Annotated in this window: 404 protein-coding genes, 5 tRNA genes, 11 pseudogenes and 3 riboswitches (2 of these 423 running past the window's edge); of the genes and pseudogenes, 229 read left to right on the forward strand and 191 right to left on the reverse strand. The window is 68.9% G+C overall.

Translation table 11 applies throughout. The features are described from left to right. The 9 genes from hprK to ACW7G5_RS02055 form a co-directional block, all read right to left on the reverse strand. Positions 1 to 919 carry the 5' portion of an HPr(Ser) kinase/phosphatase gene (hprK, locus tag ACW7G5_RS02015; RefSeq protein WP_457001364.1) on the reverse strand. Its footprint begins 38 nt before the window's first position, so the window shows 919 of its 957 coding nt (coding positions 1-919); the start codon lies at positions 917 to 919; the stop codon falls past the left edge of the window. After that, on the reverse strand, positions 916 to 1,389 hold the full coding sequence (locus tag ACW7G5_RS02020; RefSeq protein WP_457001365.1) for a PTS sugar transporter subunit IIA: 474 nt from the start codon (positions 1,387 to 1,389) through the stop codon (positions 916 to 918). The genes hprK and ACW7G5_RS02020 overlap by 4 nt, the downstream gene beginning before the upstream one ends. A gap of 18 nt (positions 1,390 to 1,407) precedes the next feature. Next, positions 1,408 to 1,737 carry a ribosome hibernation-promoting factor, HPF/YfiA family gene (gene hpf / locus ACW7G5_RS02025; protein ID WP_343255674.1) on the reverse strand — a complete coding sequence of 110 codons (330 nt, stop codon included), beginning with the start codon at positions 1,735 to 1,737 and terminating at the stop codon, positions 1,408 to 1,410. Between the two features lie 107 nt (positions 1,738 to 1,844). Next, positions 1,845 to 3,272, reverse strand: coding sequence for an RNA polymerase factor sigma-54 (locus ACW7G5_RS02030; RefSeq protein ID WP_457001367.1), 1,428 nt, complete (start codon positions 3,270 to 3,272; stop codon positions 1,845 to 1,847). A 35-nt stretch (positions 3,273 to 3,307) separates the two neighbouring features. Further along, positions 3,308 to 4,027 carry an LPS export ABC transporter ATP-binding protein gene (gene lptB / locus ACW7G5_RS02035; RefSeq protein WP_457001369.1) on the reverse strand — a complete coding sequence of 240 codons (720 nt, stop codon included), beginning with the start codon at positions 4,025 to 4,027 and terminating at the stop codon, positions 3,308 to 3,310. Continuing rightward, on the reverse strand, positions 4,027 to 4,512 hold the full coding sequence (gene lptA / locus ACW7G5_RS02040) for a lipopolysaccharide transport periplasmic protein LptA (protein WP_457001371.1): 486 nt from the start codon (positions 4,510 to 4,512) through the stop codon (positions 4,027 to 4,029). The genes lptB and lptA overlap by 1 nt, the downstream gene beginning before the upstream one ends. A gap of 31 nt (positions 4,513 to 4,543) precedes the next feature. Continuing rightward, complete coding sequence (gene lptC / locus ACW7G5_RS02045) at positions 4,544 to 5,107, reverse strand: LPS export ABC transporter periplasmic protein LptC (protein ID WP_457001373.1); 564 nt, start codon at positions 5,105 to 5,107, stop codon at positions 4,544 to 4,546. Further along, entirely contained in the window at positions 5,104 to 5,655 is a 552-nt protein-coding gene (locus tag ACW7G5_RS02050; RefSeq protein ID WP_457001374.1) for a KdsC family phosphatase, read from the reverse strand. Before ACW7G5_RS02050 ends, lptC begins: the two co-directional genes overlap by 4 nt. Before the next feature lie 10 nt (positions 5,656 to 5,665). Then, positions 5,666 to 6,670 (reverse strand): KpsF/GutQ family sugar-phosphate isomerase, encoded by a 1,005-nt coding sequence (locus tag ACW7G5_RS02055; protein WP_457001376.1) that lies wholly within the window; start codon positions 6,668 to 6,670, stop codon positions 5,666 to 5,668. Between the two features lie 125 nt (positions 6,671 to 6,795). Here ACW7G5_RS02055 and ACW7G5_RS02060 point away from each other — a divergent pair, with 125 nt between their 5' ends. Continuing rightward, positions 6,796 to 7,032 (forward strand): BolA family protein, encoded by a 237-nt coding sequence (locus ACW7G5_RS02060; protein WP_457001378.1) that lies wholly within the window; start codon positions 6,796 to 6,798, stop codon positions 7,030 to 7,032. Further along, positions 7,032 to 8,291, forward strand: a complete 1,260-nt coding sequence (murA, locus tag ACW7G5_RS02065) for a UDP-N-acetylglucosamine 1-carboxyvinyltransferase (protein WP_457001379.1) — start codon at positions 7,032 to 7,034, stop codon at positions 8,289 to 8,291. Before ACW7G5_RS02060 ends, murA begins: the two co-directional genes overlap by 1 nt. Before the next feature lie 427 nt (positions 8,292 to 8,718). Here murA and ACW7G5_RS02070 read toward each other — a convergent pair whose 3' ends face one another. The 4 genes from ACW7G5_RS02070 to purM are packed head-to-tail and all read right to left on the reverse strand — an operon-like array spanning position 8,719 to position 11,961. Next, positions 8,719 to 9,426: a DUF3108 domain-containing protein gene (locus ACW7G5_RS02070; protein WP_457002822.1), complete on the reverse strand. Its 708-nt coding sequence runs from the start codon at positions 9,424 to 9,426 to the stop codon at positions 8,719 to 8,721. Between the two features lie 9 nt (positions 9,427 to 9,435). After that, complete coding sequence (locus ACW7G5_RS02075) at positions 9,436 to 10,230, reverse strand: DUF3108 domain-containing protein (protein WP_457001381.1); 795 nt, start codon at positions 10,228 to 10,230, stop codon at positions 9,436 to 9,438. Between the two features lie 10 nt (positions 10,231 to 10,240). Next, on the reverse strand, positions 10,241 to 10,903 hold the full coding sequence (gene purN / locus ACW7G5_RS02080) for a phosphoribosylglycinamide formyltransferase (protein ID WP_457001383.1): 663 nt from the start codon (positions 10,901 to 10,903) through the stop codon (positions 10,241 to 10,243). Positions 10,904 to 10,914: 11 nt separating this feature from the next. Further along, a complete protein-coding gene (gene purM, locus ACW7G5_RS02085; RefSeq protein ID WP_457001385.1) occupies positions 10,915 to 11,961 on the reverse strand; it encodes a phosphoribosylformylglycinamidine cyclo-ligase in 1,047 nt (348 codons plus the stop codon). Between the two features lie 113 nt (positions 11,962 to 12,074). On the opposite strand from purM, the gene ACW7G5_RS02090 reads away from it, so the two are divergent. From ACW7G5_RS02090 to hda, 3 genes and pseudogenes are all read left to right on the forward strand, one after another. Continuing rightward, positions 12,075 to 13,142: a DUF2066 domain-containing protein gene (locus ACW7G5_RS02090; RefSeq protein WP_457001387.1), complete on the forward strand. Its 1,068-nt coding sequence runs from the start codon at positions 12,075 to 12,077 to the stop codon at positions 13,140 to 13,142. Between the two features lie 11 nt (positions 13,143 to 13,153). Next, positions 13,154 to 14,242, forward strand: a pseudogene (locus ACW7G5_RS02095) (AI-2E family transporter); the annotation flags it as partial. Between the two features lie 158 nt (positions 14,243 to 14,400). Continuing rightward, entirely contained in the window at positions 14,401 to 15,120 is a 720-nt protein-coding gene (gene hda / locus ACW7G5_RS02100; protein ID WP_457001388.1) for a DnaA regulatory inactivator Hda, read from the forward strand. Positions 15,121 to 15,178: 58 nt separating this feature from the next. Here hda and rnk read toward each other — a convergent pair whose 3' ends face one another. The 5 genes from rnk to ACW7G5_RS02125 all read right to left on the reverse strand — a co-directional run bounded on the left by rnk (position 15,179) and on the right by ACW7G5_RS02125 (position 18,217). Continuing rightward, the gene (rnk, locus tag ACW7G5_RS02105; protein WP_343275116.1) at positions 15,179 to 15,589 is read right to left on the reverse strand and encodes a nucleoside diphosphate kinase regulator; all 411 of its coding nucleotides are present in this window, start codon (positions 15,587 to 15,589) and stop codon (positions 15,179 to 15,181) included. A 132-nt stretch (positions 15,590 to 15,721) separates the two neighbouring features. Then, the gene (locus ACW7G5_RS02110) at positions 15,722 to 16,540 is read right to left on the reverse strand and encodes a M15 family metallopeptidase (protein ID WP_457001390.1); all 819 of its coding nucleotides are present in this window, start codon (positions 16,538 to 16,540) and stop codon (positions 15,722 to 15,724) included. A 10-nt stretch (positions 16,541 to 16,550) separates the two neighbouring features. Continuing rightward, entirely contained in the window at positions 16,551 to 17,156 is a 606-nt protein-coding gene (locus tag ACW7G5_RS02115) for a hypothetical protein (protein ID WP_457001391.1), read from the reverse strand. Further along, positions 17,153 to 17,341, reverse strand: coding sequence for an Arc family DNA binding domain-containing protein (locus ACW7G5_RS02120; RefSeq protein WP_457001393.1), 189 nt, complete (start codon positions 17,339 to 17,341; stop codon positions 17,153 to 17,155). Before ACW7G5_RS02120 ends, ACW7G5_RS02115 begins: the two co-directional genes overlap by 4 nt. 9 nt (positions 17,342 to 17,350) lie before the next feature. Then, positions 17,351 to 18,217: an SPFH domain-containing protein gene (locus ACW7G5_RS02125; protein ID WP_457001395.1), complete on the reverse strand. Its 867-nt coding sequence runs from the start codon at positions 18,215 to 18,217 to the stop codon at positions 17,351 to 17,353. A 137-nt stretch (positions 18,218 to 18,354) separates the two neighbouring features. On the opposite strand from ACW7G5_RS02125, the gene ACW7G5_RS02130 reads away from it, so the two are divergent. After that, entirely contained in the window at positions 18,355 to 18,786 is a 432-nt protein-coding gene (locus tag ACW7G5_RS02130; RefSeq protein ID WP_457001397.1) for a hypothetical protein, read from the forward strand. A 21-nt stretch (positions 18,787 to 18,807) separates the two neighbouring features. Here the strand turns inward: ACW7G5_RS02130 and ACW7G5_RS02135 are convergent, their stop codons facing one another. Both ACW7G5_RS02135 and ACW7G5_RS02140 read right to left on the reverse strand, forming a co-directional pair. Then, positions 18,808 to 20,040 carry an endonuclease/exonuclease/phosphatase family protein gene (locus ACW7G5_RS02135; RefSeq protein WP_457001398.1) on the reverse strand — a complete coding sequence of 411 codons (1,233 nt, stop codon included), beginning with the start codon at positions 20,038 to 20,040 and terminating at the stop codon, positions 18,808 to 18,810. Then, positions 20,037 to 20,783 carry an arginyltransferase gene (locus tag ACW7G5_RS02140; RefSeq protein ID WP_457001400.1) on the reverse strand — a complete coding sequence of 249 codons (747 nt, stop codon included), beginning with the start codon at positions 20,781 to 20,783 and terminating at the stop codon, positions 20,037 to 20,039. Before ACW7G5_RS02140 ends, ACW7G5_RS02135 begins: the two co-directional genes overlap by 4 nt. A gap of 157 nt (positions 20,784 to 20,940) precedes the next feature. Between ACW7G5_RS02140 and ACW7G5_RS02145 the strand changes: the two genes are divergently transcribed. Continuing rightward, the gene (locus tag ACW7G5_RS02145) at positions 20,941 to 21,639 is read left to right on the forward strand and encodes a hypothetical protein (RefSeq protein ID WP_457001402.1); all 699 of its coding nucleotides are present in this window, start codon (positions 20,941 to 20,943) and stop codon (positions 21,637 to 21,639) included. 545 nt (positions 21,640 to 22,184) lie between these two features. Here ACW7G5_RS02145 and ACW7G5_RS02150 read toward each other — a convergent pair. The 4 genes from ACW7G5_RS02150 to ACW7G5_RS02165 all read right to left on the reverse strand — a co-directional run bounded on the left by ACW7G5_RS02150 (position 22,185) and on the right by ACW7G5_RS02165 (position 25,879). Further along, entirely contained in the window at positions 22,185 to 23,318 is a 1,134-nt protein-coding gene (locus tag ACW7G5_RS02150; protein ID WP_457001404.1) for an RNA polymerase sigma factor, read from the reverse strand. 70 nt (positions 23,319 to 23,388) lie between these two features. Then, positions 23,389 to 24,246: a hypothetical protein gene (locus ACW7G5_RS02155; RefSeq protein WP_457001405.1), complete on the reverse strand. Its 858-nt coding sequence runs from the start codon at positions 24,244 to 24,246 to the stop codon at positions 23,389 to 23,391. Positions 24,247 to 24,250: 4 nt separating this feature from the next. Next, positions 24,251 to 25,153 (reverse strand): acyl-CoA thioesterase II, encoded by a 903-nt coding sequence (gene tesB, locus ACW7G5_RS02160; RefSeq protein ID WP_457001407.1) that lies wholly within the window; start codon positions 25,151 to 25,153, stop codon positions 24,251 to 24,253. Between the two features lie 159 nt (positions 25,154 to 25,312). Beyond that, positions 25,313 to 25,879, reverse strand: coding sequence for an N-acetylmuramoyl-L-alanine amidase (locus ACW7G5_RS02165; protein WP_457001409.1), 567 nt, complete (start codon positions 25,877 to 25,879; stop codon positions 25,313 to 25,315). A 66-nt stretch (positions 25,880 to 25,945) separates the two neighbouring features. Between ACW7G5_RS02165 and ACW7G5_RS02170 the strand changes: the two genes are divergently transcribed. From ACW7G5_RS02170 to ACW7G5_RS02180, 3 genes are all read left to right on the forward strand, one after another. After that, positions 25,946 to 26,482 (forward strand): hypothetical protein, encoded by a 537-nt coding sequence (locus ACW7G5_RS02170; protein ID WP_457001410.1) that lies wholly within the window; start codon positions 25,946 to 25,948, stop codon positions 26,480 to 26,482. Further along, positions 26,479 to 28,641: a bifunctional 23S rRNA (guanine(2069)-N(7))-methyltransferase RlmK/23S rRNA (guanine(2445)-N(2))-methyltransferase RlmL gene (gene rlmKL, locus ACW7G5_RS02175; protein WP_457001412.1), complete on the forward strand. Its 2,163-nt coding sequence runs from the start codon at positions 26,479 to 26,481 to the stop codon at positions 28,639 to 28,641. Before ACW7G5_RS02170 ends, rlmKL begins: the two co-directional genes overlap by 4 nt. Before the next feature lie 114 nt (positions 28,642 to 28,755). After that, on the forward strand, positions 28,756 to 29,628 hold the full coding sequence (locus ACW7G5_RS02180; protein WP_457001413.1) for a pirin family protein: 873 nt from the start codon (positions 28,756 to 28,758) through the stop codon (positions 29,626 to 29,628). A gap of 33 nt (positions 29,629 to 29,661) precedes the next feature. Here the strand turns inward: ACW7G5_RS02180 and aqpZ are convergent, their stop codons facing one another. From aqpZ to ACW7G5_RS02200, 4 genes are all read right to left on the reverse strand, one after another. Next, positions 29,662 to 30,402: an aquaporin Z gene (gene aqpZ / locus ACW7G5_RS02185; protein ID WP_457001415.1), complete on the reverse strand. Its 741-nt coding sequence runs from the start codon at positions 30,400 to 30,402 to the stop codon at positions 29,662 to 29,664. 113 nt (positions 30,403 to 30,515) lie between these two features. Beyond that, entirely contained in the window at positions 30,516 to 30,959 is a 444-nt protein-coding gene (locus ACW7G5_RS02190) for a hypothetical protein (protein WP_457001417.1), read from the reverse strand. A gap of 176 nt (positions 30,960 to 31,135) precedes the next feature. Next, on the reverse strand, positions 31,136 to 31,843 hold the full coding sequence (gene murU, locus ACW7G5_RS02195) for an N-acetylmuramate alpha-1-phosphate uridylyltransferase MurU (protein WP_457001419.1): 708 nt from the start codon (positions 31,841 to 31,843) through the stop codon (positions 31,136 to 31,138). A gap of 10 nt (positions 31,844 to 31,853) precedes the next feature. Continuing rightward, positions 31,854 to 32,867, reverse strand: coding sequence for an aminoglycoside phosphotransferase family protein (locus ACW7G5_RS02200; RefSeq protein WP_457001421.1), 1,014 nt, complete (start codon positions 32,865 to 32,867; stop codon positions 31,854 to 31,856). An 84-nt stretch (positions 32,868 to 32,951) separates the two neighbouring features. On the opposite strand from ACW7G5_RS02200, the gene ACW7G5_RS02205 reads away from it, so the two are divergent. Genes ACW7G5_RS02205 through cysC form a run of 3 tightly spaced genes read left to right on the forward strand, consistent with a single transcriptional unit; the run spans position 32,952 to position 37,110 of the window. Then, the gene (locus ACW7G5_RS02205; protein WP_457001423.1) at positions 32,952 to 34,370 is read left to right on the forward strand and encodes a mannose-1-phosphate guanylyltransferase/mannose-6-phosphate isomerase; all 1,419 of its coding nucleotides are present in this window, start codon (positions 32,952 to 32,954) and stop codon (positions 34,368 to 34,370) included. Continuing rightward, positions 34,367 to 35,281, forward strand: a complete 915-nt coding sequence (gene cysD / locus ACW7G5_RS02210) for a sulfate adenylyltransferase subunit CysD (protein WP_457001424.1) — start codon at positions 34,367 to 34,369, stop codon at positions 35,279 to 35,281. The genes ACW7G5_RS02205 and cysD overlap by 4 nt, the downstream gene beginning before the upstream one ends. Next, complete coding sequence (cysC, locus tag ACW7G5_RS02215) at positions 35,281 to 37,110, forward strand: adenylyl-sulfate kinase (RefSeq protein WP_457001426.1); 1,830 nt, start codon at positions 35,281 to 35,283, stop codon at positions 37,108 to 37,110. Before cysD ends, cysC begins: the two co-directional genes overlap by 1 nt. Positions 37,111 to 37,178: 68 nt before the next feature. Here the strand turns inward: cysC and ACW7G5_RS02220 are convergent, their stop codons facing one another. From ACW7G5_RS02220 to ACW7G5_RS02230, 3 genes are all read right to left on the reverse strand, one after another. Beyond that, positions 37,179 to 37,454: a GlsB/YeaQ/YmgE family stress response membrane protein gene (locus ACW7G5_RS02220; RefSeq protein ID WP_457001428.1), complete on the reverse strand. Its 276-nt coding sequence runs from the start codon at positions 37,452 to 37,454 to the stop codon at positions 37,179 to 37,181. A 104-nt stretch (positions 37,455 to 37,558) separates the two neighbouring features. Further along, positions 37,559 to 39,673 carry a phosphoglycerol transferase I gene (locus ACW7G5_RS02225; protein WP_457001430.1) on the reverse strand — a complete coding sequence of 705 codons (2,115 nt, stop codon included), beginning with the start codon at positions 39,671 to 39,673 and terminating at the stop codon, positions 37,559 to 37,561. A 222-nt stretch (positions 39,674 to 39,895) separates the two neighbouring features. Then, positions 39,896 to 41,404: a M20 family metallopeptidase gene (locus ACW7G5_RS02230; RefSeq protein WP_457001431.1), complete on the reverse strand. Its 1,509-nt coding sequence runs from the start codon at positions 41,402 to 41,404 to the stop codon at positions 39,896 to 39,898. 199 nt (positions 41,405 to 41,603) lie between these two features. Here ACW7G5_RS02230 and ACW7G5_RS02235 point away from each other — a divergent pair, with 199 nt between their 5' ends. Further along, the gene (locus ACW7G5_RS02235) at positions 41,604 to 41,942 is read left to right on the forward strand and encodes a ComEA family DNA-binding protein (protein ID WP_457001433.1); all 339 of its coding nucleotides are present in this window, start codon (positions 41,604 to 41,606) and stop codon (positions 41,940 to 41,942) included. Between the two features lie 115 nt (positions 41,943 to 42,057). Further along, positions 42,058 to 42,675, forward strand: coding sequence for a HutD/Ves family protein (locus ACW7G5_RS02240; RefSeq protein WP_457001434.1), 618 nt, complete (start codon positions 42,058 to 42,060; stop codon positions 42,673 to 42,675). 90 nt (positions 42,676 to 42,765) lie between these two features. On the opposite strand, the gene ACW7G5_RS02245 is transcribed toward ACW7G5_RS02240, so the two are convergent. From ACW7G5_RS02245 to ACW7G5_RS02305, 13 genes are all read right to left on the reverse strand, one after another. Further along, positions 42,766 to 44,460, reverse strand: coding sequence for a sulfite reductase subunit alpha (locus tag ACW7G5_RS02245; protein ID WP_457001436.1), 1,695 nt, complete (start codon positions 44,458 to 44,460; stop codon positions 42,766 to 42,768). Then, on the reverse strand, positions 44,457 to 45,440 hold the full coding sequence (locus ACW7G5_RS02250) for an FAD:protein FMN transferase (protein WP_457001438.1): 984 nt from the start codon (positions 45,438 to 45,440) through the stop codon (positions 44,457 to 44,459). Before ACW7G5_RS02250 ends, ACW7G5_RS02245 begins: the two co-directional genes overlap by 4 nt. After that, positions 45,440 to 46,309, reverse strand: a complete 870-nt coding sequence (locus ACW7G5_RS02255) for a DUF4198 domain-containing protein (protein WP_457001439.1) — start codon at positions 46,307 to 46,309, stop codon at positions 45,440 to 45,442. Before ACW7G5_RS02255 ends, ACW7G5_RS02250 begins: the two co-directional genes overlap by 1 nt. A gap of 48 nt (positions 46,310 to 46,357) precedes the next feature. After that, the gene (locus tag ACW7G5_RS02260) at positions 46,358 to 46,873 is read right to left on the reverse strand and encodes a DUF2271 domain-containing protein (protein WP_457001441.1); all 516 of its coding nucleotides are present in this window, start codon (positions 46,871 to 46,873) and stop codon (positions 46,358 to 46,360) included. Positions 46,874 to 46,890: 17 nt separating this feature from the next. Continuing rightward, a complete protein-coding gene (locus ACW7G5_RS02265; protein ID WP_457001443.1) occupies positions 46,891 to 47,532 on the reverse strand; it encodes a PepSY-associated TM helix domain-containing protein in 642 nt (213 codons plus the stop codon). Positions 47,533 to 47,551: 19 nt separating this feature from the next. Continuing rightward, the gene (locus tag ACW7G5_RS02270) at positions 47,552 to 49,930 is read right to left on the reverse strand and encodes a TonB-dependent receptor domain-containing protein (RefSeq protein ID WP_457001445.1); all 2,379 of its coding nucleotides are present in this window, start codon (positions 49,928 to 49,930) and stop codon (positions 47,552 to 47,554) included. Between the two features lie 193 nt (positions 49,931 to 50,123). Next, a complete protein-coding gene (locus ACW7G5_RS02275; RefSeq protein WP_457001446.1) occupies positions 50,124 to 50,459 on the reverse strand; it encodes a non-heme iron oxygenase ferredoxin subunit in 336 nt (111 codons plus the stop codon). Further along, on the reverse strand, positions 50,456 to 50,980 hold the full coding sequence (locus tag ACW7G5_RS02280) for a GNAT family N-acetyltransferase (RefSeq protein WP_457001448.1): 525 nt from the start codon (positions 50,978 to 50,980) through the stop codon (positions 50,456 to 50,458). Before ACW7G5_RS02280 ends, ACW7G5_RS02275 begins: the two co-directional genes overlap by 4 nt. 28 nt (positions 50,981 to 51,008) lie before the next feature. Further along, positions 51,009 to 52,226 carry a cysteine desulfurase gene (locus ACW7G5_RS02285; protein WP_457001450.1) on the reverse strand — a complete coding sequence of 406 codons (1,218 nt, stop codon included), beginning with the start codon at positions 52,224 to 52,226 and terminating at the stop codon, positions 51,009 to 51,011. Then, a complete protein-coding gene (gene sufD, locus ACW7G5_RS02290; RefSeq protein WP_457001452.1) occupies positions 52,226 to 53,497 on the reverse strand; it encodes a Fe-S cluster assembly protein SufD in 1,272 nt (423 codons plus the stop codon). The genes ACW7G5_RS02285 and sufD overlap by 1 nt, the downstream gene beginning before the upstream one ends. After that, positions 53,497 to 54,264 (reverse strand): Fe-S cluster assembly ATPase SufC, encoded by a 768-nt coding sequence (gene sufC / locus ACW7G5_RS02295; protein WP_457001454.1) that lies wholly within the window; start codon positions 54,262 to 54,264, stop codon positions 53,497 to 53,499. The genes sufD and sufC overlap by 1 nt, the downstream gene beginning before the upstream one ends. Positions 54,265 to 54,390: 126 nt before the next feature. After that, positions 54,391 to 55,869 (reverse strand): Fe-S cluster assembly protein SufB, encoded by a 1,479-nt coding sequence (gene sufB, locus ACW7G5_RS02300; RefSeq protein ID WP_457001456.1) that lies wholly within the window; start codon positions 55,867 to 55,869, stop codon positions 54,391 to 54,393. Positions 55,870 to 55,886: 17 nt separating this feature from the next. Continuing rightward, on the reverse strand, positions 55,887 to 56,357 hold the full coding sequence (locus ACW7G5_RS02305) for an SUF system Fe-S cluster assembly regulator (RefSeq protein WP_457001458.1): 471 nt from the start codon (positions 56,355 to 56,357) through the stop codon (positions 55,887 to 55,889). 194 nt (positions 56,358 to 56,551) lie between these two features. Here ACW7G5_RS02305 and ACW7G5_RS02310 point away from each other — a divergent pair, with 194 nt between their 5' ends. Continuing rightward, entirely contained in the window at positions 56,552 to 57,049 is a 498-nt protein-coding gene (locus ACW7G5_RS02310) for an SET domain-containing protein (RefSeq protein WP_457001460.1), read from the forward strand. A 30-nt stretch (positions 57,050 to 57,079) separates the two neighbouring features. Here the strand turns inward: ACW7G5_RS02310 and ACW7G5_RS02315 are convergent, their stop codons facing one another. The 6 genes from ACW7G5_RS02315 to fusA form a co-directional block, all read right to left on the reverse strand. Continuing rightward, complete coding sequence (locus tag ACW7G5_RS02315; protein WP_457001462.1) at positions 57,080 to 57,874, reverse strand: hypothetical protein; 795 nt, start codon at positions 57,872 to 57,874, stop codon at positions 57,080 to 57,082. Between the two features lie 91 nt (positions 57,875 to 57,965). Beyond that, positions 57,966 to 58,397, reverse strand: coding sequence for a hypothetical protein (locus ACW7G5_RS02320; protein ID WP_457001464.1), 432 nt, complete (start codon positions 58,395 to 58,397; stop codon positions 57,966 to 57,968). 68 nt (positions 58,398 to 58,465) lie between these two features. Then, positions 58,466 to 59,062 (reverse strand): M23 family metallopeptidase, encoded by a 597-nt coding sequence (locus tag ACW7G5_RS02325; protein WP_457002824.1) that lies wholly within the window; start codon positions 59,060 to 59,062, stop codon positions 58,466 to 58,468. Next, positions 59,059 to 59,709 (reverse strand): tellurite resistance TerB family protein, encoded by a 651-nt coding sequence (locus ACW7G5_RS02330; protein ID WP_457001466.1) that lies wholly within the window; start codon positions 59,707 to 59,709, stop codon positions 59,059 to 59,061. The genes ACW7G5_RS02325 and ACW7G5_RS02330 overlap by 4 nt, the downstream gene beginning before the upstream one ends. Positions 59,710 to 59,863: 154 nt before the next feature. Then, positions 59,864 to 60,253 carry an HU family DNA-binding protein gene (locus tag ACW7G5_RS02335; protein ID WP_457001468.1) on the reverse strand — a complete coding sequence of 130 codons (390 nt, stop codon included), beginning with the start codon at positions 60,251 to 60,253 and terminating at the stop codon, positions 59,864 to 59,866. A gap of 143 nt (positions 60,254 to 60,396) precedes the next feature. Further along, positions 60,397 to 62,487, reverse strand: coding sequence for an elongation factor G (gene fusA, locus ACW7G5_RS02340; RefSeq protein WP_457001470.1), 2,091 nt, complete (start codon positions 62,485 to 62,487; stop codon positions 60,397 to 60,399). A 245-nt stretch (positions 62,488 to 62,732) separates the two neighbouring features. Between fusA and ACW7G5_RS02345 the strand changes: the two genes are divergently transcribed. Continuing rightward, positions 62,733 to 63,167, forward strand: coding sequence for an OsmC family protein (locus ACW7G5_RS02345; protein WP_457001472.1), 435 nt, complete (start codon positions 62,733 to 62,735; stop codon positions 63,165 to 63,167). Between the two features lie 109 nt (positions 63,168 to 63,276). Beyond that, positions 63,277 to 64,968 carry an amidohydrolase gene (locus ACW7G5_RS02350; protein ID WP_457001474.1) on the forward strand — a complete coding sequence of 564 codons (1,692 nt, stop codon included), beginning with the start codon at positions 63,277 to 63,279 and terminating at the stop codon, positions 64,966 to 64,968. 86 nt (positions 64,969 to 65,054) lie between these two features. On the opposite strand, the gene ACW7G5_RS02355 is transcribed toward ACW7G5_RS02350, so the two are convergent. Further along, on the reverse strand, positions 65,055 to 65,930 hold the full coding sequence (locus ACW7G5_RS02355) for a PhzF family phenazine biosynthesis protein (RefSeq protein ID WP_457001476.1): 876 nt from the start codon (positions 65,928 to 65,930) through the stop codon (positions 65,055 to 65,057). A gap of 151 nt (positions 65,931 to 66,081) precedes the next feature. Here ACW7G5_RS02355 and ACW7G5_RS02360 point away from each other — a divergent pair, with 151 nt between their 5' ends. Genes ACW7G5_RS02360 through murD form a run of 3 tightly spaced genes read left to right on the forward strand, consistent with a single transcriptional unit; the run spans position 66,082 to position 71,514 of the window. Further along, entirely contained in the window at positions 66,082 to 68,718 is a 2,637-nt protein-coding gene (locus ACW7G5_RS02360) for a bifunctional aspartate kinase/diaminopimelate decarboxylase (protein ID WP_457001478.1), read from the forward strand. Beyond that, positions 68,715 to 70,094: a UDP-N-acetyl-alpha-D-muramoyl-L-alanyl-L-glutamate epimerase gene (gene murL, locus ACW7G5_RS02365; protein ID WP_457001480.1), complete on the forward strand. Its 1,380-nt coding sequence runs from the start codon at positions 68,715 to 68,717 to the stop codon at positions 70,092 to 70,094. Before ACW7G5_RS02360 ends, murL begins: the two co-directional genes overlap by 4 nt. Further along, entirely contained in the window at positions 70,075 to 71,514 is a 1,440-nt protein-coding gene (gene murD / locus ACW7G5_RS02370; protein WP_457001482.1) for a UDP-N-acetylmuramoyl-L-alanine--D-glutamate ligase, read from the forward strand. Before murL ends, murD begins: the two co-directional genes overlap by 20 nt. A gap of 86 nt (positions 71,515 to 71,600) precedes the next feature. Here murD and ACW7G5_RS02375 read toward each other — a convergent pair whose 3' ends face one another. Then, complete coding sequence (locus tag ACW7G5_RS02375) at positions 71,601 to 72,599, reverse strand: polyprenyl synthetase family protein (RefSeq protein WP_457001484.1); 999 nt, start codon at positions 72,597 to 72,599, stop codon at positions 71,601 to 71,603. 169 nt (positions 72,600 to 72,768) lie between these two features. Here ACW7G5_RS02375 and ssb point away from each other — a divergent pair, with 169 nt between their 5' ends. The 9 genes from ssb to ACW7G5_RS02420 all read left to right on the forward strand — a co-directional run bounded on the left by ssb (position 72,769) and on the right by ACW7G5_RS02420 (position 84,571). Continuing rightward, on the forward strand, positions 72,769 to 73,326 hold the full coding sequence (ssb, locus tag ACW7G5_RS02380) for a single-stranded DNA-binding protein (protein WP_457001486.1): 558 nt from the start codon (positions 72,769 to 72,771) through the stop codon (positions 73,324 to 73,326). Positions 73,327 to 73,514: 188 nt separating this feature from the next. Continuing rightward, positions 73,515 to 74,570: a dTDP-glucose 4,6-dehydratase gene (gene rfbB, locus ACW7G5_RS02385; RefSeq protein WP_457001488.1), complete on the forward strand. Its 1,056-nt coding sequence runs from the start codon at positions 73,515 to 73,517 to the stop codon at positions 74,568 to 74,570. After that, entirely contained in the window at positions 74,567 to 75,454 is an 888-nt protein-coding gene (rfbA, locus tag ACW7G5_RS02390; RefSeq protein ID WP_457001489.1) for a glucose-1-phosphate thymidylyltransferase RfbA, read from the forward strand. Before rfbB ends, rfbA begins: the two co-directional genes overlap by 4 nt. After that, positions 75,451 to 76,008: a dTDP-4-dehydrorhamnose 3,5-epimerase gene (gene rfbC / locus ACW7G5_RS02395; RefSeq protein WP_457001491.1), complete on the forward strand. Its 558-nt coding sequence runs from the start codon at positions 75,451 to 75,453 to the stop codon at positions 76,006 to 76,008. Before rfbA ends, rfbC begins: the two co-directional genes overlap by 4 nt. After that, positions 76,005 to 76,904: a dTDP-4-dehydrorhamnose reductase gene (rfbD, locus tag ACW7G5_RS02400; RefSeq protein ID WP_457001493.1), complete on the forward strand. Its 900-nt coding sequence runs from the start codon at positions 76,005 to 76,007 to the stop codon at positions 76,902 to 76,904. The genes rfbC and rfbD overlap by 4 nt, the downstream gene beginning before the upstream one ends. A 78-nt stretch (positions 76,905 to 76,982) precedes the next feature. Beyond that, positions 76,983 to 78,950, forward strand: a complete 1,968-nt coding sequence (locus tag ACW7G5_RS02405) for an alpha/beta hydrolase family protein (protein ID WP_457001495.1) — start codon at positions 76,983 to 76,985, stop codon at positions 78,948 to 78,950. A gap of 106 nt (positions 78,951 to 79,056) precedes the next feature. Then, positions 79,057 to 80,994: an OPT family oligopeptide transporter gene (locus ACW7G5_RS02410; protein ID WP_457001497.1), complete on the forward strand. Its 1,938-nt coding sequence runs from the start codon at positions 79,057 to 79,059 to the stop codon at positions 80,992 to 80,994. 67 nt (positions 80,995 to 81,061) lie between these two features. Next, entirely contained in the window at positions 81,062 to 83,140 is a 2,079-nt protein-coding gene (locus ACW7G5_RS02415) for a prolyl oligopeptidase family serine peptidase (RefSeq protein WP_457001499.1), read from the forward strand. A 159-nt stretch (positions 83,141 to 83,299) separates the two neighbouring features. Then, complete coding sequence (locus ACW7G5_RS02420; protein WP_457002826.1) at positions 83,300 to 84,571, forward strand: DUF819 family protein; 1,272 nt, start codon at positions 83,300 to 83,302, stop codon at positions 84,569 to 84,571. Between the two features lie 62 nt (positions 84,572 to 84,633). Here ACW7G5_RS02420 and ACW7G5_RS02425 read toward each other — a convergent pair whose 3' ends face one another. From ACW7G5_RS02425 to miaB, 9 genes and pseudogenes are all read right to left on the reverse strand, one after another. Further along, positions 84,634 to 84,858, reverse strand: a complete 225-nt coding sequence (locus tag ACW7G5_RS02425; protein ID WP_457001501.1) for a YbdD/YjiX family protein — start codon at positions 84,856 to 84,858, stop codon at positions 84,634 to 84,636. Beyond that, on the reverse strand, positions 84,858 to 86,933 hold the full coding sequence (locus tag ACW7G5_RS02430; RefSeq protein ID WP_457001503.1) for a carbon starvation CstA family protein: 2,076 nt from the start codon (positions 86,931 to 86,933) through the stop codon (positions 84,858 to 84,860). Before ACW7G5_RS02430 ends, ACW7G5_RS02425 begins: the two co-directional genes overlap by 1 nt. A 123-nt stretch (positions 86,934 to 87,056) precedes the next feature. Beyond that, the gene (locus ACW7G5_RS02435; protein ID WP_457001505.1) at positions 87,057 to 88,055 is read right to left on the reverse strand and encodes a magnesium and cobalt transport protein CorA; all 999 of its coding nucleotides are present in this window, start codon (positions 88,053 to 88,055) and stop codon (positions 87,057 to 87,059) included. A 7-nt stretch (positions 88,056 to 88,062) separates the two neighbouring features. After that, positions 88,063 to 89,247 carry a lipoprotein N-acyltransferase Lnb domain-containing protein gene (locus ACW7G5_RS02440; protein ID WP_457001507.1) on the reverse strand — a complete coding sequence of 395 codons (1,185 nt, stop codon included), beginning with the start codon at positions 89,245 to 89,247 and terminating at the stop codon, positions 88,063 to 88,065. 55 nt (positions 89,248 to 89,302) lie between these two features. Continuing rightward, positions 89,303 to 90,181 (reverse strand): HlyC/CorC family transporter, encoded by an 879-nt coding sequence (locus ACW7G5_RS02445; RefSeq protein ID WP_457001509.1) that lies wholly within the window; start codon positions 90,179 to 90,181, stop codon positions 89,303 to 89,305. A gap of 55 nt (positions 90,182 to 90,236) precedes the next feature. Next, positions 90,237 to 90,725 (reverse strand): rRNA maturation RNase YbeY, encoded by a 489-nt coding sequence (gene ybeY / locus ACW7G5_RS02450; RefSeq protein WP_457001511.1) that lies wholly within the window; start codon positions 90,723 to 90,725, stop codon positions 90,237 to 90,239. Between the two features lie 9 nt (positions 90,726 to 90,734). After that, positions 90,735 to 91,760: a PhoH family protein gene (locus ACW7G5_RS02455; RefSeq protein ID WP_457001513.1), complete on the reverse strand. Its 1,026-nt coding sequence runs from the start codon at positions 91,758 to 91,760 to the stop codon at positions 90,735 to 90,737. A gap of 138 nt (positions 91,761 to 91,898) precedes the next feature. Beyond that, entirely contained in the window at positions 91,899 to 92,168 is a 270-nt protein-coding gene (locus ACW7G5_RS02460) for a hypothetical protein (RefSeq protein ID WP_457001515.1), read from the reverse strand. Positions 92,169 to 92,177: 9 nt separating this feature from the next. Further along, a pseudogene (miaB, locus tag ACW7G5_RS02465) lies at positions 92,178 to 93,575 on the reverse strand (tRNA (N6-isopentenyl adenosine(37)-C2)-methylthiotransferase MiaB); the annotation flags it as partial. 434 nt (positions 93,576 to 94,009) lie between these two features. Here miaB and ACW7G5_RS02470 point away from each other — a divergent pair. The 6 genes from ACW7G5_RS02470 to ACW7G5_RS02495 all read left to right on the forward strand — a co-directional run bounded on the left by ACW7G5_RS02470 (position 94,010) and on the right by ACW7G5_RS02495 (position 98,926). Beyond that, on the forward strand, positions 94,010 to 94,906 hold the full coding sequence (locus tag ACW7G5_RS02470; RefSeq protein ID WP_457002827.1) for a transglycosylase SLT domain-containing protein: 897 nt from the start codon (positions 94,010 to 94,012) through the stop codon (positions 94,904 to 94,906). Positions 94,907 to 95,056: 150 nt separating this feature from the next. Next, the gene (petA, locus tag ACW7G5_RS02475) at positions 95,057 to 95,692 is read left to right on the forward strand and encodes a ubiquinol-cytochrome c reductase iron-sulfur subunit (RefSeq protein ID WP_457001517.1); all 636 of its coding nucleotides are present in this window, start codon (positions 95,057 to 95,059) and stop codon (positions 95,690 to 95,692) included. A gap of 3 nt (positions 95,693 to 95,695) precedes the next feature. Further along, the gene (locus tag ACW7G5_RS02480) at positions 95,696 to 96,955 is read left to right on the forward strand and encodes a cytochrome b (protein WP_457001519.1); all 1,260 of its coding nucleotides are present in this window, start codon (positions 95,696 to 95,698) and stop codon (positions 96,953 to 96,955) included. After that, the gene (locus ACW7G5_RS02485; protein ID WP_457001520.1) at positions 96,948 to 97,700 is read left to right on the forward strand and encodes a cytochrome c1; all 753 of its coding nucleotides are present in this window, start codon (positions 96,948 to 96,950) and stop codon (positions 97,698 to 97,700) included. Before ACW7G5_RS02480 ends, ACW7G5_RS02485 begins: the two co-directional genes overlap by 8 nt. A 16-nt stretch (positions 97,701 to 97,716) precedes the next feature. Further along, a complete protein-coding gene (locus tag ACW7G5_RS02490) occupies positions 97,717 to 98,352 on the forward strand; it encodes a glutathione S-transferase N-terminal domain-containing protein (protein WP_457001522.1) in 636 nt (211 codons plus the stop codon). Between the two features lie 25 nt (positions 98,353 to 98,377). Continuing rightward, positions 98,378 to 98,926 (forward strand): ClpXP protease specificity-enhancing factor, encoded by a 549-nt coding sequence (locus ACW7G5_RS02495; RefSeq protein ID WP_457001524.1) that lies wholly within the window; start codon positions 98,378 to 98,380, stop codon positions 98,924 to 98,926. Positions 98,927 to 98,955: 29 nt separating this feature from the next. Here the strand turns inward: ACW7G5_RS02495 and ACW7G5_RS02500 are convergent, their stop codons facing one another. Next, on the reverse strand, positions 98,956 to 99,288 hold the full coding sequence (locus tag ACW7G5_RS02500; RefSeq protein ID WP_457001526.1) for a DUF3301 domain-containing protein: 333 nt from the start codon (positions 99,286 to 99,288) through the stop codon (positions 98,956 to 98,958). 79 nt (positions 99,289 to 99,367) lie between these two features. Between ACW7G5_RS02500 and ACW7G5_RS02505 the strand changes: the two genes are divergently transcribed. Then, entirely contained in the window at positions 99,368 to 99,883 is a 516-nt protein-coding gene (locus tag ACW7G5_RS02505) for an FHA domain-containing protein (RefSeq protein WP_457001528.1), read from the forward strand. Between the two features lie 6 nt (positions 99,884 to 99,889). On the opposite strand, the gene nadC is transcribed toward ACW7G5_RS02505, so the two are convergent. Next, positions 99,890 to 100,744 carry a carboxylating nicotinate-nucleotide diphosphorylase gene (gene nadC / locus ACW7G5_RS02510; protein WP_457001529.1) on the reverse strand — a complete coding sequence of 285 codons (855 nt, stop codon included), beginning with the start codon at positions 100,742 to 100,744 and terminating at the stop codon, positions 99,890 to 99,892. After that, positions 100,741 to 101,010, reverse strand: a complete 270-nt coding sequence (locus ACW7G5_RS02515; protein ID WP_457001531.1) for a Trm112 family protein — start codon at positions 101,008 to 101,010, stop codon at positions 100,741 to 100,743. Before ACW7G5_RS02515 ends, nadC begins: the two co-directional genes overlap by 4 nt. Positions 101,011 to 101,067: 57 nt before the next feature. Here ACW7G5_RS02515 and purE point away from each other — a divergent pair, with 57 nt between their 5' ends. After that, positions 101,068 to 101,574: a 5-(carboxyamino)imidazole ribonucleotide mutase gene (gene purE, locus ACW7G5_RS02520; RefSeq protein ID WP_457001533.1), complete on the forward strand. Its 507-nt coding sequence runs from the start codon at positions 101,068 to 101,070 to the stop codon at positions 101,572 to 101,574. 40 nt (positions 101,575 to 101,614) lie between these two features. Further along, on the forward strand, positions 101,615 to 102,769 hold the full coding sequence (locus ACW7G5_RS02525) for a 5-(carboxyamino)imidazole ribonucleotide synthase (protein ID WP_457002829.1): 1,155 nt from the start codon (positions 101,615 to 101,617) through the stop codon (positions 102,767 to 102,769). Between the two features lie 173 nt (positions 102,770 to 102,942). Here ACW7G5_RS02525 and ACW7G5_RS02530 read toward each other — a convergent pair whose 3' ends face one another. Continuing rightward, the gene (locus ACW7G5_RS02530; RefSeq protein ID WP_457001535.1) at positions 102,943 to 103,530 is read right to left on the reverse strand and encodes a Fe-Mn family superoxide dismutase; all 588 of its coding nucleotides are present in this window, start codon (positions 103,528 to 103,530) and stop codon (positions 102,943 to 102,945) included. A 73-nt stretch (positions 103,531 to 103,603) separates the two neighbouring features. Between ACW7G5_RS02530 and grxD the strand changes: the two genes are divergently transcribed. The 5 genes from grxD to ppnN all read left to right on the forward strand — a co-directional run bounded on the left by grxD (position 103,604) and on the right by ppnN (position 110,154). After that, entirely contained in the window at positions 103,604 to 103,930 is a 327-nt protein-coding gene (grxD, locus tag ACW7G5_RS02535; RefSeq protein WP_457001537.1) for a Grx4 family monothiol glutaredoxin, read from the forward strand. Beyond that, positions 103,927 to 104,685 (forward strand): SDR family NAD(P)-dependent oxidoreductase, encoded by a 759-nt coding sequence (locus tag ACW7G5_RS02540; protein WP_457001539.1) that lies wholly within the window; start codon positions 103,927 to 103,929, stop codon positions 104,683 to 104,685. Before grxD ends, ACW7G5_RS02540 begins: the two co-directional genes overlap by 4 nt. Then, positions 104,682 to 105,281 (forward strand): YhgN family NAAT transporter, encoded by a 600-nt coding sequence (locus ACW7G5_RS02545; protein ID WP_457001540.1) that lies wholly within the window; start codon positions 104,682 to 104,684, stop codon positions 105,279 to 105,281. Before ACW7G5_RS02540 ends, ACW7G5_RS02545 begins: the two co-directional genes overlap by 4 nt. 152 nt (positions 105,282 to 105,433) lie before the next feature. Then, entirely contained in the window at positions 105,434 to 108,649 is a 3,216-nt protein-coding gene (locus ACW7G5_RS02550; RefSeq protein ID WP_457001542.1) for a TonB-dependent receptor, read from the forward strand. 128 nt (positions 108,650 to 108,777) lie between these two features. After that, entirely contained in the window at positions 108,778 to 110,154 is a 1,377-nt protein-coding gene (ppnN, locus tag ACW7G5_RS02555) for a nucleotide 5'-monophosphate nucleosidase PpnN (protein ID WP_457002831.1), read from the forward strand. Between the two features lie 54 nt (positions 110,155 to 110,208). Here ppnN and ACW7G5_RS02560 read toward each other — a convergent pair whose 3' ends face one another. Together ACW7G5_RS02560 and ACW7G5_RS02565 are read right to left on the reverse strand one after the other, a co-directional pair. Beyond that, entirely contained in the window at positions 110,209 to 110,712 is a 504-nt protein-coding gene (locus tag ACW7G5_RS02560) for a hypothetical protein (RefSeq protein WP_457001544.1), read from the reverse strand. A gap of 19 nt (positions 110,713 to 110,731) precedes the next feature. Continuing rightward, entirely contained in the window at positions 110,732 to 111,757 is a 1,026-nt protein-coding gene (locus ACW7G5_RS02565; protein WP_457001546.1) for a C2 family cysteine protease, read from the reverse strand. Between the two features lie 280 nt (positions 111,758 to 112,037). On the opposite strand from ACW7G5_RS02565, the gene ACW7G5_RS02570 reads away from it, so the two are divergent. Genes ACW7G5_RS02570 through ACW7G5_RS02595 form a run of 6 tightly spaced genes read left to right on the forward strand, consistent with a single transcriptional unit; the run spans position 112,038 to position 119,124 of the window. Then, entirely contained in the window at positions 112,038 to 112,565 is a 528-nt protein-coding gene (locus tag ACW7G5_RS02570; protein ID WP_457001548.1) for a GspH/FimT family pseudopilin, read from the forward strand. Then, positions 112,562 to 113,065, forward strand: coding sequence for a type IV pilus modification protein PilV (pilV, locus tag ACW7G5_RS02575; protein WP_457001550.1), 504 nt, complete (start codon positions 112,562 to 112,564; stop codon positions 113,063 to 113,065). The genes ACW7G5_RS02570 and pilV overlap by 4 nt, the downstream gene beginning before the upstream one ends. Before the next feature lie 11 nt (positions 113,066 to 113,076). Further along, entirely contained in the window at positions 113,077 to 114,252 is a 1,176-nt protein-coding gene (locus tag ACW7G5_RS02580) for a PilW family protein (protein WP_457001552.1), read from the forward strand. A 2-nt stretch (positions 114,253 to 114,254) separates the two neighbouring features. Further along, entirely contained in the window at positions 114,255 to 114,791 is a 537-nt protein-coding gene (locus ACW7G5_RS02585) for a pilus assembly PilX family protein (RefSeq protein WP_457001553.1), read from the forward strand. 11 nt (positions 114,792 to 114,802) lie between these two features. Then, on the forward strand, positions 114,803 to 118,678 hold the full coding sequence (locus ACW7G5_RS02590; protein ID WP_457001555.1) for a PilC/PilY family type IV pilus protein: 3,876 nt from the start codon (positions 114,803 to 114,805) through the stop codon (positions 118,676 to 118,678). After that, a complete protein-coding gene (locus tag ACW7G5_RS02595) occupies positions 118,675 to 119,124 on the forward strand; it encodes a type IV pilin protein (RefSeq protein WP_457001557.1) in 450 nt (149 codons plus the stop codon). Before ACW7G5_RS02590 ends, ACW7G5_RS02595 begins: the two co-directional genes overlap by 4 nt. Positions 119,125 to 119,127: 3 nt before the next feature. Here the strand turns inward: ACW7G5_RS02595 and ACW7G5_RS02600 are convergent, their stop codons facing one another. Beyond that, a complete protein-coding gene (locus ACW7G5_RS02600) occupies positions 119,128 to 120,816 on the reverse strand; it encodes an ABC1 kinase family protein (protein WP_457001559.1) in 1,689 nt (562 codons plus the stop codon). A 130-nt stretch (positions 120,817 to 120,946) separates the two neighbouring features. Between ACW7G5_RS02600 and ACW7G5_RS02605 the strand changes: the two genes are divergently transcribed. Further along, positions 120,947 to 121,525, forward strand: coding sequence for a COG4315 family predicted lipoprotein (locus ACW7G5_RS02605; RefSeq protein ID WP_457001561.1), 579 nt, complete (start codon positions 120,947 to 120,949; stop codon positions 121,523 to 121,525). 34 nt (positions 121,526 to 121,559) lie between these two features. Here ACW7G5_RS02605 and ACW7G5_RS02610 read toward each other — a convergent pair whose 3' ends face one another. Further along, positions 121,560 to 121,874, reverse strand: a complete 315-nt coding sequence (locus ACW7G5_RS02610; protein ID WP_457001562.1) for a hypothetical protein — start codon at positions 121,872 to 121,874, stop codon at positions 121,560 to 121,562. Positions 121,875 to 122,091: 217 nt separating this feature from the next. After that, a pseudogene (locus ACW7G5_RS02615) lies at positions 122,092 to 122,244 on the reverse strand (transposase); the annotation flags it as partial. A 172-nt stretch (positions 122,245 to 122,416) separates the two neighbouring features. On the opposite strand from ACW7G5_RS02615, the gene ACW7G5_RS02620 reads away from it, so the two are divergent. Together ACW7G5_RS02620 and ACW7G5_RS02625 are read left to right on the forward strand one after the other, a co-directional pair. After that, positions 122,417 to 122,674, forward strand: coding sequence for an XRE family transcriptional regulator (locus ACW7G5_RS02620; RefSeq protein ID WP_457001564.1), 258 nt, complete (start codon positions 122,417 to 122,419; stop codon positions 122,672 to 122,674). Next, positions 122,671 to 123,999 carry a type II toxin-antitoxin system HipA family toxin gene (locus ACW7G5_RS02625; RefSeq protein WP_457001566.1) on the forward strand — a complete coding sequence of 443 codons (1,329 nt, stop codon included), beginning with the start codon at positions 122,671 to 122,673 and terminating at the stop codon, positions 123,997 to 123,999. The genes ACW7G5_RS02620 and ACW7G5_RS02625 overlap by 4 nt, the downstream gene beginning before the upstream one ends. A gap of 104 nt (positions 124,000 to 124,103) precedes the next feature. Here the strand turns inward: ACW7G5_RS02625 and ACW7G5_RS02630 are convergent. Next, a tRNA-Asn gene (locus ACW7G5_RS02630) sits at positions 124,104 to 124,180 on the reverse strand. Positions 124,181 to 124,240: 60 nt separating this feature from the next. After that, entirely contained in the window at positions 124,241 to 124,768 is a 528-nt protein-coding gene (locus tag ACW7G5_RS02635; RefSeq protein ID WP_457001568.1) for a GspH/FimT family pseudopilin, read from the reverse strand. A 196-nt stretch (positions 124,769 to 124,964) separates the two neighbouring features. Here ACW7G5_RS02635 and uvrB point away from each other — a divergent pair, with 196 nt between their 5' ends. Both uvrB and ACW7G5_RS02645 read left to right on the forward strand, forming a co-directional pair. Then, on the forward strand, positions 124,965 to 127,001 hold the full coding sequence (uvrB, locus tag ACW7G5_RS02640; protein WP_457001570.1) for an excinuclease ABC subunit UvrB: 2,037 nt from the start codon (positions 124,965 to 124,967) through the stop codon (positions 126,999 to 127,001). 161 nt (positions 127,002 to 127,162) lie between these two features. Next, a tRNA-Val gene (locus tag ACW7G5_RS02645) sits at positions 127,163 to 127,237 on the forward strand. Between the two features lie 114 nt (positions 127,238 to 127,351). Here the strand turns inward: ACW7G5_RS02645 and ACW7G5_RS02650 are convergent. Together ACW7G5_RS02650 and ACW7G5_RS02655 are read right to left on the reverse strand one after the other, a co-directional pair. Further along, positions 127,352 to 129,421 carry an esterase/lipase family protein gene (locus ACW7G5_RS02650; RefSeq protein WP_457001572.1) on the reverse strand — a complete coding sequence of 690 codons (2,070 nt, stop codon included), beginning with the start codon at positions 129,419 to 129,421 and terminating at the stop codon, positions 127,352 to 127,354. Next, entirely contained in the window at positions 129,418 to 130,497 is a 1,080-nt protein-coding gene (locus ACW7G5_RS02655) for an Lnb N-terminal periplasmic domain-containing protein (RefSeq protein ID WP_457001574.1), read from the reverse strand. The genes ACW7G5_RS02650 and ACW7G5_RS02655 overlap by 4 nt, the downstream gene beginning before the upstream one ends. 169 nt (positions 130,498 to 130,666) lie before the next feature. On the opposite strand from ACW7G5_RS02655, the gene ACW7G5_RS02660 reads away from it, so the two are divergent. Further along, positions 130,667 to 131,524 carry a PA4780 family RIO1-like protein kinase gene (locus ACW7G5_RS02660; RefSeq protein ID WP_457001576.1) on the forward strand — a complete coding sequence of 286 codons (858 nt, stop codon included), beginning with the start codon at positions 130,667 to 130,669 and terminating at the stop codon, positions 131,522 to 131,524. A gap of 76 nt (positions 131,525 to 131,600) precedes the next feature. Further along, positions 131,601 to 131,774 (forward strand): DUF1328 family protein, encoded by a 174-nt coding sequence (locus ACW7G5_RS02665; RefSeq protein WP_343253768.1) that lies wholly within the window; start codon positions 131,601 to 131,603, stop codon positions 131,772 to 131,774. On the opposite strand, the gene ACW7G5_RS02670 is transcribed toward ACW7G5_RS02665, so the two are convergent. Next, the gene (locus ACW7G5_RS02670) at positions 131,767 to 132,264 is read right to left on the reverse strand and encodes a hypothetical protein (RefSeq protein WP_457001578.1); all 498 of its coding nucleotides are present in this window, start codon (positions 132,262 to 132,264) and stop codon (positions 131,767 to 131,769) included. The two genes, ACW7G5_RS02665 and ACW7G5_RS02670, sit on opposite strands and share 8 nt — an antisense overlap. A gap of 195 nt (positions 132,265 to 132,459) precedes the next feature. Here ACW7G5_RS02670 and ACW7G5_RS02675 point away from each other — a divergent pair, with 195 nt between their 5' ends. After that, positions 132,460 to 132,771, forward strand: a complete 312-nt coding sequence (locus ACW7G5_RS02675; protein WP_457001580.1) for a hypothetical protein — start codon at positions 132,460 to 132,462, stop codon at positions 132,769 to 132,771. 152 nt (positions 132,772 to 132,923) lie between these two features. Continuing rightward, complete coding sequence (gene hutU, locus ACW7G5_RS02680) at positions 132,924 to 134,588, forward strand: urocanate hydratase (protein WP_457001582.1); 1,665 nt, start codon at positions 132,924 to 132,926, stop codon at positions 134,586 to 134,588. A 110-nt stretch (positions 134,589 to 134,698) separates the two neighbouring features. On the opposite strand, the gene ACW7G5_RS02685 is transcribed toward hutU, so the two are convergent. After that, a complete protein-coding gene (locus ACW7G5_RS02685) occupies positions 134,699 to 135,307 on the reverse strand; it encodes a flavodoxin family protein (protein ID WP_457001584.1) in 609 nt (202 codons plus the stop codon). Between the two features lie 131 nt (positions 135,308 to 135,438). Further along, entirely contained in the window at positions 135,439 to 135,984 is a 546-nt protein-coding gene (locus tag ACW7G5_RS02690) for a DnrO protein (RefSeq protein ID WP_457001586.1), read from the reverse strand. 242 nt (positions 135,985 to 136,226) lie between these two features. Here ACW7G5_RS02690 and ACW7G5_RS02695 point away from each other — a divergent pair, with 242 nt between their 5' ends. After that, positions 136,227 to 136,499 carry a hypothetical protein gene (locus ACW7G5_RS02695; RefSeq protein WP_457001588.1) on the forward strand — a complete coding sequence of 91 codons (273 nt, stop codon included), beginning with the start codon at positions 136,227 to 136,229 and terminating at the stop codon, positions 136,497 to 136,499. Between the two features lie 53 nt (positions 136,500 to 136,552). Here the strand turns inward: ACW7G5_RS02695 and ACW7G5_RS02700 are convergent, their stop codons facing one another. Both ACW7G5_RS02700 and ACW7G5_RS02705 read right to left on the reverse strand, forming a co-directional pair. Continuing rightward, positions 136,553 to 136,948, reverse strand: coding sequence for a DUF3037 domain-containing protein (locus ACW7G5_RS02700; protein ID WP_457001590.1), 396 nt, complete (start codon positions 136,946 to 136,948; stop codon positions 136,553 to 136,555). After that, positions 136,935 to 137,702, reverse strand: coding sequence for a HipA family kinase (locus ACW7G5_RS02705; RefSeq protein WP_457002833.1), 768 nt, complete (start codon positions 137,700 to 137,702; stop codon positions 136,935 to 136,937). The genes ACW7G5_RS02700 and ACW7G5_RS02705 overlap by 14 nt, the downstream gene beginning before the upstream one ends. A gap of 179 nt (positions 137,703 to 137,881) precedes the next feature. Here ACW7G5_RS02705 and ACW7G5_RS02710 point away from each other — a divergent pair, with 179 nt between their 5' ends. From ACW7G5_RS02710 to ACW7G5_RS02720, 3 genes are all read left to right on the forward strand, one after another. Next, positions 137,882 to 139,402, forward strand: a complete 1,521-nt coding sequence (locus ACW7G5_RS02710; RefSeq protein ID WP_457001592.1) for an amino acid permease — start codon at positions 137,882 to 137,884, stop codon at positions 139,400 to 139,402. A gap of 2 nt (positions 139,403 to 139,404) precedes the next feature. Further along, positions 139,405 to 140,286 carry an ATP-grasp domain-containing protein gene (locus ACW7G5_RS02715; protein WP_457001593.1) on the forward strand — a complete coding sequence of 294 codons (882 nt, stop codon included), beginning with the start codon at positions 139,405 to 139,407 and terminating at the stop codon, positions 140,284 to 140,286. Between the two features lie 94 nt (positions 140,287 to 140,380). Further along, complete coding sequence (locus ACW7G5_RS02720) at positions 140,381 to 141,724, forward strand: hypothetical protein (RefSeq protein WP_457001595.1); 1,344 nt, start codon at positions 140,381 to 140,383, stop codon at positions 141,722 to 141,724. A 15-nt stretch (positions 141,725 to 141,739) separates the two neighbouring features. Here ACW7G5_RS02720 and dbpA read toward each other — a convergent pair whose 3' ends face one another. Together dbpA and ACW7G5_RS02730 are read right to left on the reverse strand one after the other, a co-directional pair. Further along, the gene (dbpA, locus tag ACW7G5_RS02725; RefSeq protein WP_457001596.1) at positions 141,740 to 143,128 is read right to left on the reverse strand and encodes an ATP-dependent RNA helicase DbpA; all 1,389 of its coding nucleotides are present in this window, start codon (positions 143,126 to 143,128) and stop codon (positions 141,740 to 141,742) included. A gap of 139 nt (positions 143,129 to 143,267) precedes the next feature. Continuing rightward, positions 143,268 to 143,537, reverse strand: coding sequence for a hypothetical protein (locus ACW7G5_RS02730; RefSeq protein ID WP_457001598.1), 270 nt, complete (start codon positions 143,535 to 143,537; stop codon positions 143,268 to 143,270). A 180-nt stretch (positions 143,538 to 143,717) separates the two neighbouring features. On the opposite strand from ACW7G5_RS02730, the gene ACW7G5_RS02735 reads away from it, so the two are divergent. Both ACW7G5_RS02735 and ACW7G5_RS02740 read left to right on the forward strand, forming a co-directional pair. Then, positions 143,718 to 146,126 carry a DEAD/DEAH box helicase gene (locus ACW7G5_RS02735; RefSeq protein WP_457002834.1) on the forward strand — a complete coding sequence of 803 codons (2,409 nt, stop codon included), beginning with the start codon at positions 143,718 to 143,720 and terminating at the stop codon, positions 146,124 to 146,126. Further along, the gene (locus tag ACW7G5_RS02740) at positions 146,123 to 147,046 is read left to right on the forward strand and encodes a ribonuclease H-like domain-containing protein (protein ID WP_457001599.1); all 924 of its coding nucleotides are present in this window, start codon (positions 146,123 to 146,125) and stop codon (positions 147,044 to 147,046) included. Before ACW7G5_RS02735 ends, ACW7G5_RS02740 begins: the two co-directional genes overlap by 4 nt. A 73-nt stretch (positions 147,047 to 147,119) precedes the next feature. On the opposite strand, the gene ACW7G5_RS02745 is transcribed toward ACW7G5_RS02740, so the two are convergent. Beyond that, the gene (locus ACW7G5_RS02745) at positions 147,120 to 147,386 is read right to left on the reverse strand and encodes a hypothetical protein (protein ID WP_457001601.1); all 267 of its coding nucleotides are present in this window, start codon (positions 147,384 to 147,386) and stop codon (positions 147,120 to 147,122) included. A 205-nt stretch (positions 147,387 to 147,591) separates the two neighbouring features. Between ACW7G5_RS02745 and ACW7G5_RS02750 the strand changes: the two genes are divergently transcribed. From ACW7G5_RS02750 to ACW7G5_RS02775, 6 genes are all read left to right on the forward strand, one after another. Next, complete coding sequence (locus ACW7G5_RS02750) at positions 147,592 to 148,077, forward strand: pyridoxamine 5'-phosphate oxidase family protein (protein WP_457001603.1); 486 nt, start codon at positions 147,592 to 147,594, stop codon at positions 148,075 to 148,077. 12 nt (positions 148,078 to 148,089) lie between these two features. Further along, a complete protein-coding gene (locus tag ACW7G5_RS02755; RefSeq protein ID WP_457001604.1) occupies positions 148,090 to 149,085 on the forward strand; it encodes a ligase-associated DNA damage response exonuclease in 996 nt (331 codons plus the stop codon). Continuing rightward, positions 149,085 to 150,764, forward strand: a complete 1,680-nt coding sequence (locus ACW7G5_RS02760; RefSeq protein ID WP_457001606.1) for an ATP-dependent DNA ligase — start codon at positions 149,085 to 149,087, stop codon at positions 150,762 to 150,764. Before ACW7G5_RS02755 ends, ACW7G5_RS02760 begins: the two co-directional genes overlap by 1 nt. After that, positions 150,764 to 153,265 carry a ligase-associated DNA damage response DEXH box helicase gene (locus tag ACW7G5_RS02765; protein WP_457001608.1) on the forward strand — a complete coding sequence of 834 codons (2,502 nt, stop codon included), beginning with the start codon at positions 150,764 to 150,766 and terminating at the stop codon, positions 153,263 to 153,265. Before ACW7G5_RS02760 ends, ACW7G5_RS02765 begins: the two co-directional genes overlap by 1 nt. 4 nt (positions 153,266 to 153,269) lie before the next feature. Next, complete coding sequence (gene pdeM, locus ACW7G5_RS02770; protein ID WP_457002836.1) at positions 153,270 to 153,959, forward strand: ligase-associated DNA damage response endonuclease PdeM; 690 nt, start codon at positions 153,270 to 153,272, stop codon at positions 153,957 to 153,959. Positions 153,960 to 154,050: 91 nt separating this feature from the next. Beyond that, on the forward strand, positions 154,051 to 155,871 hold the full coding sequence (locus tag ACW7G5_RS02775; protein WP_457001609.1) for a DUF885 domain-containing protein: 1,821 nt from the start codon (positions 154,051 to 154,053) through the stop codon (positions 155,869 to 155,871). 71 nt (positions 155,872 to 155,942) lie between these two features. Here the strand turns inward: ACW7G5_RS02775 and ACW7G5_RS02780 are convergent, their stop codons facing one another. Together ACW7G5_RS02780 and ACW7G5_RS02785 are read right to left on the reverse strand one after the other, a co-directional pair. After that, positions 155,943 to 156,437: a BON domain-containing protein gene (locus tag ACW7G5_RS02780; RefSeq protein WP_457001611.1), complete on the reverse strand. Its 495-nt coding sequence runs from the start codon at positions 156,435 to 156,437 to the stop codon at positions 155,943 to 155,945. Positions 156,438 to 156,536: 99 nt separating this feature from the next. Next, positions 156,537 to 157,376, reverse strand: coding sequence for a hypothetical protein (locus tag ACW7G5_RS02785; protein ID WP_457001613.1), 840 nt, complete (start codon positions 157,374 to 157,376; stop codon positions 156,537 to 156,539). A 119-nt stretch (positions 157,377 to 157,495) separates the two neighbouring features. Between ACW7G5_RS02785 and ACW7G5_RS02790 the strand changes: the two genes are divergently transcribed. After that, positions 157,496 to 157,888 carry a hypothetical protein gene (locus tag ACW7G5_RS02790; protein WP_457001615.1) on the forward strand — a complete coding sequence of 131 codons (393 nt, stop codon included), beginning with the start codon at positions 157,496 to 157,498 and terminating at the stop codon, positions 157,886 to 157,888. 87 nt (positions 157,889 to 157,975) lie between these two features. On the opposite strand, the gene ACW7G5_RS02795 is transcribed toward ACW7G5_RS02790, so the two are convergent. The 5 genes from ACW7G5_RS02795 to ACW7G5_RS02815 all read right to left on the reverse strand — a co-directional run bounded on the left by ACW7G5_RS02795 (position 157,976) and on the right by ACW7G5_RS02815 (position 163,020). Next, positions 157,976 to 159,571, reverse strand: a complete 1,596-nt coding sequence (locus ACW7G5_RS02795) for a M20/M25/M40 family metallo-hydrolase (protein WP_457001617.1) — start codon at positions 159,569 to 159,571, stop codon at positions 157,976 to 157,978. Between the two features lie 124 nt (positions 159,572 to 159,695). Beyond that, entirely contained in the window at positions 159,696 to 160,745 is a 1,050-nt protein-coding gene (locus tag ACW7G5_RS02800; protein WP_457001619.1) for an NAD(P)-dependent alcohol dehydrogenase, read from the reverse strand. Positions 160,746 to 160,818: 73 nt separating this feature from the next. After that, the gene (locus tag ACW7G5_RS02805) at positions 160,819 to 162,099 is read right to left on the reverse strand and encodes an arsenic transporter (RefSeq protein ID WP_457001621.1); all 1,281 of its coding nucleotides are present in this window, start codon (positions 162,097 to 162,099) and stop codon (positions 160,819 to 160,821) included. Between the two features lie 3 nt (positions 162,100 to 162,102). Beyond that, complete coding sequence (locus tag ACW7G5_RS02810; RefSeq protein WP_457001622.1) at positions 162,103 to 162,648, reverse strand: arsenate reductase ArsC; 546 nt, start codon at positions 162,646 to 162,648, stop codon at positions 162,103 to 162,105. A 39-nt stretch (positions 162,649 to 162,687) separates the two neighbouring features. Beyond that, entirely contained in the window at positions 162,688 to 163,020 is a 333-nt protein-coding gene (locus tag ACW7G5_RS02815; RefSeq protein ID WP_457001624.1) for an ArsR/SmtB family transcription factor, read from the reverse strand. A 17-nt stretch (positions 163,021 to 163,037) separates the two neighbouring features. Between ACW7G5_RS02815 and arsH the strand changes: the two genes are divergently transcribed. Beyond that, positions 163,038 to 163,799 carry an arsenical resistance protein ArsH gene (arsH, locus tag ACW7G5_RS02820; protein WP_457001626.1) on the forward strand — a complete coding sequence of 254 codons (762 nt, stop codon included), beginning with the start codon at positions 163,038 to 163,040 and terminating at the stop codon, positions 163,797 to 163,799. Positions 163,800 to 163,803: 4 nt separating this feature from the next. Here the strand turns inward: arsH and ACW7G5_RS02825 are convergent, their stop codons facing one another. Beyond that, positions 163,804 to 164,127: a YnfA family protein gene (locus ACW7G5_RS02825; protein ID WP_457002838.1), complete on the reverse strand. Its 324-nt coding sequence runs from the start codon at positions 164,125 to 164,127 to the stop codon at positions 163,804 to 163,806. 584 nt (positions 164,128 to 164,711) lie between these two features. Here ACW7G5_RS02825 and ACW7G5_RS02830 point away from each other — a divergent pair. Beyond that, a complete protein-coding gene (locus tag ACW7G5_RS02830) occupies positions 164,712 to 165,140 on the forward strand; it encodes a GNAT family N-acetyltransferase (RefSeq protein ID WP_457001628.1) in 429 nt (142 codons plus the stop codon). 70 nt (positions 165,141 to 165,210) lie between these two features. Then, complete coding sequence (locus ACW7G5_RS02835; protein WP_457001630.1) at positions 165,211 to 166,365, forward strand: alpha/beta fold hydrolase; 1,155 nt, start codon at positions 165,211 to 165,213, stop codon at positions 166,363 to 166,365. An 18-nt stretch (positions 166,366 to 166,383) separates the two neighbouring features. Here ACW7G5_RS02835 and ACW7G5_RS02840 read toward each other — a convergent pair whose 3' ends face one another. Genes ACW7G5_RS02840 through ACW7G5_RS02855 form a run of 4 tightly spaced genes read right to left on the reverse strand, consistent with a single transcriptional unit; the run spans position 166,384 to position 173,096 of the window. Continuing rightward, on the reverse strand, positions 166,384 to 167,607 hold the full coding sequence (locus tag ACW7G5_RS02840) for a Wadjet anti-phage system protein JetD domain-containing protein (RefSeq protein ID WP_457001632.1): 1,224 nt from the start codon (positions 167,605 to 167,607) through the stop codon (positions 166,384 to 166,386). After that, the gene (locus ACW7G5_RS02845; RefSeq protein ID WP_457001634.1) at positions 167,604 to 171,035 is read right to left on the reverse strand and encodes an SbcC/MukB-like Walker B domain-containing protein; all 3,432 of its coding nucleotides are present in this window, start codon (positions 171,033 to 171,035) and stop codon (positions 167,604 to 167,606) included. Before ACW7G5_RS02845 ends, ACW7G5_RS02840 begins: the two co-directional genes overlap by 4 nt. Further along, positions 171,022 to 171,651, reverse strand: coding sequence for a DUF4194 domain-containing protein (locus ACW7G5_RS02850; protein WP_457001635.1), 630 nt, complete (start codon positions 171,649 to 171,651; stop codon positions 171,022 to 171,024). The genes ACW7G5_RS02845 and ACW7G5_RS02850 overlap by 14 nt, the downstream gene beginning before the upstream one ends. Continuing rightward, complete coding sequence (locus ACW7G5_RS02855; RefSeq protein WP_457001637.1) at positions 171,648 to 173,096, reverse strand: Wadjet anti-phage system protein JetA family protein; 1,449 nt, start codon at positions 173,094 to 173,096, stop codon at positions 171,648 to 171,650. The genes ACW7G5_RS02850 and ACW7G5_RS02855 overlap by 4 nt, the downstream gene beginning before the upstream one ends. A gap of 193 nt (positions 173,097 to 173,289) precedes the next feature. On the opposite strand from ACW7G5_RS02855, the gene lexA (ACW7G5_RS02860) reads away from it, so the two are divergent. The 5 genes from lexA (ACW7G5_RS02860) to ACW7G5_RS02880 all read left to right on the forward strand — a co-directional run bounded on the left by lexA (ACW7G5_RS02860) (position 173,290) and on the right by ACW7G5_RS02880 (position 180,928). Then, entirely contained in the window at positions 173,290 to 173,967 is a 678-nt protein-coding gene (gene lexA, locus ACW7G5_RS02860; RefSeq protein ID WP_457001639.1) for a transcriptional repressor LexA, read from the forward strand. Continuing rightward, on the forward strand, positions 173,964 to 174,662 hold the full coding sequence (imuA, locus tag ACW7G5_RS02865) for a translesion DNA synthesis-associated protein ImuA (protein WP_457001641.1): 699 nt from the start codon (positions 173,964 to 173,966) through the stop codon (positions 174,660 to 174,662). Before lexA (ACW7G5_RS02860) ends, imuA begins: the two co-directional genes overlap by 4 nt. A gap of 10 nt (positions 174,663 to 174,672) precedes the next feature. Then, complete coding sequence (locus tag ACW7G5_RS02870; RefSeq protein WP_457001643.1) at positions 174,673 to 176,154, forward strand: Y-family DNA polymerase; 1,482 nt, start codon at positions 174,673 to 174,675, stop codon at positions 176,152 to 176,154. Beyond that, on the forward strand, positions 176,151 to 179,633 hold the full coding sequence (locus ACW7G5_RS02875; protein ID WP_457001645.1) for an error-prone DNA polymerase: 3,483 nt from the start codon (positions 176,151 to 176,153) through the stop codon (positions 179,631 to 179,633). The genes ACW7G5_RS02870 and ACW7G5_RS02875 overlap by 4 nt, the downstream gene beginning before the upstream one ends. 146 nt (positions 179,634 to 179,779) lie before the next feature. Continuing rightward, positions 179,780 to 180,928, forward strand: coding sequence for a hypothetical protein (locus ACW7G5_RS02880; RefSeq protein WP_457001647.1), 1,149 nt, complete (start codon positions 179,780 to 179,782; stop codon positions 180,926 to 180,928). 286 nt (positions 180,929 to 181,214) lie between these two features. Here ACW7G5_RS02880 and ACW7G5_RS02885 read toward each other — a convergent pair whose 3' ends face one another. The 4 genes from ACW7G5_RS02885 to ACW7G5_RS02900 are packed head-to-tail and all read right to left on the reverse strand — an operon-like array spanning position 181,215 to position 185,620. Further along, positions 181,215 to 183,050, reverse strand: coding sequence for an ABC transporter ATP-binding protein (locus ACW7G5_RS02885; RefSeq protein WP_457002840.1), 1,836 nt, complete (start codon positions 183,048 to 183,050; stop codon positions 181,215 to 181,217). A gap of 19 nt (positions 183,051 to 183,069) precedes the next feature. Further along, entirely contained in the window at positions 183,070 to 184,842 is a 1,773-nt protein-coding gene (locus tag ACW7G5_RS02890) for a DUF2207 domain-containing protein (RefSeq protein WP_457001649.1), read from the reverse strand. Continuing rightward, entirely contained in the window at positions 184,839 to 185,396 is a 558-nt protein-coding gene (locus tag ACW7G5_RS02895; RefSeq protein ID WP_457001651.1) for a LemA family protein, read from the reverse strand. Before ACW7G5_RS02895 ends, ACW7G5_RS02890 begins: the two co-directional genes overlap by 4 nt. Beyond that, entirely contained in the window at positions 185,393 to 185,620 is a 228-nt protein-coding gene (locus tag ACW7G5_RS02900) for an RNA-binding S4 domain-containing protein (RefSeq protein WP_457001652.1), read from the reverse strand. Before ACW7G5_RS02900 ends, ACW7G5_RS02895 begins: the two co-directional genes overlap by 4 nt. Before the next feature lie 102 nt (positions 185,621 to 185,722). On the opposite strand from ACW7G5_RS02900, the gene ACW7G5_RS02905 reads away from it, so the two are divergent. Then, a complete protein-coding gene (locus ACW7G5_RS02905) occupies positions 185,723 to 186,112 on the forward strand; it encodes an MAPEG family protein (protein ID WP_457001654.1) in 390 nt (129 codons plus the stop codon). Positions 186,113 to 186,117: 5 nt separating this feature from the next. Here ACW7G5_RS02905 and ACW7G5_RS02910 read toward each other — a convergent pair whose 3' ends face one another. The 6 genes from ACW7G5_RS02910 to ACW7G5_RS02935 form a co-directional block, all read right to left on the reverse strand. Continuing rightward, entirely contained in the window at positions 186,118 to 186,777 is a 660-nt protein-coding gene (locus tag ACW7G5_RS02910; RefSeq protein ID WP_457001656.1) for a serine/threonine protein kinase, read from the reverse strand. Beyond that, positions 186,778 to 187,311 carry an RNA polymerase sigma factor gene (locus ACW7G5_RS02915; protein WP_457001657.1) on the reverse strand — a complete coding sequence of 178 codons (534 nt, stop codon included), beginning with the start codon at positions 187,309 to 187,311 and terminating at the stop codon, positions 186,778 to 186,780. A 186-nt stretch (positions 187,312 to 187,497) separates the two neighbouring features. Continuing rightward, complete coding sequence (locus ACW7G5_RS02920; protein ID WP_457001659.1) at positions 187,498 to 188,181, reverse strand: general secretion pathway protein GspB; 684 nt, start codon at positions 188,179 to 188,181, stop codon at positions 187,498 to 187,500. A gap of 9 nt (positions 188,182 to 188,190) precedes the next feature. Then, positions 188,191 to 189,864, reverse strand: a complete 1,674-nt coding sequence (locus tag ACW7G5_RS02925; protein ID WP_457001661.1) for an AAA family ATPase — start codon at positions 189,862 to 189,864, stop codon at positions 188,191 to 188,193. A gap of 3 nt (positions 189,865 to 189,867) precedes the next feature. Then, a complete protein-coding gene (locus tag ACW7G5_RS02930; protein WP_457001662.1) occupies positions 189,868 to 190,809 on the reverse strand; it encodes a DMT family transporter in 942 nt (313 codons plus the stop codon). 28 nt (positions 190,810 to 190,837) lie between these two features. Next, complete coding sequence (locus ACW7G5_RS02935; RefSeq protein WP_457001664.1) at positions 190,838 to 191,671, reverse strand: DUF72 domain-containing protein; 834 nt, start codon at positions 191,669 to 191,671, stop codon at positions 190,838 to 190,840. A 115-nt stretch (positions 191,672 to 191,786) separates the two neighbouring features. Between ACW7G5_RS02935 and ACW7G5_RS02940 the strand changes: the two genes are divergently transcribed. Then, complete coding sequence (locus ACW7G5_RS02940) at positions 191,787 to 193,394, forward strand: serine hydrolase (protein ID WP_457001666.1); 1,608 nt, start codon at positions 191,787 to 191,789, stop codon at positions 193,392 to 193,394. A 145-nt stretch (positions 193,395 to 193,539) separates the two neighbouring features. On the opposite strand, the gene ACW7G5_RS02945 is transcribed toward ACW7G5_RS02940, so the two are convergent. Beyond that, positions 193,540 to 195,354 (reverse strand): DUF885 domain-containing protein, encoded by a 1,815-nt coding sequence (locus tag ACW7G5_RS02945; RefSeq protein WP_457001667.1) that lies wholly within the window; start codon positions 195,352 to 195,354, stop codon positions 193,540 to 193,542. A gap of 125 nt (positions 195,355 to 195,479) precedes the next feature. Here ACW7G5_RS02945 and ACW7G5_RS02950 point away from each other — a divergent pair, with 125 nt between their 5' ends. Then, complete coding sequence (locus ACW7G5_RS02950) at positions 195,480 to 196,289, forward strand: DUF4349 domain-containing protein (RefSeq protein WP_457001669.1); 810 nt, start codon at positions 195,480 to 195,482, stop codon at positions 196,287 to 196,289. Between the two features lie 36 nt (positions 196,290 to 196,325). On the opposite strand, the gene ACW7G5_RS02955 is transcribed toward ACW7G5_RS02950, so the two are convergent. Both ACW7G5_RS02955 and ACW7G5_RS02960 read right to left on the reverse strand, forming a co-directional pair. Continuing rightward, positions 196,326 to 196,622, reverse strand: coding sequence for a hypothetical protein (locus tag ACW7G5_RS02955; protein ID WP_457001671.1), 297 nt, complete (start codon positions 196,620 to 196,622; stop codon positions 196,326 to 196,328). 100 nt (positions 196,623 to 196,722) lie between these two features. After that, positions 196,723 to 197,724 carry a peptidylprolyl isomerase gene (locus tag ACW7G5_RS02960; protein ID WP_457001672.1) on the reverse strand — a complete coding sequence of 334 codons (1,002 nt, stop codon included), beginning with the start codon at positions 197,722 to 197,724 and terminating at the stop codon, positions 196,723 to 196,725. 99 nt (positions 197,725 to 197,823) lie between these two features. Between ACW7G5_RS02960 and ACW7G5_RS02965 the strand changes: the two genes are divergently transcribed. Together ACW7G5_RS02965 and ACW7G5_RS02970 are read left to right on the forward strand one after the other, a co-directional pair. After that, positions 197,824 to 198,204 (forward strand): PadR family transcriptional regulator, encoded by a 381-nt coding sequence (locus tag ACW7G5_RS02965; RefSeq protein WP_457001674.1) that lies wholly within the window; start codon positions 197,824 to 197,826, stop codon positions 198,202 to 198,204. Beyond that, the gene (locus tag ACW7G5_RS02970) at positions 198,204 to 199,106 is read left to right on the forward strand and encodes a sensor domain-containing protein (protein WP_457001676.1); all 903 of its coding nucleotides are present in this window, start codon (positions 198,204 to 198,206) and stop codon (positions 199,104 to 199,106) included. The genes ACW7G5_RS02965 and ACW7G5_RS02970 overlap by 1 nt, the downstream gene beginning before the upstream one ends. Before the next feature lie 16 nt (positions 199,107 to 199,122). On the opposite strand, the gene ACW7G5_RS02975 is transcribed toward ACW7G5_RS02970, so the two are convergent. Continuing rightward, complete coding sequence (locus ACW7G5_RS02975) at positions 199,123 to 200,451, reverse strand: polyhydroxyalkanoate depolymerase (RefSeq protein WP_457001678.1); 1,329 nt, start codon at positions 200,449 to 200,451, stop codon at positions 199,123 to 199,125. A gap of 91 nt (positions 200,452 to 200,542) precedes the next feature. Next, the gene (locus ACW7G5_RS02980) at positions 200,543 to 201,133 is read right to left on the reverse strand and encodes a class I SAM-dependent DNA methyltransferase (protein ID WP_457001680.1); all 591 of its coding nucleotides are present in this window, start codon (positions 201,131 to 201,133) and stop codon (positions 200,543 to 200,545) included. Between the two features lie 73 nt (positions 201,134 to 201,206). On the opposite strand from ACW7G5_RS02980, the gene ACW7G5_RS02985 reads away from it, so the two are divergent. Beyond that, positions 201,207 to 201,659, forward strand: a complete 453-nt coding sequence (locus ACW7G5_RS02985; RefSeq protein ID WP_457002842.1) for a CopD family protein — start codon at positions 201,207 to 201,209, stop codon at positions 201,657 to 201,659. A 39-nt stretch (positions 201,660 to 201,698) separates the two neighbouring features. Here the strand turns inward: ACW7G5_RS02985 and ACW7G5_RS02990 are convergent, their stop codons facing one another. After that, entirely contained in the window at positions 201,699 to 203,426 is a 1,728-nt protein-coding gene (locus ACW7G5_RS02990; RefSeq protein ID WP_457001682.1) for an alkaline phosphatase, read from the reverse strand. Positions 203,427 to 203,577: 151 nt separating this feature from the next. On the opposite strand from ACW7G5_RS02990, the gene ACW7G5_RS02995 reads away from it, so the two are divergent. After that, entirely contained in the window at positions 203,578 to 204,933 is a 1,356-nt protein-coding gene (locus tag ACW7G5_RS02995) for a dicarboxylate/amino acid:cation symporter (RefSeq protein WP_457001684.1), read from the forward strand. 63 nt (positions 204,934 to 204,996) lie between these two features. Here ACW7G5_RS02995 and bla read toward each other — a convergent pair whose 3' ends face one another. Next, a complete protein-coding gene (gene bla / locus ACW7G5_RS03000) occupies positions 204,997 to 205,872 on the reverse strand; it encodes a subclass B3 metallo-beta-lactamase (protein WP_457001686.1) in 876 nt (291 codons plus the stop codon). A 139-nt stretch (positions 205,873 to 206,011) separates the two neighbouring features. Between bla and ACW7G5_RS03005 the strand changes: the two genes are divergently transcribed. Both ACW7G5_RS03005 and ACW7G5_RS03010 read left to right on the forward strand, forming a co-directional pair. Continuing rightward, a complete protein-coding gene (locus tag ACW7G5_RS03005) occupies positions 206,012 to 207,433 on the forward strand; it encodes a M16 family metallopeptidase (RefSeq protein WP_457001688.1) in 1,422 nt (473 codons plus the stop codon). Positions 207,434 to 207,443: 10 nt separating this feature from the next. Continuing rightward, positions 207,444 to 208,868: a M16 family metallopeptidase gene (locus ACW7G5_RS03010; RefSeq protein WP_457001689.1), complete on the forward strand. Its 1,425-nt coding sequence runs from the start codon at positions 207,444 to 207,446 to the stop codon at positions 208,866 to 208,868. A 60-nt stretch (positions 208,869 to 208,928) separates the two neighbouring features. Here the strand turns inward: ACW7G5_RS03010 and ACW7G5_RS03015 are convergent, their stop codons facing one another. From ACW7G5_RS03015 to ACW7G5_RS03025, 3 genes are all read right to left on the reverse strand, one after another. Beyond that, positions 208,929 to 209,801 (reverse strand): bile acid:sodium symporter family protein, encoded by an 873-nt coding sequence (locus ACW7G5_RS03015; protein ID WP_457001691.1) that lies wholly within the window; start codon positions 209,799 to 209,801, stop codon positions 208,929 to 208,931. 152 nt (positions 209,802 to 209,953) lie between these two features. Then, positions 209,954 to 210,604: a C40 family peptidase gene (locus ACW7G5_RS03020; protein WP_457001693.1), complete on the reverse strand. Its 651-nt coding sequence runs from the start codon at positions 210,602 to 210,604 to the stop codon at positions 209,954 to 209,956. 111 nt (positions 210,605 to 210,715) lie between these two features. After that, positions 210,716 to 211,258 carry a C40 family peptidase gene (locus ACW7G5_RS03025; RefSeq protein WP_457001695.1) on the reverse strand — a complete coding sequence of 181 codons (543 nt, stop codon included), beginning with the start codon at positions 211,256 to 211,258 and terminating at the stop codon, positions 210,716 to 210,718. Between the two features lie 20 nt (positions 211,259 to 211,278). Between ACW7G5_RS03025 and ACW7G5_RS03030 the strand changes: the two are divergent. The 5 genes and pseudogenes from ACW7G5_RS03030 to ACW7G5_RS03050 all read left to right on the forward strand — a co-directional run. Further along, positions 211,279 to 211,821 (forward strand): annotated as a pseudogene (locus ACW7G5_RS03030) (FKBP-type peptidyl-prolyl cis-trans isomerase); the annotation flags it as partial. Positions 211,822 to 211,932: 111 nt separating this feature from the next. Then, positions 211,933 to 213,183, forward strand: a complete 1,251-nt coding sequence (locus ACW7G5_RS03035; RefSeq protein ID WP_457001696.1) for an NAD(P)/FAD-dependent oxidoreductase — start codon at positions 211,933 to 211,935, stop codon at positions 213,181 to 213,183. After that, the gene (gorA, locus tag ACW7G5_RS03040) at positions 213,180 to 214,547 is read left to right on the forward strand and encodes a glutathione-disulfide reductase (protein ID WP_457001698.1); all 1,368 of its coding nucleotides are present in this window, start codon (positions 213,180 to 213,182) and stop codon (positions 214,545 to 214,547) included. The genes ACW7G5_RS03035 and gorA overlap by 4 nt, the downstream gene beginning before the upstream one ends. 17 nt (positions 214,548 to 214,564) lie before the next feature. After that, complete coding sequence (gene hutG, locus ACW7G5_RS03045; protein ID WP_457001700.1) at positions 214,565 to 215,341, forward strand: N-formylglutamate deformylase; 777 nt, start codon at positions 214,565 to 214,567, stop codon at positions 215,339 to 215,341. An 82-nt stretch (positions 215,342 to 215,423) separates the two neighbouring features. Next, positions 215,424 to 215,894, forward strand: coding sequence for a hypothetical protein (locus ACW7G5_RS03050; protein ID WP_457001702.1), 471 nt, complete (start codon positions 215,424 to 215,426; stop codon positions 215,892 to 215,894). Positions 215,895 to 215,945: 51 nt separating this feature from the next. Here ACW7G5_RS03050 and parE read toward each other — a convergent pair whose 3' ends face one another. Continuing rightward, positions 215,946 to 217,835: a DNA topoisomerase IV subunit B gene (gene parE, locus ACW7G5_RS03055; RefSeq protein ID WP_457001704.1), complete on the reverse strand. Its 1,890-nt coding sequence runs from the start codon at positions 217,833 to 217,835 to the stop codon at positions 215,946 to 215,948. 143 nt (positions 217,836 to 217,978) lie between these two features. Between parE and ACW7G5_RS03060 the strand changes: the two genes are divergently transcribed. The 8 genes from ACW7G5_RS03060 (at position 217,979) to truD (ending at position 225,524) form a co-directional block, all read left to right on the forward strand. Continuing rightward, entirely contained in the window at positions 217,979 to 218,479 is a 501-nt protein-coding gene (locus tag ACW7G5_RS03060; RefSeq protein WP_457001706.1) for a globin, read from the forward strand. 154 nt (positions 218,480 to 218,633) lie between these two features. After that, positions 218,634 to 220,298: a CTP synthase gene (locus ACW7G5_RS03065; RefSeq protein WP_343277841.1), complete on the forward strand. Its 1,665-nt coding sequence runs from the start codon at positions 218,634 to 218,636 to the stop codon at positions 220,296 to 220,298. Between the two features lie 196 nt (positions 220,299 to 220,494). Continuing rightward, a complete protein-coding gene (kdsA, locus tag ACW7G5_RS03070; RefSeq protein WP_457001708.1) occupies positions 220,495 to 221,328 on the forward strand; it encodes a 3-deoxy-8-phosphooctulonate synthase in 834 nt (277 codons plus the stop codon). A 226-nt stretch (positions 221,329 to 221,554) separates the two neighbouring features. Then, positions 221,555 to 222,841, forward strand: coding sequence for a phosphopyruvate hydratase (eno, locus tag ACW7G5_RS03075; protein WP_457001710.1), 1,287 nt, complete (start codon positions 221,555 to 221,557; stop codon positions 222,839 to 222,841). 10 nt (positions 222,842 to 222,851) lie between these two features. Next, positions 222,852 to 223,178 (forward strand): cell division protein FtsB, encoded by a 327-nt coding sequence (gene ftsB / locus ACW7G5_RS03080; RefSeq protein ID WP_457001712.1) that lies wholly within the window; start codon positions 222,852 to 222,854, stop codon positions 223,176 to 223,178. Between the two features lie 34 nt (positions 223,179 to 223,212). Next, positions 223,213 to 223,914, forward strand: coding sequence for a 2-C-methyl-D-erythritol 4-phosphate cytidylyltransferase (gene ispD / locus ACW7G5_RS03085; protein ID WP_457001714.1), 702 nt, complete (start codon positions 223,213 to 223,215; stop codon positions 223,912 to 223,914). Next, on the forward strand, positions 223,911 to 224,390 hold the full coding sequence (ispF, locus tag ACW7G5_RS03090) for a 2-C-methyl-D-erythritol 2,4-cyclodiphosphate synthase (protein ID WP_343277844.1): 480 nt from the start codon (positions 223,911 to 223,913) through the stop codon (positions 224,388 to 224,390). Before ispD ends, ispF begins: the two co-directional genes overlap by 4 nt. Before the next feature lie 48 nt (positions 224,391 to 224,438). After that, the gene (gene truD / locus ACW7G5_RS03095; protein ID WP_457001716.1) at positions 224,439 to 225,524 is read left to right on the forward strand and encodes a tRNA pseudouridine(13) synthase TruD; all 1,086 of its coding nucleotides are present in this window, start codon (positions 224,439 to 224,441) and stop codon (positions 225,522 to 225,524) included. A gap of 3 nt (positions 225,525 to 225,527) precedes the next feature. Here the strand turns inward: truD and ACW7G5_RS03100 are convergent, their stop codons facing one another. Beyond that, positions 225,528 to 226,076 (reverse strand): Smr/MutS family protein, encoded by a 549-nt coding sequence (locus tag ACW7G5_RS03100; protein WP_457001718.1) that lies wholly within the window; start codon positions 226,074 to 226,076, stop codon positions 225,528 to 225,530. A gap of 55 nt (positions 226,077 to 226,131) precedes the next feature. On the opposite strand from ACW7G5_RS03100, the gene surE reads away from it, so the two are divergent. Genes surE through ACW7G5_RS03120 form a run of 4 tightly spaced genes read left to right on the forward strand, consistent with a single transcriptional unit; the run spans position 226,132 to position 229,110 of the window. Continuing rightward, on the forward strand, positions 226,132 to 226,917 hold the full coding sequence (gene surE / locus ACW7G5_RS03105) for a 5'/3'-nucleotidase SurE (RefSeq protein WP_457001720.1): 786 nt from the start codon (positions 226,132 to 226,134) through the stop codon (positions 226,915 to 226,917). Then, the gene (locus ACW7G5_RS03110) at positions 226,914 to 227,597 is read left to right on the forward strand and encodes a protein-L-isoaspartate(D-aspartate) O-methyltransferase (RefSeq protein ID WP_457001722.1); all 684 of its coding nucleotides are present in this window, start codon (positions 226,914 to 226,916) and stop codon (positions 227,595 to 227,597) included. The genes surE and ACW7G5_RS03110 overlap by 4 nt, the downstream gene beginning before the upstream one ends. A gap of 5 nt (positions 227,598 to 227,602) precedes the next feature. Further along, positions 227,603 to 228,280, forward strand: a complete 678-nt coding sequence (locus ACW7G5_RS03115; protein WP_457001724.1) for an exopolysaccharide biosynthesis protein — start codon at positions 227,603 to 227,605, stop codon at positions 228,278 to 228,280. Between the two features lie 38 nt (positions 228,281 to 228,318). Further along, positions 228,319 to 229,110, forward strand: coding sequence for a peptidoglycan DD-metalloendopeptidase family protein (locus ACW7G5_RS03120; RefSeq protein ID WP_457001726.1), 792 nt, complete (start codon positions 228,319 to 228,321; stop codon positions 229,108 to 229,110). A gap of 95 nt (positions 229,111 to 229,205) precedes the next feature. Here ACW7G5_RS03120 and ACW7G5_RS03125 read toward each other — a convergent pair whose 3' ends face one another. Further along, a complete protein-coding gene (locus ACW7G5_RS03125) occupies positions 229,206 to 229,583 on the reverse strand; it encodes an Mth938-like domain-containing protein (protein WP_457001728.1) in 378 nt (125 codons plus the stop codon). Positions 229,584 to 229,596: 13 nt separating this feature from the next. Next, entirely contained in the window at positions 229,597 to 229,902 is a 306-nt protein-coding gene (gene yhbY / locus ACW7G5_RS03130) for a ribosome assembly RNA-binding protein YhbY (protein WP_457002843.1), read from the reverse strand. 69 nt (positions 229,903 to 229,971) lie between these two features. Between yhbY and rlmE the strand changes: the two genes are divergently transcribed. From rlmE to ACW7G5_RS03190, 12 genes are all read left to right on the forward strand, one after another. Next, entirely contained in the window at positions 229,972 to 230,604 is a 633-nt protein-coding gene (gene rlmE / locus ACW7G5_RS03135; RefSeq protein ID WP_457002845.1) for a 23S rRNA (uridine(2552)-2'-O)-methyltransferase RlmE, read from the forward strand. Between the two features lie 30 nt (positions 230,605 to 230,634). Further along, a complete protein-coding gene (gene ftsH / locus ACW7G5_RS03140) occupies positions 230,635 to 232,551 on the forward strand; it encodes an ATP-dependent zinc metalloprotease FtsH (protein WP_457001730.1) in 1,917 nt (638 codons plus the stop codon). A gap of 233 nt (positions 232,552 to 232,784) precedes the next feature. Beyond that, a complete protein-coding gene (gene folP, locus ACW7G5_RS03145; RefSeq protein ID WP_457001732.1) occupies positions 232,785 to 233,684 on the forward strand; it encodes a dihydropteroate synthase in 900 nt (299 codons plus the stop codon). Between the two features lie 145 nt (positions 233,685 to 233,829). Next, positions 233,830 to 235,335, forward strand: coding sequence for a sodium/proline symporter PutP (gene putP, locus ACW7G5_RS03150; protein ID WP_457001734.1), 1,506 nt, complete (start codon positions 233,830 to 233,832; stop codon positions 235,333 to 235,335). 69 nt (positions 235,336 to 235,404) lie between these two features. Then, positions 235,405 to 236,352 (forward strand): tRNA (adenosine(37)-N6)-dimethylallyltransferase MiaA, encoded by a 948-nt coding sequence (miaA, locus tag ACW7G5_RS03155; RefSeq protein ID WP_457001736.1) that lies wholly within the window; start codon positions 235,405 to 235,407, stop codon positions 236,350 to 236,352. 149 nt (positions 236,353 to 236,501) lie between these two features. Then, on the forward strand, positions 236,502 to 236,786 hold the full coding sequence (gene hfq / locus ACW7G5_RS03160; protein ID WP_457001738.1) for an RNA chaperone Hfq: 285 nt from the start codon (positions 236,502 to 236,504) through the stop codon (positions 236,784 to 236,786). 60 nt (positions 236,787 to 236,846) lie between these two features. Beyond that, positions 236,847 to 238,166, forward strand: a complete 1,320-nt coding sequence (gene hflX / locus ACW7G5_RS03165) for a ribosome rescue GTPase HflX (RefSeq protein ID WP_457001740.1) — start codon at positions 236,847 to 236,849, stop codon at positions 238,164 to 238,166. Between the two features lie 99 nt (positions 238,167 to 238,265). Next, positions 238,266 to 239,420: an FtsH protease activity modulator HflK gene (gene hflK / locus ACW7G5_RS03170; protein WP_457001742.1), complete on the forward strand. Its 1,155-nt coding sequence runs from the start codon at positions 238,266 to 238,268 to the stop codon at positions 239,418 to 239,420. Next, entirely contained in the window at positions 239,417 to 240,280 is an 864-nt protein-coding gene (hflC, locus tag ACW7G5_RS03175; protein WP_457001744.1) for a protease modulator HflC, read from the forward strand. The genes hflK and hflC overlap by 4 nt, the downstream gene beginning before the upstream one ends. 16 nt (positions 240,281 to 240,296) lie before the next feature. Further along, positions 240,297 to 240,485: a DUF2065 domain-containing protein gene (locus ACW7G5_RS03180; protein ID WP_457001746.1), complete on the forward strand. Its 189-nt coding sequence runs from the start codon at positions 240,297 to 240,299 to the stop codon at positions 240,483 to 240,485. Positions 240,486 to 240,608: 123 nt separating this feature from the next. Further along, complete coding sequence (locus tag ACW7G5_RS03185) at positions 240,609 to 241,901, forward strand: adenylosuccinate synthase (RefSeq protein WP_457001748.1); 1,293 nt, start codon at positions 240,609 to 240,611, stop codon at positions 241,899 to 241,901. A gap of 52 nt (positions 241,902 to 241,953) precedes the next feature. Next, on the forward strand, positions 241,954 to 242,475 hold the full coding sequence (locus ACW7G5_RS03190) for a YgjP-like metallopeptidase domain-containing protein (RefSeq protein ID WP_457001750.1): 522 nt from the start codon (positions 241,954 to 241,956) through the stop codon (positions 242,473 to 242,475). On the opposite strand, the gene ACW7G5_RS03195 is transcribed toward ACW7G5_RS03190, so the two are convergent. Then, on the reverse strand, positions 242,472 to 243,122 hold the full coding sequence (locus ACW7G5_RS03195) for a hypothetical protein (RefSeq protein WP_457002847.1): 651 nt from the start codon (positions 243,120 to 243,122) through the stop codon (positions 242,472 to 242,474). The genes ACW7G5_RS03190 and ACW7G5_RS03195 overlap by 4 nt on opposite strands. Positions 243,123 to 243,272: 150 nt before the next feature. Next, entirely contained in the window at positions 243,273 to 243,542 is a 270-nt protein-coding gene (locus ACW7G5_RS03200) for a hypothetical protein (RefSeq protein ID WP_457001752.1), read from the reverse strand. A 356-nt stretch (positions 243,543 to 243,898) separates the two neighbouring features. Between ACW7G5_RS03200 and ACW7G5_RS03205 the strand changes: the two genes are divergently transcribed. The 19 genes and pseudogenes from ACW7G5_RS03205 (at position 243,899) to ACW7G5_RS03295 (ending at position 272,194) form a co-directional block, all read left to right on the forward strand. Beyond that, positions 243,899 to 244,597 carry a hypothetical protein gene (locus tag ACW7G5_RS03205; protein WP_457001754.1) on the forward strand — a complete coding sequence of 233 codons (699 nt, stop codon included), beginning with the start codon at positions 243,899 to 243,901 and terminating at the stop codon, positions 244,595 to 244,597. 221 nt (positions 244,598 to 244,818) lie between these two features. Then, positions 244,819 to 246,675 (forward strand): type I restriction-modification system subunit M, encoded by a 1,857-nt coding sequence (locus ACW7G5_RS03210; RefSeq protein ID WP_457001756.1) that lies wholly within the window; start codon positions 244,819 to 244,821, stop codon positions 246,673 to 246,675. After that, positions 246,672 to 248,000 (forward strand): restriction endonuclease subunit S, encoded by a 1,329-nt coding sequence (locus ACW7G5_RS03215; RefSeq protein ID WP_457001758.1) that lies wholly within the window; start codon positions 246,672 to 246,674, stop codon positions 247,998 to 248,000. The genes ACW7G5_RS03210 and ACW7G5_RS03215 overlap by 4 nt, the downstream gene beginning before the upstream one ends. Continuing rightward, a complete protein-coding gene (locus tag ACW7G5_RS03220; RefSeq protein WP_457001760.1) occupies positions 247,997 to 249,394 on the forward strand; it encodes a hypothetical protein in 1,398 nt (465 codons plus the stop codon). Before ACW7G5_RS03215 ends, ACW7G5_RS03220 begins: the two co-directional genes overlap by 4 nt. Then, entirely contained in the window at positions 249,391 to 250,314 is a 924-nt protein-coding gene (locus tag ACW7G5_RS03225; RefSeq protein ID WP_457001762.1) for a DUF5655 domain-containing protein, read from the forward strand. The genes ACW7G5_RS03220 and ACW7G5_RS03225 overlap by 4 nt, the downstream gene beginning before the upstream one ends. Positions 250,315 to 250,553: 239 nt before the next feature. Next, complete coding sequence (locus ACW7G5_RS03230) at positions 250,554 to 251,162, forward strand: nucleotidyltransferase domain-containing protein (RefSeq protein WP_457001764.1); 609 nt, start codon at positions 250,554 to 250,556, stop codon at positions 251,160 to 251,162. Between the two features lie 129 nt (positions 251,163 to 251,291). Continuing rightward, positions 251,292 to 251,822 carry a MarR family transcriptional regulator gene (locus ACW7G5_RS03235; RefSeq protein WP_457001766.1) on the forward strand — a complete coding sequence of 177 codons (531 nt, stop codon included), beginning with the start codon at positions 251,292 to 251,294 and terminating at the stop codon, positions 251,820 to 251,822. Next, a pseudogene (locus tag ACW7G5_RS03240) lies at positions 251,812 to 252,495 on the forward strand (hypothetical protein). Before ACW7G5_RS03235 ends, ACW7G5_RS03240 begins: the two are co-directional and overlap by 11 nt. Then, entirely contained in the window at positions 252,492 to 255,602 is a 3,111-nt protein-coding gene (locus ACW7G5_RS03245) for a type I restriction endonuclease subunit R (protein WP_457001768.1), read from the forward strand. The pseudogene ACW7G5_RS03240 and the gene ACW7G5_RS03245 overlap by 4 nt, the downstream one beginning before the upstream one ends. 166 nt (positions 255,603 to 255,768) lie before the next feature. Beyond that, entirely contained in the window at positions 255,769 to 257,997 is a 2,229-nt protein-coding gene (locus ACW7G5_RS03250; RefSeq protein ID WP_457001770.1) for a TonB-dependent siderophore receptor, read from the forward strand. Between the two features lie 8 nt (positions 257,998 to 258,005). Continuing rightward, on the forward strand, positions 258,006 to 258,290 hold the full coding sequence (locus ACW7G5_RS03255) for an iron uptake protein (RefSeq protein WP_457001772.1): 285 nt from the start codon (positions 258,006 to 258,008) through the stop codon (positions 258,288 to 258,290). A gap of 14 nt (positions 258,291 to 258,304) precedes the next feature. Next, positions 258,305 to 259,978: a PepSY-associated TM helix domain-containing protein gene (locus ACW7G5_RS03260; RefSeq protein WP_457001774.1), complete on the forward strand. Its 1,674-nt coding sequence runs from the start codon at positions 258,305 to 258,307 to the stop codon at positions 259,976 to 259,978. Then, positions 259,971 to 260,291, forward strand: coding sequence for a DUF3325 family protein (locus tag ACW7G5_RS03265; RefSeq protein WP_457001776.1), 321 nt, complete (start codon positions 259,971 to 259,973; stop codon positions 260,289 to 260,291). The genes ACW7G5_RS03260 and ACW7G5_RS03265 overlap by 8 nt, the downstream gene beginning before the upstream one ends. Positions 260,292 to 260,496: 205 nt before the next feature. Continuing rightward, positions 260,497 to 263,631, forward strand: a complete 3,135-nt coding sequence (locus tag ACW7G5_RS03270; protein ID WP_457001778.1) for a TonB-dependent receptor domain-containing protein — start codon at positions 260,497 to 260,499, stop codon at positions 263,629 to 263,631. A gap of 47 nt (positions 263,632 to 263,678) precedes the next feature. Further along, positions 263,679 to 265,271, forward strand: a complete 1,593-nt coding sequence (locus ACW7G5_RS03275) for an alkaline phosphatase D family protein (RefSeq protein ID WP_457001780.1) — start codon at positions 263,679 to 263,681, stop codon at positions 265,269 to 265,271. Continuing rightward, complete coding sequence (locus ACW7G5_RS03280; RefSeq protein WP_457001782.1) at positions 265,268 to 266,551, forward strand: ComEC/Rec2 family competence protein; 1,284 nt, start codon at positions 265,268 to 265,270, stop codon at positions 266,549 to 266,551. The genes ACW7G5_RS03275 and ACW7G5_RS03280 overlap by 4 nt, the downstream gene beginning before the upstream one ends. 16 nt (positions 266,552 to 266,567) lie before the next feature. Then, on the forward strand, positions 266,568 to 267,878 hold the full coding sequence (locus ACW7G5_RS03285; protein WP_457001784.1) for a hypothetical protein: 1,311 nt from the start codon (positions 266,568 to 266,570) through the stop codon (positions 267,876 to 267,878). Positions 267,879 to 268,028: 150 nt separating this feature from the next. Continuing rightward, positions 268,029 to 269,126, forward strand: a complete 1,098-nt coding sequence (locus ACW7G5_RS03290; RefSeq protein ID WP_457001786.1) for an efflux RND transporter periplasmic adaptor subunit — start codon at positions 268,029 to 268,031, stop codon at positions 269,124 to 269,126. Beyond that, the gene (locus ACW7G5_RS03295) at positions 269,123 to 272,194 is read left to right on the forward strand and encodes an efflux RND transporter permease subunit (RefSeq protein WP_457001788.1); all 3,072 of its coding nucleotides are present in this window, start codon (positions 269,123 to 269,125) and stop codon (positions 272,192 to 272,194) included. Before ACW7G5_RS03290 ends, ACW7G5_RS03295 begins: the two co-directional genes overlap by 4 nt. A gap of 168 nt (positions 272,195 to 272,362) precedes the next feature. Here the strand turns inward: ACW7G5_RS03295 and ACW7G5_RS03300 are convergent, their stop codons facing one another. The 4 genes from ACW7G5_RS03300 to ACW7G5_RS03315 all read right to left on the reverse strand — a co-directional run bounded on the left by ACW7G5_RS03300 (position 272,363) and on the right by ACW7G5_RS03315 (position 278,848). Next, positions 272,363 to 273,238, reverse strand: coding sequence for an RNA-binding domain-containing protein (locus ACW7G5_RS03300; protein ID WP_457001789.1), 876 nt, complete (start codon positions 273,236 to 273,238; stop codon positions 272,363 to 272,365). Between the two features lie 20 nt (positions 273,239 to 273,258). Continuing rightward, the gene (locus ACW7G5_RS03305) at positions 273,259 to 276,222 is read right to left on the reverse strand and encodes a putative dsRNA-binding protein (protein ID WP_457001791.1); all 2,964 of its coding nucleotides are present in this window, start codon (positions 276,220 to 276,222) and stop codon (positions 273,259 to 273,261) included. Between the two features lie 417 nt (positions 276,223 to 276,639). Further along, entirely contained in the window at positions 276,640 to 278,469 is a 1,830-nt protein-coding gene (locus tag ACW7G5_RS03310) for a DNA/RNA helicase domain-containing protein (RefSeq protein WP_457001793.1), read from the reverse strand. Positions 278,470 to 278,497: 28 nt separating this feature from the next. Further along, positions 278,498 to 278,848, reverse strand: a complete 351-nt coding sequence (locus ACW7G5_RS03315) for a nucleotide pyrophosphohydrolase (protein WP_457001795.1) — start codon at positions 278,846 to 278,848, stop codon at positions 278,498 to 278,500. Positions 278,849 to 279,098: 250 nt separating this feature from the next. On the opposite strand from ACW7G5_RS03315, the gene ACW7G5_RS03320 reads away from it, so the two are divergent. From ACW7G5_RS03320 to ACW7G5_RS03330, 3 genes are read left to right on the forward strand one after another with little or no spacing between them, the layout of a single operon-like run. Further along, complete coding sequence (locus ACW7G5_RS03320; protein ID WP_457001797.1) at positions 279,099 to 279,716, forward strand: beta-lactamase hydrolase domain-containing protein; 618 nt, start codon at positions 279,099 to 279,101, stop codon at positions 279,714 to 279,716. 4 nt (positions 279,717 to 279,720) lie between these two features. Next, the gene (gene ygiD / locus ACW7G5_RS03325; protein ID WP_457001799.1) at positions 279,721 to 280,584 is read left to right on the forward strand and encodes a 4,5-DOPA-extradiol-dioxygenase; all 864 of its coding nucleotides are present in this window, start codon (positions 279,721 to 279,723) and stop codon (positions 280,582 to 280,584) included. Positions 280,585 to 280,591: 7 nt separating this feature from the next. Beyond that, positions 280,592 to 281,938: an MATE family efflux transporter gene (locus ACW7G5_RS03330; RefSeq protein ID WP_457001801.1), complete on the forward strand. Its 1,347-nt coding sequence runs from the start codon at positions 280,592 to 280,594 to the stop codon at positions 281,936 to 281,938. Between the two features lie 58 nt (positions 281,939 to 281,996). On the opposite strand, the gene ACW7G5_RS03335 is transcribed toward ACW7G5_RS03330, so the two are convergent. Further along, positions 281,997 to 283,787 (reverse strand): diguanylate cyclase domain-containing protein, encoded by a 1,791-nt coding sequence (locus tag ACW7G5_RS03335; RefSeq protein WP_457001802.1) that lies wholly within the window; start codon positions 283,785 to 283,787, stop codon positions 281,997 to 281,999. 180 nt (positions 283,788 to 283,967) lie between these two features. On the opposite strand from ACW7G5_RS03335, the gene ACW7G5_RS03340 reads away from it, so the two are divergent. Further along, complete coding sequence (locus tag ACW7G5_RS03340) at positions 283,968 to 284,297, forward strand: thioredoxin family protein (RefSeq protein WP_457001804.1); 330 nt, start codon at positions 283,968 to 283,970, stop codon at positions 284,295 to 284,297. A gap of 18 nt (positions 284,298 to 284,315) precedes the next feature. Here the strand turns inward: ACW7G5_RS03340 and ACW7G5_RS03345 are convergent, their stop codons facing one another. Together ACW7G5_RS03345 and nirK are read right to left on the reverse strand one after the other, a co-directional pair. Next, a complete protein-coding gene (locus ACW7G5_RS03345) occupies positions 284,316 to 284,954 on the reverse strand; it encodes a hypothetical protein (RefSeq protein ID WP_457001805.1) in 639 nt (212 codons plus the stop codon). 147 nt (positions 284,955 to 285,101) lie between these two features. Then, positions 285,102 to 286,478: a copper-containing nitrite reductase gene (gene nirK, locus ACW7G5_RS03350; protein WP_457001807.1), complete on the reverse strand. Its 1,377-nt coding sequence runs from the start codon at positions 286,476 to 286,478 to the stop codon at positions 285,102 to 285,104. Between the two features lie 206 nt (positions 286,479 to 286,684). Between nirK and ACW7G5_RS03355 the strand changes: the two genes are divergently transcribed. Both ACW7G5_RS03355 and ACW7G5_RS03360 read left to right on the forward strand, forming a co-directional pair. Further along, a complete protein-coding gene (locus ACW7G5_RS03355; RefSeq protein ID WP_457001809.1) occupies positions 286,685 to 287,065 on the forward strand; it encodes a DUF2946 family protein in 381 nt (126 codons plus the stop codon). A gap of 67 nt (positions 287,066 to 287,132) precedes the next feature. Next, positions 287,133 to 289,229 carry a TonB-dependent copper receptor gene (locus ACW7G5_RS03360; protein ID WP_457001811.1) on the forward strand — a complete coding sequence of 699 codons (2,097 nt, stop codon included), beginning with the start codon at positions 287,133 to 287,135 and terminating at the stop codon, positions 289,227 to 289,229. 31 nt (positions 289,230 to 289,260) lie between these two features. Here ACW7G5_RS03360 and arsC read toward each other — a convergent pair whose 3' ends face one another. The 5 genes from arsC to ACW7G5_RS03385 form a co-directional block, all read right to left on the reverse strand. Continuing rightward, positions 289,261 to 289,662 (reverse strand): arsenate reductase (glutaredoxin), encoded by a 402-nt coding sequence (arsC, locus tag ACW7G5_RS03365; protein ID WP_457001813.1) that lies wholly within the window; start codon positions 289,660 to 289,662, stop codon positions 289,261 to 289,263. Between the two features lie 196 nt (positions 289,663 to 289,858). Beyond that, positions 289,859 to 291,337, reverse strand: a complete 1,479-nt coding sequence (locus tag ACW7G5_RS03370; RefSeq protein ID WP_457001815.1) for a SulP family inorganic anion transporter — start codon at positions 291,335 to 291,337, stop codon at positions 289,859 to 289,861. A gap of 81 nt (positions 291,338 to 291,418) precedes the next feature. After that, complete coding sequence (locus ACW7G5_RS03375; protein ID WP_457001817.1) at positions 291,419 to 291,847, reverse strand: type II toxin-antitoxin system death-on-curing family toxin; 429 nt, start codon at positions 291,845 to 291,847, stop codon at positions 291,419 to 291,421. An 8-nt stretch (positions 291,848 to 291,855) separates the two neighbouring features. Then, entirely contained in the window at positions 291,856 to 292,077 is a 222-nt protein-coding gene (locus ACW7G5_RS03380; protein ID WP_457001819.1) for an AbrB/MazE/SpoVT family DNA-binding domain-containing protein, read from the reverse strand. Between the two features lie 83 nt (positions 292,078 to 292,160). Further along, complete coding sequence (locus tag ACW7G5_RS03385) at positions 292,161 to 292,715, reverse strand: NADPH-dependent FMN reductase (RefSeq protein WP_457001821.1); 555 nt, start codon at positions 292,713 to 292,715, stop codon at positions 292,161 to 292,163. Positions 292,716 to 292,885: 170 nt separating this feature from the next. On the opposite strand from ACW7G5_RS03385, the gene ACW7G5_RS03390 reads away from it, so the two are divergent. Then, on the forward strand, positions 292,886 to 293,416 hold the full coding sequence (locus ACW7G5_RS03390) for a hypothetical protein (RefSeq protein WP_457001823.1): 531 nt from the start codon (positions 292,886 to 292,888) through the stop codon (positions 293,414 to 293,416). Between the two features lie 75 nt (positions 293,417 to 293,491). Beyond that, positions 293,492 to 294,106, forward strand: a complete 615-nt coding sequence (locus ACW7G5_RS03395) for a hypothetical protein (RefSeq protein WP_457001825.1) — start codon at positions 293,492 to 293,494, stop codon at positions 294,104 to 294,106. A 63-nt stretch (positions 294,107 to 294,169) separates the two neighbouring features. Here ACW7G5_RS03395 and egtD read toward each other — a convergent pair whose 3' ends face one another. From egtD to gcvP, 4 genes and pseudogenes are all read right to left on the reverse strand, one after another. Further along, complete coding sequence (gene egtD / locus ACW7G5_RS03400; RefSeq protein ID WP_457001827.1) at positions 294,170 to 295,132, reverse strand: L-histidine N(alpha)-methyltransferase; 963 nt, start codon at positions 295,130 to 295,132, stop codon at positions 294,170 to 294,172. Beyond that, the gene (egtB, locus tag ACW7G5_RS03405) at positions 295,129 to 296,337 is read right to left on the reverse strand and encodes an ergothioneine biosynthesis protein EgtB (RefSeq protein ID WP_457001829.1); all 1,209 of its coding nucleotides are present in this window, start codon (positions 296,335 to 296,337) and stop codon (positions 295,129 to 295,131) included. Before egtB ends, egtD begins: the two co-directional genes overlap by 4 nt. Before the next feature lie 156 nt (positions 296,338 to 296,493). Then, positions 296,494 to 296,604: pseudogene (locus tag ACW7G5_RS03410) on the reverse strand (catalase); the annotation flags it as partial. A 337-nt stretch (positions 296,605 to 296,941) separates the two neighbouring features. Then, positions 296,942 to 299,830, reverse strand: a complete 2,889-nt coding sequence (gene gcvP, locus ACW7G5_RS03415) for an aminomethyl-transferring glycine dehydrogenase (RefSeq protein WP_457001831.1) — start codon at positions 299,828 to 299,830, stop codon at positions 296,942 to 296,944. 51 nt (positions 299,831 to 299,881) lie between these two features. Then, positions 299,882 to 299,972, reverse strand: a riboswitch (glycine riboswitch). After that, positions 299,973 to 300,068: riboswitch (glycine riboswitch) on the reverse strand. Between the two features lie 114 nt (positions 300,069 to 300,182). On the opposite strand from gcvP, the gene ACW7G5_RS03420 reads away from it, so the two are divergent. The 5 genes from ACW7G5_RS03420 (at position 300,183) to ACW7G5_RS03440 (ending at position 305,118) form a co-directional block, all read left to right on the forward strand. After that, on the forward strand, positions 300,183 to 301,436 hold the full coding sequence (locus ACW7G5_RS03420) for a multidrug effflux MFS transporter (RefSeq protein ID WP_457001833.1): 1,254 nt from the start codon (positions 300,183 to 300,185) through the stop codon (positions 301,434 to 301,436). An 89-nt stretch (positions 301,437 to 301,525) separates the two neighbouring features. Continuing rightward, positions 301,526 to 302,203 (forward strand): vWA domain-containing protein, encoded by a 678-nt coding sequence (locus ACW7G5_RS03425; protein ID WP_457001834.1) that lies wholly within the window; start codon positions 301,526 to 301,528, stop codon positions 302,201 to 302,203. Then, positions 302,203 to 302,967, forward strand: coding sequence for a PP2C family serine/threonine-protein phosphatase (locus ACW7G5_RS03430; RefSeq protein WP_457001836.1), 765 nt, complete (start codon positions 302,203 to 302,205; stop codon positions 302,965 to 302,967). Before ACW7G5_RS03425 ends, ACW7G5_RS03430 begins: the two co-directional genes overlap by 1 nt. Positions 302,968 to 303,088: 121 nt before the next feature. Next, positions 303,089 to 304,387, forward strand: a complete 1,299-nt coding sequence (locus tag ACW7G5_RS03435; RefSeq protein WP_457001838.1) for a hypothetical protein — start codon at positions 303,089 to 303,091, stop codon at positions 304,385 to 304,387. After that, positions 304,384 to 305,118 carry an energy transducer TonB gene (locus ACW7G5_RS03440; RefSeq protein ID WP_457001840.1) on the forward strand — a complete coding sequence of 245 codons (735 nt, stop codon included), beginning with the start codon at positions 304,384 to 304,386 and terminating at the stop codon, positions 305,116 to 305,118. The genes ACW7G5_RS03435 and ACW7G5_RS03440 overlap by 4 nt, the downstream gene beginning before the upstream one ends. A gap of 65 nt (positions 305,119 to 305,183) precedes the next feature. Here ACW7G5_RS03440 and ACW7G5_RS03445 read toward each other — a convergent pair whose 3' ends face one another. The 6 genes from ACW7G5_RS03445 to ACW7G5_RS03470 all read right to left on the reverse strand — a co-directional run bounded on the left by ACW7G5_RS03445 (position 305,184) and on the right by ACW7G5_RS03470 (position 310,217). After that, positions 305,184 to 307,139, reverse strand: coding sequence for a M2 family metallopeptidase (locus tag ACW7G5_RS03445; protein WP_457001842.1), 1,956 nt, complete (start codon positions 307,137 to 307,139; stop codon positions 305,184 to 305,186). Between the two features lie 80 nt (positions 307,140 to 307,219). Then, a complete protein-coding gene (locus tag ACW7G5_RS03450) occupies positions 307,220 to 307,687 on the reverse strand; it encodes a hypothetical protein (protein ID WP_457002849.1) in 468 nt (155 codons plus the stop codon). 40 nt (positions 307,688 to 307,727) lie between these two features. Continuing rightward, the gene (minE, locus tag ACW7G5_RS03455; protein WP_457001844.1) at positions 307,728 to 307,991 is read right to left on the reverse strand and encodes a cell division topological specificity factor MinE; all 264 of its coding nucleotides are present in this window, start codon (positions 307,989 to 307,991) and stop codon (positions 307,728 to 307,730) included. A 3-nt stretch (positions 307,992 to 307,994) separates the two neighbouring features. Continuing rightward, positions 307,995 to 308,804 (reverse strand): septum site-determining protein MinD, encoded by an 810-nt coding sequence (minD, locus tag ACW7G5_RS03460; RefSeq protein ID WP_457001845.1) that lies wholly within the window; start codon positions 308,802 to 308,804, stop codon positions 307,995 to 307,997. A 25-nt stretch (positions 308,805 to 308,829) separates the two neighbouring features. Further along, positions 308,830 to 309,621, reverse strand: a complete 792-nt coding sequence (minC, locus tag ACW7G5_RS03465) for a septum site-determining protein MinC (protein ID WP_457001847.1) — start codon at positions 309,619 to 309,621, stop codon at positions 308,830 to 308,832. Beyond that, positions 309,621 to 310,217, reverse strand: coding sequence for a GNAT family N-acetyltransferase (locus ACW7G5_RS03470; protein WP_457001849.1), 597 nt, complete (start codon positions 310,215 to 310,217; stop codon positions 309,621 to 309,623). The genes minC and ACW7G5_RS03470 overlap by 1 nt, the downstream gene beginning before the upstream one ends. 185 nt (positions 310,218 to 310,402) lie before the next feature. On the opposite strand from ACW7G5_RS03470, the gene ACW7G5_RS03475 reads away from it, so the two are divergent. From ACW7G5_RS03475 to ACW7G5_RS03495, 5 genes are all read left to right on the forward strand, one after another. After that, positions 310,403 to 311,629 (forward strand): sensor histidine kinase, encoded by a 1,227-nt coding sequence (locus tag ACW7G5_RS03475; RefSeq protein WP_457001851.1) that lies wholly within the window; start codon positions 310,403 to 310,405, stop codon positions 311,627 to 311,629. Continuing rightward, positions 311,626 to 312,297, forward strand: coding sequence for a response regulator (locus ACW7G5_RS03480; protein ID WP_457001853.1), 672 nt, complete (start codon positions 311,626 to 311,628; stop codon positions 312,295 to 312,297). Before ACW7G5_RS03475 ends, ACW7G5_RS03480 begins: the two co-directional genes overlap by 4 nt. Positions 312,298 to 312,446: 149 nt before the next feature. After that, positions 312,447 to 313,619: a polyketide cyclase gene (locus ACW7G5_RS03485; RefSeq protein ID WP_457001855.1), complete on the forward strand. Its 1,173-nt coding sequence runs from the start codon at positions 312,447 to 312,449 to the stop codon at positions 313,617 to 313,619. Between the two features lie 82 nt (positions 313,620 to 313,701). Next, positions 313,702 to 314,079 (forward strand): DUF423 domain-containing protein, encoded by a 378-nt coding sequence (locus tag ACW7G5_RS03490; RefSeq protein ID WP_457001856.1) that lies wholly within the window; start codon positions 313,702 to 313,704, stop codon positions 314,077 to 314,079. Between the two features lie 4 nt (positions 314,080 to 314,083). Further along, positions 314,084 to 314,755, forward strand: a complete 672-nt coding sequence (locus ACW7G5_RS03495) for a DNA-3-methyladenine glycosylase family protein (protein ID WP_457001858.1) — start codon at positions 314,084 to 314,086, stop codon at positions 314,753 to 314,755. Positions 314,756 to 315,107: 352 nt separating this feature from the next. Here the strand turns inward: ACW7G5_RS03495 and mfd are convergent, their stop codons facing one another. The 3 genes from mfd to ACW7G5_RS03510 form a co-directional block, all read right to left on the reverse strand. Then, positions 315,108 to 318,623, reverse strand: a complete 3,516-nt coding sequence (mfd, locus tag ACW7G5_RS03500) for a transcription-repair coupling factor (protein WP_457001860.1) — start codon at positions 318,621 to 318,623, stop codon at positions 315,108 to 315,110. A gap of 61 nt (positions 318,624 to 318,684) precedes the next feature. Beyond that, on the reverse strand, positions 318,685 to 319,260 hold the full coding sequence (locus tag ACW7G5_RS03505) for an N-acetyltransferase family protein (RefSeq protein WP_457001862.1): 576 nt from the start codon (positions 319,258 to 319,260) through the stop codon (positions 318,685 to 318,687). 95 nt (positions 319,261 to 319,355) lie between these two features. After that, positions 319,356 to 320,213, reverse strand: coding sequence for a 23S rRNA (adenine(2030)-N(6))-methyltransferase RlmJ (locus tag ACW7G5_RS03510; RefSeq protein ID WP_457001863.1), 858 nt, complete (start codon positions 320,211 to 320,213; stop codon positions 319,356 to 319,358). Between the two features lie 41 nt (positions 320,214 to 320,254). On the opposite strand from ACW7G5_RS03510, the gene creB reads away from it, so the two are divergent. From creB to creD, 3 genes are all read left to right on the forward strand, one after another. Continuing rightward, on the forward strand, positions 320,255 to 320,995 hold the full coding sequence (gene creB / locus ACW7G5_RS03515) for a two-component system response regulator CreB (protein ID WP_457001865.1): 741 nt from the start codon (positions 320,255 to 320,257) through the stop codon (positions 320,993 to 320,995). Between the two features lie 5 nt (positions 320,996 to 321,000). Beyond that, entirely contained in the window at positions 321,001 to 322,428 is a 1,428-nt protein-coding gene (gene creC, locus ACW7G5_RS03520) for a two-component system sensor histidine kinase CreC (protein WP_457001867.1), read from the forward strand. A gap of 88 nt (positions 322,429 to 322,516) precedes the next feature. Then, positions 322,517 to 323,860 carry a cell envelope integrity protein CreD gene (gene creD, locus ACW7G5_RS03525; RefSeq protein ID WP_457001868.1) on the forward strand — a complete coding sequence of 448 codons (1,344 nt, stop codon included), beginning with the start codon at positions 322,517 to 322,519 and terminating at the stop codon, positions 323,858 to 323,860. 10 nt (positions 323,861 to 323,870) lie between these two features. Here the strand turns inward: creD and ACW7G5_RS03530 are convergent, their stop codons facing one another. The 17 genes from ACW7G5_RS03530 to ACW7G5_RS03610 all read right to left on the reverse strand — a co-directional run bounded on the left by ACW7G5_RS03530 (position 323,871) and on the right by ACW7G5_RS03610 (position 342,426). Beyond that, complete coding sequence (locus ACW7G5_RS03530; RefSeq protein ID WP_457001869.1) at positions 323,871 to 324,422, reverse strand: phosphatase PAP2 family protein; 552 nt, start codon at positions 324,420 to 324,422, stop codon at positions 323,871 to 323,873. Next, a complete protein-coding gene (locus tag ACW7G5_RS03535) occupies positions 324,400 to 325,551 on the reverse strand; it encodes a glycosyltransferase family 4 protein (protein ID WP_457001871.1) in 1,152 nt (383 codons plus the stop codon). The genes ACW7G5_RS03530 and ACW7G5_RS03535 overlap by 23 nt, the downstream gene beginning before the upstream one ends. A 114-nt stretch (positions 325,552 to 325,665) precedes the next feature. Next, entirely contained in the window at positions 325,666 to 326,808 is a 1,143-nt protein-coding gene (locus tag ACW7G5_RS03540) for an OprO/OprP family phosphate-selective porin (RefSeq protein ID WP_457001873.1), read from the reverse strand. Between the two features lie 170 nt (positions 326,809 to 326,978). Next, the gene (gene gspN, locus ACW7G5_RS03545; RefSeq protein WP_457001874.1) at positions 326,979 to 327,692 is read right to left on the reverse strand and encodes a type II secretion system protein N; all 714 of its coding nucleotides are present in this window, start codon (positions 327,690 to 327,692) and stop codon (positions 326,979 to 326,981) included. Further along, entirely contained in the window at positions 327,689 to 328,174 is a 486-nt protein-coding gene (gspM, locus tag ACW7G5_RS03550; RefSeq protein WP_457001876.1) for a type II secretion system protein GspM, read from the reverse strand. The genes gspN and gspM overlap by 4 nt, the downstream gene beginning before the upstream one ends. Beyond that, a complete protein-coding gene (gspL, locus tag ACW7G5_RS03555; RefSeq protein ID WP_457001878.1) occupies positions 328,171 to 329,289 on the reverse strand; it encodes a type II secretion system protein GspL in 1,119 nt (372 codons plus the stop codon). The genes gspM and gspL overlap by 4 nt, the downstream gene beginning before the upstream one ends. Beyond that, positions 329,286 to 330,305, reverse strand: a complete 1,020-nt coding sequence (gspK, locus tag ACW7G5_RS03560) for a type II secretion system minor pseudopilin GspK (protein WP_457001880.1) — start codon at positions 330,303 to 330,305, stop codon at positions 329,286 to 329,288. Before gspK ends, gspL begins: the two co-directional genes overlap by 4 nt. Then, positions 330,302 to 330,895: a type II secretion system minor pseudopilin GspJ gene (gene gspJ / locus ACW7G5_RS03565; RefSeq protein WP_457001882.1), complete on the reverse strand. Its 594-nt coding sequence runs from the start codon at positions 330,893 to 330,895 to the stop codon at positions 330,302 to 330,304. The genes gspK and gspJ overlap by 4 nt, the downstream gene beginning before the upstream one ends. 59 nt (positions 330,896 to 330,954) lie before the next feature. Next, positions 330,955 to 331,335: a type II secretion system minor pseudopilin GspI gene (gene gspI, locus ACW7G5_RS03570; protein WP_457001884.1), complete on the reverse strand. Its 381-nt coding sequence runs from the start codon at positions 331,333 to 331,335 to the stop codon at positions 330,955 to 330,957. After that, on the reverse strand, positions 331,319 to 331,771 hold the full coding sequence (locus ACW7G5_RS03575; RefSeq protein ID WP_457001886.1) for a GspH/FimT family pseudopilin: 453 nt from the start codon (positions 331,769 to 331,771) through the stop codon (positions 331,319 to 331,321). Before ACW7G5_RS03575 ends, gspI begins: the two co-directional genes overlap by 17 nt. Before the next feature lie 9 nt (positions 331,772 to 331,780). Then, positions 331,781 to 332,248 carry a type II secretion system major pseudopilin GspG gene (gspG, locus tag ACW7G5_RS03580; protein WP_457001887.1) on the reverse strand — a complete coding sequence of 156 codons (468 nt, stop codon included), beginning with the start codon at positions 332,246 to 332,248 and terminating at the stop codon, positions 331,781 to 331,783. Positions 332,249 to 332,259: 11 nt separating this feature from the next. Then, on the reverse strand, positions 332,260 to 333,465 hold the full coding sequence (gene gspF / locus ACW7G5_RS03585) for a type II secretion system inner membrane protein GspF (RefSeq protein ID WP_457001889.1): 1,206 nt from the start codon (positions 333,463 to 333,465) through the stop codon (positions 332,260 to 332,262). Further along, positions 333,452 to 334,981 carry a type II secretion system ATPase GspE gene (gspE, locus tag ACW7G5_RS03590; RefSeq protein WP_457002851.1) on the reverse strand — a complete coding sequence of 510 codons (1,530 nt, stop codon included), beginning with the start codon at positions 334,979 to 334,981 and terminating at the stop codon, positions 333,452 to 333,454. The genes gspF and gspE overlap by 14 nt, the downstream gene beginning before the upstream one ends. Further along, entirely contained in the window at positions 334,942 to 337,020 is a 2,079-nt protein-coding gene (gspD, locus tag ACW7G5_RS03595; protein WP_457001891.1) for a type II secretion system secretin GspD, read from the reverse strand. The genes gspE and gspD overlap by 40 nt, the downstream gene beginning before the upstream one ends. Continuing rightward, a complete protein-coding gene (locus tag ACW7G5_RS03600; protein WP_457001893.1) occupies positions 337,017 to 337,862 on the reverse strand; it encodes a type II secretion system protein N in 846 nt (281 codons plus the stop codon). The genes gspD and ACW7G5_RS03600 overlap by 4 nt, the downstream gene beginning before the upstream one ends. 223 nt (positions 337,863 to 338,085) lie before the next feature. Further along, a complete protein-coding gene (locus tag ACW7G5_RS03605; protein WP_457001895.1) occupies positions 338,086 to 340,818 on the reverse strand; it encodes a TonB-dependent receptor domain-containing protein in 2,733 nt (910 codons plus the stop codon). Between the two features lie 96 nt (positions 340,819 to 340,914). Next, the gene (locus ACW7G5_RS03610; RefSeq protein WP_457001897.1) at positions 340,915 to 342,426 is read right to left on the reverse strand and encodes a hypothetical protein; all 1,512 of its coding nucleotides are present in this window, start codon (positions 342,424 to 342,426) and stop codon (positions 340,915 to 340,917) included. Positions 342,427 to 342,691: 265 nt separating this feature from the next. On the opposite strand from ACW7G5_RS03610, the gene ACW7G5_RS03615 reads away from it, so the two are divergent. Further along, positions 342,692 to 343,543 (forward strand): 2OG-Fe(II) oxygenase, encoded by an 852-nt coding sequence (locus tag ACW7G5_RS03615; RefSeq protein ID WP_457002853.1) that lies wholly within the window; start codon positions 342,692 to 342,694, stop codon positions 343,541 to 343,543. 135 nt (positions 343,544 to 343,678) lie between these two features. After that, the gene (locus tag ACW7G5_RS03620) at positions 343,679 to 344,365 is read left to right on the forward strand and encodes a TonB family protein (protein ID WP_457001899.1); all 687 of its coding nucleotides are present in this window, start codon (positions 343,679 to 343,681) and stop codon (positions 344,363 to 344,365) included. 22 nt (positions 344,366 to 344,387) lie between these two features. On the opposite strand, the gene nth is transcribed toward ACW7G5_RS03620, so the two are convergent. The 3 genes from nth to ACW7G5_RS03635 are packed head-to-tail and all read right to left on the reverse strand — an operon-like array spanning position 344,388 to position 346,368. Further along, a complete protein-coding gene (gene nth / locus ACW7G5_RS03625; RefSeq protein WP_457002855.1) occupies positions 344,388 to 345,068 on the reverse strand; it encodes an endonuclease III in 681 nt (226 codons plus the stop codon). 29 nt (positions 345,069 to 345,097) lie between these two features. Continuing rightward, complete coding sequence (locus ACW7G5_RS03630; protein WP_457001901.1) at positions 345,098 to 345,556, reverse strand: hypothetical protein; 459 nt, start codon at positions 345,554 to 345,556, stop codon at positions 345,098 to 345,100. A gap of 32 nt (positions 345,557 to 345,588) precedes the next feature. Then, positions 345,589 to 346,368, reverse strand: a complete 780-nt coding sequence (locus ACW7G5_RS03635; RefSeq protein ID WP_457001903.1) for an enoyl-CoA hydratase-related protein — start codon at positions 346,366 to 346,368, stop codon at positions 345,589 to 345,591. A 174-nt stretch (positions 346,369 to 346,542) separates the two neighbouring features. Between ACW7G5_RS03635 and ACW7G5_RS03640 the strand changes: the two genes are divergently transcribed. From ACW7G5_RS03640 to ACW7G5_RS03650, 3 genes and pseudogenes are all read left to right on the forward strand, one after another. After that, positions 346,543 to 347,253 (forward strand): FKBP-type peptidyl-prolyl cis-trans isomerase N-terminal domain-containing protein, encoded by a 711-nt coding sequence (locus ACW7G5_RS03640; RefSeq protein ID WP_457001905.1) that lies wholly within the window; start codon positions 346,543 to 346,545, stop codon positions 347,251 to 347,253. 130 nt (positions 347,254 to 347,383) lie between these two features. Continuing rightward, positions 347,384 to 348,204: pseudogene (locus ACW7G5_RS03645) on the forward strand (NUDIX hydrolase). Continuing rightward, complete coding sequence (locus tag ACW7G5_RS03650) at positions 348,201 to 349,061, forward strand: sulfurtransferase (RefSeq protein WP_457001906.1); 861 nt, start codon at positions 348,201 to 348,203, stop codon at positions 349,059 to 349,061. Before ACW7G5_RS03645 ends, ACW7G5_RS03650 begins: the two are co-directional and overlap by 4 nt. Positions 349,062 to 349,126: 65 nt before the next feature. Here the strand turns inward: ACW7G5_RS03650 and ACW7G5_RS03655 are convergent, their stop codons facing one another. Next, complete coding sequence (locus ACW7G5_RS03655; protein ID WP_457001908.1) at positions 349,127 to 349,885, reverse strand: enoyl-CoA hydratase/isomerase family protein; 759 nt, start codon at positions 349,883 to 349,885, stop codon at positions 349,127 to 349,129. Positions 349,886 to 349,928: 43 nt separating this feature from the next. On the opposite strand from ACW7G5_RS03655, the gene ACW7G5_RS03660 reads away from it, so the two are divergent. Both ACW7G5_RS03660 and ACW7G5_RS03665 read left to right on the forward strand, forming a co-directional pair. Then, entirely contained in the window at positions 349,929 to 350,417 is a 489-nt protein-coding gene (locus ACW7G5_RS03660; RefSeq protein ID WP_457001910.1) for a copper chaperone PCu(A)C, read from the forward strand. A gap of 280 nt (positions 350,418 to 350,697) precedes the next feature. Then, positions 350,698 to 350,874 carry a hypothetical protein gene (locus tag ACW7G5_RS03665; protein ID WP_457001912.1) on the forward strand — a complete coding sequence of 59 codons (177 nt, stop codon included), beginning with the start codon at positions 350,698 to 350,700 and terminating at the stop codon, positions 350,872 to 350,874. 74 nt (positions 350,875 to 350,948) lie between these two features. Here ACW7G5_RS03665 and ACW7G5_RS03670 read toward each other — a convergent pair whose 3' ends face one another. The 3 genes from ACW7G5_RS03670 to ACW7G5_RS03680 form a co-directional block, all read right to left on the reverse strand. Further along, the gene (locus tag ACW7G5_RS03670) at positions 350,949 to 351,368 is read right to left on the reverse strand and encodes an acyl-CoA thioesterase (RefSeq protein WP_457001914.1); all 420 of its coding nucleotides are present in this window, start codon (positions 351,366 to 351,368) and stop codon (positions 350,949 to 350,951) included. Then, positions 351,365 to 354,316, reverse strand: coding sequence for an excinuclease ABC subunit UvrA (gene uvrA / locus ACW7G5_RS03675; protein WP_457001916.1), 2,952 nt, complete (start codon positions 354,314 to 354,316; stop codon positions 351,365 to 351,367). Before uvrA ends, ACW7G5_RS03670 begins: the two co-directional genes overlap by 4 nt. A 155-nt stretch (positions 354,317 to 354,471) precedes the next feature. Next, complete coding sequence (locus tag ACW7G5_RS03680) at positions 354,472 to 356,928, reverse strand: S8 family serine peptidase (protein ID WP_457001918.1); 2,457 nt, start codon at positions 356,926 to 356,928, stop codon at positions 354,472 to 354,474. A gap of 575 nt (positions 356,929 to 357,503) precedes the next feature. Between ACW7G5_RS03680 and rplU the strand changes: the two genes are divergently transcribed. From rplU to cgtA, 3 genes are all read left to right on the forward strand, one after another. Further along, positions 357,504 to 357,824 carry a 50S ribosomal protein L21 gene (rplU, locus tag ACW7G5_RS03685; RefSeq protein WP_343253567.1) on the forward strand — a complete coding sequence of 107 codons (321 nt, stop codon included), beginning with the start codon at positions 357,504 to 357,506 and terminating at the stop codon, positions 357,822 to 357,824. Positions 357,825 to 357,836: 12 nt separating this feature from the next. After that, positions 357,837 to 358,097 (forward strand): 50S ribosomal protein L27, encoded by a 261-nt coding sequence (gene rpmA / locus ACW7G5_RS03690; protein ID WP_343253566.1) that lies wholly within the window; start codon positions 357,837 to 357,839, stop codon positions 358,095 to 358,097. Positions 358,098 to 358,233: 136 nt separating this feature from the next. Continuing rightward, a complete protein-coding gene (gene cgtA / locus ACW7G5_RS03695; RefSeq protein WP_457001921.1) occupies positions 358,234 to 359,280 on the forward strand; it encodes an Obg family GTPase CgtA in 1,047 nt (348 codons plus the stop codon). A gap of 196 nt (positions 359,281 to 359,476) precedes the next feature. Here the strand turns inward: cgtA and rpsT are convergent, their stop codons facing one another. Beyond that, positions 359,477 to 359,749, reverse strand: a complete 273-nt coding sequence (rpsT, locus tag ACW7G5_RS03700) for a 30S ribosomal protein S20 (protein WP_343253564.1) — start codon at positions 359,747 to 359,749, stop codon at positions 359,477 to 359,479. A 110-nt stretch (positions 359,750 to 359,859) separates the two neighbouring features. On the opposite strand from rpsT, the gene murJ reads away from it, so the two are divergent. The 5 genes from murJ to ispH all read left to right on the forward strand — a co-directional run bounded on the left by murJ (position 359,860) and on the right by ispH (position 367,081). Then, positions 359,860 to 361,596 (forward strand): murein biosynthesis integral membrane protein MurJ, encoded by a 1,737-nt coding sequence (murJ, locus tag ACW7G5_RS03705; RefSeq protein WP_457001922.1) that lies wholly within the window; start codon positions 359,860 to 359,862, stop codon positions 361,594 to 361,596. Positions 361,597 to 361,687: 91 nt separating this feature from the next. Further along, positions 361,688 to 362,638 carry a bifunctional riboflavin kinase/FAD synthetase gene (locus tag ACW7G5_RS03710; protein ID WP_457001924.1) on the forward strand — a complete coding sequence of 317 codons (951 nt, stop codon included), beginning with the start codon at positions 361,688 to 361,690 and terminating at the stop codon, positions 362,636 to 362,638. Positions 362,639 to 362,694: 56 nt separating this feature from the next. Beyond that, positions 362,695 to 365,481: an isoleucine--tRNA ligase gene (gene ileS, locus ACW7G5_RS03715; RefSeq protein WP_457002857.1), complete on the forward strand. Its 2,787-nt coding sequence runs from the start codon at positions 362,695 to 362,697 to the stop codon at positions 365,479 to 365,481. Further along, entirely contained in the window at positions 365,472 to 365,972 is a 501-nt protein-coding gene (gene lspA / locus ACW7G5_RS03720) for a signal peptidase II (protein ID WP_457001925.1), read from the forward strand. Before ileS ends, lspA begins: the two co-directional genes overlap by 10 nt. Before the next feature lie 158 nt (positions 365,973 to 366,130). Continuing rightward, positions 366,131 to 367,081, forward strand: a complete 951-nt coding sequence (ispH, locus tag ACW7G5_RS03725; RefSeq protein WP_457001927.1) for a 4-hydroxy-3-methylbut-2-enyl diphosphate reductase — start codon at positions 366,131 to 366,133, stop codon at positions 367,079 to 367,081. Positions 367,082 to 367,161: 80 nt separating this feature from the next. On the opposite strand, the gene ACW7G5_RS03730 is transcribed toward ispH, so the two are convergent. Then, positions 367,162 to 367,237, reverse strand: a tRNA-Thr gene (locus tag ACW7G5_RS03730). Positions 367,238 to 367,280: 43 nt separating this feature from the next. Next, on the reverse strand, positions 367,281 to 368,957 hold the full coding sequence (locus ACW7G5_RS03735) for a GMC oxidoreductase (RefSeq protein WP_457001928.1): 1,677 nt from the start codon (positions 368,955 to 368,957) through the stop codon (positions 367,281 to 367,283). 170 nt (positions 368,958 to 369,127) lie between these two features. Between ACW7G5_RS03735 and radA the strand changes: the two genes are divergently transcribed. After that, positions 369,128 to 370,507: a DNA repair protein RadA gene (radA, locus tag ACW7G5_RS03740; protein ID WP_457001930.1), complete on the forward strand. Its 1,380-nt coding sequence runs from the start codon at positions 369,128 to 369,130 to the stop codon at positions 370,505 to 370,507. A gap of 39 nt (positions 370,508 to 370,546) precedes the next feature. Here radA and ACW7G5_RS03745 read toward each other — a convergent pair whose 3' ends face one another. Further along, complete coding sequence (locus tag ACW7G5_RS03745; protein ID WP_457001931.1) at positions 370,547 to 371,329, reverse strand: cytochrome C assembly family protein; 783 nt, start codon at positions 371,327 to 371,329, stop codon at positions 370,547 to 370,549. 86 nt (positions 371,330 to 371,415) lie between these two features. Then, positions 371,416 to 371,563, forward strand: a riboswitch (molybdenum cofactor riboswitch). Between ACW7G5_RS03745 and moaA the strand changes: the two genes are divergently transcribed. The 12 genes from moaA to rplS all read left to right on the forward strand — a co-directional run bounded on the left by moaA (position 371,555) and on the right by rplS (position 380,622). Further along, positions 371,555 to 372,535: a GTP 3',8-cyclase MoaA gene (gene moaA / locus ACW7G5_RS03750; RefSeq protein ID WP_457001933.1), complete on the forward strand. Its 981-nt coding sequence runs from the start codon at positions 371,555 to 371,557 to the stop codon at positions 372,533 to 372,535. Its footprint overlaps the riboswitch before it by 9 nt. A gap of 8 nt (positions 372,536 to 372,543) precedes the next feature. Then, the gene (gene moaCB / locus ACW7G5_RS03755; protein ID WP_457001934.1) at positions 372,544 to 373,569 is read left to right on the forward strand and encodes a bifunctional molybdenum cofactor biosynthesis protein MoaC/MoaB; all 1,026 of its coding nucleotides are present in this window, start codon (positions 372,544 to 372,546) and stop codon (positions 373,567 to 373,569) included. Continuing rightward, positions 373,566 to 374,828, forward strand: a complete 1,263-nt coding sequence (locus ACW7G5_RS03760) for a molybdopterin molybdotransferase MoeA (RefSeq protein ID WP_457001936.1) — start codon at positions 373,566 to 373,568, stop codon at positions 374,826 to 374,828. The genes moaCB and ACW7G5_RS03760 overlap by 4 nt, the downstream gene beginning before the upstream one ends. Continuing rightward, positions 374,825 to 375,085 carry a MoaD/ThiS family protein gene (locus ACW7G5_RS03765; protein WP_457001938.1) on the forward strand — a complete coding sequence of 87 codons (261 nt, stop codon included), beginning with the start codon at positions 374,825 to 374,827 and terminating at the stop codon, positions 375,083 to 375,085. The genes ACW7G5_RS03760 and ACW7G5_RS03765 overlap by 4 nt, the downstream gene beginning before the upstream one ends. Before the next feature lie 2 nt (positions 375,086 to 375,087). Next, a complete protein-coding gene (locus ACW7G5_RS03770; RefSeq protein WP_457001940.1) occupies positions 375,088 to 375,618 on the forward strand; it encodes a molybdenum cofactor biosynthesis protein MoaE in 531 nt (176 codons plus the stop codon). Beyond that, a complete protein-coding gene (locus ACW7G5_RS03775; protein ID WP_457001942.1) occupies positions 375,615 to 375,980 on the forward strand; it encodes a hypothetical protein in 366 nt (121 codons plus the stop codon). Before ACW7G5_RS03770 ends, ACW7G5_RS03775 begins: the two co-directional genes overlap by 4 nt. 88 nt (positions 375,981 to 376,068) lie before the next feature. Then, positions 376,069 to 377,436, forward strand: a complete 1,368-nt coding sequence (gene ffh / locus ACW7G5_RS03780) for a signal recognition particle protein (protein ID WP_457001944.1) — start codon at positions 376,069 to 376,071, stop codon at positions 377,434 to 377,436. Positions 377,437 to 377,489: 53 nt separating this feature from the next. Next, positions 377,490 to 378,290, forward strand: coding sequence for an aminotransferase class IV (locus tag ACW7G5_RS03785; RefSeq protein WP_457001946.1), 801 nt, complete (start codon positions 377,490 to 377,492; stop codon positions 378,288 to 378,290). Between the two features lie 97 nt (positions 378,291 to 378,387). Beyond that, complete coding sequence (gene rpsP / locus ACW7G5_RS03790; RefSeq protein ID WP_457001948.1) at positions 378,388 to 378,651, forward strand: 30S ribosomal protein S16; 264 nt, start codon at positions 378,388 to 378,390, stop codon at positions 378,649 to 378,651. Positions 378,652 to 378,688: 37 nt separating this feature from the next. Then, on the forward strand, positions 378,689 to 379,201 hold the full coding sequence (rimM, locus tag ACW7G5_RS03795) for a ribosome maturation factor RimM (protein WP_457001950.1): 513 nt from the start codon (positions 378,689 to 378,691) through the stop codon (positions 379,199 to 379,201). A 56-nt stretch (positions 379,202 to 379,257) separates the two neighbouring features. After that, the gene (gene trmD / locus ACW7G5_RS03800) at positions 379,258 to 380,055 is read left to right on the forward strand and encodes a tRNA (guanosine(37)-N1)-methyltransferase TrmD (RefSeq protein ID WP_457002859.1); all 798 of its coding nucleotides are present in this window, start codon (positions 379,258 to 379,260) and stop codon (positions 380,053 to 380,055) included. 135 nt (positions 380,056 to 380,190) lie between these two features. Continuing rightward, entirely contained in the window at positions 380,191 to 380,622 is a 432-nt protein-coding gene (gene rplS / locus ACW7G5_RS03805) for a 50S ribosomal protein L19 (RefSeq protein ID WP_457001952.1), read from the forward strand. A 58-nt stretch (positions 380,623 to 380,680) separates the two neighbouring features. Here the strand turns inward: rplS and ACW7G5_RS03810 are convergent, their stop codons facing one another. Then, the gene (locus ACW7G5_RS03810) at positions 380,681 to 382,201 is read right to left on the reverse strand and encodes an MATE family efflux transporter (RefSeq protein WP_457001954.1); all 1,521 of its coding nucleotides are present in this window, start codon (positions 382,199 to 382,201) and stop codon (positions 380,681 to 380,683) included. 49 nt (positions 382,202 to 382,250) lie between these two features. On the opposite strand from ACW7G5_RS03810, the gene ACW7G5_RS03815 reads away from it, so the two are divergent. Continuing rightward, positions 382,251 to 382,667 carry an RNA-binding S4 domain-containing protein gene (locus ACW7G5_RS03815; RefSeq protein ID WP_457001956.1) on the forward strand — a complete coding sequence of 139 codons (417 nt, stop codon included), beginning with the start codon at positions 382,251 to 382,253 and terminating at the stop codon, positions 382,665 to 382,667. A gap of 63 nt (positions 382,668 to 382,730) precedes the next feature. Here the strand turns inward: ACW7G5_RS03815 and ACW7G5_RS03820 are convergent, their stop codons facing one another. The 4 genes from ACW7G5_RS03820 to mutS all read right to left on the reverse strand — a co-directional run bounded on the left by ACW7G5_RS03820 (position 382,731) and on the right by mutS (position 388,395). Then, complete coding sequence (locus ACW7G5_RS03820; RefSeq protein ID WP_457001958.1) at positions 382,731 to 384,263, reverse strand: catalase; 1,533 nt, start codon at positions 384,261 to 384,263, stop codon at positions 382,731 to 382,733. Positions 384,264 to 384,372: 109 nt separating this feature from the next. After that, positions 384,373 to 384,996 carry a DUF937 domain-containing protein gene (locus ACW7G5_RS03825; RefSeq protein ID WP_457001960.1) on the reverse strand — a complete coding sequence of 208 codons (624 nt, stop codon included), beginning with the start codon at positions 384,994 to 384,996 and terminating at the stop codon, positions 384,373 to 384,375. 73 nt (positions 384,997 to 385,069) lie between these two features. After that, on the reverse strand, positions 385,070 to 385,798 hold the full coding sequence (locus ACW7G5_RS03830; protein WP_457001962.1) for an MOSC domain-containing protein: 729 nt from the start codon (positions 385,796 to 385,798) through the stop codon (positions 385,070 to 385,072). Then, positions 385,795 to 388,395, reverse strand: coding sequence for a DNA mismatch repair protein MutS (mutS, locus tag ACW7G5_RS03835; protein ID WP_457001964.1), 2,601 nt, complete (start codon positions 388,393 to 388,395; stop codon positions 385,795 to 385,797). The genes ACW7G5_RS03830 and mutS overlap by 4 nt, the downstream gene beginning before the upstream one ends. Positions 388,396 to 388,702: 307 nt before the next feature. Between mutS and ACW7G5_RS03840 the strand changes: the two genes are divergently transcribed. Both ACW7G5_RS03840 and ACW7G5_RS03845 read left to right on the forward strand, forming a co-directional pair. Further along, the gene (locus tag ACW7G5_RS03840) at positions 388,703 to 391,348 is read left to right on the forward strand and encodes a TonB-dependent receptor (RefSeq protein ID WP_457001966.1); all 2,646 of its coding nucleotides are present in this window, start codon (positions 388,703 to 388,705) and stop codon (positions 391,346 to 391,348) included. Positions 391,349 to 391,464: 116 nt separating this feature from the next. Further along, positions 391,465 to 391,959: a CinA family protein gene (locus ACW7G5_RS03845; protein ID WP_457001968.1), complete on the forward strand. Its 495-nt coding sequence runs from the start codon at positions 391,465 to 391,467 to the stop codon at positions 391,957 to 391,959. A gap of 21 nt (positions 391,960 to 391,980) precedes the next feature. On the opposite strand, the gene ACW7G5_RS03850 is transcribed toward ACW7G5_RS03845, so the two are convergent. Genes ACW7G5_RS03850 through ACW7G5_RS03860 form a run of 3 tightly spaced genes read right to left on the reverse strand, consistent with a single transcriptional unit; the run spans position 391,981 to position 394,909 of the window. Continuing rightward, positions 391,981 to 392,706: a hypothetical protein gene (locus tag ACW7G5_RS03850; protein ID WP_457001970.1), complete on the reverse strand. Its 726-nt coding sequence runs from the start codon at positions 392,704 to 392,706 to the stop codon at positions 391,981 to 391,983. 2 nt (positions 392,707 to 392,708) lie between these two features. After that, the gene (locus ACW7G5_RS03855) at positions 392,709 to 393,794 is read right to left on the reverse strand and encodes a hypothetical protein (RefSeq protein WP_457001971.1); all 1,086 of its coding nucleotides are present in this window, start codon (positions 393,792 to 393,794) and stop codon (positions 392,709 to 392,711) included. Then, positions 393,791 to 394,909, reverse strand: a complete 1,119-nt coding sequence (locus tag ACW7G5_RS03860) for a GNAT family N-acetyltransferase (RefSeq protein ID WP_457001973.1) — start codon at positions 394,907 to 394,909, stop codon at positions 393,791 to 393,793. Before ACW7G5_RS03860 ends, ACW7G5_RS03855 begins: the two co-directional genes overlap by 4 nt. Positions 394,910 to 395,140: 231 nt before the next feature. Between ACW7G5_RS03860 and ubiB the strand changes: the two genes are divergently transcribed. From ubiB to ACW7G5_RS03900, 8 genes and pseudogenes are all read left to right on the forward strand, one after another. Continuing rightward, on the forward strand, positions 395,141 to 396,823 hold the full coding sequence (ubiB, locus tag ACW7G5_RS03865) for a 2-polyprenylphenol 6-hydroxylase (protein ID WP_457002861.1): 1,683 nt from the start codon (positions 395,141 to 395,143) through the stop codon (positions 396,821 to 396,823). Positions 396,824 to 396,856: 33 nt separating this feature from the next. Continuing rightward, the gene (gene lexA / locus ACW7G5_RS03870) at positions 396,857 to 397,582 is read left to right on the forward strand and encodes a transcriptional repressor LexA (RefSeq protein ID WP_457001975.1); all 726 of its coding nucleotides are present in this window, start codon (positions 396,857 to 396,859) and stop codon (positions 397,580 to 397,582) included. 154 nt (positions 397,583 to 397,736) lie between these two features. Then, positions 397,737 to 398,774, forward strand: a pseudogene (recA, locus tag ACW7G5_RS03875) (recombinase RecA); the annotation flags it as partial. Between the two features lie 158 nt (positions 398,775 to 398,932). Further along, complete coding sequence (locus ACW7G5_RS03880) at positions 398,933 to 399,388, forward strand: regulatory protein RecX (RefSeq protein WP_457002863.1); 456 nt, start codon at positions 398,933 to 398,935, stop codon at positions 399,386 to 399,388. 144 nt (positions 399,389 to 399,532) lie between these two features. Next, positions 399,533 to 402,220: an alanine--tRNA ligase gene (alaS, locus tag ACW7G5_RS03885; RefSeq protein ID WP_457001976.1), complete on the forward strand. Its 2,688-nt coding sequence runs from the start codon at positions 399,533 to 399,535 to the stop codon at positions 402,218 to 402,220. Positions 402,221 to 402,366: 146 nt separating this feature from the next. Continuing rightward, complete coding sequence (csrA, locus tag ACW7G5_RS03890) at positions 402,367 to 402,591, forward strand: carbon storage regulator CsrA (protein WP_457001977.1); 225 nt, start codon at positions 402,367 to 402,369, stop codon at positions 402,589 to 402,591. A gap of 77 nt (positions 402,592 to 402,668) precedes the next feature. Then, positions 402,669 to 402,761 (forward strand) — tRNA-Ser (locus tag ACW7G5_RS03895). Between the two features lie 64 nt (positions 402,762 to 402,825). Then, a tRNA-Arg gene (locus ACW7G5_RS03900) sits at positions 402,826 to 402,902 on the forward strand. Between the two features lie 381 nt (positions 402,903 to 403,283). Here the strand turns inward: ACW7G5_RS03900 and ACW7G5_RS03905 are convergent. Next, positions 403,284 to 403,574: an exonuclease domain-containing protein gene (locus ACW7G5_RS03905; RefSeq protein WP_457001979.1), complete on the reverse strand. Its 291-nt coding sequence runs from the start codon at positions 403,572 to 403,574 to the stop codon at positions 403,284 to 403,286. 36 nt (positions 403,575 to 403,610) lie between these two features. Here ACW7G5_RS03905 and ACW7G5_RS03910 point away from each other — a divergent pair, with 36 nt between their 5' ends. The 5 genes from ACW7G5_RS03910 to ACW7G5_RS03930 all read left to right on the forward strand — a co-directional run bounded on the left by ACW7G5_RS03910 (position 403,611) and on the right by ACW7G5_RS03930 (position 409,463). Next, the gene (locus ACW7G5_RS03910; protein ID WP_457001981.1) at positions 403,611 to 403,919 is read left to right on the forward strand and encodes a helix-turn-helix domain-containing protein; all 309 of its coding nucleotides are present in this window, start codon (positions 403,611 to 403,613) and stop codon (positions 403,917 to 403,919) included. A 321-nt stretch (positions 403,920 to 404,240) separates the two neighbouring features. Further along, the gene (locus ACW7G5_RS03915) at positions 404,241 to 405,950 is read left to right on the forward strand and encodes a right-handed parallel beta-helix repeat-containing protein (RefSeq protein WP_457001983.1); all 1,710 of its coding nucleotides are present in this window, start codon (positions 404,241 to 404,243) and stop codon (positions 405,948 to 405,950) included. A gap of 213 nt (positions 405,951 to 406,163) precedes the next feature. Beyond that, entirely contained in the window at positions 406,164 to 407,558 is a 1,395-nt protein-coding gene (locus ACW7G5_RS03920) for a TIGR03013 family XrtA/PEP-CTERM system glycosyltransferase (RefSeq protein WP_457001985.1), read from the forward strand. Between the two features lie 61 nt (positions 407,559 to 407,619). Further along, entirely contained in the window at positions 407,620 to 407,883 is a 264-nt protein-coding gene (locus ACW7G5_RS03925) for a phosphopantetheine-binding protein (RefSeq protein WP_457001987.1), read from the forward strand. Beyond that, positions 407,880 to 409,463, forward strand: coding sequence for a class I adenylate-forming enzyme family protein (locus tag ACW7G5_RS03930; RefSeq protein ID WP_457001989.1), 1,584 nt, complete (start codon positions 407,880 to 407,882; stop codon positions 409,461 to 409,463). Before ACW7G5_RS03925 ends, ACW7G5_RS03930 begins: the two co-directional genes overlap by 4 nt. Positions 409,464 to 409,539: 76 nt before the next feature. Here ACW7G5_RS03930 and asnB read toward each other — a convergent pair whose 3' ends face one another. The 3 genes from asnB to ACW7G5_RS03945 are packed head-to-tail and all read right to left on the reverse strand — an operon-like array spanning position 409,540 to position 413,266. Beyond that, positions 409,540 to 411,507: an asparagine synthase (glutamine-hydrolyzing) gene (gene asnB / locus ACW7G5_RS03935; protein WP_457001991.1), complete on the reverse strand. Its 1,968-nt coding sequence runs from the start codon at positions 411,505 to 411,507 to the stop codon at positions 409,540 to 409,542. 2 nt (positions 411,508 to 411,509) lie between these two features. Next, positions 411,510 to 412,262 carry a hypothetical protein gene (locus tag ACW7G5_RS03940; protein ID WP_457001992.1) on the reverse strand — a complete coding sequence of 251 codons (753 nt, stop codon included), beginning with the start codon at positions 412,260 to 412,262 and terminating at the stop codon, positions 411,510 to 411,512. 17 nt (positions 412,263 to 412,279) lie between these two features. After that, positions 412,280 to 413,266: a polysaccharide deacetylase family protein gene (locus ACW7G5_RS03945; protein ID WP_457001994.1), complete on the reverse strand. Its 987-nt coding sequence runs from the start codon at positions 413,264 to 413,266 to the stop codon at positions 412,280 to 412,282. A 112-nt stretch (positions 413,267 to 413,378) separates the two neighbouring features. Here ACW7G5_RS03945 and ACW7G5_RS03950 point away from each other — a divergent pair, with 112 nt between their 5' ends. The 13 genes and pseudogenes from ACW7G5_RS03950 (at position 413,379) to ACW7G5_RS04010 (ending at position 431,594) form a co-directional block, all read left to right on the forward strand. Further along, positions 413,379 to 416,204: a right-handed parallel beta-helix repeat-containing protein gene (locus tag ACW7G5_RS03950; RefSeq protein ID WP_457001996.1), complete on the forward strand. Its 2,826-nt coding sequence runs from the start codon at positions 413,379 to 413,381 to the stop codon at positions 416,202 to 416,204. Positions 416,205 to 416,244: 40 nt separating this feature from the next. Next, a complete protein-coding gene (locus ACW7G5_RS03955) occupies positions 416,245 to 417,324 on the forward strand; it encodes a Gfo/Idh/MocA family protein (protein WP_457001998.1) in 1,080 nt (359 codons plus the stop codon). Beyond that, the gene (locus ACW7G5_RS03960) at positions 417,321 to 418,331 is read left to right on the forward strand and encodes an NAD-dependent epimerase/dehydratase family protein (protein ID WP_457002000.1); all 1,011 of its coding nucleotides are present in this window, start codon (positions 417,321 to 417,323) and stop codon (positions 418,329 to 418,331) included. The genes ACW7G5_RS03955 and ACW7G5_RS03960 overlap by 4 nt, the downstream gene beginning before the upstream one ends. Positions 418,332 to 418,496: 165 nt before the next feature. Further along, on the forward strand, positions 418,497 to 421,457 hold the full coding sequence (locus ACW7G5_RS03965; RefSeq protein WP_457002002.1) for a type VI secretion system Vgr family protein: 2,961 nt from the start codon (positions 418,497 to 418,499) through the stop codon (positions 421,455 to 421,457). Positions 421,458 to 421,523: 66 nt separating this feature from the next. Then, the gene (locus ACW7G5_RS03970) at positions 421,524 to 424,739 is read left to right on the forward strand and encodes a hypothetical protein (protein WP_457002004.1); all 3,216 of its coding nucleotides are present in this window, start codon (positions 421,524 to 421,526) and stop codon (positions 424,737 to 424,739) included. Beyond that, positions 424,736 to 426,058: a T6SS immunity protein Tli4 family protein gene (locus ACW7G5_RS03975; protein ID WP_457002005.1), complete on the forward strand. Its 1,323-nt coding sequence runs from the start codon at positions 424,736 to 424,738 to the stop codon at positions 426,056 to 426,058. The genes ACW7G5_RS03970 and ACW7G5_RS03975 overlap by 4 nt, the downstream gene beginning before the upstream one ends. 395 nt (positions 426,059 to 426,453) lie before the next feature. Further along, complete coding sequence (locus ACW7G5_RS03980) at positions 426,454 to 427,647, forward strand: T6SS immunity protein Tli4 family protein (RefSeq protein ID WP_457002007.1); 1,194 nt, start codon at positions 426,454 to 426,456, stop codon at positions 427,645 to 427,647. 190 nt (positions 427,648 to 427,837) lie between these two features. Beyond that, positions 427,838 to 428,665, forward strand: coding sequence for a hypothetical protein (locus tag ACW7G5_RS03985; RefSeq protein WP_457002009.1), 828 nt, complete (start codon positions 427,838 to 427,840; stop codon positions 428,663 to 428,665). Between the two features lie 111 nt (positions 428,666 to 428,776). Beyond that, positions 428,777 to 429,061 (forward strand): hypothetical protein, encoded by a 285-nt coding sequence (locus ACW7G5_RS03990; protein ID WP_457002010.1) that lies wholly within the window; start codon positions 428,777 to 428,779, stop codon positions 429,059 to 429,061. 238 nt (positions 429,062 to 429,299) lie between these two features. Continuing rightward, entirely contained in the window at positions 429,300 to 429,692 is a 393-nt protein-coding gene (locus tag ACW7G5_RS03995; RefSeq protein WP_457002012.1) for a hypothetical protein, read from the forward strand. Positions 429,693 to 429,813: 121 nt separating this feature from the next. Then, positions 429,814 to 430,170, forward strand: a pseudogene (locus ACW7G5_RS04000) (IS3 family transposase); the annotation flags it as partial. A gap of 280 nt (positions 430,171 to 430,450) precedes the next feature. Continuing rightward, positions 430,451 to 430,702 carry a hypothetical protein gene (locus ACW7G5_RS04005; RefSeq protein ID WP_457002014.1) on the forward strand — a complete coding sequence of 84 codons (252 nt, stop codon included), beginning with the start codon at positions 430,451 to 430,453 and terminating at the stop codon, positions 430,700 to 430,702. A 4-nt stretch (positions 430,703 to 430,706) separates the two neighbouring features. Then, the gene (locus ACW7G5_RS04010) at positions 430,707 to 431,594 is read left to right on the forward strand and encodes a DUF6708 domain-containing protein (protein WP_457002015.1); all 888 of its coding nucleotides are present in this window, start codon (positions 430,707 to 430,709) and stop codon (positions 431,592 to 431,594) included. A 72-nt stretch (positions 431,595 to 431,666) separates the two neighbouring features. On the opposite strand, the pseudogene ACW7G5_RS04015 reads toward ACW7G5_RS04010, so the two are convergent. Beyond that, a pseudogene (locus tag ACW7G5_RS04015) lies at positions 431,667 to 432,056 on the reverse strand (formylglycine-generating enzyme family protein); the annotation flags it as partial. Positions 432,057 to 432,160: 104 nt separating this feature from the next. Here ACW7G5_RS04015 and ACW7G5_RS04020 point away from each other — a divergent pair. From ACW7G5_RS04020 to ACW7G5_RS04030, 3 genes and pseudogenes are all read left to right on the forward strand, one after another. After that, positions 432,161 to 432,471, forward strand: a pseudogene (locus ACW7G5_RS04020) (DUF1153 domain-containing protein); the annotation flags it as partial. Positions 432,472 to 432,622: 151 nt separating this feature from the next. Further along, a complete protein-coding gene (locus ACW7G5_RS04025) occupies positions 432,623 to 433,063 on the forward strand; it encodes a hypothetical protein (protein WP_457002017.1) in 441 nt (146 codons plus the stop codon). Further along, positions 433,060 to 434,172 (forward strand): hypothetical protein, encoded by a 1,113-nt coding sequence (locus tag ACW7G5_RS04030; protein WP_457002019.1) that lies wholly within the window; start codon positions 433,060 to 433,062, stop codon positions 434,170 to 434,172. Before ACW7G5_RS04025 ends, ACW7G5_RS04030 begins: the two co-directional genes overlap by 4 nt. Before the next feature lie 254 nt (positions 434,173 to 434,426). On the opposite strand, the gene ACW7G5_RS04035 is transcribed toward ACW7G5_RS04030, so the two are convergent. Together ACW7G5_RS04035 and ACW7G5_RS04040 are read right to left on the reverse strand one after the other, a co-directional pair. Beyond that, positions 434,427 to 435,614 carry a glycosyltransferase gene (locus ACW7G5_RS04035; protein ID WP_457002021.1) on the reverse strand — a complete coding sequence of 396 codons (1,188 nt, stop codon included), beginning with the start codon at positions 435,612 to 435,614 and terminating at the stop codon, positions 434,427 to 434,429. An 11-nt stretch (positions 435,615 to 435,625) separates the two neighbouring features. Continuing rightward, a complete protein-coding gene (locus tag ACW7G5_RS04040; RefSeq protein ID WP_457002023.1) occupies positions 435,626 to 436,414 on the reverse strand; it encodes a class I SAM-dependent methyltransferase in 789 nt (262 codons plus the stop codon). Positions 436,415 to 436,657: 243 nt separating this feature from the next. Here ACW7G5_RS04040 and ACW7G5_RS04045 point away from each other — a divergent pair, with 243 nt between their 5' ends. The 11 genes from ACW7G5_RS04045 (at position 436,658) to ACW7G5_RS04095 (ending at position 449,488) form a co-directional block, all read left to right on the forward strand. Continuing rightward, entirely contained in the window at positions 436,658 to 438,169 is a 1,512-nt protein-coding gene (locus ACW7G5_RS04045) for a lipopolysaccharide biosynthesis protein (RefSeq protein WP_457002865.1), read from the forward strand. Continuing rightward, positions 438,166 to 439,290, forward strand: a complete 1,125-nt coding sequence (locus ACW7G5_RS04050) for a glycosyltransferase family 2 protein (RefSeq protein ID WP_457002024.1) — start codon at positions 438,166 to 438,168, stop codon at positions 439,288 to 439,290. Before ACW7G5_RS04045 ends, ACW7G5_RS04050 begins: the two co-directional genes overlap by 4 nt. Before the next feature lie 7 nt (positions 439,291 to 439,297). Continuing rightward, positions 439,298 to 440,653 (forward strand): O-antigen ligase family protein, encoded by a 1,356-nt coding sequence (locus ACW7G5_RS04055; protein ID WP_457002026.1) that lies wholly within the window; start codon positions 439,298 to 439,300, stop codon positions 440,651 to 440,653. Next, the gene (locus tag ACW7G5_RS04060; RefSeq protein WP_457002028.1) at positions 440,650 to 441,858 is read left to right on the forward strand and encodes a glycosyltransferase; all 1,209 of its coding nucleotides are present in this window, start codon (positions 440,650 to 440,652) and stop codon (positions 441,856 to 441,858) included. Before ACW7G5_RS04055 ends, ACW7G5_RS04060 begins: the two co-directional genes overlap by 4 nt. A gap of 115 nt (positions 441,859 to 441,973) precedes the next feature. Continuing rightward, on the forward strand, positions 441,974 to 442,231 hold the full coding sequence (locus tag ACW7G5_RS04065) for an acyl carrier protein (RefSeq protein WP_457002029.1): 258 nt from the start codon (positions 441,974 to 441,976) through the stop codon (positions 442,229 to 442,231). Continuing rightward, positions 442,228 to 443,748 carry a class I adenylate-forming enzyme family protein gene (locus ACW7G5_RS04070; protein WP_457002031.1) on the forward strand — a complete coding sequence of 507 codons (1,521 nt, stop codon included), beginning with the start codon at positions 442,228 to 442,230 and terminating at the stop codon, positions 443,746 to 443,748. The genes ACW7G5_RS04065 and ACW7G5_RS04070 overlap by 4 nt, the downstream gene beginning before the upstream one ends. Continuing rightward, positions 443,745 to 444,737, forward strand: a complete 993-nt coding sequence (nadE, locus tag ACW7G5_RS04075) for an NAD(+) synthase (RefSeq protein ID WP_457002032.1) — start codon at positions 443,745 to 443,747, stop codon at positions 444,735 to 444,737. The genes ACW7G5_RS04070 and nadE overlap by 4 nt, the downstream gene beginning before the upstream one ends. Next, complete coding sequence (locus ACW7G5_RS04080) at positions 444,734 to 445,819, forward strand: hypothetical protein (protein ID WP_457002033.1); 1,086 nt, start codon at positions 444,734 to 444,736, stop codon at positions 445,817 to 445,819. The genes nadE and ACW7G5_RS04080 overlap by 4 nt, the downstream gene beginning before the upstream one ends. A gap of 3 nt (positions 445,820 to 445,822) precedes the next feature. Next, a complete protein-coding gene (locus ACW7G5_RS04085) occupies positions 445,823 to 447,040 on the forward strand; it encodes a GNAT family N-acetyltransferase (RefSeq protein WP_457002035.1) in 1,218 nt (405 codons plus the stop codon). Positions 447,041 to 447,044: 4 nt separating this feature from the next. Then, a complete protein-coding gene (locus ACW7G5_RS04090; protein WP_457002037.1) occupies positions 447,045 to 448,262 on the forward strand; it encodes a glycosyltransferase family 4 protein in 1,218 nt (405 codons plus the stop codon). After that, positions 448,259 to 449,488: a pyridoxal-dependent decarboxylase, exosortase A system-associated gene (locus ACW7G5_RS04095; RefSeq protein WP_457002038.1), complete on the forward strand. Its 1,230-nt coding sequence runs from the start codon at positions 448,259 to 448,261 to the stop codon at positions 449,486 to 449,488. Before ACW7G5_RS04090 ends, ACW7G5_RS04095 begins: the two co-directional genes overlap by 4 nt. A 6-nt stretch (positions 449,489 to 449,494) precedes the next feature. On the opposite strand, the gene ACW7G5_RS04100 is transcribed toward ACW7G5_RS04095, so the two are convergent. The 3 genes in view from ACW7G5_RS04100 to ACW7G5_RS04110 are tightly spaced (at most 23 nt apart) and all read right to left on the reverse strand, a layout consistent with a single transcriptional unit that may run on beyond the window. Beyond that, a complete protein-coding gene (locus tag ACW7G5_RS04100; RefSeq protein WP_457002040.1) occupies positions 449,495 to 450,262 on the reverse strand; it encodes an acyltransferase in 768 nt (255 codons plus the stop codon). Continuing rightward, positions 450,259 to 451,584 carry a hypothetical protein gene (locus ACW7G5_RS04105; RefSeq protein ID WP_457002042.1) on the reverse strand — a complete coding sequence of 442 codons (1,326 nt, stop codon included), beginning with the start codon at positions 451,582 to 451,584 and terminating at the stop codon, positions 450,259 to 450,261. Before ACW7G5_RS04105 ends, ACW7G5_RS04100 begins: the two co-directional genes overlap by 4 nt. Positions 451,585 to 451,607: 23 nt before the next feature. Further along, a protein-coding gene (locus tag ACW7G5_RS04110; RefSeq protein ID WP_457002044.1) for a polysaccharide biosynthesis protein crosses the window boundary here: on the reverse strand, positions 451,608 to 451,688 show its final stretch. It continues 684 nt past the right edge of the window; only the last 81 of its 765 coding nucleotides appear in the window; its start codon lies off the right edge, out of view; its stop codon occupies positions 451,608 to 451,610.

Genomic DNA, 451,688 nt, shown 5'->3' on the forward strand with positions numbered 1-451,688 from the left:
GGAAGGCCGAGGCCGGGTCCACGCCCTTGGCGCGCAGCACGTGCACGCGGGTCGCGGCTTCGGTCAGCACCGCGAGGTTGCGGCCGGGCATCACCGGCAGGGTGATCATCGGCACGTCCAGGTCCAGCACGCGGCGCGCGCCGAGGTCGCCGGTCAGGCGCACCATGCCGCTGGGGTCGCGTGCCTCGCGGGTGTCCTCGGGCCGTGCGAGATGGACGATCAGGCGCAGGTACTTGTTCCGCTTCACCGCGGTGTCGCCGAACATCTCGCGGATGTTGAGCACGCCAAGGCCGCGCAGCTCCAGCAGGTCCTGCAGCAGTTCGGGACAGGTGCCGTCGAGGACGTCGGGGGCGATCTGCGCGAACTCGGGGGCGTCGTCGGCGACCAGGCGATGGCCGCGGGTCACCAGCTCCAGCGCGAGCTCGCTTTTTCCGGTCCCGGACTCGCCGGTGACCAGCACGCCGATCGAGTAGATCTCCATGAACACACCGTGCAGCGTGACCCTGGCTGCCAGCGCACCGGCCAGGTGGTACTGCAGCACGTTGTACAGCTCATGGCCGCGGCGCTGCGACGACCACAGCGCGATGCCCGACTCTTCGGCCATCTCCACCAGGTCCTCGGGGCAGGGCTGGCCCTTGTTGACCACCAGCGCCAGCGGCCCGAACTGGAGGATCTTTTCCAGTGTTTCCCAGCGTTGCCTGGGTTCCAGGCCGTCGAGCCAGGCAAGCTCCTCGCTGCCGAGGATCTGCACCTTGTTGGGATAGATGATGTTGAGGTATCCGGCCAGCGACGGCCGGCGCGACACGGTGTCGACCGACTCGAGCTGGCGCGTGGCGCCGGCCCGGCCGGCGAGCCACTTCAGTTCAAGCCGTTCGCGGAGCTGGTCGAACAGCGCCTGCGCGGTGATCACCGCCTTCATGCCGATCGCGCCTCGGACGACCCACCCGAGCGCAGGAGCAGCGCACGCAGCGCGTTGATGTCCGGTGCGTGGCGTACTGACTGGCGGAAGTCGGTATCGGCGAACCGGCCCGCCAGTTCCGACAGGGTATCGAGGTGCTGCTGCGTGCGATCGCCGGGCACCGCCATGGCGAAGACCAGGTCCACCGGTTCGCCATCGCGCGCATTGAAATCGACCGGGTTCGCCAGCCTCAGGAAGGCGGCAAGCGGTTCGCTGCAGGAGTCGCTGCGGCAGTGCGGGATGGCGACGCCGTGGCCAATCGCGGTGCTGCCGACGGCTTCGCGGCCGCGAAGGCCGTTGGCGATCAGCAGGGTCCATTCCGGAGAGTCGCCGCCCAACAGGCGGGCGGCGACATCCAGGACCTGGTCACGGCTGCCGGGCGACACCACCTGCACGATGCGGCTGGCGGAGAGCAGGTCGGTGTATGGCATCCCCGGGCCTTCTGTGCCTCAGCCGAACTCGCCGTCGCGCACGGGATTCCCGCCGCGGCGATGGTGGTCGATCATTTTCTTCTTTTCCTTCACCAGCATCCGGTCGAGCTTGTCGGCGAGCAGGTCGATGGCCGCGTACATGTCGGCGGCGCGGGCATCGGCGTGGAGCGTCTTGCCGGCCACGCTGACGGTGGCTTCGGCGCGGTGGTCGGGCTTGTCGATGCTGAGCTGGGTGCGGACCTGCAGCGGCGGGTCATACAGCCGCGACAGGCGGCCAAGCTTGGTCTCGACGTAGTCGCGCAGTGCCGGGGTGACGTCCATCTGCTGGCCGTGGGTCTCGATGAGCATCGCAACCTCCTTCTCGGTGGGAGCCACAGCATCGCGCATGGCGGCGCAGTGGGTGTCATGGACAGGTTAACCCAGCCTCCGGGGGGCGGGAAGCGTCGACGTGGCGTTCAGGCGATCCGCACGCGCTCGTGCGAGGACGGGATGTTCAGCGCCTCGCGGTACTTGGCCACGGTGCGCCTGGCCACGGGAATGCCGCTGTCCTTCAGGCGTTCGGCCAAGCGTGCGTCGGAGAGCGGTTTGCGCGGATCTTCCGCATCTACCAGGCGCCGGATCATGTCCTGGATCGCGATGCTGGAGGCTTCGCCGCCGCCGCCGGTGTCGATTCCCGAGGCGAAGAATGCGCGCAGCGGGATGGTGCCGCGCGGCGTGTGTACGTGCTTGCGGGCAACCGCGCGCGACACGGTGGACTCGTGCATGCCGATCTGCGCCGCGACTTCGCGCAGGGTCAGCGGGCGAAGCGCCTGGGCACCGAACTCGAGGAAGCCCGACTGCTCGCGCACCAGGCAGTGGACCACCTTGAGCAGGGTTTCGCCACGGGCCGCGAGGTTCTTCAGCAGCCAGCGCGCTTCCTGCAGCCGTCCGCGCAGGTAGCCGGCGTCGGCGCCGACGGTGTGCTGCAGCATCTGTTCGTAGCCGCGATGGATGGTCAGGCTGGCGTGGCGGCCGCCGGCCAGCGACACCTTCCAGATGCCGTTATGGCGCGAGATGCTGCAGTCGGGCACCACGTAGGTGTCGTGCGGCATGCCGCCGATGCTGGAGCCGGGCCGCGGGTCGAGGCTGCGGATCAGCTGCAGCGCCATGTTGGCTTCGTCCTCGCTGCAGTGCAGGGCGTCGGCAAGGCCCGGGGCGCCGAGTTTGGCGATGCGTTCGATCAGGGTGGCCACCGCGCGCCGTGCCACCGCGTGGCCGGGCGTGTCGGGGGGCAGGGCGTCCAGCTGCAGCAGCAGGCACTCGCCGAGGTCGCGCGCGCCGACGCCGGTCGGGTCCAGTCGCTGCACCCGCTGCAGCACGGCGCTGATCTCGGCTTCATCGCACTGCAGGTCGGGGGCCATCGCTTCGGAGATGGCGGAAAGTGGCTCGCGCAGGTAGCCATCGTCGTCGATGGCGTCGACCAGGGCCTCGCCGATGGCGAGTTCGCGCGGCGACAGGTGGCTGAGGTTGAGCTGCCATGACAGATGGCCGCGCAGGGTTTCGGACTGGGCGATGCGCTCGGAGGCGTCGCTGCCCGCATCACCGTCGCCGCCACTGCTTCCACGCCCGCTGTCGGCCCATGCGCTGTCGCGCTCGACATCCCAGTCATGGTCGCTTGCCGCGCTTTCGGTCCCGGCGCGCTGGTCCTCGCTGCCGGATCCGTCTTCCGCCGATGCGGACAGTGGCGAGGATTCGTCCCATTCCAGCAGCGGATTGCTCTCGACGGCCGCAGTGATCTCGGCTTCAAGTTCGGGGATCGGGAGTTGCAACAGATGCAGCGCCTGACGCAGCTGCGGCGTCAGTACCAGGTGCTGTCCCAGCGATGTCTGCAAACGAGGCTTCACGGCGTTCCCGATCAAGCGGGGACGCACCCTCCGGTTTACAGTCGGAAGGACTCCCCGAGGTAGACCCGGCGCACGTCCGGGTCGGCCAGCAGCGCGTCCGGAGCCCCCTGCGCGAGCACGCCACCATCACTGAGGATATACGCGCGGTCGCAAATGCCCAAGGTCTCGCGCACGTTGTGGTCGGTGATCAGCACGCCGATGCCGCGATTTTTCAGATGGCGGACGATGCGCTGGATCTCGCCGACCGAGATCGGGTCGACGCCGGCGAAGGGTTCGTCGAGCAGGATCAGGCTTGGACGGGCCGCGAGTGCGCGGGCGATTTCCACCCGCCGCCGCTCGCCGCCGGAAAGGCTCGCGCCATGCTGGCCGGCCACGTGGGTGACCTGCAATTCGTCCATCAACGAGGCGAGTTCGGCCTCGCGGCCCTTGCGGTCCAGGTCTTCGCGCAGCTCGAGCACCAGCATGATGTTGTCGGCCACGCTGAGCTTGCGGAACACCGAAGGTTCCTGCGGCAGGTAGCCGACGCCCAGGCGCGCGCGCCGGTGCATCGGTTCGCCGGTGATGTCGCGGCCGTCGAGCACGATGCGTCCGGCATCGGCTGGGACCAGGCCGACGATCATGTAGAAACAGGTGGTCTTGCCGGCGCCGTTGGGGCCGAGCAGGCCGACGACTTCGCCCGCTTCCAGGGTCAGCCCGAACTCGCGCACCACTTCGCGCTGGCCATAGCGCTTGCGCAGGCCTTCGGCGACCAGCATCAGCCGCCGTCCTGGCCGTCCTGGCCGTCCTTGGCACCCTTGGGCAGGATGCGGGTGCGGATCTGCTGGCCGTCCTGGCCGCCACCCTGCACGCGGCCGGTGGCCATGTTGTAGACGATGCGACCGCCGGCCATGGTGCCGCGGCCGGGCTGGTTGATCTCGACGTTTCCGGTGAAGACCACGGTTTCGGTCTGCAGGTTGTAGTCGACGGTGCTGGCGGTGGCATCGATCGCGCCGCCGTCGTCGAGGTCCTGCTGCAGGCGCACCGGCGACCCCGTCAGGATCACCTTCTGGATGTCGCCACCGCCGCGACGCACGTCGGCCTTGGCGGCGCGCACATCGAGGGTGCCCTGCACGATGCGCACGTTGCCGGTGAAGACGCAGGGACTGCCGTCGTCGGCCAGCGAACAGTCCTGGCTGTTGGAGGTCAGGTCCATCGGCTGGCTGCGGTCGCTGGATTTCGCCCACGCGGGCGCGGCGGACATCGCCGCGGCGATGGCGAGAAGCGTCGTGAGGCTAGCGGCGCGTGGGGACATAGCGGGTCTGGACCTTGGAGGTGAGCTGGAAGCGTTTGTCGGCCAGGTCGGCTTCCATGCCCGTGCCGCGCATTGTAGTGCCGGGCTGGGTGATGGTCACGGCGGCGTCGCTGCGGGCCCGGCGCTGGCCCGGGAACACGTCCAGGGCCTCGGTTTCCATGCGCATTTCGCGGGTGCCGGCGGGGTCGGATACCACCACCACCTCGCCACGCAGGCGCATCTCCTCGCTGTCGGCGCTGATCCAGCCGGTGGCTGCGCGCAGGTCCCAGTACAACTCGCTGCCTTCTTCGGGCAGCAGGAAGACCGGTTCGCGCAGCGACATGGTTTCGTCCACGGGATTGCGATGCAGGTGCGGGGCGCGGAGGGTGAAGGCTTCCCGGCCATCGCTGTCGAGCGACACCAGCTGGAAGTCCTCGAGGATGTAGTCGGAGCGGTCGCTGGTCGTGGTTGCATCGTCGACTTCGGCGTGCTGCCGCCATGCCGACCAGCCGCTGGCGATCGCGGCAACCAGCAACACGAGGATCATCGCGGCGCGCCAGTTCATTGGCGCGCCGTCCCGGCGTCATCGACGGCGTCGTCGCTGCGCGCGGCCAGCAGCAGGTCGCAGAACTCGCGCGCCGCGCCGCGGCCACCGCGGGCCGAGGCCTGCCAGTGCACGCGGCCGAGGATCGCGGGATGGGCGTCGGCCGGCGCCGCGGCCAGGCCGGCGCCGGAGAGCACGGCGAGGTCGGTCAGGTCGTCGCCCATGAACGCCACCTCGTCGGCGGCCAGCCCCAGGCGCTCGCGCAGGCCGTCCACGCAGGCCTGCTTGTCCTTGATGCCGGTGTGGGCCTCGACGCCGAGGTCGCGGGCGCGGATTTCCGCCGCCGGGCTGGTGCGCGCGGTAACGAACGCGACCGCGATGCCGGAGCGGCGCAGCAGCGAGATGCCCAGGCCGTCATGGACGTGGAAGGCCTTGGTCTCGGTGCCGTCGCTGGCGATGTACAGGCGGCCGTCGGTCAGGGTGCCGTCGACGTCGAAACAGACCAGCCGGATGCGCGCGGCGCGCGCGAGCAGCGCGGGGGAGGGGGAGGCGGGAGGCGAGGTCGACATGGACGCGCGATCACACCACGCGCGCGCGCAACAGGTCGTGAATGTTCAGCGCGCCGACCGCGCGGCCATCGCCGTCCACCACCACCAGCCCGCCGATCTTGTGGGCTTCCATCAGCTGCGCGGCCTCGGCGGCGAGCGCGTCGGGACCGATGGTCCGCGGGTCGCGGGTCATCACGTCCGAGATCGGCGTGGTGCGCACGTCGATGCCGGCGTCCAGGCTGCGGCGCAGGTCGCCGTCGGTGTACAGGCCGAGCAGGCGGCCGTCGCCATCCACCACGGCGGTCATGCCCAGCATCTTGCGGCTGATCTCGGCCAGCGCTTCGCTCACGGTCGCGTCGGCGTGGATGCGGGGCACGGCGTCGCCGGTGTGCATGACGTCGGCGATGTGCAGCAGCAGGCGTCGACCGAGCGCGCCGGCGGGGTGCGAGCGGGCGAAGTCGTCGGCTGTGAAGCCGCGCGCCTCGAGCAGGGCCACTGCGAGCGCATCGCCCATCGCCAGCGAGGCGGTGGTGCTGGATGTCGGCGCCAGGTGCAGCGGGCAGGCCTCCTCGGGCACGCTGACGTCGAGGTGCACGGCCGCCGCCCGGGCGAGCGTGGAGCCGGGGCGCCCGGTCATCGCCACCAGTGCGTTGCCCTGGCGCTTGAGCACCGGCAGCAACTGCAGCAGTTCGTCGGATTCGCCCGAGTAGGACAGCGCCAGCACGATGTCGGCGTCGGTGACCATGCCGAGGTCGCCGTGGCCGGCTTCGCCGGGGTGCACGTAGAACGCGGGCGTGCCGGTGGATGCCAGGGTGGCGGCGATCTTGCGTGCCACGTGGCCGGACTTGCCCATACCCGTGCAGACCACGCGGCCGCGGCAGGCCAGGAGCAGGCTGCAGGCGCGCGAGAAATCGCCATCGATGCGCGCGGCCACGGCCGCGAGGCCGCGGGCCTCGATGGCGAACACACGGTGGCCACTGGCCGCGAAGTCATGCGCGGCCGCGGCGTTCTCGGACTGTTTTCTGGTGCCGGACATTACGGGCCGGGCCCTTATTCGTTATGCTAACCCGTTCATCTTACGCGGATTTGTCCCCCGGCCTGCGGCCACCCGCGCCGCCGGCGGCAGGCCGCTTACATGCCCTTCATGACCGGGACGACACCTTGAACGCAGACACCATCCGCAATCTCATCGAACAGGGCCTGCCCGGCGCGGAGGTCGAGGTGCGCGGCGATGACGGCGTGCATTTCGAGGCGCTGGTGGTGCATCCGGACTTCGCCGGTCGCCTGCCGCTGGCGCGCCATCGCATGGTCTACGCCACCCTGGGCGCGCTGATGGGCAACGAGATCCACGCCCTGGCGCTGCGCACCCTGACGCCGGACGAGCAGCGGCCGGCCTGATGCAGAAGATCGTTGTCGAAGGCGGGGTGCCCCTGGAGGGCGAGGTCCGCGTGTCCGGCGCCAAGAACGCCGTGCTGCCCATCCTGTGCGCGACGCTGCTGGCCGATGAGCCGGTGGAGATCCGCAACGTGCCGCACCTGCACGACGTGGTCACGACCGCGCGCGTGCTCGACGGGCTTGGCGCCGGCGTCACCCACGACGCCGACGGCAGCCACATGGTGGTCGACCCGCGCAGCGTCGACAGCCACATCGCGCCCTACGAACTGGTACGCACCATGCGTGCGTCGGTGCTGGTGCTGGGCCCACTGGTCGCCCGCCACGGCGCCGCCGAGGTCGCGCTGCCGGGCGGCTGCGCCATCGGCTCGCGCCCGGTCGACCTGCACATCCGCGCGCTGGAAGCGCTGGGGGCACGGATCACGGTCGAACACGGCTTCATCAACGCGCGTGCCGGCCGCCTGCAGGGTGGGCACGTGGTTTTCGACACGGTGAGCGTCGGCGCGACCGAAAACCTGCTGATGGCGGCGACGCTCGCGCAGGGCACCACGGTGATCGACAACGCCGCGCGCGAGCCGGAAATCGTCGACCTTGCCGACTGCCTGATGGCGATGGGCGCCGATATCGAAGGCGCGGGCGATTCGCGCATCGTCGTGCGCGGCGTCGACCGCCTGCACGGTGCGCGCCATGACGTGGTCGCCGACCGCATCGAGGCCGGGACGTTCCTTGTGGCCGCAGCCATCACCGGCGGCCGGGTCACGGTGACCCATGCGCGCCCGGACACCATGGACGCCGTGCTGGAAAGGCTTGCCGCCGCTGGCGCCGACATCACCATCGACGGTGACCGCATCACCGCCGACATGCGCGGCCGCCGACCGCGCGCGGTCGACATCACCACCGCCCCGCACCCCGGGTTCCCGACCGACATGCAGGCGCAGTTCATGGCCATGGACTGCATCGCCGGAGGCATGGCGACGATCGACGAGACGATCTTCGAGAACCGCTTCATGCACGTGAACGAGCTGATGCGCCTGGGCGCGGAGATCCACGTCGACGGCAACCGGGCCACGGTCACCGGCGTCGAGCGCCTGAGCGGCGCACCGGTGATGGCCACCGACCTGCGTGCGTCGGCGTCGCTGGTGCTGGCCGGGCTGGTGGCCGAGGGCGAGACCGTGATTGATCGGGTCTACCACCTGGACCGCGGCTACGAACATATCGAGCGCAAGCTGTCGGGGCTGGGCGCGCGGATCCGCCGCATCGATTGAGGGGATACGAAAGGTTTTTCTCCCGGTTGAGGGAGAGGCTTACGGCCGGCTAGGCGGAGTGGCTGGTTCTTCTCGAGGCTCTGCGGTGCTGACGTGACAGTTGGGGCGTTGTTGCGCCGGGAGCTGCTCCGTCCTGGTCCGCGCAGCCCGTCCCGCGCACAGGGGGTGTGCTCCCCCGGCCTGTCCGCGTCCTGCTCCCAAGGCCGGCCGCCGGCCATCCATGGCCGGCTGTACGCACACCCCCTGTGCATGGGACGGGCCGTGGCGTTTCTTGGCTTCGGGACGAAGGTCAAGAGCGGGCAGCGCGGACCCTCCCGAAGCAATCAACCGAAAGCCCCCTCAATCGGGATAAGAACCATACAAAAGGGCCCCGCGATGCAGGGCCCTTGTCGTATGGGTGCCGCGGCTTTTCGTCCAGCGGCGCCGGTCAGTCGACCGACGTCAGCTGCAGGTCCACATGGTCGCGACCATCCCGGCGCTGCAGCACCCGCGCCGGCACCGGCAGGCCATCCACGACCCAGGCGATGATTTCGCGCTTGCCGTCCTTGCGCACCACGCGCGTGGCCTGGTGCGATTTGCCGCCGACCTGGATGGTTTCTTCGCCGGCGACCTGGAAGGTCTGGCGCTTGACCCGGCCGTCCTCGACCAGCCGGTAGTCGAGTGGTTTGCCCGCGGCCACGTCGCGCACCAGGACCAGGTTCATCAGCATGCCGTCGAGATCGCCGGCGCGCAGTTTCACCGGCCCCGCGCGATCGTCCTTGACGTCGCCGGTCCAGCGCGCTTCGCCCCGGTCCCAGTCGTAGTCTGCGGTCACCGTCTTGCTCTTGACCAGCATCGCCGCAAGGCCGCTGGTGCCACGCTGGCTGTCGACGCTCTTGAGCGGGCGCCATTGCTTGCCGTCGACCTCGAACGTGGTGCTCTGTTCCAGCTCCGCGCCCATGCCGCCGATATCGATGCGGTATTCCCAGCGATCCTTGCCGACGCTGGCCAAGGTCATTTTCGCGGTCGCTTCCATGCCCATGTACTTGGCCTGGTAATCGGCGCTGAACGCTTCGATCGCGAGGGCGGGCGTGAATGCGAGGGCCAGCGACAGGCCGGCACCGATCATCGCGGCACGGCCGCGCAGGGATTTCATGTACTGCATCTATTGGACTCCTTGGTATTCGACCAGCCGCAGGTCGATGGCGTCTTCGCCGTTTTCCCTCTGCAGGATGCGGACCGGCGTGGGTACGCCGCGCGCTACCCAGAAGATCGTTTCATCATTGCCGCCGTTGGTGCGTGAAACCCGCAGGGCCTGGTAGGACAGACCGTCGACTTCGACGTGCTCGGGGACCCCGGCCACCGAGTACTGGTGGTCACGCACGCGGCCGCCGTCCACGAACCGGTAGCCAAGGCTGCGCCCGGGCTCGGCATCGCGGACGATCGCGAGGTTGATCAGCAGGCCACTCATGTCGCCTTGCTGCAGCGCCACCGGCTCCCGGCGGGTTTCCTTGATGTCACCGCTCCACCTGGCGACGCCCGCATCCCAGTCGTACACGCCCTCGATTTCGCGGCCCATGAACAGGGCCTTGCGCCGGGTGTTCTGGCGGAGTGGGCGGTAGCGATCGTCGACCACGTCGAACACGGTGCCCTGGTCGATATCCAGGCGCACCCAGCGCGCAAGGCCGCGGTTTCCTGTCACGTCGAGGTCGATCTGCCAGTGCCCGCCATCCAGGCGCGTGAGGCGCATGCTGGCGGTGCCGGCGGGCTTGCCCTTGTTCCAGGCGTCGTAGGTCGCGACGAAGGGCTGCAGCGCGGGTGGGCCGTGGTCATCGGGGGCCGCGGCCGCGTCCAGCGAGGCCGCCGACGCTTCGCGGGCAGGGACCTGGTTGGCCGCCGCGGGCGCTGGCACGCAGACGGCAAGCAAGGCCGCCAGCCCGATATGGAAGAAGGTGTTCATGACCGGCGGATCATGCCCACAGGCGGTTGGCTGCCAGCTGAAGCGGCGCCTGCAGGGCCTGGCCGTCGAGCTCGACCGTGGCGCCGCGAAGGCGGATGCGGCCGGAGCACAGCAGCTCCAGCGCCGAGATCATCAGCGGATGCTCGACCCCGAGGACCCGGCGCGCGAGGGCGTCGGCGTCGTCGTCCGGCAGCACCGGCACCCGCGCCTGCGCAATCACCGGGCCGCCGTCGAGGTCGGCGCTGACGAAGTGCAGGCTCGCGCCGTGCTCCGCCACTCCGGCATCCAGTGCCCGTGCATGCGTGTCCAGGCCCTTGAACGCAGGCAGCAGCGAAGGGTGGATGTTGACGATCCGTCCCTCCCAGGGCGCGATCGCGTCGGCCCCGAGCAGGCGCATGTATCCGGCACAGATGATGAAGTCCGGCTCCACGGCTGCAACCGCGGCGAACAGCGCAGCGTCGAACTCGCCACGGCTGGCGAAGTCGCGAGGGCGCAGCGCGCGCGCCGGGATGCCCGCGTCGCGTGCGCGTTCGAGCGCAAAAGCCCTGGTGCGGTCACCGAAGACTCCGGCCACCCGCGCATGCAGGCGACCGTCGGCGACCGCATCGAGGATCGCCTGCAGGTTGCTGCCGCGGCCCGAAGCCAGCACTGCCAGGCGGGGGGTTGCGGCCACGGATACTGCGCTCAGCCGATGCGCACGCGGGGCGTGCCGGCATCTGCCGGCACCACCGAACCGATCGTCCAGTGCGCGAGCGACAGCGCCTGGAGCGCGGCCGAAACCGCGGGCGCACGCGCCGGGTCCACCACCAGCACGAAGCCGATGCCGCAGTTGAAGGTGCGCCACATCTCTTCGGGAGCCACCGCGCCTTCGCGCTGCAGCCATTCGAACACCGCGGGCATCGCCCAGGCGCCGGCATCGATGTCGACGCCCAGCCCGTCGGGCACCACGCGCACGATGTTCTCGGTCAGGCCGCCACCGGTGATGTGTGCCATGGCGTGGATGGACGCGCCTTCGGCGCCGCGCAGCAGTTCCAGCACCGGCTTCACGTACAGCGCGGTGGGCGCCATCAGCGCGTCTTCCAGGCGCACGCCGCCGAGGTCGGTGTCGCCGGGGCGGCCGGCGCGGTCGTAGATGCGGCGGATCAGCGAATAGCCGTTGGAGTGCGGGCCGCTGGAGGCGATGCCGATGAGCACGTCGCCGGCGGCGACGCGGCCACCGTCGCGCAGTTCGGACTTCTCGACGGCACCCACGGTGAAGCCGGCCAGGTCGTACTCGCCGGGGGCGTACATGTCGGGCATCTCCGCGGTTTCGCCGCCGATCAGCGCACAGCCCGCCAGCTCGCAGCCCTTCGCGATGCCGCCGACCACCGCCACCGTGGTGTCGATGTCGAGCTTGCCGGTGGCGAAGTAGTCGAGGAAGAACAGCGGCTCGGCGCCCTGCACCAGCACGTCGTTGACGCACATGCCGACCAGGTCGATGCCGATGGTGTCGTGGCGGCCGAGCTGCTGCGCGAGCTTGAGCTTGGTGCCGACGCCGTCGGTGCCCGAGACCAGCACCGGCTCGCGGTACTTGCCCGACAGGTCGAACAACGCGCCGAAGCCGCCCAGCCCACCCATCACCTCGGGGCGGAAGGTGCGCTTCACCAGCGGCTTGATGCGTTCGACGACTTCATTGCCCGCGTCGATGTCGACGCCGGCGTCACGGTAGGTCAGCGGAGTGGGGCTGGTCACGATGGCTCGCCGCGCAGGAAAACGGCGATTTTAGCAGCCTCGAGGCCAACTTCATGGACGCGGCGGCGCGGCTGCGGCACCATTCCTGCCTGACACTGGTCCAGGGAACGACGATGCCCAAGGCGTTGCTGCTCGCGCTGCTCCTCGCACTTCTGCTCCCGGGCTGGGCCCATGCCCAGCGCGTGGAGGGCGATCGCGCCGGGGCCAGTGGCCTGTACCAGGCCGAAGTCACGGTTGGCAGCCAGGCGGAGGCGGCGCGGCAATCCGGCTTTTCGCGCGCGCTGGCGCAGGTCCTGGGCAAGCTTTCGGGCGATGCCGGCGTCGCCAGGCGCCCGGGGGTTTCGCGCGAACTGCGTCGCGCAGGTGATTTCGTCGAAGGCTACGACTACCGCCAGGACGAAGGCCGTTCGGCCGCCGGTTCGCCGACCTACAGCACGGTGCTGGTGGTGCGTTTCCGCGAGGACGAGGTCCAGGCCGTCGCCGGCGCGCTCGGCCTGCCGCTGTGGCCGGAGCCGCGGCCGAAGCCCGTGCTGTGGCTGGCGATCGACGACGGCAGCGGCCCGCGCCTGGTTGCGCTGGGGCAGAACAACGTGGCGCGGCCGGTGCTGGACCGGGCGATCGAGCGCGGCTACCGCCTCGGCCTGCCCAACGGCACGGCGGCCGAGAAGGCCGCAGTGGGCGCGATCTGGCGTGGCGATACCGCGGCGATCTCGCGCATTTCCGCGCGCTACAGCCCGCCGATGCAGCTGGTCGGCAAGCTCTATCGCGCCGGTGGCGGCTGGAAGGCCGACTGGACTTTCATCGACAACGGCCGCGTGCTCGCGACCTGGTCCGAAGAAGATGCGCAGGCGCGCCGCGCCATTGCCTCGGGCGCGGATGGTGCAGCCAATGCGCTGGTGCGTCGCTATGCCAAGGCCAGCCCCGTGGGCGAGCCCGCGGTCGAACGCGTGGTGGTGACCGGCATCAACAGCGCCAACGACTTCGTGCGCCTGTCCTCCTGGCTGCAGTCCACTTCGGTGGTGCGCGGCATCCGGCCGCTGCGGGCGACGCCCAACAGCCTTGAGCTCGAACTCGACCTGCTGACCGGCCTCGCGGGCTTCCGTCGCGTGCTGGATGAAGCGGTGCTGGTCGAGTCGGGCGGCAACATCGAGGGCGTGCCGCCCGAGTTCTACCTGCGCTGAGGACCTGGATCATGGACGAACACGCTGACGTGGTGGTTTCGCGCTTCCTCATGCGCCTGCAGTGGGCGCTGCTGCTCTGCGCCATCGGCTGGCTGGTGTGGCGGCTGGGCCCGGTGCTGACGCCGTTCGTGTTCGCGGCGCTGCTGGCCTGGATGGGCGACCCGCTGGTCGACCGCCTCGAGGAGGCCGGGCGCTCGCGCAACATCGCCGTGGTGATGGTGTTCACCGTGATGGTGCTGTTCCTGGTGCTTGCGCTGGTGATCCTGGTGCCGATGATCGCGGGCCAGATCAGGATCCTGGGTGAAGCCCTGCCGGGCTATCGCGACTGGCTGTTGCAGAGCGCCCTGCCGTGGCTCGAGGCGCGTACCGGGGTCGATATCGACGCCTGGATGGATCCGGCGCGGATGCTGGACTTCTTCCGCGAACACTCCGAGCGCGCTGGCGGCATCGCCGCGACCGCCTTGGGCGTGGTCTCGCGTTCGGGCATGGCGATGGTGACCTGGGCGGTCAACATCGTGCTGATCCCGGTCATCACCTTCTTCTTCCTGCGCGATTGGGACCTCATGGTCGAGCGCGTGGCCTCGGTGATCCCCCGTGACCATGTGGACACGGCGAGCCGGCTGGCGCGCGAGTCCAGCGACGTGCTGGGCGGCTTCCTGCGCGGGCAGTTCCTGGTGATGGTGATCCTGGGCGTGATGTACGGCCTCGGCCTGTGGCTCGTGGGCCTGGAGCTGGGCCTGCTGATCGGCCTGATCGCCGGCCTGTTCACCTTCATTCCCTACATCGGCCCGGCCACCGGCATCGTCCTTGGCATCATCGCGGCGCTGATCGAGTACGGGGACTGGCAGCACCTGCTGGGCGTGTCGGTGGTGTTCGGCCTGGGCCAGCTGATCGAGAGTTACTGGCTGACGCCGAAGCTGGTCGGCGACCGCATCGGGCTGCATCCGGTGGCGGTGATCTTCGCGGTGATGGCCGGTGGCGTGCTGTTCGGCTTCGTGGGCATGCTGATCGCGCTGCCGGGGGCGGCGGTGGTCAACGTCATGCTGCGTTTCGCGCATGAGCGCTACACCGCCAGCAAGCTCTATGCCGGCCGCGCCGCCGAGGCGGACACGGGCGTGCTGGTGGACACCAGCGTTGGCGTGGCCGGTGGGCTGCCGGCGCACCTGCTGGTTCCGGCCACGGCCGTGGCCGGGGCGCCGATGGACCCCGCCGACATGCCCGCGGGGGGTGTCGAGCCCGGGCCGGCCCGCGACGGCGCGTGAACCGGCAGCTGCCGCTGGCGCTGCGCTATCCCCCGGACCAGCGTTTCGACACCTTCGTGGATGCGCCGCCTGGTGCGATCGGGCAGCTGCGCATGCTGGTCGCCGGCAGCGGCGAGTGGCTGTATCTCGATGGCGCGGCGGGCACCGGCAAGACGCACCTGGCGCTGGCGGCGTGTGCGGAAGCCGACGCCCCGGGACGCCGCGCAACCTACCTTCCGCTGGCGCTGGCCGCGGGGCGCCTGCATGAAGCGCTGGAATCGCTGGGGGACGGCCCCGGGCTGGTCGCTTTGGACGGACTCGAGGCGATCGCCGGCCGGCGTGACGACGAGGTCGCGCTGTTCGAGTTCCACAATCGCGCCCGCGCCGCGGGAAGCAGCGTGCTCTACACCGCGTCCGCGGCCCCGGCGGCGCTGCCTCCGGGGCTGCCGGACCTGCGCTCACGCTTGGCCCAGTGCGTACGCATCCCCTTGCAGCCGCTGGACGACGCCGGCCGCGCCGAGGTGCTGCGCCTGCGGGCGCGACGGCGCGGCCTGCAGTTCGACGAGGCCGCGATCGGCTGGTTGCTCAGGCGTGCCGGACGTGACCTGGCTGGCCTGACGACCCAGCTTGATGCGCTGGACCGGGCGTCGCTGGCGGCGCAGCGGCGGGTGACGGTGCCGTTCCTGCGCGAAGTGCTCGGGCCGAATGTCGGCCACGGGCCGCTTCAGGAGTCGTGAGCACTCCGCTGGGGAGGATGCCTGGCAGGGGCCATGGCTCCGATGCGCGGACCGGTGCTCAGCGGTGGTATTCGCCCGCGCGCTCGGGCTGGTAGGTCACTTCCTCGATCAGCACCTTGATGGCGCCGCCGCCGGGCTTGGGCCATTCCATCTCGTCGCCCTGGGACAGGCCGAGCAGGGCGCTGCCCACAGGGGCCAGCACCGAGATGCGGTCGGCGCTGCCGTTGGCATCGCGCGGATAGACCAGGGTGAGCTGGAAGCTCTCATCCGGGCCCACGCGGAAGCGGACCGTGGAATTCATGGTCACCGTGGTGGAGGGGACGTCCTTGGGGGCGACCACGTCGGCGCGCAGCAGCTCGGCCTCGAGCGCGTCGCGGCCGGGGAAGGCGCCGTCGGGAAGGGATTCGAGCAGGCTCTCCAGGCGCTCGGAATCCAGCGTCGAGATGGTGATCTTGGGTCGGGTGTTCACGCGTGCGTCTCCTGACAATGCGCTTTCCGCCAGCAACGCGCCCCGGGCGACGTCTCGCGTCGGCCGGGGCGCGGGTGGGCTGGCGGCTATTGGTGTTCGTTGCCGTCAATGTAGCTGCAGCCGGCCACGATCTCAATCGGTCCGCGCGATCCCATCGTAGCGCCAATGCCAGGGCTCGTGGACGATGCCGTGCGGGTTGTCGCGCGGATAGCTCATCGTGAAGCCGAGCGCCGCGGCGTGGGAGCGGAGCCATGCGAACGCCGCGGTCTGCTCGAAGGATTCCTCGGCCGCCGGCTCGCCGGGCGCGCTGATGTCGATGGCGCGGCCCGAATGGTGTTCGGACCAGCCGGGGGCCGCGTTGACGGCGAGGATGTCGTCGATGGCGAGTCCGCGCGCGAGCTTTCGCTCGATGATGCCGGCCTGGTACGCGTGGCTGCGGTAGCCGGACACGGCGTCCAGCACGATGCCGTCGCGGGCCGCCGCAGCCTTCAGGTGGCGCCAGCCGCGGGCGGCGTCCACGCGCAGCCAGAGCGCCCGCCGATAGCGGTCGTGGCCGGCAAGGTCCAGCCAGGCGGGCTCGGCCTCCAGTGCCAGCCCGGTGCGCGCGGCATAGGCCTCGCCATCGATGCCCAGGGCCTCCAGGCGCCCGGCCAGGCGCAGGGGCGGCAGGGTCGGCACCACGTCGATGCCGGCGCGCAGGCCGGCGTGCGGTGGATGCTCAAGCGCCTCGAGGGCGGCATCGATCCCGGGTTCGCGCGCCAGGCGCGGGACCAGCGGCAGCAGGCCTTCCGGCAGGTCGGCGGCGAGCAGCGTGCCGTCGCGCTTGCGCCGCAGCACCGTGCGTGCGCGGGCCAGGGCGCGGGCGTCGCGGTTGCCGCGAGCGCGCAGTACGCCGCCCGGCCAGAGTTCGATGTCCGGGGTGTTGGCAAGGATGGCGTCGCGACCGCGCATGGCTGGAAGGCTAGCGCCTGGTGCCGGCGTCCGCCATGGCGCGCAGCCGATCGAGCAGCGCCTGCGGATTCACCGGCTGCAGCAGGAGCCCGTGCCCGGCGGCCGTGGGGATCCACAGCAGGCGCTTGCCGCCGGCGGTGGCCACCAACGCCCGTTCGCCGCTGCGCAGGCGGAACCAGCCGCTGCGGAAGCCGGGGATGGAGACGCCGTTGGTCCGCAGCATCGCGCGGAATTCGGGCCGCTCGTCGGGATCGACCACGCGCGCATGCGCGAGGTCCAGCGCATCGAGGCCGAAGTGCCGGCGATAGAAGGTGGTGGCGAGCTCCAGCCCGCCTGCGTCCAGGCGCAGGCGATGGCGGCGGACCAGCGCGGCCAGCGCGCCCCAGAGCACCACGCAGAGCGCAGCGACGCTGGCGAAGGCGCGGACCGCAAGCGCGCCCTGGCCATCGCCGCTGCCGCTGCCCGAAAGCTCGGTCAGGCCGACCAGCACCAGCGGCAGGCCCACCACCAGCGCGAACAGCCAGGCCTGCGCGCGCGCCGAGGCCGGCACCAGCGCCGTGGCGGCATCCTTGCCGTGAATCACGCCGTGGCGGCCGCGGTCATCGCTCACTGTCATTTGCCTTCCCTTTTCGTGGAGCCGGTTGCGGCCCGTTCCGGCAGCCGTCCCGCCTTGCGCAGCGCCTCGCGCAGCAGGTATTCGATCTGCGCGTTGGCGCTGCGCAGGTCATCGTCCGCCCAGCGCTGCACGGCCGCGAGGATCGCGGCATTGATGCGCAGCGGATAGGCCTTCTTCTCAGCCACGGCGCGCCATCAGTACAGCGAGCCGGAGTTGACCACCGGCTGCGCGCCGCGGTCGCTGCACAGCACCACCAGCAGGTTGCTGACCATCGCCGCCTTGCGCTCTTCGTCCAGCGTGACCACGCCGCTCTTCTCCAGCTCGGCCAAGGCCAGTTCGACCATGCCGCAGGCGCCGGCGACGATGCGCGTGCGCGCGGCGACCACGGCGTTGGCCTGCTGCCGCTGCAGCATGGCCTGCGCGATCTCGGGCGCGTAGGCGAGGTGGCTGATGCGCGCCTCGAGCACTTCGACGCCGGCCGAGCCCAGTCGTTCGTCCAGGTGCTGCTTGAGTTCGTTGGAGATTTCCACGGGATGGCTGCGCAGCGACATCTGGCCTTCCTCGTTCTGGTCGTAGGGGTGGGTGGTGGCCATGGCGCGCAGCGCCGCCTCGGACTGGATATGGACGAAGCTCTCGTAATCGTCGACGTTGAATACCGCCTCGGCGGAATCCACCACCTTCCACACGATCACCGCCGCGATCTCGATCGGGCTGCCCTCGAGCTCGTTGACCTTGAGCTTGCCGCTCTCGAAGTTGCGGATGCGCAGCGAGACCTTGCGCTTGGCGAGGAAGGGGTTGTTCCAGCGCAGGCCGTTCTCGTGGACGGTACCGACGTACTTGCCGAACAGGCTCAGCACCGCCGACTGGTTGGGCTCGACCATGTACAGGCCGGCAAGGCAGAACAGCGCGATGCCGCCGATCGCGATCGCCGCAGCCAGCTGGAGCACGGCGCCGCCGTTGACCAGCGCCTGGAAGAAGAACCAGCCGCAGGCCAGCGCGACCACGAGCAGGAGCAACAGCATCGGAATGCCGGGCATGGAGCGGATCGGGTTTTCCTTCATGGCGTTCTCCGGGGGCGGGTGGTGGGCTGGTGTCGACTAGTGATATCTAAATGATATCTATATGTCAAGAAGATCGCGGCCACGGCGGTCCGACCTGCGATGATGGCGGCCTTGTGATCCGAGGGAGCCAGCCACCGATGAAAGGCCGCGACGGCTATGCCGTGTTTTTCTTCCCGCAGGCGATCGAAGCCCTGGGGGATGCCATCAAGCCGTATATCCAGGACAGTCCGGTGGTCGGCGCGCACGTGCCCTGCGACGAAGTCGACACCGGCGGATCACTGATCGAGCTCACCATGAAAGGCCGCATGCCCACGGGTGACGATGTCACCCTGGAGCTGATGGTGCCGACGTCGATGGTGCGGATGATCGTGTCGCGGCAAAGCGGCGGCATGTTCGGCTTCGGGCCGCGCAGCCACGAGGCGGTTGCCCCGGTGGCGCTGCCGGTCATTGGCGCCTCGGCGCCGGCGGCCGAAGCGCCGACCGAAGCAGTGCCGGCAAGCGCCGGGACCGGCTCGCCGGCAGTGGCGGCCCCAGCCGAAGGGGATGCCGCCGCCAAGCCCGCGCCCTGAGGCCAGGCGCGGGAACGCTGGTCAGTTGCCGAGGTCGATCCAGACCAGGCGGTGGTCGCTGCCATCGACGATGCCGGCGCCGTCAGTGCCGGGGGCCGGCCAGTACACGCCTGAATCCAGCGCTCGGAAACCGGTGGACGGCAGGGCGTAGTCCAGCCGCAACGGACCCGTGCGCGGACCGAAGTCGCCAGTGGCATGGGCCACGCTGCCGCGGCGGCCGGAGTGGTCGGCACCGGCGGCGTGCGCCGCGCCTTCGCTGCGCGGGGTCGCCATGCGCAATACGCGCGGGTGTTCGAGCAGCTCGATGATGGCCTGATGGCGGCCGTCGCCGTCGACCGGATCGTTGTTGAGGTCGCCGAGGATCACGAAGCGCGCGTCTGCAGCCAGTCCGCCGCAGTGGCCCGCATCGTCGCAGAGCCACGACGCCTCGTCAGCGCCGATGTATTCACTCCACAGCCGGATTTCATCGTGGTTGCGCGCGCCGTTGCGGTCCTCCGGGCCGTCGAACACCGGCGGCGTCGGGTGCGAGGCCAGCATGTGCACGGTGCCAAGCGGGGTGCGTACCGGCACGTCCCAGTGCGATTTCGACGACAGCCGCAGCTGTTCCCAGATGGCGTCGGCGTACCAGGGCGCACCGGTTGCCGGATCCACCGGCCGCGCGGCGCCGGGCAGGGTGCTCCAGGGCAGGCGCTGGAAGGTGCGTGCGGCTCCGGCGTCGATGGGATGCATGGACAGCAGCAGCATCCCGTACTGCCCGGGATGCAGGCCATAGCCCCAGGCGTCGTTGCCGCGCCCGCGCGCGGCCGCCGCGTCTTCGCCCGGCGCGGGCAGGTCGGCGCCGACGTGTCCGCTGCGGTCGAGGTCGAGGCCGCTGGGCACGCCGGTGTTCACCGGCGCGATGTAGCGGTAGGGATAGTGCAATGCCTCGCCACCGCCGGGCTGCGGGACTTCCAGGTAGTCGCGCTGGAAGGCATCGGCCGCCAGGCCGCCGGCGTCGTAGTCGAACTCGTTGACCAGCACGACGTCGGGCCGGACCCGCTGCAGCACCGCGGCGACCTTGCGCGCATCGGCGTCGGCGGATTCGAGCCGGCGCAGCAGGCCGCCGGCGTCATCGGAATAGAGCGATGCGTTGTAGCTGGCGACGCGGAGGGTCTGGGGCGGGGTCATGGACTGTCCGGGATCTCCGTGGGTGTTGACGCGAACGCAGCCGGCAAGCAGCGCGCAGCAGAGCAGCGCGGCAAGGCGCGCGGTCATGCGTCACCCGCGCGGGCGAGTGCCTGCCAATCGCGGCCGTCAAAGCGTTCGAGGGGCTGGAAGCCGCGCTTGTAATCCATTTTCGTGTGTCCCTGAATCCAGTAGCCAAGGTAGAGGTGGCGGTAGACGTCGCGCCGGGCCCAGGCGAGCTGCTGCAGGATGGCCAGCGTGCCCAGGCCGCGCGCGGCCTCGTCGGGATCGTAGAAGGTGTAGACCGCCGACAGCGCATCATCCACCAGGTCGGTGACAGCCACCGCCAGCAGGCGCCCACCGGCGCGCAGTTCGAGGAAGCGCCCCTGCGACCAGCTGCCGACCAGGAACTGCGCGAACTCCGCCTTGCCATGATCGTCCATGCCGCCGCCGGGATGGCGGCCGACCAGATAGCGGCGGTAGAGCTCGAAGCGCTCGGCGTTCTCGTCGGCGGGGAGGATCCGCGCCTGCACGTCGGCGTTGCGCGCCAGGCAGCGGCGCTGGCTGCGGTTGGGCACGAAGTCGGCCACGGGGATGCGCACCGGCACGCAGGCGCGGCAGCCGTGGCAGTGCGGGCGATAGACCAGGTCGCCGGAACGGCGGAAGCCCCAGGCCAGCGCACGGGCATAGGATTCGGCCAGGCGCGGGTCGCCGGGATCGAGCACCAGGTCGCGTGCGGCGCGCTCCGGCCAGTAGCCGCAGGGGTGTTCCGCAGTGTGGAACAGGCGCAGGGGCGCGGGCTCAGCCATGGCGAACCCGGCGCGGAGATGCATGGACGGCGCGAAGCATGCAGGCAGGATACTGCGCCGTGTCGCAGCGGCTGCGAACCGGCTGCCAGCTGAATGCCGCCGGGCAACCGTCAACCGCATCCGGCGCCATGCGTTGACCGATGCACATGCAGCAATGCCGCTGCCAGCAAAGGAGTCACGCATGAAGCGTCATGCCCTGTTCTTCGCCACCGCCCTGGCCGTGGCTTCCCTTGGCGCCACCGGCCTGGCCGCCGCGCAGTCCGCGCCGGCCGCCAGCGCCACCCAGGCCACCGCCGCGGGCGAGGCCGGCAGCGATGCTCCGCGCGCCGCGAAGGGTGAGCGCCCGATGCGCCACGGCAAGGGCCACGCCGGCCACCGCGGCGGCCATGCCATGCGCGGCGGCATCGAGCGCATGGACAGCGATGAGGACGGCCGCATCAGCCGTGCCGAGTTCGACGCCGCCAAGGCCGCGGGGGAGGCCCGTCGCGCCGCCCGCATCGCCGAGCGCGAGCAGGCCGGTGCCGGCGAATCCCCGCGTCGCGCCCGTGCCGACCACGCTGGTCGCTCCGGCCGCGGCGGGATCGGCCAAGGTGCGCGCATGGGCTTCGATTTCGATTCCATTGATGCCAACAAGGACGGCTACATCGTCCGCAGCGAAGTGGCGGCCCACCGCGACCGCATGCAGGAGCAGATGCGCGGCAAGCGCGCCGAGCGCTTCGCCGAAGCCTTCGCTGCGGCCGATCTGAACAAGGACGGCAAGCTCAGCCGCGTCGAGATCGACGAAAAGATGCCGCGGCTGTCAAAGCGCTTCGCATGGATGGACGACAACCGCGACGGCTTCCTGAGCCGCGTGGAACTGGAAGCCGACAAGCGCCGCTGAGCCAGGCGTTCCACTGATGGGGTGGCGCCGGTTCCACCGGTGCCGGGGCCCGCGCCCATGGCGCGGGCCTTTTTCATGGTTCTTGTCCTGATTGAGGGGCTCCGGGAGGGTGCGCGCTGCCCCCCTGCATCCTCGGCGGGCCCGGACCTTCGTCGCGGTCGGGAGCCAGGCTTCGGTCACCAGCGAACCCGCTCGGATCGTCACCGGACAAGCGGCACGGCCACGCCAGGGCGACCCCTACGAGCGCGAGCGCGCCCGCTCCTGACCTTCGTCCCGAAGCAGAAAAACTCCACGGCCCGACCCGTGCACAGGGGGTGTGCGTACAGCCGGCCATGGATGGCCGGCGGCCGGCAGTGGGAGCAGGACGCGGAGACTGCCGGGGGAGCACACCCCCTGTGCACGGGTCGGGCAGCGCGCATCCCAACGGAGAAGCTCCCGGCCCAACTGTCACGTCAGCATCTCGGAGCCTCGAGAAGAACCAGCCACTCCGTCGAGCCGACCATGCGCCTCTCCCTCAGTCGGGAGAAGAACCCTTTTTCATGGCCTCAGCCCTTGAGATACAGCAACACCAGCCCGCCGATGATAGCCACGTTGCTGATCACCACGCCGCTGGTGCCGAAGGTCAGCCGATACAACAGCTGCCTCGAGCGCGCGCCTTCGGGGTTGCGGATGGCGTCGCGCCGCAGCAGCGGCTGCATGGTCCGCGCCAACGGACCGAGCAGCTGGTAGTTCAGCACCGCGATCGCGGCCAGTGCCAGTGCATAGGTCGGCACCAGGCTGTCGAAGGTGAAGGCCGAGGCCAGGGTCAGGCCGACGGCCAGCAACGAGCTCCAGATGTAGGTGTTGTAGACGCGAAGGATCCCGCCGCGCTCCGCTTCGTCGTCGGCGTATGCGGTGAGCATCTTCCGGCACAGCCATGCGGTGACGAGGCCGGCGAGCAGGCCGCCGCCAAGCGCGCCCGCGGTGCCAAGCACGCCCTTGCCGAACACGCTGCCGATGACGCTGCCACCGACCTTGGCGAAGCCGGCCGCGGCGACCGGGCGGCTGAAGCCGAGCATCGCCGTGATGCCCACCGCGAACGCGGTGCCGGGCGCGGTCGAGCGGGCGAATTCGCCGACGCGCGACAGCAGGTCTTCGCGCAGGCTCTTGCGCGCGCGGGAGAGGCGCTTGCGCACGGCGGCGTCGGACAGGCCCAGCAGTTCGGCCACCTGGCGCGAGTTCTGGCCTTCGCGGTAATAGAGCAGCAGCACTTCGCGACTCTCTTCCGGGAGTTCGGAGATCAATTCGGCGGCCATGCGCTCGCGCTCGGCATCGATCAGCTGCTCTTCCGGCAGCGCCGAAGGATCGGCGGCATGGTTGATGGCGATTTCCGCGGCCTCGCCGCCGATCACGCGCTGGCGGTGGCGACGCAGGTGGTCATAGGCCAGGTTGCGGGTGATCTGGCGCAGCCAGGGCAGGAAGCTTGACGGGTTCTGCAGGCGCTTGAGGTTCTGCCAGGCGGAGAGGAAGGCCTCCTGGGCGATGTCCTCGCTGGCGGTCGGGTCGCGGGTGATGGCCAGGGCCACCGCGGTCACCGTGTTCTGGCTGGCGACGATGATGCGGGTGTAGGCCTGCTGGCAGCCGCCGGCCGCGGCGGGCAGGTCGCGATGGATCAGGGCATCGATGGCGCAGGTGGTCATGGGCTGCTCGCGTGGCGGCACCGGTGGGGCGCCATCCTATCCAGACGCAGCCGCGCTGGAAACGTGACCTTCAGCGTGGGTCTTCGCGCATCCAGTCCTGGCCTTCGCGGCGCACGGCCAGTTCGCGCGGCTCGTCTCCGCCCACGGCCAGGTGCACGGTGCCGCTGCCGGAGCCGTCGGTGGCGTAATCGGATACCTCCACCGGCAGGCGTTCATCGCCGCAGTCCGAAGCCGGCGCCACGTCGAGGCCTTCGGTGGCCAGCGCTTGCAGGAAGGCGGGGTCCGGGTCGGCACCGTCGATGCCGAGGCAGCCGCGCCGCGTGCCGGCCGCGACCAGCGCTTCGCGCAGCAGGGTGGCCGCCAGCGCGGGCGGCGTGGCGATCACGAAGGCTTCGTCAGGCAGCGTGGCGACAAGCGGCATGTCGGGAGCGGACGCCGTCGCGGGAGCCTGCGTGCGGGCCGGCGTGGACGCGCCCGGGACTGATGTCGCCGCTCCGGAGGCCAAGGCATCGCCATCGCCACCACCACGACTGGCGCGGTAGGCGATCATCACCAACGCCACCATCACCGCCACCCCGAGCAGCAGCCCGTAGCGGAAGCGTCCGCCACCGCGCGCGGAGAGCGGTGAGCTGGTGCCTCCGGCCAGTGACGGCGGCGGCGGCATGAAGCTTTCGCTGCGGGGCGTGGTGTCCTGCAGCAGGCCGATTTCACGCAGCATGCGGCGCGCCTCGGGCTGCTGGTCGGAGCGGATGACCCAGACAGCCGGCCGCGGGCCGCTGTTGTTGCCGTCGCGATAGCTGAAGTTGCCCCGGATGGCGCCGCGGTAGGAGCGGCCGTTGCTGATCCGGACCTCGATGCCGGCCTCTTCAAGCAGCCGGGCCACCGCTTCGACGTTCTCGATGCGGGCGCTGGAAAACACCTGGCGCACGGCGTCAGCTCCGTGCCGGGACCTGCCCGGGCTGCCCTTCGACCACCCGGATCATCCCTTCCTGCGCGGTGCTGGCCACCAGCCGGCCGGCGCGGTCGTAGATCATGCCGCGGGCCAGCCCGCGCGAGCCCTGCGCGCTCGGGCTGTCGATGGAATACAGCAGCCAGTCGTCGGCGCGGAACGGACGATGGAACCAGAGCGCGTGGTCGAGCGAAGCCATCTGCACCTTCGGCTGGTAGTAGCTGATGCCGTGCGGGAACGTGGCCGTGCCGAGCAGGTGGAAATCCGAGGCGTAGGCGAGCAGCGCGCGGTGCAGCTCGGGCGCATCGCCGACCTTCTCGGCCAGGCGGAACCAGACCTGCTGGTAGGGCGGGCGCTTGGGCGGGTCGAGCTCGTCGCGCGGATAGACGTGGCGGAACTCGAACGGACCGCTACGGTCGAGCCAGCGCTGGATCTTGGTCGGGAGCTTCGCGAGCACCTTGTCCGGGATCGCGGGCGCGGGCTCCAGGTCCTCGGGCTGCGGCACTTCGGGCATGGACAGTTGGTGCTCGGCGCCGCCCTCCGGCTCCTGGAACGACGCGGCGCAGAAGAAGATGACCTTGCCGTGCTGGATCGCGGTCACCCGGCGCACCGAGAAGCTGCCACCGTCGCGGGTGCGGTCGACGTCGTAGACGATCGGATGCTCGATGTCGCCGGCGCGCAGGAAGTAGGCGTGCAGCGAATGCGCGCCGCGCGGCTGGGTCAGCGTGCTCTGCGCCGCCGACAGCGCCTGGCCCAGCACCTGGCCACCAAAGACGTACTTGGTGCCGATGTCGCGGCTCTGGCCGCGGAACAGGTTGTCCTCCAGGCGCTCGAGGGTGAGCAGTTCCAGGAGTTCGGACGCGGGGGCGGGGGTGCTGTTGGGCATCCGCCGATTATACGGTGGCGTGCGGTGAACCCCGGCCCTGCGATGCCCCCCCCCGCGATGTCCCCCGCGACTGCACTCCCTGTAGGAGCAGCTATAGCTGCGACCTCGACCCCGCGCCACGGCGGTCATGCAGTGGCGCGGTCGCAGCCATGGCTGCTCCTACAAAGGCAGGGGCAGGTGCAGGGGAAGGCGCTGCAAGGGCGTGGCTTCCAGCACGCACTGCCATGGGAACAGCGGTCCCGGGTCGCGCTTCCGGGGTACCTGCAGCGCCGGATCGTCGCTCGCGGCAACCAGACCCGCATCGAGATCCTCGTGGCCGGCGATCCAGCGCAGCGCGGGCAGGTCGCGGGCCAGCGCCGCCAGCAGCGCCACCAGCGCCTCGATCTGGGCCTCCGGATACGCGTCCTCCATCGCTTGGTGGCGCGAATCCAGCCAGTCCGGCCAGCGCCCGGTGTTCACCAGCTCGATGCCCACCGAGCGCGGGTTGAAGCCGCGGACATGGTGCGCGACCCGCGCCGGATCCACCCAGCGCTCGACGGCCCCGTCGCGGTCCACGTACCAGTGGCCGCTGTTGCCGGTGGCGCTGGCCGGGTACAGCACGCGTTCGCCGTACTCGCGCGCGGTGGCGAGGTCCGGCAGCTCGGTGCAGTGGATGACCACCAGGTCGACCTGCGCCAGCGGGCGCGCCTCAAGCAGGGACTCGTAGGGCAGGGGGTCGATGCGCACGTCGCGGCCGGGGCGGGGGACGGCGCGATGCTAGCATTCACGTTCCCCCGAACCTCCCCGGACCCCATGACCGCACGCGGCCATTGCATCCTCTCGCACGGCTTCGAAAGCGGCCCCGACGCCACCAAGGTCACCGCGCTGGCCGAGGTCGCCGAACGCCTGGGCTGGAGCCACGAGCGCCCCGACTACACCGGCTTCGACGCCATGCATGACGTCAGCGACCTTGGCGACGTCGCCAGGCGCCTGGCCCACCTGCAGGCGCTCGCCTCCGCACGCGCCGCCGAAGGCCCGCTCGTGCTCGCGGGTTCGAGCCTGGGCGCCTGGATCTCCGGGCGGGTATCGCTTGAAGTGCCTGCGCTCGCGCTGTTCCTGATGGCGCCGCCGGTGAACCTGGCCAAGGCCTACCCGCTCCAGGCCGCCGCGGTGCCGACCGCGATCATCCACGGCTGGCACGACGAGCTGATTCCGGCCGCCGACGTCGTCGCCTGGGCGATGCCGCGCCGCGACCGCCTGCTGCTGGTCGACGACAGCCACCGCCTGTCCGCGCATGTCGAGGCCTCGGCCGCGCTGTTCGCCGACCTGCTGGGCGCGCTTTCGCCGTGAAATTCTTCGCAAGCTGCGGCAAGGGCCTGGAATACCTGCTGGCCGACGAACTCGTCGCGCTCGGCTGCGCGCGGGCGACCGCCACGGTTGCCGGCGTCAATGTCGAAGGTGAGCTGGCCGACGCCCAGCGCGCGGTGATGTGGTCGCGCCTGGCCAGCCGCGTGCTGTGGCCGCTGACCGAGTTCTACTGCGACGATGAGGACACCCTGTATCGGAATGTCGTCGCGCTTCCATGGGCCAGCCACTTGGCGCCCGGCCGCACGCTGGCGGTCGATGCCCGCGTGTCCGGCGAAGGCATCACGCATGCCCGCTATGCCGCGCTGCGGGTGAAGGATGCCGTGGTCGACAGCCTGCGCGCGGAGACCGGCGCGCGCCCGGACGTCGACCTGGATGCGCCCGACCTGCGCCTGAACCTGGTGGTGCGCAAGGGCCGCGCAATCCTTTCCGTCGATCTGGGCGGCGGCTCCCTGCACCGTCGTGGCTGGCGCCGCGCGCAGGGCGATGCGCCGCTGAAGGAAACCCTCGCCGCCGCGGTCCTGCTGCGCGGCCAGTGGCCGCAGGTGCATGCCGAAGGCGGCGCGCTGCTGGATCCGATGTGCGGTAGCGGCACGCTGCTGGTGGAAGGCGCGGCCATGGCCGCGGACGTGGCGCCCGGCCTGCTGCGCCATGGCGAGGTGCAGCCTTCGCGCTGGAGCGGTTTCGACGCCGGCACCTGGACCACGCTGCGTGAGGACGCGCTGGCACGTGAGCGCGCGGGACGGGAGTCACTGCGGCCGGTGTTTTACGGCAGTGACGTCGATCCGGCCGCGCTGCGCGCCGCGCATGAAAACGCGATCGCCGCCGGCTTCGGTGACGTGCTGCAGCTGGAAGAGCGCCAGGTCGCCGCGCTGCGGCCAATGGCCCAGGTCCGCGGCCTGGTCGCAAGCAATCCGCCCTACGACGCGCGCCTGGCCGCCGACGCCCAGCTCTACCGCGGCCTTGGCGATGCCCTGCGCCGGATCGCGCCGTACTGGCGCGCGAGCCTGCTGTGCGGAAGCCCGGACTTGGCGCGTGCCACCGGCCTGCGTCCGCAGAAGGTCTACCAGGTGTTCAACGGTGCGCTGGAGTGTTCGCTGCTGGTTGTCGACCCGGTGCAGCCGCCGCTGCGCGAGGACGCCACGCCGCGCCCCCTGTCGCCGGGCGCGCAGATGCTCGCCAACCGCCTGCGCAAGAACCTGCGCGCGCTGAAGTCCTGGCGGGTGCGCGAGGGCATCGGTTGCTACCGCGCCTACGACGCCGACCTGCCCGAATACTCGGCCGCGATCGATGTCTACACCGAGGCCGACGACCCCGACGCCACCTGGCTGCACGTGCAGGAATACGCCGCGCCGGCCGATATCCCCGATGCCGACGTGCGCCGCCGCTTCGGCGAGGTGCTGTCGGCCGCGCGCGAAGTCTTCGGCGTCTCGCGCGAGCGCGTGGCGACCAAGGTCCGCGCGCGCGGCAAGGGCGGCAGCAAGTACGCCGATGCCTCGGCCCTGCGCCGCGGCGAGTACATCACGGTGCGCGAGGGCGCGGCGCTGCTGCGCGTGAACCTGTTCGACTACCTCGACACCGGCCTGTTCCTCGACCACCGCCCGCTGCGTGCGCGCCTGCAGCGCGAGGCGCACGGCAAGCGCTTCCTCAACCTGTTCTGCTACACCGGCGCGGCCACCGTGCATGCGGCGGTGGGCGGGGCGTCCAGCACCACCGGCGTCGACCTGTCGGCGACCTACCTGCAGTGGGCATCGGACAACCTGCGCGGCAACCGCGTCGACGGCCGCATCCTGGGCGGCAGCGCCCACCGCCTGGTGCAGGCCGATGCCGTTGCCTGGCTGGAGGCCGATACCGGCGAATACGACCTGGTGTTTTGCGACCCGCCGACGTTCTCGAATTCGGCGCGCGCCGACGACTTCGACATGCAGCGCCAGCACGTGCAGCTGCTGCAGGCCGCGGTGGCGCGACTGTCGCCCGACGGCGTGCTGTATTTCTCCAACAACTACCGCCGCTTCCGCCTGGACGAGGAGGCGGTGGCCGGGTTCGCCCTGTGCGAGGACATCACCGCGGAGACGATCCCGCCCGACTTCGCCCGCAATCCGCGGATCCACAAGGCCTGGCGGCTGACCCGGCGCGACGGTTGACCCAGGCCCTGGAGGCCCGGGCGTCGGCAGCGGAACCGCAGCGTTTCGCCGACGGTGCTGTGCCCGGGGGCGATGCGGCACCATGATTGGGGTAGTCCCGACGAGGAGTTCCCCATGACCGTTACCCCGTTCGATTCCACCCGTGTGGTGCGCAAGGTGCGCGGCCATGCCGCCTCCGATGGCGCCGGCGTGAAGCTGACGCGGGTGATCGGGAGCACCGAGCTGCCCGACCTCGATCCATTCCTGCTGCTCGATGAATTCGGCACCGATCGCGCCGAGGATTACATCGCCGGCTTCCCGGAGCATCCGCACCGCGGCTTCGAGACCGTCACCTACATGCTCGACGGCCGCATGCGCCATCGCGACAACCACGGCAACGAAGGCCTGCTGGTGCCCGGCAGCGTGCAGTGGATGACCGCGGGCCGCGGCCTGGTGCATTCGGAGATGCCCGAGCAGGAAGAAGGCCGCATGCGCGGCTTCCAGCTGTGGGTGAACCTGCCTGCGAAGGACAAGATGATCGAGCCGCGCTACCAGGAGTTCGCGCCCGACCGCATCCCCCGGGTCGCGCCGGCGGAGGGCGTGGACGTCCGCGTGGTGGCCGGGGAGATCGCCGCCGCCGATGGAAGCCGCGTGCGCGGGCCGATCGAACAGCCGGCCACCGACCCGCTGTACCTGGATGTGTCGCTGGCGCCCGGCGTGGCCTGGGAGCACCGGCTGCCCGAAGGCCAGAGCGCGTTCGTCTACGTATTCGAAGGCGAGGCCGGTATCGGCCGCGGCGAAGAGGCGCGCATGCTGGCCAGCCACGAGCTTGGCATCCTTGGCGGCGGCGATGGGCTGCGCGTGGAGGCCGGCGAGGCCGGCGCGCGCATGCTGCTGGTCTCGGGCCGGCCGCTGCGCGAGCCGGTGGCACGCCACGGGCCCTTCGTGATGAACACCCGCGAAGAGCTGATGCAGGCCTTCGTCGACTTCCAGCAGGGCCGGTTCTGAGGAGTACGGGGCGGCGGTGGGCCGCCGCCCCGGTCACGCTCGGGGATTGCCGGTGATCGGCGTGTCTTCGCGGCCCAGCCAGCCGTAGATCCCGCCACCAATGATCGCGCCGACGATCGGCGCCACCCAGAACAGCCACAGCTGGCCGAGCGCACCGGAGCCCGCGAACAGCGCCACCGCGGTCGATCGCGCCGGGTTTACCGAGGTGTTGGTGACCGGGATGCTGATCAGGTGGATCAGGGTCAAGGCCAGGCCGATCGCGATCGGTGCGAAGCCCACCGGCGCGCGGCCATGGGTCGCGCCCATGATCACCACCACGAACATCGCGGTCAGCACGACCTCGCAGAGCGCGGCCGCGGTGAGCGAATAGCCTCCCGGGGAGAGCGCGCCATAGCCGTTGCTCGCGAACGCGCCCGCCGCTGCCGGGTCGATCGCAAAGCCGGCGTTGCCGCTGGCGATGAGCAGCAGGATCCAGCCCGCGAACACGCCGCCGGCGACCTGCGCCAGGATGTAGGGCAGCAGCTCGGACGCCGGAAAACGGCCGCCGGCCCAAAGTCCCACGCTCACCGCCGGATTGAAGTGCGCCCCGGAGACATGGCCGAAGGCGTAGGCGCCGGTCAGCACGGTCAGGCCGAACGCCAGCGCCACGCCGTGGAAGCCGATGCCCAGCGGATTGCCGTCGCCTCCGAAATGCGCGGCCAGCACCGCGCTGCCACAACCGCCGAGCACCAGCCAGAACGTGCCGATGAATTCCGCTGCCAGCTTCCTGGTCATGCGTTCCTCCTCAATAGTGGTCGTGTGGCCGGGATGGCCACTCGCCTGCTGCAGAACGTCGGCGCCCGGCGCCGGAGGCCATGTCCGCGCTCCGTCGAACCGGGCGGCTGGACTCAGTTGGTCGAGAGGCGGATGACGTCGAAGCGCAGCTGCTCGGCCAGTGACATGGCCTCGGACAGCTGTGTTTCGTCGCCGCGCAACGAGATGTGGGCGACGCTGTCGCGATCCAGTTCGACCAGTGTCTCGCGCACTTCGATGCCGGAGGGTCCCGAGAGCTCGCTGCGGTACCACCAGGTGTCCTGGCCGTCGATCACGGTTTCCACCGTCCGGTTGCCACGGCGCGGGCGGAACGGCGCGTCGCCGGTGATCATCACCGCAAGCATTTGCGTGCCGTCGCTGGCGCGGATGGCCTTGCAGAAGGTGTAATCCTTGCCGTCGAGCTTTTCCCAGGCGAGGCCGCTGGTTGCCGGAAGCGCGGGACAGTCACTGCCGGACTGCGCATGCACGCTGCCTGCCGCAAGCAGAAAAGCCGTGGCCAGCACGGTGGTTGCTTTCATGGTTCCTCCCCCTTGGGCGGCACGGATCGATGTGCGCCTCGTTTGATCCTGTCTTGTGCGGCGCGACAAAATCCGTGACGTGCGTCACGTTTGCTGCATCCCGGAGGCTGTTTCCGTCGTATTCGTCACATCCCCGGTGGAAACAGGGCAGGCACGCGTGGACGTGAGCCAGGGGGTCACCCGTCCGCTTCGATCTCCCGCGTCAGCGCGTCCAGCCGCTGCGGCGTGCCGACATCGGTCCAGAGGCCGCGGTGGTGTTCGCCCGCGGCCATGCCCCGGGCCATCGCCGCGCGCAGCAAGGGTGCGAGCTTGAAGCGCGGCGGATGGGCATCCGCGCCCTGTGCATCGCCGATGACGTCGCGCCAGTCGCGAAGCAGCGCCGGCCGGTACACGCCGATGCCGGAAAAGGTCAGGCGCGGCGCACCGTCCGCATGCACCTGTCCTTCCGCGTCGAGCGCGAAGTCACCGCGTGGATGGTGATCGGGGTTGTCGACAAGCACCAGCCAGGCCTCGCCCTCGGGTGCCTCCGGCAGGCGCGCGAAATCGTAGTCGCACCACACGTCTCCATTGACCGCGATGAAGGGCTCATCGCCCAGCAGCGGCAGCGCGTGCAGCATGCCGCCGCCGGTCTCCAGCGGCGTGTCGCCCTCGTGGGAGTAGTGCAGGCGCAGGCCCCAGCGCGAGCCATCGCCCAGCACCAGCGGGAACTGCGGCGCCAGCCACGAGGTATTGATCGCCACGTCGCGTACGCCGGCGGCGGCCAGCTTTTCCAGGTGCCAGGCGATCAATGGTTTGCCGCCGGCATCAAGCAGCGGCTTGGGCGTGGTGTCGGTCAGCGGGCGCATGCGTTCGCCAAGGCCGGCCGCGAAGACGAGGGCTTTCAACGCGCCGCCCTCAGCCGGCCGCCGTCGCGGCCAGCGCGGGGCGTACATGGCGGTCGAGCACGCCGGCCAGCGGTGCGAGTTCCGGGTGTCGCGGCAGTACTTCGTCGAGGTAGGCGAGGAAGCGCGACGCATCGGCGAGGTATTTCGGCTTGCCGTCGCGGTGGTGGAGGCGGGCGAAGATGCCAAGGACTTTGAGGTGGCGCTGCACGCCGACGAGTGCGGCGTCGCGCAGGAAGCGCTCCCGTGACGCCGGCACCGGCACGCCTGCCGCCAGCGCACGCGCGTGGTAGCCGGCCAGCCAGCCATCGACCCGTGCCTGCGGCCAGCTGAGGAAGGCGTCCTTGAACAGGCTCACCGGGTCATAGGACACCGGGCCCAGCACCGCGTCCTGGAAGTCCAGCACGGCCAGTCCGCCGGCCACCGGCATCAGGTTGCGCGGCATGTAGTCGCGATGCACCAGCACGCGCGGCTGCGCCAGCGCACTGTCGATCAACACCCGGTAGACCAGGTCGAGGGCCTCCAGGTCGGCGCAGTCGAGGGTGGCGCCGAGGTGGCGGCCAAGGAACCATTCGTCGAACAGGTGAAGCTCCCGCGCCAGCAGGGCTTCGTCGTAGTCCGGCAGGTCGCTGGGCGCGGGGATCGCCTGGATGCGCAGCAGCTGGTCGATGGCGGCGTCGAAGTGGGCATCGGCGTTGCCGGTGTCGATGGCGTGGAGCAGTGTGTCCACGCCAAGGTCTTCAAGCAGCAGGAAGCCGCGCTCCACGTCGCGCGCCAGCACGCGCGGCACGCGCACGCCGCCGCGCTCGAGCAGTTCGTGCATCTTCAGCCAGGGCCGGACGTCCTCCAGCGCGGGGGGCGAGTCCATCACGATCAGGCTGGCGTCGCCGGCGCCAGCCGTGCGCCAGTAGCTGCGGAAGCCGGCGTCGGTGGACGCGCGTTCAAGCGCAAGGCCGGGGCGTCCGGCGGCCATGCGCGCCCAGGCCAGGCGTCCGGTCGCGTGCGTTTCGTCACTGGCTGTGGTCATGCGGGTTGCGGTCCGTGGCCGGCGGGGCGGCGGTGAGCACAGGGTAAACTTCGCGCTCCTCCTTAGACAGCCAGGCACCTTGCCATGACGCAGCTGCAACCCGTGCTCCTCTCCGGTGGCTCCGGCACGCGCCTGTGGCCGCTGTCGCGCGAGGCGTATCCCAAGCAGTTCCTGGCGCTGACCGGCGAGCACACCATGCTGCAGGACACCTGGCTGCGGGTGGCGCCGCTGGCTGCACTGGCGCCGATCGTGGTGGCCAACGAGGAGCATCGCTTCCTGGCCGGCGAGCAGCTGCGACAGGTGGGCGTGGAAGGCGCGGCGATCATCCTCGAGCCGGTCGGCCGCAACACCGCCCCGGCGATTGCCGCCGCGGCGCTGCAGGCCATGGCCGGCGGTGCCGATCCGCTGCTGCTGGTGCTGCCGTCGGATCATGTGGTGCGCGATGCCGGGGCGTTCCGCGCCGCCGTGGGCGAAGCGTGCGCGGCCGCCGAAGCCGGTGCGCTGGTTACCTTCGGCATCGTGCCGGAGGCGCCGGAAACCGGCTTTGGCTATATCCAGGCCGGTGCGGGCAAAGCGGGTGCGGGCAACGGCGTGCGCGAGGTGCTGCGCTTTGTCGAGAAGCCCGACGCCGCCACCGCCCAGGACTATCTGGATGCCGGCGGCTACTACTGGAACAGCGGCATGTTCCTGTTCCGCGCCTCGCGCTACCTGGAAGAGCTGGGCCGCTTCCATCCGGACATGCTCGACGCGGTGCGCCGCGCCAGCGACGGCGCCACCCGTGACGGCGACTTCGTGCGCCTGGACAAGGACGCCTTCGCCGCCGCGCCGTCGGACTCCATCGACTATGCGGTGATGGAAAAGACCGACCGCGCCATGGTGTTGCCCGTGGACATCGGCTGGAACGACGTCGGCTCGTGGTCGGCGCTATGGCAGGTCAGCGAGCAGGACGCGGACGGCAATGCCGGCCATGGCGACGTGATCGCGATCGGCAGCCGCAACAGCTATGCCTGGTCGCGGCGCCTGGTGGCGCTTGTGGGCGTGGACGACCTGGTGGTGGTGGAGACCGACGACGCGGTGCTGGTCGCGCACAAGGACCGGGTACAGGAGGTCAAGGACGTGGTCGCGCGGCTCAAGGCCGATGACCGCAGCCATGCCGTGCTCCATCGCGAGGTGCACCGGCCCTGGGGCAGCTACGATTCCATCGACCAGGACGAGGGCTTCCAGGTCAAGCGCATCAAGGTCAAGCCCGGCGGCCGGCTGTCGCTACAGTCGCACAGGTGCCGCGCCGAGCACTGGATCGTGGTCCGCGGCACGGCGCGCGTGACCCGTGACAACGATGTCTTCGAGCTGCACGCCAACCAGTCGACCTACATACCGCTGGGCGCGAAGCACCGGCTGGAGAACCCCGGCACCGAAGTGCTGGAGCTGATCGAAGTGCAGTCGGGCGACTACCTGGGCGAAGACGACATCGTCCGCTACGAAGACGTCTACGGGCGCTCATGAGCGACGGGGCTGCGATCGACCGCCAGCTCGACCGGCTCGAAGCCGAGAGCCTGCACATCCTGCGCGAGGTCGCGGGACAGTGCCGCAAGCCGGTGATGCTGTACTCGATCGGCAAGGACAGTTCGGTGCTGCTGCACCTGCTGTTGAAAGCTTTCGCGCCATCGCGGCCGCCGATCCCGCTGCTGCATGTCGACACCACCTGGAAGTTCCGCGAGATGATCGCTTTCCGCGACCGTCGCGCCGCGGAAACCGGCGTCGACCTGCGCGTCCACGTGAATCCCGACGGCGTGCGCGATGGCATCGGTCCGCAGAGCCACGGCGCCAGCCGCCACACCGAAGTGATGAAGACCCAGGCGCTGCGCCAGGCGCTGGACGCCGGTGGCTACGACGCCGCGATCGGCGGCGCGCGTCGCGACGAGGAAAAGTCGCGCGCCAAGGAGCGCGTGTTTTCCTTCCGCGACGCCAACCAGCGCTGGGATCCGCGCCGGCAGCGCCCGGAGCTGTGGAACCTGTACAACGCGCGGGTGAATCCCGGCGAGAGCATGCGCGTGTTCCCGCTGTCGAACTGGACCGAGCTCGATGTCTGGCGCTACGTCCGCCGCGAAGGCATTCCGGTGGTGCCGCTGTACTTCGCCGCAGAGCGCCCGGTGGTCGAGCGCGACGGCACCCTGGTGATGGTCGATGACGCGCGTTTCCGGCTCGAACCCGGCGAGGCGCCGATGCTGCGCCGCGTGCGCTTCCGTACCCTCGGTTGCTATCCGCTGACTGGCGCGGTCGAGTCCGACGCCACAGACCTCGACGCGGTCATCGCCGAGATGGAGGCGGGCACGCAGTCGGAGCGCGCCGGTCGCCTGATCGACCACGCCGAAGGCGACTCGATGGAGAAGAAGAAGCGCGAGGGCTATTTCTGATGGCGAGTGACTTCCTGCGCCTTGTCGCCTGCGGCAGCGTCGACGACGGCAAAAGCACCCTGATCGGGCGCCTGCTGGCCGAGGCCGGCCGCGTGCCCGACGATGAGCGCGCCGCGTTGGCGAAGGCCAGTGCAATGCACGGCACCCGCGGCGGTGACGTCGACTACGCGCTGCTGCTGGATGGCCTGGAAGCCGAACGCGAGCAGGGCATCACCATCGACGTCGCCTGGCGCCACCTGGACACGCCGCGCCGCCGCTTCATGGTCGCGGACTGCCCGGGACACGTGCAGTACACGCGCAACATGGCCACCGGTGCGTCCGTCGCCGACCTCGCGATCGTGCTGGTGGACGCCACTCGCGGGCTGCTGCCGCAGACCTTCCGCCACACCGCGATCGCGGCGATGTTCGGCGTGCGCCACGTGCTGCTGGCGGTGAACAAGATGGACCGCGTCGGCCACGATCGCGCCGCCTTCGAGGCGATTGCAGGCACGTACCGCGCGCACGCCGCGAAGCTCGGCATCGCGGATGCCGTCGCGATCCCGCTGGCCGCCGCGACCGGCGCCAACGTCACCGCGCGTTCGGATGCGATGCCCTGGTATGAGGGACCGACCGTGCTCGAACACCTCGAGTCCGTGCAGGTCGAACCACGCGACGCCGACCTTGCCGCGCGCCTGCCCGTGCAGCTGGTGCTGCGCGACGACGATGGCGGGCGCTGGCTGGCCGGCACCATCGCCTCGGGCACGCTGCGCGTGGACGATGCGCTGCGGATCGAACCCGACGGCGTGGCCGCGACCGTTGCCGGCCTGCGCCGCGGTGGCGTCGAGGTCGGCAGCGCCCATGCCGGCGACGCCGTCTCCGTGCGCCTGGCGGAGGACGTCGACGCCGCGCGCGGAGACGTGCTTGCCGCCGCCCGCGCGCCCCTGGCCGCCACCGACCAGTTCGTCGCCGACCTGCTGTGGTTCGATGAAGCCGCGCTGCTGCCGGGGCGGCGCTATCAGCTGCAGGCGGGGGCCCGCGTTGTCGGCGCGCGCGTCGGTGAAATCAAGCACCTGCTCGATCCCGAAACCCTGCAGCCGCTGGCCGCAAAGCGCCTGCAGGCCAACGATATCGGCGAAGTGGTGCTGTCGCTCGACGCACCGATCCCGTTCGCGCCGTTTGCCGACGAGCCGGCGATGGGCAGCTTCATCCTGGTCGATATGCTGAGCCGTGCCACGGTCGGTGCCGGCATGGTCCGCCACGGACTGCGCCGCGCCGACAACATCCACTGGCAGGTGCTGGACGTGGACCGCAACGTGCGCGCCGCGCTCAAGGGCCAGCGCCCGCGCTGCGTCTGGTTCACCGGCCTGTCGGGCGCCGGCAAGTCGACCATCGCCAACCTGGTCGAGCGCGGCCTGCTCGCGCGCGGCTGCCACACCTACCTGCTCGATGGCGACAACATCCGCCATGGTCTCAATCGTGACCTCGGTTTCACCGATGAGGACCGCGTCGAGAACCTGCGGCGCATCGCCCACGTCGCGCGGTTGATGACCGATGCGGGGTTGATCGTGCTGGTGAGCTTCATCGCGCCGTTCCGGGCCGAGCGCCGGTCCGCGCGCGCGCTGTTCGCCGAGGGCGACTTCATCGAGGTGTTCGTGGATACGCCGCTGGCCGAGGCCGAGCGGCGCGACGCCAAGGGCCTGTACGCCAAGGCACGCCGGGGCGAACTGCCCAACTTCACCGGCATCGACTCGCCCTACGAGCGGCCGGAAGATGCGGAGCTGGTGCTGGACACGATGTCCGGGAGTCCCGAGGCCCTCGCGGAACGCGTGATCGCCGCGCTCCTGGACTGAGGCCGGGCCGGGAAAGGAAAAAGCCGGGCGATGCCCGGCTTTTCCATGTGTGCGAAGTTCGCGCCGGCTCAGCGCCTGCGCTTGCCCTTGATGGCCTCGGCGATGAACAGCAGCACGATCGCACCGACCAGCGATGCGATGAAGCCGACCGGTTCGCCCTCCGCGTACCACCCCAGCATGCGTCCGACCCAGCCGGCGAAGAGCGCGCCAACGATGCCGAGCACGATCGTCATGATGATGCCGATGCCCTGCTTGCCGGGCTTGATCAGGCGCGCGAGTACGCCGACCACGAAGCCCACCAGGATGATCCAGAGCCAGCTGTCGCCACCGAATACGCCTTCCATGTGATCCCCTCGTTGTGGATTGAGCCCGCACTTTGGCAGGGCTCGCGCGCCTGCGCCAGCCCTCACCGGTCGCGCCACGAGGAGGGAGCGGGCAGGACCATGGCTCAGGACTGGGTGTCTCCAGGCGTCGGCACCAGCGCTATCCGTTCGACGTCGATCTCCTCGGTGTAATCCAGCCACACGCGAATCACCAGCTGGTCCGCTGTCGAATCCAGCCATAGCGGCAGGCGGATCCGGCCGCCGCGGCCGTGCGGTTCAACCTGCACCCATTCGCGCGCGCGGATCACCTTGCCGTCATCGGATACGGCTTCCAGCCAGAACGATTGCCCGGGTGGGCCGCGAGTGTGCAGGCGCAGCTGGTACCGGCCGGCCGCCAGCGGCTGGCTTTCCGCGCTCAGGGTCAGGGGCCGGCGTGGGCGCGGACGCGCGTCGGCGACCGTCTCCAGTGGCGCGTCGACCTGGATGCCCTGCTGCAGCTGCGTGTCCGGATACAGGGTCAGGCCGTTGCGGCGGTCCACCACCACTGCGCACCATTCACCGCTGGATGGATCGTCGAGGAATGCGGTGCAGCGGTCGACGTAGGCCAGGATGTTGTCCGGATCGCTGTCGGCGAACTGGCGCGGCGCGTCCTCCAGCACGATCGACTTGATGTTCCAGCTGGTGTCGTATTCGAGCATGACCGGTGGCTGGATCCGCTGCAGGCCAGCGACGACCAGGTCGTTTTCGATTCGCAGCGTGCGCGTCCGGGTGCCGGTCCACAGCTGCCGGGCGAAGCCCAGGTAGAGCGGATAGCGCGCGCCGTCGTCGGCCAGCGCTGCGCTGCTGGCGCTGGCCGAAGGCGTCTGCGCGAGCAGCGACCGGCCGAAGCCGAGCTTGCCCATTGCGGGGTCGAGCAACTGCAGCAGGGTTGCGCCCGAGTCCAGGGTGCTGCCAGCGCGGACGAGCTGCCGCGGCACCAATCCGGAGCCCAGGAACAGCAGCAGGTTTTCCCGGTCCAGCCCGGCCAGTACGTGGCTGAGATCGTTGGGCATGGCCAGGTGATCGGACGCCACCACGATCAGGGTGTCGTCAGCGTAGGTGCTGCCGCGGATCTTCCCGACCAGTTCGGCGATCAGCCGGTCGCTGCACGCCAGTGCGTGCAACAGGTCGATGTCGCCATGTTCGCTGTCGTAGCGGACGTCGTGGCATGCAACCGGCAGATGTCCGGCTGGATGGTGGGTGTCCATCGTCAGTGCGGTCAGCATGAACGGCTGGTCGGCGGCCGACAGCCGCATGAAATCTTCGAACACGTCCTCCAGCAGCACGTCGTCGTGCACGCCCCAGTTGGAGAAGTGCTTGCGTGCTACCCCCTTGTCGCGGAAATGACGCTGGTCCTTGACCGGATCGAAGCCATGGCTGGCAAGAAACTTGTCCTTGGCAGCAAAGGCGGTATCGGCGCCACCGCTGAAATGCACCGCATATCCCTGTTGCTTGAGGTAGTCGCTCAGGCAGTGGGCGCCGGGCAGGAAGCTCTCCATCCGGCCCATGCTGTTCTCGTCGCCACGGGCCGTGGTCAGCGGTACGCCGCATAGTGACGACACCATTCCTGCGATGGTCCAGCCGCTGCCGGGAGAAGATGCAAGACCGCGGAAATCCAGTGCTTCGCCGGCCAGGCGCGACAGGTTCGGCATCAGCCCGGGAAACGCCCGTGGGTCGAAGTAGGTGCGCTCCAGGCTCTCGGCATAGATCCATACGATGTTCTTGCGCTGGCGCAGTGGCCGGGCCGGGACCACGTATTCGGATGCCACCTGGGTCGGGTCGACGGGGCGCGACTCCTGGTACAGGCGCATCGCATCGTTGGCCAGCGGGCTGCCCAGCACGGCCATGGTGAATGCCGTCAGGAAGCCGGCGGACACCCAGACGTGGTGGCGGCGCTGTGGAGGTCGGCAGAGGCGCAGCCGCATGAGGGGCATGAGCGATAGCAGCGACAGCGCGATCAGGCCCGCGATCGGTCGTTTGAAGTCGCCGATCCCGGCGCCATCCATTCCGCTGGAGAGGTGGTACACCGTGGCGGCGTTGAAGCCATCGCCACTAAGCTGGTCAACGAACCACCACAGGCTCAAGGCCAACAGGAAGCTGCTGAGCAATGCCGCCTGCATCCGGGCACGGCCAGGGGCAATCAGCAACAGCGCCAGCATCAGGGCCACGCAGGTTCCCGGTACCCAGGTTGGCAGCGTCATGCCTCGCCGTTCCAGCGATGGCCGTTGGTTCGCAGCGGATGGAAGCTGCTCTTTCGTTGGGGACTCATGGGCAGTGATCGTCTTCAGCGCGGCCGGCGGACAAGCTGCCTGTCGCTTCCTGAATGGGATGTATTTCCATCGCGGCGCACCCGGTCGGGCGGACGCCGCCACGACATCGGCCGCCGGAGTCGCTGGACTCGAAGGCGGCCGAACAGCCGCCTGTCAGCAGCAACCGTGGTCGCCGTGCCGCGTGCCGCTGTCGGCGGCGACGGCCGCGCCCGTGGTCTCGCCGCGCGCGCTTGCGGCCTGGTGGGCGGCGATCACCTGCGCCACGCTGGCCGTCACCCGCTTGCCCATGTCGATGTGCAGGAACTCGTTGGGTCCGTGGGCATTGGAGTGCGGGCCGAGCACGCCGGTGATCATGAACTGCGCGCCCGGGAACTTCTCGCCGAGCATGCCCATGAAGGGGATCGAGCCGCCTTCGCCCATGTACATGGCCGGGCGCTGGTAGAAGGCCTGGCTGGCGGCGTCGATGGCACTGTCCAGCCATGGCACCATCGCCGGGGCGTTCCAGCCGCTGGATGCCTTCTCGAGTTCCAGGCTGAGCTTCGCGCCATTCGGCGGGTCGCGCAGCAGGGCCTCCTGCAGCAGCTCGCCGGCGCGCTTGCCGTCGAGCGTCGGCGGCAGGCGCAGCGACAGCTTCACCGCCGTCTCCGGGCGCAGCACGTTGCCGGCCGATTCCAGCGAGGGCATGCCGCCGATGCCGGTGACCGACAGCGCCGGGCGCCAGGTGCGGTTGAGCACCAGCTCGGTGAGGTCGTTGCTCATCGGCGTCATGCCGGGCAGGAAGGGGAACTTGTCGAACACGGCCGTGTCGAGAACTTCGGCGCATTTCCGCGCCTGCGCGAGCCGTTCGGCCGGGACCTCCACGTGCAGGCCGTCCAGCAGGATGCGGCCGGTGGCCTCGTCCTCGATCCGCGAGAGCAGCTGGCGCAGCAGGCGGAAGCTCGACGGCACCACGCCCGACGCGTCGCCCGAATGCACGCCTTCCTCCAGTACCTTGACCGTGAAGTTGCCGCCGGCCAGGCCGCGCAGCGAGGTGGTGCACCAGAGCTGGTCGTAGTTGCCGCAGCCCGAGTCCAGGCAGACCACCAGCGAAGGCTGGCCGATGCGGTCGGCGAGGTGGTCGACGTAGGCGGGCAGATCGTAGCTGCCGGATTCCTCGCAGGCCTCGATCAGCACCACGCAGCGCGCGTGCGGGACCTTCTGCTCCTGCAGGGCCATGATCGCGGTCAGCGAACCATAGATCGCGTAGCCGTCGTCGGCGCCGCCGCGGCCGTAGAGCTTGCCGTCGCGCAGCACCGGCTTCCACGGGCCGAGGTCGTCGTCCCAGCCGGTCATCTCCGGCTGCTTGTCGAGGTGGCCGTAGAGCAGCACGCAGTCGTCGGCGTTGCCGCCGTTGGTCGCCGGGATGTCGATGAAGATCAGCGGCGTGCGGCCTTCAAGGCGCACCACCTCCAGCTGCATTCCGGGGATCGACTGCGCGCGCGCCCAGTCTTCCATCAGCTTGACCGCGTCTTCCATGTAGCCATGTTCAACCCAGTCGGCATCGAACATCGGCGACTTGTTGGGAATGCGGATGTATTCCACGAGCTGCGGCACGATTTCATCGTCCCACTTGGCGGATACGAACTTCTCGGCGCTGTCGGGGTTGATCAGGCTGGTGTCCATCGCGGATGCCCTTTTTCGGGGGGAAAGCCCGATTCTACGCCGCCGGCGTCAGGGTTTCCGGACGATGCGATGCGTTGCAGGCCGGCGCTTGCGCGGGCGTCGTGGCGATGGCCATGGCCTGCGGCAGGCGTCGAGACTGGCCACGCCGGCGCCAGGATGGCCCGGTGGAAAGGAAATCCAACCATGCAAGGAGAGCGCCATGATTCCCCTGAAGTCCGTACTCGCACCCGTGCTGTTGTCGTTGCTCATGGCCGGCAGCGCCTTCGCCAGTGACAAGGTCAACATCAATACCGCCGACGCCGCGACCATTGAAAGCGTGTTGGTCAACATCGGCATGTCCAAGGCCGAGGCCATCGTCGCCTATCGCAAGGCCAACGGCGCGTTCAAGAGCGCCGACGAACTGGTCAACGTCAAGGGCGTGGGCTTGAAGACAGTCGAGCGAAACCGCGACCGCATCGTCGTCGGTGGCGACGCGGCCAAGGCTGCCGCGGCCAAGAAGCCGGCGCCCGCCAAGCCCGTCGCTGCGTCCACGCCCTGACACGGCTTCGTGTTCCGGGTGCAGGGACGCACCTGGCGCGGCAATGGCGTAGCGGGACGCAGGGACGCGTCCCGCGCGCCTTCGAAGGGCACGCAGGCGGCGCTACACTGCCGCCATGTCCAGCGACGCGGCCTTCGCACGCCACCTTCCCGCCAATGACTACCGGCGCCTGCGCTGGCGCAACGGCCTGGGCTGGACGCGCGAGATCCACGCAGCCTCTCGTGGCGCCGGCGAAGGCTGGGACTGGCGGCTGTCGATCGCGGAGATCGAAGCCGACGGGCCGTATTCCATCTTTCCCGGCGTGCAGCGCGAGCAGGTACTGCTGGCCGGCGAAGGCCTTGTGCTGGACTTCGGCGAAGGGTCGGAGCGCGTGCTGGCACCACCGCACGGACGCCAGCGCTTCAACGGCGAGGCCGCGGTGCAGGCCCGGCTGCAGGCGGGACGGGTCGAGGTGTTCAACCTGATGTGGCAGGACGGGCGCGTGGCACCGCAGCTGTGGCATCGGCCGCTGGTGGGTTCGATGCTGCTGTTCGTCGATCCGGGCGCCGCGTGGGTCGTGCACGTGATCGCGGGTCAGGCCACCGTCGGCGGCGACCATCCGATGCCGCTCCTGGAAATGGGCGACAGCGCCCTGCTGGATGCCGATGCCGCGCGCAGGCGGCGCTGCCTGATCGAAGGCGCCGGCGAGCTGCTGCTCATACGCATCGAGCCATCGCCGCCGAACAACATGTAGGAGCAGCTACAGCTGCGACCCGGACGGCCGCACCGCCCGCGGACCCTGCCGCAGGCATTCCAAGGGCACGACCCACGCACGGCTCGGGCCTCAATACACATCCCGCCGGTAGCGTCCGTCCACGCGCATCCGCTCCACCGCGGCATCGCCCAGGATGTCCCGCAGCGCGGCGTCCACGCCCGGCGCCATGCCCTGCAGGCTGCCGCAGACCAGGATCGTGGCGCCGTCGTCGACCCACTGGCGCAGGCGCGTGGATTCGGCGCGCAGGGCGTCCTGCACGTAGCCATGATGGATGGCCGCGGCGTCGCCGGCGACCGCCGGCGCGGGAAGTCCGGCGCCCTCGGCATCGCGCGAGAACGCAAGGTCCAGGCGCGCCAGCGCGTCGTCGCCGAGCCAGCGCAGGATGTCCTCGTGCAGGTGGAAGTCGCGGTCGGCGCTGCGCTCGCCGAACAGCAGCCAGCTGCGGTGGCCGCCGGCGGCGATGCGCTCGGCCAGGTGTGCGCGCAGGCCGGCGATGCCGGTGCCGTTGCCGACCAGCACCAGCGGCGTGCCGGCGCCGGGGCCGTGGAAGCCGGGGTTGGCGCGGATGCGCAGGTCGATCATGCCGCCAGGCTGGGCGTGGTCGCAGAGCCAGCCGCTGCCGATGCCCGGGCTGCCGTCCGGACGCAGCATGCGCCGCAGCAGCAGGCGCAGCCTGCCTTCCCCGGGGACCGATGCGACGGAGTATTCGCGGTGCGGCAACGGCTCCAGGCGTGAGGCGACGCCCTGGGCGTCGAGTCCCACGAGTTCGCCTGCATCGGGCAGGTGGGAGCGCGCGAGCAGGTCGCGCAGGGACACGCGTCCGTCGCCCACGCGCACCTGCGTCGCGGGATCCAGGCCGGTGGCGACGAGCAGGGCGACCACGGCCCGGGGTGCCTGGCGCGGACCGATTTCGGCGATGTCGCCGGCGCGCCACTGCGGGTCGCTGCCGGCGGGCGGCAAGAGCAGCACTTCGTGCACGGCGCCGCCGAGGCTGCCGGGATTGAGTTCGCGCCGCGCGGCCAGGCTCCAGGGCGCATAGCGTGCGGGCGACCAGTCCGGCAGCTCCGGGGCACCGGCCGCGACGCCGAGGTGGTGTTGCCAATGGCGCAGCGCGGCGGGATCGCCGTTGTCGACCTCGACGATGTCGAACAGCGGGCTGGCCCCCGCGTCGCGCAGCCACTGGTCCAGGGCGTGGCCGAAGGCGCAGTAGTTCTGGTAGCTGCGATCGCCCAGGGCCAGCACGGCGTAGCGGAGGCCGGGCAGGGCGATGCCGGCGTGCATCGTGTCGCGGATGAAGGCTGCCGCCGGGTCCGGCGCGTCGCCTTCGCCGGTGGTGCTTGCGACGAACAGCACCTGCCGCGTGGCGGCGAGCGAGGCGGCATCGAGCGTGGCGATGTCGCGCAGGCGGGGGTGCAGTCCGGCGCTGCGCAGTGCGTCCGCCGTGCGCCGGGCGAAGTCCAGGGCCTGGCCGGTCTGGCTGGCGTGGACCACGAGCCAGTCAGCGTCATCGGGCGCGTCGGCGCCAGCGGCTTCGGAGGCGACCTGCGCACGCGCGCTGCGACGGGCGTGGCGCAGCTTCGCGGCGCTGGCAGCCAGATAGGCGGCCGCAAGCAGGACGGCCAGCCATCCCTGCGTGGCGCCGGGCGGGCCGGGCCACCAGGCCTCGTCGTGCAGCGGGACGAAGGCCAGCGCGGCTGCGGACAGGGCGAGCAGGATGCCGGCCTGTGCGGCGCGCGCGCGCCGTGCGGCGGATGCTCTGCTCACTGCGGGAGTCGCCGTCTGAAGGCGTCCGTGGCGCGTTCGCGCATGCCCGTGGCGTCACGCAGTACGAAGCGCGCGGCCATGCCGCGGGCCTGCGCCAGTTCGAAGCCGCGCCCCGGCCCCAGCACGGTCAGCGCCGTCGCCCAGGCGTCGGCTGCGAGCGCAGTGTCGGCGACCACGGTCACGGCGGCCGGGGCGTGCTCGACCGGGGCGCCGGTGCGCGGATCGATCGTATGCGAATACAGGCGGCCGCCGTGCTCGAAGCGGTGCCAGTGGTCGCCGGAGGTGGCGACCGCGGCGGCGTCGAGCTGGATCACGCAGGGTGCGGCAGCGCCATCGTCATCCGGCCAGGCTTCGGCCAGGACCTTCCACGGCGTGCCGTCCGGCTTACGGCCGTAGCCGCGCAGTTCACCACCGACCTCGACCAGCGCGGCAGGCACGCCGCGCGCCTGCAGCCAGTCCACCACGGCGTCCACGCCATGGCCTTTGGCGATGCCGGACAGGTCGAGTCCGGCGCCACCGGGCTGCAGCGCCCGCTGGCCGGCCGGATCGAGAACGACCCGCTGCCAGCCGGTACGCGCGCGCGCCGCGGCCAGCGTCTCTGCGTCCGGCACGCGTCCGCCGCTGCCCCGGGGACCGAAGCCCCAGGCTTCGACCAGCGGCCCGACGGTCGGGTCGACGGCGCCGCCGCTGTCCGCGGCGATCGCCAGCGCCTCGTGCAGCACGTCGAAGAACGGCTGCGGCAGCGCTTGCCACCTACCCGCGGGCGCGCGGTTGTAGCGGCTGATGTCGGAGTCGCGCTCCCAGGTGCTCATCTGCGCGACCACGCGATCCAGGCAGGCCTGGATGCCGTCGTGCAGGACGTGCAGGTCGGCGCCGGAGGGCGCCGCCACCGACGCCCGCCAGAGGGTGCCCATGGTGGCGCCGCCCAGCGCGTGCACCGCGAGGGCGGGGCGCGCGTCGACGGCGCCGTGCGGACCCATTACTGCGGCAGCACTTCCAGGGTGGCGACGTAGCCGAGGCGGCGACCGGTGGCCTGCGGCAGGCTGGCCTTGTCGTCCTGCAGGCCGGTTTCCAGCCAGTAGATGCCGGCCTCGGGCCAGGTCACGCGGAGCAGGCCGCCGGCGTCGGTGGTCGCGGCAATGTCGTCCTGGGCATTGCGGTAGCGGGTGCCGCCGCGAACGATCTCGAACTCGAGGCCGGCGGCCGGCTTGCCGTCGACCAGGATGCGGAAGGTCGCTTCTTCGCCCGCGAACAGGTCGTTGGGATGGGTCACCGGCTCCAGCTCGATGCCCGTGCCGGTGGCGACAAGCGCGGTCGCGTTGGGCGCGCCGTTGGTGACGAAGGTTTCGACGCGGCGGACGGTCTCGGTGACCTGCAGGTTCTGCGCGTCCTTCGGCACCTTGGTGGCCAGGTCCTCGGCGGTGGCGCTGCGCAGGAAGCCGCCGCGCGCGGCGGGACCGGTGGCGGGCTTGCCTTCGGCCTCGGCTTTCGCCTTCGCGGCCAGGCTTTCGGCCGTGTCCCAGCGCGCCGACATGCCGCTGCCGGCGTTGGCGATGCGGTAGGTGCCCTGCTGCACGAGCTGCACGTCGAAGGTGCTGCGGTACTTGCCGGTGGCGCCGTTCGCCAGCTCCGCACTGCTGCCGTCGGGCGCGGTCACGGTGATGCCGTCCAGGCGCATCGGCACGTGGTCGGGGAAGAACAGCTGGTTGGACACCGCGGCGTCGAAGGTCACCCAGACGTCACTACCGTTGACCACGGCCTGCGACGGGATGATCCACTGCTTGTGCGCGGATGCGCTCATGGGCAGCACGGCGGCGAGTGCAAGGGCGAGTGCGATGGTCTTCTTCATCTTCGGTCTCCGGAAGGGAATGCGTGTCGTGTGGGCGGGTGGGTGGGATCAGGGCTTGATGGCGAGGCCCACCGCGCCGAGTTCGGTCTTGCCCTGGGCCTTGCCCGACTGCGCGGACGTCGCCGGCCAGTCGAAGGGGATCTTCAGCAGCTCGCGGCCGCCGACTTCGCGAACGGCTTCCACCACCACGCTGTAACGCCCCGGCGCGAGGCCGGACAGCCGCGGGTCGCGGGCGTTGAACTTCAGCGCATGGCGGCCCGCGGGACGGGTCGGGCCGCTGACGCCGTCCACCGGCATCTGCTGCGTGCGCCCGGACTTGCGCCACCACTGGCGCAGGTCGGGCAGCCACTTGGTGCCGTGGCCTTCGGCGGTGTCCTTCATCATGTACCAGACCGAAAGATCGGCCGCGGCCTTGCCGTCGGCACCTTCGACATAGACCGCGACGTAGGGACGGTGGTATTCGGCCACGGTCATCGACGGGACTTCGACCTCGACGGTCAGCTCCGCGGCGTAGACCGGCGTGGCCAGCAGGCCGCCGAGGACGATGGTCAGGGGAATGCGCATGCGTGGCCTCTCGTGGATCAATGGATGAACAGCAGGGCGAGCAGCACCGGCACCACCAGGCCCAGCCCCACCCAGGGCCAGGTGGAGGGGCGCTGGCGCGCGTGCATCTGCAGAAGGAACAGCCCGGTCAGCGTGAACACGATGCAGGCGATGGCGAAGATATCGATGAACCAGCCCCACGCCGGCCCGGAATTGCGGCCCTTGTGCAGGTCGTTGAGGTAGGAGACCCAGCCGCGGTCGGTGCGTTCGTACTCGACCGCACCGCTGGCCTTGTCGATGGCAAGCCAGGCATCGCGGCCGGGGCCGGGCATCGACAGGTAGACCTCGTCCTCCGACCATTCGGCCTCGCGGCCGCCGGTGGGTGCGCCGAGTTCGTCGCGCAGCCAGCGCTCGAGCTCTCGCGGCAGCGGCGCGTTGCCTTCGGCGTGGGCGTCGAGCTGCGGCAGCAGCGCCGCGGGCAACTCAAGCTGGCGGTTGTCGACCTCCGGGCTGCCCTCGATCTTCGCGGCGTGGTTGAGCGTGATGCCGGTGACCGCGAACAGCAGCATGCCGACCAGGCACACCGCCGAGCTGATCCAGTGCCACTGGTGCAGCGTGCGCAGCCAGAAGCCGCGGCGCTGGGCCGCGGCGTTGCCGGAAGGTGCGGAGGGTCGGGTCACGTCGGGCCGGCGTCGCGGGTCAGAACTGCACGTTCAGGCTGAGCCACAGGTTCCGCGACTTGTCCTTGTTGTTGTAGTCGTCGTAGTAGGTGGGCTCATAGGCGCCGGTCGGATCCTGCGTCCAGACGGTGCGGAAGCTGGTGAAGTCCTCGTCGAGCAGATTGTTGATGCGCGCGTTGAGGCGGACGTTCTCGCTGAAACGGTACTGCGCGCCGAGATGGAGGACGGTGTAGTCCTCGTAGTCGTGGCGGACGCCGTCGATCACGTCGCGGTAGCGCTTGGAGCGGGTTTCGGACAGCAGCTGCATGCTGAAGTCGTCGGTCGCCTGCCAATTCAGGCTGGCGTTGACCATGTGCTTCGCGGTGTTGGTCAGCGGCAGGCCCTTGTCCTCGCCGCTCAGCTGCTCGCTGTCGGTGAAGGTGTAGTTGGCGCGCAGCGACCAGGCCTCGCTGATGCCCCAGCGACCGGCGACTTCGGCACCCTGGATGCGCACCTCGTCGATGTTGATGTTCTGCGCGTACGTCGTGTAGCCGAGCAGCGCGAAGTCGCCGAGGTTTGCGCAGGGGCGGACGCCGCCGGTCTCCTCGCAGCTCTGGCTGGTCTCGCCGCGGGCGATCTTGTCGTCGAAGTCGTTGCGGAAGATGGTGATGTTGAAATTGTGCCCGCCCTCGGGCGCGGTCCAGTACAGCGCGACTTCGGTGTTGACGCTGGTCTCCGGCTCGAGGTCCGGATTGCCGACGAAGGGCGACGTGCCCTGGCCGCCGAAGCCGATGATGCCGTCGTACAGGTCGGTGGTCTTGGGCGTCTTGTAGCCGGTGCTGACGCCGCCTTTCAGGGTCCAGGCCGGGGCCAGGTCCCAGACCGCGTACGCGCGCGGGCTGAGGCGGCTGCCGAACATGTTGTGGTCGTCATGGCGCAGGCCGACGGTGATGGTCAGCGCGTCGACGGGATTCCAGTTGTCCTCGGCGAACACCGACCACATCTTGTGCTCCTGCACGGTACCGGCGCCGTCACCGCCGCCTTCCATGCCGAACACGCCGTCCTCGAGCTCGCCGTCGACGACCTGGCCGCCCACGATCACGTGGTGGTTCGCGCCCAGCGCGAAGTCGAGCTTGCCGTCGAGCGTGTACTGGCGGCTTTCCATGGTGCGCTTGGGGCGCGGCAGGAAGGCTTCGACCGCCAGTTGCTGGCGCTCTTCGCGGCCCATGCCGGCGTAGGGACCGGTTTCGCAGACGGCGGCGTTGTCGCAGTAGATGTCCTCGTGCAGCAGGCGCTCGGCGACGGTGAAGGGCAGGGTGCGGCCGTGGTTGGCGGTGTCGATATGCGACAGCGACAGGAAGCTGTTGCCGAAATCCCACTGCCCCTGGTGGGTCACGGACCACTGGTCGCGGGTGAACTCCTGGTCGGCGGCGTAGCCGACGCGCGGCGGGGCGCGCCAGATGCCGCCCAGCCCGTCCACCGTGCCCAGCGGATAGGTCTCGGTACCGAGGTTGTTGATGTACGGCGTGTTGTCGTACACCTGCTCGGATTTGTCGTATTCGAACACCACGCTCTGGAACTCGCCGGGCGTCCAGCTCAGGGTCACGCCGGCGCTCTTGTTGGTGTTGTCGACGGTCTTGCCGCCGCCGCCGAAGCCCAGCGAACGCTCGAACTCCGTGCCGTCGGGCGCGGTGATGACTTCGTACTCGGGCGTGGACGAATTGCGGTCGTACCACGAGCCGCGCACGCCCAGGCCCAGCGTGTCCTCGATCAGCGGACCCATCACCGCGAAGTCGAAGGTGCTGTCGCTGCCGAAGTCGTCGTTTTCCTGCAGGTTGTGCGACACGGTGGCCGAACCCATCCAGCGGTCACCGACCTTGCGGGTGATGATGTTGATCACGCCACCCAGCGCGTCGGCGCCATACAGCGTGGACGCCGGCCCGCGGATCACTTCGATGCGCTCGATCATGTCCAGCGGCGGCACGTGGTTGAACTGGTTGCCGCCGAAGTTGTTGGGGTAGATGTCGCCGTGGTTGTTCTGGCGCTTGCCGTCGATGAGGATCAGCGTGTATTCCGGACCCATGCCGCGCATGCTGACGGTCTTCTGCCCGGTCTTGTCCGAGGTCTCGCCGACGTCGACGCCCTCGAGGTCGCGCACGGCGTCGGTCAGGGTCACGTAGGGGCGCGTGGCCAGGTCCTCGCGGGTGATCACGCTGATGCTGGCCGGCGCGTCGGTGAGCTTCTGCTCGAAGCCGGCGGCGGTCACCACCAGGGTGTCGAAGGTGGTGGCGTCGCCGCCGTCAGGCGTCGCGTCCTGCGCAAAGGCAGGCGACAGCGGCAGCAGGACGGTGATTGCGGAAAACAGGGCGGTGCGCACGGGCGCGCGGCGCACGCTCAGGCGGGCGGCGAGGGTGGACATGGACGGGCGAGCTCCGGAAATCAGTGGGGGTCCACGTCTGGCGGCGGCTTGACGGGGAAGGCGTGCGCGGCAACCCGGGGGCCGTCCGCACGCATTCAGCGGACCGCCATGGTAATGAGAACCATTAGCAACCGCAACGGGGAATCATTCACCCCAGCTCCCACACCGGATCCCCACGAGGTGCATCAGGGACTCAGTCCCGGTCGTCCCTCGTCCACACCCCGCCATCCGCCTCCCGCTTGACCGGGAACTTCGCCACGGGCTCGTATGCAGGCGCGCACAGCGCACGGCCGTCGCGGACATCGAACTTCGCCCCGTGCAGCACGCACTCGATCGTGCCGTCAGCCGGTTCGAAGGTCCCGGCGGAGAGTTCGAAGTCCTCGTGGCTGCAGACGTCCTCCAGCGCATAGATCTCGCCGTCGAGGTTGAGCACCAGGATCGGTGCCCCGCTGACCTCGTCGAACACGGTCTTCATTTCGCCCGGCAGCAGCTCGGCGCCGGGGCAGACGAAGGTCCAGGCTTGGCTCACAGCATCTTCTCCAGAACCTCGAACCTGAGGTCGTCGCGACGGGGAACGCCGAAGCGGGTATCACCGTAGGGAAAGGGCCTGTATTCGCCGGTGCGGCGGTAGCCCAGGCGCTCGTACCAGGCGATCAGCTCGTCGCGCAGGTCGATCACCGTCATCCGCATGCGCGAAAGGCTCCATTCCGCGCGCGCGATGCGTTCGCACTCGCTGAGCACCGCGCGCCCGATGCCGCCGCCCTGCAGGGTCGGCTCGACTGCAAACATGCCGAAATAGCCGGCGCCGCCTGCATCGGCGACGTGCGCGCAGGCAAGCGGCGCGCCGTCGCGCAGGGCCAGCAGCACGCGGCTGCGCGGTTGCCGGATGTCGGCGCGCACCACGTCGGGGTCGATGCGTTCGCCATCGAGGAAGTCAGCCTCGGTGGTCCAGCCGGCGCGGCTGGCCTCGCCGCGGTAGGCGCGGGTGACCAGGCGCACGATGGCATCGATGTCGGCGTCCGTCGCCGCGCGGAAGCGGAGTTCATCCATGGCGTGATTTTGCCTGTTCGCGCCCGCGTCACGCCAGCAGCTTGCGGACCTTGCGCAGCGCGGCGATGAAGGCGTCGATCTCGTCATGGGTGTTGTAGAAGGCCAGCGAGGCGCGGCAGGTGGCGGTGACGCCCAGCCACTCCAGCAGCGGGTGCGCGCAGTGCTGGCCGGAGCGCACGGCCATGCCCTCGAGGTCGAGCAGGGTGGCGAGGTCGTGCGAGTGCACGCCGTCGATCGCGAACGAGACCACCGCGGCCTTGCCCGGCGCGGTGCCGAAGACGCGCAGGCCTTCGACCTTCGCGAATTCTTCGTCGAGGTGCGCCAGCAACGCCTGCTCCCGGGCCTCCACGCGATCCATGCCCAGCGCCGACAGGTAGTCGACCGCGGCGCCCATGCCGACGAAGCCGGCGATGTTCGGCGTGCCGGCCTCGAACTTGCGAGGCGGGTCGTTGAACACGGTGCCGCCGTCCAGCCGCACCTCCTTGATCATCTCGCCGCCGCCGATGAAGGGCGGCATCGATTCGAGGTGCTCGCGCCGCGCCCACAGCGCGCCGGTGCCCGTGGGCGCGCACATCTTGTGCCCGGTGAGCGCGTAGAAGTCGCAGCCGATGGCGGTGACGTCAACGGGGCGGTGCGGCAGCGCCTGCGAGCCGTCGACCACGGTCACGATGCCGCGGCGGCGCGCCTCGCGGCAGATGTCGGCCACCGGGTTGACGGTGCCGAGCACGTTGCTGACGTGGGCGACGGCGAGCAGCTTCACCTCGCCGGTCATCTTCGCGCGCAGCATGCCCATGTCGAGGCTGCCGTCGGGCAGCAGGTCGACGACCTCGATGCGCGCGCCGGTGCGCTGGGCGACCAGCTGCCAGGGGACGATGTTGGCGTGGTGCTCCATGCGCGTGAGCAGGATCACGTCGCCGGGGCCAAGGCGCGGCAGCGCCCAGGAGTAGGCCACCAGGTTGATCGCGAAGGTGGTGCCGCTGGTGAGCACCAGTTCGTCCGGCCGCACCTTGATGAAGCGCGCCAGCTTGCCGCGCGAGGCCTCGAAGGCCTCGGTGGCCTCGCTGCCGAGCTGGTGGACGGCGCGGCTGACGTTGGCGTTGTGGCGGCGATAGAAATCGTCGACGGCATCGATCACCACGGCCGGCTTCTGCCCGGTGTTGGCGGAGTCGAAGTAGACCAGCGGCTTGCCGTGGACCTCGCGCGCCAGCAGCGGAAAGTCCCTCCGCACCGCGGCCCAATCAGCCATCACACGAGTACCTGCGCTTCGACCGCCCGGTCCAGCCTCGCCTGCAGCAATTCCCGGTGCGCCGGCGTCTCCACCACCGCCAGCAGCGGCTCACGCACGAACGCCGCGGTCATCAACGCCCGCGCCTCCGCTTCCGGCAGCCCGCGTGATCGCAGGTAGAAGATCGCGGCGTCGTCGAGCTGGCCGACGGTGGCGCCGTGCGCCGCAGTGACTTCGTCGGCGTGGATCACCAGCACCGGCTGGGTGTCGATCTCGGCGGTGTCGGACAGCAGCAGGTTCTTGTTCGACAGCTGCGCGTCGGTGCCATCGGCGCCCTCGCGGATCTCGATGCCGCCGTGGAACACGGCGCGGCCGCGACTGGCGGCCATGCCGCGCCAGAGCAGTTCGCAGCGGGTGTCGCGGGCGATGTGCTCGATGCCCAGGCGCGTATCGAGGTGGCGGCGGCCGGCGGCCAGCAGCACGCCGTTGGCGATCAGCTCGGCGTTGTCGCCCTCCAGGCGTACGTTGAGCTCGTGGCGCGACAGCGCGCCGCCCAGCTCCAGGTCCAGGCGCCGATAGCTGGCGTCGCGGGCAAGCACGGCGTCGGTGCGGGTGAACAGCGTGGCGCGGTTGGACTCGTCCTGGATGCGCGCGTGGCGCAGCACGGCGCCGGCGGCGAGATGCACGTGGGCGATGGCGTTGCCGAGGTGGGCGTGGTCGCCGCCGGCAATGTGATGCTCGATCACCGTGGCCGAGGCGCCGCGGCGCAGTTCGATCAGGTGGCGTGCGTGCCAGGCGAGGTCGCCTTCAGCCGGCAGTCCCAGGAACACCAAGTGCACCGGCACGTCCACCGCCACGCCTTCGGCCACGCGCAGCACGGCGCCGTCGTCGGCAAGCGCGGCGTTGAGGCGCGCGAAGACCTCGTCGGCGCGCTCGTAGCTGCGGGCCAGCACATTGCTTTCGCGTGGATCGGGATCGGCCAGGGCCTCGGCCATCGACAGCAGGCGGGCGCCCTCGGGCAGGCCGGACGCGTCGGACAGCGCAGCATTGAAGCGGCCGTTGGCGAAGACCAGGCGCGGTGCCGGGATGTTGGCGAGGAGCGCCGGATCCACGTCCGCATGCGGCAACGGCGCCGGCGAGAAACCGCGACGCTCCAGCGCGCGCAGTGAGGTGTATTTCCAGGCCTCGCTGCGCGCGTGCGGCAGGCCGTCGCGCAGCGCGGCATCAAGCGCGGCGCGGCGTGCGCCGCTGCCGCTGAAGCCGGTCGAGAGGGAGTCGAGCAGTGCGGTCATTACGCCACCGCCTCCGGCACCTTGCGCTCGCGCAGCCACTCGTAGCCCTGGGCCTCGAGCTGCAGCGCAAGCTCGGGCCCCCCGGACTCGACGATGCGGCCATCGGCCAGCACGTGCACGTAATCAGGCTTGATGTAGTCGAGCAGGCGCTGGTAGTGGGTGATCACCAGGAAGGCGCGGTCGGGCGAACGCAGCGTGTTGACGCCGTCGGCGACCTGGCGCAGGGCGTCGATATCGAGGCCGGAGTCGGTCTCGTCCAGGATCGCGAGCTTCGGCTCAAGCACCGCCATCTGGAAGATCTCGTTGCGCTTCTTCTCGCCGCCGCTGAAGCCCTCGTTGACGCCGCGGTGCAGCAGCTTGTCATCCAGGTGCAGGACGCCGAGCTTCTCGCGCACCAGCTTCAGGAACTGCATCGAGTCGAGTTCGGACTCGCCGCGCGCCTTGCGCTGCGCGTTGAGCGCGCTGCGCAGGAAGTAGGTGTTGTTCACGCCCGGGATCTCGACCGGGTACTGGAACGCGAGGAAGACGCCGGCAGCGGCGCGCTCCTCCGGGTCCAGCGCCAGCAGGTCGGCGCCCTCGAACTCCACCGTGCCCGCGGTGACGTCGTAACCGTCCCGACCGGCGACGATGTTGCCCAGCGTGGATTTGCCGGCGCCATTGGGGCCCATGATGGCGTGCACCTCGCCCGGCTTCACCTCAAGGCTCAGGCCCTTGAGGATTTCGCGATCGCCGGCAACGGTGGCGTGGAGGTTCTCGATCTTCAGCATGTCGGTCTCTTGTGTGTGGGAACAGCCGGCCTGCGGGCCAGCCCTTCAGAATTTCGGGGAAGCGTCTGTAGGAGCAGCTATAGCTGCGACCCTGACCTCCGTTACCGGGGCGCGATCCGGGCGACCTCAGCCCACCGAGCCTTCCAGGCTCACTTCCAGCAGCTTCTTCGCCTCCACCGCGAACTCCATCGGCAGCTCGCGGAAGACCTGCTTGCAGAAGCCGTCCACGATCAGGCTGACCGCGTCCTCCTCGCCCAGCCCGCGGCTGCGGCAATAGAACATCTGGTCGTCGCTGATCTTGGACGTGGTGGCCTCGTGCTCGACGGTGGCGCTGGGATTCTTCACCTCGATATAGGGGAAGGTGTGGGCGCCGCATTCCTTGCCGATCAGCAGGCTGTCGCACTGCGTGTAGTTGCGCGCGCCTTCCGCCTTCGAGCCGATCTTCACCAGCCCGCGGTAGGTGTTCTGGCCGCGGCCGGCGCTGATGCCCTTGCTGATGATCTTCGACTTGGTGCGCTTGCCGAGGTGGATCATCTTGGTGCCGGTATCGGCCTGCTGGCGGTGGTGGGTCAGCGCCACCGAGTGGAATTCGCCCGACGAGTCGTCGCCGAGCAGCACGCAGCTCGGGTACTTCCAGGTGATCGCGGAGCCGGTCTCGACCTGGGTCCAGACGACCTTGCTGCGTGCACCGCGGCACTCGGCGCGCTTGGTGACGAAGTTGTAGATGCCACCGACGCCGTTCTCGTCGCCCGGATACCAGTTCTGCACGGTCGAATACTTGATCTCGGCGTCATCGAGCGTGACCAGCTCGACCACGGCCGCATGCAGCTGGTTCTCGTCGCGCATCGGCGCCGTGCAGCCCTCGAGGTAGGACACGTGCGAGCTTTCCTCGGCGATGATCAGCGTGCGCTCGAACTGGCCGGTATGCCCGGCGTTGATGCGGAAGTAGGTGCTGAGCTCCATCGGACAGCGCACGCCCTTCGGGATGAACACGAACGAGCCGTCCGAGAACACCGCCGAGTTCAGCGCCGCGAAATAGTTGTCGCCCACCGGCACCACGGTGCCCAGATACTGTTTCACCAGCTCCGGATGTTCCCTGATGGCCTCGGACATCGAGCAGAAGATCACGCCCTTCTCGGCCAGCTCCTTGCGGAATGTGGTGCCGACCGAGACCGAGTCGAACACCGCATCCACGGCCACGCCGGCAAGCCTGGCGCGCTCGTGCAGCGGCACGCCGAGCTTGTCGTAGGTGTCGAGCAGCTCCTGCGGCACTTCATCCAGCGACTGGTACTTCGGGCCCTTGGGCGCGGAGTAGTAGCTGATCGCCTGGAGGTCGATGGGCGCGATCGAGAGCTTGGCCCAGTGCGGCACCGGCATGGTCAGCCAGTGGCGATAGGCGGCCAGGCGCCACTCGGTCATCCACTCGGGCTCTTCCTTGATCGCGGACAGGGCACGGACGGTGTCCTCGTCCAGGCCGGGCGGCAGCGAATCGGACTCGATGTCGGTGATGAAGCCGGCGTCGTAGCGACGGCCGAGCTGCTCGTGGATCGCCTCGTTGGCGATGGGTTCGATGGGTTCGATGGGTGCTTCGATCTGGGTGGCCATGGGGGCTGCCTGGGTCTTCATATGGTGGCGAGGCGGGCGGGGATGCGCTTTGACGCACCGGGCCCGGCCCCGGGATGGGGATCGCGCGGCGCTTCGAGCATCTGCGCCAGGCTGACGCCGCGCAGGGCGTCGGCGACGATGTCGTTGATGCGCCGCCAGTTGGCGCGCGCGCCGCAGTGATCGGCGATGCCGCAGCTGGTGTCTTCAAGGCTGCATTCGGTCATTGCCAGCGGCCCTTCCATGGCCTCGACGATGGCGATCAGGCTGATCTCGGACGCCGGCCGCGACAGCCGGTAACCGCCGTGTGCGCCGCGGAAGGCCTCGAGCAGCCCGGCCTGTGCCAGGGGCTTGAGCAGCTTGCTGACCGTGGGCGGCTCCAGCCCCGCGCGCTCTGCCAGCTCGACCGCGCTCAGCACGCGCTCCGGCTCCGCGGCAAGCACGGTGAGCACCACGGTGGCGTAGTCGGTGAGGCGGGTGACGCGGAGCATGGGGGTGGCGATCCTCTAATCAGGACCGAAATTGTACCATTTGCGCCGGTCGCGTCCAACCCGCTTCCGCCGGCGCGCGAGGCACGCGAGATCGCAGCTGTGGCTGCTCCTGCAGGGGGTGGCGGCGCGTGTGCGATGGAAGAACGCACGCGCTTCCACCACAATGACCGTTTCCCAGCGAGACGATGCCGCAGATGGCCAAGAGCAAGGACAAGTCCGGCAAGAAGGACAAAAAGATCGAGGCCCGCCAATCGGAGATCCACGGCAACGGCGTGTTCGCCACCGAGCTGATCGAGAAGGGCGAGCGCATCGTCCGCTACAAGGGCAGGCTGCGCAGCCATGACGAGGTCGATTCCGAGTACGGCGAGATCGACGAGAACGGCCATACCTTTCTGTTCACGCTCAACGACGACTACGTCATCGACGGCAACATGGACAGCGGCGTCGCGCGCTGGATCAACCACAGCTGCGCGCCCAACTGCGAAGCGCTGGTGGAACAGGACGACAAGGGTCGCCCGCACAAGGACAAGGTGTTCATCGAAGCGCTGCAACGCATCGAGCCGGGCGAGGAGCTGACCTACAACTACGGCATCACCCTGGACGAACGCCACACGCCGAAGCTGAAGAAGCTCTGGGGCTGCCGCTGCGGCGCGTCGGAATGCACCGGGACGATGCTGCAGCCAAAGCGCTGATCCACCCCGGCGCGTCCATCCCGGCGCGCCTCAGGGCTGCAGTTCGCGCAGGTCCGCCGAGACGATGTGCCAGCCCGGCACCGCGCCTTCCACCACCGAGCTGCGCATGGCGAAGCTGCCGGCCTGGCGCTGCTCGCGGCCGTCCGCGCCGCGGCTGGTGATGGTCACCGGGACCTCCACGTAGCGCGAGCCGGCGGCGCCCTCGACGCGGCCCGGGGCGCCGATCGAGACGCGGATGACGCGGGTGTCCTGGAATGCCGATGCGAACTGCTCCGGCGTGCGGCCGCTGCTGCGACCGCCGTCGGACCAGGCGGCATATGCGCGATTGAAGTCGCCGGCGCTGATCGCGTCGTAATAGGCGCGGACCGCGGCGGTCGCATGCTCCGCGGACGCTTCGGTGGAGGGCTGAGCGGGCATCGCGGCCGCGCCTGGCAGGGGCTCGGCGCCCAGTCCTGTCTCGGGATTGTCTTCCAGCGGCGGCAGCGTGCCCTGGCCCACGCGGACGTCCGCGAAATGCGGCAGCGTCTCCTGGCCGGAACCCGCACCATTCGCATCCGGCAGCGCGGGAAGCGCCATGCCATTCGAGAACAACGCTGCGCCCGGCTCGGCGACATCGGCCAGCGGCGCGGCCGAACCGGCAAGCGGGACGGCGCCGGGACCGGGTGCATCGGGCATGCCGGTCACGCCACCGCTGCCCGGCTGCGCGGGCGCTGGCAAGGCTTCGAAATCCTCCTCTGTGACCGCGGCAGGCGTGACGGTCTCATCGCCGCAGCCCGCGAGGGCGAGTGCCAGTACGGCAATGGACAGCAGTTGCAGTGGGTACATGGCGGCGTGTACGTGTGCGGGGCTGCGCCAGACGATACGCGCCGGCGATGAACGCATCGTCAGCGCCCGCTGCTGCTCCGGGAGCGTCGCCTCAGGGCAGAGAGGTGAGCACCCGCCGGTGCGGCTGCAGCCACGCCAGCAGCATCCCGAGCAACACCATCGCAACCAGGTCCAGGGCCACCTGGAGCAGCATCAGCGATAGCGGCAGCGGTTGCCCGACGAAGGCGAGGATATGCCAGGGCACGTAGGAGACGAGGGCCACCGCCAGCCCGAAGCGCGCGCCGCGGCCGAGGTCGACGCCATCGCTGGCGGGCATGCGCCGGTACAGCCAGGTCATTGCCAGGCCGAGGGACAGATACGCGGGAATGATCCATGCGGCCTGCGCGTTCGCCTGCTCCGACGAGCGATAGAGCTGGGCGAGTGCCTGGTAGTCGGGCCGCAGCAGCAGTCCGTGGACCAGGAAGCCGAGCAGCAGGCCGGCCGCGCCGACCACGATCCCGCAGATCCAGAAGCGCTTGTCCATGCCGGTCCAATGGAGCGCGGCGTGCCGCGCGATGGCCAAAGCCTAGCGCCGTGCCGCGCAGCCGTCGATCACGGCCGCTCGACCGCCGCGTCCGGTGCCATGCCGCCACGTGCGTGCGCACGCAGCAGAGGCAGCGGATCGATGGCGCCGCCTTGGCCATAGATGCCGTAATGCAGGTGCGGCGGGGTGCCGCGCGCATTGCCGGTGTCGCCGACCATGCCCAGCGCATCGCCGGGCCAGACCACGTCGCCGACCACGACGCCTTCTGCCCAGTCGTCCAGGTGCGCGTAATAGTGGCGCTGCCGCGCCGGGCCGGTAACCCAGACCTGGCGGCCGCCGAGCCCGCCTTCGCGCACCGCGGTGACGATGCCGCGCGTGGAACTCGACACCACCGTGCCGCGCGCCGCGAAGATATCGACGCCCTCGTGCCTGCGGTCACGCCCGCGCGGTGCGCCAAAGGTGTCGGCAACCCGGTTGGCCTCCACCCCCTGCACCGGCATTGCCACCGCAACCGGCGGCGGCATGCGCGAGAGTTCCCATTGCGCGCGTGCCTTGGCCATGAACGGCTGGTCCCAGGCCCAGTACGCCAGTGCAGCGAGTGCCGCCAGGACGAACAGCCAGGCGACCAGGCGTGCAACCAGGCGGACGGGCGCGGGCACCGTCAGCTGCGCTGGAGCTCGTTCGACAGGCGCTGGCGCAGGTCCTCGTCGAGCTTGAGCTGGCGCGCGAGTTCGTCGAGGTAGGCGCGCTCCATGAAGTTCTGCTCGTCGACCGCCATCAGGCTGGCCAGGTACATCTCCGAAGCGATTTCAGGCGTGGTCGCTGCGCGGGCGACCTCGGCCGGGTCCAGTGGCTTGGCCAGCTCGGCGTGCAGCCACTGCTGCACTTCGCTGTCCGGGTTCAGGCGTGCGAACTCGCCCTCGATCACCCCGCGCTCGCGCTCGTCGATGTGGCCGTCGGCCTTCGCCGCGCCCACCAGTGCGCGCAGGATCGCCTCGCTGTGCAACGCAGCCTGCGGCGGCGGCAGCCGGTCGACGGTCTGCGGCGGCGCGGCCTGGGTGGTGCCCTGCTGCGTTTTGTAATCGCCGTAGGCCTTGTAGGCCATGACCCCGATCGCGGCCAGGCCGCCATAGGTCGCGAGCTTGCGCGTGGACTTGTTCTTGCCCAGCAGCAGGCCGAGCGCGCCGCCGGTGATCGCGCCCTTGCCGAAATCGGCGTTGAGCAGGCTGCCGCCCGCCGCTGGCTGCGCGCCCGATGCCTGGGTGGCGGACTGGGACTTGAGGAGGTGGTCGAGGAAGCCTTGCAGGTTCATGCGTGTGCCCTGGTGCTACGTGGAGGGGGCCGGCATGCCGCCGGCGAACGGACGAGGATGCGCCGAGACGTGTTGCGGAAACGTTGTCGTGGCTCTGAAACGACTCGGGACGGCAACTGCCGTCCCGAGCAGGTGAAGCATTGGAGCGTCGCGATCAGGCAGCGGCGTCCTTCAGCTTCTTCAGCGGACGCACCTTGACCTTCACCGAGGCAGGCTTGGCAGCGAACCACTGCTCTTCCTTGGTGAACGGGTTGATGCCCTTGCGCTTGGGCTTGGCCGGCACCTTGACCGAGGTGATCTTCAGCAGGCCCGGCAGGGTGAAGCTGCCGATGCCCTTCTTGTTGACCGAACCCTGCACCGCGCCCTCGAGCGAGACCAGCACGGCACGGACGTCCTTGGCTGCAAGGCCGGTGGCCTCGACGATGTGCGCGACAAGGCCGGACTTGGTCAGGGCTTCCTTGATCGGCTTCGGCGCGGCCGGCTTGGCAGCAGCGACTTTCTTCGGGGCGGCCTTCTTAACCGCCTTGGTTGCTTTCTTCGCCATGTTTTTGTGATTCCGTTTATCGGTAATGGAGTAGTCGGGCCGACCCCGTCGGCAACCGCAATGTAGGGCATGCCCGGGGCCACGCCAAGTGGAAAACGCAGTAAAACGCGATCTTTCCTGCGGCGCACGGGCCCGGCCCGTGCTCAATCGTCGTCCTGGCCGGGATGCCAGGCAGCGGCCAGCGCCTGCTGCAGCTGCGCCGGAACCGGCTCGTAATGGCTGAAATCAAGTGAGTAACGGCCCCGTCCCGCGGTCGCCGACTGCAGCTCGGCAGGATAGCCCTCAAGTTCCGACAGCGGCACCTGTGCCTTGACCACGATGTCGCCGCCGCGCGCCGCATCGGTGCCGAGGATGCGCGCGCGGCGGCCGGCAAGCCCGCCGCTGATGTCGCCCATGTGCGCCTCGGGTGAGGTCACCACCAGGTCGACGATGGGCTCAAGCACCCTGGGCGAGGCCTTCGCCACCGCGTCCAGGAAGGCCTTGCGCCCGGCGGTCACGAACGCGATCTCCTTGCTGTCGACGGGGTGGTGCTTGCCGTCGTGCACGGTGACGCGTACGTCCTGGATCGGGTGCCCGGCCACCGCGCCGCCGGCCATCGCCTGCTGCACGCCCTTCTCCACCGCGGGGATGAACTGGCCGGGGATGGTCCCGCCCTTCACCGCGTCGACGAACTCGAATCCGGTGCCGCGCGGCAGCGGCTCCACGCGCAGCATGACCTCGCCGAACTGGCCGGCGCCGCCAGTCTGCTTCTTGTGCCGGTAGTGGCCTTCGGCCGCGGCGCTGACGGTTTCGCGATAGGCGATGCGCGGCGGGCGCGTGGAGACGTCCACGCCGTGGCGCTCGCGCAGGCGCTCGAGCTGGATGCGCAGGTGCAGTTCGGAGAGGCCGCGCACCACCGTCTCGTTGGTCTCGGCGTCGTGCTCGACCCGGAAGCAGGGATCCTCTTCCGACAGCTTGTGCAGCGCGGTGGCGAGCTTCTGCTCCTGGCCGCGGCTGCCGGCCTCGACCGCGAGGCCGAACATCGGCCGGGGGAAGGCCATCGGCTCGAGATGGATGTGGTCATGCTCGTGGCTGTCGTGCAGCACGGCATCGAAATGCAGCTCCTCGACCTTCGCCACCGCGGCAATGTCCCCGGCCACCGCCTGCTCGATCTCGAGATGCTCCTTGCCGTGGATCCGGTACAGGTGCGCGACCTTGAACGGCTTGCGGGCGTCGTCGACGAACAGCTGCTGGTCGCGCCTCACCGTGCCCTGGTGCACCCGGAACACGCCGAGCTTGCCGACGAAGGGATCGTTGATGATCTTGAAGACATCGGCGATCACATGCGCGTCGGGATCGGGGCGCGACGCGACCGCCTCCGCGCCGTCGCCGCTGCCGCTTTCGAACGGTGGCGGGTTGGCTTCGCCGGGATGCGGGAACAGCCGGGCGACCACGTCGAGGAACTCGCGCATGCCGGTGCCGGTGCGCGCGGACACGAAGCACACCGGCACCAGGTGGCCTTCGCGCAGGCACTGCTCGAAGGCGTCGTGCAGCTCGTCGCGGCCGAGCGCGGACTCGCCGCCGTCCAGGTAGTGCTCCATCACCGACTCCTCCACCTCGACCACCTGGTCGAGGATGAGCCGGTGCCAGTCGGCGACCGGGCCGAGGTCGCTGTCGCCACCGTCGCCGCCGCCGCCGCCGCCGTCGCCGTCGCCGTCGAAGCAGTCGACCACCCGCGTTCCGCCGTCGGCCGGCAGGTTGACCGGCAGCACTTCGGGGCCGAACGCTTCGCGCAGCTCGTCGAGCAGGCGCGCGCAGTCCGCGGCCTCGGCGTCGATGCGGTTGACCACGATGGCGCGGCACAGGCCCCGGCGCGCGGCGTGCTGCATGATCCGCCGGGTGCCGTGTCCGATCCCGGTATCGGCGTCGACCACCACCGCGACCGTTTCCACCGCCGACAGCGCCGACAACGCGGCGCCGCGGAAATCCGGATAGCCGGGCGTGTCGAGCAGGTTGAGGTGGACGCGGTTGCCGTCCGCCGCGCGATGGTCGATGCCGGCGATCGCGGCATCGATGGAATGCCCGCGCGAGCGTTCCAGCGGATCGAAGTCGGAAACCGTGCTGCCGCGCTCGATGCTGCCTGCCGCCTGGATCGCGCCGCCGGCATGCAGCAGGGCTTCGAACAGCGTGGTCTTGCCGGCGCCGGGGTGGCCTGCGAGGGCCACGTTGCGGATGTCTCGGGTTGCATGGGACATGAGTCCGTTTCTCCCTTGTCTGGGCTGAAAGGACGTCATGGCTGTCCGTCGCATCCTGCGACCGGGCCTGCGCGCGGCGGGCGGTCATGGCGGAAAGGCACAGTAGCGCGGCGCGTGCGCGGGCGTCGCGTTGCGACGCAGCATGTGCGTTGGACAGGGCGCGCCGAACGTCGTCACCGCCAAACGCCGGCGTAACGATGGAGCCGCTAGCGTGTCGGGTCCATATGAAGAACGGAGCACGAACAATGGGCATCTCGCGCAAGGCCACCGCACACTGGGAAGGCGACCTCAAGTCGGGCCGCGGCAGCATCAGCACCCCCGCCAGCGGGCTGATGCAGGACACCCGCTACGGCTTCAACAGCCGCTTCGGCGACGAGAAGGGCACCAATCCGGAAGAGCTGATCGCCGCGGCGCACGCCGGCTGTTTCACCATGGCGCTGGCCAACGCACTGGCCGAAGCCGGGCATCCGGCCGACTCGGTGGACTCGCGTGCCGAGGTCGACCTGTCGATGGAAGGCGGGCCGACGCTGAGCGCGATCCGGCTGTTCACCAAGGCCAAGGTGCCGGGCATCGAGGACGCGAAGTTCCGCGCCATCGCCGATGACGCCAAGAAGAACTGCCCGGTGTCCAAGGCGCTGTCGGCGGTGCCGATCACGCTCGAGGCCGAACTCCTGGCCTGAGGGTCCGGAGCATCAGCGGTACGCGGCGGGCATCTGGCCGCAACGGCACGTTGCCCCGCCGCGCGATCGCGGACATAGTCGGCGCGGTCCATCCACGGAGCCCCGCCGCATGCGCCGCAACGCCACCACGATCCTCGCCCCCGCCATCGCAAGCGTGCTGCTTGCCTTGGCTGGCAATGTCCTTGCCGCTGATGGCGAACAGCTCCTGACCGCGGCGCGGATCCATACGTCCGACGCCGACATGCCCGTGGCCACCGCGATGGTCTGGGGCGCCGACGGCCGCATCCTCGCGGTCGGCGACGCTGAAACGCTGGCCGCGCGCCACCCCGAAGCCGAGCGCATCGATGCTGGCGACGCCGCGGTCATTCCGGGGCTGATCGACGCGCATGCCCACCTCATCGGCCTTGGCGAGGCACTGATGCAGGCAGATCTTGTCGGGGCGCGCAGCACCGGTGAGATCGTGGAGCGCCTGCAGGCCTTCGCGAAGGACCTGCCGGAAGGCGCTTGGCTGATGGGCCGTGGCTGGGACCAGAACCTGTGGCCGGACACCGCTTTCCCCACGGCCGCCGTGCTCGATGCCGCCTTCCCGGAGCGCCCGGTCGTGCTCGAGCGGATCGACGGACACGCGACCTGGGCCAACAGCGCGGCGATGCGCGCCGCCGGGCGCGATCTGTCTGGCGACTGGCAGCCCGAGGGCGGCCTGGTGCAGCGCGCAGACGGCCAAGCCACGGGCGTGTTCATTGATACGGCCTCGCGCCTGGTCTACGCGGCGGCGCCCTCGCCGGACGATGCGTGGCAGGACCGCGCCCTGGAGCGCGCGCTGCGCCACGTCGCAAGCCTCGGCCTGACGGGCGTGCACGACATGGGTACCTCCCGCGGCGGGCTCGAGCGGATGAAGCGCTTCGCCGACCGAGGCGCGCTCAGCTTGCGCGTGGGCGCCTACGCCCAGCGTGACAGCGGCCTGGTGGACGAGCTCTGCCGTGATGGTGCCTACAGCCACGCATCCGGCCGCCTGGAAATGCGCGGCGTGAAGCTGATGATCGACGGCGCGCTTGGCAGCCGCGGCGCGGCGCTGATCGAGGACTACAGCGACGATCCGGGCAACCGCGGCCTGCTGGTGCAGAGCGAAGAGGACTTCGAGGCCGCGGTGCGCCGCGCCCACGGCTGCGGCCTGCAGGTGGCCACCCATGCCATCGGCGACCGCGGCAACCGCCTGGTGCTGGATGTCTACGGGCGCGTGCTCGGCGACGATGTGGCAGGCGACCATCGCTGGCGCGTCGAGCACGCGCAGGTGATGGCGCCGGGGGACATCGGGCGTTTCGCCGGCCTGCACCTGGTCGCATCGATGCAGCCCTCGCACGCGACCTCGGACATGGCTTGGGCCGGTGAGCGCCTGGGCGAGGCGCGGCTTGCGGGTGCGTATGCCTGGCGCAGCTTCGAAAAGGCCGGCGTGCCGCTGGCGCTGGGCTCGGATTTCCCGGTCGAGTACGCCGACCCGCGCCTGGGCCTGCTGGCCGCGGTGACCCGGCAGGACGCGCAGGGCCAGCCGCCGGGCGGGTGGCTGCCGGACCAGGTGTTGACCGCGAGCGAGGCGCTGCATGGGTTCACCGCCGGCGCGGCGTGGGCGGCCTTCGACGAAGACGAAACCGGGCGTTTGGCGCCGGGCCTGCGCGCGGACTTCGTGGTGCTGGGCGAGGACCCGCTGACGATCGCCGGCAGCGAACTTGATTCGCTCACCGTGCGTTCGACCTGGGTCGATGGGCGACCGGTGTACGAGGCGAGGCCGAAGTCGCCGCTATAGCGGCTCCCACAAAAGCGGCTCCCACAAAGGAGGCTCCGTACAAGCGCGGCTTCCTACAAGCGCGGCTCCTACAGGGGGCGGCGGGGCTACCAGTCGATGCTGCCGCTGACGATGCTGCGGGCGCGGCCGCCGGACCAGACTTCGCCGGCTGCATCCACGCGCAGTTCGATGATGGCGTCGTGGCCGACTTCGCGGCCCTGGCTGATGCGGTAGAAGCCGTCGTCGCCGGGCAGGGCGTCACGCTCGGCCAGCCAGGCGGCGAGCGTCGCGTTCGCCGCGCCGGATGCAGCGTCCTCGAACGGCGCCGGCGAGCCCACCCAGGCGCGAACGGCAAGGTAGTAGACCGGGTCCTCGCTGCGCGCGAACGCGCACAGGCCCATGGTCCCGGTGGCTTCGGCCAGGGCCGTGATCGCGGTCCAGTCGGGAGTCGCCGAGCGCAGTTCGGCTTCGTCGCGCAGCTCGGCCAGCCACCAGCGGCGGCCGCCGTCCATCAGCACCGGCGGCAGCGCCCCCGTGGCGAGGCCGGCAAGCGCATCGCGCAGGCGCGGGTCGTCGGCGCCGGCGACCTCGACCACGCTCGCGCGCGGCGTGCGTACGGCGACGGTGCGCGAAGCGCCTTCGCCATCCACGCGCAGCGGCAGTTCGCCCACCGCGCAGGACTGGACCAGGATGCCGTCGCGCGGCGTGACCAGGCCGCGGTCTAGCAGCACGTGCGCGGTGCCGACGCTGGGATGGCCGGCGAAGGGGACCTCGCGGCGCGGGCTGAAGATGCGCACGGCGTAGTCGGCCGAGGCGGTGGGCGAGGGGAAGACGAAGGTGGTTTCCGGCAGCCGCGTCCAGCGTGCGATCGCCTGCATGGTGGCGTCGTTCATGTCGCCGGCGTCGGGAATCACGGCCAGCGGATTGCCGGCACCGGCGCGGTCGGAGAACACGTCCAGCTGGACATAGGGACGGGCGGTCATCGGGGGCTCCAGCGCGGGGCGCGCCAGTGTAGCCGCGGCGCCGCGTCGGGACGGTCCGCGCGCGCGGTCCGGGTGACCACCGGACGCGAGCCGGGAAGCGCCGGGACCTTGCACGCGGCTAGAATCGCAGGTCGTGCCCACGCCTCCCGCCATGACCTCCATCCCCGAATCCGCCGCCCGCTGGATCGTGCTCAAGTTCGGCGGGACCTCGGTGTCGCAGCGCGAGCGCTGGGACACCATCGGCCGCCTGTCCGCGTCGCGCGCCGCGGACGGCCGTCGCGTGTTGGTGGTGGTTTCGGCCCTGTCCGGCGTCACCAACGAGCTCACGGCCATCGCCGACGGCGCGGCCGACGCCCGGGTGCGGCTGCACGACCTGGTGGAACGGCACCGCGCCTTCGCGGTGGCGCTGGGGCTTGATCCGGATGCGGCGGTCGGGGCGCGGCTGGATGCCCTGCGCACCCTGGTGGCCGAGCCGCGCGCCGCCAGTCGCCCGCTGGCGTGGCAGGCCGAATTGCTGGCCCAGGGAGAACTGCTGTCGTCCACGCTGGGCGCGGCCTACCTGCGTGCCCAGGGCCTGGATTTCGGCTGGTGCGATGCTCGCGACTGGCTCCAGGCGGAGTCGCTGCCCAACCAGAACGACTGGGCGCGACGCCTGTCGGTGGCCTGCCGCCACGATGCCGTGGGCTCCTGGCGGCCGCGCTTCGACGCCCAGCCCACCGCCATGGTGCTCACCCAGGGCTTCATCGCCCGCCACGAAGACGGCGGCACGGCCACCCTGGGCCGCGGCGGCTCCGATACCTCGGCGGGCTGTTTCGGCGCCCTGCTCGGTGCCGAGCGCGTCGAGATCTGGACCGACGTGCCGGGGATGTTCAGCGCCAACCCGCGCGAAGTGCCCGACGCGCGCCTGCTGGCCCGGCTTGACTACGCCGAGGCGCAGGAAATCTGCACCACCGGCGCCAAGGTCCTGCATCCGCGTGCGATCAAGCCCTGTCGCGATGCCGGCGTGCCGATGGCGATCCTGGACACCGCGCGGCCGGATCTCCCGGGCACGCGCATCGACGGCGGCGCCGACACCGTGCCCGGCGTCAAGGCCATCAGCCGCCGCGACGGCGTGGTCCTGGTGTCGATGGAAACCATCGGCATGTGGCAGCAGGTGGGCTTCCTGGCCGACATCTTCGAATGCTTCCGCCGCCACGGCCTGTCGGTCGACCTGATCGGCTCGTCGGAAACCAACGTCACCGTGTCGCTCGACCCGAGCGAGAACCTGGTCAGCACCGACGTCCTCGAGCGCCTGTCCGCGGATCTTGCCCGCAGCTGCCGGTTGAAGGTGATCGCGCCCTGCGCATCGATCACCCTGGTCGGGCGCGGCATGCGCTCGCTGCTGCACAAACTGTCCGATGTCTGGGCCACCTTCGGCCGCGAACGCGTGCACCTGATTTCGCAGTCGTCCAACGATCTCAACCTGACCTTCGTCATCGACGAAGCCGACGCAGAGGGACTCATGCAGGAACTCCACGAAGAGCTCATCGCCAGCGGCGCGATGCCCGTGCGCGAAGCCGACGTCTTCGGCCCGCGCTGGCGCGAGATCCAGGGCGGCCTGCGCCGGCGCCCGGCGCCGTGGTGGCATGCGCGCCGCGATGCGCTGCTGGCGCTGGCCGCCGAAGGCACGCCGCGCTACACCTACGACCTCGGGACCGTGCGCGCCCGTGCCCGCCAGCTGGCGGCGGTGGCCGCGGTCGACCGCCGCTTCTATGCGATCAAGGCCAATCCGCACCCGGCCATCCTGCGCCTGCTGGTGGAGGAAGGCTTCGGCTTGGAGTGCGTGTCTGCCGGCGAGATCGCGCACGTGTTCTCGGTGCTGCCGGAGCTTGATCCGGCGCGGGTGCTGTTCACGCCGAGCTTTGCGCCCATGGATGAATACGCGCTCGCGTTCGAACGCGGCGCCACGGTGACCCTCGACAACATCGAGGCGCTGGACAGCCGGCCCGAGGTGTTCCGCGGGCGCGCGCTGTGGCTGCGCGTGGACCTGGGCCGGGGCGAAGGCCACCACGAGAAGGTGCGCACCGGCGGGCTGGCCTCGAAGTTCGGGCTGCACGTCGACCGGGTCGCGGACTTCGTCGCCGCGGCGCGCCGGATCGACGTGCGCATCACCGGCCTGCACGCGCACCTGGGCAGCGGGGTCGACACGCCCGACCACTGGCGCGAGGTCTGCGACGAGCTGGGCGGGATCGCCGAGCGCATCGGCAGCATCGACACCATCGACATCGGCGGCGGGCTGCCGATCCCCTACCGCGAGGACGATGAACCGTTCGATCTCGATGCCTGGGCCGCGGGCCTGGCCGAAGTGAAGGCGGCCTATCCCGGCTATCGCCTGGCGATCGAGCCGGGGCGCTTCCTGGTCGCCGAATCCGGCGTGCTGCTGCTGACCGCCACCCAGGTGGTGGAAAAGGGCGGCGTGCGCCGCGTGGGCGCCGACGCCGGCATGAACGTGCTGATGCGGCCGGCGCTGTACGAGGCCTGGCACGACATCCACAACCTGTCGCGGCCGGAGGGTGACGACACCCTGGCGTTCGACGTCGTGGGGCCGATCTGCGAATCCGGCGACGTGCTCGGCCACCAGCGGCCGCTGCCTCGCGACACCGCGCCGGGCGACGTGCTGCTGGTCGCCGACGCCGGCGCCTACGGCATGGCCATGGCCAATACCTACAACCTGCGCGCGCTGCCGGGCGAGAGCGTGCTTTCCGGATGCGCGCCTCTGGAAGGCGTACGCGGGGAGAGCGGGGAATGAGCATCGTGTTCGATCGCGAGGCGGTGGCATGCTTCCGCTTCGTCGACTGCGCCTTCGATCCGGGCACCGGCGTCGCGCGGCTTGTGTACGCGTTCGACGACGGGCCGGAGCTGGTGGAGACCGTGATCGTGCCCGGCGCGCCGTTCAGGCTCGAAGGCGCGCGGATGGAGGCGGTCACGCAGGCGCTTCGCCTGCTGCACCTGGTCGCCGGCGTCAGCTATTACAAGGCGGCGGTGCCGGAGGACATCCGCATCGATGGCTATGCGATCGATGACGACACGGCGATGCTGCTGGAAGAGATCTACCTGCAGGGCCTCGGCGAGTTCGCGTACCGGAACGGGCTCGACCTCCATGGCCGGATCCGCTTCCCCCGGCGCGCGGCGGACGAAGCCCGGAGCGCCGATGGCGAAGCGGGCGCGCCGGCGCTGGAGCTCCGCCGCCACGCGCTGGTGGCCATCGGCGGGGGCAAGGATTCGCTCGTGTCCATCGAAGCCCTGCGCGCCGCGGGCATCGACCAGACCGTGTCCTGGGTCGGCGGCTCGCAGCTGATCCGCGCCTGCGCCGAGCGCACCGGCCTTGCGACGCTCAACATCCAGCGCCAGCTTGCGACCGAGCTGTTCGAATACAACCGCCAGGGTGCGTACAACGGCCACATCCCGGTCACCGCCATCAACTCGGCGATCCTGGCCCTGGCCGCGGTGGTGCTGGGGGTCGACCAGGTGGTGTTCTCCAACGAGCGCTCGGCAAGCTACGGCAGCCTGATCGAGGGCACCGGCGAGGTGAACCACCAGTGGTCGAAGGGGTGGGCCTTCGAACAGGCCTTCGCCGGCCACCTCAAGCGGCACGTCGCGGCCGACCTCGGCTACTACTCGCTGCTGCGCCCGCTGTCGGAGCTGGCGGTGGCGCGCCAGTTCGCGCGCAGCGACCGCTACGACGCCTGGTTCTCGAGCTGCAACCGCAACTTCCACCTGCTTGGCGAGCGTCCCACCAGCCGCTGGTGCGGGGTCTGCCCGAAGTGCCATTTCGTGTTCCTGGCGCTGGCGCCGTTCATGCCCAAGCCGCGCCTGGTCGGCATCCTCGGCCGCAACCTGCTCGATGACCCGGCGCAGATCGCGGGCTATGACGCGCTGATGGAGTTCCACGACCACAAGCCCTTCGAATGCGTGGGCGAGGCGCGCGAGTCGCGCGCGGCGATGGCGGCACTGGCGGCGCGTCCGGAGTGGCGCGAGGACGCGGTGGTGCAGCGCTTCGGCCGCGAGATCCTGCCGCAGATCGATCCCGCTGAACTGGAGATCGCGCCGCTGCTGGTGCCCGATCCGGAACACGGCATCCCCGACGCGGTCTGGAGCCGCCTGCATGCGTATTTCGCAGCTTGAGGGCCGCCGGGTCGCGCTGTGGGGCTGGGGGCGCGAGGGCCGCGCTGCATACCACGCGCTGCGGGCCGGGCTTCCCGCGCAGGCGCTGACCCTGTTCTGCGGTGCTGGAGAGGCGGCGTCGGCAGACGCGCTCGGCGATGGGCTGCTGGCGGCCGAAGCCGAGGCCAGCGCCGGCCGGCTCTCGGCCTTCGACGTCGTGGTGAAGTCGCCCGGCATCAGCCCCTACCGCCCGGAGGCGATGGTTGCCGCGCACGCGGGCACCGCCTTCATCGGCGGCACCGCGCTGTGGTTCGGCGCACAGGCAGAGGCGGGCGGGGTCGCGCGCGGCGTCGCCTGCGTCACCGGTACCAAGGGCAAGAGCACCACCACCGCGCTGCTGGCCCACCTGCTGCGCGCCGGCGGCGTGCGCACCGCGCTGGCAGGCAACATCGGCCTGCCATTGCTGGAGCTGCTGGACGACCGGGCCGACGCCTGGGCGATCGAACTGTCCAGCTACCAGACCGGCGACGTGGCCGCGGGCGGCGTGCGCCCGGACGTGGCGGTGGTCACCAATATCTTCCCTGAGCACCTGGACTGGCACGGCAGCGAGGACCGCTACATCGAGGACAAGCTGGCGCTGGTGACGCGCGCGAAGCCGCGGATCGCCGTGCTCAACGCCTCCGACCCGCGGCTGGCGGCACTGGGTGCCCGGCTGCACCCCGATACCGAAGTGCGCTGGTACGGGCGCGAAGAGGGCTGGCACTTGCGCGGCGATGTCCTGCATCGCGGCGGCGAGGCGCTGTTCGACACCCGCGACGTGCCGCTGCCGGGGCGCCACAACCGCGGCAACCTGTGCGCGGCGCTGGCCGCGATCGAAGCCCTGGGCCACGACGCCGTGGCGCTGGCGCCGGCGGCGCACACGTTCCGGCCGCTGCCGCACCGGCTGCAGGTGCTTGGCGTGCGCGACGGCAGCACCTGGGTCAACGACTCGATCAGCACCACGCCGCATGCAAGCCTGGCCGCGCTGGAGGTCTATCGCGATCGCCGCGTGGCGCTGCTGGTCGGCGGACACGATCGCGGACTGGACTGGTCGGATTTCGCTGCGCAGATGCGCACGCACGCGCCCGCGGTGGTGGTGACCATGGGTCGAAATGGTCCGCGCATCCACGAATTGCTGGCGACCTTGGCCGAGGAAGGCGGCTTCGCCCTGTGCGAGGCTGCCGACCTTGCCGACGCCGTCGGCAAGGCGCGCGCGGCGCTGGCGACGGGTTCAAGGCCGGCGAGCGGCGATGTCATCCTGATGTCGCCCGGCGCGCCGAGCTTCGGGCCGTACCGCGACTACGTGGAGCGCGGCCGCGACTTCGCGCGGCTGGGTGGCTTCGATCCGGACGTGATTTCGGAGATCCCCGGGCTGGGCATTGCTTCGTCGAATCCGGGCTGAGAGCGCGGGTTCAGGCTCGGGCGCTGTGTGGGAGCGGCTATAGCCGCGATGCGGGGTGTCCGGTCGCGGCTATAGCCGCTCCCACATCAGGCGCCGCGGTCGACCGCGTGGCGGACCAGACCGCGGAGGGCAGCCACGGCCTGGTTGTCTTCAAGCCCCTCGAGCGCCGCCTCGGCCAGGGCGGCATATTCCCGCGCGCGCTCGATGCTGTATTCCAGCCCGCCGCTGGCATGGATCGCCGCGACCGCCTCGTCCAGCGCGTCGGCATCGCCCTGTTCGACGATGCCGCGCAGGCGCGCGCGCAGCGCCTCGTCGGCATGCGCCATGGCGTGGATCAGCGGCAGCGTCATCTTGCCCTCGGCGAGGTCGTCACCCAGGTGCTTGCCGAGCGCGGCCTCGTCGGCGCTGTAGTCGAGCACGTCGTCGGCGATCTGGAAGGCGATGCCCAGGTTGAGGCCGAAGTCGTGCAGGCGCTGCTGCACCTCGTCACTGGCGCCGGCCAGCAGCGCGCCCAGGCGGGTCGCGGCGGCGAACAGGATCGCGGTCTTGCGCTCGATCACGCGCAGGTAGGCGGCTTCGTCCACGTCCGGGTTGCGCACGTGCAGCAGTTGCAGCACCTCGCCCTCGGCGATGCGGTTGGTGGTATCGGCCAGGATTTCCTGCACCGGCATCGAGCCGAGCTCGACCATCAGCTGGAAGCTGCGCGAATACAGGAAGTCGCCGACCAGCACGCTGGCGGCGTTGCCGAACACCGCGTTGGCGGTGCTGCGGCCGCGGCGCAGGTCGGATTCGTCGACCACGTCGTCGTGCAGCAGCGTGGAGGTGTGGATGAACTCGACCACGGCCGCCAACTGGTGCGCGTCGGCGCCCTGGTGGCCGAGGGCGCGGGCGGCGAGCAGGAGCAGCATCGGCCGCAGGCGCTTGCCGCCGCCGGCGACGATGTGCTCGGCCACCTGGTTGACCAGGACCACGTCCGACGCCAGGCGGCGGCGGATCAGGGCGTCGACCGCGGCCATGTCGGGCGCGGCGAAGGCCTGGGTTTCCGGCAGGGGCAGGGCGGGGCGGGGCGGGGCGGTCTGATCCATGTCGTGCGCGGTTCTGGGGGCCGTCATTATAGGGTCCGGCGCCGGACTACGGACCGCGCGGGATTCGCCCGACGGGGCGCCGGGCGTCGGGCGGATGGCCACAGGGTGGCGGTTATACTCATCCTTTTCCTCCTGCCAATCCCGGCGGAGAGCGCAAGGAACCCAATCCATGGCCCGCGGAATCAACAAGGTCATCCTCGTCGGCAACCTCGGCAACGATCCCGACGTCAAGTACACCCAGAGCGGCACCACGATCACCACGATCAGCGTGGCCACCACCGATGCCTGGAAGGACAAGCAGTCCGGCCAGCAGCAGGAGCGGACCGAGTGGCACCGGGTGAAGTTCTTCGGCCGCCTGGCGGAAATCGCCGGCGAGTACCTGAAGAAGGGGCGCCAGGTCTATATCGAAGGGTCGCTGCGCACCGACAAGTACACCGGCAAGGACGGCATCGAGCGCTACAGCACCGACATCATCGCCGACGAGATGCAGATGCTTGGCGGTGGTGGTGAAGGTGGCGGCCAGCGGGGCGGTGGCGGCGGCGACTACCAGCGCGGCAGCGGTGGTGGCGGCGGCGGCGGCGGTGGCGATTACCAGCGTGCCCCGCGTGAATCGTCCGGCCAGGGCCGGCAGGGCCAAGGGGCCGGTGCTGGTGCTGGTGCGGCTGCCGGAGCGGCGGGCGCCCCGTTCGACGATGGCGGGTTCTCGGACGACGACATCCCGTTCTGAGCCACGCCCGAGCTGGCACGCCCCGGCAATGCCGGGGCCCGGCGACGCACGACGCCAGGCAGGACGGCCGAAGCCGGGCGCGGATTTGGTCGGGCAGGGCCTGCCCGCTATCCTAGGCGGATCAAGCCATCGTCCGCGGCCGCAGGAGCAGGCCGGGGTGGCTGGAGTTCCCGGAGGATTTCCCCACCATGGCCACTTGGCTAGTCACCGGCGGTGCCGGTTTCATCGGCGGCAATTTCGTGCTCGAAGCGGTCGCCGCCGGCGTGCGCGTGATCAATCTCGACGTGCTTACCTACGCCGGTAACCTGGACACCCTGTCCTCGCTGGAAGGCAACCCCGGCCACGTCTTCGTGCAGGGCGATATCGGCGATGGCGACCTGGTCGCCCGGTTGCTGGCCGAACACCGACCGGATGCCGTCATCAACTTCGCTGCGGAAAGCCATGTCGACCGCTCGATTGACGGCCCGGCCGCCTTCGTGCAGACGAACGTGGTGGGCACGCTGGCGCTGCTGGAAGCAGTTCGCGACTACTGGAAGGCACTGGAGGGCGAGGCGAAGGACGCGTTCCGCTTCCTGCACGTCTCCACCGACGAGGTCTACGGCACGCTGGGCGAAACCGGCTTGTTCACCGAGACCACGCCCTACGCGCCCAATTCGCCGTACTCGGCGTCGAAGGCCGCGTCCGACCACTTGGTGCGCGCCTTCCACCACACCTACGGGCTGCCGGTGCTGACCACCAACTGCTCGAACAACTACGGGCCCTACCACTTCCCCGAGAAGCTGGTCCCGCTGGTGATCGCCAAGGCCCTGGCCGGCGAGGCGCTGCCGGTGTACGGCGACGGCAAGCAGGTGCGCGACTGGCTGTTCGTCACCGACCACTGCGAGGCGATCCGCACCGTGCTGGCCAAGGGCCGCGTGGGCGAGACCTACAACGTCGGCGGCAACGCCGAGATGCAGAACATCGAGGTGGTGAAGACCATTTGCGCGCTGCTCGACGAGCGCCGGCCGCGCGAGGACGGCCAGCCGCGCGAATCGCAGATCGCCTTCGTCGCCGACCGGCCGGGGCATGACCGCCGCTACGCGATCGACGCCTCCAAGCTGCGCGACGAGCTGGGCTGGGAGCCGAAATACAGCTTCGAGCGCGGCATCGCGGAGACCGTGGACTGGTACCTGGCCAACCAGCCCTGGGTGCAGCGCGTGCTCGACGGCAGCTACCGGTTGGAACGCATCGGGGGCGCGGCATGACCGCGCGGCGCGGCATCATCCTTGCCGGCGGCTCAGGCACCCGGCTGTATCCGATCACCCGCGCGATCAGCAAGCAGCTGTTGCCGGTGTACGACAAGCCGATGATCTATTACCCGCTGAGCGCGCTGATGCTCGCCGGGATCCGCGAGGTGCTGATCATCAACACCCCGCACGAGCAGGCGCTGTTCCAGCAGCTGCTGGGCGACGGCTCGCAGTGGGGCATGGACATCCAGTACGCGGTGCAGCCGAGCCCGGACGGGCTGGCGCAGGCGTATCTCATCGGCCGCGAGTTCGTCGACGGCAAGCCGAGCTGCCTGGTGCTGGGCGACAACATCTTCCACGGCCACGGCTTCACCGAGATCCTCAAGCGCGCCGACGCGCGCCAGGAAGGCGCCACGGTGTTCGGCTACTGGGTCAGTGATCCGGAGCGCTACGGCGTCGCGGACTTCGACGCCGACGGCAAGGTGGTGGGGCTGGAAGAGAAGCCCGCCAACCCGCGCTCGAACTACGCCGTTACCGGCCTGTATTTCTACGACGGCCGCGCCAGCGACTTCGCGGCGTCGCTCACGCCTTCGCCACGCGGCGAACTCGAGATCACCGACCTCAACCGCTGCTACCTGGAGGAGGGCAGCCTGCGCCTCGAACAGCTCGGTCGCGGTTATGCCTGGCTCGACACCGGCACCCACCAGTCGCTGATCGAGGCCTCGAACTTCATCGAGACCGTCGAGGCCCGACAAGGCCTGCGCGTGTGCTGTCCGGAGGAGATCGCCTGGTCCAACGGCTGGATCGGCGACGAGGACCTGGAGCGCCTGGCCGCGCCGCTGGCCAAGAACGGCTACGGCCAGTACCTGTTGTCGCTGGCCAAGCGCGGGGTGGTGCGATGAAAATCGTGCAGACCGGTCTGCCGGGCTGCGTGGTGATCGAACCGCAGGTGTTCGGTGACGACCGCGGCTTCTTCTACGAATCCTTCAACACCGACAAGCTGGCGCAGCACGGGCTCACGCCCAAGTTCGTGCAGGGCAACGTGTCCTCGTCCTCGCGCGGCGTCCTCCGCGGCCTGCACTACCAGTGGCCGAAGCCGCAGGGCAAGTACGTGTCAGTGACCGAAGGCGAGGTCTGGGACGTGGCCGTCGACATCCGCCGCGGCTCGCCGACCTTCGGCAAGTGGACTGCGGTGGTGCTGAGCGCGGAGAACAAGCGCCACTTCTGGATCCCGGAAGGCTTCGCGCACGGCTTCGTTACCCTCAGCGAGCGCGCCGTGTTCACCTACCTGTGCACCGAGACCTACGACCGCGACGCCGACGCCGGCATTCGCTGGAACGACGCCACGCTGGCCGTCGACTGGCCGCTGGCCGCGCCTTCGCTGTCGGACAAGGACACGCGCGCGCCGTTCCTGGCCGACGTGCCCGAGGAACGGCTGCCGGTCTACGTGCCTTGAGGCTGCTTCTGCTTGGCGCCAACGGCCAGGTCGGCCATGCGCTGCGCCGCGCGCTTGCACCCTTGGGCGAGGTGGTCTGCACCACCCGCAGCGGCACGTTGCCCGACGGCGTCGCTTGCGAGCGCGCCGATTTCGACCAGCCGGGCACGCTGCCCGGACTGGTCGAGCGGATCGCGCCGGACGTGGTGGTCAACGCCGCCGCCTACACCGCGGTCGACCGCGCGGAGACCGAGCGCGAGTCCGCCTTCCGCGCCAACGCCGAGGCGCCCGGTGCCCTGGCCGAAGCCTGTGCCCGTCGCGACGCGCTCCTGGTCCACTATTCGACCGATTACGTCTTCGACGGCAGCGGCAACCGCCCCTGGCGCGAGGGTGACCCGACCGCCCCCCTGGGCGTCTACGGCGCGAGCAAGCTCGCCGGGGAGGAGGCCGTGCGCGGCAGTGGCGCGCGCCACATGGTGTTCCGCACCGCCTGGGTCTACGACGCCCATGGGCACAACTTCATGCGCACGATGCTGCGCCTGGCGGGGGAGCGCGACGAACTGCGCGTGGTCGACGACCAGCATGGAACGCCGACGGCGGCCAGCCTGATCGCGTCGGTGACGGCATCGGTGCTGGCCTCGACGGAACGCCCGTCCGGTCTCTGGCACCTCACTGCCTCGGGCGGTACCAGCTGGCACGGGTTTGCCAGCGCCATCATCGACAGCGCGCATGCCCGCGGCCTGCTGGCCAGACGCCCGCGGATCGTGCCGGTACCGACCAGCGAGTACCCGACCCCGGCGCGCCGCCCGGCCTGTTCGAGGCTCGACACCAGCGCGCTGCGTGCGCAGTGGGCAATCGAACTGCCCGAGTGGGACCGCGACCTGCAGCGCGTGCTCGACGGTATGGCTCAGGGCTGACGCGGGTATCGTCGGGACTGCTGGCGCTTCATAATGGCGCCGCCAGCGAGGGGCTGGCCGGATTTTCGGGGAAACAGGATGAAGCGTGGAAGTGGGTTCGCACTGGCTGCGATGCTGGCCATGGTGTCCGTGCCGGCGATGGCGGCGACGGGCATCGACCTGGATGCATACGTCAAGAAAGATGCCTTCGTCGACATCAAGCTCTCGCCCACTGGCGAGTACTACGCGGCGACGGTACCGCTGGAAGACCAGATGGGCCTGGTCATCATCAAGGCCTCGGACAACCAGATCTCGACCGCGCTGAGGCTTGGCAAGAACACGCACTTCGCGGGCTTCAGCTGGGTCAGCCCCGAGCGCGTGGTGCTCAGCGTGGCGGAAAAGATGGGAACGATGGACGCGCCGCAGCCCACCGGTGAGCTGTATGCACTGGATGCCGATGGCAGCGACAAGCAGCTGCTGATCGGCCAGCGCGTCGTCGGTTCGGGCTCGGGGACCCGCATCCAGACCCAGCGGGCCGATCGCGTGGCCGCCTTCCTGATCGATCCGCTGCTGGACGACGCGCGCTATTCGCTGGTGTCGACGGAACGTTTCGGCACCGATCCATATACGCGCGCCGAGCGCCTGGACATCTACACCGGCCGCCGCACCCTGGCGGCCACCGCGCCGATCCGGAACGCAAGCTTCACCACCGACAACACCGGGGCCGTGCGCTTTGCGCATGGCGCGGGCTATGACATCGTCAACAAGCTCTATTACCGTGCCGGCGCCGGTGCGGACTGGGTGCTGGTCAACGACGAGTCGGCCAGCGGGCGCGCGGAGTGGCCGGTGGGGTTTTCCGCCGACAACGCGATCGCCTACCTGAACGTCGAACAGGCGGAAGGGCCCGACCGGATCGTCGCGTATGACGTGGCGACCGGTGAGCGGACCACGGTCCTTGCCGACGCGACCGGCGACCCGGTGGTCCTCCATGCCCCGGGCACGCGGGTGCCGGTGGGCGCGCTGTTCGTCGATGGCCGGCCGCGGACTGCGTTCTTCGATCCACAGTCCGAGCATGCACGCCTGTACCGCAGCCTCGAGGCCGCGTTCGAAGGCCATGCCGTGTACATCACCTCCAGCACGGCCGACGGCCGCAAGGTGCTGGTCCAGGTCTGGAGCGATCGCAATCCGGGCGACTTCTACGTCTACGACACGGTCGACAAGAAGGCCGCACACGTCGTGGCGCGTGCGCAGTGGTTCGATCCCGCGATGATGGCCGAGCGCCGCCCGGTCAGCCTCGAGGCGCGCGACGGGTTGAAGCTGCAAGGCTTCGTCACGATTCCCGCCGGGTCGGATGGCCGCGGCCTGCCGATGGTGGTGTTGCCGCACGGCGGACCCTTCGGCATCTTCGATACCTGGGGCTTCGACAACGAAGCGCAGATGCTCGCGGACGCCGGGTACGCCGTGCTGCAGGTGAACTTCCGCGGCTCCGGCAGCCAGGGTCGCGCGTTCGAGCACGCCGGCGCGCGCCAATGGGGTGGTGCGATGCAGGACGACGTCACCGACGCCACCCGCTGGGCCGTGGCCCAGGGCATCGCCGACGCCAGCCGGATCTGCATCTACGGCAGCAGCTACGGCGGCTACGCGGCGCTGATGGGCGCGGCGAAGGAACCCTCCCTGTACCGCTGTGCGGCCGGCAACGTCGGCGTCTACGACCTGCCGACCATGCACACGCATGGCGACGTGCAGAAGCGCGGTTCGGGCATGACCTACCTGAGCGAATGGATCGGCGAACGTGACGCGCTCGGCGCCGTGTCGCCCACGCGCATGGCCGATCGCATCAAGGTGCCGGTGTTCCTGGCGGCGGGCGGCAAGGACGAGCGCGCGCCCATCGAGCACAGCAAGCAGATGGAGCGCGCCCTGGTGAACGCCGGGGTGCCGGTCGAGACGGCCTATTTCCCGACCGAAGGGCATGGCTACTACGACGACGCCAACCGCTACGAGTACTACAGCAGGCTGCTCGCCTTCCTTGGCAGGCACCTGGGCGGCAAGACCGCGGCCGAACGATAGGCCCGGGATGTTTCCTGCGCCCGCCGCCACTGCGGCGCGGCGCGGGGATCTGGACGCGTAGGCCCGGGAGGGCTAGCGTTGGGTCTTCTCCGGGGGATGAACCTTGATGACTGACCATGAACGTGGCTCCGTGCCCCAGCTGACCGTCCGTGCCGTGCTGCTGGCGATCGTGCTGGCGGTGATCCTTGCCGCGGCCAACGCCTACCTCGGCCTGTTCGCGGGCCTGACCATCGCCACCGCGATTCCGGCCGCGGTGGTTTCGATGGGCGTGCTGCGGCTGCTTGGCGGCGGCACGATCCTTGAAAACAACATCGTCCAGACCGGCGCTTCTGCCGGGTCGTCGATCGCCGCGGGCGTGATCTTCACCATCCCGGCGCTGGTGATCCTCGGCTACTGGGATGACTTCCGCTATTGGTGGGTGCTGGCGATCGCCGGTCTCGGCGGCCTGCTTGGCGTCCTGTTCTCGGTGCCGCTGCGGCGCACGATGATCGTCGAGGATCCGCTGCCGTTCCCCGAGGGCAAGGCCGCCGCTGAAGTGCTCAAGGCCGGTGAGAATCCCGGGCAGGGGCTGAAGATCCTGGCCCTGGCCGCCACCGTGGGCGCGGTGGTCAAGCTCGCGGCCCAGAGCGGCCTGCGCATGATCCCGGACAATGCCGTGGCCGCGGGCTTCATCGACAGGTACCTGGGCTACATGGGCACCAACCTGTCGCCGGCGCTGCTGGGCGTGGGCTACATCGTGGGCCTGAACATCGGCATCGTGGTGCTGTCCGGCGCGATCCTGTCCTGGAACATCGCCATCCCGCTGTATCACGCGTTCTTCCTCGGCAGCGACCCGGTGCTTGCCGCGCAGCTGGCCGGTGCGTCGGCCGCGGATGCCGCCGGCGCGATCTGGTCGACGAAGATCCGCTACCTGGGCGTGGGTGCGATGCTGATCGGCGGCATCTGGACGCTGTTTTCGCTGCGCAAATCGCTGCTGTCGGGCGTGAAGAGCGGCATCGCCGCCGCGCGCAAGGGCAACGACGGGGAGGTCCCCGAGACCGAGCGCGACCTGCCGATGAAGTGGATGCTGATCGCGCTGCTGCTGTTCGTGATCCCGCTGCTGGTGCTGTACCAGGCGATCGTCGGCAACTGGTTCGTCAGCGTGCCGATGACGATCATCATGATCGTGGCCGGTTTCCTGTTCGTGTCGGTGTCGGCTTACCTGGCGGGCCTGGTGGGCTCGTCGAACAACCCGGTGTCCGGCATCACCATCGCCACCATCCTGTTCGCCGCCGCGGTCCTGGTGCTGCTGCTCGGGCGCGACTCGCCGGTGGGCGCGGTGGCGGCGATCATGATTGGCGCGGTGGTGTGCTGCGCGGCGGCGGTCGGCGGCGACAACCTGCAGGACCTCAAGGCCGGCTACATCGTCGGCGCCACGCCATGGAAGCAACAGCTGATGCTCGGCATCGGCGCGTTCTCATGCGCGCTGATCATGGCGCCGGTGCTCAACCTGCTGGCCCAGGCCTACGGCATCGGCGCGCCGACGCCGGAACAGCCGAACTCGCTGGCCGCGCCGCAGGCGACGCTCATGGCCTCGGTGGCCAAGGGCATGTTCGGCGGCGAGCTGCCCTGGAACATGATCGCGATCGGCGCGGGCGTCGGCGCGGCGATCATCGCCTTCGACGAGTGGCTGAAGGCGCGCGCCTCGACCTTCCGCGTGCCGGTGCTGGCGGCCGCGATCGGCATCTACCTGCCGATCGAGCTGATGGTGCCGATCTTCCTCGGCGGCGTGCTGGCGTGGCTGGTGGAGCGCCGGCACGGCGTGCATGCCACGGACGAGGCCGGGCGCGATCGCGTCCATCGCCCGGGCACCCTGTTCGCGGCCGGGCTGATCACCGGCGAGGCGTTGATGGGCATCGCCATCGCCGTGCCGATCGTGCTCACCGAGCGCGCCGACGTGCTGGCGGTGGCGGAGTCGCTGCATTTCAACCAGTGGGTCGGCCTGATGGTGATGGCAGTGGTTGCGTGGCTGCTGTATCGCAGCAGCGGGAAGCGGGAAGCCTGACCTTCCGCCTTTGCGCCCGCCGCCGCCGGCCCCTACCATCGGGACTTTCCGTCCGGAGTCCCGATCCATGCCGCGCATCGCCCTGCTGACCCTGTGCCTGTTCGCCGCGCTGCCCGCGGTCGCCGATGCCCGCGGCCTCGAGGCGCGCGACCTCGCCGCCATGCAACGCGTGTCTTCGCCGACGCTGTCGCCGGATGGCAGGCACCTGGTGTTCGCGCAGCGCACCGTCGAGCTCGAGGCCAACAGCGCGTCTTCGGCGCTGTACGCGCGCAACCTGGTGACCCGCGACCTGGCGCCGCCCAAGCGGCTCACGCCGGAGGGCTGGAGCGTCAATTCGCCGTCGTTCTCGCCCGACGGCGCCACGGTCTACTTCCTCAGCGCGAAGAACGGCTCGCAGCAGCTCTACGCGATCCCGCTGGCTGGCGGCAAGCCGCGCCAGCTGACTGCGTTCGAGGCCGATGTCGGCACCTACCACGTCTCGCCGGACGGCAGCCGCATCGCGTTCAGTGCCGACACCTTCGGCGACTGCGGTGCGGACTTTGCCTGCACCAAGGCGCGACTGGACGAACGCGAGGCGTCGAAGGCCACCGGCGTGGTCTACGACCAGCTGTTCGTCCGCCACTGGGATACCTGGGCCGATGGCCGCCGCAACCGCCTCTTCGTCGCCAACCTGCCGGGCGGCAAGGGCAAGCCGGTCGTCGCCGCCACCGCGGTGAGCGGCGCGCTCGACGGCGACGTGCCGGGCAAGCCCTTCGGCGGCGCCGGTGATTACGCCTGGGCGCCGGATGGCGCAAGCATCGTGGCCAGCGTGAACGTGGCCGGCCGCGAAGAGGCCTGGTCGACCAACTACGACCTCTACCGCCTGGACGCCGCGGGTTCCGCCGCGCCGGTCAACCTGACTGCGGACAACAAGGCCTGGGATGCAGGCCCGGTGTTCAGCGCCGACGGCCAGACCCTGTTCTATCGCGCGATGGCGCGCGCCGGCTTCGAGGCCGACCGCTACGCGCTGATGGCGCTGGACCTTGCCAGCGGCGAGCGCCGCGAAATCGCGCCCGACTGGGACCGTTCGCCCAGCAGCATCACGCCGTCGCCCGACGGCCGCGCGCTGTACGTGGCCGCGCAGGACACAGGCGAATACCCGCTGTTCACCGTCGACGTCGCGAGCGGCGAGGTCACGCGCCTGGTCGATGGCGGCAGCGTGTCCTCGTTCGCAGTCGCCGGCGACAGCCTGGTCTTCAGCCGCAACGCCATCGACACCGGCGACGTCATCTACGCGGCCTCGCTTGATGGCCAGGGCCAGCGCGCGATCACCCCGACCGCGGCCGAGCGCCTGCCCGGGGTCGACTTCGGCGCCTTCGAGCAGTTCAGTTTCAAGGGCGCGGACGACGCCACCGTGCACGGCTACGTGGTCAAGCCCTGGAACTTCGAGGAGGGCCGCGAGTATCCGGTGGCCTTCCTGATCCACGGCGGCCCGCAGGGCAGCTTCGGCAACGGCTGGAGCTACCGCTGGAACCCGCAGACCTATGCCGGCCAGGGCTATGCGGTGGTGATGATCGATTTCCACGGCTCCACCGGCTACGGCCAGGACTTCACCGACGCCATCACCGGCAACTGGGGCGATGCGCCGCTGGTCGACCTGCAGAAGGGCTGGGCGGCGGCGCAGGAGAAGTACGACTACCTGGACGGCGACCGCGCCTGCGCGCTTGGCGCCAGCTACGGCGGCTACATGGTCAACTGGCTGGCCGGCAACTGGTTCGACCGCCAGGGCAACGCGCCGTTCAAGTGCCTGGTCAACCACGACGGCGTGTTCGACACGCGCTCGATGGGCTACGTGACCGAGGAGCTGTGGTTTACCGAGTGGGAAAACGGCGGCACGCCGTACGACAACCCCAAGGCCTACGAGAAGTTCAACCCGGTCAACCACGTGTCGAAGTGGAAGGTGCCGATGCTGGTGGTGCAGGGCGAGAAGGACTACCGGGTGCCGGTGGACCAGGGCCTGTCCGCGTTCACCGCGCTGCAGCGCCGGGGCATCGAGTCGAAGCTGCTGTACTTCCCGGACGAGAACCACTGGGTGCTGAAGCCGCAGAACAGCATTCTCTGGCACGACACCGTCAACGCCTGGCTGAAACAGCACATCGGCGAGTAGGCGTTACCGCGCGCGGCCGGCCCGGTGCCGGCCGCGCGTGACCCCGCATCCTTTTGATTCGCAGCTATAGCTGCTCCTACACGAGCGACAGGAACCCTGCCGATGGCACCTGCATCCACCGCGCCCGACGCCTCCGCCGAAGCCGCCGCCATCGACGCCATGGATCCGGTCGGCGCCGCCGATGCGATCGACGCCGTTGCACCGCTGATCACCAACGACATCGTCGTGTTCGGCCTGATCGCAGCATCCCTGGGGCTGATTTTCTGGTTGGCATCGGGCCCGACGCCGTTCTGGAAGAAGTTCTTCGCCTGGGTGCCGGCGCTGCTGCTGTGCTACTTCGTGCCTGCGATCTACAACACCGCCGGGTTGATCGACGGTGAGAACAGCGCGCTCTACAACCCGGTTGCCAGCCGCGTGCTGCTGCCGGCGGCGCTGGTGCTGCTGACGCTGTCGATCGACCTCAAGGGCATCCTCAGGCTTGGACCGAAGCTGCTGTTCGTGTTCTGCGCCGGCACCCTGGGCATCGCCCTGGGCGCCTTCGTCAGCTTCCAGCTGATGGAATGGTTCTGGCCGGCCGCCGTGGCCGGCGACACCTGGAAGGGCATGGCCGCGCTGTCGGGCAGCTGGATCGGCGGCGGCGCCAACATGGTGGCGATCCGCGAGATCTACGAGGTCGATGCGACCCTGTTCGGCCAGTTCGCGGTGGTCGACGTGGCCATCGCCAGCCTGTGGCTGGCCACGCTGCTGTTCCTGGCCAACCGCGCCCCGCAGATCGACGCGCGCACCGGTGCCGACACGCGGGCCATCGACGAAATGAAGGACCGCATCTCGGCCTATGAGGCCGCCAACGCCCGCATCCCCACGCTCACCGACCTGATGGTGATCGTGGGCGTGGCCTTCGGCCTGGTCGGCCTCGCGCACTTCATCGCGGACCCGGCCTCGGCCTGGTTCAAGGCCAACACGAGCTGGGCCAGCCAGTTCAGCCTCGACGCGCCCTTCGTCTGGGTGATCGTGTTGTCCACGCTGGGCGGCCTGCTGCTCAGCTTCACGCCCATGCGCCGGCTGGAGAACGCCGGCGCGTCGAAGATGGGTACGGTGTTCCTCTACTTCCTGATCGCCTGCATCGGCATGCAGATGGACTTCTTCAAGCTCGCCGAGCGCTTGGAGCTGGTCGTGATCGGCCTGATCTGGATGGCGGTGCACATCCTCGTGCTGTTCGCCGCGGCAAGGCTGGTGCGGGCACCCCTGTTCTATTTCGCGGTGGGCTCGCAGGGCAACATCGGCGCCGCGGCGTCCGCGCCAGTGGTGGCCGCCGCCTTCCATCCGTCGCTGGCGCCCGTGGGTGTTCTGCTGGGGACAGTGGGCTACGCCACCGGCACCGTGGTCGCCTATGGCATCGGGCAGGTGCTGAGGATGATGGCCGGCGCCTGAGCCGGGTGGGCGCGTGGATCATCGCGGCAGCAGCCGCGACGCGTGCCATGGGCGCTGGGTCCTCAGCAGCAGCGAAACCCGCCGCGCCCGCCGTAGCGGGCCTCCTGGCGTTCGCGGAAGAAGGTCGGGTAGTCCATCGGCTCGCGGTCCGGATGTTTCTCCAGCACGTGGCGCACGTAGTTGTCGTAGTCCGGGATGCCACAGCACAGCCGGGCGGTCTGCACCATCCTCCGCCACACACGCTTGTGCGTGGCGAAGTGGTCCAGCGTGACCAGCTGGCCGGCCATCAGAGCCAGACCTTCTGCTGCTCTTCGGTCAGCGCGACGTAGGGTGTCTCGCGATCGGTGCGCGCCGGGTTCGCGCGCGCCTTGCGGACCGCGAGCACCGAGTAGAACAGCACCGCCAGCACCACGAACATGAAGAGTGCCGTCAGGCCCGCGTTGACGTAGTTGTTGATCATGATCTGCTGCATGCCGCCGAAGTCCTTCGAGGGCGCGATCAGCTCGCCGGCATCCAGCGCCGCGCGGTACTTGTTGGCCTGCGCCATGAAGCCCACGCCGGGATTGCCGTCGAAGATCTTGATCCAGCCGGCGCTGAGCGTGCAGGCCAGCAGCCACACCGTGGGCACGATCGACACCCAGGCGTAGCGGTCCTTCTTCATCTTGAACAGCACCACCGTGCACAGCATCAGCGCGATGCCCGCCAGCATCTGGTTGGCGATGCCGAACAGCGGCCACAGCATGTTGATGCCGCCCAGCGGGTCGGTCACGCCCTGGTACAGGAAGTATCCCCACAGCGCCACGCAGCCCGCGGTGGCGACCAGGTTCGGCACCCAGGCGTCGGTCTTGCGCATGACCGGGACGAAGTTGCCGAGCAGGTCCTGCAGCATGAAGCGCCCGGCGCGGGTGCCGGCGTCGACCGCGGTGAGGATGAACAGCGCCTCGAACAGGATCGCGAAGTGGTACCAGAACGCCATCATGCCGTCGCCCGGGATCACCGCGTGGAAGATCTGCGCGATGCCCACGGCCAGCGTCGGCGCGCCGCCGGCGCGGGAAATGATCGAGGCCTCGCCAACGTCCTCGGCGGTCTGGATCAGCACCTCGGGCGTGACCACGAAGCCCCAGCTCGACACGATTTCAGCCACCGCCGCCGGGTCGGTGCCGATGACCGCCGCCGGGCTGTTCATGGCGAAGTACACGCCCGGGTCGATGATCGATGCCGCGACCATGGCCATGATCGCCACGAACGATTCCATCAGCATGCCGCCGTAACCAAGGTACGGCGCATGGCGCTCGTTGGCCATCAGCTTGGGCGTGGTGCCGGATGCGATCAGCGCGTGGAAGCCCGAGACCGCGCCGCAGGCGATGGTGATGAACAGGAACGGGAACATCGAGCCCTTCCAGACCGGGCCGGTGCCGTCGGTGAACTGGGTCAGCGCAGGCATGCGCAGCTCCGGCATCACGATCAGGATGCCGACCGCCAGGCCGATGATCACGCCGATCTTGAGGAAGGTGGACAGGTAGTCGCGCGGCGCCAGCAGCAGCCACACCGGCAGCACCGCGGCGACGAAGCCGTAGCCGATCAGCATCCAGGTGATCTGGACGCCGGTGAAGGTGAAGGCCGGACCCCAGGTCGGGTGCGCGGCGACCTGGCCGCCGTACCAGATCGCCGCCACCAGCAGCACCAGGCCGATGACCGAAATTTCGCCGACCCTGCCGGGCCGGAGGTAGCGCATGTAGATGCCCATGAAGATCGCGATCGGCATCGTTGCGATCACGGTGAACATGCCCCAGGGACTCTCGGCCAGGGCCTTCACCACGATCATCGCCAGCACGGCCAGGATGATGATCATGATCAGGAAGGCGCCGAACAGCGCGATGGTGCCGGGCACCTGGCCCATCTCCTCGCGCACCAGGTCGCCGAGCGAGCGGGCGTCGCGGCGGCTGGAGACCACCAGCACCATGAAGTCCTGCACCGCGCCGGCAAGCACCACGCCGACGATCAGCCACAGGGTGCCGGGCAGGTAGCCCATCTGGGCCGCCAGCACCGGGCCGACCAGCGGGCCGGCGCCCGCGATCGCGGCGAAGTGGTGGCCGAACAGCACGTGCTTGTTGGTGGGCACGTAGTCCAGGCCGTCGTTGTTGATCATCGCCGGCGTTGCGCGGGTCGCGTCCAGCTCGAAGACCCTGTCGGCGATGAAGCGCGCGTAGAAGCGGTACGCCACGAGGTAGATCGAGATCGCCGCGACCACGATCCACAGCGCGTTGATGGGTTCGCCGCGACGCAGGGCGATGGTTCCGAGGCAGAACGCACCGAGCAGCGCAAGCACCGCCCAGGCCAGTTTTCCGAGTCCACCCTTCATGTGATTCCCCGTCAGGTTGCAGGCTGCAACAAGGGTCTACCCATGGCCCGCCGGGGTCAATTGTCAATGCTGCGATGCGACACGATCGGGTCTACGACTTTGGTCGCAGGCCGCGGGCGTTGCTCAGAGCCACCGCACCTTGCGCAGGTACGAGTAGAGCGCGACCACCACCACCGCCACCACCCCCACCAGGACCGGATAGCTCCAGCGGCCCGACAGCTCGGGCATGTGTGCGAAGTTCATGCCGTACCAGCTGGTGATCAGGGTGGGCGCGGCCAGCAGCGCGGCCCAGCCGGCGAGGCGCTTCACGACCTCGCCTTGTGCCAGCGTCACCAGCGCCTGGTTGACGCTGATCGCCGTGCCCAGCATGTCGCGGAGCATGTCGATGCTGTCGTTGATCCGCACGGAATGGTCCAGCACGTCGCGCAGGTACAGGCGGATCTCGTCGTGCAGCAGGGGCGTGCTGCTGCGCAGCAGCTGCGACAACACGTCCTGCATCGGGGTCAGGGCCACGCGCATGTACGTCAGTTCGCGCTTGAGGTCGTACAGGCGGCGCAGGATGCCGCGGTGGAAGGTGTCGCGGAAGATGTCCTGTTCCAACGCCAGCAGCGTCGCCTTGAACTCGTCCACGATCGGCACGTAGTCGTCGACGATGGCGTCGAGCACCGCATACAGGGCGAAGCCGGGACCCAGCCCCAGCAACCCCGGATTGCGCTCCACCCGCGCCCGCGCAGGGGTGTAGGACGCCGAGGCGCCATGGCGCACGGTCACCAGGTAGCGCGCGCCCAGGAAGGCATGGGTTTCGCCGTAGCGGATGCGTTCGTCGACCACCTGCGCGGTGTTGGTCGTGACGAACAGCGAGTCGCCATAGGCTTCCAGCTTCGGGCGCTGGTGGGCGTGGTGGGCGTCCTCGACGGCAAGTGCATGCAGGTCGAACTCCTCCTGCAGCTTGGCCAGCACCGCCTCGTCGGGCTCGAACAGCCCGACCCAGACGAAGCTGCCGTCATCGACGGCGAGCACATCGCTGATTTCGTCGAGGCTGATGTCGCGCCGCCGGCCTTCGCGGTCATATGCGGCGCTGTTGATGACGCAGGCGGGCAGCGGCGGCGCGGGGGCGGTCATCGCCGCATCATGCGCCTTCGCGCCGGGGGCGGCGAAGGACCGCCACCAGGGCCAGGTGCAGCGGCAGCATCAGGGCGATCCAGTGGCCGTTGCGTTGTGACTGCAGCGGCATCCACAGCAGGAACGGTGACAGCAGCACCAGCGCGGCGACGATCGCCGACAGGACCCGGAACGCCGTGCCGCCTTCGCCACCACGTGCGACGCGCCATGCGCCCGGGAGCAGCAGCAGGCACAGCGGATTGAACAACACCAGGTTGTGGTTGGCCCAGCCGAAGCGGTGCGCGGTGCCCAGCCAGATGTAAAGCATGAGTGCACCGACCAGGGCGCAGGCCAGCCATGTCGCCATCGCCGCCCACGCCACGGCGCGGGGGCGCCCGCGCTGCGACCAGGCGAACGCGGCCAGCGCGAGTCCTGCAACAAGCCACGGGACCCAGGCGACCCGGCGCGGTTCGGGCTCGGGGCCGATCCGGTGCGGCAGCAGCGCTTCCTCCGATGCCACCAGCGGCCGCCCGTCCGCATGGCTCACGTCGCGCAGTGCGGTGGCCAGTCGCATCGGCACGAAGGCATCGTCCCAGAGCGCGTTGGGGCGGTCGGCGGCGGGCCCCAGGCCGAGATCGAAGCCCAGCGCCATCCAGGCCGCGGGGCGTGCCAGGCGTACGGCTTCGCTGCGGTAGGTATTGCCCTGCGAACGCCCCTGCATATGGCGGCGCAGCGCACCGCCAAGGCTCTCGTCGATGGCGTCGCGCACGCGCGTTGAGCAGTTGTCGGTGAAGTAGTCGTAGGCGTACTCGGCGTTCTCGGGGCGCGCGTTTTCGGCGAGACGGGCGGCGAGGCCGGCGGCCTGGGTGGCGTCGAGATCAAGCCATTGGATCGAAACGCCACGGCCGACGTCGCGATAGTAGGCAAGGTCGTCGGCGAGCGGCAGGACGACCAGGCGGTAGCGCATGTCGCCGCGCGCGAACCGGGCCACGAAATCCGGCTCGGTTGGATCAAAGAAGCCGAAGTTGTAGGAGAGCGGCGGGCCGGCCGCCGGGTCGTCGACCACGATCGCGTTGTGGCCGAAGCGTTCGAAGAAGATCTCGCCCGGCTGCATGGTGGCCACGCCGATGCGCGGCGCCGCCAGAGCCGGCAGCGTGCAGGCGAGGAGCACCAGCAGCAGGGTGCGGGCCAGGCGCCGGGCAAGGGTGCGCATGGCGCGTGGCGTGCGATCGGGGCCCGCGGGCATGCCGGCGGCTGCCCGGCGGGACTCAGTCGCCATGGATCGACAGGTGCAGCGCATGCAGCCGGCGCGCGTCGGCGCTGGCGACGCGGAAGCTGAACCGGCCCAGCGTCAGCTCCTCGCCGGTTTCAGGCAGGTGGCCTATGGCGGCAGTGACCAGGCCGCCGATGGTGTCGTACTCGTCGTCGTCGAAGTCGGCGCCGAAACGCTCGTTGAAGTCGTCGATCGGGGTCAGCGCGTCGACGACGTACTGGCCGTCGGCCTGGGCGGCGATCTGCGCGTCAGGATCGTTGGCATCGTCGTGCTCGTCGTCGATCTCGCCGACGATTTCCTCGAGCACGTCCTCGATCGTGATCACGCCGGCCACGCCGCCGTACTCGTCGATCACGATCGCCATGTGGTTGCGCGACTGGCGGAACTCGCGCAGCAGCACGTTGAGCTTCTTCGACTCCGGGATCAGCACCGCCGGGCGCAGCAGCTCGCGCACCGTGCCCGGGCCGTTGTCGGCGACCACGCCGCGCAGCAGGTCCTTGGCCAGGAGGATGCCCAGGATCTCGTCCTTGTCGTCGCCGTGCACCGGGAAGCGCGAGTGGCCGGATTCGACCACGTCCTTCATCAGGTCGATGAAGCGGGATTCGACCGGCAGCGAGACCATCTGCGAGCGCGGGACCATGACGTCGCCCACGGTCATGTCGGACACCGCGATGGCACCTTCCATCATGCGCAGGGTGTCGGCTTCGACCAGGCCGTCGGCCTGGGCATCGCGCAGCAGCTCGACGAGGTCGTCGCGCGTGCTGGGATCACCGGAAATCGCGGAGCTCAGGCGCTCCAGCCAGCCGCGGCGCCGTTCCGGGTGATCCGGAGTGGCACCGTTGTTGCCCTGGCTACTACTGTCGTCTTCGGACATCTCGCTCGTGTCATCGCCCTGGGGGAAGGGCGGCCCTGCAGTTTACCGCGTCCGCTCAGGCCGCGCGGTAGGGATCGTCGATGCCCAGTCCGGCCAGGATGTCCCGCTCCAGTTGCTCCATCGCCTCGGCCTCGACGTCGTTGCCGTGGTCCCAGCCCAGCAGGTGCAGGCTGCCGTGGACGGTCAGGTGGGCGTAATGGGCGGCCAGCGGCTTGCCCTGTTCGCGGGCCTCGCGGGCGATGACCGGAGCGCAGAGCACCAGGTCGCCCAGCAGCGGCATGTGCACGCCGGGGGGCAGTTTGATGTCTTCGTCAAGCTCGGCCGGGAAGCTGAGCACGTTGGTGGCGTAGTCCTTGCCGCGGTAGTGGCGGTTGAGGGACCGGCCTTCCTTCGCGTCCACCAGGCGGATGGCGAGGTCGGCCTCGCGGATGCGTCCGGCCAGCGCCGCGGCCACCCATTTGCGGAAGCTCACCGCCGCCGGCAGCCCGGCGCGGGGCAGGGCATAGCCAACGGCGACATCGAGGCGGACCGGACCCTTGGTCATGGGCGCAGTCTACGCCGGGCCGCTGGACGCGTCCTGCGCGTCGCGGCGCTCGTAGGCGTTGACGATGCGCGCCACCAGCGGATGGCGGACCACGTCGCGCGACTCGAAGAAGGTGAAGCTGGCGCCTTCGACGTCGTGCAGCACCTCGACCGCGTCGCGCAGGCCCGACTTCACCGACTTCGGCAGGTCGATCTGGGTGAGGTCGCCGGTGACCACCGCCGTGCTGCCGAAGCCGAGCCGGGTCAGGAACATCTTCATCTGCTCGATGGTGGTGTTCTGGGCCTCGTCGAGGATCACGTAGGCGTCGTTGAGGGTGCGCCCGCGCATGTAGGCCAGCGGCGCGATCTCGATGACGTTCTTCTCCAGCAGCCGGAGCACGGTTTCCACGCCCATCATTTCGTAGAGCGCGTCGTACAGTGGGCGCAGGTAGGGATCGACCTTCTGCGACAGGTCGCCGGGCAGGAAGCCGAGCTTCTCGCCGGCCTCGACCGCCGGACGCACCAGCACCAGGCGCTGCACGCGCGATTCGTTGAGCGCCTCGACCGCGCTGGCCACGGCCAGGAAGGTCTTGCCGGTGCCGGCCGGGCCGATGCCGAAGTTGATGTCGTGGGTGGCGATCGCGTGCAGGTACTTCTGCTGGTTCGCGCCGCGGCCGCGGATGGTGCCGCGCTTGACCCGGATCGCGACGTCCTGGGGCACGAAATCCGGGTCGGCGTTGCGCGCGGCCCGGGCGCCGCTGCCGGCGTCCTGGTCGTCCTGGGCGGCGCGGACTGCGTTCAGGCGCAGGTTGATCGCGTGGCCATCGAAGGTTTCGGTGCCGGCTTCGCCATAGAGGTCGTGCAGCAGGCGCTCGGCGCCATCGACGCGCCCGGCATCGTCGCCGGTGACGCGGAATATGTTGCCGCGATTGGCGATCTCCACGCCAAGCGCCAGTTCGATCTGGCGCAGGTGGCCGTCGAAGGGCCCGCTGAGGTTGGCCAGCCGTTCGGTGTCGGCGGGTTCGAGGGTGAAGTCGCGCTGGTGTGTGCTGGCCATAGGCGGGGAAGGGTAGCGTGCCGCCCGTCCCGGGACCATGGTCGCGCTGTGACGGGTGGCTGGGCGCTGCACCGGGGATTGCGCCGGCGAACCCTGGCCCGGCTGGCTGCCGGACCCGATCCACGGCCCGGCCGATGCTTACCGCGGCGGTGGACGGTCCGTCCGGCCAGGCTGGGGGCGGGCAACGACCGGCAGGCCGCGCGCCAGCAGAACGAAGCCGATCACGGCCATCAGCAGCGATCCGCCAAACCAGATCCAGCCAACGGCGCCGGCCGCGCCGCCGTCGCGCACCAGGTACATCCAGGTGCGCGCCAGGCCCAGGATGGCCAAGCCGCAAAGCCACAGCCCCAGCGGGTCGAGCCGCCTGCGCGGTGGCGGCGCGTCCGGGTGCTGGCGCCGCGGGGCCACGGCGTCTCCTCAGGCCCCGACCGGTGCTTCGGCGGATGCATCGACCGTGGCCACCCGGCCGCGCAGCGAGTTGCTGAGTGCGCCGGTGATCAGCACGTCGACGAACTGGCCGACCAGTCGCGGCGGGCCGGCGAAGTTCACCGAGCGCATGTTCTCGGTCTTGCCGGTGAGCTCGTTCGGGTCCTTGCGCGACGGTCCGGTGACCAGCACCTTCTGCACGCTCCCGAGCATCGTCCGCGAGATGCCCGCAGCGTGGTCGTTGATGCGCGCCTGCAACCGAGACAGCCTCGCGTGCTTTTCCGCGGCCGTCACCTTGTCTTCGAGGTCGGCGGCGGGCGTGCCCGGGCGGCGCGAATAGATGAAGGAGAACGACTGGTCGAAGCCCACCTCCTCGATCAGCTTCATGGTCTTCTCGAAGTCGGCGTCGGTTTCGCCCGGGAAGCCGACGATGAAGTCGGACGAAATCGAGATGTCGGGCCGCACCGCGCGCAGCCTGCGGATCTTCTGCTTGAACTCCAGCGCCGTGTAGCCCCGCTTCATCGCCGACAGGATGCGGTCGCTGCCGGACTGCACGGGCAGGTGCAGGTAGTTGGCGAGCTGCGGCACGTCGCGGTAGGCCTCGATCAGTGAATCCGAGAACTCCAGCGGATGCGAGGTGGTGAAGCGGATGCGGTCGATGCCCTCGATCTCGGCGATTGTGCGGATCAGCAGGCCGAGGTCGGCGAACTCCGGCCCGCCCGCTGTCGGGTCACCGCCGGAATCCCCGTCCGCGGCGTCGGCCGCGGCGATCGGCCCGCGATAGGCGTTGACGTTCTGGCCCAGCAGGTTCACCTCGCGCACGCCCTGCGCGGCCAGCTGCATGACCTCGACCAGCACGTCCTCGAACGGCCGGCTGACCTCCTCGCCGCGTGTGTAGGGCACCACGCAGAACGAGCAGTACTTGCTGCAACCCTCCATGATCGAGACGAAGGCGCTGGGGCCATCGGCGCGCGGCTCGGGCAGGCGGTCGAACTTCTCGATCTCCGGGAAGCTGATGTCGACCTGGGGCAGGCCGGTCTCGCGGCGCCCGCGGAGCATCTCGGGCAGCCGGTGCAGGGTCTGCGGGCCGAACACCAGGTCGACGTACGGCGCGCGCTTCACGATCGCCGCGCCCTCCTGGCTGGCGACGCAGCCGCCGACGCCGATCAGCACCGGACGGCCGCCCTGCTTGAGCGACTTCCAGCGGCCCAGCTGGCTGAACACCTTCTCCTGTGCCTTTTCGCGGATCGAGCAGGTATTGACCAGGATCACGTCGGCTTCGTCGACGTTCGTGGTGAGTTCGAGTCCGTCGGAGGCGGCCAGCACGTCGGCCATGCGCGCCGAGTCGTACTCGTTCATCTGGCAGCCGTGGGTCTGGATGAACAGCTTGCGGGCGGGCGCGGCGGCGGCTTCGGGCGTGGAGCCCGGCGGGGTCTTGGTGGTCATGGTGGTTCCGGGGCACGGCGGTCAGTCCGGGCCGGATGGCAGATGCGGAGCCGCCAGTCTAAACCCCGCGAAAGCCACGCCGCAGCCCCGCTGTTGCAGGAGCTGCAGCCGCGAATGCGCCAAAGCCCCTCTGGCCCGGTCCTGTAGGAGCAGCTATGGCTGCGAAACGGGCGCCGCGGTCATCCCGAGGTGGGTCGGCACCCCTCAGGCAATGGCCGGAGGGGCGGTGGGTGGCCGTTTCCTTGGGTATGGTCACGGTTTCAGGCCTTGGCAAGGCCGCCTCAAGCATGGAGACTGCGCGCGATGGAGGGGCGGGGATGAATCGCTACGGCAAATTCACGGGTTTCGCCTGCGCGGCGACGATCGGCCTGGCCTGCATGGCGGCGGCCGGCCCGGCCGTGGCCGGCACCATCTACCGCTGCGACGCCGGTGACGGCGTGGCGAGCTATGTCAGCAAGCGCATCAAGGGCGCGAGCTGCACCGTTGCCAGTACCTACCGGCCCAGCCGACCGTCCCGTCCCAGCCAGCCGTCCACCACGCCGGGCGCCGTCGGGGCGGTGAACGCATCGACCGCGGTCCAGGGATCGCCCGCCTCGCTGGATGCCAACGCGCCGGCCAGCTTCATGGGCGCCGGTTCCACGGCACCCGCGGTGGTGCAGGTTCCGTCCGCGCCGTCGTCGGGCAGCGGCGCGCGGCGCCTGGTCCAGGGCCAGGTCTACTCCTACGTCAAGGACGGCGTGCGCCACTACACCAGCCGCAAGCCCGCTGGCGGCGGCGGCGCCTCGGCGCTGCGCTCGATCAGCTACAGCTTCTTCGAAACCTGCTACGCCTGCGGCTCACCTGGCCTGAACTTCGGCAACGTCCGCCTCAACACCAGCGCCTACGATGCCGAGGTCAAGGCGGCGGCGACGGAGTTCGGTGTCGAGGAAGCGGTGATCCGCGCAGTGATGCATGCAGAATCCGCCTTCAACCCGAATGCGCTGTCGCGCGTCGGTGCCCAGGGCCTGATGCAGCTGATGCCGGCCACCGCCGACCGCTTCGGGGTCACCAATGCCTTCGATCCCGCGCAGAACATCCGCGGCGGGGTCCGGTATCTGGCCTGGTTGCTCAAGCGCTTCAACGGCGACCTGACCCTGGCCGCTGCGGGCTACAACGCCGGCGAAGGCGCGGTCGATCGCCACAAGGGCGTGCCGCCGTACAAGGAAACCCGGCGCTACGTCGAGCGCGTGGGCGTCCTTGCGGCTCGCTATCGGGGGCAGTTGGCGGCCAATTGAGCGGCCGGCGTGGCGGAACCGCGTGTTCCACGTTGTCCCCTGAATCGGCGTTCCGCTACACTTCATTGTCTTTGGCGGCGGGCCGGCAGGCCGGGCCCCGCCGGGACAGCGACTTACACATGGCGACCGTACGATTTTTCGGAGTGGCGGATGGGCAATGAAGGGGTTCTGGATCCTGTCGAGGGGGGCACGGTCGATCATGGCCGCCGCCGCTTCCTGACAGCCACCACTGCGGTGGTCGGCGCCGCGGGCGCCGGCGTGGCCGTGGTTCCATTCGTCAAGACCTGGTTCCCGAGCCAGCGCGCGCAGCTCGCGGGCGCGCCCGTGACCGCGGACATCAGTGCGCTGGCCGAGGGCGAGCGCCTGGTGTTCGAGTGGCGCGGCCAGCCGATCTGGATCGTCAAGCGCTCGCAGGAAGTCCTGCAGTTGCTGCCGACGCTGGACGACCAGCTGCGCGATCCGATGTCCGAGAACATCGAGCAGCAGCCGGAGTACATCCGCGAGGCGAACCCCGAACTGCGCTCGCTGAAGCCGGAGATCTCCGTGCTCGTGGGCATCTGCACCCACCTGGGCTGCTCGCCGGAAATGGTCGCCGAGATCCGCCCGGCACCGTTCGACGCCAACTGGAAGGGCGGCTACTTCTGCCCCTGCCACAAGTCGAAGTTCGACATGGCCGGCCGCGTCTACCAGGGCGTGCCGGCACCGACCAACCTCGTGGTGCCACCGCACCATTTCGTCGACGACAACACCATCGTCATCGGCGTCGATCCGCAGGGGGCCGCGTAAGCCATGTCGAACGTGATCACGCGAACCGCCAACAACCTGATGGACTGGGTCAACGAGCGTGCGCCCGGCATGATGCCGATGTACCGCAAGCACATGACCGAGTACTACGCGCCGAAGAACTTCAACTTCTGGTACTACATGGGCTCGCTGGCCATGCTGGTGCTGGTCAACCAGATCGTCACCGGCATCTTCCTGACGATGCACTACAAGCCGTCCGCGGCCGAGGCCTTCTCCTCGGTCGAATACATCATGCGCGACGTCGAGTGGGGCTGGCTGATCCGCTACATGCACTCCACCGGCGCCTCGCTGTTCTTCATCGTCGTTTACCTGCACATGTTCCGCGGGCTGATGTACGGCAGCTACCAGAAGCCGCGCGAGCTGGTGTGGATCCTCGGCATGCTGATCTACCTGGTGCTCATGGCCGAGGCCTTCCTGGGCTACGTGCTGCCCTGGGGCCAGATGTCGTTCTGGGGCGCGAAGGTGATCATCTCGCTGTTCGGCGCGATCCCGATCATCGGCAACGGCCTGGTCGAATGGATCATGGGCGACTACCTGCCCAGCGATGCCACGCTCAACCGCTTTTTCGCGCTGCACGTGATCGCGCTGCCGCTGGTGCTGCTGCTGCTGGTCGTGCTGCACCTGGGCGCGCTGCATGAAGTGGGCTCGAACAACCCCGACGGCGTCGACATCAAGAAGGGCCCCAAGGGCAACCGTTGGGACGCGAACAAGCCGGCCGACGGCATCCCGTTCCACCCCTACTACACGGTCAAGGACCTGGTGGGCGTGGGCTTCTTCCTGATGATCGCGGCCTTCATCATCTTCTTCGCGCCGGCCTTCGGCGGCTGGTTCCTCGAGCATGACAACTTCACCGAGGCCAACCACCTGGTGACGCCCGAGCACATCAAGCCGGTGTGGTACTACACGCCGTACTACGCGATGTTGCGCGTGGTGCCGGACAAGCTCGGCGGCGTGCTGGTGATGTTCGGCGCCATCGCGATCCTGTTCCTGGTGCCCTGGCTCGACCGCGCCAAGGTCAAGTCGTACCGCTACCGCGGCCTGATGTCGAAGGTGCTGCTCGGCCTGTTCGCGCTCACCTTCATCTGGCTGGGCAAGATCGGCGCCGGCCCGGGTACCGACCCGGTCGAGACCATCATCGGCCGCTTCCTGACCTTCTTCTACTTCGCCTTCTTCATCACCATGCCGCTGTGGACGAAGCTCGACAAGACCAAGCCGGTGCCGGATCGGGTGACCACGCATGACTAAGCCCATGACCCTCATCAGCCGCGTCGCGGTGTTCGCGGCCTCCATGCTGCTCTCGTTCTCGGCCCTGGCCGCGGCCGGTGGCCCGGTGCAGCACGCCGGTACCGACCTCAGCGACAAGGCGTCGCTGCAGCGTGGCGCGCAGCTGTACATGAACTACTGCTCCTCCTGCCATTCGCTGAAGTACCTGCGCTACTCGCGCATGGCCGAGGACCTCGGGCTGACCGAAGACGAGGTGATGGCCAACCTCAACTTCACCGGCGCCGCGTTCGGCGAGCAGATCCTGACCGCGATGCCGGCCGAGCACGCCGGCGACTGGTTCGGGACCGTGCCGCCCGACCTCAGCCTGACCTCGCGCGTGCGCGGCGGAGACTGGATCTTCAGCTACCTCAAAGCCTTCTACATCGACGAGGAGCGTCCGCTTGGCTGGAACAACACCGTGTTCCCCAACGCGTCGATGCCGAACGTGCTGTGGGAAATGCAAGGCATCCAGCGCCCGATCTACGGTGGCAAGGACGAGGCCACGGGCGATCCGCTGATCGATCGCCTGGAAGTGGCATCGCCGGGCACCATGGATCCGCTGCAGTTCGACCAGGCTGCGCGCGACATCACCGCGTTCCTCGAGTACGCCGGTGAGCCGGTGGCGGTCAAGCGCGAGGCGATCGGCGTGTGGGTACTGCTGTTCCTCGCATTCTTCACCTTCCTGGCGTGGCTGCTGAAGAAGGAATACTGGAAGGACGTGCACTGAAGGGAGTTGTTCGATGATGGCAGCGAGTCCGCGCATGCGTAATGCACTCACGCTCTTTTCCTCCGCCGATGATGTCCTGTGCCACCGCGTGCGGCTGGTGCTCGCGGCCAAGGGCGTCACCTACGACCTGATCACCGTCGATCCCAAGGACCCGCCCGAGGACCTGCTCGACCTCAATCCCTATCATTCGGTGCCGACCCTGGTGGAGCGGGACCTGGTGCTCTACGCCTCGAGCGTGGTCACCGAGTACCTGGACGAGCGTTATCCGCATCCGCCGCTGATGCCGGTCGATCCGCTGTCCCGCGCGCGGCTGCGCCTGGCGATGCTGCGCCTCGAGCACGACTGGGTGCCCGAGGTGCGCATGATCCAGACCGGCACCAAGGCCCAGGCCGATGCCGCGCGCAAGCGCCTGAAGGACTTGCTGACCGCGTCCGTGCCGTTGTTCAAGGCCTACAAGTTCTTCCTCAATCCCGAAATGAGCCTCGCCGACTGCGCGATGGCGCCGATCATCTGGCGCCTGGAAGCGCTTGGCGTGCCGCTGCCGAAGGATGGCAAGGCGATCGAGGACTATGGCAGCAGGATTTTCCGCAACCCCGGGTTCACGCGCAGCCTGACCCCGCAGGAGCGTCATCTGCGCGAGCTGCCGGCCTGACCCCGGCTCGCGGTAGAATCCGGGCATGAATGACGTGTCCCGGATGACCAGCCACCGCCCCTACCTGCTGCGGGCGCTGTACGAATGGATCGTGGACAACGGGATGACGCCCCACCTTCTGGTGGATGCGCTCGGTCCCGGCGTGCGCGTGCCCCCGCATACCGTGAAGGACGGGCGCGTGGTGCTCAACGTCGCCGAGCGCGCGGTCTCCCGATTGCACATGGACAACGAGGCGGTGAGCTTCACCGCGCGCTTTGGCGGTGTCAGCCATCCGGTGACGGTGCCGGTTGGCGCAGTGCTGGCCATCTATGCCCGGGAGACCGGGCAGGGCATGGCGCTGCCCGATGACCAGGTGGGCGGTACCGCAGGCGGCACGGACGGCGATGCGGCGGGCGCCGACGAAGATGTCCGTGGAACGTCCGGTAGCGAAGTCGTGCTCGGCGTGGTGCCCGGCGGCGTGGATGACGAAGCCCCGCGCGAGGATCGCGGCGGCGACGGAAGCGATGACGGCGACGGTGACGACGATGGTTCACCAACCCCGCGCCGCGGTGCGCACCTGCGCGTGATCAAGTAGGCGATCCGTCAGGGCCAGGTCGGCGTGGCTCAGTCGTCGCCCTGCAGGCTGGACGCCACCGCCGGTGCCGGGCCGGTGAACGACACCAGCCGGTTTCCGTGGAAGACCATGCGGCCGCGCTGGCGGTCGGTGCCATCGTGCGAATACTCGAAGCGGAAGCTCCGCTCCAGCCCGAGTCGCCCGTCGCTGCGGCGGCGCAGGCGCGACCCGATGGCATGCACGGTCTGGTCGAGCAACTGCACGCCGGCAGTACGGCAGGCGGCGCGGCCGACGTCGATGGCGTGTTCGCTGGCCGCGCGGGCCGCGTTCCACCACGCGTAGGCGATGGCGCCGGCTATCATTAGCAGGATGAGACTGGGCATGGCTGTGCAATCTGGGGCCAACCCGCAGTTTGAGCAAGCCTTTGCGCGGGCTTCACGCACCACATCCCAGTTTCCACCTATGAACAGCCTCCGCAACGCAGATGAAACCCTCGGCCTGCCGACGCCGTCACCGATCGCGCGCGCGGCAACCACGGCCACCGTCGTGCGTCCGGCGCTGCCGCGCTACGTGCTGCGCGGCGTGGCTGGGGCGGGCTTCGGTCGCACATTCCCACTGGTGGGGCCAACGGTGCTCGGCCGCGCGCCGGACTCCGGGATCCACCTCGATCATCCGGGGATCTCACGCCAGCACGTTCGGCTGACGCCGACCGCGGAAGGCCTGCTGGTGGAAGACCTCGACTCCACCAACGGCTGGCTGCTCAACGAGGAGCCGCGGCAGCGCGCCTGGGCGCAGCATGGCGACGAGCTAGGCTTCGACGTGCTGCGCTTCCGCGTGGTGGCACCGGGCGCTGCGGTCGAACGCCCACGGCCGGGGCGCAAGCCAAGGCGTGCGGCGGGGGGCTCCGCAGTATCCGCATGGTGGTGGGTCGCCGCGCTCGCCGTGCTGGCCGCGGCGGCGTGGCTGTTGCTGCGCTAGCGCCAGCTAGGCCGGAACCGGCCCGAGCTTCAGCGAAAGGTCGATTGCCTGCACATGCTTGGTCAGGCCGCCGATCGAGATGCAATCGACGCCGTCGGCGGCGATCGCGCGCAGTGAATCCAGGTCGACCCCACCCGACACCTCGAGCGGAATCCGGCCCGCCGTGATGCGCACCGCCTCGCGGCGGGTGTCGGCGTCGAAGTCATCGATGAGGATGCGGTCGCAGCCGGCCTCGAGCGCGTCGCGCAGCTCGGCCAGGGTCTCGACCTCCACGATCAGCGGTAGCCGCGGCTGGCTGGCGCGCGCGGCCGCGATGGCCGCGGCGATGGAGCCGGCGGCGCGCACGTGGTTTTCCTTGAGCATCACCGCATCGTGCAGGCCCATGCGGTGGTTGTCGCCGCCGCCCACGCGTACCGCGTACTTCTGCGCGATGCGCAGGCCGGGCAGGGTCTTGCGGGTGTCGAGGATGCGCGCACGGGTGCCGCGCACGGCTTCCACGTGGGCGGCCACGGTGGTCGCCGTGCCGGACAGCGTTTGCATGAAGTTGAGCGAGGTGCGCTCAGCGCTGACCAGGGCGCGGGTGCGGCCCTGGAGCGTGGCCAGCACGGTGCCGGCGCGTACGTGGTCGCCGTCGCTGAAGCGCCAGTCGATGGCGATCTCCGGGTCCAGCGCGCGGTGGCAGGCGTCGAACCACGGCCGGCCGCAGACCACGGCGTCCTCCTTGCACAACAGGTAGGCCGATTCCGGTGCGTCCGGAAGCAGGGCGGCGGTGACGTCGCCGCTGCCGATGTCTTCGGCCAGCGCGCGCTCGACGTCGGCGGAGACGATGGCGGCGTCCGGACCGGTGCCGACGGCGCTCATGCGCCCGGGAAGCCGCCGACCTGCGCGGTGGCGATCGCGTCCTCGGCCAGCAGCACCGGGATGCCGTCGTCGATGCGGTAGACGGTGCGGCGATCGCGGGTCACCAGGGCTTCGCGCAGTGGCTCGGCCTGCACGGCCTCGTCGCCGCGCTGCACGCCACCGGCGTTGATGGCGCGGTTCAGCGCGTCGAGCCCTGCGGGTTCCAGCAGCGCCAGCGGCTGGCGGCTGGCGGGGCAGACGAGGATGTCGAGCAGCTTGCGGTCCATGGCGGTACGTCGCGGCGTGGGGCCGCTAGAATACGTCTTTGCCACCGGGGACGGCCAATGACCGCCACCAACAGTCCGCCCGTCGTCGGCGTCGTGATGGGTTCGCGATCCGACTGGGACACCATGCAGCACGCGGTGCAGAAGCTTGAAGAGTTCGGCATCGCGCACGAGGTGCGCGTTGTTTCCGCGCACCGCACGCCCGACGTGCTGTTCGAGTACGCGGCCGGCGCGCGCGACCGCGGCCTGAAAGTGATCATCGCCGGTGCCGGCGGCGCTGCGCACCTGCCGGGGATGATCGCGTCCAAGACGCCGCTGCCGGTGCTGGGCGTGCCGGTGCAATCGAAGGCGCTCAACGGCATGGACTCGCTGCTGTCGATCGTGCAGATGCCGGCCGGCGTGCCGGTGGCGACGTTCGCGATCGGCAATGCCGGCGCGGCCAATGCGGCGCTGTTTGCCGCGGCGCAGCTTGCCGCGGCGGGCGACGCGGACGTCAGGGCCGCGCTGGATGCCTTCCGCCAGCGCCAGACCGATGACGTCGCCGCCGGCGACGACCCGCGCCGATGAGCGCGGGCGTCCGGCCGGCTTCCGGCGCGAGGTGCGTGCGATGACCACCGTCGGCATCCTTGGCGGCGGTCAACTGGCGCGGATGATGGCCCTGGCCGGCGCACCCCTGGGCCTGCGCTTCTCGGTGATGGACACCAGCGCCGACGCCTGCGCCGGACAGCTCGTGCCCCTGCTGGTAGGTGACTACCGCGACGCAGGGGTGCTGGCGGAATTCGCGTCGGGCATCGACATCGCCACCTTCGATTTCGAGAACGTGCCCGCTGAGTCCGCGCAGTGGCTGGGCGAGCGGGTGCCGCTGTTCCCCAACCCGCGCGCGCTCGGCACCAGCCAGGACCGGCTGGCCGAGAAGACCCTGTTCCGCGAGCTCGGCATCCCGGTGCCCGGCTACGTGCCCGTCGATACCCGCGCCGACCTCGACGCCGCGGTGGCCGAACTCGGCGTGCCCTGCATCCTCAAGACCCGGCGCCTGGGCTATGACGGCAAGGGCCAGTACCGGATTCGCGCGGTAGCCGATGCTGCGTCGGCCTGGGAGGCACTTGGTGCCCAGGCAGCGACCGTGGGCCTGATCCTCGAGGCCTTCGTGCCCTTCGAGCGCGAGCTGAGCGTGGTCGCCGTGCGCGGCCGTGATGGCGAGTTCCGCACCTGGCCGCTAACCGAAAACTGGCACGTCGATGGCGTGCTGTCGGCCAGCCTTGCGCCGGCGCGCGTGGCGCCTTTGCTGGAGGCCCGCGCAGTGGAGTACGCCCGCGCGTTGGCGGAAGCGCTGGATTATGTCGGCGTGTTCGCGCTGGAACTGTTCTGCCGGGATGGCGAGCTGCTGGCCAACGAGATGGCGCCGCGAGTGCACAACTCAGGCCACTGGACGATCGAAGGCGCCGAGACATCGCAGTTCGGCAACCACCTGCGGGCCGTGCTCGGACTGCCGCTGGGCGCAACGCGCGCGCTGGGCCGGAGCTGCATGCTCAACTGGATCGGCGAGATGCCGGACCCCGTCGCGGTGCTGGCCGAGGCTGGCGGACACTGGCACGACTACGGCAAGGCCGCGCGTCCCGGGCGCAAGGTCGGCCATGCGACGCTGCGCGCGGACGGGGATGCGGAGCTGGCCGATACGTTGGCGCGCGTCGGCGGCGCGCTGGGCCGCGAGTCCCAGGTGGAACCCGTCATCGCCCGCCTTCGAAACGACCCGGCCCCATAGATTCCCGGGCCCTCAGCATGATGTAGGAGCAGCCCTAGCTGCGACCCGCGTCATGTAGGAGCAGCTATAGCTGCGATGGCGAGGTGTCCCGCCGCCGTGGCTCGCAGCTATGGCTGCTCCTACAAAAGCGGCTTCTGCAAAGGCTGCTTTTGCAGGGTCGTTATGGGCGGGGGCTATTTGAGGTTCGAGGCGACGAAGGTCCAGTCGACCAGGTTCCACGCGGCTTCGATGTAGCGGCCGCGGGCTTCACGGTGGTCCAGCAGGTAGGCGTGCTCCCACAGGCTCAGGGTCAGCAGGGGCCGATCGTCGCCGGTGAGCGGCGAGGCGGTGTTGGCCGTCAGCGCCAGGGTGAGCGAGCCGTCCGGCCGCTGCAGCAGCCAGATCCACCCCGACCCCTGCAATGCGCAGGCCATCGCCGCGAAGCGCTGGCGGAAACGCGCCATGTCGCCAAACCTGCGCACGAGTGCATCGGCCAGCTCACCCTGCGGCTCGCCGCCGCCGCCGGCCGCGGCAGGTTTCAGGCAGCGCCACTGGAACGCCAGGTTCCAGGCCTGCGCCGCGTGCTGCTGCAGCGCGCCCTGGGCGCGGCGCACCAGTTCATCGAGCGTGGCCGTACCCATGCCCGCCGCTGGCGCCAGGGCGTTGACGGCTTCGACATGGGCACGATGGTGGCGACCGTGGTGGAGGTCGAGGGTCTCGCCCGAGATGTACGGCTCGAGCGCGGTGCGGTCCCAGGGCAGGGCGGCAAGTTCAATGGCCATGGACGCTACAATAGCGCGATCCCCATCACGCGCTGCGTGGCCACGGCCCGCTGCACACCACGTCGGAGCCCCCATGGCCATCGTCGAAAAGATCCAGGCCGAAATCAGCGGCCACCCCATCGTCCTGTTCATGAAGGGCACGCCGCAGTTCCCGATGTGCGGCTTCTCCAGCCGCACCGTGGGCGCGCTGCGCGAAGCCGGCGCCGACATGGCGACCCTGCACAGCGTCAACGTGCTCGAGGACCCCGAAGTCCGCGCCAACCTGCCGCGCATTTCCAACTGGCCGACCTTCCCGCAGCTGTTCATCAACGGCGAGCTGATCGGCGGCTGCGACATCACCATGGAGCTGTTCGAGTCCGGCGAGCTGGCGCGCATGGTCGCGGAGACGCAGAAGGCGTGAGTACGCCCCCGGCCGCCGCGGAGGCGCCCGACGCGCCGGCCGCACTGGCCGGGCGCGTGGTGCTGGTGACCGGTGCCCACGGCGGCCTGGGCACGGCCGCGGCACACGCCTGCGCGCGCGCGGGTGCGACCGTGGTCCTGCTTGGTCGCAAGGTACCCAAGCTCAACCGCGTGTACGACGCGATCGCGCGCGCCCCGGCCGGGCTGCCGGAACCGGTCAACTATCCCTTCGACCTGGCCGGGGCGGACTACGGCGACCATGTCGAACTTGCCGGGCGCATCGGCGCCCAGTTGGGCCGGCTGGACGGCATGCTGCACTGCGCCGCCGACTTCACCGGCCTGACTCCGCTCGAACACACCGATCCGGGTGACTTCGCCCGCATCCTGCACGTGAACCTCAGCGCGCGCTGGTGGCTGACCCAGGCCTGCCTGCCGCTGCTGCGCGAGGCGCCGGATGCCTCGGTGGTGTTCGTGCTCGACGACGAAGCGCCGGCCGCCTACCGCGGCGCCTACGGCATCGCCCAGCACGGCCAGCGCGCCCTGCTCGACACCCTGCACGCCGAACACAGGAACGGCACCGTGCGTTTCCACGGCCTCCGCCCCGGCCCTTTGCGCACGCCGCTGCGCGCGCGCGCCCACGCGGTCGATGAAGACCGCCGCGCCCGCGATCCCGCCGCCGCCGCCGCTGCCTGCGTCACCCTGCTGTCGCCCGCGGGCACGGCCCATCGCGGGCAAGCCTGGGCGCCGCGCGCATGACCATCGCGTCCGCGGCCCTGCTGCTGTTCCTGATCCTGGATCCGCTGGGCAACATCCCGGTGTTCCTCAGCATCCTGCGCAACCTGCCGCCCAAGCGGCAGCGCATCGTCCTGGCGCGCGAGCTGCTGATCGCCCTGGGCGTGCTGATGGTCTTCCTCTGGGTCGGCAAGCACGCCCTGGAGGTCATGCACCTGCGCCAGGAATCGGTGTCGATCGCCGGCGGCATCGTCCTGTTCCTGATCGGCATCCGGATGATCTTCCCGCCGCCCGAGGGCCTGATGGGCGAACTGCCGGGCGGCGAACCCTTCATCGTCCCGCTGGCGGTGCCGCTGGTCGCCGGGCCGTCGGGCATGGCGGCGGTGATGCTGATGGGCACCCGTGAACCCGACCGGCTCTGGGAATGGAGCCTGGCGCTGATGATCGCCTGGGGCGCGACTGCGGCCATCCTGTTCTGCGCGCCCTACCTGTACCGGCTGCTCGGCGCCCGCGCCCTGACCGCCGTGGAGCGCCTGATGGGCATGCTGCTGGTGGCGATTTCAGTGCAGATGCTGCTCGACGGCCTGGCCAGCTATCTGGTCAGCATGCGCCCGGCCTGAAGTCGTCATCCGGCTGTCATATAGCCGGACTACCGTGTTAATCTGTTGTTAACCGCTGCCGCTCCGGCGGTCGCGGCGTGATCAGGACAACCCGAATTTTTCCTGCCGTGCCCCGGGGTGCGGTCCGTTTACTTGCCACCAAGAGTCCAGCCATGACCCGTCGCAACGTCTTCCGTGTGTCGAAACTTTCGCTCGGCCTGATCGCCGCGCTTGCCGCCGCACCCGTCTTCGCCCAGAGCGGCACGTCCGCCGGCGTGGGTGGTGTCGTCCTTGGAAGCGACGGCCTGCCGGTCACCAATGCAGAAGTCACCATCGTCCACGTCGAGTCCGGCACCACCAGCCGCGTGACCACCGACGCGAGCGGCCGCTACAGCGCCCGGGGCCTGCGCGTGGGTGGCCCGTACGAGATCATCATCACCAAGGCCGGCGCCGGCACCAGGACCCAAGACAATGTCTTCCTCGGCCTGAACCAGGCCAACACCGTCAACGCCCAGCTTGCCGGCGACGTGACCACCCTCGCCACCGTGACCGCGGTCGGCGTGGCAGGCGGCTCGGAGATCTTCAGCGCCAACAAGATGGGCACCGGCACCAACCTGGACAACGCGACCATCGAAGCGCTGCCCTCGGCCAGCCGCAACATCCAGGACTACATCCGCCTCGACCCGCGCATCTCGCAGGTCAGCAAGGCCGATGGCTCGATCTCGGCCGGTGGCCAGAACTCGCGCTTCAACGTGATCCGCATCGACGGCGTCAGCAACTCCGACCCGTTCGGCCTTGAAGCCAACAACATGCCGACCGAGCGCCAGCCGGTCTCGATGGACGCGATCGAAGAAATCCAGATCGACCTGGCCAACTACGACACCACCATCTCCGGCGGTACCGGCGCTGTGGTCAACGCCGTGACCAAGTCGGGCACCAACGAATTCCACGGCAGCGCGTACTACGCCCTGCGCGACGGCGACTGGGTGCGCAGCGACCTGCGCGGCGTCGAGTTCAACGGCTTCGACAAGGAAGAGACCTACGGCTTCACCTTCGGTGGCCCGATCATCAAGGATCGCCTGTTCTTCTTCGCCAACTACGAGCAGTTCAAGCGCGCGCGCCCGGGCACCAGCCTGTCGGGCACCCCGTACGGCGACGGTGACATCACCGATGCCGACATCGCCCGCGTGATCGCCGCCGCCAACAGCTTCGGCTTCGATCCCGGCACCATGAATCCGCCGAGCATTTCCGAGACCGACATCGAGGAATACGCGGTCAAGCTCGACTGGAACATCAGCGACAACCACCGCGCGGCCCTGCGCTACAGCAAGACCGAGGAAATCGTGCCCAAGCTGGTCGGCTTCGGCGGCAGCAGCATTTCGCTGTCGAGCTACTGGTACGACCAGAACAAGACCTTCGAGAGCACGGTCGTCGAGCTGTTCAGCGACTGGAGCGACAACTTCTCCACCGAATTCAAGGTCTCGCAGCGCGACTACTCGTCGATCGCCGCCACTTATGCGGACCTGCCGACCATCATCATCAACAACGTCGGCGCGGGCCAGGACACCATCAACCTCGGCACCGAGCGCAACCGCCACGTCAACGTGGTCGACACCGAGCAGCTGACCGTGTTCGGCGCGGGTACCTGGTACGTCGGCGACCACACCCTGAAGTTCGGCTTCGACTACGAAGACAACGACATCCTCAACTTCTACGGCCGTGACGTGAACGGTGCGTGGACGTTCGACAGCCTCGAGGCCTTCGAGGCGGGCAGGGCGCTGAACTACCAGCTGCGCGCGCCGCGTGCCGGCGGCAGCATGGCCGACATCCCGGCGGCCTACTCGTTCGAGAACCTTGGCCTGTTCGTGCAGGATTCCTGGGCGCTCAACTACAACCTGACCCTGATGTTCGGCGTGCGCGTGGACATGCCTGATTTCGGCAACTCGCCGATCTACAACCAGCGCATCCAGGACATCTACGGCCTCGACAACTCGGTGACCGTCGACAAGAAGCTGTGGCAGCCGCGCTTCGGCTTCAACTACACCTTCGACACCGAGCGTCCGACCCAGCTGCGCGGCGGCGTCGGCCTGTTCCAGGGCGGCAACCCGAACGTGTGGCTCGCCGGTCCGTTCCAGAACACCGGCCTGAACTTCGATTCCTACAACATCACCGGCGACGATGTTCCCGACTTCGATCCGACCGTCCCGCCGACGATCCCGGCCGGTGGCGGCGCCTCGGCACCGCGCATCACCGCCGACATCATGGAGCCGGGCCTGGCCCTGCCGTCGATCTGGAAGGCCAACCTGGCGTTCGACCACGAGCTGCCCTGGTACGGCCTGGTGGCATCGGCCGAGCTGCTGGTCACCAAGAACAAGAACGCCCTGTGGTTCGACCGCATCGATATCGGCAGGCCGACCCACTACGGCCAGGACGGCCGCGCGATGTACTGGAACGAAGCCGGCTACAACCCGGAAAATATCTCGGGCAATGGCATCAGCAACGGCCGCAACAATGCAGGCAACCGCGCCAACAAGCACCCCGAGGTCGACCAGGCCATCGTGATCCGCAACACCGACAAGGGTTCGGCCCGCCAGCTGACCGTTGCGCTGTCCAAGCCGATGGTCGACCAGTGGGCCTGGACCTTGGGCTACACCTACACCAGCGCCAGCGAGTTCAGCCCGGCGACGAGCTCGCAGAACTCGTCGAACTGGAACAACACCATGGTGTTCAACTCCAACGACCCGGTCAGCTACAACTCGCGCTATGCGATCAAGGATCGTTTCACCGCGGCCCTGACCTGGCAGAAGGCGCTGTTCGGCGACAACATGACCACCGCCGGCCTGTTCTATGAAGGTCGCTCGGGCCGTCCGTTCAGCTACATCTACTACAACGACTTCAACGGCGACAGCGCCGGCACCAACGACCTGTTCTACGTGCCCGCCGGCCCCGGCGACGTCGAGTGGGTGGGCGGCGCCGCGATGGAGCAGAACTTCTTCGACTGGATGGCCAGCGAGGGTTCCGAGCTGCAGCGCTTCCGTGGCCAGGTGGCCCCGGCCAACGCCTTCCGCACCGACTGGACCAACAGCTTCGACGTCCGCGTGAGCCAGGAAGTCCCGATGTTCTTCGAAGGTCACAAGGCCGAGATCGCCCTGGACATCATGAACGTCGGCAACCTGATCAATAAGGACTGGGGCCTGATCGACGACTACGGCTTCTTCTCCACCCGCCGCGTGGCCAACTACGCGGGCATCAACCCGGAGACCGGCAAGTACGTCTACAACTTCACGGGTTCGACCGACAACACCGGCATCCAGGAAAACAACGGCGACGGCATCAATACCGCTGTTTCCCGCTGGTCGGTCATGCTGAGCGTCAAGTACAAGTTCTAAGCGGCGACGCACAGCGATACACGGAACGGCCGGGGCATGCCCCGGCCGTTTCCTTTTTTGCGCTAGAGTCGACCACCGAAAACGACGACGACAACAAGAAGAAGAGAACACCGATGACCCAGGCAACAATGCCCGAAACCACCACGCTCCCCACCGTCGACGCCCGCATCTACCCGCGCGGCGGCCTGGACGTGCTCTCGCGCGAGGAAGTGGCCCGGCTCAAGGACGCCTCATCCGGCGGCCTGCACGACCTGCTGCGCCGCTGCGCGCTTGCCGTGCTGACCAGCGGCAGCGCCAACGACGACCCCCGCGCCGCGCAGGAGATGTACCCCGACTTCGACATCCAGGTGCTGCAGCAGGACCGCGGCCTGCGCATCGAGCTGGTGGCCGCGCCCGCCATGGCCTTCGTTGACGGCCAGATCATCCGCGGCGTGGCCGAACTGCTGTTCGCCACCGTGCGCGACCTTGCCTACATGGCGATCGAACTCGGCCCCGAGAACGCCGCCGACCTCGAATCGTCCGCCGGCATCACCGACGCCGTGTTCGGCCAGCTGCGCAACGCCCGCCTGCTGTATCCCGTGGAGCCCAAGCTGGTGGTGTGCTGGGGCGGACACTCCATCAACCGCGTCGAGTACGAGTACACCAAGCTGGTGGGCTACGAGCTCGGTCTGCGCGGCCTGGACATCTGCACCGGCTGCGGCCCCGGCGCCATGAAGGGCCCGATGAAGGGCGCCAACATCGCCCACGCCAAGCAGCGCCAGCGCCGCCCGCGCTACATCGGCATCACCGAGCCCGGCATCATCGCCGCCGAGTCGCCGAACCCGATCGTCAACCAGCTGGTGATCATGCCGGACATCGAGAAGCGCCTGGAGGCCTTTGTCCGCGTCGGCCACGGCATCATCGTGTTCCCCGGCGGCGTGGGTACGGCCGAGGAAATCCTGTACCTGCTGGGCTTGCTGCTGCGCGAAGAGAACGCCGAACTGCCGTTCCCGCTGATCCTGACCGGCCCGGTGGCGTCAGCGCCGTACTTCGAGCAGATCGACAAGTTCATCCGCCTGACGCTGGGCGACGCCGCGACCGAGCGCTACGAGATCATTGTTGGTGATCCGCAGGCAGTGGCCAGGCGCATGGCGGCGGGCGTGAAGCGCGTGCGCGAGGCGCGGATCGAGCACAAGGACTCGTTCTACTTCAACTGGGGCCTGGATATCCCGCTGCCGTTCCAGCAGCCGTTCGTGCCGACGCACGAGGCGATGGCGGGGCTGGACCTGCACCATGGGCGGAAGCCGCATGAGTTGGCGGCCGATTTGCGGCGCGCGTTCTCGGGGATCGTGGCGGGGAATGTGAAGGAAGACGGGATGCGCCGGATCGAGGCATTCGGGCCGTTCCAGATCCATGGCGACAAGGACATGATGGAGTCGCTGGATGCGCTGCTGCGAGCGTTCGTGGAGCAGCGGCGGATGAAGATCAGCGGGGAGTACAGGCCGTGTTATGAGGTGGTGACCTGAGGGGATAGGTCGGGCCGAAGTTCGACCGCTACGTGTCCCCGGACGACAGCTGCCTCAGGGCGCCGGGGCCTCCAACTGGAAGTACCCGACAAGCGTGCGGCCGTCGGCGCCCGGTTCGCGCAGGAGGCCGACCGCGATGGCGTCGTCGTCTCCCTGGTGGATGGCGAACAGATCCTTGCCAGGGCGCCGCCACGGCACGTCGTGCCTTGCGTAACCCAACAGGTGCCCGAGGGCGTTGGCGACATGGCTGTCCAGTGCCGTCCACCCGATGTCGGGAATGGTGAATGTCCGCTGCCCGGCAATCCTGTACTGCCCGCGCAGGTAGGTGTCCAGTTCGTCGTGCAGGCGCACGGCACCCGCATCCGCGCTCGACGCCGCCAATTCGGTGGCGCCAGCAGGGGCATCCAGTTGATCAATGATCATCGAAGTCTCGCTCGGCGGATTTGCGTGGGCGGTCGGATCATACAGGCACGACGTGAGGACCAGTCCCAGTGCGGCCAGCGCAAGCGCCAGGACAACACGCTTGCGCTTCGTGGCACCAGAGAGGGCGTCGACCAACGGCCCCATGGCGCCGGACCTAGCCTTCCGGCCCGATGTTGAAGTACTCGAAGCCGCCGTCCTCAGTGATTTGGGACAGCGGGACGGTCACGATGGCGCTGTTGTTGCTGTGTCCCTCGGTGTTGTTGTGCGCCCAGGGATTCCGGAGTTCCACCATGACCTCGCCGGTGTCCTCGTCCACGTAGATCCGTTCCACCTGGTACACGTGGTTGTCCGCCAGCCCGTCCTCGGCTGCGCCGACATTCTCCGGGTCGGTGGACAGGGTCACGCTGCGCCCGTCCTCCAGCGCCTGGTTGATCACAAACATCGTGAGGCCGGTGCCCCAGCGGTCCACGAAGGCGTTATCAATGTCCGTCCCCCGGGTGCCGGTGAGGTCGAACAGGGCATTGCGCGCCTTGCCGCCCTCGATCAGCTGGTAGCCCAGGTCCATCTGGCTGATCCCGGCCACTCCTGCGCCTATCTTCTCGGCGAAGGTCGCGTTCTCCCCCGCATGCTTGGCGTAGGCGGCCTCCATCACCGCCGGCCAGATCGGGCCGCTGCCCTGATTGTCTACCGTGCTGCCGCCGTTGCGGTCGATGTTGTCCTGTATATCCCCTTGGGTCACTTCGACCTGGACCGGCACCGGGATGCCGAGCGGCCCTTCCTCGAAGAACGTCACGGTGAAGGTGCCGGTGTCCTCGTTGTAGGTGATGCTTTCCTCGATGCGGGCATCACCCTCTGCGGAATTCGCGAGTCCGGCCAGCGTGGCGACGAAGTAGCAATCGCCGAGATCGTCCTGATCGATGTCCTGCGGCTCCGGCCCGTTGGGGCCGTACAGGTCGGCGTCCGTGAACGTGTCCCCGGTCGGCGTGGCATCGCCTGCGTCTTCGGCGCGACGCGCGCCACCAGGCAGGCCCAGCCCGGGCGGGAAGGGCGGCAGCTCGTGCAGTCCCGTGGGCTGCTCCGAAGAAGGTTGTTCGGCTTTCGGGGCCGGCCCCGGCAGTGGAACGGGATCGATGGGCGCTTCGAAAGAGGCCAGTTTTGTAAGGGCGGAGCCGATGTCCATGGGTGGATGCTCGCGTCGCGGCTGCGGTGGAAGCCACGCTAGCACCGCCTTCCGATGCGGCGTAGTTGGGGTTTTCCCGTGGTTTGCGTGCCGCGCAGGCCTGCAGAGGCGTATAAAGATCAGTGGGGAGTATCGGCGGTGCTATGAGGTGATGGCCTGAGGCGGCGGTCACGCTTCCAGACGTCCGTCCGCCGGAGCTGACCGCTTGTCGCGGGCTGGTTGCATCCAGCACCAGCCCGGATAGGCTTCCGATACTCAGCGGTAAAAGCGGGTAGGGGACATGCGCCGAAATCGTTTGTCGGGCTTCAGCCTGATCGAACTCATGATCACGATTGCCGTGCTGGCGGTGTTGCTGGCTATCGGCTTGCCCAGTTTCCAGGGGTCGATGCGATCAAACAGGGTCGCCACTGGAACCAATGAGTTGATCGCATCCATGTCGCTTGCGCGTTCGGAAGCCATCCGCAGCCCAGGCGGAGCCGCGCTGTGCCCGAGCTCCAACGGTACTACGTGCCTGCCGGACGCCTCGCCGTGGACGAATGGATGGATGGTCTGGGTGGATCAGGACGGTAACGGATTGCCTGGCGGAATCAACGACAGGGTGCTCCGGTACGTGGAGGGAATTGCGGACTTGGATATCAAGGCAAGCAGCAAGCAGGCGATCCTCCGGTTTGATCAGCGGGGGCGCGCTGTAACGCCTGTCGACTTCACTGTTGCGTCCATCAAATGCCCTGCCGGACACAGTTTGGTGCGTGAGCTCACCCTCACGGCGACGGGACAGGTCAGGACGGAGAGAAGCGAATGCGAATGAGCACTGGCCTTCGGAGGTCCGGGTTTTCCGGGCGCACTTCCAGTAGTGGTTTCAGCATGATCGAAGCATTGATCGCCTTGTTGATACTGGCAGTGGGACTGCTTGGGTTTGCCTTGCTGCAAACCATGAATCTGCGGTTCACGCAGAGCGCGCAGCAACGCACCCATGCCACCAATCTGGCTTACGACCTCCTGGATCAGATGCGCGCAAATCGTTCGCAAGCCGCGTGGTACGCGGGGGGCAGTGGCGCGGGATTCGAGGCCGGCGAGGTGGACCTGGCAGAGGTGGCGTGTCAAACCCGTCCGCTGGGCTCTGTGTCGTTGGCCCAGAGCATTGTCCGGTGGCAATGCCAGGTGGTAAGGACGTTGGGTGAGACGGCAAATGCCGCGGTTTTGTACAACAACAGTACCGTGACGGTCACGATTTCCTGGGGGGACCAGCGTTGGGATCCCGACAACCCGGATGCGGAAACCGACTTTGCATTGACTACGCGGCTATGAACGGACATCCCATGTACCTTTCCCTTCGGCGCAGTCAAGGCGTCACGTTGATAGAGCTGCTTGTGGCGCTCCTCATCGGCTCCCTGCTGATTCTGGGGCTGGTGCAGGTGTTCTCAGCGTCGCGCGCTGCCTACCAGATGTCCGAAGGCATGGCTCGAGTGCAGGAGAATTCCAGGTTTGCGATGGACTTCCTGCAGCGCGATATCCGGATGGCCGGGCACTATGGTTGCGTCAACGATCAGGCGCATCTGGTTCGGGGCGAAGGCGATCCAGTGAGTCATCTCGGAACATTTACCTCCGGGGCGGGGAATCCCCTCGATTTTTCCGTTTCCATTCAAGGATACGAAGCCGCCGAAACCGCACCTGGAGATTCGGTAACCATCGGGGGCGCGCCCGCCGCTGGATGGTCACCAACGCTCCCGGGAGCAATTCAGGACCTGGAGCCGCTGCCGGGAAGTGACGTGATCGTGCTTCGCTATCTTGGCTCCCGCGGAACCCCGGTCATGGCGATTGAAACCACGCAGCTGACCATTCCGGGCGCTCCAGTTGCCGTCGAGGACCCGCCGCCGGGTTGGCCGGTACTTACCGACGAGGGCGTTGCCAATCCGACATTGTTCGGTATGGCCGACTGCTCGCATGCGGATGTCTTCGCGGGCGCAGGCGATGGTGGCAACGTGAAGGTGGATGCGTCGCTCACGCCGGCGCTGGCTGCCAAGTACAACGCTCATCCCGCCGGCCAGACGCTGTTGTATCGGGCCAATTCGATCGTCTATTACGTCGCCGAAGGAGCGTCCAATGAGCCGGCGTTGCATCGGGCGAGGTACAACGGCGGAGCCTATGCGGTCGAAGAGCTTGTTGAAGGTATTGAAAGCCTGCAACTGCTGTATGGCCTGGACGAAACCATCGATATCTCGCCCACCAATCCACCGGTCGGCAATATCACCCAGCATCAAACAGCGGATGTGCTCGCGGCGGATGCGAGTGAGTGGCAGCGGGTGGGCCTCGTACAGATAGGAATGCTCGCGAGCAGTCCTGATCGCGCGACTTCGCCACAGGCGACCAGTGGCGTAGCGACCGATGTAAGGGTGCTGGGTCTGCGCTTCCTGCCTGCAGTGGACAACGATGGACGTTATCGCACGTCGTACGAAGCGACCATCGCCTTGCGCAACCGTTTGTTCGGGAACTGACCATGACGTCCTTCTGCATGCGAACCCACTCCGTCCGCCCGCCACAGGGCTTTGGCCGCCAGCGCGGCGCGGTACTCTACGTGGCGCTGATCATGCTGGTGCTGCTCGCACTGATCGGCATCGTCGGTATGCAGGTTGCGGGCATGCAGGAGCGGATGGCTGCCAACTACCGGGCCGTGAACATGGCCTTCCAGAACACCGAAGGAAACCTGCGTAGCACCGAGTGCACCATCCAGGACATCGAGGACGGCACCACGACGACAGGCTGCGATGTAATCAGCGAGGCCGCGATCAACCGACGTTGTGACGACGGTTTCGACGTGGGGCATTGGCTGGATGGACAGACGCTGGCTTCCGCCCCGGCACGGAGCGTGAGGCAGATCGACAAGTGCATCGTGGGCGAGTCGTCGATCGCGATGGGTATTGGCCCGGATGGCAGCGTAGCCCCGACCAAGATCTACCAGATCACCACGTACGACGCCGACTCGACCACCAACCCTAGTTCAAGCGCGGCGATCGACGCCGTGTACAAGCTTTGAGGTCCACGATCATGACAGCCCGTCGCAAAAAGCTGAATGTTGCTGCAGTTCTTGCGGTTCTTGGTGCAGGAGGATACTTGGCGTACTCAGCGTTCGCCGTGCAGGCTCATCCTGAAAAGCCTTTGGCACAGGCGCCGATGAATACCGAAGTGCAGGTGCCGGCAGCGTTCATCATGGCGGTTGATGACTCTGGCTCGATGACCTATCAAAACCAGTTCCCCGGAGCTGACGGTCGTGGCTGCTGGAGTGGGCCGAACAATAATAGTGCAACCGGTTGGAGCTTTTTTTCGGACGGAGCGTTGAGGACAGGACTGAGCGGTAGTCGTGGAAGCTGCAGCTATTACTACTCGTACATCGGGCCGCGAAGCGGGAACACCTACTACGGCATCCCGCCCGTGGACAATTATGGTTTCGCCCGATCACCTGACTTCAACCCTGCCTACTTCGACCCCCGCGTGCAGTACCAGCCATGGTTGAACAGCGACGGTACGCCGTACAGCAGTAACACTTCTAACCCCGCGGGAAACGCAAGCACTACTGCTACCCTCATCGACCCCAGGGACGATGACACTGTCAATCTTGCGTCCAACTTTCTCGGGGAGGCTTCCAGTTTCCGCTTCCAGGCCTACACCCACATGGTCCTCCCTGGTGGAACCCAGTATCGGCTGGTGTCGAACTCCGACTGTGGGGGGCTTGACTCCGGCGGAAGTGGCGGTAACCGCTGGCGGGAGGTTGGCAGCAGCGGCCACACGATGAGCGCGAACTGCGCGCTTTATATCCGCCATTATCCCGCTACCTTCTATCTGGAGGAAAAACTGCCCAGCGCACTGTCCGATTACGCGGGAATCACACCCTCCGAGGCTGTTGGTGCTTGTGGCGCCGATTGTAATCTCTGGAAGTACAGGATCACGTCTGCTGACACTGCGGCGCTCCAGAATTTTGCGAATTGGTTTTCCTACTATGGCAACCGCAACCGAGCGATGGTCGCGGGCATGACACGCTCGTTGGCGACTATCAACAACCTGCGGGTAGGCTACTTCACGATCAACGGCTCTTATCAGAATCTGGCAATGCGCGACATGTCAGACGCCACAGATAGATTGAACTTGTACGAAAGCATGATGAAGCTGCCAGCAAGCGGTAATACGCCCAACCTGCCGGCCGTGAACCACATGGGTGCCCAGTTCCAGCGTAGGGATGGCAACGCACCGGTCCAACTGGCCTGCCAGCGCAATGGAGGCATGCTTTTCACGGACGGATTCAGCAATGTCGCGAGCTCTGCGGGTGGGTTGGCGGAATTGGGTGCTCCATTTGATCCGACACCGGCAAACAGCATGGCGGCGATCGCCAGCCAGTATTACTTCAATGAAGGCAGCAATGCGGTTGGCGCTGGTGGCGTGTCCCCTTTGAACGACACGCTGGCAGCGGGCCAGGTGCCCGTACCTGCGGCGTGTTCGGGGCCCGATAGCCCGGAACGGCGAAAGTTGAACTGCCAGACCAATCTTCACATGAACTTTTACGGCGTGACCCTGGGAGCGCGAGGCGAGCGATTCGACCCGGATGCGCCGCAGGATCCGCATGACGCGTACGCTGGCTGGAGTAGTCCGAAGTGGCCGGGCTACTCATCCGGTGCGCGGAGCACTGTGGACGATATCTGGCATGCGACTGTCAATACTCGCGGTGACTTCATCAATGCGCGTACGCCTGCCGACATCGTGACAGCGATGCGGAGAATCCTGGCATCCGTCAGTGCCGGCGCATCGCCGTCTGGTGCAATAGCGCTCACCGGTGCCCGAATCGGTACCGGATCGCTGACGGTGACTCCGCGATATGAGGTGACCACCGAAAGTGATGGCACTGACTGGTATGGCGACATCGAAGCCCAGCAGGTAAGCGTGAACCCCGTTACCCGTGAGGCGACATTCGGTCCGGGCGGATGGAGCGCGAGTGCGCGACTCCCGCAGCCGGATGACCGTCGCATCTACTTCGCACGCGAAGGTGACGTGCTGCCCTTCGCGGCAGGCTCTCTCTCTCTGAGCGACCTTTGTGAGAAGCCGGCGGGCCTGTATTCGTCGATGTCCCTGTGCGCGCCTGCGCATCCCGGCGGAACGACGCACATCGAAAACATGGGCTTCGACATCGCTGATGCGGTCGACTACCTCAGGGGCGACGAGACCCATGAGGGCGTTGGGGCGGGCCACCTGCGCAGGCGGGTCAGCTCGAAGATCGGAGACATCGTCAACTCGACGCCGGTCATCAGTGCGCCTTCCGACGACTATGGCTATCGCGCGCTGGGATCCCACGACTCGATCAATTACGGCAGCAGTTATGCCGAGTATCTGGAAGATAAGGAGGACCGGCGCTACATGGTGTACGTCGGGGCGAACGACGGCATGCTGCACGCGTTTGATGGAGGAATGGACAGCGAGGGCGGGACCATCGACTCTGCCGGCGGGCGCGAGCGCTTCGCATACATTCCCGGTACGTCGCTTGGGCATATGGGCAATCTGCTGATTCCAAACGATCCGACCAATGAGAACGATCAGAAGTTCCAGCACCGCTACTACGTGGATGGTCCCGTTGTAGTCTCGGACGCCCACTACGGCGGTGGCTGGCATACGGTGCTCGTCGGCACGACGGGTGCTGGTGGGCGTGGGATCTATGCCTTGAACGTGGACAACCCTGCCGGGTTCGACGGAAGTGACCGTCTCTGGGAAATCAGTGACCTGAACACGTCTCTCGACGAGGATGTTGTCGACGACATTGGCTTCGTGCTCGGGAAGCCGGTGATCGTGCCGGTGAAGACGCATGACGATGATATCCGCTGGGTCGCTGTATTCGGCAATGGCTATCAGAGCAAGACCGGCGACGCCGTGCTGTTCGTGGTCGATATCGACGATGCGGCCAATCCGACCATCCGGACGGTTCGTGCCATAGAGGCTGCCGGCCCGAACGTGCCTACGGGGAGCAATGGGCTCGGCAACATTGTCGTGGTCGATCGCTGGGGCGGCTCCGAATTGACCAGCCCAGTTCGCGACGGCTTTGCGGATACTGTCTACGCTGCGGATCAGCGCGGTGCCATCTGGAAGTTCGACCTGCGCGACGAGGTGCCGGCAGAACCCGAACTGCCGGTATTTGTAACGCAGACAATTCCGGAAGGTGGCCGTGCATTCCGTCAACCGATCACCGGTGGCATGGCTGTGACCACCGGCGCGGGCGGCGGGGTCATGCTTTACTTCGGCACCGGCAGTTTCTCGTTCGAAGACGACGGCCGTGACGAGACGCCCCAATCCCTGTATGCGATCAATGACACGGTGCGTGGCCCGGTCACGGAGACCCTCAGGCTGAACCAGCTCACGCGCTATACGGTCGGGGCAGGGACCGATGCGCGTGGGTTGGCCATGGACACCGTGTCGCCCCTTTTCCCGCAGGGCTGGTACGTGAACCTGCCCGCGGGCGAGCGCTTCGTAGGGTATCCGAACATCGCGACTGGCATGGTGTTCATGCCGACCTACGTCCCCAATGCCGCCACTACAGGGTGTTCAACTGGAGGCAATAACTGGTTGTTCGGGCTCAATGCAAGGACCGGTGCGCCAGGTTTGTCGTCTGTGTACGGCTCTCCGCACAACCTGCCAAATCCCGATGTCGAGCCGGTTTACGAGGCGGGTACCGCTGCCGTCACTTTGGCAACAGGAGGAACCGCACCCGTGAAGGATGTTGGGGTGTTCGCATTGCCGGGCCTGCCTCCAGTAACTCCTGCAGCGCCAGGTGCCCCGGTGCCGGACCCTACTGGCAGGAACTGCTGGATGGCGGTAACCGTTGCGGGGACCGACCCCATGTATCTTCCGTATCCGTGCGGGCGCCAGTCGTGGAGGCAGGTGCAATGAAGCGCACGTATGAGCTTGCAACTACAGGTAGCCGCTCGATGGGTTTTACGCTTATCGAGCTGATGGTGACCGTGGCGATCGTCGCTATCTTGGCGGCGATCGCAGTGCCCAACTACCAGGAGCAAGTGCGAAAGGCCCGAAGAGGGCAAGCACAAGCGGACCTGGTGGAATTGGCACAGAGGGCGGAACGGCACCACACCGTCAACAATACTTACGAGACATTCTGGGCGACAGTGGAGCCGCAGGTCTCGCCCCGGGATGGAACGGCGTACTACAACCTCAACATGAGGACGCCAACCGCAAACACATTCGTATTGACGGCCACTCCCATATCAACGACGCCGCAGGTCAAGGACAGGTGCGGAACCATGACGATGAATCAGGCAAGCGTGAAGACCCATTCTGTCGGATCGGATTCAGACTGTCGGTTCGGCTCGACCCCCTGAGAGTCAGGCCCTCGGGCCGCGCTCTTCCCGCACCTTCGGCCGCCGATCACTAAACAGCACACTCAGCACGATCCCGAACCCCAACGCCGAAGCCAGCAGGAACATCCCCATCGCCACTGCCGGGTAACCAAACAACGTAGGTCCGGCCACATCCCCGCGCATCAGCATCGCACTCGCCAGGATGAGCGCAGCCACGATCACCCCCGCTGCCACCCGGTTGGCGATCTTCTGCAGGTTCTCCGTCAGCCGCGACTCCTGCAGCCCGACCATCCGCACTTGCAGCTTGTTCTCGGACACCAGCGACAGGATGTTCGACAGCTTGCGTGGCGCTTCCTGCAGCAGGTTCTGCAGTTCGATCGCGTCGCCGGCCAGCCGTGCTGGTGAGAATGCCTGGCGCACGCGCTGGCGCATCAGCGCCTGCAGGTGGCCCTCCACCACGCGCTTGACGTCCAGCTCCGGCGTCAGCGCATTGCACACGCCTTCAAGGTTCAGCAGGGTCTTGCCCAGCATGTGAAGTTCGGGAGGCGAGCGCAGCCCGCAGGCCACGCTCAGTCGCGCCAGCTCCATCATCAAGCGGCCTTCCGACAGCGCCTGCGAGCTGCCATGTGCCGCATAGCGCGCGACCAGGTGACTCACCTCGCGCACGTAGCGGACTTCGTCGAAGTCTTCGAGCAGGATCGACATCGCGATGGTCTCGTCCGCCACCTCTTCACCACGACCGTCGATCGCCGAGAACAGCAGCTTCAGCAGATGCTCGCGCTGCCTCGGGGGCACGTGCGCGACCATGCCGAGGTCGAAGATCGCGAGCTGCTCGTCCTCGGTCACCAGCATATTGCCGGGATGCGGGTCGGCGTGGATCTCGCCGTGCACGAAGACCTGGTCCAGATAGCCGCGCATCAGTGCGGCGGTGAGCGCTGCGTAGTCGTGCTCGGTGCGGCGAAGGCCGCTGAGTGCGGTGACCTTGGTGCCGCGGATCAGTTCCATGGTCAGCACGCGGCGCGTGCTCAGGTTGCGCAGCGGGGCGGGCACCAGGATTTCAGGGTAGTCGGCCAGGCGTTCGCGGAACCGTTCGAGGTTGTCGGCTTCAAGGTGGTAGTCGAGTTCGGCCAGCAGGGTCTTGCGGAATTCGTCGACCCAGTCGGAGAAGCGCAGGCGGCGTCCGATACGGGTGCTGGCATCGGCGCGGCGCGCGATGTTGGCAAGTGTGTCGAGGTCGGAGCGGATCTCGAGATCCACGCCCGGTCGCTGCACTTTCACGGCGACCTCGCGGCCGTCGTTGAGCACGGCACGGTGTACCTGCGCCAGTGAGGCGGAGCCCAGCGGCACGTCGTCGAACTCGCGGAACAGCTTGCCCAGGCGCACGCCCAGTTCGGCTTCGATCAGTTCGCGGATCGCAGCTGCGGGTACCGGCAGGACGTCATCCTGCATGCGTTCCAGTGCGACGAGATAGGGCGCAGGCACCATGTCCGGTCGGGTTGAAAGCGACTGGCCGATCTTGATGAATGTCGGCCCCAGGGCCTCAAGGTCGTCGACGAAGGCCTCCGGTCCGGTGGTGTCGTCGTTGGATGCCACCACCTCTGCGTCCAGATCGGCGATGTCCACGTCGGCACCTCCGAACAGGCCGGCACCGCGATGCTTCAACACGAACCGCAAGATCTGCGCGCTGCGCGCCATGCTGCTGTTTCCGGCCATGGGCCCCTCCTTGAATCGGGCCAAGGTAGCGGGAGCGATGTCAAGGTGGACTGAGGGCCGCAGCGGCCTGTTCACGCATCTCCTACGGACCGCGTTCTAGTGTCGACGCCTACCCCTTCGGAGGCACGCCATGAGCCGCTATACGATGATGCTTGCGCTGGGCGTCGGTGCCCTGGTCCTCGCGGGCTGCAACGATCGCAGCGACATGCGCACCGATGCGGGCGAGGCGCGAAGCGAGGCGGAGGACGGGCGCATGCCGCAGGAGTCGCTGCCTGCGGACCAAGGCCGTCCGAGCGGGACACCTGCGCCGATCCAGGGCTCCGGGATGCAGGAGGGCGCCGGCAACGCGAATGCCACCTTGGCGATGTCCGGCTCGCCGTCCTCGCACTTGGTGGATGGCGCTGGCAGTGCGGTCTATGTGCTGGCCGGCAATACCGATGGCAGCAAGTGCGACGCGGTCTGCGAGGAGGTCTGGCCGCCGGTGATGGCGCACGACCTGCAGCCCTCGGGGGGCGCCGGCGTGGAGTCGGCGCGGATTGGCACCCTTGAGCGCGAAGGCCGCATCCATGTGACCTATGGTGGCGAGCCGCTGTACCGCTATTCGGGCGATGCCGGTGCGGACCGCACGAGCGGTGCCGGTGTTGATGACCAGTGGGGAAAATGGTCGCTGGTGGGCCTGGACGGCCAGGCGTTGCCCGATCCTCAGTAGGGCGCAGCATCAGTCGTGCAAGCGCGTCATCAGTTCAATCGCCTGCATCGTTCTTGTCCGGCCCTTCCTTGCCGCTCCAGCGTTCGCTGCGTTCGTCGCGGTCATCCGTGCGCCATCGGCTGCGGTCCGAAGCCTCACGCTCGGCGGGCGACTGCCGGTCCACGTGTTCGCCTGCGGCCCGGCCGGCATGGTCGCCGCGCCCGGGGCCACGCTCCGCGTAGCCGCTGTGGTCCTGGTCCTGGTCGAGGCTCCGGGTCGCGTCCTGATGCGTCTCCGGCTGGACATCCGCATCGGCATCGGTTCGGGCGCGGTTGCGCGCGTCTTGCGCATCTTCGGGTCGTGTGGGCATGTCGTATCTCCTGCGTCTGGCGAAGTTATCGTGCGCCCGGGTAGGCGACGTGAAACCTCAGCGTTTGGCTTCGACGTCCGCGGATGTGCGCCTTCGCGAGATGCGCATTCAGGCGGTGCTTGGCGGAGTCATCAATGTGATTTTCGGTGAAGGAATTGTCGACACCGGATGGACGGGTAGCCGGGAACCAAGCGGGCCGGGCAAAGAAAAAGGTTCTTCACGGATTACCGGGGAAGGCGGCCTTGATCTTCAGGAAGAAGTAGTCGTGGTTGCGGTAGCCGTAGGCCATGCGCTTGATGACCTTGATCTTGTTGTTGATGCCTTCCAGCTGGCCGGTGTGCATCGGCCAGCGCACGCGGCTGAGGATCCCGCAATGGTTCTGGTTAGCCTGACCATTACGATGATTCGGCAGCGCCGGTTCCCACGGCCTGTGCGATTGGGCGGAGATGTTCGCGCTGGCCCATGGCGACTGCATTGGTTGCGAATTGGAGATATTTGGCAAATAATGAGCCATATGTGAATCAAATTGATAAATACGTCAAATGCAGACGGTTCTAGAGCTCGGTGAAGCAGTCGCGGCCCGAAGACGGTCCCTTGGCTTGAAGCAAGGGGATGTCGCCGCCCGCGCGGGCGTTTCCCAGGAATCCCTGTCCCGATTCGAACGCGGGAAGCTGGCCGAGTTCGGTTCGCGCAAGCTCCTGGCCGTGCTGGCGGCGCTCGGCATGGAACTCGAATTCGCCGAAGTGGGGGCGTCCGGGTCGCTGGACGAGCTTCGCCGTGAGCGCGGGGGCGGTGCGTGAGCCTGTCCGTATACGTGCTCGGCCGCGAAGTCGCCACGCTGGAAGCAGATGGCGACTTCAAGAGTTCGATGAGGTATCACGAAGGCGTGGCCGCGGACGATTTCGTTTCCCTGACCATGCATGTGCGTCCCGAGCCCTACATCTGGGACGATGTTCTGCACCCAGTCTTCCAGATGAACCTGCCCGAGGGCTACCTGTTGCAGATGCTGCAGGAGCAGTTCGGTCCCGTCATCGGCGCCAGCCCGATGGCGCTTCTATCTGTCATCGGTCGCAACATGATCGGACGCATCCAGGTGGCTCCGCCGGGGGCGAGCCTGGAGGAGCCGGCCCAGCCCGTAGACGTGGCTGGCCTGTTGCAGGGTGACAACTCCGAAGAAGCTTTTGCAGAACTCGTTCGCCGGCATGCCACCAGCGGTGTATCAGGCGTGGTGCCGAAGTTCCTGGACGTCGATGCTGAGAGGGTCGGCACCGGCCCGCATACGAAGTCCACGCTGTTCACCCACAAACACATCATCAAGGGCTCCTCCCGGCTCCTGCCGTTCGTATCCCTCAACGAGCACCTGTGCATGCAGGTGACCCGCCGGGTGATGCCTGCCGCGGAGACCGAAGTGTCCCGTGACGGCCAGGCCTTGGTCGTCCATCGCTTTGACGTGGACGAGAACGGCGCTCGCCTCTGCGGCATGGAGGACTTCTGCGCCCTGCTGGGCCTGCGGCCAGCGGCCAAGTACGAAACCACTTGGGAGCGCATCGCCAAGGCGGTCCGCGATCACGTCCCGGCCGCCAATCGGTCGGTCGTCTTCCGCGAGATGGCGACCATGCTGCTGCTGACCTACGCCCTGCGCAACGCCGACTGCCACGCCAAGAACGTCGCCCTGCGCTACACCCGTCGCGACGACGTCCATCTGGCGCCGGCCTACGACATGATCACCACCGCCGCGTATCCCGATTACGCCAGGAACCCCCCGGGAATAGCCTTCATGGGCAAGAAAACCTGGGATCCGGGCAAGCACCTGCAGACCTTCATTACTGCAACGTTCGGGTTGCAGCCGCGGGAGCAGGCGGAAATTGTCGAGCAGATCGGTCTTGCGATGGCCGAAGTGGGCCCCCAGGTCCGCGAAGCGATGGACGTGCATCCGGGCTTCGTGGAAATCGGCAAGCGCATGCTGCTCGCCTGGCAGGAGGGTATCGCTGGCCTGCGGGACAAGCGCATCTATGCCATGGCCGGCGCCGAACTGGGCGAGGCATTCACCAGTTTCTCGGATCCAAAGCCAATCAAGAACGAGCGTCAGGTGATCGGCCGCTCCGAATTGCTGGGAAAGCACTGAGAAGATCAGCTCCTGAGCGCAGGCCTCGCGAGACGTTGTTACGTGCGCTGTTACGTGGCCAAAAAAAAGGGCCTGCGGATTGCTCCACAAGCCCTTGAATTCTTTGGCGCCCGAAGTTGGACTCGAACCAACGACCCCCTGATTAACAGTCAAGTGCTCTAACCAGCTGAGCTATTCGGGCGGGGACGCACATTTTAGTGCTTGTTCCCGCCGGGTCAAGGAGGGAAGCACTGTTCCCGGCTCAGGGACATGCCGTTTCCTGCCGTGGCCGCTCGCTTCGCACCCTCCCGAGGCGGTTCACCACCACCTTTCCGCGCAGCAGTCCGCGGGCGCAGGCGTTCACGCTCAGGTTGCTGTGTGCGGCCATGCCGTTGGCCTGGTAGCGGAGCCAGGGGCGCGTGGAGGTGAGGCGGAGGCGCTCGGCGCCGCCGGCGGGGGCGTCGGTCGTGCGCAGGACATCGCCCGGCGCATCGGGCCGCCGGTTGCCATCCGGATCCCGGAACACCAGCCAGCCGCCGCTCCAGTCGTGGTCGCCGGCGCAGCCGGTCTCCGCGCGGCCCGGGCAGACCACGATCTGCTCGCGGCGCATGATCGCGCTGCTGCGGGCGCTGGCCATGTCGGCGGTGAGCAGGTGCAGGCTGGTGGCCAGGCGCTGGCGCTCCAGCGTGCCGCTGAAAGCAGGCAGGCCCAGGGCCAGGGCAACGGCCAGGATGGCCACCACGGTCATGGCCTCGATCAGGGTGAACCCGTGCGAATGGCGCCTGGGCATGTCCAGCCTCCTTGCCGGTCATGTCTGTATCGGGGCACCACGCTAGACCGAGCGTCCGGCTACCGCTGTCGGCGTCCAGCGCCGGCTGGCGTCGGGAAAGCGCGGAGGGCGGCGTCCGCGCAGGCGCACATGGATCGGCGCCGGTGTGCCAGGCCGCGTTCGCGGACCGTTCGCACGGCCCACCTACAATGGCCGCATGAGAGCAGCCGCACACACGCCTTTCCAGCTCGTCTCCCCGTACCAGCCCGCCGGTGACCAGCCGCAGGCCATCGCACGCCTGATCGCCGGCTTCGAGAACGGCCTTGCGCAGCAGACCCTGCTCGGCGTCACCGGGTCGGGCAAGACCTACACCATCGCCAACGTGGTCGAGGCGGTGCAGAAGCCGACCATCGTCATGGCGCCCAACAAGACGCTGGCGGCGCAGCTGTACGGCGAGTTCAAGTCGTTCTTCCCGCACAACGCGGTCGAGTACTTCGTCAGCTACTACGACTACTACCAGCCCGAGGCCTACATCCCGTCGTCGGACACGTTCATCGACAAGGACAGCGCGATGAACGAGCACATCGAGCAGATGCGGCTGTCGGCGACCAAGGCGCTGCTGTCGCGGCCGGACGCGCTGATCGTGGCCACGGTGTCGGCGATCTACGGCCTCGGCGACCCGGAGGACTACCTCAAGCTGCGCCTGATCCTGGCGCGCGGCGAGCGCATCGAGCAGCGCGCGCTGATCCGCCACCTCACCGAGCTGCAGTACACGCGCAACGACACCGAGCTGCGCCGCGGCACCTACCGCGTGCGCGGCGAGGTGATCGACGTGCATCCGGCGGAGTCGGAAGCCGAGGCGTTGCGCATCGAACTCTTCGACGGCGAGGTCGAGAACCTGGCCCTGTTCGATCCGCTCACCGGCGAGGTACAGCGCAAGGTGCCGCGCTACACGGTCTATCCCAAGACCCACTACGCCAGCACCCGCGAAAGCGTGCTCAACGCGATCGAGACCATCAAGGTCGAGCTCAAGGAGCGGCTGGAATACCTGTACGCGAACAACAAGCTGGTCGAGGCGCAGCGGCTGGAGCAGCGCACGCGCTTCGACATCGAGATGATGGCCGAGGTCGGTTTCTGCAACGGCATCGAAAACTACTCGCGGCACATGACCCGACGCGAGCCGGGCGCGCCGCCGCCGACGCTGTTCGACTACCTGCCGCCGGATGCGCTGCTGGTGGTGGACGAGTCGCACGTGACCGTGCCGCAGATCGGCGGCATGTACCGCGGCGACCGCGCGCGCAAGGAAACGTTGGTCGAATTCGGCTTCCGCCTGCCATCGGCGCTCGACAACCGGCCGCTGCGCTTCGAGGAGTGGGAGGCGCGCGCGCCGCGCAAGATCTTCGTCTCGGCCACGCCCGGCAAGTACGAGCTCGAGCACTCCGGCGACGAGATCGTGGAACTGGTCGTGAGACCCACCGGCCTGATCGACCCGGAGGTCGAGATCCGCCCGGTCGCGACCCAGGTTGACGACGTGCTCGGCGAGATCACCAAGCGCGTGGCCATGGGCGACCGCGTGCTGATCACCACCCTGACCAAGCGCATGTCCGAGAACCTCACCGAGTACCTTGGCGAGCACGGCGTGCGCGTGCGCTACCTGCATTCCGACATCGATACCGTGGAGCGGGTGGAGATCATCCGCGACCTGCGCCTGGGCAAGTTCGACGTCCTGGTCGGCATCAACCTGCTGCGCGAAGGCCTGGACATGCCCGAGGTGTCGCTGGTGGCGATCCTGGATGCCGACAAGGAGGGCTTCCTGCGCTCCACCGGCTCGCTGATCCAGACCATCGGCCGCGCCGCGCGCAACGTGCGCGGCAAGGCGATCCTGTACGCCGACAGGGTCACCGACTCGATGAAGCGCGCGATCGACGAAACAGACCGCCGTCGCGCCAAGCAGGTCGAATACAACACCGAGCACGGCATCACCCCGCGCTCGGTGGCGCGCCCGATCATGGACATCATGGAGGGCGCACGCAGCGATGCCGCGGAAGCCCGCAGCAGCCGCGGAAAAGGGGCACGCAAGGTGGCTGAAGCGGCCGACGACTACGCCCGGCTCGAACCGGCCAAGGCCGCGGCGCGGCTCAAGGCCCTGGAGCAGCAGATGTACCAGCACGCCCGGGACCTCGAGTTCGAGGAGGCCGCCGCCGTCCGCGACCGCATCCACCAGCTCAAGGAGGCCATGCTGGCCGTCCGCTAGGAAAAAGCCCCTGTCCGCCAGGAAGAGGCCTGTAGGAACGGCTATAGCCGCGACCGGAACTGGCGGCCGACCGGCGGTCGCGGCTATAGCCGCTCCTACAGGGCAGTTGGTGCGCCGGGCTTGCCGTGGGGCGGACCAGCCGCTAGAATTCCCGTCCCTTCGGGCGGTTAGCTCAGTGGTAGAGCATTACCTTGACATGGTAGGGGTCGGGGGTTCGAAACCCTCACCGCCCACCACTTAAGACCTTGAATTAACGGGATTAAGTGACGAAGGAACGAAACCCGGCCGCTGCGCCGGGTTTTTCGTGTTCGCTGCAAGGCCATGGGACGGCTTGTGACCAAGGCAGGCGCTCAGTCGCCGTCGGCATCCAGCGGGCCGGCGAGCTCCCTGACATCCTGATGCAGGATCCGCCTGATCTCCAGGATCGCAGGCGCGGACTCCTGGATGCTGTGCCCGCCGACGATCACTTTCTCCGACACCGCGCCGGGCAGGTGGGCGCTGGGGTAGGGCACCAGCCCGTCATCCGAGGCCTCGAGCGGCACCGCCGGGTCGGCCTGCGCGATGATGCTGTGGTACTTGACCTTGGGCGATATCGGCAGGTCGGCGGCGGCGCGGACGAAGGGGTCGCTTTCGCTGAGGTTCTCGATGCTGTTGGGCAGTGCGATCGGCTCCTGCGTTCCGTCTTCGCCGACCAGGAGTTCGCCCACCTCCTCCAGCACCGTAAGCGGCAGCCGGACCAGCTTCCCGATCAGGCGCCCCAGCCGGTTCCCGGCCACCTTCGTACCGCGATGCGGCGAGGCGATGAACACCACGCGCTCCACGCTCGGCAGCGGCTCGAAGCGCAGCATCCGGTCCAGCCTGGGGCCGGCGCGCTCCAGGCGCCCGTCGTCGAGCTCGTAGTTCTCCCGCAGCCAGGTCCACAGCTGGTCGTCGGCGGACGACACCAGCAGCCGCGACAGCACGCCGCCCATGCTGTGGCCGATCAGCACGGTGTCCTGCGACGCGCGCGCATTGCCTTCGGGATCGAAGTGCTGCATCGCGTCCACGATGATGCGGCGGATCGCGGACTGATTGAGCACCAGCGGCATATTGGTGGGGTAATAGATTTGCCAGATCTGGAATTCGCGGCGCAGCACGTCGTCGCCCAGCACTTCGTTGGCGACGTTCACCCAGGCCTCGGGGCTGCTTGCCAGACCGTGGATCATCAGCAGGATCCGGCGATCGGGGTCGTAGGGCTGCATCATGTAGAGGTGCGGGCGGGTGATGCCCTGCTCGCGCCCGAACAGGGTCTGCAGCGACTGGCGGTTGAAGCCGGAGCGAGCCAGCCACAGGCCGTAGCCGGCGCTGTAATTGGCTGAAAGGGGCACGCGCAGGCCGTGCAGGTCGATCGCGTCTTCGACGTATGGATCGTGGCCGCTGATGAGCAGCTCCCGCGTCGCCAGCACGCTCGCAAGGTCGTCGCCCGGGAAGCGGATCAGCAGGGTGAGCGTGGGCGAGGGCATCTCGCTGAAAGGGCGGGGGCGGTCGCCGCGCCGACGATCGGCTCCATCGCCGCGCGTGCGCTCGCCGGAGGCCGGGCCGGTGGCCTGCGCCGGCTGTGTCGCGGTGGTCACCGGGTCGTCGCCCATCACCGCAACCACGTCGGCGCCAAAGCCGTCACGCCGGTAGATGCTGCGCAGGCCGGCGAAGGAAATCGACGACGCAGGCACCAGCTCCCTGGGCAGCTCCACGCCTTCCGGCATGCGCATGCCGGACATGTCGCTCCTGATCGTCCAGCCGGCGATCGACAGGCTGGGGTCGACGCCAGCGTCTCCCGCGGCATTCGAGCCGGCCCCCGCCGCCACCGGCCGATCCTGCCAGCGCTGGAACAGCCCCGACGCCGCCTGCTGCACGGCGTAGTTGTAGTAGTCACGCACCTGCGTCTGGCGGTCCTCGAAGGCGCGCTCGCCGGGGGCGCGCTCGCTGAAGAACAGGTAGGCGTAGGCGTGGCGCGCGGCTTCCAGCCAGGCGTCGATCTGGGCATCGGCGGCGGGCACCGAGCCTGCCGGCGTCAGCGCGATGGCCTGTTGCGTCCAGAGCTCGGCCAGGGACGCCAGGCGGCGCTCGTCGGTCAGGCCCTGCACCTGCGCCAGCGCGGCCATGCAGGCGGGCGCCGGCGGTTCGAGGCAGGCGTTGTCATCGAGGCCGGCGACGCGCAGTGCTGCCTGGGTGGCCGGGCTGAGTTCATCGGTGGTGAGGATGTCGCTGCGCTTGATGGCGATGTACTCGCCCGGGCCCAGCTGCCCGGCTTCCACGCGCGGCGCGAATTCCTTGAGGATCGCGCAGCCGCCGAGCAGCAGCAGGCAGCTGGCCAGCGCCAGCGCGCGGGCTGCACGGTGCGCGGAGCCCTTCGTGGAGACCATGGGATGCGTAATGGTCATTGCCCCAGCTCCGCCGCCGTGACGCCGGGCACCTGCTGCCGGATGGCCCGCGAGAACGCCTGTGCATCGGGCGCATCCGCCGGTACGCGCAGGGCGCGCGGGTTGATGTAGCCGCGTGCCTGCAGTTCGGCGAAGTCGTGGCCGGGAACCAGTGCGCCCTGGTCATGGGCGTAGCGGGCGAAGTGCCCCGACAGCAGCAGGCGATAGTCCATCGGAAGTCCCGGGGCGATGTGGCGTGCGATCTCGAAGATGATGGTCGTGCAGTTGCTGGTCAGCGAATTGTAGAAGGCGGGCCGCTCCTGCAGTTCGCCGGCCTTGGCGACGTAGCCGAGGAACATGGCGCGCAGCGCTTCGCGTGGAATGTCCAGGCGGTACAAGTACACGTCTTCGTCGCGTGTGTTGCTGCGCGTGCGCACGATGTCGCGTTCGTCCGCGGCCACCAGTACCTGCTCGAACCTGCGGAAGAAGCCGCCCAGCGCGGAGAACGATTCGTGGCGCTCCTTGCGGATCTCCAGCGAGAACACCACCCGGCTGCCGTCCTCGAAGCCGAATGAGACCAGGGTGTGGGCGATGTGCGGCCCCATCCAGTACGACATCACCAGGTCCGCGCTGGCCAGTTCGGCGAGGTCGTAGCGCCGCGTTTCCCAATGGGACGTGTAGTCCTCTACGGTGCGCCATTCGAAGTTGCGGACGTTGTGCAGCACCACGGTGTCGCCTTCGACTTCGGCCTCGAGCAGCCGCGCGACGTCGTCGGCCCAGTCGCGGTCGTGGGAGGGCGCAAGGCTTGCCCACCAGGCGAACAGGCCCGCCAGCGCCAGGGTAAACGCCGCCAGCAGCAGGCTGCGGACAGGGCGCAGGCGCTGGCCCGCGAGCGACGCGATGGCCACGACGCCGAGCAGCGACCATGCGGCGATCACGATGCCGCGGACGATCCCGGGTCCGGGCAGCTGGTAGCCAAGCAGCAGGGCGCCCCAGCCCGTGGCTGCGGCCAGGCTCACCGCCAGCAGCGCGCCTGCGGTGCGTGGCAGCCAGCGGCTGCGCTGGCGCGCGGGTGCGCGGAAGGCGTGTTCGGGCATTGGAATCACGGGCTGGAGGAAGGGCGGAAGGGTACCCCGCCGCGTGGGATGGCGATGCAGCGGGCCGGCGGGCGCCCCCCGGTCGCGGCCAGGCAAGCAGCGTCGGAGTGGCGCCGCGGCTCCGCGCATGATTGACTGAGCGGTCATTCAAACGAGATTCCTGCGCGTCATGAAGACCCCGGGTGGCCTGCAAGCGCTGATCGACGACGGCGTGATCGACGAAGTGATGCGGCCGCTGAAAAGTGGCAAGGAAGCCGCGGTGTACGTGGTCCGCTCCGGCGACGACGTCCGCTGCGCCAAGGTTTACAAGGACATGGCGCAGCGAAGCTTCCAGCAGCGCGTGCAGTACCAGGAAGGGCGCAAGGTCCGCGGCAGCCGCGAGGCGCGCGCGATCGGCAAGGCGACGAAGTACGGCCGCAAGCAGCAGGAAGCGGAGTGGAAGAACACCGAGGTCGAGGCGCTGTACACGCTGCGCGACGCCGGCGTGCGCGTGCCGGAGCCGCACGGCTACTTCCACGGCGTGCTGGTGATGGAGCTGGTGGTCGACGCGGACGGGCATTCGGCGCCGCGCCTGGGCGAGGTGGAGCTGTCGCCCGACCAGGCCCGCGGCTACCACCGCTACCTGGTGCGCCAGGTGGTGAAGATGCTGTGCGCCGGCCTGGTCCACGGTGACCTGTCGGAATACAACGTACTGGTCGCGCCCGACGGCCCGGTGATCATCGACTTCCCGCAGGTGGTCAGCGCGGCCGGCAACAACGCCGCGCGCAGCATGCTGCTCCGCGACGTCAACAACCTCACCGCAAGCCTTGGCGCCTGGGCCCCCGAGCTGCTCGACACCTGGTACGGCGAAGAGATGTGGGCGCTGTTCGAGGCCGGCGAGCTGCGGCCCGACAGCGAGCTCACCGGCGTGTTCGTCCATGACGAGTCGGTGCCCGACATCGACGGCGTGCGCGATGCGATCAACGATGCGCGCGAGCAGGCGCTGATCCGCCAGCAGGGGCGCGAAGCGGCCGCCGAGGAAGACTGAGCGGCTTCACGGCGGTCACACCGTGCCGGACCTAGCCTCGTCCGAAGCCCGCATCCGCGGGTGGACGGAGTCAGACATGATCAAGTGGGCCATCATCTTCGCCGTCATCGGCCTCATCGCCGGTGCGCTCGGCTTCGGCGGCGCGGCGGGCGCGGCCATGGGCATCGCCAAGTTCCTGTTCTTCGCCGCGATCATCATCGCCGTGATCCTGTTCGTGCTGGGCATGACGATCTACAAGAAGGTCACCTGACCTCGGATGTGGCGACCTCGCGTACGAAGCAGGCCTGGTAGGTGGCGATGTCCGGCAGCCCGATGCCGTAGGGGTCACCCGTGACGTACAGCGTGACGTGGGGAATGCCGCAGTCCAGCGCAAGTCCGCTGGCCTGCGCCAAGTGATGGCGGAATTCGGCGAAGGCCGGCGCTTGCAGGTGCTCGATCAGCGACCAGGCCGGCAGCGGTCCGTTCCATTGATCCTTGATCTTGTGCACGAGGGCGTAGCGGCCGGTGCCGCGGGGGCGCCAGTGAAGCGGTTCGAACAGCCCACGGATGCGACCTTCGCCCAATTTCGTGCGCAGCGTGTCGCCGGCGTCGCGGCCGAGCAGGGTCATGTGCAGTTCGCGCTTGCGCTCGAGTACCTGGCCGTCCAGCCTCAGGCGCTGCGGCGAGCCGGTCGGCAGCAGCGGCAGCGGGTCGAGCGGCAGTACCAGGCTGCCGTCTTCGCGGAATCCGGGCCACTGCATTGCTGCGACTCCTCGTCAGGGGACCAAGCATCGAGCTTACGCCAGGCAGCGATGCCGGACCTGCAGGACGCTGCCACCCTGGTGCCGCACAAGCCTGACGACGCCATGAACGTGGATGTATCCGGGCGTGGGCGAGCCCTTGCGTGCAGCGTATCGTTGGGGGCTGCTCCCCCCGCAAAACCAACGAGGTGACCCATGAAGCACGTCTTCCTCACAGCAGCACTTGCCGCGATGGCCTTCGCCGCCGCGCCGATCGCCGTCCATGCCCAGGACGAGCCCGAAGAGGCCGCGCGTTCGCGGGCCAAGGACTCCCGCAAGGCCGATGACCGTTTCTGCATCGAGCAGACCGGGTCGCGGATCACCGCGGCACGCAACGCGCGCTCGAAGTCCGACCAGAAGGAATGCGTGACCGCAGGCGGTCGCGTGTATACCCGGGAGGACATCGAACGCTCCGGTTCGGTCGATCTGCAGGACGCCCTGCACCGACTGGATCCGTCGATCCGCTGACGCCTGCGCACGCAGCATCCGGACGCCCGGCACCGCCGGGCGTCCTCGGTTTGGAGGCCCAGCGTTGGCCTCCGGGACGCCCGGCCATATGTCGGGCGTCTTCTTTTCGCGCGATGCGATAATCCGGGGCCCAGTCCACCGGTGAGCCGCCCATGTCCACGCGCCACGACCCTTCCCGCACCATCCGCGCGCCCCGCGGCACCGAACTCAGCTGCCGCTCCTGGCTGACCGAGGCGCCGTACCGGATGATCCAGAACAACCTGGACCCGGACGTGGCCGAACGTCCGGAGGACCTGGTGGTGTATGGGGGCATCGGCCGCGCGGCACGCGACTGGGAGAGCTTCGATGCGATCCTTGAATCCCTGCGCACGCTTGGCGATGACGAGACCCTGCTGGTGCAGTCCGGCAAGCCGGTCGGCATCTTCCCCAGCCATGCCGATGCGCCGCGGGTGCTGATCGCCAACTCCAACCTGGTGCCGGCCTGGGCCAACTGGGAGCACTTCAACGAGCTCGATCGCAAGGGCCTGATGATGTACGGCCAGATGACCGCCGGCTCGTGGATCTATATCGGCAGCCAGGGCATCGTGCAGGGCACTTACGAGACCTTCGTGGAGATGGGGCGCCAGCACTACGGCGGCAGCCTCGCCGGGCGCTGGATCCTGACCGCGGGGCTGGGCGGCATGGGTGGCGCGCAGCCGTTGGCCGCGTCGCTTGCCGGCGCCAGTTCGCTGACCATCGAATGCCGCCAGGCCAGCATCGACTTCCGCCTGCGCACGCGCTACGTCGACGAGCAGGCCACGGACATCGATGACGCGCTGGCACGCATCGCGAAGTACACCGCCTCGGGCGAAGCCAAGTCGATCGCGCTGCTCGGCAACGCCGCTGAAATCGTGCCGGAGTTGGTGAAGCGCGGCGTGCGCCCGGACTGCGTCACCGACCAGACCAGCGCCCACGATCCCGTGCACGGTTACCTGCCGATCGGCTGGACGGTGGAGCAGTGGCTGGCGGAGCAGGAGGCGAATCCGGAGACGGTGCGCGACGCGGCCAAGCAGTCGATGCGCGTGCACGTGGAGGCGATGCTGGCGTTCCACGCCCAGGGCATCCCGACCGTCGACTACGGCAACAACATCCGGCAGATGGCGAAGGACGAGGGCTGCGCGAATGCGTTCGACTTCCCGGGCTTCGTGCCGGCCTATGTGCGGCCGCTGTTCTGCAAGGGTATCGGGCCGTTCCGCTGGGTGGCGCTGAGCGGTGATCCCGAAGACATCTACAGGACCGATGCCAAGGTGAAGGAGTTGATCCCGGACGATCCGCAGCTCCATCGTTGGTTGGACATGGCGCGCGAGCGCATCGAATTCCAGGGCCTGCCGGCGCGCATCTGCTGGGTCGGCCTGGGCCAGCGTCACCGCCTGGGCCTGGCGTTCAACGAGATGGTCCGCAACGGCGAGCTGAAGGCGCCGGTGGTGATCGGGCGCGACCACCTCGACAGCGGCAGCGTGGCCTCGCCAAATCGCGAAACCGAGGCGATGAAGGACGGCAGCGACGCGGTCAGCGACTGGCCGCTGCTCAATGCCATGCTCAACGTGGCCGGCGGTGCGACATGGGTCAGCCTGCATCACGGGGGCGGCGTCGGCATGGGCTACTCGCAGCACAGCGGCGTGGTGATCGTCTGCGATGGCAGCGAAGCGGCGGACCGCCGACTCGCGCGCGTGCTGTGGAACGACCCGGCGACCGGCGTGATGCGGCATGCGGATGCGGGCTATGACATCGCGGAGCAGTGCGCGAAGGAGCAGGGACTCAAGCTGCCGATGCTCTGAGCCGCCCGCGCGCGCAGCTTCAAGCGCATCGGGAAGGCGCCGGTGGCGATATAGTCGACGAAGCACTGGAGGCCGTGCGCGCCATCCTGAGTGAGGCCACGCTGCGTGGCTCACCCCACGCCCGGATACCGCTCGGCCCTCAGCAGGCGCGCCAGATGCGCGGCATTACTCGCCGCCATCTCCACGCTCTGCGTGACCTTTTCCGGCACCTCCGGCAAATCCTTGAAGTCCGTCTTTTGCATCGCTTCGCCCACCCAGTAGGCGCTGCCTGAGGCGGGAATGGTGAAGCCGACATCGGCCAGCGCCTGGTAGAGCTCGGCGGTGACGTGGTGGGCGCCGTCCTCGTTGCCGACCACGCCGACCAAGGCCACCTTGCCGAAGGTCGGGAAGCGGCCACGGTCGTCGCCTTCGCCGAGGAAGGCATCCATGCGTTCCAGCACGCGCTTGACGATGCTGGACGGCTGGCCCAGCCAGATGGGCGTCGCGAGCACGACGATGTCGGCCTCCATCACCTTGCCGCGCAGGCCGGGCCAGGCATCGCCGTCGCCTTCATCCACGCTGACGCCCGGCTTCACGTCGTGATCGGCCACGCGGGTGCTGGTCGAGGCCACGTTGTGCTTGCCCAGGGCCTGCAGCAGCAGGTCCAGCATCTTCTGCGTTGAGGATTCGCCAGGCGAGGATTTCAGGGTGCAGTTGAGGCAGAAAGCGCGCAGTGCCATGGGAGGCTCCGGGTGGACGAGGAGCAGTCCATCGTGGCCGCCATGGGGTGCAGGGCATGTCGCCGGCGGGGTTGGATGCCGCAGGCCCAAGCCGTCGCGCCGTTGGGCGCCAACGGCCTGCGCATTCGCGGTCAGCTGTTCGGGTCGTCGAACAGGGTCCGGTAGTTCTCGAGCGCACCGTGCATGTCGGCGACCGGCGCGGCGTCGGCCGGGTTCTCCTGCAGCGCCTGGGTGCCGGCCATCAGCCGCGCCAGGATCGCGTGCAGGGCGATGTCGGGTTCCGTGGGCAGGCTGCAGTTGGCGAACATGTATTCGACCGCGTCGTCGACGTCCGATGCACGGGCGATCACGGTGGCTTCGTCCGGATGGGCCTCAAGGCCAGCGACCGCGGTGCGGACGCGCGACATGCCTTCGATCAGGGGCGCATCCGGGGCCCAGGGCTGGTGGTTGTCGGGCACCGGGAAGTCGACGCCGAGGGCGTCCGCGGCGGCGTGTGCGTGGTCAGCATCATGTGCCGCATCGTGCGCGTCGTGCGCTTCGTCTTCCGCATGCGCGACCTGCTCGATGGCGCCGGCGTCCGCGGCGTTGGCGGCCGGGGTGCTGTCCCGGGCGCAGCCGGCCATGGCGGCGATCGCCAGCGTGAGCGCGAGGGCGAGGGGAATCTGCTTCAGGTTCATGGGGATCTCCAGTAGGGATGACCGACGCCGGATGTCGCATCCGGGGTGTCTACATGGAACATCGTAGGGGCGGCGCTCGAAGCGGGCCATGACCCGGGTCAAGCCTGCCGGGGCCCGGTACCGGGCGGCATCGCGGCAATGCATGGCGTTGCAGCTACCCGGTACATAGAACCGCCAGCCCTATTCATAAATGCGCCGATGTGTTACAATTCGCCTCGTAAGTTGTTGTAAACATTGAATTTATGGAGGAAGAAATCAAAAATTACCTGAAGCAGTCGTTCCTGTCCCTGATCCCCGGCAGCCGTCGCCGCCATCACGACACGCGCAGCCATGCGGCTCCCGCTCAAAGCATTACCCGCATCCAGGCGGGCATCCCACAGGCGCATTCCACGCCTGCGCACGTAAAGATGGCGTACCGCCGCCGCCGTTCGCTCCCCGGCTATACCCACGCCAGCTATCTGTCCCGGCCGCTCCGCGATTCGCGCGCGGGCCAGCCGATGTTCCGCATCAGCTGACCTGGCTGTAGGCCGCAACCGCCCCGCGCACGTACCGCGCGCCGCGCATGCATTCAGTCCGGCGCAATCCGCACCATCCTGTCCATCAGGTGTTCGACGATCGCGTCCATGTCGCCGCAGCGGCCCATGTGCACCGCCGAGGTCTGGATGATCGCGCTGCGCTTTGCGGTCAGCCAGTGGAAGCGGGCGCGCTGCGGCAGCAGGCCGATGGGGCCTGCATCCGGGCCGCCTTCGCAGATGCGCTGGATGGCGTCGAGGTGGCGCCGCAACGTGTCCAGGTCGATGCCGGGGTCCAGCGCCCGCAGGCGGGCATCGTCCGGTTCAATTACGGCCTTGAGATAGCCGGTCTTCTCGCAGGACACGATTACGCCGACGTTGATGAACTCGCCGCGCTCTACTCGGGGCACGACGCGGATCACCGCGTAGTCGTAGCTGTCAGGCGCGCGCACGTTCGGCCTCCTCGATGAAGGCATGCGGCAGTGCGAGGCGCTGCTGCAAGTAGCGCGTGTAGGCCGCGCGCTGCTGCACGGGAGTGCCGAAGGCGTCCCCGGCCTGCAGCCATGCATCCGGAATGTCTTCCACGATTCCAGCCAGTCGTTCCGGTGGCAGCAGCGCGGTGAGGCGTTCATCCGCCGCGGCGAGTTCGCTCGCCCACGGCAGCAACACGTGGTCGCGGATCAGCGGGAAGGGCTTGCCGGCGCCGCCGGTGTCGCCATCCCAGCCATGGTGGAAATACAGCGATGCGCCATGGTCGATCAGGGTGAGCTGGCGATGCCAGACCAGCAGGTTAGGGTTGCGCGCGGTGCGGTCGACGTTGCTGGTGTAGGCGTCGAACCAGACGATCGCCGACGCAAGCTCCGGCGTCGGCTGCGTGGCGACCGGGTCGAAGTTCATCGCGCCGGGAAGATAGTCGAGCGCCAGGTTGAGTCCGGCGCTGGCCTGGATCAGCGCCTGGATCTCGGGGTCGCCCTCGGTGCGCGCGAGTTCGGCGTCGAGTTGGATGAGCACGATCTCCGGCAACGGCAGGCCGAGCGCGTGCGCGATCCCGCCTGAGACCAGCTCCGCCACCAGCGCACGCGGCCCCTGGCCCGCGCCGCGGAACTTGAGCACGTACATGCCATCGTCGTCGGCCTCGACGATCGCGGGCATCGAGCCGCCTTCGCGCAGGGGCGTGACGTAGCGGGTGGCGGTGACGGTGCGCAGTTGCATTGATGAAGCATAGCGCCGTGCCACGTACCGCGGCCGCTTCGATGCGATCTTGCCCGGCCCTTTCGGCATTGTCCGGCCGACGCCGGCCGGCGTAGTCTGGGCGCTTCGTTCCGCGCCGCAGGGCCATCGAAGCCTGCTGCACGGACGGCCCACGCCTCCGCATGAGCGATCCAATGAGCCAGCAGCCCCGCGCCAGCAGCAGTCCGTCCCGCAGTCTCTTCCGCACCAAGTCCATCGAGCAGACCATCGCCGATTCCGTCGAGCCGGGACGCGAGCTCAAGCGCTCGCTCACCGCCTGGGACCTGATGATCCTGGGCGTGGCGGTGGCGGTGGGCGCAGGCATCTTCTCGGTCGGCGCGCGCGCCGCCGGCAGCTTCGCCGGCCCGGCAGTCACGGTGTCGTTCATGCTCGCCGCGCTTGCCTGCGCGCTGGCGATCATGTGCTACGCGGAGTTCGCATCCAGCATTCCGGTTGCAGGCAGCGCCTACACCTACACCTACGCGACGCTCGGCGAGTTCCTTGCCTGGATCATCGGCTGGGACCTGATCCTGGAGCTGCTGACCGCCGGCGCGGTGATCGCCAAGTACTGGGGCATCTATCTGGCGATGGTGTTCGAGCTGTTCGACGTGCACATACCGACCACGATCAGCGTGCTCGGGCTGGCCATGGACTGGGGCCCGCTTTTCATCGTCGGCGTATTCACCGCGCTGCTGATCCTTGGCACCAAGATGTCGGCGCGGGTCAACAACGTGTTCACCCTGATCAAAGTCGGCATCGTGGTGTTCGTGATCGTGGTCGGCCTGACTTACTTCAACGCCGACAACCTCACGCCCTTCGTGCCGCCGTCCGAGCCCGCAGGGGGCGCAGGCGGAGAGGTCTGGTCGCAGTCGCTGCTGTCCTGGCTCACCGGCGCAGCACCGGCGAAGTACGGCATCGCGGGCGTGCTGTCGGGCGCGGCCCTGGTGTTCTTCGCCTTCATCGGTTTCGACGTGGTCGCGACCTCGGCGGAAGAGGTCAAGGATCCGCAGCGCACCCTGCCACTGGGCATCTTCGGCGGCCTGGCCGTGGTCACGCTGCTCTACATCGGCGTCGCCTTCGCGCTTACCGGCATGGTGCCGTACACGGTGCTGGCCGAAGCGGAGAATCCGTCGCTGGCGACTGCGTTCGTTGCCGTGGGCGCGCCCTGGGCGGCGCAGGTGATCTCGGTCGGCATCCTGATTGGCCTGACCACGGTGATCATGGTGCTGCTGATGGGTCTGTCGCGGGTGCTGCTGGCGATGAGCCGCGACGGCCTGCTGCCGCGCTGGCTCAGCGTCACCTCTGAAACCCGCAAGACACCGGTGCGCCTGCAGCTGATCAGCGGCGTGGCGGTGGCGCTGCTGGCCGGCTTCACCCAGGTCGAGATCCTGGAAGAGATGATCAACATCGGCACGCTGTCGGCCTTCGTGCTGGTGAGCCTGGCGGTGGTGGTGCTGCGGCGCACGCGCCCGGACCTGAAGCGCGGCTATCGGGTGCCGTTCTCGCCGGTGCTGCCGATCGTCTCCGCGCTGCTGTGCTTCTACCTGATGCTCAACCTGACCACGCTGACCTGGGTGCGCTTCGCCGTCTGGCTGGCGATCGGTACCGTCATCTATTTCGCCTACGGGCGTCGGCATGCGCGCGTGGGTCATCTGGACGCGGCCGGAGAAGGTTGAGCGTGATCGAGGTTGCGATCCTCACGCCCGACCCCGCGGTCGGCGAATACGAGCAGCTGTGGCCCGTGGTGCTTGCGCGCCTGCAGGCCACGCTGCATGACGAAGGCATCCACGCAACGCCAACACCCTGGACGGCGCACGTGGGCGATGCCGCCCGACTGCGCGATTTCGCGCAGGTGCTGCCGCTGCTGGCCTGGAGCTACCACCTCGACCACGCGCGCTGGCTCGAGGCTTGCGTGACCTGGCGGCTCGCAGGCGTGCCAATGGCCAATCCCGCTGATGTGCTGGCGTGGAATTCCGACAAACGCTATCTCGTCGACCTGTCCGCGCGTGGCATCGCGATCCCGCACACGGTGTGGATGCAGGAGCCGTCGCGCGTCCAGCTCGAACAGACTTTCGATGACACCGGCGCCAGCGAACTGATCGTCAAGCCGTCGGTCTCCGGCGGCGCATGGAAGACGCAGCGCGTAGGCCGCGACGGCATCGATGAAGCCGTGGCCGCGGCCGCCGGCGGCGGCGACATGCTGGTGCAACCCTACCTGCCAACGATCGCCAGCGAAGGCGAAACCTCGCTGCTTTACTTCGGCGGGAAGCTCTCGCACGTGGTGAACAAGCGTCCCGTGCCCGGCGACTTCCGCGTGCAGGAAACCTTCGGCGGGCAGTACACGCTGCTGCCGGAGCCGCCTGCGGGCGCGCTTGAACTGGCCGGAAAGACACTCGCGGCCATCGACGCACCGCTGCTGTACGCGCGCATCGACGTCGTGCCCGGCGCAGACGGCCGCTGGCTGCTGATGGAAGCGGAGCTGATCGAACCCGATTTCTACCTGGGCGTCGATCCCCGGCGTGGCGCGGCCTTCGCACAGGCGCTGCGCGCCCGGATCTGAGCCCTGCTATCGTTCTGGCGCGACCGGTGGGGACCGGGCGATGAAGGGGGTGCGCATGCGGGTGGAAATGTCATCACGGCGGAGCGCTCGGGTGTTGGGCAGGCTGCTGCTCGCCGGCGTCCTGTGCCTGGGCGCCGCGGCGCTGGCCAATGGCGAAGCCCTTGCCGATGACCCCGCCGATGCCGTCGCGCGCGCGGAGGCCCTGGTCAACGCCGAAGCCCTCACCGAGGCCCGTGCCATCCTCGATGCAGTGCTCGAGGCCGATCCCGGCTACGCGCCGGCCCATCGCGAGTACGCGCGCATCCATATCAGCGAGGCCCACCTCTACGGCGAAGGCCATGACCCGCAGGGAATGACCAGGGCGGCGCAGGCGCTCGGGCGCGCGATCGAACTGTCGCCGCGGTTCGCGGAAGCGCATGTGCTGATGGGTCACGTGCACGCGCTCGAGGGCCGCAACGACGCCGCCCGCGTCTCCCTGACGCTCGCCGGAGACATCGGGGGGGCGAGTCCATGGCTGCACCTCAACTGGGCCACCCTGCATACGAACGAAGGCGACCACGAAGCGGCTCTCGAGCGTTGCAGGCGTGTGGACGTTGCGGCGGTGACGACACGCATTCTGTACGCCACCAACAGCTGCGTGATCAACGCGCTGATCTCCCTGGAGCGGCTTGGCGAAGCCGATGCCGCTTATGTCGAAGCCGTGGCTGGGGAGCCCGGCCATGCCTGGCGTCGCGGCAACTATGCTGCCTTCCTGCTCTGTCGCCGCGACCAGCCCCTCGAGGCTGCAGCGTACGCGCGCGAAGCGATCGATCTGGCGGACTCCGTCTGGGCGCGCGCGACGCTCTCGAGCGCCCTGTACGCGCACTGGGCGCGACAGTTCCGGTCGGGCGATGCCGATGCCGAGGCCGATGCATGGCAGCGCGCCATCGTGGCCTCGACCTATGAGCCGGTCGACGCCACGAACTTCCTGTGCGGTGGCCCCGCCACCATGGACCTCCTGCAGGCGCTGCGTGACAGTGGCCGCGGCCTGGCGGTGTCGCCCATGCTCGCGGTGCTGACCGCGGCCGAGGCGGCTGATGAGGGCGTGCCCGGGATGTTCGCTCTCACCGTAGCGGCGACGGGCAGCACCGAGAGCGGCTCCGTCTACCTCAATTCCGAGGAGGACTACCGTGACCAGCGCAACCTGACGATCCGGTTTTCCACCGCGGCCGCCGGAGCCTGGCGGACCTTGCATCGGGAAGATCCGCAGGCGCTGAAGGGCCGGCATGTCACCGTGATCGGCTATGTCTACAGGAAGCGCATCGACTTCACCGCGGCCGGCCTCCCTACCGGCAAGTTCTATTACCAGACCCACCTGATGGTCCACGAGGCGTCACAGGTCATGGTCGGCAGCCCGCCCGCGCCTCCCGCGCCGCGAATGGACCGCGACCGCATCTAGCCGCGGGGTGGGCTGCTACAGCGCAGCCACCCGGAACTTGCGGCCCTTGATCTTGCCCTCGCGCAGGCGTGCCAGCGCCTGCGGCGCCTGCGCGCGCGCGATCGCGACATAGGCGCGCGTGGCCAGCACGTCGATCTTGCCGATCGCCTTCGCCGACAGGCCGGCGTCGCCGGTCAGCGCGCCCAGGATGTCGCCGGGGCGCAGCTTGTCGCTCTTGCCGGCATCGATGCGCAGCGTGGCCATCGCGGCCTTGGGCACGCCCTTCGGCCGTCCTTCGACCGGCTGCGCGCGCTCGCGCGGCAGGGTGCGGAACTGGTGGTCCTCGATCGCCTCCATGCGCCGCAGCTCCTGCGGCGTGCACAGCGTCAGCGCCAGGCCTTCGCGCCCGGCACGCCCGGTGCGGCCGATGCGGTGCATATAGGTATCGGGGTCCGATGGCACGTCGTAGTTCACCACCGCGGCGAGGTCGTCGATGTCCAGGCCGCGCGCGGCGACGTCGCTGGCGACCAGCACGTTGCAGCTGCGGTTGGCGAAGCGCAGCAGGGTCTCGGCGCGGTCGCGCTGCTCCATGTCGCCGTGCAGGGCAAGCGCGTCGAAGCCGTAATGGTTCAGCGAGGCGGCGACTTCGTCGACGTCGCGGCGCATGTTGCAGAACACCACGCATGACTCGGGGCGATGCTCGAGCAGCAGCGACGCCAGCTGCGGCGCCTTGCGCTCGGGTTCGGCGTCCACCACCACCTGGGTGATGGCCGGCGCGCCGGCGCTGCCGCCGACGCTGACTTCCGCGGGGTCACGCAGCATGGTCCTTGCCAGCGCGCGGATCGTATCGGGGAACGTCGCCGAGAACAGCAGCCGCTGGCAATTGCGCGGAACGTGCCGGGCGACATCGCGGATCTGGTCCTCGAAGCCCATGTCGAGCATGCGGTCGGCTTCGTCGAGCACGAAGGTCTGGACGCCGCCGAGCTGCAGTGCGCCTTGGCCAAGCAGTTCCAGGATGCGTCCCGGCGTGCCCACGACCACGTGCGGCGCGTGAGCCAGCGACGCCAGCTGCGGCGCCAGCGGAATGCCGCCGCACAGCACCGACAGCTTCACGTTCGGAACCCCCAGGGCCAGCTTGCGCAGCTGGGCGCCGACCTGCTCGGCAAGCTCACGGGTGGGGCACAGCACCAGTGCCTGGGTGCGCACCTGCGCCGGGTCCAGCCGCTGCAGCAGGCCCAGCCCGAAGGCAGCGGTCTTGCCGCTGCCGGTGGGCGCCTGGGCGATGAGGTCGCGGCCTTCGAGGATCGCGGGCAGCGCCTGGGCCTGCACCGGCGTCATCGCGGTGTAGCCGAGCGCTTCGACGCCGCGAAGCAGGGCCGGCGGCACGGGGAGGGTGGAGAAGGCGAGGGGCTGGTCGATATCCATGGCGCCATGATCGCAGCATTCCCTGCTGTGGGAGCGGCCATGGCCGCGATTCGGCGATGCCGGTCGCGGCTGTAGCCGCTCCCACAGGGTCGTCGCGAGACGGTGGCTGTCGGCGCTGCTCGCGACCTCGCCGTCTCTGTCAGCGTCGCTCGCGTCCTTCGTCGTCGCTGATCGTGTCGCTGCGCACGTCATCGGCGAAGGAACGGCCGTCGGCATCGACATCGCCCGGCTGGTCGTCCAGGGCCACGTCCAGGAGGTCGGCGCCGGTGTCGACGCCGATGTTGTCCATCGCTGAAATCGCGCGCGGGTCTTTCAGCTTCGGGCCGCTGGTCTCGGGCAGGTCGGTGCCGTCGTCGAGGCTGGATTCTTCCGCCGGGGCGTCGGGTCGGGTGGGGTTGGACTTGGCCATGGGGACACTCCGCTGCGTGGGGGAGACCACTGTGGTCGCTGGCGCGTCAAGGCCAGGCAAACAGGGGCTGGGTCCTGCGCAGTCGCATGGGGTGAGACGCCGAACGTGCAGGCTGCGTGCCACGCCGCCTCGGAGCCCGCTTTGAACGCCATCACCCGGCCTGCCCAGGACATCGCGCCCATGGGCGGCAACACCCTGGCCGCCAGGCTCGAGGCCAAATACCCCGGCCGCGTCACCGGCAGCCTGCTCCTGCCCGGCCAGGAGGGTGAATACGAGCCGCTACCCGACGACCTGCCGGAGCAACTGGCCCGCGCCCTGCGCGCGCGCGGCATCGATCGTCTGTACAGCCACCAGGCCCGCGCCTGGAAGGCGACGCAGGCCGGCCGGCACCTGGTGGTGGCCACGCCCACGGCGTCGGGAAAGTCGCTGTGCTACACGCTGCCGGTGGTCGCCGGCGCGCTGCGCGAGCGCGGCAAGGCGCTGTACCTGTTCCCGACCAAGGCGCTGGCACAGGACCAGGTGTCGGATCTGCTGGAGCTCAACGCCGCCGGCGACCTCGGCCTGCGCGCGGCCACCTTCGACGGCGACACCCCGGGCGATGCGCGCCGCGCGATCCGCGTCAGCGGCGACATCGTGGTCAGCAATCCCGACATGCTCCACCAGGGCATCCTGCCGCACCACACCAAATGGGCGCAGTTTTTCGAGAACCTGCGCTACGTGGTGATCGACGAGATCCACACCTATCGCGGCGTGTTCGGCAGCCACGTTGCCAACGTGATCCGCCGGCTGCGGCGGGTGTGCGCGTTCTATGGCGCGTCGCCGACCTTCATCCTCTGCTCGGCGACCATCGGCAACGCCGGTGAGCACGGGCGCGCGCTGATCGAAGCCGCGATCGACGAAGTCGAGGTGATCGAAGACAGCGGTGCGCCGCGCGGCGACAAGCACGTACTGCTGTGGAATCCGCCGGTGATCAATCCGGACCTGGGTATCCGCGCGTCGGCGCGTTCGCAGTCGAACCGCATTGCGCGGCTGGCGATTCGCGCCGGGCTCAAGACCCTGGTGTTCTGCCAGTCGCGGTCGATGGTCGAGGTGCTGACCAAGTACCTGAAGGAAGTCTTCGACCACGACCCGCGCAAGCCGCGGCGCATCCGTGCGTATCGCGGTGGCTACCTGCCGACCGAGCGCCGCGCCGTGGAGCAGGACATGCGCGCCGGGCGCATCGACGGCATCGTCAGCACGTCGGCGCTGGAGCTGGGCGTGGACATCGGCAGCTTGGACGTGGTGGTGCTCAATGGCTATCCCGGAAGCATCTCCGCCACCTGGCAGCGCTTCGGGCGTGCCGGGCGCAGGCAGCAGCCGTCGCTGGGCGTGCTGGTGGCGAGTTCGGAGGCGCTGGACCAGTACGTGGTGCGGCATCCGGAATTCTTTGCCGCAGCCAATCCGGAGCAGGCGCGGATCGAACCCGACCAGCCGCTGATCCTGCTCGACCACATCCGCTGCGCCGCCTTCGAGCTGCCCTTCCGCGACGGCGACGGCTTCGGGCCCGTGGACCCGGGTCCGTGGCTGGAGGTGCTGGCGGAGAGCGGCGTGCTGCACCAGGAGGGCGAGCGCTGGGAGTGGATCGCCGACAGCTATCCGGCCCAGGCGGTGAACCTGCGCTCGGTGGCCGACGGCAACTTCGTGGTGGTGGACCGCACCGACGGCCGCCAGGTGATCGTGGCCGAGGTCGATTACTCGGCGGCCGCGCTGACGCTGTACGAGGGCGCGATCCACATGATCCAGTCCGAGCCCTTCCAGGTGGAGCGCCTGGACTGGGAGGGCCGCAAGGCGTACGTCAAGCGCACGCAGGTCGACTACTACACCGATGCCATCGACTACACCAAGCTCAAAGTGCTTGACGACATGGAGCAGGCGCCGGCCGGGCAGGGCTCTGCGCACATGGGCGAGGTGCACGTGCTGCGGCGGGTGTCGGGCTACAAGAAGATCCGCTTCCACACCCACGAGAACATCGGCTACGGGCCGGTGACGCTGCCCGACCAGGAGCTGCATACCAGCGCGGTCTGGTGGCAGCTGCCGCAGCTGGTGCTGGAGGATGCGTTCGCGATGCGCCACGAGGCGCTGGACGGCTTCCTCGGCGCCGCGCACGCGCTGCACCTGGTGGCGCAGGTGTCGGTGATGGCGGAATCGCGCGACCTGCTGAAGGCGGTGGGCAGCGGAGACGGGGCGTGGTTTGCCGGGCGCAACGCGAGGGGGCGTGGGCAGCTGCGTGGTGGTGATGGCGAGGCTGGAGACGGTGCAATGGCGCTGCGCGGCGACGCCAACTCCAACGTACATGTGCTTGATCCAGCCGGTCGTTTCACACCAACGCTGTATCTCTACGACAACTATCCCGGCGGAGTGGGGCTGTCTTCGCCGCTGTACGAACGTCGCGAGGAGCTCGTTGCGCGCGCACGCGCGGTGGTGTCGGATTGCGACTGCCATGCCGGCTGCCCGGCCTGCGTCGGCCCGATCCTCGAGGCCGACGAGGGTGGTAGCGGCACGCCGCGGCAGCTCGCGCTGCGGGTGCTCGACCTGCTGGTCGCGGCGTGAACGCGCTGGCCAGGAAGCTCGCGGGGCTGCGCAAGCAGGCGGGCGTCGCGGGCATGACGGGTGGGGCGGAACCGGTGTCCGAACGCGTCGCGGCTGCTCCGCACCGTCACGATGCCACCGCATCCGCGCGCGCGGCCAAGGCATCGCATGAGGCCACGATCGCCCAGCTCCGCACCCTGCTGAAGATCCGCGCGCCGGCGCCGGTCGCCGCCCCGCGCAGTATCGACCGCGCGCTGCCTGGCGAGGAGGTTTCGCCCGGTCTTCGCTATTTCGAGCAATGGGCGCCTTGGCCAGAGGGCGAGGATGTCCTGCCACTCCACGGCATCGGCCAGGACACGATCGCCCGCGAACACCTGCTCGCCTTCGACACCGAAACCACCGGGCTTGCCGGCGGCACCGGCACCCGCGCCTTCATGATCGGCGCCGCCGACTGGCGCGACGGCGGCCTGCGCATCCGCCAGCTGTGCATCACCCGGCTGGCGGCGGAAGAGGCGATGCTTCGTGCGTTCGCCGGCTGGCTGGACGAAGGCACTGCGCTGGTCAGCTACAACGGCAAGAGCTACGACCGCCCGCTGCTGTCCACGCGCTACCGCCTCGCGCGCCTGCCGGATCCGGTGTTCGGGCGCCGCCACATCGACCTGCTGCACCCGGTGCGGCGGCGCTACCGCGGCGTCTGGGCCAACTGCCGGCTGGCGACGGTGGAGCGGGAACTGCTCGGCGTGCTTCGCGAGGACGACCTGCCGGGTTCGGAAGCGCCCGGCGCGTGGCTGGGCTACCTGCGCGGCGGCAGCGCGTCCAAGCTGCGCCGCGTCGGCCTGCACAACGCCCAGGACCTGCGCAGCCTGTGCGGCCTGCTGGAAGCACTGCAGGACAAGGGCGAGGGCGAGTCGACGGTCGGCCCCCTCCCGGACATCGCCTGAGACGCCCCCACAAGAGCTGCTTCCCACAGGGCCGCTCCCACAGTGGGCTGCTCGGACGTCGCGACGCTGTTGCTCAGTGCCTCGCTTGCCGGCGCCGGATCAGCAGTCCCGCTTCACCGACAATCGCCGTCAGCAGGATCAGCGAATTGGTGACGATGAACACCCAGTTGTCGAGCATCCAGCTGTAGGCGATGAAGCCGACCGACGCCGCCATCTGGCCGAGGAACAGCCAGCGCGAGACGCCCTTGGCGTCCTTGTCCTTCCACTGGGTGACGATCTGGCGGCTGAGGGTGGCGAGCAGGATGGCCGAGGCCGCCCAGCCGATGATGTCGGGGTTCATGGGTGGAAGCGTCCGGGATCATGGGGATGGCCGGATCATGCGGCGCGGCGGGTCGGCCGCAGGTGAACCGGCCGCGACTGGTCATCGCGGCATCGCGGCCATGGCCGCTCCCACAGCGGAGAGCCCGGTCTCCGAAGCGGGCGCGCACGTCGTTGTCACCCGCGCGGTGATTACATCGGGGGCCGAACCCCATGTGGAGACGATCATGACCGACCCCCGCGAACTCGAAGAGAAATTCTGGAAGGCACTTGAGAGCGACCGCACGGTCATGCTGGGCCTGGATGGCCAGGAGGACGGCCACGCCAGGCCGATGACCGGGATGGCGGAAGAGCGGCGCGCGCCGATCTGGTTCTTCACCTCGGCCGACAACCTGCTGGTGAAGCAGCTGGGTTCCGGCAGCGGCCGCGCCATCGCCGGCTTCGCATCCAAGGGCCACGACCTGTTTGCCAGCATCCGCGGCGCCCTGCGCGTGGACACCGACCGCGCCGTGGTCGAGCGGCTGTGGAATCCCTTCGTCGGCGCCTGGTACCAGGGCAAGGACGATCCCAAGCTGCGCCTGCTGCGCCTGGATGCGGAGGACGCCGAGGTCTGGATCGATGCCTCCAGCATGGTCGCCGGCGTGAAGATGCTGCTGGGCATGGATCCGAAGAAGGAATACAGCGACAAGGTCGGCGACGTCGACCTGCGCTGAGCGGAGCGCGCAGTGGCCCGGGGTGATCTGGTGGTTTCGACGCCCGAAGGGCTGTACTGCCCCGCCGGCGATTTCCACATCGATCCCTCGCGGCCGGTGCCGCGCGCGGTGATCACCCATGGCCACGGCGATCATGCGCGTCCGGGCATGGGCATCTACCACGTTGCGGAGCAGGGGCTGCCGATCCTGCAGTGGCGGTTGGGCGAGCAGGACTACCGCGTGCACGCGCTCGGCGAGCGTGCAGCCGTCGGCGGTGCGCTGGTGTCCTTCCACCCGGCCGGGCACGTGCTGGGCTCGACCCAGGTGCGGATCGAGGCGGGCGGGGAGGTCTGGGTGGCGTCGGGCGACTTCAAGCGCGATCCGGATCCAACCTGCCTGCCGTTCGAGGTCGTGCCCTGCGACGTGTTCATCACCGAGTCGACCTTCGGCCTGCCGATCTATCGCTGGCCAGCGACGACGGATGTCGCGCGCGACATGGTCGAGTGGCGCGAAGAGTGCGCCGGCAATGGCGAAGCCGCGATCCTGTACTGCTACGCCCTGGGCAAGGCGCAGCGCGTGTTGGCCGAACTTGCGGCACATACCGATCGGCCGGCGTTCGTGCACGGCGCGATCGACGCCGGCGTGCAGGTCTATCGCCAGGCCGGCGTGGCGATGCTCGATACCCGCCGCGTCGCCGACGAGGCGCGCGGCTCGGACTTCGCCGGCGAACTGGTGATCGCGCCACCATCGGCGGCGGGCAGCCCGTGGATCCGCCGGTTCAGGCGCGCGCAGCAGGGCTTCGCCTCGGGCTGGATGCGCATCCGCGGCAATCGCCGCCGGCGCAATTACGACCGTGGCTTCGTCGTGTCCGACCATGCCGACTGGCCGGCGCTGCTGCGCACCGCGCACGAGACCGGCGCGCGCCGGGTGATCGCCACCCACGGCAACACCGACGCGCTGGTGCGCGTGCTCAACGAACGCGGCATCGACACCGGCGTGTTCGCCACGGACTACGGCGAGGACGACTGATGCGCCGCTTCGCCGCCCTTTACGAGCGGCTCGACCGCAGCACCGGCACGAGCGACAAGCGCCGTGCGCTGGTCGCCTACTTCCGCGATGCGCCGCCGCGCGATGCCGCATGGGCGCTATGGCTGCTGGCCGGCGGCAAGGTCGGCGGCGCGCGCGCGAAGATCGCCGGCACCGGCGAGTTGCGCGCTTGGATCGGTGAAGAAAGCGGCACGCCTGACTGGCTGGTCGAGGCCTGCCATCACCAGGTCGGCGATCTGGCTGAGACCTTGGCCCTGCTGCTGGACGACCCGCCCGTCGACCACGGGAGCGACGCCCGTGGACAGAGCCATGACGCGGTCGATACCGGCCGCGACAGTGGCAGCAATGGTGGCCCCGCGGAAGAGGCCGGCCTCGCCGACTGGGTCGAATATCGCCTGGCGCCGATCGCCAACGCCGAGCCTGAAGCACGCCGCGCGGTGGTCGTCGGCGCGTGGCGCAGCCTCGTGTTCCGCGAACGCCTGGTATTCAACAAGCTGCTGACCGGCGCATTGCGCGTGGGCGTGTCGCAGGGCCTGGTGCAGCAGGCGCTCGCCGAACTGTCGGGCGTCGACATCGCCCTGATCGCGCAGCGCATGCTCGGCCGCTGGACGCCGAGCGCCGCCTTCCTCGAAGGCCTGCTTTCCGCGGAGCCGCAGGCCGGCGACGCCGCGCTACCGTATCCCTTCTTCCTGGCGTCGTCGCTGGAGGTCGCGCCGGACGCGCTTGGTCCGATCGAAGAGTGGCTGCTGGAGTGGAAGTGGGACGGCATCCGCCTGCAGCTGATCCGGCGCGAGGGTGACGTCGCTCTGTGGTCGCGTGGCGAGGAGCGCATGGACGGACGCTTCCCCGAAGTCGAAGCCGCCGCGGCGCTGCTTCCGCGCGACTGCGTGATCGATGGCGAACTGCTCGCCTGGCAGCCGGGTGAAGCGGATCCGATGCCGTTCAGCGCCCTGCAGACCCGCATCCAGCGGCTCAAGCCCGGTCCGAAGTCGCTCGCCGCCGCCCCCGCCCGCGTGCTTGCCTACGACCTGCTGGAGCTTGAGGGCGAAGACCTGAGGACGCGCCCGCTGCACGAGCGCCGCGCGCTGCTGGCGGAGCTGATTCCCGATTCCGGCACCGGCCGCATCGCGCTTTCTCCCAGCGTCCCCGCCGACGACTGGACCCACGCCGCCACGCTGCGCGAACAATCCCGCGGCCGCGGCGTCGAAGGCCTGATGCTCAAGCGCGCCGACTCGCCTTACCGCCATGGCCGCAAGCGCGGCGACTGGTGGAAGTGGAAGGTCGATCCGCTCAGCATCGACGCGGTGCTGATCTACGCCCAGTCCGGCCACGGCCGGCGCAGCACGCTGTTCACCGACTACACCTTCGGCCTGTGGGATGGCGACGCGCTGGTGCCGGTGGCCAAGGCCTACTCGGGTCTTGATGACGCCGAAATACTGCGCCTGGACCGCTGGATCCGCGCGCACACGCTGGAGCGCTTCGGACCGGTGCGCTCGGTGGAGGCGGTGCACGTGTTCGAACTCGGCTTCGAGGGCGTGAACCGCTCCGCGCGCCACAAGTCCGGCATCGCCGTGCGGTTCCCGCGCATCCTGCGCTGGCGCGAGGACAAGCCCGCGAGCGAAGCCGACCGGCTCGACAGCCTGCGGGCGCTGGCGCGGTGATGGCGGCGGGCAGCGCCATCCGCGGGTCCGGCGCGAACGTTGGCCGCGGCCGCGCCGACGCAGCCCTCATCGCATGGTTCACGGCCCAGGGCTGGCGTCCCGCAACATTCCAACGCGAAGCCTGGCGCCGCTACCTGCGCGGCGAGTCCGGGCTGCTGGTCACGCCGACCGGCAGCGGCAAGACCCTGGCCGCTGCCGGCGGGCCGCTGCTGGAAGCTTTGCGCCTGGGTGATGTGCCGGCGCCGAAGCGCGCGTCCGCGTCCACGCCGCCGCGCCTGCGCCTGCTCTGGATCACCCCGCTGCGCGCGCTCGCCGTGGACACCGTGCGCGCGCTGCGCGAGCCGATCGACGCACTCGGCGTGCCCTGGATCGTGGCCATGCGCACCGGCGACGCCGGCGCCCGCGATCGCCGGCTCGCGCGCAAGGGCCTGGCCGACGTGCTGGTCACCACGCCGGAATCGTTCGCGCTGGCGCTGTCGTACCCGGATGCCGGCGACATCCTGTCCGGCGTGCGCGCGGTGGTCGTCGACGAGTGGCACGAACTGCTCGGCAACAAGCGCGGCGTGCTGCTGCAGCTCTGCCTGGCGCGGCTGCGCGCGCTGGCCCCGGCCGCGCGCACCTGGGGCCTGTCGGCAACGCTGGGCAACCTCGACGAAGCCCGCGACGTGCTGCTCCCGCACGCGCCGGCGTCGGCCATCCTGTCCGCGCCGCGGCGGCGGAAGATGACCCTCGAGACCCTGCTGCCCGGCGAGGGCGAACGCTTCCCCTGGGCGGGCCATCTCGGCCTGTCGCAGCTCGAACGCGTCGCCGCCGTGCTGCAGCGCGCCCGCAGCAGCCTGCTGTTCACCAATACCCGCTCGCAGGCCGAACTCTGGCATCGCGCGCTGCAATCGGTGTGGCTGGATGATCCGTCCACGCTTGCGCTCCACCACGGCTCGCTCGATGCATCGCTGCGCGCCGCCGCCGAGGCCGGCCTGCGCGACGGCAGCGTGCGCTGCGTGGTCGCCACCTCCAGCCTCGACCTCGGCGTCGACTTCCCCGCCGTAGACCAGGTGCTGCAGGTCGGCAGCCCCAAGGGCATGGCGCGGCTGCTGCAGCGCGGCGGGCGGGCGCGGCATCGGCCGGGCGAAGCCGGGCGCGTGGTCTGCGTGCCGACGCACGCGCTGGAACTGGCCGAGTACGCCGCGGCGCGCAGGGCGCTGACATCCGGACGCATCGAATCACGTCCGCCGCCGCGGCTGTCGCTCGACGTGCTGGCCCAGCACTGCGTCACCCTCGCGCTGGGCGGCGGCTTCGAACCCGACGCGCTGCTCGCCGAAGTCCGCGGCACCCATGCCTTCGCCGAACTGCCCGACGCCGCCTGGCAGGCCGTGCTCGATTTCATCGTGCGCGGCGGCAGCGCGCTGGAGTCCTATCCCGACTACCGCCGGGTGCTGCGCGACGACGACGGCGTCTATCGCGTGCACGACCGCCGCGTCGCCTTCCGCCACCGGCTGTCGATCGGCACCATCACCAGCGACGGCGGCGTGCAGGTGCGCTTCCTCAAGGGCGGCCACCTGGGCACGGTCGAGGAGGCGTTCGTCTCGCGCCTGCGGCCGCGCGACAGGTTCCAGTTCGCCGGCCGCACGCTGGAGCTGGTGCAGCTGAAGGACATGACCGCCTACGTGCGCATCGCCAAGCGCAGCGACGGCGCCGTGCCGCGCTGGCAGGGCGGGCGCATGCCGCTGTCGAGCGAGTTGGCCGCGGAGGTCGAGGCGATCCTCGGGCAGCCCGCTGCGAGTCCGGAGATGCGCGCGCTGGCACCGCTGCTCGCGCTGCAGTCGAAGCTCTCGGCGCTGCCCACGCCCGACACCCTGCTGGTGGAGGCGGCGAAGACCCGGCAGGGCTGGCACCTGTTCGTCTTTCCCTTCGCCGGCCGTTCGGTGCACGAAGGCCTGGCGCCGCTGCTCGCCCTGCGCTGGGCGCGCGAGGCGCCCAACACCTTCGCCTGGGCGGTGAACGACTACGGCCTGGTGCTGAACGCGCAGGCCGAGGCCTGGCCCGACCCGGCGCTGCTGGAACGCATGCTCGCGCCCGATCGCCTGCTGGACGACCTCAACGCCAGCCTCAACCTGGCCGAGCTGGCGCGCAGGCAGTTCCGCGAGATCGCGCGCGTGGCCGGGCTGCTGCCGCCGTCGCTCCCGGGGCGCGCGATCCGCTCGCTGCGCCAGCTGCAGGCCTCCAGCGGCCTGTTGTACGACGTGCTGCGCCGCCACGATCCCGACCACGTGCTGCTGGCCCAGGCGGAGCGCGAGGTGCTGGAAGCGCAGCTCGAGATCCGCCGGCTGGGCGAGGCGCTGGAACGCTGCCGCGGGCGCCGGCTCGACCTGCACCGGCCCCGCGGCCTGACGCCGCTGGCCTTCCCGCTGTGGGCCGATTCCCTGCGCGGGCAGCTCAGCACCGAGGACTGGCGAACGCGCGTGCGGCGCGCGGCCGGGCAGCTCGAGAAGCGCCATGGATGAAGCCATGGGCGATGTCGCCGACCTGCGCATCGCCGGCGAGCCGATGCGCCTGCACGCGGAGCGCGCGCTGTACTGGCCGGCACGCGGGCGCCTGCTGATCGCCGACCTGCACCTGGGCAAGGGCGACATCCTGCGCGCGGCCGGCATCCCCGTGCCCACCGGCGGCACCGGCCACGACCTCGCGCGCCTGGACGCGCTGCTGCGTGCCACCGCGGCCCGCGAGCTGTGGGTGCTGGGCGACTTCCTGCACGGCCGCCGCCATCCGCGCGTGGAGGCCGCCTGGCGCGCGCTGCTCGCCGCGCACCCCGGCGTCGTGGCCAGCGTGGTTGCCGGCAACCACGATCGCAGCCTCGCGCCTGAGGCCGTCGGCATCGTGTGCCTGCCCGATGATGTGCGCGATGGGCCATTCCGCTTCCGCCACGTGCCAGTGGCCGGCCCCGACAGCGATCCGGCCGGCTTTGATCGGGCGACGGGCTACGTGATCTGCGGCCACGTGCATCCGGTGGTGCGTCTGCCGGGTCTTCCGGGCCGCCATCCGGCGCTCGCGCTGGAGGCGCACCAGGCCATCCTGCCCGCGTTCTCGGCGTTCACCGGTGGCTGCGAGCTGGGCCCGGACAGGAGCTGGATCGCCTGCGCTGGCGGCGCGCTGCCTGGCCACAGGGCGCGTGCGTGGACTGCCGGCGCTGCGCCCTGATCGCCACGGCGCGCGCGCGTGGCGGGCGTGGCCGGCGGTCGGCCCGGCGTGGATTGGGCATACTCCCGGTCCCATCGAAGGAGACCGGCGCATGCTTTCCAGGGGTGCCAACCACCTGCGCGTTACCGCGCTGCTAGCTGTTTCGCTGCTCGCCTGCGCGGGCTCTGCCCAGGGCGCGCCCGCACAGGAGCCCGGCACGGACCCGGCGCCGCCGGCAACGGCCGCGACCGGCGCGCCCGCCGCCGATACGCCCGCAGGCGCGCTGCATGCGCTGTTCGACGCCCACGGCAAGTGGAACGAGCGGGAATACGGCTATGCACTCGTCGACGGGCGCTGGCGTGCACCTGGCCACCTGCCATCGAACACTCCGGAGACCTGGGAGCGCCGCGCCGCGTATTGGGCGGACACGCTGGCAAAGCTCGATGCGATCCCGGTCGATACGCTCTCGCGCGAGGACCGGGTCAACCTCGCCGTGTTCCGCGCCACCATCGAAGCCGACCATTCGAACGCCGTGCGCCGCACCTGGGAGGCGCCGTTCAACAGCGACACCTTCTTCTGGACCGGCTTCGCCCCGCGCGAACCCTGGCGTGAAGAGTCCGACTGGCGCAGCTACATCAGCCGCCTGCATGACTTGCCGCGCCACTTCCGCGAACACATCGACAACATGGAGCGCGGGCTGGCCCGCGGCTGGAGCGTGCCGCGGGCATCGCTGGACGACCGCGACAACACGATCGAGAGCTACACGCTCGAGGACGCGGGAAATCCCATTCTCGCCGCCTTCGACGCCATCCCGTCCTCGGTGCCCGAGCCCGCGCGCACGCGGCTGCGTGACGAGGGCAGGCGGGTCGTGCTGGAGGAGGTGGTGCCGGCCTACCGCCATCTGCTCGCTTACATGCGCGAGGACTACCTCCCGCGCACGCGCACCAGCATCGCGGCCAGCGCGCTGCCCGACGGCGCTGCGTTCTACCGCACGCAGATCCGCGAGTACGTCACCCGCGACATGGATCCGCGCGAGATCCACGAGCTGGGACTGGCCGAGGTCGCGCGGATCTCGGCGGAGATGCGCGAGGTGATGGCGCGCGCCGGCTTCGAGGGCACGTTCGAGGAGTTCCTGGCCTACCTGCGCTCGGATCCGGCGTTCTACGCGAAGACGCCGCGCGAACTCCTGGCCACCGCGGCCTGGGTCGCCAAGAAGGTCGACGGCCAGCTCAAGCACGTGCTCGGCACGCTGCCGCGCTACCGCTTCACCATCCTGCCGGTGGCCGACGACATCGCGCCCAACTACACCGCCGGCCGTGGTGGCCTGGACGCGTGCTGGTTCAATACCTACGACCTGCCGTCGCGGCCGCTGTACAACCTGCCGGCGCTGGTGCTGCACGAATGTTCGCCCGGCCACAGCCTGCAGGCGGCGCTCTCGCTGGAGGCGCCGGAGCGCCCGGCTTTCCGGGCAAGGACGTACTTCTCGGGCTACGGCGAGGGATGGGCGCTGTACACCGAGTGGCTGGGCACGCAGATGGGCATCTACGAGACGCCGTACGAGGACTTCGGCCGGCTCACCTTCGAGATGTGGCGCGCCGCGCGGCTGGTGATCGACACCGGCATCCACGAGTACGGCTGGAGCCGCGAGCAGGCGATCGAGTACCTGGCAAGCCATACCGCGCTGGCGCGGCACGACATCGTCAACGAGGTCGACCGTTACATCTCGTGGCCGGGGCAGGCGCTGTCGTACTACATCGGCTACAAGACCATCCGCGACCTGCGCGCCGAGGCCGAGCGCGAACTGGGCACCGGCTTCGACCAGAAGGCGTTCCACGACACCATCCTGCGCCTGGGCTCGGTGCCGCTGCCGGTGCTCGACGACGAGATCCGTGCGTTCATCGCCGGGCAGAAGCAGGCCGCGGCCACCAACTGACTCCTGCGGAAGCCACCGCCCGTGGGAGCGGCTAAAGCCGCGATGGTCGCAGGGTCGCGGGCTTTTGGTCGCTAGAGGTTCGCCGAGGGTCCGGATGCTCCGCTGGTGGTGGATGCGGCGCCAACCGACGGCGGCGGGCCGACCCGCAGCGCGTTTTCCACGTCGCGCACGCCGCCGCAGTCATCGGCCAGGTCCTCGGCCAGTCGCTTCATCATCCGGTGTGGAACGCTGCCGGCGAGTTTCACCACGCCGTCCTGCACGGTGACGGTGATGTCGCTGGCGTCCAGGGCATCGCTGTCGGTGAGGGCATCGCAGACGTCCTCGCGCACGCGTCCGTCGTCGCGGCGGTAGCCTCGCGGGCCGATGCCGCGGTAGCCGTGCACGGTCACGCCGGCACCGGCAGCGCCAGCACCAGCACCGCCTGCCGCGCGGCCCATGTTGAACTCTTCACGCTTCTCGCCCAGCCAGTCGCGGACGGCGCCGACGCAGCGGCCACCCAGCTTCATCGCATCGCGCGCCACGTCGCGGAATTCCTCGCTCGCGGGGCCTGTGGTGGATCGGGTCATGGGAATGTCTCCATCGGGGGAAGTCGCGGGCACCCGGCCCGCTGTGGGCAGTGTCCACGGGGAGACGTTCAAGCGGCGTCATGCCTGCCTGTCGCAGGTTCAGCTGGCGTCGTCCATCGGATAGACCGCGCGGATCGGGCAGCCGAATTTGGCACCCAGGATCTGAAGCTGGTCGGACCCGGTCATCAGGAAGTCCGGATGCCTGCCGCTGGCCGCCGCCAGGGGCAGGCCGCGGCCGCTGTCCATCGCGATGCCGCCGCCGCCGCGGGTCCCGGTCCTGATGTCGTCACCCGGATTCCCGCAGATCAGGCCGATGCCCATGCCCGAGTGGAAGGCGGCCTCGACCGGACCGGCAAGATGCGGGCAGGACCGCATCAGTTCCACGCGGTAGTAGCGGTTGCCGCCCGAGCGACGCGGATTCACTTCCACCACCACGCCCTTGGGATCCTCGGACCAGCCGCGCACGTGCCGGGGGTTGAAGCAATAGCTGTGCGAGGCCGCAAACCCGTGCCGGCGCTCGCCCTTGACCACGACCGTCGCCAGCGTGGTGCTGCCGTCGGCGCCGGTTTGGCTGGCGCGCGCATGCCGGGCATATTCGGCGGAGGTGATCGGTTCGACCTCGTTGACCGGGCAGCTCCGCTCATCCATCGCCACGTATTCGTTGCCGGTGCCGCACATCCAGCCATCGGCGGCCAGCAGCCGCGCATTGCCGGTATCGGTGGCGCCGGCACAGTCCGCGCCCAACCCGACGCGGAAGCGCCGGCCATCGGACTGCACCATCGCCAGGGTCCGCTCGTCGGACTGGAACACTTCGCGCACTTCGCGTGCGTCCAGGCACTGCGGCTCGGGCGGGGTGCGCGCCTGGGCGAAGGCGGAGGACGGGGCGAGCAGCGCGAATGCCGCGCTGATGAACAGCAGTGGCGGGGCGAGTGCTGTCATGGCATCCATACCGGCGCAGGGGTGCATTCGAGTGTAGCGCATGCATCGTTTCGGCTGGCCGCTTGCCTCGCGCGCACCGGCGTTCCACGATGGCCGCCATCGAACGGACGGAGCGCCCCATGCAGACCATCAACGTGCCGGTGTCGGTCGGCGAGCTGGCCGACAAGATCTCGATCCTGCAGATCAAACACGAGCGGATCGGTGACGCTGCCAAGCGCGCGCATGTCGAAACCGAACTGGGTGGACTGCGGCCGATCTGGCGCGCGCTGGTCGACGCGCAGCCGGAACTCGCCGGATGCTACGACCGGCTGAAAGTGGCCAATGAGCTGATGTGGGACGTGCAGGACGGCCTCCGCGCCAGGGAGGCGGCCAAGGCCTTCGACCACGAATTCATCGAACTTGCGCGCGCGGTGGCCGTGCGCAACGGCGAGCGCGTGGCGATCAAGAACGAGATCAATCGCCTGTCCGGCTCCGCGTTCGTCGAGGAAAAGCAGTACCAGGCCGGAAGCTGATCGGTGCCCGACCCGCAGTAGGAGCAGCTATAGCTGCGACCGGGGTTTCCCCAAGGGTGCGGGTCGCAGCTGTAGCTCCTACGGGGACTATTTCGGGGTCGGGAGGGACTTGCGGGGCATGCGCTCTTCGCGCATCGCGGCGTGGTACGCGAACGAGGCGACGATGGCCGCGGCTTGCTTCAGGTCTTCCGGCTCCACGTGGTCCCAGGTGTCCAGGTGGGTGTGGTGGACGTTGGTGAAGTAGTCCAGCCGGTCCTGGATGAACTGGAAGCCGGGCAGGCCGACGCGGTCGAAGGCGATGTGGTCGGTGCTGCCGGTGTTGCGGGTGGCGACGGTGGTGGCGCCGACGTCGTGGAAGGGCTTGAGCCAGGCCTCGAAGATCGGCATCGCCGCCAGGTTCTCCTGGGCATGGATGCCGCGGAAGCGGCCGGAGCCGTTGTCCATGTTGAAGTAGACCGAGAAGCGCTCGTAGTCGGGCATTTTCTGCAGCGCGCCGGTCGGCTCGCGCAGCGAGGCCGGCAGGGCCTTCTGCGCAGGGTCGGTGGGCTCGGGGTACTTGGCGAACTTGCGCGCGACGTAGTCCTGCGAGCCAACCAGGCCCTGCTCCTCGCCGCTCCACAGCGCGACGCGGATGGTGCGCTCGGGCTTCGCGCCGACCGCCTTGAGGATGCGCATGGCCTCCATCATCACCGCCACGCCGGCGGCGTTGTCGGCGGCGCCGGTACCGGTGTGCCAGGAATCCATGTGCGCACCGAGCATGACGATCTCGGCGGCCTTGCGCCCGCGCCCGGGGATCTCGGCGATGGTGTTGTAGCCGGGCTGGTTGGCCTCGTCGATGAAGCGCGCATCGACGTTCACGCGAAGGCGCACGGTCTGCTCGGCCTTGAGCGCGCGCACCAGCGGATTGAAGTGCTCGGCGATCATCGCCAGCTCCGGGATGCCCACCGGTTCGCCGGCCTTGCGCGAGCCACCACCGGCCACGCGGATGATGCCGTTGTCCCAGCTGCTGATGCTGATCGCGGCCAGGGCGCCTTCCTCGGCGAAGAAAGTATTGACCGCCCGGTTGAGCTCCTGGCGCTCGGCGTACTCCTTGACCCGCTTGGCACGGTCGGCGGCCGCGGTCTTCGGCACCGTGAACTGCTGCAGGCCCTCCAGTGAGGTGGCGTCGTGGCGGTGCGAGTCCGGCTCGGTGCCGCGCTTGTATTCACGCGCCTCGCCCAACAGCAGGATCTTGCCGCCCAGCTTGCCGCGGTAGTCCTCGATGTCGGCCAGCTTCTTGATCTCGACGTGCACCAGCTCGCCTTCCACCGGGCCGTTGGTGCCGGGGGTCCAGGCCTTGGGCAGGGCGTGCAGCTGCTGCGCGCGGTCGCTGAGCATTTCCACGCTGGCGGAGCTGAACTCCCAGCCGCGGCCGAAGTCGTCGAAGGCGTCGTCGTGGACCTTGGCCAGGCCCCATTCGTTGAACTTGCCGCGGGTCCAGGCATTGGCCTCGGCCATCTGCGGGGAGTTGGTCAGGCGCGCGCCGATGTTTTCGGTGAGGTGGCTGAAGGTCGCCATCACCTGGGAGTTGTGGAAGGCCTCCTGGCGGATCCGGCTGACCATGTCCAGGTCAACGGGCTCGTTTGCCACGGCCAAGCCGCTGAGGAGGGCCAGGCCGGCCACCAGTGCGCAACGCTTCAACATCGGGACTTCCTTTCGCGCCGCGGTGGGGCGCCTGCAGCGGGAAACTGTAGCGGCAGCGGGCGCCGGGCTCACCGGCCTTTAGTCACGGGGGCCGCCACCGGGCCCCCGCGCCCGCGCCGCGGACTCAGCCCCCCAGCGTCGCGCTGTCGATGACGAAGCGGTACTTCACGTCGCCCTTGAGCATGCGCTCGTAGGCGTCGTTGATCTCCTCCATGCGGATCATCTCGATGTCCGCGACGATCCCGTGCTCGGCGCAGAAATCCAGCATTTCCTGCGTTTCCGGAATGCCGCCGATCAGCGAACCGGCCAGCGAGCGTCGCTTCAGGATCAGGCTGAAGACGTTCGGCGACGGATGCGGCGTGGCGGGCGCACCGACCAGGGTCATCGCGCCGTCGCGCTTGAGCAGGGCGAGGAACGCGTCGAGGTTGTGCGGCGCGGCCACGGTGTTGAGGATGAAGTCGAAGCTCTTGCGGTGCGCGCGCATCTCGCCGGGGTTGCGCGAGACCACCACTTCATCCGCGCCCAGCGCCAGCGCCGCGTCCCGCTTGGATTCGGAGGTGGTGAACGCGACGACGTGCGCGCCCAGCGCGTGCGCGAGCTTGATGCCCATGTGGCCGAGCCCGCCGATGCCGACCACGCCGACCTTCTGCCCCGGACCGACCTTCCAGTGGCGCAGCGGCGACCAGGTGGTGATGCCGGCGCAGAGCAGCGGCGCCACCGCGGCCAGCTGGTCCTCGGGGTGGCGCACGCGCAGCACGTAGCGCTGGTCCACCACGATCTGCTGCGAGTAGCCGCCCAGGGTGTGGCCAGGTGCATCGGGCGTGGGCGAGTTGTAGGTGCCAACCATGCCGTCGCAATAGTTCTCCTGGCCGTCCTCGCACTCTCCGCACGTCCTGCAGCTGTCGACGATGCAGCCGACGCCGACCAGGTCGCCGACCTTGAACGCCGACACCGCGTCGCCCACCGCCGACACGCGGCCGACGATTTCATGGCCCGGCACGCAGGGGAACACCGTGCCCGCCCATTCCGCACGCACCTGGTGCAGGTCGGAGTGGCAGACGCCGCAGAAGGCGATGTCGATCTGTACGTCGCCCACGCCGGGGGCGCGACGGGTGATATCGATGGGTTCCAGTGGCTTGTCGCCGGCATGGGCGCCGTAGGCTTTGACTTGCATGGGAGTGTCCTCGTGGGTCGGTGTCAGGGGATTGTGCGCCGGTGGCGTTTTTACTGGCCAGCGCGGCCGCCGCTCAACCCAGGCGCAGCGCCAGGGCCGCCAGCGTGACCAGCAGCACCGGAAGCGTCAGCACCACCCCGACCCTGAAGTAATAGCCCCAGGTGATCCGGACGTCCTTGCGCGCCAGCACGTGCAGCCAGAGCAGGGTGGCCAGGCTTCCGATCGGCGTGAACTTCGGGCCCAGGTCGCTGCCGATCACGTTGGCATAGACCATCGCCTCGCGCACGCTGCCTTCGGCGTGGCTGGCGTCGATGGAGAGCGCGCCGACCAGCACCGTCGGCAGGTTGTTCATGATCGAGGACAGCAGGGCGATCAGCAGGCCGGTCCCGAATGTCGCGCCCCACACGCCGTATCCGGCGAACAGGTCCAGCACCTCCGCAAGATGGTCGGTCAGACCCTGGTTGCGCAGGCCGTAGACCACCAGGTACATGCCGAGCGAGAACACCACGATCTGCCACGGTGCCTCCCTGATCACCTTTCGCGTCGATATCCGGTGCCCGCGTGCCGCCACGCCCAGCAGGAGCAGGGCGCCGGCGCCTGCCACCGCGCTGATGGGGACGCCGATCCGCCCCAGCCCGAAGAAGCCCACCAGCAGCAGGGCCAGCACCGCCCAGCCGGCGTTGAAGGTCGTGGTGTCGACGATCGCCGAGCGCGGCTCCTTCAGTTCGGCAAGCTCATAGCGGTCCGGGATGTCGCGACGGAAGAACCACATCAGCATGCCCAGCGACGCCGCGACGGAGACCAAGTTGACCGGTGCCATGACCGATGCGTACGCGGCGAAGTCGATATCGAAGTAATCCGCCGAAACGATATTGACCAGGTTGGAAACGACCAGCGGAAGACTGGCGGTGTCGGCGATGAAGCCGGCCGCCATCACGAAGGCCAGCGTGGCCGCGGGGCTGAAGCGCAGCGCCAGCAGCATGGCGATCACGATCGGGGTCAGGATCAGCGCTGCGCCGTCGTTGGCGAACAGCGCCGCCATCGCCGCGCCCAGCAGCACGAGCAACGCGAACAGCCTGCGTCCGCTGCCCTTGCCCCAGCGCGCCACGTGCAGCGCGGCCCATTCGAAAAATCCGGCTTCATCCAGCAGCAGGCTGATGATGATCACCGCGATGAAGGTGAAGGTGGCGTTCCAGACAAAGCCCCAGACCGTCGGGATGTCTGACAGATCCACCACGCCGGTCAGCAGTGCGAGTACCGCGCCGAAGGTGGCGCTCCAGCCGACGCCGAGGCCTTTCGGCTGCCAGATCACCAGCACGATCGTGGCGACGAAGATCAGCAGTGCCGTCAGCATGGGTCAGGCCTTGGGCTTTGGAGGTATCGCCTCGGCCATGTCGGCCGCCTCGTCGTCGGCTTCCACGAAGCCGATGCGGTCGAGCGCCTGCTTCAGGGACGAACGGTCATCCCAGACATCGGCCGGCAGCGCCAACAGCGCCTGCAGGCGCGCCTTGACGATGCGGTGGGCCTGGCTGAAGGCTTCGCGCTTCGCATCATCGTCGCCTTCGACCGCCGCCGGATCCGGCAAGCCCCAGTGCGTGCGCAGGAAGTCTCCGAATACGATCGGGCATGCCTCGGCCGCGGCCGAGTCGCACACCGTCACCACCAGATCCATCGGTGCCGCATCCGCGGAGGCGAACTCGTCCCAGGACTTGCTGCGCAGCCCGGCAGTGGCGATGCCGTCGGCCGCCAGTTGGCCCAGCGCGTACGGGTTGACCGTGCCGGCAGGCTGGCTGCCGGCGCTGAAGACCTCGAAGCGGTGGCCGGCCCACGCGCGAAGCGTGGCCTCGGCCAGCACGCTGCGGGCCGAGTTTCCGGTGCAAAGAAACAGGACGCGACGTTTCATCGGTTGGATCCAGACGGTGGGAATGGGCAGTTGTTGCGATCAGCAGGCGCGGCCAACCGCCGTGCCCGGCGCGCAGGCTTCGTGCGACGAGTCCGCGCAGCAGTTGTGGGTCAGGTAGGCGACAAGCCCGTTCATGGCATCGAACCTGGCGCGGTAGCAGACATTACGGCCGCGGTTTTCGCTCTCGACCAGGCCCGCGTGCACGAGTTCCTTCAGATGGAAGGACAGAGTGGCGCCGGGCACGGTGAGGGCCTCGGCGATTTCGCCGGCCATGCGGCCGTCGGGGCCGGCTTCGACCAGCAGCCGGAAGGCCGCGAGCCGGGTCGCGTGGCCCAGCGCCGTAAGCGCCGCGATTGCCTGTGCCGTTTCCATTATTCTAGAATAGTCGAATGAATAACGAGCAGCAAGCACCTCAACTCCCCGACCTCCCCCATCTGGCGACCGGCCTGTTGCCGGCCCCGCGGCGCGACGTCCTCGGTACCGGCGCCGACGCGCACGGGCCCCGCATCCTGTTGTTGTACGGCTCGCTCCGGCCGCAGTCCTTCAGCCACAAGCTGGCGCTGGAGGCCGAGCGCATCCTGAAGCACCTCGGCGCCGAAACCCGGGTGTTCGATCCCCACGGCCTGCCGCTGCTGGACAGCGTCGACCGCGACCACCCCAAGGTCCGACAGCTGCGCGAGTGGTCGCAGTGGTCGGAAGGCCAGGTGTGGGTGTCGCCCGAACGGCATGGCACGATCACCGGCGTGTTCAAGAACCAGATCGACTGGCTGCCGCTCGAGGACGGCAGCGTACGGCCGACGCAGGGCCGGACGCTGGCGGTGATGCAGGTCTGCGGCGGCTCGCAGTCGTTCAACGTGGTCAACGCGCTGCGCGTGCTGGGGCGCTGGATGCGGATGGTGACGATCCCCAACCAGTCGTCGGTGGCCAAGGCCTGGCAGGAGTTCGACGACGCCGGCCGCATGCGCGCGTCTCCGTTCTACGACCGCGTGGTGGACGTCATGGAGGAGCTGGTGAAGTTCACCCTGCTGATACGCGGGCGCAGCGATTACCTGGTTGATCGCTACAGCGAGCGGAAGGGCGCGGATGAGGCGCGTCGCCTGGCCCGCGAGTCCGGTGCCGTCGAAGAAGCGACCGGGGCCGAGGTCCGGTGAGCGGTCAGGCCGGCCTCGCGCCGAGCATGATGATGCCCATGCCGACCAGGCAGAAGCCGACGCCGACCCAGTCGGTAAGCGTGGGCCGCACTGAATCCACCGCCCACAGCCACATCAGCGCGACGCTGATGTAGACGCCGCCATAGGCCGCGTACACGCGCCCCGCGGCCTGCGGATGCAGAGTGAGCAGCCAGGCGAACGCGGCCAGGCTGAGCGCCGCCGGCACCAGCAGCCAGGCCGAGCGGTCCTGCCTGAGCCACAGCCAGGGCAGGTAGCAGCCGATGATCTCGGCCAGCGCTGTGGCGATGAACAGGCCGAGGATTTTCAGGATGTCCAAGTGCGTTCGACTCCGTGTGGCCGCTGGGCCATGAGCGGGTGCGGCCGGGACGCATTGTCGGGCCTTTGCTTGCCGTATGCGTGCGGCACCGCAGGACGCGCAGGGCAGGGGGCCCCGGTGCCGGACGACATCAACCTTGCGCCCGCAGCCAGCAACGCTGCCGCGTCATGAATGAGCTTGGTCCCATCAGTACCATTACACCCGATTTTCCTTTGGCTACCGCCGCCATTGCCCCTTTGCGCGCCAAGGCCGAAAGCCGAGGCTCCGGTGATTTCTCACGTCTGTGGTCCGGTCAGAATGCGAGTGGATGCAAGGAGATGCCAGCCGCGCACCTCACCCGTGAATTGGCCGCGGGCTTCTAACAGTGGTTGCCGTGGCTGGACGCGCGCGCGCCGTGACGGATGCCTACGGCAACACCAACTATCGCCACAGCGATGGCTCGACGACCCGTGCTACGACCGATGTCTATGGCAATACCACCTACCGCCAAAGTGACGGCACGACCCGACGCTGCAGCACCGACACTTATGGCGACACCACCTGCCGCTGAGAATGCCGGCGCACGCCGGAGTTTATTGCGCCCCGCCACCGCGCACGACTTCGCCTTCTGCGAACACCTCAGCCGCACCAACATGGCCTGCTACCTCCGGGCCCGCGGCATCGCCTGGGACCCGGAGCGCTTCCGCGCCAGCTGGGCGGAGTTGGAGAACCTGGTGATCGTCGCCGGCGACGAGACCATCGGCCTGCTGCGCCTGCTCCCCGAAGGCGAGGCGCTGGGGCTGCGCGACCTGCAGATCGTGCCGTCACGCCAGCGGCAGGGCATCGGCGGCTGGGCGATTCAACAGGCGCAGGCCATAGCCGTGCGGCGCGCCCATCCGCGGCTGCAGCTGCGGGTCTATGCGGATAACCCGGCGCGGGTGCTGTATGCGCGGCTCGGTTTTGCGGTCGAGGCGGAGGTGGACGGCACCCTGCACATGGCCTGGTCGCCGCGTGCGGTGGGGTGACAGACATTGCCATAGGTGGACGGCGTGGCGACGCAGTACGCTTGCCGCTCCATCGCACGGGATCGAAGCCATGAAGCGACTGTTCGCAGCCCTGCTGCTGCTCGCGCTGCCCCTGTTTGCACACGGCCAGGCGGCCTGTCCTTCCGGCGAATCCTTCGACAAGGCGCGCGCGGTCGTCGCCGACCTGCAGCGCATCGTCACGCCCGACGGCGTGCAGGACACGTACGCCGCGCGCATCGGCGGCATCGACCAGTGGATCCAGGTGCGTGGCAGGGACCGTGCGAACCCGATGATCCTGTTCGTGCACGGCGGGCCGTCGTCGCCGGCGATGCCGAGCGCCTGGCAGTGGCAGCGGCCGGTGGAGGAGTACTTCACCATCGCGCACTACGACCAGCGCGGTGCCGGCAAGACCCACCGCGCGAACGACCCGGACGTGGTCGCCGGCGACATGGCCATCGACCGCTTCGTCGACGACGCCATCGAGGTGGCTGAACACCTGCGCGCGCGCTACGGCAAGCAGAAGCTGGTGCTGGCCGGCCACAGCTGGGGCACGGTGGTGGCGATGCACGCGGCGCTGCGGCGGCCGGACCTGTTCCACGCGTACGTCGGCATCGGCCAGGTCATCGACACCCGGCGCAACGAGCGGCTGAGCTTCGAGTACGGCCTGGAGCGGGCGCGCGCGGACGGCAATGTCGCGGCGATCGCCGAGCTGGAATCGATCGCGCCCTATCCGGGCGAGGCGCCGATCACCCGCGAGCGCATCATCGTTGCGCGCAAGTGGCCGCAGCACTACGGCGGCCTGAACGCGTACCGCGACGCGGAGCAGGAGTATTACTACGGTGCCTCGCTGCTCTCGCCGGACTACGACTGCGAGGACCGCCGCGCCTTCTTCGCAGGCAACGTGTTCACCCTGGACCACGTGCTCGACGAGTTCCTGCAGGTGGATTTCAGCGGCGTGCGCGAGTTCCCGATCCCGGTGGTGATGTTCCTTGGCCGCCATGACTACACCACGCCCTCGGCGCCGACCGCGGAATGGCTGGACCAGGTGCGGGCGCCGCACAAGCGCGCGGTGTGGTTCGAGCACGCCGCGCACATGATCCCGTGGGAGGAGCCGGGGCGGACGCTGCTGGCCTTGCTGGAACACGTGCGGCCGCTGGCGGTGGAGACGGCGGAGGGCGCACCGCTGCCGGCGGATGACCATGTACAACCCTCCCCACCCGGGTGAGTTCATTCGAAGGCGTGTTCAAGTCGATGTCGTATCTGGCTCATCAGCCAGCGGCAGCACAATTTTCAGCCGCTCCTGCTCCAGCTGTATCGGCTGGCGCGCCAAGTCCGCGGCCACGTTGTGCCAGCCGGCGCGCCGCGCCCAGCGCTGCATCGCGGCCAAGGTGGAGGCGGTCGGCTGGCCGGGCGCGGGATCGTCGAGTGACTGCAGCAGCGACACCATCGACATCCGCCACGGCTGCAGCGCACGCCCGGCGCTGGAGGCGACCTCGGCCAGCACGGCAGCGATACGAAAGCCGCCCTCGTCGATGTCGCCCCAGTGGTACAGGGCTGTGGTGGCCGGCAGGCCGTCGATGATCCGCCGGTAGGCGCGGCGCCAGGCAGGCGAGGGCATGCCGCCGGTATAGAGCAACAGGCCGTGCGCGGCGGCGGGATCGGATGCCGCGTCGTGGAAGCTGGCGAGGTTCTCGATCGTCAACAGGTAGCCGGCGCTGGTGGCCGCGCTGCGCAGGGCGTCCACGGGCACGCCCAGGTAGGGGCGCACCAGCGGCAGCACGATGCCGTCCAGGTCCACGTGGCCAGGGCCGGCCAGCAGCAGCGGCTGCGGTTCGCGGCGCAGGCCGATGGCCGACCAGACCTCTTCGCGCGCGAGCCCGGTCGCGGCGGGCTCGCCGGTGACCAGGAGCTCCAGCCAGGGCGTCAGCTTTTCCAGCCGCTTGCTGTCGTCGAACAGGCGCACGCTTTCGCGCCGCAGGATGCGTTCGCCGCCGGGGGCGTCCTGCAGGGCGGCAACGGCGCGTGCGGCATCGGCCAGGGCGGCGGCGGCCTCGGGGCCGTGGCCACGCAGCGTGCGGTCGCCGCGCCAGGCCTGCAGCACTGTGTCGAGGATCGGGAAGCGCGCCTGCCACGGCTGCAGCAGTAATGCCGCGGTCGCGGCACGGGCATCCAGCAGCTGCACGCCCAGGTGCGCAGCGAGCGCTTCCAGGTCGGCCACCGTGATCCGCAGCAGGCGTTCGCCGTCGCCGCGATGCCGATCGCGTTCCACGTTCACGGCCCCGATGCGCTCGGCCATGGCGATGCCGGCATGGAAGGCCTCGCGTTCGGCCAGTGTGCCCAGCGCCAGGTAGTCCTTCGCGCTGGCGGCGGTCGTCATCGGCAGGGACGCCGCTGATGCGTCGCCGCGCAGCCGCGCGCGCTCGCCCTTGCGCAGCAGCCGTTCCAGCGTGCCGCGCGCCGGGCTCACGCCGGCGGTGCCTGCTGCGCTTCGATCCGGGCCGTTTCCTCGGCCAGCAGCTCCGGGTGCAGGTCGAACTGATCGCCCAGCAGCAGTTCGCGCGCGGCTTCCTTCACCTCGATGCGTTCGGCCTGCAGCAGGTCCTCGTCGCGGAACAGTTCGATGTAGCTGTCGAGCACGCCGCTGAGCGTGCCTTGCGCGGTGTCGGGCGCGGCCAGCACCAGCTGCAGGCCGAGCGAGCGCAGGTAGTTGGTGGTGGCGCGCGCGTTCTGGGCGTCGATCTTGTCGCCGAATTCGTCAAGCAGGATCAGGCCGAGTCCGCCGGGACTTGCGTCGGACTTGCCGTAGGCGGCCGCCAGCGCGGCACCGGCGATCACGTACAGCGGGGCGCGGTGCTCGCCGCCGGAGCCCGAGCGCATGCGTTCGCCGAGCGTGCCGATCACGCGCTCGTCCTGGCGGATCTGCACGCCGAAGTGAAAGAAGCGGCGGTAGTCGTCCAGCGGCGAGTCGATCGCGCGTGCCGAGGCACTTTCGTCCATCAGCTCGCCGAACGCGGCCGGGACCTCGCCGGCGCTGCCGAACAGGTTGTCCTCGCCGCCGAGGTCGGCCACGCGCCTGATGAAGCCGTGCAGGTCGCGGTACTCCGGCAGCACCTCGTAATGGAAGCGGTAGCGCTCGTTGTTGGAGAACGCGGGGCTGCTGCGCAGGGTGCGGTTGAGGGCCTCGATCTGCGTCTTCAGGCGCACGAAGTTGTCGTGCAGGGTGTTGGCGACGTTGCTGCGAAAGGTCTCGACCGCGGTTTCGTAGGCCTGCCGGGCCTGCGCCTGGTAGTTCACCAACTCGCTTTCGCGCAGGCGGAACAGCTCCTGCTGCAGGAAATCGCGCGCCTTGCGCCACTGCCCGGAGTCGAACGGCAGCTCCACTCCGTGGCTGCCGGCGTACTTTTGGAGTTCGCTCCAGGCTTCGGGCAGCAGCTTCTGCAGCTGGTCGGCGTTGTCGCGGGCACGCTTGCCGCAGGCGGCGCCGCGCTCTTCCAGCGAGGGCAGCTTCTGGTCGAGCTCTTCGCGGTGGCGTTCGACCAGGTTGGCGTCGACGTCGGCGTCCTTGAAGGCGTCGACCGCGTTGCGTGCGGCGTTTTGCTCCTGCGCCTGCAGGCCTTCGAGCAGGCGTTCCTTCTGCGCAAGCCCGCTGCGCGCCAGCGCCTCGGCGCTGATCAGGGCTTCGACGCGGGCTTCGCCTGCGTCCAGCTCCCGCTTCAGCGCCGCCACGCGTTCGCTCATGCGCAGCAGGTCGGGGTCGAGCGCGGCCTCGCGGCTTTCCTGGCTGCTGCGGTAGCGGCCTTCGACCTGGCGATGTTCCAGCGCGTGGTCGTGCAGGGCCTGGGCCAGCGCGTCCGGATCGGCCAGCCGCGCGAGGCCGCGTGCGCAGGTCTCTGCGCCCTTGAGTTCGGGCTCGATGCGGCGCAGCGCGTCCTCGGCGGCCTGGACATCCTCGCGCAGCGCCCGCGCGCGCTCGCGGCTGCTGGAGGCGCCGATCTTCAGGTCGATCGCTGCCGGCAGGCGCAGGCGTTCGATGCTGCCGCCGCGGGCAAGCAGGCCGTCGCGGGCCAGGCCCTGGCGGCTGCGGAGCAGTTCGGCCTCGGTGTCCACGCAGCGCAGTTCGCCGAGCTGGCGGCGCAGGAAGGCGAGCGCCTCGGGGCTGTCGCCTTCCAGCAATGCGGCGACGCTGCCGGCCGCGGGTTCGGCGCTGCGTGATGCGCGTGCGTGGCTGGACAGCGCCAGCTTGACGCCGTACACGGCGCGGCCGTCGCGCAGCGAGCGGTAGAGTTTCGTCGCGCGTTCCTCGTCGGCTTCGGCGACCAGCAGCGCTTCGACGTTGCTGCGCAGGTAGGCCTCGATCGCCGGCTGCCAGGCCGGATCGGCCACCCGCACCAGGTCGCAGACCGGTCGGGCGGTGATGCCTTCGTCCTGCAGGTAGTTCATCAGCCGCACGGCGTCGGCGCCCAGCTCGGCCTGTCCGGCGGCCAGGCGTTTCAGGTTGCGCCGCGACGCCTCCAGCCGGTCGCGCGCGGCTTCGTGCGCGGCATGGCGCTCGCGCGCATGGCCGTTGACCGCGGCGACCAGCGGTGCGGCTGCGGCCGCCGCGGCCTGCGCCTGGGCGTGCAGCTGTTCGGGCGACCACGGCAGGGCGGCATCGCCCTCGAGCGCCGCCAGCGCCTCGTACAGGGGTGTCCAGGCGGCCTGCGCGCGGGCCAGCACGGTGCCGTCGACGGTGGGCAGCCCGAGCCGGTCGACCGCAGCCAGCTGCTCGCGCACGGCCACGATGTCGCGCAGCAGGCCATCACGCAGCTGCAGCAGGCGGTCGCGGTCGCGGTTGGCCAGCTCGTCCAGCTGCGCCTGCCCGCCGTAGCCCTGGCTGCCCTGCAGTAGCGCCTGCGCGCGGCCGTGGTCCTCGCGCAGGCTTTCGCGCTGCACGCGCGCGTCCTGCAGCGCGCGCTGCGTGGCCGCGAGCGCGACGGTGGCGGCGTCGAAGTCCTCCTGCGCCTGTTCGGCCTGTTCGCCCAGCAGGTCGCGCTCGTACTCGGCGGCCAGCGCGCGGTAGGAGGCCGCGCGCACCGCCTGCGCGGCGATCCTCCCGTATTGCCCCTCGACCCCGGCCGCCGATTCGATGCGGTGCTGCAGCTGTTCGATCCGCTCCTTGATCTGGCGGAAGCTGTCGAGCAGGGCGCGGAAGCGGGCGACGTCGGTTGGCCGCTCCTCGGCCACCAGCGTGCGAACGAACAGGTCCACGTCCTCCACCCGCTGCAGGTTCAGCGCGTTCTGGAACGCCTTGCGGAAGGCGTTGAGGTCGGCGTGCGCGCCCGGCGCGGCGCGCAGGCGGTACAGCAGGTCCTTGACGAAGCGCTCGCCGCTGGCGTGGAACTCGGGGCTGGTGCCGGCCTCGCGGCAGCGCCGCCCGGCAAGCTCGCGGAAGCGGCTCCACTCCAGCGGCAGCTCGCGGCCGTTGATCCGTTCGACGTGGTCTTCCAGCTCAAGCGCCACGCCCGGCAGCAGGTACAGGCCGTGCTGGCGATGGTCGGGCTCGTCGATCGAGGCGCCCAGCGCGATGCCGGCGGTCAGCGGCAGGCCGCTGTCCTGGTCACGGAAGACCAGGCTGATGTAGGTGGTCGCGGTGCGGCGCTTGCGGCCGTCGTCGCCGCTGCGGTACACGCCCAGGCAGTAGTCGCGGATGTTGCGCGCACGCGCCTTGCCGCCGGCCTGGGCATTGAAGTGGATGTAGCGGCGGTCGCCGCCGAGCAACACGATCTGCAGCGCGTCGAGGAGCGCGCTCTTGCCGGCGCCGTTGGGCGCGATGATCGCGCTGGTGCGGTCGAACTCCAGCGTCTGCGATTCGAACAGGAAGAACTGCAGCAGGTGCATCCGTTCAAGCAGTTGCATCGTCGTCCTCCATGGCTTCGCCGGTGTCGTCGTCGCCAAGGGTGTGCTGGTCCAGGCGCTGCAGCCACTGCTCGCCGACGATGTCGACGATGGCCGGGCGCACCAGCAGGTGGAAGGGCTGCAGCTCGTCGGCCTCGCCCTCGACCAGGCGGCAGACGCCCCAGCGCTTCAGCGTGGCGGCCAGCATGCGCAGGGTGCCGGTCTCCGGCATGGGCCGGTCTGCCAGCGCGGGGTAGGCCTCCTGCAGATCGGGCAGTTCCACCACGACCTCGCCATGTTCCTCGACCAGGCCCTGGCGGATGGACTCGTCGTAGCGCTGGCGCAGGACCAGCAGCAGCAGGGTTTCGTCCAGCCGCACCGGCGTGCCGTCGCCGTGCCGGGGCAGGGCGACGATGTAACGGTGGTTGCCGTTGCGCTCCAGGCGGATGCCCAGTGGCGACAGTGCCGCGGCGAAGTCGGCGAGGAACTCCTCCACCAGGTGGTAGGCCACGCGCGTGCGGTGGTCGGCGGCGTACAGCACCTGCTCGGTCACCAGGCGGTAGGCCGCGCGCTCGAAGTCCTGCTCGGTGTACGTGCCGTTGGTGAGTTGGCTCAGCGTGCTCCAGCTGCGTTTCATGCGGTGGTCCGTTGCGGTGGCGCGAGGCGGTGGATGACGAAGCGCGGTGCGCGCAGGTGTGCGTTGTCGCCGGGTTCACCGGCGTCGAGCAGCTCGACGCGGAAGCCGTGCAGCAGGCGACCCAGCGGGTCGTCGCGGCGCAGGCCGCCGATGCGCCGGCTGCGCTGGGCCAGCGTCAGCAGGGTCTGGTAGGCGCGAAGATCCTGGATCGAGGCGATGTCCAGCTGCGATGACTCCACGCTGCCCGTGGCCGGCAGGTGGCGGCCGACGTAGCGTGCCATGTCCTCGGCGGTCACCAGGCGCGCGCGCTTCATCCGCCGCAGCAGGGCCAGCCGCGCGAGCTGTTGGGGCGTGGGGCGCTGCATGCTGTTGGCGCTGCGCGGGATCGGCCGTGGCTTGCGGCGCGGCTGGCGCAGCTGGTGTTCGTCCATCAGCGCGCCCGGTGCCACCGGCATCCGCAGCGCGTCCTCCGGTGCCCGCTGCACGCCGCGGCAGGCGCGGCGCAGCAGGACGTCGAGGCGGTCGGGCGCGCGCAGGCGATAGTCGAGGAAGGCCAGCGCGCGGCGGTTGGCCTGGCGCATGTCCTCGTCGAGTCGCGCCAGGTACTCGTCGATGCGGTCCAGCTCCTGCAGGCGGCGCACTCCGCGCTGCAGTCGCGCCTCGGCGCGCTGCGCGTCGCCGTCGGAGACATGTTCGCCGTACCAGGCCAGCAGGCGGCCGCGCAGCGGTTCGGCCTCGAGCTGTCGTGCCATCGCCAGGATCGCGCTGCGCCGCGCCAGCGGATGGTCGGCCTTGTGCAGGTCGGCGTAGTCGCCGATGAAGAAGCGGTCGACGTAGCGCTCGAACCACTGGCGGGCGAACTGGGCGGTGGTTTCCGAGCGGCTCAGCTCCGGCATCAGGTCGCGGACCTGCAGGCTCATCGAGGCCAGCGAGGCCAGCAGCCGGCGGGCCTGGTCGGCGGCTTCGTCCAGCGTGTCGCCGCCGGCGCGGCCTTCGAGCACCTGCTGCAGCTGCAGTTCGATCGAGCGGATGCGGGCCGAGACGAAGGTGGGGCCGCGCTCGGTGAACTCGATCAGCAACGACAGCAGCTGCGAGACCGTGGGCGTCATCGACGCCATCTCGCGCGCACCGAGCTTTTCCTGCCGCAGCCAGCCGGCCTGGCGGAAACGTTCGTAAATGGCGTTGGCGCGGATGGTGAGCGGCGTGTCCGGAGCCTGCCCGTCCTCGTCCTCCCAGGGATCATCTCCGAGCAGGTAGCGTTCGATCGCCGAAGTGATCTCGCGCCGAGGGTAGCCGTGGCTGGGCGGTGGTGGCGCGTCCGGACCGAAGAATTCGTCGAACAGGCGGCACAGTAGCAGCCAATAGTGCTCCCGGTTGGCGGAGGCCAGCGGTCCGAACACGCCTGGTGGGACCATCGAGAACAGGGCGGGCGGCGATGTCGTCAAGCAAGCTTCCTTGCCGGGTCGGCTCCCCGGGACTGCTTTGGTTCCCGCCAGTATCGTCGCGCGTGTCCCGGCACGCGAGACTCAGTCCAACCCTTTGATCTGCAACATCTCTCAGTCCTTGAGACCGCTTGGCGCTGGAATCCTCCGACAGCCGGGCTTGCTTATGTCCGCCAAGGTAAATAGATTTTTACCCATGACCGACGACCTCACTCCCCGACAGCGCGACGTGCTCGGCTTCATCCAGGCCCATTCCGGGGCCGAGGGCGCGCCGCCCACGCTGCAGCAGATCGCCGACGCCTTCGGCTTCCGCCAGGCCTGCGCGGCGCACAAGCACGTGCGCCGGCTGCAGCAGGCCGGCTACCTGGAGGTGCGGCCCAACGAGGCCCGCGGGATCCGGGTGGTCGGGGGCATGGTGCAGGACACCGCCGCGGCGGGTCGGGCAGGGCGCACGCGCCACGTCCCGGGCACGCGGCTGAAGGTCCGCGATGACAGCCTTGAGCTGCCGGTGCTGGGCCGGGTGGCGGCGGGTGCGCCGATCGGGGCCGATGCCGGGGTGGAGCGCCACGTGCTGCTCGACCGCGCGCTGTTCTCCAGCAAGCCCGATTACCTCCTGCGGGTGAAGGGCGATTCGATGCGCGACGACGGCATCTTCGACGGCGACCTGGTGGCGGTGCAGCGCGCCAGCGATGCGCGCAGCGGGCAGGTGGTGGTGGCGCGCATCGACGGTGAGATCACCATCAAGCGCCTGGAGCGCACGCGCACCCGGCTGCGCCTGTTGCCGCGCAATCCGGCTTACGCGCCGATCGAGGTGCCGCCGGGCGCGGACTTCGCCATCGAGGGGCTGTACTGCGGGCTGGTGCGCACGGAATGAGCGCGCTGTCTTCCATCGTGCCGCCGTCCATCGGGGCGCTGCCCGACATCGACGCCATGCTTTCGGCGCGTACGGTGTGGCGTGCGGGTCGTGCGCCGGCGGCGGCGGCCGACGGTGAACCCACCGGTCATGCGTCGCTCGATGCGCTGCTGCCGCAGGGTGGCTGGCCGCGCGCTGCGCTGACCGAACTGCTGTTGCCCGCTGATGGTGTCGGCGAGCTGTCGCTGCTGCTGCCCACGCTGGCACGGCTGACGCAGGCCGGCGGCATCGTGGCGCTGGTGGCGCCGCCCTACCTGCCGTATGCGCCGGCGTGGCAGGCGGCGGGCGTGGACCTGCGTTTCCTCGAGATCGTCGAAGCCGATGCGCGCGGCGCGCTGTGGGCCTTCGAACAGTGCCTGCGCAGCGCGGCCTGCGCGGCGGTTCTGGGCTGGCCGCTGCAAGCCGATGCGCAGGCATTGCGCCGACTGCAGGTTGCGGCCGACAGCGGGAACTGCCTGGGCTTCGCGTTCCGCGATGCGAAGCACGCGGCGAATCCGTCACCGGCCGTGCTGCGCCTGGAGTACGCGGCGGCTGGCGAGGGCGGCTGGTACGTGCGCAAGTGCCGCGGCGCGAATCCGCCCGCCCGCCCCTTCGCTACCCGGCGTGCAGACAGACACTCCATCGCGGCTATAGCCGCTCCCACAGCGTTTTCCTGAGGCGCCGACCGTGCTCTGGGCCTGCATCGCGCTGCCGCGGCTGGCGCTGGACGCCGTCCTTCGCCGGATGCCGGATCCGTCGCGGCCGCTGGCGCTGGTCTCCGGCCCGGCGCAGCTGCGCCATCTGCACGCGGTCAACGCCGCCGCCGCCGCCGCCGGGCTGAAGCCGGGCATGCGACTGTCGGCCGCGCACGCGCTGCTGTCCGACGTGGCGATGGTCGAATACGACCCGGCGTCGGAAGCGCGCTGGCAGCGGTTCCTCGCCGCCTGGGCGTATCGGCACAGCTCGCAGGTCAGCGCGCAGTGGCCGGGGGCGATCGTGTTCGAGGCGCGGGCAAGCTTCCGCCTGTTCGGGCCGTGGCCACGCTTTGAAGCGCGACTGCGCGAGGAACTCGACGGCCTCGGCTTCAGCCATCGCATCGCCCTGGCGCCGACGCCGCGCGCGGCGCTCGTGTTCGCAGGGCTGCGCGACGGCTTCGCGGTCACCACGGAATACGCGATGCGCGATGCGCTGGCGCGGGTCCCGGTGCGCCGCGCGGCGCTGCCCGACAATGCCGGCGAGCGACTGCAGCGCATGGGCGTGCGTACGCTCGGCGCGCTGCGCACGCTGCCGCGCGACAGCCTGCGGCGGCGCTTTGGCGTGGAGCTGCTGCAGCACCTCGACCGCCTGCACGGCGAGGCCGACGATCCGCTCGAGCTGTACGCGCCGCCGGACCGTTTCGACAGCCGCGTCGAGCTCGGTTTCGAAGTCGAAAGCCACCAGGCGCTGCTGTTCCCCTTGCGCCGGCTGATCGCCGACCTGGCCACGTACCTGTCCGCCCGCGACGGCGGCGTGCAGCGCTTCAGCCTGCGCCTGGAACACGAAGCGCGCCACGCGCTGCCCTCGCACGAGGCCGACCAGGTCCAGCAGGACGCGGTGCGCTTCACCGAGGTGCCGGTGGGCCTGCTCGCGGCCGAGCGCGATGCGGCGCTGCTGTTCGAGCTCACCCGCAACCGCCTGGAGCAGGTGGCCCTGCCGGCGCCGGTGGTGGCGGTGCGCCTGCTGGCGCGCGAGCTGCCGCCCTTCGTGCCGGCCGAGCGCGACCTGTTCGATACCCGCCCGGCGCAGGCGGTGCCCTGGCCACGGCTGCGCGAGCGCCTGCGCGCGCGGCTGGGTGACGAGGCCGTGCATCGCGTCGCGCCTTCCGGCGACCCGCGTCCCGAGCGCGCCTGGCGACGCGCCGGTTCGGGCGAGGATGGCGATGCGGCCTGCACCACGCCTGCACCGCTGCGCCCGCCGCGTCCCGCCTGGCTGCTGCCACGCCCGGTGCCGCTGCGCGACCCGCGGCTGCGCATCGTCTCCGGTCCCGAACGCCTGGAAAGCGGCTGGTGGGACGGCGACGACGCGCGCCGCGACTACTACGTGCTGGAAACCTCGCGCGGCCAGCGCGCCTGGGCCTTCGCCCCGCCGGGCGTGCAGGGCGACTGGATGCTGCACGGCTGGTTTGCATGAGCCGGGACGACGACCATCGCGACCTGCCGCCCGGCGTCGCCCCGGACACGCCCGGCGGAGGGCCGCCGCGCATCGTGCGCATGCAGCGGCAGATGCAGCTGCGGATGGAATTCGAAGCGGCTGCCGATGCCGCCAACGAAGCTCACCACGGCTCCGCCCCTCCCGGTTCCACCAAATCTGCTTCCGTGACGGTCGTTCCTTCACGACAATCCCTGCCGGCGTACGCGGAGCTGCACTGCCTGTCCGATTTCAGCTTCCTGCGCGGCGCAGCCAGCGCCGAAGAGCTGTTCACCCGCGCCGCGCAGTGCGGCTACGAGGCGCTGGCGATCACCGACGAGTGTTCGCTGTCGGGCATCGTGCGCGCGCACGAGGCGGCGAAGATCAGCGGAGTGAAGCTGGTGGTGGGCGCGGAGTTCCGTCTCGACGACGGCCTGCGCCTGGTGCTGCTGGTCGAGAATGCCGTCGGCTACGCGCAGCTGTGCCGGCTGATCACCGTGGCGCGACGCGCAGTGCCAAAGGGCGGCTATCGTTTGTCGCGCACCGACATCGAAGCCGGGCTTTCCCAACCAGAAGCCACCTGTGGGAGCAGCTATAGCTGCGACCAATCCTCAGCCGGCCTCTTTGCGCTGTGGCTGCCTGCTCGCGAACCCGATGCAGGCGAAGGCGCCTGGCTGCGCCGCGTTTTCGGCGACCGCGCACACCTCGCCGTCGAGCTGCACCGTGAACAAGACGATTCCGCGCGTCTCGCGCATCTTCTGTCGCTGGCCGAGGCACTCGAGCTCACGCCCTTGGCTGCCGGCGACGTGCACATGGCCACGCGCCGCCAGCGCGTGCTGCAGGACACCATGGTCGCCATCCGCCACGGCCTGCCGCTGGCCGAGGCCGGCGCGCATCTGTTCCGCAACGGCGAGCGCCACCTGCGCCACCGCTACACCCTGGGCAACATCCATCCGCGCGTGCTGCTTGCGAACGCCGCCGCGCTTGCGCGTCGCTGCCGTTTCTCCATGGCCGAGGTGAAGTACAGCTATCCCGCCGAACTCGTGCCCGAAGGCGCGACACCCGCCAGCCACCTGCGCACGCTGACTGAAGCCGGCATGCGCGCACGCTGGCCAGAGGGCGTGCCGCCGAAGATCGCCGCGCAGATCGAGGACGAACTCGCGCTGATCGCCGACCTGGCGTACGAAGCCTTCTTCCTCACCGTCGAGGACATCGTCCGCTTCGCGCGCAGCCAGGGGATCCTCTGCCAGGGCCGCGGCTCGGCCGCCAACTCGGCGGTGTGCTACGCGCTCGGCATCACCGCGGTCGACCCGGCGGAGAGCCGCCTGCTGATGGCGCGCTTCCTGTCGAAGGAGCGCAACGAGCCGCCCGACATCGACGTCGACTTCGAGCACGAGCGACGCGAAGAGGTGATGCAGTACGTCTACCGCAAGTACGGCCGCGAGCGCGCCGCGCTGGCCGCGACCGTGATCCGCTACCGGGGGAAAAGCGCGATGCGCGACGTGGCCAAGGCCTTCGGGCTGCCGCCCGACCAGGTCGCGCTGCTGGCCGGCTGCTTCGGCTGGGGCAACGGCGAGACGCCGATGGACAGGCGCCTGGCGGACGTGGGCTTCGACATCGACAACCCGCTCATCGCGCGCATCCTGGCGGTCACCGCGATGCTGCGCGGCAGGCCGCGGCACCTCTCGCAGCACGTGGGCGGCTTCGTGATCTCCGATGCGCCGCTGTGGCAGATGGTGCCGGTGGAAAACGCCGCGATGGCCGACCGCACCATCATCCAGTGGGAGAAGGACGACCTGGAGGCGCTGGGCCTGCTCAAGGTCGACTGCCTGGCACTGGGCATGCTGACCTGCATCCGTAAGGCCCTGGACCTGGTGCGTGCGCATCGCGGCCGCGACCTGGAACTCGCGACCATTCCGAAGGAAGACGGGCCGACCTACGACATGGTCCAGCTGGCCGATACCGTCGGCGTGTTCCAGATCGAGTCGCGCGCGCAGATGACGATGCTGCCGCGGCTGAAGCCGGAGAGGTTCTACGACCTGGTGGTGGAGGTCGCGATCGTGCGGCCCGGGCCGATCCAGGGCGGCATGGTGCATCCCTACCTGCGCCGGCGCATGGGCCAGGAGCCGGTGACCTATCCCTCGCCGGGCATCGAGGAGATCCTCGGTGCCACCCTGGGCGTGCCGCTGTTCCAGGAACAGGTGATGGAGCTGGTGATCCATGCCGGCTATTCGCCCGACGAAGCCGACGGCCTGCGTCGCTCGATGGCCGCCTGGCGCCACGGCGGCGACATGGAGCCGCACCGGCTGCGCATCCGCGAGTTGATGGAGAAGAAGAACTATTCGTCGGAGTTCATCGACCAGATCTTCGAGCAGATCAAGGGTTTCGGCTCCTACGGCTTCCCGCAGAGCCACGCCGCGTCCTTCGCCAAGCTGGTGTACGCCAGCTGCTGGCTGAAGCGCCACGAACCCGCGGCCTTCGCCTGCGCGCTGCTGAACTCGCAGCCGATGGGCTTCTATTCGTCGAGCCAGATCATGCAGGACGCGCGGCGTGGCAAGGCCGCGCGGCCGGGCGTCGAATTCCTGCCCGTGGACGTGACGCACAGTGACTGGGACAGCACCTTGGTCCAAGCCACCACCCCCCATTGTGGGAGCGGCTATAGCCGCGATGGAAATCCCGACCTTGCCCGGGATCGCAGCTATAGCTGCTCCCACAAGAGCCGCTCTTGCGAGGAATCAGCGGTGTGTGGGAAAGGGGTAGGGCCGGGAATCATCGAAAGTCCCGCCATCCGCCTTGGCCTGCGCGAGATCCGCGGACTGTCCGAAGCCGCCGCCCGCGCCATTCTCGCCGCCCGCGCACGGGCGCCCTTCCGCGGCATCCCCGATCTCTGCCGCCGCGCAAACCTCGACGACAAGGCCCGCACCGCCCTGGCCGAAGCCGGCGCGCTGCAATCCCTTGCCGGCCACCGCAACGACGCGCGCTGGCAGGTCGCCGGCATCGAGCGCCAGCGGCCGCTGCTGCCGGGGAGCCCCGTGGAGGAGGCCGTGGCCCTGCCGGTCCCCGGCGCCGGCGAGGACGTCCTTGCCGATTACCGCAACATCGGCCTGAGCCTGCGCGCGCACCCGCTGGCACTGCTGCGCGACCAGCTGCGCACGCGCCGCCTGCTGGCCTCGCACGAAGTGCAGGGGCGGCGCCACGGCAGCCACGTGGCGGTGGCCGGCATCGTCACCCAGCGACAGAAGCCGCAGACCGCCAGCGGCACCATCTTCGTCACCCTGGAGGACGAACACGGCATGGTGAACGTGATCGTCTGGCCACGCGTGGCCGAGCGCCGGCGCAAGGCGCTGCTGGGCTCGACCCTGCTGGCGGTGCGCGGGCGCTGGGAGCGTGTGGACGGCGTGGAGCACCTGATCGCCGGCGACCTCGAGGACCTGTCGCCGCTGCTCGGCGGCCTGCACGCCGAATCCCGCGATTTCCGCTGACCTTGTGGGAGCGGCTATCCCCACAGGAGCCAGCTACCTCCGCAGGAGTGGCCCCCACAGGAGCCGCAATGGCGGGTTCACGCGGCATTCCTTCCCCGTGAGCCGGCTGGCACTAGACTGGGGATAGACCCCGACCACGCCCGCCCATGCCCACCCTGTTCCGCGCGCTTGCCCTTTGTGCCCTGCTGGCCGGCTGCAACGCCCAACCCCCCGAACCGGCCCCCGAACCGGACTCCGCCGCGATCGCGGAGGCCAACGGCATGGGCGAATTCATCAGCGCCCCGGTGGACGCCCCGCCCAAGCCCTACGACGTCAGCAAGGGCACCGATTGGCCGGACGCAGCCCTGGCCGACGGCACCGCTTCGGTCAGCTGCGAACTCGACTACGCGACCGTGGGCGACGGCGAACCGCTCACCGACCTGTCCTTCCTCAACGTCGCCGACACCCTCCAGCCCTGCCAGGAAGTCGGCCTGCTGCGCCTGCGCTACGAAGGCAAGATCAACGCCGGCTTCACCGCTCTGGTCGAGCGGGTGGCGGCGATCGCCGACCGCATGGACATCGGCAAGCGCGTGCTCGACATCAACTCCAGCGGCGGGCAGGTGGAAGACGCGATCAAGGCCGGCGACGCCATCGGCGCCTCGGGCTGGACGATCTGGGTGCGCGAGGGCGCGAACTGCCACAGCGCCTGCGTGCTGATCCTCGGCGCCGGCGACGTGCGCATGATCTCGGGGCCGGTCGGCATCCACCGCATCATCCGCATGAGCTCCACCGCGACCTCGCGTGCGCAACTCAACGAAGAGCTGCAGGCCGTGTACGGGCGGGTCAAGGAATACCTGGCGCGCAACGGGGTGGCGGTGGCGGTGGCCGACATGATGATGGCGGTGCCCAACCGCAACCTTCGCCTGCTCACGGCCGAGGAACTGCTTGAACACGGACTGGACGGCACCAATCCGGCGCAGGACGACCTGGACCGGCTACAGCTGATGCGCAAGTGCGGCGAGGACTTCGTGCGCCGCCGCGACGGCTTCCAGCGCAACTTCGACCGCCAGTGCAAGATGCCCGATCGCGACCTCGAAGAGCTCAACGAGTGCGGCCTGGCCCTGCGCGATGAGTTCGGCTTCCCCGACGCAACCTGTCCGGACGACAGCCCGATGAGCGAGTTCGACGCTGTCCGCAGCGCCTTCTTCCAGCGTCGCGCGCCGGCGGAAAAATCGGGTGACGAACCGCAGGACAACGAGTCGGCATCGGCACGCATCGAAACCGCACCCGCCTCCGGCACCAGCGGCTCGCCGTAACGCTCCTGTAGGAGCAGCTATAGCTGCGACCCGGATCGCCAAGCGTCGCGGAGGCGTCGCGGAGGCGGAGGGTGGGCGGGTACTCCGCCGGCGTCGCGGTGGAGCTGCTCCTTATTGCCGGCGGAATACCCGCCCACCCTCCGCTGCCAGCGGCGCGGTGGGGTGGTGGGAAGAGCAGGGGCGTCGCGCTTTTGATTTGCTGCTTTTTACTGTGGCCCGCGGGAAGGCGCCCACGGAGTACCCACCGACCTGCCGTACCGCGCGCCGATCTCGCAGCCGCGCGGGGTCAGGCTTCGGAGTCGGTCAGGAAACCGCCGGACTGGCGGCGCCAGAGCTGGGCGTAGATGCCGCTGCGGGCCACCAGCTCGTCGTGCGTGCCCTGCTCGACGATCGCGCCCTGGTCCATGACCACCAGCCGGTCCATGGCCGCGATCGTCGACAACCGGTGCGCGATCGCGATCACCGTCTTGCCTTCCATCAGCCGGTACAAGTTGCCCTGGATCGCCGCTTCGACTTCCGAATCCAGCGCCGAGGTCGCCTCGTCCAGCACCAGGATCGGCGCGTCCTTCAGCAGCACCCGCGCGATGGCGACGCGCTGGCGCTGGCCGCCCGACAGCTTCACCCCGCGCTCGCCGACGTGGGCGTCATAGCCGCGGCGACCCTTGGAATCCGACAGCTCGAGGATGAAGTCGTGCGACTCCGCCTGGCGCGCCGCTTCAAGCATCTCGGCATCACTGGCGTCCGGACGGCCGTAGAGGATGTTCTCGCGCACCGAACGGTGCAGCAGCGACGTGTCCTGGGTGACCACGCCGATGCGCGCGCGCAGCGAATCCTGCTGCACGCTGGCGATGTCGATGCCGTCGACCAGGATCCGCCCGGCTTCGACGTCGTGGAAGCGCAACAGCAGGTTCACCAGCGTCGACTTGCCGGCGCCGGAGCGCCCGATCACGCCGATGCGTTCGCCCGGCCGCACGTGCAGGTCCAGGCGCTCGATCACCCCCGAACCCTTGCCGTAGTGGAAGCCCACGCCCTCGAAGTGGATGTCGCCCTTGATTGCCGGAAGCTCCGGCGCATCGGGCGCGTCGTCGACCGTCGGCGGCAGCGAGATCGAATTGATCCCGTCCTGCACGGTGCCGATGTTCTCGAACAGCGCGGACAGCTCCCACATGATCCACTGGCTCATGCCCACCAGCCGCAGCGCGAGCGCCAGGCCCACCGCCACCGCGCCGGCGCTGATCGCACCGCCCAGCCACAGCCACAGGCCGATCGCCGCGACCGCGAACACCAGCGCCATGTTGAGCGCGTAGTTGCCGGCGCCGACCCGCGTGCCCAAGCGCATCTGTCGGTACACGGTGCCGAGGAAGCCATCCATCGCCTCGCGCGCATAGGCCTGCTCGCGCCGCGAGTGCGAGAACAGCTTCACCGTCGCGATGTTGGTGTAGCTGTCGACGATGCGCCCGGTCATGTCCGAGCGCGCGTCGGCCTGCTCGCGCGAGACGCGCTCCATGCGCGGCACGAAATACAGCATCAGCAGCACGTAGCCGACCAGCCAGCCGGCGAAGGGCAGCATCAGCCTCCAGTCGGCGGCGGCCGCGGCCAGCATCGCGCCAAGCACGTACACCAGGATGTACACACCGACGTCAAGCAGCTTGACCACGGTCTCGCGCACCGCCAGCGAGGTCTGCATCAGCTTGGTGGCGATGCGCCCGGCGAACTCGTCCTGGAAATAGCCCATCGACTGCCGCAGCAGGTAGCGGTGCACGTTCCAGCGGATGCGCATCGGGAAGTTGCCGAGCAAGACCTGCAGCTGCACCAGGTTGTCGATCCACACCAGCAGCGGCAGGCCGATCGCGACCAGCGCCGCCATCCACGCCAGGCGCGTGCCTTCGACGGCAAGGAAGGTGGCGGGCGTGTGCTCGCCCAGGCGATCCACCAGCGCGCCGAGATAGACGTACATGCCCAGCTCGGCGACCGCGATCAGCGCGCCGAGCACGCCCATCAGCGCCAGCCAGCCGCCGGCGCTGCGGGTGTAGTGCAGGCAGAAGGCGACCAGCCCGCGCGGCGGCTGTTGCGGCGGCGCTTCGGGGAAGGGTTCCAGGCGGGATTCGAACCAGTCGAACAGCCCGCGCCGCCGCCGGCTGTCAGCGCCCACCACCGCCTCCACCACCGCCGCCGCCACCGGAAAAACCGCCGCCGCCCGCACCCGACGAACTTCCGGGCGGCGTGGACGACGATGCGATCTGCGAGCTGAGCGCGCCGCCGACCGCGCTGGTCAGGTTGCCGATGTTGCCGAGGCTGGCGCCGTGGTACCAGGTGATGGCCGCGGTCGCGGCAGCCGCGGCGGCGCTGCCGACGGCCACGGTGAACTTCTTCGTCCACGCGTCCTCGACGTCCAGCGCGACCGCGTACGGCAGCAGGCGTTCGAAGCGCCCGGCGTCGAGCGCGGGCTCGGGTGCATCGCCCCCGGCCGCCTCCGGCGCCTGCACGCGCGCGATGTCGTCCTGCTCGGCCACGCCGAGGTAGCGGCGGAAGCCTTCGATCTCGTCAAGCAGTTCGCGCCCGGCGGCCGTCGGCGCGCCGATCACCAGCGCGAACGCGATCGTCGTCGCCAGCATCAGGCCGAGCGGGAGGAAGACCCAGGGCAGGCCGCCGCCGTCGGTGAACACCATCGCGACCATGGCCAGCGCGCAGGTCGTGAACAGGATCGCCATCGCGATGCCGATGCTGCCTGCGTTATGGGTGAACATCGCCGGCTGGAAGCGATCGTCGAAGCCCTTGCGGTGCGCCTGCATTGCACGCTGGATGCGCGTGGCGTTCTTCTTGTCCAGGGTGAGCGTCGCGCCCGGCGTGGGAAGCAGGGCCTCCAGCAGCCCGCGCTGGTCCGGGTTGTCGATCCCGGGCGCGCCGTCGTCGCTGCGCTCGAGTTTCCACTTGTCGCCGAGCATGCCTTCGTCGCGATGGATTCCGACCGCGCCCTGCACCGCGCAGGCGAGCAGGTCGGCGGAGAAGCCGCGCGCATCGTGGTTGCGGCGCGTCATGTAGCGCAGCGCCGCCGGTGACTCGCCACGGGGCGGCTCGTACCGTGCGATCACCACGCCGGGCGCCGGATCGCGGCCGACCTTGCGCCAGCGCCGCACGCAGAACAGCAGCAGCCCCGCGAGCCCGGCCAGTGCGATAAGGATCGACAGGTTGTCGCGCAGCAACCAGAACGCGTGGCGCGTCGACGACGGCGGCGCGACGATGCCCTTGGGAAACGACAGCACCGTGGTCAGGCCTTCGCGCGGGGCCAGCGGCCGGGTCAGCGTCCAGCGCGCAACGCCGGGCGCCGCGATGACTGCCTCGAAATCCTGCCCGCGTGCGCCGCGGGCGCCGGAATAGCCTTCCACTGCGAGGTCGGCCATCGCCACGGGCTCGGGCAGCCGCACCTCGACCGTCCCGGTTTCGATCGGGAAATCCCATCCCTGGCCGATCGCATTCCAGTACAGCTCGTCGTGGTCTTCGAAGAAGCCGAGCTGGCGATCGGTGCGGTAGCGCAGGGTGTAGGTGTATTCGGCCGGCACCTGCAGCAGGTCGTCGTTGCCGGTGTTGACGCGCACGCCGTTGGCCACGCGCTCGGTGAACCAGGGCTCCTTGTGGCCGTCGCGCTCGACGCTTTCGACTTCGAAGGCGACCACGACGTTGTTGCCGCGGCGATCCTTGTAGCGGGTGGGGAAGTCGCGGGTGATGCCGCGGCGGATGCGGGACCCTTCCGCGCGCACGCGGATGTGTTCGGTCACGTCGAGGCTGCCGTCGGCCTGGACCTCGACCACGCTGTCATAGGCGAGGACGCGCTCCTTGGCCGCGGCCGCCGCGGGCGCGAGCAGCACGGACACCGCCAAGAGCCAGGCGCCGGCGAGGGTGGCCAGCCGGTTCACCGCGACAGCTCCACGACGGGCGCCGCACGGCTGTCGGCACCGGCCTGGAAGAACGCCGCTTCGCGGAAGCCGAAGCCGCGCGCCACCAGCACGTCGGGTACGCGCTGCACGGTGTCGTTGAGATCGCGCACGGCGCCGTTGTAATAGCGCCGCGCGTACTGCAGGTGTTCTTCCACCTCGACCAGGTCATCCTGCAGGCGGGCGAAGTTCTCGCTGGCCTTGAGGTCGGGGTAGGCCTCCTTCAGCAGCAGCAGTCGGCCCAGCGCCTGCTCGAGTTCGGCTTCCACGTGGCCGAGCTCGCCCGGATCCTGCAGGCCGAGCGCGCGCGTGCGCAGCGCGGTGACGGCCTCGAACACCGCGCCTTCGTGGGCGGCGTAGCCCTGCACGGCGGAGACCAGCTGCGGCACCAGGTCATGCCGGCGCTGCAGCTGCACGTCGATGTCCGCCCACGCGGTCGCCACCTGGTTGCGCAGGCGCACCAGGCGGTTGTAGGCGAACACGACCCAGGCCACGACCGCGGCCGCCAGCAGGGCGGCGGCGACCAGGGCGGTCACGGCGTCGTTCCCGCGACGACGTGGACCTCGGCGTCGCCCAGCGACACCACCTGTCCGGCGCGGATCTTGGCGGTCTTGCGCGACTCCTGCACGCCATCCACGCGCACCGCGCCCGACGCCACCAGGGCCTTTCCTGCGCCGCCGCTGTCGCAGAGACCGGCAAGCTTGAGCAACTGGTTGAGCTCGACGTATTCGCCCTCGAGTTCGAAATCGATGTGCTGCATGCGGATACCCCGGCGAATGGAAGCAGGAGCGTAACGCAGTGCGTGGAATGGCGTTAACCTCCGCGTGGAACGCTCCGCCGGGGCGCGAGGGAGAGGCCGACGATGGGCACCGAACTGCAGATGCTGGCCTGGGCGATCGCGCTCGGCCTGGTCCACCTGATGCTGGATGCGGGGATGAAGACCTCGGAGCGCGGCCTGGCGTGGAATGCCAGCGCGCGCGATGGCCAGTCCAAGCCGCTAGGCCCCGTGGCCGGGCGCGTCAATCGCAGCTGGCAGAACTTCCTCGAAACCTTCCCGATGTTCGCCGCCGCCGTGCTGGCGGTGGTGCTGGCCGAGCGCACCGGCGACCAGACCGCGCTTGGCGCGCAGGTCTATTTCTGGGCGCGGGTAGCCTATATCCCCGTCTATGCCTCGGGCATTCCGTACGTGCGCAGCCTGATCTGGGGCGTGTCGCTGGTCGGCATCCTGCTGGTGCTTGTCGCGCTGTTCTGATCCGCTCAGCCGGCTTCGAAGCCGGCGATCTCGTCGAGGATGCGCCGGCTGCGGCGGATGCCGTCGCCGCCGTCGCAGCGGGGCTTGGCAGGGTCATCCATCCGGGGCTTGCGCAGCCAGGCGTAAAGCCCCGTCACGACCAGGCCGGCGATGCCGACGCCCAGGCTGAGGGCGATCCAGCCGGGGGTGCCGCCACCCGCAGGCACGTCGCCGAGTCCGGCCGCTGCCACTACCACCAGTACCCACATGATCCACCACGGCAGCCCGCAGACGTTGGCGTTGAAGCCGTAAACGCGAAGCAGGCGTGCAAGCTGTCGCTGGATGTCGAGCACGGATGCGCCGTAGTCGATGCGTGTTGCCAGGGCGATGGTGATTCCCGCGAACACGAGGGTCACCAGGCCAAAGGCGTGGACCGCGATGCCGGCGGCGAGCAGCCCGGGAGTATCCAGGTTGCGCGTCCAGCAGGCCACGCCCAGTACCACCAGCGCCACACCGAGCACAGCCTGCAGCACCTGTCCCCAGACCAGTGGCCGCAGGCCCCGGCGTGCGGCGTCCAGCCGGCGCTCGCGGTGGATCTGCAGATGGATGCTGTCGTGGCGTTCCAGTTGGCGGCCCAGCGCCTGCCAAGCCTGCTTGAGTTCGTCGAGTTCCATGGTGATGTCCATTCAATGCGTGCCGGTGGATGCGACGTGGTCGCGGATGCGCTGCTTGAGGCGGCTGATACGGGTGGTGACGTTGCTTTCGGAGATGCCGAGCACCTCGGCCATGTCCCGCGTGCTGCGGTCCTCGAGGTAGAGCAGCAGCAGCGCGCGATTCAGCGGTTCGAGCGTGGCGATGAAGCCGTGCAGCAGGTGCAGCTGCTGGTCACGTTCGTGGTCGACGGTGTCGGGGGCGACGGGCACGTGCAGTCCTTCATCCAGCGACACCAGGTGGCGGCGTCGCCGGCCGTCGCCACGCAGGTGCGAGATGCCGACGTTCAGCGCCACCCGGTACATCCAGGTGGAAAAACTGCGGGAAGGGTCATAGCGTGGCCAAGCGCGCCAGAGCTGGGCAGCGATATCCTGCGCGAGGTCCTCGCGATCTTCCGCGCCGCGTGCGTAGGTGCCTGCGACCTTGAAGACGATGCCGCGATGCTGCTGCAGCAGCGCCGAGAACTCTTCGCCGTCCTCGTGCTGGCGGTGACTGCTGATGGCGTCCATCCCGGTGGCGGGTCCCTTGATTCTGCGTGACAGGGAGGTGATTCGCGGGCGGAGGGGATTTGTCACGCATTCAAGGCGCGCGGATGGGCGGATCCTTGTGGGGACGGCCAAGGCTCTTGAACCACCACCACCCGCTGGCCCCTTCCGGATTTCGCAGCGGTAGCCGCTCCTGCACGCTTCCCGGGATCAGGGAAGGGGAACGCGGATCGGGCGGCCGTCGAGTTCGAGCAGGATGCCATCGCGATCGATGGCGGTGACGCTGGCTTCACCGATGCGATCGCCCTCGGCCTTGCGTTGGCCGTCGATGACCACGAAGCGGCGCACGGGATCCTCGTTCCACATGTGCATGGTCAGCTTCATCGCCGGCAGGCGCTGGCGCTGGGCGGTAGGGAGTTCGGTGATGCGCGGAGCGTCGGTGGCAGGCCGCAGGGCAGGGCGCGAGGCTGGAGCGGTGTTTGCGGTCTCGCTGGCAGACGCAGGGAGCGCGGTTTCGGCCGGTCCGGCTTCTGGCGGAGTCGGCATGCGCGATGCGGGCTCCCGCGGCGTGATCCGGTCGACCTGCGGGAAGGCATCGGAATCGCCGGCCCTCGGCATGCCGGTCGATGGGGTTGCGGGCGACGGGACAGGTGCGGAGGTGGTGGCTGCCGGTGCGCCATCGTCGCCGACGCCGGTCCCGCTCCCGCGCGGCCACAGCGCGACGAGGAGAAGCACCAGCACGAGCGCCGCGCCGGCGATCCAGGTCCAGGTCCAGGCGGGCAGGTTGCGCCGGGCTGCGGTTGCCAGGGGCGGGAGCTCCACCCGCAGGCCGGGCGCTTCGCCGCGGCGACGTTCGGCTTCCGACTTGCGCAGGGCTTCAAGGATCAGTGACATGCGCGTACCTCAGTCCAGCTGCCGGAGCAGTCGCGGGCCGGCGTCGCCGGACGCCAGTGCGAACAGGGTTTCCGGACCCACCACGCCGTCGATGGCAAGTCCACGCGCACGCTGGAAGCGCCGCACGGAATCCGCCAGGGCGGCGTCGAAGGGCGTGCCTGGCGCTGCCGCGGCAGCTACGCCTTCGCGCACCAGGCGCTCGCGCAGCCAGTCGACGGATGTGCCATCCGCGCCGCGAACGGGCGCGGGCAGCAATCCCGCGGAGGAACGCCAGAGCGCGGCATAGCGCCCGCTCCAGGCTTGCTGCAGCGTCGCACGGTCGACGTCGGTGACCGCATCATCCAGCAGCAGGCGCGCGCGGCGGCCGTCGGAGCCCTGCAGCAGGGCCCAGGCGCTGGCGTTGCCGGCGTCGAGCTCGAGCAGCGCGGGACGTCCGATGGCGATCAGGCGGTCGAGGTGGGCGGTGCCGCGGACACAGTACGTACCCGCGGCGAGCTCCGGTGCGCAGCCGCTCGCGGCGCGCGCGTCTTCGACCGTGTGCGGCAGCGACCAGGCGGTGAGCAGGGCCTGCCACGGGGCGTCACGGGATGCGTGGCCCGCGGCGGCGATGCGGGTCGCGAAGCCAGCGGCGTCCGTGGAGGTACTCGCGAAGGAGTCGGCGCTGGCTGCCGGATCGCGGGGCGCTGGGGATCCGATCCCGGCGGAGGCGACGACAGCGTCCCCGTCGACCGCCTGCGGCCATAGCGCGGCCACCGCGATCGCCAGCACTGCCGCGGCGCCCACTCCGGCCATGGCAAGCAGCAGGCTGCCGCGCCGTCCGCCCGTCGTCACCGCTGGAGGCAGCGCTTCGCGTGCGGCTTCTTCGACCAGCGCGGCATCGATCGTGGCGCGATCGCGGGCATAGCCTGCCAGCAGGGCGCGTTCGGCAAGCACGTTGACCAGCCGCGGGATGCCGCCGCTGCGCAGGTGGATGCGCTGCACTGCGCCGGCATCGAAGGGGAAGTGCTGGCCGCCGGCGACGCGGAAGCGATGCCGCAGGTACTCCGCGGTGCCGGCCGCATCGAGCGGAGTGAGGTGGAAGCGCGCGGTGATGCGCTGCGCCAGCTGGCGCAGGCCGGGCTCGGCGAGCATGTCGCGCAGTTCTGGCTGGCCGATCAGGATGATCTGCAGCAGCTTCTGGGTGTCGGTCTCGAGGTTGGTCAGCAGGCGCACCTGCTCCAGCGTCTCCACCGGCAGCGCCTGCGCCTCGTCGATGATCAGCACCACGCGCAGGCCCTGCGCATAGGCTTCGAGCAGGTGTGCGTTCAGCGCGTCGACCAGCGCCTTGGCGTTGCCGCGGCGGCCGTTGAGCTCGATGCGCAGCTCCTCGCACACGGTCTCCAGCAGCTGCACCGGGTCCTGGCGCGGGTTGAGCACCAGCGCCACGCGGGCGTTGTCGGGGATCTGGTTCAGCAGCAGCCGGCTCAGCGTGGTCTTGCCGGTGCCGACCTCGCCGGTGAGCTGCACGAAGCCGCCGCCGCCGCCCTGGGTGATGCCGAACAGCAGGTGCGCGAGCGCGTCGCGGTGGCGTTCGCCAAGGAAGACGAAGCGCGGGTCCGGCGTGATCGAGAATGGCGGCTCGGTGAGCCCGTAATGCTCGAGGTACATGCGCTGCGCGGCGGGACGGGGTCGCCAGCCTGCCACGGATCAGTCGGTGACGTCGCGCGACTCCCCCACCGCCAGCGCCTCGGGATGGGTGATGCGGCGCGGTCGGGTGAGCACCGGATGCACCAGCACCGCCGCGAGGATGATCACCACGCCCAGGTAGAAGGGCAGGCGGAGCTCCTGCTGTTCGGACAGCAGCACGATCGCCAGCACGATGGCGTAGACCGGCTCCAGGTTGACCGCCAGCTGCGCCGAGAACGCGCTCATGTGGCGCAGCGCCACCAATGACAGCGCGAACGGGAACAGGGTGCAGGCGAAGGCGAGCAGCAGCAGGTAGCCGGCGTCCGACATGCCGGGCAGCGTGAACAGCGGCCCGGCAAGCGCCGGGAACACATACGGCATCAGCGGTGCGAGCAGGGTCAGTGCGAGGGTGCCGGCACCGAGCTCGACCGCGGTCACCACCAGCGGATCGGCGTGTTCGACCAGGCGCTTGTTGAGCGAACCGAACAGCGCGACGAACAGCGCCGATACCGCGCCGACCGCCACCCCGATGCGCATGTCGTCGGGGATGCCACCGACCACCAGCGCGACCCCTGGCAGCACGGATACGCCCAGCGCGAGCTCGGCGCGCGAGAAGCGCCGCTTCGCCAGCCTTGGCTCGATCATCGCCACGAACACCGTGGCCAACGCCATGCATGTGGCGGCAACGGACGCGTTGGCGAGCTTGACCGCGCCATAGAAGGTCAGCCAGTGCAGCGCCACCAGCACGCCGATGCCGGCGTAGGACAGCAACAGACGCCGCGGCATCGCACGCAGGCCACGCCATACCCGCGGAACCAGTGCCAAGGCGACGGCGACCAACAACATGCGCCACCAGACCAGCGGCAGCGCCGGCAGCGTGATCAGCTTGCCGAGGATGGCGGTGAAGCCCCACAGCAGTACGCAGAGATGGACCTGCAGCTGGGCCTTGGTGGTCGGTGTCATGGTGCGGCGTCGCGGATGGGGAGGGCGATCAGGTCGCGTCGGCAAGCCGCTCGTGCAGGGCCATCGCCGCGGCCGGATTGCGCTCCTTGGCGGCGGAGATGAAGAACACGAAGACGTCGCGCGGGACCGCTGCGCCGCCGCTGGCGGGTTCGACGCGCGGCAGGTCGCCGGGATCGCGGCCCGCGGCCCAGGTGCGGGCGCGTTCCGCCCAGCGTGCGAGCTCGGCCCCGGGATAGCCGGTGGGCGTTCCGGCCCGCGCGCGCATCAGCCGTGCGTAGACGAAGTCGGCGGTGACATCGGCAAACGAGGGGTGTTCGTCGGAGTCCGTGAACACCGTGGCCATGCCGTGCTGGCGCGCCAGCGCAAGGTAGCGCGCGTCGACGAAGCCGTGGTCGCGGACATCGAGCACATGCCGCAGGGGGCGGCCCTCCACTTCGCGCGGTAGCAGGGCGAGGAAGGCGGCGAAGTCCTCGCGCTCGATGCGCGTGCCGCGGTCGAACTGCCACACCAGCGGACCCAAGCGGTCGCCCAGCGTGGCGATGCCGCCGATGAAGTCCTCCACCTGTGACCCGGTTGTCGCCAGGGTCCTTGATTGCGTGATCCGCTTCGGCGCCTTGGCCGAGAACACGAATCCGGCCGGGGTTTCGTCGCGCCATTTCGCGTACGTGGCCGGCGTCTGCGCGCGGTAGTAGGTGCCGTTGACCTCGATCGCGGACAGTTTTCGGCTGGCGTATTCCAGCTCGCGACGCTGCACCAGGCCCTTGGGGTAGAAGTTGTCGCGCCAGGGCGCAAAGGTCCAGCCGCCGATGCCGGTGCGGATGCCGTCGACCGGCGCGATCGCGTTCTCGAACAGGGAGTCCATCGCGGCGGTGCCTTGCGCCGGAGCGCCCGGCCGAGGCGCGATCATAGCCCCGCGTGTTCCGGTGCGGAGCGCAGTCGCCGATACTGGCGGGCAGTCCAAGCCGGTAACCCCGCCAATGCGCACGCCAGACACCGTCCTCGCCGTCTCCCTGCTGCTGTCCTCGGCCATCCTCCTGTCACCGGGCGCGGCCGCGCAGGACGCACCGCCCGCGCCGCTCGGCGGCCTTGATGCGCAGGTTGAAGCAGTGCGGGACACCTTCAAGGTTCCCGGCATCGCGGTGGCCGTGGTGAAGGATGGCGAGGTGGTATTCGCCGGCGGTTGGGGCCAGCGCGAGGTCGGCAAGCCCGAAGCGGTGGATGCCGACACCCTGTTCTCGATCGCCTCGATCACCAAGGCCTTCACCTCGGCATCGCTGTCGATCCTGGCCGACGAGGGCAAGCTCAAGCTCGACGACCGCGTGATCGACCACCTGCCCTGGTTCCGCATGTCCGACGCCTACGTCACCCGCGAGATGCGCATCCGCGACCTGCTGGTTCACCGCAGCGGCCTGGGCCTTGGGGCCGGCGACCTGCTGTTCTGGCCGCCGTCGGACTACAGCACCCGCGACGTGGTCGAGCGCCTGGCGCAGGTGCCGATCGAAGGCGGCTTCCGCGACCGCTATGCCTACGACAACGTGCTCTACGCGGTGGCGCAGCTGGTGATCGAGGATGTGTCCGGACAGCCCTACGCCGACTTCGTGCGCGAGCGGCTCTTCACGCCGGTGGGCATGGCCGGCACCCGCATCGACAGCAACGCGCTGCGCCCGACCGACACCAACGTCGCCACGGGCCACGCGCGGCCGGGCTTCAGCGGCGATCCGGAACCGGTGCCGGCGATGTCCTGGTCGAACAACACCGCCGCCGGCGGCATCTACTCCAGCGTCAACGACATGGCGAAGTGGATGCGCGTGCAGCTGGACGGTGGCGTGCTTGAAGGCGAGGGCGATGATGCCAATCGGCTGTTCAGCGCCAAGCGCCACGAGGCGATGTGGTCGTTGGTGACGCCGATCCCGATCCGCGAGCCTGCGGTCCCTGAGCTGGCCGCCACGAAGCCGAACTTCGCCGGCTACGGCGAGGCCTGGAGCCTCAGCGACTACCGCGGCCAGCGCCTGGTCTGGCACACCGGCGGCTGGCCGGGCATGGTCTCGCGCCTGACGCTGGTGCCGGAGCTGGACCTGGGCGTGGTGGTGCTGACCAACCAGGAAGTCGGCGCTGCGTTCAACGCGATCACGATGCATGTGCTGGACGCCTACATGCAGGCGCCGGAGACCGACTGGGTCGCGGCCTATTCCGCGGCGATCGCCAAGGGCGGCGACAAGGCCGAAGAGGACTGGGCGAAGCACCAGGCCGCCCGCGACGCGCGTTCGAAGCCCTCGCTGCCGCTGGCCGGCTATGCCGACACCTATCGCGACCCCTGGTATGGCGACGTCATCGTGGCCGAAGGTCGCAAGGGCCTGGAAATGCGCTTCAGCCGCACTCCGCAGCTGGTCGGCGACCTCGAGCACTGGCAACACGACAGCTTCATCGTGCGCTGGCGCGATCGCACGCTCAACGCCGATGCCTTCGTCGACTTCAACCTCGATCACGACGGCAAGGTGCGTGAAGCGCGGATGGAAGCGGTGTCGCCGCTGACCGACTTCAGCTTCGACTTCCACGACCTGCGCCTGGTACCCGAAAAAGACTGACGGCCCAGCTGTTGTAGGAGCGGCTATAGCCGCGACCACAAGGCCAAGAAGTCGCGGCTATAGCCGCTCCCACAGGTTGGGACGCGGTCGCAGCCATAGCTGCTCCTGCAGGTTCGAGGGATCCGGGTCGCAGCTTTAGTTGCTCCTACAGGATCGGTTCGTCCAGCAGGAGCTGGCGGGTGAAGCGGACGGGTGGGGCGCCGGTGGCCAGGACGGCGTCGTGGTAGCGCTTCATCTCGAAGGCGTCGCCTTCCTTCTCTTCGACCGCGCGGCGCATGTCGAAGTGCTCCTGCGCGCCGACGAAGTAGGTGGCCAGCTGGGTCGATGACAGCTGCGCCCGGATCCACTTGCCCTCGGCCTCGCTCTGCTGCTGGAAGGTCTGGCGGACCATCAGGTCCATCGCCTGCTCCTTGGTCCAGTTGTCGACGTGGATGCCCTGGTCGAGGATCGCGTTGCCGACCGAGCGCGCGTAGAACTTCAGCTGCATCAGGCGGAATAGCGGGTCGTTGTCGAGGTAGCCGGCGTCGGCGATCACGCGCTCGGTGTACACCGCCCAGCCTTCGGCGAACGGACCCGAACGCAGCGCCGCGCGCAGCGTGGAAGGATGATTGGCCGAGTGCGCACCTTCAAGGTAATGGCCGGGCATCGCTTCGTGGATGCTGAGCACGTGGATCATGCGCTTGTTGTATTCGCGCAGGAACGAGGTCACTTGGGCGTCGTCCCAGCCTTCCGGGATCGGCGAGATCGCGTAATAGGTGTCCAGGCCCTTGTCCAGCGGACCCGGCGAGTCGCAATAGGCCACCGAGAAGCCGCGCTGGAACTCCGGCATCAGGATGATCTTCACCGGGTCGTCGGGCATGGTGACGATGTCGTGTTCGCGCACGAAGTCAGTGGCGACGTCGAGGGTGTATTTCGCAAAGTCCACGACCTCGTCCCGCCCCGGGCGGTCTTCGTTGGCAAGCTCCATCGCCGCTTCGATCGCGACCTGGCGCTGGTCTTCGGTGGGCTGCTCCGGCATGTCCGGCGCGCCTTCGCGATCCGTCAGCACGATCTTCGCCACGTCGTACATCTCGTCGCGCACGCGTGCCAGTTCGGCTTCGGCGCGGCTGCGGATCTCCTCGCGGCCCAGCGAGGAGTTCAGCGAGAAGCGCAGCTTCTGGTCGTAGCGTTCGGCGCCGATCCGGAACTCGCCCTTCGCGTTCGGCACCAGCGTCTCGTCAAGCCAGGCCTGGTGCTCCTCCACCGCGGGGCGCAGCGCGGCGATGGCCGCGTCCAGGCGCTCACGGTCGGCGCCCTGCAGCTCATCGGCATGCGGAGTGATGAAGGTGTCGATCAGGGTGAAGATGCCTTTGTTCTGGCTGGCGACGGTTTCGGCGTGGGTGCGGGGCACGCGCGCCGGATCGAGGTTCTCGCGCGCCTGCGCCAGCAGCGCCGGGATCTTTTCCATGCGCGCGGTCGCGGACTTCAGGCGCTCGGGCAGCGGCGCGAACTCGCGAGCCATCAGGCTGTAGATCGCGCCGCCGGCGAGGCCGCTGTAGGCCTGTGGATCCCAGGCCCAGCCCTGCATGGTCTCCAGGTCCCACAGCGAACCCTCAAGCATGTTGCGCAGGATCAGCGCGTCGACCTGGTTCTCGCGGGAGAGCGCGGCGGCATCGATCGCATCGAGCTCGGCGAGCATGCCGCGGGTCCAGTCGGCGGACTTCTTCCGGCCTTCGGCCCCAAGGTCGTCGAGTTCGGAGTCGAAGCGGTGGTCGCCGATCTGCGTGGCGGATACCGGGGACAGGGCCAGGCCCTCGTCGAGGAAGCGCGCGGAGACCGCGGCGAAGGCCTGGTCCTGCGCGCTGTCGGCGCCAACGGTGGAAACGGCCGCGGCGTCGCCGGACGGAGTCGCGGGAGCCTGGCCCTGGCAGGCGGCGAGGGCAAGCGCAAGCAGGGATGCAGCGAGCAGCGGTCGGGACATGGTGGGTCTCGTGGTGCGGTGGCAATCGCCCAGCATAGGGCCGGCGGGATGCCGACGCCCGGGCTGATGGTTTACCTTGCGATCCATCGCGCTCAAAGACCCCTGCAAGGGAAAGGACCCGTTGGATGGATAGTCGCGTGCTGCGGGGACTGTGTCTCGGTGCCGGTCTCCTGCTGGTGGTGGCCTGCTCGAAGGACGTGACACAGGCCGAACTGTCGGCTGTAGGCGCGGCGCAAACGGCCATGGCGCCGCCCGATACCGGTGACAATGCCGCTGCGGCCTACCTGGCGTATGAGCACACCGCCGGCGTCAGGGTGGCGGGCAGCCGCATTGCCGAACGCGTCGAGGCAGTGCAGGCGGCCTGCCGCGACGGTCGTTTCGGCCAGTGCGTGGTCCTCGATGTCTATCGCCAAGGGGGCGACCACCCTTCGGGCCGCATCGGCATGCGCATTGTGCCAGCGGGCGTCGAACCGATGATCGAACTGGCTGGCGACGGCACCGAGCCCGGCACGCGCAGCACGCGCGCCGAAGACCTGGCCGTGGTGGTGCGCGACAACTCTCTGGCACGGGAGCGGCTGCTCAAGGAGTCGGAGCGACTGGGCGAATTCCAGGCACGCGGCGACCTTTCGGTGGGCGACATGATCACCCTGTCGGAACGCTTGGCCTCGGTCGAGGCGCAGCTGGAAGGCGCCGAACGCGAGGCGGCGCAGCATCGCCGTCGTATCGACACCCAGCTGTTGACCATCGACTTCAATGCTACCCGCAGCCAGGCGGCGCGCGGCGAGGTTGCACAGGCACTGCGCGATTTCGCCGGCACCCTCGCCACCGGCACCGCATGGACGATCCGTGCGACGGCGTTCCTGCTGCCACTGTCCGGTGTGCTGCTGGGGCTGGTGGCGCTTGTCCGGCGCTGGCGGAGACGTCGTCGGGGCTGAGTTGCGGAACGGTCGCGGGTCGCCGCACTCCCGGACTCAGTCCTCGTCTTCTTCCTCGAACTCGACCAGCGCGTCGAGGTCGAACGCCAGCGCCTCGACGGCTTCGCGCACGCGACGTGCGGTCGACGGGTTGGGCGCATCGACCTCGATCGTGTGGCCTTGCGGACCGCCGACGTCGCTCAGGCCGGCCGAGCTCGAGTCGGCGTCGTCGAGCTGTGGCATGAGGTCGTTGATCTCTTCGACGTGCTCGATTCCGTCGAGGCTCTGCAGCAGGTTCATGACGGCGCGCGTGGTGTCGTCGCTGCCGGTGAGGCGGATTCGGAGCAGGGCCATCGCGGGCGATCCTCTGGGGTTTCGGTGGCCGTCGGGGGCCGGGACTGCAGGCTAGGAAGCCGCAGGCCAAGGCCGCGTGACGGGCCGCATGCCGCGCCCCTCAGGCAGCCGGCGGCGCACGCACCGGCACAGTGATGTTGCACAGGTCGATGTGCCCGGCCGGCTGCAGGTACCAGTCGTCGCGGCGGTTCCGGCGCGACTCGACCACGGCGTCGAACAGCGGCGTGTCGGTGCGCAGCACCTGGATGTCGGTGCGTTCGGCCGCGGGGATTTCGGACGCCAGGCGCACCGCCTTGATCGGCACGCGTTGTGCGGCGTACTCGTGGAAGCCGAGCGGACCGGTGCCGCGCGGTACCACGCTCAGCAACTCCATGCCCTGCAGCACCCGGCCGACCTGGGTGATGTTGCGGTCGAGCTGGCGCGGGGCCTGGCCGATGACCACATAGAGCTCGGTGCCGTTGCTGGAATCGGCGGCCATGTCGCGCCCGGCGCCGAGCGTGCCGTAGCAGTGCGCCATCCAGGCCTGGCCTTGAGCCGGATCGCGCGCGGCGGGGAAGCCGGCGGCGAACCCGGTCTCCGGCGCCCAGCCGTCGGGGTCGGGCAGGGCGTGGAAGGGGAGGCCTTCGCTCTGGCGCGAGAACTCCGCAGGCAGGACAGCCTTCGCGCTGCCGATCGGCTTCGGCACCCCGCCTTCATCGGTGATGTCGCCGAACTGGACCACGAAGTTGTCCTGCGAGCGGTAGATCGCCAGTCCGTCCCAAAAGCCTTCCTTCGCCAGGGTGCGGATGTTGGCGACGTGCTCCGGCGCGAAGTCGGGCGCGAGCTCGATCACCACGCGGCCGTCTTCGAGTTCCATGTACAGGGTGCTGGCGGGATCCGGGCGGCGCCAATCGGTGGGCAGCGAGGCATCGAGCAGCTCCTGCGTGGTCCTGGGGCGGATCGCCAGGGTTCCGGCCTGTGCCGTGGCGGCCTCCGCGCTTGCAGGCGCCGTGCCGGCCTGGGCCGGTTCGCTGGCAGGGTCGGAACCGGGGGACGCGGCGGCAGCGCTGCAGAACAGGGCGGCCACGAGGGCCAGGGGGCGGATGCGGTGGCTTCGGTGCACGTCGTGACTCCGGTCGGGTTGCCGCGATTGTTGCCGATTCGCTCGTGGTCCTGACTATCGGCACATTCACTATATGGAAGTTCGCACTAGCATCCAGCCATGGTCGAACAGCCGCCCCCACCCGACATCGACGCCGCGATGCGCAAGTTCCAGCGCGAGCTGAGCTCCGGCGTGGTCGCCCTGGCCCTTCTGGCCGTGCTGTCCCGCGCCGAGGAGCCGATGTACGGCTACCAGATCGCCAAGAGCCTGGAGCGCTTCGGCGAGGGCGTGCTCAGCGGCAAGCAGAGTGCGCTGTACCCGGTGCTGCGCAACCTGGAGGCGACCGGACTGCTGTCCAGCCACGTCGGGCCCTCGGAGTCGGGGCCGCCGCGGCGCTATTACCGCATGACCGAGGCAGGGCAGGCCGCCCTGCGCGAATGGGCCGCCGCCTGGCGCGCGACCCGCGATTCCGTCGATACCGTCCTGGAGGGGACCCCGTGATGAACAGCCTGCCGCACACCATTCCCGAATACCTCGAACAGCTGCGGCGCTCACTGGCCGGTGCCGACCCGGCGATGATCCAGGACGCGCTGTACGACGCCGAGGAATACCTGCGTTCCGAGCTTGCCGAGAACCCCGGCCGGTCGGAGGCCGAGGTCATCGCCGCGGTCGCGTCGACGTATGGCGCACCCGACGAAGTCGCGGACATCTACCGCGATACCGAGGTGACGGTGCAGACCGCGCTGCGGCCGCCGCGGCCGGTGGAGCGCAAGTCGGTGCTGGGCCGCTTCTTCGGCGTCGCCGCCGATCCGCGGGCCTACGCCTCGCTGTTCTACATGGTGCTGGCGCTGGCCACGGGTATCTTCTACTTCACCTGGGTGGTGACCGGGATCTCGATGTCGATCGGGCTTGGGATCCTGATCATCGGCATTCCGTTCGTGATCCTGTTCTTCGGTTCGATCCGCGTGCTGTCGCTGGTGGAAGGCCGGATGGTGGAGGTCATGCTGGGCGAGCGCATGCCGCGGCGGCCGTTGTACAGCGCGCGGGGACGCGGCATCTGGCGGCGGATCGGCGACATGTTCACCGACCCGCGCACCTGGAGCACGCTGCTGTACATGCTGCTGATGCTGCCCCTGGGGATCATCTACTTCACCATCGCGGCCGCGATGGTCAGCATCGGAGTGAGCCTGCTGGCGACCCCGCTGGCGCTGCTGCCGGGTATCCATCTGAACGTATGGATGTTCGGCATCGACGTTCCGGCCGACGCGCCCTGGCTGCTGCCGCTGCTCGCGCTGTCAGGCGTGCTGCTGCTGTTCGTGACCCTGCACGTGGCCCGGGGCATCGGCCGCGTGCACGGCCTGCTGGCCAAGCACCTGCTGGTGAAGACCGCCCAGTATTCCTGAGCGGTCGGCGCCGGTTTCAGCGGCGCTTCGCGCCGGTGCGGGTCGCCTTGGCGGCGCGTGCCGGTGCGGGGCGCTTCAGCGGTACGACCTGCTTGGCCGGCGCCGCGTCATGGCTGGCGAAGAAGTCGCGCACCTTCGGATAGACCTGGGTGCGCCAGCGGCGGCCGCTGAAGATGCCGTAGTGGCCGGCGCCATCCACGGTCAGATGTTCGCGGTCCGCGTCGGCGATGCCGGTGCACAGATCGTGCGCGGCGCGGGTCTGGCCCAGGCCCGAGATGTCGTCGAGCTCGCCTTCGATGGTCATCAGCGCGCAGCCCTTGATCGCCGACGGGTCGACGCGTTCACCGGCCACGTCCCACTCGCCGCGCGGCAGCAGGTGTTCCTGGAAGGCCACGCGGATGGTGTCGAGGTAGTACTCGGCCGGCATGTCGAGCACGGCGTTGTACTCGTCGTAGAACTTGCGATGTGACTGCGCGTCCTCCTGGTCGCCCTTGACCAGGTCCTGGTAGAAGTCCCAGTGCGACATGAAGTGGCGCTCGGGGTTCATCGCCACGAAGCCGGTGTGCTGCAGGAAGCCCGGGTACACGCGGCGGCCGTGGCCGGGATAGTTCGGCGGCACCACGTGGATCACGTTGTTCTCGAACCACGACAGCGGCTTCTTCGCCGCCAGGTTGTTGACCGCGGTGGGCGACTCGCGGGTGTCGATCGGGCCGCCCATCATCACCATCGAGCGCGGCAGTTCTTCACCGCGCGACGCCATCAGCGAGACCGCGGCCAGCACCGGAACCGTCGGCTGGCAGACGCTCATCACGTGCAGGCGCTCGGCGCCGATGTGGCGGATGAATTCCTGGATGTAGGCGACGTAGTCGTCAAGCGTGAACGTGCCGGCGTCCTTGGGCACCATGCGCGCATCGACCCAGTCGGTGATGTAGACCTTGTGGTCGGGCAGCAGCGTGCGCACGGTGTCGCGCAGCAGGGTGGCGTGGTGGCCGGACAGCGGCGCGACCACCAGCACGGTGGGCTGGTCCTTCATGCCGAGGATGTTCTGCGCGTCGTCGGTGTAGCGCTTGAAGCGCAGCAGGCGGCAGAAGGGCTTGTCGAGCGCGACCTTTTCCACCACCGGCACGTCATGCCCGTCCTTGGCCACCTGGTGGATGGCGAAGGGCGGCTTCTCGTAGTCCTTGCCGATGCGGTGCAGCAGCTCGTTGGCGGCCGCCATGCGCGGCGCGCCGGGGATCGAGGACAACCAGGTGCCGTCGGTGCCGAAGATCTTCGCGTTGGCCTGCGCCAGTTCCGTGAACGGGGCAAGCAGGGTGCGGTTGAATTCGTGCAGCTGGTACATCATCGGCGGGCGTGCTCGTTCATTGCGCGCTGCAGCATAACGCAGGCGGGCGGGGGCCGGTGTCGGCCTTTCGTCACATGACCCGGGCCCCTGTTCAGGCCAGTTCGAGCGCGGTTGCGCCGGGCACCAGGGCGGGGGCCAGCCAGCAGTGCGAGCCCAGTGCACGGAAGCCGGCGGCCTGGAAGCGGCGCCGGTAGAAGGCGCCGGGGCGGCCGATGAATCCGTCCTCGTCGCCCTCGGCGGCGTCCTCGCGGGCGAAGGCCTCGAGGAAGGCGACGCCGCCGCAGAGCTCCGCCAGGCCGGGCAGTCCGCGATCGATCTCGCGCGCCGGCAGGTAGTGCAGCACGTCGCTGCAGACCACCAGGTCGGCCGGCGGGCAGGGGCGGAGGTGTTCGAAGTCCGAAAAGCGCGCGAAGTGCAGGTTGCGGCGCGCGCCGTGGCGGCTGATCGCGTACTCGCTGCTGTCGAAGCCGATGTAGCGCAGCTTCGGGCGCAGCTTCAGCAGCGGCGCGCGCCAGGCGCCTTCACCGCAGCCGATGTCGAGCACGGTGCGCAGCGGGCGCTCGAGGTGGTATTCGGCGGTGGCCACGGCCAGCGCGATCTTGCGGGCCAGCCGCTGGCGTCCGCCGATGCCGCCCTGGCGGTACCAGCGGTCGAAATAGTCCTGGTCGTAGGTCTTGTCCATGGGCGCGCACGATACCGGCTGCGGCCGCCTCCGTGCGATCCTGTCGCGCATTACTCCAAGGGGTTTCAAGCAAATGCAGAGCTATTTCTGGGTCAAGGCCGTCCACATCGTGCTGGTGATGGCCTGGGTCGCCGCCGCGTTCTACCTGCCGCGGATCCTGATCAACATCGCCGAGGACGGCGGCAACGCTGCGGTGCGCGAGCGCCTGCTGCTGATGGGCCGCCGCCTGTACCGCTTCGGGCACGTGATGTTCGGACTGGCCGTGGTCGCGGGCATCGTGCTGTGGCTCGGTTACCGCGTGATCCCGGAGTTCCCGACCATGGTCGGCAGCGGCACGGGCTGGCTGCACGCGAAGCTGCTGCTGGTCGCGGTGATGTTCGCGATGTACATCTTTGAAGGTCGCCAGCTGAAGGCCGCCGCGCGTGGCGGCAGCCTTCCTTCCACGAAGATGCTGCGGATCCGCAATGAACTGCCGGTGCTGATCCTGCTGGTCATCGTCTGGCTGGTGCTGGCGAAGCCATTCTGAACTGTGGGAGCGGCTGTAGCCGCTCCCACAGGGTCGCGGCTAGTGTGCCGGCCAGGCTTCAACCTTTGGCAGCTCCACCGGTACGCCGTCGTCGTTGCAATGGCCTGCAGCGCACAGCTGCGCACGCAGCTTCGGGGTGGCCTGCACGATCACGTGATAGATGACGTTCTGCTCCAGCGTGCCGCGGAACGCGGCGCTGCCGGGGCCGCGTGCCCAGATGCCGACGTCATCGCCGCCGTGGGTTTCCGACCCCAGCGGCACCAGCGCTTCCTGCAGGTAGTCCGGGTGGGTGGTGTCGACCTGGCCCAGGTCCGGGCGACCGATGGCGGGCTGCGCGGCCTCGAGGTCGTGGTAATGGTGCTTGGGGCCCGCGGGTTGCGCGTTGCTGGCGCCCGCATAGCCGGGGCCGTTCGCATAGCTCAGCGTGGTGTAGGGCAGGCCCAGGGCATCCAGCGTGGGACCATCGCCCTCGCCCCGCACCTTGCCGAGGATCGGATTGCCGCGGCGCGGATAGCCGGCGAAGTTCAGCACGTGTGAGTGGTCGGCGGTGACCACGACCAGGGTGTCCTCCGCCGAGGTCATCTCCACCGCCGCCTGCACGGCGCGCGACATCGCCGCGGTCTCGTCCAGGGCGCGATAGGCGTTGCCCTCGTGGTTGGCGTGGTCGATGCGCGCGCCTTCGACCAGCAGCACGTAGCCCTCGTCGCTGCCAGACAGCGATTCGATCGCGAACCGGGTCATGGCCTCGAGATCGGGCTCGCCTTCGGGTCCACGGTCGCGGTCGTGCTCGTACTGCATGTGGCTGAGCTCGAACAGGCCCAGCACGGCCGGCGCACCACGCGCGGCTTCGAACTGCTCGGTGGTGTAGACGAACGCGCCGCCGGGATTCAGCGCCTTCCATTCGGAAACGAGATTGCGGCCGTCCTTGCGCTGGCCGCGAATGCCCGGCAGCACCTCTTCGTCGGGAAGGAACTCGCGGGCGCCGCCGGCAAGCACCACCTGCGGGCCGCCTCCGTGGCGCGCGAAGTTGATGAACTGGCTGGCGATGTCGGCGCAGCCGGCGTCGTGCATCCCGGCCGGCGTCGACGCATCGCTCTCCCAGCCGCGGTTCGGCACGTGGGCATAGGTGGCCGCCGGGGTGGCATGGGTCAGGCGCGCCGTGGTGACGATGCCGGTGGCGAGACCGGCTTCCTTGGCCAGCGAAAGCCAGCTCTGCAACCGGTTGCCCCTGGACTGCGCGCAGTCGTCGATATCGCCCGCGCTGACCCCGATCGCCCCGATATGGCTTTTGACGCCCGACGCCATGGCGGTCATGGTGCCCGCCGAGTCCGGGGTCTGTGCGTCGGTGTTGTAGGTCCTGGAGAATGCGGTGGCCGGGAAATGCTCCCAGGACAGCAGGTTCTCCTCGCCGGAGCCGCCCTCGCGCTGGCCGGCGTAGATCCGCGCCGCGGCCACCGTGGTCAGGCTCATGCCGTCGCCCACGAACAGGATCACGTTCTTCGCGCGCCCGGCCATGGCACCGTTGGCGGCCGCGTGCGCGGCGCCGCTGCGATACCACCATGCCGCGGTTTCGCCTTCGGGGCGGCTGATCGCGGGCACGTCGACGTGGAACGACGCCGGCGTCGCGGCGGCGCTGGAGGCTGCGGGAGCGGCGGTGCCGGCGGGCTGCGTGGCACAGGCGGTCGCGAGACAGGCCGCCATCACGGTCAGCATGGCGGGCAGGCGGTTGCGGATGGAAGCCGGGGAGAGGGGTGCGGTGCTGGTCATGGAGGTCCTGCGCGGTTCGGGCGGCCGATGGAAGGGACATTATGGCTGGCAGGCAGCGTCCCGGTGATGACACTCCGGCGTTCCGCCACGGTCATCGCTGCCGGGATGGCCATGGGCTAAGGTGCCTTACTGCCACTTTCGCTGGATGCCGATGAAGCACCTCAAGGCCTGGTTCAAGATCCCGTTCTGGCAGCGGGTGGCCGCAGGCTTCGTGCTCGGCGCGCTTGCCGGCTGGCTGCTCGGACCGGCGGCGGAGACCTGGTTCGGCCCGCTGGGCACGGTCTACGTCAACCTGATCAAGATGATCGCCATCCCGCTGGTGTTCTTCGCGGTGGTCAGCGCCGTGGGTTCGCTGGCGGGCCAGCGCTCCATCGCCGCGCTGGCGGCACGCACCTTCGTCTGGTTCGCGATTACAGCCGTGCTGGCGGTGGCCGTCGGGCTGACCTTCGGGCTGGTGCTCAAGCCCGGCGTCGGCGTCGATGCGGCCAGCCTGCAGGTGGCCGAGACCTACCAGCAGCGCGACGTGCCCGGCCCGCTGGACGTGCTGGTCAACATCGTCCCGGAGAACCCGTTCCGCGCGATGGCCGCGCTGGGCGCCGGCCGCACCGAGGACGGGCAGCGCGTCATCGTCCCGAGCAACTTCACCATCCTGCAGGTGATCTTCTTCGCGGGCCTGGTCGGCTTCGCCCTGGTCAGGCTGGGCGCAAAGACGCTGCGCCTGCGCGCGCTGATGGACGAGTCGCGCGAGATGATGATCCAGGTCACCCGCTTCGTGCTGGAAGCCACGCCGCTGGGCACCTTCGGCCTGATCGCGGCGCTGGTGGGCACCTATGGCTTCGAACAGCTGATCCCGCTGGGCAAGTTCGTGATCGCCCTGTACCTGGCGTGCGCCTTCCACATCCTGGTGGTCTACACCGGGCTGCTGCTGGCGCACGGGCTCAACCCGCTGAAGTTCTTCCGCGGCGCGGCGCCGGCGATGCAGATCGGCTTCGTGGCGTCATCGAGCTTCGCCGCGCTGCCGCTGTCGCTGACCTCGGCCACGCACAACCTGGGCGTGAACAAGGATTACGCCAGCTTCGCCGTGCCGCTGGGCGCGAGCATCAAGATGGACGGCTGCGGCGCGATCTACCCGGCGCTGGGCGCGGTGTTCATCGCCCAGTTCATGGGCATCGAGCTGTCCACGGGCCAGTACTTCCTGATCGCGCTGGCTTCGGTGCTGGGCAGCTTCGGCACCGCCGGCGTGCCGGGCACGGCGGTGATCATGGCCACGGTGGTGATCAGCGCCGCCGGCCTGCCGCTGGAGGCGATTGGCATCCTCTACGCGATCGACCGCATCCTCGACATGATGCGCACGATGACCAACGTGACCGGCCAGGTGCTGGTGCCGGTGCTGGTGGCGAAGGAGACCGGGCTGCTCGACCGCGAGGTATATGAGCGGGCGTCGAGCAACGTCGGGATCGAGGAGGGCGAGGAGCCCGCGGAGCCGGAGCGCGCCGGCCAAGCGTAATTCGCTGCGGCCAAGCACTCTTTCGGTGTGGCGCGCGCAGCCCGTCCCGTCCCGTGTGCCCGCTCAGCGCCTGCCGCTCACCCGCTCGGACTCGAGCTGCTCTTCGAAGGCGCGCTCTGCGGCATCGGCGTACTCGATGCAGGTCATAGGCTTGGATGCCGCCCGGTCGGCGAAGTCGTGGCCGCTGGCGCCCGGATGCGGGGTCAGCAGCAGGTCGCAGGGCAGGGCGCGGACCACGTCGAAGCTGCGACGGTAGTCCTCGACGATGCGCGGATAGCGCGGGTTGCCGATCAGCTGGTATCCCGGAGCGCTCAGGCTGTCGGCGTAGGCGATGCGCAGGTCGCGGCCATCGTCGCGATCGGTCCAGGTCCAGGCCGTGCTGCCCGGCGTGTGCCCGGGCATGAAGTGCCCGGTGAAGCGCATGCCGCCGAGTTCGACGACTTCGTTGTCCAGCAGCAGGCGGTCCACCTGTACCGGCGGGAATGTGATGGCGTCGCCGAAGTGGATGTCGTTGCTGCCGCCGCGCGCCAGCAGCACCGCGGACTCGGCGTTCGCGGCGACGCGGGCCCCGGTGTTCCGGCGGATTTCGGCGAAGGGGCCAACGTGGTCGGCGTGGGCCTGGCTGGACAGGATCAGCTTGAGGTCTCCCGGCGCCACGCCCAGGTCGGCCATGTGCCGCAGCAGCATGTCCGCTGCCTGCGGCATGCCGCCGTCGATCAGCATCGCGCCCGCCGGGGTCTTTACCAGGATCGCGCTCAGGTTGGCCGTGCCGATGTACCAGGTGCTGTCGGCGATGCGCACAGGTGCGATGGGCTGGCGCCAGCTTTCGTGGACGGTGTAGGCCTCGAGCTGCGGCAGCGGCGGCTCCGCGGCGGCCCCGGCCCGGGGCGACAGGAGGACGGCGAGGGCAAGGGCGGTTGGCAGGGCGCGGAGGGGCATTGTTCACCGGCAAGGCAGGGAAAAGGCGGCAGTATCCACCGGATGCCGGCCCTGCGTCGCGGGCATGACGTCCGGCCGGCCACAGGCCCGGGCATCCGCGGTATGTTCGCGATTCGTTCAAAAGGGAGATGGGGGACAGATGAAACTGCCCAGGCATATCGCGTGGCTGTCCGCGCTGCTGATCGCGGCGCCGGCCTTCGCCGCCGACACCGACCGCTGGGATATCCCGGTGGCGACGAAAACCCTCGACAACGGCCTGACCGTGGTCGTGTCCGAGGACCGCAGCGCGCCCGTGGTCGGCGTCAGCGTGGTCTACGGCATCGGCATGCGGCTCGAGCCGCGCAACCGCACCGGCTTCGCGCACCTGTTCGAACACTTGATGTTCGAAGGTTCGGCCAACGCGCCGGAAGGCGTGTTCGACCGCGTGATCACGGGCGGCGGCGGGCGCAACAACGGCTCCACCCGCGCCGACTTCACCAACTACATCGAGATCGCGCCCTCGTCCGCGATCGAGCCGATCCTGTGGCTCGAGGCCGACCGCATGCGCATGCTCGACTTCAGCGAATCGACGCTGAAGAACCAGCAGGACGTGGTCAAGGAGGAGATCCGCAACAACGTGCAGAACCAGCCCTATGGCGGCTTCATGTGGATCGACATCGGCATGCATGCGTTCCAGAAGTGGGAGAACAACCACGATGGCTACGGCAGCTTCGAGGATCTTGAAAGCGCCAGCCTGGAGGACGTGAAGGCGTTCCACCGCGACTATTACGGGCCGAACAACGCGATCCTTTCGCTGGCCGGCGACATCTCGCCCGACGAAGGCTTCGCGCTCGCGGAGAAGTATTTTGGCGACATCGCGCGGCGCGAAACGCCTGCCGCACCCGATTTCAGCGAAGGCCTCAATACGCAGGAAAAGCGCCTGCAGCAGGGTGACAAGCTGGCCCAGGTGCCGGCGATCGCCGTGGCCTGGAAGATGCCCGACCGCGGCAGCGCCGACCAGGCGCCGATGGCGGTGCTGGGCGCGCTGCTGGCCAACGGCGACGCCTCGTGCCTGTACCAGGGCCTGGTGAAGGGCCGGGAGCTGGCGCTCAACGTCGATTCGCTCTACGGCCTGACCAGCGAGTGGGAGTACGACGGCCCGACGCTGTTCACCGTGTTCGCGCTGTACAAGCCCGACACCGATGCCGACGCCATGCTGGCCGCCATCGACGAGGAGATCGCGAAGGTGGTCGCCGATGGCGTCGACGACGCCACGCTGGCCCGCATCAAGACCCGCATGCTGGCCGACTGGTACGACGGCCTGGAGTCCTTCCTGTCCCGCGCCGACGCCCTGGCCAAGCTGCAGCTGATGTGGGACGACGCCCAAGTGGTCAATCGTATCCCCGGCTGGATCGATGCCGTGACCTCGGCCGACGTGCAGCGCGCCGCGCGCACCTACCTGACGCGCGACAACCGCACCGTCATCGACCGCAAGCCCGAAGCGATGCTGCAGGCCGCCACGGCCGGCACCGACGCCGCGGACGCGGACGCAGGCACGCCCGCCACCAATGGCCAGGACTGAGGAGACTTCCATGACCATCTTCTTCAAGCACAGCCTGCTCGCCCTGGCCGTCTCCGCGCTGGCCTGCGGCGCCGCCGTCGCCGGCCCCGCCGCCGACCTGCCGAAGGACCTGCCGCCGTACGCGGCCGACAAGCCGCTGCCGGTGCCCGAGATCGCACGCAGGACCCTCGCCAACGGCCTCGAGGTCTGGGTGGTGCCGCGCGACGGCATCCCGCGCGTGGACTACGTGCTCGCGGTGCGCAACGCCGGCTACGTGGCCGACGCGCCGGACGCGCCCGGCTTTGCTTCGCTGCTGGCCGGCCTGCTCCCTGAAGGCACCGCCGAGCGTGATTCGCGCGAGATCGCCGAATTCGCACAGGCCCAGGGCGGTGGCATCGGCGCCACCGTCAACAGCGACGGCGCCATCGTGTATGCCAATGCGTTGGCAGCCAATGCCGGCCCGATGCTGTCCCTGCTGGCCGAGGTCGCGCGCTCGCCGGCCTTCCCGGAAGGCGAGGTCAAACTGGCGCAGGCCAACGCCCTGCAGGCCCTGAAGGCGGCCGAGGCGCAGCCGGGATTCCGCGCCACCCGCGCGCTGCTGTCGGCGGTGTACGGCGACCATCCCTACGCGCGCACGCAGGCCACCGAAGCGTCGATCACGGCCGTGACGCCCGAAGCGCTGCGCAGCGAGCACGCGCGGCGCTTCCATCCCGGGCGCAGCCTGCTGGTGGTGGCCGGCCGGGTCGAGGCCGACGAGGCGTTCCGCCTCGCCGAGGAGGCCTTTGGCGACTGGAAGGCGCAGGGATCTGCCGACGTCGCGGCCACGCCCGCCGCCCCGCGCCAGGCCGAAGCCCAGCGCCTGCTGCTGCAGCGCGACGGCAGCGTGCAGTCGACCCTGCGGCTGGCGAGTCCGGCGGTGCCGGCCAGCGACCCCGACGCGATTCCGCTGCAGCTCGCGGGCACCGTGCTCGGCGGCAGCTTCTCCAGCCGCGTGATGCAGAACCTGCGCGAGGAGAAGGGGTATACCTACGGTGCCCGTGCCGGTGCCACGTCCTCGGCCGAGGGCGGCTACGTGGTCGGCTCCGCGGACGTTCGCAACGAGGTCACCGGCGCGTCGCTGACCGAGTTCTTCAGCGAGTACGCGCGCCTCGCCACCGAGCCGGTGCCGGCGACCGAGCTCGATGACACGAAGCGCTATGTCGCCGGCAGCTACCTGATCGGCAACCAGATGCAGGCATCGGTGGCTTCATCGTTGGCCTCGAACTGGCTGGTCGGACTGCCGCCGGAATACCTCGGCGGGTTCGTGCCCAAGGTGCGCGCGGTGACCGCCGGCCAGGTGCAGGCGATGGCGGCCAAGTACTTCGTGCCGGAGCGGCAGAGCATCATCGTGGTGGGCGATGGCGACGCGATCGCCGGGCAGTTGGCCGAGTGGGGCGAGTTCAAGACGGTGGAATGAGCGGAAGCGCCTTCCCCGCGCCTCGTCCCGCACGCCCGGGGACGAGGCGCGGAAGCCGGGTCAGGCCACCGCCGGGACCGCGCGGGGCCGGTTGAGCCACCAGGCGAACGCTGCCGCGGTGAAGAACATCAGCAGGCTGTACACCGCTGCGGGGATCGCCATCGCGGCGTTGCCCAGCACGTTGAGCGCGATGAAGATCGCCAGCGTGCCGTTGTGGATCCCGATCTCCATCGAGATTGCGACTGCCTGCGGCCGCGGCAGCTTCAGCGCCAGCGGCGCCGCATACCCTGTGCCCAGACTGGCCAGGTTGAACAGCAGGCAGGCCATGCCGACCACGGCCACCGACGACAGCAGCACCTGCCAGGACTGCGCCACCGCCACCGCGACCAGCAGTGCCAGCACCAGTACCGACAGCAGCCTCAGCGGCTTGGCCGAACTCGCCGCGAACCCCGGCGCGAAGTGGCGCACGGCCATGCCCGCAGCGACCGGCAACAGGATGATCACGCCGACTTCGACCACCTTCGCCACCGGCGGCGGGACGTACTGGCCGGCGCCCACGAAATACTCGAGCGACAGGTTGAGGATCACCGGCAGGGTCAGCAGGCAGAGCAGGCTGTTGATCGCAGTCAACGTGATGTTGAGCGCCACGTCGCCGCGTGCCAGGTGGCTGTAGATGTTCGCCGTGGCGCCGCCCGGTGAAGCCGCCAGCAGCATCAGCCCGACCGCGAGCGCCGGCCGCAGCCCGAAGCCCAGTGCCAGGCCGAAGGCCACCCAGGGCAGGATCAGGGTCTGCAGGGCCAGGCCGGTCAGCACCGCCTTGGGATAGCGCGCCACGCGCCGGAAATCGTCAATGGTCAGGCCCATCCCGAGCCCGAGCATGATCACCCCCAGCGCCAGTGGCAGCAGGAGGTTGGTCAGCAGCGTCGCCTGCATCGCCGTCCTTTATCGTGGTTTCCCCGGTGCCGAGCTTCGCCCGTCGGGCGGGGGCGTGCACGCCGCGCTGCAACGAGGTCCAGGCAGCGGAAACAGGAAGGCCGCCCGGGAGGGCGGCCTTCGGTTCCAACAGCAGGGCGTCAGGCAGGGGCTCAGCTGTGCAGACCGTCCACCCGGCGCGCCTGCAGGAACTTGCCGGCCCAGTAGCCGGTGTCCAGGCGCGATACCGTGACATCGCGGCCGGTGCGTGGCGCGTGCACGAACTGGCCGTCGCCGACGTAGATGCCGACGTGGTCGACGCGCTTGCCGCGGCGGCCGAAGAACACCAGGTCGCCGGCTACAAGCGCCGCGCGTTCCACCTTTTCGCCGTTGCCGGCCATCTCGCGCGACACGCGCGGCAGTTCGATGCCCAGCGCGGTGCGGAACACATAGCCCACCAGGCCGCTGCAGTCGAAGCCGGAGTCCGGCGACGTGCCGCCCCAGCGGTAGGGCGTGCCGAGCAGGCCCATGGCACGCTGCAGCAGGGCCTGGATCCGCCCATGCGGCTGGGCGTCGACGCTGGACTCGCCGGCTTCGATCAGCTGCAGGACGTCGGCGGCGCTCAGCATGTCGCGGCTCGGCGCGATGGCGCTGCCCGTGAGGGTCTGGCTGGTAGAGCCGGAAAGCATCTGGTCGGCGGAGTCGGCACCCAGCGGGGCGGCGAATGCCGGGGTCGCGCAGAGCAGCAGCAGGCCACTGAAGAGAAGCGATCGCACCCGGAAGGTGGAGCGGCTGGCGGAGGCGATTCCTGGAAAAAATGTCACGCGGTCTTCACAAGTCGACAACAGCAGCGCGTGATGGTGCCGTAGAGAAGCCTCCGGCTTGTTAGGATTTCATTAGCCGGGCGTGAAGGGCGCGGGACGCGTGTCCTCGATTCAGCGCAGGATGCGTTTTGCGCCGCTGTAGTTGCGTCGCCAGTAGCTTCCGTCGAGATGGTCCAGGCGGACCGTGCCTCCGGTGCTGGGGGCATGCACGAAGCGGCCTTCGCCGATATAGATGCCGACGTGGGTGACGCTGCCGCCGCTGCCGAAGAACACGAGATCGGAGGTCGCCAGCTTGTCGGGCTGGATCTTCGGCCCCTGGTAGGCGGCCAGGTCGCGCGAGGTGCGCGGAAGCTTGAGGTCCAGCATGTCCCGGTACACATAGTTGACCAGGCCCGAACAGTCGAAGCCGCCCTCGGGGGTATTGCCGCCGTAGCGATAGGGCGTGCCGACCAGGCTGATGGCGCGCATCAGCACCGCATTGGCCGCGGCCGGATCGGCCGGCGTGACCTGGGGCCACGCGCGCTCGGCGGCGGCCGGAGCCCGGGCCGGCGTCGGAGCGCGGACATTGTCGCGGCCGCAGCCGGCGGCGAAGGCCAGGATCAGCAATACCGCGGCGGCGATTGGCGCGCGGTGGCCGGTGTCTGGATAATGCATGTCCTTGCCCATCGGCCGGCATCTTGGCCGAGCCTCCGCATTCCTACAAGCGGCCGCGTGCCGCGCTTCCGGACCCCTTGCACATGAAGATCGAAAAAGACCGCGTCGTCCGCTTCCACTACACCGTCTCGCAGAAGGGCGGCGAACCGGTGGAGACGTCGAAGGACCGCGACGAGCCGCTGGCGATCCTGCACGGCCACGGCAACATCATCCCGGGCCTTGAGAAGGCGATGGAAGGCCACGTCGCCGGCGACAGCTTCAGCGCCGACGTGCCCTGCGCCGAGGCCTATGGCGAGCGTCGCGAGGGTATGACCCAGCGCGTGCCGAAGAAGCATTTCAGCGGCCAGAAGCTCAGCGTCGGCGACCAGGTGGTGCTGAACACCAACTTCGGCCCGCGCGCGGTGACCATCCAGAAGGTCGGCATGAGCGTGGTCGATGTCGACCTCAACCATCCGATGGCCGGCCAGGACCTGCACTTCGAGGTCGAGATCGTCGACGTGCGCGAGGCGCAGCAGATCGAAATCGAACACGGCCACGTGCACGGGGCGGGTGGCCATGACCATGGCGACGCGGCCGACCAGGAAGACGTGGCGGCGGCTCCGGCCGAAGCCTCCGGCAGCGACGACCCCACCGGCAAGGCCGGCTGACGGCCGCCTGCGCCGCTGGACTTCCGCATGGACGACCGCGTTGATGTGGTGGTGGTGGGTGGCGGCGTCATCGGCCTGTGCACCGCGCTGTGCCTGGTCGAAGCCGGGCGCAGCGTGCGCGTGCTGGAAGCCAGGACCGTCGGCAGCGGCAGTTCGCACGGCAACTGCGGGACGCTGACGCCCAGCCATGCCGCGCCGCTGGCCGCACCCGGCGCCATCGTCCAGGCGCTGCGCTGGATGTTGACGCCCGATGCGCCGTTCTACGTGGCGCCGCGGCTGGACCCGGGCCTGTGGCGCTGGCTGATGGGCTTTGCCAGGCGCTGCAACGCCCGTGACTGGCGCACGGCACTGGTCGCGCGCGCGGCCATCCTCAACGATTCGATCACCGCCTATCCCGATTGGGTGGCGCGCCATGCACCCGCGGCGGAGTATGCGTCGGAGGGCGTGGACTACCTGTTCCGCAGCGCGTCGGGTTTCGACGCGGCCGCGCGCGACATCCCGCAGCTGGCCGAAGTCGGCATCGGCGCAGAGGTGATCGAGGGCAGCGACTACGAGCGTTCGGACCCGGCGCTGAAGCCCGGCATCCACGCCGTGATCCGCTTCCCCGGCGATGCCAGCCTGCGGCCGGACCGCTATGTGAGCGGCCTGCTGCAATCGCTGCGCGCGCTTGGCGGCGTGATCGAGGACGGCTGGGACGTGCAGGGCATCGACGAGGATGCCGACGGCGTGACCGTGCACGGCAGCCGTGGACGCGTGCAGGCGCGCGACGTGGTCATCGCCACGGGTGCCTGGTCGCCGACGCTGATGCGATCGGCGGGCCTGGGCGCGCTGCCGGTCCAGCCCGGCAAGGGCTATTCGATCACCTACGACCGCCCATCGCTGGTGCCGCGTCGTGCGCTGTCGCTGCACGAGCCGGGGGTCTGCGTCACCACCTGGGGCAGTGGATACCGTCTCGGCAGCACGATGGAGTTCTCGGGCTACAGCACCGATCTCAACCGCCGGCGGCTCGATGCGCTGGAACGCGGCGCTGCGCAGTTCCTGCACCAGCCGGTAGGCCCGGTGAAGCACGAGGAATGGTACGGCTGGCGCCCCTTGAGCATCGACGACGTGCCGATCATCGGCCGCGTGCCCGGGCGCCGCCATGCCTGGATCGCGACCGGGCATGGCATGCTCGGGGTCAGCATGAGCCCCTCCACCGGACAACTTGTCGCCGACATGGTCTGCGGCCGCGCGCCGCGGATCGATCCCGCGCCGTATTCGCCGGCGCGGTTCCGGTGAGCGCCGTCCGCGGCATCGAGGTCGACCTCGCCGTCGTTGGCGGCGGCTCAGGTGGACTGGCCGCTGCCTTTCGCGCTGCCAGCCACGGCGCGCGCGTCGCGCTGCTTGAGCCGGGCGAACTTGGCGGCACCTGCGTCAACGTCGGCTGCGTGCCGAAGAAGGCGATGTGGCTGGCGGCCGATCTCGGCGCGCGCATCGGCATGGCTTCGGCGCTGGGCTTCCCGGTCAAGCGTGCCTACCCGGACTGGACGCAGCTGGTGGCCAGCCGCCAGCGCTACATCGCCAACATCCACGCCAGCTACCGCCGGCGCCTGGACGAGGCCGGGATCGTGCTGCTGCCTTCGCGCGGCCGGCTTGCCGGCGATGGCGTGGTCGAGTGCGGGGATGGCACCCGGGTGCGTGCGGCGCATATCGTGCTTGCCACCGGCGGCCGGCCGGTGCGGCCGGACATTCCCGGCGCGGACCTGGGCATCGATTCGGACGGCTTTTTCACCCTGTCGGAGGCACCGCGACGGGTGGCGATCATCGGCGGCGGCTACGTTGGCGTCGAACTTGCCGGGGTGATGCAGGCGCTGGGCAGCCACGTCGAGCTGTTCGTGCGCGGCCAGGGCCTGCTCAAGGGCTTCGACCACGAGGTGATCGAGCGCCTGCAGGGCAACCTGCACCAGTCCGGCATCGCACTGCACCTGGGCTATTCGCTTGCCGCGCTGGAGGCCGGCGAGGCCGGCGGCGTGCGTCTGCGCGAGGAGGCTGGCGATACCGGCCAGCCCTTCGACGTGGTGATCCTCGCCACCGGGCGGCGTGCGAACACCGACGACCTCGGGCTGCAGGCCGCCGGCGTGGCGACCGACGGCCGTGGCTTCATCAAGGTGGACGGGTTCCAATCCACCGGCGCCGACGGGGTGTACGCGGTCGGCGACGTGACCGGCCGCCTGGCGCTGACACCGGTGGCGATCGCCGAGGCGCGGCGGCTGATGGACCGCGTGTTCGGCGGCGAGCCGGACGCGCGGGTCGATCATGCGAACGTGCCGACCGTGGTGTTCTCGCATCCGCCGATCGGCAGGGTCGGCCTGACCGAGGCCGAGGCCCGCCAGCGCTTCGGCGGCGATGCGGTCAGCTGCCACCACACCACCTTCCGGCCGATGCTGCATGCCCTGGCCGACGTCCAGCAGCACAGCATGTTCAAGGCCGTCTGCGTGGGCGAAGAGAAGCGCGTGGTCGGCCTGCACCTGCTTGGCGAGGCCGCGGACGAGATCCTGCAGGGCTTCGCGGTGGCGGTGAAGATGGGCGCCACGCTTGCCGACTTCCACGCCACCGTCGCCATCCACCCGACCAGCGCCGAAGAGATCGTGCTGCTGCGCTGAGCGGTTAGGATCGGGGGATGGAGACCTTCACCCTGCACCGCGGCAGCGCGCCGCTGCTCGTCAGCCTTCCGCACGACGGCACCCATGTCCCGGACGCGATCGCGCGGCGCCTGACCGCCAGCGCGCGTGCCGTGCCCGACACCGACTGGCACGTGGCCCGGTTGTACGATTTCGCGCGTGAGCTGGGCGCCTCGATCCTCGTGCCGACGCATTCGCGCTACGTGGTCGACCTCAACCGCGACGAAAACGACACCTCGCTCTATCCCGGGCAGAACACCACCGGGCTGTGCCCGGTGCGGCAGTTCAATGGCAGCGCGGTCTACCTTGAAGGTCAGGAACCCGCGCCCGGGGAGGTCCTGCAGCGCGTCGACGCGTACTGGCGGCCCTACCACGCGGCGCTGCGCGGCGAGATCGATCGCCTGAAGCAGGCGCACGGCCGCGTGGTGCTGTGGGAAGGCCACTCGATCCGCGGCGAACTGCCCTGGCTGTTCCCCGGGCGGCTGCCCGACCTCAATCTCGGCACCGCCAGCGGCGCCAGTTGTGCACCGGAGCTGGCCGAGCGCCTGGCGCTGGTGCTGGCGAAGCAGGGCGGCTATGACTGGGTGGCCAACGGCCGCTTCAAGGGCGGCTACATCACGCGCCATTACGGCCGTCCCGAGCAGGGCGTGGATGCCGTGCAGCTCGAGATCGCGCAGCGCACCTACATGGACGAGACGACTTTCGACTGGCGGCCGGAGCGGGCCGCGGCGTTGCAGCCAGTGCTGCGCGCGCTGCTCGAAGCGAGCGGGTGCTGATCGCTGCGATGTCCTGTGGGCGGGCCAAACGTCGTCTCTTGGGTAACCGCGGACTGTCCGCGCACCCATGGAGAGGTCTTCAATGCGTATATCAATGGGGATGTTCTTGATTCCCGCCGTGCTGTTACTGGCCGCAGCATCGCCGCCTGCGTGGTCCGTCGAGGCCCAGACCATGGCGGCAGGGGCGTGCAAGAGTGCGCTGCCGATATTCGACGGCAATATCCGCAGCAGGCCGCTGGCAGTGCAGAACGAGGGGACGTCGTCCGCCTTCGTCACCTGCACGCAACAGGCTGAGCTGGGCAACGAGCCCAGGAGCATTGGGATCAGCCTGATCAACACGGGCGCGGCCGCCACGACCGTGAACTGCACCATGGTGAATAGGCCGCTTTTGTCGGAGTACTATCCCGAATCGATTCAAGTCGCCGCCGGTGCAATCACCTGGCTCATATTCACACCATCGGGTGCACCGACGTTCACAGGCACGCTGCATGCCTTCAGCTGCAATCTGCCGCCAGGTACCGGCGTCAATCGAATCGCCTACCTATACGATTGAGCCCCGGTCGCGTCATCCGTGCGATGCACGGGTGACGCGGACCGACCAACTTCAGACCTCCAGCGAAGCCAGGTCGCCCTTTTCCTCCAGCCAGGCCTTGCGGTCGGACGCGCGCTTCTTGGCCAGCAGCATGTCCATCAGCGAGCGCGTCTGGTCGGCATCATCGATGGTCAATTGCACCAGGCGGCGGGTGTCGGGGTGGATCGTGGACTCGCGCAGCTGCGGCGGGTTCATCTCGCCCAGGCCCTTGAAGCGGGTGACGTTGACCGTGCCCTTCAGCTTCTCGCGTGCGATCTTTTCCAGCAGCAGGCGCTTTTCTTCCTCGTCCAGGGCATAGAACACCTGCTTGCCGATGTCGACGCGGTACAGCGGCGGCATCGCCACGAAGATGTGCCCGGCGCGCACCAGCGCCGGGAAGTGGCGCAGGAACAGCGCCGCCAGCAGGGTCGCGATATGCAGGCCGTCCGAGTCGGCGTCGGCCAGGATCACGACCTTGCCGTAGCGCAGGCCGGAGATGTCGTCCTTGCCCGGGTCGCAGCCGATGGCGATGGCGAGGTTGTGCACTTCCTCGGAGGCCAGCACGCTGGTCGACGCGACCTCCCAGGTGTTCAGGATCTTGCCGCGCAGCGGCAGGATCGCCTGGAAATCCTTGTCGCGGGCCTGCTTGGCGCTGCCGCCGGCGGAATCGCCCTCGACCAGGAACAGCTCGGTGCGCGACAGGTCCTGGCTGATGCAGTCGGCCAACTTGCCCGGCAGTGCGGGCCCCTGGGTGACCTTCTTGCGGACGATCTGCTTTTCGGTCTTCAGCCGAGCGCTGGCGCGGTCGATCGCCAGCTGCGCGATCTTCTCGCCGATCTCGACATGGCTGTTGAGCCAGAGGGTGAAGGCATCCTCGGCGGCGCCCTCGATGAAGCCGGCGGCCTGGCGCGAGCTCAGCCGCTCCTTGGTCTGGCCGCTGAACTGCGGGTCGCTCATCTTCAGGCTGAGCACGAAGGCGACGCGGTCCCAGACGTCTTCGGGCGCCAGCTTGACCCCGCGCGGCAGCAGGTTGCGGAATTCGCAGAACTTGCGCAGGGCATTGGTGAAGCCCGAGCGCAGGCCGTTGACGTGGGTGCCGTGCTGCGGCGTCGGGATCAGATTGACGTAGCTTTCCTGCACCAGCTCACCGTCGGGGATCCAGGCCACGGCCCAGTCCACCATCTCGGTGTCCTTCTTCAGGCGGCCCAGGAACAGCTCCGGCGGCAGCGGCTCGCGGCCGGTGAGCTCGCCGGCCAGGTAGTCGCGCAGGCCGTCGGCGTAGTGCCACTCGTCGCGCTCGCCGCTGGCCTCGTCGAACAGGGTCACGGTCAGGCCGGGGCACAGCACCGCCTTGGCACGCAGCAGGTGGCGCAGGGCGCGCAGGCCGAACTTCGGCGTGTCGAAATACTTCGGGTCAGGCCAGAAACGCAGCCTGGTGCCGGTGTTGCGCTTGCCCACGGTGCCGACGATGTCCAGGCCGCTGACGGGGTCGCCGTCGCGGAACGACATCAGGTACTCGTTGCCATCGCGCTTGATATGCACCTCGACCAGGGTCGACAGCGCGTTGACCACGCTCACGCCCACGCCGTGCAGGCCGCCGGAAAACGCGTAGTTGCGGTTGCTGAACTTGCCGCCCGCATGCAGGCGCGTGAGGATCAGCTCGACGCCGGGGACTTTTTCTTCCGGGTGGATGTCCACCGGCATGCCGCGGCCGTCGTCGGAGACTTCGCAGCTGCCGTCGCGGTGCATGGTCACCGCGATCGCGCGCGCATGGCCGGCCAGGGCCTCGTCCACCGCGTTGTCGATGACCTCCTGCGCGAGGTGGTTCGGCCGGGTGGTATCGGTGTACATGCCGGGACGGCGCTTGACCGGATCCAGGCCGGACAGGACTTCGATGTCGGCGGCGTCGTAGCGTGAATTCATTGCGGAAAGGGCAAGGCCCGGAGAGCGTGGGGAGCCGACCAGAATGGCGTCGGGGCAGGGGCGGGTCAAGGCAGGTGTTGACGGGGGTCAATCCCGGTCCCGCGGGCCCGCGCGAGAATCGGCGCCCCCACCAGGAGACCGCCATGACCGCCGCGACCGACGCCTACGCCGACCTGCACCAGAGCTATGGCCGCTGCCTGCGGGACAAGGAGTTCATCGGCCGTTTCTACGACGTGTTCCTGGCCAGTAGTCCCGATGTCCCCGCGCTGTTCGCCCACACCGACTTCAACAAGCAGCGCATGGCTCTGCGCAAGGGCATCACCATGGCCATCTTCCATGCGGGCGGAAGCCGGGTCGTGGACCGCGGGATCGAGGAGATGGGCGCCGTCCACTCCCGCGACGGCCGCTGCCCGGTGCCTGCGGCGCTGTACCGGGACTGGATCGCCAGCCTGCTGCAGGTGGTGGAAGCGACCGATCCCGAGGCCGATCCGGCGCTGATGGCGCGCTGGCGCGAGGCCATGGCCGTGGTGGTGGATACCTTCACGGCACGCGACGCCGACCCCGCTGGGGAGATGGCCGCCCGGGAAGGGGCCCGAGGCCTGTTCTCGCGCGTCATGCAGGGGCTGCGGCCGCGACAGGGCTAAGGCAAGCGGCGATTGCGGCAGCGCGGCGGTGGCGGCAGGCGGCGATCGCAGCCATGGCCGCTCCCACAAAAGCAGAACACCCCGGGCGCGCTGTCAAGGTCGCCCCTGCAACCGCCAGCCGCTAGACTATGGCTTTCCTGCGGCAGCCTGATTCATGACTCCCCTGATTTTCGTCACCGGCGGCGTGGTGTCCTCGCTCGGCAAGGGCATTTCCGCGGCTTCGCTCGCGGCCATCCTCGAAGCCCGCGGTCTGCGGGTGACGATGATGAAGCTCGACCCGTACATCAACGTCGACCCCGGCACCATGAGCCCGTTCCAGCACGGCGAGGTCTACGTGACCGACGATGGCGCCGAGACCGACCTCGACCTGGGCCACTACGAGCGCTTCATCAACGTCCGCCTGTCGGGCAAGAACTCGATCACCACCGGCAAGATCTACGAGAGCGTGATCCGCAAGGAGCGCAGAGGCGACTACCTGGGCGCCACCGTGCAGGTGATCCCGCACATCACCGACGAGATCAAGCGCTGCATCGACACCGCCACCCAGGGCTTCGACGTCGCTCTGGTCGAGATCGGCGGCACGGTCGGCGACATCGAATCGCTGCCGTTCCTGGAGGCGATCCGCCAGATCCGCACCGAACGCGGCCCGGACAAGGCCATCTTCATGCACCTCACGCTGGTGCCGTATATCGCGGCGGCCGGCGAGCTCAAGACCAAGCCCACCCAGCACTCGGTGAAGGAATTGCGCTCGATCGGCATCCAGCCCGACGTGCTGCTGTGCCGCAGCGAGCAGCCGCTGCCCGACAGCGAGCGGCGCAAGATCGCCCTGTTCACCAACGTGTCCGAGAAGGCGGTGATCTCGATCGTCGACCTGGACAACATCTACAAGATCCCGGCCTGGCTGCAGAGCCAGGGCCTGGACGCGTTCGTTGTCGAGCGCCTGCGCTTGGCCGACAAGGCCGCGCCGGTGGCGGACCTGTCCGAATGGGCGTCGGTGGTCGACGCCACCCAGAACCCGATCGGCGAGGTCACCATCGCCGTGGTCGGCAAGTACGTCGACCACAAGGACGCCTACAAGTCGGTGGCCGAGGCACTGCGCCACGGCGGCATCCGCCAGCGCACGCGGGTGAACCTGAAGTGGGTTGAATCGCAGGACATCGAGCGCGACGGCGCCGCGGCCGCGCTGGCCGGCGTCGATGGCGTGCTGGTGCCCGGTGGCTTCGGCGACCGCGGCTTCGACGGCAAGGTGCTGACCTCGAAGCATGCGCGCGAAACCGGCCTGCCGTACTTCGGCATCTGCTACGGCATGCAGGCGGCCGTGGTCGACGTGGCACGCCATCTGGCCGGGCTGGACGGCGCCAACAGCACCGAGAACGACCGCCAGACCCCGCACCCGGTGATCGGCCTGATCACCGAATGGCGCACCAAGACCGGCGAAGTGGAACGTCGCGGCGAAGACAGCGACCTGGGCGGCACCATGCGCCTGGGCCTTCAGGAGCAGCGACTGAATCCGGGCACGAAGGCACGCGCGCTGTACGGCAAGGACGTGGTCGCCGAGCGCCACCGCCATCGCTACGAATTCAACAACCGCTACCGCACCCAGCTTGAAGACGCAGGCCTGGTAATCAGCGCCAAGTCGATGGACGACCTGCTGGTGGAGATGGTCGAGCTGGCCGACCACCCGTGGTTCATCGCCTGCCAGGCGCACCCCGAGTTCCTCTCCACCCCCCGCGGCGGCCACCCGCTGTTCATCGGCTTCGTCCGCGCCGCGCGCGAGCGCAAGGCTGGCGGGAAGCTGTTGAAAGAAGCAACGGCATGAGCATTTTTGGCCACGGATTTACGCGGATAAACGCGGATCAAGCGAAAACCCGTAGGAGCAGCTATAGCTGCGACCCGGGAGCTTGGTCGTGGGGCGGTGACAGTGGCTATCGCAGCTATAGCTGCTCCTACAAAATCATGGCTTCTGCTCTATCCGCGTTTATCCGCGTAAATCCGTGGCAAAAAAAGGCTTTTCAATGAACCTCTGTGGATTCAAAGTCGGCCTCGACCAGCCGTTCTTCCTGATCGCCGGCCCCTGCGTGATCGAGAGCGAGCAGCTGCAGCTCGATGTGGCGGGGCAGCTGAAGGAGATCACTTCGGCGCTCGGCATCAGCTTCATCTTCAAGTCCAGCTTCGACAAGGCCAACCGCACCTCGGGCACCGCGTTCCGCGGCCCGGGCATGGAAGAAGGCCTGCGCGTGCTGGGCGAGGTGAAGCGGCAGATCGGCGTGCCGGTGCTGACCGACGTGCACGAGTACACGCCGATGGACGAGGTCGCGAGCGTCGTCGACGTGCTGCAGACGCCGGCCTTCCTGGTGCGCCAGACCGACTTCATCACCAGGGTCTGCGCGGCCGGCAAGCCGGTGAACATCAAGAAGGGCCAGTTCCTGTCGCCGTGGGACATGAAGCCCGTGGTCGAGAAGGCGAAGGCCACCGGCAACCAGGACATCATGGTCTGCGAGCGCGGCGCCAGCTTCGGCTACAACAACCTGGTCTCGGACATGCGCAGCCTCGCAGTGATGCGCGACACCGGCTGCCCGGTTGTCTTCGACGCCACCCATTCCGTGCAGCTGCCGGGCGGGCAGGGCACCTCCAGCGGCGGCCAGCGCGAGTTCGTGCCGGTGCTGGCCCGCGCCGCGATCGCCGTCGGCGTCTCCGGCGTCTTCATGGAAACCCACCCCGATCCCGCCAAGGCGCTCAGCGACGGGCCCAACGCCTGGCCGCTGGACAAGATGCGCGCGTTGCTGGAAACCATGCTGGAACTCGACGCGGTGACCAAGCGTGGAGGCTTCCTCGAAAGTGAAGTTTGATTTTTTGGCCACGGATTTACGCGGATAAACGCGGATAGAGCAGGAGCTCTGCTTTTGTAGGAGCAGCTATAGCTGCGACCGGAAGGGTTGGGCCATTTGGCGGTCGCCGCTATAGCTGCTCCTACAGTTACCGGAGGTTTTTGCTTTATCCGCGTTTATCCGCGTAAATCCGTGGCAAAAAAGCTCTTCCCGCAATCCCACACCCACAAAGCGACACAGCGAGCCCATGACCAATATCGCCAAGATCCACGCCCGTGAAATCCTCGACAGCCGCGGCAATCCGACGCTCGAGGCCGAGGTGACCCTCGCCGATGGCGCGTTCGGCCGCGCGATGGTGCCCTCGGGCGCCTCGACCGGTGCCCGCGAAGCCGTGGAGCTGCGCGATGGCGACAAGACGCGCTACCTGGGCAAGGGCGTGATGCAGGCGGTGGCCAACGTCAATGGCACGATCGCGGATGCGCTCAAGGACTTCGACGCCGCCGACCAGGCCGGCCTCGACAAGCGCCTGATCGATCTCGACGGCACCGACAACAAGGGCCGCCTGGGCGCGAACGCGCTGCTGGGCGTTTCCATGGCCGCGGCACATGCGGTCGCGGCCTCGCGCCGGATCCCGCTGTGGCAGCTGCTGGCCGGCGACCGCGCGCCGGTGCTGCCGGTGCCGATGATGAACATCATCAACGGCGGTGCGCACGCCGACAACAACGTCGACCTGCAGGAATTCATGGTGCTGCCGGTGGGCTTCGACTCGTTCTCCGAGAGCCTGCGCGCTGGCACCGAGATCTTCCACGCGCTGAAGTCGGTGCTGAAGGGTCACGGCCTGTCGACGGCGGTCGGCGACGAGGGCGGCTTCGCCCCCGACCTGCGCAGTAATGTCGAGGCGCTCGACACCATCCTCGAAGCCATCGGCAAGGCCGGCTATCGCGCCGGTGATGACGTGCTGCTGGGCCTCGACGTTGCTTCCAGCGAGTTTTACGACAACGGCAAATACCACCTGGTGGGCGAAGGCAAGCGCCTGACCGGCGAGCAGTTCACCGATTTCCTCGCGTCCTGGTGCGACCAGTACCCGATCATCACCGTCGAGGACGGCATGGCCGAGGCCGACTGGGACAGCTGGAAGCTGCTGACGCAGCGCCTGGGCGATCGCGTGCAGCTGGTCGGCGACGACCTGTTCGTGACCAACCCGGCGATTTTCCGCGAGGGCATCGACAGCGGCACCGCCAACGCCATCCTGATCAAGGTCAACCAGATCGGCACGCTGACCGAGACCCTGGAGGCGATCGCCATGGCCGACGCCGCCGGCTACGCCGCGGTGGTTTCGCACCGCTCGGGCGAAACCGAGGACACCACCATCGCCGACATCGCCGTGGCGACCACTGCCACCCAGATCAAAACCGGCTCACTGTGCCGCAGCGACCGAGTCGCGAAGTACAACCAGTTGCTGCGCATCGAAGAGTCGCTGGGTGCGAAGGCGCGCTTCGCGGGCCGCGACGCCTTCGTCTCGCTGAAGCGCTGACGCGACCGCCATGCGCACGCTGCGGATCGTGCTGGTGGTGCTGGTCGCGCTGCTGGCGTGGCTGCAGTACCGGCTGTGGTTTGGCAACGGCGGCAACCAGGAGGTTGCCGACCTGCAGGCCCAGGTCGAGCAGCAGGCGCGGCAGAACAACGGCCTGCGCGACCGCAACGCCGCGCTCGCCGCCGAGGTCGCCGATCTCAAGTCGGGCGAGGCGGCGATCGAGGAGCGCGCGCGCGCGGAGCTGGGCATGATCCGGCCCGGCGAGACCTTCTATCGCGTGATCGATCACGCGCAGCCGGCGGCGACGGCGGCGGACACCGGAGAAGAAGCGCAGTGAACCGGATCATCCCCGGAAACGACAAGGACACCCGATGACCTGGGTGGTGATCCCCGCCGCCGGTCGCGGCGCACGCTTCGGCGGCGACGTGCCCAAGCAGTACCTCGAAGTCGCGGGCGAGCCGCTGATCGCGCACAGCCTGCGCGCGCTGTTCGCCCATCCCGGCGTCGAAGGCGCGGTGGTGTCCCTGGCCGAAGGCGATGCCCGCTGGCAGGGCTGGAGCGATGGCAGCGGCCGCCGCGTGATCGCCTGCGCCGGCGGTGGAACGCGTGCGGAATCGGTGTTGGCCGGTTTGGCCGCGCTGCCCGACGACGTGCGTGCCGACGCCTTCGTGCTGGTGCACGACGCGGCGCGCCCGAACCTGCGCCTGGCCGACCTGGCCGCGCTGCTGGAGCGCGGACGCGAGGATCCGGTCGGCGCCATCCTCGCCACGCCCGTGCGCGACACGTTGAAGCGCGCCGGCGACGACGGCGGCATCGATGCCACCGAGCCACGCGAGCGCCTGTGGCGCGCGCAGACGCCGCAGCTGTTTCGACGCCTGCAGCTGCGCCGCGCGCTGGAAGCCGCCGCAGCCGACGGCGTCGAAGTCACCGACGAGGCCATGGCCATGGAGCGCCTGGGCGCGCGCCCGCTGCTGGTCGAGGGTGCCGAGGACAACATCAAGGTGACCACGCCGGCCGACCTGGCCCACTTCGAATTCCTGCTCGCGCGACGCGCGACGGGGGAGGACGCATGACCATCCGCATCGGCAACGGCTACGACGTCCACGCATTCGGCGAGGGCGACCACGTCATGCTCGGCGGCGTGCGCGTGCCCCACGGGCGCGGGCTTGTCGCGCACAGCGACGGCGACGTGATCCTGCATGCGCTGTGCGATGCGATCCTCGGCGCGTTGGCGCTGGGCGACATCGGCGTGCATTTCCCGCCCTCGGACGATCGCTGGAAGGGCGCCGACAGCCGCGCGCTGCTGCGCCATTGCGTGGTACTGGCCGGGGAGCGGGGCTGGAAGATCGGCAATGTCGACGCCACGGTGATCTGCGAGCGGCCCAAGATCGGCCCGCACGCGCAGGCGATGCGGGAGGTGATCGCCGCCGACCTTGGCGTCGCGCTCGATGCGGTCAGCGTCAAGGCCACCACCAGCGAGCGCCTGGGTTTCGTCGGGCGCGAGGAAGGAATCGCGGCGCAGGCCGTGTGCTTGCTCGTGGCCGGCTGACGAAATGCGTCCGCATCAGAGGCCGGACGCGGGAGCGGGCGTGTGCCGGTGAACAACCCGCCACCCCGCGCCCACGGCGCGCCGGTGCTTGCGGCGCGTATCCGCGTCGCGCCGGAAGATTTCGACGTCACCGAGCTCGATGGCTTCGAGGCCAGCGGTACCGGTGAGCACCTGCTGCTGACGATCGGGAAGCGCGGCATGAACACCGCCTTCGTCGCGCGCCTGCTGGCGGAATGGGCGGGCGTTGACGAGCGCGCGATCGGCTATGCCGGGCTCAAGGATCGCCACGCGCTGACCCGCCAGCGTTTCAGCGTGCACCTGCCGGGGCGCGCGGCGCCCGACCTTGCCGCGCTTGAGCGCGACGATCCCGCCACCGGGCAGTCGTTGCGGGTGCTCGACCACGCCCGGCACGCGCGCAAGCTGCCGCGCGGTGCGCTTGCGGGCAACCGCTTCGTGCTGGTGCTGCGGGAGCTGGAGTGCGATCGCGCAGCGGTCGATGCGCGCCTGCAGGCCATCGTTGCGCGTGGCGTGCCCAATTACTTTGGCGTACAGCGCTTCGGCCGCGGCGGCGCCAACATCGACAAGGCCCGGCACATGTTCGCCGGCCAGCGCGTGCGTCGCGACGAGCGCGCGATGCTGTTGTCGGCGGCGCGCTCGGCGCTGTTCAACCGGGTCCTGGCCGCGCGCGTGGCCGATGGAAGCTGGGACCGTGGCCTGGAGGGCGAGGCCTGGATGCTTGATGGCAGCCGCAGCGTGTTCGGGCCGGAACCCTTCAGCGATGCGCTGGCGGAACGGCTGGCGGCCTTCGACATCCACCCCAGCGCACCGCTGTGGGGGCGCGGCGAACTTCGCAGCACCGACGATGCGCGCGCGCTTGAGCTCGCCGCACTCGCCGATGACGACAGCCTCGCGCTTTGCGCTGGCCTGGAAGGCGCGGGCCTGAAGCAGGAGCGGCGCGCGACCCGCCTGCGTCCCGACGGACTGGCCTGGCGCTGGCTGGATGGATCCGCGGTGGACGGACCCGCGCTGGAGCTGGCGTTCGCGTTGCCGCCCGGCACCTATGCCACTTCGGTGCTGGCTGAACTGGGCGAGGTCGTCGACGCGGGCGCCCACTCCGGCGCGGACCGGGCGTAGCCGTCAGCGCCGGTCCAGCAGCACCAGTACCGCGCCGGTCCCGCCTTGGGCGGCAGGTGCCGAATGGAAGGCCAGTACGTCCGCGCGGTGGCGCAGGATGCGATCGACCACGTTTTTCAGCACCGGCAGGCTGTCGTCGGAGTTGATGCCCTTGCCATGGACCACGCGCACGCAGCCGTGGCCGGCGTCGCGCGACTCGACAAGGAACCTTCGCAGCATGGCTTCCGCGGTCGCGGCATCCGCATGGTGCAGGTCAAGCTCGTCCTGGGCGGCATAGAGCCCCTGTGACAGCCGCTTGAGCGTGCGTGCCGGAATCTGCTCGCGCCGGTGCGAAAGCACGTCGCCGCGCTCGATCGAGAACGCGTCCCCGCGGCCAAGCCGGAAGTCCTCGCGCGCCTGGGCTTCGTCGCGCTCGGCCATGCGTGCCCTCGGGCGTGGCCGCGGGCGCTCGGGCGGCGCCGGCGTGGCGGGCAGCTCGCGCACCGGGCCGACGGCGGCGCGGAACAGCGCCGCGTCGTCATCGTCGTCGTGTTTTCCGCCGGTTCCTGCCATCACGCAAGCCTAGCGCGCGGGACCCGCCGCGTCGCCTTCCGCTATCATTGCGGCAATGAAAATCCTCGTTAGCAACGACGACGGCGTCGACGCCCCCGGCATCCGCGCACTCGCCGCAGGCCTGCGCGCCGCTGGCCACGAGGTCACCGTCGTCGCCCCCGATCGCGACCGTTCCGGCGCCAGCAACTCGCTGACCCTGGACCTGCCGCTGCAGGCCGTGCAGCTGGATGCGTCTACCTGGCGCGTGCACGGCACGCCGACGGACTGCGTGCACGTGGCGATCACCGGCATGCTCGAGGACGAGCCCGACATCGTGGTCTCGGGCATCAACGACACCGCCAACCTCGGCGATGACGTGATCTACTCCGGCACCGTGGCCGCGGCGATGGAAGGCCGCTTCCTGGGCCTGCCCGCGGTGGCGGTGTCGCTGGTCACCGGTGGCAAGCCCGGCCAGCACTACGACACCGCCGCGCGTGCCGCGGTCGAGATCGTGGCGCGGCTGAAGGCCGACCCGCTGCCGGCCGACACCATCCTCAACGTCAACGTGCCCGACCTGCCCTGGGCGGAGATCGAAGGCTTCGAAGTCACGCGCCTTGGCAACCGCCATCGCGCCGAGGCCTGCATCCCGGCGCAGGACCCGCGCGGCCGCCATTTCTGGTGGATCGGCGGCGCCGGCAAGGAGCAGGACTCCGGCCCCGGCACCGATTTCCACGCCGTGCGCACCCGGCACATCGCGATCACCCCGATCCAGGTCGACCTGACGCGCTACCAGGCGCTGGAGCAGGTCGCCGCATGGGTCGGCGGGCTGGAGCTGGCGCTGCGCAACGGAGCCACGCCGTGACCCCGCGGCTGCGCCTGCAGCCCGAGGCGCTGGGCATGGGCATGACCTCGCAGCGCGTGCGCGACCGCCTGATCGAGCGCCTGCGCGACAACGGCATCGCCGACGAGCGCGTGCTCAACGCCATCCGCACCGTGCCGCGCCACCTGTTCATCGACGAGGCGCTGGCCACTCGCGCCTACGAGGACACGGCGCTCCCGATCGGCCACGGCCAGACCATTTCCCAGCCCTGGGTGGTGGCACGGATGACCGAAGCCCTGTTCGCCGACGGCGCGCATCCCGAGCGCGTGCTCGAAGTCGGCACCGGCTCGGGCTACCAGGCCGCGATCCTCGGCGCGCTCGGCCTGAAGGTGTACACCGTGGAACGCATCGGCGACCTGCTGCGGGTGGCGCGCAAGCGCTTCCGCTCGCTGGGCCTGAACGTGCGCAGCAAGCATGACGACGGCCGCATCGGCTGGCCGGAGGAGGCGCCGTTCGACGGCATCCTGGTCACCGCCGGCGCGCCGGCCCTGGTCGATGCGCTGACCGCGCAGCTCGCCCCCGGTGGCGTGCTGGTGGCGCCGGTCGGCGCCGGTGGCGCGCAGTCGCTGCTGCGCCTGCGCAAGGATGCCGACGGCCGTATCACCCAGGACACGCTGGCGAGCGTCGCCTTCGTGCCGCTGCTTTCCGGCCTGGTGGACTGACCCGCATGGCTGATCCAATGCAGGACTCCAGGCGCGCGCCGGACCCCGCCAGCGACACCGCCGGCGACGGATCCCTCCGCACCCAGCTCGAAGGGATCATCGCCAGGCTGCCCAGCGGCTCGATGACCCTGGGCGAGCTGCTCGCCGTGATCGGCGACGAGGGCCTGCTGGTGCTTTCGATCCTCTTGACCCTGGTGTTCCTGATCCCGGTGTCGATTCCCGGCGTGAGCACGGTGTTCGGCGCCGCGATCCTGCTGGTCGGCCTCAGCCGGCTGTCGGGCCGCCCGCTGTGGGTGCCGCGGAAGCTGGCCGAGCGCTCGCTGCCCGCCGACCGCCTGCGCCCCGCGCTCACCGGCGGCATGTCCTGGGTGCGCCGGCTTGAGCGCATCAGCCGCCCGCACCGCATGGCCGGCGTGGTCGACGGACGCGCGCAGCAGCTGTTCAACAACCTCGCCTTCATTTTCGCCGCGCTGCTGCTGATGGCGCCGTTCGGATTCGTTCCATTCAGCAACACCATCCCCGCGATCGCACTGCTGCTTTACGCTGTCGGCTTCATCCAGCGCGATGGCGGTGCGGTGCTTCTCGGCCATCTCGCCACCATCGGTACCGTGGTCTACTTCAGCGTGCTGATCGGTGGCAGTGGATTCGCCCTACAGCACATGTGGCAGCGTTTCGCCGGCTGATGCGTCCCGCCATGCCCAACCCGGAGGTCCACTCGCGCATGCCCCCGATCCGTCGACTTGTCCGCATCGCCCTGGTTCCCGCCATCGCCGCGCTGCTGGTGCTTGCCGGCTGCGGAACGAGCAAAGTGGTCCGCGAAGGCGGAAGCGCCAGCGCGCGCAGCTCCACGCCCAAACCGGGCCAGACCATCACCGTGCGCAGGGGCGACAACCTCTATCGCCTGGCCACCAGCAACGGCATCAGCGCGCTGGACCTGGCGATGTGGAACGGCATCGCGGCGCCGTACACGATCTATCCGGGGCAGACCCTGCGTCTGTACCCCTCCGCGGGCACGCGCACGTCCACTGCGTCCAGGGGGCGCACGGGAAGCACGGCGCGCCCACCCACCGACAGCCGCGGGCGGGTGGTCAGGCCCACGCAGGCACCGCCGCAGCCCACTGGTAGCGCCCCGCTCAAGAGCGCCGTGGCCTGGCGCTGGCCAGCCGAGGGCCAGCTGGTCAGCCGCTTCACCGAAGGCGACCCGACCCGGCAGGGCATCGGCGTGGCTGGCTCGGCCGGGCACGCGGTGCGCGCGGCCGGAGACGGGGTGATCGTGTATTCGGGCTCGGGCCTGGTCGGCTACGGCGAACTGATCATCATCAAGCACGACGAACAGTGGCTGTCGGCCTATGGCCACAACCGCAAGCGCCTGGTGGGCGAAGGCGATCGCGTGAAGGCGGGCCAGCAGATCGCGGAAATGGGCCGCACCGGCGCCGACCGCGACATGCTGCACTTCGAGATCCGCTACAACGGCAAGCCGGTCGACCCGCTGCGCTATCTGCCGCAGCGCTGAGCGCCATACCCGAGCCGCCGTAGACCACCCCTGCAGGAGCAGCTATAGCTGCGACCACCGCCAGGCTCGCGCCTGAGCCGCCGGCATGTCCCGGCTCAGTCGCTGGACAGGATGAACCCCGCCACCACCCGCCGGCCCTCGCTGGCCAGCACGTTGAAGGTGCGCGCGGCGGCGGCGTTGTTCATCGATTCCAGGCCCACGCCGCGCGCCAGGCACGCGGCCAGGGTGCGCGGCGGCGGGAATCCCTGGCTGTCACCGGTGCCGATCACCAGCACTTCGGGCTCAAGCGCGAGCAGCGGCTCGAGGTCTTCCGGCGTCAGTCCGGCAACCGCGGTGGCCGCCCAGTCCTCGACCAGGCGGTCGGGAGCCAGGATGAAGCTGGCCTGCAGCTGGCGGTCGTTGACCAGCGCCGAGCGGCCGTTGGCGGCGCGCAGCACGTAGTCGTAGTCGGGGCGTTCCTGGACGAGATCCATGGCGAACCGGGCCTCAGGCCCGCGGCAGCACGATCTGGCGCTTTTCGCTGTTGGCCCGGTACAGCACCGCCACGTGGCCGATGCGCTGCACCAGCGTGGCGCCGGCGCGCGCGACCAGGGCGTCGATCAGCGCGTCGCGCTCCTCGCGATCGGCGGCAGCCACCTTCACCTTGATCAGCTCATGGTGTTCCAGCGCGCCGGCGACTTCGGCGACCACGGAGTCGGTCAGGCCCTTGCCCCCCAGCTGCAGCATCGCCTTGAGTCCGTGGGCCTGGCCGCGCAGGAAGCGGATCTGGGCGGAAGTAAGGTCGACGGTCATGGGGGTGGCGGTCATGTTCGGAAGGGCACGCAGGGTATCATGGCGGCCCGCATGCGCCCCCACGAAGCGATGGCCACCCGCAGCAGAAGCAGCCAGCGCTGGCTCCAGGAACACTTCGCCGACCCCTTCGTGAAGAAGGCGCAGGCCGAAGGCATGCGTTCGCGGGCGGCCTACAAGCTTGAAGAACTGGTCGATCGCGACCGCCTGCTCAGGCCCGGGATGACCGTGGTCGACCTCGGCGCCGCCCCCGGGGGCTGGTCGCAGTGGGTCCGCCAGGCGCTGGGCGACAGTGGCCGGGTGGTCGCGCTGGACATCCTGGAGATGCCGCCGCTGGCCGGCGTCGAGTTCATCCATGGCGATTTCCGTGAAGATGCGGTGCTCTCGCAGCTGGAATCGGTGCTGGACGGGGCATCGGTCGACCTTGTGTTGTCCGACATGGCCCCCAACAAGAGTGGTGTGAATGCCGTAGACCAGCCGCGGGCCATGTACCTGGCCGAGCTTGCGATGGATTTCGCCGATCGGCACCTGAGGCCGGATGGCACATTCCTGATCAAGCTGTTCCATGGTGTTGGGTTCGACGACTACGTGCGCGAGCTGCGGCGGCGCTATGCGAAGGTCGTGATCCGCAAGCCGGCGGCCTCGCGCCAGCGTTCGCCGGAAGTCTATGCGCTGGCGCAGGGCAAATTGGCCCACCCCAAGTAATATGGCGGCATTGCCGCGGAGCAGAGCTGAATGAATGACCTGGTGAAGAATCTGATGCTGTGGGTAGTGGTCGCCGTCGTGCTGATGGCGGTCTTCAACAGCTTCAGCCCCAAGGTGGCCGGCAGCCAGGACGTCATGTACTCGCAGTTCATGACCGATGTCCGCAACGACCGGATCAAGGCCGTGGACATCGCCAGCGACGAGCGCTCGATCCAGTTCCAGCGCAAGGACGGCAGCGCCGGCATCACCACCGCGCCGCGCCGCGACGAGCGCATGGTCGACGACCTGATCAACCACAACGTGGAGATCAAGCAGGCGCCGCCCGAGTCGGGCATCACGCTGTGGTCGCTGCTGCTCAACTTCCTGCCGGTGCTGCTGATCATCGGCTTCTGGTTCTTCATGATGCGGCAGATGCAGCAGGGCGGCAGCAAGGGCGCGATGTCCTTCGGTCGCTCGCGCGCCAAGCTGCTCAACGACGATCAGATCAAGGTCACCTTCGCCGACGTCGCCGGCTGCGACGAGGCCAAGGAAGAGGTGTCGGAGCTGGTCGAGTTCCTGCGCGATCCTTCGCGCTTCCAGAAGCTCGGCGGCAAGATCCCGCGCGGCGTGCTGATGGTCGGCCCCCCGGGCACCGGCAAGACCCTGCTCGCCAAGGCGATCGCCGGCGAAGCCAAGGTGCCGTTCTTCTCGATCTCCGGTTCCGACTTCGTCGAGATGTTCGTCGGCGTCGGCGCAAGCCGCGTGCGCGACATGTTCGAGCAGGCCAAGAAGCACGCGCCATGCATCATTTTCATCGACGAGATCGACGCCGTCGGCCGCCACCGCGGTGCCGGCCTGGGCGGCGGGCACGACGAGCGCGAGCAGACGCTGAACCAGTTGCTGGTCGAGATGGACGGCTTCGAGGGTGGCGAGGGCGTGATCGTGGTCGCCGCCACCAACCGTCCCGACGTGCTTGATCCGGCGCTGCTGCGCCCGGGCCGCTTCGACCGCCAGGTCATGGTGGGCCTGCCCGACGTGCGCGGCCGCGAGCAGATCCTGCAGGTGCACATGCGCAAGGTGCCGCGGGCCGACGACGTCGAGCCGATGGTGGTCGCGCGTGGCACGCCGGGCTTCTCCGGCGCCGACCTCGCCAACCTCGTCAACGAGGCGGCGCTGTTCGCCGCGCGCGAGAACGCCAAGGAAGTGCGTATGGATCACTTCGACAAGGCGCGCGACAAGATCCTGATGGGCTCCGAGCGCCGCTCGATGGCCATGAGCGAGGAAGAGAAGACCAATACCGCCTACCACGAGGCCGGCCACGCCATCGTCGGTCGCCTGGTGCCCGACCACGACCCGGTCTACAAGGTCACCATCATTCCGCGCGGGCGCGCGCTGGGCGTGACCCAGTTCCTGCCCGAGGGCGACCGCTACAGCTCCACCCGCGAAAGCCTGCACAGCCGCTTGGCCACGCTGTACGGCGGCCGCGTGGCGGAAGAGCTGATCTTCGGCACCGACAAGGTCACCACCGGTGCGTCGAACGACATCGAGCGCGCCACCAAGATGGCCCGCAGCATGGTCACCAAGTGGGGCCTGTCGACCGAACTGGGCCCGATCGCCTACGGCGAGGAAGAGGACGAGGTCTTCCTGGGCCGCTCGGTCACGCAGCACAAGAGCGTGTCCGACGAAACCGCGCGCAGGATCGACGAGGAGGTGCGCGACATCCTCGACAAGGCCTACAACCGCACCAAGGGCATCCTCACCGAGAACCTCGACAAGCTGCACACGATGGCCAAGCTGCTGCTCGAATACGAGACCATCGACGTGCCGCAGATCGACGCGATCATGGAAGGCCGCGACCCGCCGCCCCCGATCGGTTGGAACAAGCCCGCGGCAAAGGGCGATGACGGCGACGGCGACGGCGGCAAGCGCCCGCTGCCGATCTCGCCGGATCCGGCACCGCAGGCCTGAGTCACCCGGAAGGGGCGGGAAACCGCCCCTTCTTCATTTTTCTGTGGGAGCGGCTGCAGCCGCGATCACCACCACGAAAACGCTGGAAGGCCGGGCTTCGAACCCGGCCTTTTTTTGGCCACGAAAATCCGCGTCATCCGCGTCATCCGCGTCCAAAAAAGCTTTCGAACCATCCCCACCACAGCCACCCACCGCCCCGGGCGATAATCCGGTTTTCCCCACCGGAGTGCGCCATGTTCGACACAGTCCCGACCATCGACTGCGCCGGTCGCCCGCTGCGCCTCGACCGTCCGCGGGTCATGGGCATCGTCAACGTCACCCCGGACTCCTTCTCGGACGGTGGCGACCATTTCGATGCCGACGCCGCGATCGCCCACGGCCTGCGGCTGGCGGAGGAGGGCGCGGACATCCTCGACGTCGGCGGCGAATCCACCCGCCCGGGTTCGGACAGCGTCGGCGCCGAGGAGGAAATCCGCCGCGTGCTTCCGGTGATCGAGCGCCTGCTGCGGGAGACCGCACTGCCGGTCAGCATCGACACGTGGCGCCCGGAAGTGATGCGCGCTGCGGTGGCCGCCGGCGCGGGCATGATCAACGACATCCGCGCACTGCGAGCCGAAGGCGCGCTTGACGCCGCGGCCGGACTTGGCGTGCCGGTAGTGCTGATGCACATGCTTGGCGAGCCGCGCTCGATGCAGGAGTCACCGGAGTACGACGACGTGGTCGGCGAGGTCCACCGTTTCCTTGCCGAACGCATCTTCGCCGCCGAAATGGCCGGCATCCCGCGCAGGCAGCTCATTGCGGATCCGGGCTTCGGCTTCGGCAAGACCACCGCCCACAACATCAGTCTGCTGGCGCGATTCGAGCGCTTCACCGAACTTGGCGTGCCCGTTCTGGCCGGCCTGTCGCGCAAGCGCAGCATCGGCGATCTCACCGGGCGCGAGGATGCGAAGGCGCGGGTGCATGGTTCGGTGGCCGCGCACCTTATCGCCGCGCAGCGCGGCGCGATGCTGCTGCGCGTGCACGACGTCGCCGCCACCGTCGATGCGCTGAAGGTATGGGCGGCGGTGGATGCGGTGCCGGCGCCGCGCGCCGCAACGCCGGCGCCCGCGATCTCCTGGCCGGACGACGCCTGAGCCCGGGCCGCCCGGGCGCGGACGCCACGCGTCCGGCCAGGCAATGGCACCAGCCACTGCGGTGTGCATCGCGGGATGCCTGCGTTAGGCTGGGCCACCGCTGGCGCCGGACGGGCGGTGGCACCGACCGGGGAGTCCTGCGCCCATGCTCCAGACCAGCACGCCGCTCATCATCACGTTCCTTGTCTATCTCGCCGGCATGGTGCTGATCGGTTTCTACGCCTGGCGCTCGACCAAGAACTTCGACGACTACATCCTTGGCGGCCGCAAGCTCGGCCCCACGGTGACCGCGCTGTCGGCCGGTGCCTCGGACATGAGCGGCTGGCTGATGATGGGCCTGCCGGGTGCGCTGTACGCCAGCGGCCTGGCCGAGGCCTGGATCGCGATCGGCCTGACCCTGGGCGCCTGGTTCAACTGGCGCTACGTCGCCGGGCCGCTGCGCGTGTACACCGAACGCACCGGCAATGCGCTGACCCTGCCCGACTACCTCACCAACCGCTTCAACGACCGCAACCGCTCGCTGCGGGTGCTGGCGGCGCTGATCATCCTGGTGTTCTTCGCGGTGTACTGCGCCTCGGGCGTGGTCGCCGGGGCGCGGCTGTTCGAGAGCGTGTTCGGCCTGCCGTACGCCCAGGCGATCTGGTGGGGCGCGGCGGTGACCATCCTCTACACCCTGGTCGGCGGCTTCCTCGCCGTCAGCTGGACCGATGTCGCGCAGGGCACGCTGATGCTGTTCGCGCTGGTGCTCACGCCGGTGATGGTGCTGATGGCCAACGGCGGCCTGGACGACAGCATGGAGCTCATCCGCGAGGTGGATCCCGCGCGCCTGGAGTGGGTCGGCGCGGGCGGGACCATCGCGATCGTCTCGGCGATTGCGTGGGGCCTGGGCTATTTCGGGCAGCCGCACATCCTGGCGCGCTTCATGGCCGCCGAAAGCGTGCAGTCGATCCCGAAGGCGCGGAAGATCGGCATGGTCTGGATGATCCTTTGCCTGGTCGGCTCGCTGATGGTGGGCTTCTTCGGCATCGCGTTCTTTTCGCTCCATCCAGATGCGGTCGCGCCGGTGGACGCCAATCCGGAGCGCGTGTTCATCACCGCCGTGGAGATGCTGTTCAATCCCTGGATCGCCGGCGTGATCCTCTCGGCCATCCTGGCCGCGGTGATGAGCACGCTGTCGAGCCAGCTGCTGGTGTGCTCCAGCGTGCTGTCGGAGGATTTCTACCGCGGCTTCCTGCGCAAGCAGGCCAGCCAGCGCGAGCTGGTTTGGATCGGGCGCGCGAGCGTGCTGCTGGTCGCGCTGGTGTCGCTGTGGCTGGCGCGCGATCCGGAAAGCCGCGTGCTGGGCCTGGTGTCGTACGCCTGGGCGGGCTTCGGCGCCGCGTTCGGGCCGGTGCTGGTGCTGTCGCTGTTCTGGGGGCGGATGACGCGCGACGGCGCGCTGGCCGGCATGGTGACCGGTGCGATCGTTGTGATCGCCTGGAAGCAGGTCGCGGTGGTGCGGATGGGCTTCGAGCTGTACGAGATCGTGCCCGGCTTCGCCGCGGCCACGCTTGCGATCGTCGCGGTCAGCCTGCTCGGGCGCGAGCCCGCGCAGGACATCCGCGACACCCACGACGAGGTGCGCGCCTCGCTGCGCGAAACCGGGTACTGAGCCGGCGGGCCGGCGCGACCGTGGCCACGCGGCCCGGCCCCGCGCCGCGTCGTGCGGGATAATCCGCGCATGATCGACACCCGCCCGCCCGTCATCGCCCTGATGGGCCCGACCGCGTCGGGCAAGACCGCGTTCGCCATCGACTGCGCGCAGCGGCTGGGCGGGGAGATCGTCAGCGTCGATTCGGCCCTGGTGTACCGCGGCCTGGACATCGGCGCCGCCAAGCCCACGCCGCTGGAGCAGGCCGGTGTGCCGCACCATCTGATCGATATCCGCGATCCGTGGCAGCCGTATTCGGCGGCCGGGTTCGCCGCCGACGCCCGCGTCGCGATCGACGCCATCGCCGCGCGCGGCCGGATGCCGATCCTGGCCGGCGGCACGGGGCTGTATTTCCGCGCCCTGCTGCAGGGGCTGTCGGCGATGCCTTCGGCCGATGCCGCGCTGCGTTCGCAACTGGCCCAAGAGGCGGGCGAGCGCGGCTGGGCGGCGCTGCACGCGGAGCTGGCGCAGGTCGACCCGGTGGCCGCGCGGCGCATCCACGCCACCGACGCGCAGCGGATCCAGCGCGCGCTGGAGATCCATCGCCTGACCGGCCGCGGGATCAGCGAGTGGAACGCGGATCCGTTGCCGCCGAGGCTGCCGTACCGGGTGCTCAAGCTGGTGTTGGCGCCACGCGATCGCGCGGTGCTGCACGGGCGCATCGCGGGACGCTTCGATGCCATGCTCCGGGCCGGCTTCCTGGCCGAGGTCGACGCCCTGCGCGCGCTTCCGCAGCTGCGCGACCATCCCGCGCCGCTGGACCTGCCCGCGCTGCGCGCGGTGGGCTACCGGCAGGCGTGGGAGCACCTGGAGGGCGCGACCGCTGCCGATGCGTTCCGTGACCGCGCGATCGCCGCCACCCGGCAGCTGGCCAAGCGGCAGATGACCTGGCTGCGCGGCGAGCTCGACGCCCGCTGGTTCGATCCGGCCACCGACACGGACCCGCTGGGGCGCGCACTCGATGGATTCCTCGGCTGAATGCCGTGCCGGCCGTCACGCCACCGCGCCACGCGCCGGCCACGGCGGCCCGGGTCGTATAAGATCGGCGCGTCGCCCCCGGGGAGCGGTTGGGCGACGCGGCATCCGCACCATTCCATAACAACAATAAATCAGCTGGGGAACACCGAATGTCCAAGGGACAGTCCTTGCAGGATCCTTTCCTGAACGCCCTGCGCCGTGAGCGGGTACCGGTCTCCGTGTATCTGGTCAACGGCATCAAATTGCAGGGAACGATCGAATCGTTCGATCAGTTCGTGGTGCTGCTGCGCAATACCGTCAGCCAGATGGTCTACAAGCACGCGATCTCCACCGTGGTGCCGGCGCGCAACGTGCGCGTGGGCCCGGGCGGCGGGGTGGTGCAGGCCGCCGACGAGGATGACGCGCCGGGCGCGGGCGCCGACGAGGCCGAATGATGCTTGCGTCGGCGGCATCAGGCCCCATGTCTGGGACCATGACATCCAGCCGACGACCGAATGCCCACTGAGCTCTTCGAGCGATCCCGCGGAGGCGAGAACGCCCTCCTGGTCCAGCCGCACTCCGGAGGGCCGCCCGACGAGGGCGTGCTCGAGGAGTTCGCCGAGCTGGCGCGCTCGGCCGGCGCCAAAGTGGTGCACGTCATGCCCGCGCGCATGGCGCGCCCCAATCCCGCGACCCTGCTTGGCAGCGGCAAGCTCGACGAGATCAAGGCCGCGGCCGAGGCCACCGGCGCCGACCTGGTGCTGATAAACCATCCGCTGAGCCCCGGTCAGGAACGCAACCTCGAGAAACTCCTGGAGCGGCGGGTCGTCGACCGCACCGGGCTGATCCTCGACATCTTCGCGCAGCGCGCGCGCAGCCACGAAGGCAAGCTGCAGGTCGAACTCGCCCAACTGCGCCACATGGCCACCCGCCTGGTACGCGGCTGGAGCCACCTGGACAGCCTGCGCGGCGGCTCCATCGGCCTGCGCGGACCCGGCGAGACCCAGCTCGAGACCGACCGCCGGCTGCTGCAGAAGCGCGTCGAACAGCTGCAGGCCCGCCTGGACAAGGTGGACGTCCAGCGCACCCAGATGCGCCGCTCGCGCGTGCGCAGCGAACTGCCGCGCGTGGCCCTGGTCGGCTACACCAACGCCGGCAAGTCGACGCTGTTCAACGCCCTGACCGGCGCCGACGCCTATGCCGCCGACCAGCTGTTCGCGACCCTGGACCCGACGGTGCGCAAGATCACCCTGCCGGGCGGCCACGTGGTGCTGGCCGACACCGTGGGCTTCGTCCGCGACCTGCCACATGAACTGGTGGCGGCCTTCCGTTCGACCCTGAGCGAGGCCCGCGAGGCCGATCTGCTGGTGCATCTGATCGACGCTTCCGACCCGCTGCGCGACGAGCGCGTGGCCCAGGTGGACGCGGTCCTGGCCGAGATCGGTGCCGGCGACATCCCGCAGCTGCTGGTCTACAACAAGATCGACCGGCTTGGCGTGCCCGCGCGCCACGACCAGCCGCACGCCGGCGACCATGCCGACGAAGCCGCGGTCCGCGAGCGCGTATGGATTTCCGCCCGCGACCACGAGGGCATGGACCTGCTGCGCGCCGCGCTGGGCCGCCGCCTGGGCCTGCGCAGGCTGCACGGCGAAGTGCGCCTGCCGCCCGATGCCGGCCGCCTGCGCGCGCACCTGCACGAGATCGACGCCATCCGTGCCGAGGCACACGACGAGCACGGCTGGACGCTCGACATCGATCTTCCCCTGAGCGACGCCCGGCGGCTGGCGGCGCAGGCCGGCGGCGAACCCCTGCGGCCGCTGCTGCCCGCGGCCTGATGACGAAAGCACGCGCGCGGCCGACTTGCCGCACGCGCACCTTGTAGAATGTCCCTTCGCTGCCGGTCCCGGTGGCGGGATCCCCAGACTGGAGCCAGCATGGCCTGGAACATCCCCGGCAAGAACAACGACGACCGCGGTTCGGGCCGCGATGGCGACAACGGTCGCCGCCAGAATCCCTGGCCGCCGCGCCGCAGCAGCGGCGGTGGCCGCGGCCGTGGTCCCTTCGACGGCATCCTCGAACAGCTTCGCGGCATGTTCGGCGGCAGCGGCGGCGGCAACCCGCTGCGCTGGATCGGCATCGCGCTGGTGCTGTGGCTGGCCTTCAACTGCTTCGTTCTGGTCGGCGAACAGGACCGCGGCGTGGTCCTGCGCTTCGGCAAGTTCGCGCGCGTCATGCAGCCGGGCCCCAACTTCAAGCTGCCGTGGCCGATCGAAAGCGTCACCAAGCTCAACACCACCGGCGTGCGTACCTTCAGCAACGCGCTGCCGGTGCTGACCCGCGACGAGAACATCGTCACCGTGTCGTTCAACGTGCAGTACCGCATCAGCGATCCGCAGACCTACCTGTTCGGTTCGCGCGACGCCGACCGCGTGCTGGAACAGGTGGCGCAGAGCGCCGTGCGCGAGCAGATGGGCCGTGCCAACCTGGACTCCGCGCTCAACGCGCGTGGCCCGCTGTCCGCCGCGGCCGCCACGTCGCTGCAGGCATCGCTCGACACCTACCGCACCGGCCTGATCGTGACCGAGCTCAGCCTGCAGGACGCGCGCCCGCCGGAGGCCGTCAAGCCGGCCTTCGACGAGGTCAACAGTGCCCAGCAGATGAACGAGCGCCTGGTGAACGAGGCCCGCGCCTACGCCGCCCGCATCGTGCCCGAGGCACGCGGCCAGGCGCAGCGCGTGCGCACCACCGCCGAGGGTTACAAGACCGCCGAGGTCGCCCGCGCGACCGGTGACGCCGAGCGCTTCACCCTGCTGGTCAACGAGTACGCCAAGGCGCCGGAAGTCACCCGCAAGCGCCTGTGGCTGGAGACGCTCGAAGATGTGCTGGCCGACAACCGCAAGGTCGTGGGCGGCGACGGCCAACAGCTGATCTACGTGCCCATGACCGGGCAGGGCGGCACGCCGCAGCAGCCGTTGCTGACCCCCGACATGGTCTCGCCGACCGTCAACGCCGCGCCTGAGCTTGATCCGAGGCCCGCGGCGGCGCCCGCCAACCTGCCGCGCCCGCCGCGCGAGGGAGCCACCCGATGAAGCCGCAATTCCTCGTTCCCATCGTCCTGGTCGTGATCCTCGGCCTGCTCGGCTCGATGTTCATCGTCCGCGAAGGCCAGGTCGGCCTGGTGCTGAACCTCGGCCGCGTTGCGCGCACCGATCTCGGTCCCGGCCTGCACTTCAAGATCCCGATGGTGGAAAGCGCGCGCGTGTTCGATCGCCGCTTCACCGCCAACGAGTTCCCGCCCGAGCGCTCGCTGACCTCCGAGCGCAAGGACGTCAGCGTCGACTTCGTCGCCATCGGCTTCATCGTCGACGTGGCGGACTTCTACCGCGCCACCGGTGGCAACGAAGAGCTGGTGACCGACCGCCTGGCGCCGATCATCAAGGACTCGCTGCGCAACGAGATCAACTCGCAGACCCTGACCCAGCTGGTGTCGGGCAATCGCGCCGAGCTGATCGACCGCCAGCTGCCGGGCATCAACGAAGGCGCGCAGACGCTGGGCATGCAGGTGGTCGACATCCGCTTCAAGCAGATCGACCTGCCCACCGACAGCGAAGTGATCGGCCAGGTCTACGACCGCATGCGTGCCGAGCGCCGGCAGGTGGCAAGCGCCCTGCGCGCCGAGGGCGAGGAGCAGGCGCGCATCGTCCGCGCCGAGGCCGACCGCGAGCAGACCGTGCTGCTGGCCGAGGCCGAGCGCGACGCGCAGATTTTGCGAGGCGAGGGCGATGCCGAGGCGGCGAGCATCTACGCCTTGGCTGCGAACCGCGACCCCTCGTTCTTCGCCTTCCAGCGCAGCCTGGACGCCTACCGGCACGCGTTCTCCTCCGGTGAAGCGGTGATGGTTCTGGAGCGCGACGACCCCTTCCTGCAGTACATGCGCAGCGACCGCTGACGCGTGGGTGCCCGGCATGAGTGACCTGTGGGCCGCCCTGTGCCTGGTGGCCGTGTTGGAGGGGCTGCTGCTGTTCGCCGCCCCGGGCGCCTGGAAGCGGGCCATGGCGCAGATGCTGGCCACGCCGGACGGGCAGCTGCGAAGGATCGGAGGCGTCGTGCTGGCCGCCGGCCTGCTGGCCCTGTGGTGGCTGCGCCAGGGCTGAATCGCGCCACGGCAGCATTCCGGGCTGGCCCCCGGCGCCGAAAGCCGGGATAATCCACAAAAGCCGGAAGGGCCCGCTGCACAGCGCGGACCTCCGGCTTTTTCCCGTTCAAGGAGCAGTGTCATGGGTCAGTCGGTGGTGGTGCTTGGCGCCCAGTGGGGCGACGAGGGCAAGGGCAAGATCGTCGACCTGCTGACGCAGGACATCGGCGCGGTGGTGCGCTTCCAGGGCGGCCACAATGCCGGCCACACGCTGGTGATCGGCGGCAAGAAGACCGTGCTGCACCTGATCCCGTCGGGCGTGCTGCGCGATGACGCGCTGTGCCTGATCGGCAACGGCGTGGTGCTGTCGCCGGCGGCGTTGATGAAGGAAATCGGCGAGCTTGAGGAAGCCGGCGTCGAGGTGCGCTCGCGGCTGAAGATCAGCCCGGCCACGCCGCTGATCATGCCGTACCACATCGCCCTCGACCAGGCGCGCGAGAAGGCCGCCGGCGGCAAGGCCATCGGCACCACCGGCCGCGGCATCGGCCCGGCCTACGAAGACAAGGTCGCCCGCCGCGGCATCCGCGTGGCGGACCTGCACTACCCGAAGCAGCTGGAAGAGCTGCTGCGCACCGCGCTCGATTACCACAACTTCGTGCTTACCCGGTACCTGGGCGTGGACGCGGTGGACTTCCAGCAGACCTATGACGAAGCGCTGGCCTTCGGCGAGTACGTCGAGCCGATGAAGTCCGACGTCGCCGGCATCCTCCACGACCTGCGCAGGCAGGGGAAGAAGGTGCTGTACGAAGGCGCGCAGGGCTCGCTGCTCGACATCGACCACGGCACCTATCCCTACGTCACCAGCTCCAACACCACCGTTGGCGGCGCGCTGGCCGGCACCGGCGTGGGTGCGGACTCGATCGACTACGTGCTGGGCATCTGCAAGGCCTACGCCACCCGCGTGGGCGGCGGCCCGTTCCCGACCGAGCTTGACGACGAGGACGGCCAGCGCCTGCGCGACCGCGGCCAGGAATACGGCGCCACCACCGGCCGCCCGCGCCGCTGCGGCTGGATCGACATCGTCGCGCTGAAGCGCGCGGTGGCGATCAACGGCATCAGCGGCCTGTGCATCACCAAGCTCGACGTGCTGGACGGCCTGGACAAGCTGAAGATGTGCATCGCCTACCGCTATCGCGGCAAGGAAACCGAGTACGCGCCGCTGGACGCCCAGGGCTGGGCGGAATGCGAGCCGGTGTACCTGGAGTTCCCGGGCTGGACCGAGGACACCCACGGCATCACCGAGTGGGACAAGCTGCCGCCGGCGGCGCGCGCCTACCTGCGTGCGCTGGAGGAGTTGGCCGGCTGCCCGCTGTCGATCGTGAGCACCGGACCGGACCGGAAGCACACGATGGTGCTGCAGGATCCGTTTGCTTGAGCGAGCGGCTTTCTGCATATGAAGGAACCCCGCTGCTGCGGGGTTTTTTCTGATGGACGCGCTGAAGTACCTCGGCGGTTATCCGCTGGAGGTGCAGGCGAAGGTGCGCGCGCTGATCGAGCAGGACCGGCTGGGCGCGCTGCTGGCCGCGAAGTACGGCGAAGGCCACGCGGTGCGCAACGACAGCCAGCTGTACGGCTACGTCCAGGACCTGAAGGACCGCCACCTGCGCAAGTCCGCGCCGCTGGGGAAGGTGATCTACGACGGCAAGCTGCAGGTGGTGAAGCACGCGCTCGGCACCCACACCACCATCTCGCGCGTGCAGGGTGGGAAGCTCAAGGCGAGCCGCGAGATCCGCATTGCCAGCGTGTTCCGCGACGCGCCCGCCGAGTTCCTCAAGATGATCACCGTGCACGAGCTGGCACACATGAAGGAAGCCGAGCACGACAAGGCGTTTTACCGGCTGTGCATGCATATGGAGCCGGATTACCACCAGTTGGAGTTCGATACGCGGCTGTATCTGACGCAGCTGGATCTGGTGGGGCGGGGGAGGGCGGGCGTCGCCGAGGCCTAGCGCGAGCGACCCTGCGCGAACTCCGGGAAGGTCTCCGCGATCGACGCCTCATCCGGAAGGACGTAGAACACCCCGCCCCCCTCGAATGTGGGGCGGATGATCCCCTCGTAGAATCCGGGCGCGACGTTGATGCAGCCATGCGTGACGCGGTTGTCGTCCGGTGCAGGCGACGCAAGGCGTTCGGCGCGTTTTTCGGCTGGAACGCCGGTGGCGGTCGGGTGGATGGAGACCGCGGATTCGTAATCCACCCACAGCACGCGCCCGGCGTCGATCGACGGACCGTAACCGCCGACGAAGCGGCCGGCAGGCGTCGTGCGATCCCGGCCCGGGATCTCGCGAAGCGCGAGGCCTGCGACGCCGGGGGCTGTGTGGTCGCCGACCGCCGAGCCAAACAGCCCGGGCGCCGCGCCGCGAAGCCGACCGTCGCCGCCGAACACCAGGATCTGCGCGGCGGCCTTGTCGATGATCGCGAACGGATAGCCCTGGCTGTCCTTGGCCGCGACCACCCAGCCGGCGAGGTCGATCACCGTGTCGGAGACCTCCTGGTCTCGCGGAAGCTGGTCGAAGGTGGCGGCCGCCTGCGCCGCGGCATCCTCTTGGGCGCCGGCCACGCCGGTGAAGCTTGAAAGTGCCAGCGCCAGCGCCAAGGCGACCTGGGCGGTCCGGATCGGACGGTGTGTGATGTGATGGATGGGATCGGTCCTGGAACGGAGACAGGTAAAGGCGGAAAAACCGGTGGCCAGCACGGCCACCGGTCCGGAGTCAGGCCGCCTCACGCGGCCCGGTCCGGCGTGCACTCAGCCGCGCGGCACGCGGCGCGGCGACGACTCCAGCTGCTGCACGCGGCCTTCGATCTGGTCCAGCCGCTGGTTGGCCCGCTGCGAAGACTGGTTGGCGGATTCGGCGCTCTGGGCCGCACCCTGCACCTGCGTGTCGAGGCGGTCGAGGCGCGAGTTGATGCCTGCAAACTCGTCGTCGTAGGTGGCGCAGGCGGAAAGGCCCACGGCGGCGACGATCGCCACGCCGAGCGTACGCGCCATCATCAGATGTTGCCTGGTCGGGGACATGGCAGTTCTCCTTCGTCCGGGGGTGTCCGAATATAGCGGCCTTTATGGTGGGGCCACGACCCGCCTTCAGCTGACGTTGGACTATGTGGATCGGCTGTGAAGAGAAATCGCTGCCCTTGGGAGTTGGGCAATGAAGCAGCCTTGAAGCCCCTTCCTCCAATTCATGTTCGCCAGGGTCACCCCCATGGCTGCGTGCTGCCGGGCCCCCGGCCGGCGGCTTGCGCGCGAATGAGGTCGTACGCTTCAAAAATCGAGCCGAGCTCGACACTCCGGTCAGTGACTCCGCATGCTGCGTGGAGTGCATACTGGCTGCCGCCGGGGTGGGGATCGCCGGTGACCAGGACCAGGGGGGAACAATGAAAGTACAGCAGGAAGCAGCCGCGACCGCCGCGGCGGATGTGACCAACACGAAGCGCCCGAATCTTCTGGTGCGCTTTCTCCACTGGTACTGGGGAAAGCGCGAGGAAGGCGAGAAAGGCAATCCGATTGCGCGCACGTTGATCGCACTTGTACTGATTGCGGCCGGTGTGGCGGGCAGCGAGTTCTACCAGTGGGCCCGCGGCCAGCTGGTTGGCCCCGACGAGTTCCTGGTCGATATCAAGGAGCAGCAGGAGACGTCGTTCGACAAGCTGCAGAAAAGCCTCGATGCGCTCACCTCCTCGGTAGAGGGCGGCAACCGCAATGCAATGTCCGAAGTCCGGGGCGCGGTCAGTGAGATCCGGGGACTCAGCAGCAGCCTGATTGCCCAGCTGGAGCTGGCCAACAGTGAGAATCAGCGGCTGTCGCAGGTGGTCGGGGTTCCAGGCGGGCTGGACATCATCCTGACGGCGCACACCGGAATGCCGCTGGACTCGCACTCGGAGGTCGCCGTCCAGAACATCCAACCCTATGGCGCGATGGTTGCCGTGACCCCGCGGGAGGGCCCCACGGAGCGCGAATTCCTGCAAAGCGGTGAATCCATTGCCTACGCTGGTGCGGATGGTCGAAGCTGCCGGGTCATCCTCCGCTCGATCGAGCAGGACCGCGCGGTCTCGCTGGCCAACCGCTGCACCTGACGGTGCAACGCGGGCGTAGCGGCGGGTAGGCAGGCTTGGAGCCGGGACGGCCCTTCAGGGGCCGCGCTGACGCAGGCTCGACTTGGGGCTGCGTCCCCGGCTCGCCAGCTTCGAGACTGACTCTTGGGCGCCCACTCCTCGCAGGGTCGCTAACATAGCCCCGAACGCGTCGCGTGCGGCAGGACGGTGTCGTGCCGCGGCGACCACAACAGGGGATATTTTTGAACCAAGCCAGCCTTTCCGCCTTCATCTGGTCTGTCGCCGACCTGCTGCGCGGCGACTACAAGCAATCCGAGTACGGCAAGGTCATCCTGCCGTTCACCGTGCTTCGGCGCCTGGACTGCGTGCTGGCGCCGACCAAGACCAAAGTGCTGGCCGAGCACCAGAAGAAAGCCGCGGCCGGGATCAACCCGGACCCGTTCCTAAAGCGCATCGTCGGCAGCGCCGGGTTCTACAACACCAGCCTGTTGGACCTCCCTAAGCTGCTCGGCGACCAGGACCACATCCGCCAGAACCTGTACCAGTACGTGCAGGGCTTCTCGCCGGAGGCGCGCGACATCTTCGAGCGCTTCGACTTCCACGCCCAGGTCGAACGACTGGCCAAGGCCAACCTGCTGTACCTGGTCACCGAAAAGTTCGCCGGCATCGACTTGCACCCGGACCGGGTGGACAACGCCCGCATGGGGCACGTGTTCGAGGAGCTGATCCGGAAATTCTCGGAGCTGTCCAACGAGACCGCCGGTGAACACTTCACCCCGCGCGAAGTGATCCGGCTGATGGTCAACCTCATCTTCACCGAGGACAGCGACGTGCTCACCCCGGGCAATGCCGTGGTGCGCACCGTGTACGACCCCACGGCTGGCACCGGCGGGATGCTCTCGGTGGCCGCCGAGCACCTGTTGGCGCACAACCCGGCCGCGCGCCTGAGCCTGTACGGGCAGGAACTCAACGACGAGTCCTACGCCATCTGCAAAGCGGACATGCTGATCCGTGGCCAGCCGGTGGAGAACATGGCCGCCGGCAATACCCTCAGCGATGACGGCTTCCCCACGCGCAAGTTCGACTACATGCTCTCCAACCCGCCGTTCGGCGTGGAGTGGAAGAAGGTCGAGAAGGCCATCCGCGCCGAGCACGAGCAGCAGGGCTTCGCCGGCCGCTTCGGCCCCGGCCTGCCGCGCGTGTCCGACGGCTCCATGCTGTTCCTGCTGCACTTGGTGGCGAAGATGGCCGCAATGGTCAACGGCGAGGGCGGCAGCCGCTTCGGCATCGTGCTCAACGGCTCGCCGCTGTTCACCGGCGGCGCCGGCAGTGGCGAGAGCGAGATCCGCCGCTACCTGCTGGAGAACGACCTGGTCGAGGCGATCATCGGCCTGCCCACCGACATGTTCTACAACACTGGCATCAGTACCTATGTCTGGATCGTCTCCAACAAGAAGGCCGACGAGCGCCGCGGCCATGTGCAGCTGATCGACGCCAGCGGCTTCTGGCGCAAGATGCGCAAGAGCTTGGGCTCCAAGCGCAGGGAGATGGGCGAGGCGCACATCGCCACCGTCACCCGCCTGTTCGGCGAGTTCACCGAAGCCGAGCTGGTCACCGCGCTGGATGCCAAGGGCCAGCCGGTGGGCGAGCCGGTGCTGGTCACCGCCACCGGTGCCGAGACTTCGCCGGTAGCGCCCGAAGGCGGCCGGCTCACGCGCGTCCCGATCAGCCGCGTGTTCGCCAACGAGGAGTTCGGCTACACCACCATCACCGTCGAGCGCCCGCTGCGCGACCAGGCCGGCAACATCGTGCTGGGCCAGAAAGGCAAGCAGAAGGGCAAACCGCAGTCGGACAGTTCACTGCGCGACACCGAGAACGTGCCGCTGGGGCAGGACATCCAGGCGTATTTCGAACGCGAAGTGCTGCCGCATACGCCGGATGCCTGGATTGAGGAGGCCAAGTCGAAGGTTGGCTACGAGATCCCGTTCAATCGCCACTTCTACGTGTTCGAGCCGCCGCGCGCGCTGGAGGTGATCGATGCGGAGCTGAAGGAGGTGGCGGGCAACATCATGCGGATGCTGGGGGAGATGGCGGAATGAGTCTGCCGAGGTATCCGAAGTACAAGGACAGTGGTGTCGATTGGATTGGGTCGGTTCCAGCTCACTGGCAGGTACAGCCATTAAAGAGAGGCTATGCGGTTGTGGGCGGTTCCACCCCAAAGTCGGACGTGCCTGCTTACTGGAACGGCGATATCGATTGGGTGACGCCTGCTGATCTGTCCAGGCTCTCTGGTTTCGAAATTCGTGGATCGCTACGCAGGATTACAGAGGTGGGACTCGAATCTTGCGGCACCTCGCTCGTTCCTCCCGGAAGCCTGATCCTCTCCACCCGAGCGCCCATCGGCTCATTGGGTTTGGCAATTTCACATGTGTGCACCAACCAAGGCTGTAAAGCGCTTGTCCCGCAAGCGGATCAGCGGTCGAGATTCGTGGCATACGCATTAAGCATCGCGGGGACCGCACTCAATGTGCGTGGCAAGGGGACGACCTTTCTGGAGCTATCGCGCGACGAGCTCGGAAATTTTCCGCTTGCCCTGCCAGAGGCAAGCGAGCAGGACGCAGTCATTGCCTTCCTGGATCGCGAAACGGCCAGAATCGACGCGCTGATCGCCGAGCAGGAAAAACTGCTGGCACTGCTGGCCGAGAAGCGTCAGGCCACCATCTCCCACGCCGTCACCCGCAGCCTCGACCCCAACGTCCCGATGAAGGACTCCGGCATCGCCTGGCTGGGCGAAGTGCCGGCGCATTGGGCGGTGAAGCGACTCAGACTGGTCGCCGCCGTGCAGACCGGTATCGCCAAAGGCAAGGATATGGCGGACAAGTCAACCATCCGGGTGCCCTACCTGCGGGTTGCGAACGTGCAGGATGGATACCTTGCACTGAGCGATATTGCAGAGATCGACATTGAGCCAGAGCAGCTGACCCGCTATCGGCTCAAGCCCGGTGACGTGTTGATGAACGAAGGCGGCGACTTTGACAAGCTCGGCCGAGGCGCCATCTGGAATGGTGAGGTAGAGAACTGCATCCACCAGAATCACGTCTTTGCTGTTAGGCCGCACGGTGCCAGCCCCGAATGGCTGACCCTGGTGATCGGGTCGGCTTACGCGCAGTTCTATTTCAAGGGTCGATCCAAGCAGAGCACAAACTTGGCGTCGATCTCATCGACAAACGTGATGGAGTTGCCTGTCGTTCTTCCGACAGCGGAAGAGCGCGGTGTGATTGTTGAGTTCGTCCGTGATTCAGTAGCCGGAATTGAAGCGCTCACTGCGGCGGCCCGTCGCGCTGTGGATACGCTCCGGGAACGTCGCAACGCCATGATCTGCGCTGTCGTCACTGGCCAGGTCGACGTGCGAGGCCTGGCATGAGCGGGACCTCGGAGGCCGAGTTCTATCTGATCGACGTAGATGGCAACCGGCGGGTGCCATTCAAACAGCGCAACCGTGCGGATGGCCGCTTTGGCTATTCGATCCTCCCATCCGGCAAGGGAAATGATCCGTCTACTGGCGAGTATACCGAGGACGTCGCGCGGCTGATTCAACGTGTAGTGCTGGACGGTCAGCTTGTGCGTGCCAAGGTGGTCGGCGGAAACAAGGATGGGCAGGTCAATTCCGTTGGGGTTGAACGACGCGTAATCCGGGGTTACTGGGTGGCTCCGTCCTTGCGCCACCTGATCGAAGGCGGAGGCGGAGCCTTGGCCAACCCGGTCCACGAATTCGATGCTGAGGCCCGTGTATTCCTCGATGGCTTCCTAGCCGCCGACAACCCGCAGTTCGTGCATTGGCTGCCGCGGTACCGCGAGACGCTTCGGGTGGTTGGCGAGACGTTGGAGCGGGAAACGCCGGAGGCGGTGTTCGACCTGATCTGGAAGTCGGTCGATAACGCCGTCAGCAATGCAGGCCAGGGCGTCCTTGGCTTCGACGCCGCGGACCGTTCCCGCCATGCATTGGTTCAAGTCATTCGTGAGATTGGCGGTGACGGCAGCGCCGCTCAGTTCGACCAGTTGATGGCCCGGCTGGAGCGGTGGAAGCAGGCCGGCGAGTTGCCCAAGGTGCCGCGCCTGATGCTGGCGCGTGCGTTCTCCGCGATCCACCCGGACCGCTACCACACCACCGTGGACGTCGCGAAGCAAGACCGGCTCCTGCCCTGGTTCGAGGCGCATTCCGGATTTGTGGCACCGCCCGGCAACTGGGCAGTGCGTGCCGAGGCGCTGACCCGGCACCTGGACCGCTGCGGCGTGTTTGATGGCGACAGGGAACTGCGCAACATGTTTCCTTGGTATGTGTTCGAGCAATTGCGCGATGCCAGTGGGAAGCTGCTGTTCCGCCCTGGGCATACGCCACGGCCGCCGATAGGTCAGGCGCGGGGCACGGGCGGGACACGTTCCATCGAGTACCGCCATAACGTGATCCAGGACGCTCTGGTCGCGTTGCTTCGCGAACGTCATGGCGAGGATGCCGTGGCCAGCGAGCACTCCACCGGTACGGGAGGACGGGCGGATGTGCTGGTGAGGCGGGCAGACGGCCGCTACGAGCTGTATGAGATCAAGCCCGCCGCCACCGCCGCGGATGCGGTCAGGCAGGCGCTGGGGCAACTGCTGGAATACGCGTACCGTCGTGGCGGCTTGGAGCCGGCAGCGTTGCACGTCGTGTCCAATGCGATACTGGACGAGGGTACCTCGAGGTACCTGTCCCGGCTCCAGTCCGGATTCGGCCTGCCGGTCAATTACCTGCAGATGGCCTGCAACACGGAGGGCGCGTGAGCGATATCCAGCTGTTCCGTCTTGGGACTGGCTCGGCCACCGAGCTTCCCGGCCGCGCTGCCGCCATTGAAAGGCAGTTGCAGTCGCTGATCGAGGCACAGATGCCTGCATTCCTCGGTGTGCGCTTCCTTGCCAGCGAGTACACGACCGGAAAGACCCACAAGGGCCGCATCGATTCTTTGGGGCTTGACGAGAACAACTGCCCGGTCATCGTCGAGTACAAGCGCCACAGCAACGAGAACGTCATCAACCAGGGCCTGTTCTACCTGGACTGGCTGCTCGACCACCAGGCCGAGTTCCGCTGGCTGGTAATGGAGAAGCTGGGCAAGGACGTCGCCGATGCCATCGACTGGGCAGGCACCCGCCTGCTGTGCATCGCCGCCGACTTCACCCGCTACGACCAGCACGCCGTGCAGCAGATTCCGCGCAATGTCGAGCTGATCCGCTACAAGCTGTTTGGCGAGGACCTGCTGCTGTTTGAACTGGTGAATGCGGTGAGCGTCAGCGATGCCACCGCCGGCAAGGCCGAGGCCGTTGCGGTGCCCGGCAAGTCCCGCGTGGGCGGCAAGGACAAGACCGCGGAGGAGCAGCTTGCGCAGGCACAGCCCGTGATCCGCCAGCTGTACGAGTCGCTGGCCGGTTACGTGGTAACGCTGGGCGACGACGTGCAGGAGAAGCACCTCAAGCTCTACGTCGCCTTCCGGCGACTGAAGAATTTCGCCTGCGTGATCCCATACCGCGACAAGCTGCTGCTCATGTTGAAGCTGGATCCGGACACAGTGGCGCTGGAAGAAGGCTTCAGCCGCGACACGCGCAACATCGGCACGTGGGGAACCGGTGACCTTGAACTGACGCTGCGGACGGCTGCGGACCTGGACAAGGCCAAGGCGCTGATCGACCGCAGTTATGCCGAAAGCTGAAGCGCAAACCGATGGCGCGCCCGCACAAGGCTGTTTCGGGGCGGCAGCAATCGGATCCATGGTCAAGCTGCCTATCACATGGCGCTGGATCCTCCCCATGTTCAAGTGAGGGTTGCCGACGAGCAGATCGGATCCCCCAGCCTGGGCAGGATCCGCAGCCACGGCCAATAGCTTCGTAGGCTTGCGCAGGGTTGCAAGAAGGCAACAATCGTTGCCATATGAGCAACACCTCAGCCCTCATGAACCTGCTGTTCGGCCAGACCCGCCAGGCAGTGCTGGCCGTGCTCCTGCTGCAGCCGGAGGCGAACTTCCATCTGCGCGAACTCGCGCGGATGACTGGGAGCCATGCCGGCACCCTGGGCAGGGAGCTGGACAAGCTGGTTGCTGCCGGCCTAGTGCTGCGCCGCGAGCAGGGCAACCAGGTGCGTTACCAGGCCGATCGGGCATGCTCGCTGTACGGCGAGCTGGCAGCGATGTTCCGCAAGACCCATGGCGCCGTGCCGGTGTTGCGCGAGGCGCTCGCGCCGCTGGCGCCCGTCGTCAAGGCAGCCTGGATCTTCGGCTCGGTGGCACTGGGTGCGGAGGTGGCGGGGAGCGACGTTGATCTGTTCGTGATCGGGGATGCGGGCTTCGCGGACGTCGTCCGGGCCATCCACCCGGCGCAGGTTGAACTGGGTCGGGAAATCAATCCTGTGGTGTACTCGGCCACGGAGTTCAGGCGGAAGCTGGCAACGGGTGATGCGTTCGCCAAGCAGCTGCTGGACGGTCCGATGCTGATGGTGATGGGGGACAGGGATGACATTGGAGAACCTGCTGGCGATCCGCCAGCTGCAGCCGCACACGGCTGATCCTGCGGCAATCCGGAAGCTGGGCCGCCAAAATGGCTTGCTTTTTTCGGAAGGCGATTCGGGGGCAGTTGCAATCCATTGATGGTGCTGTAAATTCGCTATTCGCGAATAGCGAATACGGGCACACCCATGGAACTTAAACCGCAGGACATGTTGGTGCTGCTCAAGGCAGCGGCGTATCCGGGCCGACGCTGGACCTATGCCGCGTTGGCTGAGGCGCTGTCCATGAGCGTGTCCGAGGTCCACGCCAGCGTGAAGCGGTCGGCCGCGGCGGGGCTGGCAGTGGTGCATGGGCGCGGTGACTGGGCGCCGGTGGTGCCGGCCCTGCTGGAGTTCGCCGTGCATGGCGTGCGCTATGTCTGGCCCGCAGTCGCGGGGCCGGCGAAGCGGGGGGTGCCGACATCTTTCGGAGTCGAGCCGCTCGCATCCCGCCTGGCGGCAGCCGCTGGGGAAGCGCCGGTCTGGCCGCATCCGGCCGGCAGTGCCAAAGGCCCCGGACTGGCGCCGATCTATCGCACGGCACCGGAGGCGGCGCTGGGTGATCCCACGCTGCATCGCCTGCTCGCGTTGCTGGACGCGTTGCGTGCCGGCCGCGCGCGCGAGCGGGCCCTGGCTACGGAGTTGCTGAAGCAGGAGCTCGAGGTCGCCCATGCGGCCTGACGATCCCAATCTCCCCAACCTCCGCACCATTGCAGAGGCGCTGGGTGGGCTTCGGGAGCAGATGGTCTTCGTCGGTGGTGCGGTAGCCGGATTGCTGGTCAGCGACCCGCTGGCAGACACGGTCCGGGCAACGGTGGACGTGGATGCGGTGGTCCGGGCGCCGCTCGGCCGGTTCCACCAGATCGAGGAAGACGTTGCGTCGCGCGGATTCGTCCGGGACATCCACAGCGGAGTGATCTGCCGCTGGCTGCATCGCTAGTCCGGCGTGGTGTTCGACCTTATGCCGGTGGAGGCGAACATCCTCGGCTTTACCAACCGGTGGTACGCCTACGCCGTGGAAACGGCGGTGTCGATCGAGCTGGGGCCTGGCCTGTGCATCCGCTGCGTGTCGGCGGTGGCGTTCGTGGCCACCAAGCTGGAGGCGTACGCGGGGCGGGGCGCAGGGAACATCCTCGGCAGCCATGACTTGGAAGACGTGCTCAATATCGTGGACGGTCGCGAAGAGCTGGCGGACGAACTGGCTGCCGCACCCGTGGACGTACGATCGGCGGTGGCGTCTGCGTTCGCCGGCCTGCTTGAACACCGGGATTTCGCCAATGGGCTGCCCGGAATGATTGCCGAGCCGGAACGTGCCGGCATCGTACTGCAGCGACTCAAGGGGATGTCGCAATGAACCTGCACCAGGAACACCACTTCGAGCGCGAGATCTGCGAACGCCTGGCCGCCAACGGCTGGCTTTACGCGGAAGGCGACGCGGCGCACTACGACCGCCAGCACGCGCTGTATCTGCCTGATCTCAAGGCCTGGCTTGAGGCCACGCAACCCGACAGCTGGGCAGCCCTGGTGAAGGCGCACGGCGCGCAGGTGCAGGCCGTGCTGGCGCAGCGCCTGCGCAAGAACCTGGACGAGCGCGGCACGCTGGAGGTGCTGCGCCGCGGGGTGGAGATGGTGGGGCTCAAGCGCCCGCTCTCGCTGGTGCAGTTCCGCCCCGCGTTGGCGCTGAACCCGATGATCGAGCAGCACTACGCGGCCAACCGGTTGCGCGTGGTGCGCCAGGTCAGGCACTCGCCCAACCGGCCCAACGACTGCATCGACCTGGTGCTGTTCGTCAACGGCCTTGCGGTGGCGACGGCGGAGCTGAAGTCGGATTTCACCCAGTCGGTCGGCGATGCGGTGGACCAGTACCGCTTCGACCGCGATCCGCATCCCAAGGCCGGGCTGGCCGAGCCGCTGCTGGCGTTCCCCGGTGGGGCGCTGGTGCACTTCGCGGTGAGCCAGGCCGAGGTGATGATGACGACCCGGCTGGCGGGGACAGACACGTTCTTCCTGCCGTTCAACCGCGGCAACGCCGGTGGTGCGGGCAACGCGCCCGATCCCGATGGAACGGCCACCTGCTATCTGTGGGAAGAAGTGTGGGCGCGCGACAGCTGGCTGGAGATCCTGGGCCGCTACCTGATCGGCAAGCGCGACGGCAAGAAGCAGCTGAAGACGGTGATCTTCCCGCGCTACCACCAGCTCGACGCGACCCGGAAGCTGGTGGCCGACGTGCGCGCCAGCGGCCCCGGACAGCGCTACCTGGTCCAGCACTCGGCCGGCTCCGGCAAGACCAATTCGATCGCCTGGTCGGCGCATTTCCTTGCCGACCTGCACAGCTCCGACAACACAAAAATGTTCGACAGCGTGCTGGTGGTCTCCGACCGCACCGTGCTGGACTCGCAGCTGCAGGAAGCCATCTTCGACTTCGAGCGCACCACCGGTGTGGTGGAGACGATCACCGGCGAGCAGGGCAGCAAGAGCGCGCAGCTGGGCGAGGCGCTGAAAGCGGGCAAGAAGATCATCGTCTGTACCATCCAGACCTTCCCGTTCGCGCTGAAAGCAGTACAGGAGCTGGCCGCCACCGAGGGAAAGCGCTTTGCGGTGATCGCCGACGAGGCGCACAGCTCGCAGACCGGCCAGGCAGCGGCCAAGCTCAAGGAGCTGCTGAGCGCGAAGGAGTGGGAGGAGCTGCAGGACGGCGGCGAGATCGACACCGAGACCCTGCTGGCCGCGCAAATGGAGGCGCGCAGCGCGCAGTCCGGCCTGACCTATGTCGCTTTCACCGCCACGCCCAAGGCCAAGACGCTGGAGCTGTTCGGGCGCCCGGGGCCGGATGGCCTGCCGCAGCCGTTCCATGTCTATTCGATGCGCCAGGCGATCGAGGAGGGCTTCATCCTCGACGTGCTGAAGAACTACACGCCCTACAGCCTGGCCTTCCGGCTGGCCCACAACGGGCAGGAGTTCGACAACGCCGAGGTCGAGCGCAGCACCGCGATGAAGGGAATCATGCAGTGGGTGCGTCTGCACCCCTACAACATCGCCGCCAAGGTGCAGATCGTGGTGGAGCACTACCGCGAGAACGTGCTGCCGCTGCTGGAGGGTCGTGCCAAGGCGATGGTGGTGGTCGCGTCCAGGCGCGAGGCGGTGCGCTGGCAGAAAGCCATCCGCGGGTACATCGAACGGCAGGGATACCCGCTGGACGTACTGGTGGCGTTTTCCGGCGAGGTGGACGACCCGGACAGCTTCCCCGAGCCGGTCACGGAGGCCAGCGCGCTGCTCAACCCCGGGTTGAAGGGCCGCGACATCCGCGAGGCCTTCGCTCGCCCGGAGCACCACGTGCTGCTGGTGGCCAACAAGTTCCAGACCGGCTTCGACCAGCCGCTGCTGTGCGGCATGTACGTCGACAAGAAGCTGGGCGGCATCCAGGCGGTGCAGACACTTTCGCGCCTCAACCGCGCCCATCCGGGCAAGGACACCACCTACATCCTCGACTTCCAGAACGAGACCGACGACATCCTTCAGGCCTTCCGCACCTACTACGAGACGGCGGAGCTGGAGGCCACGACGGACCCGAACCTGGTCCTGGACCTGCGCGCCAAGCTGGATGCCGCCGGTCACTACGACGACTACGAAGTCGAACGGGTGGCGAAGGTGGAGCTGGACCCGCATGCGAAGCAGTCGCAGCTGGTTGCCGCCATCCAGCCGGCGGCGGATCGGCTGCTCAAGCGCTACAAGGCGGCGGCCCAGGCGCTGGCCGCCGCCGAGGCGGCCGGACAATCGCAGCCTGCCGCGGAAGCGAAGGACGTGCTCGATGCGCTGCTGCTGTTCAAAGGCGACATGGGCGCGTTCAACAGGCTCTACGCCTTCCTGTCGCAGATGTTCGACTACGGCAATACTGACATCGAGAAGCGGTTCCTGTTCTACCGGCGACTCCTGCCACTGCTGGAGTTCGGCCGCGAGCGCGAGACGGTGGACCTGTCGAAGGTCGTGCTCACTCATCACACGCTGCGCGATCGCGGCAAACAGGCGCTGGTCCTGGGCGGCGAGGGCTACACGCTCCAGCCGATGGCGGAGGTGGGGGGCGGGCAGGTGCAGGAGAAGCAGCAGGCTTACCTCGCCGAGATCATCGAGCAGGTCAACGGCCTGTTCCAGGGCGACCTCACCGACGGGGACCAGCTGGTCTACGTCAACGGGGTGATCAAGGGGAAACTGCTGGAGAACGAAACACTCATCGAGCAGGCGGCCGCCAACAGCAAGGAGCAGTTCGCCAATTCCCCCGACCTCAAGAAGGCGATGATGGACGCGATCATCGATGCGCTGGATGCGTACACAACCATGAGCGGCCAGGCGCTGGCGTCGGAGCAGGTGCGCGACGGAATGAAGGATGTCCTGCTGGGGCCGGGGCAGCTTTACGAAGGGCTACGTTCGCGCAGCGTGGAGAGTCAGGTTGGCGCTTCGCGCTAGCGACGAAGTCGGCGCAACTGAAGGTTGCAAAATGGGAATCGTTCGCATTTAATGCACTGATTCGCACGGTCCACGCCGCCGCGAACTGCCACCCGATCCGTCCCGCCAGCCGAGGTCGCCAGCGGACACAGGGCTCGTCCCTACGTCTGACAACCAGCGACCCTCAATGCACCCCACCTGCCAGATCTCTCCGCGGCCCGCCTGCGCTCGCATCGCCGATCCCGCGTTTCGCGCCAGCCCGCTCCGCAGCGCCATCGCGCTGGCCCTGCCGCTCATGCTCGCCACGGCCCCCGGCCTGGCCGCAGCCCAATCCGCCGAACCCGACGCCCAGCCCGCTGCGGAGGCCACCATCACCACCGGCGCCGTCGGCGTCGCCGCCACCGACCTCGACACCATCCGCGTCGTCGGCCAGCGCGCCAACCGGGTCAGCAACGGCGCGACCAACCTCGACCTTTCCATCCGCGAGACCCCGCAGTCCATCAGCGTGGTCACCGCGGAGCAGATGCGCCAGTTCGGCGCCGACAGCGTCAACGAGGCGCTGCGCCTGGCCACGGGCGTGCGCGTGGATGAGTGGGAGACCAACCGCACCAGCTACAGCGCGCGCGGCTTCGACATCCTCAACACGCAGGTCGACGGCATTGGCCTGCCCAACGGCTGGGGCGTGACCACCGGCGCGGTCGATGCCGCCGGCTACGAGAAGGTGGAGGTGATCCGCGGCGCCAACGGGCTGCTGACGGGCGTGGGCAACGCGGCGGGCACGATCAACTACGTGCGCAAGCGCCCCACCAATGAGCGCGAGGGCAGGGTGGGGCTGTCGTACGGTTCGTGGAACACGCTGCGCGCGGAGGTCGACTACTCGACGCCGTTCACCGCCGACGGCACCTGGGCCGGGCGCGTGGTCGCGGCTCACGAGCACGGCGATTCCTGGCTCCAGGCGAACGAGAACGCGCGTGATTTTTTCTACGGCGTGGTCGATGGCCAGGTCGGCGAGAAGGGTACGCTGGCCTTCGGCTATTCGTACCAGCGCGCGGAGTCCGACGGCATCATGTGGGGCGCGCTGCCCTTCACCAACAGCGACGGCACGCAGCGGGCGTGGCCGCGCGGCGCCAGCACCACGCAGGACTGGACGTACTGGGATACCACCGCGCACGCGGCCTTCGCCGAATACACGCACGACGTGGCTGGCGACTGGGAGCTCAGGCTGTCGTACAACTGGCGCCGCAACACCGGCGACGACCGCATGTTCTACGCCTTCGACGGGCCGGGCACGGGGCTCGATCCGGAGACCGGCCTCGGCCTGGCGGGCTACCCCTGGGCCGGCGACGACGAGGCCACGGCGCACCTCGGCACCGCCACGCTCAACGGCACGTACCGCATGTTCGGCCGCGAGCACGAGGCGATGGTCGGCCTGAGCCGCGCGCGCAGCACCACCGACAACCGCGAGCGCACGGCGGACGCTTCGTCGCCGGCGTGGGGCCCGCTGCCGCCGTTCCCGTATCCGACAGACGCGATCCCCGAGCCCGCCTGGAGCGATGCCAACCTCTATTCCGAACTCGACCAGGAGCTCACGCGCGCCTTCGCCGCCACGCGCATCGCGCTCACCGACCGCTTCAAGGCCATCGTCGGCGCCAACCACTCGCGCTACCGCCGCAGCGGGAATTCCTATGACCTGAGCTTCGACCAGACGACGAAGCACACCAGTCCTTACGGCGGCCTGACCTTCGACTTCAGCGACCGGGTGCTTGGCTATGTCAGCTATTCGGACATCTACCAGCCGCAGGACCAGGTGGATGCCAACGACCGCTACCTCGACGCCAGTCAGGGCGTGAACTACGAGGCCGGCATCAAGGCCGACTGGCTGGACGGGCGGCTCTTGACCACCGTGGCGGTGTTCAAGGCCGACCAGGAGGGCCTGGCCACGCCGACGGGTGAGTACAACGAGTTCGGGATGGCGATCTATGCACCGGTGGACGTGCGCTCCAAGGGCGTGGAGCTGGAGGCGGTCGGCCGGATCAACGACAACCTGGACCTCGTCGCCGGCTACACCGCGCTGCGCCTGGACGGCCTCAACGGCCGCGACACCTATCCCTGGGTGCCGCGCCACACGGCCAACCTGCTGCTGAGTGGGCGCTTCCCGACCTACGAGGCGCTGTCCTGGGGCATCGGCGGACGCTGGCAGGGCGGCATCTTCAACACCGAGGCCAGCGGCTACCGGGTACGGCAGGACAGCTATGCGGTGGTGAACGCGTTCGTGGCCTGGGACATCGCGCCCGACGCCACGCTGCGGCTCAACGCCAACAACGTCACCGACGAGAAGTACATCAACACCCTGCGCTACAGCGGGTACTACGGCGCGCCGGCCAACTACACGGTCAGCCTCGACTGGCGGTTCTGATGGTTGCCATGCAGTCCACCACGAGCGTGCTGTCGCGCATCGCCGCCGCGGTGCTCGGTGGCTACGGCTTCGCCTGGGGCGTGGTGGCCGCGGCCACCGGCCTGATGGTCGCCGCCGGCATGGGCTTCCACGACGCCGAATTCCTGTCGAGCCTGCTCGGCGTGCTGGCCTTCCTGTGCGCGCTGCTGTGGGCGGTCGCGGCGCGGCGGCTGTGGCCGGTGTGGGCGGTGCTGGCGATCGGCGGCGCGGTGCTGGCCGGCACGGGATCCGCGGTGCAGGCCGCGCTGACCTGAGGAGGACGCAGCCGATGTTCGCAACGTTCCGCCAGGCGATGGCCTGGCTCCATACCTGGTTCGGCCTGGTGCTCGGCTTCGTGCTGATGGCCGCGTTCTTCTTCGGCGCGCTGTCGGTGTTCGACCGCGAGTTCGACCGCTGGGCGATCCCGGCCACGCGCATCGAGCCGCAGCCCATGCCTTCGTACGAGCAGGTGCTGCGCCCGGCCTTCGAGCGCATGCAGCCGACGGCGCAGGCCATCGATGCGATGCGACCGCAGGTCGACGGGCCCATGCCGGAGCGCTTCGACACCGTCGCCTACTGGAGCGCCTACACCACTCACCGCGATCCGGTGGTGGAGCTGTTCGCGGGTTGGGAGCTGCCGAACGCGAAGCACGATGGCGAGCAGATCTACGCCGAGGCCACCGTCGACCCCCGCGACGGCCACGTGCTGCCGGACGACCAGCTCAAGATCGGCAGCGGCTTCTTCTATCCGATGCACTACGGCCTGACGCTGGACTGGAAGAACCTCGGCGTCTGGATCGTCGGCTTCTCGGCGCTGGTGATGCTGGCGGCGCTGGCCAGCGGCGTGGTGATGCATCGCAAGCTGTTCCGCGAGTTCTTCACCTTCCGCCCGGGCAAGCAGCGGCTGCGCAGCGTGCTCGACCTGCACAACCTGACCGGCGTGGTCGCGCTGCCGTTCCACTTCTTCTTCGCGCTCACGGGCCTGCTGATCTTCGCGGCGACGTACTACTTCCCGCTTGGCCACACCCAGCTGCACGCGCTGCACGACCGTGCCGCGGCGCTGGAGGCGCAGCAGACCGGGCTGCCGCACACGCGCGCCGGCGTGCCGGCGGGCCTGGCCAACGTCGATGCGATGGTGGCCGACGCCCGCGCGCGCTGGGAGCAGGCCGGCAAGGCCGGCGACGTCGGCTTCCTGGTGCTGATGCATCCCGGCGACGCCAATGGCTATGTGAGCGTGTACCGCGCCGGCACCGACCGCATCGCGCTGGTGGGCGACGGCATCCACTTCAAGGCATCGAGCGGCGAACTGATCCGCAAGGACCCACCGCCGACCGCGGTCGGGCGCATGGCCGAGTTCCTCACCGGCCTGCACCTGCAGCATTTCCGCCACTGGCTGCTGCGCTGGCTGTACGTCTTCGGCGGCCTGGCCGGGGCGGTCTGCATCGCCACCGGCTTCGTGTTCTTCGTCGAGAAGCGCAAGCGCCAGCACGCCGCCCGCGGCCTGCAGGGCGCGCGCGTGGTCGATGCACTGGCGGTGGCCTCGGTGACGGGCATGGTGCTGGCCGCGCTCGGCATCCTCATCGCCAATCGCGTGCTGCCCTGGGACCTGCCGGCACGCGGCGACTGGGAGCAGCGTGCGTTCTGGGCCACCTGGGTGCTGGCGCTGCTGCATGCCGCGTGGCGGAGCGCGCCGGTGGCGCGCGGCCTGCCCAATCCGGCGTGGCGCGAGCAGGCGTGGGCGATCGCCGCATTCGCCACCGTCGCGCCGCTGCTCAACTGGGCGACGACCGGGGACCACCTGCTGCGCACACTGTCCGAAGGCTATTGGCCCGTTGCCGGCGTGGACCTGGCGCTGCTGGGCGTGGCCGCGGTCGCCGGTCTCGCGGCGCGCCGGCTGGGCCACCGCGCGAGCGTGCCGGCGCGCAGCCCGCCGAGGCCGGCCGCGGAAGCGCGCCATGCATGACCCCGCCGCGGCTTTCTGGCTGCTGGCCGCGGCGGCGTGCGCCTTCGCCGGCATGGGCTGGCTGGCGCTGGCCATGCCGCCGCACGCGCTGCAGGCCTGGGGCGAAGTGCCCGCGCCGGCGCAACTCAAGCGGCTGCGCGTGGCGGGCTGCGTTGCCATCGCGCTGGCGCTGGCCTGCTGCCTCGGCTGCGACCACGCCAGCATGGCGGTGCTGGTCTGGCTGATGCTGCTGGCCGCGGCCGCGGTGGCGAACGCCTTCCTGCTGGCGAGCCGGCCGCGGCGGCTGCGCCTGCTCGCGCCGTGGCTGCAGTAGGGGCGGATCGCCGACATGGATCGTATCCGCCACGCCGCTTTTCGTGGCTGCGTCTCAGCGTGGCGTAAGTCGCCTGTCACATTCCGCAACGACAATCTCGGTTCCGCATCCACGCGCTGGATGCGGAACGCGGTTGGCGCGCCACGCGCCTGATTCCGGTCTCCAGGAACGCCGCGCCCTCCCCAGCCTGAAGAGATAGTCGTCCATGTCCGTGATCAAGAATACGGCGCTGTACAGCGCCGTGATGGTGGCCCTGTGCATTTCGCCGGGTGCGTTGGCCAATGAACGGGTCGCCGCCCAGGAGCAGTCACCTGGCAACGAGTCGGTCGGCACCGGCACCGTCCTCGGCCGCGTGCTCGACCCGGCCACTGGCGAGTACCTGCGCAATGCGCGCATCAGACTGGACGGGCGTCAGGTGACCACCTCCGGCGACCGGGGCGAGTTCCGCATCACGGATGTCCCCACGGGCGGCCATGTGATCTCCGTCGAGTTCACCGGCTTCAGCCCCGATGAGCAGCAAGTCGAGGTTCGCGCCGGCGAAACCAGCGAACCCGTGTTCGAGATGTTCAGCAGTATCAGCACCGCGCAGGACGCAACACAGCTGGATACAGTGCAGGTGGTGGGAGCCCGCGAAGGCGATGCCAGGGCGATCATGGAGCAGCGCGCTTCGATGAACATCACCAACACCCTGTCGGCGGACAGCTTCGGCGAGATCGGCGACGGAAACGTCGGCGAGTTCCTGAAGTACATGCCTGGTGTGGACTTCGACGTCGTCGCGGACGATGCACCCCGCAATATTTCCCTGCGCGGACTGCCGGCCAAGTACACCGGCGTGACCGTGAATGGCGTCAGGCTTTCCGGAATCGACGCCAACTCGTCCAGCTCGCGGACCTTCAGCTTCGAGCAGATCGCGCTGGCCGGCGTCGACTCGATCAACATCTACAAGACCACCAGCGCGGACATGGACGCCAACGCGCCCGCCGGAACCATCGACATCCGCACCAGGAAGGCCTTCGACCGCAAGGGCCGCAACATCACTTTGAAGCTCGGCCTCACCACGCATTCCAACCTCTGGGACAGCTATGACAGCGGCCCGATCGAGGGCGGCTATGACAAGAAGTTCCTCCCCGTCAGCGAACTCGGCTTCTCCGACGTGTTCCTCGACGGGCGGCTGGGCGTGGCGGCCGGGATCAGCAGCACGACCAACCTGGTCGAGCAGGAACAGGTCACGGCCGGCCGCAACTACGTGCCGACTGCGGCCAGTCCACATGCATATGCGGTCCCATCGATCTCCGCGAACAACTATGGCCGCGAGTACAACCGCCGCGTGGCGCAGGTGGGCCTGGATTTCAAGGCCACCGACCAGTTGATCCTGTCGTTCATGGGCTCGGTCAGTCGTGGCGACATCGAACCGAACATCATCAATCCCGCGCTCACCACGCATGCGCGCTCGCGCGGCGTCATCGGCGATCCATCGCTGGACTTCACCACCCTGGCCGCGCCGACCGCGAACACCCTGAACGTCAACCACACCTACAACTACAAGGTCGGCTACACCCGGAACTTCATCCCGAGCTTTGAATTCAACAGCGAGAACTTCAAGCTCGACGGCAACCTGTTCTCGTCGCGCTCCAACAGCCGCTACGACGCCGGCAAGATGGGCCAGGTCGCGGACCTGCTCAACCCGGTGACTTCGCGCGGCAACTTCTCGGCGTCGCGCGACAGCTGGATGACCCAGGACTGGGACATCCAGCAACTGGATGGCTCGGACTGGTCCGACCCGGACAGTTTCGCCCTCGGGAACTGGGAGGGCTCCACCCGCCCGGCGGTCCGGACGAACTCCGGCAGCAGCGCCGAGCTGGACCATCGCGGTGGCGCCTTGAACTTCACGTTCTATCAGGACATCGGCGATGTGCCTGTGACCTGGAAGACGGGCTTCAAGGCGACCCGGGCCGACTATGGGTTCGACAACAACTCCGACGCCCTCCACTGGACTTACAACGGACCACTGAGCAATGCGGAGTTCCTGCGTGCCGTGCAGAGTGGCAATCAGTTCTCCGCGGGCGACACCGGCATGCACATCAGCACGTTGGGCGGTGGCCACGTGTACGTCCACAGCCTGACCAAGATCTACCAGATGATGAAGGACAACCCGGACGAATGGACGCACGCGATCACCCCGGACAAGTGGTACAACGCATACGTCGCCAACGTCCGTGAAATCGAAGAAAGCGTCAGCTCGCTCTATTTCATGGGAACGGCCGAGTTCACCGGCAAGCTCACGGGCCAGGCGGGCCTGCGCTGGGAGAAGACCGGGACCAGCAGCTTCGATTTCGATCCGCTGAGTCCCGAAGAAGTCATCGCCGCCGGCTACGACGTGTCGCCGGGAAGCGGCCGCGCGACGACCATCGACGGCCTGGAGTACCAGTACCTGACCCGGCCGAAGGTCGAGCGCAAGGGCGACTACGACCAGTTCTTTCCAAGCGCGTCCATCAAGTACAGCGTCACCGACAGCTTCGACGTGGTCGCGGGGTACAGCAAGACCATCCAGCGGCCCGAGGTCGGCGACCTGGCTGGCGTCTGGTCGATCGATTACGAAAGCGAAGACGGCGTGGTGCTCAATGCGCCAAACCAGAACCTCAGTCCGGAGATCTCGGACAACTTCTCCATCCGCGCAGTGAAGTACTTCGAGCCGGTCGGCTTGCTTTCGGTCAACTACTTCCGGAACAAGATCGACGGCCTGATCAATGAAGTCACCCTGAGCCCGGAGGACTTCGGATACATCGGCAATGATCCGGTCGACCTGGTCGTCACCAAGACCAACCTCGACGACTCGATCGAGATCGACGGCTATGAGTTCGAGTTCAATCACGCGATGGACTACCTGCCCGGCATGCTGCAGGGGCTCACCGTGCGTGCTTCGTATACGCACACCAACTCGGACTTCGTCCTGCCGCGCGTTGCCACGCAGGTGGCCAGCGTTGGCCTGGCGTGGAGGCATGGCCGGGGGCGCCTCAACCTCAACACGGTCTGGAGCGATGAGAAGGACCGGGGGCTGACGGGCAGCATCGTCAACGCCCATGGCGTCCGGATGAATCAGAAGCAGCCCTTCGACGACTACATGGAGGTCAACCTGTCCGGCAGCTACACCTTCATCCCGAAGACCAAGGACAACTTCATCGGCCTTGAGGCGTACTTCTCGGCGAACAACCTCTTCGACCAGAACCGGCACACCGTGTACTCGAACGGCGAAACCGGCTTGAGTGACAAGGGGCATCACAGCCAGATCTACATCCACAGCGGACGCCGGGCGGCATTCGGCATCCGTGCCCGCTTCTGACGATGGTCGGGAAGTTGACCAGGATCGTCGGAAGGCAGGGGCATCCCGTGCTCGATCGTCGCAAGTTCCTGATGGGCGCTGGTGGCCTGGTCCTGTTCGCGGGTCTCGGTCGCAGCGGTCACCTGTGGGCGGACCCGAAGTTCAGCGTCTACCCGTTCTCGCTGGGGGTCGCTTCGGGCGACCCCTGGCCGGACGGCTTCGTCATATGGACGCGGCTCGCGCCGGAGCCGCTTGGCGAACATGGCGGCATGCCGATGCTGACGGTGCCGGTGCGATGGGAGGTGGCGGATGACCCGGCGTTCGCCCGCGTGGTAGCGCGGGGCGAGGCGCTTGCGCGGCCGGAGCTGGGCCACAGCGTGCACGTCGAGCTCGAAGGTCTCGCGCCCGCGCGCCCCTACTGGTACCGGTTCATCGTCGCAGGATCGGAGGCCAGCCCGGTCGGCGTGGCGCGGACGGCTCCCGCAGCCAATGACATGCCCGGACAGGTGCGCCTCGCCGTGGCCGGATGCCAGGCGTACTACCAGGGCTGGTTCGACGCGTATCGCCACCTGGGCAGGGAGCAGGACCTCGACGCGGTTTTCCACTACGGCGACTACATCTACGAGGGGCCGGCCGGCCGCCACAAGGACAGGTTCCCGACCTGGGACGCGGATGGCGGACTCGTGGCCGAGCGTGACCACGTTGGCGGCGAGATCCATTCGATCGACGACTATCGCCGGCGGTATGCGCTGTACAAGTCCGATCCCGACCTGCAGGCCGCGCACGCATCGGCGGCCTTCGTGATGTCCTTCGACGATCACGAGGTCGATAACGATTGGGGCGGCGCGTGGGACCAGGACGGTACGCCGCCCGAGGTCTTTGCGCTTCGCAAGTTCGCGGCCATGCAGGCCTGGTACGAGAACCTGCCGGTACGGAAGGCCCAGTTCCCGCGCGCGGATGGCGGCGCACGCCACTTTCGCCGCCTCGACTACGGACGGCTGCTGCGGATGCACGTGCTGGATACGCGAAGCCATCGCTCCAACCAGCGCTGCCTGGATCCGCGATCCGCGCGATGCAGGCATGAGGACGGCAAGCCGTCGAGCATCCTGGGTCAGGCACAGGAGGCCTGGTTGGATGAGGGACTGGGGACCGATGCGCGCTGGAACCTGATCGCCCAGCAGGTGTTCGTGATGCCGCTGAAGTCACGCAATGCCGATGGCAGCGAACAGCCATGGTTCCCGGACAAGTGGGAAGGCTACCCCGGCTCCACCAGCCGCATGATCGATTCGATCACCGACAGGAAGCTGAGCAACGTCGTCATTGCCACCGGCGACGCGCACATGAACGCCATCGGTGAAGTGCCCCTGCGCAGCGACGAACCGGATGGCGCGGCGGCGGCAGTCGAGTTCCTGGCGACCTCGATCTCCTCCAACGGCGACGGCGCGATCGACTCGCCGAACGCCAAGCGGTTCCTGGACGGCGACAATCCGTTCCTGAAGATGGCGGACAACCTGCGCGGCTACCACACCTTCGATATCACGCCCCAGGAATGGCGTGCGGAGGTGAAGGTGATGGACCAGGTGCAACGCAAGGGCGGCACGCTCCGCACCCGGGCGCGATTCGTGGTGACCCCGGACCGCGCGAAGTTGCACGAGGCATGAGCGCCGCCATCGCAACGCAGTGTCGGCGACTGCTACTGCTGTTGGCCGCTGCCCTGCTGGCCGTCGGCCATGCGCTGGCGCAGGCTGGCCCACCGGTCCCCGAGCTTGGCCTGCCGATGCCGCCATGGTCCAGGGGCGAGCTTGATATCCACCACATCAATACCGGTCGTGGTGAAGCGCAACTGCTCATCCTTCCCGATGCCACGAGCCTGCTGGTGGACACGAGCGGCAAGACTCTGGAGCTGCCCCCGTTCTCGCTGCCAACCAGGCCCGATGCTTCGCGTCCGCCCGGTGAATGGGTGGCACGGTACGTCGAGCGCGTGTTGCCGGGACCGGAGAAGGTGATCGACTACGCCGTGCTGAGCCACTTCCACGGCGACCACATGGGCGCGGTCGTTGCGGATTCGCCGGCATCGGGGCTCGGCGATTACCGGCTCAGCGGAATCACCGAGATCGCCGAACACCTGCCCATTGCCAGGATCATCGATCGGGGCTGGCCGGACTACGACTTCCCGGCGCCGATCGCGACGCCGACGATGGAGAACTATCGCCGGTTCCTGACATGGCAGGCCGCGAACCGCGGACTCCAGGTCGAGCGCTTTGAAGTCGGTCGCGCCGATCAGTTGAAGCTGCTGCGTGATGCCGGCGCCTGGCCGCAGTTCCAGATCCGCAACCTGTATGCGAACGGCGTCCTCTGGTCGGGTGTCGGCGAGGGCACGCGCGCCCTGTTCCCGCCCTTGGACAGCCTGGAGCCCGGCGACCGCCCGACCGAGAACACGTTGAGCATCGCGTTCCGCGTGACGTACGGCCAATTCGACTACTTCACCGGTGGCGATCTGTCGTCCATCGATGCAGAAACGGCGTTCTCGCCAGCGCCGTGGAAGGACGTGGAAACTCCGGTCGGGCAGGCCAGTGGCCCCGTGGACGTGATGAAGGCCAACCACCACGGCAGCTGGGATGCCAACAGCATTTCCTTCCTCGCTGCGCTGCGCCCGCGCGTCATCGTCGTCAGTGCGCGCGCCGAAGGGCATCCGGCGGTCAACGCCTGGAGGCGCATGACTTCGAAGAAGGCATGGCCCGGCGAACGCGACATCTTCGTCACCAACGCATCCGAGGCGACGTTCCGGACCACGTATGGCCTGGACCAGGCCCGCAGCACCCGGGGCCACGTGGTGATCCGCGTGGCCGAAGGTGGCCACAGCTACCGCGTCTTCGTCCTGGACGATGAAGACGAACGGATGACCGTCAAGGCGGTGTCCGGCCCATACCCCGCACGCTGACAGAGATCGTTCCCACATGAATCCCACTGTTTTTATTTCGAGCAAGCTGCTGGCCGTCGCCCTGGCAGCGGGCATTTCGTCGCTTTCGGCCGCGCCGGCGCAGGCTTCCGGTTACAGCAATGGCGACTGCGGCACGTTCACTGTCGCGGTGATCCCGGACACCCAGAACTATGCCGACTACCGCCACCAGAAGTGGTCCGGATTCCCGTTCGACGGGATCGAGCAGTATTACGGGCAGATGCAGTACATCGCTGCGAACGCGCGGAGCAACGGCGGCGACATCGTGTTCGCCACCCACGTCGGTGACCTGTGGCAGCACTACTCGGAGTGGATGGACCCGGAGCACGAAGCCCGCGGCTTCAAATGGAAGCCGAACCTGCTCGGCTCGGACGTGGCGCGGTCGCCAAAGGTCCATGTGCGCGGCTACGAGATCCCCGCCGTTGCCCAGGGCTTTGGCCTCATCCAAGGCAGGCTCCCGTTCTCGGTGGTGCCCGGAAACCATGACTACGACGCGCTGTGGACCGATCCTGCGCAGCCCTCTTCAGTCGACCCGGAGACCGGCAAAGTGACAAACGGCGTTCGCCATGTTGGCGGACTGAGCGGCTACAAGACCGTGTTTTCCGACCAGTCGGTCTTCTTCAAGGACCAGCCCTGGTACGTGGGTTCACACGACGACGGTGCCGACAGCGCGCAGGTCTTCGCCGCGGGCGGGTGCAGGTTCCTGCACATCGGCCTCCAGTACCACGCTCCGGACTCGGCACTGGAATGGGCGGCGGACATCATCGCGCAGCATCCCGGCCTGCCGACCATCGTCACCACGCACGATTACCTGGACCGCAACGGCGAACGCAACGTGCGCTCGAATCCGCAGAACAGCGTGCTCGACCCCGAGGACAACAGCCCCGAGATGATCTGGGACGGATTCATCAGCCGGCACGACCAGGTGTTCATGGTTCTGAGCGGCCACATCGGCGGCCAGGGCTACAGCGTGGACCGCAACCGTAACGGGCGCGAAGTGCACCAGGTGATGGCCGACTACCAGAGCCGCGGCCAGACCATCAAGGATGCCGGCGGCACCGGCTCCCTCGGCGACGGCTGGATGCGCCTGCTCGACTTCGACCTGGACGGCCCGCAGCCGCAGGTACGCGTGCGCACGTACTCGACCCATTACGGCAAGCACGCCCACGAAATCCCGGAATACGCGAGCTGGTACAAATCGCGCGAAGGGCAGGCGCAGGTGGTCGATGCGGATTTCCTGGCGCGCGACGAGTTCATCATTCCACTGGCGGATTTCAAGCAGCGGTTCAGCGACCAGACCGCCGAGTGACGATGGTGCTGCGCGCGCCCACGGCGTGCGCAGCACCCCTGAACGCCCGCAGGCGGGTGGTGAGTCGCCTCGACATCCGGCCTTCCTCCATCACCCGTGGATTATCGGTACGCTGATATCTTGCCCGCCGTCCCGATACGAGCCCGTGAGATGCCGATCCATCTTCGACTGCTGGCACTTTCCAGCCTGCTTGCCCTGTCCGCCTGCGCCGACACCAGCGCGCCGGAGGCCACGCCCAGCCTGACCGTAACGCTTGCCACGCCACAGCATCGGGAGGTGGCGCGCGAGGTGGTGGCCTCGGGCGCCGTGGCGGCCTGGGAAGAGGTGTCGATCGGTGTCGAACTCTCCGGCCTGCGCGTGGCCAGCGTGGACGTGGAGGTCGGCAGCGTGGTGGCGCAGGGCGACGTGCTGCTGCGCGTGGACGATCGCACCATGGCGTCGCAGCTGGCCCAGGCCGACGCCCAGGTCAAGGAGGCCGCGACCAACCTCGAGACCACGCGCCGCAAGGCCGCGCGCGTGCGCGAGCTCGCCGATTCGCAGATGGTGTCGCTGCAGGATGCCGAAGAGGCCGAGGCCGCGCGTGACAACGCGCAGGCACGCCTCAACACGGCCATCGCCAGCCGCGATGCGGCGCGCGTGCAGCGCGACTTCACCGTGGTGCGCGCGCCGGTGGCCGGGGTGGTGTCGGCGCGCAGCGTGCAGCCAGGGCAGGTGGTGGGCGCCGGCGGCGAGCTGCTGCGCCTGATCCGCGACGGCCGCCTGGAGTGGCGCGCCGAGCTGGCCGAGGCCGACCTGATGCGCGTGGACGTGGGCACGCCGGTGCGGGTGGAGTCGGCGGCGGGGCTGGTGGACGGCACCGTCCGCCGCGTGTCGCCGGCGCTGGACGTGCAGAGCCGCACGGGCACGGTGTACGTGGACCTGCCCGAACCGGGCGCGCTGCGGGCCGGTATGTTCGCCCAGGGCCGGATCGCGCTCGGCCGGGTGCAGGCGCTGCTGGTGCCGCGCGATGCCGTGGTGCGCCGCGACGGCCGCGCCTATGTGTTCACCGTGGCCGACGGCGGCCGCGTGCGCGAGGTGGGCGTGGACGTGGGCGGCTCTCACGGCGACATGGTCGAAGTGCGAGAAGGCCTGGCGGAATCCGACCGCGTGGTCGCGCGCGGCGCCGGCTTCCTCGGCGATGGTGATCTGGTGCGCGTGGTCAGCGAAGGCGAGGCCGATGCGGCCGCGCCGGGGCCTGACACCCGATGAACTTCTCCGCCTGGTCGATCAATCGCCCGCTGCCGGCGATCCTGGTCTTCATCCTGCTCACAGCCGCGGGCCTGGTCGCGTTCAACAAGCTTGCCGTGTCGCAGTTCCCGGACCTCACCGTGCCCGTGGTCAACGTGACCGTGGTCCTGCCGGGCGCAAGCCCCAGCACGCTGGAAACCCAGGTCACGCGCAAGGTCGAGGACGCTACCGCCAGCATCCCCGACCTGCGCAACATGGCGTCCATCGTCAACGAAGGCGTGTCGACCACCATCCTCACCTTCGAGATCGAGAAGGACGGCACGCTGGCCAAGGACGAGGTGCGCGACGCCATCGACCGCGTGCGCATCGACCTGCCGGCCGACGTCGAACCGCCGATCGTCTCGCTGGTCAACGTGACCGGCGGCGACATGCTCACCTATGCCGTCACCGCCGACGGCTGGAGCGACGAGGAGCTCAGCTGGTTCATCGATGACACCGTCTCCAAGCGGCTGTTTGCGGTGCCCGGCGTGGGCTCGGTACGGCGCATCGGCGGCGTCGACCGCGAGATCCGCGTGGCCCTGCGTCCGGAGGCGGTCCAGGGCTTCGGCGCCAGCCCGGCGCTGATCAGCCAGCAGCTCGCGCGCATCCAGCAGGAGCAGCCCGGTGGCCGCACCACCGTGGGCGGCAGCGAGCAGGCCGTGCGCACGCTGGGCACCGTCGACACCGCCGCGGACCTTGCGGATTTCCCCATTTCGATGCCCGACGGCCGCAGCGTGCGCCTCTCCACCCTGGCCACGGTGAGCGACGGCAGCGCCACCATCAGCCAGCGCACCACGCTTGATGGCCGGCCGGTGATCGGCTTCGCCGTGCAGCGCACCACCGGCACCAGCGAGGTCGACGTCGGCAACGCCGTGCGCGACAGCGTGGCGACGCTTCAGCAGGAGCAGCCGCGCGTGCGCATGGTGGAGGTGGCCTCCACCACCCAGGTGGCCGAGGACTCGTTCGAATCCTCGATGCACATGCTCTACGAGGGCTCGGCGCTCGCGGTGCTGGTGGTGTTCCTGTTCCTGCGCGACTTCCGCGCCACCTTCATCAGCGCCATCGCGCTGCCGCTGTCGATCATCCCGACGTTTGCGGTGATGTACTGGCTGGGCTTCAGCCTCAACATGATCACCCTGCTGGCGCTCGCCGTGGTGGTCGGCATCCTGGTGGACGATGCGATCGTGGAGGTCGAGAACATCGACCGCCACCTGCGCATGGGCAAGTCGCCGAAGCAGGCCGCGACCGAGGCCGCCGACGAGATCGGTCTCGCGGTGATCGCCACCTCGTGCACGCTGGCGGCGGTGTTCATCCCCGTGGCCTTCATGCCCGGCATCCCCGGCAAGTTCTTCCGCGAGTTCGGCTGGACCGCCGCCGCCGCGGTGATGTTCTCGCTGCTGGTGGCGCGCCTCATCACCCCGATGATGGCGGCCTACATGCTCAAGCCCATGCCCGAGCACAAGGGCGACTCGAAGCTGATGCAGTGGTACCTGCGCTTCGTCGACAACTCGCTGAAGCACCGCAACCGCACGCTGCTGATCGCGCTGGCGATCTTCATCGGCTCGCTGGCCCTGCTGCCGCTGCTCAAGGTCACCTTCATCCCGCCGACCGATGGCATCCAGAGCAACGTGCTGATCGAACTGCCGCCCGGCACCGCGCTCGCCACCACCGAAGCCGTGGCCGAGACCGCGCGCCAGCGCATCGCCGACATCCCCGAGATCGAGCACGTGTTCGTGACCGCCGGCAGCAACTCCGGCGCGAATGGTCCGGCCGGCGACCTCACCAGCGCCGAGCTGCGCAAGGCCACGCTCACCATCCGCTGGACCGACGACCGCGACCTCACCCAGTACGAGCTGGAAACGGTCGTGCGCGAGCGTCTGGCCGATCTTCCCGGCGTGCGCCTGAGCTTCCAGGGCGGCGAACCCGGCCGCGCGCTGCAACTGGTGCTGGCCGGCGACGACCCGGTGAAACTGGCCGCCACCGCACGCGACGTGGAGCGCGAGATCCGCCAGCTGCCGGGCCTCGGCACCGTCGGCTCATCGGCCTCCCTGGTGCGCCCGGAAGTGATCGTGCGCCCGGACCCCGCGCGTGCAGCGGACCTGGGCGTGTCCACCGCCGACATCGCCGCCGCCACCCGCGTCGCCACGCGCGGCGACTACGAACAGTTCCTCGCCAAGCTCAACCTGCCCGAGCGCCAGGTGCCGATCCGCGTGCAGCTGGACGAACGCGCGCTGTCGGACCCCTCACTGCTCGGCCAGCTGCGCGTGCCCACCGCCACCGGCGGCAGCGTGCCGTTGTCGTCGGTGGCCGAGATCACTACCGCCAGCGGCCCCTCGCAGATCGACCGCTTCGACCGCCGCCGCAACGTCACCATCACCGTGGACTTGAACGGCATGGCCATGGGCGAGGTGGAGAAGCAGATCGATGCGCTGCCGTCGCTCATCAACCTGCCCGTGGGCGTGGACCGCCAGGCCGCCGGCGACAGCGAGATCTTCGCCGAGATGTTCGGCGGCTTCGCCATGGCCATGGTGGCCGGCATCTTCTGCGTCTACGGCGTGCTGCTGCTGCTGTTCAACCACGCCAGTCAGCCGCTGACGATCCTGGTGGCCGTACCGCTGGCGGCGGGCGGCGCGTTCGGCGCACTGCTCATCACCGGGCTGGACATCTCGCTGTCGGTGCTGATCGGCCTGATCCTGCTGATCGGCATCGCGGTGAAAAACTCGATCCTGCTGGTGGACTACGCCGTGATGGCCGAGGACAAGGGCATGGGCCGGCACGAGGCACTGATGGACGCCTGCCACAAGCGCGCCCGCCCGGTGATCATGACCACGATGGCGATGGGCGCCGGCATGATGCCGATCGCGCTGGGGCTGACGGCGGATGCGAGCTTCAGGATGCCGATGGCGGTGGCGGTGATCGGCGGGTTGATGACGTCGACGGTGCTGAGCCTGATCGTGGTGCCGGCGGCGTTTACGTTGGTGGATGATGTGGAGGAGTGGGTGGTTTCGAAGGTGCGGCGGGGGAGGGCAGGAGACACCGCAGAGGCGTAGCGTGACCGCGTGCTGACGACTCCTTTCGGCCAAAAGCAGACATTCGATGGCCCCAACGACGGATCCGTGTCGTCCCCGAAGTCGGCTTAACTGTTCAATCTCTTGCCATCTCCGAAGACAGCCTCTTTAGCCGAACCATGCCGCATCCATTTCCGGATGTAGACGATCTTATGGCCCGGAGGGCCGGCGCGCTTCGCTAAAATGATCTGCGATGTACGCGATTACCTGCCGAGTTCCCAATTGTTCGGTCTGGGGCCCGGTTCGAACAAAGAAGAGATCCTGATACTGAGATTCACCAGGCGACTTCCACTTGGCAAAAACAGGTCTCGTGCTCGGTCTGCAAGAAACCATAAAGACGGAGTGCGAGTCTAGTGGCACGCATTGCGAGGCGATGAATTCGCAGAACTCAACGCCCACCGAATCTCGAATAATGTTCCAGAAGTGCAGTTGGAATTTGTCTGAGGAAGAAAATCCGTCTGCGGATAGCCCGACAGTCTCACCGCGATCAGAGACGCCGATCAGCAACGTGCCCCCCTCTGAGTTCAAGAACGCGGCGATCGTCTTTATTACCGCAAGTTCCATCGCGGGATCTGGCTTCTTCGTATGTAGATTAATCCTAAGAGTGGACTTGAACTCAACCAGCCTACTTTCGCCAGACCGAATTAGCTCCCTGAGCTCGCTGGCCTCGCGAAGCCCACTCTTTTGCTTCGCGGCCTTAATTTGCGGCCCAAGCTCTTCAACTACCCGCTCCTTCATTACGTAATCGATCGCGCCAAGCCGAATAGCTTGGATGGTTTCCGATTGAGAGCCTTCGCCGGATATGACGATTGCCGGAGGAGCAACGCTAAGCAGCGACAATCGCTCCAAAAGCCAAAGTCCTCCCCATCGACCAGGAGGCATTGCCAGATCAACCAGAACAAGGTCGAAACTCTCAGCCTTCAACATCTCCAGTCCAGTTTCTCCGTCAGGCGCGAATTCAAACTGAGCAGCGGGGTCGGCCGAGTTACGGGCAAAAGCCTTGGCCACGTCCACTTGGTCGTCCACCCACAAAATTCTCATGGCATTTAAGCTTCTCTTGAGGTTGATGACTGTGTTTGAACAGCCTGACGTAGCGGCTCCGCACAAGGCATCTTTAAGTTAAATCGAGTGCCACCAGCGGCATTTCGCTCGAATCTAATGCTCCCGCCCACGTCGCGAGCGAGCATCAGTACTGTGAGCAACCCTATACCTGGACCGTGTCGCTTTGAAGATTCGATGGGAATGCCGCTATTGAGCAAACGTAGCTGTTCATCCGTAAACCCGGGGCCGGTATCATTGACTTCGAACTCGGCCCAACTCGAATCATCCGCGATGATGTAATCAAGATCCAGCTTGCCGCGGCCGCTCATTGCATCCACCGAGTTGCGTGCAATATTCGAAAGAATGGATCGCAAAACCTCCTCGCTCGCCCAGATGGGGCACTCTCCAATAGGTTGGGGCGGTGTAAATGCGATTTCGCTAGGCATCCATTCCCATAGCTCCCGTGACAACGAACGCATTGTGCTATCGACACTAAACTTGGCAATCTCAATCTTTCTGGCGTATCGGATCAGTGCACGTATCGCCTCCAACCGCAAGTTTGCTTGATCCGCATGACGGGTCGCAGTAGACGCTAACGAATATTTATCTTGGACCGATCGCGAGGCTTGAGCTTCCCTGGCGATTGACTCGAAGGCAAGAAGCTCGTTCTTGACGTCATGAAGAACTGAAGCGATTGCGTCCTTCGCGACTGTTTCGAGCTGTCCCTGCATCTGATAGCTGAGCCAACTTCTCAATGCAAACCGGGAGACGCCGCTCTCACAAACGCTCGCAATGTCAACTATGACAGCGCCCCCCGCAGACCTGTTCTGAGTGATTGGTAGCAGCTTGACCAGTACACACCACAGTGAATTGGATTGAAGCGCTGCAAGATAAGATGCCGCGCGTTCCCCCGCATTTAGAGAAAGCCTCAAAACCCCACCTGAGTGTGTGATGGCGAGAGAGTTCTCGGGCAAAGCCTCGTGGCACAAGAGATCGATCAAGTATAGATGTGCACCCTGAACCTCAAGAACGCGCGCAGGCGCGTCACACTTGAAAGAAACGGCCATTCCTCTGCGCCGAAGAAGTAATTCTGCTTGGCTTCCAATCTCTTCTAAAGAGGCCTCGACAACGGCGCCACTAGCAAGTCTGCAGGAAGTGGCCTGAGCAACCAACGAGCGAAACTCAGACGTCTCGCGCAGAGACTCGACTAGGAGGAGAGGGTCTAGGTCCTGCAAGAAGTCTTGGAGCGCGGTTAAGTCTGAAATCAATCGCTCTTGCAGGTCTGCAGTCGCCTTGGAGCTTCGCCCAGCGTTTTCGTAGAAGCGGTAGAGGCTTTCAAGAATGGTGGTGTCCAAATCGGCTGCAAGCTCATAGATGCCAACCAAGAATGACCGATAGCTGAAAAAGTCCTGCTTGTGTAAATATCGAATACCGAGTAGCTCCAGGTTTCCGATTCGGGCAGATCGGGCATTCTGGCTCTGCTCATCTGAGAGGTTGGAAAGCACTTGTGAGATCAGCCATTTTTCAACGGGATCGCGTTCCGCATTACTCCTTCTTGTTGGGGAGCTTGCCAAGCCTAAGGATGCGTCAAACTGGCTCACAATCATCTCCGCCAAGTCACCTTCGATGTCTTTGACCGTTCGGATATCGTGGAGCTTCCCTTCGACTTTTTCCGCATGGATCGAAAGAGAGCTGCCCGTCCGCTCCGACGTGAGTCGCACGCGGGGTGTGACGACAAGCCACGAGCCCACGGCTTCTCTCTTCGTCTGATAAGCAACTCGAACTCCAACCGCCTGACAGCGCTCTTGCAGGCGAGTCTTTGCATCGGTCAGTTGATCTTTAGTTTCGCCCCTGGAAGCTACACGCTCGAAGTGCCCCTGAAGCGAAGGAATACCAGCGATCACGTCCTCGCCAGAGACCAGGCTTGATTCGCGAGACAAAAACAAGGTGCCGAACAGTGCTTGCACCATCTCTGCCTTGACGCCGAGTCGAAGGCTCGTTTCCCCTGGCCCGACCAGTGGAAGACCGCCGTCAAACAAGTCTCGGCAAGCTAGTACAAGAGTTTCGTCTTTGACGGCTATTTTCACTAGCTGAGAAATTCCACCTTGTTCGAGAATTTGCGAAGGCGACTTGAGGCGGAGCAAGGCGTCGGAGCTTGCCCATTGGAGTACTTGGCTCCCAAGAAGAGCCAACAGCTTGTTGTCCTTGCCAAGCCGAGAGCGGGGCTTCTCAGCGCCTACGTAGCTCGAGTGTACGAAGGCATGGGAAATGAGGCGGTCGGTCCAGTCATCCAGCGCAGCGGCCCGTGCCAGGTTCTGCGCTTCTGGAACATTGGGGAGTCTTGAAAGTCTCAGAGCTTCGGTCTTTGGATCAAAGTCCTGCGAAAGTACTTCCGTCCGGTGGGGCAGCTCTTTCGTAAAATGCAGCCTGATGAAGTTTCTGGCGGCCGCCTGCTCTGCCAAGCGCTTTGACGCACCTTCGGCCGTCGCAGATTTTTGCCTGAGGTCGGATACCCTCACCGTAAAGATTTGGTCGTGCTGTGGTCCTTCTCGGGCAATGGTCTCGTACTTAGGAACGCTCCACTTGTGCCGTTGATAGAGTTCTTGCAGATCTGTCTTCGCGTCGTAATCGATTGGAACCTCGAGTTTTCCGCCGATAATATCCTGATGAAGAAGCAGCTTCTTGGTCTCGGCGAACCCGTAACGATGGCAATACGCCCCGATGACCTGGTGGGCCACACTCCGTGCGGTTTGCGGAAGCAATCTCTCCTCCGCGGTCACGCCCGCGCCGTACTGAACCAGATTTTCTTTAAGGAGCTGTGCTGAAAGTCGCTCACTCAGAATCGCTCGTAATGAGGAAATCGCGGTGGTCGCTGAGCCGACTGAACTGCCGGCCGCAGAGCCGAGAATGGAACGCGCAGCAAGCGCGGCGACAGTGGCCTTACCGAGGCTTTCCCAGTTCTCCAGCATTGAGCTCGGAAGCCCTGCTTCGCTGAGAATCGCCTGGGCGTTCGTTCTTGCCGAACGATGATAGAGAGCCGCCCTCAACTCTTGCGGGCTTCGGAGAAGCAGTGAAAGGTCTGGTGGCATAAGAAAGCTCTGTCGGCTTCTGGTTCCTCGCCTGTCCTCAAAAAAATCAAGAGTTGGGCAAAATATGAGGGGCGGATGAAGTCTAACCTCAGCGCGAGAGAATTGGTCCGTATTAGACCTTCGGAACTCTCTAGGAATAGCTATTTCACAGAGCTTCGCCCCTCTTGGCATACGCATAGGCCCCGCGACAACATCAGGTCTGTCGCATCTAGAGAACATGCGCATGGGCCAATGCAATCCGTGCGCTCGGTTGAAGAATGTCCGCTCTGGGTCGGAAGCGGACTTTGCGAATGACGCCTATCTTGCGATATGGATGTAACACCCCTTCATCCCCCGGCTCATCAGCGTCTTGTAAGTATTGCGCACGATGATCTCCAACCGAGCGCGCGTGGCATCCGGGTCTTCCTTGAGTGCTTTCTTGTACCCGCGAACCGTACGGTCCATGGATGACCGCGCCTCAGGGAAGACGCTTGGCACACCATCGACCCACTGCAGGTCTGGCCCGATGATCACGCCGACATAGTCCAGTTCCAGCCCTTGGCAGGTATGGATGCAGCCAACTTCCTCCACGGAATCCGGCGCCACGATCCAGAGGCTCCCGTCCTTGTCCAGGTTCCACCTCGCCCGATAGCCGAATTCCGGGAGTTCGATATCCCACGCGTCCGGGTTCTTTTTGCTCTTCCAGTCCCAGCAATACCCGGCAACCACGCGCGCCTTGTTGTTGAGCTTGTTCTTCTCCCGGATCAGGTCATGCAGCTCGACGGGTGAATCAACAATGCGGAAGTCGAACGCATCGCGGTCGAAGTCCGTATTGGCGCTCTCGCGGATTCCCAGGAAGTTGTCCAACCAGGCGATGTAGCCATCCGAGCCTCCGCAGCGGAACTGCGATGCCAGCTCCAGTCGGGTGACCTCCGCCCCCATCTCCAGCGCCCAGCGCTCCAGTTCAGCGATGCGGCCGACGTCAGAAAGCGTCACGATCTGATCGTCATCAGCGAAGAACACCGTGCAGCGGGCGCTGCGGATCAGCTCCATGATCTGGTTCTGGCCGAGGTTGCCGTACAGGCCGCTCTTCTCGTTGAGGCGGTGCGCCTCGTCCACAACCAGCGTATCGAAGGTGTTGGCTTGCGCTTCGTGGAAGGCGCCCGAGCCTCCGAACAGATTGCCGATCTCTACGCGGCGCAGCGTTCCTGCCAGCTTCTGCGCATAGACCGCCCGCGGCGCGGCGTTCTTGGACACGTATTTCGTCAGCTGGCCGCGCTTGGTCAGTTCGACCAGCAGGTTCACCGCCACCACCGACTTGCCGGTTCCCGGTCCGCCCTGGATGATCACCACCTGCTTGCGCGCGTCGCTCGCCTGCTGGGCCTTGGCGAGGCAGGTCTCGTAGACCACCTTCTGGTCGTCCACCAGCACGAACTCGCGGTTGCCCTTGAGCATCTTGGCAAGGCTGTCGGCCAGCATCTTCGATGGGCGGATTCGGCCTTCGGCGATCTCGTACAGCAGCTTGCCGCGGTCGCCCTTGCGAACATGCTGCTTGATGAAGGCCCGCAGCTTCTCCAACTCGTCCGTACCGTCGAGAAAGACCGGCGCTTTTTCCAGATAGGCCGCGTAGTGCGGATGGCGGATGACGCCGTCATCCTTGTAGTTGTGCAGGTAGGCGCAGGGCCGCAGCTCGGTGCCGGACTCGTACACGGCCTCGTTGAAGCCGTTGAGCAGCGCGGCGTATGACCACGCTTGATAACTGGGATGGGGACCTTCGATCTCGGCCTTGCCGCCGCGGTTGGCGATGATGATTCCGTCTTTCTCGCTGATGCGCGAGTTGGACCACTGTTTCAGCTCGACGATGACCAGGTGCGGCGTGTCGTCATCGGCGGCGCCTGAGATCACGAAGTCGATTCGCTTGGCGGTCTGGGCGATGCCGAACTCGATGCCCACGCCGATGTCGTCCGGAATGTCGCGGTCGCGAAGCACGCGCGCCATGGCCGCCAGCGAATGGCGCCACGACTTGAACTCGCCCTGCGAGACGTAACGACCGACCTTCTTGACGAACGCGCGCTGCACCTCGTCCTCGATCTGCGCGTGATCGTTGTCGTGCAGGAATCGTTGCTTGGTTGCCTGGTAGACGATCACGACAGCCTCCCTCCGTCGTTCGCGGGGTTCAGAGCTCGGTGTATTTCCGGCTCGTGCCCCTGGCCTTGTCGGCGGGGTAGCGCTCGGCATTCAGCGCGAGCTTCTGGCGGGCGGCGTCCAGCGGGTCGATGCCAAGCCGGTCGGACAGCTGCAGCAGGTACAGCAGCACGTCGGCGATCTCGTGCGCGACTTCCTGGCGGCGGGCGTCATCGAGGTTCCGGCTCTGCTCGTCGGTCAGCCACTGGAAGTGCTCCAGCACTTCCGCGGCCTCGATGGACAGGGAAACGGCCAGGTTCTTTGGCGAATGGAACTGGCCCCAGTCGCGCTCCTCGGCGAAGCGGCGCAACGCGGCCTGCAGTTCCTCGATCTGGTGTGCCATGCATTCCCCCTGGTCGGGTCGAGTATAGGGGCGGTAGACCGCAGCTGCCTCGCTGTTCACGATGGTCTGACGCTGCGCTCAGCAACCTGCAGCCCCCGGGGCCTTGCGGCCGCTCCACGCCATGCACCTCATCGAACTCTTCCCCCCTCCACGACAACGCCGGCGCCGCGTTCCCCAATGCGCTCGACAGGCGCATCATGGCCATCGTGGTCCACGAACCCGCACCGCGCCAATGACGATGGAGCCTGCCATGTCCGCAAGATCCCGCATGCTGCCGTTGGCCGCCGTACTGCCCATAGCGATGGCCCTCGCGCTCGCCAGCTGCGCCACGACCGAAAAAGCGCCGGCCGCGCCGGCGCCCGAGGAGGTCACCATGCAATCCCCGCTGCTCGAACGCTTCACGACGCCCGCCGAAGGCATCCGCTCCGGCGGCCGCATCACCGCCGACGACCTGCCCGCACTGCGCGCGGCGGGCATTCGCCACGTGATCGACCTGACCCCGGACTCGGAGACGCCCGGCTTCGACGAGGCGGGCGCCGTACGCGCGGCCGGCATGGGCTACGACAACCTGCCCATCGCCGGCGCCGGTGACCTGGACCGCGAGGCCGTGGTGGCCTTTGACCAGTTGCTCCGGACAGCCGACGGGCCGACGCTCGTGCACTGTGCCAGCGGCAACCGCGTGGGCGCGCTGGCGGCGCTGCGTGCCGCGTGGCTGCAGGGTGCCGACGAGGACGCAGCCGTGGAAGAGGGGCGGCGCTGGGGGCTGCGCGGGCTGGAAGACGAGGTGCGCGGGCACCTCGCGCGCGAGCGCTGCCTGGCCGACGTGCGGGGCAGCGACGGCGCGGCGCGCTGCGATGGGGGCAGCTGAGGCCATGTCCGCCACGCCCCTGATGCCTGCCGCCTTCCTCGGCCACGGCAGTCCGATGAACGCGCTCGAGCGCAACCGCTACACCGAAGCCTGGCGCGCGTTCGGCGCCTCGGTGCCGCGGCCGCGCGCGATCCTGGTGGTGTCGGCGCACTGGTACGTCAACGCCACCGCGGTCACGGCCATGCCACGGCCGCGGACCATCCACGACTTCTTCGGCTTTCCGCAGGCGCTGTTTGACGTGCAGTACCCGGCGCCGGGGCTGCCCGAACTGGCGGAGGAGGTGGCCGATGTCGCGAAACCCGACTTCGTCGGATCCGACATCGACGGCTGGGGGCTGGACCACGGCACCTGGTCGGTGCTGGTGCATGCGTTTCCCGATGCCGACATCCCGGTGGTGCAGCTGTCGATCAACGCGCAGAAGCCGGCGGAGTTCCACATCGAACTTGGCGCCCGCCTGGCCGCGCTGCGCGCGCGCGGCGTGCTCGTGGTGGGCAGCGGCAACGTGGTGCACAACCTGCGGGCGATCGACTGGAAGCAGCCGGATTCCGGGTTCGACTGGAACCAGCGTTTCGATGCCGATGTGAAGCAACTGCTGGCCGAGCGTCCGGGTGATGCGGCCGGACTCATCCGGCACCCGGACTACGCTGCCTCGGCACCGACAGCGGAGCACTTCCTGCCGCTGCTGTATCTCGCCGGGATCGCTGCGGCGGCGGGCAAGGGCGCCGACGTGCTGGTGGAGGGGCCGGCGTATGGGTCGCTGTCGATGACGTCGTACACCGTGGGCGCGCAGTGCCCGCCGGAGAGTGGCGTCACCGCGGGCGCGGCACCGCTGGCCGCCAACGTGCCCGCGGACGAATCCAACCTGTAGCGCGGCCTTGTCACAGCACGCAACGGGCCTGACCCGCAAGGCCATCGCGCGCCAGGCCTGGCCGATCATCCTCGCCAACGCGGCGGTGCCAAGCCTCGGCCTGGTCGACACCGCTGTCATCGGCCACTACGGCAGCGCGGTGGAGCTGGGCGGGCTGGCGCTGGGCGCGCTGCTCTTCAACTTCGTCTACTGGAGCTTCGGCTTCCTGCGCATGGGCACCACCGGCTTCGTGGCGCAGGCGGCGGGCGCCGGCGACGAGGCCGAGGTCCGCGCCACGCTGGCACGCGCGGTGCTGCTGGCCGCGGGCCTGGGCGTCGCGCTGTTGCTGCTGCAATGGCCGATCACCTGGCTCTACTTCGCGCTGATGGATGGCAGCGCCGGGGTGGAGGCAGCGGCCGGCGACTACTTCCGCGCGCGCATCTGGGGCGCGCCGGCGGCGCTCGCCCTGTTCGCGATCAGCGGCCTGCTGATCGGCCTTGGCCGCAGCCGCGAACTGCTGCTGGTGCAGCTGCTGCTCAACGGTCTCAACGCCGGCCTGGACATCTGGTTTGCAGGCACGCTGGGCATGGGCATGGGCGTGCGGGGCATCGGCCTGGGCACCGCGATCGCCGAATGGAGCACCTGCGCCGTCGCCATCATCGTGGTGCTGCGCGTGTTGCGTGTGCGCCACGGCGATGCCGCGCCGTTCCTGCCCTGGGCGCGCATCGCCGACTGGCAGCGCATCCGCGCGTCGCTGGCCGCCAACCGCGACATCCTGGTGCGCACGCTGTGCCTGCTGCTGGCCTTCGGCTGGTTCGCCAACGCCGGCGCGCGCTTCGGCGACGTGACCCTGGCGGCGAACCACATCCTGCTGCAGCTGGTGTCGTTCAGCGCGTTCTTCCTGGACGGCTTCGCGTTCGTGGCCGAAGCGCACGTGGGCGCGGCATGGGGTGCGCGCGACAGCGGCAGGTTCAGGCGCGCGGTGCGGCTGAGCAGCGAGCTGGCCGGAGGCACGGCGCTGGTGCTGGCGGTGGCGGTCCTGTTGCTGGGCGACGCCGCGGTGATGGCCCTGACCAGCCTGCCCGCGGTGCGCGAAGTGGCCGCGACGCACCTGCCATGGGCCGCGCTGTACGTACTGCTCTCGGTGGCCGCGTTCCAGCTGGACGGCGTGTTCATCGGCGCCACCCGCACGCGGGAGATGCGGCATGCCGGCCTGGTGTCGTTGGGGGTGTTCCTGCTGGCCGCATGGCCGCTGGCGGCCCTCTGGGGCAACCACGGTTTGTGGGCGGCGTTCGTGGTGTACGTGGTGGCGCGCGCCGCGGCGCTGCTGGGGTATTACGGCCGTCTCGTCAGGCGAGCGGAAGCCGCATCCTGAAGGTGGTCCGCCCCTCGGCGGACCCGGCCTGGATCGTGCCCTCGTGCTCCATTCCCCGTCACGCCACCGGGGCCAGGTGGTAGCGGTTGCGCCCGGCTTTCTTGGCCTCGTAAAGGGCGGCGTCCCCCGAGGCCATCAGGCCTGCCGCATCGGCCGCCTGCCGCGCATGGGCGACGCCGATGCTGGTGCTGACCGTGAGCCGGGTGTCACCGACGTCGACCCGCTCCGCCATGGCGGCGAGCACCTTGCGCGCCACGGCCTCGGCGGCTTCGGCCGATGCGTCCTCGATCAGGATCACGAACTCGTCCCCGCCCAGGCGGGCGACCAGGTCGGTTTCGCGCACGCTGTCGCACAGCCGCTTCGCAAAGGCCTTCAGCACGATGTCGCCGGCGGCGTGGCCGTGGCCATCGTTGACGTCCTTGAAACGGTCGATGTCCATGCACAGCAGTGCGATCGGGATTGCGTGGCGCTGCTGGCGCTTGAGCGCCAGCGCAAGGCGCTCGTCGAACTGGCGGCGATTGGCCAGGTCGGTGAGCGGATCGACGCGCGACAGCCGTTCCAGCTCGCGCCGGCTTTCCGCCAGGGCGTGCTCGGCGGCCACGCGGCGGCTGATGTTGCGGGCGGCCACCATGATGTCGACCGCGCCGCCGCCGTCATCGGCGGGTATGCAGCGCAGCACGCCCTCGACCCAGACGTAGTGGCCGTCTTTGTGCCGGATGCGGTATCTCTCGGTGCGCGTGTCGCCCGATGCCAGGACATCGGCCATCGCCTGCGCCTGCCGCGCGCGGTCGTCCGGATGCACGAAATTCCAGCGCGTGCCGGTCATCTCGGTGGGCGTGAAGCCGAACATCTCCACTGCCGACGGCGAGACGTAGAGCAGCGCCCCGTCGGGCCCCACGCGCGCGATGACGTCGTGCGAGTGGTCGGCAAGCATGCGGTAGCGGCGTTCGCTTTCGCCCAGCCGCGCAGCCAGCCGGTTACTTTCGGCCATGACCAGGCAGACGGGGATCGTCATCAGGCAGCCGCCCGCCAGGTAAAGCTGCAGCAGGGCCAACCGGCCGGCGTCGCCCAGGCTCGGGTGCGACAGTGGGCCGTAGTCCAGCGCAGTGGCGGTGGCGACGACCAGCCCCAGGGCGATCACTCCCAGCCCCACGCCGGCGAACCCATGGCGAACTGCGACCAGCAGCAGCGGCGGATAGGCCAGGAACAGCAGCGGATACCTGAAGAAGGCGACGCCCACCGCCACTGCGATCAACAGTCCCATGGTAGTCACCAGGCTCCAGCCACGGCCGGGCTCCACGAACAGTCCCAGACCCTTGCGCTGTACGACCAGCGTGGTCGTCGCCAGCACCACCATGCCGACGACGTGCGCCGCATACCAGCTGCCTGCTGCGCGCAGGAAATGCTGTCCGTGCATGAAGTAGGCCAGGGTCGCCGCCATCAGTCCCGTCAGCGCGCAGGCGACCAGCGTGGCCGCTGTCGCAACCCCTCCCAGGGTGAGCCAGTCCGGATCGCGGATGTCGGGAATACGGATGCGGACGAGCCAGGCCACCGCCAGCGCTTCCACGAGGTTGCACATCGCGATGGCCAGCGCGTACGGGGGCTGGTCGCCGGCCAGGATGCGCGCGGAAAGCTCGGCGAAGAACGCCACTGCCAGGTAGCCCGGCCAGGTGGCAGTGCGGCGGGACAGCAGCCAGCCGGTGAGGATGCCGTTGCCGATCCAGATCGCGGAGAGTTCGCCGGGCCCGCGGGCCAGCGTGAACGAAAGCCATGCGGTCCCCGCGATCAGTACCGCCAGGACGGTCCGGTCGGCCCGGTAGGTGCGTGGCAATCTCAAGCGATGGGCCATGGCGGCCTAGTCTAGCCGCAGGTATGCGCGGCCGCCCTGCCGCAGGTCACGGGATGTTGATCGCCGGTCCGGGAAGGTGGAAATCCCGATTGAAACGGAGATATCCATGACGCTGGTCCCCTCCGACACTCTGGTCGAGTCGCCGACGGCTCCGGCGCGCGCCTGTTCCGCAACGCCACTGTGAGCTGCGAAGCCCGCTACTCGGCGGTGGAACCCGCGCGTGCGGAGCTCGATGCCATGGAAGGCACCCTGCTGCTGGAGTTCGGCACCGACTGGTGCGGGCACTGCCAAGCGGCGCAGGCGCCGATCCAGGTGCTGCTGGGTGAGCACGCGGGCGTCGTGCACCTGAAGATCGAGGACGGTCGCGGCCGGCCGTTGGGCCGGGCGTTCAAGGTGAAGCTGTGGCCGACGCTGGTGCTGCTCCGTTCCGGCCAGGAGCTGGGGCGGGTGGTGCGGCCGGTGTCCAGCGCGGACCTGGAGCCGCTGCGCGACGCGTTGGCCCGGATCTAGCGGACCGGCGGGCGGAGCTCAGGTCCGGAGCAGGTCCCAGCTTTCGATTTCGGCCAGCACGAACGCCGGCCTGCGCGCCGCCAGAGCCGGCTGCGTGCGCCATGCGGGCTGCGTCTCCAGGCCGGGTCCGCTGCCCGGGTCCGCACTCCAGCGCGACAGGCCGGGAAGGCCGGCCTCCCCGGCGGCATGCAGTGGCACGTCCGCCAGCTGGACGTCGCCCCGGGCAAGGCCCACCAGCAGTTCGATGGAATGGCCATCCAACGGGCGGTAGGCCGCCATGCGCAGGCGACCGTCGGCGCGCTGCACGATCGCGGCCAGGAGTGCGTCGTCGCGCTGCAGGGCCACGACCGCGCCGCCAAGGTCGACCGGGCCGATTTCGATCCACCAGCCCGCGCCTTCGGCGGCCAGGCATTCGCCGGCATCGTCCGGTGCCAGCAGTTCGGCCAGGCGCGCCATCGCCGGTTCCATGGCCTGCCAGTCAGCTGTTTCACGGGCGGCGCGCAGCTGCAGGCCGTGCAGCATGTCGGCCAGCGGCAGTTCGCCGTCGTTGGCAACGGCGGCCTGGAAGGCGGGGAGTGCAACCGGGTAGGGAATGGCGGGCAGGCCGAGGCCGGTCAGCGCGTCGGCCGTGGGGTGGAGTTCGATCATCTGGTGCATGGCGCATATTGTCCGTGTCTTCGTCGCACCAGGCGTGACTGCGGCATGACCCTTATGTGCAATCGCGGCGCCGAATGCACTTGACTTCGCACACGAAAACGGCCCCGCCGGGGCGGGGCCGTTGCCTGCCGTCTTGCGCCGCCGGCGTCAGTGGCCGGACGCTGCGTCGATCGGTTGGTCGCTGTTGAAGATCGTCGAGTCGGCTTCACCGTTCACCGTGAGGATGCCGGTCAGGCCCTTCTCGGCGCGCGACAGTGCGTGGTCGACCAGGATGTACTTGCCCGGGTAGTCGACCTTGAACTCGACCATGGTCGCGCCGCCCGGAGGCACGATCGTGGTCTGCACGTCCGTCAGCGGCGGGCTGGTGAACGAGGCCAGGTCATAGACCCGGTCGAACACTTCGCCGATCAGGTGGAAGCTCGAAATCAGGTTCGGGCCGCCGACGCCGAAGAAGATGCGGACTTCCTCGCCCACGTTCGCGTTCATGTCGTAGGTCTTGGTGAGCGCGTCCATGGAACCGTTGAACATCAGGTGCTCGGGCTTCTCGTCAAGCAGCTTGTCGACCGAGAACTCCTGCAGGCCGCTGGAGCCGTGCTTCTGGGCGGTATAGAGCTCGCCCTGCATCACGTAGTACTCCTTGTCGACCGCCGGCAGGCCGCCTTCGGGCTCGACCAGGATCATCCCGTACATGCCGTTGGAGATGTGGTGGGCGATCATCGGCGTTGCGCAGTGGTACACGAACAGGCCCGGGTGCAGCGCCTTGAACGTGAAGCTCTTGGTCTCGCCGGGGCGCACCTGGGTCACCGCCGCGCCGCCGCCGGGGCCGGTCACGGAGTGGAAGTCGACCGAGTGGATGTTGACGCTGTCTTCGGCGTTCTTGAGGTTGATCGTGACCGTGTCGCCCTGGCGGATGCGCAGGAGCGGACCCGGGACCGTGTTGTCGAAGGTCCAGTAGCGGTACGTGCTGCCGTCGGACAGGCGGCCTTCAACCTCGGTGGTCAGCAGGTCGTAGGTGACATGCTCGGCGGCGCGGTCACCGACGGGCGTGCCGACTTCGGCCGGGTTCTTGGAGACATCCAGCGCCGTGCTCACTTCTTCCTTCACGTCGCCGACGATCAGCTTGCCGGCCATGCCCGCGAGCTTGTGCCCGGGGATGGTGCAGATGTATTCGAAGGTGCCGCCCTTGGTGGCGCGGAACACGATGGTGGTCGAGGAGCCGACGCCGACCAGCTGGTCGGACTGGGCGCCGAACTCGGGCACCGCGATGTCATGCATGGCGCCGTCGTTGTTGGTGATCGTGATCGCGACCACCGAGCCTTCGGGCACGCGCAGGTCGGGGTTGACCACGTCCTTGATCGCGCCGGAGTTGCCGATGAAGACCATCTGGCCACCGGTGATCTCGGTGCGCAGGCTGAAGTTGACGTCGGCGATCATGTCGACCGATGCCGATCCCTGCGCGGCGACGTCGGCCGGGACGAATCCGCCAGCGGCGGCGAGTGCAAACAGCAGTACCAGGTTTCTCATGGTGATGACCTCAGTGATTAAAGGGCTTGAATAAAATCGGGGGCCGATGATGCGTCGTGGTGCCCGGCCGTTGGAGCGCACGTTACCGTTGTGCAGCGGTGAGCCAAATGACCTGGATCAAGTGCGTACGTTTGCGTATGGAAAGCGCCCGGCCTTGACCTGCGTCAGATCCATTCCGGTGCCTGGCGCCGACAATCCGCACTGAAATGAACGCGAAGGCATTCCAGCACTGGATGGGGCGGATCGGACTGGCGGCAGCGCTGTTGCTGATGCTGGTGCCGACCACGACGCGACTGCTGGAAGCCACGGGCGAGGCCCGCGTCGTGCATGGCCCTGCCCACGATGGCGGACACGGCCGGCATCGCCTGCACGATGGAGTGGATCCGGGCGATGCGCGTCCCGCGATCGGTGATCCGGACTGCGATTACTGTCCGCTGCTGGCAGCGTTCACGCACTCGGCGCCGGTGGTGTTCAAGCTCTTCGCATTGCCGGCGGCGACCGCGCCGGCGCTCGCGCCAGCCGCACCCAGCGTGGCATGGCTGCACCCGAACGGACTGGGCTCGCGCGGACCACCGCGCATCGGCTGACCCTCGCCACGCCGCCCGGCATCCGCCACGCGGCACCCCATCGCATTCCGCTCCATGGAGTCACGCCATGTCGATCCCCCGCTGCCCGGTGATCCGTTCGTCCTGCCTGTTCGTGGCGATTGCCGCCGCTCTTGCCAGCCCCTTCGCCCATGCACTGGACGCCGCGCCCGACACCCCGTCGGACGCGACGCGCACGGTGGATTTCGAAGCGCTGGTCGTCACGGCCGCCGCGCCGGTGTCCGCACTCACCTGGGAAACCAGCCCCAAGCTTCCGCGCCAGCCGGTTCCGGCCAGCGACGGTGCCGACTACCTCAAGACCATTCCCGGCTTCAGCACCGTGCGCAACGGCGGCAGCAATGGTGATCCGGTGCTGCGCGGCATGTTCGGCTCGCGCCTGAACCTGCTGACCAACGACGGCGCCATGCCCGGTGCCTGCCCTTCGCGCATGGACAACGCGATGTCCTACATCGCGCCGGAAACCTATGACGCGCTGGTGGTCACCAAGGGTCCGCAGACGGTGCTCTGGGGTCCGGGCGCATCGGCCGGCACGGTGCGCTTCGAGCGCGACCGCGAGCACTTCATCGAGCCCACCTGGAAGCTCGCCGGCAGCGCGCTCGCCGGCAGCCGGGGCCGCAACGACCAGGTGGTCGACGTGACCCGGGGCGCGCCGCTCGGCTACGCCCGCATCAGCGCCAACCGCTCCGAGTCCGGCGACTACGACGACGGCAACGGCGCCCGCGTCGGCTCGGCGTGGAAGAAGTGGAACGCCGACTTCGCGCTCGGCTGGACGCCCGACGAGGACACATTGCTCGAACTCGGCGTGGGCATCGGCGACGGCCAGGCGCGCTATGCCACCCGTGGCATGGATGGCAGCAGCTTCGACCGCAGCAACTACAGCCTGCGCTTCGAGAAGGCGAACATCGGGCTCGGCGCGCTGCAGGAATTCGAGGCCAGCGTCTACCACAACGTCGCCGACCACGTGATGGACAACTACAGCCTGCGCGACCCGAACCCGAACGGTTCGATGCCCATGCCGATGGCGTCCAACGTCGAGCGCAGCACCAGCGGCGGGCGCGCGGCGGCCACCTGGCGCGGCGCCGCGTTCGAGCTTGTCACCGGCATCGACGCCCAGGACAGCCGCCACCGCCGCCGCGCCGGCATGGGCCGCAACGCGTATCTCGCCATGCCATGGGTCGTGGACGCGCGCTTCGACAACCTCGGCCTGTTCGCCGAAGGCACCTGGTTCCAGGGCGACGACAGCCGCTGGATCGCCGGCGCGCGCGCGGACCGCGCAGGTGCCGAGGACGGACGGCTGACGGTGGCCGGTGGCCACGGCCACCCGGCAATGCCCAATCCGACAGCCGGCCGGTCGCGCGAGGAAACGCTGAAGGCGGGCTTCGTCCGCTTCGAGCGCGACGTCGACAAGGCGCTCAGCTGGTACGCCGGCATTGGCCACACCGAGCGCATGCCCGACTACTGGGAACTGTTCTCCGCGGACATGGGCCCGATGGGCTTCGCCAACGCCTTCGCCGGCCTCGATACCGAGAAGACCACCCAGCTCGACGTCGGCCTGCAGTACCGCGGCGAACGCTTCGATGCCTGGATCTCGGCCTACGCCGGCCGCGTCGATGACTTCATCCAGTTCCGCTACATGGACACGATGATGGGCGCGACCTCGATGGTGTCGAACATCGATGCGCGGACCAGCGGCGCCGAGCTTGGCGGCGAGTACCGGGCGAGCGAGGACTGGACGCTCGGCGGCAGCCTGGCCCATGCCCGCGGCAAGGACCGCGACAGCGGCCGCCCGCTGCCGCAGATGCCGCCGCTGGAAGGCCGCTTCAGTGCCGACTGGGACAACGGCACCTGGTCGGCCGGCGCGCTGGTCCGGCTGGTCGACGGACAGGACCGCGTCGCCGAGGGCTATGGCAACGTGGTCGGCCAGGACATCGGTCCGAGCGCCGGCTTCGCCACGCTCGCGCTCAACGCCGGCTACCGCTTCGCCAGCGGCGTGCAGCTGACCGCCGGCGTCGACAACCTGTTCGACCGCGCCTACAGCGAGCACCTCAACCTCGCCGGAAACGCCGACTTCGGCTATCCGGCGGATGCGGTGCGGATCAACGAGCCGGGACGCACGCTCTGGCTGCGGGTCGGCTACACGTACTGAGGGCAGCCGCAGGCGGGAGCGGGTGGCGGCGCTACTTCGGCGCCACCACGTCGCCATCTTCCTTGGTGAACGACGCGCTGATTGGCGGCAGGATCTCGAGCACCGTTTCCGACGGCCGCGCCAGCCGCACGCCCATGTTGGTGCGCACGAAGGGCCGGTTGACAAGGATCGGATCCGCGAGCATCGCATCGAGCAACGCGGCCTCGGACAGTGAAGGATCGTCCAGGCCCAGTTCCGTGTACTTCGCCTCCTTGGCGCGGATTGCATCGCGAACGCCGATGCCGGCCTCGCGGATCAGCGCGATCAGCTCCTCGCGCGTGGGCGTGTCCTTCAGGTATTCGATGACCTCGGGCTCGATGCCGGCATGACGGATCAGTGCCAGCGTGTTGCGCGACGTTCCGCAGCGCGGGTTGTGATAGATCGTGGCGTGCATGGTGGGCCTCGCTGGGGGCGCTCCACTGTAGCGGTGCGGGGAAGGCGAGGCACCCGTGCGCGCCTGCAATCCGCTGGGCCCGCAGCCGCCGCTGCTGGAACGCGAGCTGCACAGCCTGCAGGAATGCCTGGCGCGTGAGCCCGGCGCCGATGCGGGATTGATCCGCAGCAGCTGATCGGGGCCCGGTCAGCGTCTCCTATTGGCCCATCGACGAGGCCGGAGCTTCGTCACCGTGCGTGCCCAGGCGATCGACCAGTGACTGGCTCGCCCGGTTCAGGCCGACCACTTCCACCGTCGCGCCGTGCTTGCGCAGCTTCAGCACCACGCGGTCCAGGGCGCCGACCGCGCTGGTGTCCCAGAAATGCGCATCGCGCAGGTCGATCAGCACCTTCCCGGGCGCGTGCAGGTAGTCGAAGCTGTTGGCGAACTGGACGGCGGATGCGAAGAACACCTGGCCGGTGACACGGTAGCTGCGGCGGCCATCGTCGTCGCGGTGTTCGACCTGCAGCATCGAGCTCACCCGGCGCGTGAATGACAGCGCGGTCAGCAGTACGCCGGCCAGCACGCCCTTGGCCAGGTCGTGGGTGGCGACGGTGACCACCACGGTGCCGAACATGATCAGGCTGGCGCTCTTCGGGTGGGTCTTCAGCTCGCGAAAGCTCTTCCAGTGGAAGGTGCCGATGCTGACCATGATCATCACCGCCACCAGCGCCGCCATTGGGATCATCGATACCCAGTCCGACGCATAGACCACGAGCAGCAGCAGAACCACGCCGGCGACCATGCACGACAGCCGCCCGCGGCCGCCGGAGCTGACGTTGATCACCGACTGGCCGATCATCGCGCAGCCGGCCATGCCGCCGAACAGCCCGGCGACGATGTTCGCTGACCCCTGGCCAGCGCACTCGCGGCGGCGGTTGGTGGGCGTGTCGGTCATGTCCTCGACGATCTGCGCGGTCATCAGCGACTCCAGCAGGCCGACCACGGCCAGCGTGGCCGACACCGGCAGCAGGATCCACAGCGTGTCCAGCGTCCACGGAATGTCCGGGAACAGGAACGTCGGCAGCGCGTCCGGCAGCTCGCCCATGTCACCCACGGTGCGGATGTCCAGGCCCAGCCAGAGGCTGAGCGCGGTGAGCAGGATGATCGCCACCAGCGGCGAAGGCACAGCTTTCGTGACCAGCGGCAGCAGGTAGATGATCGCCAGTCCCGCCGCGCATACGGCGTACACCGTCAGCGGCATGCCGATCAGCTCCGGCAGCTGCGCCATGAAGATCAGGATCGCCAGCGCGTTGACGAAGCCGATCACCACCGAACGCGACACGAAGCGCATCAGCGTGTTCAGGCGCAGTACGGCGGCGAGGATCTGCAGCAGGCCGGCCAGGATGGTCGCCGCCAGCAGGTACTGCAGCCCGTGGTCGCGCACCAGGTCGACCATCACCAGCGCCATCGCCCCGGTGGCGGCGGAGATCATCCCCGGTCGGCCACCGGCCACTGCCGTGACCACCGCGATGCAGAACGAGGCATACAGGCCGACCCTGGGATCGACGCCGGCGATGATCGAGAACGCGATGGCCTCGGGGATCAGCGCCAGTGCGACCAGCACGCCGGACAGGACATCGCCACGGATGTTGCCGAACCACTGCTCGCGCAGCGGCGGATAGATGACGGACATGGAGCGGCTCCGTGGGCGTCGGCGACGACGCGCACTGCAAGGGTGGAAGGGTGGAGGACGGACCCTGGGGGCGGGTGCAGCTCAGCGTGCGTGGCGCGCCTTGGGCTCGTGTACGTCGATGCCGGCCTTGTGCTGGATGCGGTCGCGCAGCCACGCGGCGAATTCGATTTCGGGGAGGCTGCCCTCGGCAAGGGCGAGATAGACCGGGTACAACTCGAGGTCTTCGGCTTGTAGTGAGCCGCCGTTGAGCACGATGAACACTTCGCAGGCCACGGCCGCAGTGCGCTTGTTGCCGTCAATGAAAGGATGGTTGCGTGCCAGGCCAAACGCCAGGCTCGCGGCGAGATCGGCAAGGTCCGGCGGCGGGTCGCCGTACGCGTACAGCTGCTGCGGACGGGCGAGGGCGGAGTCCAGCAGGCTTTCGTCACGCACACCGCCGTTCCCGCCGTGCTCGCTCAGTTGGCGGTCGTGGATGGCAAGTGCAAACGGCTTCCCGATCCAGGTGATCATGGCCGCCACTACTGCGCGAGCTTGTTGAGCAGTGCACGGCGATCGCGCATGACCTGCTCCGCGACCTCCATCTGCTCGGCCAGCGTCGGATCGAACACGGTCAGCTTGATGCCGTCGGGTGTTTCCAGCGCGAACAGTTCGTCACCCTTCTGCAGGCGCAGCCGGGCCAGCAGCTCCTTGGGCAGGATGACCCCGGCGGAGTTGCCGATGGTGGTGATCTTGAGCTTCATGACCGGTATCCCTGGGCGGTTATAACCAATGTTATACCGCCCGGTCCGGTCGGACAATGTTGCGGGGTTCGGAGTCCGTGGTTTCAGCGTCCCGAGTGCTTCTTCACCCAGGCCACGTAGCCGTCTACCCAGCCCTGCAGGAAGCCGCGACTGGCTTCGCCGACGCTGCCATCGGCTTCGAACAGCCCGTCCTTGGCCTGCAGGAAGATTTCCGGCTGGCCGTAGGTCGGCATGTCGAGATAGCCGGCGATGGCCCGCAGGTGCTGCTGCGCGCAGGCGGTGCCGATGGCGCCGATGGAGATGCCGACGATGCCCGCGGCCTTGCCCGCGAACGCGCTTTGCCCATACGGCCGCGATGCGTGGTCGATGGCGTTCTTGAGCACGCCTGGCACCGAGCGGTTGTACTCGGGGGTCACGAACAGCACGCCGTCGGCCTCGGCGATCAGCGCCTTGAGCCGCTTCGCCGGGGCGGGCTGGTTGTCGTCCTCGTCCTGGTTGTAGGGAGGCAGGTCGTCGATGCGCGCGTACTCGAAGCTGACGCCTGCCGGCAGCAGCTTTTCGAGCGCCTGCGCGAGTGAACGGTTCAGGGATTCCTTGCGGATGCTGCCGACGAGCACCGCGATCTTGAGGTCGGCCATTGGGTTGCGCTCCGGTCCAGGGTGGACCCCATCATCCAAGCGTTGCCGTTAACAGGCTGTTGCTGCGAGGTGGACGCGTTGCGCGGCCGCCACCGCTTGCGCCATGATCGGGCGATACCGGGGAGGAGAGGATTGATGATGGATTGCACGCAGCGCGGCACGGTGGGCAGGTGAGCATGGAGATCGTGCCGGTCTGGAAAAAAGTGACGCCCGAACTGTCGTCGGAGCTCATCGCCATGTGGGCGCGCAACGGTGCGCTGCCGGATCCAACCAAGGCCGCCGAGCGGGCGCAGCAGGCGGTGGCGGTGGGCCGCGATGATGAAGGCCGTATCTGGGGCGTCGGCACCGCGGTGCTGGGCATCGTGCCGTCCTTCGGCCAGCCGACCTATCTGTACCGCCAGTTCTTCGACGTCGGCGCGCGTGGCCTGAAGCAGACCATGCCCTTCCTCAACGCCATCCGCGACACGCTGGAGGCCCATAACGCCTCGCTGCCGAAGCCGGAGTCGGTCGGGGTCATGATCGAGCTGCAGAACGACGACATGGCCGTTCGCTACCAGGACATGTACGAGGCCGAGGCCAAGGCGCACTTCATCGGCTGGTCGCCGCGCGGGCGGCAGCTGCGGATGATGTACTTCAAGGATGCCCGGATCATGCTCCCGTTCGATGCCGTGCCGCGGCAGCGTCCGGCTGCCGCGTCCTGAGGCCGCGCCGGCTTCACCGCACCGCGACGCGCACGGTCGGATTCTGGGCCGTCCCACTCCGATGAGGTGTTCCAGATGGCACGCGGAAGCTATGACGAGGCGCAGCTGCACGAGCTGCTGTACCAGGGCATCGAGACCGAATTCGGTGGCGAACAGGTCTACCTGAAGGCGATCGAGTGCGCGGTCAATGACGACCTGCGCAAGGAGTGGAACGATTATCTCGACGAAACCCGCAACCACCAGAAGGTGTTGCTGGGGGTGTTCGAGAAACTGGGGCTGGATCCCGACGTCCGCACGCCCGGCCGCGAGGTCGTGGCGCACCACGGCAAGTCGCTGGTGAAGGCGATGGAGATGGCGCAGGCGGCTGGTGATCCGGTGGCCGCCGAACTCGTCGCCGCAGAGTGCGTGGTCCTGGCCGAGACCAAGGACCATCTCAACTGGGAACTGATCGGCTACGTCTCGAAGAAAGCCACCGGCGATGTCGGCAAGGCGCTCAAGGACGCGTACGAAGAGGTCGAGCAGCAGGAAGACCACCACCTGTACCACACCAAGGGCTGGGGCCGGGAGCTGTGGCTGCAGTCGCTCGGTCTGCCGGCGGTGCTGCCGCCGCCCGAAGAGGTCAAGAAGGTCGAGACCGCGATCGGCGCGGCGCGCGCGGAGAACGCCCGCGACCAGATGCGCAAGCAATAGTGCAGGTTACCGCGTGACTGGATGAAGGCGCGTCGCGACCGCAAGTCGCGGCGCGCTCCTGCTTCAGGCCCGCCGCAGCAGGCGCAGCCCGAACCAGTCGCAGGCATCGTTCCAGCCATCGACCACTCGCAGGCCGGCCTCCAACGCCAGCGCGCCAATGCGCGCGTCGGTGTACTTCTGGCTCTGCTCGACCTGCATCGGCTCGCCGCGCGCGAAGGCGAAGCGCTGGTGTTCCACGGTGACGACCTGCTCGCGCAGGCTTTCCAGCGTGGTCACGATGCGGCCTTCGGATTCCACGTAGCGAGCGCGGTGAACAAAGCCCGCGAGGTCGAAGTCGCTGCCGAGGTCGCGGTTGAGGCGGCCCAACAGGTTGAGGGTGAACTCAGCGGTGATGCCCGCGGCATCGTTGTACGCGGCCTCGATGATGGCTGGCTCCTTCTCGAGGTCCAGGCCGAGCAGCGCTGCGCCGTCGCGGCCCATGGTGTTGCGCATCGCGGCAAGCAGGCGGACCGATTCATCGCGGCTGAAATTGCCCAGCGTGGAGCCCGGGAAGAACACCAGCGCCGAGTCGGCCACGCGCGAAGGCCGGGGCAGGGGCACGGCCTGCGTGAAGTCGGCCAGCACCGGCAGCACTTCCACGTCGCCGAACTCGCGGTCCAGGCGCTCCGCGCTGGCGGTCAGTGCCGAGCGCGAGATCTCGATCGGCGTATAGGCCACCGGGTCCTCGAGTGCGTCCAGCAGCAGCCGTGTCTTGCGGCCGCTGCCGCTGCCGTACTCGACCACGTGCGTGCGCGGGCCGATCGCCGCGGCGATCTCGGGGCCGCGGTCGGCCAGCAGCGCCAGCTCCACGCGGGTGGGGTAGTACTCGGGCTGGCGGGTGATCGCCTCGAAGAGTTCGGAGCCGCGCTGGTCGTAGAAGTATTTCGACGGCAGGTACCTGGGACTCGAGGAGAGGCCGCGCAGTACGTCACCGGCGATATCGTCGGCGCTGGGATGGAGGTCGGTGAGCTGCAGCTTCGAGGTCAAGCGATGTCCTTTGCCAGGCGCAGGCCGGAGAACTGCCAGCGCGCGTGCGGTGCGAAGAAATTCCGGTAGCTGGCGCGCGCGTGTCCCGGCGGAGTGGCACAGCTGCCGCCGCGAAGCACCAGCTGGCCGCTCATGAACTTGCCGTTGTATTCGCCCAGCGTGCCGGCAAGCGGGCGGAAGCCGGGGTAGGGCACGTACGCGCTCGAGGTCCACTCCCAGGCCTGGCCGGTGCCGGCAAGATCGGCGGCTGAGGCTTCCCATTCGGCTTCGGTGGGCAGCCGGGCGCCGGCCCAACGGGCGAAGGCATTGGCCTCGTAGTGGCTGATGTGGCGGATGGCGGCCCCGGGATCGCGTTCGCGCCAGCCTGCCAGGGTGAACTCGCGCGCACCGTCCTGATGCCAGTAGAGCGGGCGCCGCCAGCCTTCGCGGTGTGCGAGATCCCAGCCGTCGCTCAGCCACAGGGCGGGCGTGTCGTAGCCGCCGTCGCTGATGAAGTCCGCGTAGTCGGCATTGCTGACAGGGCGGCGGGCGATGGCATGGGCAGCGATCAGTACGCGGTGGCGCGGAGTTTCGTTGTCGTAGGCGAAGCTGGTGCCAGGACCGGGCCAGGCGGGCGCGCCGATTTCGGCGATGGTTTCCGGGCGGGGAAGCCACCGGGGAGCCGGATCCGCGACGTGTACGGCTCGCGCAGCGTCGCGGCCATGGCCGCTCCCACAGTCGGGTCCGCCGTCGGTCCGGTAGGCGGGCTGCAGGGGGTTGCACCAGAAGGCGTGCTTGATGTCGGTCAGCAGGAGTTCCTGGTGCTGCTGTTCGTGATGGGTGCCGAGGAGCAGCACGTCGAGCGCGTCGGAAGCGAAGCCGCCGGCGTCCAGGTGCTCGAGTACACGTGCGTCGATGGTTTCGCGCCACGCCAGCACCTCGGCCAGCGTCGGCCGCGAGACTTGGCCGCGCTGGGCGCGCGCGTGCCGTTCACCGGCGCCCACGTAGTAGCTGTTGAACAGGTAGTCCCAGCCGGCGGGCATCGCCTCCGGTGCGTCACCCAGCACGAAGCGGGAGAAGAACCAGGTGGTGTGCGCAAGGTGCCACTTGGCCGGACTGGCCTCGGGCATCGACTGCAGCTGCGCGTCTTCGGCCGTAAGCGGTGCGGCAAGCGATACGGTGCGCGCACGCACGTCGGAGTAACGGGTGGCGCGATCGCATGCCATGTCGGCAGGGTAATCGCTGTCAGGTGCAGGTTTCAAAGCGCACACCCTGCGCGTGCGCTGCGCCTGGGGTGCACACGCTCAGGCGCCGGCACGCGCGGCCGGTGCCTGGGCGCGGATACGGAGGCCGGCCATATGTTCAGGCCAGCGTCCGCAGCTGGTCTCGGCGAAGAAGTTGTCCGGCCAGCGGTCGAGCACCATGCGCCCGACCACCTGCAGCGGCACCAGCGCCTGGGGAATGATCTTGGTGGGATCGAGGTGGTCGAAGGGGGGGGGTGCGCTCGTGGTCGAAGTGCATGATCTTTTCGCGCCCGACGTTGCCCGCGGGCTTGGGCCGGGGCGGCTTGGGAGCGGTGGGCGGCTGCGCGCCAGGTAGCGTCGTGGTCGGGGTCTTGGGCCTGGCCATGGGCTGCTCCGCTGCGGGGGAGCAGCCATCCTGTGGCCGAGGGCGTAAAGCCGGCGTGGTCGCGGATCGGATCGCGGCTATAGCCGCTCCCACAGGGCAGGCATGCGTGTCGTGGGAGTAGCCATGGCCCAGCCGATCGCGACGTGCAGTGGGAGCGGCCATGGCCGCGATTGCGACCAGGCCTCCTTGCCCCGGCGGTGCTTACGCCACGTCAGGCTCGCTGAATGCCTCCGGCTCGTCCTCGGCCGACCCGATCGGGATGCAGCTGCAGAAGACATTCTTGTCGCCGTGCACGTTGTCCACGCGCGCCACCGGCGGCCAGTACTTCTGCTGGCGCAGGCTGGGCAGCGGGAACACCGCCAGTTCGCGCGGGTAGGCGTGGGTCCACTCGCTGGCCGAGGCCTGCGCCGCGGTGTGCGGGGCGTGCTTGAGCGGGTTGTCCTCGCGGTCCATGCGGCCGTCCTCGATCGCCCGGATCTCCTCGCGGATCTGGATCATGGCGTCGATGAAGCGGTCGAGTTCGTGCATCGACTCGCTCTCGGTCGGCTCCACCATCAGCGTGCCCGAGACCGGGAAGCTCAGCGTGGGCGCATGGAAGCCGAAGTCGATCAAGCGCTTGGCCACGTCCTCGGCGCCGACGCCTGTGGCGTCCTTGAGCGGGCGCAGGTCGAGGATGCACTCGTGCGCGACCAGGCCGTTGCGGCCGGTGTAGAGCGTCGGATAGTGCGGTTCCAGGCGCTTGGCGACGTAGTTGGCGTTGAGCAGCGCGACCTGGGTGGCGCGGCGCAGGCCTTCGGCGCCCATCATCACGATGTACATCCAGCTGATCGGCAGGATGCTGGCCGAGCCGTGGGTGGCCGCCGACACCATGCCGACCTCGCCCTCGCCGCCGAAGGCGCGCGGCAGGTAGGGCGCCAGGTGCGACTTCACAGCGCATGGGCCCACGCCCGGGCCGCCGCCGCCGTGCGGGATGCAGAAGGTCTTGTGCAGGTTGAGGTGGCTGACGTCGGAGCCCCACTTGCCGGGGCGGGCGACGCCGCAGAGCGCGTTCATGTTGGCGCCGTCGGTGTACACCTGGCCGCCGTGGGCGTGGACGATCTCACAGATCTCGACCACGTCCTCCTCGAACACGCCGTGCGTGGACGGGTAGGTGATCATGATCGCGGCCAGGCGGTCGGAATGCTTCTCCGCCTTGGCGCGGATGTCCTCGACGTCGACGTTGCCGTTGGCGTCGCAGCGGGTCACGACGACAGTCATGCCGACCATCTGCGCCGAGGCCGGGTTGGTGCCGTGCGCGGACTCGGGGATCAGGCAGATGTCGCGGTGGCCTTCGCCCTTCGAGGCCAGGTACGCGCGGATCGCCAGCAGGCCGGCGAACTCGCCCTGGGCGCCGGAGTTGGGCTGGAAGCTGACCGCGTCGTAGCCGGTGATCTCGGCCAGCATCGCCTCCAGGCCGTCGATCAGCACCTTGTAACCCGCGGTCTGGTCGGCCGGCGCCAGCGGGTGGATCTCGCTGAACTCCGGCCAGGTGATCGGGATCATCTCGGCGGTGGCGTTGAGCTTCATGGTGCACGAGCCCAGCGGGATCATCGTGCGGTCCATGGCCAGGTCCTTGTCGGCCAGGGCGCGCATGTAGCGCAGCAGCTCGTGCTCGCTGTGGTGGGTGTTGAACACCGGGTGGGTCATGAACGCGGTATTGCGCTCGAGGCCTGCGGGCAATGCGTCGGCAGCCTCGGCGTCGAGCGCGTCGATGTCGTTGATCGCGGCGCCGAACAGCGCGGCCAGCGCGGCCACGTCATCGCGCGTGGTGGTTTCGTCCAGGCTGATGCCGACGCTGCCAGCGTCGATCGCGCGCAGGTTGATGCGCGTGTCGCGGGCCTTGGCATGCACCGCCGCGGCGTCCAGGCCGCTGACGTGCAGGGTGTCGAAGAACGCGTCGCCAACGGTGGCGCCGGCACCGCGCAGCGCGGTGGCCAGGATCGTGCTGAAGCGGTGCACGCGGCGCGCGATCCGCACCAGGCCCTCGGGGCCGTGGTAGACGGCGTACATCGACGCCATCACCGCCAGCAGCACCTGCGCAGTGCAGATGTTGGACGTCGCCTTTTCGCGGCGGATGTGCTGCTCGCGGGTCTGCAGGGTGAGGCGGTAGGCGGCATTGCCCTCGACGTCGACCGAGACGCCGATCAGGCGCCCCGGGATCTGCCGCTTGAACGCGTCGCGGCAGGCCATGTAGCCCGCGTGCGGGCCACCGAAGCCGAAGGGCACGCCGAAGCGCTGGGTGTTGCCGATGACGATATCCGCGCCCCATTCGCCGGGTGCCGCGATCAGGGTCAGTGCCAGCAGATCGGCGGCCACGGTGACCACGCCCTTGCGCGCGTGCACGGCCTCGGCCACCGCGCGGTAGTCGTTGATGCGGCCGAAGGTGTCGGGGTACTGCAGCAGCACGCCGTAGCTGTCGACGGTGGCGGCGTCCGCATCGTCGCCCACGTGCAGTTCGATGCCGAGGCCGCCGGCGCGCGTGCGCAGCACTTCCAGCGTCTGCGGATGCACGTTCTTCGACACGAAGAAGACGTTGGACTTCGACTTCGCCGAGCGCTTGGCGAGCGTCATCGCTTCCGCCGCCGCGGTGGCCTCGTCAAGCAGCGAGGCGTTGGCGATCTCCATGCCGGTCAGGTCGGCCAGCATGGTCTGGAAGTTGATCAGCGCCTCCATGCGGCCCTGCGAGATCTCCGCCTGGTAGGGCGTGTAGGCCGTGTACCAGGCCGGGTTCTCGAGGATGTTGCGCAGGATGACGTTGGGCACGTGGGTGCCGTAGTAGCCCTGGCCGATGAAGCTGCGGAAGACGGTGTTGCGGTCGGCGATGGCGCGGATCTTCGCCAGCGCGTCGACCTCGGTCATCGGCGGTGGCAGGTCGAGCGCATCGCCGGAGCGGATCGAGCCGGGCACGATGGCATCGGTCATCGCATCGAGCGAATCGTGGCCGATCACGCGCAACATCTGCGCGATCTCGTCCTCGTTCGGGCCGATGTGGCGTTCCACGAACGCGTCGTGGTGCTCGAGCGAGCGGAGGGAAGCGGGCTGCTTGGACATGGCGTTGGACTCTGGCGGGCGCGGGTGGGCCGCGTGCACGCACGCGGGGCGCCCCTCTGTCCTTTTGCCTGAGAGTTCAGGGCGGGCGCTAACCCACCCCATGCACCTTCGGCGCCGGGTTTGACCGGTCTCTCCAGAGTTGTCCCCGCCAGCGGTACGTGGGCCTGAGCGATTACGGGCGTTGCGCCTTCGGCAGCCGGCCCCGGTTGGCTGGGGCGGCTTCTCCCGCTGGTGGGTACTGCCTGCCGATTATAGCCCGCCCCCGGCCGCCTGACCGGTATCCTGATGCGGTGCAAAACTCCCTGATCGAAGACCGGCTCCGCGCCGCCCTGTCCGCCGCGGGGCCCTGCTGATGGCCGCGCCGCACCTTCCGAAGTCCACCGGCCGGCTGGCGTTGCTGCTGGCGGGCCTGTCGATGTTCGGTCCGTTCTCGATCGACGCGATCTTCCCGGCATTCCCGGTGATCGGCGAGGCGCTGGGCGCCGACAAGCTGGCGATGCAACAGACCATCAGCGTCTACCTGGTGGCCTATGCGCTGATGAGCCTGGTGCATGGCCCGATGTCGGACGTGTTGGGCCGCCGCCGGGTGATCCTGGTCGGGCTGGTGGTGTTCATCGCTGCGTCGGTGGGCTGCGCGCTGTCCAACGACCTGGCAACCATGCTGGTCTTCCGCGCCCTGCAGGGCCTGTCGGCGGGCGTGGGCCTGATCGTGGGCCGTGCGGTGATCCGCGACCTGTTCGATGGCGACGACGCGCAGAGGCTGATGAGCCAGGTGTCGATGATCTTCGGCATTGCGCCCGCCATCGCGCCGGTGATCGGCGGCTGGATCCTCGGCTGGGGCCACTGGCACGACATCTTCTGGTTCCTGGTCGGCTTCGGCGTGCTGCTGCTGGCGGCGACCTGGATGTGGCTGCCGGAAACCCATCCCGTGCAGAACCGGAGCACACCGGTGCCGCGGCGGATGCTGGCGGACTACGTGCTGATCTTCACCAACCGGCGCTTCCAGCGGCTGGCGGCGGCCGGTGCACTCAACTTCTCGGCGCTGTTCCTGTACATCGCGTCCGCGCCGGCGTTCGTGCTCGACCTGCTGCGGCTCGACGAGCGCAGCTTCGGCTGGTTCTTCGGGCCGATGATCGGCGGGATGATGCTCGGAGCCTTCACCTCCGGGCGGGTCGCCGGGCGCATGCCGCACGTCGTGCAGGTCAACATCGGCTTCGCCTGCTGTGGGCTGGCGGCGGTGGCCAACGTCACCTACGGCCTGCTGGTGGACGTGCCGTCGGTGCCCTGGGCCGTGCTGCCCGCGGCGCTGGGCGCCTTCGGCGTGGCCATGGTGTTCCCGGTGCTGACCCTGGCGATCCTCGACATGTATCCGCGCCAGCGCGGCTCGGCGTCATCGCTGCAGGCCTTCACCAGCCTTGCGCTGAACGCCGTGGTCGCAGGGCTGCTGTCGCCGATGGTCAGTGGTTCGATGCTGACGCTGGCGCTGGCCGGCGCGGCGTTCACGCTCGCCGGCTGGCTGGTGTGGCGCTTGGAGCGCTATCGGACCAAGCGACTGCCGGCGGGGCAGTGCGAGCCGGGGATGCCGGATCCGGCCGAACACGTCTGAGGTCCGGTGGCCCGGGCGGGAAGCCGAGGTCCGGCTGGAAAGCTCTCGGCGCGATGCGTAGTATCCGGCTTTTCCAAGGAGGGGAAGACATGAGCCAAGCCATTCCGGATGTTGCGCTGGTCGACAACTCCGAGCAGCGCACGCCACTGGTGCTGGTTCTGGATTGCTCGGGCAGCATGGGAGGGGCGCCGATCACCCAGCTCAACGAGGGTCTGCAGATCCTTCGCGACGAACTGCAGGGGGACATCGTCGCCGCCAAGCGCGTGCGCGTGCTGGTCGTCACCTATGGCGGCATGGACGGGGCTGAAGTCTCCGATGACTGGCGGGATGCCATGGATTTCCAGGCGCCGGCACTGTCTGCCAGCGGCACCACGCCGATGGGGCACGCGGTGGAGCTCGCGCTGGACGAGATCGAGGCCGAAAAGGCGCGCTTCCGTCAGGCCGGCATCGCCTATACGCGCCCTTGGATGTTCCTGATGTCCGACGGAGTGCCGACGGACGACTGGGAGCAGGTCGCAGACCGCTGCCGCGCTGACGAAGCGGCCAACAGGGTCGCCGTGTTCCCGATCGCGGTGGGCGAGGCCGACACTGCGGTGCTGGGGCGCTTCAGCCAGAACGGTGGTCGCGCGGTGAAGCGCCTGAACGGCCTGCAGTTCCGCGAGCTGTTCGTCTGGCTGAGCGCAAGCATGCAGGTCGTTTCGCAGTCCACTCCAGGTGGGCAGGCGCAGCTTCCGTCGACCGACACCTGGGCGCTCGCCCCGCTCTGATGGCCTGGCGCGTGGTGGGCGCCGCAGCCATCGGCCGCGCGCATATCGATTCCGGCACGCTCTGCCAGGACGCCTTTGCACACAGGGGCGATGGCGAGGTGCTGGTCGCCGCGGTCTGCGATGGAGCAGGGTCCGCGACACTGGGCGGCACGGGTGCGCGCCGCATCGCCGATGGCGTGGTGGACGCACTGTGGCGGCAGCTCGAGCGCCATGGCATGCCCTGCGAAGCCGCGTCGCGACAGGCGATGGCCGCGGATGCGGTACGTAAGGCGCGAGGAGCGCTGGAGGCGGACGTCGCCGCGGGCGGCGGGAAGCTTGGCGACTACGCCTGCACGCTGGTGGCCGTGGTCGCTTCCTCCAGCGGTGGCTGGTTCGTGCACGTCGGGGACGGCGTGGGCGTCCGCGAGGCGCCGGGAGCCGGTGGTACGGTGCTGTCGCTCCCGGAAAACGGCGAGTACGCCAACGAGACCTGGTTCGTCACCATGCCCGGGTGGGAAGCGCGGCTGCGGATCACGCCTTTCGAGGGCGCAAGCACGCTGCTCGCGCTGATGAGCGATGGCACCCAGGCCTTCGCGATGGCCAGGGATGGCGGCGGCCTGTTCCAGCCTTTCATCACCCCCGTGATGCGCTTCCTGCACGGCGTGGACGAGGCGCGCGGAGTGGAGGCACTGAAGGCCACCCTGGCCGACCCGCGCACCGACGCCATCACCACCGACGACAAGACGCTGCTCCTGGCTTGGCCGGCTCCGGCTGGCGGAGGCTGAGGTGCCTTCGCGCCAGGGTCAGCGCATCCGCGACAGCCGCGGTCGCAGGCTGAAACTCGGCCGCCTGCTCAAGAGTGGCGGCGCCGGCAGCGTGTTCCTCCTCGAAGACTCGAGTGACGAGGTGGCGAAGCTCTACCACCCGGGCGTCGACCTGGCGGTCTACCAACGCAAGCTGGAGGCGATGCTTGGGCTGTGTCCGGACCTTCCGGACCGGATCGAGGGCGGCAGGCGCCACGTGCAGATCGCCTGGCCGCGCGCAACGGCACTCGATCGCGCCGGCCGGTTCATGGGCTTCGTCATGCCCAGGCTGCCGCTGGAAAAAACCAGCGACCTGGAGCACGTGCTGCTGGAGCGGCAGGCACGGGCCGCCGGCTTGCCGACCGGGCTTGGCCCCAGGGTCACGCTGGCGGCCAACCTGGCCACGACGCTCGCCGCACTGCACGGGCGCGGGCATTACGTTGTGGACCTGAAGCCGCTCAACCTCCGCTTCCATCGCGAATCGCTGCACATCGCGATGCTCGACTGCGACGGCTTCAGCATTCTTGGCGAAGGCGAGCGCTTTCCGGCGGGCCAGGTCACACCGGACTACCTGGCGCCGGAATTCCAGCGCGGCGGCGTCGCGACCGGCGGCGAAGAGGCCCAGGACCGCTTTGCGCTGGCGGTGATCGTGTTCCAGCTTCTCAACCACGGCATCCATCCCTACAGCGGTCGTCCGGCCACCACCACGCTGCCGTCCGACCTGCCGGGTCGCATCCGCGAAAACCTCTACGCATACGGATTGCTGCCCAACCGGCGTATCAAAGCATCTCCGGCCAGCGGCCACGACTGCATGCCCGAACGCCTGCGGCGGCTGTTCGACCGTGCGTTCGCGCGCGATTCGCGGCAGCGCCCCCCGGCGAGCGAGTGGGGCGCGGTGCTCGTCGAGTACGCGCAGCGGCAGGGCGGCCTGCTGGTGGCATGCGCGCGCAGCAGCGAACACCAGCATTTCCGCGACGAGGCCTGCACCAGCTGCCGCCGCGAGGGCCTGGTAGAGGCCGCGCGGAAGCGGGCGGAGCGCGCGCCGAAACCAGCCCGACGTCGCAGGGGCCAGCCGCGTCCGCGGCGGGCCGCGCCCGCGGCCGCGACAGGGCGCCCGCCTGCCATGACGGCCCCCGCGCAGCCGGTGCCGCTTTCCCACCGTACGCAGCGGTTTGTCCACGCGACCCTCTACGCGCTGGTGGCGCCGTTGATCCTTGGCTGGGCGCTGGGGTGGGGTTTCGAAGAGTTCCGGCGCTTCGAGTTGGTGTCCCGGGCCGGGAGCTACATGTCCCTGATCCTGCCGAGCGCAGGGCTGGTCATCATGAGCCTGCTGATGGGGCTGGTGTGTGTGCTGGTGCTGGCGGGCTTCGTGCTTTTCCTGATACGGGGCCGCTCGCCATGAAGAGCGTGTGGTGGGGCTTCCTGGGGCTTGTCATCGTTGCGACAGGATTTGCCGCGGCGCCGTTGCTCGCGATGGTCGCCGCGCTTCCCTATCATTTCGTCGACTGGGCCGGCGGGCTGCTCGGCGCCGGGGGCTGGTCCGACACCCGCATGGCGTTTCGCGTCGGAGTCATCCTCGGCAGCGGCCTTTCGGTCTGCATGCTTCTGGGGCTGGGAGCGCGCGAGCTGGATGCGCGCTACCTGCTGTCGGCGGTCTGCGTCATGTTGGCGTGCATGTTCTTCGGCGCGCTGGCGATTCCGCTGAAGCCGATTCCAACGCCGGCTGGCCCGAGCAAGCCCACCCTCGTCCACGGCGAGGGCAGGGAGCCACGGTACCCGGGCGGTGCCGGCGTCCTCGAAATGCCCCCGGCGCCGGCGCGGGCGCCTCGGCCCTCAGCGTTGCCGGGCACCAACCTTGGCGCAAGCGTGGATCCCGCCTCGCGCAACATGAGGCCGCCCCGCTATCCGCCGGAAGCGGCGCGCGCCGGGATCGGCGGTGTGGTCATGCTGCTGATCGACCTCGACTCCAGCGGCAATGTGACCCATATTTCGATTGAGCGCTCCAGCCACGATCGCAATCTCGACCGCGCCGCAATCGAGGCGGTACGCCACTGGCGATTCAATCCCGCCATCGAGGATGGCGTCCCCGTCGCCGCGCGCGTCAGGGTTCCGGTGAAATTCCGCCTCGACTGAGGCGGCGATGACCTGCGCGCGCCCGGCTCACCGGGCGGCGCGCGTCCAGGCGGTTCGATGGCGGCTCAGCTGCCCGCCGCTGCCTGCCAACCACAGGTCTTGCCCTCGTTCTGCTCGACCAGCCAGGCCTGCAGTGGCTCGAAATACTCCAGCACCGCTGCCGCGTCCATGGTTTCGCCGCCGGTGAGTTCCTTCATCGTCTGCTGCCAGGGCTGGCTGTTGCCCTTGGACAGCATCGCCTGGAACTTCTCGCCCGCGGCCTGGTTGCCGGCGAAGGTGCACGCGGACAGCGGGCCGTCGTGGCCGGCGGCATCGCACAGCGCCTTGTAGAACTGGAACTGCAGCACGTGCGAGAGGAAGTAGCGCGTGTAGGGCGTGTTGCCCGGCACGTGGTACTTGGCGCCCGGGTCGAAGAACTCCTCGCCGCGCGGCGTGGCTGGTGCCACGCCCTGGTAGCGGGCCTTCAGGTCCCACCACGACTTGTTGTAGTTGTCCGGGGTGATCGAGCCGTCGAACACGCCCCAGCGCCAGCGGTCGATCATCAGGCCGAAGGGCAGGAAGGCGACCTTGGACAGTGCCATGCGCATCTGCGCGTTGATCAGCGCTTCCTCGCCCGGCGCCTGGCCTTCCACCAGTCCGATCGACTGCAGGTAGCCGGGAGTCATCGCCAGTTCGATGGTGTCGCCGATGGCCTCGTGGAAGCCGTCGTGCGCGCCGTTCTGGAACAGCGGCGGCTGCTTGCCGTAGGCCAGGTAGTAATAGACGTGCCCCAGCTCGTGGTAGATGGTGGTGAAGTCTTCCTCGTTGGGCTTGATGCACATCTTGGTGCGCACGTCGCTGGCATCGGCGTTCATCTGCCAGGCGCTGGCGTGGCAGACCACGTCGCGGTCGCGCGGCTTGATGAACTGGGTCTTCTGCCAATAGCTTTCCGGCAGCGCCGGCATGCCCAGCGAGGTGTAGAACTCCTCCGCCTGGCGGGTCATGGCCTTGGCATGCTCGAGACGCGCGGCGTGGGCGATCTCGGCGCGCTGGTCGGTTTCCAGCAGCGCGTTCTCGCGCACCAGCTGATCGTTGAGGGTGGCCTGGTACTGGCGCTGGAGCGCGCTGGTGACGTCGAGCTGGCCGGCTTGCGGATAGGGCGCCAGCAGCGACCAGAGGTTGCTCCAGTCCTGCTGCCACATGTTGCCCATCAGGTGCGCGGGCAGCATGCCGTCGATCGAGCCCCGGCCGGGATACTCGGCTTCAAGGCGGGTGCGCGCGTAGCAGTGCAGCTGTTCGTACAGCGGCTCGACCTGGCTCCAGAGGCGGTCGGTCTCGGCGGAGAGTTCGGCCGGGGTCATGTCGTAGCCGGCGCGCCAGAGTTCGCCGGCGTCGGCGAAGCCGAGGTCGCGCGCGCCTTCATTGACCAGCCCGGCGAAGCGCACGTAGTCCTCGCGCATCGGCATCGAGATCGTGTGCCAGCCCTGCCAGGCGTCGAGCTGGGCATCGTAGTCGCGGTCGTTGCGCAGCACGTCCTCCAGCGCACCAAGCTGGCGGCAGGAGCGGGCTTCGCCCTCGCCGGTGCAGTACTCGCCGCGGCCGTAGGTGCCTTCCATCTTGCTGGCCAGGCGGGTCAGCTCGGACAGCTTGGCCGGGTCGCGCGGCGGCGGCATCGACGTGCCGAGCTTGAGCAGGCTGATCGCGCGCTCGGTGTCCGGCGACATCTCCTTGCCCTCGAAGCGCCGCGACTGCTCGACCCATTGCTGGGTGCGGGCGAGGTAGCGCTCGTTGCCCTTCGACGCGAGCAGCTCGCTGTCGTCGTTGCTGTAGGTGGAAGCGACCCACTGCGAGGCCGTCAGTTCCGGCATCAGCTGGGCGAGTTCGTCGTTGACGCGCGCGATGAATTCATCCGCGGTCTCCTTCTCCAGCTGGGCCTGTGACGGTGTGCCGTCCGGGCCGGGGGCGGTGGAGGGCGTCCGCGAGCAGGCGGCAAGGACCAGCGCGGTGGCGACGGCAAGGGCAAGGCGGGTGCGTGGCTTCACTGCGGATCTCCGATGGCGCCTGCTGGCGGCGCGAAACCCCCGCAGGCTAGTGGGCGGGTGAGGCGCCCGCAAGTGGCGGCTCAGTCCGGCAGCAGGCCGCGGGCGTCGAGCCAGGCGCGGGCGTCGTCGGCGTCGCGTTCGAACCAGGCGCGGGTGGAGCCGAGGCGGAAGGTGTAGCCCCAAGCATCCATGTCCGCCATCAGGCGGTCGCGGCCGACCTCCGGGAGGGCATCGGCCAGGAGGATCTGCAGGTAGCAGGTCGCGTCTTCCTCGGCTACCGAATCGGTGGCGTCGGTATGCACCCGGGCGCGGCGTTCGGGCGGCAGCACGATCAGGTGGCAGGCTTCGTGCAAAAGCGAGTGCACCGGCGTGTCGGCGCGCGCATAGACGGTCGAGCCGATGATGCCGGCCTCCGGTTCGCCCCAGTAGCTGCCGGGAATCGGCGCCCCATCCTCGACGCCCACCAGCTCCAGTCCGTGCAGCGAAAGCAGCCGCGCCACCTCCGTAGATGCAATCCCGCCCAGGACCAAAACCCCCGCCGCCCCCACAGTGGGAGCGGCTACAGCCGCGGTGTCCACAAGGGCACGCTCAGCCGGTCGCGGCGCGTTCGTCGGTCAGGGCGACGGTGATGTCGAGCACGTCGTGCTCGCCATCCTTGGTCAGGTCGACCTTGACCGCGTCGATGTCGACGCTGACGTACTTGCGGATCACCTCGAGCAGCTCGCGCTGCAGCAGCGGCAGGTAGTCCGGGGCGCCGCGGGAGCCGCGCTCCTGGGCGACGATGATGCGCAGCCGCTCCTTGGCGATCGATGCGGTGTTCTTCTTGACCTTGAGAAAATCAAACATGCCCATGCCTCAACCCCCGAACAGCTTGCTGAAGAAACCCTTTTTCTCCAGCTGGGTGAAGCGCATCGGGCGTTCTTCGCCGATGATGCGCGCGACGGCGTCGTCATAGGCCTGGCCGGCATCCGACTCCATGTCCAGGATCACCGGCTCGCCCTTGTTGGACGCGTTGAGCACGTCGCCCGACTCCGGAATCACACCGATGGTCGTCAGGCCCAGCACGTCTTCAACGTCGGTGATGGAAAGCATTTCCCCGGTCTCCACGCGCACCGGGTTGTAGCGGGTCAGCAGCAGGTGCGAGGTGATCGACTCGCCGGCCTCGGCCTTGCGGGTCTTGGAGTCCAGCAGGCCGATGATGCGGTCGGAGTCGCGCACCGATGACACCTCGGGGTTGACCACGACCACCGCCTGGTCGGCGTAGTACATCGCCAGGAACGCGCCCTTCTCGATGCCGGCGGGCGAGTCGCAGACGACGTAGTCGAAGCCCTCGGCGTCGAGTTCCCTGAGCACCTTTTCCACGCCTTCGCGGTTCAGCGCGTCCTTGTCGCGGGTCTGCGACGCGGCGAGCACGAACAGGTTGTCGAAGCGCTTGTCCTTGATCATCGCCTGCTTCAGCGTGGCTTCGCCCTGCGTCACGTTGACGAAGTCGTACACCACGCGGCGCTCGCAGCCCATGATCAGGTCGAGGTTGCGCAGGCCGACGTCGAAGTCGATGACGGCGGTCTTCTTGCCGCGCCGGGCCAGGCCGCAGGCCAGGCTCGCGCTGGTGGTGGTCTTGCCGACGCCGCCCTTGCCGGACGTGACTACGATGATCTCGGCCAAAGTCTATCTCCTGTGTGCGCGCTGCTCAGTCGAGCGCTGCTATTTTCAGCTGGTCGCCATCCAGCCACACCTGCACGGCCTTGCCGCGCAGGTCGGCGGGGATGTCTTCCAGCACCTTGTAGTGTCCGGCGACCGCCACGAGTTCGGCATGGAACTCGCGGCAGAAGATGCGTGCCTTCGCGTTGCCCTGCGCGCCCGCCAGCGCACGCCCGCGCAGCGCGCCGTAGATATGGATCGAACCGTCGGCGATGACCTCGGCCCCGGCGCCCACGGCGGCCAGGACGGTGAGGTCGCGGTTGTCGGCGTAGACCTGCTGGCCGGAGCGTACCGCAGTGGTCTGGACCACGCCGGGGCCGCCCTGGGCCGCGGCCGCCGGCGCGGCGGCTTCCGGCCGGTCAGGGGCGGCGCGCTGCCGGGCGACCGGCTCGGGCCCGGCTGCAGGCGGCGCCGACCCGCCGAGGGGCTCGTACTGGGCGCGGAACCGCGCCAGCAGCGGCAGGCCCAGCTCGACCGCCAGCTGCTCGTTCTCGCTGTTGCCCCAGGCCAGGGCCACCGGCAGCGCCCCGGCCTCGCGCAGGGCGGCGAGCAGCGCGCGCGCGGTGGCCGGGTCCGGAAGCGCGGCCAGGCCGCCGAAATCGAGCACGACCGCGCCGCGGGCGAACAGCTTGGGCGCGCGCTGGACGCGCTCGCGCATTTCCGCGGCCAGGCGCTCGATGTCGAGGGTGCGGATGCGCAGGTTGGCGATGCCGACCTGGCCGATCTTGAGCTCGCCGGCGGGTTCGAAGTTCGCGGCCGGTGCGCCCACGGTGCCCGCCATCAGCGGGTGCCCGTCGCGAGGCGGGCCTGGCCGACGGGCCGCGGCTGCACCAGCCAGGGGACGTCGGGCAGGTCGTCGCCGTAGGCGTCGCGGACCCAGGCGTAGCTGCAGAGTTCCTTGGTCAGCATCGAAGCACGGATGCCGGTGTCGGGCATCACGTGCTGGCCGACCTCGCGGAAGCCGAAGCTGCCGTGGAAGATGCGCGCGGGATCGCTGTCGTGCTCGATGAGGACTTCGCAGGCCAGCACCGGATAGCGCAGCTCGGCGTAGCCCTGGACGTCGGCATAGATGGTGCGGCCGACGCCGCCACCGCGACGGCGGCTGGCGACCACCACCCGGTCGATGTACATGAATTCCGGATGGCGCTGGGCGAGCCAGTCGAAGTTGCTGCTGTCGTGCCCGCGCCGTGAGCCGAAGCCGATCAGGAAGCCGGCCAGGGTGCCGTCGCGTTCCGCGACCCGGAAATAGTCGGCGTTGTCGTGGAAGTGGTGCACGCGGGCCGAATCCAGGGGAAGGATCGACGGACCGGCGGCATTGTTCAGGGCAAGGACGGAATCCAGCTCGTGCTCGCGCACGTCGCGGATGACAATCGACATTCCAGACTCCGTGGTGTGGCCAATGACCGCAACGTGGCGCGCGCGGCGCATGGGCCAGCGGCGCCCGTCCGGCGACAGCGGCCATTATCGCATGGCGCGATCGCGTGGCCATACCCGGATGGCCGCCGGCGCGGGCATGACTTCCGGACCGTAGCCCCGGGGGCGCTTGCGCCTACCATGCAGCCATGCTCCAGCGCTTCGACCACAACCGGCTGCTACGTTACGCGGGACTGTTCACCTGGGCGGTGATCGGCCTGCCACTGCTGCTGCTGACCATTCCCCAGACCGACCGCGAAGGCCTCTCCGTGCCGGCTGCCCCCGGCGCCATCCGCGCGTGGTTGGCGTGGGCGGTTTTCGGCGCCAGCTATGCCTGGTTGACGCGGGGCCTGGGGCGGCACCGGGTCGGGGCGGTGGACCGGGTGCTGCTGGCGGGCCTGGCCGGCGGCGCCATCGCGATCAGCTATTACAGCCAGAGCGGGCTGGGCAGCATCCTGTTGATGGTGGTGGCCAGCGTGCTGCCGTGGCTGCTTCCGGTCTGGCAGGGCGTGGCCCTGCTGGTGCTGTGCGAATTCGTGATCGTGCCGGTCTATGTGCGCGGCTTCGACTTTTCCTGGGGCGAAGCCATCCTGCAGGCCAGCCTCTACGTCGGCTTCACCGGTTTCGCTTTCGTCACCGGCCTGGTGGCCCGACAGCAGGCCCAGGCCCGCGACGAACAGCGCCGGCTGAATGCCGAGCTGCGCGCGACCCGGGCCCTGCTCGCGGAAAGCGTGCGCGTCAACGAGCGCACGCGGATCTCGCGCGAGCTGCATGACCTGCTCGGCCACCACCTGACCGCGCTCAGCCTGAACCTGGAGGTGGCCAACCACCTCACCAGCGGAAAGGCCCAGGAGCACGTGGGCCAGGCGCACACCCTGGCGCGGCTGCTGCTGTCCGACGTGCGCGAAGCGGTCAGCCAGATCCGCGGCAACGAGACCATCGACATGGCCGCCACCCTGGAGCCCCTGGTGGGCAACGTGCCGGGGCTGAAGGTCGAGATGCGGCTGCCGCGGCCGTTCCCGATGGAAGATCCCGAGCGTGCCCACGTGCTGCTGCGCTGCACCCAGGAAATCATCACCAACGCCGTGCGCCACGCGCAGGCGAACGTGCTGCAGCTGCAGTACCGGCTCGACCGCGGCGCGGTGTACCTGGTGGCCCGTGACGACGGTCGCGGCGCCGACGGCTTCACCGCCGGCAACGGCCTGCGCGGCATGCGCGAGCGACTGTCGGCGTATGGTGGCGAAGTCGACGCGGAGACCGCGCCGGGGCAGGGCTTCACCCTGCGCCTGCGGCTGCCCACCGACGACGTCCCAGACATCGCGATGCCCGTGGCGGGACCGCCTGCGGCGTCGTCAATCACCACGGAGGCTCCATGACCACCGGTACCAGCGATCCCCAGCGCGCCATCCGCGTGTGCCTGGTCGATGACCAGACCCTGGTACGCCAGGGCATCCGCTCCCTGCTCGCGCTTGATGGCGGCATCGAAGTGGTGGCCGAGGCCTTTGACGGCCGCCAGGCGGTGGAGATGATCCCGCAGGTCGCCCCGGATGTCGTGCTGATGGACATGCGCATGCCGGCGATGTCGGGCCTTGAGGCGCTGCAGGCGCTGTCACAGGCCGGGACCCTGCCGCCCACGATCATCCTCACCACCTTCGACGACGACCAGCTGGTGCTGGCCGGGCTCAAGGCGGGGGCCAAGGGCTACCTGCTCAAGGACGTATCGCTGGAGCAACTGGTGGGGGCCATCCGCACCGTGGCCGGCGGCGGCTCGCTGGTGCAGCCGGCGGTCACCCAGCGCCTGCTGTCGGGCCTGGAGCACATGCGCAACGATTTCGTCAGCCTCGACCGCCCGGATCCGCTGACCGATCGCGAGACCGAGATCCTGCGCCTGATGGCCTCGGGGTTCTCCAACAAGGAGATCGCGAACTCGCTGGGCGTGGCCGAAGGCACGATCAAGAACCACGTGTCCAACATCCTCAGCAAGCTCGGGGTGCGCGACCGCACGAGGGCGGTGCTCAAGGCTTTCGAGCTCCAACTGGTCTGAGTCGACGCGCGCGCGGTGGCCGCGGCGCACCCGCGAAGCCGGATATCGAAAAAAAGCGCGCTGCGAAGGTCGCGGCGGCGGCGGCAATCTTGCTAGGATTGCCGGTCTGCGCCCCGGCCTCGGCCGGTCCTGGTCCCGGAGAACCCTGAATGACCCGTTTTCTTGAGCTCCTGATTTCCCTGGCGATTGTCGCCGTGCTGTTCATCGTCGTCGGCGTGCTGCTGCCGTCCAGCCGTTCCCTGACCGAAAGCGTAGAGACCAATCGCAAGCCGGCGATCGTGTTCGACACGCTCAACAGCTTCAAGCGCTTCGACGACTGGCATCCCTTTGCGCTGGGCCAGGTCGCGCTGAACCGTTCGGGCCCGGATTCGGGCGTCGGCGCCCGCATCGACTACGACTCGGAAGTGTCGGGCGTGGGCAAGGGCAGCTGGGAGATCGTCGAGTCCGACCAGGACGCGCGCGTGGTCTACAAGATCGAGGACATCAAGCGCGGCTCCAACAAGCAGACCAGCTTCACACTGAAGCCGACCGGTCGCGGTGGCCGCAACATCGAGATCACCCAGCACTACAGCGTCGACTACGGCTGGAACCTGCTCGGTCGCTACGCTGGCCTGTATGTCAGCCGCAACACCGGCGACACCATCAAGCTCGGCCTTGGTCGCCTGAGCAACATGCTGGCCTCGGTGCCCAACTTCGACTACCGCGTGGAGGGTTCGACGCTGACCGGCCTCGAGCTCGCCGAGATCCCGGCCGAGAACCTGCTGGTGGTCAACGCCGGCGCGATCGAGCGCAACAACGACGTCATCAAGAAGGCGATGAAGGACAACGTCGAGTGGATCAACCGCACCATGGCCGAGAGCGATCTCGAGCCGATCGGTCCGGTGCGCATCGTGACCACCGAGTTCGCGAGTGCGACCTACACCTTCGACGTGGTCCAGGCCGTGCGCCGCAAGGGCACCGGTGCCGCCGATGACGATGCCAATGCCGCCGCGGACGACGAAGCCACGGGTGAAGGCGAGGATGGCGAGCAGGCACCTGCCGCCCCGGCCTTCGCGGTGACCGAATCGGAAGCCATCGACGAGGATTCGCTCAAGCTGCTGGGCCCGGTGACCTATGTCCGCAGCGAGCCGCTGTACGTGGTCCGCGGCGACTACAAGGGCTACATGGCCGAACTCGACGCTGCGCGCAACGCGACCCGCGCCTGGGCGCTGACCCAGGGCGAGGAAGCCATCGGCCGGCCGTACGAGTACTACGTCAACGGCATCGATGCCGCGTTCACCGCCGAAGGCCAGTTCAAGGTGTTCTGGAACCTGAAGCGCTGAGCCGCGAGGCCGGATGAATGATGTGCCACGCAGAACGCCGCATCCCTGGATGCGGCGTTCTGCTTTTACGGAGCAGCACGCGATGATCAATGCCGATTTCACCCAGGCGCGGCCTGCGGGCCTTCGATCCCTTGCTGCCGCGGGCGCGCTGCTGGCGGCGGTTGCGGTGGCGCTGGCCGCATACGCGTCGCATGCCGCGGGTCCGGAAGCCGGAATGCGCCTCGGCTTGGCCGCCGCGTTCGCCTTCGGCCACGGGCTGGCGCTGGCGGCGCTGGCGCCACGCGCGCGCGGACGCCTGGCCACGGCGGCCCTGTGGGCGCTGCTGCTGGGCGTGCTGCTGTTCGCGGGTTCGCTGGCCGGCGCACATTTCTTTGCTCTGCCGACGCGGTTGGCGCCGGCGGGCGGGAGCCTGATGATCCTCGGCTGGCTCGCCCACACCGTCGCCGCGCTGCGGGGCTGAGGCGATGCCCCGGTTCTCGCGAGGCTACGACACCCTCGAGGCGGAAGCCTGGCTGGCGCGCCGCGACCGCCGCCTGGGCACCTGGATCCGGCGCCTGGGTCCGATCGACCCTGATCCGAGGTGGCGGCGTACGTTCGACCCGGTCGATGCGCTGGCGCGGGCGATCCTGTTCCAGCAACTCAGCGGCAAGGCGGCCTCGACGATCGTGGGGCGGGTCGAGGCGGCCATCGGCAGCGCGCGCCTGCACAGCGACACCCTCGGCCGCATCGACGATGCGACCCTGCGCGCCTGCGGCGTCTCCGGCAACAAGGCCCTGGCCCTGCGCGACCTGGCGGCACGCGAGGCCCGGGGGGAGATTCCCGACCTGCGGCGGATGTCGGTCATGGACGCCGACGCCATCGTCGCGGCGCTGGTGCCGATCCGCGGCATCGGCCGCTGGACGGTCGAGATGATGCTGATGTTCCGCCTTGGCCGCCCGGACGTGCTGCCGGTCGACGACCTGGGCATCCGCAAGGGTGCCCAACTGGTGGATCGCACGGAGGACATGCCCAAGCCGCGCGAGCTCGCGGCCCGGGGCGAGCGCTGGGGGCCGTACCGCACGCATGCGGGCCTGTACCTGTGGCGCATCGCCGACTCCGCCGCTACCGCCACCCCGACCAATCGCTCGCAGGGCTGACGCGGAAGCCTTTGCCACGGATTTGCGCGGATAGGGGCGGATTTACACGGATAGGGCAGAAGCTTTTTAGCCACGGATTTACGCGGATTACGCGGATATGGATCAGGCCAACGTGTTGCCCCTGGGCTCATCCAGCCCGCCTCGTCCAGTAACCGTTTGGAAGAAAGGAGCCCCGTACGGAGCGCCTTGCCCGCGCTGGCCCCGCTCCGATCCGCGTAATCCGCGTAAATCCGTGGCAGAAAGCTCTTCGCTTTTTCCGCCTTTTCGCTCTATCCGTGTAAATCCGCCCTTACCTGCGCAAATCCGTGGCAAAAGCTTTTGCTATCGCCGCCATGGCCCCTCCCGCCGCGGGTCAGCGGCTGGGCGCGAGGACGGACAGCAGGCCGCGGGCGGCCTGGAGGCGCTCCTCCGGCGTCGGCAGTTCCAGGGTGAGGCGGAGCTTGTCGGGGCCGTCCATGCGGTAGTTCTTCGGCTGGCCCTGGACCAGGTTGATGATTGCCATCGGATCGATCGACGGCTTCTCGACGAACTGCACCCGCCCGCCGCTGGCGCCGATGTCGATCTTGCGGATGCCCAGGTCGGTTGCCCGCTGCTTCAGCTCGGCGATCGCGAACAGGTATTTCACCGGGTCGGGCAGCAGGCCGAAGCGGTCGATCATCTCCACCTGCAGCTCGCGCAGCGCCTCGGCGTCGCGGGCCGAGCTGATGCGCTTGTACAGCGTCAGTCGCGCATGCACGTCGGGCAGGTAATCGTCCGGGATCAGGGCCGGCGTGTGCAGCTCGACCTCGGCGCCGCGCGCGGCGGTGCCGTCGACGTCGGGCAGCTCGCCGCGCTTGATCGAACGCACCGCGCGCTCCAGCAGTTCGGTATAGAGGCTGAAGCCGACCTCGGCCATCTGTCCGCTCTGGTCCTCGCCCAGCAGCTCACCCGCGCCGCGGATCTCGAGGTCGTGGGTGGCGAGCGTGAAGCCGGCGCCCAGCTCGTCCATCGATGCGATCACGTCCAGGCGCTTGCGCGCGTCCGAGGTGATCGAGCGCTTGTCCGGGATCACCAGGTAGGCATAGGCGCGGTGGTGCGAGCGTCCGACGCGGCCGCGCAGCTGGTGCAGCTGTGCCAGGCCGAACTTGTCGGCGCGGTTGATGATGATGGTGTTGGCATTGGGGATGTCGATGCCGGATTCGATGATGGTCGAAGCCAGTAGCACGTTGAAGCGCTGCTTCTGGAAGTCGAGCATCACGCGTTCCAGCTCTCGCTCGGGCATCTGCCCGTGGGCCACGCCGATGCGCGCCTCGGGCACCAGCTCCTGCAGCTGGCGCAGCATGCGGCCGATCGACTCGACGTCGTTGTGGAGGAAGAACAGCTGGCCGCCGCGCGCGAGCTCGCGGTCGAAGGCCTCGCGCAGCTGGGCATCGTCCCAGGGCACGACGAAGGTCTGCACCGCCAGCCGGTTGGTCGGGGCGGTGGCGATGATCGACAGGTCGCGCAGCCCGGCCATGGCCATGTTGAGCGTGCGTGGGATCGGGGTGGCGGTGAGCGTGAGCAGGTGCACGTTGGCGCGCAGCGCCTTCAGCGCCTCCTTCTGGCGCACGCCGAAGCGCTGCTCCTCGTCCACGATCACAAGCCCGAGGTCCTTGAAGCGCACGTCCTTCTGCAGCAGGCGGTGGGTGCCGACGATGACGTCGATCGTGCCCTCGGCGACCTTCTCCAGCTCGGCCTTGATCTCCTTGGTGCTCTTGAAGCGCGACAGCACCTCGACCCGGATCGGCCAGTCGGCGAAGCGGTCGGCGAAGTTGCGGTAGTGCTGCTCGGCCAGCAGCGTGGTCGGCACCAGCACCGCGACCTGCTTGCCGGCGGCGGCGGTGGCGAACGCCGCGCGCACCGCGACCTCGGTCTTGCCGAAGCCGACGTCGCCGCAGACCACGCGGTCCATCGGCTGCGAGGACTGCAGGTCGCGCAGCACGGCCTCGATGGCGGCGTGCTGGTCGGGCGTTTCCTCGAACGGGAAGGTGGCCGCGAAGGGCTCGTACATGCCGCGGTCGACGTCGATCGCGAGTCCGGCGCGGGCCTGGCGCTTGGCCTGGATCTCCAGGAGTTCCGCTGCGACGTCGCGGACCTTCTCGGCCGCCTTGCGCTTGGCCTTGGTCCACTGTTCGCCGCCCAGCGAATGCAGCGGCGCGGTCTCCGGCGAGGCGCCGGAGTAGCGGCTGATCAGGTGCAGCTGCGCGACCGGCACGTACAGGCGGTCGCCCTTGGCGTATTCGATCTCCAGGTACTCGGCGGGCATGCCGCCGGCTTCCAGCGTCACCAGCCCGCGGTAGCGGCCGACGCCGTGGTCCTCGTGCACGATCGGCGAGCCTTCGGACAGCTCGCCGAGGTCGCGGATGATCGCTTCGGGCTCGCGGCCGACGCGCTTGCGGTGGCGTGGCTGCGTCGCGCGCTCGGGGAACAGCTGGCGCTCGGTGAGCACTACCAGCGGCTCGCCGCCGCCGGCCGCGTCGCCGTCAAGCGCGAAGCCGTCCTCCAGCGGCGCGACCGCGATCGCGAAGCGCGCGACGCCGGTGGCGAAGCTGCGGAAGTCGGGCAGCACCTGCGGCCGCAGGGCGGCGGCGTCGAGCACCTCCAGCAGGGCTTCGCGACGGCCGGCGCTGTCGGCCGACACCAGCACGCGGCCCGGATAGCTGCCGAGGAAGTCCTTCAGCGGCGCGGCGGCGGCGTCGTGGCGCGCGGCCACCGGGAGTTCCGGCGCGGGCTGCTCGCCCAGGCGCGCGGCCTCGGCGTGGCGCGGATGGTCGGCGCCCGCGAGCTCGATCCGCGGCGCGTCGTTGAAGCGCGCGCGCAGTTCGTCCGGCGCCAGCCACAGCGCGCCAGGCGGCAGCACGGGATGCTCGACGTCGTGGCGCCGCTGCTCGTGGCGTTGCTCCGTCTGGGCCCAGAAGTGATCGGCCGCGGCCGGCGCGCCCTCGTCCACCAGCGGCAGGGTGGCCTCGCCCAGGTAGTCGAACAGGGTGGCGGTGGCGCCGTCGGGGAAGAACAGCGGCAGGTAGTACTCGATGCCCGCCGGCGCCGCGCCGGCCTTCAGGTCCTGGAACAGCGCGCTGCGCCGGGTGTCGATGTCGAAGCGTTCGCGCAGCGCGTCCAGGGCCCGCCCGCGCGATGCCTCGTCGAGCGGGACCTCGCGGCCGGGCATCAGCTGGATCGCCTGGACCTTGTCCAGCGAGCGCTGGCTCTCGGGGTCGAAGACGCGGATGGTGTCGATCTCGTCGTCCAGCAGCTCGACCCGGAACGGCGCCGCCTCGCCCATCGGATAGACGTCGAGCAGGGCGCCGCGCACTGCGAAATCGCCGGGATCGTAGACCTGCGGCACGTTGCGGTAGCCGGCCGCGTGCAGGCGGCGCTTCTCGGCGTCGAGGTCCAGGCGCTGGCCCACGCGCAGGTCGAAGCTGTTGCCGATGACGTAGGACAGCGGCGGCAGGCGCTGCATCAGCGTCTGCACCGGCACCACCAGCACGCCGCGCGTCATCGTCGGCAGCCGGCGCAGGGTGGCCAGGCGCTGCGAGACGATTTCCGGGTGCGGGCTGAAGCGGTCGTAGGGCAGGGTCTCCCAGTCGGGGAAGCCAAGCACCGGCAGCGTGGGGTCGGCGCCGAGGAGCGTCTGCAGGTCGGCCTCTATCTGGGTCGCCGCATGGTTGTCGCGCGCCACCGCCAGCAGCACGCCGTCGTGGGCGCGCGCGGCCGCGGCCACGAACCAGGCCAGCGCCGAGCGCGAGGCCGGTGCGCGCCACCACGCCCGCGGGCGCCCGGGACCGGGCAGCGGGGGACGGGGCAGCAGGAGGGGGGCGGAGCTGGCTGGGGGAGTCTTGTCGGTCATTCAACGCGCGGAAAGGCGGCGGCGCCGACGGCGTGGCGCCGCCGGTGCGAGGGCGCGCAGTTTAACCCGTGGTCCTGTCGACGCCGGCAACCGGCGTGGTCGCGGCCAAGGGCAGGCGCAGGCGAACGAAGCCCGGGTCGGCGCCCTCGACCAGCTCGAAGCCCATGGAGCGCGCCAGGTCCAACAGGGGACCGTTGTCCTCGAGCACGTCGCCGTGCACCGCATCGAGCCGCTTGCCGCGCGCCCAGCGCGTGACGCGGCGCATGAGGTGGCGGCCGAGCCCCATGCCGGCGACGTTGCGCCCGACGAGGATCGCGAACCGCGCCTCGCGCGTGCCGGGGACCACGGCGGCGTGGGCCAGGCCGGAGAGCATCGCCTCGCCCGGCGGCAGCGGCTCGGACACGACCAGGGTGAAGGCGGTGCGCGCATCGGGCTGGGCGAGGCGCATGGCCTCTTCCGCGCCCATGGCATCGGCGCCGGCAAGCAGGTGGCGACCGAGTTCCCCGGGCTCCATCAGCTCGAAGCCGGCACGGAGCACGGGCGCATCCTCGGAGCGGATGGGGCGGATCAGGACGTCACGGCCGTTGCCGAGGCGGATCTCCTCGTGCCACGGCGGAAGGCGGTTTCTTGCGACCATGGAGCGGATGCTGTCACGGTCGAAGTGAAGCCGGCCTCTACATCCCGGCCCCGACGGCCGGCAGCGGGCGTGCATGCGGCCGCGGCCGGTGGGGTTCAGGGGGGGCTGCGCAGCCAGTGCAGGCGCGCGCTCGCGCCGCGTTCGCCCAGGGCCCGGGCCAGGGCTGCCAGCGCCGGCTCCAGCACGGCGTCCAACTGCCATGGCGGATTGACCACCATGAGGCCGCTGCCGTTCATGCGCAGCGGCGAGTCGTCCGGGCGCACCATCAGTTCGGCCAGCAGCGCGGACTTCGCCGGCAGGTCGGCGGCGCGGCGCTGGAACGGCCCAAGCGTGCGCCGCAGCTTGATCGGGTACCAGAGCGCGAACACGCCCTGCGGGAAGCGCCGCAGGCCGTCGCGGATCGCGGCCAGGGAATCATCGAACTCGGCCAACTGGCTTTCGTAGGGCGGGTCGACCAGCACCAGGCCGCGCCCGATGCGGGTGTCGCCGTCGCGCGGCGGCAGCAGGGCGCGCATGGCGGCATAGCCGTCGCCGGCCTGCACGCGCACGCGGCGGTCGTCGGCGAAGGTGGCGCCCAGGACCTTGACTTCCTCCGGCTGCAGTTCGCAGCAGGCGATGCGGTCGTCGGCGCGCAGCGCGTGCGCGAGCAGCCATGGCGAGCCCGGGTAGGCATCGGCGCCGTGCAACTGGCGGCAGGCGCGGACGGCGTCCAGGTAGCGGCGCAGCAGCGGGTCCTTCGGCGTCTCGGCGAACAGGCGGGCGATGCCGTCGTCGGCCTCGCCGGTGCGCTTCGCGCTGGCGCCGGCAAGGTGGTACAGGCCGCGGCCGGCGTGGGTGTCGAGCGCGAACAGCGGCGCCGGCTTGGCCACCAGTGCATCGCACAGGGCCAGCAGGACGACGTGCTTGAGGACGTCGGCGTGGTTGCCGGCGTGGAAGGCGTGGCGGTAATTCATCGGCGAAGGATACCGGTCCTGCGCCGGCCCGCGGCCCCGGTATGCTGCGCGCCATGCCCGCGCACGCGCCGACGACGCCATCCACCCTGCTGCTGGTCGAGGACGATCCGGCGATTGCCGAGGCCGTGCTTTACGCCCTGCGGGCCGAGGGCCACGTGGTCGAGCATCTTCTGCTGGGTGGCGGCGTCGCCGTACGGGTGCGCGCCGGCGGCATCGACCTGGTGCTGCTCGACGTCGGCCTGCCGGACATCGGCGGCTTCGAGGTCTGCCGGCAGCTGCGCGCCTTCAGCGCGGTGCCGGTGGTGTTCCTGACCGCGCGCGGCGACGAGGTCGACCGGGTGCTGGGCCTGGAGCTGGGCGCGGACGACTACATCGCCAAGCCGTTCTCCCTGCGCGAACTGGCGGCGCGCGTGCGGGCGCGATTGCGGCGGCATCCGGCGGCCGCAGACGGGCGCGGGGCGCAGGCCGAGTCCGCCCTTGCACCCGCCAGGCATGGCCGCTTCGAACACGATCCCGCCGCGCGCCGGGTCCGTTTCACGGGCGTACTGCTGGACCTGACCCGCTACGAATACGCCCTGCTCGCCGAGCTGCTGCGCCGCCCCGGCGCCATCCTCAGTCGCGCGCAGCTGCTCGACCGCGCCTGGGACGACGCCCTCGACAGCGGCGAACGCACCGTCGATACCCACGTCAAGACGCTGCGCGGCAAGCTGCGCGCGGTCGACGCCGGCGTCGAACCGGTGCGCACGCATCGCGGCATCGGCTATTCGCTGGACGTGGACTGAGTCCGGTGCGCATCGGCCTGCGCATCCTGTTGGGCTATTTCCTGATCGTGGCGCTGGCGGCGCTGCTGCTGGGCCAGGTGTTCCTGCGCGAGGTGAAGCCCGGCGTGCGCCAGGCGATGGAGGACACCCTGGTGGATACCGCCAACGTGCTGGCCGAACTCGCCACCGACGACCTGCTGTCGGGCCGCATCGATGACGGCCGCTTCGCGACCCGCATCCGGGCGCTGGCAGGGCGCGACATCGGCGCCGGCATCTGGGGCTTCGAGAAGCGCGACGTGAACTATCGGGTGACGGTGACCGACGACCGCGGCATCGTGGTGTTCGATTCCGCCGGCCGCGACCTGGGCGCCGACTACTCGCGCTGGAACGACGTCCACCTGACCCTGCGCGGGCGCTACGGCGCGCGCTCCACGCGCAGCGACCCGGATGACGACGCCAGCTCGGTGATGCACGTCGCCGCGCCGATCCGCGACGGCGCGCGCATCGCCGGCGTGCTCACCGTGTCCAAGCCCAACCGTGCGATGGCGCCGTTCATCGCCCGCAGCGAAGCGGTGATCCTGCGCTGGGGCATGGTGTTGCTGGGCAGCGCGCTGCTGGTGGGCCTGTCCGCGGCCTGGTGGCTCTCGCGCCAGCTCGGCGGCCTGCGCGGCTATGCCGACGCGGTCACCGCCGGGCGGCGCGCGGTGCTGCCGCGCTCGGCGGGCGAGTTCGCCGACCTCGGGCGCGCGCTGCAGACCATGCGCGAACGCCTCGAAGATCGCCGCTACGTCGAGCGCTACGTGCACACGCTGACCCACGAGCTGAAGTCGCCGCTGGCGGCGATCCGCGGCTCGGCCGAGCTGCTTGAGTCACCGCTGCCCGAAGCCGACCGCCGGCGCTTCGCCGCCAACATCGGCGCCCAGAGCGAACGCATGGCCGCAATGATCGACAAGCTGCTGGCGCTGGCCGCGGTGGAGCACCGCCAGCGCATCGAGGATCCGGCGCCGGTGGACCTGGCGTCGATCGCGCGCGATGTCGCTGAAGCAGTCGCGCCCCGGCTGCGTGCCGATGGCGTCGTGCTCGAACTCGAGGCCGATGAACCGCTGCCCTCGCCGGTCGGGGATGCGTTCCTGCTGCGCCAGGCGCTGGAGAACCTGGTCGACAACGCGATCGCGTTCTCGCCGCGCGGCGGCAGGGTCTTGCTGGCGCTGCGCGCGCGCGACGGCGGCGTGGCGGTGGACGTTTCCGACGACGGCCCGGGCGTCCCGGACTACGCGCTGGACCAAGTGTTCGAGCGCTTCTATTCGCTGTCGCGCCCGGGCGATGCCGGCCGCAGCAGCGGCATCGGCCTGACCTTCGTCGCCGAGGTCGCCAAGCTGCATGGTGGCCGGGCGTCGCTGCGGAATCGCGACGGCGGCGGTGCGCTTGCCGGCATCGAACTGCCCGCTGGCTGATCGCCGACTTCACACTCGCCTCACCGTCACCCCGCACTCCACACACGCTGTCCCGCCAGGCTGCCCGCACTTCCCGGGAGGACTGGACATGAGACTGTGGTTGAAGATCCTGATGGTTGCGGCGATGACGCTCGCCATCCTGGTGCCGCTGGCGATGGTGGGCGGCGTGGTGGAGGAACGGCAGTCACGACGCGCGGAAGCGGTGGCGAGCATCGCGGCCAGCTTCGGCGGCCGCCAGGTGGTGTCGGGGCCGGTGCTGGTGGTGCCCTATACCGAGAACGTGCGCGAGCAGGTGGCCGACGCCGCCGGCGTCATGCGCACCACGCTGCGGCGGCGCACGCGGCACTGGACGTTCTTCCCCGAGACCCTGGTGGTGGACGGTGAACTGGTGCCCGAGACCCGCAGGCGCGGCCTGCACGAGGTCCGCGTCTACCAGTGGCAGGGCGCGGTGCAGGCGCGCTTCGACGCAAGCGTTCCCGATGACGGGCCCGAGGGCGCCGAGCGAAGCATCGGCGAACCCTGGCTGGCCTTCGGCATCGCCGACGTGCGCGGCCTGCGCGAATTGCCGCGGATGCAGTTCGGTGGTCGTGCGCTGCCGCTGGCGCAGGGCATCGGCCACGAGGACGGTCCCGGCGTGCATGCGCGCCTGCCGGCCCCGGCGGCGGGCGCACGGCTCGCCTTCGAGACCCGGCTGGACATTGAACTGCGTGGCACCGAGTCATTCGCGATGATGCCGCTGGCGCGCGACAACGACCTGCGCCTGCGCTCGAGCTGGCCGCATCCGCGCTTCGAAGGGCTGTCGCCGGTGCACGACCGCGACGGCGCCGGCTTCCGCGCGCAGTGGAAGGTGGCGTCGCTCGCCACCGACGCCCAGCGCCGCTATCGCCGGCATGCGTCATTGGGCGACGCCGGTCCGTCGCTGCACTGGAGCCCGGATCCCGACGCCGCCGGCATCACCCTGGTCGACCCGGTGAACGCCTACCTGCAGGCCGAGCGGGCGACCAAATACGGCGTGCTGTTCGTGCTGCTGACCTTCGTCGCCTTCTTCATGTTCGAGCTGATCCGCCAGCAGCCGATCCACCCGATCCAGTACGGACTGGTGGGCCTGGCGATCGCGATCTTCTTCCTGCTGCTGGTCAGCCTGGGCGAGCACATCCCGTTCGGGTTCGCCTACCTGTCGGCGGCGGCCGCGTGCATCGGGCTGATCGGCTTCTACCTTGCGGCGGTGCTCGGTGGTGCGATGCGCGGCGCGGGCTTCGCGGCGATGCTGGCCCTGCTCTATGCGGCCCTCTATGGCCTGCTGGTCTCCGAGGACAATGCGCTGGTGCTGGGTGCCGGCCTGCTGTTCGTGGTGCTGGCGGCGATCATGGTCCTCACACGCCGGATCGACTGGTACCGCGTGGGCGCGGCGCTGCCGTCCTCGGGCCGCTGAACGCGTGCGCTCAGGACAGGCCCGGGACGTGCGAACCCAGCCACAGCGCGCCGCCGCCGAGCAGCGAGCCGATCACGGTGGCGGCAAGCACGTCGCTGGGCCAGTGCAGGCCCAGCACCACGCGCGACAGGGCGACCATCGCGGTGAACGGCAGCAGCAGCCAGGCCAGCGGCGGGTAGTAGGCCAGGGCGACGATGGTGAAGGCGACCGCGTGCAGGGTGTGGCCCGACGGGAAGCTGAACTCGTCCAGCGGCGCGATCCAGGCGCGGATGCGGACGTCGGCGGCATAGGGCCGCGGGCGCCGCGTCCAGCGTTTGAGCCCCTTGTACAGCAGCAGCGCGACGGCGCCGGTGGCGGCCATGTGCGCCGAGGCGCGCAGGCCGTCCAGGCCATCCACCAGCACCATCGCCGCCATCAGCAGGTACCAGGCCACCCCGTCGCCGGCGCGGCTGACCGCTGCGAAGACGCGAAGCACGCCGCTGCGCGCGCACCAGCCGTTGGTGCGCAGGCAGAGGAAACTGTCGGCCCAAAGCCGGCGGTCATGCGAGGGCAGGGTGGACATCGGCGTGGCTCCGGTCGCGGGCGATTCCCCGCAGGATGGCGTCGAAATCGGGGGCGACCTGGGCCGGCCGCAGCGGCTGCACCGCCATGCGCGCGCCCTGGCCCATGTCGCGACGCGAACGGTCCTCGAGCGAAAGCCGGCAGGCGGCATCGATGAAGGCGGCTTCGTCGTGCAGCTCGATCGCCGCGCCGTGCAGCCCGTGGCGCAGGTGTTCGGCGGCGGCGCCGTAGCGGAAGGCGACGGTCGCCACGCCGCTGGCCATGGCCTCGATGGTGACGTTGCCGAAGGTCTCGGAGAGGCTCGGGAACAGGAACAGGTCGGCGCTGGCGAAGTGGCGGGCAAGGTCGTCGCCGCGCTGCAGGCCGCAGTAGATGAAGTCCGGGTTGGCCTCGCGGATCCGCGCGAGCTCGGGGCCTTCGCCCACCCAGACGAAGCGCGCGTCCGGCCGCAGTTCCTGCAGCCTGCGGAAGGCGCGGACCGCGAGGTCGAGGTTCTTTTCCGCGGCCACTCGGCCGATGTAGGCCACGGCGAGGTCGTCGGGGCCCAGGCCCCAGCGGGCGCGCAGCGCGACGTCGCGGTGCGCCGGGTCGAAGCGCCGGGTGTCGACCGCGCGCGGCAGGTGCACCACGTGTTCGAAGTCCAGGCGTCCAAGCTCGGCGCACAGCTCCCTGGTCGGTACCAGGGTGGCGGCGGAGCCGTTGTGGAAGCGCCGCATCCAGGCCAGCGCGAGCGGCTGCATGAACGCCACGCCGTAGTCGCGCATGTAGTGGTCGAAGCGGGTGTGGAAGCCCGAGGCCACGGGGATGCCGAGCGCCTTGGCGGCGCGCATCGCCGACCAGCCCAGCGGGCCCTCGGTGGCGATGTACACCGCGTCGGGGCGCTGCCGGCGCCAGCGGCGGCGAAGCTTCGCGACCGAGGGCAGGCCAAAGCGCAGGCCGGCGTAGAACGGCACCCGGACGCCGCGGGCCAGCACGTGGCCGGCGGCCCCGGTTTCACCCCGATGCTGCCGCGGGCGCACGACCTCGACCTCGTGGCCGCGGGCGCGGAGTCCGCGCTCCAGCTCCTGCACGGTGAGCGCTACGCCGTTGACTTCGGGCGGATAGGTCTCGGTGACGATGGTGTAGTGCATGCGGGGCTCCGGTTTGACCGAAGCCTGGCGCCTGGCGGTGTCGCGCCTGTTGCAGGAATATGACCGCGGTGTGACCCGGTTCGATGCGTGCCGCGGGCCCGCGCGCGAGTCGCGCTACCAGTGCAGCTGCACCCGCGCTTCGACGATCGACGGGTCGTCGCTGACCACGGCGCCGCTGGCGGCGTCCGTGCGGCGGCTGGCGACGTCGACGTAGTTCAGGGCCAGCTTGGCGTTGCTGCGCCAGTACCAGTTGACGCCCACGGTCCAGGCCTCCATGCGGCCGCCGCGCACGGCGCCGTCGTCCAGGTCGAGCTGGTCGTAGCGAAGTCCCAGCTGCCAGAGCCCGCTGTCGCCCACCTGGGTGCGCGGCAGGCCGCCGCGGTAGTCCCAGGTGGTACCGCCCGGTGTCCACATCGCGCTGGCGTAGCCGCCGCTGGTGTCGTAGGCGGATGCATCGATGCGATCGCCGCGGGCGAGGAAGTACTCGCCCTGCAGCTTCAGCGGGCCGCGGATCCACAGCGCCTCGAGTCCGGTGGTGGCCAGGCGGTCGACGTCGGCCATCGGACCGCTGTCGACCAGGCGTTCGGCGAAGTCGGCGTTAGGGCGCGCGCGCAGGCGCAGCTGGTCGCTGTCGGTATCGCGGTCGACGTGGCTGAGGCCGAGATGCAGCACCTGGCCTTCGTCGCGGACTGGTGCCCACCAGGTGCGCAGGCCGTAGCCCGCACCGTGGGCATCGTGGTCGAGGTTGCGTCCGAACCAGCCCAGCGTGGCGCCGTGGCCGCCGGCGTCGTAGCTCCAGGTCGCGCCCAGGCGGCGGCCGGTGGCGAAGGTGCCGGTGGCGGCGGCCTTGGCGATGAAGTCGTTGTTCTTGGCCGAGGACAGTTCTTCCAGTCCGTTGAGTTGCTTGGACTGGCCGAGCAGCAGGGTATGGCTGGGGCCGTCGTCGCCGCCGAAGCGCCAGGACAGGTTGTTGTCGAGGTAGCTTTCGCCTTCGACGTCGTAGCCCAGCACCCAGGACAGGTTGCCGGGGCCGCTGCCCTTGAGCACCAGTTCGAAGCGGCGCACGCCGGTGGCGCGGTCGCGGCCGTCGTCGCGGCCGTCCAGGTCCATCAGGTCATTGTCGAACCAGTAGCCGTCGACCTGGAACATGCCTTCGAATGCGACGTCGGAGCCGGCGACGGTGCCCAGCGGGATCTCGGCGTGGGCGGGAAGGCAGCAGGCGGCGGCCAGGGCGATCGGCAGCAACAGGAATTTCATCGGGACGTCACGATCCGGTCATCAGGGGGGCGATGGAGTTTAACGCGCGCACCGTGAGCGGCCTTGGAACGCAGCGTATGGCGCCGCCGCGGCCTGGCCGCCAGAACACCCGCCAACCCGCCAACCCGCCAACCCGCACCCGCACCCGCGGCCGCGGCCGCGGCCGCGGCTCAGCCGCCCAGCTGGCCCGTGTCCACGCGGCTGAGGCCGCCCGGAGCCTCCTGGAAGCCGGCGGCCAGCAGCGCCAGGCGCAGCGCGGGCTCGTCGCTGCGGGCCAGCGTCTGCAGGGTGTAGCGTCCGTCGGCCTCGATGGCGAAGGTGGCTTCCAGGTGCAGGCGGCCGCCGGCATCCTCCGGAAGCAGGGCGAGCGAGCCGGTGCGGCCTTCGCAGGCCGGGCTGCCGCTGAGCAGCATCGGCGGAAACGCGTGCCCTGCAGGACCGGTCCCGGGCAGCGTGGCTTCGATCCGCACGCGGCCGCCGGCCTCGCGACAGGCTTCGCCGTCGAACAGCAGCCGCACGTCCTCGAGCGAGGCGCGCAGGCCGAGTCCCGGCGGCGCCGGCAGGGGCAGCACGCCGTTGCCGCCGTCGATGCCGCGCAGGCGCCCGCCTTCGAGCACCAGCAGGGCCTCCGGCGTGTGCAGCCGCAGGCGCTGGCGGCCGGCCAGCAGCGGCAGCGGCGACAGTCGCGTGCCGACGTCGCCGAACGCCGCGCCGTGCCAACGCAGCTGGCGCAGTTCGCCGCGCCACAGGCTGCCGCCGGCGTCCACCGCCGACAGCCCGGGCGGCAGCGGCAGGCGTGGCAGCACCAGCTGCAGCGGCACCGCGAGCAGCAGGGCGACCGCGAAGGCCCCGGCGAACCACGCCGCCAGGTGACGGCTGCTCATGGCGCCGCCCCGCCGAAGCCGACTTCGGCGCGCAGGCCGCCGTCGGCACGCTCGACGCGCAGCGACGAGGGGGCGATGCCATCGCGCCCGGCCAGTTGGCCGAGCCACCCATGCAGCGCGGGCGAGGCCACGCGCTCGAAATCGAGCACGAAGGCGCCGTCGGCGGCGCTGCGCTGGCGGCTCGGGGCGAGGCCGGCTTCGCGCACGCTGTCGAGGATCCGCCGCTGCAGGGCTTCGCCGCCGGCAGGTGGCGATGAGCCGCGGGAACCGGCCAGCATCGCGACCTCGGCTTCGACCTGCTGCACGCCGGCGATGGCGCGCGCGTGGCGGTCTTCGGCGCCTTCGCGCAGCGCCTGAAGTGGCCACAGCAGGCCGTACCACCAGGCGAAGGCCGCCAGCAGCGCGGCCATCACCGCCAGCATCACCCGCTCGCGGGGTTCGCGGCCCCGCCACCAGCTCCGGATCCGGGTGTCGATGGTCATGCCGAAGGCTCCAGGGCCAGGCCGGTATGCAGGCCGCCGGGGGCGTCGCCGCTGCCGCCCTCCACCAGCGTCCACCCGTCGGCGGCAAGTGCGCCGCGGATGGCCTCGATGTCGTCGGGCGCGGCGTGGAACACGACCGCGCGCAGGCGGTCGCCGCGCAGGTATTCGAGTTCGACCAGGTGGGTCCCGGCGCGGCCGGCGACGGCGGCGAACAGCGCGCCGCTCGCGGCCGTGAACGCATGCGGCTCGCGCACGGCCTGGAGCTGGCGCGCGAGCGCGTCTGCGCCGGTGCCGGTGCCGGTGCCGGTGCCGGCGGCGTGGCCAGGCAGGGCGTCGCGCACCAGGGCCCCGGCGCGCGATTCCAGCGCGTGCGCGGCCAGCTCCAGGCGCAGCGCCTGCGCCGCCACGAGGACCAGGGGCGACGCGACCAGGGCGGCGGCAAGCCAGGCCAGGCGCCGCCACGTCGCATGCCCGTCGTGCACGGAAGCCGGCGCGAACGCGCCCTGCAGCAGGTCGACTTCCGGATTCAGCGCGCGCGCGGCGCAGGCCGCCAGGTCCCCCGGGAGCCGCAGCTGCTCCCGTCCGACCAGCACCTGCGCCGCCAGCGCCGGCGTGGTGCAGAAGGCGAGGCCGGGGCCGCGCACCAGCCAGCGCTCGCCCGCGTCCAGCACCTGCACGGGGTCCGCGTCGCCGGAGGGCGGCGGCAGCAGCAGCTGCTCCGGGACCGCGGCGTCGGCGCGCAGGCCGAAGCCCGCCGCGCGCGCCAGCCACTCGCGCAGGGCCGCGGGCTCCACGGACGCGATGGTGCGGGTTCCATCCGCGGCGCCGGCGTCGAGAGCGACGTGCAGCGCGGCGGGGCGCGCCAGCCGCTCGGCGAGCAGGGCCTGCGCCGCCGCGCGCGCCTGGGCCGCGGTGTGCGCCTTCAGTGCGATGCGGTCGATGCGCACGGCGTCGCCAGGCACCACCAGCACGGTGCGCGTCGCGGTGGCCATCGCCGGCGCCACGGTCCCTGGCGGCATGTCGGTCCGCGACAGCACGCGGCCATCGTCGGCCAGGCCCAGGCAGGTGGCCGACGCCGCGGGATCGGCGGGCAGGAACAGGATGCGATTGCTCATTCGTCGTGTGTCCATCGGCGCGCCACCAGGCGCGCGGGGCCATCGGAGTCGCTGTCGAGCAGCGCGCTCAGCACCACTTCGGCGCCGTTGTATTCCACTTCCGTGCGGAGCTTGAAATAGCGGGTGCGCACGCGAAGCTGCTCCAGCACGGGGTTGGACAGCCGCGCCGCCAGCACCGGCGGCTGGGTCGCGAACGCGGTCACGTCCAACCAGCCGCCGGCCGGGCGCGCGGCGATCACGCGTCGCGCGGCGCCGATGTCGAGGGCGTTGTCGCTGAGCATCGCCAGCACCACGGCGTCATCGTCTTCCAGGGTGTTGACGTTCACCGGCGCCAGCGTGCTGTCGGGCAGCGCGCAGACATGGGGGCGCAGGCGCGCGTAGGCCGCGGCGTCGTGGCCGGCGATCGCGCGCAGCTCGCTGGCTTCGGCGAGCAGGGCGCCGGCGGTGCGATGGCCGGGGCCACGCGTGGCATAGGCCGCGTCCTCCGCTCCCGCCGGCCCCGGCAGCTGATCGCTGTCGATCCAGTCCACCAGGGCGTCGGACAGGGTGGCTGCCTGCACCGGATCGAACTCCAGCGCCCGCAGCAGCGCGAGGTACTGGCGCACGCCCGCCTCGCGCCGCGACCATTGCCCGGCCACGCCTTCGACCACGCTGTTGAGGTTGAAGCAAGCGGTGCCGTCGTCGATGCGCACGCGCATCGCGCCGCCATCGATCGGGAACACGAAGGGCCGGCCGTTCCAGTTTCCAACCAGGGTGGTGCGGCGGTCGCCGGCATCAAGCTGCGCGATGCGCGAGCGCGCCAGCGCCTCGCTGCCGAGCGCGTACCACTGGGCCTGGACCAGCGCCTGCGCGTTGCCGGTGCGGCGCAGGCCGAAGCGGATGTCGTCCAGCACCGCCACCAGCAGCACGGCCATCACCGCCACCAGCAGCAGCACGGTCAGCAGCGCGGCGCCCCGTTCGCACACGATGGACGCAGTGTGCCCGCGGCCTGGCCCGTGCCGGCAGGAACGGTTCACTGCGCGATCCCCGGAAGCAGGAATCGCTGGCGCACGCCGCCGATGCCGTCGAGCTCGAGCTCCAGTTCGATCGCCGCCGGCAGGTCCGTGGTGCCGCCGTGCCAGCCGTCGTTCCAGCGTTCGCCGGAAAGGTAGGCCACGCGTGCAGCCGAAATGCCGTCGATCAGCACCCGCGCCGATGGCGGAACGGCGCCGTCCACGGCCGTGCGCGCGCTGCGCTCCAGGCGGCCGTCGACGATGCGGTATTCGACGTATTCCAGCGATGCGCGCGGGCTGCCATCCGGATTCTCCAGGCCGCGACGGACGAAGGCGAACAGCGGCCCCGGTTCACCCGGGCGACCACCGGTGAAGGCGTCGCGTGCGTTGCTGCCATCGGCGCGCCGTACCATCCGCAGCGCGGCCTGCGAGAGGTCCGCGCGCAGCAGCGCACGCGCGCGCTGGAACTCGCCCAGCCGGTCCATGCGCGCACGCAGCACGCCTTGGCTGTCGACGGCGTAGGCCATGGCGGCGACGCCGGCGGCCGCGATCAGGCCGAACAGCGCCAGCGAAACCATCACTTCGAGCAAGGTGAAGCCGCGCTGCCCGCGCATGGCGGGGGCCGCACCGGGCGCACGAACGGGACGCGCGCCACCTCGCGGGGCGGCGCGGCTCACTGCGGCACGCTCCGGAACAGCGACACCTCGGCGGCCACGCGCTCCCCGCCGGGTGGCGACACCCTGATGTCGACGCGCAGCAGCGCCGGATCGGCGGTCGGCGTGGTGCTGCGGCTCCAGCGCCAGGCGACGCCGCCGGCCTCCTCGCTGCCCGCGGCGTCGCCGGCAAGCGCGCGCAGGTCGAGCGTCGCGGCGTCGACGGCAACGTTGTCCGCGACCACCGCGGCCAGCACCTTCTCCTCGATCGCGACCGCGGTCCGCGTGCTTTCGCCGGCGAGGTTGAGCAGGCCAAGCACGGCCAGCGCGAACACGGCGAGCGCCACCAGCATCTCGATCAGCGAGAAGCCGGCGGCGCGTGGGTCAGCGGGCGACGCCATCGATCTCCACCTCGCCGCCACCGCCCACCGCCACGCGCGCGCGCCGCCCTTCGCGTAGCAGCACCAGGCTTTGCGGCGTCGTCGCGCCAGTGGGGTCGAAGCGGAACGAGACCCCGGCCTCGCGCCGCGGAAGCCGCGGCTGAGTGCCCGGCGCCCAGTCCACGCTGGCGAAGGCGCGGCCGTCGAGCGGCTGCCAGCCATCGAAGCGCCGGCGCGAGAATCCGTAGCCACCCGCCGTCACGCGGACCTCCACCGTGCGCATGCCGAGGATCGCCTCGTCGCGGGCGTGGGCCAGGCGCGCGGCGAAGGTTTCCGCCTCCTTCGCCAGGGCGTCGTCGCTGGAGGGCAGCGTCAGCGCCACGGCCGCGCCGGCCAGGCCGATGACCAGCAGCACCACCATCAGCTCGACCAGGGTGAACCCGCGCGCGCGCCGCATGCCTTCGCCTCAGCGCCAGTTGCCGATGTCGGCGTTGTCGCCTTCGCCGCCCTCGGCACCGTCGGCACCGAAAGAGAAGACATCGAAACCGCCACTGCGGCCGGGCTGGCGGTACTGGTAGGCCTGGCCCCAGGGATCGTCGGGCAGGCGGCGGATATAGCCGCCCTTGCGGTAGCGCTCGGGCCGCGCGAGGCCGGACGGCGCGTCAAGCAGGGCGTCGAGCCCTTGCCCCGTGTTCGGGTAGGCGAGGTTGTCCAGGCGATAGGTCTCCAGCGCCTGCTCCAGCACCGAGATGTCGGCGCGCGCCTTTTCGGTCATGGCGCGGTCCTGGCTGGGCATGACGTTGATCATCACCACCGTCGACAGCAAGCCGATGATGACGATGGCCACCATCAGTTCGACCAGGGTGAAGCCGGCGGCGCGATGCCGGCCGCCGGTGCCGGAATGGATGGGAGTGCGTGTGTCGCGGCTTTGCATGTGGTCCTCCGTCAGCCCGCCACGAGGGCGTTGAATTGCAGGATCGGCAGCAGGATGGCGAGCACGATCACCGCCACCGCCGCGCCGAGCACGATGATGATCAGGGGTTCGAGCAGGCTCATCGCCGCCGTGGTGAAGGTGTTGAACTCGCGTTCCAGGTAGTCGGCGGCGCGGTCGAGCATCGCTGCGAGCCGCCCGCTATCCTCGCCGCTGGTGGCCATGTACAGCAGGGTCGGCGGGAACACCGCGGCGCGCTTCATCGCGTGCGACAGGCTGCCGCCTTCGCGGATGACCTCGACCATCGATTCCGTGGCTTCGCGCAGCACGGTGTTGCCGACCGTGCGCGCGGTGATCGCCAGGCCTTCGATCAGCGGCAGGCCGCTTTCGGACATGGTGGCCAGCGTCCGCGCCATGCGCGCGGCGTGGACGTCGCGCAGGATGCGGCCGAGCAGGGGCAGGCGCAGCAGGGCGGCGTCGAAGCGGCGGCGGACAACGGGCCTGCGCAGCAGCCGCACCGCGGCGAACCCGGTGGCCGCCAGCAACACCAGCATCGGCAGCCACCACGTCGAAAGCAGGTCGGAGATGCCGATCACGATGCGCGTGAGCAGAGGCAGCTCGCGGCCCATCGACTCGAACTGCTCGACCACCTTGGGCACCACGAAGACCATCAATGCGATCACCACCAGCACCGCGGTCACCGCCAGCGCCGCCGGATAGACCAGGGCCGAGACCAGCTTGCTGCGCACCTGCTGGTCGCGTTCGTGCAGGTCGGCCAGGCGTTCCAGGATGGCGGGCAGGGCACCGGTGCCTTCGCCGGCGGCGACCATGGCGCGATACAGCGGCGGAAAGGCGCGGCCTTCGCGCGCCATCGCATCGGACAGGCGGAAACCTTCGACCACGCGCGCGTGGGTGGCCATCACCACGCGCCGCACCGGCGCGCGTTCGGACTGGCTGCCGATCGTGCGCAGCGCTTCTTCCAGCGGTGCCACCGCCACCAGGGTGGCGAGCTGGCGGGTGAGGAGGGTCAGGTCCTTGGCGCTGAAGCGGCCGCCAAGGCGCGCCGTCTTCTCCGCGCGCTCGGTGGCGGGTTCGACCCGCACCGGCAGCAGGCGCCGGCCTTCAAGCAGGCGCCGCGCTTCGGACGCGTTGCCGGCGTCGAGCACGCCCTCGCGGTTGCGGCCCTGCACGTCGAGCGCGGAGTACTCAAACGCCGCCATGGTCCTGCAGCTCCTGGCGGGTGACGCGCATGGCTTCCTCGAGCGTGGTGTCGCCGCGCAGCACGGCGTTGCGCGCGGCGTCGCCAAGGCGGCCGGCGGTGGCGAAGGCCTGTGCCGCCAGCGCGTCCTCGTCGGCACCGGAGCCGATCAGCTGGCGCATGGGTTCATCGATCTCGAGCGCTTCGTGGATGCCCAGGCGCCCGGCATAGCCGGTGTGGCTGCACTGCGCGCAGCCGGTGGCGCGGTAGAGCGTGGCGCCGGCCGCCGAAGGACCGAGCAGACGGATCGCGGCCGGGTCGTCGACCATCGGCTGGCGGCAGGCCGCGCACAGCCGCCGCAGCAGGCGCTGCGCCAGTACCAGGCGCAGGCTCGACGCCAGCAGGAAGGATTCGATGCCCATGTCGCGCAGGCGCGTGACCGCGCCGGGCGCGTCGTTGGTGTGCACCGTCGACAGCACCAGGTGGCCGGTCAGGCTGGCCTGCACCGCGATCTGCGCGGTCTCCGGGTCGCGAACTTCGCCGACCATCACCACGTCCGGATCCTGGCGCAGGATCGCGCGCAGGCCGGCGGCAAACGTCATGCCGACCCGCGCGTTGACCTGGGTCTGGCCGACGCCGTCGACGGCGTATTCCACCGGGTCCTCGACGGTGAGGATGTTGCGGCGGCCGTCGTTGAGCGCGGCCAGCGCCGCGTACAGGGTGGTGGTCTTGCCAGCGCCGGTGGGACCGGTGACCAGGAGGATGCCGTTGGGCACGCGCAGGGCGCGTTCCAGCGCTGCGCGAACCGGCGGTTCCAGGCCCAGGCCGTCGAGCGTGAGCGTGTCCTGGTCTTTGTCGAGGATGCGCATCACCACGCGTTCGCCGCCGCGCGCCGGCAAAGTGGACACGCGCACGTCCAGCGCCTTGCTGCCCATGGCCAGGCCGATGCGGCCGTCCTGCGGCAAGCGCTTTTCGGCGATGTCCAGGCGCGCCATGACCTTGACGCGCGACACCAGCAGCGGCGCGATACGCGCCGGCAGGCGCAGCGCTTCACGCATCACGCCGTCCACGCGCATGCGCACCACCAGCGCGGATTCGAAGGATTCGATGTGGACGTCGGAGGCGCCGATGCGCGCGGCCTCGGCGATCAGGCCGTTGATCAGGCGGATCACCGGGGCATCGTCCTGCGCGTCGAGCAGGTCGGCGGTGGCGGGGATGTCGCCGGCCAGGGCGTCGAGGTTGCCGGGAAGCTCGAACTCGCCGCCGCCGGCCAGCGCGGCGTCGGCGTAGAGCTCCGACAGCCGGCGGTCGAAGGCGCTGCGCGGCAGGACTTCGACCTCAAGCTCGACCCCGAGGCTGCGCCGCGCTTCCAGCAGCGCGGCGGGATCGGCGTCCTCGCGCAGGCCGACGCGTGCATGCGCGCCCGATTCGCCCATGCCGAGCAGCACCACGCCGTGATGCTTGGCGAAGCCGTAGGCGAAGGCAGGTAGCGCTTCGCTCATCGCGCGTGGTCGCCGGTGGCGTCGTCGTCGCCGGATGCCGGCAGGGGCGTCGCCGTGGCACCGGGCGTCGCGGCAGGCGCCGGCATCATCGGCGGCGCAGTACGCAGGTATTCGCGCACCAGCTCGTCCAGCGCGTTATCGCGCTCGCCCATCACCGGCAGCTGGCTGCGCATGTAGTCCCAGCGCCCGGCACTCATCGCCTGCGCGTCCGCCGTGCTGCGCACGATGGTCGGGCGGATGAAGACCATCAGGTTGGTCTTGTCGCGCGAGCGCGACCTGTGGCGGAACAGGTGGCCGACGATCGGAATGTCGCCCAGCAGCGGCACCTTGGACACGGTGTTGCGGTCGCTCTGGTCGAGCAGGCCGCCAAGCGCGACGATCTCGCCGTCGTCCACCAGCACCCGCGTCTCGACCTCGCGCTTGTTGAGCACCAGTTCGGCGAAGTCATCGCTCACCGGCCCGGCGATCGAGGACACCTCCTGGCGCAGGGTGAGCGTGATGCCGCCGCCGGCGTTGATCTGCGGCGTGACCTCGAGCTGGATGCCGACATCCTGGCGCGCGGTGGTCCGGAACGGGTTGCTGTTGGAGTCGCCCAGCACCTCGCCGGTGGTGATCGGCACTTCCTGGCCGACAAGGATCCGCGCCTCTTCGTTGTCGAGAGTGAGGATCGACGGCGTCGACAGCAGGTTCGACGCCGTGTCGCTGTTCACCGCGTCGATGATCAGGCCGAAGGTGGCGTTGTCGTTGCTGCCGGCGATGCCGCCGAGCGCGCCGTTGATGCCCAGGAGCGACTGCACCGCGGCCTGGCGGGCGAGGTCGAGCACGCCGTTGTCGTCATCGTCGTCATCGCCGCGGCGCTGCTCCGCGTACCAGCCGGCGGCCAGCGGCATGATCCCGGGATTGGCACCTGGGTGCTGGGTGGCGAGGAAGGGGATGTTGCTGCCTTCCTTGCCCGCGATCAGCAACTGTGCGCCGAGGCGCTTTGCGGCGTTATCGGAAATTTCGACCACGATCGCCTCCACCAGCACCTGCTCTCGGCGGGTGTCGAGCTGGGTGATCACGTCGACCAGCAGGCGCTGGGTCTCCGGATCGGCGTTGATGATCAGCGAGTTGGAGCCGGGGTAGCGGACGATGGTTGGGCGTTTGCCGGGCACGGCGGTGATCAGCTGTGCGGCGTTCGCATCGGTGGCGACCCCCGTGGCGCTCGCCGCGCTGCCCGTTGCCGACTCCTCGCCGTCGGGCGTCTGCCCGACCAGCTGCTGCAGCACCGGCAGCAGCTGCTCGGCGCTGGCATGCTGCAGGCGCACCACGCGCACGCCGCCGGTGCGCTCGGCGCGGCGGTCGAGTTCGAGGATGGTCTGCACCACGCGCTGCACCGCGGTCGGCGCGCCGCGGACCACGATCGAGTTGCTGCCTTCCACCGGCTGGATCGAGAGTTGGCCGCCTCGGCCTTCGCCGCCGCCGAACAGCTGGTTGACCGTCGCCGCCACTTCGCGCGCCGAGCTGTTGCGCAGGGTCACGGTGTCGATGCCGGCGGTGTCGCTGTCGATCTGCGCCACCAGGCCGCGGATGCGGCGGATGTTGTCGGCGTAGTCGGCGATCAGCAGCGCATTGCCCTGCGGCGTCGGCACCACCACGCCGCCGCGGCCGATCAACGGCTTGAGCGTTTCGGCGGCGATGCGGGCGTCAACGGTTGAAAGCGGCAACACCTGGGTGGTGAACGCCGAGCCACCGCTGCCGCCGCCGGGCAGCTGCGCCGCGTCAGTGTCGGGCACCACGCGGTAGGCGCCCGGCCCCGCGCTCACCGCCACCAGGCCGTTGGCGCGCAGCACCGCGAGCAGCACGCCCAGCAGCTCGGCCTCGTCCATGGCCACGTCGCGGGTGATGTTGACGCTGCCCTGCACTGCGGGATCGATGATGAAGGTGGTGCCGGTGGCGCGTGCGACGTCCTGGATGAAGGCGCGGATATCGGCGTCCTGCGCGCTCACGCCCGCGGTGTCCTGGGCGAAGGCGAAGGGCGCCGGGTGCGCGACCAGCGCGAGGGCGAGTGCGATAGCGAGGAGTCGCTGCTTCACGGTGTCTTGGCCTGCAGGGTCGCGCTGCGGATCTGGCCGTCGCGCCGGTAGGTGAGGGAGATCGAGGACGCGCCGGAGAGGCTGTTGGCGAGCTCGGCGTAGCGTTCGGCGTCCAGTGCCTCGTTGTTCACCGACAGCAGGACGTCGCCTGCCTGCAGTCCCGCCTGGCGCAGCACGGCGCCGTCGCCGCGCGGGATCACGGTGTAGCCGGTGATCCGGCCATCGGTTTCGTCCGGGCGAAGGCCCATCTGGGCGAGCAACTGCGCCGGGTCGATCGCCGGGTCGGCCGTGTCCGCGGCCGGTGCGGATGTTGGTGCTGTATGCGCGAGTGGCGGGGCTGCATGCGCCGCTGTCGGACGGGCTGGCGTGGGGCGTGCGTCGGGCTTCGTGAAGCGGAGTTCGCTGCGACGCCCGCCGCTGTCGAGTACCACGTGGTCGGCTTGCACCTCGGCCAAAGCCACGCCAGGTGCCACGGCTTCGCCGGTGCTGTACGAGCGCTGCGGGCCTTCGCGCATGGCGATGATGGCGCTGCCGCCGGCGGAGGCGGGGCGGACCGCGAACAGGCGCAGGCCGGAGGCGTCGGCGCTGGCGGCGATGCCCGCGCTGTGGTCGGGGTAGAAGGCATCGATGGCCAGGCGCCCGGGCTGCTCGCGGATGACCGTCGCAGCGTCGATCGCGGGCGCGCCCGGCGGGGCGGGCGGCAGCAGCAGCCAGGCCAGGCGCGCCGCCTGGAAGGCCAGCAGCACGACGATGGCGACCTCGACCGCCCGCCGCAGGCCATCGGGCCTGCGGAAGCTGTCAAGGGCGGTGCGAAAGTCGGGAAGGGAATGGAGTGCGGGCACGGGCAAGGGCGTCGTGGCGCAGGATGCTGCGCCCTCGCGACAGGATGCGAAGCTTTCGTGACAGGCTTGTTGCAACTGACACATTCGTGTCGTTTTGCGGGGAGTGCCTTGACGGGACACTCCCGCACGTTGCCCCCATTTGCCCGTCGCGCCTCTTCCCCCGCGGGCGGAGGAAGAGGGCTCTCACGTCCGGACACTCCCGCAGACGGGGGAAGAGGGTTCGTCAGAACTCGGTCGAGATGCTGAACGAGTACGACACGCCCGGGTCGTAGCGCAAAACGTGGATCTTCTGGCCGCCGCCGCCCTCGATGTACTCGTCGTACTCGGTGTCGAGGATGTTGCGCGCCGCGAAGCCCAGGGTCACCGGCGTTTCACCAAAGCGCATGGTCTTGCGCAGGACGAGGTCCAGGGTCAGGCCCGGGTCTTCCATGACGTCCTGGCGCAGGTTGTTGCCGCGGGCCGAGATGCGCTCGCTGACGTAGTTGGCGATCAGCGTGGCCTGCAGGTCCCTCGCGGTGTTCTCGATGCCGAACTGCAGGTTGGCGATGTGCTCCGACTGGCCCTGCATCCGGCTGCCGTCAAGGATCAGGCTGCGTGCGGGCTGCGTGGTGCCGCTGCCGCCGTCCAGGGCGACCGTGTCGTTCGCGCCTGCGTTCACCTCGGAGTCCGTCCAGGTGTAATTGGTGGCCAGATACAGGCGATTGCCGTCCCACCATTCCGCGGCGATGCCGGGGTCGAAGTACTTCTTGAACTCCAGCTCGGCGCCATACACCGTGGCCTCGGGCGCGTTGACGAAGGTCTGCCACAGCTCGTCACCGCCGCCGGTGAACATGATCGATTCGATCGGCTTGTCGATCTGCTTGTGGAACAGGCCGGCGGTGAAGTATTCGCCCGAGCCGAAGAACCACTCGTAGCGGACGTCGAGGTTGGTCAGTTCGCTGTCGACCAGATAGGGATTGCCGTAGAGCTGGCGATCCTTGTCGGGATCGGTGTACAGCTGTGGCGAGAGCTCGCGGAATTGGGGCCGGGCGATGGTCTGCGAGGCACCGAAGCGGACCTGCCGGTTCTCCGCGACGTTCCAGGTCAGGGTGAGCGCGGGCAGGATGTAGTCGTTTTTGAGCGGCGCCACGGCCTCGGCGCGTGCACCGGTGTAGATGTTGTACGGATGCACCGCCTGGGTGGCGTCCTCGTAGCGGACGCCGAGGGTGCCGCGCAGCTTGGGGGTGATCTCGCCGTCGACCTGCAGGTAGGTGCCGAGCACTTTGAGCGTGGCGTCGTAAGCGGCCTGGCCGGCTAGGCCGGTGGTCTCCTCCAACCGCAACCAGCCCTGGCTCAGGTTGTAGTCGGAGAACAGGTAATCGGGGCGCTGGTACGGGAAGTAGTGGGGCAGGGTGGCGCCGTTGCCGGGGCCGTCTCCCGCGAAGTACCTGAACTCCCGCGACCAGGCGTTGCGGTCGTTGTCCATGTACGAGGCACCGCCGCTCAGCGTGACGTCACGCTCGATTGGCAGGCGCCAGGTGACGTCGACGCCGCCGCTGGCGACCTCGTCCTCGACCTTGCTGAAGCGGGTGTAGTTTTCCTGGTTGCCGACCGAGTAGGCCCAGTAGCCGTCGCCTTCGTCGCGGAAGCCGATCATCTTCTCGTAGGGCACGTCACGGGTCGCCTGGGCCCGGGCGGCGCGCCACTCGACCTTGAGGTCGCCGTACTCGCCGAACTCGTGCGAGCCGCTGATCTGGTTGTTGACCATCCCGCGCTCGAACCAGCGGGTGTCGTCCCTGCGGTAGCCGTAGTTGCTGATGTAGTCCATGCCGCCGCGGCTGCGGGCTTCCTTGAGCGTGTCGTGCACGTACAGGGTCGTGAGATCGATCCTGTTGTTCCCCCACTCGTAGCCGGCGCCGAGCAGCGCGTTGACGCGGGCGTTGTTGCGGGTGGAAAGGAACTCGTAGTCGTTGCCGTAGGCAAGCGTTTCCAGGTCAGGGCCGAGGAATACGCCCTGCTCCTGGTCGCCGAAGATGGTGCGCCACTCGTTCTCGAAGCCAGCCACGGCGACGAAGCCGATGCGGGCGTCGTCGCCCATGTCGGCGGACCAGCCGGCGCTGAAGCCGAAATTGACGTCCGGGTCGATGCTGTCGTTTTCCTGCAGCACGTTGACGCTGGCGTTCTCGAGGCTGCGGCCGATCGTCGCGAGTTCCTGGTTGCTGAAGTTGTTGCGGTCGACCCGCTTGCCGGTGCCGATGGCGTCCTGGAGCGCGCGCGGCATCTTGCGGGTGCCGTCGTCGTAGCCCCAGAAGTCGTCGCCGCCGCCGCCGTAATAGGTCAGGCCCTTCTCCATGGTGGTGTTGTCGTTGAAGCCACCGCCCACGCTGAGCTTGAAGAAAGGCTCGTCGGGGATGTTGAGCGACTGCAGGTCGATCACGCCGCCGCCGAACTCGCCGGGATAGCGGACCGAATAGGTCTTCTGCACGGTCATGCCCTGCAGCACTTCGGCCGGGAACAGGTCCAGGGGCACCACGCGCTGCATGGGCTCCGGGCTGGGCAGCGGCGAGCCGTTGAGCAGCGCCGACGAATAGCGCTCGCCAAGGCCGCGGACGTAGACGAACTTCTCGCCGACGATGCTCACGCCGGACACGCGCTGCAGGGCGGCGGCCGCGTCGGCGTCGCCGGTGCGCTCGAAGTCCTCGCGCTGGACGAACGACGCGACCTCGGCGGTCTGCAGCATCGGCTCGGGGATGTATTCGCCACGTACTTCGACGGCGTCGAGCTGGACCGCCTGGTCCGGCGCCGGCTGCGCGGCCACGGCGCCCGACTGCGCGATCGTGGCCTGCACGATCGTGGCCTGCGAAGGCACCGCGGCGTGGCCGCCGGGCGCTTCAGGCTGCTGGGCCCACGCGCCCTGGCATGCGATGAGTGTGGTGATCGCGACGGACAGGCCGCTGCGTGACGGTGTGCGCTTCATAGTGGGACCTTGGACTGTGCGGATGCGGTGGTGCCGGACGTAGGGAGGGGCGGCCATCGTGGCCGCCCCTTTTTTCTGTTGCGGCAGGTGCGCCGGTCAGCAGGACGAACCGGCCGTCAGGCCGCAGGTCCAGCCCTGCCACCAGGTGTCGTTCGCGTCCCTCACGCCGCCGATGTAGTCGACCTGCTCGAAGAAGCTGTGCTTGCCCGGAAGGTTCGCGACCGCCGGGACCGCGCTTTCGTTGGCACCGTTGACGAACACGCCGGTCAGGGTCGAGTTGCCGGCAACGGTGTTCGTGCCCGCAGCGAAGGCGGCTTCCGCGTCGGCGTTGTTGAAGTTTTCCGGGCAAGCGAAGAACACCGACTCGAGGATCGCGCTGCTGCCACGCTCCGGCACCTGCTCGATGCTCAGGCAGGTCAGGCCCTTGCCGGTGCCGCCGGCCTTGCGGGTGACCACGGTGTTGTAGATCTCCGCGCGGCTGCCGAGGTTGACGGTGAAGCCGGAGCCGTTGCCGCTGCTGCCACCGGCACGGCCGACGTAGGTGAAGTTCGCGACCTGCGGGTTCGAGTACTGCCCGGCGGTGAGCGGGATGGGATTGCTGCTGTTGGTACCCGACCACTCATTGAGGTTGTCGCCGGTGCTGTCGCGCTGGACCACGACGCCGAACTGCACGCCGCCGTTCCAGCCAGAGTCGATGTCGAGGCTGTCGTCGCTGGCGCCGGTGACCACGATGCGGCGGGCGTTGACCGAGCCGCCGAAGATCTCGATGCCGTCATCGGAGCTGTTGTGCACCTGGACGTACTCGACCGTGGTGCCGCTGCCGACGCCGCCCATGGTGAGACCCTGCAGTTCGTTGCCACCGGAGAACGCGAAGCCGGAGTAGCGGATCTGCATGTACTGCACGGTGCCGGAGTTGTCGGTGGCCGCGTTGCCGCCGTACATACCAAGGTCACCGCCCTCGATCCTGGTCTCGCAAGCTGCGCTGCCCGGCTCGAAATCGCCGATGCAGGTGTTGACCGGCGCGCGGCCGGCGAGCACCAGGCCGCCCCAGCGGCCATCGGTTTCGGCGTCGGCATTGCCTTCGACGTCGATCTTCGCGGTCAGGATGATCGGCTCCTCGGCGGTGCCGAGTGCATAGATCTTTGAACCGCGGTTGACGACCAGGGCATCCGGGCCGGCGGAGGCATACACGGTCACGCCCGGCTCGATGTTGAGGATGCCTTCGCGCGCACCCGCTTTCGGCGCGGCGGGGTCGCCACCCATGTCCTCGCCGACGTGGACGGCGCCATTGATGGCGTAGACGGTGCCGGCTGCCTTCGGGACCGTGAGTTCGCCGATGATGCGCTCGGGCAGCTCGCAGGCGCGGAAGTCGGCGATGGTGCCGATGTTCCTGAAGCCTTCCGGGCAGTTCTCGGCGGGGCCACTGGTCGGCGGCGGCGGAGGCGGCGGGGGAGTGGTCGGCGGCGGAGGCGGCGGGGTGGTCGGCGGCGGTGGGAATGCGCCTTCGCCGGGCGACGCGACGCGGTCGGCGCCGCCACCGCAGGCACTGAGCGCGAGCACCGCGCCAAAGGTCATGAGGAGGGCCTTGGAACTATGGCGCATGGACATCGGTTGGGTCTCCGGGAGGAATGGACTGCGAACGCAGCGATGGAACCGCGGCCGTTGCTCGCCCTCGTTGGGCGGCGTCCGCTGCGTTCCGGATGAATCGGAAATGAAGGCTAGATGCGTGCCGTTACAGCTTTCTTTCAGGGAGAAGTCGCACGGCGGCGAGTTGGCATGCATGGCAATCGCGTGACATCCGGAAGACGGCTGTCATCGCGCGGTCATGTGTCCGGTGTCTGCTTCACTCGGGCGATTCCTCACGGGCATGACCATGGACACACCGGTGATCGATCACGCACTGCTGCAGTGGCTGCTTGAGCAGGTGCAGTCGGGCGCGTCGCCAGAGGACGTGGTGGTCTCGATGGTCGCGCGCGGCTGGGCGGAGGACGATGCCGTCGCCGCGCTCGAGGATGCGATGCGCGGACACCTCGACGCCCATGCGCTTGCGAACGACCTGCCGCCGCCGGAAAAGGTGCCGGCACCGATCGTTATGAATGGACCGTCGGTGATCGATGCCGGGGACCGGCGCGTGCGGGTGCTGGCGAACATGCTGCATCCGCGCGTGGTGGTGTTCGGCAGCGTGCTGTCGGATGCGGAGTGCGACGCCCTGGTGGAGATGGGGCGACAACGCCTGCGACCCTCGGCGGTGTTCAACCCGGACACCGGCGCCGACGAGTCGCACGAGGCGCGGAGCAGCGAAGGCACGTTCTTCAGCCGTGGCGAGAATGCGCTCTGCGCGCGCGTCGAACGCCGCCTGGCGGCCCTGGTCGATTGGCCGCTGGAGAACGGCGAAGGCCTGCAGCTGCTGCGCTACGGCCCGGGCGCGCAGTACAGGCCGCACTACGACTACTTCGATCCCGACCGCCCCGGCGCACACGTGGCGCTGTCGCGTGGCGGCCAGCGCGTGGCGTCGATCGTCATGTACCTCAATACGCCCGACTGCGGTGGTGCGACCACCTTTCCCGACGCCCGCTTTGAAGTCGCGGCAGTCAAGGGCAACGCGGTGTTCTTCGCCTACGATCGACCGCATCCGATGACCGGCAGCCTGCATGGCGGCGCACCGGTGATCGAGGGCGAAAAGTGGGTGGCGACCAAGTGGCTGCGAGTCGGGCCGCACACCTGACTGACCGCATGTCGGAGTATTTGCACCGCTCATCAATTGAAAGATGCTTTGTCATCGAGGTGTAACCCAACGCAGCGCCGCGCGTAGTGTGATCACTGCATCACCTACAGGCGCTTCGTGCGCAGGAGCACCGACATGCAGCGGATCGCGATCCCCCTTCTCCTCTCCGTGGCCCTTCCGTTCGCCGCCGCCGCGGCCGAGACCGCGCCGCAGTCGACCCAGCAGGTCTACACCTACGCGCTCGAACTCGACGCCGACGGCCGCATCGCGAGCCTTGAGCCGCACGGCAGCGCGCCCGGGCCCACCACCTCCGCCCTGGCCGCGGAGATCCGCGACTGGGTGTTCAACTCCGGCGCGGCCGCCGGCGCCTCGCGCACCTTCCTCCGCGTGGTGGTCGACGAGGCGGCCGGCGGTGGCCACGAAGTGGTGTCTGCCACCACCGGTCCGGCGCTGGCGGCGATGACCCCGCCCGACTACCCGATGCGCGACCAGCTCGCCGGCCACGAGGGCATGGTGGTGCTGCGCCTGGAAGTCGCCGCCGACGGCTCGGTGAAGGATGCAGGCGTGCACGCGGCCACCGGCACCGTGTCGCGGGCGATGGCCGATGCCGCGGCGGAAGCGTCGCGCCAGTGGCGGTTCTCGAGCGAGCAGGTCGGCGGCGAGGCGGTGGCGTCCACGCTGCTGTGGCCGGTGTGTTACCTCGGCCCCTGGTCGTCGCCATCGGCATGCAGCTGGACCGGACCCGATGCCCAGCGCTTCTCGAGCAAGAGCGTGCTGCCGCTGCAGCCCAACGTCACCGTGTCCTGGACGGCGGCACGCTGAGCCGGGCGCCGGCGGCCGTCGCTCAGGCGGTCGCCCCGCCGGCATGCGCCGCGTCGCCAGGCGCCTTGCCGGCAGGCGTCTTGTCGGGATACGTGCACAGATCGCGGATGACGCAGGGCCCGCACTCCGGGCGCCGGGCCTTGCACACATAGCGCCCGTGCAGGATCAGCCAGTGGTGGGCGTCGAGCAGGTAGTCCGCCGGTACCCGCTTCACCAGCCGGTCCTCCACCGCGCGGACGTTGCCGCCGTGGGCCAGGCCGGTGCGGTTGGAGACGCGGAAGATATGCGTGTCGACCGCCATCACCGGCTCGCCGAAGGCGGTGTTGAGCACCACGTTGGCGGTCTTGCGGCCCACGCCCGGCAGGGCCTCGAGCTCCGCGCGCGTACGCGGCACTTCGCCGCCGTGGCGTTCGATCAGGAGCTTCGCCATCGCGACCACGTTGGCGGCCTTGGCGTTGTACAGGCCGATGGTGCTGATGTAGCGCTTCAGTCCGTCCTCGCCGAGCGCTGCGATGGCGGCGGGCGTGTTGGCGACCGGGAACAGGCGCCGGGTGGCCTTGTTGACGCCGACGTCCGTGGACTGGGCCGACAGGGCCACCGCCACCAGCAGTTCATAGGGCGAGGCGTACTCGAGCTCGGTGACCGGCTTCGGGTTCAGCGCGGACAGGCGCGCGAACATCTCGCGCACGTCGGCGTTGGGCATGATCCGGCCGCGCCGCTCGGGAAAGGCGCTCAAGGCTGGTGACCCGATGCGCGCGCCCTGGCGCGTGCCAGCGCCGCGGCTGCGGCCGCGGGCAGGGTGGGGCGGGAGGGCGCCGAGAGTGTGCCAACGCCAGTGTCGGTGCCAGCGCCCGTGTCGATGCTCATGCCGTGCGCTGCACCGCCGGCAGCTGCTTCGCCCGAGGCTGCCTCGTTTGGAGGATTGCCTGCCGGCAGCCCCCCGCGGGCGCGCAAGCGCTCATTGGCGATGCGATCAAGGCGTGCATCTCGGGCGCGATAGCGCTCGCGCGCCGCCCACGCCGCGAGCAGCCGGTCGCGCGCGGCCGACAGCACGTGGTTGCCTTCGGCGTCGAGTCCGGACAGCGGCTTGAAGCGCGCCAGCCCTGCCTCGATCGCTGCGTCGAGATCGTCGTCGCGCAGCAGGTCGAGAATGCGTCGTGCCTGAGCGGCATCCAGTGCACCCGCGCCCATGCCGCCATCTCCTCCGCTCGACATGCGTCCGCTCAGCGGCCGTTGAACGCCGGCTTGCGGCGCTCGAGGAACGCGGCCATGCCTTCGCGCGCGTCGTCGGTGGAGAAGGCGAGGCCAAACTGCGCGCTCTCGTACTCCAGCCCGTCGTCGATCGCGCACTCGCCGCCGACATGGATCGCATCGAGGATGCCGCGCATCGCCAGCGGCGCGTTGCCGGCAAGCTTCGCGGCCAGCGCCATGGTTTCGGCTTCCAGCTCCGCCGCCGGCACCACGCGGTTGACGATGCCCAGCTGCAGGGCGCGGGCCGCATCCACCGGCGCGCCGAGCAGGGTGAGCTCGAGCGCCGCCGCGCGGCCGGACAGGCGCAGCAGGCGCTGGCTGCCGCCGAAGCCCGGCAGCAGGCCCAGGGTGACCTCGGGAAGGCCGAGCTTCGCGGTGTCGGCGGCGATGCGCAGGTGGCAGCACATCGCCAACTCGAGCCCGCCGCCCAGGGCGAATCCGTTGACCATCGCCACCACCGGCTTGGGCATGCGCTCCATCCGCCGCATCAGGCGCTGGCCGACCAGCGAGAAGTCGCGCGCCTGCACGGCGCTCAGTGCCGACATCTCGGCGATGTCCGCGCCGGCAACGAAGGCCTTGCCACCGCTGCCGGTGAGCACCACGGCGCGGACGCGGTCGTCGGCCGCGGCGGCATCGAAAGCAAGCTGCAGGGCCTCGAGCGTGCCCCGGTTCAACGCATTCAGCTTGTCGGGGCGGTTGACGGTGAGCACGCGGACGGCGCCATGGTCGGCGGCCAGGATGAGTTCGGACATGGAATCCTCGGTGTCGGGCCGGGCGGAACTTCCGCCGCCGGGCAGGGTCGGAATGGGTGGTGTCAGTGGCGGTTAAGCACTGGGGCCGGTATCCTAACGTGTCCAGACGGGGCGGCCAGGCCGCCCCGCCGCATCTTGGACCCAACCAATCGGCAATTCCGGAGAGTCCCACGAATGAAGTTGCGCCTGCTCGCTATCGCCCTTGCGGCCACAACCCTGGTTGCCGGCACCGCCGCAGCCCAGGACACCACCTCTGAGAAGGGAAAGCTCAGCTATGCGATCGGTTACAACACGGGCGCGGAGCTCGCGGAGCTGACCGAGCGGGGCGAAGCCATCGACGTCAACACCGTCGTCAAGGCGCTGCAGGATGCCTACGGCAAGAAGGATCCCGTGGTCGCCGTCGACCAGCTCCGCACTGCGGTCGAGAACATGCAGAAGCGGCAGCAGGCGAAGATGGAAGCCGAGTTCAAGAAGGTTTCCGACGCCAACAAGGCGGCGAGCGACAGCTTCCTTGCCCAGAACAAGGCCAAGGCAGGCGTGAAGACCCTGGCCAGCGGCGTCCAGTACCGCGTGATCGAGACCGGCAACGGCGCCAAGCCGACGCAGGCCAGCGATGTCGCGCTGACGTACAAGGGCTCGCTGCCTGACGGCACCGTACTGATCGACACCAACCAGGTGCCGCAGGGCCAGACCCCGGGTCCGGTCGAGCTCAAGGTCAGCCAGGTGCCGCTGGACGGCCTGCGCGAGGCGCTGCTGCAGATGCCGGCCGGCTCGCGCTGGGAAGTGGTGCTGCCGGGCGACAAGGCCTATGGCAATGACATCCGCGCCGGCCGCATGGCCAACCAGGCGGTGGTGTTCGACGTCAAGCTGGTCAGCGTCAAGTGACCGCGGGGCGCCGACGGCGCCCCTTGTCCAGCTGCGCGGCCTCCGCTGCGCACGCTGCTGCTCCAAGGACGCGCCGGCCCCGTGCCGGCGCGTTCGTGTCCGGGGCCCGCGCAGCAATCCGGATACCGGGATGAACACCGCCTTCCGCGCAGTGCAGAGCCCCTGCACCGGCGTATGTACCCTTGATCCGAACGGCTTCTGCGACGGCTGCCTGCGGACCGGCGACGAGATCGCGGGCTGGCTGGCGATGGACGACGCGCAGCGCGAGCACCTCATGGAATCGGTGTTGCCGGAGCGTGAGGCACGCCGCGGCTGATGGCCGGCGTGCCCGCCGACGCCGCGCTGCAGGCTGCGCTGGGTCCGCTGAACGCGGTACCCGTCGGCCCGGCCTGGAACCTCGACGAACTGAGCGATCTGCTGCCGGCGCATGCCGCGCTGGCTGATGCCGCGGTGCTGGTGCCGCTGGTCGGCGAAGGCGAGACCAGCGTCATCCTGACCCGGCGCCACGATGGCCTGCGCCAGCACGGCGGGCAGGTGAGCTTTCCCGGCGGGCGGGTGGATCCGGGTGATGCCGGTCCGCTCGCCGCCGCATTGCGCGAAGCGGAGGAGGAAATCGGCCTGCGGGCCGCCGATGCGCGCGTGCTCGGCTACCTGGATCCGCTGGCGACCGTCTCCGGCTTCCGGGTGCTGCCGGTGGTGGCGCGGGTGCCCGCCGGTTTCGAGCCGCGTCCGCGGCCGGGTGAGGTGGCCGAGGTCTTCAGCCTGCCGCTGGCGTGGCTGATGGCCCCCGAGAACCTCGACCGTATCGTGATCAACTACCTTGGGCGCGAGCGCCACGTGCTTGAATACCATCGCCACGATGCTGCACCGGGCCAGCGCGTCTGGGGCGCCACGGCATCGATCCTGTACAACCTGCGCCAGCGCCTGCTGGCCGTTGGAGGCCTGCCATGAACGCAACGCCCGGTTGGAGCACCCTGGTATCGCCCGCCGAGCTTGCTGCATGCCTTGGCGACCCGATGCTGGTGCTGCTGGACGCCCGTTTCTCGCTCGGCGATCCCGCGGCCGGCGGGGCGGCGTGGCGCGATGGCCACCTGCCGGGTGCGCTCTACGTACACCTGGACCGCGACCTGTCCGGGTCGCACGTGCCGGGCGCCGGTCGCCACCCCTGGCCCGGTGCCGCGGAGTTCGGCCGCACGCTTGCCGCCCTCGGCATTACCCCCGCCCACCAGGTCGTCGCCTATGACGCCGCGGACGGTGCCTTCGCCGCGCGCGCCTGGTGCCTGCTGCGCCTGGCAGGGCACGCCCGCGTGGCGGTGCTCGATGGTGGCCTCGCCGCCTGGCGCGCGAAAGACCTGCCGCTGGATACAGCCATTCCGGACGTGCCGCCGGCCGCGCCGTACCCGGTGGCCTTCGACCGTGCGCGGCTGTTCGATGGCCAGCGGGTGGAAGCCCACCTTGCCGCCGGTGGCCGGCTGCTGGACGCGCGCGGCGGCGAGCGCTTCCGCGGCGAGGTCGAGCCCATCGACGCGCGCGCCGGGCACGTGCCAGGCGCGACGTCGAGGCCCTACGCGCTCAACCTGGATGACGGCCGCTTCAAGCCACGCGACGTGTTGGCCCAAGAGTTCAGCGCGCTGCTCGGCAACGACGCCCCTGCGCGGGTGGTGGCGATGTGCGGCTCCGGCGTGACCGCTTGCCATCACCTGCTGGCGATGGCGCATGCGGGGCTCGACGGCGCCGGGCTCTACACCGGTTCGTGGAGCGGGTGGATCGAGGACCCGGCGCGTCCTGTCGCCACCGGCGACCACTGAGTCGCGCCGCTTCCCATGCGCGCAGCCTGCGCGTGGCAGATGCGCCGTCGTATTGCTGTGCCGCGTTACTTGCCCAGCCGTGCCACCAGCGCGCGCAGTCCGGCCTGGGTGTCAGGATCGTTCCAGGCGTCGACGAAGGTGTCGATGTCGATGCGCTCCGGCGCCAGCGCGGCGAGCAGGTCGGCGCGGGCGATCGCGCGGGTGTGCAGCACCGGTCGGCGCGGCAGCGCCAGCAGCCCTTCCAGCCAGGCGCGGGCGCGTGCAACCACCTCGCCTGGAGTGGCGAGCTCGTCGACGAGCCCGATCTCGAGCGCGCGCGCGCTTTCGACCAGCTCGCCACCCACAAGCATGCGCTCGGCGCGATGGGGACCGATCACGCGGCGCATCAGGTGCTGGATGCCATCGGGCGCGACCAGGCCGACCTGGGTCTCGTTGAGGCCGATGCGGAACGGCCCTTCGGCCATCACCCGGTAGTCGCAGCACAGGGCGAGCACGCAGCCGCCAGCGGGCGAGTGGCCGGTGATCGCCGCGGCCACGGGCACCGGTGATGCCGCCAGCGTGCGCGCGGCGTCGAGGAAGCCGGTCCAGGCCGCGCCCAGCGCTTCGCGCGACTGCAGCGACATGAGGTGGGGCACGTCGAGCCCGGCAGAGAAGACCTTCTCGCCGCCCGACAGCACCAGGCCCTGCGCGCCGGCATCGACGGCCGCGGACACGGCTGCCGCCAGTGCCCGGCAGAGTTCGGGGTTGAGCGCATTGACCGGCGCGCGCGCGAGCCTGAGTTCGGTGATCGCGCCATGGTCGATGGTTTCGATGAATGCTGTCATGCGTCGTCGGATCCGCGCCGGAGTGGATGGCTATGATAGGTGCATGACCAGCCTCCTTCGCACTCTCGTTCCCGCCATGCTGCTGTGTGCAGCCACCGCAGGCGCTTTCGCGTCCGGCCCTGTTGGCTCTGATTCCGAAGCCACCGTCGATCCCGACGCCTGCACCCCGCGCGTGGTCGAAGGCTGGCTGCGTTCGCCGCCGATGCCGATGCCGATGATGGCGGGCTTCGCCCGTATCGAGAATCCGTGCGCGACCGACGTCGAAATCGTCAGCGCGCACAGCGACGCGTTCGCAAGCGTCGAGCTGCATGAAACCCGGGTTGTCGATGGCGTCAGCAGGATGCGCGAAGTGCCTCGCTTGCCCGTGGCCGCGGACGGCGAAGCGGTACTGCAGCCGGGCGGCCTGCACCTGATGCTGATGCGTCCGGTGGCGCCGTTGCAGGCCGGTGGCTCGGCACGCGTCGAATTCACCCTCGCCGACGGCCGCAGCATCGGTGCCGATTTCGAGGTGCGCGCCGCCAACGCGCGCTGAGGTCGAGGGCCAGGCGCCGGACGGACACCGGGGCGCGATTCTCAGGAATGAAACATCGGGCACCTGCGTCTTCCGCAGGCGTCGGCCCCTGTCCGTCGCAGGTCCAGCGCACCTGGTCGCGCGCTTCCGGGCGTGGCACGCCGCGGCACGTTGCAGCCTTATCAATTGCTTGCGTAATCCTCTGTGGATTGGCACCAAACCTGCGTAAGGCAGGGTCGCACCGGCGTGCTGTACCTCCCCCCCTTGTGCGCTGGCGCGACATCCCCCCAGGAGAACGACAATGCGCATCCACAAGAGCATGTTGGCAGCAGCGGTGCTGCTTGGCATCGGCCTGTCCGCACAGGCATGGGCACAGGACCAGACCGAAGCCGGACCCGGCGACAACAACGCCAGCAATACCGAAGACAACAGCAGCGGCGACGGCTCGGCATCTCGCGGGTCACGCTGTACCGGCTGATGAATCGCCATGGCCTGCGTGGCGGCGCCGACGAATCCGGAACCGCCTGAGCTTTGCGGTCAGTGGCCGCCTGCTCAGCCAGCCGCGATCGCGCGCACGACCTCCGGCAGCGGCGTGGGGCGTCCGCTGGTGCGGTCGATCCACACCATCACCACATGGCCATCCGCGTGCAGCAGCGCGCCGTCGGCGCTGGTGATGCGGTGGCCCAGGGTCACGCTGCTGGTGCCGACGCGGTCGGCGGTCAGCTCGACCACGACCGAGCCGGGGTAGGGGATCGGCTGGCGGTAGTTCATCTGCACCGCCGCCAGCAGCGGGGCGGTGGTGTCGGTCACCCACTCCGTGCCCAGCGACTCGAACCAGCGGATCCGCGCCTCCTCCAGGTAGGTCATGAAGTTGGAGTTGTTGACGTGGTTGAAGGCGTCAAGGTCGCGCCAGCGCAGCTCGATGGGCATGCGCTGCAGCAACTTGCCGTGTTCGGCGGGTTCGCGTGTCATGTGATGTCCCTGGCCTTGCGGCGACGGGTGGGGGTTCCGGTCTTGCCGCGCGAGCGCGGGCGCGGCGCCTCGCCGACCACGGGCGCCCCGGAGCGCGCCCTGTGTTCGTCCAGGAGCTTCGCCAGGAAACGCCCGGTATGCGACTGCGGCATCGCCGCGACCTCTTCGGGGGTGCCTTGGGCAATGATCTCGCCGCCGCGGTGGCCGCCATCGGGCCCGAGGTCGATCACCCGGTCGGCGGTCTTGATCACGTCGAGGTTGTGCTCGATCACCACCACCGTGTTGCCGTCGTCGCGCAGCTTGTGCAGCACGCCGAGCAGGTGGTCGATGTCGTGGAAGTGCAGGCCGGTGGTGGGCTCGTCGAGGATGTACAGCGTGCGCCCGGTGTCGCGGCGCGACAGCTCCTTCGACAGCTTCACCCGCTGCGCCTCGCCGCCGGACAGCGTGGTCGCCGACTGCCCCAGCCGGATGTAGCCCAGGCCGACGTCGGTGAGCGTTTCCAACTTCCGCGCCAGCGTCGGCACTGCGTGGAACAGGTCCAGCGCGGCCTCGACGGTGAGTTCCAGCACCTCGTGGATGTTGAGGCCCTTGTAGCGGATCTCGAGTGTCTCGCGGTTGTAGCGCTTGCCGCCGCAGACATCGCAAGGCACGTAGATGTCCGGCAGGAAGTGCATCTCGACCTTGATCAGGCCGTCGCCTTGGCAAGCCTCGCAGCGACCGCCGCGGACGTTGAAGCTGAAGCGGCCGGGGCCGTAGCCGCGCACGCGCGACTCCGGCACCTGCGCGAACAGCTCGCGCAGCGGCGTGAACAGGCCGGTATAGGTGGCCGGGTTGGAGCGCGGCGTGCGCCCGATCGGCGACTGGTCGATATCGACCACCTTGTCGAACAGGTCCAGGCCCTCGACCGAGCGGAACGGCGCCGGCGTGTGCGAGGCGCCGTTGATCTCGTTGGCCGCCAGGGCGTACAGGGTGTCGTTGATCAGCGTGGACTTGCCGGAGCCGGACACGCCGGTGACCACGGTGAACAGCCCGTTGGGGATCACCAGGTCGACGTCCTTGAGGTTGTTGCCGCTGGCACCGAGCAGGCGCAGCTCCAGCTTGGGATTCGGCGCGTGGCGGGTGGCCGGGATCTCGATCCGGCGCTTGCCGGAGAGATACTGGCCGGTCAGCGAGCGCGGCGCGGCGAGGATGTCCTCGTAGCTGCCTTGGGCCACCACCTCGCCGCCGTGCACGCCGGCCCCGGGGCCGATGTCGACGATGTGGTCGGCCAGGCGGATCGCGTCCTCGTCGTGCTCGACCACGATCACCGTGTTGCCGAGGTCGCGCAGGCGGGTGAGCGTGCCGAGCAGGCGCTCGTTGTCGCGCTGGTGCAGGCCGATCGAGGGCTCGTCGAGCACGTACATCACACCCACAAGGCCGGCACCGATCTGGCTGGCCAGGCGGATGCGCTGGGCCTCGCCGCCGGACAGCGAATCGGCCTTGCGCTCAAGGGTGAGGTAGTCGAGGCCGACGTCGACCAGGAAGCCCAGGCGCTCGCGGATCTCCTTGACGATGCGCGCGGCCACCTCGCCCCGCCAGCCGGGCAGTTCCAGCCCGGTGAAGAACTGCAGCGCCTCGCCGATCGGCAGCACCACGATCGACGGCATCGCGCGCTCGGCCACGAAGACGTTGCGCGCCGAGCGGTTCAGGCGCGCACCGCCGCAGTCGGGGCAGGGCTGCTCGCTGATGTACTTGGACAGCTCCTCGCGTACCGCCGAGGATTCGGTCTCGCGGTAGCGGCGCTCGAGGTTCGGGACGATGCCCTCGAAGGCATGGCTGCGCTTGCTGCGCACGCCACTCTCGGTCACGTAGGTGAACGGGATCCGCTCCCCGCCGCTGCCGAACAGCACCGCCTGGCGCACGGCTTCGGGCAGCTCCTGCCAGCGGCTGTCGACGTCGAAGCCGTAGTGCCGCGCCAGCGACGCGATCAGCTGGAAGTAGTAGTGGTTGCGGCGGTCCCAGCCACGCACCGCGCCGGCCGCCAGCGACAGCTCGGGATGCACCACCACGCGGCCCGGATCGAAGAACTGGCTGACGCCCAGGCCGTCGCAGGTCGGGCAGGCGCCGGCCGGGGCGTTGAAGGAGAACAGGCGCGGCTCGAGTTCGGGCAGCGCGTAGTCGCAGACCGGACAGCTGTAGCGGGAGGAGAACAGCAGCGGCTCGGCCGCGTCGTCGTCGAGCGGACGAACCTCGGCCATGCCGTCGCCCAGCTTGAGCGCGGTCTCGAAGGATTCCGCCAGGCGCTGCTGCATGTCCTCGCGCACCCGGAAACGGTCGATCACGGCCTCGATGGTGTGCTTCTGGCGCAGCGCCAAGGGCGGCACGGCATCGATCTCGTGCACCACGCCATCCACGCGCACGCGCACGTAGCCCTGCGCGCGCAGCTGCTCGAACACCTGGGCGTGCTCGCCCTTGCGCTCGCGGATCACGGGTGCAAGCAGCATCCAGCGCTGCTCGGCGCGCGCCGGGTCGCTGCCCAGGGCCATCACCTGGTCGACCATCTGGCTGACGGTCTGCGCCTCCAGCGGGTACTGGTGGTCCGGGCAGCGCGGCTGGCCGACGCGGGCGTAGAGCAGGCGCAGGTAGTCGTAGATCTCGGTGATCGTGCCGACCGTCGAGCGCGGGTTGTGCGAGGTCGACTTCTGCTCGATCGCGATCGCCGGCGACAGGCCTTCGATGTGGTCGATGTCGGGCTTGTCCATCACGCTCAGGAACTGGCGCGCGTAGGCCGAGAGCGACTCGACGTAGCGGCGCTGGCCCTCGGCGTAGATCGTGTCGAACGCGAGCGAGGACTTGCCGGACCCCGACAGCCCGGTCACGACGATCAGGCGGTCGCGCGGCAGGTCGAGGCTGATGTCCTTGAGGTTGTGGGTACGTGCTCCGCGGATGCGGATGAGGTCGAGCGCCATCGGGTAGTCCGGGGGAAAGGAGAGGGTGGGCGATCAACCAGCCTACCAGCCCCTTGGATGGGGGCGATCCGCCGGATTTCCAGAACCCCGCCGTCGCGGGCAAAAGAAAGGGGCCCGGCGAACCGGGCCCCTCGCATGTCACGTTGCGACCTGTATCAGCGGCGCGCGGTGTAGTTCACCGTGATGGTCTCCGAGCACACGTCGGTGCCGGCGTTGCAGACCTGGTAGGTCGCCGAGCCGGGGCCCGCCGACTCAGCGGTGAAGGTATGCACGAACGAGCCGGTGTTGGCCGAAGTGGCCACCACTTCGCCATCGAACAGCACGTCGACCTGCTCACCTTCGCCACCGGTCCACGCCAGCGGCACGCGGATGCGCTGGCCACGCAGCGGGAACACCTGGCGAGCCACGAGGTCCGCCGGAGCGACCCCACCGCCTCCCTCGATGTCGTAGCTGGCGACCAGCGAAACGTCCGTGGCCGACTCGTAGCCGTTGATGCGGATGAACCACTCGCCCGCGGCGGGTGCCGGGATCAGGCAGTCCTCGATGCTGCCGTACTGGAACGGGCGGCAGTCATAGAGCGTATCCGTCGGCTGCGCGCCGTGCCTCACGTAGAGGTCGGTGTCGCCGTTGGCACCGTCCATCAGCACTGCCAGATTGCTGGCGCCCTCCGGAACGTCGATGAAGTAGAACACGTCCTCGCCGGCATCCACGCTGATGCCCGTCTCGGCAACGCCGTTCTGGAGCTCGGTGGGCGGATCCACCTCGACCGGCGTGTCGTCATACGTGCCTGTCACGGAGTAGCCGTTGGACGCGCTGTAGGAAACGACCCTGACGTGCCACTCACCCGCGCTGGGCGCGGTGAAGTTGCAGGTTTCGGCAACCACGCCACCGGTCCACGGACGGCAGTCGTACAGCGAGGCGGTCGGCGCCGCGCCGTAGCGGACGTAGATGTCCGAGTCGCCGGTCGCGCCGGTCCCCGGGGTCAGGTCGAACGTCAGCGATCCCATGTCCGCCGGCACGTTGAGCACGAAGAACTTCTCGTTGCCCGCGCCCATTGATTCCAGTGGGACGGCGACGCCGTTCTCGAGCTCGGTCGGCGGCGGCGGCAGCGGCGGCGGCGGCGGGTCGGCCGGCAGCGCTTCCTCGCCGGATGCCACTGCAACCGCGCGGCCGGCGTCGATCAGGCTGGCGCACCAGCGCGAACTGGTGTCGCAGTTGGTTACCAGGCCGTTGGCGGCATAACCGGTGTTGCGCAGGATCGTCGCGACCTCGTCCGGCGGCAGCCACTCACCCGCGGCCTCCATCATCAGCGCGGCCGTACCGGCCACGTGCGGGGCCGCCATGGATGTGCCGGCGTACCAGGCATAGGCGTCGTCTTCCTGCACGGTCAGGCCGCTGTTCACCGTCGACAGGACCTGGTCCTCTTCCGGCAGGGAGCCGCTGCCGCCCGGAGCCGCGACAGTGATGTCCGCGCCAAAGTTGGAGCTGGCGTAACGCGTGTTGTCGGGACCCGTGCCCGCCACCACGATCACACCGTCGCAGCCTGCCGGAGCGAAACCGGCGATGTCGGAACTCGAGTTGCCCGCTGCAACGACCACGGAGGTGCCGTTTGCGACGGCGATGTCGATCGCGTCCTGCATGTCGGTCGGACATGCGATCGAGCCGCCCAGGCTGAGGTTGATGATGTTTGCGGGGGTGGCGTTGTCGGGAACGCCCGGAACGGAGCCGCCCGAGGCCCAGACAATGGCGTCGTTGATGTCCTCGAAGCTGCCGCCCGCGTTGCCCAGGACGCGGACATGCTGGACCTTGGCGCCGTGGGCAACGCCCGCGCCACCAACGCCGTTGTCGGTCAGCGAGGCGATGGTGCCGGCCACGTGGGTGCCGTGCCAGCTGCTGTCGTACTTGCTGTCCCAGTCGCCCTCGTCATTCGGATCCGGGTCGCGGGCATCGTTGTCACGCGCGTTGGCGGGGTCGGAGATGAAGTCATAGCCCGCGATGAACTGGCCGGCCAGGTCGCCGTGGTCGACCTGTCCCGTATCGAGCACCGCAATGATGTAGCCGGTGCCGTCGACGCTATCCCAGGCTTCGGTGGCATTGATGCCCATGCCGCCGCCTTCGTAATGCCACTGCTGCGCGAACAGCGGGTCATTCGGCTCGAACATGCGGTACATGCGGCCGTTGGGCTCGACGGCGCGGATCGCGGGGTTGTTCCTCAGCGCGGCTTCGAGCTGCTTGCGCTCGACCACGTCGATGGAGCGCGCCGTGCGGATGATCTGCGCACCCGTGCCGGTCGTGCGCTCGATCGCGATGCGGGTACCGAGCAGCTTGCCGACGGTATCGAGCTGGCGCTGCAGGTCGGCCGCGGGCTTCGCGCCCTTCTGGAAGCTGACGATGAAAGAGTCGTATGCGGTGTCCGCCGGCGCCTTCAGGTTGGTTCCGTAGGGATGGCCGGGCTTGGCGAACAGAGGGGCCTTGACGGCGCTCTTCTGGGTCTGTGCCGGCTTGCTCGCCGCCGGCTTCTTGAGTGCCGCGTAGGACGGCCCCGCGACGAGGGCGGCGGTAATCGCCACCGCGAGCGCGGTTGTTGTGGTGTTCCAAGTCGTGCTTGTCATTTCGTTCCTCTCTCCTTTCGTCGATCCGGCGCAGCTATGGCGTCGGCCCCATCCACGCAGTGGCTGTTGCTACTTCAGTGGAAGCTGTTCGCGCATCCGCGGCGCGACCAGGGGTCGACGGCCTGCGGACGGGCGGAATTCGGATATGGACGCGCCGTGGCGCGGATGCGCGGTGCCGCAGGGCAGGCACGAAGCCGGGCGGGGCGGGCTGGCAGCGCGTGCGCGATGCGGCACGCTCGTGCGCCAGTCACCCTGGGGACTGGCGTGGCCTTGCGCCGCCTTGTTGCTGCAGGTGGAACGATGCACGTACAGAGGCTCTCCGTGAAAGCAGACGATTCGACCCTCTGCTTTGCGGATATCCGCAAAGCAAACGGGTGCCTGGAGCTGTCCTTGCAGCGAACGGTCCCCTGTGACCCGTCCGACCGTTCGAACCTACCGGAAGCGGGGGGCGATGCGCAACCGTATAACCCCCATTCACCCTGGTTTGACCCGAAAGCCCCGTTCCAATTACAATTCCGCTCCTGTCTACCCCAAGGGAGGCAGGCGACCACAATAACTACATAGGAAGCTTGGTCATGTATGCAGTCCTGGTAACAGGCGGAAAGCAATACCGCGTGATGAAGGGCGAGACGCTCCGCGTCGAGCTGCTGGACGTCGAAGCAGGCAATGAGATCACGTTCGACAACGTGCTCATGCTTGGCGACGGCGAGGGCATCAAGGTTGGCGACGCGCTCAATGGCGCGACCGTCACCGCCACCGTCAAGGCCCACGGCCGCGCCGACAAGGTGCGCATCGTGAAGTTCCGCCGCCGCAAGCATCATCGCAAGCAGATGGGCCACCGGCAGCACTACACCGAAATCGAGATCACCGGCATTGCCGGTGGCGACAAGAAGTAAGGAGACGCAGCCATGGCACATAAAAAGGGCGTAGGTTCCTCGCGCAACGGCCGCGATTCCAACCCGAAGTACCTCGGCGTGAAGATCTATGGTGGCCAGGCGATCGATGCCGGCAACATCATCATCCGCCAGCGCGGCACCCAGTTCCATCCGGGCAACGGCGTCGGCCTCGGCCGCGACCACACCCTCTTCGCGCTGATCGATGGCAAGGTCGAGTTCACGACCAAGGGCCCGAAGAAGCGTCGTACCGTGAACGTGGTTGCCGAGGCCTGAGCCTGGCAGCACGCTCCGCGAAGGCCCCGCTCCGGCGGGGCTTTTCGTTTCCGGCGCCTGCGCCGGCACCTGCTGCATGTTCGATCATCCGCCGCGGCTTCACCGCCCGGCCCCGCCATAGCCTGGATCCATCGCCATGAAACTCGTCGACGAAGTCGAAATCACCGTCACCGCCGGCAATGGCGGCAATGGTTGCGTGGGCTTCCGCCGCGAGAAGTACATTCCGCTCGGCGGCCCCGACGGCGGCGATGGTGGCAATGGCGGCGATGTCTGGCTTGAAGCCACCCGGAACCTCAACACCCTGGTCGACTTCCGCCACCAGCGGGTGTTCCGCGCCCGCCGCGGCGAAGACGGCATGGGCCAGCAGCGCTACGGCAAGGGCGGCGAGGACACGGTCATCATGGTGCCCGTCGGCACCCAGGTGCTGAACATCGATACCGACGAGGTGATCGGTGATCTGGTCGGCGACGGCGACCGCCTGCTGGTCGCGCGCGGCGGCAAGGGCGGGCTCGGCAACATCCATTTCAAGACCTCGGTCAACCGTGCGCCGCGAAAGGCGACGTCGGGTGACGAGGGCGAGCAGCGCGGGTTGCGCCTGGAGCTGAAGCTGCTCGCCGACGTCGGGCTGCTGGGTTTTCCGAACGCCGGGAAGTCGACCCTGATCCGCGCCGTGTCGGCGGCCACGCCGAAGGTGGCGGACTATCCGTTCACCACGCTGTACCCGAACCTCGGCGTGGTCAGCGTGGAGCCCGCGCGCAGCTTCGTGATCGCGGACATCCCCGGGCTGATCGAGGGCGCCGCCGACGGTGCCGGCCTGGGCGCGCTGTTCCTGCGCCACATCCAGCGCACCGGGCTGCTGCTGCACTTGGTGGAAGTCGAGCCGCTGGACGGCTCGGATGCCGGCGACCAGGTGCGCGCGATCGAGCGCGAGCTGGAGAAGTTCGACGCCGGCCTGATGGCCAAGCCGCGCTGGCTGCTGTTCAACAAGGCCGACCTGCTGCCGCCGGAAGACGCCCGCGCCCATGCCGAACGCGTCGTTGCGGCACTGGGTTGGACGCAGCCATGGTTCGTGGTCTCAGGCCTCGCCGGCGAGGGCACCCGCGAAGTCATGCTGCGCGTGCAGGCCTTCCTCGACGAGCAGGCCCGCGACGCCGCGGATGCGGCAGATGCCGCCGGGGTTTGAGGCGAGCGTGGTGGGAAGAGCGGTTTTCAGCCACGGATTTAAGCGGATGAACGCGGATCAGAAGCAGAGCCATTCATCGTGCCTTTGCTCTATCCGCGTGTATCCGCGTAAATCCGCGGCCAAAAACGCCTTTCTGTCGGCCCACGCAAAAAGCCCGGCCGGAGCCGGGCTTTTGTCCACCGCGCTGCGGCGTGCTTCAGGCGGCGCTGGCCAGCGCCTTGATGCGCGCGGTCAGGCGGCTCTTGTGGCGGGCGGCCTTGTTCTTGTGGATCAGGCCGCGGGCGCTGAAGCGATCGAGCAGGGGCTGCGCGGAGGTGAAGGCCTCCTGGGCGCCGGCGGCGTCGTTGGCGTCGAGCGCCTTGAGCACTTTCTTGACGGCGGTGCGCAGCTGCGAACGCTGGCTGTTGTTGCGCAGGTTGCGCACGACAGCCTGCTTGGCGCGCTTCTTGGAAGACTTGATGTTGGCCACAATGGGATCCTGGGAACGGGTGTAAAGACGGAATTCGGGTCAAGCGAGCAGGAAATTATGGGGGAATCAGGGGCTTGCGTCAAGAATCCTTGCCAGATGGAGGCGCGGGCGTGAACGGGGCTGGACAGGACGGGTCGAAAGCTCCGGGCAAGGCCACCCCGGAAGCGGTCGCGGGGCTGGATCCCGCCGCGTCGATGCCCGCGATGCCCCCGGCCGAAGACGGCGCAGTGGCGGATGCGGCCACAGGCGGCAGCGAAGGCCCGGACCCGGCAGGAAAAGGCCCGGGGCGCCGTGGCGGCGGCCTGCTGCGCTCCACCGCGGTGTTCAGCGCGATGACACTGCTGTCACGGATCGCCGGTTTCCTTCGCGACGCGCTGCAGTCGCGCGTGTTCGGCGTCTCGGTGGCGATGGATGCGTTCGTCATCGCCTACCGGATCCCCAACTACCTGCGCCGGATTTTCGCCGAAGGCTCGGTGCAGATGGCGTTCGTGCCGGTATTCAACGAGCTGCGCGAGCGCAAGGACCCCCGGGAGCTGAAGGAGTTCCTGGATGCCATGGCCGGCGCACTGCTGGCCGTGGTGCTGGTGTTCGCGGCGGTGGGCATGCTCGCGGCGCCGCTGGTGGCCGCCGTGTTCGCGCCGGGCGCCGTGGACGAGCCGGGGAAGCTGGGCCTGATCGCCGACATGTTGCGCATCACCTTCCCCTACCTGGTGTTCATTTCGCTGATGGCGCTGGTGGCCTCGGTGCTCAACAGCTTCGGCCGCTTCGCGCTGCCGGCAGTGACGCCGGTCCTGCACAACCTCGTGATGATCGTGGCGATCGTCTGGGTGTCGCGCTACTTCGCACAGCCGGTGATGGCACTGGCTTGGGGCGTTCTGGTGGCTGGCGTGCTGCAGTTGGCGCTGCTGTGGCCGGCCCTGGGCAGGCTCGGCCTGCGCCCGCGCTTCCGGCCTGGCTTCCGCCATCCCGATGTGCGCCGGGTGGCCAGGCTGATGGTGCCGACGCTGTTTTCCTCGTCGGTGGCGCAGCTCAACCTGCTGGTGGGCACCGTGTTCGCGTCGCTGCTGGTCACCGGCAGCCAGACCTGGCTGTACCTGTCCGATCGCCTGGTGGAATTCCCGCTGGGCCTGTTCGGCGTGGCCATCGGCACCGTGATCCTGCCGCACCTGTCGCGGCGCCATGCCGCAGAAGACAGCGAAGGCTACGGAGCTGCCCTGGACTGGGCGCTGCGCATGGCGCTCCTGGGCGGCGTGCCGGCGGCCATCGGCCTGCTGCTGCTGGCCGAGCCGCTGACCGCGGTGGTGTACCAGGGGGGCCGCTTCACCGCGCACGACACCCGCATGGCCGCGCTCAGCCTCTCGGCGATGAGCATCGGCATCCCGGCGTTCATGCTGACCAAGGTCCTGGCGCCGGCGTTTTTCGCGCGCCAGGACACGAAGACGCCGATGCGCGCGGCGATCATCACCGTCATTGCCAACGTGTTGATGACCATCGCCTTCACCACCCCGCTGTGGCTGTGGGACGTGCAGGGCGCGCACGGCGGCATCGCCCTGGCCACTGGGCTGGCGGGGATCCTCAATGCCTGGCTGCTGTGGCGCTATGTCAGGCGTGCCGGCCTGGTGCGCCTGCAGCCGGGCTGGGGACGGTTCTGGCTGCGCCTGGTCGTGGCCTGTGCGGCGATGGCAGCCGTGGTGCTCGGGCTTCGTGGATGGGTGGGGGACTGGACCGCGATCGAAAGCCTGGTGCTGCGCACGCTGTGGCTGCTGGCGGTGGTTGCCGGTGGTGGACTGGCCTACGTCGTTGCGCTGCTGGCACTGGGCCTGCGGCCGCGGCACCTGCGCCACTGAGCATGGGCGCGCGGCGGCGTCGGTATACTTGCCGACCGACTGCGGTCGGGCGCGCTGCCGCTGTTGGCGGCGCCCAACCATCCTGGACCCCATGAAGCAGCTGTTCCGCGACGTCGACGGCGGGCCCCTGTGCCCCGAAGGCAGCGTGGCCTGCATCGGCGCCTTCGACGGCCTGCACCTCGGCCATCGCGCGCTGGTGGGTCACGCGGCGGAGCGCGCGCGTGCGCTGGGCCTGCCGCTGGCAACGCTGAGCTTCGAACCCCTGCCGCGTGAGTTCTTCGCGCCGGACGCGCCGCCGCCGCGCCTGATGCTGCCGCGCGCGCGCGCCGAGGGCCTGTTCGCGCTCGGTGCCGACCTGGTGGGGCTGCTGCGCTTCAACCGCGCGTTCGCGGCGATGTCGCCCGACGGGTTCGCCGAACGCGTGTTGGCGCGGCGCCTGCGCGCGCGCGAAGTCTGGGTCGGTCCCGGCTTCCGCTACGGCAACCGCCGCGCGGGTGACCTCGGCACGCTGCAGGCCGCGGGCGCGCGGCTGGGCTTCAGCGCCGGCGAGATCGCACCAGTCATGCTCGATGGCGGACGCGTGTCGAGCACGCGCATCCGTGCGGCGCTGGTCGCAGGGGATTTCACCGCCGCCGCGCGCCTGCTCGGCCATTCCTACGCCATTGGCGGGCGCGTGGTGCGCGGCCGCCAGCTCGGGCGCACGCTCGGCTTCCCCACGGCCAACCTGCGCTTCCGCGGCAAGGTGCCGGCGCTGCAGGGCATCTACGCCACCCGCGTGCATGGCGTTGGCGACGCGCCCTGGCCTTCGGTGTCGAGCTTCGGCACCCGGCCCACGGTGGACGGCATCGAGCCACTGCTGGAAGCCCACCTGTTCGATTTCGACGGCGACCTGTACGGTCGCCGCATCGAGGTGGAATTCGTTGCGCGCCTGCGCGACGAAGAAAAGTACCCCGACCTGCCGACCCTGGTCGCGCAGATGGACCGCGACGCCGTGCAGGCGCGCGAAATTCTGATGCATACCCCGCAGCGAGCGACCGCGTGACCGACGACAGCCAGCGCTACAAATCCACCATCCTCCTGCCCGAGACCGCGTTCCCGATGCGCGGCGACCTGCCGAAGCGGGAGCCGGCCACCCTGGCGCGCTGGGAGGCGGAAGGCCTGTATGCCCGCCTGCGCGAGCATGCCGCGGGCCGGCCGCGCTTCGTCCTGCACGACGGCCCGCCCTATGCGAACGGCGTCATCCACCTGGGCCATGCGGTCAACAAGATCCTCAAGGACATCATCGTCCGTTCGAAGACGATCGCGGGCTTCGACGCGCCGTATGTCCCGGGCTGGGACTGCCACGGCCTGCCGATCGAGATCGCGATCGAGAAGAAGCACGGCCGGGTCGGCGTGAAGCTCGACGCCGCCGCCTTCCGCCAGGCCTGTCGCGAGTACGCGCTGGCGCAGGTCGAGCTGCAGAAGGCCGACTTCAAGCGACTGGGCGTGCTCGGCGAGTGGGACGATCCCTATCTCACGCTCGACCCGGCGTACGAAGCCAACGAGATGCGCGCGCTGGCGAAGGTGATCGACAACGGCCACCTGGTGCGCGGCGCGAAGCCGGTGTACTGGTGCTTCGACTGCGGCTCGGCGCTGGCCGAGGCGGAGATCGAATACCAGGACAAGGTCTCGCCTGCGGTCGACGTGGCCTATCCGGCGCGTGAAGCGGACGCGGTGGCGCGCGCCTTCGGCACGGTGCTGCCCGGCGGCGTCGAACTCGCGGCGCCGATCTGGACCACCACGCCGTGGACGCTGCCGGCGTCGCTCGCGATGGCGCTGGGCCCGGACATCGAATACGCGCTGGTCGAGGGGCCCGCGCACGACGGGCGTGCCCGCTGGCTCGTCGTGGCCGCGTCGCTGGCTGCGAAGGTCCTGGCACGCTACGGCGTCGAAGGCGAGCCGGTGGTCCACGGCCATGCCAAGGGCGCCGCGCTGGAAGGCCTTTTGTTCGCGCATCCGTTCTACGCCGAACGCGACATCCCGGTGATCCTCGGCGACCACGTCACCGACGACGACGGCACCGGTGCCGTGCACACCGCGCCCGGCCACGGCCAGGAGGACTTCGCGGCGGCGCGCGAGTACGGCATCGTCGACCGCTACAGTGCGGCGCAGATGAACCCCGTCGACGGGCGCGGCGTGTACCTGCCGTCGACGCCCGCGGCGAACGGCACGGAGCTGGCCGGCACCCATATCTGGAAGGCCAACGACGCCATCATCGAGGTGCTGCGCGCGAGCGGCGCGCTGCTGGCGGATTCGAAGATCGAACACAGCTATCCGCACTGCTGGCGGCATCGCACGCCGGTGGCGTTCCGCGCCACGCCGCAGTGGTTCATCTCGATGGACAAGGCCGGCCTGCGCCGCGACGCGCTGGCCGCGATCGAAGGCGTGGAGTGGTTCCCCGGCTGGGGCGAGGCGCGCATCGCCGGCATGGTCGAGGGCCGCCCGGACTGGACGATCTCGCGCCAGCGCACCTGGGGCGTGCCGATCGCGCTGTTCGTGCATCGGGTAACCGGCGAACCGCATCCGCGTTCAAGCGAGCTGATGCGCGCCGCGGCCGACCTGGTGGAGCGGGGCGGCATCGACGCCTGGTTCGCGCTTGATCCGGTGGCGCTCCTGGGCGACGAGGCCGCGGACTACGACAAGGTCACCGACATCCTCGATGTCTGGTTCGACTCCGGCCTCACCCACGAGTGCGTGCTGGCGGCGCGCGGCATCGGCAAGCCGGCCGACCTGTACCTGGAAGGTTCCGACCAGCATCGCGGCTGGTTCCAGTCCTCGCTGCTGACCGGCATCGCGATCGACGGGGCGGCGCCGTACCGGCAGTGCCTGACCCACGGCTTCACCGTGGACGAGCACGGCCGCAAGATGTCGAAGTCGCTCGGCAACGGCATCGAGCCGCAGGAGATCATGAAGACGCTCGGCGCGGACATCCTGCGCCTGTGGATCGCATCGGCCGACTACAGCAACGAGATGTCGCTGTCGAAGGAGATCCTCAAGCGCAACGCCGACGCCTACCGCCGCATCCGCAACACCGCGCGCTTCCTGCTCGGCAACCTGCACGGCTTCGATCCGGCGGTGGACCTGGTGGCGCCGGCCGACATGGTCGCGCTGGACCGCTGGATCGTGCACCGGGCACACGGCGTGCAGCAGAAGATCGTCGATGCCTGCGCGCGCTACGACTTCGCCGAAGTGGTGCAGCTGCTGATGAACTTCTGCAGCGTCGACCTGGGCTCGCTCTACCTCGACGTGACCAAGGACCGGCTTTACACCATGCGCGAGGACTCGCGCGGCCGGCGCAGCGCGCAGACCGCGATGTACCACATGGCCGAGGCCTTCGTGCGCTGGATCGCGCCAATCCTGTCGTTCACTGCCGACGAAATGTGGGGCTACCTGCCGGGCGAACGCGAAGGCAACGTGCTGTTCGCAACCTGGTACGAAGGCCTGGCCCCGTTGACCGATGACGCGCCGCTGTCGGCGCGTGAGTTCGACGACCTGCTGCGCCTGCGCGAGCAGGTGTCCCGGGTGCTGGAGCCGATGCGCGCCAGCGGCGCGATCGGTGCCGCGCTCGACGCCGAGATCACCCTGACCTGCGGCGTGGCCGACCAGAACCGGCTGTCGGGCCTGCTCGACGAGCTGCGCTTCTTCTTCATCAGCGGCGACGTGGCCCTGCTGGCCGATGACGACGCCGGCGAAGTCGTGGTGGCCGCCGTGCCCACCGACAAGCCGAAGTGCGTGCGCTGCTGGCAGCGCCGCGGCGACGTCGGCACGGTCGAGGCGCATCCACAGCTGTGCACGCGCTGCGTGTCGAACGTGGAAGGCCCGGGGGAGGACCGCCTGTGGTTCTGAGGCCGAAGCCCAACGCATTGCCGTGGCTGATCGTTTCGCTCGTGGTGCTGATGCTCGACCAGATCAGCAAGCAGTGGGTGCTGACCAGCCTGCCGGAGTACACCGCGATCCCCGTGATCGAAGGCTTCTGGAACTGGTACCGCACCTACAACACTGGTGCCGCCTTCAGCTTCCTGTCCGACGCCGGCGGCTGGCAGAAATGGTTCTTCACCGTGCTCGCCTTCGGCATCAGCGGCCTGCTGGGCGTCTGGCTGGCGCGCACGCCGCGCGCGGACTGGCGCACGGCGCTGCCGTTCGCGCTGGTGATCGGTGGTGCCATCGGCAACGTGATCGACAGGCTGCTGCACGGGCACGTGATCGACTTCATCCAGTGGCATTGGCGCGACCATTACTGGCCGGCGTTCAACATCGCCGATGCCGCCATCGTCGGCGGCGCCATCGGCATCGCCCTGTTCGGAATTTTCGCCCCGAAGAAGCCCGAAACCCTGTAGGACAGCTGTTTGTGGGAGCGGCTATGGCTGCGGCCGGGGCACCACGCCATCGCGGCTATAGCCGCTCCCACAAAAGCGGAAGGCCGCTCCGGCTCCAGCGGAAGGCCGCTCCCGCAAGGGCAGGAGCGCTCCCATTGGGGCAGGGGTAGAATGGCGGCATGGATATCCTGCTCGCCAATCCCCGTGGCTTCTGCGCCGGCGTCGACCGCGCGATCGAGATCGTCAAGCGCGCGATCGAGACGCTGGGGGCGCCGATCTACGTGCGCCACGAGGTCGTGCACAACCGCTACGTGGTCGACGACCTCAAGCAGCGCGGTGCGATCTTCGTCGAGGAGCTCGACGAGGTGCCTGACGGCAATACGGTGATCTTCAGCGCCCACGGCGTCTCGCAGGCGGTGCGCCACGAGGCCGACCGGCGCGGCCTGAAGGTGTTCGACGCCACCTGCCCGCTGGTGACCAAGGTTCATTTCGAGGTCGCGCGCCACTGCCGCGCCGGCCGCGACGTGGTGCTGATCGGCCATGCCGGGCATCCCGAGGTCGAGGGCACGATGGGACAGTGGAGCCGCGAGCGCGGCACCGGGTCCATCTACCTGGTCGAGGACGTGGACGATGTCGAGGCGTTGCAGGTCGCGCAGCCGGACAACCTGGCCTACACCACCCAGACCACGCTTTCGGTGGACGACACCCGCGGCGTGATCGCGGCGCTGCGGGCGCGCTTCCCGGCGCTCCAGGGCCCGAAGAACGACGACATCTGCTACGCCACCCAGAACCGCCAGGACGCGGTGCGCCTGCTGGCCACCGAGTGCGACCTGGTGCTGGTGGTCGGCTCGCCCAACAGCTCGAATTCCAATCGCCTGCGCGAGCTTGCCGAGCGCGACGGCGTCGAGGCCTACCTGATCGACGGCGCCGACGAGATCGACCCGGCATGGGTGCTTGGCCGTCGCCACGTGGGCGTGACCGCAGGTGCCTCGGCGCCCGACGTGCTAGTGGAAGGCGTGCTGGCGCGGCTGCGCGACCTTGGCGCCGACGGGGTGCGCGAGCTCGATGGCGAGCGCGAGAACATGGTGTTCGCCCTGCCCAAGGAGCTGCGGCTGCGCTTGGTGGACTGAGGCGCGCGCCTCCGGGCGCCTGCGCCGGATGGCGCTCCGGAAAGGAAAAGGCCGCCCGGGGGCGGCCTTTTCCATGATGCTGGTGCCGGAAATAGGAATCGAACCTACGACCTACGCATTACGAATGCGCCGCTCTACCAACTGAGCTATTCCGGCGGGGTCGCACATTGTAGGGGCGGCCGGCACACCGGTCAAAGCATCACAGGCCCACGATCTCCAGGCCGGTGCGCAGCCGGTCCGCCAGGCGCATGGCCAGGGCCACGATGGTGAACGTCGGGAAGGCCCAGCCGCCCGTGGGGAACACCGAACTTCCGGCGACATGCAGGTTCTCCAGGCCATGGACCTTGCAGTCGCGGTCGACCACGCCGTCGCCCGGCCGGTCGGACATGCGGGTAGTGCCGATGTGGTGGGCCGTGCCCACGAGGCCGGGGCTCAGCGTGGTGTCGGCGACCCAGGGCGCGGGCTCGAAGCGGCCGCCGCAGCAACGCGCGGCTTCGCTGCCGAGCAGGCCGGCACTGGTGCGGAACGATGCGTAGTCGAACTCGGTGAAGCGCCAGTCCACCCGGACCTTGCGCAGCCCCAGGGCATCGCGTGACTCGCCGAGGGTGATCCGGCTTTCGGGGTTGGGCGACTGCTCGAAATAGGCCATCAGGTCCACGGACCTGACGCTGTCGACGGAGCGATGGCGGAGCTTGCGGGCGACGGCACCGGCCACGTGGCCGGCGTTCATGCCCATGCGCAGGGCCAGCCGCGCGCGTTGCCCGCCGCCAGCGGGCGGTGGCGCGGCCGCGGGCGGGCCGGCGATGCCCGAGGCCAGGGCGCGCTGTACTTCGTCCTCGACCGCCCGGTCGTCGTTGGCCGGCGGCGTGCGGAACGTGGCGCGCAGGTCGCGCAGTGCCTGCAGCCCGGCGGGCGCGGAATCGAGCACGGGCAGTGGCCGGGCGCGGGCGTTGAGAAGGCGCAGCCGGCGCTGGGCGCTGTCGGCCAGCGCGAGCTCGCGATAGAGCGGACGCGATTCGCGTTGGCCGTCGCGGTCATAGGGGCGCAGCAGCGCGTCCAGGTTGCCTCCGACGATCCGTCCGGCGAGGCATCGCGGGTGATCCATGAAGTAGCGGCCGACCTGATCGTGGGCATTGCCCAGTCCGCGCGGGTGCGCGCCATCGGAAAGCAGCAGCAGGCGTGCATTCTCGATGCCGCCGGCCGCAAGCACGTAGTGGCGCGCGTGCACGGTGCCGCGGCGGCCGTCCAGGCTGCCGATGCGCGCGGCCTGCACGCGCCCGGCGCCCGGCGTGGCCGCGAGCTCCATCAGGTTGGCGTGCAGCAGCAGGGTGATGTTGTCCGATTCTTCGAGCAGAGGCCGGTACTGGGCCTGGAAGAAGACCGGGCTCTCGATGCATACGCGATCCACCGCGCATTCCTCGAGCAGGGGCAGCGCATGCGCGAAATGCGCGTTGCCGAAACTGCCGTCGCCGATGCCATGGCGCGGATCGATGCGAAGCGTGGACCGCGCGTGGCCGCACCAGGTGGCGAGCTCGTCGAAGCCGATCGGCCAGCCGCTGGCGGGCACCCAATCGCGCGACGCCAGGTCCAGGCGCGTCAGCGGCACGCAGCCGCCGCCCCAGAGCCGCGAGCTGCCACCCAGCGCGCGCAGCCGGCACAGGTGCGGGTCGAGCCTGGCGGGGCCCACGGACTCGCCTTCGTTCAGCGCCTGCGCGCTGCGCTCGCTTTCCAGGCCTCCGCTTTCAAGCAGGCATACGCTGAAGCGGCTGTCTGCGAAGGCGGTGGCGATCGCGATGCCGGCCGGTCCCGCGCCGATGATGCAGAGGTCGCTCCGGTAGTCGCCCGGCGCCGAAGGATCAAGGTAGTCAAGGATCAAGCGTGGTCTCCCTGGAGCGGCAGCCGCGCATTCGGGGGCGCCGCTGATTGACAACGCCAAGCCCGGCGGGCAGCGGTCATCCACGGCGGCTTGCACGGGACCGGGGGCCACGTCTCGCGTGGCGCGACCCGGCGCCGCTATCCTGAGCTCCTTCCAAACAGGATCCTTCCATGGCCAAGGCGCGCACTGCCTACGTCTGCACTGAATGCGGGGCCGATTCCGGCAAATGGCAGGGACAGTGCGGCGCGTGCGGGGCCTGGGACACGCTGTCGGAGATCGTCCTGGAGACCGCCGCTTCATCGAAGGCCGCCGCCCCCGCGCGGCGCGGCGGTTGGGCAGGCAAGGCCAAGGTCCCGGAAGTCACGCCGCTGAAGGACGTCATGCAGGTCGACGACCAGCGGGTGTCCACCGGCATCGGCGAATTCGATCGCGTGCTGGGCGGCGGCCTGGTCGAGGGCGCCGTGGTGCTGGTGGGCGGCGATCCGGGCATCGGCAAATCCACCCTGCTGCTGCAGGCCGTGGCCAGCATGTCCGCAGCGCTGCCGGGGCTGTACGTGACCGGCGAGGAATCCCTGGCCCAGGTCGCCGGCCGCGGCCACCGCCTTGGCCTGCCGCTGGATGGCGTGAACGCGCTGGCCGAGACCTGCGTCGAGCACATCCTCGGCCATGCCGCCAGGCTTCGGCCCAAGCTGATCGTGGCCGACTCCGTGCAGACCCTGTGGACGGAGACCCTCACCGCGGCGCCCGGGTCGGTCAGCCAGGTGCGCGAGTCCGCCGCGCGCCTGGTGCGCTACGCCAAGGAAACCGGCACCGCGGTGTTCCTGGTCGGCCACGTCACCAAGGAGGGCGGCATTGCCGGTCCGCGCGTGCTCGAGCACATGGTCGACGCGGTGCTCTACTTCGAAGGCGAGTCCGGCAGCCGTTTCAGGGTGCTGCGCGCGTTCAAGAACCGCTTCGGCGCGGTCAACGAGCTGGGCGTGTTCGCGATGGGCGACAAGGGGCTCAAGGAAGTGCCGAACCCGTCGGCGATCTTCCTCTCCGGCGGCACGCGCCAGCCCGGCAGCTGCGTGATGGTGACCCGCGAGGGCACGCGGCCGCTGCTGGTCGAGGTGCAGGCCCTGGTCGATTCCTCGCCGCTGTCCAATCCGCGCCGGGTGGCGGTGGGCATGGAGCAGAACCGGCTGGCGATGTTGCTGGCCGTGCTGCACCGCCATGGCGGCATCGCGGTAGGCGACCAGGACGTGTTCGTCAACGTGGTCGGCGGCATCCGCGTGCAGGAGACCGCGGTCGACCTGCCGGTGTTGCTGGCCGTGCTGTCATCGCTGCAGGACCGGCCGCTGGCGGACAAGACGGTCGCCTTCGGCGAGGTCGGCCTGTCGGGAGAGATCCGCCCGGTGCCCAACGGCGAGGAGCGGCTGAAGGAGGCCGCCACCCACGGCTTCAAGCGCGCCATCGTGGCCAAGGCGAATGCGCCGAAGGCCGGCCGCTACAAGGATCTTGAGGTGGTGGGCGTCGAGCGCCTGGCCGATGCCATCGATGCCGCGGGCTGAGGGGCTGGCCACGGCCGCTCCCACGACACGCCGGGGTCTTCAGGCGCGCTGCAGGACAAGCTCCAGCACGAACTTGCTGCCGAAGAAGGCCAGCACCAGCAGCGCCATGGCCGCCAGCGTCCAGTGCACCGCCTTGCGCCCGCGCCAGCCGAAGCGCCAGCGGCCCAGCAACAACACGCCGAACACAAGCCATGACAGCACGCTGAGCACGGTCTTGTGCGCAAGGTGCTGGGCGAACAGGTTTTCGACGAACAGCACGCCGGTCAGCAGGGTCATCGCCAGCAGTACGAAGCCGGTGCCGATGGTGCGGAACAGAAGGGTTTCAAGTTCGACCAGGGGCGGCAGGGCGCGGAGCCAGCGGTGGATCTCGCGACGACTGAGCGCGCGATCCTGCAGCCAGAGCATCCCCGCCAGCAGCGCGGCCACGGCGAGGGTGGCGTAGGCCAGGAGTGCGAGCCAGGCGTGGAACTGCAGCCGCCAGTCCAGCGGTTCCGGCGGCAGGTGGCCGTGGAGGTGGTTGCCGAGGAGCGCCAGCGCCGCGAGCGGGAACACCACCACCCCGAGCGAGGCCGTGCGTCCGCGGGCGCCAACCGCGGTGGTGAGGGCCGCCATGCCCAGGGTCACCAGCGAAATCGCCGCGAAAAAATGCATGTCGGCGCCGCCGAGCCCGCGCCAGGCCAGCACGTGTTCGAGTGCATGCGCCAGGATGGCGCCGCCCGCCGCGAGCGGCCAGGCGCGGCCGCGCTGGCCGCTCCGGATTCCGCGCACCAGCAGGCCGGCGGCCGCCATGTAGAGAACGATCGCGATGAGGACGGGAATCATCCGCGCAGTGTCGCATACGCACCGGCCGGCCTGAACGGGCGGCGACGCCGTGCGGCGGGCGCTATGCTGTCCGCAAGCGGGGCCGCGGCCCCGTGGCACTCCAAGCCCGGCTGCCTGTGTTCGATGGATATTCCAATGGATATGGCGACCGGGCCGTGGCCTTCGCGGCCACCGGGTTGGACTGGAAACGGGCCGGCCTCCCTTGTCCTGGAATGGAGCGACAACATGGCTGCCATGGTCGACCGTTTCGGACGGTCGTTCCCGTATCTGCGCCTCTCCCTGACCGAGGCGTGCAACTTCCGCTGCAGCTATTGCCTGCCGGACGGCTACCAGGCGGACGGGCGTCCGCGTTTCCTCGAACTCGATGAAATCCAGCGCCTGGTGCGCGCCTTCGCCGCGCTGGGGATGAGCAAGATCCGGCTCACCGGCGGCGAACCGACGCTGCGCAAGGACCTGCTGCCGATCATCGCCGCGGTGTCGGCCGTGCCCGGCGTCCGCCGCATCGCCATCACCACCAACGGCACCCTGCTGCCGCGCCACGTGCGCGAGTGGCGCGAGGCAGGCCTGACCGCGCTCAATGTCAGCCTGGACACGCTGGACCCGGAACGCTTCCGGGCGATCACCGGCCACGACCGCTTCGTCGAGGTCACCGAGGGCGTGGAGATGGCGCTGGGCCTGGGCTTCGATTCGGTCAAGCTCAACGCGGTGCTGCTGCGCGGGCGCAATGACGACGAACTGCCGCGCTGGTTCGACTACCTGCGCAAGCGCGATGTCGCCATCCGCTTCATCGAACTGATGCGCACCGGCGACAACCTCGGGTTCTTCGAACGCCACCACCTGCGCGCCGAAGCGGTGGAGGAACAGATCGTCGAAGCCGGTTGGACGCTGCGCCCGCGCGCGCCCGACGCCGGCCCTGCGCGCGAGTATTCGCATCCGGATTACAGGGGTCGCATCGGCATCATCGCGCCGTACTCGAAGGATTTCTGCGCGGGCTGCAACCGCCTGCGGGTGACCGCGCGCGGCGACCTGCGGCTGTGCCTGTTCGGCGACTTCGGCATCGGCCTGCGCCCGCTGCTGCAGTCCGACGACGACCATGACCCGCTGGTCGCGCGCATCAGTACCCAGCTCGGACTGAAGGCGGCCGGCCACGGCCTGCACCAGGGCGAGACCGGCCTCACCCCGCACCTCGCATCCATTGGAGGATGAGCGGCGCAATGACGGACCAACGCATGGGCGGACAGCGCGTGACCAATGAACCCGCGGCCTTCCACATGGCCGACATCCGCAACAAGCGGCCCACGCGCCGGCGCGCGGTCGCGGTAGGCGAACTGATGGCCGGCGCGGCCGCCTTCCCGATGATCGTCGAACGCCGCCTGCCCAAGGGCGACGCGCTGGTGATGGCCGAAGTGGCCGGCCTGCAGGGCGCGAAGATGGCCTCGGCGCTGATGCCGCTGTGCCACCCGCTGCCGCTGGAGCTGGTGCAGGTGCGCTGCGTGCCGGTGCCGGCGCGCAATGCCATCCGCGTGTACTGCGAGTGCGCCACCGAAGCCCGCACCGGCGTTGAGATGGAAGCGCTGGCAGGGGTGAACGCGGCGCTGCTGACGCTGTACGACCTGACCAAACCGGTGGAGCCGGCGCTCGGCATCGACGGCATCCGGCTGCTGTTCAAGGAGGGCGGCAAGAGCGGCCTGTGGCTGCATCCCGACGGCATGGATGAAGGCGAGCACGCGCACTACCGGCCGCGCGACCTTGCCCGCCTGGATGGCGTCCTGTGCGCGGTGCTGACGCTCAGCGACCGCGCCAGCCGCGGCGAATACGAGGACCTGTCCGGCCCGCTGCTGGTCGATGGCCTGCGCCGCCTCGGCGCGCACGTGGCCGGCGCCGAGGTGCTGCCCGACGGCATCGAGCCGCTGGCCGGAAGGCTGCGGGCACTCGCCGGCGAGGGCGTGCGCATCTGCCTGACCACCGGAGGCACCGGCCTTGGCCCCGGAGACCGCACGCCCGAGGCGCTGCGCTCGGTGGCCGACCGCAGTGTCGATGGCCTGGCCGAAATGTTCCGCAGCGAAAGCGCGAAGCACACCCCGCTGGCCTGGCTCAGCCGGGCCGACGTGGTGCAGGTCGGCGGCATGCTGGTGTTCGCGCTGCCCGGCAGCCGGCGCGCGGCGCAGCAGGGCATCGACATCCTGGCGCCGCTGCTCGCGCACGCGCTGGCCATGGTCGATGGCGGGGGGCATCCGTGAGCGGGGCGCTCGCGTACGACGATGCGCTGGCGATGGTCCTGCGCGAAGCGGCGCCGCTTGCGATCGAGCGGCGCGCCCCGCAGGACGCGCTGGGCCAGGTGCTGGCCGAGGCCGTGGCGAGCGAAGCGGACCTGCCGCCTTTCGACAACTCGGCGATGGACGGCTTCGCGCTGCGTGCCGCGGACAAGGTACTGGCCGCGGGCCGCGAGTTCGACGTCTGCGGCGCGCAGGTGGCTGGCGACGAAGCCGCCGCGGCCGGTGGGGGCGCCTGGGAAATCATGACCGGCGCACGCATGCCCGAGGGGCTGGACAGCGTGGTGCCGGTCGAGCGCGTGGAGATCCTCGGGCACGACGGTGACGGGCGGCCGCGACGCATCCGGCTGGCCACCGACGTGCCGCGCGGCGACAACGTGCGCCTGCGCGGCGAGGACATCCTCAGTGGCGCGCCGGCCGTGCCCGCCGGCAGCCGCATCGGCGCGGCCGAACTGATGGTGCTTGCCTCGCTCGGCGTCACCGCGGTGGCGGTGCGGCGGCGCCCGCGGGTAGCGGTGATCAACACCGGCCGCGAGCTGGTCGACGACCCGGCGCGCCCGCTGGCCTCGGGCGAGATCCGCAACAGCAACGGGCCGTTCCTGGCCGCACGCGCGGCCGCCGCGGGCGCGGACGTCGTGCTGCGTGAAACCGTCGGCGACGAGCCGGACATGTTCCTGGCTGCGCTCGAGCGCGCGCTGGTCGCAGGTGCCGACGTGGTGTTGAGCACCGGCGCGGTGTCGATGGGCCGCCACGACTTCGTGCCCGACGCGCTGCGCGGCATCGGCGCCGGCATCCGGTTCCACAAGGTCGCGATCCGCCCGGGCAGGCCGCTGCTGTTCGCGCGGCTGGCCGGCGGCGCGCTGTTCTTCGGCCTGCCCGGGAATCCGGTGTCGAGCGCGGTGGGCCTGCGCTTCTTTGCCGAGCCCGCCCTGCGCGCGATGGCCGGCATGGCGGCCGAGCGCCCCCTGCGCATGCCGCTGGCCACCGCCTACCGCAAGCGCGCGGCGCTGCGCTTCCACCTCAAGGGGCGGGTCGAGCTCGTCGACGGCGGCCTGCGTGCCCGCGTGCTGGAGGGCCAGGAGTCATTCAAGGTGCTGCCGCTGCTTGCGGCCAACGCCTGGATCGTGGTGCCGCCGGAGTCGATGGCGCTTGAGGCGGGCGAGATGGTGGAGGTCCATGGCCTGGGGCATCTCGAGGCCCCGCTGATCGGAGAGGTGCCGGAGTGAAAGTGCAGCTGAGCCTGTTTGGTGCGTTCCGGGCGCATGATCCCGCGGCGCAGGTCGAGCTGGAGGTTCCCGAGGGCGCGCGCGTGTCCGACCTGCGCGAGGCCCTGGAGCAGCACGCACGCGAACACTGGCCGGCGTTCCGGCCGGAACTGCTGAAGGCGTCGGCCTTCGCGAGCGAGAGCTCGGTGATGCGCGATGCCGAGGCCCTGGTCCCCGGCGTCGCGATGGCCGTGCTGCCGCCGGTGAGCGGAGGTTGAGCATGGAGCGCTTCCACTGCGCGGTGACCGACATCGCCGACGGCCCGCTGGATCCCGCGGCGGCGCTGGAGTTCGTGTCCGACCCCGGCTTCGGCGGCATGGCGATGTTCATCGGCCGCGTGCGCGACCTCAACCACGGCCGCGTGGTCACCGGCGTCAGCTACGACATGTTCGAGCCGTTGGCGCTGAATGGCTTCCGGGCCATCGCCGAGGATATCGATACCCGCTTAGGGCCGAAGGTCCGGCTGTACGTCGCGCACGCCAAGGGGCGCCTCGGCGTGGGCGACCTGGCGGTGGTGGTGGCCGCGGGTACCCCGCACCGCGACGAGGCCTTCCGCGCCTGCCGCGAGCTGATCGAGAAGGTGAAGCACACCAGTCCGATCTGGAAGCAGGAGCACTACGGGGACGGTGACAGCGTGTGGAGCGAGGGCTGCTCGCTGTGCGGCGTCGATGAAGCCGCCGATGACCGTCCGGCTGGCGCGGCTTCGACGTTCGAAGGAGGCGCGTCGCTCCCGTCCGCCACGGGGCGATGAAAGTCCAGCTCCAGGGCCAATCGCTGCGCCTGCGCATCGACGAGGAAGAGCTGGCGCGGCTGCTGGCTGGCAAAGAGCTGGTGAACGAGACGCAGGCGGCGCCCGGCGCCATCGCCTGCCAGCGGCTGCGGCTGCTGGTTGGCGGCGCTGCGCGCTTCGACGCCGATGGAGGGGCGTGGACCTTCAGCCTTCCCGACGCCGAAGTCCGCGGCTACGTTGCCCGGCTGCCATGCCGCGATGCCCTGGAGTTCGAGCTGCCTGGCGGCGGAGCAGCGCTGAAGCTCGCCTTCGAAGTCGACGTCCGCGACAGCGTCCGCCGCCGCGGTCCACCGCAGCGCCGCAGGACGCCGCGCCCCGAGTGACGGCCGCCGCGATTGCCCGGCGGGCCGGGAAGGGATCCCCGGCTGAAAGCTATACTTGGGGGTCCACAGCTCCCTGCCAGGCGTCCCCATGTTCGAATCCCTCACCCAGCGACTCTCCGGCACCATGGAGCGCCTGCGCGGTCGCGGTCGCCTGACCGAGGAGAACATCCGCGAGGCCACGCGCGAAGTGCGCATCGCACTCCTCGAGGCCGACGTCGCGCTGCCCGTGGTCCAGGCCCTGATCGAACGCATCAAGGTGCGCGCGGTCGGCCAGGAGGTACTGAAGTCACTGACCCCCGGCCAGGCCCTGATCAAGGTCGTGCGCGACGAGCTGACGTCGGTCATGGGCGCGGCCGCGTCCGACCTCAACCTCAACGTGCCGGCGCCGGCGGTCGTGCTGATGGCCGGCCTGCAGGGCGCGGGCAAGACCACCACCGTCGGCAAGCTCGCCAAGCTCCTGAAGGAGAAGCGGAAGAAGAAGGTGATGGTGGTCAGCGCCGACGTCTACCGTCCCGCCGCCATCGCCCAGCTGGAGACGCTGGCCAAGCAGGTCGACGTGCGCTTCTTCCCCTCGGACGTCTCGCAGAAGCCTGCCGACATCGTCCGCGCGGCGATTGCCGATGCGCGCAAGTCGTTCATCGACGTGCTGCTGGTCGACACCGCCGGCCGCCTCGCCATCGATGAGGCGATGATGGCCGAGATCAAGGAGCTGCACGCCGCGGTCAAGCCGGTCGAGACCCTGTTCGTGGTCGACGCCATGACCGGCCAGGACGCGGCCAACACCGCCAAGGCCTTCAGCGACGCGTTGCCGCTCACCGGCGTGGTGCTGACCAAGACCGACGGCGACGCCCGCGGCGGCGCGGCGCTCAGCGTGCGTTACATCACCGGTCGCCCGATCAAGTTCATCGGCACCAGCGAGAAGGTCGACGGCCTGGACGTGTTCCACCCGGACCGCATCGCCAGCCGCATCCTCGACATGGGCGACGTGCTGTCGCTGGTCGAGCAGGTGGAAGGCCAGGTCGACAAGGACAAGGCGCAGAAGCTCGCCGAGAAGGTCGCCAAGGGCAAGAAATTCGACCTCAACGACATGCGCGACCAGCTCGAGCAGATGCAGGGCATGGGCGGCATCCACGGCCTGATGGACAAGCTGCCGGGCATGGGCCAGATCCCCGATTCGGTGAAGAACCAGGTCACCGGCAAGGAAGTGCCACGCATGGTCGCGATCATCGGCTCGATGACCAAGAAGGAGCGCCGCAACCCGGCGCTGCTCAACGGCTCGCGCCGCAAGCGCATCGCCGCCGGCTCCGGCGTCACGCCGGCCGACGTCAACAAGCTGATGAAGCAGTACCAGCAGATGGAAAAGATGATGGGCAAGCTGGGCCGCGGCGGCATGAAGGGCATGATGCGCGGCCTGCAGGGAATGATGGGCGGGCGCGGCGGGATGCCGTTCCGCTGAGCGCGGACCATCGCATGGGCGGCGAGCCTGCCTTCGCTGGTGCTGCGCCGGCGGTGAGCGATCCCTTGGCCGCCGGGCACTTCACCACCCTCCAGGTCCGCAACGGCCTGGTGCAGGGCAGGGACCTCCACCTCCTGCGGCTGCGCAACGCGTCCCGGGAGATGTACGGCGGCGGGCCGCGCAAGGCCGAGGTGCGCGCGCTGATACGTCGCCGCCTGGCCAACGCAGGCGAGGCGGGCAGGGACTGCACGCTCCGGGTACAGGTGCGCCCGGTGCCGCCGGATACAGGTGGCGACGATGTGTTCGGTCCGCCCTTGGAGTTCGATTCGCCGGACTACGAAGGCGGGATTCCCGCCACGCAGCGCGTCGATGTCGGGATCGGTCCGCCGCGCCTGGTCCCGGTGGCCCCGCTTCGCCTGCGCAGCCATCGCGGGCTGCGTGCGCGGCCAGGCGTGAAGCATCTCGCCATCGGCCCGCAGTTGGACGCGCGCAATGCGGCCATCGCAGCCGGCTTCGATGATGCGCTGCTGGTCGCCGAAGACGGGCGTATCGCCGAAGGCACGTTCTGGAACATCGCCTTCTGGGATGGCCAGGTCCTGACCTGGCCGCTCGCCCCCGCGCTGCCCGGCACCACGGTCATGATGCTGCGCATGGCGATGGCCGGGACCGGGGTCGCGGAGCAGCGGGTGACGGTGATGCTGGACGGGATCGACCGGCAGCGCGCGGCGGTAGCGCTCAATTCGCGGGGGATCCAGGAGATCGCGTCGATCGACGGGCAGCGGTTGCCGGGCGATGCCGGCTTCACCGCCCGGCTGAGGGCGCTGCTCGCGGAGTGGGACTGGACGTCCTTCTGAATCGGCGGCGGAGGGGTGTCGCGCGGGGCGGCCGCCTGCGCTACAATTCCCGGCTTACCTCGCCATCCTGGCGACTGGGCAACACAGAGAACGCACCATGGTCAAGATCCGCCTTACCCGCGGTGGCGCCAAGAAGCGCCCCTTCTACCACATCATCGTCACCGACTCGCGCAGCGCGCGCGACGGTCGCAACATCGAGCGCGTGGGTTACTACAACCCGGTCGCGCAGGGCGCCGAACAGCGCGTGGTGCTCGACACCGCCCGCGTGGACCATTGGGTCTCGCAGGGTGCGCAGGTCAGCGACAAGGTCCGCAACCTGTACAAGGAAGCGACCAGCACCGCGGCGGCTCCCGCCGCCTGATGGCCGGGCCGCGCGTTCGCGCGCGGCCACATCCTTCATGGACACCACCGGGCGCCGCATCCTGCTGGGCAGGGTCCACGGCGCCTTCGGCGTGCGTGGCGAACTGAAGCTGGAATCGTTCACCGAGCCGGCACGCGCGATCCTTCGCTACCAGCCCTGGATCCTGCGCGATGCGCAGGGCCGCGAGCGTGAGCTGTCGGGCGCGCAGGGCCGCGAAAGTCCCAAAGGCCTGGTCGTGACGCTGCCGGGCATCGAAGACCGCGACGCCGCCGAGGCGATGCGCGGCAGCGAAGTCCGGGTCCCGCGCGCGGCGCTGCCGCCACCGGCGCCCGGCGAATACTACTGGGTCGACCTGGAAGGCCTGCGCGTGGCCAATGTCGAAGGCGCCGACTTCGGCACCGTGTCGCACCTGTTCTCCACCGGCGCCAACGACGTGCTGGTGGCGGTGGGTGATCGCGAGCGGATGATTCCCTTCGTGACTCCCGATTACATCGTCTCGGTCGATTTCGAGGCCGGCCTGGTCACGGTCGACTGGGACCCGGAGTTCTAGGCATGGCCGCGGGCGCCATCGACGCCATCGACGTCGACGCCAACACGCGCGATCCGATGCGCATCGACGTCATCAGCCTGTTCCCGGACTTCGTCGCCCAGGTGGCCGGCCACGGCGTGGTCGGGCGCGCGGCGGAGCGCGGCCTGCTGTCGCTGCACGGCTGGAATCCGCGCGAGCATGCCGAAGGCAATTACCGCCGCGTCGACGACCGCCCCTTCGGCGGCGGGCCGGGCATGGTGATGCTGATCGACCCGCTGCGCGCCGCGCTGGCCGCCGCGCGCGCCGCCGACCCGGCGCCTGCGCACGTGATCTACATGAGTCCGCAGGGGCGGCCGCTGGACCAGGCAAAGGTTCGCGGCTTGGCCGCGCTGCCGCGCCTCGTGCTGTTGTGCGGGCGCTACGAAGGCGTGGACGAGCGCCTGCTCGCGGCCGAGGTCGACGAGGAGCTGTCGATCGGCGATTACGTGCTGTCCGGCGGCGAACTGGCCGCGGCGGTGGTGGTCGATGCCGTGGCCCGCCTGCTGCCCGGGGCCCTGAATGATGCGGAGTCGGCCGCCCAGGACAGCTTCGAACCCGCGGCAAACGGGGGCGGGGGGCCGCTGCTGCTCGATTGCCCGCACTACACACGGCCGGTGGAGCATCCGCTGGGGGCCGTGCCGCCGGTGCTGCTCTCCGGCAACCACGCCGCGATCGCGACCTGGCGCCGCCAGCAGGCGCTGGGTCGGACCTGGCTGCGCCGCCCGGACCTGATCGACCCCGGCGCGCTGTCCCGGGCCGACCGTCGCCTGCTCGACGAATGGCTGGCCGAATCCGGCCTGGCTCCCGCCGGCAGCGTCCCGCGCCCGGCCGGGTAACACGCCGCTGGCAGACAAGCAGGAAACCACGCTACAATGCGCGGCTAGCTGTAACCACGCCAAGACGCGGGTCCACGTGCACTCGCGCTATAACAGCCCACAGGGCACTACCAACAGGCACAGGCAATCACGACCATGAACAAGCCCTCACTCAATACGCTGCTGCAGAACTTCGAGACCGAGCAGGTCACGCGCGAATTCCCCGTCTTCGGTCCCGGCGACACCGTGATCGTCAACGTCAAGGTGAAGGAGGGTGCGCGCGAGCGCGTCCAGGCCTACGAAGGCGTGGTGATCGCGAAGAAGAACGCCGGCCTGAATTCCGCGTTCACCGTTCGCAAGATCTCGCACGGCTTCGGCGTCGAGCGCGTGTTCCAGACCCACAGCGCGGCCATCGATTCGGTCGAGGTCAAGCGCCGCGGCGCGGTGCGCGCGGGCAAGCTGTACTACCTGCGCGAGCTCGAAGGCCGCAAGGCGCGTATCAAGGAAGACCTGGCCGGCAACGCCAAGGCGCGTGCGAAGGCCGCCGCCGAAGCCGCTGCAGCCAGCGAGGCAGCGTCGGCCGAGTAAGCCCGGCCACGCGCTCCACCGGACGGCCGCCTTCGGGCGGCCGTTCGCGTTTCCGCGATCAATCCGCTGCCGGCGCAGCCACGGGCACGCCTGCCGGCATGGCGGCCGCGTACGTCCGCGGTGCCATGCGCGGGCAGGAGTCGGCCACCGGTGCCGGCGGCTGTGCCGGTATCTCGGCGGGGATCGCGACCGCATCCGTGTCGCCGTCGCCTGCCAGCATCCGCGCCTCGCGCCAGCGACCCCAGCGGTAGTACGCCAGCGACATCACCATCGCGCACAGCGCGCTCACCGGGAAGCTCAGCCAGATCGCATCCGCCCCCAGCGCCGGCTGCAGCAGGTTGGCGAAGGGCACGCGGATGCCCCACAGCGCGACCACTAGGATCAGCAGCGGCGGCACCACCGCGCCCGTGGAGCGCACCACGCCCGAGACCACGAAGGTCACGCCGAAGAACAGGAACGACCAGATCGCGATCAGGTTGATGTGCTGCCCGGCCTCGATCGCCGGGCTGCCCGGGGGCAGGAACAGCGACAGGATCCGCGGGCCGAACAGCAGCAGCGGTGCGATCAGCGCGCCGGTCAGCAGGAAGTTGAAGGCGACGCCGGCACCCATGGTGCCGCCGACCCGGTCCCAGCGCCCGGCGCCGACGTTCTGCGCCGCCATCGAAGTGCATGCCGCGCCCATCGCCATCGCCGGCATCTGCACGTAGGTCCACAGCTGCAGGGTGGCGCCATAGGCCGATGCGGTATCCACGCCGTAGCTGTTGACCATGCTGATCATCACCAGCATCGCCAGCGATACCAGGATCATCTGCAGTCCCATGGGCACGCCCTTGACCACCAGCGCGCGCACGATGGCCGGGTCGGGCAGGTAGGCGCGCACTTCCGCGCGCGGGATCCACAGCGGGTGCCGGCGCCAGCGCAGCCAGGCCAGCATCGCCGTCAGGCTGCAGGCGTTCGCCACCAGGGTGGCGCCGGCGGAACCCGCGATGCCCATCCGCGGGAACGGGCCCAGGCCGAAGATCAGCACCGGGTTGACCACGATGTCCACGACCACCACCACGGCCAGGAACACGAACGGCGTGCGGGTGTCGCCGGCACCGCGCAGCACCGCGGTGAGGAAGGCGAACATGTACATGAAGGGCACCGCCAGGAAGATGATCCTGAGGTAGGCCTCGGCCAGCAGCAGTGACGCCTCCGGCGTGCCCATCCAGTCCAGGATGTGGCGCGCCAAGGGCAGCCCGGCGGCGGCCACCAGCAGCGACAGCGCACCGAAGAAACTCGCGCTGGTGCCGATGACGCGCCGTGCCCGGACCGGGTCGTGCGCGCCGATCGCCTGCGCGACCAGGATGGTCGCGGCCATGCCGATGCCGAACACCGAGCCGAGCAGGAAGAACATGATGTTGTTGGCGTTGGCCGTGGCGACCAGGGCCTCTTCGCCGAGGAAGCGCCCGACCCAGACCGCATTCACCGAGCCGTTGAGCGACTGCAGCACGTTGCCGGCCAGGATCGGCAGCGCGAAGACCAGCAGGGTAGGGGCGATGGCGCCCGCGGTGAGGTCGCGCGTCGAAGGTTTTGCCATTGGCACATCGTGCCAGAAGCGATGTCGAGGCCGGCGTTAGAATCAGGGCATGACTGCACAGGACCACGCGCCCGCTGCGACGGCCGGCGTACGCATCGATATCTGGCTGTGGGCTGCGCGCTTCTTCCGGACGCGCACGCTGGCGAAGCAGGCCGTGGACAACGGCAAGGTCGAGGTCGGCGGCCAGCGGCCGAAGCCCTCGCGTGCGGTGCGGGTGGGGGACGCGCTGCGGGTGGCACGTGGCGAGGACGTGTTCGACGTCGAGGTGCTTGCCCTGTCGGACGACCGCGGCCCGGCACCGGTCGCGCGCCTCCTGTACCGCGAGTCCGACGCCTCCCGTCAGGCGCGCGAAGAGGCCGCATTGGCCCGGCGCGCGGCGCATGACGGCTATCGCGCGCCGGAGCACCGCCCCGACAAGCGTGCGCGCCGCCTGATCCGTGCCCTGGGCGACATCGACGCCAGCTGACATGGAAAAGGCCGCGGCCCCAAGGGAGCCGCGGCCTTCGTTCGGCTGCGTCGGAACGGGAGATCAGCTCTCCGAGCGCGGCTCCTGCTCACCCAGGCTGTTGGGCGAGGTGGTGCCGGCAAACGCGCCAAGCTTGCGCAATGCCGCCTCCACGCCCGCGCCGTAGGCAGGATCAGCCTTCGTGCAGTTGTCGACGTGGCGCTGCTTGATGAAGTCCGGCGCATCGCCCATCGCGCGGGCGGTGTTGTCGAACAGCAGCTGCTGCTTGTCCGGCGTCATCAGCCGGAACAGGTCGCCGGGCTGCTTGTAGTAATTGGCGTCGTCGTCGCGGAAGTCCCACCAGTCGGCGTCGCCGGTGATCTGCAGCGGCGGCTCGCGGAACTGCGGCTGCTCCTGCCACTGGTTGAAGCTGTTGGGCTCGTAGTGCAGCCGGCTGCCGTAGTTGCCGTCGACCCGGCCGATGCCGTCACGATGATTGCTGTTGACCGGGCAGCGCGCGGCGTTGACCGGGATCTGCTGGTAGTTGGTGCCCAGCCGATAGCGCTGCGCGTCGGCGTAGTTGAACAGGCGCGACTGCAGCATCTTGTCCGGCGACGCGCTGATGCCGGGCACCAGGTTGCTGGGCGCGAAGGCGCTCTGCTCGACGTCGGCGAAGAAGTTCTCCGGATTCCTGTTGAGCTCGAACTCGCCGACCTCGATCAGCGGGTAGTCACCCTTGGGCCAGACCTTGGTCAGGTCGAAGGGGTGGTAGGGCACCTTCTCCGCCTCGGCTTCCGGCATGACCTGGATGTACAGCGTCCATTTCGGGAATTCGCCGCGCTCGATCGCGTCGTACAGGTCGCGCTGGTGGCTCTCGCGATCATTGCCGATGATGTCCACGGCCTCGGCATCGCTCAGGTTCTTGATGCCCTGCTGCGTGCGGAAGTGGAACTTCACCCAGAAGCGCTCGCCGGCCTCGTTCCAGAAGCTGTAGGTATGCGAGCCGAAGCCGTGCATGTGGCGATAGGTGGCGGGGATGCCGCGGTCGCTCATGACGATCGTGACCTGGTGCAGCGCCTCGGGCAGCAGCGTCCACCAGTCCCAGTTGTTGGTGGCCGAACGCAGGTTGGTGCGCGGGTCGCGCTTCACCACCTTGTTGAGGTCCGGGAACTTGCGCGGATCGCGGATGAAGAACACGGGGGTGTTGTTGCCCACCATGTCCCAGTTGCCTTCCTCGGTGTAGAACTTCAGCGCGAAGCCGCGAATGTCGCGCTCGGCGTCCGCCGCGCCACGCTCGCCGGCGACGGTGGTGAAGCGGGCGAACATCTCGGTCGTCTTGCCGACGGCCTCGAAGATCTTCGCCCGGGTGTACCTGCTGATGTCATGGGTGACGGTGAAGGTGCCGAAGGCGCCGGAGCCCTTGGCGTGCATGCGCCGCTCCGGAATCACTTCGCGCACGAAATTGCCCAGCTTCTCGTGCAGCCAGACGTCCTGCGACAGCAGCGGGCCGCGCGGGCCGGCGGTGAGACTGTTCTGGTTGTCCGGAACCGGGGCGCCGAAATCGGTGGTGAGATGGGTGACGGGGCATTTCTTCCCGTCGTCGGAGGGCTTGTTCATGCGCTGGCTCCCAATGCCGTGGTGGTCGGCCCTGACTCTAAGGCCGGATGATTGGAATATGAAATCGATTCAACGCCATTGATTGATAGCCCATGACTATTGCGGCGGATCACTTCTTGCCGAACAGCCCGCCGCCGATCTTCATCAGGTCGCCGATGCCGAGCTGGCCATCGCCGTCCTGGTCGAGCACGGCACCGAGCAGGCCGCCTGCGCCGCGCTGTTCGCGAATGGCGCGCTGTTCCTGGCCGAGGATGCCGCTCAGCGCGTCGGCGTCGTCACCGCTGGCCCCGGACTGGCGCTGTTGGAACATCTGTTTGGCGAGGTAGGCCATCACGATCGGCGCCAGGATCTTCATCAGCTGCCCGGCCTGGCCCTGGCCCAGCCCGGTGGCCTGCGCCACGCCGGCTTCGGCACGCGGCTGGTTGCCGCCGAAGATGTGGCCGAGGATCGCGCCGCCCTGGCTGGCGCCCGCACCGGCGCTGCTGCCTCCGCCCAGCACTGCGCCCATCACGCCGGCCAGGTCCAGGCCGGCATGGTCCTTCTGCAGCGCGCCGTACAGCGCCTGCGCGCCCTGCGGCTGGCTGGCATTCTTGCCGAGTGCGCCCATCAGGAGCGGCAGCGCCGCGCGGATCGCGTCGGACGCCTGCGCCGGTGCGACACCCAGCTGCTGTGCAACCTGCTGTGCAGGCGCGCCCTGGAGCTGTGAAAGAAGATCGTCGGTGAGATTGGCCATGTTCGTATCCTCGGTGTTGGATCCCCGATGCTACGTCGTTTCGATGGCGCAACGGCGCGCCAGGCGTGCCGGATCAGGACTCGCGCGATGGTGGCTGTCCGGGGTCGGGTCCATCGATGCGCGGCCCCCAGTGCTCGATGGCGTGCAGTTGCAGGCGACGCTCGACCAGCCTGCGCCACGATGGCACCAGCGGCAGCTCCAGCACCGGTTCCAGCGCCAACGGGTCGAGCACCCGATCGAACAGCAGGCGGTTGAGGCGCTGCAGCGACCAGTCCGGCCACGGGCGCTCAAGCAGGCACAGGGTGTCGCCAGCCTCCGCCGCCCCCGGCTGCGGCACGCGGTAGTACCAGCCCGTGCGGCCGCTGTCCTGTACGCGGCGCGCCATGTCCGGTACGCCGAAGCGGTCGTTGAGCTTCCAGCACGGCTGCCGCCCCTGGCTGACCTCGAGCACCGCGCTGCCCAGTGTGAAACGGTCGCCGATGCAGACCGTGCCCTCCTCGAAGCCCTGGCCGCTGAGGTTCTCGCCGAATGCCCCTGGCGCGGCCAGCACCGGCAGCGCCCCAAGTTCCGCGCGCCACGCCGAGTAGTGGTCGAAGGGGTAGTGGTGCACGGCCTTGTCGACGCCGCCGTGGACGCGCAGGTCGCCCTGCTCATCGCCGTCCAGGCCGGTGGCGGTGATGCGCACCAGGCCGCTGCGCGGGCGCTTGTCGATCCCGCTGCGGCTGCCCGGACGCGTGTACGGCACGGCCACGCCCGTGAGCAGGGCATCCACGCGCATGCGGATGTCCGGCGCGGGGCTCATGACAGCGTCTTCAGCCGGTACAGCGCTTCCAGCGCCTGCTTCGGCGTGAGCTCGTCGGGATCGATCCCGGCGAGCGCGTCCAGCGCGGCGGACGACGGCGCGAACAGCCCGAACTGCTGCGGCGAATCGAGCGTTTCCGCCGACAGGGGCGGCGATGCGGACTGGCCGTGCTGCTCGAGTTCGGCCAGTCGCGCGCGCGCCTGGCGCAGCACGGGCTTCGGCAGCCCGGCCAGCGCGGCCACCTGCAGCCCGAAGCTCCGGTTGGCCGGACCATCCTTGACCGCGTGCATGAATACGAGCCGGTCGCCGTGCTCGACCGCGTCCAGGTGCACGTTGGCGATCCCGCTGCCCGGCGTGGCCAGCGCGGTCAGCTCGAAGTAATGGGTGGCGAACAGCGTGTAGCAGCGGTTGTGCGCGGCAAGGTGGCGCGCGCAGGCCTCGGCCAGGGCAAGGCCGTCATAGGTCGACGTGCCGCGCCCGATCTCGTCCATCAGCACCAGCGAATGCTCCGTGGCGTGGTGGAGGATGTGGCTGGTTTCGCTCATCTCGACCATGAAGGTCGACTGGCCGCGGGCAAGGTCGTCGCCGGCGCCGATGCGGGTGAGGATGCGGTCGATCGGGCCGATGCGCGCGCGCGCCGCCGGCACGAAGCTGCCGATGAAGGCCAGCAGCACGATCAGCGCGTTCTGGCGCATGTAGGTGCTCTTGCCGCCCATGTTCGGGCCGGTGATGACCAGCATCCGGCGCGCGCTGGTATCCGGATTGCCGTCAAGCATCAGGTCGTTGGGCTCGAAGGGTTCGTCGCGCACCGCTTCCACCACCGGATGGCGGCCGCGTTCGATCTCGAGGCAGGCGTCATCGACCAGTTCCGGGCGCGACCAGTCCAGCGCCATCGCGCGCTCGGCCAGGCCGGCGAGCACGTCGAGTTCGGCGAGCGCCGCGGCGCAGCGCTTGAGCGACTCCAGGTGCAGGTTGAGTTCGTCGAGGATCTGTTCGTAAAGCAGGCGCTCGCGGGCCAGCGCACGTTCGCGCGCCGACAGCACCTTGTCCTCGAAGCCCTTCAGTTCCTCGGTGATGTAGCGCTCGGCGTTGGCCAGGGTCTGCCGCCGGGTGTAGTGCGCCGGTGCCTTGGCCACGTGCGCCTTGCTGATCTCGAGGTAATAGCCGTGCACGCGGTTGTAGCCGACCTTGAGCGTGGCGATGCCGCTGGCCGCGCGCTCGCGCGCCTCGAGGTCGATCAGGAACTGGTCGGCATGGGTCGACAGCCGGCGCAGTTCGGCGAGCTCGGCATCGTGGCCGTCGGCGAACACGCCGCCGTCGCGGGCGAGGACCGGCGGCTGCTCGACCAGCGCGTCCGCCAGCAGCGCCGCCTGGGCCTCGTGCTCGCCCAGGCTTGCCACCAGCGCCTGCAGCCGCGGGGAATCCACGGCCGCGAGCGCCGCGCGCAGCCCGGGCAGCAGGCCCAGCGCATCGCGCAGCGTGGACAGGTCGCGCGGGCGCGCGGACCGCAGCGCGATCCGCGACAGGATGCGTTCGACGTCGCCGAGCGCGCGGAAGCGCTCGCGCAGGTCGCGCTCGACGCCGTCGGCGAGCAGCGCACCGACCGCATGCTGGCGCTGGCCGATGATCCCGCGGTCGCGCAGCGGGCGATGCAGCCAGCGCCGCAGCAGGCGCCCGCCCATCGGCGTGACCGTGCTGTCGAGCACGCCGAGCAGGGTGTGCTTCTGCTCGCCGTCCACGCGCGTGTCGAGCTCCAGGTGGCGACGGGTGGCGGCGTTCATCGCGATCGCGCCGTCGCTTGATTCCAGCGCGATCGCGGTCAGGTGCGGGAGGCGCTGCTTCTGCGTCTCCTCGACGTAGCCGAGCAGGGCGCCCGCCGCGGCGATGGCCTGCGGCAGGTCCTCGATGCCGAAGGCGCCCAGGTCGTGCAGGCCGAAGAACTGCAGCAGCTGCCGGCGCCCGCTGTCGGCGTCGAACAGCCAGGGCGCGCGCCGGCGAACGCCGCCGCGGCCGGTCGCGAACGCGGGCCAGCCCTCCTCGTCGGGCAGCAGCAGCTCGGCGGGATCAAGGCGTGCGAGCTCGGCCTCCAGCGCGTCGTCGCCGACGACCTCGTTGGCCAGGAAGCGCCCGCCTGCGAGGTCCGCCCAGGCCAGGCCGTAGCTGACGCCCTTGGACGACGTGCCGCCGCGGCTGACAGCGAGCAGCAACGTATCGCGGCGTTCGGACAGCAGCGCCTCGTCGGTGACCGTCCCCGGCGTGACGACCCGCACCACCTTGCGCTCGACCAGGCCCTTGCTGGTCGCGGGATCGCCGACCTGCTCGCAGATCGCCACCGACTCGCCCAGCGCCACCAGGCGCGCGAGGTAGCCTTCGGCGGAATGGTGCGGCACGCCCGCCATCGGGATCGGCGCCCCACCCGACGCGCCGCGCTGGGTCAGGGTGATGTCCAGCAGCTTCGCCGCCTTGCGGGCGTCATCGTGGAACAGCTCGTAGAAGTCGCCCATGCGGAAGAACAGCAGCACGTCGGGGTGCTCCGCCTTGGCGGCGAAGTACTGCTTCATGAGCGGCGTATGTTCGGGCTTTCTGTCCAGCTTCATTCGTCCGGCGGCAGGGGCGCGCGAGGCACGCGCCCGGCACCGGATTGTAGCTGGGCAAGGCCGTCTCGCTGGCGACAGGACCCGGTACCACCACGAGCCCATGGCCGTCGCAGCGGAGCAGCAGCAGGCCGCCGCGGCCGCACATACGCATGCGTCCGGAATTGTGCTAGCGTCGCTACAAGGTTGCGAAAGCCGCAGCACCGGGCCAGTCCCCCCACACGGGCCCCGTGCGTTCCGCCATGCACTTCATGGCGGCGGCCGCGCCGACACCGATGACCGAAACAACATCCATCGTAGGGGGACACCCATGGTCTCAGGCCATCTGCAACGCCACGCGCTCGCCACGGCGCTCATCGCCATCCTTGCAAGTCCCGCACTGGTATCCACGGCGCATGCCCAGGACGCGCCGCCGGGCGCTGAAGAACGACCCACCACGCTTGCCGGCATTACGGTCACCGCGCAGAAGCGCGAGGAGGTACTGCAGGACGTGCCGGTCTCGGTGACGGTTCTGGACGAGCAACTGATCCAGGACACCGGCGTCCGCGACATCAAGGACCTGCAGGTCCTGGTGCCGGGGCTCACCGTGACCAGCACCCAGAACGAGGCCATCACCACCGCGCGCATCCGCGGCATCGGCACCGTGGGCGACAACGTCGGCCTCGAGTCGTCGGTGGGCGTGGTCATCGACGGTGTCTATCGCCCGCGCAACAGCGTCGGCTTCGGCGACCTCGGCCAGATCGAGCGCATCGAAGTGCTGAAGGGGCCGCAGGGCACGGTGTTCGGCAAGAACACCTCCGCCGGCGTGATCAACGTCGTCACCCGCCGCCCGAGCTATACCCAGAGCGCCGAGGCCGAGATCACCGCCGGCAATTACGGTGCGTTCGGCGTTGCCGGCAGCTACAACGATGCCTTCAGCGACAGGGCGGCCTTCAGCGTCTACGCGGCCAAGCGCAAGCGCGACGGCTGGATGGACGTGGAAACGGGCGCCGGCCCGCGCACCAACGACGAAGACTACGACCAGGACTTCCACACGATTCGCGGCAAGCTGCTGTTCGAGCCCACCGAGAACCTCGACATCCTGCTGTCGGGCGACTTCACCAACCGCGACGAGAACTGCTGCACGGCGGTGCAGACCGTGGTCGGACAGAGTGCGCTGGTGCTCAACGCCGTCGCCGGCCACCAGGCGGTGGCCGCGCCCGGTGACGATCCCTTCGACCGCGTCGCCTACAGCAACCGCCCGACCACGCAGAAGATCAAGGACAGCGGCGTGAGTGCCGAGGTCAACTGGGATCCGGGCTGGTTTGGCGGCGCGACCCTGACCTCGATCACCGCTTCGCGCGAGTGGGAGAGCGTCAACGGCCTCGACTACGACTTCAGCACGGCGGACATCCTGTACCGCAATCCCGACGAGGACGAATCGTTCACCGGTTTTGAAACCTTCAGCCAGGAGTTCCGCCTGACCGGATCCACCGACCGGATCGACTGGATGGTCGGCATGTTCTATTCGGACGAGGACCTGAACCGCGCCGAGAGCTATCGCGTCGGCGCGCACTATGAGCCCTATGTCTCTTCGTTGATCACCAATCTCGTGCTGGGTGAGCTGGCGCAGCAGCTGGGGCCGCTGGGCATCCCGGTCGACATGAGCAATCCGGCGCTGTTCCTGTCGCAGGTCAGCGGCCAGCCTTTCGGCACCAATTTCGCCGGGCTGGGCGCGCACGACCGCTACAAGCAGAATGCGGAGAGCCTGGCGTTCTTCACCAACAACACCTGGCACGTGAACGACGCGCTCGACCTCACCATGGGCCTCCGCTACACGCGCGAGGAAAAGCAGCTGTCCTCGATCTACAGCAATCCCAACGGCAGCATCGGCTGCAGTTCGATGCTGGCCAACCCGGGTGCGCGCGTCGGCGGGGCGCTGTACCAGCGCATCCCCGGGCTGGCGTTGCTGCCGCCGGAACTGCAGGCGCAGATCATCGGTGGCGCGGCCAACCAGATCCTCGGTTATTCCTGCCTGCCGTGGGCCAACGCGCTGCACAACGGCCGTTCGACCATGCAGGAACTCGACGAGAAGGAGTGGTCGGGCACGCTGAAGGCGGCCTATCGCTGGAACGAGAACGTCATGACCTACGGCTCGGTTGCGCGCGGCCACAAGGGCGGCGGCTTCAACCTGGACCGCGTGCAGTCGGCTGACGGCCTGTCCGCGAGCGGCGCGGGCATCATGCCGGTCAACGACACGTCGTTCGGCGGCGAGTTCGTCGACAGCTTCGAGCTTGGCGCCAAGACCACCTGGGCCGAGGGCACGCTGCTGTTGAACGCCACGCTGTTCCACCAGGAGTACGAGGACTTCCAGCTCAACAGCTTCCTGGGTACGAGCTTCGTGGTGCGCTCGATCCCGGAAGTGACCTCGTCGGGCATCGACGCCGAGATCCTGTGGCAGCCGCGCGCGGTGCAGGGCCTGATGCTGCAGGGTGGGCTGATGTATGCCAAGACCGAGTTCGGCGACGACATCCCCGGTCCCGACTTCATGGTGGGTACGCCGGCGAGCACGTCCGGCGCGTTGTACAAGCTGTCCGGCGCGACGATGCCGTTCGCACCGGAGTGGTCCGGCTCGCTGTCGGCGACGTACGAATGGGACTTCTCCAGCAACCTGATGGGCCGCTTCAACATCGGCGCGAAGTACATGGGCGACTACAACACCGGTTCGGACCTGGACGTGGAGAAGCACCAGGATTCGTACACGGTGGTCAATGCGCGCTTCGGCATCGGCCGCGCCGACAACCGCTGGATGCTGGAGTTCTGGAGCACCAACCTCACCGACACCGACTACGTCCAGGTGGGCTTCGACGGTCCGCTGCAGGCGCTGTTCCCGGACCCGGGCAATCCGTTCAACACCTACAACGCGTTCCCGGCCGCGCCGCGCATGTACGGCGTGACCCTGCGCGTCCGCTACTGATCCACGTGGCAACGGGGGCCCGCGCATCTCCGGATGCGCGGGCCCTTTTTTTCGGCCCGGGGCGACAAGCCCCCCGTGACCCCCGATACTGCGTGCTTTCGGCACGGAACAACACGATGGATGTCCCTGGCGACGCGGAACTGGCACGACTGGCCGAGCGCACCGGCACCCGGCTGCAGGCCGACCGCGACATGCTGGTGACCGCGGAAAGCTGCACCGGCGGCTGGATCGCCAAGACCGTCACCGACGTCGCCGGTTCATCGGCCTGGTTCGACTGCGGCTTGGCCGCATACAGCTATGAGGCCAAGCAGGCGCTGCTGGGCGTGCGTCCGCAGACCCTGGAAGAGCACGGCGCGGTCAGTCGCGAGACCGTGATCGAGATGGTTTCCGGCGCGCTTGTCACGTCCGGGGCCACGGTGGCGGTGGCCGTGACCGGCATCGCCGGGCCGGGCGGCGGCACCGAGGACAAGCCCGTGGGCACGGTATGGATCGGCTGGAAGCGCCGCGGCGGCTATCCGCAGGCGGAAGTCTTCGTCTTCGCCGGTGATCGCGATGCGGTCCGCAGGCAGACCGTGGCCGAAGCCCTGCGGGGGCTGGAGCGGCTGCTGTGAGTCGCCTGCGATTGGCGCTTCCTATGGGTTTCCCGCGTCGGCCGGCATGAAGAGGCCTGGTTCGCCGCCCACGTAGACACACATGACGTCGCTGCGGTACCGCGTCCGCAGGAAACCCGTCGCTTCGAACACGTCCGCGTGTTGCGGATTCGAATACGCGATGACGATGCGTCGAGGCGCGGCCCTGCAAGCAGCTTCGAGATTGGCCAGCACTTTGCGAATCACCACGTCATCGAACGGATTGTAGAAGTAGCAGAACAGGTCTCCCGGCGGCGGGTGGTAGGCGGCGGCATCCATGCACAGCAATTCGATCTCTGCGGCGCGCGGCTGGCGCGCGGCAAACGCGTCGATATTCAAGCGCGCCTGTACACACAGCGAATCGAACAGTTCGACGCCTATCACGCGGCGAAAGCCCATGTCGGTGGCGAGTGCAAGCGCACGCCCCTTGCCGGCGCCATAGTCGATGAATGTGTATTCCGCTGGATTGAACGGTTGTGCGGCACGCATCAGCCGGTTGAACCTGGCGAACGGCAGCGGGGCGTAAAAGACGGCATTTTCAAGATGTTGCGGATGGGGCCCGCTCCCGACGGATTCGGTTGCCTCGATTCGCCCCATGGTGGCGATGCCGAACTTGCGATCCAGCCTGGTCTCGCGTTGCGTCCGCAACCAGATCGGGATCTTGGCGAAGACGCCGAAGACGCCATCGATGCGGACCTGGCGGATCAGTTTTCGGATGAAGACGAGCATCGTCAGCCGTCCTGGTCGAACCACGTCACGTGCAGTTCCGGCAGGTCGGGCAAGGCGAGGCCGCCGTCGAGGTGCAGCCCGATGATCGGCTGTTCGCTGCGGGCGACGAACCCTTCGGCCCGCCAGCCAGCCATGGCACCGGCCGTGGCTGCCAACAACAGGTGGATCGCGGGTCGACGCTGCTTGCGCGCGGCAGCGACCAGGGCCCGGACGAGTGGTCGCGACAGCCCCGTCATTGCATCGGCCGACCAATAATCGAGCACCTGGAGCGGATCGCCCGGTGAGTCCTCGGCGTCACAGGCGAACCAGGCCAGCAGCTGCCCGTCGCTGTCGGACACCAGCAGATAGCGCGCCCGTCCGGCAGGTGGCAGGTCGAAGCGCCAGCGCACCGCTGCGTGGTCGCGGACGCTGGTCAGTGCGTCCGGACGCGCGCCCGAATGCCACAGTCCATCCATTGCCGGGACGCTCGATCCGGACCAGCGCCAGTGCAGTCCGGGCACAAGGCCATCGGCCGCGCGGTCACGCAGGACGCCGGCCAGGTCCACGATGGCGCCGAGTGGCTGGGCGACGATGCCCGGAAGCCTGCGCCGCAGGTAGTCGCCATGGCGCAGCACCTTCGCGTGTCGCACCAGCTTGCCCAGTACGCTGAAGCCGGCACGTCGACTTACCCCGACCGCGCCGGGTCTCGGCAATCCATACAGCAGGTCGACCTGCCCCCGGGCGGCTTCGATCAGCGCCTGCTGCAACACCAGCGCCGGCCCCAGCGAGCGATGCTGCGTCGTGACCGCGAAATGGGCGACCACGGCGGCGCGGACAGACTGCCCGCGCCAGCGCATCGGCCGCGGGCCGGCACCGATCACCCCCACCAGCTCACCGCTCGGCTGATGGCGCAACAGTTGGATGATCGGCGGGCCGTGCGGGCTGTCGCGATAGAAGTGGTCGTACTTTTCCGGCTGCATCGCAAGTGGGCCGAAGTGGTCGCCCCAGATGGCAAGGATCGCGTCGCGGTCGCGATCGACGTCGCCTGGATGGGTGGTGTAATGGGGCGACACGACCGGCACCCGGCTGGCCGCTTCGATGGTACTCATCGAGCCGCCACCAGCCGCCGCTTCAGCATCCGATGCATCCGCTCGCCCTGGTTCAGCACCAGGCGATTGATCAGCGTGTTGTGCAGGATGGCGTAGTCGCCCAATACGCATTGGCCAGGCCACAGGTTCGGGAACATGGTGTTGTCGGCCACCGTGCAGGAATCGACCGCCTGCAACTGCGGATGCGTGTCGCGGATGCTGCGCATCTGGAACAGCTCGATCAGGACCCCGGGCGAATGCCGGGCATGCGCCTCCTCGTAGGCGATCTTGAAGGTGAAGGCGTGGGCGCCGCTGACGAAATTGCACTTCATCGCGATGGGCCTGCCGTCCAGTTCCAGCGCCAGCATGTGCAGTTGGCCGCGCGCGTGGGCAGCCTGGCAGGCTGCGAACAGGAATGCCTGCCGTGATTCGTCGACACCCAAGGCGGTCCCTGCGCGGCCTTTCCAGCCGGAGGCCTCCACCTGCAGGAAATTTTCCAGCCACGTCGCGAGATCGTCGCCGTCGGACATCGTCCGGTAGCTGAGCGCGCCTTCCTCTCCCAGTCGGCGCTCCTTGCGGCGAAGCGTGCTGCGTTGTTTCGCGGACATGTGCTCCGGATCGTCAGGTGCGTCCAGACGATGCATCGCGCGCGTCCAGCGCGTGCGTCGGGACAGCAGCTGCGGCCGTCGTGCGATGGCCGTGTCCAACGCGGCTGCCACGTCTCCGTCCATGCGGATGTCGACCAGCTCCATGACGCCTGCCGTCGTCCCCTTGTCGGCGAACCAGTCGAGGATGGCGTCGATGGCCTCCTGTACATGCTCGCGGTGCAGCAATGGCGCGGCCAGGAAGGCGCATTCGTGGATCCAGGAGCGCAGCGTCCGCTGCGGCAGGCGCTTGAAGTGGGGGCGGAAGACCAGTGGCAACAGGCAGATCAGCTCGTTCGTGGCGCGGCGTACCGCCAGCAGCTGCAAGGGTTCGGTGGACAGGAATTCCAGTGCCGGCCGCAGGCACCAGCTTTCATAGAAAGGATTGGGTTCGGTCGCGTTGGCGGCCAGATGGTCGATTTCCAGGGCGAGTGCATCATCGATGCGCCTGACCTCGGTCAGCTGGACCTCTGGAGTGCGAATTGCGTTCATGGATGCGCCGGTTCCTCCCTGGACGGAGATGTTTCGCCCGTTTCAGCCTGGGATAACGCAAGAAGGACCGATGGCTGGACATCTCCCGCGGCCGCCTGGCCGCGCGTGCCGCCGGTATAGTTCCCGGATGGATTGCGATTGCACCGACCTTGTCCGGTACCGGATTCGCCACCTGCGTGGCCGAAGCCCTGCGCGGGCTGGAGCGGCTGCCGTGAGTCGCCTGCGATGACCATGCTCGATGCCCTTGCCGGTGTCCGCGACCTCGGGCGCCTGCAGGAGATCGCCGTCGTCTTCGTTCGCCACGGCTTCGGGGACCTCGTGCGTCGCAGCGGCATGGCGGGCGTACTCGAGCGCGCCGGGCGGCTGCTGCACTGGGAGCGCGCCGAGGAGCGGCTGGAAATGAAGCCCGCGCAGCGCCTGCGCAGTGCGCTGCAGGAGCTGGGGCCGACCTTCGTCAAGCTTGGCCAGGTGCTGGCCACGCGCGTGGACCTGCTGCCGCCGGAGTGGATCGCCGAGCTGGGACTGCTGCAGAACGCGGTCCCGGCGCTGCCCTGGGAGGCGGTGCGGCCACAGCTGGTGGAGGACCTGGGCGTCGAGCCCGAGGTGGCCTTCGCGCGGGTGGAGCCGATACCGATCGCGGCGGCCTCGCTTGCGCAGGCGCACCGCGCGTGGCTGCACGATGGCACGGCGGTGATCCTGAAAGTGCGCCGCCCGGGGATCGTCGAGGTGGTCGACGCCGACATGCGGTTGATGGCGCGGCTGGCCGAAGTGGTCGAGTCGCAGCTGCCGGACCTGCGCCGCTATCGCCCGGTCGAGGTCGTGCGCCAGTTCCGGGCCTCGCTGCGGCGCGAGCTCGACTTCGCCGCCGAGTGCCGCAGCGCCGAGCGGATCGCCGCCAATTTCGCCGACGACGAGCGCGTGCTGGTGCCGCGGGTGCACTGGCAGTGGACGTCGGAGCGGCTCAACGTCCAGGACTTCGTCGACGGCATACCCGCGGGCGATCTCCCTGCGGTCGATGCCGCCGGCCTGGACCGTGCCGCGCTGGCGCGGGCGGGCACCGGCATCGTGCTCAAGATGGTGCTTGAAGACGGCCTGTTCCACGCCGACCCGCATCCCGGCAACCTCTTCTTCCTGCGCGACGGCGGCATCGCGATCATCGACTTCGGCATGGTCGGCCACCTCGGCGAGCGCCGCCGGTTCGAGATCGCGCGCCTGCTGCACGGCATGGTCGAGCAGGACGCCGAGGCGGTGGCCGACATCCTGCTGGACTGGAGCATTGGCGGCGAGGTCGACGAGGAGCGCCTGGAAGCGGATACGGCGGCGGTGGTGGACCGCTACCGGGGCGTGCCGCTGAAGGACCTGCGCATGGGCACGATGCTGTCCGATGCCGCCGGCCTGCTGCGCAGCCACGGCCTGATGTTGCCACCGGATCTCGCGCTGGTGATCAAGGCCTTCCTGACGCTGGAAGGATTCGGTCGCCAGCTGGACCCGGATTTCGACATGGCGACCGAGGCTCGGCCGTGGCTGGAGCGGGTGATGCGGCGCCGGTTCGCGCCCGCGGCCCTGGCCCGTCGCGGACGTCGTGGCCTCGCCGGGATGCTCGAGTTCGGCGCGGAGCTGCCGCGTGACCTGCGCCGGCTGATCCGCGCCGCGCGCGGCGGACGGCTGGGCGCGCGCATCGAGATTCCCACGCTGCAGGCCCTCGGCGACCAGGTCGACCGCGCGGCCAGCCGCCTGACCATGGGCGTGATCACCGCGGCGCTGATCATCGGCTCCTCGATCGTGATGAACAGCGTCGGCGGTGGTGCCCGCAATCAATGGCTGATGGCCTTGGGTGTGGCCGGGTTCGTGGGCGCGGCTGCCTTGGGGGTGTGGATCGTGTATTCGATCTGGAAGGGCGCGCACAGGCGTTGATTCCTGCGGCTGTTAGTAGTATTACTACTAACCATGGATATCACCGACACCCAGCAGTCCATCCTCGCCCTGATCGCCGAGCGCATCGCGGAGGAGGGCATGCCGCCCTCGCAGGCCGAGATCGCCCGCGCCTTCGGCTTCAGCAGCGTGCGCGCCGCCCAATACCATCTGGAGGCGTTGGAGGCTGCAGGGGCCATCGAGCGGGTGCCGGGGCGCGCGCGCGGGATCCGCGTGCTGCGGGCACCGGAGCTCCCGCAGGGATCGCTCGGATTCCCGGGGGACGAGGTCGCGGCTGCAGCCGCTGCCACAGGGCGCCAACCTGGTGCGGGTACGGCTTTTGTGGGAGCAGCTACAGCTGCGAATGCCGCGGCCGATCTCCTGGAGCTCCCCGTCCTCGGCCAGGTCGCCGCCGGCGTCCCCATCGGCGCCGACATCGGCAGCGACCAGATGGTCCTGATGGACCGCGCCTTCTTCTCCCCGGCGCCCGACTACCTGCTGCGCGTGCGCGGCGACTCGATGCGGGACGAGGGCATCTTCGACGGCGACTTGATCGGCGTGCACCGCACCGCCGACGCGCGCTCGGGCCAGATCGTCATCGCCCGCATCGACGACGAGATCACCGTCAAGCTGCTGAAGGTCGGCAAGGACCGCATCCGCCTGCTGCCGCGCAATCCGGACTACGCACCGATCGAGGTCGCACCGGATCAGGACTTCGCGATCGAAGGCCTGTACTGCGGCCTGGTGAGGCCGAACCGGTGACGCGGAATTCCCCCACGCTCACCCGCACCTTCCGCCGCTGCCGTTGACCCGCCGCAACCATTAGCTTCGAAACCACGGCGCGATGTCGCAGCCCCTGCGACCGCCGGTACGCACACTAGCCACATTCCCGAATACCTGATCCGAGGACACCACGATGGACGAGAACAAGAAGCGCGCGCTTTCCGCAGCCCTGGGCCAGATCGAAAAGCAGTACGGCAAGGGATCGGTGATCCGCATGGGCGACCGCGTCGCCGAAGTGGTCCCGGTAATTCCCACCGGTTCGCTGCAGCTCGACATCGCGCTCGGCATCGGCGGCCTGCCGCGCGGCCGCGTGATCGAGATCTACGGCCCCGAGTCCTCGGGCAAGACCACGCTTACCCTGCAGACCATCGCCGAATGCCAGAAGCTTGGCGGCGTGGCGGCGTTCATCGACGCCGAGCATGCGCTCGACCCGACCTACGCGCAGAAGCTCGGCGTCAACGTCGACGACCTGCTGGTGTCGCAGCCCGATACCGGCGAGCAGGCGCTCGAGATCGCCGACATGCTGGTGCGCTCCAACGCGGTCGACATGGTGGTGGTCGACTCGGTCGCCGCGCTTACCCCGCGTGCCGAAATCGAAGGAGAGATGGGCGACCAGCTGCCCGGCCTGCAGGCACGCTTGATGAGCCAGGCCCTGCGCAAGCTCACCGGCAACATCAAGCGCAGCAACTGCATGGTGTTCTTCATCAACCAGCTGCGCCACAAGATCGGCATGATGATGCCGGGCCAGAGCCCCGAAGTGACCACCGGCGGCAACGCGCTCAAGTTCTATGCCTCGGTGCGCCTGGACATCCGCCGCATCGGCGCGATCAAGAAGGGCGAAGAGATCATCGGCAACCAGACCCGCATCAAGGTGGTCAAAAACAAGATGGCGCCGCCGTTCAAGCAGGTCATCACCGAGATCCTCTACGGCGAGGGCATCAGCCGCGAAGGCGAGCTGATTGACATGGGCGTGGACGCCAAGCTGATCGAGAAGGCGGGCGCCTGGTACAGCTGCGGCGAAGAGCGCATCGGCCAGGGCAAGGAGAACGCCCGCCTGTACCTCAAGGAGAATCCGGAGGTCGCGAAGCGGATCGAAAGCGAACTGCGCGCCCGGCTGATGCCGCAGGCCGTCCTGGCCGCGGCCGCGGCTGCCGGTGACGAAAGCGCCAAGGCCAGCAAGGGCACCAAAGAGCCCAAAGAGCCCAAAGAAGCCAAGGAAGCGGCAGAAACCAAGGCCTGAGCGGGGTGGCCCGGGCGGGTGAAGGAGGGGGTGCCGATGGTGGCGCGCCTGAGGGCACCACCGGGCGGGGCCGCCGACGGCGGCCCGAGCTGACCCCGGCACAGCGTGCGCTCGGCCTGCTGGTTCGCCGTGAGCATTCGCGCAAGGAGCTCGCCCGCAAGCTCGAAGCCCGTGGCGTTGAGAGCGCGGAAGCCGAGGCCGCGATCGAGCGCATGGCCGAGGCCGGCTGGCAGGACGATGGCCGCTTCGCGACCGGCCTGGCGCGCATGCGTGCGGAGGCGGGTTACGGCCCGCTTCGGATCCGTGCGGAGCTTGGCACCCATGGGCTCGGCGGCGAGATCATCGAAGCGGCGTTCGAGGCACTTGCGGAGTCCGGCGCCGACGACTGGCGGGCCAATGCCCGCAGGCTGGTGCAGCGCCGCCATGGCCCAGCGGTTGCCGATGACCCGGTGCTGCGGCGCAAGGCCGCGGACCTGCTGTTCCGTCGCGGTTTCGACCATGACTCCGTGCGCGCCGCCACCGCGCCCGGGGACGAGGACGACTGAGCCGTTGGGCCCCGCCGGTGCTGCGTACTTGCGCCGTCCTGCTAACCTATCGGCATCCGAGCGCTAGCGCCCGGCGCCCGTGCCTGGCTGCGGCCAGCGGAGTCGCCGGGAGAGGCGCCGCCCCCGAAAAGCCTGCACGCCAAGATGCCAGATCGTACCCATCCAACGCGCCCCACCACGGCCGATATCCGCCGTGATTTCCTTGCCTTCTTCAGCGATCGCGGCCACACCGTCGTGCCCTCGGCATCGCTGGTGCCCGGCAACGACCCCACGCTGCTGTTCACCAACTCGGGCATGGTCCAGTTCAAGGACGTGTTTCTGGGCGCCGAGAAGCCCGGCTACGTGCGCGCGACTGACGTCCAGCGCTGCCTTCGCGCCGGTGGCAAACACAACGACCTTGACCAGGTCGGCTATACCGCGCGCCACCACACCTTCTTCGAGATGCTGGGGAACTGGTCGTTCGGCGACTACTTCAAGAAGGACGCCATCGCCTGGGCCTGGGAGCTGCTGACCGGGGTCTGGAAGATCCCGGCCGAGCGCCTGCTGGTCACCGTCTACCACACCGACGACGAGGCCTACGCCATCTGGCACGACGTGGTGGGCGTGCCCGCCGAGCGCATCATCCGCATCGGCGACAACAAGGGTGCGCCCTACGCCTCGGACAACTTCTGGCAGATGGCCGACACCGGCCCCTGCGGCCCCTGCACCGAGATCTTCTACGATCACGGCGCCCACATCCCTGGCGGCCCCCCGGGCTCGCCCGACGAAGACGGCGACCGCTACATCGAGATCTGGAACCTGGTGTTCATGCAGTTCGACCGCCAGCCGGACGGCCACATGGACCCGCTGCCTGCGCCCTGCGTCGACACCGGCATGGGCCTGGAGCGCCTTGCCGCGGTGCTGCAGGGCGTGCATGGCAACTACGAGATCGACCTGTTCCAGGCGCTGATCCGCGAAGCCGCAGCGCTGACCGGCACCGACGACACCGGCAACAAATCGCTGCGGGTGATCGCCGACCACATCCGCGCCTGCAGCTTCCTGGTCGTCGACGGCGTGCTGCCGTCCAACGAGGGCCGCGGCTACGTCCTGCGCCGGATCATCCGTCGCGCCCTGCGCCATGGCTGGATGCTCGGCGTGCGCAAGCCCTTCTTCCACAGGCTGGTGGCCACCCTCGACGCACTGATGGGCGAGGCCTACCCGGACCTGCGCACCCAGCGTGCGCTGGTCGAACGCGCGCTGCTGGCCGAGGAAGAGCGCTTTGCCGAGACCCTGGATTCGGGCATGCGCATCTTCGACGAAGTCGCTGCGCGCAGCGCCGGCTCCGCTTCCACGGACCCCGCCTCCAACGTCATGATCCCCGGCGCCGATGCCTTCCGCCTGTACGACACGTACGGCTTCCCGCTTGACCTCACCGCCGACATGGCGCGCGAGCGCGGAATGGAGGTCGACGTCGCCGGCTTCGAGGCGGCGATGGAGCAGCAGCGCGAGACCGCGCGCGCGGCAGGCAAGTTCGGCGGCGGCACCACCCTCCCGGCCGATCTGGTGGCGAAGATGGAGCCGACCGGCTTCCTCGGCCACGACCGCCTGGAGGCTGCCGGGCTCACGGTCGTGGCGCTGCTGCGCGACGGCCGTCCGGTAGAACGCGTCGAGGCGGGCGAAGAGGCGATCGTGTTCCTCGACCGCACCCCGTTCTACGCCGAGTCCGGCGGCCAGGTAGGCGACACCGGCGAGCTCACCGCACCCGTTGGCGCCTCCTTCCTCGTAGACGACACCCGCAAATTCGCAGGCCAATACCACGGCCATATCGGCCGCGTGCGCACCGGCGCGCTTGCGGTGGGCGACCAGGTGCTCGCCAGCGTCGACGCCGCCCGCCGCGGCACCACCGTGCTCAACCACAGCGCCACCCATCTGCTGCACGGCGCCCTCCGCGAGCGCCTCGGCACCCACGTCGCGCAGAAGGGCTCGCTGGTCGCGCCCGACCGCCTGCGCTTCGACTTCTCGCACTTCGAGCCGATCACCGCGGACGAACTCCGCGACATCGAGCTCCGGGTCAACGACGAAGTGCGCGCCGACCACGGCGTGAGCATCCGCGAGATGGCGATGCAGGAAGCGGTCGACGCCGGCGCCATCGCGCTGTTCGGCGAGAAGTACGGCGAGCGCGTGCGGGTGGTGCAGATGGGCGACTCGGTCGAACTCTGCGGCGGCACCCACGTCGGCCGCACCGGCGAGATCGGCCTGTTCAAGCTGGTGTCGGAAGGCGGGGTCTCCGCCGGCGTGCGCCGCATCGAGGCGCTCACCGGCCGCGCCGCGCTCGATCACGTGGCGGCGGAGGAGGCGCGTCTCTCCGAAGCTGCGCGCCTTTTGGGTGGGACCGCCGCCGAGGTCGGCGACAAGCTGCGCGCGCTGCTGGACAGGCAGAAGAAGCTGGAACGCGAACTCGAGGCGATGAAGGCGCGCGCGGCCAGCAGCGCCACCGCCGACCTGTCCGCCGGCGCGGTCGATGTCGGCGGCATCAAGGTGCTGGCGGCGCGGATCGAGGGTCTCGACGCCCGCGCGCTGCGCGATGCCCTGGACCGCTTCAAGCAGCAGCTTGGCGATTCCGTGGTGCTGCTTGCCGGCGCCAGCGAAGGCCGTGCCGCGCTGGTGGCGGGTGTCAGCGGTTCGGCGCTTGGCCGGATCAAGGCGGGCGAGCTGCTGTCGCACGTGGCCGCACAGGTCGGCGGCAAGGGCGGCGGCCGGGCCGATATGGCCCAGGGCGGCGGCGAGGACGGGCCCGCCCTGGAGGCCGCGCTCGCCGCGGTTCCGGCCTGGGTGGCAGGGCGCGTGGCCTGAACCGCGGCAGGATTCGTTACTTTGTACATGCACGCAGCGGGCAGGCGCCTAGTTATCATGGCGGGATCGCGTGAACACTCAGGAAGGCCGCAGCTGCGAGCCTTTCAACAAAGACCGGGCGGAGACCCGGCCCATGGAGCTCCCACATGTTGATTTTGACCAGGCGGGTCGGCGAGACGCTCATGATCGGTGACTCGGTCACCGTGACCGTGCTCGGCGTCAAGGGTAACCAGGTGCGCGTAGGCATCACCGCGCCCAAGGATGTTTCCGTCCACCGCGAGGAAATCTACCAGCGCATCCAGCGCAACGAGCCCGTGGCAGCGGCCGGCGAGGACGGCGGCGCCGACGACGGCGGCAAGGATTCGAATTAAGTTTGCCGGCTGCGGGCCGAGCCGGTATTCTTACGCACCGCGCCGGCCGGTCTGGCCAGCGTGGGGATGCAACACCCGGAGAGTTGCCCGAGTGGCTGAAGGGGCTCCCCTGCTAAGGGAGTATAGGGTTTATAGCTCTATCGAGGGTTCGAATCCCTCACTCTCCGCCAGATTTATGGCGGTAGGCGATTGACGAAAGTTGGCTGTCTCTGCATAATTCCGCTTCTGCACAACGCGCCCGTAGCTCAGCTGGATAGAGCACCAGGCTACGAACTTGGGGGTCGGAGGTTCGAATCCTTCCGGGCGCACCATAAGAAAAGCACAAGGGTCAACGAGTTAGCGCTCGTTGGCCTTTTTGCGTTGTGGGCGCGGCGCCCGTATCAAGGAAGGCTTGGCGGGAAGGGTGTCCAACAAACAAGTTGGAGAAATCCTCGATGATGAGTTCGCCGAGGACCGCCGCGCTTGAGGGTCTACGTGCTGACGGAGGCCGCATCGGTCGCCCGATGGTGCGTGCCTTCGAACGCCAGCCCGGCGACGCCCAAGGCCGTGCCGAGACCAGGCCGTCGGGGCAACTGCACGCGCTTGGTGAACCGGTCCTTGAGGTTGAAGTGCTGCGTGTCGATCGGAAAGCCGATGCCATGGAAGTCGGCGTCCTGCTGGATCTGGCGGCGGTCGTAGTTGCCCCGCGAGCCCTAGGCGGTGAGGCGGAACGGGCGCAGCCAGTCCTGTAGTTGCGCCACGACCTCGACGAATCCCGCGGCCGGATCGACGTCAGGCTGGGTGATCGACGTGAGCTGCGTGCAGAACGGCGTCAGCCGGGGATTGCGCACGGGCTGCACGAAGACGTTGAACTCCTCCTTGATCCGCCATGACGCAGGATCCAGCAGCGCCGCACCGATCTCGATGATCTCCATTTCCTTCCGCGGAACCGAGCCCTGGTCGTCGCAGGTGGCTTCAAGGTCGAGCACCAGGTAGCGCCTCATGCGAGTTCCACCGCGGGTGCGCCGAGGTCGGCGGGAATGATCCGGATCCGACCCGCCAGTGACGAAAACAAGATCACGACGTCCAGCGGCAATGTCTTTGCCGACCTGGGATTCGATGAGGCCGAGGCCCAGGTGCTTGCGCTCCGTGCCGACCTCATGGCCCAGCTCGAGAAGACGATCAAGGCGCGCAACATGACCCAGGTCGCGGCCTCCAAGATCCTGGGTGTGAGCCAGGGGATGGTGTCCGACCTGGCCCGCGGCAAGGTCGAGAAGTTCAGTCTCGACATGCTGGTCACGTTTGCGGCCAAGTTGGGAAAGCCAGCCAGGATTGAGTTGTCGGCCTGATTTCGACCTCCAGGCGGCGGAACGCGCAGGTGCCCGTGCCACACACTTGGAGGCCGCTTCCGTGCCACGCCCTGCGCCAACTTCGTGCCAAACGGCCTGGTCACGGCGAGAATCGGCGCTAGGCTGACGCCCGGCTGAGGGCGCGGCCCACGCCGGGCCAAGTGTGACGCAGCGCACGCTCCAGGGCGGGGCGCGCCGGTACGATCCGATCCGCACCCGTCCGCGCGCGGACGCGGTGCCCACGCACACACCGCGACGTCGAACAGGGGCGCCGTCGCCATTCACGGAGTTCCCCCGATGCGATTATGTCTTCACCAAGATGTGCGATTACCTGCGTGCCAGATCGCAGGTCCCGAACCACGGCCTTCGCGCAGGTCCCGCCCCACGCGCTGCCTGGCTGCCGCAGCCACCGTCTTCCTCCTCGCCGCATCCTTCCCGGGCCTTGCCGCCGAGTGGTTCGTATCCACGGCCGGCAGCGACAGCACCGGCACCGGCACGCTCCAGAAGCCGTTCCGCACCATCCGGCACGCCGCCGCAGGCAGCGTCTCCTCCGCAGGCGACACCATCACCATCCGTGGCCCTTCCGGCAACCGGACCTACAACGAGTGCGAAGTGCGCCTGCGCCACCGGCTCGTGCTCCGTTCCCGCCAGGGCGAACGCGCGCACATCCACTGCGGCAACACCTCCGACGTCGCGGTGCGCATCGATGTCAACGCATCGGGCAGCCGGGTGGCGGGCCTCGAGATCAGCGGCGGCTACTACGGCGTGATGCTGATGACCAACTGGGAGCAGGGCGGGCCGTCCAGCGCCCACGGCGCGCGTAACGTGGTGCTCGAGGACCTGCTGGTCCACGACACCGGCCGCGACGGCATCAAGATCACGCCGAAGTCGGACAACGCGACCATCCGCCGCGTCGAGATCCACACCACCGGCGTCGGCTACCCGGCGGGCACGCCGGACGATTCCAAGAACGCCGACGGCATCGACAACGTCAATGGCTCGGGCATGGTCGTGGAAGACAGCTACATCCACGACACCGCGACCACGGGCCTGTACTTCAAGGGCGGCGCGGCGGACGTGGTGATCCAGCGCAACCGGATCGAGAACACCGGTGACGCGGGCATCCTGGTCGGCTTCGACACCAGTCCCGAGTTCTTCGACCTGCAGCTCAACCCGGGCTACTACGAGGCGATCCGCGGCACGGTGCGCAACAACTACGTGCGCAACACCGGCTATGCGGGTATCGGCATGTACGCGTCCATGGATTCGCTGGTCGCCAACAACACGATCGTCGATGCGGCGCGGAAGGGTCATGCGCCGCTGTACTTCGGGGTGACGTTCCAGGACTGGGACCCGGCGGCGGGGCGTCCCGCCAACCGCAATCCCATGCTGCGCAACAACCTGGTGGTCCAGGATGGCGGCCGCTGCATGGAGATCCGCTACTCCAGCGAACTCGGCGGCCTGTCCGGGCTCAGCGGCTCGCCCGGCAGTGACTACAACGGCTTCCAGGCCAACTGCAGGTTCCGCGACGCGCGGCCGGGCAGCAACCTGGCCGATGGCTCGCTGGCGCAATGGCGGTCGACCACCGGTTCGGACGCGAACAGCATGACCGCCACGTTCACAGTGGATGCCACCGGGCATCTGCCCGCCGGCAGCCCGGCAATCGACCGCGGCGTGGCCCTGTCGCAGGTGCTCGACGACATCGACGGCCAGATCCGCCCTGCGCGCTACGACATCGGCGCCGACGAATACATGGGCGCCAGCCTGGCACCCGTGCCACGCAACGGATCCGCGCCGCTGGTGCCGCCCGCGGTGGGACCGGCGACCGCCGGCGGTGGTACCGGCAGCGCGCTGGCGCCTGCATCGGCCGGCGATCGCGCCGGGACGCGCGTCGCGCCGGTGCCGGCAGGCGCCGTGGACGCCGGTGCGCGGCGCCAGGTCCGCATCACCGCACCGGCCGTGGTCGCCTGGCGGCGCTTCATGGCCTGGCTGGACGCGGCGCGCGACAGCTTGACCCTCCACATGGAGTGACACGCGCTGTCGCAGGGCAGCGCCCGAGGGCCCCGGTGGAGACGCCGGGGCCTTTTGCCGTCCGGGCGGTGGCCGTCTTTGCCCGCATTCCGAGTTTTCCCATGCAGGAGATCCGGATTGGACCGGGTCTGGCACCAGGCCGAACGGGGGAGCAATGCACAGAAAGGCTGCCGTTGATGCGGTGGGCACCACGCCCGCCAACCGGAGGTCCACGTGATCGGCGTCTTTGGAAGCCGTGCCAACCGCGTGGCCCGGTGGCTGTGGATCGGCGAGTCGCTGCTGGTGGTGCTGGCGGTGGTGGCGGCGATCGGGCTGCGCTTTCCCGACGATCCCGCCGGCCGCGACCTGCTTTTCGCACGCGGTCCGCTGCCGGCGCTGCTGGTGTCGGTCTTCGTGACCCTTTCGATGGCGGCGTTCGGCCTCTACCAGTCGCATATCCGGCTCAACCGCAGCGAGCTGCTGCTGCGCCTCCTGCTTGCGTTCTCCTTCGGCGGCGTTGCGCTGCTGGTGCTGTATTACCTGGTGCCGCCGATGTACATCGGCCGGGGCCTGCTCGCGATCACCTTGGGGCTTGGATTCGCCGGCGTCTACGGGCTGCGCGTGGCCATGCAGTGGTTGATGCGCGGCGAAGCGTACAAGCGCCGCGTGCTCGTTTACGGGGCCGGGCGCAACGCCAACCTGATCAACTGCCGCATGCGGCGCCGGGCGGACCGGCAGAGCTTTGCGGTGGTCGGCTTCCTCCCCGTCGCCGGCCAGCAGGTCGTCGTGTCCGACGCCCTGTGCCTGGACGTCGAGGAGTCGCTTCCCGCCCTGGTCCAGCGCCTCGGCGTGCACGAGATCGTGGTGGCGCCCGATGAGCGCCGCGGTGGCCTGCCGATGGAGGACATCCTGGCCTGCGCGCAGCGCGGGGTGTCGGTGGTCAACCTGCCGGCGTTCTTCGAACGCGAGGCGGGCATGATCAAGCTCGAGGTGGTGGACCCGTCGTCGCTGGTGTTTTCCGGCGGCTTCGACCACTCCTTCATACGCCGCCTGAGCAAGCGCGCCTTCGACCTGGCCGCGGCGCTGGTGCTGCTGGTGGTGGGCTGGCCGGTGATGCTGCTGGTCGCGCTGGCGGTGCGCCTGGAGGGCGGTGGCCCGGTGCTGTACCGGCAGGTTCGCGTGGGCGAGGGCGGCCGCAGCTTCGAACTGGTGAAGTTCCGCAGCATGCGCACCGACGCCGAGAAGGATGGCATCGCGCAGTGGGCCAGCAGCAACGACGACCGGACCACCCGCGTGGGCCGCTTCATCCGCAAGACCCGCCTGGACGAGCTGCCGCAGCTGTTCAACGTGCTGGGCGGTGACATGAGCTTCGTCGGCCCGCGGCCGGAGCGCCCGCAGTTCGTCGACCGGTTCAACGACGAGATCCGCTACTACAGCGTGCGCCACTCGGTGAAGCCCGGCCTCACCGGCTGGGCGCAGCTGCGCTATCCCTATGGCGCATCCGCCGCCGACGCGCACGAGAAGCTGAAGTTCGACCTGTTCTACGTCAAGAACCACGGCCTGCTGTTCGACTTCCTGATCCTGCTGCAGACCGTGGAGGTCGTGCTCTTCGGGCGCGGTGCGCGATGAGCCGGCCGCACGCCGGCGCGGATTCCGTTCTCCCTGACTCGACCCATCCATGGATGTCCCAGTGAGCCAGTACGAAGCCCAGGTGCGCAGTTTCATCGACGAAAACTTCCCGCCCGCCGTTCCCGGCGAGGCGCCCTCCGCGGATCTCAGCCTGCTCGAATCCGGCGTCATCGACTCGATGGGCGTGCTGCTGCTCGTCACCTGGCTGGAGCAGGACTTCGGCTTCGTGGTCGACGACGACGAGGTGGTGCCGGAGAACCTCGACAGCATCGCCGCCATCGACGCCTTCATCGCGCGCAAGCTGGAAGCGGAGCCCGTGGAGTGACTGCGCGCTGCGAACGCTGGCTCGCGCAGGCGGCCACGGCGCATCCGGGCAAGGTGGCGATCGTGCGCGACGGGCGCCGCGTGGACTACGCCACCCTGCACGCCGACAGCGAACGGTTTGCCGCGGCCCTGGCCGGGCAGGCCGGCCTGGAAGACGGCGACCGCTGCGTGGTGTTCCTGGAGAACTCGGTCGAGGCGGCGGTCGGCGTGTTCGGGACCCTGCGCGCGGGCGGCGTGTTTTCGGTCATCAACCCGACCACCAAGGCCGACAAGCTGGCCTTCGTGCTTGGCGACTGCGGGGCGTCGGTGCTCCTGACCCAGGCCAGCCTGCTGCCGGTGGCGCTGTCGGCCGCCGCGCGCGTGCCGGGCCTGCGCCGCATCGTGGTGGTCGATGGCGACGGCGATGGCGCCGATGGCACGCCCATCGGCTATGGCCGCTTCCTCGCGGCGGCCGATCCGGCCCGGCTGCCGGCCGAGGTCGGCATCGACACCGACCTGGCCATGCTGGTCTACACCTCTGGGTCGACCGGCAATCCCAAGGGCGTGATGATGACCCATGCCAACGTGCGCTTCGCGGCGACGTCGGTCACGACCTACCTCCGGTCCAGCGCCGACGACGTGGTGCTCAGCGTGCTGCCGCTGGCCTTCGACTACGGCCTCTACCAACTGCTGATGTGCGTGAAGCTCGGTGCCACCCTGGTGCTGGAGAAGTCCTTCGCGTTCCCGCAGAAAGTGCTGCCGCTGCTGGCAAGCGAGGGCGTGACCGCGTTCCCGCTGGTGCCGACGATGGCCGCGCTGCTGTTGCAGCTGCGCAACTTCGATCCCGCCTGGGCGCGCAGTGTGCGCTATCTCACCAATACCGCCGCGGCCCTGCCGCCTGCGCACATCCGCCGGCTGCAGCAGCTGTTTCCGGCCGCCCGGGTGTACTCGATGTATGGCATGACCGAATCCAAGCGCTGCACCTGGCTGCCACCCGAGGAGCTGGAGTACCGGCCCGACAGCGTCGGCATCGCCATCCCCGGCACGCAGGCATGGGTAGCCGACGACGCGGGCCACCCGCTGCCTCCGGGCACCATCGGCGAGCTGGTGGTGCGTGGCGGGCACGTCATGCAGGGTTACTGGAACAACGCCGAGGCCACCGCCCGCGCGCTGCGACCGGGGCGCTATCCCTGGGAGCGGGTCCTGTACACCGGCGACCTGTTCCGGATGGATGCGGAGGGCTTCCTGTACTTCGTCGGGCGCAAGGACGACATCCTCAAGTCGCGCGGTGAAAAGGTCAGCCCCAAGGAAGTCGAGAACGTGCTGTACGCCATGCACGGCGTGCGCGAGGCGGCGCTGGTGGGCGTGCCCGACCCGGTGCTCGGCCACGCCCTCAAGGCGCTGCTGGTGGTCGATGGGCCCGGGCTGGACGCGCGCGCGGTCATCGCGCACTGCCGCGCCCACCTGGAGGAGTTCATGGTGCCGCGCACGGTCGAGTTCCGCGACTCGCTGCCCAAGACCGGCACCGGTAAGATCCGGCGCAGCGAACTGCAGGCCGAGGCCGACGCGCAAGCGCCGCTGCCCCACGCGCTCACGTCCTGAGCGCCCCGGGGCGGCCGCTGGGCATTCATCCCATCGATGGCCTGGTCCGGGCTCGCGACGACGGGGTCTCGGGTAGTCATGTGGCTTCCAGCTCGGGCAGGGGCGGTGCAGGCGCGCGTGCAGGCGTCATGCTTTGCAGCAGGCGCGTCGAAAGAATCCCGACGAAGGCCTGGTTGTCGGCGAATCCGGTCGCCTTGCCGCTCCGCGCCTTGGCGTACAGGCGCGCCACGGCGGCGGCGTCGAACATGCCGTCGGCGCGGATGGCATCGGGGTCGAAGGCCTCGGCCACGTAGTCCAGCGGCTGGCCGTCGACGAAGAAGCTCTGGCTGTCGGGCGCGCGATAGGGCTGCTTGGTGCGGCGCAGGATGTCGTCGGGAAGCAGGCCGGCCAGCGCCTTGCGCAGCACGTGCTTCTCCGAGAGCCCGTGGATCTTCCACTGCGGTGGAAGCCGGTTGGCGAATTCCACCAGGGTGTGATCGAGGAAGGGGTAGCGGCCCTCGATCGATGCGGCCATCGCCGCGCGGTCGCCCTGGCTGGCCAGCAGGTAGCCGGCGAGCAGGGTCTTCGCCTCGACGTACTGGTCGCGCGCCAGCGGAGCCCAGCGCATGATCGATGCGGGCAGGCGTGATTCCACAAGCGACATCGGATCGAAGCCGGCCACCGAAGCGCGCAGCTCGGGAGACAGGAACGCCAGCGCACGACCCGACGTGGACCAGCGCGGCAGGTGGGCGAACACCGGGCGCCCGATGTGCTCCATGCCCTGGCCGAAGAACGCGGCGGCGAACGCCGGGTTGGAAGATGGCGAATTGGCCAGGTAGCCGTACAGCCGGCCGAGCAGCTTCGGACGCGCAGCAGATGCTGGTTGGCGCGCCCAGAAGCGGCGCACTTTGGCTTCCTTGAACAGGTCGTAGCCGCCGAAAACCTCGTCGGCGCCCTCGCCGGTGAGCACCACCCTGTAGCCTTGGCGGCGCACTTCATCGGCGAGGAGCATCAGCGGAACGCCCGCGGTGCGCAGCACCGGGGTCTCGGCATGCGCGACGAAGCGCTGGAACGCATCGCCGATCTCGTGTGTGCCGATGCGCAGCGTGGTGTGGTCGGTCCCCAGGTGTCGGACCATCGCCAGCTGGTGTTCGCTCTCGTCGAATTCGCGCTGGGCGAATGCGACCGAGAACGTGCGCACCGGCGTCCGGGTGGCGGTGCGTATCAGTGCCACGATGCCGGACGAGTCGAGGCCGCCGCTGAGGTAGGCACCCACGGGCACGTCGGCGCGCAGTTGCAGGCGCACGGCGTCGGTCAGGCGCTCGCGCAGTTCGCCGGCGGCCTGGTCGATGTCGCGCCATGGCCGGGCTACGTCGGCGGCCTCCGGGAAGCTCCAGTCCCAGTAGCGATGCAGGCGTTCGCGGCCGTCGGCCTCGATGCTGAGGATGTGCCCCGGCGGCAGGGTGGAAACGTCCTGCCAGGCGGTGTCGGGGTCCAGCGGCGCCCACAGCGTCAGCGCCTGCGCCAGGCCGAGTGGATCCAGCCGCGCATGCCCGGGCAGGGCCGCGAACAGGGCCTTCACCTCGGAGGCGAACCACAGCGTGCCGCGGGCCCGGGTGTAGTACAGCGGGCGGATGCCGAGGCGGTCGCGGGCCAGGACCAGACGCTGTTTGCGCGCGTCCCAGAGCGCGATCGCGAACTGGCCGTTCAGATGGTCGACGAACGCATCGCCATCGCGCTGGTACAGGTGCACGATCACTTCGGTGTCCGAGCGCGTTCGAAAGACGTGGCCTTGGGCCTCCAGCTGCCCTCGCAGCTCAACGAAGTTGAAGATCTCGCCGTTGAACACGGTCCACACGCTGCCGTCAGGACTGGCCATCGGCTGGTCGCCGGTGGCCAGGTCGATGATCGACAGCCGCGCGTGCGCCAGGCCGACGCCGTCGTCGACGTGGAAGCCGTAGCCGTCGGGGCCGCGATGGGCAAGGGTGGTGATCATCGAGCCCAGTACGGCCCGTGCGCCGTCTGGGGGTGATGGGCTTCCGAGGTAGCCGGCAAGTCCGCACATGCTCAGTACTCTCCGTGGACGCGATGCGGCGCCGCGCTTCCCGCGCGTGGGATGCAGGCAGCGCCGGCGCCCTGTCGCGCCTTGTCGTCGGACGCGGGCCTGGGTGATCCGACCTGCAGGGGTCGCAGCGGCGAGCTGTACCAGTCGGCCAGGCGGTCGCATTCGAAATGCAGCCAGGACGGTCCGTAGATCCAGTGCGCGTCGTCGGCGTCGCGGGCGACGGGCTCGCCCATCAGCGCGGCCACGGTGCGGCGATCCATGCCGAGCTGTGCGTTGACCAGCGCCGGTGCCACTGTGTCGTGGGAAGCGCGGGGGGCGGTGTCGGTCGCCGACGGCGGGTCGGAGACCGGCAGCCAGCGCCAGATCGCAGCGACCACCAGCAGCACCGGAAGCAGCAGCACGCGCATGCGCGGAACGCGCCGTGCGGCCCCTGTGGGAGCCGGCGACGGCGAAGCGACCATGCGTGACATGGAGGCCGGCCATGGCCGCGGGCCGAGCGTGGAAGAGCTGCGTCGGGTACCGTCCGCATCCGGTGCGCCCGGAAGCCGGCCCTGCCCGCGGTGGAAGTCGAGCACGGCCGCATAGCCCAGGTTGAGCGCGATGAGCACGTCCGGATTGCGCGGCCGTGTGGCAGGACGGTCTGGATGCAGCTCGGCGACGCGCCGGCGATAGGCCTGCTTGAACGCGACAAGGCCGCAGTCGGGCGCCACGCCAAGCTCGGCGTAGATCTTCGCGAAGTCGACGCCACCGATCATGTTGCGCCCCTGCCGGCTCACGCCACGGCCTGGCGGCAGAACAGCCGCGGGACCTGCACCATGGCGCGGAACAGGTCGCGACCCATGCCTTCTTCCACGGCGGTCCGCTGCAGGTCGAGCTGCGCCGATCCCGCATGCGCGATCCCGCCGTAGAACGAGAACGCTTGTTGCACGCTAGCCTCGTGCAGCAGACGCCGGGTGTCGTCGTTGAACGCGGTGGGACTGCCAACCGGATAGGCGAAGTGCTTCATCGCGATCCCCAGCTCCTCGCGCAGGCGCGTCGCGCAGCCCTCGATCTCCGCGCGCTGCGCTGCTGCGGGCAGCGTGGACAGGATCGGATGGTTCACGGTGTGGCCGCCGATGGTCATGCCGGCGTCGGCCATCGCGCGGACCATGTCCCAGTCCATCCATTCGCCATCCACCGTTTCCGGCGGTTCGATGCCGGTCTCGGCCGCCAGGCGCGCCCGGAATGGTGCGAGCTGTTCGAATGGCAGCTTTTTGTAGACGCCAAGGACGCGACGGATGTCGGCTTCGCGGTTGCGCTCCAGCGTGATCGGGTCGTCGAGCCACGGCGCAAGGTCCAGCGAGGCGCGGCGGGCCTCACGCACCTGCATGGCGATTGCGTCCCACCATGGGAGGAGCTTGCGGTCGATGAAGCCGGTGGCGATGAAGAACGCCGCGGGCACGCGGTGGCGGAGCAGCGCCGGGAGGGCGATATCGTGGTTGTCCAGGTAGCCGTCATCGAAGGTGATGGCGACGTGGCGCCCGCGGGGCCGCCGCAGGGCATCGGCGATGTCGTCGAGCGCGATGACGTCGCAGTTGGCCTTCAGGAAGGCGACCTGCGCATCGAAGCCCTCGGCGGTGGCGCTCCACAGGGCGCGGTCGTAGCGCGATCGGCTGCTGTCGCCGACGCGGTGGTAGTTCAGCACCAGCACGCCGTCGCGCGGGAGCGCGGCGGCTGCCATGCGGCGCAGCCCCGGTGCCGCCAGAACCTTCGCCACCATGTCCCTCTTCATCATCCGGCCATCCCCGACCGCGGCCTGTTGCCGCCGATATTCCCGTTGTCCATACCAACGCGAAACCACGGCGCAACCAGCCATCCACACGGGAAACCCGATGCACCAGCACCACGCGCCGCACAACGAAACCTCCGTCGCCGGCGCAGCCTGGCAGCGCCGCCGCGGCCCGCTCGCCTGCATGGTGCTTGCCATGCTGGTGGCATTCGCGCCGCCCGCCGCCGCGCGCGAATGGTTCGTTTCAACCGAGGGCAGCGACGCGAACGACGGCAGCCGCGAGCGCCCGTTCCGGACCGTCGGCCACGTGTTGTCGCCGGCCAACTACCTGGTCGGGGACGGCGACACCGTGACCCTGCGTGCGCCGGCGGGCAACCGCACCTACAACGAGTGCGACGTGCGCCTGCGCGTCCGCCTGGTGTTGCGCTCGCATCCCGGGGAGCGCGCGCACATCCAATGCGACATCGCGACGCCGGAATCCGTCGTCGTGCAGGTGGACCCGACGGCATCGGGCAGCCGCATCAGCAACCTCGAGCTCAGCGGTGGCCGGGTCTACGGCGTGATGATGCAGACCAACTGGTACCAGGGCGGCCCGGCCAGTGAACACGGGGCCTCGAACGTGGTGCTGGAGGACCTGCTGATCCGCGACACCGGGCGCGACGGCATCAAGATCACGCCCAAGTCGGACAACGTGACCATCCGCCGCGTCGAGATCCGCAACACCGGGGCCATCTACCCGCCCGGGACGCCGGTCGATGCGATGAACGCCGACGGCATCGACAACGTCAACGGCTCGGGCATGGTGGTGGAAGACAGCTATATCCACGATGTCGCCACCACCGGCCTGTACTTCAAGGGCGGCGCCGCCGACGTCGTGGTGCAGCGCAACCGGATCGAGAACACCGGCGTGGCGGGCATCCTGGCCGGCTTCGACACCAGTCCGGAGTACCTGGATCCCGAGGTGAACCCGGGCTGGTACGAGTCCGTGCGCGGCGTGGTCCGCAACAACCTGGTGCGCAACACCGGCTACTCGGGGATCGGGCTGTACGCGGCGAAGGATGCGCTGGTGGCCAACAACACCATCGTCGATGCCGGCCGCCGCGGCCACGCCGGACTGTACTTCGGCATTGCCTTCCAGGACAGGGAAGCACATGCCGGGCGACCGCCCAGCGTGAATCCGCGGCTGGTCAACAACCTGGTGCTGATGGACAGCGGGCACTGCGTCGAGATACGCCACTCCCTCGAAATGGGGGGGCTGTCCGCGCTCGCCGGCGATCCCGGAACCGATTACAACGCCTATGGCGACGGCTGCAGCTTCATCGATGGCAGGCCCGGGCGTGGCGGCCTGCACCTGCCGGTGCCGCTGCCGTTCGCGCGATGGCAGGCCGGCTCGGGTGCCGATGCGCACAGCGTTTCAGGCGGGTTCCGGGTCGACGGTGCCGGCCGCCTGGTCGCCACCGCGTCCGTCCCCGGTGCCGGGATCGCGGTGGACGGGGTGGAGGATGACATCAGCGGTTCGCTTCGCACCGGTGCGATGACCATCGGCGCATTCGGCGCCGAGGTGCGGGCGCCGGCAGCCGTTCCGATGGATGGCGGCGCGCCGGTGGACGATCCCGCATCGTCCGGACACGGCGTCGTGGCGCCTGCGGGACCGGCAACCGCGGACCCCTCCGCGCCGGCGGCGGCGCGCGGCCCGTGGGCGTCGGTCCTGGCATGGGTGGCGCTTGCCGCGGCGCTGGCCCTGCTGTCGGCGGTCGTCGCGGCGGCCTGGCTGCTGCACCGTCGCAACGTGGCCGGCTGGCTGCTCTCCTGGCTGCGCCAGGATTGGCGCGCGCCGGTGCCGCAGGGCACCACGCGGCACCTGCTGTTCTGCTTCGTCGACCACTACGAGCCGGGTTGGGGGCAGCCGGGATACGAGCGCGAGTGCGAGCGCGTGGCGCGCTGGCAGCGCGACCTGCCGCTGCTGTGCGCGGGCCACCGCGACGCCGACGGCCGGCCGCCGGTGCATTCGTTCTTCTTCCCCGGCGACGAGTATCGCCCGGAGCACATCGACTCGCTGGTCGAACTGTGCCGCATGGGCCTGGGCGAGATCGAGATCCACCTGCACCACCACGATGACACCGAGGCGACGCTGCGCGCCAAGCTTGCCGACTTCGCCGACACGCTGGCGACGCGCCACGACGCGCTGCCGCGCGACCCGGTGACCGGCCAGCCGCGCTGGGCATTCATCCACGGCGACTGGGCGCTCGACAACAGCCACCCGGGCGGCGGCCACTGCGGCGTCGACAACGAGCTGACGGTGCTGCGCGAAGAAGGCTGCTATGCCGACTTCACCTTCCCGGCCGCCCCCAATCCCTGCCAGCCGCGCACGATCAACCGCATCTACCGCGCCACCGATGATCCGCTGAAGCCGAAGTCGCACGACACCGGCGCGCGCGTGCGCGTGGGCGGCCGGGCCGAAGGCGACCTGGTGATCATCCAGGGCCCGCTGGGCCTGCGCTGGAAGAGCCGCAAGTTCGGACTGCTGCCGCGGATCGAGAACAGCGACATCCGCGCCGTGGCGCCGCCCAGTCCCGACCGGATCGATGCCTGGGTGCGGACCGGCATCCACGTCGAGGGGCGGCCGGAGTGGACCTTCGTGAAGATCCATACGCACGGCGCCGAGGATTGCGACATGGACACGCTGCTGGGGACGCCCATGGACCAGGCCTACGATCACCTGGAGTCGCGATACAACGACGGCCGGGACTGGAAGCTGCACTACGTGAGCGCCCGCGAGATGTACAACATCATGCGCGCTGCCGAGGACGGCCTGGCGGGCGACCCGAACCGCTTCCGCGACTACGAGGTTCCGCGCCCGGGGTACCGTGCGGCCGGCGGCGCCGGCAGCCGCGCGGCGGCGACAGAGCGTCGCGCGGTGGCCTCGTGACCGGCGCCGGGATGGGCCGGGCCATGGCGGAGGGGGTTTGATGCGGGTCGGGATCATCGGCTGCGGCAAGATCGCCGACGGCCATGCCGAACAGCTGCGCGCCCTCGACGGCGTCGAACTCGTCGCCGCCTGCGACCGCGAGCCGCTGATGGTCGGGCAGTTCACCGATCGCTGGCCGGGCGTGGCGGGCTACACCGACGTCGCAGCCATGCTGGAAGCGCAGCGGCTGGACATCGTGCACGTGGCCACGCCCCCGGACTCGCACGTCGCCCTGGCCTGCATGGCGCTGGACGCGGGCTGTCACGTGTTCGTCGAGAAGCCGTTCGCGCTCGACGCCCGCGGGGCCGCGGCGATCCTCGACTGCGCCACGCGCAACGGCCGCAAGGCGTGCGTGAACTACCTCTACAATTTCGAGTCGCCGGCGCTTGCCCTGCGCGGCCTGCTGGACCAGGGCCGACTTGGCGAGGTGGTGCACATCGACACCAGCTACGGCTACAACCTCTCTGGCGACTACGGCATCGCGGTCCTGTCCGATCCCGCGCACTGGGTGCATCGCCTGCCCGGCAAGCTGTTCCACAACGTCATCGACCACGTGCTGGCGAAGGTGGTGCCGTTCCTGGAGGGCCCGGTCGAGGTCCATGCCAAGGCGTGGCGGATGCGCGCGGACAGCGGCAGCGCACTGGTCGATGCGATGCCCGACGAGCTGCGCTTCCTGCTTGCCGGCAGCAACGGCGTGACGGTGTCGGGCATGGTCAGCTCGCATGCCCGCCCGGTGTCGCACGCGATGACCGTGCGCGGAACGCGCGACACGGTCGAGCTTGATTACGGGGCCCGGACCCTGGTGCGCAGCCAGCGGCAGCAGCAGCCCAGCGCGATCGGGCGGCTGTTCCCGGCCTGGGTGCAGTCGGCGCGCTTTGCGCGCAGCGGCCTCGGCAACGTCGCGGCGTTCGCACGCCACGACTTCCATTACTTCGAATGCATGCGGGTGCTGCTGGAGCGCTTCCACGAGGCGATCCGCGGCGTCGCGCCGGATCCGGTGCCAGCCGCGGAGATCCTGCAGGTGGCGACGCTGATCGACGCCATCGTGGATGCGGTGGACACGACGGAGGCGCGGCGATGAGGATCCTGGTGACCGGGGCGGGCGGCTTCCTCGGGCGGCACGTCGCGGCAAGTCTGCTGGAGCAGGGCGTGGACCAGCTGCGCATGCACTTCCGCGGACGGCCGCCACCGGGGCTGGTCGAGCAGTTGGCCGGCCGCTTTCCCTCGGCGTCGATCGAGACCGTGGGCGCCAACCTGCTGTACCGCCAAGACCTCGATGCGGTCACCGCCGGCGTGGACTGCGTGGTCCACGCCGCCGCCGGCATGCGCGGATCGGCCGCCGACATGTTCGCCAACACCGTGGTCGGCACCCGTAACCTGCTCGATGCCTGCGTGGCCTCCGGCGTGCGCCGGCTGGTGCTGGTGAGCTCGTTCTCGGTCTACCGCACCGAAGGCCTGGCGACGGGCGCGGTGCACGACGAATCGGTGCCGATCGAGGACGTCGGCATCGCCAAGGGCGCGTATGCGCACGCCAAGACGCGGCAGGAGCAGCTGGTCGATTCGTACCGGCAGTCCGGTGAACTCGAGACGGTCACGCTGCGTCCCGGGGTCATCTACGGGCCGGGCGCCGCCGGGCCGTCGTCGCGCGTCGGGATTTCCGCGATGGGCCTGTTCTTCAGCCTCGGCAGGGGCGCCGAACTGCCACTGACCTACGTGGAGAACTGTGCCGACGCGATCGCGATGGCGGCACTGCGGGCGCCGGACGGCGCGGCGTACAGCGTGGTGGACGACGACCTGCCGAACTGCGCGGACTACCTTCGCGGGTTCCGTGCCCGGATGCACGGGATACGCATGTTGCCGGTGCCGTACTGGGCGCTGCTGCTGGGTTCGCGGGGCCTGGTGGCCTACAACCGCCGCTCGAAGGGCCAGCTGCCGGCGGTGTTCACGCCCTACATCGTGCGCTCGATGTACCGGCGCTTCCGCCATTCCAATGCCGCCCTCAAGGCGCTTGGATGGACGCCGAAGGTGCCCACGGCGGAGGGCATGAGGAGGACGTTCGACGCCCTGGGCGACGGCGCGCAGCCCTAGCAGGCTGCTGAAATACCTCAGTCCACATAGGCTACAGAGCACACGCGAACTGTAGATCATCGATACGCGGCGCAGACGCTCTCAGCGAGTAATTGTTCACGGTCAAGCGGCTGGATGAGTTCATCCCGGCGAACCATCCGTTGCGCCGGTGCGCGAGCTAGCACGATGTGGCCAACGTTCCACGGCCACGTGACCGCGTTCGAGCTGCTGGGCAGCAACGGCGGCCTGGCGCGCTACGGGCTGGTGATCGAACCGTGGCTGGCACTGCTGCGCCAGCGCGTGGACAGCTACGCGTTCCAGGACAAGAGCGTCGTCGAGATCATCGAAGACGTGTTCGCCGACTACGCCGAAGCCGGCGCGCTGGTCCCGGCCTGGCGCTGGGAGCTGCGCGATCGCAGCGTCTACCCGAAGCGCAGCCTGACCACCCAATACGCCGAGAGCGACTTCGACTTCGTGCAGCGCCTGCTGGCGGAGGAGGGCATCGCGTACTGGTTCGAGCACGCGGGCGACCCGTCCAGCGAAACCCGCGGCACCCACACCCTGGTGCTGGCCGATCACAACGAGGCATTCGCCGACAGCGGCCGCATCCGCTACCACCGCGCCGACGCCACCGAAGCCGAGGACAGCATCCAGCTCTGGCGCAGCACGCGACGTGCGCAGACCGCGCGGTTGTCGCGCGCCAGCTGGGACTATCGCAGCCTGGGCCTGCGTCCGGCGACGGCCGAAGGCGACGACGTGTCGGGCATGGGCGTGGAGGACGACGACATTGCCGGCCCCTACGCCTGGCATGACAGCGCCGACGGCGTGCGCAAGGCGCGGCAGCAGTTGGAGGCGCAGCAGGTGCAGGCGCGGACCTTCGAGGGTGAAGGCAGCTGGCGCGGCCTCGGTGCGGGTGCGCAGTTCGAACTGGCGCAACACCCCGACCACAGTGGCGACCAGGCGCAATTCACCTGCCTGCAGGTCTGGCACGAGGCGCGTAACAACCTGGGTGCCGGGATCGTGGAGCGCAGCGAAGCCGAGCTTGGCGCGGCCCTGCCGCCGCCGCTGCTGGCACAGGCGCTGCAGGGCATCGGCTCGCCGGGTGCGCTGCAGCTGGCATCGTTTGGCCAGGCTGACGCATCCAGCGCCGGATCCAACCTGGATTTTGGCGAAGGCTTCTACCGCAACCGTTTCGAAGCGATTTCCGCCGCGACCCCGTACCGCCCGCAGACCGTGGACGGCCACGGCCGCCGGCGGCATCCACGGCCCACGGTCATCGGCACCCAGACCGCGATCGTGGTCGGCGACGGCGGCCCGGTGCTGACCGATCGTGACCACCGCATCAAGGTCCAGTTCCACTGGCAGCGCGGCGGCAACGCCAGCAGCGGCCAAGCGCACCCGGCAGGCGACGACAACGCCCCGGCCAATGAAGCCTCCTGGACGTGGGTCCGTGTGGCCACCCCATGGGCGGGCGACAACTGGGGCGGCGTGCTGGTGCCGCGCGTGGGCCAGGAAGTGGTGGTCGCGTTCCTCGAAGGCGACATCGACCGCCCGGTGGTGGTCGGCAGCGTGTACAACGGCGTGGGCAACGAAGACGCCGCGCACAACCGGATCGGCAACGGCGCGGCCAACGCCACCGGCAACGCCCCGGCCTGGTTCGAGGGCAACGAGCACGCCGCGGTGTACGCCGGCCTGAAGAGCCAGGCGCTGGCCGACAGCCAGGGCGGCAGCGGCGGCTACCAGCAACTGCGGCTGGACGACACGCCGGGCCAAGGCCGCGCCCAGGCCAGCACCACCCAGCAGCAGACCACGCTGACGCTCGGCCATCTAAAGGGTGGGCAAGACAACGTGCGCGGCGCCGAGCGCGGGTTCGGGGCGGAGCTGTCGACCCAGGCCAGTGGCGCGCTGCGGGCCGGCCAGGGCCTGCTGCTCACGACTGAACCCGGCGGCCCGCAGCTGGCCGCGCCAATGGCGCACCAGCAGCTTGGCCAGAGCGAGCAACTGCTGCAGTCGCTGGCGGACGTAGCGAAGACCCAACAGGCGCAGCTCGAAGGCGATCCCGACGAACTCCCTGCGCAAGCGTCACTGAAGAGCCTGCAGGAGACGCTGCAGGCAACACAGAGCGGCAGCGCCCCGGGCAACGGGATCGAAGGCGGCGAGGGCGAGGTGCCGGGCTGGAGCGCGCCGGCCATCGTGGGCAGCAGCGCGGCGGGCATTGCCAGCGTGACCCCTGCCGACCAGGTGTGGGTGTCCGGTACGCAGACGGTGCTGAGCGCAGACCGGGACCTGAACTGGCTGAGCCAGAGCGAGACGGTGATGTTGGTGGCCGAGGGTGCTGTGCTGTTCACGCACGGCGGCGAAGCGCCGGCGGACAAGCCGCACAAGGAACGTGGCATCGCGCTGCATGCGGCGCAGGGCAAGGTGAGCGCGCGGGCGCACAAGAACGTGGCGAAAGTGGCGGCGAAGACGAGCGTGACGATTGCCAGCACGCAGGCCGACATCGATGTTGATGCCAAGAAGCATGTACTGCTAACCGCACAAGGGGCCTACTTGAAGCTGGAAGGCGGGGACATCGAACTGGGCGCACCCGGGACGATCGAGTTCAAGGCGACGAAGAAGGAGCTGCTCGGGCCAGAAAACGTGATGTTGGAACTGCCTTCCCTACCTGAGGCCAGCCTCGCGCAGAGCCAGAAACCAATCAAGTTCGATATCAGCTTGAAGGATGTTCCCGGCCCTTCAGGCTATCCACTGGCGGATACTCCATGGAAGATCGTAAAAAGCATGGGGCGTCCCCAAGGGATGGCGCTGATCGCAGAAGACGACGTGATTCTGCAAGGCGAAACCGATGCTCAGGGCAATGTGAAAATTGATGATGCCGATCAGGAGCTACTCGCACGCGAATACCGCCATGGGCCTGGAAGAATTTGGCTGATGTACCCGGGTCAAGCAGTGAAACTGTCGGTGGTCGAAGAGCGCGACGACTGGAGCGATGAGGATAGAGCCGTTGCTGCCATGAGCGCGGCAGGGTTCAGTCCGGATGCCCGCTCCTACATGGCCAACACGCGTGCCGTAGGTGAAATTGAATACGCGATGGAGTCTCTTGGTGAAGCAAGCGATGCCGGGCTTGTGAAAAAGCTGGACGCGTAGGCCAATGAACGTATCGAATTTGGGTCTGAGCCGAACCTGCGGGTACGGAGACACGGAGAGTGGCGCATGACAGCAGGAAGCGAGCGGGAAGAAAGGATCACGCAACGCGTCAATTCAACCGGTAATGCAAGAAGATCCGAGCATCAGCCGCAGTGGTTCCTGAACAACGGGCGTTCGGTGGAGGTCAACAATTCATCGAGCGTCGTGACGCCGGCGAGTGTGCCAGCTTGGGGAGACGTGTTCGGGGCGGCCAGACCCGGGCACGATGTCGAGTTCTTCGTTGGCGGCCAAGAATACTTCACCAAAGTGTCCAGGGCCATTCGTGAAGCGAAGAAAAGCGTGTTCATGACTGGCTGGCAGATCAATTACGCGGTTGAGATGGGAGATGGGTTCAAGCTTCTTGGCTGTCTCGATCAGGCGATCGAGAACGGCGCTTCGGTCTACGTGCTGCCTTGGTTGGCCCCACCAGGACCGATCGACACGGGTTATCTGCATACGATGCTGGCGGTATTTCACCTCAATGGAACCCGCGACGGAAAGCCCAGAAATGGACATGCCTATTGCTTGCCGGCGGTCGGCCAGAGCGACATGTCGAGTATCAATGCCTTCTTTTCCCATCACCAGAAACTGGTGGTAGTCGACAACGAAACAGCGTTCGTGGGGGGCATCGACCTGGCCTATGGGCGCCGTGAGGATGGCCGCTACTCGCTGCATGCCAATGGCCGAAGGCTGGAAGAGTTCTACAGCCACTGTGTCCCACCGATCCGTGAACCAACCCATCGGGAAAGAAGCGATTGCATAACTCTGTTGGAACTGATTGCCGCAGGCGTCTCACCCCATGGCACACGTTGGCTGACGACCTTCGCGACGTCACCCAGCACTGGCGTACTCGCCAGTGCACGCGATGGCCTCGACAGAGCTGGCGGGGCGATTGACGATGCGACGGACTGGGTCGCCGACAAATGGGACCAGAACAATTTTTTGGCTGATTTCTCGCGGCGGATGAGGAATGTTCCCGTGGATGCCGCCCAGGCCGGATTGGAGTTCGCATGGGACAACCTGCCCGACGACCTGCGCCGGCGCATCGAGGCGGGATTCGCCAGCGGCGCGCAGCATCTTCTGGATGCGGGCGATATCGTCTGGGCCATTCTCAACGGTGTGGACATCTCGCGCATGCCGTTTCGGGAAGAAACCTTCACTGTCGTGCGGCAAAGCGTGAATGCATTGGTCGGCGTCCTGGTCACGTTGACGGCCAACAATGTCGGCAAGCGTTCCCGTTACGAACGCCTGTTCGAGAAGCTGGAACAAATGCCCGGGAGCGATCGGCTTCCGGATCCGGACGTACAGCCGCGCCAACCCTGGCATGACGTGCATTGCGGCATTGTCGGGCCAGCCGTCTACGATCTGAGCCGGAATTTCGTGCAGCGCTGGAACGCCGCTGCCAAAAACTATCGCGATAGCTACAACGGATTCCGCAGCGATCGCGTCGTTCGCAAGGTCGTCGGTACGTTGCGGATTCCGTTGCCGTCGCGCGCCAACTGTCCCTCGATCCCGGCCGAGCACGTGCCGACGCGGCCGCAGGTCGCAGCGCAGCCCAACGAGAAGTGCTGGGTACAGGTGCTGCGCAGCGCGCCCGTCCGTCTGCTCAGGGACGAGAGTGCCGCAGGCGCCGAACAGGGCAACGGACGTGCGCAGAACAACTGCCTCAAGGCCATGCTCAAGGCGATCCACGGCGCGCAGCACTTTCTGTACATCGAAGGCCAGTTCTTCCAGACCAATCACGAGGGCGAGAGCCGCGAGCCGGACAAGCAATGGTCCGGAGCGACCGGTGCCCAGCTGTCCTACTACGGCCTTGCCGGCTACGACCGGTTCGCGGAGATGCTCGGCATCAAGGGCAAGCCGGTCAACGACATCCAGCCGTCGGACATCCGCTGGAGCGCGGTGGACGACATCAAACAGGATCCCGAGGGCGCGGCGTTCTTGGCCTCGCTCAAGCAGATTGTCTCCAACTGGCAGACCATCCACATCGTCGACCGTCTGGCGGGCTCCGAAAATCACCAGCGCATGCTGCTGAACCCGGTAGGCAAGGCGCTCGCAAGCCGGATCGAGCGTGCGATCGACGACGACCTGCCATTCCATGCGTACCTGGTGGTCCCGGTGCATCCGGAAGGCAAGCTCGACGAGATCACCATCATGCGACAGGTGGATCTGACCATGAACTCGCTGGTCCACGGCTCGCAGAGCCTGGTCAACGGCGTGCGGCGGGCGTTGGTGGCGCGCGACAAGATCCGAAATGGCATGCCAGCTGGAACAGCGAAACAGGAAGCGCGATTGATGACCGTGCGAGAGATAGAACGCTACGATGCATCGAAGCATTGGGTCGACTACCTCACCTTGCTCAACATGCGTAACCACGCCGAGATCGGCGGGCGGCCCGTCACCGAACAGATCTACGTGCACAGCAAGCTATTGATCGCCGACGACCGCGTGGCGGTGATCGGCAGTGCCAACATCAACGATCGCAGCCTGTTGGGCGGGCGCGACTCGGAACTGGCGGTCATCGTCGCCGGCGGCGCCCACAAGACCGTCAAGCTCGATGGCCGTCGCGATATCCGCGTCAGCGAGCGCGTGCATGATTTCCGCCGCCGGCTGTGGGAAAGCATCTTCGGCAAGCATGCCGGGTCACGTGCGGCCAGCGGTTTGTTGACGGACGCAATCCTTGACCGGCCTGCCGCGCCAGCGTCCTGGCTTCGTATCCAAGACGTCTCACGGCAGAATGCGGTCGCCTACGAATCCGCATTCGCCTTTGTTCCCCGCAACCTGCCGCATCCGGTGGTGCCCAGCGGCCCCAATGAGGACAACAAGCCACGCACAGCCAGCATCTGGCCCACCTGGGAATACCCCAGCGATTGGCGCGGTACGGGTAACAGCGGTACCACGGTCTATCGCGGCAAGCTGAAGTACCGGATGCCGTTCGACGAGCTGTTCTGGCGCAAGGCTGCACGACCGGACGACGGTGGGCAGCGGAGCTGGAACGTGCGCTACGACGCGCCGGGACGCCCGAGCGAAGTGGCAGGCCTTGCGCCGGAATCCGCGCCGGGGCGTATCCAGGGCTTCATCGTCGCGTTGCCGGTACAGTGGACCGCGCAGGAGTCCAACGACACCCAGTTCGCGCTGGCCGTGCTGGCCAACAATGAACTAGAAGACGCGAAGAACAAGAGTACGCAGCTGGCCTCGATTGAACCTGCTGACAGCAAATCGCAACGGGAGGAAGTTGGATGAAGCATGCCGGACTTGCGGTTGTGCTGCTGCTGGCGAGTACCCAGGCGGCGTGCACGCCAGCCAGCCAGACCTCGCCCAAGCCGGACACGCATGCCTGGCTGCGGCCCTGGCATGTCGAGCAGTTGACGCAGGTGCGTGCCTACGCGCCCGCTGCAATCGCGGGCATGCAGCGCGAATGCCTGGGACGTCTGGCGTTCGAGGTGATGCCGGACACAGAGTGGGCGACCGACCGGCTGGGCAAGATCGAGGACAGCGAGTTCGTGGAGTTCGCCGACGGAGTGCCGGGCGACCGACAGGAGCGGCTGGCCTATGGCGACCTGTCCATCTGGGTGTCCGCGCCAGCGACGCATGCGGATATGCAGAAGAGGCACGACCACTATGCTTTCGTCGATGGAGGGAGTAATGCAGAAGCTTGGGAGCGGGGCGTTGCGGGATTAGAAGCCGAACTAGAGGCAGCAAAACAGGAAGGACCCGATGCGCCGGTTTTCATTCTTGAAGAACGGTTGACCGAATCCCGAGTCAAACTTGAAGACGCCCGACATAGGAAGCGGCTGGACTTCGGTCTGCCCGATGAACTGTCCTATGACGATGGCGCCGGCCAGATCCGCATCCGTTTCCTGCTGCAAGGCCGCATGTTTACCATAGTTCGCGATCACCCGGGTCTGCGCGATGGCGACCCGCGCCGGGATGCGATGCTGGCCGAACTGCGCGACGTGCTGTCTCGGTTCCGTGCACGCGCACCGGGCGACGTGCCGGACGAACCCGGTGTGTGCCTGCCGCATGCGTTCATCGCCGACGACGGCACGGGCGATTACCACACCCATGCCTCGTTCCGGTATCCCGACCGTCCGGGCGTGGTGTACTCGATCGACACCGGTTACCGCCCGCCGGACGGCGAGCGCGGAACGGCGTGGATGCCGACGCCCGCGCCGGTGCGGGTGATGAGCTATCCGGCCACGATCCTGGAGGTGTTCCGGGACCGGGTGCGGGACATCTATCCGATCACGCCGCGCGGCGCGCATATCGGGCCTTACAACGCGGATCAAGGCGGCGTGTCGGTGAACGTGGCCAAGGTCGGCGAGCCGGACGTCCACACCTACACGATCTTCACCGGCCTGCAGGGCATCGCCGGATTGCAGACGTGGCCGTTCATCGGGGTGGAAGCGCAGACCTACACTCGCCTGCAGTACGAGCAGTTGGCGGAGAATCCGCCGCCACAGGCGGAAACCCAGACGCGGCTGGATGCGTTGCTCAAGAGCACGCACCTGCGCCGGACGACGGTGGAGTCTCCCGAGTTCGCCGAGATTCTCGACGAGTGAACCTTGGCACAGCTGGCATTTGACCCGCTGAAAGTACCCCGGTGACTGACGTTATATGGGTCATTACAGAGTGCCCGTCCCGCCGCGTCACTTCTCCACGGTGTGCGCATGCACGAGCTCGAAGACGAAAGCTGGCGGCTCAATGACGAGTGTCGGTAGAGTGGACAGGCAGAGTGGACAGGCAGAGTGGAGAGTAGCAACTCTGCGTCGAGCCTCACCGTACTGGCCAACAACGACCCACCGCCCGACCGCGATACGCAACTGGCAATGAGGCAGGACGCGCAGGAAGAGGAAGCCGTGGGATGAAACATCCGTGTGCCTGGGGAATATTGGCAAGTCTATGGCTGTCCGGTTGCGGGCGGGCATCTGAGAATCCGGCCCCCGAGTTCCCACAGTTGAGCCCGCACCACCTGCAAACTTTGCGGGAGATCCGCGACTACCAGCCCGTGGGCGGCGTGCAGGCGCGGCGCGAATGTCTGGGGCGGCTGGTGTTCGACGCGCCGGACAACCTGGAGTGGGCGGTCTCGCCGGATGTGGAGGACATCCCGGAAGCTATGCAGTTCCCTGACGGAGTGCCAGGCGCGCGTGGTGAGAGGTTTCGCTACCAGCAACTGAATATCCGGGTGTCGTATCCGCTGCCGGTGGAGTGGGTTCAGCAGCGACGGGACAAGTTCATCAAGAGCAAGGAAAAGAACATCCGTGACTGGAAAGCGGAGATTCCCGGAATCGAGGCCACGTTGGCGGAGAAGAAGGCTGCGAAGGAAGACTTACTGGCTCGCTCCTACCAGAGGGATATTGACGAAGCCAACAAATTCATCGCAATGTGGGAAGCGTGGAAGATCGTCGACCTGGGCCTGCCGGATAGCTTTGCCTATCAGGACGATAAGAGCATCTACCACCTATTCCTGCATCGCCAGGGCCGCTTGTTCTACATCCGAGCCTATGGCGAGGGTGAAGCGCAGAAGCAGGACGCCGCGTGGCTGAGAGAACTGATGTCGCGGTTCCGCGCACGCGAGGCCTATGAGATTCCGACCGAGCCAGGCATCTGCTACCCATACGCTTTCCTTGCCGATGACGGCACCGGGGATTACCACGCCAAGGCAACGTTCCGTTATCTGGATCGCCCGGGCGTGGTCTACACCCTCGATACCGGCTTGGTGGTGGGCGTGGATGCTGGGGAGGCAAGACGCCCGCAACCGGCGGCGTTGTGGGCCGGTACGTTGTCGGCAAGCGGCCTGCTCGCGGGTCCACTGACCGCTGGCCGCAAGCAGGAAATAATCGGTCTTCGCGGGGCGAAACTGGGGCCTGTCGGCGCGGACCAGGGCGGGATGTCATTGAACACCGCCGACGAGGGCGAGCCGGAAGTGATGTCGTATGCGGTGTACACCGGCAACGACGGGGTGGAGGGCATCCAGGCTTGGCCGTTCATCGCCGTCGAGATGCAGAGCTTCACGCGCAGGCAGATCAACAGCTTGGAGCAGGACCCACCACCGCTTGCCGAGAGCCGCAAGCGGCTGGACAAGCTGTTGCGCAACCTGTATCTACGGCCGACCACACTCATGATGCCGGAGTTGCAGAAGCTGCCGTAGCCGTGAGTGCGGCGAGTTGGCTGCCGTCCGGCAAGTCGAGACACGAAGGAGCATGGACATGCCTACTTCAGAGCGTGAGCGGCGTTCGTTGCCGACTGGACGCGCTGACTCACTTGGTTCACGCACATGGGCGTGGGCTCGAGGGAACGTACTTGCGGCATGGAGGGACTTTCGCGAGGCATCTACATGTTTGGCGTTGGGCTTCGGGACCGCCCTGCGCGCGCAGGTGTTGATCCGGTCCTGCGCGCTCGGCCTTGGCGTGGGAGTGCTCTGGCTGGCTGTGTTCCTGCACTTCCACGACCAGGTCGGCCAGATCGCTTTCTTGCTCGCCTTCAGCCTGGTGATGGGGCTCATGCTGCCGCTGGGAATGGTGACGCAGGTTGCAACCATTCCGTACAGCGCATCCGGAGGCATGGCGGCGATCGGCGAGGTGGTGCTCCCGGGCATCCCGAACGCAATGATCTGGCTGTTCAATATCGCTGTCGTCCTGCTCTATATCCTGGCGCTGGCCGCGGCCGTGGTGGTGCTGCTATGGCTCGTTGCTTACCTGATCACGACGATGATGCTGTCACGAGGCGTGATGCGCGAGCATATCGAGCTGACATTCGCAGACAGCAATACCGGGTCTTCGGACGAATCGACGTGGCGTGAGGTCCCAGTCGTGAGCTGGCGCCAGCGTTTGAAGTGGGGCATTGCGTTGTGCGTACCGATTCTCGGAGGCATCTTGATGCTGGTGTTGCTGTCTCGTTGGGTGGTACGGCCCGCGTTGTACTGGATGATGCCGAAAGGGCTGTCGAAGGGCGAACGGGCACGATTGATCACATGCTGTAATGGTCCGGCAACCTTCCTCGGGGCAATGCTGATCCTGGTTGCCGCCGTTCCGCTGCTGAACCTGATGCTGCCGGCGCTGCTGCTGGCATGCGCCGGCCATTTGTCGCGCCGGGTAATGTCCGGGAAGTATCTGCTTGCCGGCAATGGGGTCGATGTGAACAAAATGGCGCTGGCTGTCGATCGGTGAAACTTGTGCGAAAAGACGCCTGCTCGCGGATTGAGAGGTGCCGGCGCTACATGGCGACCGTCGGCGCGTCCAGCCTCGAGGCCGAGGAACCGCCCATCAGGTGTTGATTGAATGCGCGGATCGCCAGAAAAGGAATATGCCTTTCTCCGCGAGCACCTGCAGGACACGTTAGGCGTTCCGCTGGTTTTTACGTTCGGTTACGTCGCGATGAATGTTCGCAGTATTCTTCATACGCCGCTAAAAAGGCAGGAGAAGATGCTGAAGGATGGCGTTCCAATCCGGGGCAAGCAATTCGTGGACGTAGACGACTTCGGCATGGAGTTGGTCTACAAGCCTGACCGGAATCAGCTGCCGGCACTGGAGACGGTGCTGCGCTTTCCGGTGGCGCGCCGATGAGTCGAAGCACCCACAAAATGGCACGCAACCTGCTGCTGGGAATGAAGGAGCTCCCCAAGCAGGGGGGGCTGGGGCTTGCTGTTAGCCCGGGGTGAGACAAGCCGGCGGAGCTGCCGCCCAACGCGCATGACGCGGTTCAGGCGCTCAATCCTGCCTACATCGAGTTCGTGCCCCGCGCCATGGTGCGTTCACGACGTGGCGTGCTGCTTTGGCCGCACGTGCTGGTCAGCAAGTCGCTATGCGGCTGGTGGGAGGCACGCTTTTGCGCACCTCGGCAGCAGCCTTGATCGGTGCCTCCGCCACAGGCGTGGGCATCGTATTGTTCATCGTCGGTGTAGCCTGGGCCCTCTATGCGGCCAGCCTGGAGCACGACGAGAATGAGAAGTTTCCCGACCGCAGCTTCTTCGGCAGGCACAAGAGTACCGAAGGCCGTTTCGGAGGCACCCAGATGGACAATCCGGACGCATGGGGCGCGCACGGCCTGGACGATGAACTGCTGGCGATGGGCGTGCTGGCCATTGAGCGCGAGATCAACGACCGCAAGTACCAGGCCGTCCGGCTGGTGTTCGCGTTGCACAACAAAGGCGAGAACGACCCCATCGCCCAGGCCGAAGTGTGGAAAACAGGTTGAATACCGAGACCCGAAACGTTCAGACCGAAGTGCAGGCCGAGGTTGGTCTGTCGCCGCCCAACTCGCAGGCGGTGCTGCTGCTGCCGCTGCCAAGCGAGCCAGCCGGGAAGGTGGCCCGCACCTGCAGGCCTTGGTGGCGGCGGTCTGGCGGCGCAAGCCGGGGCCAGGCGTGCTCGTGCACTCGGACCAGGGCAGCCAGTTCACCGGCAGCGACTGGCAGTCGTTCCTGAAGGCGCATCGGATGGTACCGAGCATGAGCCGTCGCGGGAACTGCCACGACAACGCGGTGGCCGAGAGCTTCTTCAGCGTGTTGAAGAAGGAGCGGATCAAGCGGCGGATCTACCCAACTCGGGCCGCCGCCGGCTCCGACGTGTTCGACTACATTGAGATGTTCTACAACCCGGTTCGACGGCATGGTTCCGCTGGCGACGTCTCACCGGTAGAGTTTGAACGGCGCTACGCGCAGAGCGGCCAGTGAGTGTCTATGAGACTCTGGCCGGTCCACTTGGTGCGGGTGGATTTCGACTTCCGCAGCCGCCTCACTAGCTGGGGCAACTACGGCCGAGCGGTGAAGCGTGGGTTGAACCCGATCGGCAACGCGATCGAGACTGTGCGCGAACTGTGGAACGGCGAGCCGGTCGGTCCCAAGATCACCCGCGAAGCCTGGGCACGGGTGATGCTACCCGAGGTGTTGGAGCCCAGCATGCCTTGGGCCATCCGCATCGTCGCAAAAAAAGGAGGACAACAAAGAAGCGTTGGTGGCGTACTACGCGCATCATCCCGGCAACGTGGCCTTCATCATCGCGCTGCGTGGCAGTCAACTGAAGCATGAGATCGGGACAGTCGAGCCGGAAGCGACGGAAGCGCGCAAGAGTAACGTCTTGACGGTTGAACTATCCGCGCAGCTGGATGTGAATGTCTATCGCGATGCCTGGGCCGAGGTCGTGATCTATGGTGATCCGGAGGCTGAGGAAATGCCGTTGGTGGACCAGATCCTGAGGGAGAGTTGAGCGGATGTCCGAAGATCGCGATGACGGCATGCTGGTGCCGGAGTGGAAGCAGCCGGAGCCGGAGCTGGAGTTCAGCCAGAAGCAACGGAAGACCAACCTGTACGCCAAGAAGAAACCACTGCGAGTGATGCCAAAGGACAAGCGTCAACCGGTGCATGCAGTGCCGTTGGCCCACAACGCGGTTGTGCGGGTTCGTTTGGATGCGATTGAGGTTGGAACTATCCAGGGAGAGGGAGTGGCCAAGTATCTTGGGTTGCTTGGTGCTTTGCTTCTTATCTTTCCATTATTTTTCCTTTTTGGTGCAATAAAGTCAGTGCTGGCTGGCTTCTCTTACTTCTTGGCTATTCAGTTTTTGCTCTCCAGCTTAATCGTATTTGTTTTGTGTTTGTATATGATACGCAGGGGGTTCTTAAGTCCTTCTGATTATCCTGTTCAGTTCAACCGTAAAAACAGAAAAGTACATGTCATCCCCATCAAGCGGTTGAGCTTCTTTAAGTTCTGGGAGAAGGGCGCACCCGGCGCGTTGCGCAGCTATCGCTGGGAAGACGTGCAGGCCCGCACCTATCGACGACTCGACGTACCCGGCGGCACTGTTGCCCGTACTGAGACCGTGATGCAGATGCTCTGCACGACGCCGGAGCAGCCCACGAAAGTGGACCTGATGGTGGATCTGGGCGTAACCGGCACTTGGCGTGATGCGACGCAGGTGCAACTGTGGGAACACGTCCGCCGCTATATGGAAGAAGAGGGCCCGCCGCTGAATCCGGGCGATACATTGCGCAAGACCAATTACGACAAGCTGCCGGATTTTCCACCGCACGTCGTTGCTGCAGCTGGTGGTCCGGCACTGAGCGAAGCCGAGCTCGCAAAATGGACGGTGAAGCAGACATAGGGATCGTCGGCCATTCTCCACTATGACGTTGTCTGTTGCCAAAACGACCATCTGTCCACGGTTGCGTGCCGCATATTCCCACTGTGCTTCCGTAGGCAGATCCACCTGTTTGTCGATCTGCTGACCGATCCATTGGCAATAGGCCTGCGCGTCTTGCCAATTCACCCCGGCGGGGATGCCAGGCAAATCGCGGTAGGCTAGATCCATCTCCTGCTGCGCTACCTTCGGCCGCCCGGCGGCCTCGGTGAATACATCGAAATCGGCGTAGGTGATTTTGAGGGCGCTCATGGCGAAGCTGCTCAGGGTGGCCTCACGCAGTACATCTTCGTCGCGCTCGCCGGTATACGGCATTTCAACGCGAGGGTCGATTGGGCCGAAGTCACCCATGGTGAAGCTGCCGCCCTTGATCTCGACCAAGCCTTTCAATGTCCTGGACTTCAGTGTCTCGATGCGTTCTTGCAACGAAGTGTCCGCGGGCGCAGTGGGGTTGGAGTTCGCTCCATGCGTCGGCGTTGTAATGACCCATTGAATTCCTGCTCAGGTGCTATTTTTCGAAGAAGACACCTATGAGCGTGATGATGGAAGAGGAAATCAAGCGTTGGACGGCCCGCCGGAAGTCGGCGCTGGTGCTGGAGATCATCCAGGGCAAGACAACAGTAGCTGAGGCCAGCGGCCAACTCGACCTGACCCCGTCGGAGATCGAAAGCTGGGTCGATGAGGGGAAGCGCGGCATGGAGAACGCGCTGCGGGCCAAGCCCGAGGACGTTCGTGATCAATACGAGCGCCAGCTCAAGGACCTGCAGGAAGCCTACGGCAAGGCCATGCTGGAGTTGCACGCTCGAAAAAATTGGCGTCCCTGTTGGGCAAGGACGAGACCTGCACTGCTTTTCGCAGGCGAAAGTCGGCGCGACAACCCGCTGCAAACCTGGCTGCGAAAGTCCAAGCTAGGCACGACGGATGCTTATGCAAGCAGGGACGAAGAGGTTCGGGCCTTCGAGGAGGTTTTCGCACTGCCACTTGAGTTGAGGATGGAATGGCGACAAGGTGCTAGCATCTTCAGGCTCCGGCTTGGCGGCACCGTGGTGGTCGAAGTAGATTCGCCACAGCTCACCAGTGAGAGCTGGATCGAGTACATCTTCCGGTTTGAAATGAGCGATGGCCGGCGGCTGACAGTTAAGGAAGGTCGCCTTGCTGGTGATCGACCCGGCACAGGGATCGTTGATCACAATAAGTTGCTGTTGGGTAGCCCGGGCCGGAATCCGGGACTATCAGCCCCTTCGACGGGATCTGTTCTGTCCCGTACAGACAAAGGTGGCGCGCGTTGGCAGCTCGTTTACAGCGAGGGCGAATTGCGGCGTGTGGGCGCTGAGCTGCGCTACTGGCCCGACCGCACGACCAACCCCGAACTGGTCGTGCCCGATGCAGGTGGAATGAAGCAGGCGATTACCCAAGCGGACGCGAAAGCATGAGTCAGGATCAGGACGAGTTCATCAGGTTGAGGCCTGAGGTCAGCCCAGGCTATGACATTGATCGAACCCGACCGCTGCGGGTGCAGCAGAAACAGACGATGTATCCGCTGTTGGTGCGGGCGTCACAAGGTTACGCCGGCGAGTTGGTGCTGGGCGCGAACCCGGCGGCGATGAAGACCCTGCCTAATGCGGATGGAATCGCGTTGGGATTTGGGATGCTCGTATCCATGGCCCTCGTTTGCGCAGGACTCTCAGTTTTTTTTCTTTCGATCACTCTGGATGAGTGGGGTCGATATACTGCGGGTTTGATCTCATCCCCTTGGTTTATGATTATAGTTATGTCGATCTCGGCTGCTGCGGCAACTGCAGCAGTAGGTGGCTGTATTCGCGTTTTCGTGAGGAAGGAGTTTGCGCGGCCAACCGTATTCAATCGTCGCGCTGGGACGGTCACCCAGCTGCAGGGCAATAAGCGTGTCGAAGCGCGATGGAGCGATCTGCATCCCTATATTGAACAAATCCGCACTGTACACGCGGCCGGTGGATCACTTGTCGAAAATTTCCACCTCGTCCAGCCTGCAGATAGTGGCTGCAATGCACGAAACCTGATCGAGATCAAGCTCCATGTTGGCAGCTCCAAGATCGCCGCGATGTACTATCGCTTCCTCTGCGATTACATGGAAGGAAACTGGAAGAACCTACCCGAAATTTACTTGCTGGGCGGTATCCGCTTGCCCCTGTGGAGGGAGTACAGGCAGCATCGCTTGAGCTTCTGGTTCGCAACCAATGACTGGGCTGATCGTAGCCAGGAAAGCAAGGTATGGATGTGGTTGCTGGTTCCGATTTGGACCGCGGGCTGGTGGCCGATGTATATCTTCACGTTCATCGGCGGCCGTCTTGGCTGGGTGCCACAGCTCAGCGAAAGCGACCTGTCCGGAACTGCTTGGGAGGAGTCGACGGATGGGCCAGTGCCGGCCGAGTTTGCCAGCAAGGTCAGTACGCGGACCCTGCATCCGCAGGAGAAGCGACTCTACATCGTGTCTTTCGTCGCCGGCCTGGTTTTGTGGACATGGTTGCCGTATGAGTTGTTCTTTCAGTACATGTTCTCTTAGCTGGCTGGCGAGCGTGAGTCGATTAGGGAAGGTCTGAAAAATTCCCTGAAAGGGTGCTTTGATTGAACGACTCCGGCAAGACGGCTTCGACCATGGACCAGATGAGCTTCGGCGACGCGGAATTCGCCAACAAGAATGAAGCGCACGCGACGCGAAGTGCTCCTGGCGGAGATGGAAGAAGTGGGCCCTGGAAGGGGCGCCTTGCAAGGATGGGGCAATCTCACCACACTTTGGAGGACTTGTTCAGACCATCCCTAGCGGCCTGACCTGAGCAGAAACGGCTGGGTCATTGCAACCCCGCCAATCGCCTCCGCGTACAGCGCGTCGTAGCTCGCGCGCATGGCTTCGATCGAGGCGCTGGCGACCACCCATGCGCGCGCCGCCGCGCCAAGCGACGCGCGCAGCGCCCGGTCCGAAAGCAGCTGTGCGAGCGCCGCGCGCAGCGCCGCGCCGTCATCGCTCTGGAACAGCAGGCCGGTACCGCCATGGCACACGATCTCCGGGTTGCCGCCGACATCACTCGCCAGTACCGGCAACGCCGCGGCGCAGGCTTCCAGCAGGGCGATCGAGAGGCCTTCGGTGCGCGAGGGCAGGGCGAACACGTCCATGGCGGGCAGCAGGCGTGCGACGTCATCGCGGGCACCGGTGAACTGCACGCGCTCCGCGATGCCGAGCGCCCGGGCCTGCTCCTCGAGCACCATGCGCATCGGGCCGTCGCCGACCAGGAGCACGCGCAGGTCGGGGAACATCGCCGCCAGCGCCGGCACCTGCTCCAGGAGCAGGCGATGGTTCTTGAGTTCGACCAGTCGGCCGACGCAGCCGATCACCAGCGCGTCGGCCGCGAGCCCCAGCGCGCCGCGGGCGGCGGCGCGTTCGGCGTCGCCGGGTGCGCGCGCCACGGGGACGCCGTTGCGCACCGCGGCCACCCGCGACGCAGGCGCCAGGCGCTGCTCGACCAGGTGGTGCGCGACCTGGTCGCCGACGCCGGCCACGCGCGCGGTGCGCATCAGCGAGAGACGGTACAGCGCCCGCAGCCGCGGCCGGGACAGCCGGGCCCCCATGTTGTGGCAGGTGTTGACCAGCGCCGCGCGCGCGCGGCCGGGCAGGGCGAGGGCCAGAGCGGCATGGTAGTTGGGTACGAAGTTGTGGCTGTGGACGATCCCGATCCGCCTGTCCGCCATCGCGCGCCCGAGCCGTGCCAAAGGGCCCAGGTCGAAGCCCGGACGCTTGCCGCCCTCGATCACATCGATCCCGGCGGCGGCGAGCTCGGGCCCGAGGCCGGCCGCGTCGGTGAGGCTGAAGATCGCCACCGAATGCCCGTGGTCGCGCTGCGCGACCGAGAGATCCGCGACCACGCGCTCCAGCCCGCCGCACTCGAGCGAGTCGACCACGTGCAGGATCGAGAGCCGCCCGTCGCCGGGCAGGCGTCGCGTGGCGGCCATCGGTGCTGCGCTCACCCGCCCGCCCGGGCCGCGGGCTTGCGGGTGACGTAATGGACCCACGGGTCCAGGTGTCGTCCGGGGTCGCGGCCCCCGCGAGCGTCGATCGTCATCGTGCCCACGAAGCCCGCGGTGGCCAGTGCCTCGCACTCCGCGGCCGGGTCGACGTAAACGGTGAGCAGGGAATGGTCATACCCTTCATCGTTGACCACGGCATGGTCCGCGGCGAAGTACTGCCGATCCTGCAGCCGCCTGCGGTTGCGGCGCCTGCGTACGTTCGTGGCCAGCGTCCGCGCGCTGCGGACCAGCATGCGGACCGGGTCCAGCGTCGGCACCAGGCGTGCAGGCTGGACCGGCGGCGGATGCCCGCCGAGGACCCCGAGGTTGTGCGACGAGTAGACGAACGCCCCGCCGGGACGGAGGACGCGGTACGTCGCCGCCAGGACCCGGCTCCGCTCCGCGTGGTCGATGTAGTCGATGCCGTTGAACGAGAACAGCACCAGGTCGTAGCCGGCGTCGGGGTGGCCGTCCAGCGTCCGCGCGTCGCCGACGCCGACCTCGGTCCCGGGGTACAGCGCACGGCAGGCTTCGGTCATTTTTTCGGAGATGTCCAGCGCGCGGTAGCTGCGGGCGACGCCCCGCAGGTAGCCCGTGGTGCGGCCACCACCCACGCCGATGTCGAGGATGTCGCCACGAACCAATGGCCAGACCTCGCCAAGCGCCGCGAGCTCCGCAGGCATGAGGTGGCTGCGCGAAGCGAAGTCGTCAACCATGTCCTGGCGGTTGTATGCGTCGTAGTACATGTTCCCGACGCAGGCCTTTTCAGGCCGCGCCTTCCCTGGAGTGTCCCCGTAATGGAACGCGGATGCGGGCGCGTAGAGGCCACCGGGAGGGACATGCTCGAAGGCTTTGGCCCGCGTGGTCGTGGCCGGTTCACGGACGCATGCACGTTCTCAAGGGCAGCCACCTTTCGCCCAGCGATCACTACTTTGGCACGCCAGCAGTCGAACCAGCTTTTCAGCGGTGTGTCCGCGCTCCGGGGCGCGATGATGGTCACGGGATCGACCTACATCACCTACGCGCTGGGCATGCTCACCAGCATAGTCATCGCACGCACCCTGGGCCCCGATGATTTCGGTCGCTACGCCTACGTCGTGTGGTTGGCGGGGCTGCTTGTGCTTGTGGCCAACAACGGCATCACCACGACCGCCATCCGCTTCGTCTCCGAAAGCCTTGGGCGGGGTTCGGAAGTGGTTGCCGGAAGCGTCCACGGCTGGCTTCTAAGGCGCCAGCTCGCGAGCGCGGCGCTGGTGGCCGTCGCCTTCCTGGTGTTCCTGCCGCAGTTCAAGCCCACCGGCTGGGAGCGCGAGGGCCTGGGCCTGTTTGCCGCCGCCACGCTTGTCGCCGGCATGTGCAAGGCCTGGTTCATCTTCGATGTCTCGATCGCCAAGGGTCATGGCCACTACGGCATCGAAGCCGGAGCCACGGTGGCGATGAGCCTGTTCAACATCGCCGCCGTGCTCCTGTTGCTGTGGACGGGAGCAGGACTCGAATCCTATGTCGTGCTGTTCGCGGTCGTGGGTGCGGGGCATGCCATCGCCGGGCGGAGCCTGCGCCGCCGCGCGGTGCTGCTGCCCAATCACACGCCGCTGGATGCCGTGCTGAAGCCCCGCGTGCGCAGTCACCTGTGGTGGACGGTATTGCTGGTGCTTGCGTGGGCGCTGGGCAACAAGTCGATAGAAACCTGGTTGCTCAACCGCACCGTGGGAGCCGCCGCGGTGGGCTATTTCGCGATCGCGGCGGCGCTGACCCGCGGCGGCATCGACATGCTGTCCTCCGGCCTGGGCACGGTGCTGATGCCAATGATGTCGCATGCCTACGGCTCGGGTGGAGGCGAACGCGCGGGCGTCATCGTGGCCGGGGCCGTGCGCTACTACGCGGCGCTGGGCCTGCTGCTTGCCGGTGCCGGAGCGCTGGCCGCGCCGGCGCTGGTGGTGCTGCTGTACGGCGAAGCCTACGGCGCGGTCGTGCTGCCGCTGCAGGTGATGGTGGTGGTTGGGGGACTGACGCTGGCCGAAGGTGCCTTCGGCGCGCTGCTGTCGACCACGGACAACCAGAAACTGCGCGTGGGCTTCGTCGTCCTGTCGCTGGTGGTGACCGCGTCGCTGGCGATCTACATGGTGCCGCGCCATGGCCTGGCCGGTGCCGTGCTGGCACACGCGGTATCGCGGATGCTGGTGTTCGCCGTGACCTGGGTCGGCATCACCCGGCTGCTGGCCTTGCGCATGCCCTGGCGTGAACTGCTCCGGCTGATGGCCGCGGCGGCTACCGCGTTGCTGCCGGCGCTGGTGCTGGTGCGGGTGCTGCCCGGATCGTGGGGCGGGCTCGTGGCGGCCACGGCCTACGTGCTGGTCTATGTCGTGGCCAGCGTGGGATATCGCGCATGGCGCAGGGACGATGCCCGCATCCTCGCCGGCCTGGGCCAGCGATATCCCCGCCTGGGTGCATGGGCAAGCACCATGGCGCTGCGCCTTGCCGGCGGTGGAGTCGCGCCGTGATTCTTCTGTTCTGGAGCTGCGTGGGCCTGGTGGGATTCACCTATGCCGGCTATCCACTGTGCATGTTGCTGCTTGCCCGGATCGCGCCGCGTCCGGTCGTCGGTCGCGCCGGGGCGCCGCTGCCGATGGTAAGCGTGGTGGTGCCGGTGCATGACGGCGAGGCCATCGTCGCAACCAAGCTGCGCAATCTGCTGGCGCTGGACTATCCGGGCGAACGCGTCGAGGTGCTGGTCGCCTGCGACGGTTGCAGCGACGGCACGGCGGACGCTGCGCGCGGCATCGACGATGCGCGCGTGCGCGTGCTGGAGTTCACGCCGCGGCGCGGGAAGGCGAGCTGCCTGAACGACGCCGTGGCGGCGGCGACCGGCGAGGTGCTGTTGATGGTCGACGTCCGCCAGCGGATCGAGTCCGGCGCGCTGCGGGCGCTGGTGGCGCACCTGGCCGATCCGGCGGTGGGTGCCGTGGGCGGGCAGCTTCGTTTCGAGGATCCCGACACCGGCTTCGCGGCCAGCGTCGACGCCTACTGGCGCTATGAGTCGTCGATCCGGCTGGCCGAGGCGGCCAGCGGCTCCGTGGTCGGCGTCAGCGGTGCGCTGTACGCGATGCGCCGCGCGTTGTTCCGGCCGCTGCCGGCCGAAACGGTGCTCGATGATGTGCTGGTGCCCATGCAGGTGGCCGCACAGGGCGCGCGCGTGACCTGGCAGCCGGCCGCGGTGGCCTGGGATCGCGCCTCGGATTCATCGGCCGGCGAGCGCGTGCGCAAGGTACGCACGCTGGCCGGAAACCTGCAGCTGGTGCAGCTTGCGCCGTGGCTGCTGGATCCAAGGCGGAACCCGCTCTGGTTCCGCTTCGTGGGACACAAGCTGCTGCGCCTGGCGGCGCCGTGGGCGCTGCTGGCCATGGGTGCCGCCGCGCTGGTGCTGGCGCGTGGCCATGTTTTCTACCTGGCCTGCGCGATCGCCGCCGCCATCGGGGTTGTGCTGGTCGCGCTGGCTCCGCGCATGCCGATGCTTGCGGCAATCTTTCCGGTGCGCATGCTCGTGGCGTTCGTGCACATGAACCTGTTCGCGGCGCAGGCTGCGTTCGCCTTCGCGCGCGGCCGCAGGCTGCACCTGTGGTGACCGGCTGATGTTCGCCTTCCTGTGCATTGCCTTCTATCTGCTGCTGGTGCTGGTGCGCCCGCAGGAGTATCCGCAGATGGCGGGGGCGGGCATTCCGCTGTTGCCGATCGCCCTGGTCGGCGCCCTGCTGGCATGGCTGGGCTCGCGTGAAAAGCGCTTCGACGAACCGCAGTACCTGATCCTGCCGGCCTTCGTCGTGATGACATCGCTGTCGATCGCGCTCAACGGTTGGGTCGGTGGCGCGGTCGAGCACTTCACTCTGTTCGCTCCCAGCCTGGTGGCCTTCGTGGTCCTGGCCAATACCACCACCACGCCCAGGCGCATGACCTGGGTAATGGTGGTGTTCACTGCCAGCGCCGCGCTCATGGCAGTGCACGGCGTGGACCAGAAGTCGACTGGCGTCGGCTGGACCGGCATGCCGCTGGTGGACGACGGCCGCATCCAGTACCTGGGGATCTTCAGCGACCCCAACGATCTTGCGATGCTGTTCGTGATCTGCCTGCCCATGGCCGTGTACCTGGCCAGTCGCGGCGGCCTGCTTGGGCTGCGCCGGATGCTGTGGCTGGGCGTGGCGGGGCTTCTGCTCTACGGGATCTATCTCACCAATTCCCGCGGCGGCATGCTGGCCGTGGCGGCGATGCTGGGCGTCTTCCTGTGGGTGCGGCGCGGTCTGGCAAGCGCGCTGGTCGTGGCTGCGGTGGGACTGGTGGCGATGCGGCTGCTGCCTTCGCGATTGAACGAGCTCGACGTTGCGGAACGATCGGCATCAGGCCGGGTGGAAGCCTGGTACGAAGGCATCCAGATGTTCATCGGCAGCCCGCTGTACGGCGTCGGCACCGGGAACTTCACCAATTACCACCATCTCACCGCGCACAACTCGCTGGTCCTGGTGCTTGCCGAAAACGGAATCATCGGCTTCGGGCTGTGGTTCGCTTTCATCGGCTACTGCTTCTGGATGATGGTCCGCATCCTGCGCCAGGCGCCGCCGGGCAGCTATCCGGGGCAGCCGCCGGCATGGGACGGGGACGGGGACGGGGACGGGGACGGCGCGGCAGCGGCGTCCGACTCCGCCTGGGACACGGCCCTGGTCGAGCAGTGGCGCCGTGACCGCGCGATCGCGACCGCCCTGCTGGTCTCGCTGGCGGGCTTCGCGGCCACGGCGTTCTTCCTCAGCCGCAGCTACATCATCCTGCTCTACCTGCTGGCCGCGGTGGTGGTCGCGCACTCCACCGCGGTGCGCGAGCGCTTCCCGGCCATGCCTGCCTTCCGCCTTGGCGGCGACGTGATCCGCTGGGTGCTGCTGGCGGGCCTGGTCACGGTCGGCTTCTACGTGCTGCTCAGGCTCCTGCTGGTGATGTCGTGACCCGGCCGCGGATCGCGCTGGTCACGCCGAATCTCCCGGTGCCGCACGACCTCGCGCGCGGCCGCTACATCCACGAGACCGCGCGCGCACTTTCGCGGCTGGCCGATGTGCGCGTGTACTTCCCGCAGGTCCGCCACCCGCGCCTGCCCGGACTGGCGCCCAGGACATTCCTCGGCGGAATCGTCGACCCCGGCTACTCGCTCGATGGCATCGACCTCGAGCCCTACACCTATCCGGGCTTTCCCGGTCTGTCGCGCGCAAGCAACGGCTTCGTTGGTGGCCGTGCGCTGGCGCCGCGGCTGCGACGCTTCGCCCCCGACATCGTGCTCGGCTACTGGATCTATCCCGACGGCAACGCGGCGCTGCGTGCCGCACGGGCGCTGGGCGTGCCGTGCATCGTCGGCGCGCGCGGCTCCGACATCCACATGCGCTCGGGCATGGCGGCCTGGCTGACCCGGAAGACGCTCCATGGCGCCGACGCGGTGCTGACCGTGAGCCAAGCCATGCGTCGGGCCGTGATCAGCGATTTCGGCGTGGATGCATGCATGGTCAGCACGATCGTCAACGGCGTCGACACCGCGGTGTTCCATCCGCGCGACCGGCAAACGGTGCGGAGGCAGCTGGGCATCGACCCGGCGGCGAAGCTCGTGACCTACGTTGGCCGCCTGGTCGAATCCAAGGGCATGCATGAGCTGCTCGAAGCGTTCGCCGCGGTCCACGTCCGGGAGCCGAACGCCATGCTTGGCCTGGTGGGCGATGGCGTCATGCGTGAACGGCTTGCGCGAATGGTGGCCGAGAGCGGCCTGGCGGCACGCGTGCGCATGACCGGCGGCCTCGAGCCGCTGCAGGTCGCGGAGTGGATCGCGGCGTCCAACGTGCTCACGTTGCCGAGCTGGTCGGAGGGCTATCCGAACGTGCTCGTGGAAGCGCTGGCCTGCGGGTGTCCGGTGGTTGCCACCGACGTTGGCGGCGCAGGCGAGATCGTTGCTTCCGGATCGGGGATCCTGGTGCCGGCACGCGACCCGGCGCGGCTCGCGCAGGCGCTGGACGAGGCGCTGGCCCGCTCCTGGGACCACGCGTCGATCGCGCGGGCGATGGCGCGAAGCTGGGACGACGTGGCGCGCGAGACCTTCGCGGCCTGTGCGGACGTGCTTGCGGCCCACGCGGCCGGGCTTCCCGGCCCCACGCCCGCAGGCCCGCGCTGAGCGGTGCCGTCCGGTACGCACCGGTATTTACGTCTTTCATGGCGACACGGGGAGATCCGGCGTGCACGGGCGTGCCGTCCGGAGCCCGTCACCCAACCGAGGCGCACGAGACGCAATGGATTACAAGGCGACCATCAAGCCGTTCATCCTGAACAATTTCCTGTTCACCGACGACAGCGGTGCCGTTGCCGACGACACCTCGCTGATCCGCGGCGGCATCGTCGACTCGACGGGCATCCTGGAGCTGATCGAGTTCCTCGAGTCGGCCTACGACATCCGGGTGAGCCCGGAGGAAATGGTGCCGGCCAATTTCGACAGCATCGACAGCATCAGCACCTTCCTTGGCCGCAAGGCGGCGGGCGGCGTGCAGTGACCACGCTTGCCGACCGCCTGCTGGCCACGGCGGCACGCAGGCCGTCGGCAGCTGCCATCGGCGACGGCGATTGCCGTGCGGACTATGCCGCGCTGGCGGCGTCGGTGCTGCGCTTCGCCGGGGTCCTGCAGGCACGTGGGGTCGTCCCCGGGGATCGCGTGGCGCTGGTACTGCCCAATCGCTACGAGGCGGTGGTGGCCTGCTATGGCGTCTGGCTTGCCGGTGCCGTGGTGGTGCCGCTCAACGCACAGGCCAGCAGGCGCGAGCTCGCGGCATGGCTCGCGCACTGCGAGCCGGCGCTGGTGCTGGCCGCGTCCGGCGATGTGGAGTCGGAGGCGGCGCTCGAGGCCACCGTCACTCCTGGTCGCCGGATGCTGCTGGGGCCACGCAGCGACGCGGCCTGGCCGGAAGCGGCGGCGCCTTCGCCGGCGAAAGCGCTGGGGGCGTCCGGTGCCGCCTGCGATCTCGCGATGATCATGTACACCTCCGGCACCACCGGTGCGCCCAAGGGCGTGACCCTTTCCCACGCCAATGTCGTGGCCAACGTCGACGCCGTGGTCGCGGACCTCGGCCTGATCGCGGACGACTGCACGGTGAGCGTCCTCCCTTTCTACTATTCGTACGGTGCCTCGGTGCTGCACACGCACCTTGCCGCCGGCGCCTGTGTGGTGCTCGAGCCCAACCTGGTGTTCCCGCACCTGGTGGCCGGCACGCTGGAGAGGGAAGCGGCCACCGGGTTTTCGGGGGTGCCCTCGACCTTCGCCCTGCTGCTCGAGCGCCGTGTGCTGGAGGGACGCACGCTGCCGCGCCTGCGCTATCTCACCCAGGCCGGCGGAGCGATGACGGTGGCGCTGGCCGGACGTCTTCGCGAGCTGCTTCCGGGCGTGTGCCTGCACATCATGTACGGCCAGACCGAGGCCACCGCGCGCCTGGCCTCGGTGCCTCCGGCGCGCCTGGACGACAAGCCCGGCTCGGCCGGACGGCCGATCCGCGACGTGCGCCTGCAGGTCCGCGACGAGGCCGGGAACGCAGTGTCCGCGGGCGTCGAAGGCGAGGTCTGGGCCGCCGGCCCCGGGATCATGCGCGGCTACTGGCGCGACCCGGCCGCGAGCGCACTGGTCCTGCGCGACGGGTGGCTGCGTACCGGCGACCTCGGCCGCATGGACGCCGAAGGCTACCTGTTCCTGGCAGGCCGGCGCAGCGACATGATCAAGACCGGTGCGCATCGCGTGCATCCGCTGGACGTCGAGGAAGCACTTCTCGAACACGCCGGCATCGCCGAAGTCGCGGTGGTGGGCGTCGCGGACGAGGTCCTGGGCCAGGTGGTCCATGCCTGGGTGGTCAGGCGCGACCCGGGCCTCTGCGAGAACGCCATCCGCGCCCACTGCCGCGGCCGACTGGCCCCCTACAAAATCCCGCGCCGCGTCGACTTCGTGTCCGCGCTGCCGCGCACCGCTTCCGGCAAGGTCAGGCGCGCCAGCCTGGCCCGGCCGGAGAACCTGGAGGCGACACCGTGAGCGAACTGGGCTACGACGTGCTGGACATGGACCTGGAAGCGGAGGCCGATCGGATCGCCGCCTGGCTGCGCGAGAGCACCGCCAGGCGACTGCATCGTCGCGGACTGGTGGTCGCGATCTCCGGGGGCATCGACTCCTCGTGCTGCGCGGCGCTGGCGGTGCGAGCGCTGGGGCCGGAGCGGGTGGTCGGCCTGATCCTGCCCGAGCGCGACTCTTCCGACGACAGTGCAGGACGCGCCGGGGTCCTGGCTTCGCATCTCGGTATCCGCGTGGAGACGGTCGACATCGCGCCCGCACTGGAGGCGATCGGCTGCTACCGCGAGCGGGACGCTGCGGTGCGCCGTGCGCTGCCGGGCTACGGCGAAGGCTGGCGCTTCAAGATCGCGATCGACGGCGGCACCGAAGGCCGGATCAACGTGTTCCGGCTGGTGGCGGAAGATCCCGATGGCGGACGGCACGACTGCGTCCTGGGGCTTTCGGAATACCTGCAGATCGTGGCCGCCACCAACTACAAGCAGCGCATCCGCAAGACCATCGAGTACTACCATGCCGACCGCCTCAACTACGCGGTCGTGGGTACGCCAAACCGCTTGGAATACGACCAGGGCTTCTTCGTCAAGAATGGCGACGGCTCGGCCGACGTGAAGCCGATCGCGCACCTGTACAAGACCCAGGTCTATGCGATGGCGCGGCATCTCGGACTTCCCGAACGCGTCTGTGCGGCCGTCCCGACCACGGACACCTACAGCCTGGCGCAGGGCCAGGACGAGTTCTACTTCGCGCTTCCCCATCGTGAAATGGACCTCGCCCTCTGGGCGCTGGAACACGACCGCCCGGCGGAAGAGCTTGGGCGCGCGCTCGGCATCGGCACGGAGCAGGCGGCCGCGGTGTACGTCGACATCGGCAACAAGCGACGTACCACGCGCTACCTGCACGAGCGTCCGCTGCTCATGCGCGGGGCGACGGTGCTGGAGGAGGTGGCGGCTTGAACCTGGAGTCGACGCCCATCGTCTCCGCGTATCGGATCAGCGACGGCGAAGACATCGGCGATTGCCGCGAGGCCGCGATCGCAGCCTGGCGCGGCAGCCTCGGCGATGACGATGCGCTCCTGGGTGCGCGCTATGACGCCATCTGCCTGCGCTCGCCCTTCGGGCGGCCGGTGCTCCGCTTCGTCGAGCACGTGGACGACGGCATCGTCGGCCTGCTTGCCCTGGCCCCGCGCAAGATGCGCGCCGGTGGGCGCGAGCTTCGGGCTGGCGTGCTGTCGCACCTCGCGATCCAGCCCGCGCATCGCTCGCTCGGGCCGGCGCTGATGCTGCTCGAATCCGTCCTCGAAGCCGCGCAGGATCGGTTCGACCTCGTGTACGGCATACCCAATGCGAGCCAGGGAGCCGGTGCCGCGCTCAGGCGTGCAGGCCTTCGCCCCTTGGCCGACATGGAGCGCAGCGTGCGCATAGTCCGCCACGGACATTATCTGGCGCGTCGCCTGCCGCGCCCGTTGGCGATGCCGGCGCGCCTGGCGGGACTGGCGGTGGATGGCGGCGACGCGGTATCCAGGGCCTGGCGTTTGCGGGCCGGGCCTCGACTTCGGGCGCGCTGGGTCGACCACGTCGACCCGGCGATGGACGTGGTCTGGTCCACGAAGCCCCGCCATCCGCGGCTCACGGCGGTGCGCGACGAAGCAATGCTGCGTTGGCGCTTCGACCAGGGCGTTGGCATTCGCATCCGCTACCTGCTGGTGGAAGATGCCGCTGGACGCTTGCAGGCGTGGTTCGCGTGCGGCGTCGAGCCGCCGTGGCCGCACATCCTCGAGGTGCACGATTTCTGGTCGGCGGGTGCCTGCGCCGGGATCGCGCTGCCGTCGCTGCGCGTACTGCTGCGCGAGGCGCGGCGACAGGGATACGCGGCGATCGGTCTGCGCGCGGCCATGGATGCCGATGCGGCCGCGCCCTGGCGTGCGTCCGGCTTCAAGAGCCGCGGTGGCCAGCAGGTGGTCGTACGCTGGATCGACCCGGCGCTGGACGCCAATCCGCCGCCGCCACATCTGACCTATATCGACCAGGACGGTTGAACGATGCCGATCAATGAAGCCAAGCCCGAGGCGTCGATGCCGGGCGACTGGAGCAGGGACGCCGTGCTGCGCGGTGAACTGCTGCCGCTTGAGCGTTGTCCGGACCTCGCCACGGACTGGATCGCACTGCAGGACGTCGCTGCCTGTTCGCCGTTCGCAAGCTGGCAATGGGTGTCCACATGGCTGGAGCACCTGCCTGCCGGGATCCGGCCGATGGTGTTCCGTGCACGCGACGCGCATGGTGGCGTGGCTGCGCTGGCGCTGCTGGTGGACGCTCCGGAGCAGGGCGGCGCGCGCTGGCTGGGGCGGCGTTCGTGGCATCTCCAGGAGACCGGGGATGCCGGGATCGACGAGATCACCATCGAGTACGCAGGCCTGCTGGCCAGGCCCGGGTGGCTGCCGGCCGCGTGGCGTTCACTGTTCGATGCACTCGACCTGCTGCCGCGGGACTGGCGTCGCCTGCGCATCTCCACCTCGGCGCAAGGCGAGGCCATCGCCGCGGCGCTGCCGCAGGACATGCAGGCGACCAGCGTGCGCTCGCGGCCCTGCTACCAGGTCGACCTCGCAGCCGTGCGCGACGCGCCCGGTGGCTATCTCGAAGTGCTTGGTCGCAAGGTGCGCGGCTCGCTGCGACAGTCCCTGCGCGCCTACGAGTCCCTGGGGCCCCTGCGCGCCGAAACGGCGGCGGACGTGCGCGTTGCGCTGGACTGGTTCGACGCCTTCGAGCAACTCCACACGCAGCACTGGCAGTCCCGCGGGGCCGGCGGCTGCTTCGCGAGCCCGTTCTTCCGCCGCTTCCACCGCACGCTGATCGAGCGTTCCAGCGACGATGGCTTCGCGCGCATCGTCCGCGTGACCGCCGGCGACGCGCTGGTCGGCTATCTCTACAACCTCGGCTGGCAGGGCAATGTCTACTACTACAACGCGGGGATGAACTACGGTCTGCTGCAGCGCCATGACCGGCCGGGCATCGCCTCGCTGTACGCCGCGGTCGAGCAGGCCGCGGCGGCCGGCGAGTCGGCCTTCGATTTCCTCGCCGGCGACCAGGAATACAAGCGCAGGCTGTCGAGCACGGAGCACATGCTGCATTCGATCGACGTGCGCCGATCGGGCATGCGCGCCACGGCCGAGCGCATCGGCGCCGGGCTTGCGCAGCGCGGGACCCTCGGGGTCCCCCTCGGCGAAGCCCTGGCGATGACGCCATCCACGCAGGAGGCCTGAGGCCATGGACGCGGTCAACGCGGCGGCAAGCGTGCGCAAGGTGCTTTACCACCATCGCACCCAGGGCAAGGCGGTGGAGGGCGTGCATATCCGTGGCATCACCGATGCGCTGCGCCGCGAAGGCGTGGACGTGGACGTGGTCTCGCTGCCCGGCGCGGATCCCTATGCGTCGCCCGGGGCGATGTCACCGACGCGGCAGGCCCGGCCGTGGATGAAGCTGGTGACCGGGCTGCCCGAGCCGGTGTTCGAGCTCGTCGAGCTCGCCTACAACCTGGTGGCCGGCTGGCGCGTGCGCGGCTGGCTCCGGCGCAACCCCGACGTCGACTTCATCTACGAGCGCTATTCGCTGTTCATGTACGCCACGATCTGGCTGGCGCGGCGTAGCGGCGTCCCGATCATCCTGGAAGTCAACGACTCGGCCATCGTCGAGCGCGTGCGCCCGCTGTCGCTGCGCCGCCTGGCCATGGCGATCGAACGCCGCGCCTTCCGCGACGCCGACGGCCTGGTCTTCGTGTCCAGCGTGTTCCGCGACCGCGCGCGCGCGGCGCATCCGGACATGGCCCCGGCGATCGTCACGCCGAACGCGGCCGACATCGCGAAGTTCTCGTTCACCGCGGAGCAGCGCTCGCAGGCGCGCGAGCGTCTGGGACTGGAAGGCAGCGTGGTCTGCGGCTACCTCGGTGCGTTCGTGCCCTGGCACGCCATCGATGCCTTCGTGCACCGGATCGCCGGTCGCCTCGCATCTGCGCCCGGCCTGAAGCTGCTGCTGGTCGGCGACGGCGCGACGTATCCCGCGCTGCGCGCCTTCGTGGAGGAGCGCGGGCTGTCGCGGCAGGTCGTGCTGACCGGCCGCGTCGCCCACGACGAGGTGCCCGGGCTGCTGTCGGCGATGGACATGGCGATCCTGCCGAGTGCCGGCGACTACACCTCCCCGGTGAAGCTGTTCGAGTTCATGGCCTGCGCCGTGCCACCGGTGGCGCCGGACTTCGAGCCGATCCGCGAGGTGCTGGACGAGGGCACGACCGGTTGGATGTTCCCGGCCGGGAACCTCGACGCGGCGGTCGACGCCGTCATCGCGCGCAGCCGCGCGCCCGAAGACCTCGCGCGCGTGGGCGGCAATGCCCGCCGGCGCGTGGCCGAGCGCCACCAGTGGCGTAACAACATCCTGCAGCTGGTGGACTTCCACCGTCGCCTGCAGGCAACACGGGACCGTACGACTTGAACAACGAACACGCCCGCCCGGGCACGCCTTCCTGGCCCGTCGACGCCGCCGGTGAACTGATGGTCGGCGGCCGGCCGCTGTCGCGGGTGGTGGCCGAGGTCGGCCGCACGCCCTGCTACCTCTATGACCGCGGGCGCATCGCCGACAGGATGCACGCCCTGCGCGCGGCCCTGCCGGACAGCGTCCGCGTGCACTACGCGATGAAGGCCAACCCGATGCCGGCGCTGGTCGGCCACATGGCGCGCCTGGCCGACGGGATCGACGTCGCATCGGCCGGCGAACTCCGCGTGGCCCTGGATGCCGGCGCGGATCCCGTGCACGTGTCCTTCGCGGGCCCGGGCAAGTCCGACGCCGAGCTCGCCCAGGCCCAGGCGGCCGGCGTGCTGGTCAATATCGAGTCCTTCCGTGAGATCGACATCCTGGCGCGTGCCGCCGCGGCCACCGGCACGCCTGCGCGCGTGGCGCTGCGCGTCAACCTGCCGTTCGAACTCAAGGCCTCCGGCATGAAGATGACCGGCGGCGCGCGGCAGTTCGGCATCGATGCCGAGGAGGTTCCCGCCGCGCTGCGCGCGATCGCCGCGGCGGGCCTGGCCTTCGAGGGCTTCCACATGTTCGCCGGCTCGCAGAACCTGCGCCACGCGGCCATCGTCGAGGCGCAGTCGCGCAGCTATGACCTGGCCATGGAGTGGGCCGGCCTGCTGCCGGCACCGCTGCGCAGCCTGAACCTCGGGGGCGGCTTCGGGATCCCCTATGCCGCGAACGAGTCGGTGCTGGATGTCGGTCCGGTGGCCGAAAACCTGGCCGGCCTGGCCGCGCGTCTTCGCGACGACGCCCCGGGCGCGCACCTGGTGATCGAACTCGGGCGCTACCTGGTGGGAGATTCGGGCCTGTACGTGTCGCGCGTGGTCGATCGCAAGATATCGCGCGGCCAGGTGTTCCTGGTGGTCGACGGCGGCATGCACCACCACCTGGCGGCATCGGGCAACTTCGGGCAGGTCATGCGCCGCAACTACCCGGTGGCGGTCAACGGCCGCCCCGGCGCCTTCGAGACCGCCAGCGTGGTCGGCCCGCTGTGCACCCCGCTGGACCTGCTTGGCGACCGGATGGAGCTGGGCGTCGCGGAGCCGGGCGACCTGGTGGTGGTGTTCCAGTCCGGTGCCTACGGGCGCAGCGCCAGCCCGCGTGACTTCCTCGGCCATCCCGACGCCGCGGAGGCGTTGGTCTGAAGCCTGTCAGGCGGTTGCCGGTGCGGTAGCTGGTACTGCGGCCGGGGCGGCGGCGGCCGTGCCGGGCTGCTGGACCATGCCGATGCGCCGCGCCGGATTGCCGGCGACGATGCTGTAGGGCGCGATCTTTCCCGAGACCACCGCGTGCGCGGACACGATCGCGCCTTCGCCGATCTCCGTGCCCGGCATCACCAGCACGCCCGAGCCGATCCAGGCATGGTCGTGGACCACCACCGGTTTCACGTCGTCGGGATCGGGGGCGCTGCCCAGGCGGCGGCGCTCGGGATCGGTGGGATGGCCGCCGGAGTCGCGGAAGGTCACGCCGCCGGCAACCTGCACGTGGCGACCCAGGCGGATCTCGCGCCCGACCACGAATCGCGTGTCGTGGGCGATGTCGGAGTGGTCGCCGATTTCCAGGCGCGGCCGGCTGGTGAAGCTTGCGGCGTAGCTGATCGAGATCTTCCCGCTGATGCGGACGTGGTCGCCGACCACGAGGTCGCCGGCGCCCTGGACCCATGGCACGTGGATGCCGGTGGTCACGCCGCGGCCGACGCGGCTGCAGTAGGCCTTGAACAGCGGCTCGGCCACGAAGACGCGGCGCAGGAAGAACAGCAGCCCGCGCACGCCGAGGAACAGCCAGAGGTAGGGAAGGACCAGGATGCGCGGCGCGGGCAGCGTCAGTCCGCGGGCAAGGCCGCGCGTCCGCCGCGCGGCGGCGGCGGCGGGGTGGGCTGAGGTCCGCGCCCAGTGGCGGACCGTGGCAAGCGTGCTCACAGCGGGCGGTTCCGGTACGACATCCAGAGGTACCAGACGTTCTGCCGCACTTCGTTGTCGAACACTTCGCTGTCGCGCTCGTAGCGGTAGTAGCTGAGCGAGGTGCTCCAGTGGCGCGTCCAGCGCTTTTCGAGCGCGAGGCCGGCACGGCGGGTGTCGTCGCTGGCGCCAAGGGGCCGGTATTCGGTGCGTTCGGCGCTGGCCCAGCCGGAGAGGGTCATCGTCGGGCTGATGCGGTAGTCCGCGCCGGCGAACACGCCCCGCGCCTCTTCGTCGGGCGCGAGCGCATCCATGTAGCGCAGGCGCTGGATGTAGGGTTCGAGCCGCCAGCCGACGCGATCACCGGCGTGGTCCCAGGCCAGCGCGAGGCGTTGCTCGCGGTAGGCCGAGGGGATGACGGTGCGGCCATCGACCAGCACGCTTCCGGGCACCGAGGCCTCGGGCCTGCCGGTGACACCGTCGAACAGGGCCGCGTCGGCCGCATCGGAGAACTGGTTGAGCAGCATCAGCGACAGGCGGCTGCGTTCGCTCGGGCGCCAGCCGGCCTCGACGCGGAGCAGGGGGCCGTCGCGGCGGTCGCCGTCGTCGTAGTCGAGCCGCGAGTAGCCGGCGTCGAGGGTGTAATCGATGTTGGCCCGGGTGCGCACGTAGCTGGCGTAGACGTCGGTGCGCTCGTGGTCGCGCGCGGCGAGGTCGTAGTCGTAGTCGACATCGGTCCACTGCGCGTTGAAGCCCAGGTCGCTGCCTTCGTCCAGGGCCTTGGTCAGGCGCAGCGCGGCGCCGACCCGGTTCGAGTTGAACTCGTCGGTGATCTCGGCATCGGAGTCGATGTAGCGTGCCTCCACGCGTCCCTGCAGCGTGCGCCCGATGTTGAACAGGAAGTTCGGCCCCAGCGAGAGCACGTTGACCTGCTGCCTGTTGTCGGGTGAATCGGCGGCGAAGCGGTCGACCGCCTGGAGTTCGAGCTCGTCCTGGACCGTGAAGCTCAGGCGGTCGGGGATGATGACCCAGTTGAGATAGGCCGAAAGCATGCCCTCGACGCCGTCGTCGATGCCGCCGTCGAATTCCCGGTAGTCGGCGCGGCCGGCCACCACGGCCTGCAGCGTGGAGCCTTCCTGGGTCACCAGGACGCCCAGGCCCGCGCGCAGGATCCGCTGGGCGTCGGCATCGACGGCGGACACGCGGACGTTGTCGTCGTGCTCGACGCCCGCGTCGACCACGTAGTCGATGCGCGCCGCCCGCGCGGAGGGCGGCGCGACGAGCGACACCGCCGCGGCCACCGCGGCGGCGATCAGCGAAACCCGGAAGCTGGACGTTCCCATGGCGGTTCTTCCCGAATGGCGGGTCAATGGTTGTCGTTGAACACGATGCCCGCGAGCTTGGCCGGGTCGAAGTTGGCGGCGGCCTTCTCGATCGCCTCCAGCGT

The sequence above is a fragment of the Luteimonas sp. A501 genome, from assembly GCF_054052085.1.

Excerpts from the sequence above, each read along its gene's own strand:
- ACW7G5_RS02020 (WP_457001365.1), bottom strand. The coding sequence starts at position 1,389 with ATGCCATACACCGACCTGCTCTCCGCCAGCCGCATCGTGCAGGTGGTG.
- hpf (WP_343255674.1), bottom strand. The coding sequence starts at position 1,737 with ATGCTCATCGAGACCCACGGCCAGCAGATGGACGTCACCCCGGCACTG.
- lptB (WP_457001369.1), bottom strand. The coding sequence starts at position 4,027 with ATGCTGGTCGCCGAAGGCCTGCGCAAGCGCTATGGCCAGCGCGAAGTG.
- lptA (WP_457001371.1), bottom strand. The coding sequence starts at position 4,512 with ATGTCCGCCGCGCCCGCGTGGGCGAAATCCAGCGACCGCAGCCAGCCG.
- lptC (WP_457001373.1), bottom strand. The coding sequence starts at position 5,107 with ATGAACTGGCGCGCCGCGATGATCCTCGTGTTGCTGGTTGCCGCGATC.
- ACW7G5_RS02050 (WP_457001374.1), bottom strand. The coding sequence starts at position 5,655 with ATGTCGACCTCGCCTCCCGCCTCCCCCTCCCCCGCGCTGCTCGCGCGC.
- ACW7G5_RS02055 (WP_457001376.1), bottom strand. The coding sequence starts at position 6,670 with ATGTCCGGCACCAGAAAACAGTCCGAGAACGCCGCGGCCGCGCATGAC.
- murA (WP_457001379.1), top strand. The coding sequence starts at position 7,032 with ATGCAGAAGATCGTTGTCGAAGGCGGGGTGCCCCTGGAGGGCGAGGTC.
- ACW7G5_RS02070 (WP_457002822.1), bottom strand. The coding sequence starts at position 9,426 with ATGAAATCCCTGCGCGGCCGTGCCGCGATGATCGGTGCCGGCCTGTCG.
- ACW7G5_RS02075 (WP_457001381.1), bottom strand. The coding sequence starts at position 10,230 with ATGAACACCTTCTTCCATATCGGGCTGGCGGCCTTGCTTGCCGTCTGC.
- ACW7G5_RS02090 (WP_457001387.1), top strand. The coding sequence starts at position 12,075 with ATGCCCAAGGCGTTGCTGCTCGCGCTGCTCCTCGCACTTCTGCTCCCG.
- ACW7G5_RS02110 (WP_457001390.1), bottom strand. The coding sequence starts at position 16,540 with ATGCGCGGTCGCGACGCCATCCTTGCCAACACCCCGGACATCGAACTC.
- ACW7G5_RS02115 (WP_457001391.1), bottom strand. The coding sequence starts at position 17,156 with ATGACAGTGAGCGATGACCGCGGCCGCCACGGCGTGATTCACGGCAAG.
- ACW7G5_RS02125 (WP_457001395.1), bottom strand. The coding sequence starts at position 18,217 with ATGAAGGAAAACCCGATCCGCTCCATGCCCGGCATTCCGATGCTGTTG.
- ACW7G5_RS02130 (WP_457001397.1), top strand. The coding sequence starts at position 18,355 with ATGAAAGGCCGCGACGGCTATGCCGTGTTTTTCTTCCCGCAGGCGATC.
- ACW7G5_RS02135 (WP_457001398.1), bottom strand. The coding sequence starts at position 20,040 with ATGACCGCGCGCCTTGCCGCGCTGCTCTGCTGCGCGCTGCTTGCCGGC.
- ACW7G5_RS02140 (WP_457001400.1), bottom strand. The coding sequence starts at position 20,783 with ATGCATCTCCGCGCCGGGTTCGCCATGGCTGAGCCCGCGCCCCTGCGC.
- ACW7G5_RS02145 (WP_457001402.1), top strand. The coding sequence starts at position 20,941 with ATGAAGCGTCATGCCCTGTTCTTCGCCACCGCCCTGGCCGTGGCTTCC.
- ACW7G5_RS02150 (WP_457001404.1), bottom strand. The coding sequence starts at position 23,318 with ATGACCACCTGCGCCATCGATGCCCTGATCCATCGCGACCTGCCCGCC.
- tesB (WP_457001407.1), bottom strand. The coding sequence starts at position 25,153 with ATGCCCAACAGCACCCCCGCCCCCGCGTCCGAACTCCTGGAACTGCTC.
- ACW7G5_RS02170 (WP_457001410.1), top strand. The coding sequence starts at position 25,946 with ATGACCGCACGCGGCCATTGCATCCTCTCGCACGGCTTCGAAAGCGGC.
- ACW7G5_RS02180 (WP_457001413.1), top strand. The coding sequence starts at position 28,756 with ATGACCGTTACCCCGTTCGATTCCACCCGTGTGGTGCGCAAGGTGCGC.
- aqpZ (WP_457001415.1), bottom strand. The coding sequence starts at position 30,402 with ATGACCAGGAAGCTGGCAGCGGAATTCATCGGCACGTTCTGGCTGGTG.
- ACW7G5_RS02190 (WP_457001417.1), bottom strand. The coding sequence starts at position 30,959 with ATGAAAGCAACCACCGTGCTGGCCACGGCTTTTCTGCTTGCGGCAGGC.
- ACW7G5_RS02200 (WP_457001421.1), bottom strand. The coding sequence starts at position 32,867 with ATGACCACAGCCAGTGACGAAACGCACGCGACCGGACGCCTGGCCTGG.
- ACW7G5_RS02205 (WP_457001423.1), top strand. The coding sequence starts at position 32,952 with ATGACGCAGCTGCAACCCGTGCTCCTCTCCGGTGGCTCCGGCACGCGC.
- cysD (WP_457001424.1), top strand. The coding sequence starts at position 34,367 with ATGAGCGACGGGGCTGCGATCGACCGCCAGCTCGACCGGCTCGAAGCC.
- cysC (WP_457001426.1), top strand. The coding sequence starts at position 35,281 with ATGGCGAGTGACTTCCTGCGCCTTGTCGCCTGCGGCAGCGTCGACGAC.
- ACW7G5_RS02220 (WP_457001428.1), bottom strand. The coding sequence starts at position 37,454 with ATGGAAGGCGTATTCGGTGGCGACAGCTGGCTCTGGATCATCCTGGTG.
- ACW7G5_RS02225 (WP_457001430.1), bottom strand. The coding sequence starts at position 39,673 with ATGACGCTGCCAACCTGGGTACCGGGAACCTGCGTGGCCCTGATGCTG.
- ACW7G5_RS02230 (WP_457001431.1), bottom strand. The coding sequence starts at position 41,404 with ATGGACACCAGCCTGATCAACCCCGACAGCGCCGAGAAGTTCGTATCC.
- ACW7G5_RS02235 (WP_457001433.1), top strand. The coding sequence starts at position 41,604 with ATGATTCCCCTGAAGTCCGTACTCGCACCCGTGCTGTTGTCGTTGCTC.
- ACW7G5_RS02240 (WP_457001434.1), top strand. The coding sequence starts at position 42,058 with ATGTCCAGCGACGCGGCCTTCGCACGCCACCTTCCCGCCAATGACTAC.
- ACW7G5_RS02250 (WP_457001438.1), bottom strand. The coding sequence starts at position 45,440 with ATGGGTCCGCACGGCGCCGTCGACGCGCGCCCCGCCCTCGCGGTGCAC.
- ACW7G5_RS02255 (WP_457001439.1), bottom strand. The coding sequence starts at position 46,309 with ATGAAGAAGACCATCGCACTCGCCCTTGCACTCGCCGCCGTGCTGCCC.
- ACW7G5_RS02260 (WP_457001441.1), bottom strand. The coding sequence starts at position 46,873 with ATGCGCATTCCCCTGACCATCGTCCTCGGCGGCCTGCTGGCCACGCCG.
- ACW7G5_RS02270 (WP_457001445.1), bottom strand. The coding sequence starts at position 49,930 with ATGTCCACCCTCGCCGCCCGCCTGAGCGTGCGCCGCGCGCCCGTGCGC.
- ACW7G5_RS02280 (WP_457001448.1), bottom strand. The coding sequence starts at position 50,980 with ATGGATGAACTCCGCTTCCGCGCGGCGACGGACGCCGACATCGATGCC.
- ACW7G5_RS02285 (WP_457001450.1), bottom strand. The coding sequence starts at position 52,226 with ATGGCTGATTGGGCCGCGGTGCGGAGGGACTTTCCGCTGCTGGCGCGC.
- sufD (WP_457001452.1), bottom strand. The coding sequence starts at position 53,497 with ATGACCGCACTGCTCGACTCCCTCTCGACCGGCTTCAGCGGCAGCGGC.
- sufC (WP_457001454.1), bottom strand. The coding sequence starts at position 54,264 with ATGCTGAAGATCGAGAACCTCCACGCCACCGTTGCCGGCGATCGCGAA.
- sufB (WP_457001456.1), bottom strand. The coding sequence starts at position 55,869 with ATGGCCACCCAGATCGAAGCACCCATCGAACCCATCGAACCCATCGCC.
- ACW7G5_RS02305 (WP_457001458.1), bottom strand. The coding sequence starts at position 56,357 with ATGCTCCGCGTCACCCGCCTCACCGACTACGCCACCGTGGTGCTCACC.
- ACW7G5_RS02310 (WP_457001460.1), top strand. The coding sequence starts at position 56,552 with ATGGCCAAGAGCAAGGACAAGTCCGGCAAGAAGGACAAAAAGATCGAG.
- ACW7G5_RS02315 (WP_457001462.1), bottom strand. The coding sequence starts at position 57,874 with ATGTACCCACTGCAACTGCTGTCCATTGCCGTACTGGCACTCGCCCTC.
- ACW7G5_RS02320 (WP_457001464.1), bottom strand. The coding sequence starts at position 58,397 with ATGGACAAGCGCTTCTGGATCTGCGGGATCGTGGTCGGCGCGGCCGGC.
- ACW7G5_RS02330 (WP_457001466.1), bottom strand. The coding sequence starts at position 59,709 with ATGAACCTGCAAGGCTTCCTCGACCACCTCCTCAAGTCCCAGTCCGCC.
- ACW7G5_RS02335 (WP_457001468.1), bottom strand. The coding sequence starts at position 60,253 with ATGGCGAAGAAAGCAACCAAGGCGGTTAAGAAGGCCGCCCCGAAGAAA.
- fusA (WP_457001470.1), bottom strand. The coding sequence starts at position 62,487 with ATGTCCCATGCAACCCGAGACATCCGCAACGTGGCCCTCGCAGGCCAC.
- ACW7G5_RS02345 (WP_457001472.1), top strand. The coding sequence starts at position 62,733 with ATGGGCATCTCGCGCAAGGCCACCGCACACTGGGAAGGCGACCTCAAG.
- ACW7G5_RS02350 (WP_457001474.1), top strand. The coding sequence starts at position 63,277 with ATGCGCCGCAACGCCACCACGATCCTCGCCCCCGCCATCGCAAGCGTG.
- ACW7G5_RS02355 (WP_457001476.1), bottom strand. The coding sequence starts at position 65,930 with ATGACCGCCCGTCCCTATGTCCAGCTGGACGTGTTCTCCGACCGCGCC.
- ACW7G5_RS02360 (WP_457001478.1), top strand. The coding sequence starts at position 66,082 with ATGACCTCCATCCCCGAATCCGCCGCCCGCTGGATCGTGCTCAAGTTC.
- murL (WP_457001480.1), top strand. The coding sequence starts at position 68,715 with ATGAGCATCGTGTTCGATCGCGAGGCGGTGGCATGCTTCCGCTTCGTC.
- murD (WP_457001482.1), top strand. The coding sequence starts at position 70,075 with ATGCGTATTTCGCAGCTTGAGGGCCGCCGGGTCGCGCTGTGGGGCTGG.
- ACW7G5_RS02375 (WP_457001484.1), bottom strand. The coding sequence starts at position 72,599 with ATGGATCAGACCGCCCCGCCCCGCCCCGCCCTGCCCCTGCCGGAAACC.
- ssb (WP_457001486.1), top strand. The coding sequence starts at position 72,769 with ATGGCCCGCGGAATCAACAAGGTCATCCTCGTCGGCAACCTCGGCAAC.
- rfbB (WP_457001488.1), top strand. The coding sequence starts at position 73,515 with ATGGCCACTTGGCTAGTCACCGGCGGTGCCGGTTTCATCGGCGGCAAT.
- rfbA (WP_457001489.1), top strand. The coding sequence starts at position 74,567 with ATGACCGCGCGGCGCGGCATCATCCTTGCCGGCGGCTCAGGCACCCGG.
- rfbC (WP_457001491.1), top strand. The coding sequence starts at position 75,451 with ATGAAAATCGTGCAGACCGGTCTGCCGGGCTGCGTGGTGATCGAACCG.
- ACW7G5_RS02405 (WP_457001495.1), top strand. The coding sequence starts at position 76,983 with ATGAAGCGTGGAAGTGGGTTCGCACTGGCTGCGATGCTGGCCATGGTG.
- ACW7G5_RS02410 (WP_457001497.1), top strand. The coding sequence starts at position 79,057 with ATGACTGACCATGAACGTGGCTCCGTGCCCCAGCTGACCGTCCGTGCC.
- ACW7G5_RS02415 (WP_457001499.1), top strand. The coding sequence starts at position 81,062 with ATGCCGCGCATCGCCCTGCTGACCCTGTGCCTGTTCGCCGCGCTGCCC.
- ACW7G5_RS02420 (WP_457002826.1), top strand. The coding sequence starts at position 83,300 with ATGGATCCGGTCGGCGCCGCCGATGCGATCGACGCCGTTGCACCGCTG.
- ACW7G5_RS02425 (WP_457001501.1), bottom strand. The coding sequence starts at position 84,858 with ATGGCCGGCCAGCTGGTCACGCTGGACCACTTCGCCACGCACAAGCGT.
- ACW7G5_RS02430 (WP_457001503.1), bottom strand. The coding sequence starts at position 86,933 with ATGAAGGGTGGACTCGGAAAACTGGCCTGGGCGGTGCTTGCGCTGCTC.
- ACW7G5_RS02435 (WP_457001505.1), bottom strand. The coding sequence starts at position 88,055 with ATGACCGCCCCCGCGCCGCCGCTGCCCGCCTGCGTCATCAACAGCGCC.
- ACW7G5_RS02440 (WP_457001507.1), bottom strand. The coding sequence starts at position 89,247 with ATGCGCACCCTTGCCCGGCGCCTGGCCCGCACCCTGCTGCTGGTGCTC.
- ACW7G5_RS02445 (WP_457001509.1), bottom strand. The coding sequence starts at position 90,181 with ATGTCCGAAGACGACAGTAGTAGCCAGGGCAACAACGGTGCCACTCCG.
- ybeY (WP_457001511.1), bottom strand. The coding sequence starts at position 90,725 with ATGACCAAGGGTCCGGTCCGCCTCGATGTCGCCGTTGGCTATGCCCTG.
- ACW7G5_RS02455 (WP_457001513.1), bottom strand. The coding sequence starts at position 91,760 with ATGGCCAGCACACACCAGCGCGACTTCACCCTCGAACCCGCCGACACC.
- ACW7G5_RS02470 (WP_457002827.1), top strand. The coding sequence starts at position 94,010 with ATGGCGGCGGCCGGCCCGGCCGTGGCCGGCACCATCTACCGCTGCGAC.
- petA (WP_457001517.1), top strand. The coding sequence starts at position 95,057 with ATGGGCAATGAAGGGGTTCTGGATCCTGTCGAGGGGGGCACGGTCGAT.
- ACW7G5_RS02480 (WP_457001519.1), top strand. The coding sequence starts at position 95,696 with ATGTCGAACGTGATCACGCGAACCGCCAACAACCTGATGGACTGGGTC.
- ACW7G5_RS02485 (WP_457001520.1), top strand. The coding sequence starts at position 96,948 with ATGACTAAGCCCATGACCCTCATCAGCCGCGTCGCGGTGTTCGCGGCC.
- ACW7G5_RS02490 (WP_457001522.1), top strand. The coding sequence starts at position 97,717 with ATGGCAGCGAGTCCGCGCATGCGTAATGCACTCACGCTCTTTTCCTCC.
- ACW7G5_RS02495 (WP_457001524.1), top strand. The coding sequence starts at position 98,378 with ATGAATGACGTGTCCCGGATGACCAGCCACCGCCCCTACCTGCTGCGG.
- ACW7G5_RS02500 (WP_457001526.1), bottom strand. The coding sequence starts at position 99,288 with ATGCCCAGTCTCATCCTGCTAATGATAGCCGGCGCCATCGCCTACGCG.
- ACW7G5_RS02505 (WP_457001528.1), top strand. The coding sequence starts at position 99,368 with ATGAACAGCCTCCGCAACGCAGATGAAACCCTCGGCCTGCCGACGCCG.
- nadC (WP_457001529.1), bottom strand. The coding sequence starts at position 100,744 with ATGAGCGCCGTCGGCACCGGTCCGGACGCCGCCATCGTCTCCGCCGAC.
- ACW7G5_RS02515 (WP_457001531.1), bottom strand. The coding sequence starts at position 101,010 with ATGGACCGCAAGCTGCTCGACATCCTCGTCTGCCCCGCCAGCCGCCAG.
- purE (WP_457001533.1), top strand. The coding sequence starts at position 101,068 with ATGACCGCCACCAACAGTCCGCCCGTCGTCGGCGTCGTGATGGGTTCG.
- ACW7G5_RS02525 (WP_457002829.1), top strand. The coding sequence starts at position 101,615 with ATGACCACCGTCGGCATCCTTGGCGGCGGTCAACTGGCGCGGATGATG.
- ACW7G5_RS02530 (WP_457001535.1), bottom strand. The coding sequence starts at position 103,530 with ATGGCCATTGAACTTGCCGCCCTGCCCTGGGACCGCACCGCGCTCGAG.
- grxD (WP_457001537.1), top strand. The coding sequence starts at position 103,604 with ATGGCCATCGTCGAAAAGATCCAGGCCGAAATCAGCGGCCACCCCATC.
- ACW7G5_RS02545 (WP_457001540.1), top strand. The coding sequence starts at position 104,682 with ATGACCATCGCGTCCGCGGCCCTGCTGCTGTTCCTGATCCTGGATCCG.
- ACW7G5_RS02550 (WP_457001542.1), top strand. The coding sequence starts at position 105,434 with ATGACCCGTCGCAACGTCTTCCGTGTGTCGAAACTTTCGCTCGGCCTG.
- ppnN (WP_457002831.1), top strand. The coding sequence starts at position 108,778 with ATGCCCGAAACCACCACGCTCCCCACCGTCGACGCCCGCATCTACCCG.
- ACW7G5_RS02565 (WP_457001546.1), bottom strand. The coding sequence starts at position 111,757 with ATGGACATCGGCTCCGCCCTTACAAAACTGGCCTCTTTCGAAGCGCCC.
- ACW7G5_RS02570 (WP_457001548.1), top strand. The coding sequence starts at position 112,038 with ATGCGCCGAAATCGTTTGTCGGGCTTCAGCCTGATCGAACTCATGATC.
- pilV (WP_457001550.1), top strand. The coding sequence starts at position 112,562 with ATGAGCACTGGCCTTCGGAGGTCCGGGTTTTCCGGGCGCACTTCCAGT.
- ACW7G5_RS02580 (WP_457001552.1), top strand. The coding sequence starts at position 113,077 with ATGTACCTTTCCCTTCGGCGCAGTCAAGGCGTCACGTTGATAGAGCTG.
- ACW7G5_RS02585 (WP_457001553.1), top strand. The coding sequence starts at position 114,255 with ATGACGTCCTTCTGCATGCGAACCCACTCCGTCCGCCCGCCACAGGGC.
- ACW7G5_RS02590 (WP_457001555.1), top strand. The coding sequence starts at position 114,803 with ATGACAGCCCGTCGCAAAAAGCTGAATGTTGCTGCAGTTCTTGCGGTT.
- ACW7G5_RS02595 (WP_457001557.1), top strand. The coding sequence starts at position 118,675 with ATGAAGCGCACGTATGAGCTTGCAACTACAGGTAGCCGCTCGATGGGT.
- ACW7G5_RS02600 (WP_457001559.1), bottom strand. The coding sequence starts at position 120,816 with ATGGCCGGAAACAGCAGCATGGCGCGCAGCGCGCAGATCTTGCGGTTC.
- ACW7G5_RS02605 (WP_457001561.1), top strand. The coding sequence starts at position 120,947 with ATGAGCCGCTATACGATGATGCTTGCGCTGGGCGTCGGTGCCCTGGTC.
- ACW7G5_RS02610 (WP_457001562.1), bottom strand. The coding sequence starts at position 121,874 with ATGCCCACACGACCCGAAGATGCGCAAGACGCGCGCAACCGCGCCCGA.
- ACW7G5_RS02620 (WP_457001564.1), top strand. The coding sequence starts at position 122,417 with ATGCAGACGGTTCTAGAGCTCGGTGAAGCAGTCGCGGCCCGAAGACGG.
- ACW7G5_RS02635 (WP_457001568.1), bottom strand. The coding sequence starts at position 124,768 with ATGCCCAGGCGCCATTCGCACGGGTTCACCCTGATCGAGGCCATGACC.
- uvrB (WP_457001570.1), top strand. The coding sequence starts at position 124,965 with ATGAGAGCAGCCGCACACACGCCTTTCCAGCTCGTCTCCCCGTACCAG.
- ACW7G5_RS02650 (WP_457001572.1), bottom strand. The coding sequence starts at position 129,421 with ATGACCATTACGCATCCCATGGTCTCCACGAAGGGCTCCGCGCACCGT.
- ACW7G5_RS02655 (WP_457001574.1), bottom strand. The coding sequence starts at position 130,497 with ATGCCCGAACACGCCTTCCGCGCACCCGCGCGCCAGCGCAGCCGCTGG.
- ACW7G5_RS02660 (WP_457001576.1), top strand. The coding sequence starts at position 130,667 with ATGAAGACCCCGGGTGGCCTGCAAGCGCTGATCGACGACGGCGTGATC.
- ACW7G5_RS02665 (WP_343253768.1), top strand. The coding sequence starts at position 131,601 with ATGATCAAGTGGGCCATCATCTTCGCCGTCATCGGCCTCATCGCCGGT.
- ACW7G5_RS02670 (WP_457001578.1), bottom strand. The coding sequence starts at position 132,264 with ATGCAGTGGCCCGGATTCCGCGAAGACGGCAGCCTGGTACTGCCGCTC.
- ACW7G5_RS02675 (WP_457001580.1), top strand. The coding sequence starts at position 132,460 with ATGAAGCACGTCTTCCTCACAGCAGCACTTGCCGCGATGGCCTTCGCC.
- hutU (WP_457001582.1), top strand. The coding sequence starts at position 132,924 with ATGTCCACGCGCCACGACCCTTCCCGCACCATCCGCGCGCCCCGCGGC.
- ACW7G5_RS02685 (WP_457001584.1), bottom strand. The coding sequence starts at position 135,307 with ATGGCACTGCGCGCTTTCTGCCTCAACTGCACCCTGAAATCCTCGCCT.
- ACW7G5_RS02690 (WP_457001586.1), bottom strand. The coding sequence starts at position 135,984 with ATGAACCTGAAGCAGATTCCCCTCGCCCTCGCGCTCACGCTGGCGATC.
- ACW7G5_RS02695 (WP_457001588.1), top strand. The coding sequence starts at position 136,227 with ATGGAGGAAGAAATCAAAAATTACCTGAAGCAGTCGTTCCTGTCCCTG.
- ACW7G5_RS02710 (WP_457001592.1), top strand. The coding sequence starts at position 137,882 with ATGAGCCAGCAGCCCCGCGCCAGCAGCAGTCCGTCCCGCAGTCTCTTC.
- dbpA (WP_457001596.1), bottom strand. The coding sequence starts at position 143,128 with ATGGATATCGACCAGCCCCTCGCCTTCTCCACCCTCCCCGTGCCGCCG.
- ACW7G5_RS02730 (WP_457001598.1), bottom strand. The coding sequence starts at position 143,537 with ATGGCCAAGTCCAACCCCACCCGACCCGACGCCCCGGCGGAAGAATCC.
- ACW7G5_RS02735 (WP_457002834.1), top strand. The coding sequence starts at position 143,718 with ATGGGCGGCAACACCCTGGCCGCCAGGCTCGAGGCCAAATACCCCGGC.
- ACW7G5_RS02745 (WP_457001601.1), bottom strand. The coding sequence starts at position 147,386 with ATGAACCCCGACATCATCGGCTGGGCGGCCTCGGCCATCCTGCTCGCC.
- ACW7G5_RS02750 (WP_457001603.1), top strand. The coding sequence starts at position 147,592 with ATGACCGACCCCCGCGAACTCGAAGAGAAATTCTGGAAGGCACTTGAG.
- ACW7G5_RS02760 (WP_457001606.1), top strand. The coding sequence starts at position 149,085 with ATGCGCCGCTTCGCCGCCCTTTACGAGCGGCTCGACCGCAGCACCGGC.
- ACW7G5_RS02765 (WP_457001608.1), top strand. The coding sequence starts at position 150,764 with ATGGCGGCGGGCAGCGCCATCCGCGGGTCCGGCGCGAACGTTGGCCGC.
- pdeM (WP_457002836.1), top strand. The coding sequence starts at position 153,270 with ATGGGCGATGTCGCCGACCTGCGCATCGCCGGCGAGCCGATGCGCCTG.
- ACW7G5_RS02775 (WP_457001609.1), top strand. The coding sequence starts at position 154,051 with ATGCTTTCCAGGGGTGCCAACCACCTGCGCGTTACCGCGCTGCTAGCT.
- ACW7G5_RS02780 (WP_457001611.1), bottom strand. The coding sequence starts at position 156,437 with ATGACCCGATCCACCACAGGCCCCGCGAGCGAGGAATTCCGCGACGTG.
- ACW7G5_RS02785 (WP_457001613.1), bottom strand. The coding sequence starts at position 157,376 with ATGACAGCACTCGCCCCGCCACTGCTGTTCATCAGCGCGGCATTCGCG.
- ACW7G5_RS02790 (WP_457001615.1), top strand. The coding sequence starts at position 157,496 with ATGCAGACCATCAACGTGCCGGTGTCGGTCGGCGAGCTGGCCGACAAG.
- ACW7G5_RS02795 (WP_457001617.1), bottom strand. The coding sequence starts at position 159,571 with ATGTTGAAGCGTTGCGCACTGGTGGCCGGCCTGGCCCTCCTCAGCGGC.
- ACW7G5_RS02800 (WP_457001619.1), bottom strand. The coding sequence starts at position 160,745 with ATGCAAGTCAAAGCCTACGGCGCCCATGCCGGCGACAAGCCACTGGAA.
- ACW7G5_RS02805 (WP_457001621.1), bottom strand. The coding sequence starts at position 162,099 with ATGCTGACGGCACTGCTGATCTTCGTCGCCACGATCGTGCTGGTGATC.
- ACW7G5_RS02810 (WP_457001622.1), bottom strand. The coding sequence starts at position 162,648 with ATGAAACGTCGCGTCCTGTTTCTTTGCACCGGAAACTCGGCCCGCAGC.
- ACW7G5_RS02815 (WP_457001624.1), bottom strand. The coding sequence starts at position 163,020 with ATGGAAACGGCACAGGCAATCGCGGCGCTTACGGCGCTGGGCCACGCG.
- arsH (WP_457001626.1), top strand. The coding sequence starts at position 163,038 with ATGAATAACGAGCAGCAAGCACCTCAACTCCCCGACCTCCCCCATCTG.
- ACW7G5_RS02835 (WP_457001630.1), top strand. The coding sequence starts at position 165,211 with ATGAAGCGACTGTTCGCAGCCCTGCTGCTGCTCGCGCTGCCCCTGTTT.
- ACW7G5_RS02845 (WP_457001634.1), bottom strand. The coding sequence starts at position 171,035 with ATGCAACTGCTTGAACGGATGCACCTGCTGCAGTTCTTCCTGTTCGAA.
- ACW7G5_RS02850 (WP_457001635.1), bottom strand. The coding sequence starts at position 171,651 with ATGAAACGCAGCTGGAGCACGCTGAGCCAACTCACCAACGGCACGTAC.
- lexA (WP_457001639.1), top strand. The coding sequence starts at position 173,290 with ATGACCGACGACCTCACTCCCCGACAGCGCGACGTGCTCGGCTTCATC.
- imuA (WP_457001641.1), top strand. The coding sequence starts at position 173,964 with ATGAGCGCGCTGTCTTCCATCGTGCCGCCGTCCATCGGGGCGCTGCCC.
- ACW7G5_RS02875 (WP_457001645.1), top strand. The coding sequence starts at position 176,151 with ATGAGCCGGGACGACGACCATCGCGACCTGCCGCCCGGCGTCGCCCCG.
- ACW7G5_RS02880 (WP_457001647.1), top strand. The coding sequence starts at position 179,780 with ATGCCCACCCTGTTCCGCGCGCTTGCCCTTTGTGCCCTGCTGGCCGGC.
- ACW7G5_RS02900 (WP_457001652.1), bottom strand. The coding sequence starts at position 185,620 with ATGCAGCACATCGATTTCGAACTCGAGGGCGAATACGTCGAGCTCAAC.
- ACW7G5_RS02905 (WP_457001654.1), top strand. The coding sequence starts at position 185,723 with ATGGGCACCGAACTGCAGATGCTGGCCTGGGCGATCGCGCTCGGCCTG.
- ACW7G5_RS02910 (WP_457001656.1), bottom strand. The coding sequence starts at position 186,777 with ATGGACATCACCATGGAACTCGACGAACTCAAGCAGGCTTGGCAGGCG.
- ACW7G5_RS02915 (WP_457001657.1), bottom strand. The coding sequence starts at position 187,311 with ATGGACGCCATCAGCAGTCACCGCCAGCACGAGGACGGCGAAGAGTTC.
- ACW7G5_RS02920 (WP_457001659.1), bottom strand. The coding sequence starts at position 188,181 with ATGTCACTGATCCTTGAAGCCCTGCGCAAGTCGGAAGCCGAACGTCGC.
- ACW7G5_RS02930 (WP_457001662.1), bottom strand. The coding sequence starts at position 190,809 with ATGACACCGACCACCAAGGCCCAGCTGCAGGTCCATCTCTGCGTACTG.
- ACW7G5_RS02935 (WP_457001664.1), bottom strand. The coding sequence starts at position 191,671 with ATGGACTCCCTGTTCGAGAACGCGATCGCGCCGGTCGACGGCATCCGC.
- ACW7G5_RS02940 (WP_457001666.1), top strand. The coding sequence starts at position 191,787 with ATGCGCACGCCAGACACCGTCCTCGCCGTCTCCCTGCTGCTGTCCTCG.
- ACW7G5_RS02945 (WP_457001667.1), bottom strand. The coding sequence starts at position 195,354 with ATGTCCCGACCGCTGCTCGCTGCATCCCTGCTTGCGCTTGCCCTCGCC.
- ACW7G5_RS02950 (WP_457001669.1), top strand. The coding sequence starts at position 195,480 with ATGGATAGTCGCGTGCTGCGGGGACTGTGTCTCGGTGCCGGTCTCCTG.
- ACW7G5_RS02955 (WP_457001671.1), bottom strand. The coding sequence starts at position 196,622 with ATGGCCCTGCTCCGAATCCGCCTCACCGGCAGCGACGACACCACGCGC.
- ACW7G5_RS02965 (WP_457001674.1), top strand. The coding sequence starts at position 197,824 with ATGGTCGAACAGCCGCCCCCACCCGACATCGACGCCGCGATGCGCAAG.
- ACW7G5_RS02970 (WP_457001676.1), top strand. The coding sequence starts at position 198,204 with ATGAACAGCCTGCCGCACACCATTCCCGAATACCTCGAACAGCTGCGG.
- ACW7G5_RS02975 (WP_457001678.1), bottom strand. The coding sequence starts at position 200,451 with ATGATGTACCAGCTGCACGAATTCAACCGCACCCTGCTTGCCCCGTTC.
- ACW7G5_RS02980 (WP_457001680.1), bottom strand. The coding sequence starts at position 201,133 with ATGGACAAGACCTACGACCAGGACTATTTCGACCGCTGGTACCGCCAG.
- ACW7G5_RS02985 (WP_457002842.1), top strand. The coding sequence starts at position 201,207 with ATGCAGAGCTATTTCTGGGTCAAGGCCGTCCACATCGTGCTGGTGATG.
- ACW7G5_RS02990 (WP_457001682.1), bottom strand. The coding sequence starts at position 203,426 with ATGACCAGCACCGCACCCCTCTCCCCGGCTTCCATCCGCAACCGCCTG.
- ACW7G5_RS02995 (WP_457001684.1), top strand. The coding sequence starts at position 203,578 with ATGAAGCACCTCAAGGCCTGGTTCAAGATCCCGTTCTGGCAGCGGGTG.
- bla (WP_457001686.1), bottom strand. The coding sequence starts at position 205,872 with ATGCCCCTCCGCGCCCTGCCAACCGCCCTTGCCCTCGCCGTCCTCCTG.
- ACW7G5_RS03005 (WP_457001688.1), top strand. The coding sequence starts at position 206,012 with ATGAAACTGCCCAGGCATATCGCGTGGCTGTCCGCGCTGCTGATCGCG.
- ACW7G5_RS03010 (WP_457001689.1), top strand. The coding sequence starts at position 207,444 with ATGACCATCTTCTTCAAGCACAGCCTGCTCGCCCTGGCCGTCTCCGCG.
- ACW7G5_RS03015 (WP_457001691.1), bottom strand. The coding sequence starts at position 209,801 with ATGCAGGCGACGCTGCTGACCAACCTCCTGCTGCCACTGGCGCTGGGG.
- ACW7G5_RS03025 (WP_457001695.1), bottom strand. The coding sequence starts at position 211,258 with ATGCATTATCCAGACACCGGCCACCGCGCGCCAATCGCCGCCGCGGTA.
- ACW7G5_RS03035 (WP_457001696.1), top strand. The coding sequence starts at position 211,933 with ATGGACGACCGCGTTGATGTGGTGGTGGTGGGTGGCGGCGTCATCGGC.
- hutG (WP_457001700.1), top strand. The coding sequence starts at position 214,565 with ATGGAGACCTTCACCCTGCACCGCGGCAGCGCGCCGCTGCTCGTCAGC.
- ACW7G5_RS03050 (WP_457001702.1), top strand. The coding sequence starts at position 215,424 with ATGCGTATATCAATGGGGATGTTCTTGATTCCCGCCGTGCTGTTACTG.
- parE (WP_457001704.1), bottom strand. The coding sequence starts at position 217,835 with ATGAATTCACGCTACGACGCCGCCGACATCGAAGTCCTGTCCGGCCTG.
- ACW7G5_RS03060 (WP_457001706.1), top strand. The coding sequence starts at position 217,979 with ATGACCGCCGCGACCGACGCCTACGCCGACCTGCACCAGAGCTATGGC.
- ACW7G5_RS03065 (WP_343277841.1), top strand. The coding sequence starts at position 218,634 with ATGACTCCCCTGATTTTCGTCACCGGCGGCGTGGTGTCCTCGCTCGGC.
- kdsA (WP_457001708.1), top strand. The coding sequence starts at position 220,495 with ATGAACCTCTGTGGATTCAAAGTCGGCCTCGACCAGCCGTTCTTCCTG.
- eno (WP_457001710.1), top strand. The coding sequence starts at position 221,555 with ATGACCAATATCGCCAAGATCCACGCCCGTGAAATCCTCGACAGCCGC.
- ftsB (WP_457001712.1), top strand. The coding sequence starts at position 222,852 with ATGCGCACGCTGCGGATCGTGCTGGTGGTGCTGGTCGCGCTGCTGGCG.
- ispD (WP_457001714.1), top strand. The coding sequence starts at position 223,213 with ATGACCTGGGTGGTGATCCCCGCCGCCGGTCGCGGCGCACGCTTCGGC.
- ispF (WP_343277844.1), top strand. The coding sequence starts at position 223,911 with ATGACCATCCGCATCGGCAACGGCTACGACGTCCACGCATTCGGCGAG.
- ACW7G5_RS03100 (WP_457001718.1), bottom strand. The coding sequence starts at position 226,076 with ATGGCAGGAACCGGCGGAAAACACGACGACGATGACGACGCGGCGCTG.
- surE (WP_457001720.1), top strand. The coding sequence starts at position 226,132 with ATGAAAATCCTCGTTAGCAACGACGACGGCGTCGACGCCCCCGGCATC.
- ACW7G5_RS03115 (WP_457001724.1), top strand. The coding sequence starts at position 227,603 with ATGGCTGATCCAATGCAGGACTCCAGGCGCGCGCCGGACCCCGCCAGC.
- ACW7G5_RS03120 (WP_457001726.1), top strand. The coding sequence starts at position 228,319 with ATGCCCCCGATCCGTCGACTTGTCCGCATCGCCCTGGTTCCCGCCATC.
- ACW7G5_RS03125 (WP_457001728.1), bottom strand. The coding sequence starts at position 229,583 with ATGGATCTCGTCCAGGAACGCCCCGACTACGACTACGTGCTGCGCGCC.
- yhbY (WP_457002843.1), bottom strand. The coding sequence starts at position 229,902 with ATGACCGTCGACCTTACTTCCGCCCAGATCCGCTTCCTGCGCGGCCAG.
- rlmE (WP_457002845.1), top strand. The coding sequence starts at position 229,972 with ATGGCCACCCGCAGCAGAAGCAGCCAGCGCTGGCTCCAGGAACACTTC.
- ftsH (WP_457001730.1), top strand. The coding sequence starts at position 230,635 with ATGAATGACCTGGTGAAGAATCTGATGCTGTGGGTAGTGGTCGCCGTC.
- folP (WP_457001732.1), top strand. The coding sequence starts at position 232,785 with ATGTTCGACACAGTCCCGACCATCGACTGCGCCGGTCGCCCGCTGCGC.
- putP (WP_457001734.1), top strand. The coding sequence starts at position 233,830 with ATGCTCCAGACCAGCACGCCGCTCATCATCACGTTCCTTGTCTATCTC.
- miaA (WP_457001736.1), top strand. The coding sequence starts at position 235,405 with ATGATCGACACCCGCCCGCCCGTCATCGCCCTGATGGGCCCGACCGCG.
- hfq (WP_457001738.1), top strand. The coding sequence starts at position 236,502 with ATGTCCAAGGGACAGTCCTTGCAGGATCCTTTCCTGAACGCCCTGCGC.
- hflX (WP_457001740.1), top strand. The coding sequence starts at position 236,847 with ATGCCCACTGAGCTCTTCGAGCGATCCCGCGGAGGCGAGAACGCCCTC.
- hflK (WP_457001742.1), top strand. The coding sequence starts at position 238,266 with ATGGCCTGGAACATCCCCGGCAAGAACAACGACGACCGCGGTTCGGGC.
- hflC (WP_457001744.1), top strand. The coding sequence starts at position 239,417 with ATGAAGCCGCAATTCCTCGTTCCCATCGTCCTGGTCGTGATCCTCGGC.
- ACW7G5_RS03180 (WP_457001746.1), top strand. The coding sequence starts at position 240,297 with ATGAGTGACCTGTGGGCCGCCCTGTGCCTGGTGGCCGTGTTGGAGGGG.
- ACW7G5_RS03185 (WP_457001748.1), top strand. The coding sequence starts at position 240,609 with ATGGGTCAGTCGGTGGTGGTGCTTGGCGCCCAGTGGGGCGACGAGGGC.
- ACW7G5_RS03190 (WP_457001750.1), top strand. The coding sequence starts at position 241,954 with ATGGACGCGCTGAAGTACCTCGGCGGTTATCCGCTGGAGGTGCAGGCG.
- ACW7G5_RS03200 (WP_457001752.1), bottom strand. The coding sequence starts at position 243,542 with ATGTCCCCGACCAGGCAACATCTGATGATGGCGCGTACGCTCGGCGTG.
- ACW7G5_RS03205 (WP_457001754.1), top strand. The coding sequence starts at position 243,899 with ATGAAAGTACAGCAGGAAGCAGCCGCGACCGCCGCGGCGGATGTGACC.
- ACW7G5_RS03215 (WP_457001758.1), top strand. The coding sequence starts at position 246,672 with ATGAGTCTGCCGAGGTATCCGAAGTACAAGGACAGTGGTGTCGATTGG.
- ACW7G5_RS03220 (WP_457001760.1), top strand. The coding sequence starts at position 247,997 with ATGAGCGGGACCTCGGAGGCCGAGTTCTATCTGATCGACGTAGATGGC.
- ACW7G5_RS03230 (WP_457001764.1), top strand. The coding sequence starts at position 250,554 with ATGAACCTGCTGTTCGGCCAGACCCGCCAGGCAGTGCTGGCCGTGCTC.
- ACW7G5_RS03235 (WP_457001766.1), top strand. The coding sequence starts at position 251,292 with ATGGAACTTAAACCGCAGGACATGTTGGTGCTGCTCAAGGCAGCGGCG.
- ACW7G5_RS03245 (WP_457001768.1), top strand. The coding sequence starts at position 252,492 with ATGAACCTGCACCAGGAACACCACTTCGAGCGCGAGATCTGCGAACGC.
- ACW7G5_RS03250 (WP_457001770.1), top strand. The coding sequence starts at position 255,769 with ATGCACCCCACCTGCCAGATCTCTCCGCGGCCCGCCTGCGCTCGCATC.
- ACW7G5_RS03255 (WP_457001772.1), top strand. The coding sequence starts at position 258,006 with ATGCAGTCCACCACGAGCGTGCTGTCGCGCATCGCCGCCGCGGTGCTC.
- ACW7G5_RS03260 (WP_457001774.1), top strand. The coding sequence starts at position 258,305 with ATGTTCGCAACGTTCCGCCAGGCGATGGCCTGGCTCCATACCTGGTTC.
- ACW7G5_RS03265 (WP_457001776.1), top strand. The coding sequence starts at position 259,971 with ATGCATGACCCCGCCGCGGCTTTCTGGCTGCTGGCCGCGGCGGCGTGC.
- ACW7G5_RS03270 (WP_457001778.1), top strand. The coding sequence starts at position 260,497 with ATGTCCGTGATCAAGAATACGGCGCTGTACAGCGCCGTGATGGTGGCC.
- ACW7G5_RS03280 (WP_457001782.1), top strand. The coding sequence starts at position 265,268 with ATGAGCGCCGCCATCGCAACGCAGTGTCGGCGACTGCTACTGCTGTTG.
- ACW7G5_RS03285 (WP_457001784.1), top strand. The coding sequence starts at position 266,568 with ATGAATCCCACTGTTTTTATTTCGAGCAAGCTGCTGGCCGTCGCCCTG.
- ACW7G5_RS03290 (WP_457001786.1), top strand. The coding sequence starts at position 268,029 with ATGCCGATCCATCTTCGACTGCTGGCACTTTCCAGCCTGCTTGCCCTG.
- ACW7G5_RS03295 (WP_457001788.1), top strand. The coding sequence starts at position 269,123 with ATGAACTTCTCCGCCTGGTCGATCAATCGCCCGCTGCCGGCGATCCTG.
- ACW7G5_RS03305 (WP_457001791.1), bottom strand. The coding sequence starts at position 276,222 with ATGCTGGAGAACTGGGAAAGCCTCGGTAAGGCCACTGTCGCCGCGCTT.
- ACW7G5_RS03315 (WP_457001795.1), bottom strand. The coding sequence starts at position 278,848 with ATGGCACACCAGATCGAGGAACTGCAGGCCGCGTTGCGCCGCTTCGCC.
- ACW7G5_RS03320 (WP_457001797.1), top strand. The coding sequence starts at position 279,099 with ATGTCCGCAAGATCCCGCATGCTGCCGTTGGCCGCCGTACTGCCCATA.
- ygiD (WP_457001799.1), top strand. The coding sequence starts at position 279,721 with ATGTCCGCCACGCCCCTGATGCCTGCCGCCTTCCTCGGCCACGGCAGT.
- ACW7G5_RS03335 (WP_457001802.1), bottom strand. The coding sequence starts at position 283,787 with ATGGCCCATCGCTTGAGATTGCCACGCACCTACCGGGCCGACCGGACC.
- ACW7G5_RS03345 (WP_457001805.1), bottom strand. The coding sequence starts at position 284,954 with ATGCACCAGATGATCGAACTCCACCCCACGGCCGACGCGCTGACCGGC.
- nirK (WP_457001807.1), bottom strand. The coding sequence starts at position 286,478 with ATGAGAAACCTGGTACTGCTGTTTGCACTCGCCGCCGCTGGCGGATTC.
- ACW7G5_RS03355 (WP_457001809.1), top strand. The coding sequence starts at position 286,685 with ATGAACGCGAAGGCATTCCAGCACTGGATGGGGCGGATCGGACTGGCG.
- ACW7G5_RS03360 (WP_457001811.1), top strand. The coding sequence starts at position 287,133 with ATGTCGATCCCCCGCTGCCCGGTGATCCGTTCGTCCTGCCTGTTCGTG.
- arsC (WP_457001813.1), bottom strand. The coding sequence starts at position 289,662 with ATGCACGCCACGATCTATCACAACCCGCGCTGCGGAACGTCGCGCAAC.
- ACW7G5_RS03370 (WP_457001815.1), bottom strand. The coding sequence starts at position 291,337 with ATGTCCGTCATCTATCCGCCGCTGCGCGAGCAGTGGTTCGGCAACATC.
- ACW7G5_RS03375 (WP_457001817.1), bottom strand. The coding sequence starts at position 291,847 with ATGATCACCTGGATCGGGAAGCCGTTTGCACTTGCCATCCACGACCGC.
- ACW7G5_RS03380 (WP_457001819.1), bottom strand. The coding sequence starts at position 292,077 with ATGAAGCTCAAGATCACCACCATCGGCAACTCCGCCGGGGTCATCCTG.
- ACW7G5_RS03385 (WP_457001821.1), bottom strand. The coding sequence starts at position 292,715 with ATGGCCGACCTCAAGATCGCGGTGCTCGTCGGCAGCATCCGCAAGGAA.
- ACW7G5_RS03395 (WP_457001825.1), top strand. The coding sequence starts at position 293,492 with ATGGCACGCGGAAGCTATGACGAGGCGCAGCTGCACGAGCTGCTGTAC.
- egtB (WP_457001829.1), bottom strand. The coding sequence starts at position 296,337 with ATGGCATGCGATCGCGCCACCCGTTACTCCGACGTGCGTGCGCGCACC.
- gcvP (WP_457001831.1), bottom strand. The coding sequence starts at position 299,830 with ATGTCCAAGCAGCCCGCTTCCCTCCGCTCGCTCGAGCACCACGACGCG.
- ACW7G5_RS03420 (WP_457001833.1), top strand. The coding sequence starts at position 300,183 with ATGGCCGCGCCGCACCTTCCGAAGTCCACCGGCCGGCTGGCGTTGCTG.
- ACW7G5_RS03425 (WP_457001834.1), top strand. The coding sequence starts at position 301,526 with ATGAGCCAAGCCATTCCGGATGTTGCGCTGGTCGACAACTCCGAGCAG.
- ACW7G5_RS03430 (WP_457001836.1), top strand. The coding sequence starts at position 302,203 with ATGGCCTGGCGCGTGGTGGGCGCCGCAGCCATCGGCCGCGCGCATATC.
- ACW7G5_RS03440 (WP_457001840.1), top strand. The coding sequence starts at position 304,384 with ATGAAGAGCGTGTGGTGGGGCTTCCTGGGGCTTGTCATCGTTGCGACA.
- minE (WP_457001844.1), bottom strand. The coding sequence starts at position 307,991 with ATGGGCATGTTTGATTTTCTCAAGGTCAAGAAGAACACCGCATCGATC.
- minC (WP_457001847.1), bottom strand. The coding sequence starts at position 309,621 with ATGGCGGGCACCGTGGGCGCACCGGCCGCGAACTTCGAACCCGCCGGC.
- ACW7G5_RS03470 (WP_457001849.1), bottom strand. The coding sequence starts at position 310,217 with ATGTCGATTGTCATCCGCGACGTGCGCGAGCACGAGCTGGATTCCGTC.
- ACW7G5_RS03475 (WP_457001851.1), top strand. The coding sequence starts at position 310,403 with ATGCTCCAGCGCTTCGACCACAACCGGCTGCTACGTTACGCGGGACTG.
- ACW7G5_RS03480 (WP_457001853.1), top strand. The coding sequence starts at position 311,626 with ATGACCACCGGTACCAGCGATCCCCAGCGCGCCATCCGCGTGTGCCTG.
- ACW7G5_RS03485 (WP_457001855.1), top strand. The coding sequence starts at position 312,447 with ATGACCCGTTTTCTTGAGCTCCTGATTTCCCTGGCGATTGTCGCCGTG.
- ACW7G5_RS03490 (WP_457001856.1), top strand. The coding sequence starts at position 313,702 with ATGATCAATGCCGATTTCACCCAGGCGCGGCCTGCGGGCCTTCGATCC.
- ACW7G5_RS03495 (WP_457001858.1), top strand. The coding sequence starts at position 314,084 with ATGCCCCGGTTCTCGCGAGGCTACGACACCCTCGAGGCGGAAGCCTGG.
- mfd (WP_457001860.1), bottom strand. The coding sequence starts at position 318,623 with ATGACCGACAAGACTCCCCCAGCCAGCTCCGCCCCCCTCCTGCTGCCC.
- ACW7G5_RS03505 (WP_457001862.1), bottom strand. The coding sequence starts at position 319,260 with ATGGTCGCAAGAAACCGCCTTCCGCCGTGGCACGAGGAGATCCGCCTC.
- ACW7G5_RS03510 (WP_457001863.1), bottom strand. The coding sequence starts at position 320,213 with ATGAATTACCGCCACGCCTTCCACGCCGGCAACCACGCCGACGTCCTC.
- creB (WP_457001865.1), top strand. The coding sequence starts at position 320,255 with ATGCTGCGCGCCATGCCCGCGCACGCGCCGACGACGCCATCCACCCTG.
- creD (WP_457001868.1), top strand. The coding sequence starts at position 322,517 with ATGAGACTGTGGTTGAAGATCCTGATGGTTGCGGCGATGACGCTCGCC.
- ACW7G5_RS03530 (WP_457001869.1), bottom strand. The coding sequence starts at position 324,422 with ATGTCCACCCTGCCCTCGCATGACCGCCGGCTTTGGGCCGACAGTTTC.
- ACW7G5_RS03535 (WP_457001871.1), bottom strand. The coding sequence starts at position 325,551 with ATGCACTACACCATCGTCACCGAGACCTATCCGCCCGAAGTCAACGGC.
- ACW7G5_RS03540 (WP_457001873.1), bottom strand. The coding sequence starts at position 326,808 with ATGAAATTCCTGTTGCTGCCGATCGCCCTGGCCGCCGCCTGCTGCCTT.
- gspN (WP_457001874.1), bottom strand. The coding sequence starts at position 327,692 with ATGAGCAGCCGTCACCTGGCGGCGTGGTTCGCCGGGGCCTTCGCGGTC.
- gspM (WP_457001876.1), bottom strand. The coding sequence starts at position 328,174 with ATGACCATCGACACCCGGATCCGGAGCTGGTGGCGGGGCCGCGAACCC.
- gspL (WP_457001878.1), bottom strand. The coding sequence starts at position 329,289 with ATGAGCAATCGCATCCTGTTCCTGCCCGCCGATCCCGCGGCGTCGGCC.
- gspJ (WP_457001882.1), bottom strand. The coding sequence starts at position 330,895 with ATGCGCGGGCAGCGCGGCTTCACCTTGCTCGAAGTGATGGTTTCGCTG.
- gspI (WP_457001884.1), bottom strand. The coding sequence starts at position 331,335 with ATGGCGTCGCCCGCTGACCCACGCGCCGCCGGCTTCTCGCTGATCGAG.
- ACW7G5_RS03575 (WP_457001886.1), bottom strand. The coding sequence starts at position 331,771 with ATGCGGCGCGCGCGCGGGTTCACCCTGGTCGAGCTGATGGTGGTGCTG.
- gspG (WP_457001887.1), bottom strand. The coding sequence starts at position 332,248 with ATGCAAAGCCGCGACACACGCACTCCCATCCATTCCGGCACCGGCGGC.
- gspF (WP_457001889.1), bottom strand. The coding sequence starts at position 333,465 with ATGGCGGCGTTTGAGTACTCCGCGCTCGACGTGCAGGGCCGCAACCGC.
- ACW7G5_RS03605 (WP_457001895.1), bottom strand. The coding sequence starts at position 340,818 with ATGAAGCGCACACCGTCACGCAGCGGCCTGTCCGTCGCGATCACCACA.
- ACW7G5_RS03610 (WP_457001897.1), bottom strand. The coding sequence starts at position 342,426 with ATGTCCATGCGCCATAGTTCCAAGGCCCTCCTCATGACCTTTGGCGCG.
- ACW7G5_RS03615 (WP_457002853.1), top strand. The coding sequence starts at position 342,692 with ATGGACACACCGGTGATCGATCACGCACTGCTGCAGTGGCTGCTTGAG.
- ACW7G5_RS03620 (WP_457001899.1), top strand. The coding sequence starts at position 343,679 with ATGCAGCGGATCGCGATCCCCCTTCTCCTCTCCGTGGCCCTTCCGTTC.
- nth (WP_457002855.1), bottom strand. The coding sequence starts at position 345,068 with ATGCCCAACGCCGACGTGCGCGAGATGTTCGCGCGCCTGTCCGCGCTG.
- ACW7G5_RS03630 (WP_457001901.1), bottom strand. The coding sequence starts at position 345,556 with ATGGGCGCGGGTGCACTGGATGCCGCTCAGGCACGACGCATTCTCGAC.
- ACW7G5_RS03635 (WP_457001903.1), bottom strand. The coding sequence starts at position 346,368 with ATGTCCGAACTCATCCTGGCCGCCGACCATGGCGCCGTCCGCGTGCTC.
- ACW7G5_RS03640 (WP_457001905.1), top strand. The coding sequence starts at position 346,543 with ATGAAGTTGCGCCTGCTCGCTATCGCCCTTGCGGCCACAACCCTGGTT.
- ACW7G5_RS03650 (WP_457001906.1), top strand. The coding sequence starts at position 348,201 with ATGAACGCAACGCCCGGTTGGAGCACCCTGGTATCGCCCGCCGAGCTT.
- ACW7G5_RS03655 (WP_457001908.1), bottom strand. The coding sequence starts at position 349,885 with ATGACAGCATTCATCGAAACCATCGACCATGGCGCGATCACCGAACTC.
- ACW7G5_RS03660 (WP_457001910.1), top strand. The coding sequence starts at position 349,929 with ATGACCAGCCTCCTTCGCACTCTCGTTCCCGCCATGCTGCTGTGTGCA.
- ACW7G5_RS03665 (WP_457001912.1), top strand. The coding sequence starts at position 350,698 with ATGCGCATCCACAAGAGCATGTTGGCAGCAGCGGTGCTGCTTGGCATC.
- ACW7G5_RS03670 (WP_457001914.1), bottom strand. The coding sequence starts at position 351,368 with ATGACACGCGAACCCGCCGAACACGGCAAGTTGCTGCAGCGCATGCCC.
- uvrA (WP_457001916.1), bottom strand. The coding sequence starts at position 354,316 with ATGGCGCTCGACCTCATCCGCATCCGCGGAGCACGTACCCACAACCTC.
- ACW7G5_RS03680 (WP_457001918.1), bottom strand. The coding sequence starts at position 356,928 with ATGACAAGCACGACTTGGAACACCACAACAACCGCGCTCGCGGTGGCG.
- rplU (WP_343253567.1), top strand. The coding sequence starts at position 357,504 with ATGTATGCAGTCCTGGTAACAGGCGGAAAGCAATACCGCGTGATGAAG.
- rpmA (WP_343253566.1), top strand. The coding sequence starts at position 357,837 with ATGGCACATAAAAAGGGCGTAGGTTCCTCGCGCAACGGCCGCGATTCC.
- cgtA (WP_457001921.1), top strand. The coding sequence starts at position 358,234 with ATGAAACTCGTCGACGAAGTCGAAATCACCGTCACCGCCGGCAATGGC.
- ACW7G5_RS03710 (WP_457001924.1), top strand. The coding sequence starts at position 361,688 with ATGAAGCAGCTGTTCCGCGACGTCGACGGCGGGCCCCTGTGCCCCGAA.
- ileS (WP_457002857.1), top strand. The coding sequence starts at position 362,695 with ATGCGCGGCGACCTGCCGAAGCGGGAGCCGGCCACCCTGGCGCGCTGG.
- ispH (WP_457001927.1), top strand. The coding sequence starts at position 366,131 with ATGGATATCCTGCTCGCCAATCCCCGTGGCTTCTGCGCCGGCGTCGAC.
- radA (WP_457001930.1), top strand. The coding sequence starts at position 369,128 with ATGGCCAAGGCGCGCACTGCCTACGTCTGCACTGAATGCGGGGCCGAT.
- ACW7G5_RS03745 (WP_457001931.1), bottom strand. The coding sequence starts at position 371,329 with ATGATTCCCGTCCTCATCGCGATCGTTCTCTACATGGCGGCCGCCGGC.
- moaA (WP_457001933.1), top strand. The coding sequence starts at position 371,555 with ATGGCTGCCATGGTCGACCGTTTCGGACGGTCGTTCCCGTATCTGCGC.
- moaCB (WP_457001934.1), top strand. The coding sequence starts at position 372,544 with ATGACGGACCAACGCATGGGCGGACAGCGCGTGACCAATGAACCCGCG.
- ACW7G5_RS03770 (WP_457001940.1), top strand. The coding sequence starts at position 375,088 with ATGGAGCGCTTCCACTGCGCGGTGACCGACATCGCCGACGGCCCGCTG.
- ACW7G5_RS03775 (WP_457001942.1), top strand. The coding sequence starts at position 375,615 with ATGAAAGTCCAGCTCCAGGGCCAATCGCTGCGCCTGCGCATCGACGAG.
- ffh (WP_457001944.1), top strand. The coding sequence starts at position 376,069 with ATGTTCGAATCCCTCACCCAGCGACTCTCCGGCACCATGGAGCGCCTG.
- rpsP (WP_457001948.1), top strand. The coding sequence starts at position 378,388 with ATGGTCAAGATCCGCCTTACCCGCGGTGGCGCCAAGAAGCGCCCCTTC.
- rimM (WP_457001950.1), top strand. The coding sequence starts at position 378,689 with ATGGACACCACCGGGCGCCGCATCCTGCTGGGCAGGGTCCACGGCGCC.
- trmD (WP_457002859.1), top strand. The coding sequence starts at position 379,258 with ATGCGCATCGACGTCATCAGCCTGTTCCCGGACTTCGTCGCCCAGGTG.
- rplS (WP_457001952.1), top strand. The coding sequence starts at position 380,191 with ATGAACAAGCCCTCACTCAATACGCTGCTGCAGAACTTCGAGACCGAG.
- ACW7G5_RS03810 (WP_457001954.1), bottom strand. The coding sequence starts at position 382,201 with ATGGCAAAACCTTCGACGCGCGACCTCACCGCGGGCGCCATCGCCCCT.
- ACW7G5_RS03815 (WP_457001956.1), top strand. The coding sequence starts at position 382,251 with ATGACTGCACAGGACCACGCGCCCGCTGCGACGGCCGGCGTACGCATC.
- ACW7G5_RS03820 (WP_457001958.1), bottom strand. The coding sequence starts at position 384,263 with ATGAACAAGCCCTCCGACGACGGGAAGAAATGCCCCGTCACCCATCTC.
- ACW7G5_RS03825 (WP_457001960.1), bottom strand. The coding sequence starts at position 384,996 with ATGGCCAATCTCACCGACGATCTTCTTTCACAGCTCCAGGGCGCGCCT.
- ACW7G5_RS03830 (WP_457001962.1), bottom strand. The coding sequence starts at position 385,798 with ATGAGCCCCGCGCCGGACATCCGCATGCGCGTGGATGCCCTGCTCACG.
- mutS (WP_457001964.1), bottom strand. The coding sequence starts at position 388,395 with ATGAAGCTGGACAGAAAGCCCGAACATACGCCGCTCATGAAGCAGTAC.
- ACW7G5_RS03840 (WP_457001966.1), top strand. The coding sequence starts at position 388,703 with ATGGTCTCAGGCCATCTGCAACGCCACGCGCTCGCCACGGCGCTCATC.
- ACW7G5_RS03845 (WP_457001968.1), top strand. The coding sequence starts at position 391,465 with ATGGATGTCCCTGGCGACGCGGAACTGGCACGACTGGCCGAGCGCACC.
- ACW7G5_RS03850 (WP_457001970.1), bottom strand. The coding sequence starts at position 392,706 with ATGCTCGTCTTCATCCGAAAACTGATCCGCCAGGTCCGCATCGATGGC.
- ACW7G5_RS03855 (WP_457001971.1), bottom strand. The coding sequence starts at position 393,794 with ATGAGTACCATCGAAGCGGCCAGCCGGGTGCCGGTCGTGTCGCCCCAT.
- ACW7G5_RS03860 (WP_457001973.1), bottom strand. The coding sequence starts at position 394,909 with ATGAACGCAATTCGCACTCCAGAGGTCCAGCTGACCGAGGTCAGGCGC.
- ubiB (WP_457002861.1), top strand. The coding sequence starts at position 395,141 with ATGCTCGATGCCCTTGCCGGTGTCCGCGACCTCGGGCGCCTGCAGGAG.
- lexA (WP_457001975.1), top strand. The coding sequence starts at position 396,857 with ATGGATATCACCGACACCCAGCAGTCCATCCTCGCCCTGATCGCCGAG.
- alaS (WP_457001976.1), top strand. The coding sequence starts at position 399,533 with ATGCCAGATCGTACCCATCCAACGCGCCCCACCACGGCCGATATCCGC.
- csrA (WP_457001977.1), top strand. The coding sequence starts at position 402,367 with ATGTTGATTTTGACCAGGCGGGTCGGCGAGACGCTCATGATCGGTGAC.
- ACW7G5_RS03905 (WP_457001979.1), bottom strand. The coding sequence starts at position 403,574 with ATGAGGCGCTACCTGGTGCTCGACCTTGAAGCCACCTGCGACGACCAG.
- ACW7G5_RS03910 (WP_457001981.1), top strand. The coding sequence starts at position 403,611 with ATGATCCGGATCCGACCCGCCAGTGACGAAAACAAGATCACGACGTCC.
- asnB (WP_457001991.1), bottom strand. The coding sequence starts at position 411,507 with ATGTGCGGACTTGCCGGCTACCTCGGAAGCCCATCACCCCCAGACGGC.
- ACW7G5_RS03940 (WP_457001992.1), bottom strand. The coding sequence starts at position 412,262 with ATGATCGGTGGCGTCGACTTCGCGAAGATCTACGCCGAGCTTGGCGTG.
- ACW7G5_RS03945 (WP_457001994.1), bottom strand. The coding sequence starts at position 413,266 with ATGGTGGCGAAGGTTCTGGCGGCACCGGGGCTGCGCCGCATGGCAGCC.
- ACW7G5_RS03950 (WP_457001996.1), top strand. The coding sequence starts at position 413,379 with ATGCACCAGCACCACGCGCCGCACAACGAAACCTCCGTCGCCGGCGCA.
- ACW7G5_RS03955 (WP_457001998.1), top strand. The coding sequence starts at position 416,245 with ATGCGGGTCGGGATCATCGGCTGCGGCAAGATCGCCGACGGCCATGCC.
- ACW7G5_RS03960 (WP_457002000.1), top strand. The coding sequence starts at position 417,321 with ATGAGGATCCTGGTGACCGGGGCGGGCGGCTTCCTCGGGCGGCACGTC.
- ACW7G5_RS03965 (WP_457002002.1), top strand. The coding sequence starts at position 418,497 with ATGTGGCCAACGTTCCACGGCCACGTGACCGCGTTCGAGCTGCTGGGC.
- ACW7G5_RS03970 (WP_457002004.1), top strand. The coding sequence starts at position 421,524 with ATGACAGCAGGAAGCGAGCGGGAAGAAAGGATCACGCAACGCGTCAAT.
- ACW7G5_RS03975 (WP_457002005.1), top strand. The coding sequence starts at position 424,736 with ATGAAGCATGCCGGACTTGCGGTTGTGCTGCTGCTGGCGAGTACCCAG.
- ACW7G5_RS03990 (WP_457002010.1), top strand. The coding sequence starts at position 428,777 with ATGCGCGGATCGCCAGAAAAGGAATATGCCTTTCTCCGCGAGCACCTG.
- ACW7G5_RS03995 (WP_457002012.1), top strand. The coding sequence starts at position 429,300 with ATGCGGCTGGTGGGAGGCACGCTTTTGCGCACCTCGGCAGCAGCCTTG.
- ACW7G5_RS04010 (WP_457002015.1), top strand. The coding sequence starts at position 430,707 with ATGTCCGAAGATCGCGATGACGGCATGCTGGTGCCGGAGTGGAAGCAG.
- ACW7G5_RS04025 (WP_457002017.1), top strand. The coding sequence starts at position 432,623 with ATGGAATGGCGACAAGGTGCTAGCATCTTCAGGCTCCGGCTTGGCGGC.
- ACW7G5_RS04030 (WP_457002019.1), top strand. The coding sequence starts at position 433,060 with ATGAGTCAGGATCAGGACGAGTTCATCAGGTTGAGGCCTGAGGTCAGC.
- ACW7G5_RS04035 (WP_457002021.1), bottom strand. The coding sequence starts at position 435,614 with ATGGCCGCCACGCGACGCCTGCCCGGCGACGGGCGGCTCTCGATCCTG.
- ACW7G5_RS04040 (WP_457002023.1), bottom strand. The coding sequence starts at position 436,414 with ATGTACTACGACGCATACAACCGCCAGGACATGGTTGACGACTTCGCT.
- ACW7G5_RS04045 (WP_457002865.1), top strand. The coding sequence starts at position 436,658 with ATGATGGTCACGGGATCGACCTACATCACCTACGCGCTGGGCATGCTC.
- ACW7G5_RS04055 (WP_457002026.1), top strand. The coding sequence starts at position 439,298 with ATGTTCGCCTTCCTGTGCATTGCCTTCTATCTGCTGCTGGTGCTGGTG.
- ACW7G5_RS04065 (WP_457002029.1), top strand. The coding sequence starts at position 441,974 with ATGGATTACAAGGCGACCATCAAGCCGTTCATCCTGAACAATTTCCTG.
- ACW7G5_RS04085 (WP_457002035.1), top strand. The coding sequence starts at position 445,823 with ATGCCGATCAATGAAGCCAAGCCCGAGGCGTCGATGCCGGGCGACTGG.
- ACW7G5_RS04090 (WP_457002037.1), top strand. The coding sequence starts at position 447,045 with ATGGACGCGGTCAACGCGGCGGCAAGCGTGCGCAAGGTGCTTTACCAC.
- ACW7G5_RS04105 (WP_457002042.1), bottom strand. The coding sequence starts at position 451,584 with ATGGGAACGTCCAGCTTCCGGGTTTCGCTGATCGCCGCCGCGGTGGCC.